The sequence below is a fragment of the Pseudoroseomonas cervicalis genome (genome assembly GCF_030818485.1).
GTDB lineage: Bacteria > Pseudomonadota > Alphaproteobacteria > Acetobacterales > Acetobacteraceae > Pseudoroseomonas > Pseudoroseomonas cervicalis_A.
The window spans coordinates 443,190-782,500 of sequence record NZ_JAUTAJ010000004.1; the positions used below are offsets into that span (position 1 = coordinate 443,190).

The window sequence follows — 339,311 nt, forward strand, 5'->3', positions numbered from 1 at the left end:
GAATGAGGGCTGGGCGATCGCCGACATCAATGTCGGTGTGCTCTACCTGCTGGCGATCTCCTCGCTCGGCGTCTATGGCATCGTCATCGCCGGCTGGGCCTCGAATTCGAAGTATGCGTTCCTCGGCGCGCTGCGCTCGGCGGCGCAGATGGTGTCCTACGAAGTCTCGATGGGCCTGGTCATCGTGACCGTGCTGCTCTGCGTGGGCAGCCTGAACCTGACGCAGATCGTGCTGGCGCAGAAGACGGTGTGGTTCGCCATCCCGCTCTTCCCGATGTTCATCATCTTCTTCATCTCGACGCTCGCCGAGACCAACCGCCCGCCCTTCGACCTGGCCGAGGGCGAGTCGGAGCTGGTGGCGGGCTTCATGGTGGAATACTCCTCCATGACCTACGCCCTGTTCTTCCTGGGCGAATACGCCAACATGATCCTCATGTCGGCGATGACCACCATCCTGTTCCTGGGTGGCTGGCTGCCGCCGATGGACATCGCGCCCTTCAACTGGGTGCCGGGGCCGATCTGGTTCATCCTGAAGATCTGCCTCTGCCTGTTCACCTTCGTCTGGGTGCGCGCGACCTTCCCGCGCTACCGCTACGACCAGCTGATGCGTCTCGGCTGGAAGGTGTTCCTGCCCTTCAGCCTGGTCTGGCTGGTGCTGACCGCCTTCGTGCTGAAGATCATGGGGTGGCTGCCGGCATGACCCGCGAAAGCTTCTTCGTGACGACCCTTGTCCAACCCGGAAGCGCGGGCTACCCCCGCGCGGCGAGGTGAGAGATGGCGACGCTGGACCGCATGGCGCGCAGCTTCCTGCTGGCCGAGCTGGCCTCGGGCATGGCGCTGACGCTCAAGTATTTCTTCGCGCCGAACAAGGGCACGATCAACTATCCCAATGAGAAGACGGCGCTGTCGCCGCGCTTCAAGGGGGAGCACGCGCTGCGCCGCTACGCCAATGGCGAAGAGCGCTGCATCGCCTGCAAGCTGTGCGAGGCCGTCTGCCCGGCGCTGGCCATTACCATCGAGGCCGAGCCGCGCGAGGATGGCAGCCGCCGCACCACGCGCTACGACATCGACATGACGAAATGCATCTATTGCGGGCTGTGCGAGGAAGCCTGCCCGGTGGATGCCATCGTCGAGGGGCCGAATTTCGAGTTCGCGACCGAGACGCGCGAGGAGCTGATCTACAACAAGGATCGGCTGCTCTCGAATGGCGACCGGTGGGAGCCGGAGATCGCCCGGCGGCTCGAGCTCGACGCCCCCTACCGTTGAATTCCGCGGCGGGGAGGGGTCCGGTCGTGTCCCTCCCCGCGGCTTTCCTTCACGGCCCCGTCCTCCTGCCAGGACGGCTCATTCGGAACGGTGCCATGATGCTGCATCTGCACGCGGGCGGGCTGCGATGATCGCCGCACTCGCCTTCTATGTCTTCGCGGCCATCCTGATCGCGTCCGCGGTCATGGTGGTGACCAGCCGGAACCCCGTGCACAGCGTGCTGTTCCTGATCCTGGCGTTCTTCAACGCCGCGGCGCTGTTCCTGATCGCGGGGGCCGAATTCCTGGCGATGATCCTGGTCATCGTCTATGTCGGCGCGGTCGCGGTCCTGTTCCTGTTCATCGTCATGATGCTGGACATCGACTTCGCGCGGCTGCGCGAGGGCTTCCAGCGCTATGCGCCGATCGGCGCGGTGATCGGGGCCATCCTCTTCCTCGAGCTGCTCTTCGTCTTCGGCTCCTGGCAGTTCGCGCCCGACGCGGCGGCGCTGCGGCTGAACCCGGCCCCCGATGCCGGGGTGAGCAACACCGAGGCGCTCGGCCTGCTGGTCTATACGGACTACGTCTTCCTGTTCCAGGTGGCGGGGCTGATCCTGCTGGTCGCGATGATCGGCGCCATCGTGCTGACGCTGCGCGACAAGCCGGCCAACAGCAAGCGCCAGGACATCGCGGTGCAGGTGGCGCGCGGCGAGGCGGTGACGATGAAGCAGGTGCCGGCGCGCGCCGGCCTCGGCCAGCTTGGCATCCTGCGGCGCCCGCTGCCGGAGGCGGAGAAGCCCAAGGCGCTGACGCATGACGGGCATGGCGCTCACGGCCACGGGGCCCATGGGCATGACGACCACCATGGCGGGGGGCACCACTGAGATGCTGAGCGTCGGCCTTGGCCATTACCTCACGGTGAGCGCGATCCTGCTCGTGCTCGGCGTGTTCGGCATCTTCCTGAACCGGAAGAACGTCATCGTCATCCTGATGGCGATCGAGCTGATCCTGCTCTCGGTGAACCTGAACCTGGTGGCCTTCTCGGCCGTGCTGCAGGACCTCACCGGTCAGGTCTTCACCATGTTCGTCCTCACGGTCGCCGCCGCCGAGGCGGCGATCGGCCTGGCCATCGTGGTCATCTATTTCCGCAACCGCGGCAGCATCGAGGTGGAGGATATCTCCACCCTGAAGGGTTAAGGCGCATGTTCGTCGGTGCCGTCTTCTTCCCGCTGCTGGGCGCGTCCATCTCCGGCTTCTTCGGCCGCTGGATCGGCGACAAGCCCGCGCAATGGGCGACCGTGATCTGCATGGCGCTGGCCGCCTTCTGCGGCCTCTCGGCCTTCGCGCAGGTCGCGCTCGGCCACGCCCCGGCCACGGTCGAGATCCTGACCTGGCTCGATGTCGGCGGGCTGCAGCTCTCCTGGGCGCTGCGCTACGACACGCTGTCGGCGATGATGGTGGGCATGGTCACGCTGATCTCGACCATGATCCACCTCTACAGCGTCGGCTACATGTCGCATGACCCGACGCAGCCGCGCTTCTTCGCCTATCTCTCGCTGTTCACCTTCATGATGCTCATGCTGGTGACGGCCGACAATCTGCTGCAGCTGTTCTTCGGCTGGGAGGGCGTGGGCCTCGCGAGCTACCTGCTGATCGGCTACTGGTACGAGAAGGAGAGCGCCAACCGCGCGGCGATGAAGGCCTTCATCGTCAACCGCGTGGGCGATCTGTTCTTCATGCTCGGCATGGCGCTGACCTTCTGGACCTTCGGCTCCATCGAGTTCAACACCATCTTCCAGGGTGTCGAGGCGGCGCGGCTTCTCACCTTCGCGGGCTTCCCCGTGCTCGAGGTGATCGCGCTGCTGTTCTTCCTGGGTGCGATGGGCAAGTCGGCGCAGATCGGCCTGCACACCTGGCTGCCGGACGCGATGGAGGGGCCGACCCCGGTCTCCGCCCTGATCCACGCGGCCACCATGGTGACGGCGGGCGTCTTCCTGATGGCGCGCATGTCGCCGCTGGTCGAATACGCGCCGAACGTGCTGGGCTTCGTCACCGTGATCGGCGCGACCACGGCGATCTTCGCCGCCTCGGTCGGCATGGTGCAGAACGACATCAAGCGGGTCATCGCCTATTCGACCTGCTCGCAGCTCGGCTACATGTTCTTCGCGGTCGGCGTCGGCGCCTATCAGGCGGCGGTGTTCCACCTCTTCACCCACGCCTTCTTCAAGGCGCTGCTGTTCCTGGGCGCGGGCTCCGTCATCCACGCCATGTCGGACGAGCAGGATATCCGCCGCATGGGCGGCATCTGGAAGAAGATCCCGGTCACCTACGCCATGTTCTGGATCGGCTCCCTGGCGCTGGCCGGCGTGCCCTTCTTCGCCGGCTACTACTCCAAGGACATGATCCTGGAGGCGGCCTTCGCCGGCCATGGCTGGACGGCGAAGTATGCCTTCATCATGGGCATGGCCGCGGCCTTCCTGACCGCCTTCTACTCCTGGCGGCTGATCATCATGACCTTCCACGGCACGCCGCGCGCCGACCATCACACGATGGAGCATGTGCATGAGAGCCCGGCGGTCATGCTGATCCCGCTCTTCGTGCTGGCGCTGGGCGCGCTGTTCACGGGTGCCTATTTCTACGACAACTTCGTCGGCCATCACTGGGCGGAGTTCTGGAACGGCGCCATCGTCAACGCGCCGCACAACCACATCATGCACGAGGCGCATGAGGTGCCGTCCTGGGTGCCGCTGGCGCCAACGGTGGCCGGCATCCTGGGCATCGCCCTGGCCTATGTGTTCTACATGTTCGCCCCCGGCATCCCGGGGCGGATCGCGGCGGCGGTGCCGGGTCTGTACCGCTTCCTGCTGAACAAGTGGTATTTCGACGAGCTGTATGACCGGCTCTTCGTCCGCCCCGCGCGCTGCCTGGCGCAGCTGCTGTGGAAGGTGGGCGATGTGAAGATCATCGACGGCATGCCGAACGGCGCCGCCAGCCTCACCGCGCAGGCCTCCGGCCGGGTGGTGAAGCTGCAATCGGGGCGGGTGGCGAACTACGCCTTCGCGATGATCATCGGGCTTGTCCTCTTCGTCTCCATCTTCCTCTTTGGGGTCGGCCGATGAACGCCGCGGGTTTCCCCCTGCTGTCGCTGCTCACCTTCCTGCCGCTGGTGGGCGCGGCCATCATCCTGTTCGTGCGGGGGGAGGAGGCGGCGATCGCCTCCAACGCCCGCTGGACGGCGCTGTGGACCAGCCTGATCACCTTCGGCCTGTCGCTGATCCTGTGGTTCCAGTTCGACAAGTCGACGGCGGATTTCCAGTTCGTTGAGCAGCTGGACTGGATGCCGCAATTCGGCCTCGGCTACCACATGGGCGTCGACGGCATCTCGGTGCTGTTCGTGCTGCTCTCGACCGCCCTGGTGCCGCTCTGCATCCTCGCCTCCTGGGAGGCGGTGCAGAGCCGGGTGCGCGAATACATGATCGCCTTCCTGGTCCTCGAGACGATGATGGTCGGCATGTTCAGCACGCTGGACATGGTGCTGTTCTACATCTTCTTCGAGGGCGTGCTGATCCCGATGTTCCTGATCATCGGGGTGTGGGGCGGGGCGCGGCGCGTCTATGCCGCCTACAAGCTGTTCCTCTACACGCTGCTCGGCTCGCTGCTGATGCTGCTGGCGATGCTGCTGCTCTGGTACCAGGCCGGCACCAGCTACATCCCGGCGCTGTTCGAGCTGCGCATCCCCGAGCATGTGCAGACCTGGCTGTTCCTGGCCTTCCTCGCCTCCTTCGCCGTGAAGGTGCCGATGTGGCCGGTGCACACCTGGCTGCCGGACGCGCATGTCGAGGCGCCGACCGCGGGCTCGGTCATCCTGGCCGGCGTGCTGCTGAAGATGGGCGCCTATGGCTTCCTGCGCTTCTCGCTGCCGCTGCTGCCACAGGCGACCGAGTTCTTCGCGCCGCTGATCTTCGCGCTCTCGGTCATCGCCGTGGTCTACACCTCGCTGGTGGCGCTGGCGCAGGAGGACATGAAGAAGCTGATCGCCTATTCCTCGGTCGCCCATATGGGCATCGTGACGATCGGCATCTTCACCCTGAACCATCAGGGCATCTCCGGCGCCATCTTCCAGATGCTGAGCCATGGCGTGGTCTCCGGCGCGCTCTTCCTCTGCGTCGGCGTGCTGTATGACCGCGTCCACAGCCGCGAGATCCTGCGCTATGGCGGCGTCGCCAAGGTGATGCCCTCCTACGCCATGGTGTTCATGCTGTTCACCATGGGCTCGGTCGCGCTGCCCGGCACCGCCGGCTTCCCGGGCGAGTTCCTGGTGATCGTCGGCGCCTGGAACGCCAATCCCTGGGTGGCGCTGGGCGCCGGCCTCGGCATGATCCTGGGCGCGGGCTACATGCTCTACCTCTATCGCCGCGTCATCTTCAGCAAGATCACGCGCGAGGACCTGAAGGCGCTGCTGGATCTCAGCCCGCGCGAATACGTCACCTTCGCGCCGCTGATCCTGCTGACGCTGTGGATGGGGATCTATCCCTCCTCCTTCCTCTCCTTCTTCGAGGCCAGCGTCGCGGCGCTCGTCACGCGGCATGAAGCCGCGATGGCGCTGCCGCGCCTGGCCGGGATGTGACGGGCATGAACTGGACCCTCATCCTCCCCGAGCTGGCGCTGTCGCTGGTCGGGCTGGTCGCCCTGGTGGCGGGCGTGCTGCCGAAGCGCGACACCCACCAGGCCATCAACATGGCGGTGCTGGGCGGGCTGCTGCTCGCCGGCGTGCTGGTGATGATGCAGCCCGAGGGCGTGGCCTTCGCCGGGCAGTATGTCTCCGACGCCTTCACCCGCTTCATGAAGCTGCTGGTGGTGGCGGGCGCCGCGCTCGGCCTGCTGCTGGCGATGGACTGGAACGTGAAGGAGGGCCTGGCCCGCTTCGAGTTCCCGCTGCTGCTGCTGTTCAGCACCGTCGGCATGATGGTGATGATCTCGGCCAACGACCTGATCGCGCTCTATATGGGGCTCGAGCTGCTGTCGCTGTCGCTCTACGTGATCGCAGCCTTCAACCGCGACAGCGAGCGTTCGGCCGAGGCGGGGCTGAAGTATTTCGTGCTGGGCTCGCTGGCCTCGGGCCTGCTGCTCTACGGCTCCAGCCTGATCTATGGCTTCTCCGGCTCGACCAATTTCGACCGCATCGCCGATGCGCTGGGGGCGACCGATGGCGCGCCCTTCGGCCTCGTCGTGGGTCTGGTCTTCGTGCTGGCGGCGCTGGCCTTCAAGGTCTCGGCCGTGCCGTTCCACATGTGGACGCCGGATGTGTATGAGGGCGCGCCGACCCCGGTGACGGCCTTCTTCGCCTCCGCCCCCAAGGTCGCGGCCATCGCGCTGCTGACCCGCGTGGCGGCCGGGCCCTTCGGCGACCTGATCGGCCAGTGGCAGCAGGTGATCATCCTGACCTCGCTGGGCTCGATGATCCTGGGCGCGCTGGCGGCGATCGGGCAGAAGAACATCAAGCGGCTGATGGCCTATTCCTCCATCGGCCATGTCGGCTACGCGCTGATGGGCCTGGCCGTCGGCAGCGAGCTCGGCCTGCGCGGGTTGCTGCTCTACATGGCGATCTACCTCTTCACCAATGTCGGCGCCTTTGCCGTGCTGGTGGCGATGCGGCGCAAGGGCCGCGCGCTGGAGGGGATCGACGACCTGGCCGGCCTCGGCAAGTCGGATCCGGCGATGGCGCTGGCCATGGCGCTGTTCATGCTGTCCATGGCGGGCATCCCGCCGCTGGCCGGCTTCTTCGGCAAGCTCTACGTCTTCCTGGCCGCGGTGCAGGGCGGGTTCTGGACGCTGGCGGTGATCGGCGTGCTGACCTCCGCCGTCTCGGCCTACTATTATCTGCGCGTGATCAAGGTGATGTATTTCGACGCCGGCGAGGCGCTGGACCCGCGTCCGGCCAGCCTGTCGGTGGTCCTGGCCGGCACGGGCCTGTTCACCACCTTCTTCTTCCTGTTCCCGGCGCCGTTCCTGGCCGCCGCGCAGGCCGCCGTCGCCGCGCTGATGGGCTGAGAGAGACCCCGTCTCCCTCCGCCCGCGGCAGCCTGATAGAAAAAGATGGGGGTCCGGGGGAATTCCTTCCCCCGGACTCTTTTTTGTTGGGACCGCGATGACCTGGCGCCTGTCGATCCATGACGAGCTTCCCAGCACCCAGGATCTGGTGCTGACCGCCGCCCAGGATGGAGAGGCGGGGGGCCTGGCCGTGCTGGCCCGCCGGCAGAGCGCCGGCCGCGGCACGCAGGGCCGCCCCTGGCGCTCCCCCCAGGGCAATCTCTTTCTGTCGGTCCTGCTGCGCCCGGCGGGCCCGGCGCGGGACCTCCCGCAATGGTCGCTGCTGGCCGGGCTGGCGGTGGCCGACACCATCTCCGCCTATCTCCCGGACCCTGCGGCGCTGCGGCTGAAATGGCCGAATGACGTGCTGCTGGACGGTGCGAAGGCCGCCGGCATCCTGACCCAGGGGCAGCCGGATGCGGCGGGCGGCATCGCCTGGCTGGTCTTCGGCATCGGCGTGAACCTGGCCGAGGCCCCGGTGCTGCCCGATCGCCCGACCGCCAGCCTGGCCCAGCATGCCGGGCAGGCGCCGGAGCCGGTGGCCTTTGCCTGGGCGCTGCTGGCGCGGCTGGATCATTGGCGGGCGCGGCAGGAGGCGGAGGGCTTCGCGCCGATCCGCGCCGCCTGGGTGGCGCGCGGCCCCGCCCTGCAGGCGCCGCTGGCCCTGCAGCGGCCGGAGGGGCGGATGGAAGGCCTCTACCAGGGGTTGACCGAGGATGGGCGATTGCTGCTATGCAGCAAGGACGGCCCCATTGTCGTGGCCTCGGGCGAGATCGCCGGCTAGAGCGCCGGCGGGACAGGCAAAGGCCGCCATCCGGCCAGGAAGGAATGCCCGATGCTGCTCGCCATCGACGCCGGCAACACCAATGTCGTCTTCGCCATCCATGATGGCACCGCCTGGCGCGGCCGCTGGCGCATCCGCACCGATGCGGCGCGCACCAGCGACGAATATGCGGTGTGGCTGCTGGCGCTGCTCGGCCATGCGGGGCTGCGGGCCGGTGACATTTCCCGCTGCGTGCTGGGCACGGTGGTGCCGGCGGCGCTGTACAATCTGCGCCGGCTCTGCCGCGAATGGTTCGATTGCGAGCCGCTGGTGGCGCGCGCGCCGCTGGATTGGGGCTTCCCCATCCGGGTCGACCAGCCGGAGGAGGTGGGCGCCGACCGGCTGCTGAACGCGCTCGCCGCCCATCACCATTACCGCGGCCCGCTGGTGGTGATCGATTTCGGCACCGCCACCACCTTCGACGTGGTGGATTCGGATGGCGGCTATCTGGGTGGGGTGATCGCGCCGGGCATCAACCTGTCGATCGAGGCGCTGCACAAGGCCGCGGCCCGGCTGCCGCGCATCGGCATCGGCCGTCCCCAATCCGTGATCGGCACCGCCACCGTTCCGGCGATGCAATCCGGCATCTTCTGGGGCTATGTGGGTCTGGTGGAAGGCATTGTCGCCCGCATCCGCGCCGAATATGGCGCCCCGCTCAAGGTCATCGGCACCGGTGGCCTGGCCCCGCTCTTCGCCGAGGGCACCCCGGTGCTGGAGACCACCGACCCCGATATCACGCTGGAAGGGTTGCGCCTGTTGGCGGAGCGCAACGCCATCCCCATCTTCCAACGCACGAGTTTGCCTGACGCGCTCCGGTCCGAAGCGGATTGAGACGATGCGAGGGCCCAGGAACCTGCCCCGAGGGGCAATGATTAAACAAACAACAACACTTCCAACTGGCGAGTATCTATGGATCTGGACAACGGAGATTTTGCCTTCATCCCGCTGGGCGGGACGGGGGAGATCGGACTCAACCTGAACGTCTACCGATGCGACGGGCAGCTTCTGGCCGTCGATTGCGGCATCGGCTTCGGCGGCGCGGAGCAGCCCGAGGCCGAGGTGATGGTGCCCGACCCGGCCTGGCTGGCCGAGCGGCGCGACCAGCTGGTCGGCCTGGTGATCACCCATGCGCATGAGGACCATATCGGCGCGGTCGCGCCGCTCTGGCCGCATCTGCGCTGCCCGGTCTATGCCAGCCCCTTCACCGCCGCCGTGCTGCGCCGCAAGCTGGGCGAGGCCGGCCTTCTGCACCAGGTGAAGCTGGTCACCGTGCCGCTGGGCGGCTCGGTCGAGCTCGGCCCCTTCGGGCTGCGCTTCATCCGGGTGACGCATTCGGTGCCGGAGCCGCAATCGCTGGCGATCCGCACCCGCTACGGCACGGTGCTGCACACCGGCGACTGGAAGCTGGACCCCGACCCGCTGGTGGGCGAGCCGGCCGATGAGGCCGCCTTCGCCGCCCTCGGCGAGGAGGGCGTGCTGGCCATGGTCTGCGACAGCACCAATGCGCTGGTCGAGGGCCATTCCGGCAGCGAGGGGGAGGTGCGCCGCAACATGACGGCGCTGATCCGCCAGCTGAAGGGGCGCATCGCCGTCACCTGCTTCGCCACCAACATCGCCCGGATCGAGAGCGTGGCGCTGGCCGCCAAGGCCGCCGGGCGCCAGGTGGCGCTGTTCGGCCGCAGCCTGCGCAATGCCGAGGCCGCGGCGCGGGAATGCGGCTACCTCAAGGAGGTGCCGCCCTTCCTGACCGAGGATGACGCGGATGACGTGCCCGACGACCAGCTGCTGATCATCTGCACCGGCAGCCAGGGCGAGCCGCGCTCGGCCATGGCGAAGATCGCCGCCGACACCCATCCCCGCATCTCGCTGGGGGAGGGGGATACGGTGATCTTCTCCTCGCGCATGATCCCGGGCAATGAGCGCGCCATCCTGCGCATGCAGGACGACCTCGCCCGTGGCGGCTGCAAGGTGATGACGGCCGATGACCACATGGTGCATGTCTCCGGCCATCCGGCGCGGGACGAGCTGAAGCGCCTCTACAGCCTGGTGAAGCCGCGCTTCGCCGTGCCGGTGCATGGCGAGTGGCGCCACCTGCAGGAGCATGCGGCGCTGGCCCGGCAGATGGGCTCCACCCCCGTGCTGGTCGAGGATGGCGATGTGCTGCGCCTGGCGCCGCTGGCCGGCGGCAATGCCGCGCCGGAGGTGGTGGAGGGCGTGCCCACCGGCCAGCTGGTGCTGGATGGCGAGCGGCTGCTGCCGCTGGAGGGCGGCGTGCTCGGCGCCCGCCGGCGCATGCTGTTCAACGGCATCGTCGTGGCCTCGCTGGCGGTCGATCCGTCGGGGCGGGTGCTGGGGCAGCCGCAGGTCTCGGCCCCCGGCCTGTTCGACATGGCCGATGTCGAGCCGGCGCAGATCGCCGATGAGCTGGCGCGGCTGGTGACCGAGCTGCCGCCGGAGCTGAAGCGCGAGGATGACACGCTGCGCGATGCCGCGCGCACCGTGCTGCGCAAGGCAGTCTCCCGCCGGCTGCGCAAGCGCCCGGCGGTGGAAATCCACCTGCTGCGCGTCTGACGCGACGGGGCCGGCAGGGGGCTGGTGGCCCCCTGCGCCGGCTCAGCGCGCCCTGGCTTCCGCCGTCGCCGGCGAGGAGCGGGGCGTGGTGGGCGCGAAGGGCGGCAGGGCCCGCGCCAGATGATGCGCCGGGCGCTCCACCAGCCGGAACATCAGCGCGGCCACGGGCAGCGACAGCAGCACGGCCAGGGCGCCGATCTGCCAGGGCTCGGCCCGGTCGCGCAGCGCATGGGTCAGCGCCAGCAGCACCGGCATATGCGCCAGGTACAGGCTGAAAGAAATCTTCCCCAGCCAGAGCAGGCCCGGATGCCGCAGCGAGCGGGCGAAGGGCCCGTCGCGCTGCGCCAGCAGGATCAGCAGGGCGGAGCCGGCGATCACGCCGTAATCATGCGCCGCCATCGCCATGACCAGCACGGCGAGGCCGGCGGCCAGCGCCTGGGCGCTGTCCAGGGTCTTCGGCGGGCGCAGCGCCAGCACGGCGCCGGTGGCGAAGGCGGGCAGGAAGCCGGCGCTGGCCGCGAAGGTGGCGGGCAGGCTGCCGCCCAGCGAGACCTGGCCCTCCGGCATGCCGGCCAGCCGCGCCACGCCGGCGCCGAGCAGGGCGATGGCCAGCAGCCATTCGGGGCGGTGCCGCAGCAGCAGGGCCAGCGGCAGCAGCAGGGCGATGCGCCATTCATGCACCAGCGACCACAGCACCGGGTTCAGCTGGAAACCGTCGCCATGCCGCAGCAGCAGCGCCTGGCCGAGCAGGTCGGGCCAGTTCCAGGGGGCGGCCCAGGCGGCGCCGGCGACGATATGCGGGCTGCCCGGCGGCAGGGGCGCGCGCCAGGTCAGGCTCTGCAGCGCTGCCGAGAGCAGCAGCGCGCCCAGCACCGGCAGGCCGAGCCGCAGCGCCCGCTGCACCGCGTAATGCGCCCAGCCCGGCCAGGAGAGCACGCTGCCGGGGCTTCGCGCCTCCTGCCGGGCCAGCGCCCGGGTCAGCACATAGCCGCTGAGCACGAAGAAGAAGACCACCGCCTGCCGGCCCGTGGCCAGCGGGCGCAAGGGGGTCTCGGCCACCGCCCAGACCAGCCAGCGGGGCAGGTCGGGCAGGGTCAGCCACACATGGTGCAGCACGACGATCAGGGCGGCGATGCCGCGCAGCGAATCGAGTTCCACCAGCCGGGCGGCGGGTGGGCGGGCGGTGGTCGAGGCAGGAAGATCGGCCGGCATGGCGCTCCCGGATCCGGACGGGCCAACGCGCAAGGCGGCGGCCGGGGACGGTGAGATGCGGTCATCGGCGGTGGACCGCAGGCGGGCCCCTCAGCTTGGGCGAGGGGATGGCAGGGCCAACCCCCGATCACGCACTCGGTTGCGCCGCACCCATCACGGTGGGGCGAGCCCCCCTCCCGCCGCGGGGCAGGCCGGCCCTTCCTCGCCGCCGCGCCAGCGCCTATGTCCCCGGAGCGACGGAGGGAAGGCTGCGATGAACTGGTTCACCGGCTTCATGGTGTATTTTCTGGTCTGGTGGACGGTGCTGTTCGCCATGCTGCCGATCGGCGTGCGGCCGGATGCCGAGGGCCAGGCGCCCGGCAATTGGCGCGGCGCGCCGGCGGCGCCGATGCTGGGCCGCAAGGTGGTGTGGACCACCATCGCGGCGACGCTGATCTTCGCCGGAATCTATGCGCTGGTGACCAGCGACTATCTCAGCTTCCGCCAGGGCTGGCTGGCGATGCCTGGGGATTGAGCAGATTCGCGGCATCCGGAGCGTCGTCTGCATAGAAATCGCGCAGACATGCTTCGTCCGCCTGTTTTTTCGGCGAATCCGATTTGTTTTTGCGTTGCAGCGAAGGGGGGCTCGGCGCACGATCAGTCCCAGGAAGAGAGCTGGTTCTCTTCCTGCCGTGTGACTGGCGTTTCCTCCCTAAACTCGGGCCGCACCTTCGGTGTGGCCCTTTTTTTTGCTTGTATCGGCCGCGAACCGAGCCGGGCAAGCCAAATCGGCGGGACCGGTCCAGAATTCTTTCCGAATTGTGCGTTTCCATAAGCTTTTGCGCATTTTTGCTGCGCTGCGGCATGGATCGGCGACGCAAAGGGCGCCGCGCGCCGCGGCCCCTGGCATAACGCCGCGCGCGCCTCTACCTTCCGCGCGCCGTAGTCCGACCGGAGCTGAACCCTTGCGCCTCTCCCGCGCCTTCCTGCCCACCCTGAAAGAAGTCCCCGCCGAGGCCGCCATCGCCTCGCACAAGCTGATGCTGCGGGCCGGCATGATCCGCCAGACCTCGGCGGGCATCTATGCCTGGCTGCCGCTCGGCCTGCGCGTGCTGCAGAAGGTCAGCCAGATCGTGCGCGAGGAGCAGGACGCCGCCGGCGCCCAGGAGATCCTGATGCCGACCATCCAGAGCGCCGAGCTCTGGAAGCAGTCCGGCCGCTATGACGACTATGGCAAGGAGATGCTGCGCATCACCGACCGGCACGACCGGGAGATGCTGTTCGGCCCGACCAACGAGGAAATGGTCACCGACATCTTCAAGAGCTACGCCCGCTCCTATCGCGACCTGCCGCGCAACCTCTACCACATCCAGTGGAAGTTCCGGGACGAGATCCGCCCCCGCTTCGGCGTGATGCGCGGCCGCGAATTCCTGATGAAGGACGCCTATTCCTTCGACATCGATGCCGAGGCGGCGCGGCTCTCCTACAAGAAGATGTTCGTGGCCTATCTGCGCACCTTCGCGCGGATGGGGCTGAAGGCCATCCCGATGCGCGCCGATACCGGCCCGATCGGCGGCGACCTCTCCCATGAATTCATCATCCTGGCCGAGACCGGCGAGAGCCAGGTCTATCTGCACAAGGACCTGCTGGAGTTCGACGTTCTGGCCCAGAAGCCCGATTACGAGGGCGACCTGAACCCGATCGTCGATTTCTGGACCAGCCGCTACGCCGCCACCGACGAGATGCATGACGAGGCCGCCTGGAACGCGCTGGGCGCGGAGAACCAAGTTTCCGCCCGCGGCATCGAGGTCGGCCACATCTTCTACTTCGGCGAGAAATATTCCAAGTCGATGGGCCTCACCGTCGCCGGGCCGGATGGCAATCCGCTGATCCCGCAGATGGGCAGCTATGGCATCGGCGTCTCCCGCCTGCTGGGCGCGCTGATCGAGGCCAACCACGATGATGCCGGCATCAAATGGCCGGATGCGGTCGCGCCCTTCCGCTGCGCCATCCTGAACCTGAAGCCCGGTGACCTGGCCACCGACGCGCTGTCGGAAAAGCTCTACGCCTCGCTCGGCGGCGATGCCGTCTATGACGATCGCGGCGAGCGGGCGGGGGTGAAGTTCAACGATGCCGACCTGGCCGGCTATCCCTGGCAGGCCATCATCGGCCCGCGCGGCGCCGCCAATGGCATGATCGAGCTGAAGCGCCGCGCCACCGGCGAGCGGCAGGAGGTCTCGATCGAGGCCGCGCTCGCGCAGATCCTGGGCAAGTAGGCCGCTGATGTTCGGTGCCTTCGAGCGGAAGGTGGCGTTCCGCTACCTGCGGGCGCGCAAGGGCGAGCGCTTCGTCTCGGTCATCGCCACCTTCTCGCTGGTGGGCATCGCGCTCGGCGTCGCCACGCTGATCATCGTGATGAGCGTGATGAACGGCTTCCGGCAGGAGCTGCTGGGCCGCATCCTGGGGCTGAACGGGCATCTCGGCATCCATGCCGCCGCCTCCGGCCCCGGCGGCGGGCTGCGCGACTATGATTCGATCGCCGAGCGGGTGCGGCAGATGGCGGGGGTGGCCAGCGCCACCCCGATCGTCGAGGGCCAGGTGCTGATGACCAGCGAGGCCGGCGGCGCCACCGGCGGCATCGCCCGCGGCATCAGGCCCGAGGATCTGCGCGCCCGGCCGCTGCTGGCCGGCAATATCCGCGCCGGCAGCCTGGACAATTTCCAGGGGGATGATGCCATCCTGATCGGCACGCGGCTGGCGCAGAAGCTCGGCATCGGCGTCGGTTCCAAGCTCACCCTGGTCTCGCCGCAGGGGCGCAGCACCGTCATCGGCACCGTGCCGCGGCTCAAGGCCTATACGGTCGTGGCGCTGTTCGAGGCCGGGATGAACGATTACGACAGCGGCTATGTCTTCCTGCCGCTGCCGGCGGCGCAGGTCTATTTCCAGCTGCGCGACGCCGCCTCGATGATCGAGGTCTTCGTCAACGACCCCGACAATGTGCGGGCGGTGACGCGGGAGATCGTGCGCGGCCTCTCCCCCCTGCCGGTGCGGGTGCTGGACTGGCAGGCGGCCAATTCCTCCTTCTTCGCGGCGGTGCAGGTGGAGCGGAACGTGATGTTCCTGATCCTGACGCTGATCATCATCGTCGCCGCCTTCAACATCGTCTCCTCGCTGATCATGCTGGTGAAGGACAAGGGGCGCGACATCGCCATCCTGCGCACCATGGGCGCCACCAGCGGCGCGGTGATGCGGATCTTCCTGCTCTGCGGCACCTCGATCGGCGTGCTCGGCACGACCATCGGCTTCGCCCTCGGCCTGGTCTTCTGCATCAACATCGAGCACATCCGCCAGGCGCTGCAATCGCTGACCGGCACGCAGCTCTTCAGCCCGGAAGTGTATTTCCTGACCCGGCTGCCGGCGGTGGTCGATCCGGGGGAGGTGACGCAGGTGGTGCTGATGGGCCTCGGCCTGTCGCTGCTGGCCACCCTCTACCCCTCCTGGCGCGCCGCGAAGACCGATCCGGTGGAGGCGCTGCGCAATGAGTGAGCTTCGCCTGCATCTCGACCATGTCGAGCGCCGCTACCGCACCGAGGCCGGGGAGCTTCCCGTGCTGCGCGGCGCGGAACTCCGCCTGCATGCCGGGGAGATCGTGGCCCTGGTCGCGCCCTCGGGCACCGGCAAATCCACCCTGCTGCATCTGGCGGGGCTGCTGGAGCGTCCCGATGGCGGCGAGGTGCATATCGCCGGCCAGGCCACCGGCGGGCTGAAGGACGAGGCGCGCAGCGGGCTGCGCGGCCGCGCCATCGGCTTCGTCTACCAGTTCCACCACCTGCTGCCGGAATTCACCGCGCTCGAGAATGTGGTGATGCCGCAAATGGCGATCGGCACGGCCGAGAAGCCGGCGAGCGCCCGCGCCGCCGAGCTGCTGGGCCGCTTCGGGCTGGCGCATCGCGCGCATCACCGCCCGGGCCGGCTCTCGGGCGGCGAGCAGCAGCGTGTCGCCATCGCGCGTGCATTGGCCAACCGCCCCGGCCTGCTGCTGGCCGATGAGCCCACCGGCAATCTCGACGTCGCCACCTCCGACATCGTCTTTGGCGAGCTTTTGGAGGCGGTGCGGCATGACGGGCTGGCGGCGCTGATCGCCACCCACAATCCCGAACTGGCCCGGCGCATGGACCGGGTGGTGACGCTGCGCGACGGGCGCGTGGTCGATGCCTGAGGCGGCGAAGCCCGAAGCGCCGCCGGTGGTGGTGCGGCTGAAGGCCAGCAGCGGCCTCGGCAACCGCATGTTCCAATGCCTCTTCGCCTACCGCCTGGCCGCCGAGCTGCATGTGCCGGTGACCGGCGATGGCGTGCCGGAATGGGGCATCGCGCATGAGGAGGTGGCGCTGCCGCGCCCCTCGGTGTTTCTCCAGGGGCACCGGCCCAGCCTGCTCGGGCTGAAGCGGCTGGTGCGGCTCGGCCTGCTGCGCGGCATCGAGACCAATTGCCTGGCCTGCCGGCTGGAGCTGCTGCCGCCGCGCGAGGCCGCGAAGGCGCTGTTCCGCGACCAGGGCGCCGAGCCGCTGCGGCTGCCGCCCGACGCGCTGCTGATCAATGTGCGCGCCGCCGAGATCCTGGACGGGCGGCACAAGGATTACCGCCCGCTGCCGCTGGCCTTCTATGAGCGGCTGATCCGCGAGACGAAGCTGCGCCCGGTCTTCATGGGCCAGCTGGCCGACGACCCCTACAGCCAGGCGCTGCGGGCGCGTTTCCCGCAGGCGGAGTTCCACGCCTCGCGCGGGGCGATGGCGGATTTCGCCACGCTGCGCGCGGCCCGGCATGTGGTGATGTCGGTCAGCACCTTCTCCTGGCTGGCCTGCTGGCTGTCCGAGGCGCAGACCATCCACATGCCGCTGATCGGCTTCTTCCACCCGAAGCGGCGGCCGGAGCTCGACCTCTTCCCGGTCGACGAGCCGCGCTACCGCTTCCACGCCTTCCCCGCCGATGCCTGGACCGGCTCGGCCGAGCAGCTGCGCCAGACCATCGAGGGGGCGGAGGCCGGCAAGCGCGTCAGCACCCGCTATGTCGCGGGGCTGGTGCATGGCATCCAATGGCCGGAGCCGGCCGCCGCCCCGCCGGGCTGAGCGGCCGCGCCCCGCAGGAGACTTCCCGATGGGCAGCTTCGTCCACCTGCATGTCCATTCCGCCTATTCGCTGGCCGAGGGCGCCATCAAGGCGGAGAAGCTGGCCGAGCTGGCGAAGGCCGGCGGCATGCCCGCCGTCGCCCTGACCGACACGGCCAACATGTTCGGCGCGCTGGAATTCTCCAAGGCCTGCTCGGGCAAGGGGGTGCAGCCGATCATGGGCTGCCAGCTCTTCCTCAGCCGCGGCGCCGCTGATGACCGGGCCGAGGTGCTGCGCCTGCCGCCCGACCCGGTGGTGGCGCTGGCGATGGATGCCGAGGGGCTGGAGAACGTCCAGCGCCTCTCCTCCCAGGGTTTCCTGCGCGACGACCCCTCCGGCCGCCCCACCGTCACGCTGGAGCTGCTGAAGCAGCACGCCGCCGGTGTCACCCTGCTGACCGGGCCCAGCACCACCGGCCCGCTCGGCCGGCTGCTGCTGGAAGGCCGCCGCGACGCGGCGCTGCGCCTGCTGCAGGAGCTGAAGGAAAGCTTTGGCGGGGACCGGCTGGTGGTGGAGCTGACCCGCCACGGGCTGGAGATCGAGCGCGCCCTGGACCCGGCGCTGGTGGCGCTGGCGGATGCCGCCGGCCTGCCGCTGGCCGCCGCCAACGACATCTACTTCGCCAAGTCGGAGATGTATGAGGCGCATGACGCGCTGCTCTGCATCGCCGAGGGGCGGACGCTGGCCGAGCCCGATCGCCGCCGCGTGACACCCGAGCATTACTTCAAATCGGCCGAGGCGATGCGGGCCCTGTTCAAGGACCTGCCGGAGGCCTGCGACAACACCCTGGCCATCGCCCGCCGCTGCGCCATCATGGCGGAGAACCGCAAGCCCGAGCTGCCGATCTGCCCCAAGGTGCAGCCCGGCATGACCGAGGCCGAGACGGTGCGCGACATGGCCAGGCGCGGGCTGGAAGCGCGGCTGGACGCGCAGGCGACGCCGGAGGCCGAGCGCCCGACCTATCGCACGCGGCTGGAATTCGAGCTCGACATCATCGAGAAGATGGGCTTCTCGGGCTATTTCCTGATCGTCGCCGATTTCATCCAATGGGCCAAGCAGCAGGGCATCCCGGTGGGGCCGGGGCGCGGCTCGGGCGCCGGCTCGGTGGCCGCCTGGGCGCTGCTGATCACCGATCTCGATCCCTTGCGCTTCGGCCTGCTCTTCGAGCGCTTCCTGAACCCCGAACGCGTCTCGATGCCGGATTTCGACATCGATTTCTGCCAGGACCGGCGCGACGAGGTGATCCAGTATGTGCGCCGCGAATATGGCGAGGACCGCGTCGCGCAGATCATCACCTTCGGCCGGCTGCAGGCCAAGGCGGTGGTGCGCGATGTCGGGCGCGTCATGGGCATGCCCTATGGGCAGGTCAACAAGATCGCCGAGCTGATCCCCTTCAACCCGGCCAAGCCGATCACCCTGCAGCAGGCGCTCGATGGCGAGCCGCGGCTGCAGGAGATGCGCCAGGCCGATGAGATGGTCGACCGGCTGATGGAAACCGCGCTGGTGCTGGAGGGGCTGTACCGCAACGCCTCGACCCACGCGGCCGGCGTCGTCATCGGCCGCAAGCCGCTGATCGACACGGTGGCGCTGTATCGCGACCCGCGCTCCGACATGCTGGTGACGCAGTATTCCATGAAATACGTGGAAAATGCCTCGCTGGTGAAGTTCGACTTCCTCGGCCTGAAGACGCTGACCGTGCTGCAGCGCGCGGTCGAGATCCTGGCCGAGCAGGGCATCACCATCGACCTCGCCGCCCTGCCGCTGGACGACGCCAGGACCTACGAGATGCTGGCGCGCGGCGATTCCGCCGGCGTGTTCCAGTTCGAAGGCCAGGGCATGCGCGAATGCCTGCGCATGATGCGCCCCGACCGGTTCGAGGATCTGATCGCCGCCGTCTCGCTCTACCGCCCCGGCCCGATGGCGAACATCCCGGCCTATTGCGCCCGCAAGCATGGCGAGGCCTGGGAGCCGGTGCATCCGGCGATGCGCCACCTGGTCGAGGAGACCTATGGCATCCTGGTCTACCAGGAGCAGGTCATGCAGATCAGCCAGGACGTGGCTGGCTACAGCCTCGGCGGCGCCGACCTGCTGCGCCGCGCCATGGGCAAGAAGATCCGCTCCGAGATGGAGGCACAGAGAAAAATCTTCGTCGATGGCGCGGTGAAGAACGGCGTGCCGGAGGGCAAGGCCGGCGAGATCTTCGACCTGATGGAGAAATTCGCGGAATACGGCTTCAACAAGTCGCACGCCGCCGCCTACGCCCTGGTCGCCTATCACACCGCCTATCTGAAGGCGAACTACCCGGTGGCCTTCCTGGCCGCCTCGATGACGCTCGACCTCGACAAGACCGAGAAGCTGGCCAACCACATGCAGGAGGCCTCGCGCCTCGGCATCCCGGTGCTGCCGCCGGACGTCAACCGCTCCGCCGCCGATTTCCGCGTGGAGTTCCTGGAGGATGGCCGCCAGGCGATCCGCTTCGCCCTCGCCGCGGTGAAGCGCGTCGGCATGCAGGCGATGAAGGACATGGTGCGCGCCCGCGACGAGAAGGGGCCGTTCCGCTCCATCGCCGAATTCGCCGGGCGGGTGGACCCGAAGCTGCTGAACAAGATGCAGCTGGAGAATCTGGCCCGCGCCGGCGCCTTCGACAGCCTGGAGAAGAACCGCGCCCGCATGACCATGGCGGCCGAGGTGGTGCTGCGCCGCGCCCAATCCTCGGCCGAGGAGCGCAATTCCAGCCAGATCGGCCTGTTCGGCGGCGGCGATTCGCGGCCCGAGCCGCTGCGCCTGCCCAATGTCCCGGACTGGCCGGAGCTGGAGCGCCTGACCCAGGAGGCCGAGGCGGTGGGTTTCCACCTCTCCGCCCATCCGCTCGACACCTACAAGGAGGTGCTGAGGAAGCTGCGGGTGACGCCGATCGCCCAGCTCCAGGCCAGGGCCGAGGCCGGGGCGGCGGTGCTGAAGATCGCCGGCACGGTGGTGAATGCGAAGGAGCGCACCACCCGCACCGGCAGCCGCATGGCCTGGCTGAAGCTTTCCGATTCCAGCGGCAGCACCGAGGTGACGCTGTTTTCCGAGGTGCTGCTGCGCGCCCGCCCGATCCTGGGCGAGGGCAATGCCGTGCTGGTGACCTGCGAGGCGCGGATGGAGGGCGAGACGCTGCGCCTGACCGCCCAGGGCATCGAGGAGCTGGACAAGGCGGCGAGCGGCGTCGGCCAGCAGGTCCGCCTCTGGATCGAGGATGCCGCCGCCGTCGAGCCGATCCGCGAGATGCTGGCGCGCGAGGGCCAGGGGCGCGGCCGCGTCATCCTGATCCCCCGCCTGGGCGAGGGGCAGGAGCTGGAGGTGGTGCTGCCCGGCGCCTGGAATGTCTCGCCGCGCCTGGCCCAGGCGCTGAAGGTGGTGCCCGGCATCGCCGAGGTGCAGACCGGCTGAGCGCCGCGGGAAGGGTGAGGCCGGCGGCTGAACCCTTTCTTCATCGCCAGGAGGGAGGCTGGCGGCCGGACAATTGCCGGATCCCGACCTGCCATGGCCGTCTCGCGCCACTCCATCGTCACGCTGATCGGCCTGATCTGCGCGGTGCCGCTGCTCACCAGCCTCGGCTTCTCCGCCCTGATGCTGCATGACGCCGCCAGCCGCTATGGCGCGGCCGGGCGGGCGGTGCAGACGGCGGCGCTGGACGGGGCGGTGTTCAACGCCATGCAGCTGCTGCGCGGCACGGCGGGGGAGCTGCTGACCCTGGCCCAGGCGGAGGAGCGGCCGGGGGCCGAGATGGATCGCCGCTACCAGGCGGCGCGGGCCGAGGTGCTGGCGACCCTGGCGCGGCTGGAGGCCGCCCCGGGCCGGCCGGAGGCCGAGCGCGCCGCCCTGGCCCCGGTGCGCGCCCGGATGCAGGAGATGGAGGAGGGCTACGCCCTGGCCCGCCAGCAGGCCGAGCGCCCGCTGGCCGGACGCGACCAGCCGCAGGTCACGCGCGGCATCCTGGCGGCGCGCGGCGTGGCCGATGCGCTGGGCGATGTGGGCGAGATCCTCGCCACTGAGATGCGCCTGACCGATGGCGAATTCGCCGAGCTGGTGGCGGTGCGGCAGATGGCCTGGGAGGCGCGCTCGGCCTATGGCGCGCAATGCACCGCGACGCGGGCGGCGATGCTGACTGGCCGGCCGGCCGGGCCCGCCGTGCAGACCGAGCTGGGCCGGCTGCGCGCCCGCTACGCCCTGGCCATGGAGCAGCTGACCGGGCTGCTGCGCCGGCCCGAGGCCGCGGCCTCGCTGCGCGCCGCGCTGCAGACGGCGCGGGCGGAGGTCGAGACCGCGCAGCAATGGATCGGCCAGAACCTGGCCCGGCTGGAGGGCGCCGGCGGCCAGCCGCTGATGTCCGCCACCGCCTGGAGCGAGCGCTGCTCCGTCCCCTATGCGCCGCTGGTCGGCATCGGCCTGGCCGCGCTGCAGGAGGCCGGCGCGCATGCCGCCGCCCTGCGCGCCGACGGGCTGCAGGATGTCGTGCTGTTCGCGGCGCTGCTGGGCGCCGGGCTGCTGCTGGGGCTGGTCGCGCTGCTGCTGCTGCGCCGCCGCCTGGCCCGGCCGGTCGGCCAGCTGCGCCAGGCGCTGCAGCGCATCGCCGGCGGCGACCTGGCGACCCCGGTGGCGGTGCCCGCCGCGCGCGACGAGTTCCGCCAGCTGGGCGAGGCGCTGGAGGCGCAGCGCCGCGGCGCCGCCGAGGCCGAGGCGATGCGCGGCGCCGAGCAGGCCCGCCAGCGCCAGGAGGCCGAGCGCGCTGCCGCCGTGGCCCGGCTCTGCCAGGATTTCGAGGGGGATGTGGCGCAGGCGCTGCAGGCGCTGGAGCAGGCCGGCGGCCGGCTGGAGCAGACCGCGGCGGCGCTGCAGCAGCAGGCCGGCGGCTCGGAGCGCGAGGCCGCCCATGCCGCCGGCTCGGCCGGCACGGCGACGGAGAGCGTCAACACCGTGGCGGCGGCGACCGAGGAGCTGGGCGCCTCGATCCGCGAGATCGCCAGCCGCGTCCAGGCCTCCGCCACCGAGGCGCGGCGCGTGCTGGAGGAGGCGGAGCGCAGCGGCGCCGCGGTGCAGGCGCTGAGCAGCGCCGCCGAGCGCATCGGCGAGGTGATCGGGCTGATCCGCAGCATCGCCGGCCAGACCAATCTGCTGGCGCTGAACGCGACGATCGAGGCGGCGCGCGCCGGCGAGGCCGGCAAGGGCTTCGCCGTGGTGGCGGGCGAGGTGAAGAATCTGGCCAGCGAGACGGCCCGCGCCACCGATGGCATCGCGACGCTGGTGGGGGAGATCCAGTCCGCCACCTCCGGCACGGTGGCGGCGATGCAGGCCATCGCCGCCGGCATTGCCAGCATCGACGGCGCCGCCGCCGCCATCGCCGCGGCGGTGGAGCAGCAGAGCGTGGCGACGCAGGAGATCTCCCGCAGCGTGCAGCTGGCCGCCCAGGGCACGCAGGAGGTGACGCGCTCCATCGCCTCGGTGGCGGAGGGCAGCGTGCAGACCCGCTCCGCCTCCGGCGTCATGGACCAGGCGGTGCAGGATCTCTCCGGCACCAGCCGGGCGCTGCGCCAGCGGGTGGAGCGTTTCCTGCAGGGCGTGCGCGCCGCCTGAGGCGGGGGCAGGGCCGCCCCGCCTCCCCACCAGGCCGCGGCAGCACGGAAGAAAGGAAGGGGGTCCAGGGGGAATTCATTCCCCCTGGCCTTTTCTTGCTTCAGTCCTCGTCAGCCAGCAGCGCCCAGCGCTCATGGTCCCGCCACAGCCCGCCGATGCGGAGATAGCGCGGCGAAAACCCTTCCAGACGGAAGCCCAGCCTTTGCACCAGGGCGCGGGAGGCGGCATTGCCCGGCTGGATATTGGCCTCCAGCCGGTGCAGGCCGAGCGGGCCGAAGGCGTGGGCGATGGCCAGGCGCAGCGCCTCGGTCATCAGCCCCTGCCGGGCGAAGCGCGCCGTGCCGTAATAGCCCAGGAAGGCCGATTGGAAGGCGCCGCCGACGATCTGGTTCAGATTGACCACCCCGGCGATGCCGCCCGTGCGCGCCTCGATGGCGACCAGGCCGAGATTGGGGCCGGTCAGCTGGCGCTGGAACCAGGCCTCGAAGCCGGGCTGGTCGGTGAAGGGCTCGACCCAGGGGGCGTGCAGCGCGCGGCTCTCGCGATTGGCCTCGATCAGGGCGGCGGCGTCGCTGGCCTGGGCGGGGCGGAGGATCAGGCGGGTCATGGCGGGCCGCACTCTGCCGGCCCGGGCGGCGCCGGCAAAGGGGGGCCAGCCATTCCTTGCCAGGTGCGGCCCCGCCCTCTATATCCCGCCGCGCCGGCCCGGGACGTCCCCCGGGCGGGCAAATCCGCACGCGGTGCGCCCTTCCATCCCGTCCCGGGATGAACGGGTCCGGTCCCCCGAGAGGGGGGTGAGCGCCGCGGAGGCCCAACCGGACGTGTTTTGAAGGAAGATCGCCATGGCGATGCCCGAAGTTTCCCTGCGCCAGCTGCTCGAGGCCGGTGTCCATTTCGGCCACCACACCCGCCGCTGGAACCCGCGCATGGCGCCGTACATCTTCGGCGTGCGCAACCAGGTGCACATCCTGGACCTGCAGCAGACCGTGCCGATGATGGACCGCGCGCTGCGCGCCATCCGTGACGTCGTCGCCGGCGGCGGCCGCGTGCTGTTCGTGGGCACCAAGAAGTCGGCGGCCGAGTATGTGGCCGAGGCCGCGACCCGCTGCGGCCAGTACTATGTGAACCACCGTTGGCTCGGCGGCATGCTGACCAACTGGAAGACCATCACCGGCTCCATCAAGCGCCTGAAGCAGATGGACGAGCAGCTCGGCGGCAACACCCAGGGCCTCACCAAGAAGGAAGTCCTGATGCTGACGCGCGAGCGCGAGAAGCTCGACCGCGCGCTGGGCGGCATCCGCGAGATGGGCGGCCTGCCGGACATCATCTTCGTCATCGACGTGGTGAAGGAGAAGCTGGCGATCGAGGAGGCCAACAAGCTCGGCATCCCGGTGGTCGCCGTGGTCGACTCCAACGCCGATCCCGAGGGCGTGGCCTTCCCGATCCCGGGCAATGACGACGCCATCCGCGCCATCAACCTGTATTGCGACATGGTCGCCGCCGCCGTGTTCGACGGCATCAGCGCCGAGCTGCAGGCCTCCGGCGTCGATCTCGGCTCGGTCGAGGAGCTGCCGGCCGAGGAGCTGGCCGCCGTCGAGGCCGCCGAGGCCCCGGCCGAGGCCGGCGACGCCGCCCCGGCGGCCCAGGCCTGACACCGCAGATCGGCAGACAGGAGCATTTCCATGGCTGAAATCACCGCCGCGATGGTTCGCGACCTGCGCGAGAAGACCGGCGCGGGCATGATGGACTGCAAGAAGGCCCTGGTGGAGAACAATGGCGACGCCGAGGCGGCGATCGACTGGCTGCGCAAGAAGGGCCTCGCCGCCGCGGCGAAGAAGTCCGGCCGCGTGGCCGCCGAGGGCCTGGTCGGCACCGCCACCGGCCCGCAGGTCGGCGGCATGGTCGAGGTGAACGCCGAGACCGACTTCGTCGCCCGCAACGAGCTGTTCCAGAACTTCGTGGCCGAGGTCGCGGGTCTGGTGCTCTCGGTGGGCGAGGATGTCGAGGCGCTGAAGGCGGCCACCTATCCGGGCACCACCCACACGGTGCAGGACGAGCTGACCCGCCTGATCGCCACCATCGGCGAGAACATGACGATCCGCCGCGCCAAGCGCTTCAGCGTGTCCTCGGGCGCCGTGGCTTCCTATGTCCACTCCGCCGTGAAGCCGGGCCTCGGCAAGATCGGCGTGCTGGTGGCGCTGGAAGCCGCCTCCGAGATCGAGGCGCTGGAGACGCTGGGCCGCCAGATCGGCATGCATGTCGCCGCGACCCGCCCCGAGGCGCTGGACGTCTCCGCCGTCGACCCCTCCGCTCTCGAGCGCGAGAAGGCGGTGCTGAGCGAGCAGGCCCGCGCCTCCGGCAAGCCGGACGCCATCATCGAGAAGATGGTCGAGGGCCGCGTCCGCAAATACTACGAGGAAGTGGTGCTGCTGGAGCAGGTCTGGGTGCATGACGGCGAGAGCCGCGTGAAGGCCGTGGTGCAGAAGGCCGGCGCCAAGCTGACCGGCTTCGCCCGCTTCCAGCTCGGCGAGGGCATCGAGAAGCAGACCAGCGACTTCGCCGCCGAGGTCGCCGCCGCCGCCGGCACGGTCTGAGACCGCGCTGAGAGACCCGATCGGGGGTGCCGGCCTGCGCCGGTGCCCCCGTTTGGTTGAAGGGCGCCGCTTTCTCCCCGCCCGTCCGGGCGGCGGGGGAGGGGGCGCCCGACCGCGATCCTGCCCGGCCGGTGCAACCCTCCGGCCGGTCGCGGCCTTGCCGCAGGCGGGGGCGCTGCCTATCGTGCCCCGCCTCGCCCGCCCTGCTTCGCCAACAGACGCCGGAACCACGCCCATGCCCGCCCCGATCTACAAGCGCGTCCTGCTCAAGCTGTCGGGCGAGGCTCTGATGGGCGGCCGGGAATACGGGCTGGACACCGCGACGGTCCGCGCCATCGCCGCCGACATCAAGGGCGTGGTGGATCTCGGCGTCGAGGTCTGCGTGGTGGTGGGCGGCGGCAACATCTTCCGCGGCGTCGCCGGCGCCTCCTCCGGCATGGACCGCGCCCAGGCCGACAGCATGGGCATGCTGGCGACCGTGATGAACGCGCTGGCGATGCAGAGCGCGCTGGAGCGGATCGAGGTGCCGACCCGGGTGCAGTCGGCCATCCCGATGAGCAGCGTCTGCGAGCCCTTCATCCGCCGCCGCGCCGAGCGGCATATGGAGAAGGGGCGGGTGGTGATCTTCGCCGCGGGCTCGGGCAACCCCTTCTTCACCACCGACACCGCGGCCGCGCTGCGCGCCGCCGAGATGCGCTGCGACGCCCTGTTCAAGGGCACCCAGGTGGATGGTGTCTACTCGGCCGATCCGCGCAAGAACCCGCAGGCCGAGCGCTACACGACGCTGACCTATCTCGACATGCTGGCGCGCGACCTGGCGGTGATGGATGCCGCCGCGATCAGCCTGGCGCGCGAGAACAAGCTGCCGATCATCGTCTTCAACATCCATGAGCCGGGCGCCTTCACCGCCGTGATGCAGGGCGAGGGGCGCTTCACCACGGTCGTGGACCAGTAAGAGAAGGAGGGCCGCGCCATGGCCGCACCTGCCGATCTGAACACGCTCAAGCAGGATCTCTCGCGCCGCATGGATGGCGCGCTCGAGGTGCTGAAGAAGGAATTCTCCGGCCTGCGCACCGGCCGCGCCTCGCCCGCGCTGCTGGAGCCGATCCGCGTCGAGGTCTATGGCGCGAACCAGCCGCTGAACCAGGTGGCCAATGTCTCGGTCGCCGGCCCCGGCCTGCTGGCCGTGCAGGTCTGGGACCGCTCGGCCGCCAAGGCCGTGGAGATCGCGATCCGCGATTCCGGCCTCGGCCTGAACCCGCAGACCGAGGGCCAGACCATCCGCGTGCCGCTGCCGCCGCTGACGCAGGAGCGCCGCAACGAGCTGGCCAAGCAGGCGCACAAATATGCCGAGGCCGCCAAGGTCGCGGTGCGCGGCGTGCGCCGCGACGGCATGGAATCGATCAAGGGCTGGGAGAAGAAGTCCGAGATCGGCAAGGACGACGCGGCGAAGTGGTCCGACGAGGTGCAGAAGCTGACCGACCAGACGATCAAGAAGGTCGATGAGCTGCTGGCCGAGAAGGAAAAGGACATCAAGGCGGTCTGAGCCCGAGCATGAGCGCGGCGCCCCTCAACCAATCGCAGGCCGGCGCCGCAATGGCGATGCCCGCCCCTGCCGGGCCGGAAACCGGCCCGGTCCATGTCGGCCTCATCATGGACGGCAACCGCCGCTGGGCGAAGGGGCGCGGCCTGCCGCGCGCCCTCGGCCACAAGGCGGGGGTGGAGGCGGTGCGCCGCACCCTGCGCGCCGCCGCCGATGCCGGGATCGGCTGGCTCACCCTCTTCGCCTTCTCCTCGGAGAACTGGCAGCGCTCGGCCGATGAGGTGCGCGACCTCACCGGCCTGCTGCGCCTGTATCTGCGGCTGGAGGTCGCGACGCTGGCCCGCAATGGCGTGCGGCTGCGCGTCATCGGCGAGCGCGAGCGCTTCGGCGCCGACACCGTCGCCGCGATCGAGGAGGCCGAGGCCGCCACCGCCCACAACACAAGGCTGAACCTGACCGTCGCGCTCTCCTATGGCGCGCGGGCGGAGATCGCCGCCGCGGCGCGGTCGCTCGCCGCCGAGGTCGCCGCCGGAAGGCTGGCGCCGGAGGCGGTGGATGAGGCGGCGCTGGCCGCCCGGCTGTCCACCGCCGGCATGCCGGATCCGGATTTGATCATCCGCACCTCGGGCGAGCAGCGCCTGTCCAACTTCCTGCTGTGGCAGGCCGCCTATGCCGAGTTCGTCTTCCTCGACGTGCTCTGGCCGGATTTCGAGGCGGCGCATCTCGACCAGGCCCTGGCCGAGTTCCGCCGCCGCAGCCGCCGCTTCGGCAGCGGCGCGGCCTGAGCCATGGCGGATCCCGTGCCTGAGCCCAGCGCCGCCGCGCAATCCGCCAAGCGCTGGCGCGACCTGAAGAAGCGTGCCCTCTCCGCCGCCGTGCTGGGGCCGGGCGCCCTGCTGTGCATCTGGCTCGGCGCGCTGCCCTGGACGGCGCTGATGACGCTGGCCATCGCGCTGCTCTCCTGGGAATGGGTGCGGCTGTGCGGGCTGCGCAGCCGCGCCTGGCCGGGCATCGCCGTGCCGCTCACCGTCGGCGCCGCCTGCGGCCTGGCCGTGTTCAGCCTGCCCGTGCCAGGGCTGGCGGTGCTGCTGGCCGGTTTCCTCGGCACCTGGATCGCCGCGCCCCGGCTGCGCCGCCGTGGCGGCGGGGCGCCGCCGCCGACCAGCTGGCTGGCGCTTGGCGTGCTCTATATCGGGCTCGCCGGCATCGCGCTGATCGAGCTGCGGCATGACAATGAGGCCGGGCGGAACAACGTCCTGTTCCTGATCTTCGTGGTCTGGGCCAGCGATATCGGCGCCTATCTGGTCGGCCGCATGCTGGGCGGGCCGAAGCTGGCGCCGGCCATCTCGCCGGGCAAGACCTGGTCGGGCGCGGTGGGCGGGCTGCTCTGCTGCATGCTGGTGGGCTGGCTGGCCGCCGATTTCCTGGTGCCCGGCAACCCGCCGGCGCTGAAGGTGCTGGCCGTGGCCGCCCTGCTCGGCGTCGCGACCCAGCTGGGCGACCTGCTGGAGAGCGCGGTGAAGCGGCATTTCGGGGTGAAGGATTCCTCCATGCTGATCCCCGGCCATGGCGGCGTGCTGGACCGGCTGGACGGGCTGCTGGCCGCCGCCCCGGTCGCCGCGCTGCTGGCCTTCGCCGTGGGCTATGGCGTGCCGCTATGGCGGTGACGCTGATGGTGGGGCAGGGGGCGCCGAGGCGCGTCAGCATCCTGGGCAGCACCGGCTCGGTCGGGCGCAGCACCGTGGCGCTGCTGGACGCCGCCGCGCCGGGCGAATTCGCCGTGGTGGCGCTGGTCGCCGGCCAGGATGCCGCCGGCCTGGCCGAACAGGCGCTGCGCCTGCGCCCCGAGATCGCCGTGCTGGCCGAGGAACGGGCGCTGCCCGAGCTGCGCGCGCGCCTGGCCGGCAGCGGCATCGCCTGCGCTGGCGGCCGCGAAGCGGTGCTGGAGGCGGCCGCCCGCCCGGCCGACTGGACCATGGCCGCCATCGTCGGCGCCGCCGGGCTTGGCCCGGTGCTGGCGGCCCTCGGCCAGGGCGCCACCCTGGCGCTGGCCAACAAGGAGGCGCTGGTCTGCGCCGGCGACATCGTGCTGCAGGCGGCGGCGCGGCATGGCGCCACCCTGCTGCCGGTCGATTCCGAGCACAACGCCATCTTCCAGGTGCTGGAGGCCGCCGAGCCGGCGGCGATCGAGCGCATCATCCTGACCGCCTCGGGCGGGCCCTTCCGCGAGGCCAGCCTGGAGCAGATGGCGCGCGCCACGCCCGAGCAGGCGGTGCGCCACCCGGTCTGGTCGATGGGCGCCAAGATCAGCATCGACAGCGCCACCATGATGAACAAGGGGCTGGAGCTGATCGAGGCGGCGCGTCTCTTCCCGGTGCCCGAGGAACGCCTCGGCGTGCTGGTCCACCCGCAATCGGCGGTGCACGGGCTGGTGCAGTATCGCGACGGCTCGCTGCTGGCGCAGCTCGGCACGCCGGACATGCGCACCCCCATCGCCCATGCGCTGGCCTGGCCGCGCCGCATGGCGGTGGAGCTGCCGCGGCTCGACCTCGCCGCCCTCGGCCGGCTCGACTTCGCCGAGCCCGACCTCGCGCGCTTTCCGGCGCTGCGCCTGGCCCGCGAAGCCTTGCGGGCGGGAAGCGGAGCCCCCACCATTCTGAATGCCGCGAATGAGGTGGCGGTGGGGCTGTTCCTGGAGCGGCGCCTCGGCTTCCTCGACATCGCCGCGGTGGTCGAGGACACGCTCGCCGCGCTGGGCGCGCCGGCGGTGCCCGATCTCGACGCCGTGCTGGCGCTGGACGCGGCCGCCCGGCAGGATGCCCAGGCCCGCGCGGCCCGCCGCGCGGCCTGAGGCAAGGCGGCCCGCCGGGCCGCCCCTTGCGGTGGCGCGCCGCGCCGACCGAACCACGTCCCGGCCCGTGCCGGGCACGCCCTGGCCCGTGCCGGGGCAGGAGACGCGATCTTGGACCTGTTGCCTGAGCCCTTCCGCTCGATCCTCGCCTTCATCCTGGTGCTGGGCGTGCTCGTCTTCATCCACGAGATGGGCCACTACCTGGCGGCGCGCTGGCGCGGCGTGCATGTGGAGGCCTTCTCCATCGGCTTCGGCCGGGTGCTGAAGAGCTGGACCGACCGGCGCGGCACCGAATGGCGTGTCTCCCTGCTGCCGCTCGGCGGCTATGTGAAGCTGCACGGCCAGGAAGGGCCGGATGACGCGACGCCCGAGCAGCGCGCCGCCTGGCGCCCGGGCCAGACCTTCCATGAGAAGCCGGTGCGCGACCGCGCCATCGTCGTCGCCGCCGGGCCGATCGCCAATTTCCTGCTCGCCGCCGTGCTGTTCGCCGGCCTCTACATGACGGTGGGCCAGCCGCAGCCCAGCGCCAATGTCGGCGCCGTGGTGGCCGGCAGCGCCGCCGAGCGGGCGGGGCTGCGCGCCGGCGACCGCATCCTGACGCTGGACGGGCGGGAGGTGACGCGCTTCGAGCAGGTGCAGGCGCATATCCAGCCGCGCGCCGGGCAGAGCGTCGAGATCCGCATCCGCCGCGACGGGCAGGAGGAGGTGCTGCGCGCCACCCCCGATGCGCGGGAAAGCCAGGGCGTGACCTCGGGCGTGCTGGGCATCTCGGGCGGGGCGCCGGAATTCAGCCGGCTCGACCCGGTCAGCGCGCTGGTCGCCGGCACGGTGCAGACCTGGGACGTGACGGCGCAGACACTGGCCGGGCTGTGGCAGATGGTCACCGGCAGCCGCGGCACCGAGGAGCTGGGCGGGCCGCTGCGCATCGCGCAGATCTCCGGCCAGGTGGCGCAGCTCGGCCTGGCCAGCCTTGTCTCCTTCATGGCGATCCTCTCGGTCAATCTGGCGCTGATCAACCTGTTCCCGATCCCGGTGCTGGATGGCGGCCATCTGCTGTTCTACGCGGCGGAGGCGATCCGCGGCCGGCCGCTGCCGCCGCGCGCCATCGAATACGGCTTCCGCGCCGGCTTCGCGGTGCTGATCATGCTGTTCGTCTTCGCCACCTGGAACGACCTGTCGAGCCTCGGCGTGGTGCGCTGGGTGAGCGGGCTGGTGGGCTGAGCCGGCCCGGCCGGGCCGGGCGCCCCCGCCCGCCCGGCTTTTCTTTTCAGCGTGTTGCAACCCGTGATGGGTTTGGTCCGCAAGGGGGTGGCGGGGCGCCGCGTTAACGGTTAGTCTCCCGCGGCCCGAGACGCCGCGTTTTCGGCGGCATCGCCGGCACCTTCTCAGGCCCCCTTCAACCGGCCCGGATCCGACCTTTGAACGCTACCCGCGCTCTTCTGCTCGCCGCCACCTGCCTCGTGCCCGTGCTGCTGCCGCCCGACGTGCAGGCCCAGACGCGCAACCCGCCGCGGCGCGGGGCCGCCCAGCAACCCGCCGCGAATGGCTATGTCAGCCAGATCGACGTGCAGGGGAACCAGCGCATCGAGGCGGACACCATCCGCTCCTACATGCTGCTGCAGCCGGGCGATGCCTTCGACTCGGACCGGCTGGACCGCAGCCTGCGCACCCTCTTCGCCACCGGCCTGTTCCGGGACGTGAAGCTGAGCCGCCAGGGCGATCGCATCCTGGTGCAGGTGCAGGAGAACCCGATCGTCAACCGGGTGGCCTTCGAGGGCAACAGCAAGCTGTCCGACGACACGCTGCGCCCCGAGGTGCAGCTGCGCCCGCGCGCCGTGTTCACCCCGGCGACGGCCCAGGCCGACCGGCAGCGCCTGCTGGAGCTCTATGCCCGCCGCGGCCGCTTCGCCGCGCGCGTCGAGCCCAAGGTCATCGAGCTGGACCAGAACCGCGTCGACGTGGTCTTCGAGATCACCGAGAACGACGCGGCGCTGATCAGCCGCATCAATTTCGTGGGCAATGAGGCCTTCTCCGACAGCCGGCTGAAGGAGGTCGTCTCCTCCCGCGAGGCCGCCTGGTACCGGCCCTTCAGCTCCTCCGACACCTATGAGCCGGAGCGGCTGAATTTCGACCGCGAGCTGCTGCGCCGCTACTATCAGCGCCAGGGCTATGCCGATGTCGAGGTGACCGGCGCCGCCGCCGAGCTGGCGCCGGACCGCAGCGGCTTCTTCGTCACCTACACGCTGCGCGAGGGCCCGCGCTATCGCGTCGGCGAGGTGGCGATCAATTCCAGCCTGCGCAACGTGACCGCCGACCGGCTGCGCCCGACGCTCGAGATCTATTCGGGCGACTGGTATGATGGCGATGCCGTCGAGCGCATGACCCAGGCGCTGATCGACGAGGCGAACCTGGCCGGCGCGCCCTTCGTCGAGGTCGAGCCGCGCATCACGCGCAACCGCGACGCCAAGACCATCGACATCGCCTTCGAGGTGCGCGAGGGCCCCCGCCAGTATGTCGAGCGCATCGACATCAACGGCAACACCCGCACCCAGGACCGCGTCATCCGCCGCGAGATGCGCCTGGCCGAGGGCGACGCCTTCAACGCCGCGCAGATGCGCCGCTCGCGCCAGCGCATCCGCGACCTGGGCTATTTCAACGATGTCCAGATCACGCCGGTGCCGGGCTCCAGCCCCGACCGCGTGAACCTGAACACCACGGTGTCCGAGCGCGCCACCGGCGAGATCTCGATCGGTGGCGGCTACTCCACCGATTCCGGCGCGCTGGCCGATTTCGGCATCCGCGAGCGCAACATCCTCGGCACCGGCATCGATGCCCGCGCCAACACGACGATCGCGCAGCGCCGCAGCCAGATCGACCTGTCGGTCACCGACCCGTCCTTCCTCGACCGCAACCTCTCGGTCGGCGCCGACGTGTTCTACGTGGTGCGCGACCTGACCGATTATTCGGGCTATGAGGAGCGCCGCGCCGGCTTCAGCCTGCGCGCCGGCTATGAGTTCAACGAGCGGCTGCGCCAGTCCTGGGCCTACACCCTGTCGCGGCGCAACGTGTTCAACGTGAACAACGACGCCTCGGTCTATATCCGCGAGCAGCGCGGCGTGACGGTGCTGTCGCAGATCGGCCAGACGCTGACCTACGACACGCGCGATTCCCGCCTCGACCCGCGCGAGGGCTATGTGCTGCGGCTCGGCACCGACCTGGCCGGCCTCGGCGGCGACGTGTCCTATATCCGCCTGCGCGTCGATGGCAGCTACTACATCCCGTTCGAGCGCTGGCTGGGCGATCCGGACTATGTGCTGGCGATCTCGGCCAGCGCCGGCCACCTGGCCAATTACGGCGGCAAGCGCGAGCGCATCATCGACCGCTTCTTCCTGGGCGGCGAGAATCTGCGCGGCTTCGCGGTGGCCGGCGCCGGCCCGCGCGACGTCAGCACCGATGACGCGCTGGGCGGCCGCACCATGTGGACGCAGACCACCGAGATGCGCTTCCCGCTTCCGGTGCCGTCGGAGCTCGGCCTGCTCGGCCGCGCCTTCGTCGATGTCGGCTCGCTCAGCGACAGCTCGTCCGGTCCCAATATCGTCGACGATGGCGCGCCCCGCGTGGGCGCCGGCGTCGGCATCTCGTGGCGCAGCCCGTTCGGCCTGATCAACATCGATCTGGCCCAGGCCGTGGTGAAGAAGTCCTACGACGAGACGCAGGTCTTCCGCTTCGGCTTCGGCACGCGCTTCTGAGCTATCCCACGGAGTTCCCGATCATGGCGCGTCGCGCTGCCGCAACGCTTGCGGCGATCCTGATGTCGACCACCCTGCTCTCCGGCGCCGCCCTGGCGCAGCAGAACCAGGAGTGGTTCGTCCCCAACCAGGGCCAGGGGGGTGCGCAGCAGCAGCGCCCGGCCCAGGCGCCGCGCCAGCAGCCGGCGCAGCAGCCGCGCCAGCAGGTGCAGGCCAATCCGGCGCCGCTGCCGCCCGGCGAGCAGCCGCCGGCCGCCGTCATCGGCATCGTCGACGTGCCCGAGGTGCAGCGCAACTCCACCGCCTTCAACCAGGTGCGGGAAGAGATCGAGAAGCGCCGCCAGAAGCTGAACGAGGACCTGCAGCGCGAGCAGAATCGCTGGCGCGAGGAGCAGCAGCAGCTGGCCAACCAGCGCAACACGCTGTCGCAGGAGGAGCTCCGCAACAAGGAGCGCGACCTGCAGGACCGCGTGACCGACGCGCAGCGCATCTTCCGCGACCGCAGCCGCAACATCGAGCAGGCGGCGCAGCAGGCGCTGCAGGAGATCGAGCGGGCGTTGGCGACGGTGATCCGCCAGGTCTCGGCCAGCCGCAAGGTCAACCTGGTGCTGCCGCGCCCGGTGGTGATCTACAACGACCCGGCCTTCGACCTGACCGACGAGATCTCCACCCAGCTGAACCGGGTGCTGCGCTCGGTGAACATGCCGGCGGAGGAGAACGCCGCCCCGGCGCCGGCCGCCGCGCCGGCGCGTCAGGGCCAGGGCCAGGGCCAGGGTCAGGCGCCGCGGCGGAACTGACCGCCATGGCGGACCCGCGCTTCCACCCCGCCTCGGGCACGCACAGCCTGGCGCGCATCGCCGAGGCGGCGGGCGCGCCCATCGCCGCCGGGGGGGAGCGCCTGTTCGCAGGCGTCGCCCCGCTGGCCGAGGCGGGGCCGGAGCAGGTCGCCTTCCTCGACGGCCGCAAGCATCTGCCGGCGCTGCGTGAGAGCCGCGCCGGCGCCGTGCTGCTGCGCCCCGAATTTGCCGACCAGGTGCCGGAGGGCTGCGCGGCGCTGGCCGTCGCCTCGCCGCATCTGGGCTTCGCGCGCGTCGCCGCGCTGTTCCACCCGCCGCTGGCGCCATCCCCGGGCATCCACCCCACCGCCATGGTCGCGCCCGATGCCGAGATCGGCCCGGGCAGCGAGATCGGCGCCTATGCCGTGATCGGCGCCGGCGCCGTGCTGGGCGCGCGCGCCTATGTCGGGCCGCATGCGGTGGTGGGCCCCGGCTGCGTCTTCGGCGAGGATGCCCGCATCCACGCCCACGCCAGCGCGATCTGCTGCATTGCCGGGCACCGGGTGACGCTGCATCACGGCGCCCGGGTGGGGCAGGAGGGCTTCGGCTTCGCCCCCACCCCGGAGGGGCGCTTCGTCACCATCCCGCAGCTCGGCCGCGTGCTGCTGGAGGATGAGGTGGAGATCGGCGCCAATAGCTGCGTCGACCGCGGCGCGCTGGGCGACACGGTGATCGGCCGGGGCACGCGGCTCGACAATCTGGTGCAGATCGGCCACAACGTGGTGACCGGCCGCGGCTGCGTCATCGTGGCGCAGGTCGGCATCTCGGGCTCCACCCGTCTCGGCGACTACGTCACCATCGCCGGGCAGGCGGGGCTGACCGGGCATCTGAGCATCGGCAGCCAGGCGCGCATCGGCGCCCAGGCCGGCGTCCAGGCGGATGTGCCGGCCGGGCAGGATGTCACCGGCTCGCCCGCCATGCCGGTGAAGGACGCCCTGCGGGCGGCTCTCCATCTCCGCAGGATCGGCGCCCGCAAGGGGCCGGAGAACACCGCCGCTTCGCGGGCGGAACAGGCAGGGGCGCCGCAGCGGCGCCCGTCACAAACGGACTGATCGGCATGGACCAGCAAGAACAGCCCCCGACCGACGGGGCGCCGACGCAGAAGATGGATTCCTGCGACATCGCCCGCGTGATGCGCGCGATCCCGCACCGCTACCCCTTCCTGCTGGTCGACCGCGTGGTGGACATGGTGCTGGGCGAGAGCGCCACCGGCATCAAGAACGTCACCATCAACGAGAATTTCTTCCAGGGCCATTTCCCGGCGCATCCGGTGATGCCGGGCGTGCTGATCATCGAGGCGATGGCGCAGACCGCCGCCGTGCTGGTGGTCGAGACGCTGGGCCCCAGCGCGCATGGCAAGATCGTCTATTTCATGAGCATCGAGAACGCCAAGTTCCGCCGCCCCGTCGGGCCCGGCGACCAGCTGCGCATCCATATCGTCAAGGAGCGGCAGCGCGGCGCGGTGTGGAAGTTCAACGCGGTGGCCAAGGTCGACGGCGTGGCCGTGGCGGAAGCCAGCTACGCCGCCATGATCATGGATCGCTGAGCGGATGCCCGAGAGCGTGACCGACACCGCCCCGATCGCCACCCGCCAGATCCATCCCAGCGCCGAGATCCACCCGACCGCCATCGTCGCGGCGGGCGCCAGCATCGGCGCCGGCTGCCGCATCGGCCCCTATTGCATCATCGGCCCGGACGCGGTGCTGGGCGAGGGCGTGGTGCTGGAGGCGCATGTCACCATCGATGGCCATGCCGAGATCGGCGAGAAGGTGCAGGTCAGCCCCTTCGCGACCATCGGCCTGGCGCCGCAGGACCTGAAATACCGCGGCCAGCCGACCCGCGTCGTCATCGGCGCCCGCAGCATGATCCGCGAGCATGCGACGGTGCATCGCGGCAGCGTCGGCGGCCATGGCGTGACCACGGTCGGCGCCGACTGCCTGCTGATGGTCAACGCCCATGTCGGGCATGACAGCACGCTGGACCACCATGTGATCCTGGCCAACAACGTCATGCTCGGCGGCCATGTGCAGATCGCCGACACGGTGTTCGTGGGCGGGGGCGCGGCCATCCACCAGTTCGTGCGCATCGGCCGCCAGGTGGTGGTGGGCGGCATGAGCGGCGTCGAGGCCGACATCATCCCCTTCGGCGCCGTCATGGGCAACCGCGCGCGGCTGACCGGGCTGAACCTGATCGGGCTGAAGCGCCGCGGTTTCCCGCGCCCGCAGATCCACCAGCTGCGCGCCGCCTATCGCAGCCTGTTCCGCACCGCCGGCAATTTCCAGGAGCGGGTGGACACCACCGAGGCCGAGCTGGGGGCCGACCCCGCGGTCGCCGAGATCATCGCCTTCATCCGCGCCGACAGCCATCGCGGCCTGTGCCGCGCCGGCCGCGAGCTGCTGGTCGAGGATGATGAGGCCGAAGGCTGAGCCGATGGACGCCCCGCCGCTCGGCATGATCGTCGGCGGCGGGCTGATGCCGCAGCGCGCCGCCGCCGCCGCCCTGGCCGCCGGGCGCCGCCCGCATGTGGTGGTGCTGGAGGGCTTCGGCGATCCGCGCGATTATGCCGCCTATCCGCATATCGTCTGCCGCCTCGGCGCCGCAGGGCGGATGCTGGACTGGCTGCGCGATGCCGGCTGCCGCGAGCTGGTGCTGGCCGGCCAGGTGAAGCGGCCGAGCTTCCTGTCGCTGCGGCCCGATGCCGGCGCCGCCCGGCTGCTGCCGCGCATCGGCATGAAGGCCTTTGGCGGCGATGACAGCCTGCTGAACGCCGTGCTGCGGGTGCTGGCGGAGGAGGGCTTCCAGCCGCTCGCCGCCCAGGCGCTGCTGGCGGAGCTGCTGGTGCAGGCGCCCGGCCAGCTCGGCCTGGTGGCGCCGGACGCCCAGGCGGTGCAGGATATCCGCCGCGGCGTGCAGGTGCTGCGCACCATGGGCGCGGCCGATGTCGGCCAGGGCTGCGTGGTGCAACAAGGCCTGGTGCTGGCGGTCGAGGCGATCGAGGGCACGGATGCCATGCTGGCGCGCGCCGGCACGTTGCGGCGCGAGGGGCCGGGCGGCGTCTTCGTCAAGATCCTGAAGCCTGGCCAGGACCGGCGCGTCGACCTGCCCACCGTCGGCCCGGACACGATCCGCGCCGTGGCTGAGGCCGGGCTGCGCGGCATTGCCATCGAGGCCAAGGGCACCATCGTCATCGACCGGGCGGAGAGTGTGGCGGCCGCCGATGCGGCAGGGCTGTTCCTGCTGGCCATCGACCCCGCCGCCGCCGACTGGACCCAGAACGAGGAGAGCATCGCATGAGCAGCTTCCTGCACACCATGATCCGGGTCGGCGACCTGGAGCGCAGCGTCGACTTCTACACCCGCCTGCTGGGCATGAAGGAGCTGCGCCGCAACGACGTTCCCGACGGCAAGTACACGCTGGTCTTCGTGGGCTACGCCCCGGAGAGCACCGGCGCCGGGGTGATCGAGCTGACCTACAATTACGGCGTCGACAAGTACGAGCTGGGCAATGCCTTCGGCCATCTGGCGATCGGCGTGCCCGACATCTACGCCACCTGCGACGCGCTGCGCGCCGCCGGCGCCAAGATCACCCGCGAGCCGGGCCCGGTGAAGTTCGGCACCACGGTGATCGCCTTCGTCGAGGATCCGGACGGTTACAAGATCGAGCTGATCGAGCGGAAATCCGCCGAAGCCGGCACCAAAGGCTAATTTCTTTCGGTCTGCCGTTTTTTTCGGGCTGCCGCCGTCCCGTTGAGAGGCGGGACACGACACTGGGCCGGAGCGGATGCTGCGAGTGCGGCGACCCCGTCGCGGCCCTGACCGGCAGCTGGCAGAAAAAAGAAGGGGTCCAGGGGAATTCATTCCCCTGGCCTTTTTTTATGCTGTTCGGGTCGCCTCTTCGATCAGCACCCGGGCGGTGTGGCAGAGCAGCCCGTCCGGCGCGCGCAGCGCCTCGGGCACCGCCTCGTGGTCCAGGCCGGGCAGGGGCAGCAGCGGGCCGGCGCCGCCATCCTCCTGGCGCAGCGCGTGGAAGGCGCGGGATTGCTGGCGCAGGGCCCCGGGCTCGGCCTCGCCGAAGGCGATGGCGAAGGGCTTGCGCGCCACCGGCAGGCGCTGGGGTGAGAGCACCTCGACCTCGAGCGGGGTGAGGCCGAGGGCCTCCTCCATGCCGCCAAGGTCGTAGAGGCCGGAGAGGCCGAGTCCCGCGGTGACGCGCGGATGGCCCAGCAGCATGGCCGCCAGATGCGCGCCGGAGCCCCAGCCGCAGAGCAGCACCGGCCCGGCGATGCCGTGCAGCGGCCCCTGGCCAGCCAGCCAGTCCAGCGCCTTGTGCAGCTGGCGCACCACGCGGGTCAGGCTGGATTCGGGCACCGGGGAGTGGCCGGGCAGGGCGGCGGACCAGCCATGCGCCATCAGCCCTTCGGCGACGGCGGCGAAGCCCTGGCGGCTGCCGCGCCAGCCGCCGCCATGCAGCAGCACCAGGCAGGGCGCGCCGGGGCTGACGGCCGGGAACAGGTCGAAGCGGCATTCCGGGGCGGCGGCGTAGGGCAGGTCCAGCCTTCCGGGGCGGGCGGCGCGCAGCGCGGCGGAGTCGGCCTGGCGCTGCCGGGCGAGCTCGGGGCCGGCCAGGCCGGGCCCGGCGCGGGTGACGCGGCCCTGCGCCGGCAGGCGCGGGGCGGAGGGGGTGGCGATCATGCGCGCAGCGCGGCGCCGGGCAGCCTTGCGGGGGTGGGGCGGCGGCGGCGGATCGGCTGCGGCATCGGACGGCTCCAGGGGTTTGGACGGAAGCCTTGCAACCTTCGTGCCGCGCCAGGGGGCCGTTGCGACCGGTCCGGCTGCCGGGCGCTGTGTCCCGCTGCCCACGACGCGGCGCAAAAATCGTGCGATGCCTGTGTCTTGCGCGGCCTGCGCCTTCGCCCTGGCGCGGTGCTTCTGTATAAATGAAGAATTCCTGGCGAAGGGAGGACCGACCGGTGGCAGAATGCCGCACCGGTGGGGGCCGCCCAGCCGGATGCCAGCGACCCGCCGCCCGATCCGCCGCTCCCTTTCGGGGCCGGCCCAGCCAGGACCGTCACCGCAGAAGATGTCAGCACCGGCCATCAACCCCCGCCTCGAACCTTTCCGGCTGCGTGGGGCGAATTTCAACCTGCTGGTGCTGCGGCTGCTCGATCCGCGGGCGGAGGTGATCGTGCCCGCGATCGCCGACCAGTTCCGCCGTGCCCCGGGCTTCCTGCGCTTCGCGCCGCTGGTGCTCGGCCTCGACGACCTGAACGTGGCGCCGCATGAGGTGGATTTCGCGACGCTGGCGGGCGAGCTGCGGGCGATCGAGATCATGCCGATCGGCACGATCGGCGGCTCGCCGGAGCTGCGCGCCGCGGCGCAGGGCGCCGGGCTGCCGCCGCTGCGCGCCGCCGGGGGCGGGGAGGAGAAGGTGCCGCTGCCCGAGCCGGGGCCCGCGGCCAGCGCCGAGCCCCCGCCGCCGCCGCCCCTGCCACCCGGCACGGCGCGGCCGACCATGATCATCGACCATGCGGTGCGCGCGGGGCCAGCGCATCTGGGCGCAGGGCGCCGACCTGATCGTCAATGGCACGGTCAATCCAGGCGCCGAGGTGATCGCGGATGGCAATCTGCACGTCTATGGCGCGCTGCGCGGCCGGGCCATCGCCGGCGGCGCGGACAATATGGAAGCGCGGGTCTTCGCGCTGAATTTCGACCCGGAGCTGGTCTCCATCGCGGGCTATTACGCGGTGCGGGAAGGGCTGACGGAGGCCCCGATCGGCAAGCCCGTGCAGGTGCGGCTGATCGGCGAGAACATGCGGTTCGACCGGCTGGGCTGAGCCCTGTCCCGGCAGAGAGGAGAGACACTCTATGGCGCAAGTGATCGTGGTGACGTCCGGCAAGGGAGGGGTCGGCAAGACCACAAGCTCTGCCGCCTTCGCCACAGGTCTCGCCCAGACCGGCAAGAAGACGGTGGTCATCGACTTCGATGTCGGGCTGCGCAACCTTGACCTGATCATGGGCGTCGAGCGGCGCGTGGTGTTCGACATCGTCAACGTCATCAGCGGCGAGGCGAAGCTGAACCAGGCGCTGATCCGCGACAAGCGGGTCGACACCCTCTCGATCCTCCCCGCCTCCCAGACGCGCGACAAGGACGCGCTGACCAAGGAAGGCGTGGCGCAGATCATCGACGAGCTGAGCCAGGAATTCGACTACATCCTGTGCGACAGCCCGGCCGGCATCGAGAAGGGCGCGCTGCTGTCGCTCTATTTCGCCGACCAGGCGATCGTCGTCACCAACCCCGAGGTTTCCTCGGTGCGCGATTCCGACCGCATCCTCGGCGTGCTGCAGTCGAAGTCGCGCCGCGCCGAGGAGAAGAAGGAGCCGGTGAAGGAGCATCTGCTGGTCACCCGCTACGCGCCCGAGCGCGTCGAGCGGGGCGAGATGCTGAAGCTCGAGGATATCCGCGAGATCCTGGCGATCCCGCTGCTGGGCGTGATCCCGGAGAGCGAGAGCGTGCTGAAGGCGTCCAACACCGGCAATCCGGTGATCCTGGACGATGGCAGCAATGCCGGCCAGGCCTACAAGGATGCGGTCGCCCGCTTCCTGGGCGAGGACCGGCCGCACCGCTTCATCGACCCGGAGAAGAAGGGTTTCCTGTCCCGTCTGTTCGGGGGGAGGGCTGCATGAGCTGGCTCGACGTCTTCCGCGGCACCCGCAAACCGGCCCCCGTGACCCCGGCGGGGGCGGCCAAGGAGCGGTTGCAGATCGTCCTCGCCCATGAGCGCATCAGCCGCACCGGCGATGATTTCCTGCCGCGCCTGCAGCGCGAGCTGATCCAGGTCGTGGCGCGCTATGTCGCCATCGACCCGAAGGCGGTGAATGTCTCCCTCGACCGCGGGGGCGACATGAGCACGCTGGCGATCGAGGTGGAATTGCCGGCCCCCGCCGGCGAGAAGCCCGGCGCCGAGGCCGGCCAGAAGGCGTCCTGAGCGGCTTCCCCAAGACCCCCCGGCTTCGGCGCGGCCCCGCTCAGCGGCCGCGCCGCACCAGATAGAGGGTGGCCGCCAGCATGGCCAGCGTGCCGGCCAGCAGCTCCCAGCCCGGGCGTTCCGCATAGACCGCCCAGCCGATCGCCGCGCTGGCGGGGATCTGCGCATATTCCACCGGCGCCAGCAGCCCGACCTCCGCCCGCCGCGCCGCGGCCGAGGCGGCCAGATCCGCGCCCAGCGCGAACAGCGTGCCGCCCAGCAGCATCAGCAGCGCGAACAGGCTCGGCGTCTGCCAGACGAAGGCGGAGACGGGGCCCCAGAACAGCACCGAGATCATGGCGTACCAGGCGACCACGCGGGCCGGCGGCTCGGTGGCGGAGAGCGCCTTGAAGGTGATCAGCACCAGCCCGCTGCACAGGCCCGCCGCCAGCGCCGCCGGCGTGCCGAGGGAGAGGGTGCCGCCCGGCTGGGCGATGATCAGCACGCCGAGGAAGCCGATGCCGGCGGCGAGCGCCCGGTCGCGGCGGATCTTCTCATGCAGCAGGAGGGCGGCCAGCGGCAGCACCCAGAGCGGGCGGGCGCTCATCATCGCCACCGCATCGGCCAGCGGCAGCAGCAGGATGGCGATCAGCTGCAGCAGGAAGGTGGCGATGCCGGCGGCGCCGCGCGCCAGATGCAGGCGCGGCCGGCGGGTGGAGAGCGCGGCGAGCGGCCCGCTGCGCAGGATCCAGGGCAGCAGAAAGGCCAGGGTGATCAGCCCGCGGGCGAAGGGCACCAGGGGAACCGGCAGCCCCTCGCGCAGCGCCGCGCGGTAGCAGGCATTGACGCCCGCCCCGCACAGCGCCGCCAGCAGCATCAGCCCCATCCCCGTCAGGGCGGCGGAGGGGGCGCGCCCTGGCGACATCAGCGGCGCGGGGCCAGCTCGGTCTCCAGCGCCTTGATCTTGGCGGTCAGCGATTCCCGCAGCGCCGGGGAGGCGTGCGACTTCATGCCGGCCAGCGCCTCCTTCAGCTCGCGCAGCTGGCGCTTCTTTTCCTCGAGATTGCGGGAGATCGGGCGATTGCCGGAGATCTGGCCGTCAAAGGCGCGCATGGCAGGGTTTCCTCATGTCCGGAAGGAGGCCGCCCCGGGGCCGCCCCCTTCGGACGGGGGGCGGGGCCGGGCAGGGCTGGGCGGCGTGGGTGGAAGGGGGCTAGAGACCGTTCAGCTTGCGCAGCAGCCGCGTCAGCACGGCGCGCTCGCTGGCCGAGAGGGGTGCGGCGAGCCGCTCCTCATGCTCGGCGATGCGCGCCTTGAAGGGCGGCAGCAGGGCCTGTCCGGCCTCGCTCAGATGCAGCGCCTGGGCGCGGCGGTCGCCGCTGACCGCATGCCGCTCCACCAGCCCGCGCTCGGCCAGGCGCTGCACCGCCGGGCTGAGGGTGGATTTGTCGAGCCCCGCCGCCTGCGCCAGCTGTCCCAGCGTGATGCCGGGATTGGCCTCGACCAGGCAGAGGAGCGCGAATTCGCCGGAGGTGATGCCGTATTCGGCGGTGCTCTCGGTGAAGTCGAGCAGCATGCGGGTATGGGCGCGGCGCAGCAGATGCCCGAGCAACCCCGGCAGGGGGCCCAGATCGATCGCTTCCTGCCTGGCACGCGCTGCATCCATGCGGCCCAGGATAGCGCAGCCACCGGGGGCGCGGAACGCCGAAGCGGCGCGGCATCCACAGCTTTCTGTGGACACCGCGCCGCGCGGCGCGGTCAGTACTCGAATTCGTAGGACAGTCCGACGCGCTCGCCATCCTCGCCGCCGGTGCTGCTCTCCAGCTTCAGCCGCGGCGTCAGCTCCACCTCGACGCCGACGCGCGGGCCGCCATCGGTGCCCTGCTCGACATTCAGATAGACACCCTGGCCGAGATAGCCGCCGGCATTCAGCGAGGGGTTCTCAAGCCCCCCCTGATTGTTGCCGACGCCCAGCCGGTCGAGGCCGAGCCGGTCCGCCAGCCGGCCCAGGAAACCGCGCCCGCCGCCCGGGGCGACGCCCGCCAGCGTCGCCGCGCCGCCGGCCAGCTGGGCGATCTCCAGCGGCGAGAGCCGGTCGACGGGACGGTTGAACAGCAGCCGCGCCAGCACCTCGTCCTGCGGCAGCTCGGGCTCCGAGGTGAAGCTGATGACCGGGCTGCTGGGCTGGCCGGTGATGCTGACGGTGATGGTGACACCCTGGGCGGTGGTGCTGGCCTCGAAATCCAGCGAGGGGGTCAGCGCGCCGTCGAAGGTGAGGTCGCCCTTGCTGAAGGTCAGCCGACGGTCGAGCAGCTGGAAGGTGCCGCGCCGCAGGTTGAAGGCGCCATCCGTCTGCACATCGGCCGCGGTGCCGCCGACATGCAGCCGCCCGCCCAGCTCGGCATCCAGGCCGCGGCCGCGGATCAGGATGGATTGCGGCGCCTCCACCGTGATGTCGAGCGCGATCGGCGCCGGCGGCGGGCCGGGGGCGGCGGGCGGCGGCGCGCCGGCGCCGCGCTCGCGCACCTCGCCCAGCGTCGCGACGCCGCCGCCCGGCAGGGCCTGCGGGATGTTCACCGCCACCCGCCGCAGCCGCACCGTGCCGCCCAGCGCCGGATTTTCCTGCAAGGGGCCGGTGAAGCGCAGATCGGCATCCAGCAGCGCCGTCACCAGCTCGCTCTGCACCGGCGTCGCGTCGCGCGCGGTGATGGCGATGTCGAGCGGGATGCCCGGCGCCAGCGGCTCGGCCTGGCCGGTGATGCGGAGAGTGCCGGTGCCGGCGCGCGCGGTGATGCCCTCGATCACCACGCGCTGGCCATCGGCGCGGATGCGGCCCTGGATGCCGGTCAGCCGCAGCCCGTAGAGCGGGTTGCGGATGTCGCCGCCCGAGAGGGTGGCGCCGCCGGTCAGCACCGGCGCGCCCAGCGTGCCGCTGGCCCCCGCATCCAGCGCCAGCCTGCCGGTGACGCGGTTGGCGCCGCCGCCGAGGCTGGGGGCCAGCAGCGGCTGCAGATTGGCATTGCCGCGCAGGCTGGCATTCAGCGGCGCATCCGCGCCGGGCCCCTGCGGCAGGCTGGCGGTGGCGTCCAGCGTCACCAGCTGGCCCATGCGCAGCGCCGCCTCGGCGCGGATGGCGCCGCTGCCGGCGCGCTGCAGCTGCACCCGCAGGCTCGCCGCCGGCCAGCCCTGCGACCAGGGGGCGGTGACCTGCAGCCCGGTGCCGTTCAGCGTCGCGTTCACCTCCGGCGCGCTGGTCGGGCCGGTGATGCGCGCCTCGCCCACCACCGTGCCGGAGAGCCGCGGCTCGGGCACGAACATGTTCACCAGCGAGGCCGGCAGGGCGGCCAGCGCCACGCGCAGATCGGCCCGCTCCGGCCCCCAGCGGCCGCTCAGGGTGAAATTGCCGGCCGGGCGGGCGGCCAGCCGCAGCCCGGGGATCTCCACCGCGCCGGAGGGCGGCAGCAGGATGGCGCCGGGCGCGGCCAGGCGGATGCCCATCTCGCCCTGCGCCGCCTCGAAGCGCGCGATGTCGAGGCGCATGCCCTGCTCGTTGCGGGTGAAGCGGCCCTGGCCCTGCACATCGGCCTGCGGCAGCCTGCCCTGCACCTGCCAGTCCAGCGCCGCGTCGGTGCCCTTCAGCGTCATGCTGGCCGCGTAGTTCTTGCCGCCGAGCGCGATGCGCTGCGTCTCGGCGCGGGCGTCGAAGGCCTGCAGCCCCTCCGGCGTCGGGTTCAGCCGGGCGCGCAGGCGGAAGCCGCCGGCGATCTCCTGGCCGATCAGGCCGGAAAGCGGGGCGAGGTTCTGCGCCTCCGCCTCCAGGCTGCCATCGAAGCGGGTGGTGGTGGTGTTCAGGCTGCCCTCGGCCTTGGCCTGCACCGGGCCGAAGGTCAGGCTGGCGGCGTCCAGCCGCACCATCTCGCCCTGCTGCGCCGCGCGCAGATCGAGCGAGACCGGCTGGCCCTCGGCGCGGCCGGTCAGCCGGATGGTGCCGGCCAGGCCGCTGACCGAGGGGATCTCGGCGGCCAGATGCGGCTCTTCGATGCGCCGCCCGGCGGCCACCAGGCCGGGGCTGGTCACCTCCAGCCGGATGGCGGGGTCGGCGGCGGGGCCGGTGATGCGGGCCTCCAGCCGGGCGGGGCCGGAGAGCTCCGGGCGCAGCCTTTGCAGCTCCGGCAGTTCCAGCAGGGCGGTGAGGTCGAGCACCTGCCACCCGGTGCCGCTGGCCTGCAGCCGGGCGCCCTGGCCGCGCACATCGAGGGAATCGATGCGGAAGATCGTGCCGCGGTAATCGGCCTCCGGCGCCGGGCCGAGCGCGCCGGAGAGCGGCTCGGGCGCCGTGAGGCCCTGTGGCCGCAGCGCCGCCTGGATGCGCTCGCCCTCCTCCACCGTGGCGGTCAGGGTCAGCGCCTGCCAGCCGAAGCCGGCGGGGATGAGATCGCCCAGCACCGCGGAGGGGGCCAGCCGCGCCTCGGCCTGCAGCCTGGCCAGGTTGCCCTGGGCGGTGATCTCGCCGGCGCGGGTGGAGAGGCGCAGCGAAGCCAGCTCCGGCTGGCCGCCGGCCGGCAGCTTCGCGTCGATGGCGAAGTCGACGGCGCGCACCGGCTCGGGCGCCAGCGGCGCCGGGGCGTCCAGATGGCCCCGCAGCGCCAGCGCGCCGCCGCCCTGGGCATCCAGCGCCAATTGCCCCTCGGCATTGAAGCCGGCCTGGCCGCCGAAATCGGCGCTGGCGCGCAGAGCGGCGCCGCTGGCCGGCCCGTCCAGCGACAGGCGCAGCTCGGCCGGCGCGGTGGCGATGCCGAGCGCGGTGGCCAGCACACCCCCCGCCGGCTCGGCGACCCGGAGATCGGCCTTCAGCGCCGCCTGCGGGTCGAGGGCGAGGTCGAGATCGAGCCGCCCCTCCGCCTCCAGCCGCTGCACGCCGAGCTTCGCCTGCAACGCGGCGGCGACCAGGCTGGCCTGGCCCTCGGCCGAGAGGGCGAAGAAGGGGGCGGGGCCATGCTCCTCGACGGTGGCCGCCACCAGCTCGCGCGGGATCTCGATGCGGGCGATGGAAAGCCGCTCCAGCCGCAGCGCCACGGGCAAATTGGGCAGGGTCGGGATCGGCCCGCCCTCGGAAGGGGTCGGCTCGGGCGGCGGCGCGTTCGGGTCGCTCTCCGGCAGGCGCAGCAGCGCGATGCGGGCGGCCTGCAGCGTCTCGATGCGCAGCTCGCGGCTGAGCAGGGCGCGCAGGTCGATGTCGAGCCGCGCCTGCTCCACCTCCAGCCAGACGCCCTTGGCATCGGCCATGCGCAGCCGGGCGAAGCCGGGGGCGCCGGGGATCGGGCCGTGCAGCCCCTCGATGGTGAGGCCGGGCACGAAGCGCTGCGCCAGATCGGCGATCAGCTTCTGTCCCGGCGCGGTGTTGGCCGCCGCCAGCACGCCGCCCAGCAGCAGCACCGGCAGCAGAATCAGGAAGGCCAGGAGCCCGAGGCCCCAACGCAGCACGCGGCGCATCAGAAGGCCTGCCCGATGCCGAGATAGAGGCCGAAGGCGCTGTCGCCCCGCTCGCGGTTCAGCGGCAGCGCGACATCGGCGCGCAGCGGGCCGATGCCCGTCAGGTAGCGCACGCCGAGGCCGGCGCCGAATTTCATGTTGTCGAAGGCCGGCGTCTGGTCGCGGGTGACCGAGCCGGCATCGAGGAAGGCCGCCATGCCGAAGGCGCCGCTGATGCGCTGGCGCAGCTCGATGCTGCCCTCGACCTGGGAGAGGCCGCCGGCAGGCTCGTTGGAGGCGGTGCGCGGCCCGATCGACTGGTAGTCATAGCCGCGCACCGAGCCGCCGCCGCCCGAATAGAAGCGCTTGTCCGGCGGCACGCCGCCGAAGCTGGCGCCGACGATGCTGCCCACCGCGGCGCGCAGCGCCAGCACGCTGCCCTTGTCGCCGGAGAGGTCGAAATAGGTGCTGCCCTGGGCACGCAGCCGGGTGAAGGCGTTGCTCTCCCCCAGGCTGTAGATCGGGTTGACCAGCAGCGTGGCGCGCAGGCCGCGCGTCGGGTTCAGCGGGCTGTCCACATCGGTCCAGCGCAGCGAGCCCAGCACGCCCACCAGCTGGTAGTCGGTGGTGCTGCCATCCTGCGTCACACGGCTGAATTCCAGCTGCGGCCCGGCGCTGATCGTCAGCCTGGGCGAGACGGTGCGCTCCAGCGTGGCGCCGAGGGTGAAGGCGTCGCGGTCATAGGCATCGGGGCGCTCGCGCAGGGCGGCGATGTCGAAGGTCAGGCTCTGGTTGCGCCCGGCGAACCAGGGGGTGCGCAGGCTGGCCGAGACCTTGCCGCCGGTGTCGCTGGTATCGCCCGTGGTGCCGAGCCGGTTGACCTCCGCCTCCAGCCGCAGCCGCTCGGCGCCGCCGAACAGGTTGCGGTGTTCCCAGTAGGTGCTGAAGGTGGGGCCGTAGCGGGTCTCGTAGGCGGCGCTGAAGCCGATGGCGCGCAAAGGCCGCTCGATCACCGTATAGGTCAGCGGCAGGCGGCCATCCTCGTCCAGCCGGTCGGCGGCGCGGGCGCGCACCGTGCTGAACACGCCGAGGCTGAGCAGGTCCTGGCGTGTCTTGTTCACCCGCTCCTGGCTGTAGGTCTGCCCCTCCAGCGGCGCCACGATGCGGCCGAGCAGGGCGCTGTCGGTGCGCCGCTCCCCGGTCACGCCGGGGCGGGCGAATTGCGCGCGCGGGCCGGGGGCGACCACGAAGGTCACCTCCATGCGCTTCGTGTCATGGTCCACCGTGACGCGGCGGCGCACCCGGGCGAAGGGGTGGCCGGCATCCTGCAGCGCCTTGGTCAGCCGCCCCTCGGCATCCAGGATCGGCTGGGCGCGGGCGGGGCTGTCGGCGGCGAGGCCGGTCTCCCCGGCATCGGCCAGCGAGGCGCCATCCGGCTCGGCCTGCAGCCGCACCGGGTCCAGCCGGTATTGCGGCCCGCGCTCGACGGTGATGGTGATCGGGATCGGCCCGGCCCCGGCCGGGCGGGATGACAGCCGGTCGGCCAGGCCGGGCGTGTCCGGCGGGGTGCCATCGACCAGGATGGTGGCGCGGCCGGCGTAATAGCCCTCCGAGCGCAGCGCGTCGCGCATATTGCCCGACTCGGCGATGGCGCGGCTGACCAGGCCGTAGGTATCGACAGGCGCCCGCTCCCGCAGCTGCTCCAGCGCCGAGGCGCGGGAGATGGCGTCGTCCAGCGCCTCATCCCCGGTCTCCGGCAGGGTCACGCTGTACTCGACGCGCTGCTCCTCGGACTCCGCCTCCGGTGTGGTCGCCTCCGCCGGCACGGCACTGTCCGCAGCCGGCTGCGCCGCCGCCTGCACCAGACCGAGAAGGGGAAGTGCCAGCCCTGCACCGGCCATGAGGATCATCAGGGGAAGGGAGGATTTGAGACGCATCGGCTTAAGCGGTATGCCCTAGCACATGGATCCGACCCTTGCCGAAACACTGACGCGTTGGCGCAGGCATCTCCACGCCAATCCCAGCCTCACCCTGAACGAGGGGCCGACCGCCGCCTTCGTGGTGGAGCGGCTGAAGGAGCTCGGCGTGACGGAGATCGTCGAGGGGGTGGGCGGGCATGGCGTGGTGGCCACGCTGCACCGGCCCGGCAGCAATCGCAGCGTCGGGCTGCGCGCCGATATGGACGCGCTGCCGATCGAGGAAGCGGCGCAGGACCTGCCCTGGCGCAGCACCCATCCCGGCGTGATGCATGCCTGCGGGCATGATGGCCACACCACCGCGCTGCTCGGCGCCGCGGCGCTGCTGCTCCGGGACGAAAGCTGGACCGGCACGGTGCGGCTGGTGTTCCAGCCGGCCGAGGAGGGTGGCGGCGGCGCCGCCTCCATGGTGCGGGACGGGCTGTTCCAGCGCTTCCCGATGGACCGCATCTTCGGCTGGCACAACTGGCCCGGCCTCGCCGCCGGCACCATCGCGGTGCATGACAGCGCGGTGATGGCCGCCGGCAACCGCTTCGAGTTGGTGATCGACGGCCATGCCGGCCATGCCGCGCTGCCGCATCTGACGCGCGACCCGATCGTCGCGGCCGGCCACGCCATCGTTGCCTGCCAGTCCATCGTGGCGCGCAATTTGGACCCGATGGCGACCGGCGTGGTCAGCCTGACGGTGATCGAGGGCGGCGAAGCGCAGAACCAGATCGCCGCCCGCGTGGTGATCAAGGGCAGCATGCGCTTCCTGACCGAGGAGGTCGGCGAACAGATCCGCGACGGGCTGCGGCGCGTCGCCGCCGGCATCTCCGCCACCTTCGGCGTGAAGGCCGAGGCCGTGATCGGCGGCGGCGTGCCGGTGACCACCAACCACCCCGAGGCGCGCGAGCTGGCGGCCGAGGCGGCGGGCGCCGTCACCACGCTGCGCCGCGACATCGGCCCGGCGATGACGGGGGAGGATTTCTCCCATTTCCTGAATGTCGTGCCGGGCGCCTTCGTGTGGATCGGCAACGGCCCGGCCGAGGGCGGCTGCGAGCTGCACAACCCGCATTACGATTTCAACGATGCGGTGCTGCCGGTGGCCAGCAATTTCCTGGCCGAGACCGCCCGCCGCGCCCTGGCGAAGGAGCCGGGCTGACCGCCACGCTTCCCGGCGGCGGCCGGGCCCAGGCGGGGCGACGAGGGGGCGGGGGCGTGCGCACTCATCCCCGTCCAACGCCCTGTCCGCGCCGCGGTTGCACCCCCGGTGCAACCCGCCTAACCCGGAGGGCGCCTCCGGGTTCCCGCATACCCGCCCCGAAAAATCGCGATGCGCTTCCATCCGGGGCAGGGCTTGCGCCGCCCCGCTTCCGCCCCTGATCCTGCCGCGGACAGACGGAAGGATATCCGATGATTCCCACGCTCAAGACCGACCGCATCAGCATCCCGAAGCTCGGCCTCGGCACCTGGAAGCTGGCCGGGGCCGAGGGCCAGGCCGCGGTCGAAAGCGCCATCGCGCTGGGCTATCGCCATATCGACACCGCCGACCGCTACGGCAATGAGGAGGCGGTGGGCGCCGGGCTGAAGGCCTCCGGCGTCGCGCGGGGCGATCTCTTCGTCACCAGCAAGGTGTGGTTCGACAATCTGGCCCCCGATTCCATCCGCCGCTCGCTGGATGGCTCGCTGCGCAAGCTCGGCACCGACCATCTGGACCTGTTCCTGGTGCATTGGCCGACGCCGCAGATCGACCTCGCCGCCGTGGCGCGCACCATGCAGGCGGTGACGGATGAGGGGCTGACGCGGCATTGGGGTGTCTCCAACTTCCCGCCCGCGCTGATGCGGCAGCTGGAGGAGCTGGGCGCGAAGCCCGCCTGCCTGCAGGTCGAGTACCACGCGACCCTGTCGCAGCAGCTTCTGCTCGACTGGTGCCGCCCGCGCGGCATCGCGCTGACCGCCTATTCGCCGCTCGGCCAGGGCGCGCTGGCCGATGAGCCGGTGCTGGAGCGGATCGGCCGCAAGCATGGCGCCAGCGCCCAGCAGGTGGCGCTGGCCTGGCTGCTGCGGCAGGAGGGTGTGGTGGCCATCCCCAAGGCCGGCCGCCGCGAATCCCAGCAGGCCAATCTCGACGCCGTGCCGCTGGCCGCCAAGCTGGACGTCGAGGACGTCGCCGCCATCGACGCCCTGCCGAAGGACCGCCGCCGCGTGAACCCCGACTTCGCCCCCGCCTGGGATTCTTTGTAAGGCTGCCGCCGTCTGGTGGGGAGGCGGGGCGCTGCAGCTCCGCCGCTCCGCCGGTGGCGGAGGTGTGCGGCCTGCGGCGGCTGCGTCCATTTTCTGTCGGGCTGCCGCCATCTGGTGGGGAGGCGGGGCGCTGCAGCTTCCCCGCCTCACTGGCGCTGGGTGCGCGAGGGTTGCGGCGGCTGCGCCCTGCGGCTCTCGCCGTGTCAGGCCGGGCCTGCAGCGACCGCCGTCTCAGCCCTGACCGGCAGCTGGAAGAGAACCGGCAGCTGGCAAAAGAGAAGACCAGAGGGGTTCCTTGATCTTGGCCAGGAAGGCGGCGTGGGCGGCGAGTTCCGCCTCGCTGGGCTGGATCGGGCGGGGCTGGCGGGCGACCGGGGCGGCGTCGATCTGCAGCACCACGGGGGTGGAGACGGCCGGGCGGCTGGCCAGTTCCAGCCCCGGCTGCTTGCCGCCCATCAGCTCCAGATAGACCTGCGCCAGCAGCTGCACGTCGAGCAGCGCGTTGTGCGCGGTGCGCATGGAATTGTCGATGCCGTAGCGCCGGCACAGCGCGTCCAGGCTGTTGGGCAGGCCGGGGAAGCGCTTCTTCGCCATGGCCAGCGTGTCGACCATGCGGGCGCGGTCCAGCACCTTGTGGCCGGCCTTCTTCAGCTCCCAGTCCAGGAAGCCGAAATCGAAGGGCGCGTTGTGCGCGATGATCGGGTCGTCGCCCAGGAAGTCCAGCATGGCGGGGGCGATCTCGGCGAATTTCGGCTTGCCGATCAGCATCTCGCGCGTGAAGCCATGCACCTTGGTGGCTTCCTCGGGCACGTCGCGCTCCGGGTCGATCAGCATGTGGAAATGCCGCCCCGTGGGCACCAGATTGACGATCTCCACCGCCGCCACTTCCAGCACGCGGTCGCCGGTCAGCGGGTCGAAGCCGGTGGTCTCGGTGTCGAGGACGAGGGCGCGGCTCATCGCGGGCGGTCTCCTGGGCGCTGGCCCGCCGGGCCTGCGGCGCCGGGGGCGTGCGGGCCTGTCTCCCGCAAAACCCCTCGGCCCGCAAGCGCCGCCGCGGCTTCTCAGCCGGGCAGGAAGCGGCGGATCAGCTCCGCGATCTCGCGGTGATGCGTCTCCAGCGCGAAATGGCCGGTGTCCAGCAGATGCAGCTCGGCCCTGGGCAGGTCGCGGCGATAGGCCTCGGCGCCCGCCGGCAGGAAATAGGCGTCATTGCGGCCCCAGGCCGCCAGCAAAGGCGGCTGGTGCTGGCGGAAATAGGCCTGGAAGGCCGGGTAGAGCGCGACATTGGTGCGGTAGCTCAGGATCAGGTCGAGCTGGATCTCGGCCGCCTCCGCCCGGTGCATGTAGAGCTGGTCCAGCCCGTAGCCGTCCGGGGCGACGCGCCCTTCCGGCGCGCCATCGACATACTGGCTGCGGATGAACTCGTCGCTCAGCGCGGCGCGGCAGGCCGCGCGGTTCGCGGGCGTGGGCTCCCGCCAATAGGTCTGCCAGGCTTCCCATTCGCGGCTCAGCCCTTCCTCATAGGCATTGCCGTTCTGGGTGATGATGGCGGTGACGCGCTCCGGATGCGCCATGGCCAGGCGCAGCCCGACCGGCGCGCCATAGTCGAAGACGTAGAGCGCGTAGCGCTCGAGCCCGAGCGCCTCGGTGAAGCCGGTGATCACCTCGGCGAGCGTGTCGAAGCTATAGTCGAATTCGCCGCGCGCGGGCGCCCTTGTCTGGCCGAAGCCGGGCAGGTCGGGCGCAATCACTCGATAGCGGTCGGCCAGCAGCGGGATCAGGTCGCGGAACATGTGGCTGGCGCTGGGGAAGCCGTGCAGCAGCAGCAGCACCGGCGCATCGGCCGGCCCGGCCTCGCGGTAGAAGATGTCGGCCGGACCGACGGCCTGGCGGCGGTAATGGATCGCGGTCATGGGACCTCCTGAGCCTGTGCGGCGCGCTGGCGCCGCCTGAGGCCCGGGAGGTAGTCCCTTGCGCCAAACGTCTGAATGCGCGCTGGATGACCGGCTCGATTGCAGGATCTGAAAGAATGGACCGGCTGGACGCGATGGCGCTGGCGCTGGCGGCGCTGGAGGAGGGGTCGCTGGCCGCCGCCGCGCGGCGCCTCGGCCGCTCGGCGGCGGCGGCCACCCGCGCCGTCGCGATGCTGGAGGCGGAGGCGGGCGAGGCGCTGCTGCTGCGCTCCACCCGTGGCCTGCGCCCGACCGAGGCCGGGGAGCGCCACGCCAGCGCCTGGCGCGACGCGCTCGCCCGCCTGGCGGAGGCGCGGCGCGACGCGGCGCCCGGCGCCATCGCGGGCCCCCTGGTGCTGACCGCGCCGGAGCTGTTCGGGCGCCTGGCCGTGGCGCCGGTGCTGGAGGGTTTCCTGGCGGCGCATCCGGCGGTCTCGGCACGGCTGCTGCTGCTGAACCGGATGGCCGATCTGCTGGCCGAGGGCATCGACCTCGCCATCCGCCTGGCGCCGCTGGCCGACAGCCAGCTGGTCTCGGCGCGGCTGGGGGAGGTGCAGCCGGTGCTCTGCGCCGCGCCCGCCTATCTCGACCGCCATGGCGCGCCGGGCGCGCCCGCCGAGCTGGAGGGCCATGCCTGCATCGGGCTGAACCCGGATGGCCATCGCGAGCTGTGGAGCTTCCGCCAGCGCCCTGGCAGCGGCGGGTTGCGCTCGGTGCCGGTGCAGACACGGCTTTCCGTCACCAGCGCCGCCGCGGCGCTGGAGGCCGCCCTGCGCGGCGCCGGGCTGGTGCGGGCGCTGAGCTACCAGGTGGCGGCACCGCTGGCCGAGGGCAGGCTGCGCCGCGTGCTGGTGCCCTGGATGCCGGAGGCGGTGCCGGTGGCGATGCTGTTCCGCCCGCATCCGCGCCCCTGGTCGCCGGTGCGCGGCTTTGTCGACCATGCGGTGCCGCGGCTGCGGGCGGAGCTGGCGCGGATCGCGGCGGTGATGCGGGGGCTGGAGGGGTAGGGGGGCCTACCGGTACCGCTCCAGCAGCCGCCGGATCGCCCGCCGCGCATGGGCGCGCGACAGGCCGGTGCGGATGACATGGTCGGCGCGGCGGCGCTTCTCGGCATCCGGCGTCTGGCGGGCCAGGATGGCGGCCAGCCGCTCCGGCGTCATGCCCGGGCGGCGCAGCACCCGCGCCCGCTGCGTCGCGGCGGGGGCGGAGACCACCACCACCGCGTCGCAGCGCGCCTCGCCGCGCGTCTCGAACAGCAGCGGGATGTCCAGCACTACCAGGCGCCGGCCGGCGCGCCGGGCGCGGGCCAGGAAGCGGCGCTCCTCGTCGCGCACCAGCGGGTGGACGATGCGCTCCAGCCGCGCCAGCGCCGCGCGGTCGCCGAGCACGGCGCGGCGCAGCGCCTCGCGGTCCACCGCGCCGTCGCGCAAGGTGCCGGGAAAGGCGCGGCCGATCGGCGCCACGGCGCGGCCGCCTTTGGCCTGCAGCCGGTGCACCGCGGCATCGGCGTCGAAGACCGGCACGCCATGGCGGCGGAAGGTGGCGGCGGCGGTGGATTTGCCCATGCCGATGCCGCCGGTCAGGCCGAGGATCTTCACCGCCCGCCCTCCCGCCCGCTCAGGCGGTTTTCGGGATGTCGGCGGCGAGCAGGGCGCGCAGCTCGGCATCGACCGCGGGACGGGCGCCGAACCAGGCCTCGAAGCCCGGCCGCGCCTGGTGCAGCAGCATGCCGAGCCCATCCACCGCCCGCAGCCCGCGGGCGCGGGCGGCGGCCAGCAGCGGTGTCTCCAGCGGCACATAGACGGCGTCCGCCACCACGGCGCGGGCCGGCAGCGGCGCCAGGTCGAGGGCCAGCGGCGGCTGGCCGGCCATGCCGAGGCTGGTGGTGTTGACCAGCAGCGCGGCCTCCGCCAGCGGCGGGGCGTCCGCCACCGCGATGGGGCCGCCAAGCGCGGCGGCCAGCGCCTCGGCCCGGTCGCGGCTGCGGTTGACCAGGGTGAGGCGCGGGCAGCCGGCATCGAGCAGCGCGGCGGCGATGGCGCGCGCCGCGCCGCCGGCGCCCAGCAGCACGGCCGGGCCGTCACCGGCCTGCCAGCCCGGCGCCTGCTCGCGCACGCTTTCCAGGAAGCCGAAGCCGTCGGTGTTGCTGCCCTCGATGCGGCCGTCGCGGAACACCAGCGTGTTCACCGCCCCGGCGCGGCGCGCCGTGGGGTCGACCGAATCGCAGAGCGCGAAGGCCGTCTCCTTGTGCGGGATGGTCACATTGGCGCCGCGGAAGCCGAGCTTCACCAGGGCGCGCACCGAATCGGCGAAATCGGCCGGCTGCACGGGCAGCGGCATGTAGGCGCCGTCGATGCCGTGCCGCTTCAGCCAATGGCCATGCAACAGGGGGGAGCGCGAATGCGCGACGGGCCAGCCGAGAACGCCCGCCAGCCGCGCCTTGCCGGACTGGATCGTCATGCCGGCATGATTCGGGCGTCCGGCCGCCCGGTCAATGGCGCGCGGCGCGGGCCGGGGCACCCCCCTGGTATTCCGCGCCCGGCAATGCCACCACTGCGGGCGACGCAAGACGCAGGCACGGAGCCTTATCCATGGCCAAGGGTTTGAAGGTCGCGGTCCAGATGGACCCGATCCAGGGGATCAACATCGACGGCGACAGCACCTTCGCGCTGATGCTGGAGGCCCAGGCGCGCGGCCACCTTCTCTGGCACTACCATGTGAAGGACCTGACGCTGGCCTCGGGCCGCGTGCTGGCCCGCATGCAGCCGGTCGAGGTGCGGCGCGAGAAGGGCAACCACTTCACCCTGGGGGAGTCGGCGCTGCACGACCTCTCCACCATGGATGTGGTGCTGATGCGGCAGGACCCGCCCTTCGACATGGCCTATATCACGGCCACCCATATCCTGGAGCACATCCACCCGAAGACCCTGGTGGTGAACGACCCGGCGCATGTGCGCAACGCGCCGGAGAAGCTGTTCGTCATGCAGTTCCCGGAGCTGATGCCGGACACCATCATCACGCATGACCCGCAGGAGGTGCGCGCCTTCCGCAAGAAGCATGGCGACATCATCGTCAAGCCGCTGTTCGGCAATGGCGGGGCCGGCGTGTTCCACCTGCGCCCCGAGGATGGCAACCTGAACGCGCTGCTCGAGCTCTATGCCGAGCGCTCGCGCGAGCCGCTAATGATCCAGCAATACCTGCCCGCGGTGCGCAAGGGCGACAAGCGCATCATCCTGGTCGACGGCGTCGCCATGGGCGCCATCAACCGCGTGCCGGCGGAGGGCGAGAGCCGCTCCAACATGCATGTCGGCGGCCGTCCCGAGGCGGTGGCGCTGACCCCGCGCGACCGCGAGATCTGCGAGCGCATCGGGCCGGAGCTGAAGGCGCGCGGGCTGATCTTCGTGGGCATCGACGTGATCGGCGACTACCTGACCGAGATCAACGTCACCTCGCCCACCGGGCTGCAGGAGCTGGCGCGCTTCGACGGCATCCATCTCGAGAAGGCGATCTGGGACGCCATCGAGAGCAAGCGCTGAGCCATGTGCGGCCGGGACCCCGTTCCCGGCCGCGCCGCCGGGTCAGAAGCCCATGCGGCGCAGCGTGTCGTCGCGCCGCACCAAAGTGTGCCAGGCGGCGGCGCCGATATGGGCCAGCAGCAGCAGCAGCAGGGCCAGCGCCATCCAGCCATGCAGCGCGGTGAGCAGTGGCGCCAGCGCCTGGTCCGGGCCAACCGGGCTCGGCACCGGGACCAGGTCGAAGGCCTTCAGCGGGAAGCCCCAGGCATTGGTGGCCATCAGCCCGACCGGCGGCATGGCCAGCAGCAGGGCGTAGAGCGCCGCATGGTTGGCCGCCGCCGCGCGGTGCATCCAGCGCGGCAAGGGCGGGTGGATCGGCGGCGGCGGGTGGCGCCAGCGCCAGGCCAGCCGCAGCAGCGTGAGCAGGAACAGCGTCACGCCCAGGCTTTCATGCAGATTGTACAGGCGCAGCTTGAAGGCCTCGTCCGGCGGCGGGGCCCAGGCCAGCCAGAAGCCCAGCATGCCGATTACCAGGATCGCCAGGGCGGTCACCCAGTGCAGCAGCCGGGCCAGGATGGTGTAGCGCATGCGGGGTCCTCCCATGGCGGATGATACACCGATGATCGCCGCGCATGCGGATTGGAGCGTCGATCCGCGCAAGCGCTGGGTCAGCATCGCGCGACGCCGCGCCAGGGGCGACTGGCGGGCCGAGGCGCCGCGCCCGGTGGGCGACCCGGCGGCGCTGGTGGCCGGGCTGCTGGCGGAGGGGGTGCCGCTGGCGCTCGGCCTCGACCTGCCGCTGGGCCTGCCGCGCCTCTATGCGGCGGGGCGGGGGGAGGCGGATTTCCCCGCCTTCCTGCGCGGGCTGACGGCCAGCCCGGATTTCTTCCTGGTCAGCCCGACGCTGGAGACGGTGACCACAGCGCGCCCCTTCTACCCGGCGCGCGGGCTGCGCGGCATGACGCGCGCCGCGCATGCGGCGGCGCTGGGCCTCGGGGGCGCGGCCGGGCTCAGCCGCTGGTGCGACCGGGCGACGGTGGAGCGCCCGGCCGGTGCGCCGCTGTTCTGGACGCTGGGGGCCAACCAGACCGGCAAGGCGGCGATCAGCGCCTGGCGGGACTGGCTGGCGCCGGCCCTGTCCAGCAGCGCGCCGCTGCGCTTCTGGCCCTTCGAGGGCGGGCTGCACGCGCTGCTGGCGCCGGGCCGGGCGGTGCTGGCCGAGGTCTATCCGGCCGAGGCGATGCGGCATCTGGGCGTGCGGCTGTCGGGCAGCAAGCGGCTGCGGGAGGCGCGGCGCGCCGCCGGCCCCGATCTGCGGCTGGCGATGGCGCGGCTGGGCGTGGTGGCCTCCGCGCCGCTGGCCCTGGCGGTGGAGGAGGGGTTCGGCGCCGATGCGGTGGGCGAGGACCGCTTCGACAGCGTGCTGGGGCTGTTGTGCCTGGTGGCCGTGCTGGACGGAGCGCGCCCCGATTTCGTGCCCGACGACCCCTGGATCCGCCGCTGGGAGGGCTGGGTGCTGGGCCAGACCGCGCTGCCCAATCTGAACTGAAGGCGGGGTCCGGGGGGACCCTGTCCCCCCGGCCTTGTCTTACTGCGGCTTGTAGAGCCCTGCCGCCGTCGCCGCCTGTGTGGCCAAGGCCACCGACAGGTCGAGGGTCGGCGTCTCCACCCCCGCCAGCCGGGCCAGTTCCAGCGGCACGCGGAACAGGGCGTCGATCTCCATCGGCCGCCCGAGTTCCAGGTCCTGCAGGATGGAGGGCTTGTGGGCGAGCTTGGAGGAGGCGGCGATGCGCTTCTCCAGCTCGAATTCGAAGCCCTGGCCGAGCGCCTCGGCGATCGCCATCGCCTCCTGCATCGCCCGCTTGATGGCCGCCCGCACCGCCGGGTCGGCCAGCGTGCCGCCGATGCCCTGGCGGGAGAGGATGGTGAAGGGCCCCCTGGGCGAGGTTGCCCATCAGCTTCATCCAGACCTCGCGGCGGATCGAGGGCGTCACCTCGCCGGAGACGCCGCCGGCGCTCAGCGCGTCGGCCAGGGCCTGGGCGCGGGGGGAGAGGCTGCCATCGATCTCGCCCAGGATGACGCGGTTGTTGGCGTGCTCGACCTTCACCACGCCCGGCTCGGTGACGGTGCAGGCGGAGTAGACGACGCCGCCGAGCGTGCGCTCCACGCCGATGGCGCGGCGCACCGCATCGCCCGGATCAACCGCCGGCAGGCGGCGTCCGTCCAGCGCGCCGCCATGGCGGTCGAAATACCACCAGGGGATGCCGTTCATGACGAAGGCGACGGTGGTGTCGGGCCCGAGCAGCGGCGCGATGGATTCCGCCACCTGCGGCAGGGAGGGCGCCTTGACGGTGACGATGACGGCGTCCTGCGGGCCGAGCTCGGCGGCGCTGCCGGCGGCAACCCGCACCTCGAAGCGGCCATCCGGCGCCTCGATGGCCAGGCCCTTGCGGCGGATGGCGTCGAGCTGGGCGCCGCGGGCGACGACGCTGGTCTCGGCGCCGCCACGGGCCAGCCGCACCGCCAGATGGCCGCCGATGGCGCCGGCGCCGAACACGCAGATCTTCATGGGCTTGCCTTTCACGCGGCGCGGGTCAGCAGGTCGAGGGCGATGCGCGACAGCGCCTCGACACCGGCCGGGATGCAGCCCTCATCGGGCTGGTAGTCGGCATTGTGCAGCCGGTCGTCGCGCCCCGGCGCGCCGCTGCCGATGCCGAGCTGGAAGGCGGGGACCCGCTCGGCGAAGGCGGAGAAATCCTCCGAACCCATGCTGGGCTGGCCCTCGCTGATCGCCTCGGCGCCGAATTGCGCGGCGAGCGAGCGCAGCGCCGGGTCGAGCACGCGGTCGCTGTTGACCAGGGGCGGCACCATGCGGCGGTACTCGAAGCTGGCGGTGACGCGCAGGCCGGTCTCGATGCCCTGGATCAGCCGGCGCAGCGCGGCCTCGGCGGTGTCGCGCGCCTCGGGCTGCAGGGTGCGCACCGTGCCCTTCAGCTGCACCCGCTCGGGGATGATGTTGTAGGTGGTGCCGCCGACCGACTGGCCGATGGTGACCACCGCCGGGTGCAGCGGCTTGACCTCGCGCGAGACCACGGTCTGCGCCTGGGTGACGAAATGCGCCGCCGCGACGATCGGGTCGACCGCCGCATAGGGGTGGGCGGCATGGCCAGAGCGGCCGCGCAGCGTCAGGTCGAACAGGTCGGAGGCGGCGAGGCAGGCGCCGCGGACGAAGCCGAATCGGCCGACCGGCGTGTCGGGATGGTTGTGGAAGCCGAGCGCCAGGTCGATGCCCTCCGCCGCGCCATCGGCGATCATGGCGGCGGCGCCCTGCAGGGTCTCCTCGGCCGGCTGGAAGACCAGCACGACGCGCCCGGCCAGGCGGGGGGCCAGCTCCTTCAGGATGGCGGCGACGCCGAGCAGGGTCACCGTATGAATGTCATGCCCGCAGGCATGCATCTTCCCCGGCACGGTGGAGGCGTAGGCCAGGCCGGTCTCCTCCTGGATCGGCAGCGCGTCCATGTCGGCGCGGATGGCGAGCGTCGGGCCCGGCCGGCCGCCCTCGATCAGGCCGAGGATGCCGGTGCGACCAATGCCGGTCCGATGCGGAATGCCGAGGCGCGACAGCTCGGCGGCGACCAGGCCGGCGGTGCGGGTCTCCTCGAAGGCCAGTTCCGGATGGGCGTGGATGTCGCGGCGCAGCGCGACCAGCTGGGGGGCCAGGCTGGCGGCCGCCTGGCGCAGCGGCCCGGCCGGGTCATTGAACAGAAATTCGTTCGTCATGGCTGTGGACTTCCTGATTGCACGGCCTGGGCGCGGGCGAAGATGCGTTTCTTGCGTCGTGCCGAAAGATGAACTTTCGTTAATGAAATGATGGCGCCTTGCCCCATCGCATTCCCGTGCCATAGGTTGCCTCGCATTCCGCTGAAGGGGGAGGGTGGAAAAGTGACAGCCCGCACCGCAGAGCCGGGCGTGGGGCGCATGGGACCGGTCATGGACCATGCGTGCACGGCTTTGCCCGTGATCCGGGCTGGCACCGTGAATCCATCCTGACATCGCAGCAGAATCAGCAGGGCCCTGGCGGCAGCCATCGGGGCCCATCCGGCAGGGCTGATCATGAGATCGGGGCCGCGGCGTGACGCCGCGGCTTTCGCTGTCGGCAAGTGAGGGGCGCGTGTCTGCCGCACGCGGGGTTCAAGAAGGGATCGGCATGAGGATCAACGCGAAAGATCTGGCCTCCGGCCTGCTGCTGCTGATATTCGCGGCGCTGGGCCTGTGGCTGAACACGGAGCATACGCTGGGCACGGCACGCCGGATGGGGCCGGGCTACATGCCGATGCTGGTGTTCTGGCTGGAGCTGGGGCTGGGCGCGATCGTGCTGGCCACCTCGTTCTTCGGCGGGCTCGACCCGCTGGAGAAGTGGACCAAGCTCGACTTCACCACGCTGTTCGTCGGTATCGGCGCGACGCTGGTGGCCTATCCGCTGCTGGCCGCGGTGCCGGCGCTGTCGGCCAATTGGTACGCGCTCGGCATCGCGCTCGCCATCGGCTTCGGCATCACTGCGGTCAGCCCGGGCTGGCGCAAGCTGGCCTTCGTGCTGCTGGCGATGATCGTCTTCGGCATCCTGCTGGAGCAGGGCGGGCTGATGCTGGCCATCACCGCCATGGTGATCGTCTCGGCCCTGGCCGATCCGGAGCACCGTCCGCTCGGCGTCGCCGGCTGCGTGGTGTTCCTGCTGGCGCTGTGCTGGTGGGTGTTCATCTACGAGCTCGACATCCGCGTGAATGTCTGGCCGGTGTTCTGAGGGCGCGAAGAGACCATGGAACTGCTTCTCGCTAATCTGGCGCACGGCTTCGGCGTCGCGCTCAGCTTCGATAACCTGCTCTTCGCCCTGCTCGGCGCGCTGATCGGCACGGCCATCGGCGTGCTGCCGGGCATCGGGCCGGTTGCCACCATCTCGCTGCTGCTGCCGATCACCTTTGGCCAGCCGGCCACCACCGCCATCATCATGCTGGCCGGCATCTATTACGGCGCCCAGTATGGCGGCTCCACCACCGCCATCCTGCTGAACCTGCCCGGCGAGGTCTCCTCCGTGGTGACCACGCTGGAGGGCTACAAGATGGCGCGCAATGGCCGCGCCGGCGCGGCGCTGGCCATCTCGGCGCTGGGCTCCTTCTTCGCCGGCTCGGTCGCGACCGTGCTGGTGGCCGCCTCCGGCCCGCTGCTGACCGAGGTCGCCCTCTCCTTCGGCCCGGCCGACTACTTCTCCCTGATGTTGCTGGGCCTGATCATATCGGCCGTATTGGCGCAGGGCTCGGTGGTGAAGTCGGTGGCGATGGTGGTGCTGGGTGTCGCGCTCGGCCTGGTCGGCACCGATGTGCAGACCGGCCAGCAGCGCTTCACCTTCGGCATCCCCGAGCTGTCGGACGGGCTGAACTTCGCCGCCATCGCGATGGGCGTGTTCGGCATCGCCGAGATCATCCTGAACCTCGAGAACCCCGAGGTGCGCAGCGTCCTCTCCACCAAGGTCGGCAGCCTGTTCCTGACCAAGGAAGAGTGGAAGCGGGCGACGCCTTCGGTGCTGCGCGGCACGCTGATCGGCTCGGCGCTCGGCATCCTGCCGGGTGGCGGCGCCTCGCTGGCCTCCTTCGGCTCCTATATGATGGAGCGGAAGATGTCGAAGGGCCGGCACGAGTTCGGCAATGGCGCCATCGAGGGTGTCGCCGGTCCGGAGGCCGCCAACAACGCGGCCGCCCAGACCAGCTTCATCCCGCTGCTGACGCTCGGCATCCCCTCCAACGCCGTCATGGCGCTGATGGTGGGCGCGCTGATCATCCAGGGCATCCAGCCGGGCCCGCGCATGGTGGAAGCCCAGCCGGACCTGTTCTGGGGCCTGATCTGCTCGATGTGGATCGGCAACCTGATGCTGCTGGTCATCAACCTGCCGCTGATCGGCATGTGGGTGAAGCTGCTGCAGGTGCCCTACAAGTACATGTACCCGGCGATCCTGACCTTCTGCGCGATCGGCGTGTACTCGATCAACAACAGCGTCTTCGACGTCTACCAGACGGTGTTCTTCGCCGTGCTGGGCTACGTCTTCGCCAAGCTGAAGATGGAGCCGGCGCCGCTGCTGGTGGGCTTCGTGCTCGGCCCGATGATGGAGGAGCATCTGCGCCGCGCCATGCTGCTGTCGCGCGGCGATCCGATCGTCTTCGTCGAGCGGCCGATCTCGGCGGTGCTGCTGGGCATCGCGGCGCTGACGCTGGCGCTGATGCTGTCGCCGGCCATGCGCAAGAAGAAGGACGCCGCGATGGCGGGCTGAGCCCGCCCCGCGACCCGCGGCGCCCCCCAACCGGCGCCGGACCGTTCCGCCGCCCCGGCCGCAAGGCCGGGGCGGTTTTTCGTGGGGCCCCCCGCCGAAAGGCGGGCGCGGCCGCGCCAGGGGCCCGGGCCCGCTTCATCCCGCCCGGCTCCCTTTCCTTCCACGCCCTGCGGGCTATCATGGCCGGCGCAAGCCAGGGACAACGACATGCGCAGCTCTCCCTCTCCCCAGATCGTGCCCGTCATCCTGTGCGGCGGCACGGGCAGCCGGCTGTGGCCGCTGTCGCGGGAGGGCTTCCCGAAGCAGTTCTGGCCGCTGCTGTCGCGTCGGACGATGCTGCAGGACACCGCGGCGCGGGCCAGCGGCACGGGCTTCGCGGCGCCGCTGGTGATCAGCAACCAGGCGCATCGCTTCCTGATCGCCGAGCAGCTGCGCGAGGCGGCGGTCGGGGAGGCGCGCATCGTGCTGGAGCCGGTGGCGCGCAACAGCGCCCCCGCCATCGCCGCCGCCGCCCTGCTGGCGCATGAGGCGAACCCGCAGGACGTGCTGTGGCTGATGCCGGCCGATGCCGCGATCAGCGACACGGTGGCGCTGCACGCGGCCCTCGCCCGCGCCGCCGAGGCCGCGCGGGCGGGCCATATCGTCACCTTCGGCATGCGGCCCACCGCCGCCGAGACCGGCTATGGCTATATCGAGGCCGGCGCCGCGCTGCCGGGGGTCGAGGGGGTCTCCGCCATCGCCCGCTTCGTCGAGAAGCCGGATGCGGCGCGCGCCGCCGAATTCCTGGCCGGCGGCCGGCATCTGTGGAATTCCGGCATGTTCGTGGCCACCGCCGCCACGCTGCTCTCCGAGCTGGAGCGGCTGGCGCCGGATCTGCTGGCCGCGGTGCGCGCCGCGGTCGAGGGCGCGACGCGCGATCTCGACTTCATCCGCCTCGACCCGGCCGCCTTCGCGCTGGCCCCCGACATCTCCATCGACTACGCGGTGATGGAGAAGACCGACCGCGCCGCGGTGGTGCCCGCGGCGCTCGGCTGGTCCGATGTCGGCTCCTGGGCGGCGCTGTGGGAGGTCTCGCCCAAGGATGCCCAGGGCAATGCGGTGCAGGGGCCGGTCGCGCTGTACAACACCCGCAACTCCTATGTCCGCAGCGAGGGCATGCTGACCGGCGTGGTCGGGCTCGAGGATGCCGTCATCGTCGTCACCGACGACGCCGTGCTGGCGATGCATCGCGACCATGCGCAGGACGTCAAGAAGCTGCTCGAGCAGCTGAAGGCGCAGGGCCGCCCCGAGGCCACCGAGCATCGCCGCATGTACCGCCCCTGGGGCCATTACGAGGGGCTGATCAAGGGCGACCGCTTCCAGGTGAAGAAGATCTCGGTCAAGCCCGGGCAGAAGCTGTCGCTGCAGAAGCACTACCACCGCGCCGAGCACTGGGTGGTGGTGGCCGGCACCGCCATCGTCGAGCGCGATGCCGAGCGCATCATGCTGCGCGAGAATGAATCCATCTACCTGCCGCTGGGCTGCGTCCACCGCATGGAGAACCCCGGCATGATCCCGCTCACCCTGATCGAGGTGCAGTCGGGCTCCTATCTCGGCGAGGACGATATCGTCCGCTTCGAGGACACTTACGGGCGCGCCTGAACCGGCCTAGCATGGCACCGTCCCGCAAAGGGAGGGTGCCATGTGGGTCCGCTTCGTCCTGGCCGCCGCCGGTGCGGTGACCACCCTGCTGATCGCGGAGGATGCGCCGAATTTCGCCGTGGTGCAGGGCATCGTGGCGATCGGCCTGATCGCCGCCGTCATCTTCGTCATCGCCGCCCTGCGCCGCTGAGCGCCGGCCGCCAGCGGCGGCCGGCCCTGACAGAAAAAAGATGAGGGGGTCCGGGGGAGAATTCATTCTCCCCCGGCGCTTGCCATCTCTCGCACCGCCTCCGGCGTCAGGCCCTTCTCCCGCAGCCCCTGCAGCGTCGGCGCATTGTCCCGCTTGGACAGGCGCTTCCCATCCGCCCCCAGCAGCAGCCCGTGATGGCAGTAGCGCGGCGGTTTCCAGCCCAGCAGCGCCTGCAGCAGCCGGTGCAGGTCGGTGGCCGGCGCCAGGTCCTCGGCCCGGGTCACCAGCGTCACCCCCTGAAGCGCGTCGTCATGGGTGACGCAGAGATGGTAGCTGGCCGGGATGTCCTTGCGCGCCAGCACCACATCGCCGAATTGCCCGGGGTCGCAGCGCCGGCGCTGGCCATGCTCCAGGCAGGAGAGCGGCCGGGGCGCGCGGGCCAGCGCCGCCGCCATGTCGAGGCGCAGCGCATAGGGCTCCCCTGACGCGATGCGCCCCGCCCGCTCGGCGGGCGAGAGCCGCCGGCAGGTGCCGGGATAGAGCGCGCCATCCGGCCCGTGCGGCGCATGGCCGATGGCGGCGATCTCGCGGGCGATGTCGGCGCGGGTGCAGAAGCAGGGATAGAGCAGCCCGAGGTGATCCAGCCGCTCCAGCACGGCGCGGTATTCGGGCAGATGCTCCGATTGCCGCCGCACCGGCCCGTCCCAGTCCAGCCCCAGCCAGGCCAGGTCCTCCAGGATGCCATCGACGAATTCGGGGCGGCAGCGCACCGGGTCGATATCCTCGATGCGCAGCAGGAAGCGCCCGCCGGCGGCGCGGGCCAGGCGCCAGGCCAGCAGGGCGCTGTGGGCGTGGCCCAGATGCAGCCTGCCGGTGGGGGAGGGGGCGAAGCGTGTGACCAGTGTTGCAGCCATCTCCGATCGCGCGTAGCGGAGGCGACCGGAGCACAGCAAGGGGAAGCCGCATGCAGGCGTTGGACGGGCCGCGTTGGGGGCCGAAGGATGGGGGCAAGCCGCAGCAGATCGTCATCCTGCTGCATGGCTATGGCGCCGATGGCAATGACCTGATCGACCTGGCGCCGCATTGGGCGCGGGCGCTGCCGCAGGCGCTGTTCGTCTCGCCGCACGCGCCGTTCCCCTGCGAGGCGGGGCCCTATGGCCGGCAATGGTTCAGCCTGGCCGATCGCAGCCCGGGGCCGATGCTGGCCGGCGCCCAGGCGGCGCGGCCGCTGCTGGACGCGCTGATCGCCCGCGAATGCGCCGCCGCCGGCCTGCCCGAGAGCGCCGTGGCGCTGATGGGCTTCAGCCAGGGGGCGATGATGGCGCTGTTCACCGGGCTGCGCCGGACCGTGCCGCCCTTCGCCATCCTGGCCTATTCCGGCCGGCTGATCGGCGAGGAACTGCTGGAGGCCGAGATCGCCTCCCGCCCCGAGACGCTGCTGGTGCATGGCGAGGTGGATGAGGTGGTGCCGGTGCAGTCCAGCCGCAGCGCCGAGGCGGTGCTGCGCGCCCGTGGCGTGCCGGTGGAGTCGCTCTACTGCCCGCGCCTGGCGCATGGCATCGACGATGCCGGGCTGACGGCGGGGGCGTTGTTTTTGCAGCGCAACGCCGCGCGGCTGGCACCGGGGGCGTGACAGCGATGTGAAACCCGCCCGGCCGGTCCTTGCACCGGCCGTCCCGGGCTGGCATGAATCGGGCCGCACACCGGTGGCGCCACGATATCTGGGGCCTGACCGCCGGGTCCGGCCCCAGCACTTGCGGCGCGCAGCTTGAAAGGAGCGGCGCTTGCCTGACGGGATGTCTGCGGGAGGCCAGGGCGGCAGCGCCGCCGGAGGCTTCCCGGCCTTGGTGTTGAATGCGGATTTCCGCCCGCTATCCTATTTTCCGCTGTCGCTGTGGTCCTGGCAGGATGCGGTGAAGGCGGTCTATCTCGACCGCGTCTCGGTGCTGTCCGAGTATGACGCGGTGGTGCGCTCGCCGCGCCACGCCATCCGGCTGCCCAGCGTCATCGCGCTGCGGGAATACATCCCCTCGGCGCGGCGGCCGGCCTTCACGCGCTTCAACGTGTTCCTGCGCGACAGCTTCTCCTGCGTCTATTGCGGCGATGAGCGGCCGACCCAGGAGCTGACCTTCGACCATGTCATCCCGCGCAGCCGCGGCGGCCGCACCAGCTGGGAGAATGTCGTGACCGCCTGCGGCCCCTGCAATCTGCGCAAGGGCTCGAAGCTGCCGGCCGAGATCCACATGTTCCCCCGCCAGGTGCCTCGCCAGCCGACCAGCTGGGAGCTGCAGGAGAATGGCCGGATGTTCCCGCCCAACTACCTGCATGAGAGCTGGCGCGACTATCTCTACTGGGACACCGAGCTGGAGGGCTGAGCCGCCCTCCCGCCCGCCGTCCCAGGCGGCGCGGGCCTCAGGTGCGTTGCAGGCGGCGCGGCGGTTCCGCCTGGGGCTTGCCGGCCCCCGCGGGCGGCGCGCCGGCGTCATTCTCCGGCGGCGGCAATTGGCGCATCGCCTCGACCACCCGGCCGGAGAAATCGCCCATCATCTGGCGCACCGCGTCCACCTGGTCCGGGCCGTGCACCGTCAGCAGCTTCACCAGCAGCACCTGCCGCTCGATCACGGCGGTGCAGCTCAGGTCGCGCAGCATGCGCGCCTGATGGTGCAGGCGGAGATCGGCGCAGCCGGCCAGCGGCGGCGTCTCGCCGCGGCGGCTGATGTTGAAATCCGGGCCGCGCTCGGCCTGGGCGCCGGGCAGGCTGCCGGCCTGGGCGAAGATCTGCGTCGCGATGGCGGCGCGCAGCACGCGGGCGGGCGGCGAATCCGCGCCCTCCGGCACCCCGGGGTCGATGCCGGTCAGCATGACCCCGATCAGCACCCCGGCCTCGCCCTGTCGGTAGAGCTGCCGGGCGGAGTGGTCGGTGACGGCATCGGGCGGCGGCGGCTGCAGGGTGAAGCCGTTGATCTCCGCGGGCAGGCGCTGCAGCAGGGCCTGGCGCTCCGCCTGGCCCTGCTGGCGCTGCGTGGCGGCGCAGCCCGCGGCCAGCAGCGGCAGCAGCAGGAGCAGCGTCAGGGGGGCGAATCGCGGCATCGGGGATCGGGTCCGGTCTCTGGCCGGCCAGGATGCGCGCCCGCCGGCCGGCGCGCCATCCCTGGCGGGGGACCGGCTCAGCCGCGCCGCCGCGCCCCCCATAGCGCCAGGGCGCCGAGGCCCAGCGCATAGGCCAGGTTCATCCCCGCCATGGAGATGGGCAGGCCGGGGATCAGATAGGTGGGCTCGTCGCAGGGCTTGGCCGGGCGGTCGGAGAGGGCGTTCATCAGCTCCTCGACACTCGCCGCGTTGCCGGCGCTGGGGGCCGAGCAGGAGGGCAGGGGCGAGGGCCACCATTTCGCCTCCACCCCCAGATGCAGCACCGCCACGGCGCCGGAGCCAAGGATGGCCAGCCCCGCCAGGGCCAGCATCAGCCGGCGCGGCAGCACCAGCGCCAGCAGCGCCAGAACGGCGCCCAGCCAGTAGGGCCAGCGCTGCCAGAGGCAGAGGGCGCAGGGGTTCAGCCCGCCCCAGCGCTCGCTGGCCATGGCCAGCAGCGGGGCGGCGGCGGCCAGGGCGGCCACCAGCAGCGGAAACGGGATCACAGGCTTGGCGTCACTCTTCGGTGGGGTCGAGCAGCTGATCCATGGCGAGCGAGGGCTCGGCGCAGCCGGCCCGGCCGACCAGCCGGGCCGGCACCCCGGCCACGGTGAAGCCGGAGGGCACCGGCTTCAGCACCACGGAGCCGGCGGCGATGCGGGCGCAATGGCCGATCTCGATATTGCCCAGCACCTTGGCGCCGGCGCCGATCAGCACGCCATGGCGGATCTTGGGGTGGCGGTCGCCGCCCTCCTTGCCGGTGCCGCCCAGCGTGACGCCCTGCAGGATGGAGACATTGTCCTCGATCACCGCCGTCTCGCCCACCACCAGCCCGGTGGCGTGGTCGAGGAAGATGCCGCGGCCGATCGGCACCGCCGGGTGGATGTCGGTCTGGAACACGACGGAGCTGCGCGATTGCAGCCACAGCGCCAGGTCGCGCCGCCCCTCGCTCCACAGCAGATGCGCCAGGCGGTGCGCCGTCAGCGCGTGGAAGCCCTTGTAGTAGAGCAGCGGCTCCAGCGCCCGGCTGGTCGCCGGGTCGCGGTCCACCACCGCCATGATGTCGCTGCGCACCGCCTCGCGCAGCTGCGGATCCTCCTCCAGGGCGCGCTCCAGCGAGCGGCGCAGCAGGGCGGTCGGCAGGTCGGCATGGTCGAGCCGGTCGGCGACGCGGCTGGCCAGCGCCGATTCCAGCGTGTCGTGCTGCAGCACGGCGGCGTGCAGGAAGCCCGCCAGCTCCGGCTCGCGCGCCGCCGCCGCCTCGGCCTCCTGGCGGATGCGGGACCAGACGGGGTCGAGCGTCTCCGGCGCCTGGCGGGGCGGGCGGGGATGGGGCAGGGCCTGGTTCATGCGGGGCTCCTTCGGGGCCTTCCGGCGCCCGCGCCGGGTCGTCTGTCGCCGATCGGGTTTCCGGACGATACCTGTTCCCGCCGCGGCCCCGGGTCAAGCGCCAGGGTGGCTGGACCGTCCGGCGGGGCGCGCATACCGTGCCGCGTCAGGCAGGGAGGACGCCATGCGAATCATCTGGGGCCGCGCCAACAGCAGCAATGTCATGAAGCTGCTCTGGTTCGCGGCCGAGACCGGCATGCCCTATGAGCGGCGCGACGCCGGCGGCGCCTTCGGCCTGACGCAGGATGCGGCCTACAAGGCGATGAACCCGAATTCGCTGGTGCCGGTGCTGCAGGAGCCGGATGGCTGGGCGCTGTGGGAGAGCAACAGCATCCTGCGCTACCTGGCCGGCAGCACGCCCGGCGGCGCGGCGCTCTACCCGGCCGAGCCCCGGGCGCGGGCCGGCATCGAGCGCTGGATGGACTGGCAGCTGGCGCATCTCTCGGCGCCGATGACGACGATCTTCTTCACCCATGTGCGCATCCCCGAGGCCGAGCGCGACTGGACGGCGACCGAGGCGGCGCGGCAGAAGGCGGCGTCGCTGTGGAGCCTGGTCGACCGCAGGCTGGAGGGGCGCGACTTCATCGAGGGCGAATTCTCGCTGGCCGATATCGCGCTCGGCATCTTCGCCTATCGCTGGTTCGCCCTGCCGATCGAGCGGCCGGAGCTGCCCCATCTGCGCCGCTGGTATGAGCGCCTCTGCCAGCGCCCGGGCTATGCCACCCATGTCTGCCGGCCGATGAGCTGAACCGCCGCCGCGCCGCGCGCATCCCCGCGGACCCAGGTGACGCGCGGCGCGGCATCCTGTATCTGGAATCCGTCGTCCCACGGGACGGCAGGCGGGCGTGGTGGAATGGTAGACGCAGCGGATTCAAAATCCGCCATCCTCACGGATATGTCGGTTCGAGTCCGACCGCCCGCACCAACAGCTTCCCTTGAATCCCAGGTCTGGCCGCCCGGCGTCGGCGCCGGCGGGGCACGGCATGGCCGCCGCGCCCGCGCTCAGCGGTCGGTCAGCCGCAGCTCGATGCGGCGGTTGCGGGCGAAGGCCTCGGGCGAATCGCCGGGGTCAATCGGCTGGTACTCGCCGAAGGCGGTGGCGGCGACGCGGTTGGGCGGCAGCCCCTCGCCGATCAGGAACTGGCCGACCGCGATGGCGCGCGCTGCCGACAGCTCCCAGTTCGAGGCGTAGCGGGCGCCGGCGCGCAGCGGGCTGCGGTCGGCATGGCCGTCGACGCGCAGGATCCAGGCCAAATCCTGCGGGAAAGCGCCGCGTGACGTCGAGCAGCACCTGCGCCAGGGCGCGCAGCTGCTGCTGGCCGGCCGCCGAGAGCTCGGCACCGCCCACCGGGAACAGCACCTCGCCCTGGAAGACGAAGCGGTCGCCGACGATGCGCACCTCCGGCCGGTCGCCCAGCACGTCGCGCAGCCGGCCGAAGAAATCGCTGCGGTAGCGCTGCAGCTCTTCGACGCGCGCGGCCAGCGCCGCGTTCAGCCGCTGGCCGAGCTGGCTGATCTGCGCCTCCTTGTCGCGCCCGGACTGCTCCTCGGCCTCCAGCAGGGCGGCGATGCGCGACAGCTCGGCGCGCAGCTGCGTCACCTGCTGGGTCAGCAGCGCCACCTGGGCGCGGGCGCTCTCGGCGAGGCGGGCATGCTCGCCGCCCTCGGCCTCGGCCCGGCGACGCGCCTCTGCCGCCTCGCCGGTGGCGGCCTCGGCCCGGCGGCGCGCCTCGGCGGCGGCGGCGGCATTGGCTTCGGCGGCGCGGCGGGCCTCGGCGGCCTCGCGCGCGGCGGCCTCGGCGCCCTGGCGAGCGGTGCCAGCTTCGGCGGCGGCGCTCTCGGCGGCCTGGCGGCGGGCGGCCTCGGCCTGGGCCAGCGCCTCGGCGGCGCTGCGGGCGCGCTCCTGCTCTCCGGCGCGGTCCAAGGCGGCCTGGGCGCGGCGTTCCAGCTCGTCGCGCAGCGCGGTCAGCTGCTGCACCTGCTGGGTCAGCCGGGCGATATCGGCCAGCCGCGCCTCGATGGTGGCGCGGTCGGCGGTGACGGTCCGGTTCAGCGCCTCGGCCTCGGCGCGCAGCCTCTCCAGCTGCTGCTGCGCGGCGGCCAGCGCCGCGGCATTCTGGTCGCGCGCCGCCTCGGCGCCGCCGGCGCGGGCCTGGGCCTGCTCCAGCTGGCGGCGGGTCTCGGCCAGGGCGCTGCGTTCGGCCTCCAGGGCGCGGCGGGCGGCGGTCAGGTCGCCCAGCGTCTGCGCGGTGCCGCCGCCGATCGCCTCGGCGCGGTTCTGCGCCTCGGCCAGGCGCTGCTCCAGGCTGGCGATGCGGGCTGCGGCGCCACCGGCCGACAGCTCCAGATCGGCCAGCCGGGCGGAGAGCCGGTCGCGCTCGGCGCGCAGCGTGTCGCGCTCGCTGGCCTGGCGGTCGCGCTCCTCGCGCAGGCCGGAAAGCTGGCCGAGCGCCGCGTCGCGCGAGGCGGCGGCGCCGCGCAGCTCCTCGGTCAGCCGCGCCACATTGCCGCGCAGCTCGGCGCCCTGGCCGCGCTCCAGCGACAGCAGTTCCGCGAGTTCCGCCACCTGCCGGTTCAGCCGGTCCAGCGCCTGGTCGCGCGAGGAGAGGGCGACAGACAAAAATCCCTGCGCCAGCGCGAAGACCAGCAGCACGAAGATGATGACCATCAGCAGGGTGGACAGCGCGTCCACATAGCCGGGCCAGGCATTGATGCCCTCCCGGTTGCGGCCCCGGCCGAGCGCCATGGCTCAGCGCCCCCGCGGCGGGTGCGGCGCGCTCACCGCGGGCCTTCCTCGGCGAGCGCGGCGATGGTGCGGGCCAGGATCTTGATCTCGCCGCGGATCTCGGCGGTGGACTGGGCGCGGCCCTGGGCGACGTCCTCGCTCATCCGCGCCAGGTAGATCTCGATGTTGCGCAGATGGCCGCGCGCCGCCTCATCGGCCGGGTTGTGCGCCTGCGCCTCGGCCAGCCGGGCCAGCGTCGGCGCCAGGCCGGACTGGGCCTCGGCCATGCGCTGCATCAGCACCTGGTTGGCGCGCATCTGGTCGGCCATGATCGACAGCCGCTCGGTCAGCGTGTGCAGCGCCTGGGAGGAGGCGGCGCGGCTTTCCTCGCCGCGCGCCATGATGCGCTGCAGGTTCTCCAGGTTCTCGGCGGTCTGCTCCAGCAGCGCCTGCACATAGGCGGGGACCGAGCCGCCCATCTCCCCATCGCCGCCCAGCACGCCGGAGGAGAGGCGGGTGACGCCGGCCAGCCATTCCTCCAGCTCGGAATAGAAGCGGCTCTGCGCCTGGCCGGCGGTCAGGTCGAGGAAACCCAGCACCAGCGCGCCGGCCAGGCCCAGCATGGAGGAGGAGAAGGCGACCCCCATGCCGGAGAGCGGCTGCGCCAGCCCCGATTTCAGCTGGTTGAACAGCTGGTTCAGGTCGCCCGAGCCGACCGACATCGAGTTGATGACATCGGCCACCGCGCCGATCGTCAGGATCAGCCCCCAGAAGGTGCCGAGCAGGCCGAGGAAGATCGACAGCCCGGTCATGTAGCGCGACAGCTCGCGGCTCTCATCGAGGCGGGAGGCGATGCCGTCCAGCACGCCGCGCATCGCGCTGGTCGACAGCGACAGCCGGTCGCCGCGCCGGGCGGAGAACATCGAGGCCATCGGCGCCAGCAGGCGCGGCGCGGGGCGGGCGGCGCCGCCGGCGCTGCCGGCTTTCGGCGCGCGGAAGCCCTCCAGCCACTCCACCTCCGGCTTCAGACCCAGCACCTGGCGGATGTTCCAGCCGATGCCGAGCAGCAGCACCGCCAGGATGACGCTGTTCAGCAGCGGGTTGGCGGCGAAGGCGTGCAGCAGCTCGGCGGAGAGCAGCACGGCCAGCACCGCGACCGCGGCCAGGAAGGCCAGCATCCGCAGCAGGTAGTGGGTGGGGCGGGTCATGGGCGGGTCTGGCTCTGGCTCTGAGACGGGTGCGCCTGGCGGCCGCTGGGCGGCAGCAGCTCGATGGAATCGCGCGCCTCGGCGGTGCGGCCGAGGGCGCGGATGTCGATGCGGGTGCCGTCCAGCCCGGCCTGCTCCAGCAGGCGGCGCAGCGCGCGGCCATGGTCCAGCGCGGCGCGGTGGGCGGCGGAGACATCCTCCTCCGGCCCGGAGACCTGGGCCAGGATGGTCACCCGCCCCTCGGTCTGCGCCAGCCAGCGGCCGATGCCGGCCAGCGCGTTCTGCGCCGCGGCATCGGCGCGGCCCTCGGCCAGCGGGCCGGTCAGCCGCCAGCCGCCGGTCGGCAGCACCTCGATGCCGCGCGCCAGCGGCAGGCTGGGCTGCGGCAGGGGCTGGGAGGGGCGGGGCGGGCGGGTCAGGTCGGGCGGAAGCGGCGCGGCGGCGGCCGGGTCGGCCGGCAGGGCGCCATCCGGCTGCGCCAGCGCCGGCGGCGCGCCCGGCAGGGCCAGCCCGAGCAGCGGAATCAGTGCCAGCGCCACCAGGGGGCGGCGGAGGCGGCACGGAAAGGGAAGGGAAGGGGCACGCATTCTGCGCCGCACCCTAGACCACAAAACCGGGCGGGGGAAACGCGGGGACAGGCTGTAACGAAAGGCCGGGGAAAGAAATTCCCCGCTCCATGCCGCGCCGTCCCCGCGCCTTCGATCAGCCGCGGGCGCGCTCGACCAGGGCGATGCCCTCATTGACCACGTCGCGCAGCTTGGGCTGCAGCAGCGGGTTGCCGGCGATGACATTGCCGCTGAGATAGGGGTCGTTGCCCTCGGGGTCGGTGGCCCAGCCGCCGGCCTCCTTCAGGATGATCAGCCCGGCGGCGATGTCCCACTTGTTCAGCCCGAGCTCCCAGAAGCCCTCGTAGCGGCCGGCGGCGGTCCAGGCGAGGTCGAGCGAGGCGGAGCCCATGCGGCGCACGCCCGAGACCTGCGGCATCAGCCGGGCCAGGATGGCGCTGAACTCGGCCTTGCGCTGGATCTTGGCAAACGGGATGCCGGTGGCGAACACCGCCTGCAGCATGTCGCGGCGGCCGGAGACGCGCAGGCGGCGGTCGTTGAGGAAGGCGCCCATGCCCTTCTCGGCCCAGAACAGCTCATCGGCGGCCGGGTTGTAGATGACGCCGGCGACGATCTCGCTGGTCTCGGGGCCGGTGCGCTTCTCGATGCCGACCGAGACCGCCCAGTGCGGGATGCCGTGCAGGAAGTTGGTGGTGCCGTCCAGCGGGTCGATCACCCAGCGCCATTCCCAGTCGGCGGCACCGCTCTCGCCCTGCTCCTCGCCCAGGAAGGCGAAGGCGGGGCGGGCGCGGCCGAGCTCGGCGCGCAGCGTCTCCTCGGCCCGGATATCGGCCTGGGAGACGAAATCGCCCGGGCCCTTCATGGAGACCTGCAGCTGCTCCACCTCGCCGAAATCCCGCAGCAGGCGGCGGCCGGCCTTCTGCACGGCATTGACCACGACATTCAGGGCGGGGGACAGGCGGGCGGATGCGGCCATGGCGAGGGTGAGCTCCAGGGGCTTCAATCAACGGAGGGGCTGCGGGCGGAAGAGCTGCCTCTTCCGCGCGGTCCGCCAGGGCGGCAGGGCCCCCTGGGTGTCCCGGCCGGCGGGCAGCAACCGCCGGCGGGAGGGCCGGGCGAGGCCCGGCCCGGCTCAGGGTCGATCAGCCCTTGGCGCGCTCGACATAGGAGGCGTCCTCGGTCTTCACCACGATCTTCTCGCCCGCGGTGATGAAGGGGGGCACCATGGTCTTCACGCCGTTCGACAGCACGGCCGGCTTGTAGGAGGAGGAGGCGGTCTGCCCCTTCACCACCGGATCGGCCTCGACGATCTCGAGCGTGACGTGCTGCGGCAGCTCCATGGCCACCGGGTCGCCCTCGATCAGCTTGACGGAGACGGTCATGTTCTCGGCCAGGAAGGGCAGGCGGTCACCCAGGATGGCGGCCGGCACGATGGTCTGCTCGAAGGTCTCGGGATCCATCAGCACCAGATTGTCGCCGTCGGCGTAGGAGTAGGTGAACTCCTTGTCCTCGGTCATCAGGCGCTCGACCGTGTCGGCGGTGCGCCAGCGATCGTCCTTCTTGGTGCCGGTCTTGATGTCGCGCATCTCGACCTGGATGAAGGCGCCGCCCTTGCCCGGGGTGATGATCTGGATCTTGAGCACCGTCCAGCGCCGGCCCTCATACTCGATGACCTGACCGGGCCGCATCTGGTTGGCCTGCTGCTTCATGGGCTTGGCACCTGCTTCATCGGGCTGAAGGAACAAGGCGCGGGCGACCACAGGCCACACCGCGCGGGCGGCGGGCGCTTTACCCGGCAAAGCGGCGGGTGGCAACCATTCCGCGCATGAGGCGGGGCTGGTCTGCGGTGGAAGCAGATATCAGCCAGAAATCTTCTTTTTCTGAAGAAAAAGAAGCAAAAAGACTTCTTTCAGTTTGGCGTCCCACCTCAGGCCATAGGCGGGACGCCAACGGACAAAAGTTTTTTGGTTCTTTTTTTCAAAAAAGAACACTCTCTTAAAATGCCACTCTTCCAAAGACCGCATGCAGCAGCGCGAACAGCGCGCCACCCGCCAGGAAGCCCACCAGCGTGCCATTGACCCGCACATATTGAAGGTCGCGCCCGACACGCAGCTCGATCTTCTCCACCACCGTCGCCGTGTCCCAGCGCGCCACCACGCCGGCGATGAACTCCGAGAGCTGCGCCTGGGCGGTGGGCAGCAGGGCGCGCAGGCCGCGGCGGGCCATGCCGTTCACCCGCTCCCGCGCCGCCGCGTCCTCCTGCAGCAGCGTGCCGAGATTGGCCAGCAGCCCGGCGACCAGGGCGACGCCACGGCCCTCGGGGGCGGCCGCATCCTCGGCGACCATGCGCTTCAGCCGGGCCCAGAGATCCATCAGCCAGGCGGCGACGGCGGGGTGGCCGGCGGCATCGCGCAGCGCGCGGCCCAGGGCGGCGGCGCGCTCCGGGTCGGTCTCCAGCCGGTCGATCTCGGCCATCAGCCAGGTCTCGAAGGCGACGCGCAGCGTGCTGTCGCCGGGCTCGACCTTGTCCAGCTCCTGGTTGATGGCGCTCAGGATGCGGCGGGCCACGGTGCCGCCGGCCAGCCAGCCGACGACGGCGCCGCCCTCGGCGCGGACGCGGGCCTGGATGGCGGCGCGCAGATCCTCCTCCTTGGCGGCCAGCAGCGCCTTCAGCTGCTCCAGCGCCAGGCCGAACACCGCCTGGTGCTGGCCGCCCGCCACCAGCGCCCGCAGCGCCCTGGCCAGCAGCCGGGCCGAGCCGGGGCCGGAGACCAGGCGCGGCAGCAGGCGCTGGATCAGCCGCCGGGCGCGGCCATCCTCCAGCGCGTTCAGCAAAGCGGGCAGGCTGCGCGCCAGGGCCTCGGCGGCGGGGCGGGTGGCGGCGGGGTCGGAGAGCCAGCGGCGCAGCAGCCCGGCCAGGTCGACGCGGGCCAGCACACGGTCCAGCTCCGCCTCGGTCAGCACATGGTTGCCGACGAAGCGGCCGAGGCCACGGCCCAGCCGCTCCTTCTGCCGCGGGATGATGGCGGTGTGCGGGATGGGCAGGCCGAGCGGGCGGCGGAACAGCGCCGTCACCGCGAACCAGTCGGCCAGGCCGCCGACCAGCCCGGCCTTGGCGCTGGCCTGCAGCAGGTCGGTCCAGTAGCCGGGCGGCAGGGCGTAGGCACCCAGCGTCAGCGCGGCCATCAGCAGCAGGAGGGCGGTGGCGAAGCGCCGGTGGCGGGCGAGGGCGCGGCGGAGCTCGGCCTCGGGATCGGGAAGCGGCATTATTCCCCAAGGTAGGGAAGCCATGCGCCCGGCGGGAGGCGCGCCGCGACAAAAGGGCTTGTCCGGCGGTTGGGGAATGTTATTTCGTAACGCCATGAGCTTCCGCTTCCCCGATCCCCTGGCGCTGTCCTCCGGTGCCGGCGCCAGGCTGGCGCTGTCGCTGCTGCTGCTGGCGCTGCTGTGGGGCGGCGTGGTCTGGGCACGCGGGGCATGAGCCTGCCGATCACCCTGAGCGATGTGACGCTGACGCATGGGCGGCGCCCGGCGGTGCACCATGTCTCCGGCTGTTTCGAGGCGGGCAGCCTGACGGCGATCGTGGGCCCGAACGGCGCCGGCAAGTCGACGCTGCTGCGCGCCATTGCCGGGCTGCATCCGGCGGTGGAGGGGGCGCTGCAGACGCCGCGCGAGGCGATCGCGCTGCTGCCGCAGGCGGCGGCGCTGGACCGGCAGTTTCCGATCTCCTGCCTGGATGTGGTGCTGTTCGGCCATTGGTCGCGCGCCGGCGCCTTCCGCGCGCTGCGCCCGGCCGAGGCGTCGGCCGCCCGCAAGGCGCTGGCGGCGGTGGGGCTGGAGGGGTTCGAGCGCCGGCTGGTCGGCAGCCTGTCGGTCGGGCAGTTCCAGCGCGTGCTGTTCGCGCGGCTGCTGGTGCAGGACGCGCCGGTGATCCTGCTGGACGAGCCGTTCAATGCCGTCGATGCCCGCACCGCGCATGACCTGCTGGGTCTGGTGCGCCGCTGGCATGGCGAGGGCCGCACCGTGCTGGCCGTGCTGCATGACCTTGAGCTGGTGCGCGAGCATTTTCCGCGCACGCTGCTGCTGGCGCGCGAGCCGGTCGCCTGGGGCCCGACCGAGGAGGTGCTGAGCGCGCAGAACCGCCTGCGCGCCCGGATGATGGCCGAGGCCTGGGACGAGCAGGCCGAGGCCTGCGCCCGCGCCGCCTGATGCCGGGCGCCAGCGGCGCCCGGCCCTGACAGAAAAAAAGAAGGGGGTTCCGGGGGAATTCATTCCCCCGGACTTTTTGGAACATGGCCTTGCTCGACCTCCTCTGGTCCCCCTTCGCCGAGTTCGGCTTTTTGCGCCGCGCCCTGATTGGCTGCCTGGCGCTGTCCCTGGCCGCGCCCCCCCTCGGCGTCTTCCTGGTCCTCCGCCGCATGAGCCTGACGGCCGATGTTCTGGCGCATGGCATCCTCCCCGGCATTGCCGTGGGTTTCCTGGTGGCGGGCCTCTCGGTGACGGCGATGTCGATCGGCGGGCTGGTGGCCGGGCTGGTGGTGGCGGTCGGCGCGGGCGCGGTGTCGCGCGCCACTGGCGGGCGGGAGGATGCGGCGCTGGCGGCGCTCTACCTGGTGGCGCTGGCGCTCGGCGTGACGCTGATCTCGACAAGGGCGGGCTCGGTCGAGCTGTCGCATCTGCTGTTCGGCAGCGTGCTGGGCGTCGATGATGCCGCGCTGTTCCTGATGGCCGGGGTGTCCAGCCTGACGCTGCTGGTGCTGGCCTTCGCCTGGCGGCCGCTGGTGCTGGAATGCTTCGACCCCGGCTTCGCCGCCGCGGCGCGGGCGCAAGGCGGGCTGTGGCACATGGTGTTCCTGGGTCTGCTGGTGCTGAACGTGCTCGCTGCCTTCCAGGCGCTGGGCACGCTGATGGCGGTCGGGCTGATGATGCTGCCGGCGGTGGCGGCGCGGCATTGGGGGCGCAGCGTCGGCGCCATGGTCTATGCCTCGGTCGGCATCGCGCTGTTCAGCAGCCTGGCCGGGCTGCTGTTCTCCTACCATCTGGACTGGCCGACGGGGCCGGCCATCGTGCTGGTGGCGGGCGCCATCTGGGCGCTGTCGGTGGTGGCGGGGCCGGTGGATGGGGTGCTGCCGCGGCTGCTGCGGCGGCCGCATCTGGCCGGCTGAGGCTAGACCAGCAGGTACAGCCCGGTCCCGGCCAGCCCGGCCAGGCCGAGATAGCCCAGCACCGCCATCACCCCGTCATTGGCCAGCAGCGCCAGGCCGAACAGGCTGATGACGCTGGCGATCAGCGTGCTGGCGAAGGGCAGCATCTCCAGCGGCGGCATGGTCAGCGCCAGCAGGATGCAGGCGGCGGCGATGGCACGGCTGGCGGCCCCCTGCGTCAGCAGGGTCAGCCGCGGGCGCAGCACGCCATCGACGATGCGCGCCATCGGCCGCAGCACCCGCATCGCCTGGTGCACGCGGCGACAGGGCACGGCGCGGTGGGCGATGCGCTGCGGGATGCGCACATCATGCCGTCCCAGCAGCAGCTGGCCGGCGACGGCCACGATCAGCAGCGCCGCGGCGCTGGGCACGCCGATGACGCCGGAGAGCGGCGAGACCACGATGATGGCCGGCAGCAGGATCAGCGCGCCGAAGCTGCGCTGGCCGATCTGGTCCATCACCGCCTGGCCGGTGACGGTCTCGGCATGGGCGCAGGCTTCTTCCAGGCAGTCGAGCAGCCCGCCCAGATCGCAGGGCGGCGGCTTCGGCACGGTGCGGCGGCGCCGCATGGTGCTGTCGAAGGCGCGGGCGATCAGGTCGCGGCTGAGGCCGGCCTCCGCCCTGTCCCTGCCGCCCTCTCGCCGCATCCAGCCCAGCATGCCAGTCTCGTTCCTTCCACTCCGCAAGGGATCATCATGACGCAGCACCTCGCCGCCATCCGCCGCCTGGCCCCCGAGCAACGCCTCTCCGGGGCCACCGTTGCCGGGGGCTTCGTCTTCCTGGCCGGGCAGGTGGCCGATGACGCCACGCTCGACGCGGAGGGGCAGACGGCCGACATCCTGGCGCAGATCGACGCGCTGCTGGCCGAGGCGGGCACCGACAAGCGCGCGCTGCTGCAGGTGCAGGTGGTGCTGGCCGACATTGCCGACGCCGCGGCGATGAACCGCGCCTGGGATGCCTGGCTGGACAGCAGCCACAAGCCGGCGCGCATGACCATCCAGGCGCCGCTGGTCGACCCGCAATGGAAGGTGGAGATCACCGGCATCGCGCTGGCCCCGGGCTGAGGCCTGGCCGCACGGCGGCGGCGCCCCGGCCCGCCGCTGCGCATGGATTCGATTTCACCCCGCCGCAAGCTTTCGCGCAAATCCTGTATAAGACAGCGATCTCGGCCAGGGGCCGCGGCACCGGGCCGCCCGGGCGGCACCCGCCGCGCGTGACGCCGCCGGGCGCGCGGCGTTACGCAGCCACGGCACCGCCCCCGCTGCGCTCCCGCCTAGCGCGGGCGATGCCGGGCTGGCCCCGCGCTGCATCACGGCCCCGGTTCCCGATCCCGAACGGCCCCTCCGGCCCGGCGCGCGGATCGCCCCCTTGCCCCGCCGCCCCCGGCGGGCCGGGCCCTGCTGCCGCCGCGCCGCCGGCCCCGCAAGCGAGGATGGGACAGGATGATACGCCGCTGGCTTGGCCTGCTCTATGTGCAGGTGCTGATCGCGATCGTGCTGGGCGTGGCGCTCGGCGCGCTCTACCCCGCCGCCGGGGCGGCGCTGAAGCCGCTCGGCGATGCCTTCGTCAAGCTGATCAAGGTGGTGATCGCCCCGGTGGTGTTCTGCACCGTGGTGCATGGCATCGCCAGCGTGCGCGATGCCAGCAAGGTCGGCCGCGTCGGGCTGAAGGCGATCCTGTATTTCGAGGTGGTCTCGACCTTCGCCCTGGCCATCGGGCTGATCGTGGCCAAGCTGTTCCGCACCGGCTCGGGCTTCAACATCGACCCCTCGCAACTCGATGCCAGCGCGGTGCAGGGCTTCACCCAGAAGGCGGAAGGGGAGAGCGTGGTCGGCCATCTGATGGCCATCATCCCCGACACCTTCTTCGGCGCCTTCGTCGGCGGCGACCTGCTGCAGGTGCTGTTCCTGGCGGTGCTGACCGGCTTCGCCATCAACGCCCTGCCGGAGAAGGCGCGGGTGCCGGTCACGCATGCCATCGACCAGATGGCGGCGGTGTTCTTCGGCATCGTGCGCATCGTGGTGAAGGCGGCGCCGGTGGGTGCCTTCGGCGCCATGGCCTTCACCATCGGCCAGTATGGCATCGGCTCGCTGCTGCGGCTGGGCGAGCTGGTGGCGACCTTCTACATCACCTCGCTGCTCTTCGTGCTGCTGGTGCTGGGCAGCATCGCCCGGTTCTGCGGCTTCTCCATCCTGCGCTTCCTCAACTACATCCGCGAGGAACTGCTGATCGTGCTCGGCACATCGAGCAGCGAGAGCGTGCTGCCGCAGGTGATGCGCAAGATGGAGCGGCTGGGCTGCGCGCCGAATGTCGTGGGGCTGACCGTGCCGCTCGGCTACAGCTTCAACCTGGACGGCACCAACATCTACATGACGCTGGCGACGCTGTTCCTGGCCTATGCCACCAACACGCCGCTGACCCTGGGGCAGGAGCTGACCATTCTCCTCGTGGCCATGCTGACCTCCAAGGGCGCCTCGGGCGTGACGGGGGCGGGCTTCATCACCCTGGCGGCCACGCTCTCGGTCATCCCCGACATCCCGATCCAGGCGCTGGCGGTGCTGATCGGCATCGACAAGTTCATGAGCGAATGCCGGGCGCTGACCAATCTGGTGGGCAATGGCGTGGCCTGCATCGCCGTCAGCCGCTGGGAGGGGGAGCTGGACCAGGCGCGGCTGACCGAGGAGCTGGCGCGCGGCCCGCACCATGCCGGCGAGGATGCGGCGCCGGAGCAGGCGCGCCACGCCGCCTGAGCGCGGCGCCGCCCAAGGGCGGCCCCGGCTGGCAGGGTGCGGGCAAGGGGGGCGGGCAGGGCGGCGGCGCGCGGGCCCCGGCGCTCTCCGGCCACCGCCTCGCCTGACACCGGGGCAAGAAACCGGAAACAAACGCCGCACAGAAATACCTCGCGCTGGCGTGATCGCTCTTCACCTGGGTGGGGGGAGCGGGCATGCTCGTGCTTCCGGCAGGCGCGCTGCCCCGGCAAGGTCGTCCCGCGGCCCTGCTTCCGCCGCAATGGTGGGACAGCCTCCGCTCTGCCATCCGAGAGAACCCGAAGCGATGTCCACAGCGTCTGGACCCGCCGCGCGGCGCCGCCGCCCCCCATGCCCCCGCTCCGCGGAGCCGGCGGCATGAGCGGCTTCTGGCAGGGCAAGCGCGTGCTGGTCACCGGCGGCGCCGGCTTCCTGGGCAGCGGCCTCTGCCACGCCCTGGCCGCGCGCGGCGCCCATGTCACCGCCCTCGATTCGATGCGCCCCGATGGCGGGGCCAATCCGGCCAATCTGGCCGGCAGCGGCGCCCATCTGGTGGTGGCCGATCTCTGCGACGCCGACCTCGCCCCGCATTGCCAGGGGCTGGACGCGGTCTTCAACATGGCGGCCCAGACCAGCCATGCCGGCTCCATGGCCGACCCCTTCACCGACCTGGCCATCAACGGCCATGCGCAGCTGCGGCTGATCGCGGCGCTGCGCCAGGGCTCGCCGCAGGCGGTGGTGGTGCATGCCTCGACGCGGCAGTTCTACGGCCGCCCGGCCTATCTGCCGGTCGATGAGAAGCACCCGATCGCGCCGCCCGATGCCAATGGCGTCTCCAAGCTGGCCGGCGAGCAGTACTGGCTGATGGAAGGCCGCGTGCAGGGCCGCCCCGTCGTCGCGCTGCGGCTGACCAATTGCTACGGCCCGCGGCTGCGGGTGAAGGATGCGCGGCAGACCTTCCTCGGCATCTGGTTCCGCCGGCTGCTGGAGGGCGAGGCCTTCGAGGTCTGGGGCGGCGCCCAGCTGCGCGATTTGGCCTATCTGGACGATGTCGTCGCCGCCTTCCTGCGCGCGGCCGAGACGCCGGGCTGCGCCGGCCGCGCCTTCAACCTCGGCGGCTCGTCGCCCGTGACGCTCACCGAGCTGGCCGAGGCCGCCATCGCCGCCCATGGCGGTGGCGAATACCGGGTGAAGGAATTCCCCGCCGACCGCGCGCCGATCGATATCGGCAGCTACCACGCCGATGACAGCGCCTTCCGCGCCGCCACCGGCTGGGCCCCCGAAACCAGCCTGGCGGAGGGGCTGCGCCGCAGCCTCGACTGGTTCCGCCCGCGCCTGGCCGACTACCTCTGACCGACCGCGCCTGACACCGACATCCCCGCCAGGGGCACCAAGGAGACTGGGCAATGGACATGCCCGTGATCACCGTTCCGCAGGCCGACCCGGGCGCCGCCTACCGCGCCCATCAGCCCGCCATCGACGCCGCCCTGCAGCGCGCGCTGAGCTCCGGCTGGTACATCCTGGGGGCCGAGGGCGCCGCCTTCGAGCGGGAATTCGCCGAATGGCTGGGCCTGCCGCGCGCCGTGGGCTGCGCCAATGGCACCGACGCGCTGATGCTGATCCTGCGCGGTCTGGGCATCGGCCCGGGCATGACGGTCGCCACCGTCTCCCACACCGCGGTCGCGACCGTCGCCGCCATCGAGATGGTGGGCGCCACGCCCCTGCTGCTCGACATCGACCCCGACACCTACACCATGGACGCCGATGAGCTGGCCGCCGTGCTGGAGGACCCGCCGCCGGGCCTGCCGCCGATCCGCGCCGTCATCCCGGTGCATCTCTACGGCCAGGGCTGCGACATGGATCGCATCCTGCCGGCCTGCCGCGCCGCCGGCGTCCATGTCATCGAGGATTGCGCCCAGGCGCATGGCGCGATGCTGGATGGCCGCATGCTCGGCACCCTCGGCGACGCCGCGGCCTTCAGCCTGTATCCGACCAAGAATCTGGGCGCCCTCGGCGATGCCGGCATCGTTGCCACGGCCGACACCGACCTCGCCGACCGCATGGCGGCGCTGCGGCAATATGGCTGGAAGCACCGCTACCTCTCCGACAGCATCGGCGTGAACAGCCGGCTCGACGAGATCCAGGCCGCCGTGCTGCGCGTCCGCCTGCCGCTGCTGGATGCCGGCAATGCCCGCCGCCGCGCCATCGCCGGCGCCTATGATTCGGCGCTCTCCGGCTCCGCCATCGCGCCGCCGCTGCGCCGCGCCGGGGCGGAGCATGTGTTCCACCAATATGTCATCCGCAGCCAGGACCGCGACGAGCTGGCCCAGCGCCTGCGCAGCCTCGGCATCGGCAGCGGCGTGCACTACCCGGTGCCGGTGCATCTGCAGAGCGCCTATATCGGCCGCGTGCCCGTGGGCCCGGCCGGCTGCGCCGAGACCGAGCTCGCCTCGCGCGAGGTGCTCAGCCTGCCGATCTTCCCCGAGCTGACGGACGCGCAGGTCGAGGCGGTCTGCGGCGCGCTGCGCATCGTCGCGCAGTAAGCGAAGATTCCGGGGGGACAGGGTCCCCCCGGACCCCGCCATCAGCGGGTCTGGGTGGAGAAGGGCGCGCTGGAATGGGCCCCAAGCGGCGCGCTATAGGCGGCGGCATCGCTCCCCTGGTGGATAGAAACCTCCCGATGCTGCGACTGACTGAACTCAAGCTGCCGCTCGACCACACGCCCGAGGCCCTGCGCCGGATCGTGCTCGACCGGCTGGGCATTCCCGACACGGATCTGCTGGACCTGCACGTCTTCCGCCGCGGCTATGACGCGCGGAAGAAGCACGCCATCCATTTGATCTACACCCTGGACGTGACGCTGCGCGACGAGGCCGCGCTGCTGCGCCGCTTCCAGGGCGATGCGCATGTCAATCCGGCGCCCGACATGCGCTACCGCTTCGTGGGCCATGCGGCACCGGGCGAGGCGCGGCGGCCGCTGGTGATCGGCGCCGGGCCCTGCGGGCTGCTGGCCGGGCTGGTGCTGGCGCAGATGGGCTTCCGCCCGATCATCCTGGAGCGCGGCAAGGCGGTGCGCGAGCGCACCAAGGACACCTGGGGCCTGTGGCGCCGCGCCGAGCTGAACCCGGAAAGCAATGTCCAGTTCGGCGAGGGCGGCGCCGGCACCTTCTCCGACGGCAAGCTCTACAGCCAGATCAAGGACCCCCAGCACCATGGCCGCAAGGTGCTGGAGGAATTCGTCAAGGCCGGCGCGCCGGAGGAGATCCTCTACCTCTCCAAGCCGCATATCGGCACCTTCCGCCTGGTGCAGATGGTCGAGCATATGCGCGACGAGATCGGGCGCCTGGGCGGCGAATACCGCTTCAGCAGCCGGGTGACCGACCTGCTGGTCGACATCGCCCCCGACGGGGCGCGGCAGATGCGCGGCGTGGCGCTGGCCGATGGCAGCGTGATCGAATCCGACCATGTGGTGCTGGCCATCGGCCACAGCGCCCGCGACACCTTCGAGGTGCTGCGCGACCGCGGCGTCTACATGGAGGCCAAGCCCTTCTCCGTAGGCTTCCGCATCGAGCATCCGCAGCGGATGATCAATGAATGCCGCTTCGGCCCCTTCGCCGGCAACAAGCTGCTCGGCGCGGCCGACTACAAGCTGGTGCATCACGGCAGCGACGGGCGCTCGGTCTACAGCTTCTGCATGTGCCCGGGCGGCACGGTGGTGGCGGCGGCCAGCGAGCCGGGGCGCGTCGTCACCAATGGCATGAGCCAGTACCAGCGCGCCGAGCGCAACGCCAACGCCGCCATCGTCGTCGGCATCGAGCCGGAGCGTGACTATCCGGGCGATGTGCTGGCCGGCATCGCGCTGCAGCGGCGGCTGGAGGAGGCGGCCTTCATCGCCGGCGGCAGCAACTACCACGCCCCGGCCCAGACGGTGGGCGATTTCCTGGCCGGCCGCCCCTCGACCAGCCTGGGGGAGGTGGTGCCGAGCTACAAGCCCGGCGTCACGCCCACCGACCTGGCCGCCTTCATGCCGGATTTCGTGGTGGCCGCGATCCGCGAGGCGCTGCCGGCCTTCGACCGGCAGATCCGCGGCTTCGCCCGGCCCGACGCGGTGCTGACCGGGGTGGAGACGCGCACCTCCTCCCCCGTGCGCATCCGGCGCGGCGCGGATGGCCACAGCCTGAACACGCGCGGCCTGTTCCCGGCCGGCGAGGGGGCGGGCTATGCGGGCGGCATCCTCTCCGCCGGGGTGGATGGCATCAAGACGGCGGAGGCCGTGGCGCGCTCGATGCTGGGCCTGGAGGAGGCGGCGCGGCGCGTCGCATGACCGTTACGGGAATCCCTCGCCAAGCCACCGCTTTTGCCGCAATCTCACCAAAATGAGAGGTCAGCCTCCAGGGCGACGGCATCCATGGGCCGGGCCGGGGGGTAGGGGGGTCATCGCTTGAGCTACAGCGTCCCGGGCGCGCCGCAAGGTCTGGCGCCCCAGAGCGGATCCAGCCGGCTGCGGCCGGAAACCCGTCGCGCCATCCTCTGCTTCGGCATCGTCGCGCTGACGCTCGGCATGGTGCTCTTCGCCCTGCTGCGCTCGCCGATGAAGGACGATGTGGCCTGGCTGCTCTGGGTCGCCGGCCAGTGGCTGCGCGGGCAGGAGCTGTATGTCGACCTGGTCGAGGTCAATCCGCCGCTGATCATCTGGGCCAGCGCCCTGCCGGTTATGCTGGCCGAGCTGCTGGGGCTGACCGCCAAGCAGGTGGCGCTGCCGATGATCGCCGCTGCGGCGCTGGGCTCGGCCTGGATGTCGGCCGGGCTGCTGCGCGGCGTCTCTCCGGTCTTCGCGCAGCGGCCGGCCACCTTCGCCGCCATCGCCTGCGTGCTGCTGGTGATGCCGGGGGTCGAGTTCGGCCAGCGCGAGCATCTGATGGTGATCGCCGTGCTGCCGCATCTGGCGGTGCTGATCCGCATGCTGGAGGGGCTGCCGGTGCATCCGGGCCTGTCGCTCGGCACCGGCGTGCTGGCCGGGCTCGGCGTGGCGCTGAAGCCGCGCTACGTCATCTGCCTGGGCGCGGTGGAGCTGGCGGGCTGGCTGCATCGCGGCTTCCGCATCCGGCTGGCGCCGATCGCCGCCGGCCTGGCCGGGCTGCTCTATCTGGCCAGCATCCTGTATTTCGTGCCCGCCTTCGTCGAGCGCGCGGTGCCGCTGGCGCTGACCCTCTATGGCGGCACCGACACCGGCAAGCTGCAGCTGGCGCAGGAATCCTGGCTGCTGCTGCTCGGCCTCGGCACCTGCCTGCTGCTGACCTGGAAGACCGATCGCGGCGGCGCCGCCTCGGGCGTCATGCTGGTGCTGACGGCCTTCGCCGCCTCCGCCACGGTGGCGATGTTCCTGGACGGCAAGAACTGGTTCTACCACCGCATCCCGGCGCTGATGGCGGTGACCTTCGCGCTGGTCTTCTGGTGCGCCGATGTGGCGCTGCGGCGCCGCGCCCTGCCGCGCCGCAGCCTGCTGCTGGCGCTGGCCATGCTGCCGCTGGCGCTGTCGGTGCAGCAGACCTCGGTGCGGGTCTATGAGCGGCTGGTGCTGGCGGTGGAGCCGGATTCCAGCACCGAGGTGCGGCTGGAGCGGCTGATCCGGCGCGAGAAGGTGCGCAGCTACATGGCCTTCTCGGAATGGATCGGGCTGGGCTTCCCGGTGGTGAACAACACCAATGTCACCTGGGCCTCGCGCTTCGACTCCATGTGGGCGCTGCGCGGTGAGATCTGGCGCTCGCGCCAGGATGGCGTGGCGCCGGATGAGTGGCCGATCCGCCACTGGGTGGTGCAGGATTTCATGGAGGGCTGCCCCGACCTGGTGGTGGTGGACCGCCGCGGGGAATCGCTGAACTACCCGGCCATCCTGTCCCAGGCCAATGCCGGCTTCGCCGCGGTCTGGGCGCGCTACCGGCAGATCGCGGTGGTGGATGGGTTGCAGGTGTATCGCCGCCAGGGCGAGGGCTGCGGCGACCCGGCCGGTATGGGCTAACGCCAGGGGCGCCCTTGTCAGTGTAGCGTCCCGCCTGGCCGGGAGACGGCGGCAGCCCGACAGAAAAAAGATGGGGGTCCGGGGGAATTCATTCCCCCGGATTTTTCTTTTTCAGATCCCCGCCTGATCCAGCTTCAGGATCGCCCGCGCCAGCGCCTGGGCGCGCGGCACGAAGGAGGCGACCTCCAGATATTCCTCCGGGCTGTGCGCCTTGCCGCCGACCGGCCCGACGGCGCAGAGGGTTGGCGCGCCCTGGGCCGCGGTGAAGCCGCTATCGGCGCAGCCGCCGGCGAATTCGCCCATGGTCTCGAAGCCGCTTTCGGCCGCGGCCGCCTTGTAGGCGGCGAAGACCGCGTCGGTGCCGGCATTCTGCGCCAGCGGCAGGAACTCGCCCCGGATGCTGAGCTTCGCGCGGGTGCCGGGGACGAAGCTCTGGGCGATGATGCCCTCGATCCGGCCCATGATGTCGTCGCGGTCCTCGGGGTGGATGTAGCGCAGGTCGATCTGCCCCTGCGCCCAGGGCGCGACGGTGTTCACCGACTGCCCGCCCGAGACCAGGCCGACATTCAGCGTGATGCCGCGCGGGATGTCGGTGAGCGCGTGGATCGCCTGGATCTTGCGGGCCAGCTCCTCGATGGCGCTGATGCCGGCCTCGAAATTGCCGCCGGAATGGGCGGCCTTGCCCTCGATCTCCATCACCATGAAGACGCCGCCCTTGCGGCCGGTGACGACGGCGCCGGAGGGGCGGCCGGGCTCGGAGTTGAAGACCACGCGGGCGCGGCGGGCCTCGGCCTCGATCACCGGGCGGCCCTCGGGGGAGCCGATCTCCTCATCGCCGGTGAACAGCCCGACCAGCGGCCCGGGCGCGCCGCCGAACTGGCGGAAGGCGGCGAGTACGAAGAGGTTCTGCACCAGCCCCGCCTTCATGTCGCAGACGCCGGGGCCGGTGGCGATGCCGTTCTCGATGCGGAAGGGGCGGCGGCTGGGCTCGCCCTTGGGGAAGACGGTGTCGCGGTGGCCCATCAGCACGATGTTCTGGCGGGCATTGCCGCTCGCCGTGGCATCGCCGCCGCCGACGAGCGCGCGCAGGCAGTCGCCATGCTTCTCGCCCTTGACGGTCTCCACGGGGATGTCGAAGCGGGCGCAGAAATCCTTCACCCGCTGCCCGACCGCGTCGACGCCGGGTTTGTCGTAGCTGCCGCCATCGATGTTCACCATCGCCTCCAGCTCGGCCAGCATGGCCTCCTGCTGGGTGGCGAGCCACTCCGTGATCTGGGCGGTGATGCGGGTCTCGGGCGTGGCCATGAAGCGGTCTCCTGCGCGGGTGCGGCGCGCAGGGTGGCCGATCGGGCGCGCCGCGGGAAGGGGAGGGGAATTGCGACGCGCCGCCTCGCGCCGGAGGGGCATGGCGTGGCACCGGTGCACGCGTTACAGAATGGGAAGGTGGGGTGGGGCACGCGGCTGTGACGGGAAGAGGTCTGCGCCGGCTGTGGCCGGTTCTGGCGGTGGCGCTGGCATTGCCGGTGATGGCGGCCGGCGGCTGGCTCGCCTGGCGCATCGCCGAGGAGCTGCAGGAGCAGCGCCAGGCGGTGCTGCACAGCTTCCGCCTGGGCGAGGCGACGCGCGGCCTGCTCTCCACCGTGCAGGATGCCGAGAGCGGCCAGCGCGGCTTCATCCTGACCGAGCGGCCGGCCTATCTGGCGCCCTATGAGGCGGCGCAGTCGGCGCTGCCGCGGCATGTGGCGCGGCTGCGCGGCCTGGTCGAGGGCCCGGCGCAGCAGGCGAGGTTCGAGCGGCTGGAGCGGCTGGTGGCCGACAAGATGGCCGAGCTGGCGGACAGCCTGGCGCTGACCCGCAACCAGGGCTTCGCCGCCGGCCGCGCCCTGGTGCAGACCGATCGCGGGCGCGAGCTGATGCTGGCGATCCGGGCCCTGGCCGAGGACATGCTGGCCGAGCAGGAGGAGATGCTGCGCCAGCAGGTCGAGGCGAATGACCGGTCGGAGCAGCGCAACCTGCTATGGGCGCTGGGCGCGCTCGGCGTCGCGCTGCTGCTGCTGGCGCTGGCGGCGGCGCTGCTGCTGCGCGGCAATGCCCGGCTGCGGCGCGCCCAGGCGGCGCTGGCGGCCAATGACGCGGTGCTGCAGGCGACGCTGGACAACACCCAGGATGGCGTCGCCGCCTTCGATGCGGGCGGCGTGCTGGTGGCCAGCAATCACCGCTTCTTCGAGCTGCTGGATTTCCCGCAGGCGCTGGCGCGCAACGGCACGCCCTATGGCGCCTTCCTGGCGATCGACCGGCGGCGGGAGAGCCCGCTGCTGGACGCACCCGACACGCTGCGCGGCCCGGCCGGGACCGGCACGCAGCTTTCCCTCTCGCATGCCGGGCGGGAGCTGGAGCTGTACCGCAACCCGATGCCGGATGGCGGCTTCGTGCTGTCCTGCCACGACATCACCCGCCGGGCCGAGGCCGAGGCGACGCTGCGCCAGGCGCAGAAGATGGAGGCGGTGGGCCAGCTGACCGGCGGCGTGGCGCATGACTTCAACAATTTGCTGCAGGTGGTCACCGCCAATCTGGACCTGCTGGGGCGGGAGCTGGGGCCGGACCATGCCGGGCGGCGCTATCTGGGCCATGCCGTGTCCGGCGTGGCGCGCGGGGCGCGGCTGACGGCGCAGCTGCTGGCCTTCGCGCGGCGCCAGCCGCTGGACCCGCGGGTGGTCAATCCCGGCCGGCTGGTGCAGGACATGGCCGAGCTGCTCCGCCGCACGCTGGGCGAGCGCATCGCGGTGGAGGCGGTGATCTCGGCCGGGCAGTGGAACACGCTGGTCGATCCCGGGCAGCTCGAGAATGTGCTGCTGAACCTGGCGCTGAATGCGCGCGACGCCATGCCGGAAGGCGGCAGGCTGACCATCGAGGTCGGCAATGCCGTGCTCGACGATTCCTATGCGACGACGCATCTGGAGGTGGAGCCGGGCGAATATGTGCTGATCGCGGTGACCGACACCGGCACCGGCATGTCGCCCGAGGTGATGGCCCGCGCCTTCGAGCCCTTCTTCACCACCAAGGAGGCGGAGCGCGGGACCGGTCTCGGCCTGTCGCAGGTCTATGGCTTCGTCAAGCAGTCCGGCGGCCATGTGAAGCTGTACAGCGAGGATGGCCAGGGCACCTCGGTGAAACTCTACCTCCCCCGTTCGCGTCGCACAGAAGAGGCGACGGGCCAGGCGGCCGGGCCGGTGACCGGCGGCCGCGAGACGGTGCTGGTGGTCGAGGATGACGAGGCGGTGCGGGAGGCCGTGGTGGAGATGCTGCAGGAGCTGGGCTATCGCGTGCTGCGCGCCGGCCATGCCGAGGCGGCGCTGACGGTGGTGTCCAGCGGGGTGAAGGTGGATCTGCTGTTCACCGATGTGGTGATGCCGGGGCCGATCCCGACGCGGGAGATGGTGCGCCGCGCCCAGGCCAAGCTGCCGGGGATGAAGGTGCTCTACACCTCCGGCTACACCGCCAATGCCATCATCCATGGCGGGCGGCTGGATCCGGATGTGCAGCTGCTGAGCAAGCCCTATCGCCGCGACGATCTGGCGCGGCAGGTGCGGGCGGCGCTGGGCCCGACCCGCGGCCTGCCGGCGCGGCGTGGCGACAATGCGGCGCCGGAGGCCGGGCCGGCGATGCAGGATGGCGCGGCCCTGCCCGGGCGCGCCGCGACGGTGACGGAAAAGGAGGGCGGCGCGGCGCGGGATGCGACGATGCCGCCGGAAGCAGGGAGGCAGAGGGTGCAGGAGCAGCAGGCACAGGCGGCGGTCGGCGGAGGCCAGCAGGCGGGCGGCCCGGGAGCCGGGGCCGGGGCCGGGCAGGGCATGCTGGGCTGGCCGGAAGGCGCCGCCGCGCTGGTGGTGGAGGACGACCCGCTGATCCGGATGAACCTGGCGCAGATGGTCGAGATGATGGGGCTCACCCCTGCCGAGGCCGGCAAGGCCGACACGGCGCTGGCCTGGCTGGACCGCAACCCGGCGCCGGCGGTGCTGATCACCGATCTCAGCCTGCCGGGCATGGATGGGGTGGCGCTGGCGGTCGAGGCGCGGCGGCGCTGCCCCGGCCTGCCGGTGCTGCTGGCCACCGGCCATGCCGAGGGCACGATGGAGATCCCGGAGGAGCTGCGCCCGGATCTCGGCTTCCTGGCCAAGCCCTTCGCCATGCACCAGCTGGAGACGGCGTTGCGCGCGCTGTGGGAGAAGACCGCCGGCCGCGCCGCCGGCTGAGCCGCGCCGCGGCAGGGCGGCCGGGCCGGACCGAAGCGGGGCCGAGGCAGGCGGGGGCGCTCAGGCGCCCCCGCGCCGCTTCCGCTCAGTGGTGATGGTCGTGCCCGTGCTCGTGGTGGTGGGCGCAGGCGCGGGCCGCCTCCGGCGCCTCGACCGGGGCCTGAGCGGCGAGGCCCCGCTCCAGCACCCGCGCCGCGCGCAGGCAGAGATCGTCGCGCAGCTGCGCCGCGGCCAGCTGCACGCCGCGCGGCATGTTGTGCTCGTCCAGGCCGAAGGGCACGGTGACGGCGGGCTGGCGCGTCAGGTTGAAGGTGAAGGTCCAGGGCGCCCAGTCGCGCCACAGCGCCTCGGTCGGCTTCAGCGTCGGCGCGTCGGCGTCGAAGGCGGCGGTCGGCGTGGTCGGGCAGAGCACCAGATCATATTTCAGGTGGAAGCGCGCCATGGCGTGCGCCGCCTCGGTGCGCAGCGCCTCGGCGCCCAGGAAATCCACCGCCGACATGCCGCCCTCGCGCTCGGCGACCTCCTCCAGCCCGCGGTCCAGCAAGGCGCGCTTCTCCGGCGCCATGGTGTTGACCAGGCGGGCCAGCGCCACGCCCCAGACGCGGCCGAAGATGTGGCGGGTGTCGGGCAGCTCGGGGTCGGCATCCTCGACGATGGCGCCGTGGCGGGAGAGCATCTGGGCCGCGGCCAGCACCGCCGCCTCGCCCTCCGCGTCGACCGGCGGCGCGTAGCCCAGGCGGCGCACCACGGCGACGCGCAGGCCGGCGACACCGTCCTCCAGCCCCTCGCGCCAGTCGCGCGGCGCCTCATGCACGCAATAGGGGTCGCGGATGTCGGGCTGGGCCATGGCGGAGAGCATCAGCGCCGCGTCGCGTACGCTGCGGGTCATCGGCCCGGCGCAGGAGACCTGGCCGAAGGCGCTGTGCGGCCATTGCGGGATGCGGCCATAGCTGGGCTTGAGGCCGACCAGCCCGCAATAGGCGGCCGGGATGCGGATGGAGCCGCCGGCATCGGTGCCGATATGCAGCGGGCCGAAGCCCGCCGCCCCGGCAGCCGCCGCGCCGGAGGAGGAGCCGCCCACGGTGCGCTGCGAATTCCACGGGTTGCGGGTGATGCCGTGCAGCGGGCAGTCGCCCGGGGTCTTCCAGCCGAATTCGGTGGTGGTGGTCTTGCCCAGGATGACGGCGCCGGCCGCCTTCAGCCCGATCACCGCCGGCGCATCCTCGGCCGCCGGGGTGGTGTCGGTGGTCTTGCTGCCGCGCCGGGTCGGCATGCCCTGGACGTTCAGCAGGTCCTTCACCGTGACCGGCACGCCATCCAGCGGGCCCATCGGGCGGCCCACGGCCCAGCGCGCCTCCGATTCCCCGGCCTGGGCCAGGGCCCGCGGGTTCAGCAGGGCGAAGGCGTTGACCCAGTGGTTGTTGCGCGCGACGCGCTCCAGCACGGCCTGCAGCGCCTCGACCGGGGAGAGGCGGCGGCTGGCATAGAGGGCGAGCAGCTGTTCGGCCGTCATCAGGGCCGGATCGGTATCGGACATCGGGCGATCCACGAGGAAAAGGCAGCGTGCGGGGCGGCGCAGCATAGGGCGTGGCGGCGGGCAGGAAACCCCCAACCGGTTCCGGGGCGCCTTGGGGGGGCGCCTTCGGGGGGCGGCCTTGGCGGGGCGGCCGGGGCGTCGCAGGATGCGCCGAGCCCTGGAGGAGAGACGCCGCATGGCCGAGACGCAAGCCAAGCCCCAGCCCTGGGAATGGGAGGAGGCCGAATGGCGCCGCATCACCGGCCATGCCGCCGCCGGGCGCAGCCTGAAGCCCGCCGCCTGGCCGGGGGGCGCGCGCTGCGCCGTGGCCCTGTCCTTCGATGCCGACCACGAGACCATCCCGCTGCGCGATGCGGATGAGAGCCCGATGCGGATCAGCCAGGGCAGCTATGGCGCGCGGCAAGGCGTGCCGCGGCTCCGCCGGCTGCTGGACCGGCATGGGGCGCGGGCCAGCTTCTTCTACCCCGCCGTCTCCGCCCTGCTGCATCCGGAGGAGGTGCGGGCGGTGGCGGCGGAGGGGCATGAGATCGGCATCCATTCCTGGATCCACGAGGCCAACACGACGCTGCCGCCGGGGCGGGAGCGGGAGCTGAGCCTGCGCGCCGCCGACACGCTGGAGCGCGTCTCCGGCCAGCGGCCGGTGGGGATGCGCACGGCGAGCTGGGATTTCTCGACCGACACGCTGTCGATCATCCGCGAGATGGGGCTACTCTATGACAGCAGCCTGATGGCGGATGACGAGCCCTATGAGCTGCTCGACCAGGGCGAGCCCACCGGCATTGTCGAGCTGCCGCCGGAATGGATCCGCGACGATGCGGTGTATTTCAACATGCTGCGCTTCTCGGCGCTGCGCCCCTACACGCCGCCCTCGGCGGTGGAGGAGATTTTTCGTGCCGAGTTCGACGGCGCCTATGCGGAGGGCGGCACCTTCCTGCTGACGATGCATCCGCACATCATCGGCCATCGCAGCCGCATCGCGCTGCTCGACCGCCTGCTGGAGCATATCCGCAGCCATCAGGGCATCTGGTTCTGCACCCATGCCGAGCTGGCGCGCTGGTGCAAGGACCAGTCGCAAAACTGACAGAAAAAAGATGGGGGTCCGGGGGAATTCCTTCCCCCGGCCTTTCTTTTGCTTTTTGTGGAATCTGCCGATGATCCCCGCTCGCCCTTTTGATGTCTTCGTCAACCCGAACCACGGCACGCCCGGCGTGGTGGTGCTGCCCGAGGGCGGTTTCCGCCGGGCCGCCGCCGAGATCGCCGCCTGGCCCGGCTATGCCGTGACCCCGCTGCACGCGCTGCAGGATGTGGCGGCCGCGGCCGGGATTGCCGCTGTGCACTACAAGGATGAGGGCAGCCGCTTCGGCCTGGGCAGCTTCAAGGCGCTGGGCGGCGCCTATGCCGTGGCGCGCCTCCTGGTGGCGGAGCTGGCGCGGCGCGGCGTGGCGCAGGCGGCGACACCGGCCGCGCTGATGGCGGGCGCGCATGCCGCGGCGGTCGGGCAGATCACCGTGACCTGCGCGACGGATGGCAATCACGGCCGTTCCGTCGCCTGGGGGGCGCAGCGTTTCGGCGCGCGCTGCGTGATCTTCGTGCATCAGCATGTCAGCCAGGGGCGGCGCGACGCCATCGCCGCCTATGGCGCCGAGATCCGCGAGGTGCCCGGGCATTACGATGATTCGGTGCGCGAGGCCGCGGCGGTCGCCGAGCGGGAGGGGTGGTTCGTCGTCTCCGACACCTCCTGGCCCGGCTATACCGAGGTGCCGCGCGACGTGATGCAGGGCTACCGGCTGATGGCGCAGGAGGCGCTGGCGGCGCTGCCGGCCCCGCCCACCCATGTCTTCGTGCAGGGGGGCGTGGGGGGTGTCGCTGCCGCCGTCTCCGTTCAGCTGCGGGCGCAGGGGGCGGGCGATGCGCGGCTGGTGGTGGTGGAGCCCGAGCGTGCCGCCTGCCTGCTGGAGAGCGCCCGCGCCGGCGCGCCGCGCGTGGTGGGCGGCGATCTGGACACGCTGATGGCGGGGCTGGCCTGCGGCGAGCCCAGCCTGCTGGCCTGGCAGGAGCTGGAGCGCGCCGGCTTCGCCTTCATGGCGGTGGCGGATGATTCGGCGGTGGATGGCATGCGGCTGCTGGCGCGCCGCCAGCCGCCGGTGGTGGCGGGCGAAAGCGCCGTGGCCGGGCTGGCCGGGCTGCTGCTGGCGGCGCAGGACAGCAGGGCGCGCGACGCGCTGGGCCTCGATGCCAGCAGCCGCGTGCTGCTGTTCGGCACCGAGGGCGCGACGGATCCGGAGCTGTATGCCCGGCTTGTCGGCACGCTGTCTCCGTAGTGTCACGCAACCGTCAAGTCAGAGTCACCTCGCCCCGCTAATCCCCCGCCCGACCGGCGCGGCCCCGCCGCGCCATCGGAAAGATCGGGGGATTGCATGCGGAAGTCTGGTATCGCGGCGCTGGTCGCCGGCCTGGCGCTGACACTGGCGGCGCCGCAGGCGGAGGCGCAGCAGCGCCAGCGTTTCACCTGGTGGTACGGGCTGACCGGCCAGCTCGGCGAGGTGATGCAGTCCTACTGCAAGAACTTCAATGCGGCGCAGAGCGAGTTCGAGATCGTCTGCACCGGCCAGGGCGACTACGCGCAGGCGCTGCAGAACACCATCGCCGCCTTCCGCGCCAATGAGCACCCGACCATCGTGCAGGTCTATGACGTCGGCACCACCGACCTGATGCTGTCGGGCCAGTACATCCCGGCGCGCCAGCTGATGAGCGAGAACGGCCACCAGGTGGCCTGGGACAACTACATCTCCTCGATCGGCAACTACTACGCCACAAGCCGCGGCGAGATGCTGAGCTTCCCGTTCAACTCCTCCACCGCCGTGATGTACTGGAACAAGGGCGCCTATCGCGCCGTGGGCCAGGAGAACCCGCCCGAGACCTGGGAGCAGGTGGAGCGCGCGGCGCGGGCGCTGAAGGCGCAGGGCCATGCCTGCCCGATCGCCATCGATTTCGACAGCTGGCAGCACTGGGAACAGTTCAACGCCATCCACAACCTGCCGATGGCGACGCAGCAGAACGGCTTCGGCGGGCTGAATGCCGAGGTGAAGATCAACGACCTGTTCCGCCGCCACGCCAACAACCTGCTGAACTGGCACAAGGAAGGGCTGGTGCAGGTGCGCACGCCGCAGAATGGCGGGCTGGTGCCGGCCTTCGCGCAGGGCGAATGCGCGATGACCATGGGCTCCATCGCCAACCATGTCGCCATCACCCGCACCGCGAAGCAGGGGATGGAATGGGGCGTGGGCATGCTGCCGCTCTATGCGGGCCATAGCCGCACCAACAGCATGGTGGGTGGCGCCTCGCTCTGGGTGCTGAAGGGCCGCCCGGCGGCCGAGTATCGCGGCGCCGCCGCCTTCCTGGCCTATATCGCCCAGCCGCAGCAGGAACTCTTCATGGTGCAGAACACCGGCTACATCCCGGTGACGCGCAGCGGCTACGACCAGATCCGCGCCTCGGGCTTCTACGGCCAGCCGCAGAACCAGGGCCGCGAGGTGGCGATGACCTCGCTGCTGGCGACCGAGCCCACCGAGAATTCGCGCGGCCTGCGCCTCGGCAATTTCACCCAGGTGCGCGCCCTCTACGCCAATGAGATGGCCGCGGCCTTCGGCGGGCAGAAGACGATGGACCAGGCGCTGACGGCCATCGAGACCCAGGCCAACCAGCTGCTGCGCCGCTTCGAGCAGACCTATCGCGGCCGCCAGCTGCCCTGATCCACATGACCGGCCCGCGCGTCCTGTGACGCGCGGGCCTTCTTTCGTTTCCGCCCATCGGGGAAGCCAACTTGGAACGCCGCGCCACCTTCCGCACGCCGCTGCTGCCCTGGCTGCTGGTCCTGCCGCAGCTGCTGATCATCTTCGTCTTCTTCTACTGGCCGACCGGCGAGGCCTTCGTCTGGGCCTTCACGCTGGAGCAGCCCTGGGGCGGCGGGCGGCAATGGGTGGGCTGGCAGAACTTCCTCGAGATCTTCTCGAGCGAGCATTACTGGCATTCCGTCCGCATCAGCATCGTCTATGCGCTGGGCACCTCGGCGCTGGCCATCGGCATCGCGCTGCTGCTGGCGCTGTTCGTCGACCGCGAGGTGACGGGCAGCCGCCATTGGCGCATCGCGCTGATCTGGCCCTATGCCATCGCCGCGCCCGCCATCGGCATGATCTTCCGCTTCGTCTTCGACCCGCGCGCCGGCATGTTCAGCCTGCTGAACCAGATGTGGCCGGGGCTGTGGAACCCGACGCTGAACGGCACGCATGCGATGCTCATGCTGATCCTGGCCGGTGCCTGGCAGCTGGTGGCGTACAACTTCGTCTTCTTCCTGGCCGGGCTGCAATCCATCCCGCGCGGGCTGACCGAGGCGGCGGCGATGGATGGCGCCGGGCCGCTGCGCCGCATGCGCGACATCCAGGTGCCGCTGCTGGCGCCGACCTTCTTCTTCCTGCTGGTCATCAACCTGACCGACAGCTTCACCAACAGCTTCGGCCTGGTGCACATCATGACCGATGGCGGGCCGGCGCGCTCCACCGACCTGATGGTGTTCAAGATCTATTCCGACGGCTTCAAGGGCCTCGACTACTCCGGCGCCGCGGCGCAGAGCATCATCCTGATGATCCTCGTGGTCGCGCTCACCTTCATCCAGTTCCGCTTCGTCGAGCGGAAGATGCATTACCGCTGAGGGGGAGGGGAGCGAATCATGGTCGAACGCCGCCCGCTGCTCGACATCTTCACCCATGCGCTGCTGCTGCTCTCGGCGGTGGCGCTGCTGGTGCCGGTCTGGCTGGCCTTCGTCGCCGCCACGCATGACCTGGCCGGCGTCAACCGCGTGCCGATCAACTGGCTGCCGGGCCCGCATCTGTGGGAGAATATCCAGGAGGCCTGGGCGCGCGGCGGCTTCGCCACGCGCTTCGCCACCAGCCTGATCGTCGCCATCGGCGTCACCGCCGGCAAGATCGTGCTGGCGATGCTGGCCGCCTTCGCCATCGTCTTCTTCCAGTGGCGCGCCCGCATGCTGGTGTTCTGGGCGATCTTCCTGACGCTGATGCTGCCGCTCGAGGTGCGCATCGTGCCGACCTATGCGGTCGCCGCCAATGCGCTGCGCCCGTTCCAGGCGATGCTCGACGTCACCGGGCTGACGGCGCTGGTCCAGGCGCTGAGCGGCATCGAGATCAGCCTGGAATGGCGCATGCTGAACACGCCGGCCGGGCTGATCCTGCCGCTGATCGCGACCGCCACCGGCACCTTCCTCTACCGGCAATTCTTCCTGACCATCCCGGAGGAGCTGGTGGAGGCCGCCAAGATGGATGGCGCTGGGCCGATGCGCTTCCTGCGCGACGTGCTGGTTCCGCTGTCGCGCACCACCATGGCGGCGCTGGCCACCATCCTTTTTGTCTATGCCTGGAACCAGTATCTCTGGCCGCTGCTGGTCACGACCGAGCCGCGCTACTCGACGGTGATGGTCGAGCTGTCGCGCATGGTGCCGCGCGGCGACGCGCTGCCGCAATGGAACATCGTCATGGCCGGCGTGCTGCTGGCCATGCTGCCGCCGCTGGCGATCGTGGTGCTGATGCAGCGCTGGTTCGTCCGCGGCCTGGTGCAGACGGAGAAATGAGCATGGCCGCCATCGCCTTCGCCAAGGCCCGCAAGACCTATGGCGCCAACACCGCGATCCATGATGTGGACCTCGAACTGCCGGAGGGTGGCTTCATCGTCATCCTCGGCCCCTCGGGCTGCGGCAAGTCGACGCTGCTGCGCATGATCGCGGGGCTGGAGAGCATCACCGGCGGCGAGCTGCGCATCCACGGCGCGCGCATGAATGAGCGCGAGCCCAAGGATCGCGGCTGCGCCATGGTGTTCCAGAACTACGCGCTCTACCCCCACATGACGGTGGCCGAGAACATCGCCTATCCGCTGAAGGTCGCGGGCACATCCCGGGCCGAGCGCCAGGCGCGGGTGGCCGAGGTGGCGGCGGCGCTGGAACTATCGGCGCTGCTCGACCGCCGCCCCGGCCAGCTTTCCGGCGGCCAGCGCCAGCGCGTCGCCATGGGCCGCGCCATGGTGCGCCGGCCGAAGGTCTTTCTGTACGATGAGCCGCTCTCCAACCTGGATGCCAAGCTCAGGGTGCAGATGCGGCTGGAGCTGCGCCGCCTGCATGAGCAGCTCGGCGCCACCTCCATCCTGGTCACGCATGACCAGCAGGAGGCGATGACGCTGGCGGATCACCTTGTCGTGATGAATGCCGGCCGCGTCGAGCAGACCGGCTCGCCGCGCGAGGTCTATGAGCGCCCGGCCAGCCTGTTCGTGGCCGGCTTCCTGGGCGCGCCGGCGATGAACCTGCTGCCGGCCGAGCTGGAGGCGGAAGGGCGCGCCGTTCGCATCGCCGGCGGCCCGCTGCTGCCGCTGCCGGGGCGCGCCCGGCATGGCAGCGCCGCCGTCACGCTGGGCATCCGGCCCGAGCATGTGGCGCCGGGCGAGCTGTCCGCGACGGTGGAGATGGTCGAGGATCTGGGTGCTTCCGCCCTGGTGCATGGGCGGCTGGCGGGCGGCGCGCCGATCGCCTTCCACGCCCCCGCCGAGGCCGCGCCGCGGCGTGGCGGCCGCGCCGGGCTGAGCCTGCCGGCGGCGCGGCTGCATCTGTTCGACCCGGTCACCGGCCGGCGCATCGCGCTGGAGAACCAACACGAAACCGCGACGCCGGGTCTGGACTTCGCCCCCCTGTGACGACGATATAGGGCCGGAAGTGAACTTACCGGGAAACGACACCATGAAGCTGAACCGACGTTCCCTGATGGCGCTGGGCGCTGGCCTGGCCACTCCGGCGCTGCTGCCCGCCGCGGCGCGCGCCCAGGGCAGCTGGCCCAACCAGCCGATCCGCCTCGTGGTGCCGTTCTCCGCCGGTGGCCCGACCGACATCCCGGCGCGCCTGATCGCCGAGGAGATCTCGAAGATCCTGCCGCAGCGCGTCGTCGTGGACAACCGCACCGGGGCGGGCACGGTGGTCGGCGCCGATGCGGTGGCCAAGGCGCCGAAGGATGGCCACACCTTCCTCTACACCACCATCGCCCAGGCCGCGATCCGCGCCATCTATCCGAGCCTGCCCTTCGACCCGGTGAACGACTTCGCCCCGGTCGCGCTGACCGGCGTCATCCCGATGCTGCTGATGGTCAACAAGCAGGTGCCGGCCAACAACCTTGCGGAGCTGATTGCGCTCTTCAAGAAGGATCCGGGCAAGTACGACTATGCCAGCACCGGCAATGGCGCGGCGCTGCACCTGGCCTCCGAGCTGTTCCTGCGCCAGGCCGGCGGGCTGAAGGTCAACCACGTGCCCTATCGCGGCTCGGCGGCGGCGATGCCGGACCTGCTGAACGGCACGGTGGCGATGATGCTCGACGTCGCCAACAGCGCGCTGCCCTTCGTGCAGCGTGGCGAGGTGAAGGGGCTGGCGATCTCCTCCGCCCAGCGCATCCCGCAGCTGCCGGATGTGCCGACCTTCCAGGAGGCCGGCGTGCCGGGCTACGAGGCCTATACCTGGCACATGATCCTGGCGCCGGCCGGCACGCCGCAGCCGATCGTCACCCGCATGAACGAGGTGGTGAACCAGGTGATGGCGATGCAGTCGGTGCAGACGCGGCTGGCTGACCTGACCATGCAGACCCGCAGCGACACCACGCCGGAGACCGCCAAGAAGTGGCTGACCGACGAGATCGCCAAGTGGGAGCCGATCATCCGCGAGGCCGGCATCAAGGCCGACTGAGCCTGGCGCAACGCGCCGCGACGGCCCGGGGCGCAATCCCCGGGCCTTTTTCATGCCCGGTGCCGCCGCGCCAAACACCTGGCGGGTGCAGGGGACCCCGTCCCCTGCCGGGGGAGTTCGAGGGGGCAGAGCCCCCTCGTGGCTCAACCCATCTCGCCCCGCGGCACGGCGAGTGCCGCGCCTTCCGGCGCCACGGCGACCAGCCGGCCGCCCTGCCATTGCGACAGCACCGGCTGCGCCCGCTGGTTCTGCCCGGCCTCGTCGAATTCGGCGGCCCAGGCGAGCGGCGCCTCGGCCTCGTCCAGCTCCATCGCCAGCACGGCGCTGCGCAGCTTCTCGCGCTCGGTGCCGCCGGCGCGCTGGATCGCCTCCAGGAACAGCCGCGCCCCGGCATGGTTGGCCAGGCTGTGCGCCGAGCGCGGGTCGTGGCCGTATTTCAGCCGGTAGGCCTCGGCCAGGCGCTTCGCCTCCTCGCCCAGCCGGCCGCCGGCGGCGTAGGGGGGGAAGCCGACATTCAGCACCCCCTCCAGCGCCGGGCCCAGGCTCTGCGCGGTGTCGGCCAGGCTGTAGCCGCCGCCGCTGCCCAGCACCATGCGCGGCCGCCAGCCGGCCTCCTTCATGGCGCGGAACAGCGCCATCACCTCCTGCGCCTGGCCGGTGTGCAGCAGCAGCTGGATATCGGCGCTGCGCAGCCGCGCCACCAGCGCCGGCAGGTCCTGGCCGCCCCGGGGCGTAGCCGAAGCGGCCGAGCAGCGCCGCCTCGCTGCCCTGCAGCCCGCCCTCCTGCGCCGCGGCGACGCTCTGCCCGTACAGCCCGTCCTCATGCGCGATGGCGATGCGCAGGCCGGCGAAGGGCGCCTGCCACAGCGCCGGCAGCGTCTCCCGCGCCGTGCGCAGGCCGAGCGCGGCATAGTCGGCGGCGCGCGGGCTGCTGCGGAACAGGTAGCGGAAGCCGCGCGCGGTGATGGAATCGGCGATGGCGCAGAGCTCGAAATAGGGCATGCCGGCCAGCTCCGCCGCCTGGGTGGCGGCGAAGGAGAGCGGCGAGGCGGTGGTGCCGAACAGCGCCACCATGCGCTCCATCCCCGCCAGGCGGCGCACCGCCTCGCCGGCCTGGGCGGCGTCATTGGCCTCGGCCTTGACCAGGCGCAGCGGGCGGCCGAGCAGCCCGCCCGCCTCGTTGCGCGCCTCCACCGCCAGCTCCAGCCCGCGGAAGCTCTCATCGCCGGGCAGGGCGAGCGGGCCGGAGGCGGGGTAGATGGCGCCGATGCGCAGCTCATTGCCGCTGGCGCGCTGCTGCGCCGCGGCCGGATGCGCGGCGGCGAGGAGGGCGGCGCCCAGCAGCAGGCCGCGCCGTGTGGTGGCGCTGGAAGGCGTGCTGCGGCCGGGCTGCTCCATCATCGTGACATGCTCGTGCTTGGCTTGACGGAAGGCGGCCGGGCGCCGACCCTTCGCGCGAACCTGCCACAGCCACGGCGACAAGGAAACGACCCGCATGACCGACCTGCCGCAGCAGATGAGCTTTATCGCGCATGGCACGGGCGGCGGGCCAGAGGTGCTGGTGCCGCAGACCGGCCCGCTGCCGGCGCCGCGCGAGGATGAGGTGCTGATCCGCGTGCTGGCCGCCGGCGTCAACCGCCCGGATGTGCAGCAGCGCAAGGGGCTGTATCCGCCGCCGCCCGGCGCCAGCCCGGTGATCGGGCTCGAGGTCGCGGGCGAGGTGGTGGCGGTGGGCGCTGCCGTCTCCCGCTGGAAGGCGGGCGACCGCGTCTGCGCGCTGACCAATGGCGGCGGCTACGCCGAATACTGCACCGCGCCCGAGGCGCAGACCCTGCCCTGGCCGGCGGGCTATGACGCGCTGCGCGCCGCGGCGCTGCCCGAGACCTATTTCACCGTCTGGGCCAATCTGTTCGGCCATGGCCGGCTCGCCGCCGGCGAGACGGTGCTGATCCATGGCGGCACCTCGGGCATCGGCGTCACCGCCATCCAGCTGGCCAAGGCCTTCGGCGCCTGCGTGCTGGCCACCGCCGGCAGCGCCGCGAAATGCGAGGCGATGCTGAAGCTCGGCGCCGATGCGGCCATCGACTACCGGGCGCAGGATTTCGTCGAGGAGGTGAAGCGCCTGACCGATGGCCGCGGCGTCGATGTGCTGCTCGACATGGTCGGCGCCGAGTATTTCCAGCGCAATCTGCGCTGCATGGCCAAGGATGGGCGGCTGGTGATCATCGCCTTCCTCAGCGGGCATGAGACGGAGAAGGTCGATCTGCGGCCGATCATGGTCAAGCGCCTGGTCGTCACCGGCAGCACCATGCGGCCGCGCACGACGGCGGAGAAGGGCGCGCTCGCCGCCGAGCTGGAGGCGAAGGTGTGGCCGCTGCTGGCGCGCGGCGAGGCCGGGCCGGTGATCCACAGCGTCTTCCCCTTCGCCCGCGCGGCCGAGGCGCATGCGCTGATGGAGAGCAGCACGCATATCGGCAAGATCATGCTCGACCTCTCGAAACAGGGGTAAGATGCTCCGGCTGGCCGATCTGCGCCTGCTGCTGATAGCGGTCACGCTGTTCGGCGGAGCATGGCCCATCACCAAGGCGGCGCTGGCGGATGCCACGCCGCTCTGGTTCGCCGTGTCGCGCACCCTGCTCGGCGCGCTGGTCTCCGGCCTGGGGCTGGCGGTCTTCGGCCAGCTGCGCCTGCCCTCGCGGCAGGACTGGCCGGCGGTGCTGGGCGTCGGCCTGCTGCAGCTGGGCGGCTTCTTCGCGCTGACGCATCTGGCGGTGGCGCTGGTGCCGGCCGGGCGCACCGCGGTGCTGGCCAATGTCACCATCTACTGGCTGGTGCCGATGTCGGTGCTGCTGCTGGGCGAGCAGGTCTCGCCGCGCCGCTGGGCCGCCGCCGGGCTGGGCCTGGCCGGCGTCGCCGCGCTGACCGGCCCCTGGGCGGTGGATTGGCGCGATCCGGACATCCTGCTCGGCCATGCCATGCTGCTGGTGGCGGCGCTGCTGTGGTCCTGCGCCATCATCGTCACCCGCCGCTTCGCCCCGCGCACCACCATGCTGGCCAACCTGCCCTGGTGCTTCCTGCTGGGCGGGCTGATCCTGGTGCCGATGGCGCTGCTGATGGAGCCCGATGGCGGCATCGGCCGTGGCGCGCTGTGGCACGCGGCGCTGATCGGCTGCATCGTGGCGCCGATCGGCACCTGGGCGGTGATCGAGGCCGGGCGCCGCCTGCCGGGCGCCGTCTCCTCGGTGGGTTTCCTGCTGGCGCCGGCGATCGGTGTCCTCGTCTCCACCCTCTGGCTGGGCGAGCCGGTGGGCTGGGACGTCATCATCGGCGGCGCGCTGATCGGCGCCAGCGTCATCGTCGCCACGCGCGGCTGAAGGGTTCGGGGATGCGACTGCGCGCCGTCACCATGGGCGAGGCGGAGGGGCCGCCGCTGGTGCTGCTGCACGGGCTGTTCGGCCAGGCGCAGAATTTTGCCGCCGTGCAGAAGATGCTGGCCGCCCGCTTCCGCGTCATCGCGCTCGACCTGCGCAACCATGGCCGCTCGCCGCATGACGCGCGGATGGACTACCCCGCCATGGCCGCCGATGTGCTCGAGACGCTGGCCGGGGAGGAGCGCTTCCAGCTGCTCGGCCATTCGATGGGCGGCAAGGTGGCGATGACGCTGGCCCTCGCCGAGCCCGCGCGCGTCACCCGGCTGATCGTCGCCGACATCGCCCCGGTGGACTACCCGCCCAGCTTCCGCCCCTATGCGGCGGCGATGCTGGCGCTGGAATTGCGCCCCGGCCTGACGCGGCGGGAGGCCGATGCGGCGCTGGCCGAAGCGGTGCCAAGCCCCGGCGTGCGCGGCTTCCTGCTGCAGAATCTGGATTTCGGCGCCAGCCCGCCCGCCTGGCGCAACGGCCTGGCCGAGATCGCCGCCGCCCTGCCGGTGATCGAGGCGGCGCCGCCCCTGCCGCAAGGCGCGCGCTATGAGGGGCCGACCCTGGTGATGTCGGGCGAGACCTCCGACTATATCCGCGCCGAGCACCGCCCGATCTTCCGCGCCCTGTTCCCCGCCGCGCGCTTCGCGACCGTGAAGGGCGCCGGGCACTGGATCCATGCCGAGAAGCCCGAATCCTTCGCTGTCCTGGCCGCGGGCGGCGCGGCGTGAGGCGGGGCCGGTGAAGGTGCTGCCCCGCCTCCTTGCCCGGCCGGATCCGGCGGGCGCCGCGAGGGGGCGCGGACAGGGGCGGCGCGCCCTGCCGGCGCCTCCGGCCCGCCTCGCCAGGCGGCGCGTTCTGATGGCCCCGCCGCGCATCCGGCCAGCGCGCCCTGGAGATGGCGAGCGCGTCATCGGGATCTGGCGCGCCGCCGTCGACGCCACGCATGGCTTCCTGGCGCCCGGGGACCGTATCGCCCTCGACGCGATGGTCCGCGGCTTCCTGCCGCAGGCGCCGCTCTGGCTGGCGGTGGATGCGTCAGACCGGCCGCTGGCCTTCATGCTGATCGAGGGCGGGCATATGGAGGCGCTGTTCGTCGACCCAGCCCATCACCGCACCGGCCTCGGCGCGGCGCTGGTCCGGCATGGCCTCACGCGGCATCCCGGGCTGACCACCGATGTCAACGAGCAGAACGGGCCGGCCTTGCGCTTCTATGAGCGCATGGGCTTCCGGGCGACCGGCCGTTCGCCGGTCGATGGGCAGGGCCGGCCCTATCCGCTGATCCATCTGCGGCATGGCGGCTGAGCGGCGGCCCGCCGGCCAGCGCCACGGCCGGGCCCGGCGATGGGCTCCGCCTCAGATGGCGACCGGAGCCTTGAAGCGGCCTTCCTTGGCGAGATCCGCGGCGCGCCAGAGATACCAGGCGGCGGCGGAGCGGTGCGGCGCCCAGGCCTCGCCAATGGCGGCCAGCGCCTTGGGCCTGGGCTGGGCCTCGGCGCCGGTGGCCAGGCGGTAGCCCTCGCGCACGCCGAAATCATCGACCGGCAGGATGTCCGGCCGGCCGAGGGTGAAGATCAGCAGCATCTCCACCGTCCAGCGGCCGACGCCGCGCAGCGCGACCAGCCGCTCGATCAGCTCCTCATCCGGCAGGCGGGCGGCGGCGCGGCGGTTGGGCACCAGGCCGCCCACGCTCTTCAGCGCGATGTCGCGGATGGCGGCGACCTTGGCGCCGGAGAAGCCGCAGCCGCGCAGCGCCTCCTCCGGCAGGGCCAGCACGCCTTCGGGCGCGGGGAAATCCTGGCCGGGGAACAGCGCCAGCAGGCGGTTCAGCATGGCCTCCGCCGCGCGGCCATGCACCTGCTGGTGGGCAATGGCGCGCACCAGCGCCTCATAGGGCTCGCGCTTCGCCGGTTTGAGGGTGATGGCGCCCACCTGCCGCACCACCGGCCCCAGCACGGGGTCGGCGGCGAGGAAGGCGCGCGCCGCGCGCGGGCGCAGCAGGCGCGCGGGGGCGGGCCCCGGCGCCAGCATCAGCGGAACACCAGATGCGGCAGGGCAAGCGTCAGCGCGGGGACATAGGTGATGATCATCAGGCAGGCCAGCACCACGGCGATGAAGACCAGAAGATAGCGCATCATCGTCTCGATGCCACAGCCGGCGACCTGGGCGGCGGCGAACAGGTTCACGCCGAAGGGCGGCGTGATCATCCCCAGCGCCAGGTTCACCACCATGATGGTGCCGAAATGCACCCCGTCCAGGCCCACGCGCTGCGCCGCATCCGCCAGGATCGGCGCGAGCACGATGATGCTGGCGCTGGTCTCGACGAACATGCCGACGATGAAGAGGAAGACATTGACGCCGAGCAGGAACAGCGCCGGCCCCTCGAAGCTCCGCACCAGCCATTCGGCCGCCGCATCCGGCACGCCCTGCCGGTTCAGCAGGTAGGAGAACAGCGCGGCGCAGGCGATGATGAACATGATCACCGCCGAGGAGATCACCGATTTGCGGAAGATCGGGTAGAGGTCGCGCCAGGACAGCTCGCGATGGATGAACATGCCGATGAGGATGGCGTAGAACACGGCGACGACGCTGGCCTCGGTCGGGGTGGTGACGCCGCCATAGATGCCGCCCAGCACGATCACCGGCATCAGCAGGGCGAAGCCCGCCTGGCGCAGCGCCGCGCCGAAGGGCAGCCGGCCCTCGCCATCGCGCTTGCCCCAGCCCTTGATGCGGCACCAGACCAGCACGGTCAGGATCAGCGCGGCGGCGATCAGGAAGCCCGGTACGAAGCCGGCGATGAACAGCTCCGGGATCGAGACCTGGGTGGTCACGCCATAGAGGATCATCGGGATCGAGGGCGGGATGATGACGCCGAGCTCGGCGGCCGTCGCCTGCAGCGCCGCGGCGAAGCCCACCGGGTAGCCATGCTTCACCAGCGCCGGGATCATGATGGTGCCGATGGCGAAGGTGGTGGCGACCGAGGAGCCGCTGATGGCGGCGAAGATCATGCAGGTGACGATGCAGGTGGCGGGCAGCCCGCCCTGCACGCCGCCCACCATGGATTTGGCGAATTCCACCAGCCGGCGGCTGATGCCGCCGACATCCATCAGATTGCCCGCCAGGATGAAGAAGGGGATGGCGGCGAGCGGAAACTTGTCGAGCGCGACAAAGATCTGCTGCGCGGCGACGATCATCGGGAAGCGGGTGAAGCCCTCGATCCCGAAGATGGCGGCGAGGCCGATGGCCACCGCCACGGGGATGCCGGCGGCGAAGCCCACCAGCATCACGGTCAGCATCAGGCTGGTCATACCGCCGCCTCCAGCTCCGCCGAGCGGCGGTCGAGGAAATTGGCGAGCGCGCCGATCATCGCGAACAGCGCGCCCACGGGGATGGCGGCATAGCCCCAGGACATCGAGACCTCGAGCCCCGCCATCTCCTGGAACTGCACCCGCTCGGTCATGCTCCAGCCGAACCAGAACAGCACGCCCATCAGCGACAGGCTGGCGGCCAGCGACGCCGCCTCCAGCCCGCGCCGGACGCTGCCGCCGCTGTAGCGATGCGCGGCATCGATCGAGACCAGGGCGCCGGCGCGCAGCGCGACGGCGAGGCCCAGCATGGCCATCCAGATCAGCGCGGTGCGCACCAGCGCCTCGCTCCAGATCGAGGGTGTCTCGGTGGCGAAGCGGGCGATCACCTGCCACAGCCCGGCGCAGGCGGCGATGGCCAGCGCCAGGCTGGCCAGGATGGCGGCCAGCCCGGTCATGGCGCGGTCGAGCAGGAGGAGGGCGCGGCGCGGCGCCTCCGCCCGCGCGCCGATCCACAGCGCGAGGAGGGTGACGAGCAGGCTGCCCGCCCCGATGATCTGCAGCGGCAGCGTGTTCATGGGCGGTGCGGCCCGGGAAGGCGCGGGAGGCGGGTCACGCGGAGTTTCCTGGATGGCGGGCCATGGCGTGGCCCCGGGAAAGGGTCCGGGGCGCGGCGGCCCCGGGAGCGGCGTGGCGCGGCGGCGCCGCGCCCGGTCGGGCGGGGAAGGGCGCGCGGCCCTTCCCGCGGCTCACTTCCAGTCGCGCAGCCGGCGCAGCAGGTTGCCGTCAAGCTCCCGCTCATACTGGGCGAAGGCGGAGGCCAGCGCGGTCTGGAACTGCGCGGTGTCGACGCTGGTCGTCACCGTCATGCCGCGGCGGCGCAGCTCGTCCACGCCGCTCTGCTCATCGGCGGTGACCTTGGCGCGGTTGGCGTCGCGCCCGGCCTGGGCGGCCTGCAGGAAGATCGCGCGGTCGGCGGCGCTGAGCCGGCCCCACAGCGCCGGCGAGCCGATCAGCAGCGCCGGCGAATAGACATGGCCGGTCAGCGTCAGGTAGCGCTGCACCTGGTTGATGTTGTTGGCGACGATCACCGGGATCGGGTTCTCCTGCCCGTCCACCGTGCCCTGCTGCAGCGCCGGGATCAGCTCGGAGAAGGCCATCGGCGTCGGCAGCGCGCCCAGGGTGGAGAAGGCGCGCATATGCACCTGGTTCTCCATGGTGCGCACCTTCAGCCCGCGGATATCGGCCGGCGTGTTCACCTCGCGCCGCGAATTGGTCAGGTGGCGGAAGCCGTTCTCCATCCAGATCACGCCGACCAGGCCGCGGCGCTGGAATTTCTCCAGGATCTCCTGGCCGATCGGCGAATCCAGCGCGCCGCGCGCATGGGCGTAGTCGCGGAACAGGAAGGGCACGTCGACGGTGCGCACCTCGGGCACGAAATTTCCGACCGGCCCGGTCGAGGTGATGGTGAAGTCGAGCGTGCCGATCTGCACGCTCTCGATCATCTCGCGCTCATTGTCGTTGCGCTGGATGGTGACGCGGTAGCGGTTGTTCGACAGCCGCTCCAGCGTCTCCTTGAAGGCCATCGCGCCGGCGCCGTAATGGCTGTTGGCGGTGGGCAGCGGGTGCTGGATGGTGATCTCGGTCTGCGCCATGGCGGGCGCGGCGCCCAGCAGGGCGGTGAAGCCGGCAAGGCCGGCGGCGAGCGCGGTGCGGCGCAGCATGCTCATGATCGTTCCTCCCGCGGCGCGTTGTTCCCGGCGCCGATTGCCTCATTTCTAGGGGAGGGTAGGGCGCGTTTCAATCTGTTGCGGCGCAATGCCATGCATGGTCGCGGCGACATGGCGCAATTGTCGGATGAAATCCCGCGCCGCCGGCGCAGCTTCATTGCGGCGATAGGCGGCGGCGATCTCCGCCAGCAGCGGCTCGCCGGAAAGCGGCCGGTACACCATGCCGGGCAGGCGCACGCAGTCGCGCAGCGATTCCGGCACCACCGCGACGCCGAGGCCGAGCCCCACCAGGCTGGCCACCGCCACCAGGTCGCGCCCGCCATGGGCGATGCGCGGCACGAAGCCGCCCTGCTGGCCGAGCTGGCGGGTGAAATGGTGGAAGCCGGCCTTTTCCGGGTCGGGGGTGATGAAATCCTCCCCGGCCAGGGCGGTGGGCGCCACCTCGGCCTCGGCCGCCAGCGGGTGCTGCTCGGGCAGCGCGATCAGCAGCCGCTCGCGCAGCAGGCGCAGCGCGGTGACGCCGGGGGGGACGGCCAGGGGCGGGCGGATGAAGCCGACATCGAGCGCGCCTTCCGCCACCGCCTCGACCTGCGGCACCGTCTCCATCTCCTGCAGCCGCAGGCTGACCTCGGGATGGGCGCGGCGCCAATCGCCGATGCTGGCGGCCAGCACGCCGGCGAAGGCGGCGGAGGCCGCGAAGCCGATGCTGATGATGCCGCGCTCGCCGCGCCCGGCCTGGCGGCCGATCTGCGCCGCGCGCTCCACCTGGCGCAACGCCGCCATGGCTTCCGGCAGGAAGAGCTGGCCGGCATCGGTCAGCGCCACGCGGCGCTGGCCGCGGCGGAACAGCCGGGCGCCCAAATGCCGCTCCAGCGCCTGCACCTGCTCGGTCAGCGAGGGTGCGGAGAGGCCCAGGCGCTCGGCGGCGCGGGCGAAATGCAGGGTCTCGGCCACCGCCAGGAAGGCGCGCAGATGCCGCAGCTCCATCATCCACCTTTGGTCCCACGAAATCTCCACATTCGGTAGCGCCGAATGATTTCGCGTCAAGCGACCAATGACCGGGCCATGCTGCGCTGCATATAGACAGAGTCCTTGCCCCGAGGACCGAGCCCATGTCCGCCACCGCCCTGCCGCAGGCCCGTCCCTTCATCGAGCGCGGCACCACCGAGTTCCGCCGCACCAACCTGGCCTTCCTCTGCGCCGGCTTCTCGACCTTCGCGCTGCTCTACTGCGTGCAGCCGCTGCTGCCGGGCTTCTCGGCGGCCTTTCATGTCAGCCCCGCCACCAGCAGCCTGGCGCTGTCGCTGCCGACCGCGGTGATGGCCTTCGCCATGCTGCTGGCCAGCGCGGTGTCGGAGGCGCTGGGGCGGAAGCCGCTGATGGTGGCCTCGGTCTTCGGCTCGGCGCTGCTGACGCTGCTGGCCGGCTTCGCGCCGGGCTGGGAGGGGTTCCTGGCGCTGCGCGCGCTGCTCGGCCTGACGCTGTGCGGCCTGCCCGCCATCGCCATGGCCTATATCGCCGAGGAGGTGCATCCCCGCTCCAGCGGCTATGCGATGGGGCTCTATATCAGCGGCTCGGCCTTTGGCGGGCTGGTCGGGCGGGTGGTGGCCGGGCTGCTGCTGGACCATTATGGCTGGCGCGTCGCCATGGGGGGCATCGGCGCGCTGGGCCTGGTCTCGGCGCTGGTGTTCTGGCGCTGCCTGCCGCCCTCGCGCCAGTTCCGGCCGCGCCCGCTGCTCTGGGGGCAGCTCGCCGCCAATTTCGCCGCGCATCTGCGCGATGGCGGCATGCGCTGGCTCTATCTCGAGGGCTTCCTGTTCATGGGGAGCTTCGTCACCCTCTACAACTATATCGGCTACCGGCTGCTGGCGCCGCCCTTCGACCTGCCGCACAGCCTGGTGGCGGCGGTGTTCAGCGTCTATCTGGTGGGCATCGGCAGCTCCACCTTCGTGGGCGGGCTGGCGGACCGCTTCGGCCGGCAGCGCGTGCTGTGGATCACCGTGCTGGTGATGCTGCTGGGCGTGGCGCTGACGCTGTCCGACCATCTGGCGCTGGTGGTGGCCGGGCTGGTGGCGGTGACCTTCGGCTTCTTCGGCTCGCATTCCCTGACCAGCTCCTGGGTCGGGCGGCGGGCCGGGACGACCAAGGCGCAGGCCTCGTCGCTCTATCTGTTCTGCTACTACATGGGCGCTGCCCTCCTGGGCGGCGCCGGCGGGCTGGCCTGGTCCGCCTGGGGCTGGGAGGGGGTGGTGGCGCTGCTGGGCGGCTCGCTGTCGCTGGCCCTGCTGGCCGCGCTGCGCCTGGCCGCCGGCCTGCCCCCACCGCGCTGAACCCACTGAGCACCCCTGGGCGCAGACGCCACAAAAAGGGCCGCGACTCCCGTCGCGGCCCTGACCGGCAGCCGAAAGATTACTGGTAGCCGCCGGTTTTGGCGCGTTCCTTGGCGGCGTCGCTCTGGGCCTTTTCGTCGACCGGCTTCTGATCGGGCGGGGTGCCGGTTTCCTCGAAGGGCTTCTCGGTGCCGGTGCTGTCGGCGTCGGGGTTCTTCTCGTCGGCCATGGCGGTGTCTCCCTGGGCTGTGTTTTCCTCAGGGAGAACGGCGCGCCGGGCCGCGGGTTCCAGCAGCGGCCCGCGCCGGGCCGAGAGGGAGGAGACAGACGCATGCTGACCGGTGGCTGCCATTGCGGAGCGATCCGCTACCGGGCCGAGGGGAGGCCCTATCACCCGACCCTGTGCCATTGCAGCGATTGCCAGCGCAGCAGCGGCGCGCCGGTGATGGCCTGGTTCACCGTGGTGTCGGACAGCTTCCACCTGGTCCGTGGCCAGATGCGGTATTACGAATCGAGCCCCGGCGTGCAGCGCGGCTTCTGCGAAGCCTGCGGCTGCAGCCTGAGCTGGGGCAAGCGCGACGGGGCGGAGATCGACATCGCCACGGCCAGCCTGGACGCGCCGGAGGCGGTGCCGCCCGAGGACCACACCTGGTTCACCCGCCGCCAGCCCTGGCTGCAGCCGGGCGATGCCCTGCCGCGGCATGCCACGGCGCGCGGCAAGGGGCTGGCGGAATAGCCGCTTTAGGCCGCGCCGCGCGGCCCGAGCAGGATCACCGCGGCGCCGGCCAGGCAGAGCGCCGCGCCCGCCATGTCCCAGCGATCCGGCCGCGCCCCCTCGACCAGCCAGAGCCAGGCGAGGGAGGCGGCGATATACACCCCGCCATAGGCGGCGAAGGCGCGGCCGGCGGCGCTGCTCTCGACCAGCGTCAGCAGCAGGCCGAACAGCGCCAGGCTGCCGAGGCCCGGCAGCAGCCACCAGGCGGAGCGGCCGAGCCGCAGCACCATCCAGATGGCGAAGCACCCCCCGATCTCCGCCAGCGCGGCGGCCAGATAGAGCAGGGCGGTGCGCGCCATGAGGTGCGGCCTCAGCCGTGCTTGATGGCGATGGTCTTCAGCGAGGCGAAGCCGGCCAGGGCGGCAAAGCCCTTCTCGCGGCCATGGCCGGAGCGCTTCACGCCGCCGAAGGGCAGCTCCACGCCGCCGCCGGCGCCATAGTTGTTGACGAAGACCTGGCCCACCTTGATGCCGCGCGACAGCCGCATGGCGCGGCCGATATCGGCGGTCCAGACGCCGGCCACCAGGCCGAACTGGGTGCCATTGGCGATCGCCAGCGCCTCGGCCTCATCGGTGAAGCGGATGGCGGTGAGCACCGGGCCGAACACCTCCTCCTGGGCCAGGCGATGGCTGGGGGCGACGTCGGCCAGCAGCGTCGGCTGCACGTAATAGCCGCCCTCCGGCGCGTTGGAGGCGATGCGGCCCTGGCCGGCGAAGCGCAGCCCATCCTGCTTCGCGAAATCGAGGAAGCCGTTGACGCGCTTCTGCTGGTCGGCATTCACCAGCGGGCCGAGATCGAGGTCGAGCTCCGCCGGGCCGGCCTCCAGCTTGCCGAAGCGGCCGGCGAGATCCTCGACGAAGCGGTCGAAGACCGGCGCCTGCACCAGCACGCGGCTACCGGCCGAGCAGGTCTGCCCGGCATTCTGGATGATGCCGTTCATCACCGTCGCCGCCGCCGTCTCCAGATCGGCATCCTGGAACACCAGCTGCGGGCTCTTGCCGCCCAGCTCCAGCGTCACCGGGATGGTGTTCCGGGCGGCGGCCGTCTGCACCAGCGTGCCGACCTCCGGGCTGCCGGTGAAGGAAACGTGGGAGATGCCGGGATGCGACGTCAGCGCCGCACCAGCCTCCTCGCCCAGGCCGGTGACGACGTTCCACACCCCCTCGGGGAAACCGGCCTCCGCCGCCAGCTCGGCCAGCATCAGCGAGGAGAGCGAGGCATCCTCCGCCGGCTTCAGCACGCAGGCATTGCCCATGGCCAGCGCCGCGCCGACCGAGCGGCCGACGATCTGCATCGGGTAGTTCCAGGGCACGATATGGCCGGTGACGCCATGCGGCTCCCACACCGTCATCACCGTCATGCCATCGGCATAGGGGATGGTGTCGCCATGCATCTTGTCGGCGCTGCCGCCATAGAATTCGAAATAGCGGGCGCAGGCGGTGGCATCCGCCCGCGCCTGGCGGATCGGCTTGCCGACATCGCGGCTCTCCGCCTGGGCCAGCTTCTCGGCATCGCGCAGGATCAGCTGCGCCAGCTTCATCAGCAGACGGCCGCGCTCAGTGGCCGGCATGCGGCCCCAGGGGCCCTCCAGCGCGGCCTGCGCGGCGCGCACCGCGGCATCGATCTCGGCCGCCCCGCCGCGCGCGATCTGCGCGAAGGGATGGCCGTCCGACGGGTTGAGAACCGGGATATGCCGCTCGGCCGCGACGCTGCGCCCGCCGATCCAATGGCCGTAATTCTGCATGGCTTCCTCCGCAGATCTGCTGGCGCAAGGTCTAGGACGGGGCGGGCGGGCTGGCCAGGGAGGGGATCAAAGCCGGAAAAGCAGAATCTTCTTTTTCTGAAGAAAAAGAAGCAAAAAGACTTTGTCGGTGAGGGAGCGCACCCTCAGAAGAACAGCGCCAGGGTGATCCAGGCCCAGCCCACCACGGGGATCGCCAGCAGCGAGGGCCAGAGCAGGCGCCAGATCGCCGCCGGGCTGGTGCCGGCCAGGCCGGCGATCATCGCCGTCACCGCGAAGCTCATGCCGGAGGCGGCCGCGCCGGAGAAATTGTGCAGCCCGCCGGCCAGCGCCGCCGGCAGCCCCGCCGCCTGGCCCAGCGCCGCCTGCACCGGCATCAAGGCCGCGTTGGAACCGACATTGCTGCCCGTCACCATGCCGGAGACCATGCCGAGCACCGGCATCGCATAGGGGGCGAGCGGGCCGAGCGCGCCGCCGGCCTGCTCGGCCAGGCTGGCGGCGATGCCGGAACCGGCCAGCCAGCGGCCCAGCAGCACATAGAGCAGCATGGCCAGCGCCGGCCGCCTTGCCCGCGCCAGCGCCGCCCGCACCGCCTGCGGCGCGCCCCGTGGCCGCAGCGCCAGGATCAGCGCGGAGACGAGGGCCAGGACCACCGCCACATGGGTGGCCGGCAGGGCGGGCAGGGTGGGGAATGGCTTCCAGGCCGGCGCGCCATGCCAGGAGCGCGCCAGCAGCAGCGCCGCCGCCAGCCCGGCCCAGGGGGCCAGCGCCAGCAGCGCCCGGCGCCAGCCCGCGGCCCCCTGCGGCGGGTCCAGCCGCCACAGCACCCAGAGCAGCGGCAGGCCGGAGGCGAGGATGCCCGCCGCCTCGAAGGGCAGCAGCAGGTTGGCGGCCAGCAGCAGGGCGGCGACCAGCCCCATCAGCCCGAACTGCGCCAGCTTCTCCGCCGCCGGCACCGGCACCCCGGCCAGGGCGGACAGGCGCCAGAACACCGGCGCCAGGCAGAGCAGCCAGGTGGCGTGCGGCCAGGCGGTGGCCAGCGCCACCGCCTGCGGCGGCACGCCGATCAGCGCCGCCCCCAGCGCCGTGCCGGGGCCGAGCCCGCCCCAGGGCACCAGCACCAGCGCCATCAGCGCCAGCGCCGCCGCCGGCGTGCCCAGCAGCCCCATGCGCCGCAGCTGGGCCAGCGCGAAAACCCCGCCGACGGCGAAGCCGGTGACGCTCTCGACAAAGGTGCCGGCCAGCAGGGTGGCGGCGAAGATCCGGCGCGGCGTGGCCGGCAGGCTGGCCTGGTCCGGCGGGCCGAGGCGCGAGACCGCGGCATGGAACAGCAGCCCGCCGGCCAGCACGCCGATCGGCTGCAGCGCCAGATAGGCGCCGCGCAGGCTCTCGGCGGAGAGGAAGGGCAGCAGCGCGGCACCGGGCGGCAGGGTCAGCAGGATGGCCGGCAGGCTGGCGGCCAGCGCGGCCAGGCAGGCCGGCACCGGACCGGCGCGTCCGCTCAGCAACAGGGACAGCAGCAGGAGGAGCGGCGCGGCTTGCAGCAGCAGGAGCATGGCGGCGCATCCTCCCCCCGCGCGGCGCGGCGCGCCAGGGGGGGGACGCCAGGGGGAGGACGCCAGGCCGGGCGGTCAGGCGGCGCGGATGCCGCTCAGCAGCCCCTCGATCCGCTGGCGCAGCGCGCTGGACTGGTCGGCCATGCCGGTGGCGGCGGCGCGCAGCTGCTCCGCCGCCTGCCCGGTGCGCTGCGCCGCCTCGCCGACCGTGGCGGTGTTGCGCGTCACCTCCTGCGTGCCGCGCGCGGCCTCGGCCACGGCGCGGCCGATCTCCTGCGTCGCCACCGCCTGCTGCTCGGCGGCGGCGGCCACCTGGGTGGTGATGCGCTCCATATCGGCGATGGTGCGGGCGATGTTGCCGATGGCCTGCACCGCGCCCCGCGTCTCGCCCTGCATGCTGTTGATCTGCTGGCTGATCTGCTCGGTGGCGCGGGCCGTCTGACTGGCCAGGTTCTTGACCTCGCTGGCCACCACGGCGAAGCCCTTGCCGGCATCGCCGGCCCGCGCCGCCTCGATCGTGGCGTTCAGCGCCAGCAGATTGGTGCGGCTGGCAATGTCGGTGATTAGGTCCACCACATCGCCGATGCTGCGCGCCGCCTCGGAGAGGGATTGCACGGCGCCATCGGTGGCCCGGGCATCCTCGCCGGCGCGGCGGGCCACGGCGGCGCTTTCGCTGACCTGCCGCGCCACCTCGGCGATGGACGCGGCCAGCTCCTCGGCCGAGGCCGCCACGGTCTGCACATTGGCGCTGGCGTCATTGGCCGCGCCCATGACGTTGCGCACCAGCGCGCTGCTCTGCTCCGCCGCCTGGCTGATCTCCTGCGCCGAGCCGCGCAGCAGCTGCACGGCGCGGCCGACATCGTCCAGATCGCGCGCCGCCTCGGTGTCGAAGCTGCGCAGCAGCGCCTCGATCGTGTCGCCGCGCGCCAGGCGGCGCTGATTCTCGGCCTCCTGCCGCGCCTGCAGGGCATCGGCCTGCTGCAGCCCGTCGCGGCACTGCGCCAGGGCGGCCGACATCTCGGCGATATCCCTCGGCTGCCGCCCTCGCGGCAGGGTGAAGCCGTAATCGCGCGCCGAGAGGCGGCGCATCGACTCGACCATGGCCGCCAGCGGGGTGGACACCGTCTTCTGCATCAGCAGGACCAGCCCCATGGCGGCGGCCAGCATCACCGCCAGGCTGGCCAGCAGCAGGGTGGCGCTGCGGTCGAAGGCGGCGGCCTCCGCCGCCTCGCGCTGCCGCGCCAGCCCCTGCTCCTCGGCCTTGGCCTCGGCCAGCAGGATACGGATGCGGTCCATCATCGGCTTGGCTTCGGCGGCCAGCACGGCGGTGCGGGCGGCCTCCATCCGGCCCTCCCGCGCCGCCGGGGCCACGTTCTGGGCGATCCGCCCCTGCCACTGCCCCACCAGCTGCTCCAGCTCGCGCAGCCGCGCCTGCTGGGCGGCATTGTCGGCGGTGAGACGCAGCAGCTCGGCCAGGCTCTCCGCCACCATGCGCTCGCCGGCGGGCAGCGGCTCCAGATAGGCGCCGCCGCCCAGCGCCGCGCCGCGCAGCGCGGTCTCCTCGTTCAGCAGGCCGAGCAGCAGCGTGTCCAGCCGCGCCAGCACGACCTGGGTGTGGCGGCTCCAATGATTGCTGTCCTCGATCCCGCTCAGCTCCCGCCACACCATGGCGCTGCCCAGCGCCGCCACCAGCACCAAGGTGCCGAACATGCCCATCAGACGGGCCCTTATGCTCCCACCCATGTTTGAGACCTCCGGCTGAGGCAGGCAGACTGGGCCGGTTGGGTTAAGAAAATCCCGCCCGCCGCGGATGCGCCGCCCGGCGCTGCCTGCGGGGGCCACCACGAAGGGAGGAAGATCGCGTGACCTTTTCCTGCTACGCCCCGCGCCGCCTGCTGATGGGGGGCGGCGCGCTGGCCGGCCTGCCGGCGCTGATGAAGGAGCTGGGGCTGTCCCGCCCGCTGGTGGTGACGGATCCCTGGATCGTCTCCTCCGGCATGGTGGACCGGGTGCTGGCGCCGCTGGCGGGGGCCGGGCTGCGCGCGCAGGTGTTTTCCGACACGGTGGCCGACCCGACCGACACGGTGGTGCAGGCCGGGGTAGCGGTGCTGAAGCGCGGCGGCTTCGACTGCCTGATCGGCTTCGGCGGCGGCAGCCCGATGGACACGGCCAAGGCCATGAACATCCTGGCCGCCGCCGCGCCCGGCCAGGCGATGCGCGAATTCAAGGTGCCGGCCAGCGCCGACCGCGCCGCGCTGCCGCTGATCTGCATCCCGACCACCGCCGGCACCGGCAGCGAGGCGACACGCTTCACCGTCATCACCGACACGGCGCGGGACGAGAAGATGCTGATCGCGGGGCTGGGCGCGCTGCCGCTGGCGGCGATCGTCGATTACGAGCTGACGCTGTCGGTGCCGCCGCGCATCACCGCCGATACCGGCATCGACAGCCTGACCCATGCGCTGGAGGCCTATGTCTCCCGCCGCGCCAATTCGGTGGCCGACCTCTATGCGCGCGCCGCCATGGGGCTGATCGGCGCGAATCTGCGCGCCGCCTTCGCCGAGCCGCAGAACCGCGCCGCCCGCAGCGCGATGATGGAGGGGGCGACGCTGGCGGGGCTGGCCTTTTCCAACAGCTCGGTGGCGCTGGTGCATGGCATGAGCCGGCCGGTGGGGGCGCATTTCCATGTGCCGCACGGCTTGTCCAACGCCATGTTGCTGCCGGCGGTGACCCGCTTCGGGCTGAAGGCGGGGGAGGCGCGCTATGCCGAGGCGGCGCGGCTGATGAATCTCTCCCCCGCTGGCAGCCCGGATGGCGAGGCGGCGGCGGCCCTGCTGGCCGAGCTGGAGGCGCTGAACCGGGAGCTTGGGGTACCGACGCCGCGGCAATTCGGCATCGACCCGGCCGCCTGGGAGGCGGCGCTGCCGGTGATGGCCGAGCAGGCGCTGGCCTCGGGCAGCCCGGCCAACAATCCGCGCGTGCCGGATGCGGCCGAGATCGTGGCGCTGTATCGGGAGGCCTACTGACGGCGGGGTCCGGGGGGACCCTGTCCCCCCGGCCGAGGGGGTCTGGGGGAGGCGGAGCCTCCCCCAGGAGTCTTGCTGTTACTGCCCCTTGGAGGGCACGGCCGCCACCGCCTCGGTGCCGCGGCGCAGCCGGTTCTCGCCCAGGAAGAGCAGGATCGGCGCGGCGATGAAGATCGAGGAGGAGGTGGAGGCGACGATGCCGAACACCATCGTCCAGGCGAAGCCGGAGAGGGCGTCGCCGCCGAACAGCGCCAGCGGCAGGGCCGAGAGCAGCAGCGTCATCGAGGTGCCGATGGTGCGGTTCAGCGTCTCGTTGATCGATTTGTCGATCAGCTGCTGCAGCGGCATCGTCTTGTATTTGCGCAGGTTCTCGCGCATCCGGTCATACACGACGACCTTGTCGTTGACCGAGAAGCCGATGATGGTCAGCACCGCCGCCACGGTGGTCAGGCTGAACTCGATGCGGGTCACCGCCAGGAAGCCCACCACCTTGGTGGTCTCCAGCAGCAGGGTGACGATGGCGCCGACGGCGAACTGCCATTCGAAGCGGAACCAGATATAGGCCATCATCGCCAGCATCGAGATGCCGAGGGCGATCAGCGAGCCCTGGAACAGCTCGGCCGAGACGCGGTTGCCGACCGCCTCGGTGCGCAGCAGGCGGGCGCCGGGGGCGGCCTCCTCCAGCGCGCCGCGGACGCGGTTGACGGCGGATTGGGTGGCACCCTCATCCCCCTGCACCGGCAGGCGCAGCAGGACGGTGGAGGCATCGCCGAATTCCTGCACGCCGACATCGCCGAGGTCGAGGGCGCTGACGCCGGCGCGGATGGCGGCCAGGTTGGCCGGCGCCGGGGTGCGGACCTCCATGATGATGCCGCCGCGGAAATCGATGCCCTTCTCCAGCCCCGGATAGAAGGCCAGGACCAGGGAGAGCACCGAGAGCAGGGCGGAGAAGGCGACGCCGAGCACGCGCCCCCGCATGAAGGGGATGTTGGTGTTGTCCGGGACGATCCGGAACAGCGGGCGGGAGAGGAACATGGTGCGTCGTCTCCTCAGACCGGCAGGGCCTTGGGGCGGCGGGAACGGTACCAGGCCGAGACCATCAGCCGCACCAGCACGGTGGCCGACCACATGGAGGCGATGGTGCCGACGGCGACAGTGACGGCGAAGCCGCGCACCGGGCCGGAGCCGAAGCCGTAGAGGCAGGCCATGGCGATGAGGTTGGTCAGGTTGCTGTCCAGGATGGTGCCGGAGGCCTTGGTGAAGCCGGCGTCCAGCGCCTGGATCGGCGACCTTCCGGCCCGGACCTCCTCGCGGATGCGCTCATTGATCAGGATGTTGGCGTCCACCGCCGTGCCCAGGGTGAGCACGATGCCGGCGATGCCGGGCAGGGTCAGCGTCGCGCCCATGACCGAGAGCGCGGCCATCAGCAGCAGGATGTTCACCACCAGGGCGAGGTTGGCGAACCAGCCGAACAGCCCGTAGGCCAGGCCCATATAGCCGATGACGAAGGCGGCGCCGACGCCCAGGCTGACCAGGCCGGCGCGGATCGCATCCGCCCCCAGCTCGGGGCCGACGGTGCGCTCCTCGACCACGGTGAGGGGGGCGGGGAGCGCGCCGGCGCGCAGCAGCACGGCCAGGTCGTTGGCGCCCTGGGCGGTGAAATTGCCGCTGATCTGGCCGCGCCCGCCGGTGATCGGCTCGCGGATCACCGGGGCGGTGATCACCTTGTTGTCCAGCACGATGGCGAAGGGGCGGTTGACGTTCTGCCGGGTGATCTCGGCGAAGCGGCGGGTGCCCACCGAGTCGAAGGAGAAGCTGACCACCCATTCGCCGGTGCGGCTGTCCTGCGCCGCGCGGGCGTCGGAGAGGTTGGCGCCATCCACCTCGATGCGCCGGCGCACGGCGAAGCGGGTGCCGCCCTGCTCGCCTTCCAGGAACTCGACGCCCGGGGGCGGCAGGGCGGCGGTCGGGTTGGCGTTGTCGTCCACCAGGCGGAAGGTCATGCGGGCGGTGCGGCCCAGCAGCTCCTTGATCCGGTTGGGGTCCTCGACGCCGGGCAGCTGCACCAGGATGCGGCTCTGGCCCTGGCGGGCGATCAGCGCCTCGGCCACGCCGGTCTCGTCGATGCGGCGGCGGACGATCTCGATCGACTGCTCGACCGCGCCGCTGGCGCGCGCCCGCAGGGCCGCCTCGCTCAGCGTCGCGGTGATGGTGCCGTCGGGCTGGCTGGCGAATTCCACATCCGGGGCGGTGGCGCCGCCGCCGACCGGCACGGGGCTGGCCAGCTCCCGCAGCGCCGCCAGCGCCGCCTGGGTCTGGCCGGCATCGCGCAGGCGCAGGCTCAGCCGCTCATTGGCGGCGTCGGCCTGCAGGTTGAGATAGCCGATATTGGCCTGGCGCAGCCGGGTGCGGGTGCCATCCGCCAGGCTTTCCAGCCGCTCGCGCACCACCGCGTTCAGGTCGACCTCGAGCAGCAGGTAGGACCCGCCGCGCAGATCGAGGCCGAGCGAGATGGTCCGGGCGGGCAGCCAGGACGGCATGGCCGAGCGCGGCACCAGGTTGGGCAGCGACAGCAGCACGCCAAGCAGGATGACGCCGAGAATGGCGGCGACCTTCCACCGCGCGAAATACAGCATGGCCGAGAAGGCCCCCCATCATAGAGCGCCGGAAAATGCTGGGTCGCCGCCGTGGATGCAACCCACCAAGCGCGCACATGCGTCCCCGGCAACTCTCTGCTACATGCCCGGCCGCAGGCAGAGAAGGCAGGAGCGGCGATGCGGCTGAAGCTGGGCATTGTGGGTGCGGGTCATTTCGGGCGGTTCCACGCGCTGAAGGCGGCCCGCGCCCCCCGCGTCGAGTTCCTGGGCCTGGCCGATGCCAGCGCCGAGCGGGCGGCCCAGGTGGCGGCCGAGGCCGGCTGCCGCGCCTGGGAGGACACGGCCGCCCTGATGGCGGCGGCGGACGCGGTGATCATCGCCGCCCCCACCGCGCACCACCACGCCCTGGCCAGCCAGGCCCTGGCGGCGGGCTGCCATGTCTTCGTGGAAAAGCCGATCGCCGCCGACCTGGCCCAGGCCGATGCGCTGGTGGCCCAGGCCGCCGCCGCCGGCAAGGTGCTGCAGGTCGGGCATGTGGAGCGCTTCGGCGCCGGCATGGCGACGCTGCGCGGCAGCGCCGGGGTCGGCCGGCCGCTCTATATGGAGGCGGTGCGCATCGCCCCCTTCCGGCCGCGCAGCCTGGACGTGACCGTGATCCTGGACCTGATGATCCACGATCTGGACCTGGTGCTGTCCCTGGCGGCGTCCGAGCTGGTGGCGGTGGAGGCGGTGGGCAGCGCCGTGGTGTCGGAGAAGATCGACATCGCCAATGCCCGGCTGCGCTTCGCCAATGGCGCCCAGGCGACCATCACCGCCAGCCGCGCCAGCCTCAAGATGGAGCGCCGGCTGCGGGTGTTCGGCGCGGAAGGCTATGCCAGCCTGGACTTCCTGGCGCGCGAGCTGAAGCTGGTGCGCAAGGGCCAGGGTGCGCCGCTGGAGCAGGTGCCGGGCCATGGCATCGAGACGCTGTCCTGGCAGGACCACGACAATCTGGAGGCCGAGCAGGCCGCCTATGTCGCCGCCTGCCTGGACGGGGCGCCGGCCGTGGTGGACGGCGCCGCCGGGCGTGCTGCGCTGGATGCTGCGCTGCGGGTGGAGCGGGCGGTGGAAGAAGCCTTGAAGAGAGTCAGCTAAGGGTTCTTTTTTGGAAAAAAGAACCAAAAAACTTTTTCAGTTGGCGTCCCGCGTATGGCCGTAGGCGGGACGCCAAACTGAAAAAAGTCTTTTTGCTTCTTTTTCTTCAGAAAAAGAAGATCTTAGACAATTGCTGTTGCCTCGATTTCCAGCCGCGCCTCTGGTTCCACCAACCCGGCCACCTGCACCAGCGCCATGGCCGGGAAGTTCTTCCCCATCACCTCGCGATACACGGCGCCCAGCTCCTTCAGGCAGGCGCGGTATTCGGCGATGTCCAGCACATACCAGGTCAGCCGCGCCACATGCTCCGGACCGGCGCCGCCGGCGCGCAGCACGGCCACGATGTTCTCCAGCGCCTGGCGGGTCTGGGCCACGAAGCCCTCCGGAAAGCGCCCCGCCGCGTCCCAGCCGACCTGACCACCGACGCAGAGGATGCGGCCCTCGCCCATCATGCCATTGGAATAGCCGCGCGGGGTGGGCCAGCCTTCGGGCTGCAGCGGGGTCAGGCTCATGACGTGGTCTCCGGCGGCGCGCAGCGCGCCTGGTAGGATGCGAGGGCGGCGCGCAGATCCTCTGGGATCGGCACCGGTTTTCGCGTGTCGAGGTTGGTGGTGGCGGTGACCAGGCGCAGCCGCACCAGCTCCGCCTCGCCCCGGTGGATATGCACGCGCAAGCCATAGGAGGCACCGCCGATCCGCTCCACCAGCGGGGTGATGGCGATGTGCTCCCCCATCACGCCAGGGGCGAAGTAGTCGGCCTCGGCATGGGCGAAGCCGGTGCCGGTGCGGCGCTCGGCATGCAAAGCGTGGAAGTCGATGCCCAGCGCGGCGCCGAACCACTCCTCCACCGCCACATTCGCCAGGGCGAACCAGTTGGCGAAGAAGACGATGCCCGCCGGGTCGCATTCATGGAAGCGGATGCGCGCCGTCGCGCGGAAGGCGCCTTCCGGCAGGGCCGAGGCGGGCAGGGGGGTGGGGCGGCTCATCGCGGCGGCGGGGCCTCGCCGGCGGCCATGCGGCGCAGGGCGAAGCGCTGCACCTTGCCGGATTCGGTGCGCGGCAGGGCGTCCACGAAGTCGATGGCGCGGGGATATTTGTAGGGGGCGATCTCGGCCTTCACGAAGTCCTGCAATTCCTTCACCAAGGCCGGGCCCGGGAAATGCCCCGGTTCCAGCACCACATAGGCCTTCACCACCACGCCACGCTCCGCATCCGGGGCGCCGACCACGCCGCATTCGCGCACCTTGGGATGGGCGAGCAGCGCCGCCTCGACCTCGGGCCCCGCGATGTTGTAGCCGGCGGCGACGATCATGTCGTCGCTGCGCGCCTGGTACCAGAAATAGCCATCCTCGTCCTGGATGAAGGTGTCGCCGGTGATGTTCCAGCCCCAGCGCACCTGCCGCGCCTGGCGCGGATCGGCGAGGTACCGGCAGCCGGTCGGGCCGCGCACCGCCAGATGCCCCGGCATGCCGCGCGGCACCTCTTTTCCGGTGTCATCGAGGATGCAGGCCTCGAAGCCCGGCACCACCAGCCCGGTCGCGCCCGGCCGGATCCTTTCCAGTGGAGCACTGATGAAGATGTGGAGCATCTCGGTGCCGCCGATGCCGTCCATCAGCTTCAGGCCCGTGGCGGCCAGCCATTGCTCATAGACCGGGCGCGGCAGATTCTCTCCGGCCGAGACGCAGCGGCGCAGGCTGGACAGGTCGAACTCCGCCGCCCGCGCGGCCATGGCGCGATAGGCGGTGGGGGCGGTGAAGCAGATGCTGGCGCGGTGTTGCTGGATGGCGGGCAGCAGCTCGTCCGGCCCGGCCTTCTCCAGCAGGATGCCGGTGGCGCCGATGCGGAAGGGGAACAGCACCAGCCCGCCCAGCCCGAAGGTGAAGGCCAGCGGCGCCGAGCCGATGAATCGGTCCTCGGGCGTGGGCCTCAGCACCTCGGCCGAATAGGTGTCGCAGATCGCCAGCATGTCGCGATGCGCGTGCAGCGTGCCCTTGGGCTCCCCCGTGGTGCCGGAGGTGAAGCCGATCAGGCAGATATCCTCGGCCGAGGTGTCGCAGGGCGCGAAATCGGGCGCGGCGGCGTCGCACAGCGCCTCCAGCTCGCCATCGCCCCAGTAGCGGACATGCTTCAGGTCCGGCGCCTCGGCGGCGGCCTTCTGCATCTCGGCGGACAGGCGCGCATCGCACAGGGCGTGGCTGATGCGCGCCTTGCGCAGCATGAAGCCCAGCTCCTTGGCGCGCAGCAGCGGCATGGTGGCGACGACCACGCCGCCCGCCTTCAGCACGGCGAAATAGGCCGCGACCATCCAGGGGTTGTTGGCGCTGCGCAGCATCACCCTGTTGCCCGGCACCAGGCCGAGATCCCGCACCAGCACATTCGCGATGCGGTTCACCCGCCCGGCCAGCTGGCGGTAGGTCAGTGTCTCGGTGGGCGCGATCAGCGCGGGGTGGTCGCCGCGCCCGGCCGCGATATTGCGCTCGATGAATTCGGTCGCGCAGTTCAGCCGCGGCGGGTAGCGCAGTGCCGGCAGCTCATGGCGCATCACCGGCCACGTCTCGCGCGGCGGCAAATTGTCGTGGACGAAGCGGTCCACATGCGCGCTGCGCTCCGCGCCCGCCGGCACGGCGTGCTCCTTCATCATCCCGTCCATCCTTCGCCCTCCTGTGTTCAGGCTTGGGGCGTGCGACTGCCTTCCCCCGCCAGGGCCCGTTCGGCCCGGGCGATCACGATGCGCTGCACTTCGCTGGCGCCTTCATAGACGCGGAGCGCGCGCACTTCCCGGTAGAGCTCCTCGGCCTTGTGGCCGCGGGTGACGCCGAGCCCGCCATGGATCTGCACGGCGCGGTCCGCCGCGCGCTGCGCGGCCTCGGTGGCGTAGAGCTTGGCCATCGAGGCCTCGCGCGAGATGCGCGGGCGCCCCGAATCCTTCAGCCAGGCGGCGCGGTAGACCAGCAGCGCCGCCGCCTCCACCTCCGTCGCGCTGTCGGCGATGGCGACCTGGCTCTGCTGCTGCTCGAAGAGCGGCCCGCCGAACAGATGCCGGTTTTCCGCGCGTTCCACGGTGAGGTCGAGGGCGCGCCGCGCGAAGCCGAGCGCCGCCGCGCCGACCGTGGCGCGGAACACGTCGAGCGTCGCCATCGCCACCTTGAACCCATCCCCCGGCGCGCCAAGGCGGTGGCTGTCGGGCACACGCACATCGTCGAAGCGCAGCGTCGCCAGCGGGTGCGGCGCCGTCACCTCGATGCGCGCCTCGACCGAGAGGCCGGGGCTGTCGGCCGGCACCACGAAGGCGGAAAGGCCGCGCGCCCCCGGCGCCTCGCCGCTGCGGGCGAAGACGACGTAATGGCCGGCGATGCCGCCATTGCTGATCCAGGTCTTTTTGCCGGAGATCCGCCAATGGCTGTTGCCATCGCGCGTCGCACTGGTGGCCAGCGCCGCCACATCGGATCCGGCCTCGGGCTCGGACAGCGCGAAGGCTGCCAGCGATTCGCCGCGCCGCACATCGGGCAAATAGCGCGCCTTCAGCGCATCATCGCCGAACAGGGTGATGCTGCCGGTGCCGAGCCCCGCCATGGCGAAGGCGAAATCCGCCAGCCCCGCATGCCGCGCCAGGATGTCGCGGGCGATGCAGAGGCAACGCACATCCAGCCGCCCATCCTCCGGCACCGCCGCGCGCAGCAGCCCGGCCTCGCCCATGGCGCGGGTCAGGCGGAGCGTGCTGGCATCGGCGTCGTGATGGTCGACCAGCGCCTCGGCATGCTCTGCGGCCCAGGCTTCCACCTCGCGCGCCCAATCGGCGTGGCGCGGTTCGAAGAAGGGCCAGTCGAGGAAGGCGGAATCGGCCATGGCGTGTCAGTCGCCCTGGAATTCGGGGCGGCGCCTGGCGGCGAAAGCCTCATAGGCGCGGCCGAAATCGCGGGTGGTCATGCACAGCGCCTGGGCCACCGCCTCGGCCTCCACCGCCTGCTCGATCGACATGGCCCATTCCATCGCCAGCATGCGCTTGGTCATGCTGTGGGCGAAGGCGGGGCCGGTGGCGATGTCGCGCGCCAGGGCCACCGCCTCCGGCAGCAGGGACTCCGCCGCCACCACGCGGTTGAAGAAACCCCAGGCGAGGCCTTCCTCGGCGCGCAGCGAGCGGCCGGTATAGAGCAGCTCGCTCGCCCTTCCCTGGCCGATGATGCGCGGCAGGATGGCGCAGGCGCCCATGTCGCAGCCGGCCAGGCCCACCCGGTTGAACAGGAAGGCCACCTTGGCCTCCGGCGTCGCCAGCCGCAGATCGGAGGCCATGGCGATGATGGCGCCCGCCCCGGCGGCGATGCCGTCCACCGCGGCGATCACCGGCTGCGGGCAGGCGCGCATCGCCTTGACCAGCCCGCCGGTCATGGCGGTGAAGCGCATCAGCCCGCGCGTGTCGCGCTTCAGCAGCTCCCCGATGATGTCATGCACATCGCCGCCCGAGCAGAAATTGCCGCCGGCGCCGGTGATGACGAAGGCGCGCACCGCCTCGTCCCGCTCGCCCATGCGGAAGATGTCGGTCAGCTCCTCATAGCTGTCGAAGGTCAGCGGGTTCTTGCGCTCTGGCCGGTCCAGCGTGATCCGCGCCACGCCCTCCTCGACTTCGAGCCGCACATGCCGTGCCGGATGCGCCGCGATGCTCATGTCTCACTGTCCTCCCGCAGCGCCGCGCGGACCGAGGATTTGGCGCGGCCCAGCAGTGCCATCAGCGTGCCGCGCTCGCCTTCGTCCAACCCGCCCAGCAGCGTCGCGATCCATTGCTCATGCGCCGCCGATTGCCGGGCGAATTCGCGCCGCCCGCGCGGCGTCAGCCGCAGCGTCACCACGCGGCGGTCATGCGCCTCGGTGCGGCGGGCGATCAGCCCCTCTTCCTCCAGCCTCGCGGCGAGGCCCGTGACATTGCCGTTCGACACCATCATGCGGCGCGACACCTCGCCCAGCGTCAGCCCCTCCGGCGCGCGTTCGAGCGCCGCCAGCAGGTCGAAGCGGGGCAGGGTGGTCGAGAAATCCTGCCGCAGCCGGCGGCGGATCTCGCTTTCCATCAGCGTGGTGCAGGTCAGCAGCCGCAGCCACAGGCGCAGCTCGTCCTTGTGGCCGGCGGGCTGGTCGGCCAGCGCGGTCTCGGCATCCACCGGGCTCATGTCTCGCCCCCATCCACCGCCAGCGCCTGGCCGTTCACCGCGCCGGCGCCGATCAGATAGAGCACCGCCTCCGCCACCTCCTCCGGCCGCACCAGGCGGCCCTGCGGGTTGTGGCGCGTCAGCTCGGCCCGCGCCGCGGCCTCGTCCCGCCCGGTGCGGGCCATGATGCGCGCGACGCTTTCGGTGACGATCTCGGTCTCGGTGAAGCCGGGGCAGATGGCGTTCACCGTCACGCCCTTGCCGGCCACCTCCAGCGCCAGGGCGCGCACCAGGCCGAGCAGCCCGTGCTTCGCCGCCGTATAGGCGGTGACATAGGGATAGCCCTTCAGCGCGGCGGTGGAGGCGATATGGATGATGCGCCCATGCCCCGCCGCCAGCATGCCCGGCAGCACGGCGCGGCTGATGGCAGCGGCGCCGAGCAGGTTGACCCGCAGCATGCGCTCCCACAGCGCGGCATCGCTCTTCAGGAAGGGCGCGCTTTCGGCGGCGCCGGCGGCGTTGACCAGGATGGGGAAGGGGGCCTGGCCCTCCAGCGCCACCTGCAGCCAGGCATCCTCGGTGATGTCGGCGACCAGGGCATGGGCGGCATGGCCGGCGCGGCGCACCGCCTCCAGCCGCTCCGCCCGGCGGCCGAGGATGGTGACCTCATGCCCGGCGGCGGTCAGCGCGGCGGCGATGGCGGCGCCGATGCCGCTGCCCCCGCCCGTCACCAGAGCCCGGCTCTCCGCCATGGCCTCTCCCCCTCGATTGCTTGAAGCCTAAAACGATCTCTTGCCGCCCCGCAAGGGCGCTTTGCGGTTGCGGCGGCGAATTGTTGAAGCTTAAACTATCTGCCGAGCAGGGGAGACAGCGCGCATGCGCATCGCGGTGATCGGCGGCGGGCCCGCCGGGCTGTATTTCGCCATCCTCATCAAGCGCGACCGGCCGGAGGCGCAGGTCACTGTGGTCGAGCGCAACCAGGCCGACGACACCTTCGGCTTCGGCGTCGTCTTCAGCGACCAGACGCTGGATGCCTTCGCCGCCGCCGACGAACCCTCCTACCGCGCCATCACCGGGGCCTTCGCCTATTGGGATGATATCGAGATCCAGGCGAAGGGGGCCACGCACCGCATCGGCGGCAATGGCTTCTGCGGCTGCTCCCGCCGCACCCTGCTGCTGCTGTTGCAGCAGCGCGCGCGGGAGGTGGGTGTCGAGCTGGTCTTCGGCCGCGAGGCGCAGCCGGAGGATTTCCCGGATGCCGACCTCATCGTGGTGGCGGATGGCATCAACAGCCCGGTGCGCGAGCGTTTCGCCGACCATTTCCAGCCCAGCATCGATCTGCGCCCCAACCGCTTCGCCTGGATGGGCTCCACCCGGCCCTTCGACGCCTTCACCTTCTTCTTCAAGGAGACCGAGGCCGGCATCTTCATCGCCCATTGCTACCAGTATGAGGCGAATGCCAGCACCTGGGTGCTGGAGACCGACCCCGAGACCTTCGCCCGCGCCGGCCTCGCCGACATGGACGAGGCGCAAAGCGCCGCCTACCTCGAAAAGGTCTTCGAGGAGGAATTGCAGGGCCACCGCCTGCTGACCAATCGCAGCCTGTGGCGCCGCTTCCCCGCCCTGCGCTGCGCCCGCTGGGTGAAGGGCAACATGGTGCTGCTGGGCGACGCCAAGGCCAGCGCGCATTTCTCCATCGGCTCCGGCACCAAGCTCGCCATGGAGGATGCGATCGGCCTGCACGCCGCCTTCATGGCGGGCGGCGACGTCGCCACCTGCCTCGCCCGCTACGAGACCGCCCGACGCACCGAGGTGGAGAAGACCCAGCACGCCGCCGATGTCTCGCTGGTCTGGTTCGAGCATGTGAAGCGCTTCTGGCACATGCCGCCGACGCAATTCGCCTTCGGCGTCATGACCCGCAGCAAGGCCATCACCTGGGAGAATCTGGCGCTCCGCGCCCCGGATTTCGTGGCCGATGCGCAATCCATGTTCGCGCAGCAGGCGCGGGAGGCCGGGCTGCCGGCGCGCGACAATGCCGCCCCCGCCTTCCAGCCCTTCCGGCTGCGCGGCATGGAACTGGCCAACCGCCTCGTCGTCTCGCCCATGTGCCAGTACAGCGCCGCGGACGGCCTGCCCGGCGACTGGCACCTGGTGCATTACGGCAGCCGCGCCACCGGCGGCGCCGGCCTGATCTTCACCGAGATGACCTGCCCCGCGCCGGAGGCCCGCATCACCCCGGGCTGCGCCGGCCTCTGGAACGACGCGCAGGAAGCCGCCTGGGCCCGCATCACGCGCTTCGTCCACGCCCATGGCCAGGCGCGCATCGCCCTCCAGCTCGGCCATGCCGGGCGCAAGGGCGCGACCAGGCTGATGTGGGACGGCATGGACCGGCCGCTGGAGCAGGGCGCCTGGCCGATCCTCTCGGCCAGCCCCATCCCCTACTACCCGGACAGCCAGGTACCGAAGGAAATGGACCGCGCCGATATGGACCGGGTGCGCGACCAGTTCGTGCAGGCCGCCCAGCGCGGCGACCGCGCCGGCTTCGACATGCTGGAGCTGCACTGCGCCCATGGCTACCTGCTGGCCAGCTTCCTCTCGCCCCTGACCAACACCCGCACGGATGACTATGGCGGCAGCGTGGAAAACCGCCTGCGCTACCCGCTGGAGGTCTTTCACGCCCTGCGAAAACTCTGGCCGCAGGACAAGCCGATGAGCGTGCGCCTCTCCGCCACCGACTGGGCGGCGGGTGGCATCTCGGATGAGGACACGCTCGCCATCGCCCGCGCCTTCGCCGAGGCCGGCGCCGATCTGGTCGATGTCTCCACCGGCCAGACCGTCGCCGACGCCGCCCCGCATTACGGCCGCATGTTCCAGCTCCCCTGGTCCGACATGATCCGCAACGAGGCCGGCATCGCCACCATGTGCGTCGGCTCCATCACCAGCATCGACCAGGTGAACACCATCCTGGCCGCCGGCCGCGCCGATCTCGTGGCCCTCGGCCGGCCGCATCTGGCCGACCCGGCCTTCACCCTGCGGGCGGCGGCGGATTACCAGGAAAAATCGGTCGCCGTGCCGGTGCAGTATCGCTGGGGCAAGGACGCCATCTTCCGCACCGCCGAACGCGAGCGCGCCGACCTCATGGAGCTGAAGCGCAAGGCGCGGCCGAAGCGGCACAAGGCATAAAAAAGATCCGGGGGAATGAATTCCCCCAAAGGCAAAAAAAGATCCCGGGGGAATGAATTCCCCCGGGACCCCCTTCTTTTTTCTGTCGGGGCCGGGCGCCGGTGGCGCCCGGCGGCTCAGTTCCAGCCGGCGCGCTGCAGGATCTGCAGCGCCTCGGGCGTGCGGTCCAGATTGCCGGCGGCATTCACCGGCTCGGCGCGGAACTTGCCCATCGCCGCCAGCGCCGGATGCAGCGGCGCATCCTCCACCACCGGATATTCCATATTGCCCAGCGCGAAGGCCTCCTGCGCCTTCGGCGTGGTCATGAACTCCAGGAAGCGCAGCGCATTGGCGCGGTTCGGCGCCGTGCGCACCAGCCCGCCGCCCGAGATGTTCACATGCGTGCCGCGATCGCCCTCGCCCTGGTTGGGGAAGATCACGCCGATACGCTGGAACAGCGCCTGGTCCTCTGCCTTGTCGGAACGCCCGAACTGGCCGAGATAATAGCTGTTGGCGATCGCCAGGCCGCACTGGCCCGAGGGGATGGCGCGGAACTGGTCGCGGTCGCCGCCCTGCGGCGGACGCGCCAGATTGGCCACCAGCCCGCGCGCCCAGGCCTCCGTCCGCTCCGGCCCGTCGGCGATCAGCACCGAGGCCGCCAGGCTGGTGTTGTAGGGATGCGCGCCGCTGCGCGTGCAGATCATGCCGCGGAAGCGCGGATCGGCCAGATCCTCATAGCGGTTCAGCCCCTCGGGCCGGCCCTTCTCGCGATCATACATGATCAGCCGGGCGCGCTGGCTGAAGGCGAACCACAGCCCCTGCGGATCGCGCAGCGAGGCCGGCACGCGGCTGTCGATGGTCTGCGACTGGTAGGGGGCCAGAATGCCGGCCTGCGCCGCGCGCGCCAGCCGCGCCGCATCCACCGTCAGGAACACATCCGCCGGGCTGTTGGCGCCCTCATTGCGGATGCGCTCGATCAGCTGGTCCGCCTGGCCCTCGATCACCCGCACGCGGATGCCCGTCTCCTGGGTGAAGGCGTCATAGAGCTGACGGTCCGTGTCGTAATGCCGGGCGGAGTAGAGATTGATCTCCCCCGCATTCTGCGCATGCACCGCCGGCGCGGCGAGCACGAGGGCGGAGAAGGCTGCGAGCACGGTACGGCGGAGCATGGCGTCGTCCCTGTTGGATTTGGCGCCGATGCCTATTCGAAATGCGAGGCATTCGCAAGAAAAACCGGAACCTGGCGGCGGCCCGGGGGCCGCCACCCGCCGCCCCTCAGCCCGCGCTGCCGTGCAGCACCAGCAGCGGCAGCCCATGCCCCGACAGGCGCAGCCCGTCCTGTGTCACGGCCGGCGCCGTGCCGCCCAGCAGGCAGCGCCAGCGCCGCCCCGCCAGCGCCGGCGGCAGCGGCAGGGTGGTGTCGCCCCAGCCTTCCGCCCGCGGCCGCAGCGAGGCCGCGCCCGGCGGCACCAGCCCCAGCGACCGAAGCGGCACCGCCACCAGCAGCGCCTCCTGCCCCTGTCGGCGCAGGAATGCCAGCACCGCATCGGCCGGCCCGCCCTGCGGCGCCAGCGGCTCATGGCTGCCGTCGCGGAACAGGCCGGGGCTGGCCTGCCGGGCCCGCAGCAGGGCGTGGATCAGCCGCTGCTTCACCCCCCCGTCCTGCCAGGCTTCCAGCAGCGCCTCCAGCGGCCGCTCCTGCGCCAGTGCCGCCTGCCGCGCGGCATAGTCGACGGGGCGGCGATTGTCGGGATCGACCAGCGAGAAATCCCAGAACTCGGTGCCCTGGTAGAGATCCGGCGTCCCCGGCACGGTCAGCCGCAGCGCCGTCTGGCTGAGCGATTTCAGCGCCGCCGGCGCCGCGATGCGCTGCGCGAAGCCATGCAGCGCGCGCGGCAGCTCCGGATCGGCCGCGCGGTCCAGCAGCCCGTGCAGGAAGCCATGCGCGGCCTGCTCATAGGCATCGTCCGGCATGGCCCAGCCGGAGCGGCGCTTGGCCTCGCGCATCGCCTTGCGCTGCCAGCCCTCCAGCCGCTCCGCCCAGGCGGCCAGCGCCGCGCCATCGGCCGGGTCGAGGTCGAGCGGCCAGGCGGCGACGATCATCTGCACCGCCATGGCGGCCTCGCCGGGCTCCGGCGCCGGGCCATCGGGCAGGGCCTGCACCAGCCCCTTGGCGCGGCCCAGAATGCCGCGCAGGAAACCGGCCCATTCATCCGGCATCTCGGACAGCAGGGCGAGGCGCATGCGCAGATCCTCGCCCCGCTTGTGGTCATGCGTGGCGGTGGCCAGCAGCGCATCCGGGAAATCGCGCCCGCGCGCCGCCGCGGCCGCATGGAAACCGCCAGGCGACAGGGAAAAATGCCCGGGATGCGAGCCGACCTCGTTGCGCGACAGCAGCCGCCCATAGCGGTAGAAGGCGGTATCCTCCACCGACTTGGCGGCGGTGGGGGAGGAGAGCTGCTGGAAACGCTGCCGCGCCCGCAGCAGCGCCTGGCGGGCTTCCCCGGGGGCACGGTCGCGCAACCGCTCCTCGGCCAGCCAGAACAGCAGATGCGCCAGCACAATGTGGTCGGTCGGGTGCAGATGCGCGCGCGCGCCCTCCGCCGCCTGGCGCAGCACCGCCTCATCCTGCGCGCTGGGCTGCCCGGCGCGGACATAGATGCGATAGACCGGGAAATGCACCAGCAGCTGCGCCACCACCCGGCGGATGGCATTGAAGGAGAAATCGCGCGAGCGCAGATGGCCGCGCGCCAGATGGTGCAAAGCGCGGGCGCAGGCATCGAGCTCGGCGGCGAGGTTGTCGCGCAGGATCTGCTGCCGGGCGATGATCTCCTCGGCGGCGAAATCGCGCTCGCTGCCGCTGATCTCGCGCCACAGGGCGGAGAGCGGCGCCTCGCCGGCCGCGTCATGCAGCACGCCGCCCACCTGGTCCATGAAGTCATAGCCGGTGGTGCCGTCCGTGCCCCAGCGCTTCGGCAGTTCCTCGCCGCCCGCCAGGATCTTCTCGACGACGATATAGGGCTCGCCCTGCGGCGCGCCGGCCGGGCGGCGGGCGCCTTCCTGCCGCATGCGGCGGCGCAGCCGGCGGCAATAGCCGGCCGGGTCGGCGAGGCCATCGACATGGTCGATGCGCACGCCATCGATCAGCCCCTTGGCATAGAGGCGCAGGATCAGCTCATGGGTGGCGTCGAACACCGCGGGATCCTCCGCGCGCAGCCCGGCGAGACCCGTGACATCGAAGAAGCGGCGCCAGTTGATCTCATCCGTCGCGGTGCGCCACCAGGCCAGGCGGTAATGCTGGCGCTCCAGCAGCGCGTGCAGCCGCGCCGCGCCATCCAGGCCGCGCGGGTCGTGGCTGGCCAGCCCGTCGCGCGAGTCGAGGATCGGGCGCGCATCCTCCTCGCGGATCGGGAAGCGGTTGTCGAAATAGGCGACGGAGAGGCCGGTCGGGCCCTCGGCCACCAGCGACAGCTCCCCCTCCGCCAGCGCCTCGCCATAGGGGCGGCCGAGGAAGGGAGCCAGCATCCGGCCGGCGAGCGCCGGATCGGCGCTGTCCCAGTCGATGTCGAAGAAACGGGAGAAACGGCTGTCGCGGCCGCGCGCCAGCACATCCTGCCACCAGGGATTGTGCGGCCCGTCCACCCCCATATGGTTCGGCACGATGTCGAGCAGCAGGCCGAGCCCTTCGGCCCTGAGCGCCGCCACCAGCCGGCGCAAGGCCGGCTCGCCGCCGAGGGCCGGGTTGATGGCATCGGTCGCGGTGACGTCATAGCCATGGGTGGAGCCCGGCGCCGCCGGCAGCAGCGGCGAGGCGTAGAGATGGCTGACCCCGAGCCGCGCCAGATAGGGCACCAGCCCCACCGCGTCGTCCAGCGTGAAGCCGGCATGGAACTGCAGGCGGTAGGTGGCGCGCGGCGCGGTGCGGGCGGCGGTCATGCGGGGGCTCTCCGCGCCCGCGCTAGCCCGCGCAGGCGCTGTTCGATGGCGGGGTCCTGGAACATCCGCTCGACCGGTGGGGAGAGGCGGCGTCGCCAGTTCGGGTGCTCATCAACGGTGCCGGGCAGGTTCGGTTGCTCCACCGCCGCCACCGCATCCTCCAGCGGCAGCAACGCCAGGTCGCAGCGGGCGCGGCCGATATAGGCGGCGGCCGCGTCGGCGACCCGCGACGCCTCCTCCTCCGGCGGCGGCGGCCCTTCCGCCACGCCGGCGCGGCGGAAGGCGGCCCAGAGCTTCGGCCGCTCCGCCGCCCGCGTCTCCGCCTGGCCGGGCAGGGTGCTGCCGAGCTTCTCGCGCCATTCCAGGTCGCGCCCCTGCCACCAGCCGGCGACCGTGGGCAGGTCATGGGTGGAGGTCATGGCGACGGCCTCGCGCGTCCAGCGCTGCGGCGGCTTGAAGCCGCCCCCGGCCTGCTCGAACCACATCACCCGCATGCCGGCGAGGCCCGCGCGCTCCAGCTCCGGCCGGAAGCCCTCCGGCACGGTGCCGAGATCCTCGCCGATGGCGATGGCGCGGTGGCGCAGGGATTCGAGCGCCACCAGCCGCAGCATGTCGCGCTGCGGGTAGCTTATGTAGCAGCCCTCCGCCGGGCTCGCCCCCTGCGGCACCAGCCAGAGGCGGCGCAGGCCCAGCACATGGTCCAGCCGCACCCCGCCGCCATGGCGGAAGGCGGTGGCCAGCATCTCGCGGAAGGCGGCGAAGCCGGTGGCGCGCAGCCCGTGCGGCGCATAGGTGGTGATGCCCCAGCCCTGGCCGCTGGCGTTGAAGATGTCGGGCGGCGCGCCGATCTCGATGCCGGTGAGGAATTCCTCCTGCCGCGACCAGGCATCGCTGCCGCCGCCATCGACGCCGATGGCGAGGTCGGCGATCAGCCCGATCCGCGCCCCGGCCTGCCGCGCGGCCAGCTGCGCGGCACCCAGGCCGCGATCGGCCATCCATTGCAGGAAGGCGTGGTAATCGACCTCTGCCCGCGCCGCCTCGGCGAAGGCCAGCACATCGGGGCCGTTCGGGTCGCGCAGGCCCACCGGCCAGTCCTTCCAGTGCCAGCGCGCCGGGTCGTCCGCCAGCTGCGCGGCGTGCAGCGCCTCGAAGAGGGCGTGGCGCTGCAGCGCGGCGCCGCCCTGGGCGCGGAACGCCGCGAATTCGGCGCGCAGCGAGTCCGGCGCCACCTGCTGGAAGGTTTCGAAAAGCTGGCGCAGCCGGGCCAGCCGCGCGCGCGCCACGCCGGGCCATTCGACCAGATCCAGCCCTTCCAGCCGCGCCCATTCGGCGGCGAGCTCGGGCGGAAAGGCGGGGGAGAGCTCGCCCAGCAGCGCCTCGCCATCGGCGTGCCGCACATCGAGCCGCAGCCGGCTGGAGGGCGCATAGGGGCTGAAGCGGGAGGGATCGGCGCTGAACTGCGCATGCACCGGGCTGATGGCGATGGCATCGGCGCCGAGCCCGGCGGCCCCGGCGGCGAAACCGGCCAGGGCGGCATAGTCGCCGACCCCGCCATCGCCATGCCGGCGCAGCGAATAGAGCTGCACGGCGAGCCCCCAGGCGGCCGCACCCGAACGCCCGCCTTCCGGATCGGCGCAGGCATCGGCGATGCGGTGGCCATGCTCCGGCGCGACCGCCAGCGTCAGCGCCGCCTGGCCCAGCTCCAGCGAATAATAGCCGGGCAGGGAGGGCATGGTGAGCCGCGCGCCCTGGGCATCGCCCTCGGCCTGGCCTTCCACCTCGGTGCCGTCCTCGGCGGTCAGGCGGTAGCGGCCGGCGGGCAGCTTCAGGCGCAGTGCCTCGCCCGGCGAGGCCGTCACCAGCGGTGGCGCGACGCTGCGATGCGCTTCATGCCAATGCGCCAGGCTTTCCTTCCGCTGCGCCGCGCTGGCGCAGGGCAGGCCGAGGGCGGTGAGCACGGCGCGCAGCGTCTCCGGCGTGGTGCTGCGCGGCGTGCCATGCGCATCCTCCCACTCCGCCATCAGCCCGACGGCGCGGGCCAGGCGGCGGAGCTCGGCCTCCTCGCTCACGCCGCCTCCTCCCGCAGCCAGGCGATGGCGCTGCGCGGCGGCAACTCGGCACTGGCCACGGAATCGGCGACACCGGGCGCGGATTCCGCCAGCAGCGTGTGCGGCGGCAGGGAGAGCGGCAGCGCCTCGTCGCCGAATTGCGCGGCGAGGCCGAGCACCAGCCCATTCGCCAGCCGCCATTCGGCCCGCACCGCCTGCGGGCCGGGCGTGCTGGCGCCGAGGCTGGTGGCCCCCGCCAGATGCGGCGCCAGCCGCTCCCGCCGCAGCGCCAGCAGCCCGGCGACATAGGCCTCGTATTCCGCCTTGGGCGGGGCGGGTGCGCTCGGCCGGGTCGAGGCGGCTGGCCTCGAACGTGTCCGGATGGTTGGGGTCGGGGATGCGCGCGCGCCGCTCCGGATCCTGGAAGGCGGCAAACTTGGCGAATTCCTTGCGCCGCCCCTCGCGCACCGCCTCGGCCAGCTCCGGCGAGGGGAAGCCGGTGAAGAACAGGAAGGGCCGTTCGGAGGCGAATTCCTCGCCCATGAACAGCATCGGCACCGGCGGCGAGAGCAGCTGCACCAGCTGCGCCGCGCGCAGCGCATCGGTGGAGGCCAGGGTGGCAATGCGGTCGCCAAAGGCGCGGTTGCCGACCTGGTCGTGATTCTGCACGGCGTTGACGAAGGCCGAGGGCGGCAGATGCCCCGAAGGCTTGCCGCGCGCATGGCCGAGATTCTTCGAGGTTTCGCCCTGATAGACGAAGCCTTCCGCCAGGGCACGCGCCAGATGCTCCGCCGGCCGGTCGGCGTAATCGGCGTAATAGGCCTCCGACTCCGCCGGTCAGCAGCACATGCAGGCAGTGATGCGCATCGTCATTCCACTGGGCGTCGAAATGGCGCTCCAGCAGGGTGGCGTCGTTGGTCTCGTTCTCCAGCACCAGATAGACCGGGCGGGGAAGCGCGTCGCGCACACGCTGCGACAGCTCGGGCAGGAAGCTGTCGCTGGCGATGGCGTGCACCGCGTCCAGCCGCAGCCCGTCGAAGCGGTATTCGCGCAGCCAGAACAGCGCGTTCTGCATGAAGAAATCGCGCACCGCGTCGCGCCGGAAATCGATGGCGTCGCCCCAGGGGGTGGAGAGGTCCTCGCGGAAGAAGCCGGGGGCGATGCTGTGCCAGTAATTCCCGGCCGGGCCGAAATGGTTGTAGACCACGTCGAGCATGACGGCGAGGCCATGGCCATGCGCCGCATCGACCAGCGTCTTCAGCTCCTCCGGCGTGCCATAGGCCTCGTCGGGCGCATAGGGCAGCACGCCGTCATAGCCCCAGTTGCGCGCGCCGGAGAAGTCGTTGACCGGCATCAGCTCGATGGTGTTGACGCCGAGCTGCGCCAGCCGCGGCAGGGCGGCGATGACGCCGCGGAACCCGCCCATGGCGCCGACATGCAGCTCATACACCACGCTTTGCGGCCAGGGATGGGTGCGCCAGTCGTCATGCTTCCAGCGATGCGCGGCGTGGTCGACCACGATGCTCCAGCCATCGACATCGCCATCCTGCGCGTGCGAGGCCGGGTCGGGCACGGTCGGGCCGTCGCCCAGGGCGTAGCGGTAGCGCGTGCCGGGCGGCGCATCGGCCTCCAGGCTCCACCAGCCCTCGGGCTCGGACTGCATCGGCAAAGGCGGGGCGTCGCGCCGCAGCAGGGTCACGCCGGGCTGGCCGGGCGCCCAGAGGCGGAAGCGGGTTCGCCCGCCGGCAAGAGGCAGGGCGCCGAAGGCGTAGGCGTGGCTCATGGGGAGGCCTCTTGCGATGGGGGCAGCGCGGCCAGCAGGCAGGCCGAGCGCGCGGCGAGGGTGAGGACGGGGCCGTTCACCGCCGCCTCCTCGGCCTGGGGCTGGGCGCTGTTCAGCAGCAGCGTCCAGTGCAGCGCCGGGGGCGGCAGCACGAAATCGACCGGCGTGGCGCCGGCATTCAGCAGCAGCAGCGTCACCTCGACACCGCCTTCCTCCGCCGCGCCGGCACGGCGCAAGGCGAGGGTGCGGCCCTGCGGCGCGTTCCAGGCCTCCGGCGTCAGCGGATGGCCATCGGCGTCGAACCAGGCGGTGTCGGGGATGCCGGGCAGGGGTTCGGTGCGGCCATGCAGATAGGTGGCGCTGCGCAGGGTCGGGTGGCGGCGGCGCAGCGCCGCGGCGCGGCCGATGAAATGCGACAGCTCGATGCCGTGCTCCGACCCGGCCAGGGACCAGTCGAGCCAGGAGATCTCATTGTCCTGGCAATAGGCGTTGTTGTTGCCCTGCTGGGTGCGGCCGAACTCGTCGCCGCCGAGCAGCATCGGCGTGCCATGCGAGGCGAAGAGCGTGACCAGCATGGCGCGTTTCAGCCGGTCGCGCGTGTCGCGGATCAGCGGATCGTCGCTCGGGCCCTCGGCGCCCCAATTGGCGCTGAAATTCTCGCCATGGCCGTCGCGGTTGTCCTCGCGATTGCCCTCATTGTGGCGGTGCTCGTAGCTGACCAGATCCTCCAGCGTGAAGCCGTCATGCGCGGCCAGGAAATTCACCGAAGCCCAGGGGCGGCGGCGCCGCCGCTCGAACAGGTCGCCGGAGCCGGAGAGGCGGGCGGCAAGGTCCGGGCGCAGGGAATCATCGCCGCGCCAGAAGCGCCGCACCCCGTCGCGGAAACGGTCATTCCATTCGGAGAAACCGGGCGGGTGATTGCCGAGCTGGTAGCCGCCCGGGCCGATATCCCAGGGCTCGGCGATCAGCTTCAGCCGCGACAGCACCGGATCCTGGCGGATGGCGTCGAAGAAGCCCGAGGCCGGGTCGAAGCCATGCGCCTCCCGCCCCAGCGTCGAGCAGAGGTCGAAGCGGAACCCATCCACCCGGTATGCGGTGGCCCAGTGGCGCAGGCTGTCCATCACCATCTGCAACACGCGGGGATGCGAGAGGTTCAGCGTGTTGCCGCAGCCGGTCTCGTCGATATGCTGGCGCGGATCCTCGGGGTTCATCCGGTAGTAGCTGGCATTGTCCAGCCCGCGCCAGGAGAGGGTCGGGCCCAGCAGCCCGGCCTCGCAAGTGTGGTTGTAGACGACATCGAGGATCACCTCGATGCCGGCGGCGTGCAGCCGGCGGATGGCGACGCGGATCTCGTCCAGCGCGCCGGAGGACAGATAGGCGGGCTCGGGCGCGAAATAGGAGAGGGGGGAGTAGCCCCAGTAGTTGCGCAAGCCCTTCTCCACCAGGAAACGATCCTGGCAGAAGGCCTGCACCGGCAGCAGCTCCACCGCCGTGACGCCAAGCTTCTGCAGATGCTCGATCACCGGCGGGTCGGCCAATGCCGCAAAAGTGCCGCGCTCGCGCGGGACCAGGTCGTCACGGCGGATGGTCAGGCCGCGCAGATGCGTCTCGTAAATGACGGTGCGGTCCCAGGGCACCATCGGCGCGCGGTCATCGCCCCAGTTGAAGGCATCATCCACCACGACCGATTTCGGCATGGCCGCGGCGCTGTCGCGGCGGTCGAAGCTGAGATCGGCGCGCTGCGCGCCGAGCCGGTGGCCATACAGCGCGTCCGTCCAGCGCAGGCTGCCATGCAGCTGCTTGCCATAGGGATCGAGCAGCAGCTTGTTGGGGTTGAAGCGATGCCCCTGTTCCGGCTGGTAGGGGCCATGCGCGCGATAGCCATAGATCAGCCCGGGGCGCGCCTCGGGCAGATAGCCGTGGAACACCTCATCGGTGCATTCGGGCAGCGGCAGGCGGGCGACCTCGCGCCGGCCCGCCGCGTCGAACAGGCAGAGATCGATCTGCTCGGCATGGGCGGAGAACACCGCGAAATTGACGCCGAGCCCGTCCCAATGCGCCCCGAGCGGGTCGGGGCGCCCGGGGAGCAGCCAGTCGGGCAGCAGCGGCAAGGTCAGCCCTCCGTCGGAACCAGCACCAGGGTGGACAGGCCGGGCAATTGCAGGTCCAGCGCCGCGTCGAAACCGTGCGAGGCGGCCTCCACGCTGCGCGCCATGCCGCCATTGCCATTGTTGGCGCCGCCATAGATGGCGGCATCGGAATTGAACACCTCGCGCCAGGCACCCGCGATCGGCACGCCGACGCGATAACCCTGGCGCAGCACTGGGGTGAAGTTGCAGATGACCAGCGCCGGCTGCGTGCCCTCCGCGCCATAGCGCAGGAAGGCGTAGACGCTGTTGGCGGAATCATCCAGCACCACCCAGCGGAAGCCCTCGGGCTCGGCATCGCGCTGGTGCAGGGCGGGGGTGTCGGCATAGAGCCGGTTCAGGTCGCGCAGCATGCGCTGCAGCCCGGCATGCGGCGGCTGGTCCAGCAGGTGCCAGTCGACCGAGGAATCATGGTTCCATTCGCGCCGCTGGCCGATCTCGCCGCCCATGAAGAGCAGCTTCTTGCCGGGATGCGTCCACATGAAGCCGAAATAGGCGCGCAGATTGGCGAATTTCTGCCACTCATCACCCGGCATCTTGCCGATCAGCGAGCCCTTGCCATGCACCACCTCGTCATGGCTCAGCGGCAGCATGAAGCGCTCGGAGAAGGCATAGACCAGGCCGAAGGCGATGCCGCCATGGTGGTATTGCCGGTAGATCGGCTCACGCTCCATGTAGTGCAGCGTGTCGTGCATCCACCCCATGTTCCACTTGAAGTCGAAGCCCAGCCCGCCTTCATCCGCGCGGCGGGTGACGCCGGGGAAGGCGGTGCTTTCCTCGGCGATCAGCAGCTTGCCGGGGCAGCGCTCCGCGATGATGCGCGACAGCTCCTGCAGGAAGGAGATGCTCTCGAGATTCTCGCGCCCGCCATGGATATTGGGCACCCATTCATCATGCTTGCGGCTGTAGTCGCGATAGAGCATCGAGGCCACGGCATCGACGCGCAGCGCGTCCACGCCGTAATTCTCCAGCCAGTGCAGCGCGCTGCCGATCAGGAAGTTCCGCACCTCCCGCCGGCCGAGATTGTAGATCAGCGTGTTCCAGTCCTGGTGGAATCCCTCGCGCGGGTCGGCATGCTCATAGAGCGCGGTGCCGTCGAAGCGGGCCAGGCCGTGGCTGTCGGTCGGGAAATGCGCCGGCACCCAGTCGAGGATGACGCCGATCCCCGCCTCATGGCAGCGCTCGACCAGCCGCGCGAAATGCTCGGGCGGGCCGAAGGGCGCGTGCGGCGCGTATTGCCCGAGCGGCTGGTAGCCCCAGGAGCCGCCGAAAGGATGCGCCATGATCGGCAGGAATTCGACATGGGTGAAGCCCATGCCCTGCAGATAGGGGATCAGCCGGTCGCCCAGCTCCTCCCAGCTCAGCGTGCTGTTGCCCTCGCCGCGCATCCACGATCCGGCATGCACCTCATAGACCGAGATGGGCTGCGCCGCGGCCGGCGCATCGCCGCGCCGCAGCGGTGCCGGCGGGGTGAGGCGCGCCGTGTCCATGACGATGGAGCCGGTGGCCGGCGGCGGCTCGCTCTGCCAGGCGAAGGGGTCGGCCTTCAGCGGCAGCAGGCTGCCATTCGGGTCCAGCAGCTCAAATTTGTAGATGGCGCCGGGGCCGATGCCGGGGATGAACAGCTCCCACACCCCGGGCCCATGGCGCAGCCGCATCGGATGGCGGCGGCCATCCCAACTGTTGAAGTCGCCGACGACGGAGACGCGGCGCGCATTCGGCGCCCAGAGCGCGAAGCGCACGCCGCTGATGCCCTGCACCACCATCGGATGCGCGCCGAGGCAGCGGCCGATGTCGCGATGCGCGCCCTCGCCCAGCAGATGCAGGTCGAGCTCGCCCAGCAGCGGGCCGAAGGCATAGGGGTCGTCGATCTCTTCCGCGGTGCCGTCACGCTCGACACGAAGCCGGTAGGGTTCGCCATCCGGCAGCGGGCCTTCGAACAGCCCCGCCGGATGGATCTGCGCCAGGGGTGAGAGCCCCTGGCGCGTCACCGCCGAGACCGCGGCGGCACCCGGCAGCAGGGCGCGCAGCACGCGCCCCCCTTCCGTCTCATGCGGGCCCAGCAGGGCGAAGGGGTCGCCGTGACGGGCCTCGACCAGGGCGGCGATGGCGTCCGGATGCAGTGCGGTCTCGGCCATGCGTCACTCCTTGCCCAGCAGGCGATGGGCCAGGCGGCTGAGGCCGCCCAGCGGGATATGCAGCCAGCCGGGACGGTTGGCCGCCTCGTAGCAGACCTCGTAGGCCGCCTTCTCCAGCAGGAAGAGATCGAGCAGCGCGGCCTCGCTCTCCGGCGTCGACCAGGGGCGCGGCGCCTCCGCCTGGGCGGCGCGATAGGCCTCCAGGAAGGTGGCGGCGGCGCGCTGGCGGAAGCCCTCCAGCAGCGAATCATGCAGGTCGGTGGTCTCGGCCGAGCCGGCGCCGGCACCGGGCTCGGCGCTGGCCACCGCATAGTCGAAGGAGCGCAGCAGCCCCGCCACGTCGCGCAGCGGCGAGCTCTTGGCGCGGCGCTGCGCCAGGGTCTTGGCGGGCTCGCCCTCGAAATCGATGATGCAGGCATCGCCCTGCACCACCAGCACCTGGCCGAGATGGAAATCGCCATGGATGCGCGTCTTCAGCGTGCCCTCGGCGCTGGCGGCGAGCCGGTCGATCGCCTCCAGCAGGCCGGCGCGATTCTCGCGCAGCGCCGCGGCCTCCTCGCTCTGGCCGGCCACCTTCAGCGCCGCCTCGAACTGCGCGCGCGCCGCCTTGGCCCAGGCCTTGACGTCCTTCTCGCTGGCAGGCTCGGGCCTGAAGGCGGCATCCTCGCTGTCCTCGGCCAGCAGCGCGTGCATCTCGCCGAGCCGCCTGCCGAGCGCGCCGGCGAAGACGGCGTAGTTGGCGAAGGCGTCGTCCTGCTCGTCCGAGGCATTGTCCTTCACCGCCAGCTCGGCGATGGAGCGGTTCAGGAACTCGATGGTCCAGCCCCAGCCATCGCCCTGGTTGCGCACGAAGCCCTGCACCACGACCAGGGTGCGCGGCGTGCCATCCGGCGAGACCCGCACCACCTCGCCCAGCAGCGGCGCCGTCTGGCCGAAGCCGCGCTCGGTCAGGTGGCGCGTCATCTCGGTCTCGGGGCTGATGCCCTCGGTGACGCGGCGCACCAGCTTCAGCACCGCATGGTCGCCGATGATGAGGGAGGAATTGGACTGCTCGGCCGAGAGGCGGCGGATCTCCGCATCGGCGGGGATGGCATCGGCATCGAAAAGCGAGGTCGGCAGGAAGCGGATCTCGCCTTCCGACAGCTTCATCACTGCCTCATTCCGCAGCCCGCGCAGCACCGCCTGGGGCAGGGAATCGAGCGCGAAGGCATCGGTCAGCAGGCCGACGCGGCGGCCGCGGCGGACACGCGCCAGCGCCAGCTGCTGCGGCAGCGCGGTGCTGATGTCATCCTCCCAGATGATGCCGAGCGGCAGCAGGTAGCGCGCCGTGCCCTCGCCCTCCGGGACCTCCACCTCGGCCAGCAGCGCCTCGCCATTCTCGGTGGAGAGCGCCTCGGCGAAGGCGAGCCGGGCGCTCGCGACCACACCATCCTTGCCGGCGAACCAGCGGCGGCGGGCCAGGTATTGCGGCAGCGAATCCTGCTCCAGCACCTTGCGCGGCGCGGGCGCCAGCACATCGGCCACACCCCCGCGCAGCACCAGGGTGGAGAGCTCGGACATCGCTTCCGGCGCCGGGGTATGCCAGCTCGGCATCGCAGCCTCCGTGGCGAGAAGGAACCAGTAGAACCCGTAGGGCGGCAGGGTCAGCAGATAGGTCAGCTGCCCGATCGGCGGGAAGGAGGAGCCGCCCACCAGCTCCACCGGCACACGCCCGGCATAGGCGGAAAGGTCGAGCTCCACCGCCTGCGCCGTGCGCGACAGGTTGCAGACGCAGAGGATGGTCTCGCCTTCATGCTCGCGCAGATAGGCCAGGATCTTGCGGTTGCCGGGATAGAGATAGCCGAAGCTGCCGCGGCCGAAGGCCTTGTGCCGCTTGCGCACCGCCAGCATGCGGCGGGTCCAGTTCAGCAGCGAATGCGGGTCGTTGCTCTGCGCCTCGACATTGACCGCCTCGAAGCCATAGACCGGGTCCATGATGGCGGGCAGCACCAGCTGCGCTGGTGTCGCGCGGGAGAAGCCGCCATTGCGGTCGGGCGACCATTGCATCGGCGTGCGCACGCCGTCGCGGTCGCCGAGATGGATGTTGTCGCCCATGCCGATCTCGTCGCCATAGTACATGACCGGCGTGCCCGGCATGGACAACAGCAGGGAATTCATCAGCTCGATGCGGCGGCGGTCATGCTCCAGCAGCGGCGCCAGGCGGCGGCGGATGCCGAGATTGATGCGGGCACGCTTGTCGGAGGCATAGGTCTCCCACAGATAATCCCGCTCCTTGTCGGTCACCATCTCGAGGGTCAGCTCGTCATGGTTGCGCAGGAAGATCGCCCATTGGCAGTTCTCGGGGATCTCCGGCGTCTGCCGCAGGATGTCGGTGATCGGGAAGCGATCCTCCTGCGCCATCGCCATGTACATGCGCGGCATCAGGGGGAAGTGGAACGCCATGTGGCATTCATCGCCATCGCCGAAATACTGCTGCGTGTCCTCGGGCCACTGATTGGCCTCGGCCAGCAGCATGCGGCCCGGCGCGTGCTTGTCCAGCTCGGCGCGGATCTTCTTCAGGACGACATGCGTCTCGGGCAGGTTCTCGTTGTTGGTGCCGTCGCGCTCGATCAGATAGGGGATGGCGTCCAGCCGCAGCCCGTCCACCCCGGCATCCAGCCAGAAGCGCATGACGGAGGTGACCTCCTTCATCACCTGCGGATTGTCGAAATTCAGGTCCGGCTGGTGGCTGTAGAAGCGGTGCCAGAAATAGGCGCCCGCCTCGGCGTCCCAGGTCCAGTTCGACTTCTCGGTGTCGAGGAAGATGATGCGCGTGCCATCATACTTCTTGTCGGTGTCCGACCAGACGTAATAGTCGCGATGCGCCGAGCCCGGCTTCGCCTTGCGCGCCCGCTGGAACCAGGGATGCTGATCCGAGGTGTGGTTGATCACCAGCTCGGTGATGACGCGGATGTTGCGCGCATGCGCCATCTGGATGAAGCGCTTGATGTCGGCCAGCGACCCGTATTCCGGGTGCACCGCCTTGTATTCGGCGATGTCATAGCCGTCGTCGCGCCGCGGCGAGGGGTAGAAGGGCAGCAGCCAGACCGCGTCCACACCGAGGGATTCGATGTAGTCCAGCTTGGCGATCAGCCCGGGCAGATCGCCCACGCCATCATCGTTCGAATCAAAGAACGACTTGATGTGGAGCTGGTAGATCACCGCATCCTTGTACCAGAGCGGGTCAGCCGGCATCTCCGGCTTGCTGTTACGCGGCATGGATCAGGCCTTGTCGGCGGCGCGGATGCGCCAGATGGCGAAGGGCGTGCTGTGCGGGTCCAGGCGGACATGGCGATGCGTGCCGTGCCATGCCTCCTCCCCGCCATGGATCAGATCCTCGGCCAGCAGCCCGGCGCCGGGCGGCAGGCCGAGGGCGGTCTGCGGCAATTCGAAATGGGTCTCCAGCGGCTGGTTCGGGTCCATCGAGACCGCGACCAGCACGATGTTCTCGCCCTCCGGCGTCGCCTTCACATAGGTGAGGATGCCGTCATGGTTGGAACGCAGGAAGGTGGTGCCGAGATGCGTGTGCAGCGCCGGGTTCTGCCGGCGGATGCGGTTCAGCATCGTGATCTCGGCGGTGATGTTGCCCGGGCGGTCGTAATCCCAGACCTTGATCTCGTATTTCTCGCTGTCGAGATATTCTTCCTTGCCCGGCACGGGGCGCGCCTCGCACAGCTCGAAGCCGTTATAGACGCCCCAGAGGCCGGACAGCGTCGCCGCCAGCCCGGCGCGGATCAGATGCCCGCCGCGGCCATTGTTCTGCAGGAAGACTGGGTTGATGTCCGGCGTGTTGACGAAGAAATGCGGGCGGAAGAAATCCGACACCGGCGCGCGGTTCAGCTCCTCCAGATATTCCCGCATCTCCCAGGCGGTGTTGCGCCAGGTGAAATAGGTGTAGCTCTGCGAGAAGCCGATCTTGGCCAGGCGGTACATCACCTTGGGCCGGGTGAAGGCTTCCGACAGGAACACCGCATCGGGCGCCTTGGCGCGCACCTCGCCGATCATCCACTCCCAGAAGGGCAGGGGCTTGGTGTGCGGGTTGTCCACCCGGAACAGGCGCACGCCTTCCTTCACCCAGAACAGCACCACGTCGCGCAGCGCCAGCCACAGCGCCGGCTTGGCGCCCTCGGCGTAGAATTCGACGTTGACGATGTCCTCGTACTTCTTGGGCGGGTTCTCGGCGTAGCGGATGCTGCCATCCGGCCGCCAGGCGAACCATTCGGGATGCTCGCGCAGCCAGGGATGGTCGGGCGAGCACTGGATGGCGAAATCCAGCGCCAGCTCCAGCCCATGCTCCTTGGCCGCCGCCACCAGCCGGCGGAAATCCTCCAGCGTGCCGAGCTCCGGATGCAGCGCGTCATGCCCGCCCGCCTCGGAGCCGATGGCATAGGGGCTGCCCGGATCGCCGGGCTCGGCCTTCAGGCTGTTGTTGCGGCCCTTGCGGTTCTTCTGGCCGATCGGGTGGATCGGCGGGAAGTAGAGCACGTCGAAGCCCATGTCGCGCACCCGCGGCAGGGTGCGGATGACATCGTCGAAGGTGCCGTGCCGGTCGGTGCTGCCGCTCTGCGAGCGCGGGAAGATCTCGTACCAGGACGCGAAGCCGGCCTCGCGCCGCTCGACATCCAGCGGCATCGCCTCGGAGCGCGCCAGGAAGGGGCGGGCATCGGCCTCGGTCATCAATTCGCGGGTGCGCGGCGCGGTGAACAGCGCCACCGCCTCGGCGTCAGAGGCATCGGCCAGGCGTGCGACCAGGGCGCGCAGCTCCTCGGCCTCGGCGCCCGACAGGCGGGGCAGCGCCTCCTCCAGATGGGCAACACCCTCGCGCCGCTCCAGCGCGATCGGCACGCCGGCCTTGTGCTTCTTGGCGATCTCGTCGCGGAAGGCCTCGAAATGGTCGACCCAGGCGATGACGCCATAGACATGGCGGCCGATGCGCTCCGGCACGAAGCTCGCCGCCCAGATGTCGTTGACCACCGGCAGCATCGGCACCTCGTGCCAGGCTTCCTCATCGGCGGCGCGCCACAGCAGGCGGGCGGCCAGCTTGCCATGGCCCTCGGTGAAGATGTCGGCGGTGACGCGCACCGCCTGGCCCACCGCGCGCTTGACCGGGAAGCGCCCCTCATCCACCGCCGGCCGCACCGCCTCGATGGCGATGCGCGCCGCCTCCAGCGCCGCCTCCACCGGCAGATCGGGCAGGGTGATCGGGGTGACGTCCTCGATGGTCATGCAGCGAACCTCTCCGCGGTCGAGGCGCAGCGCGCCATCCTTCAGGGCATCCTTGGGCAGGCGGCCGGGGCGCGGCAGCAGGCCGGTGAGCTGCCCGGCCGACAGGCGCGCCGGGCGTTGCAGGGAGGAATTGGCTACCACCAGCACGCGGCCCGCCGCGCCCTCGCGCAGCAGCGCCACCGGCGCGCGCGGGGCGGAGAGCAGGCGTGGCGTGCCGAGCGGCCGCGGCAGGGCGCGGCGCTCCGCATTGGCCTCGCGCACCGCATCGGTCAGGTCGATGCGCGGCGACTGGCGCAGCGCGGCGAAATGCGCCGCCTCCTGCGCGCCCTGGCCGGCGCGGTGCAGCGCGCCGTATTCGAAGCCCATCGGCATCAGCCAGGCGCCGCCCGCCAGCGCGGCGAAGCGCAGGGCGCGCCGCGCGGCGCGGGCGGCGATGGCGCGGTCGCTGTGCTGCGCCGCCAGGCGCTGGCCGAGCGGTGCCTCCGGCGCCATCAGCAGCGGCGCGATGGGGGAGAGGCGCTCGGTCTCCTCCGCCCACCAGCCGGCGCCGAAATCCCACCAGGGCAGGGAGGAGGCGGCGAAGGCGAAGCCCGCCTGGCGCAGCGCCGGCAGCGCCCCGGCCGGGGTGCCGGGGGTCCAGGCGATGAAGCCGGCCCGCGGCAGCGCCGCGATCTGCCGCGCCCAGAAATCGCCGCCCCAGGCCGGGTCCAGCACGCGGAAGCCGGCGATGCCGGCGGCGTGCCATTCGGCCAGGCGCGCCTGCCACCATTGCGCCAGCGCCTCGGGCGCCGGGCTCGCCAGGCGCGCGGCGGCGTCGCTGCCCGGGGCGCGGCGTGGATCGGGCGGCAGGTCGGCCAGGCCCGGCGCCGCGATCAGCCCGCCCTGCTGGCGCAGCAGCGGCGCCTGGCGGGAGAGCCGCCCGGCCTCGACATCCAGCAGCAGCGCCAGGCCATGGCCGCGCGCCGCCTCGGCCAGGCGGGCGAGCGCCGGCAGCGCCTCGCCGCCGCCCAGCGCCTCGTGCAGCCGGGCGGGGTCGCGCAGCAGCCCGGCCTGGCCGGGCGCCGCATCGAAGGGTGAGGCCAGGCAGACGGCATCGAAGCCGAGGCCGGCGATGCGTCCCAGCTCGGCCGGGGCCGCGTCCAGCGGGCCGAGGGCGAAGGGGTTGAGGTGGTAGAGGGCGTTCGGCAATGCGGCTTCAGGCAACGGGACGCGTCCTTTCGCCAGGGGGCTTTGGAAGGGAAGGCCTCTGGGTCTCGCGGGCCAACGTTGAGGCATGGCCAGGGTTGCGTTGCGCCGCATGGCATTTCCGCGACGCGCGCAACCCGCCCGGTGCCCTGGCGTTCGCATCCCCGAGTGGGATGAGGACGCACGCCATGGAACCTGCCACCCCGCCTCGGGGCGTGCCCTGCCGATGCTGACGCTGCGGCCCGACGCCCCGAATCTCGAAACCCGGGACCCGCCTGACAACCCCGACCCCGGTCACGACATCGCCAAGCCGGACATCGCCGCCCTGGCCGCCCGCTGGCGCCGGGTGCGCGCCCATACCGAGGCGCTGGCGGCCGATCTCAGCGCCGAGGACCAGTGCATCCAGTCCATGCCGGATGCCAGCCCGGCGAAATGGCACCGGGCGCATACCAGCTGGTTCTTCGAGCAGTTCCTGCTGACGCCCTTCCTGCCGGGCTATGAGCCCTGCGACCGGCGCTTCGCCTTCCTGTTCAACTCCTATTACGAGCAGGCCGGGCCGCGGCATGCGCGGCCGCAGCGCGGCATGCTGACGCGACCCTCGGCCGAGGAGGTCGGCGCCTATCGCCGCCATGTCGATGCGGCGATGGAGCGGCTGCTGGCCACGGCGCTGCCGCTCGGGGCGCTGGAGCTGGTCGAGCTCGGCCTGCAGCATGAGCAGCAGCACCAGGAGCTGCTGGTGACCGATCTGCTGCACGGATTTTCCCTCAATCCGCTGCGCCCCGCCATGCTGCCGAATTGGCAGGAGCCGGCCGGCCCCTCGCGCGAGGCGGCGGCGATGCACGTCGTGGAAGGCGGGGTGGTGCGCATCGGCGCGCTGAACAGCGGCTTCGCCTTCGACAATGAGCGGCCCTGCCACGAGGTGCTGCTGCAGCCCTTCCGCATCGCCTCCCACCTGGTGAGCAATGCCGAATGGTGCGGCTTCATCGCCGATGGCGGCTATCGCCAGCCCCTGCTGTGGATGTCGGAAGGATTCTCGGCGGTCCAGGCCGAGAGCTGGGAATCCCCGATGCACTGGGAAAAGCGCGACGGCCACTGGATGCAGATGACGCCGGGCGGGATGCGGCCGCTCGACCCCGCCGCACCGGTGCGCCACATCTCCTGGTACGAGGCCGATGCCTTTGCCCGCTGGGCCGGCAAGCGCCTGCCCACCGAGGCGGAGTGGGAGCACGCGGCGCGGCGCGGCCTGCTCGAGGATGCGGCGCGCTTCGTCTGGGAATGGACCGGCAGCGCCTACCGCCCCTATCCGGGCTTCCGCACCGCCGAGGGCGCGGTCGGCGAGTACAACGGAAAGTTCATGATCAACGCGATGGTGCTGCGCGGCGGCTCGCTCGCCACGCCGCCGGATCATGCGCGGCTGACCTATCGCAATTTCTTCCATCCCGACCGGCGCTGGCAATTCACCGGCCTGCGCCTCGCCGAGGAGGCGTGAGAGCATGCATCCGATCCCGACGCTCGCCGCAGCCGCCAGCGCCTTCGACCCGCTGGTGGCGGAGACCGCGCTGCGCGGCCTGACGGCGCCGCGCAAGACGCTGCCGCCGCATCTGCTCTACGATCCGGAAGGCTGCCGGCTGTTCGAGGCCATCACCACCCTGCCGGAATACTATGTCACCCGCACCGAGCTGGCGCTGCTGCGCCAGATCGGCCCGGATCTGGCGCGCCGCATCGGTCCCGACGCGGCCGTGGTCGAATATGGCGCGGGCTCGGCCACCAAGGCGGCGCTGCTGCTGGCGGCCCTCGACCGGCCTTCCGCCTATGCGCCGCTCGACATCGCGCCGGGCGCGGTGGCGGCGACGGCGGAGGCGGTGCGGCAGCGTTTCCCCGGCCTCGCCGTGCAGCCGATCACCGGCAATTTCATGGAGGCGCTGGCACTGCCCGAGCTGCCGGGCCGGCTGCTCGGCTTCTTTCCCGGCTCCACCATCGGCAATCTGGAGGAGGCGGCGGCGATCGACTTCCTGCGCGCCGCGCGGCAGACGCTGGGCGAGGGGGCGCGCTTCCTGGTGGGGGTCGACCTGCCGAAGGACCCTGCCGTGCTGGTGCCGGCCTATGACGATCCGGCCGGTGTCACCGCCGCCTTCAACCTGAATCTGCTGCACCGGCTGAACCGCGAGGCGGCGGCCGAGTTCGACCCGGCCGGCTTCGCGCACAAGGCGGTGTGGAACGCGGCGCAGAGCCGCATCGAGATGCATCTGGAAAGCCGCCGCGACCAGCGCGCGACGGTGGCCGGTGTCGAGCTGCATTTCGCGGCCGGCGAGACCATCCACACCGAGAGCAGCCACAAGCACGCGCCGGAGCGTTTCCTGGCGATGGCGGAGGCCGCCGGCTGGCGGGGCGAGGCGCTGTGGACCGATGCGCAGCGCATGTTCTCGCTGCATCTGCTGGGCTGAAGCAGCAGGGCGCTGAATGCAGGAAGGCCCGGGGCGATCGCTCGCCCCGGGCCTTCCTTTTCGACCTGCGCCGCTTCAGCGGTAGCGATGGCCGCGCAGCAGCCGCGCCGTCAGCACCGAGACGGCGGTGACCGCGATGGCCGAGAGGATCGGGTTGGACACCACCGGCTGGGTGAAGCGGTTGAAGCGCGCCACCAGCCCCTTGCCCTGCACCGGAACCAGCGGCTGCTCGCCGCCATCCTCGTCCAGCATGGCGGCGTAGCGGTCGCGCGTGGCACGCACCTGGCGATGCTGGCGCTGCAGCAGGGCACGCGCCTCGGCCGGCAGGTCGTGGCTGTCCAGCGCCTCGTCATAGGCGTCTTCCAGCGCCGCCTCGCCGCGCACCACCTCGCGCAGCACGCGGGCGCGGCCCTGGCCGAACAGGCTGCCCTTCAGGTCCAGATAGACACGATGCGCGGCGCCCAGCGTGCTGCCGCCCTTGCGCGGCGCCTCATTGTGCTGGCGCAGCAGCGTGTCGACCTCCTGCGCCATGCGCTCGCGCTTCTCCGCCAGCTCGGCGAATTCGATGCGCAGGAAGCGGTCCGAGGTCAGGCGCCGCCCCTGGTCATAGCCGCGATGGCTGTCATGCAGATAGGCGCTGAGGGTGCGCAGCGCGCCGGGCTGGATGCCGTCCGCCGCGGCGACCAGCCGCTCCTCCCTGCCGGTGGTGATGCTCATACTGCCTCCTTTCCGGCCATGCCTGATGGCCCATGCAGGGAGAACGCAGGGGCCGCCGCTTCGTTGACGCTCGCCCCTGGTCTCAGGCGCTGCGGCGGCGCGGCGCGGCGGGCTTGCTGGCGGGCTTCGCGCGGGTCGCCGCGCTCTTCTTTGGCGCCGCTTGCTTCGCCGGCGGCTGACCGGCGCTCTTGGCCGTGGTTTTGCGAGCGGCGGGTTTCGCCTTGGACTTGGCGGGGGCGGCCTTGCTGCTGGCGGTGGCACGGCGGGGCGGCGGCTTCGTGGTGCCCCGGGAACCCGTCCCGGCGGAACCGCGCCGCGACCCGCCGCCGCCATCGCCGCCACCCGCCTGGCCCAGGCTGCGCTTCAGCGCCGTCATCAGGTCGATGACATTGCCGCGCGGCGCCTCCTCCTCTTCCGGCTCCAGCTCCTGGCCCTCGCGCTTCGCCTCGATCAGCTGGCGCAGCCGCGCCTCGTAGCGATCCTCGGCATCGGCGGGGTCGTATTCATCGGCCTGGCGCTCGATCAGCTGACGCGCCAGCTTCACCATGGCGCGGTCGGGGCGCTCATGCGGGATGTCGGCGAAGGCATCCTCGGCGGCGTGCAGATCGCCTTCCTCCAGCAGCGTGTGCAGCACCATGCCATCGCCGCGCGGCATGACGGCGACCGCGCGCTCGCGCCGGAACAGCACCAGCCGGGACAGCGCCATCATGCCGCTCTGCGCCAGCGCCTCGCGCAGCACCGCATAGACATCGGCATTCTCGTCGCCATCCGGCACCAGATAGTAGCCGGCATCGTAATGCAGCGGGTCGATCGCATCGCGGGGGATGCATTTGCCGAGCGACAGGGTGCGGCTGCTCTCCACCCGGGCGGAGTCGAAATCCTCCTCCGTCAGGGTAACGTATTCGTCCTTCTCCACCTCATAGCCGCGCAGGAGATCGCGGCGCTGCAGCTCCTCGCCGGTCTCGGCATCCACCGTCAGCATGCGCACGCGGTTGCCGGTGTCGGGGTTGATCATGTGGAAATGCAGATTGTTCCGCTCATGCCGCGCCGGCAACAGCGCCACCGGGCAGGAGACGAGCGCCAGGCGCAGCGTGCCGCGCCAGAGGGGGCGGGGCGTGTGGTCGCTCATCATCGGCTCCGCTTGGTTTTGGGGGCGGCGTCGGGCGGCGCGGGCAGGCGCTGGCGCAGATCGTGCCAGCCCTCCCACGGGTCGCGGCGCTGCCGCGCCAGCCGCTTCGGCACGGTCTCCAGCGTGAAGGCCAGCGGGTCCAGGCCCGGCTTCACCTCGCGCCAGGCGAGCGGCGTCGCCACCGGCGCGCCCGGCCGGGCGCGCGGCGAGAAGCTGGCCACCGCCGTGGCGCCGCGCCCGTTGCGCAGCCAGTCGATCAGGATGCGGCCGCGCCGCTTCGCCTTGGAGACGGTGGCGACGAAGCGGCGCGGCGCGGCGGCCGACAGCGTCTCGGCGATGCCGCGCGCGAAATCGCGCAGCGAATCCCAATCCGCCCCCGGCGCCAGCGGGGCGACCAGATGCAGCCCCTTGCCGCCGCTGGTGCGGCAGAAGCTCTCCAGCCCGATGCCCCGCAGCGCGTCGCGGATGTCGCGCGCCGCCTGCACCACATCGTCGAAGACCACGCCCTCGCCAGGGTCGAGGTCCAGCACCAGCCGGTCCGGCTGGTCGGGCTCGGATTCGGGCGCGCCCCAGCCATGCAGCTCGATCGCCGCGAGCTGGGCGCAGGCCAGCAGCCCGTCCAGGCCATCCACCGCCAGATAGGGGTCGCCCTGGCTCTCCCCGGCGCGCAGGGCGGGCGGGTTGCCGCGCATGGCGTGCTTCTGAAAGAAGCTCTCTCCGTCGATACCCTCCGGGCAGCGCAGCAGGGCCAGCGGCCGCTGGGCGATGCCGGGCAGGGCATGCTCCGCCACGGCGCGCCAGTAATCGGCCAGATCCTGCTTGGTGATGCCGGGCCAGAGCTCACGTTCGGGATGCGTCAGCCGTGGCGCGGCCGGGTCGCCCTTGCCCTTTCCGGCCGCGCGCGCCGGGCTGGCACGGGCCGGTTTCGTGGGGGGCGGCTCGGGCGGGTCTTCCGGCGCGGCGCGGGCGCCGCCGCGCGTGGCGGGCAGCCGGTGTTCCTTGCCCTCGGCCTCCACCACGGCGCGGCGCACCTGGCCGGCGCGCTTGTCCTCCCGCAGGCCCAGGAAGACGGCCTGCCGTACCCGTCCGGCGGCGGTCCAGCCGATGAAGCGGATCTCGGCCACCAGCTCCGGCCGCACCCAGTGGATCGCGCGCTCCGGCGGGTCGCCGGCATGGCGCAGCGCCGGGCGGCCGGCGGCGAGCCGGTCCAGGCGGCGGCGCAGATCGCGCAGCGTGCCGGCATCGAAGCCGGTGCCGACGCCGCCCGCATAATGGAGCGCGCCGTCGAGGTCGTAATAGCCCAGATGCAGCGCGCCGAAATGCTGGCGGCTGCCGGCGGGGGGCGTCCAGCCCAGGATCACCAGCTCCTCCCGCCCGCCGCATTTCAGCTTGCGCCAGGCGGTGCTGCGGCCGGCGGCGTAGGGTGCGTCGGCGCGCTTGCTGATGATGCCTTCCAGCCCCATGGCGCAGGCGCGGGCCCGCATCGCCTCGGCCTGGCCTTCGACATGGTCGCTGTAGCGCAGCCGGTCGTCGAAGCCGACCAGCCGCTGCAGCGCCGCCTTGCGCGCCACCAGCGGAGCGCGGCGCAGATCCCAGCCCTCCCAGTGCAGCAGGTCGAACAGATAGAGATGCAGCCCGCCGGTGCGGCCCTCCGACAGGGCTTTCTGCAGATCGCCGAAGGAGGAAAGCCCGTCGCGCCGCAGCGCCACCAGCTCGCCATCCAGGAGCGCGTCGCGCGGGCCCAGCGCCTCGGCGGCTTTCGCCAGCTCCGGCAGGCGGTGGGTCCAGTCCTGCGCGCCGCGGGTGATCAGCCTTGCCTTGCCGCCCTGCAGCCGCAGCAGGATACGGTAGCCATCGAACTTCACCTCGCTGAGCCAGCCGGGCTCCTCGGGCAGTTCGGTGGCCAGGCTCGCCAGCTGCGGGCGCGCCTCCTTCGGCAGGCCGGCGCGGCGGGCGCCGGGGGCAGGGGGCGTGTCCGGGCGGGCGGGGGCGGCGCGGCCTTTCGTCCCGGGTGCCGCCGGCCGGCCGGGGGCGGTCGCCTGGGCGGCGATCCGGGCGGGGGTCGCGCCGGAGCCACGCGATGATCCTTTTTCCGCGGCCCGCGACGCTGCCTTGCGGGAGGCCTCCCGCGTCTCTGCCGACGCCGTCCCGCTGGCACGGCCTGCCTGGCCCCGGCTGGCGACGGGCTTGCCGCCCCGCGCCCGGCCTGGCGCCGGTGGCGCTTCGATCGCTGCCTCCAGCCGCGCCGCATCGGCGCCGGGCTGGACGAAATCGTCGCGCTCCTTGATCAGCAGCCAGTTCTCACCCTTCTCCCGCCCGCGTGGCGCCATGCGCACCAGCACGAAGCGGCCCCGCAGCCGGCGGCCCTCCAGGGTAAATTTCAGCTCGCCCCTGGCCAGGGCGGCGGCGGGGTCGGCCGGGCCGTCCCACCGGCCATAATCCCAGCGCTCCACCGTGCCGGCGCCATACTGGCCCTCCGGGATGGTGCCGGCGAATTCGGCATAGGCGAGGGGATGGTCCTCGGTGCGCACCGCCAGGCGCTTGTCGGCGGGGTCCAGGGAGGGCCCCTTCGGCACCGCCCAGCTCCACAGCACGCCGCCATGCTCCAGGCGGAAATCCCAGTGCAGGCGGCGCGCATCATGCTTCTGCACGACGAAGATGGGCGGGCGGCGGCCGGCGCGAGGCGCGGCGGGGCCGGGCTCCGGCGTGCGGTCGAAATGCCGTTTCTGCCGGTAGCGCTCCAGGCTCGGCGCGGGGGACGGCGAAGCCGCCATCGCCGCCTCCCGCCCCGGCTCAGCGCTTGGCGGGCGGCGGCTCGACCGGCTCGGCCGTGCCGTATTGCGTGCCCGGGAATTCCTTGTGCGCGGTGGGCGGCACCGGGCGCGGCTGCGGGTCCTCGCGCGGCGGCGCCTCCGGCGGCGGCGGGCTGGGCGCGGGCGGCGCCTCGGCCGGCCGCTCCGGGATGCTGGGCGGCGGCTGCGGCGTCTCCGGCGTCAGCTGCGCGCGGCGCGTCTCGGCCTGGCCGGCATGGGTGCTGGCCTGGCCATCGCCGGCGGGCGGGCGGGGCGGCTGTCGGGTGTCGGACATGGCGGATCCTCCTTGCAGAACGGGTGCGGCGGCCGGGGCGCCCGCGGGCGCCGCGCGGCCGTCAGCGCGATGCGGCCAGCCGCAGCTCGCCCAATGGACGCCCCGCCTGCTCGGCCGCGGCCGGCAGGCCCTGGCCGAGCCGCAGCGCGGCCTCCCGCACCGAGGCGCGATGCGCGGCCAGGCGCTGCGCCAGCGCCGCCCGCAGCGCGTAGGACGGGCTGTCTTCCTGGGTTTCGGAAAGCGGCGCGAAGCGGGTCAGGGGCATCAATCGGGTTCCAGGTGGGATCTCGGCCTCGGCGACTGCCGGCGCGGGACCGCGCCGGCCGGTGCGTCAGGCCTCGCCGGCGGCCGGCTCGCTGGCGGAGCGGCCGGTCTTGCTGTGGGTCGCCTGGCCGCCCTTGCGGCCGGCCTGCGCCGCCAGGCTGCGGTCGCGGGAGAAGGAACGGTCGGCCGCCTTGACCGCCTGGCCGCCCTTGCGGCCGGCCTCGGCGGCGAGGCTCGGATCCTGGGCGAAGCTGCGCTTGGCCGCGGGCACGGACTGGCCGCCCTTGGAGGCGATGCTGCGCTGCTTCTCCTGGTCCATCGAGGCGAAGCCCTGCTTGCCGCCGCCGCTGCTGCGAGTCTGACTCATGGTCATGCTCCTGTCGCTGGCCCCGCGCCGGGGCCGGTGGGGTTGAAGGGGCCGGGCATCGCGACGCCCAGGCTTCCGACCAACCGCCCCGCTTCGCTCAAGTTCCCGCCCTGCTGGCGCTGCTGCGGAAAAACCGGCCGGTTCACGCCTGTGTGACCCGGGATGGGGACAGTCAGGTGCTCAGCACCGCCGAGAAGATGAAGCCCAGCACCACCAGGACCAGGGAGATCAGCAGCACCCAGCGGACGCGGCCGAGGGTGACGCCCTGCCGGGCCTCGTTGGTGGGGATGGGCTTGTCCGGCATCGGCGCCGCGTGGTGGCCGGGCGGCGGCTCGATGACGCGCTCGCGGGCAGGCTTGTCGCTGGTGTCGCTCATGGCGGCAGGCTCCCTCGATCGTGCCAGGGGGTACTCCCTGCGCTGGGGGAAAAAGCCTGGCGCCGCTTGAAGTTGCACCGCCGGGCCGGGGCGGGGGGGCTGCGCCACGCGGCGCCGCGGAACCGCGGGCGGGCCGCCGCGTTGCAGCGACATGGCCGCAACAGCGACAGGAGGCCCCGACATGTCCGGCAGCAGCCCCGCAACCCCGCCCCTGGCCCCCGATACCGGCGGCGCGCCGCCGCCGCTCGATCCGCCGCGCGGCGCGCCGCTGATCGCCTCCGACCGGGTCGAGGGCACGGCGGTCTACGACCCCTCCGGCAACAGGCTCGGCGCCATCGAGACGCTGATGATCGACAAGGTCGAGGGCCGCGTCGAATACGCCGTGCTGAGCTTCGGCGGGTTCCTGGGCTTCAACACCTCGCACTACCCGCTGCCCTGGGACCGGCTGCGCTATGACACCGGGCTCGGCGGCTATGTGGTCGATGTGACCGAGGCGCAGCTTTCCGCGGCGCCCTCCTATCCGCAGGACCAGCCGGTGGACTGGTCGGATCATGGCTGGGGGGAGAAGCTGCGCGGCTATTACGGGCCTTCGCCCTATGGCTCGCGCGACGGGCTCTGAGCCCATGCGAAAGGGGAGGGCGCGCGCCCTCCCCAAATGTCGTCCGCAGGATGCGCCCCCGGGCGGGGCGGCGCGCCGCCTAGCTGGCCAGCCGGCGGCGCTCCTCCAGCGAATGGCTGCGGTGGAATCGCGGCGCCGGCTGGCGCGTCGCATTCTCCTCCTCGAGCAGGGCGTAGAGGGCGGAGCGCGCCCGGTGCACCCGGCTCTTCACCGTGCCCACCGCGCAGCCCAGCACCTTCGCCACATCCTCGTAGGGCAGGCCGGAGCCGGCCACGAGGGTGAGGATCGAGCGGTGATCCTCCGGCAGGCGGTGGAAGATGCGCTGGAAATCGGACAGCTCCAGCCCCTCATCCTGGCGGGCGGAGACGGTGATGCGCTCCAGCTCGCTATCGTCCATCTCCCGCGTCAGCCGCCGCTTCGCCACGAATTCGTTGAGGAAGCGGTTGCGCAGGATGGTGAAGGCCCAGGCCTTGAAATTGGTTCCGGGCTGGAAGCGGTCGGCGGAATTGAGCATCCGCACCACGGCGTCCTGCACCAGGTCATCCGCATCATGCCGGTTGCGCGTCAGGGACCGGGCATAGGCGCGGAGATCGGGCAGGCAGGCGAGCAGTTCATCTTCGATCGGCGCCATTTTGACCTGATTTGCTGACTGCATTGCCGGTTCAAACGTGCCGCCGGAGGGGGAGTTGCGACCCGCCGGCCACAGCGGGTGCGAAACGAAAGCGCGAAACCCCTCCACACGCGGATGTTAGGCGCACGTTAAGATGCTGCGCTGCGGCGACCCGATCGCGCCCGCCGGTGGTCGGCGGGCGGCGCCGCAGCCAGGGCGGCCGCGCCGCCCCAGCAGGAGAGTTCCCCCATGTATCTCGACCGTCCCGTCGCCGCCCAGGACCTGCCCGCCAGCCGCCAGGGCAGCCTGCAGGCGCGATTCGACAATCTGTCCCTGCGGCTGGAGGAGCAAAGCCGCAGCCTCTGGTGCCACATGACCCCCGCCGGCAAGCCCAGCTACACCATGGCGCTGATGCGCGACGTGCACGCCATGCAGCACCATGTGGCGGCGCAGTTCTCGGCCAGCGCCACGCCGCCGGCCGATTGGTTCGTCATGGCCTCCGCCGTGCCCGGCATCTACAATCTGGGCGGCGACCTGGCGCATTTCGCCGAGCGCATCCGCTCCCGCGACCACGAGTCGCTGGTGCGCTACGGCCATGTCGCGGTGGAGGCGATCCACCGCAACCACATCGCCTTCGGCCAGCCCATGGTGACGCTGGCCCTGGTGCAGGGCGACGCGCTGGGCGGCGGCTTCGAGCATGCGCTCTCCTTCGACATGATCGTGGCCGAGCGCAGCGCCAAGCTCGGCCTGCCGGAGGTGCTGTTCAACATGTTCCCCGGCATGGGCGCCTACAGCTTCCTCTCCCGCCGGATCGACCGGCGCCGGGCGGAGGCGCTGATCAGCTCGGGCCGCATCCACAGCGCCGAGGAGCTGCACGAGATGGGCGTGGTCGACATCCTGGCCGAGGATGGCGAGGGCGAGACGGTGGCGCGCGAATACATCGCCCGGCATGCCCGCAAGCACAACGCGCTGCTGACCATGCTGCGGGCGCGCCGCCGGGTCGACCCGGTCACGCTGGAGGAGCTGCGCGACGTGGTCGAGATGTGGGCCGCGGCGGCGATGAATCTGGGCGAGGCCGACCTGAAGAAGATGGACCGGCTGGTGGCGGCGCAGGACCGGCGCCTGGCCGCCATGGGCTCGCCCGGCTACGCGACCGCGGCCGAATGAGCCGGCATCGCGCCGGCGCGCCGGGACCCCTCCCGGCGCGCCGGTGGTTGTGGGGTTGCGGGCGGGCGCCGGCCGGGCCGGTGCCCGGCGGCGGGGAGGCGGGCGCGGCGGCACCGGGGGAGCCCGCCGCGACACCGTCGCCGCGCCGCGGCGGGCTCAGCCGCGATGGCTCTGCCCGTTGCTGGCGGGCAGCAGCGCCTGGCGCAGCCGCTCGAGCTCCGCCCGCGCGCGCAGCGCCAGATCGGCGCCCTCGCGCATCACCTCCTCGCGGCTCAGCTTGCGCCATTCGCCGCAGAGCCGGGTGATGCCGATGGCGCCGAGATTGGCGGCGCTGCTGCGCAGCGCATGCGCCTCGGCATGGAAGCGCGCCATGTCGCCCTGCAGCGCCGCCTGGCCGATCTCCTCGATCAGCCGGGCGGCGTCCTCGAGGAAGTCACGCGCCAGCTGCGCCAGGAAATCCTCGCCGCCCAGGCGGCGCAGATTCTCCACCGTCTCCCCGTCCAGCGCCGGGCCGCTGGCGCGGAAGCGGGGGTGGGAGGCGATCTCGGCCACCGCCGGGGCCAGGGCGGTGCCGGGGCGCGGCGGGCGCGCCTTCTCCTCGACCACGCGCAGCAGCGTCTCGGCCTCGATCGGCTTGACCAGATAGCCATCCATGCCGGCCTCCCGGCAGCTCCGCTCGGCCGTCTCGGTGGCGTCCGCCGTCAGCGCCAGGATCGGCAGATGCGGCTGGCCCAGCGCCATGACGCGGAACAGCTTGGTGGCCTCCAGCCCGTCCATCTCGGGCATGTTCAGGTCCATCAGCACCAGGTCGAGCCGCTCCGCCTCGCGCTCCAGCACGTCGAGGGCGATGTCGCCATTGTCGGCCAGCAGCACCTCATGCCCGCCGCGCTCCAGGATGCGGGCGAAGACGCGCTGGTTGACCCGGCTGTCATCGGCCACCAGCACCCGCAGCCGGCGGGAGGGCGCGGGCGGCGGCAGGGCGGGCTGGGCATCCGCCGCCGGCGCGTCGCTCTCGGCCGCGGCCGGTGCCGCCGCCGCTAGCGCGGCGGCGTTGTGCAGCGCATTGGCGATGGTCGCGTCGTCGGAGGCGGGCGGCAGCAGCGCGACGCAGGCCTGGCGCAGCGCCTCCTCCGGCAGGCCCTCCACCGGCTCGGCGGCGATCAGCAGGCGCGGATGCCGGGCATGCTCCTCCGGCGGCAGCGCCGCGCCGGCATAGGCCAGCAGCAGGCAGCGCCCCTCCGGCCCCTCGGGCCGGGCGCGCAGCAGCCGCAGCGCCTCGGCCGCATCGGCCGCCGGCCGCGCCTCGACGCCGAGCCCGGCCAGCCGCTCGGCCAGCGCCGCGGCGCGGATCGGCGCCGGGTCCAGCAGCACCACGGCGAGGCCCGCCAGCGCCGCCGGCGCCGCCTCGGCCGGCGCCACCGGCACCTCGAAATGGAAGGTGGCGCCCTCGCCGGGGGCGGAGCGCACGCCGATCGTGCCGCCCATCAGCTGCACCAGGCGGCGGCAGATGGCCAGCCCCAGCCCGGTGCCGCCGAAGCGGTTGATGATGCTGGAATCGGCCTGGGTGAAGGTCTCGAAGATGCGCTCCTGCGCCTCGGGCGCGATGCCGATGCCGCTGTCCGAGACCTCGGCGCGGAGCCTGAGCCCGCCGCCCGGCTGCGGCACGGCGTCCAGCGCCACCGTCACCCCGCCCTCGGCGGTGAATTTCACCGCATTGCCGGCCAGGTTCAGCAGCACATCCAGCAGATGCCGCCGGTCGCCGCGCAGCATGGCCGGGATGCGCGGCGTCAGATGCAGGGAGAAGCGCAGCCCCTTGTCGCGGCTCTGCGCCGCCAGCAGGGCGCGCAGCTCGGCCAGCAGGGCGGCGGGGGCGAATTCCACCTGCTCGGAGGGCATGCGCCCCGCCTCGATGCGCGACAGGTTCAGGATGTCGTCGATCAGCGACAGCAGCGAGCGGGCGGCGCTGTCGACGGTGGCGAGCATCTCGCGCTGCTCGCCATCCAGCTTCGTGCCGCGCAGCAGCCCGCCCATGCCGATGATGGCGTTCAGCGGCGTGCGCAGCTCGTGGCTGACGCTGGCCAGGAACAGGGATTTGGCGCTGCTCGCCGCCTCGGCCTGCTGCTTGGCCTGGGACAGCTTGCGGATCAGCGTGCCGGCATAGAGCGGCAGGATCAGCAGCCCGACCCAGAGGCCGATGCCCAGATGCAGCTGCTCCTGCCAGAAGGGGGTGGCCAGCACCACCGCGCCGAAGCCGGCCAGCGCCCCCAGCATGGCGATGCGCAGCCAGGCCAGGCCGAAGCGGAAGCCATTGCCGAACACCACCCAGAGATAGACCGGCCAGAACATGGCCACGGCCTCGCCGCCCCAGTGCAGCTGCAGCGAGAGGAAGCCGCAATCCAGCAGCACCGCGGCCAGGCGCCGCGCCCGGTTGCTGGCGGGGAAGGCGATGATGTGCGCCAGCACGCCGATCGCCAGCAGGAAGAAGGCCGCCATGCCGGCCAGCGCCAGGCCGGGGCCGCCGCTGGCCCAGACCACCAGCAGGATGATGCCGCCGAAGACCAGGCGGTTCAGGCTCATCTCGTGCTCGCTGTCGGGGCGGGCGCGCAGCCGCGCCAGCAGCGGGCCGAACAGCCGCGCCGCCAGGCCGCGCGCGCCGCGCGGCGGCGGCGCGGCCGGGGGCGCCGCGCCTGGCATGGCGGCCCCCGGCGCGGGCGGCGGGAGGGGCGGCGGCGCGGTCCGGGTCCAGGGCATGGCGGTCTCCCTCAGCCCTGGTCGGGGCGGTGATGGGCGGGCCCGCCGGCGCGCCGCGCCGCGCCGCCGCCCGGCGCGGCCTGCGCCTCGCCGGCGCCGCCGGCCTCGCGCGCCGTGTCGCGCTGCGCGTCCCGCGCCGTGTCGCGATGCGCTTCCCGCGCCGTGTCGCGATGCGCTTCCCGCGCCGTGTCGCGATGCGCCTCCCGCGCGGTGTCGCGCTGGGCGCGCGGCCGCGCCTCCTTCTGCCGCAGCAGCCGGGCGAAGCCCTCGGCCGGCAGCGCCTCGCTGAAATAGAAGCCCTGCACCTCGTCGCAGCCCTCGGCGCGCAGCCGGGCCAGCTGCGCCTCGGTCTCCACCCCCTCCGCCACCACCTGCAGCCGCAGCATGTGGCCGAGATCGACGATGGTGCGCACGATGGCGGCGTCGTTCGGCTCGCTGGTCATGCCGCGCACGAAGGACTGGTCGATCTTCAGCCGGTCGATCGGGAAGTTCTTCACATAGTTCAGCGAGGAATAGCCGGTGCCGAAATCATCGACCGAGATGCGCACGCCGAGCGCGCGCAGCGCCTGCAGGCCGGAGGCGGTGGCGGCGTCCTGCTCCATCAGGATGCCCTCGGTCAGCTCCAGGTCGAGCCGGTCCGGCGCCAGCCCGGTCTCGCGCAGCACCTCGGCCACCAGCGCCCGCACATCCTGGCGGCGGAACTGCACCGGGGAGAGGTTGACGCTGATGCGCACCGGCGGCAGCCCCTCCGCCGCCCAGGCGGCGGCCTGGCGGCAGGCCTCGCGCAGCACCCATTCATTGATCGGCACGATCAGCCCGGTCTCCTCGGCGATCGCCAGGAAGGTGCCGGGGCCCGACAGCCCATGCCCGTTGCGGCGCCAGCGCAGCAGCGCCTCCGCCCCGGTGACGCGGTTGCCGCGCAGGTCGATCTGCGGCTGGTAGTGCAGCTCGAACTCGCCGCGGCCGAGGGCGGCGCGCAGCTCGGCCTCGATCTGCATCGCCTCGCGCGCGCGGGCATCCATGGCGGCGGCGAAGAAGCGCCAGCCATGCCGCCCCTCCGCCTTGGCGCGGTACATGGCGAGGTCGGCATTGCGCAGCAGCTCGTCCGGGTCGGCGCCGTCGCGCGGCGAGAGGGTGATGCCGATGCTGGCCGCCGCCGACAGGCTGTGGCCGTCGGAGAAGACCGGCTCGCCCAGCGCCGCCATGATGCGGCCGGCGAGCTCGGCGGCCTCGTCCGGGCCCTGGATGGCGGTCTGCACGATGGCGAATTCATCGCCGCCGAGCCGGGCGACCAGGTCCTCGGCCCGCGCCGTCATCTTCAGCCGCTGCGCGACGGTGCGCAGCAGCGCGTCGCCGACATGGTGGCCGAGCGCGTCATTCACCGCCTTGAAGCGGTCGAGGTCGAGGAACAGCAGGGCGAAGGCATGGTCGCCGCGGCGGCCGCGCGCCAGCTCGCGGCGCAGCCGGTCGCGCAGGAAGGCGCGGTTGGGCAGGCCGGTCAGCGCGTCGTGATGCGCCATATGGCCGAGCCGGCGCTCGGCCAGCTTGCGGTCGGTGATCTCGAGCGAGGTGGTCAGCACCGCCACCACCTCGCCGCGGCCATTGTGCAGCGGCGCCTTGGTGGTGGAGAAGATGCGCGGCTGCCCGTCCGGCCCCTGGGTCTCCTCCTCCCGCCCCGGCAGCGGCTGGCCGGTCTCGAACACCAGCTGGTCGAGGGCGCGGGAGCGCGCGGCGCGCTCGCGGCTGAACAGCTGCTCGACCGGCTGGCCGGCCAGGGCGTCGGGGGTGGTGCCGGCGAAATCCGCCTGGGCGGCGTTGACGAAGACGCAGCGGCCCTGCCGGTCGGCGGCGCTGATCATGGCCGGCACGGTGTCGATCACCTGGGCGAGCGCCGCCCGGCTGTCGCGCAGCATCTCCTCCCGCGCGCGGGTGCTGTGTTGCAGCGCCTGCTCCAGCGATTCGGCGCGGCGCTGGATCACCTGCTGCTGCCAGCGCATGCGCAGCAGGTTGCGGGCCCGGGTGAGGAATTCGTAATGGTCGACCGGGCTCAGCAGGAAGTCGGTGGCGCCGGCCTCCAGCGCCCGCATCCGGTAGGCGCGGTCATTATAGGCGGTGATGACGATGACCGGCGCATCCGCCGCCCCCGGCGCGCCGCCCTGGGGCGGGGGCAGGGCGCGCAGCCGGCGGGTGAACTCGGCCCCGTCCATGCCGGGCATGCGGAAATCGGTCACCACCAGGTCGGCCTCGTGGCCGGCCAGCCAGTCCAGCGCCGCCTGCGGGTCGCCGAAGGCCTCGACATGCACGTCGCGCTCCAGCGACAGCGCCAGGCGGCTGAAGATGTCGCGGTTCGTGGTCCTGTCGTCCAGGATCAGGATGGTGGCCATGACGCTCCGGGGGCCGGCCGCACAGGGCCGCGAAACGGGACAATCTGCCGGGTCGGCCCCCTCTCCTGGGGGCCGGCCCGGCCGGGCTGGGCGGCGCGGGGCGCTCTCTTGCCGAGGCAGGGGGGGCTCTGTAGCGTCCTGCGGCCGCGCCGAAGCGCCGCCGGCCAGGAGGATCCGCCATGCTCGACCTGTATTACTGGACCACGCCGAACGGCCACAAGGTTACCATGCTGCTCGAGGAAGCGGGGCTGCCATACCGCCTGGTCCCGGTGAACATCGGTAAGGGCGAGCAGTTCCATCCCGATTTCCTCGCCATCGCCCCCAACAACCGCATCCCGGCCCTGGTCGACCATGCCCCGGCCGGCGGGGGCGCCCCTGTCTCGCTGTTCGAGAGCGGGGCGATCCTGCTCTATCTGGCGGACAAGATCGGCCGTTTCATCCCGTCCCCGGCGGAGGTTGCCGCGCGGGCCGAGGTGCTGCAATGGCTGTTCTGGCAGATGGGGGGGCTCGGCCCCATGGCCGGGCAGAACCACCATTTCTCCCAGTATGCGCCGGAGAAGATCCCCTACGCCATCGACCGCTATGTGCGGGAGACCAACCGCCTCTATGGCGTGCTGGACCGCCGGCTGAAGGGGCGCGACTTCGTCGCCGGGCCGGACTACTCCATCGCCGACATGGCGATCTATCCCTGGATCGTGCCCTATGCGCGGCAGGGCCAGAATCTGGAGGATTTCCCCGAGCTCGCCCGCTGGTTCAGCGCCATCCAGGCGCGGCCGGCGACGCTCGCCGCCTATGCCCGCGCCGCCGAGATCAACCCGACCAGCGCCGCGACGGTGAACGAGCAGTCCCGCGCCATCCTGTTCGGCCAGACCGCAAACAGCGTCGCCATCGGCGAGGCCGCCTCCGCCGCGGCGAAGGGCTGAGCCGTGGCGCGCCGCCTCTACGAGCTGGCGGGGCAGGACCCCGACCGGCGCTTCAGCCCCTATTGCTGGCGCATCCGCATGGCGCTGGCGCATAAGGGGCTGGAGGTCGAGTGCCTGCCCTGGCGCTTCACCGAGGGCGCGGCCCTGGCCTTCTCCGGCCAGGACAAGGTGCCGGTGCTGGTCGATGGCGAGCGCGTGATCGCCGATTCCTGGGCCATCGCCGCCTATCTGGAGGCCGCCTATCCGGAGCGCCCAGCGCTGTTCGCCGGCGGCGATGCCCGCCCCGCCCGCTTCCTGACCGCCTGGGCCGACACGGTGCTGAATGCCGGGCTGGCGCGGCTGATCGTCAGCGACATTCCGCGCTGGCTGACGCCCGAGCAGGCCGCCTATTTCCGCCAGAGCCGCGAGGCGCGCTTCGGCATGAGCCTGGAGGCGCTGACCGATGGGCGGGAGGCGCGGCTGCCCGCCTTCCGCGCCAGCATGGCGCCGCTGCGCCTGGTGCTGCGCGAGCAGCCCTTCCTGGGCGGGGCTGGGCCCGACTATGGCGACTACGCCGTGTTCGGCAGCCTGCAATGGGCGCGCTGCGTCTCCGAGCTCAGCCTGTTCGAGCATGGCGACCCGGTCATCGCCTGGCGCGAGCGCATGCTGGACCTGTTCGGCGGGCTGGCGCGCGCGGCGCCGCATTGCGGCTAGGCCGGGCCGGCCGCTGAGCCGCGGCGGGCCCGCGCGCGCGGCCCATGCCGGTCTCGGGCGCCGATCCGGCCGCCGGCGCCAGGCCGGCGCCGCGCCGCGCTCCCTTCCGCCGCGGCCCGCCCCGGCCCATATGCGGGGCGGACCGCACGGCCCCGCCCGTGCCGGCCGCATGGGAGAGGAGAGGATTGGACCGCAGCCGCACAGCCCCGCCGGGTGAGGACGCGCCGCAGCGCGCGGGCGCCGGGCGCCGCGCCCTGCTGCGCGGCCTGGCCGGCAGCGCCGCCCTGGCCGCCATGCCCGCCCGCGCCCAGCCCCTGCCCACCGGCCCGTGGGAGCGTGTGGTGGCGCGGGCCCGCAATCAGGTGGTGCATTTCCATGCCCTGGGCGGCGATGCGGCGATGGATGCCTATATCGCCTGGGGGGCGGCGCGGCTGCGCCGCAGCCATGGCATCACCCTGCGCCATATCCGCCTGCGCGCCCTGGCCGAGGGCGTGGCGCGGCTGGCGGCGGAGCGCGCGGCCGGCCGCGACCGCGGCGGCGCCATCGACCTGCTCTGGTGCGAGGGCCAGCCCTTCCTGGCGCTGAAGCAGCAGGGGCTGCTGCGCCGCTTCGCCTATGAGCTGCCGAATTTCGCCCTCGTCGACACCGTGGGCAAGCCGGCCACGGCGCTGCATCACAGCGTGGCGGTGGAGGGCTATGGCGCGCCCTGGCGCATGACCCAGCTGGTCTTCCTGTATGACAGCGCGCGCCTGCCGCGGCCGCCGCTCTCCATGCTGGCCATGCCCGACTGGGCGCGTGAGCATCCCGGGCGGCTGACCCATCCGCAGCCGCGCGACCCGCTCGGCGCCGGTTTCCTGACCCAGGCGCTGTACGAGATGGTGGCGCATCCCCGCGTGCTGGCGGCGCCGGCCACCGACGACAACGCCGCCCTGGTCACCGCCCCCTTCTGGGAATGGTATGGCGCGCTGCGGCCGCATCTCTGGCGCCAGGGCCGCGCCTTCCCGCCCGATGCCGCGGCGCAGCGCCAGCTGCTGCGGGAGGGGGAGACCGACATCGCCATCGCCGCCGGCCCGGCCGATGGCTCCGCCGCCATCGCCCATGGCCTGCTGCCCGAGACGGTGCGCAGCTATGTGCCCACCATCGGCAGCATCGGCAGCGCCTCCTTCCTGGCCATCCCGGCCAATGCGGCGCAGCCCGAGGCGGCGATGCTGGCGGCCAATTTCTTCCTCTCGCCCGAGGCGCAGGCGCATGCCCAGGACCCGGCGGTGCTGGGCAGCCCGACCGTGCTCGACCTCGACCGCCTGTCCGAGGCCGACCAGCAGCGTTTCGCGGCGCTGCCGCGCGGGGTCGCGACGCTGAGCAACGCGGCGCTGGGCCGCCCGCTGCCCGAGCCGCATCCGAGCTGGGCGGCGCGGCTGACCGAGGAATGGGAGCGCCGCATCGCCCTGCCGATGCGCTGAGGCCGCCGGCCAAGGTGAAGCGCGGCGGGCAACCCTGAGCGGGGCGGGACCGTTGCCAAGGTATCGCCAACTGGCAAGGAGACCCGCATGCAGAGCGAAACCATCTGGCTGAATGGCGGCGGTGGCGTGCCGAACAATCCCCGGCTGCCGGTGCTGCTGTACCGCGCCAGCTTCTCGGCCGGCGCGCCGGAGGCGGTGGAGGCGCTGTTCGGCCGCCATGGCTGGCCGCCGGCCTGGCGCGACGGCATCCACCCTTATGTGCATTTCCACACCACGGCGCATGAGGCGCTGGGCATCGCCGAGGGCGCGGTGCGGGTGCAGCTGGGCGGCCCCGAAGGGCCGGAGCTGTCGCTCACGGCCGGCGATGTCGTGGTGCTGCCGGCCGGCACCGGCCATCAATGCCTGGATGCCAGCGAGGATCTGCTGGTGGTGGGCGCCTATCCCAATGGCCAGGTGCCGGACCAGCGCCGTGCCTCGCCCGAGCAGGCGGCGGAAGCCCGCGCCCGCATCGCCCGCCTGCCGGATCCGCCGGGCAGCCCGGTGACCGGCGAGCCCTATCCGCGCCGGCCGTAAGGGCCGGGTTTCGCGGCGCCGCCGGGCGGGCGGCGGCGTCGCGGACGCAGCCGCCTCAGGCGGCGGCGATCGCCGCGTTCATCGCCCGCACCCCGGCCGCCGGCCCCTCGGGATGGTTCCAGACGGCGCCGACGACCGCCAGGAAATCCGCCCCCGCCCGCACCAGCGGCGCGCAATTGGCCGCGCTGATGCCGCCAATGGCGACCGAGGGCAGCTCGAACATCTCGCTCCACCATTCGAGGATCCCGGGTTCGGCCCGGTGCTCCGCATTCTTGGTGGTGGTGGGGAAGAAGGCGCCGAAGGCCACGTAATCCGCGCCGACCTCGCCGGCTTCCATCGCCAGGTGCCGGCTGCCATGGCAGGTGATGCCGAGCATCCGGTCGGGCCCCAGCAGCTTGCGGGCGCGGGCATGGTCGCCATCGGACTGGCCGAGATGCGCGCCGTCGCAGCCGGTCTGCACGGCCAGATCCGCGCGGTCGTTCAGCAGGAAGGCGACATCGCGCGATTGCGCCACCGGGCGCAGGAGGTCGATGGCGCGCCGCAGCGCGTCGTCCTCCACATCCTTCAGCCGCAGCTGCAGCGCGGCGACATCGCCGGCATCGAGCGCCCGCGCCAGCGGATCGGCGAAAGCGGCCGGGTCCAGGGCAGGGGGCGTGATGAGGTAAAGGCGGCAGCGGGTCTCCCCGCCGCCGCCCTTGGTCTCCTCCGCCGGGGCGGAGCCGGCCATCAGGCGACCGGCGACTTGTAGACGGCGATGATGTCGGACAGCAGCTTCAGCGCCTCTTCCTTCGGGCGCTGGAAGGTGTTGCGGCCGATGATCGAGCCGTTGCCGCCGCCATTGTGGATGCCGCGCGCCATCTCGACCATCGACTCGGCGGTGCCCGCCTCGCCGCCCGAGAACACCACCAGGCGACGGCCGCCGAAGCAGGCATCGACCACGTGCTTGATGCGCAGCGCCAGCGTCGAGGCGTCGACCGGGTTCTTCTCGTAGGTCTTCTTGGCGGCGTCCAGGAAGATGGCGTCGGTCGGCGGCTTCACCTTGATGATGTGCGCGCCGGTCAGCGCCGCCATGTGCGCGGCATAGGCGCAGATGTCGAGCGCCGTCTCGCCCACCTTGTCCAGCATCGGGCCGCGCGGATAGCTCCACACCACCACGGCGAGGCCGGCGGCCTTCGCCTCGGCGGCGAGCTCGCGCAGCTCCTCCATCATCTCGAACTGGTATTCGGAGCCCGGATAGATGGTGAAGCCGATGGCCGAGCAGCCGAGGCGCAGCGCGTCGGCGACCGTCGCCGTCACCGCCTGGTCCTTGGTGGTGGACAGGCTGTTCGAGCTGTTCACCTTCAGGATGGTCGGGATGGCGCCGGCATAGGTGGAAGCGCCCGCCTCGATCATGCCGAGCGGCGCGGCATAGGCGGAGAGACCCGCCTCGATCGCCAGCTCGAAATGGTAGCGCGGGTCATAGGCGGCGGGGTTCGGGGCGAAGCTGCGCGCGGGGCCGTGCTCGAAGCCCTGGTCCACCGGCAGGATGACCAGGCGGCCGGTGCCGCGGAGCTGGCCCTCCATCAGGATGCGGGCGAGATTCGCCTTGGTGCCGGGATTGTCGCTCTCATACCAGGAGAGGATTTCCTTCACACGGCGCGTGAGCTTCATGGTCCGTCCTTCCGTTACGGCGAGGTTGATGCGGCTTTAGCCGAGGGACGCGGCGCTGTCACCTGCACCCGCCGTCAACCACAGCGTGAGCCGGGCCAGCAGCGCCGCCTCCGCCGCGCTGCCCGCGGCGGGCGGGCGCGGGCCGGGGTCGAAGGCCGGCGGTGCCGCGCGCCAGAGCGGCGTGCCGGCCTGGCGCGCGGCGCTTTCCACCTGGGGCCAGGCCGGGCAGCCCGCCTCCAGCACCAGCGCCGCCACGCCGCTGCCGAGCGCGGCCAGCGCGAAGCCCGGCATGGCGCCGCAATCCAGCACGGCCAGCGGCCGCGGCGCGCCTTGCAGCCCCTCCGCCGCCGCCGCCAGCGTCGCCAGCAGCAGGGCGGGCGACATCCAGGCGGCGGCGCCGGGCGGGGTGAGGAAGGGCAGGGCGGTGGCGGCGTCCTGGCCGGGCCCGGCCTGCGCCGCCGCGCGCAGCGCCAGCCGCGCCGAGGCCGCGCCGCGCAGCAGCACCGCCGGCAGCCTCCCTGTGGATGGCGACAGCGTCTCGCCGCCGGGCGCGCGGGCGGGGGGCGGTGGCGAGGCGGGCTCGGTCATGGCTTCTCCGTCATCCGGCTTGCCGCCGCGTGGCAGAAGCCACGGACAAGTTGTTGACCATCCGTTGACCCTGCCCGCGCGGCCCGCGTAAAGCCTGACAGCATGAAGTCCAAGGCGCGAGCGAAGGCGGCAGCATGAGCGATGCGGTGAGCGAGGCCGCGACCCGGCTGGAGCAGGCGGTGGAGCGGCTGGCGGCGGCGCTGGCGCGCCCGGTTCCGCCCGGCGCGGCACAGCCCCAGGGCGTGCCGCCCGAGGCGGTGGCGGCGCTGTCGGCCCGGCTGGACGACACGCTGGCGCGGCTGCGCACCGCGCTCGCCGAGGTCGAGGCCGGCGAGGCCGCGGCGGCCGAGGCCGATGCGGCCGAATCGGAGCCGGAAGCGGGCATGGGCCCCGCCGGCATGAGCAAGGGGAGCTGAGCGTGGGGCAGGTCACGGTTCGCGTTGGCGGCTATACCCATCCCGTCTCCTGCGAGGATGGCCAGGAGGGCCATCTGATCGCGCTGGCCGCCGAGGTGGACCGCCGCGTCTCCTCGATCCGCGCCATGGGCGGGCAGTTCGGCGAGAGCCGGCTGCTGCTGCTGGCGGCGCTGCTGCTGGCGGATGAGATCCACGACCTGCGGGTCGAGCTGTCGCGCGCCAAATCCGCCCCCGCCGGCAGCGGGCCGGCCGCCGACCCGGCGCTGGCCGACCGGCTCTCGCGCCTGGCCGAGAAGATCGAGGGCATTGCGGCGACGCTCGACGCCTCCTAAATGGGGTGGGCGGAGCTGCCGGGTGCGTCAGGCAACTTTATCCCTGGGGCCAATAAGCATCCTCCGGGAGCTGGCTCTGACCGGGCCCTGGTCCGGTTATCTGGCGCCCACCTGCTCACGCAGGCCTTAGGAGGATAAGACGCCAACGGCCATGGTGGCTCCGCACGTCATTCCGCTCACCCCCGCCGCCGATCCGCCGCAGCTGGCCGCCGAGAAGGCGGCGCTGCGGCAGCAGGCGCTGGCGCGCCGCGCCACGCTGGATGGCCAGGGCGCGGCCGAGGCGCTGGCCGGCATCGTGCTGGCGCATTGCCCGCCGCCGCCGGGCGCCATCGTCGCCGGCTTCTGGCCGATGGGCGAGGAGATCGACATCCGCCCGCTGCTGGCGCGGCTCGCGGCGCGGGGCCATGCCATCGCCCTGCCGGTGACGCCGCCGCGCGGCGCGCCGCTGCTGTTCCGCCGCTGGCGCCAGGGCGAGGCGCTGCAGCCCGGGCGCTTCGGCACCTCCACCCCGCCCGAGGAAGCACCGCTGCTGCGCCCGGACTGGCTGCTGGTGCCGCTGCTCGCCTTCGACCGGCGCGGCGCGCGGCTGGGCTATGGTGGCGGCTATTACGACCGCACCCTGGCGGCGCTGCCCGGCGCCACCACGATCGGCGTCGCCTATGCGGCGCAGGAGGTGCCGGCGGTGCCGACCGGCCCGAACGACCGGATGCTCTCCGGCATCGCCACCGAGACGGCGTATCTTCCCTCCGAAAGGTTCTGAGAATTGCGTATCCTGTTCCTGGGTGACGTGGTCGGCCGCTCCGGCCGCGACGCCCTGACGAGCGAGCTGCCCGGCCTGCGCGCCCGGCTGAAGGCCGATCTGGTCGTGGTCAATGCCGAGAATGCCAGCCACGGCTTCGGTGTCTCCCCCGACATGGTGCGGGCCTTCCTGGCGGCGGGCGCGGATGTGCTGACGCTCGGCAACCACAGCTGGGACCGCAAGGAGATCATCGGCTTCATCGATGGCGAGCCGCGGCTGATCCGCCCGATGAACTATCCGCCCGGCACGCCGGGCCGCGGCGCCACCGTCGTCGAGGTCCCCGGCGGCCGCAAGGCGCTGGTGATGAACGTCATGGGCCGGCTGTTCATGGAGCCGCTGGACGATCCGTTCCGCGCCGCGCAGGCGGAGCTGGCGAAGCACAGCATGGGGCAGGGCGGCACGGTGCAGGCCATCCTGGTCGACATCCATGCCGAGGCGACCAGCGAGAAGATGGCCTTCGCGCACAGTTTCGACGGCCGCGTCAGCCTGGTGGTGGGCACCCACACCCATGTGCCGAGCGCCGATCACCGCATCCTGGAGAATGGCACCGCCTACCAGACCGATGCCGGCATGTGCGGCGACTATGACAGCGTGATCGGCATGCAGAAGGGCGGCGCGGCGCTGCGCTTCTGGAAGAAGGTGCCGGGCGAGAAGCTGGCCCCGGCCGAGGGCACCGCCAGCCTGTCCGGCGTGTTTGTCGAGACCGATGATGCGACCGGCCTGGCGAAGCGGATCGAGCCGGTGCGCCTGGGCGGCCACCTGGCCCAGGCGATGCCCGTCGTTTAGTTTCTTCTTTCAGTTTGGCGTCCCGCTTCAGGCCATAGGCGGGACGCCAGCTGACAAAAGTTTTTTGGTTCTTTTTTTAAAAAAAGAACGCTTTCTTCTTTCGCTTTGATGCTTCGCCTTCGGCGCTCAATACAGGTTGGCGCTGATATGCGGCGCGTGCACCTCGTCGAATTCGCGCGCATCGACCAGCCCGCCGGTGTGCGCGGCCAGCAGCTCGCCGCCTGTCGGCGCCGCCGCCGGCTTGGCCCGGCCGCCCCAGAGCTTGGACCGCACCAGCGCCCGGGCGCATTGCATATAGACCTCGCGCACCTCGACCAGCAGCACCGTGGCCGGCGCCTGGCCCTGCACGGTGTAGCGCTGCAGCAGGGCAGGGTCGGCGCTGATGCGGCCCTGGCCGCCGATGCGCAGCGTCTCGCCCACCCCCGGCACCAGGAAGAGCAGGGCGAGCGCCGGGTCGTCCAGGATGTCGCGCAGCGCGTCCAGCCGGTGGTTGCCGCGCCGGTCGGGCAGGGCCAGGGTGGTCTCGTCCAGCACCTCGACGAAGCCGGGCGCGTCGCCGCGCGGCGTGCAATGGGCGCCGCGGGCGCCGCGGGTGGCCAGCAGGCAGAAGGGGCTGGCGGCGATGAAGGCGGCCGAGCGCGGGTCGATGCGGCTGGCCACCTTCTTCATCACGATGTCGGAGGCCGGCGGATAGAGCGCCTCCAGCGCGGCATGGCTGGCGACGCGATGCGCCTCGTCCGGGACGATCGGCGGGGCGGGGGGCGGGGCGTCGGTCATGGCGCGGCGGCGGCCTTCTCGGCTCACCGGGCGGCGATGCGCCCGGTGCCTCCGGTGTCGGAGAGGGTTGCGGCACCCCCAGCCATACGGGCCGGCACGCCATCGCGCCAGACCGGACGGTGCAGCGGCGCCATGCCGGCATGCCCGGCGGGGCCAGGCCCCCTCGCACAGCGGCACGCGGCGCGGTATAGGGGCCAACCCCCGGAACATCCCGAGAATACCGGAGAGCAAGCGCGTGGCCGGCCATTCCCAGTTCAAGAACATCATGCACCGCAAGGGCGCGCAGGACGCCAAGCGCGCGCGCGCCTTCGCCAAGCTGATCCGCGAGATCACCGTCAGCGCCCGCCAGGGCCTGCCCGATCCCGCCTTCAACCCGCGGCTGCGCTCGGCGGTGCAGGCGGCGCGTGTCGCCAACATGACCAAGGACACGATCGACCGCGCCATCAAGAAGGCCAGCGGCGCCGCCGCCGGCGAGGATTATGTCGAGGTCCGCTATGAGGGCTACGGCCCGGCCGGCGTCGCCATCATCGTCGAGACGCTGACCGACAACCGCAACCGCACCGCCTCCGACATCCGCTCGGCCTTCTCGAAATATGGCGGCGCGCTGGGCGAGACCAATTCGGTGGCCTTCCAGTTCGAGCGCAACGGCGTGGTCCGCTACCCGGCCGCCGCGGCCGATGCGGACGCCATGCTGGAGGCCGCCATCGAGGCGGGCGCGGCCGATGTCGAGAGCGGCGCGGAAGGCCATGAGATCCGCACCGCCATCGAGGACCTCTTCACCGTCCGCGACGCGCTGGAGGAAAAGTTCGGCCCGGCGGAGAGCGCCAAGCTGGAATGGCGCCCCAATGTCACGGTCGAGCTGGACGAGGAGAAGGCGCGCAGCGTGCTGAAGCTGATCGACGTGCTGGACGAGCATGACGACGTGCAGACGGTGACCGCCAATTTCGAGGTGCCGGAAGACGTCCTCGCCCGGCTGTCGGACTGACGGCCATGGTCCGGCTGCTCGGCCTCGACCCCGGGCTCCAGCACACCGGCTGGGGCGTGGTGGAAAGCTCGGGCAGCCGGCTGCGGCACCTGGGCGATGGGGTGATCTCCACCACCGCCGATCTGTCGCTGGCCGAGCGGCTCTGCCAGATCCACCGCGCGCTGAACACGCTGCTCGAGCTGTGGAAGCCGGATGAGGCGGCGGTGGAGCACACCTATGTCAACAAGAACCCCGGCGCCGCGCTGAAGCTCGGCCAGGCGCGCGGGGTGGTGCTGCTGGCGCCCGCTCTGGCCGGGCTGCCGGTCGCCGAATACCAGGCGATGGAGGTCAAGCGCGCCGTGGTCGGCACCGGCCACGCCGACAAGGTGCAGGTGGCCGAGATGGTGCGCCGCCTGCTGCCGGGCGCCACGCTGCGTCGCGCCGATGCCTCGGACGCGCTGGCGGTCGCCATCTGCCACGCGCATCACCGCAACACCCGTGTCGCTCTGGCGAAAGGCTACGTCCCGGCATGATCGGCAAGCTCACCGGCAGGCTGGACAGCCAGTTCGACGGCGGCTGCATCTTCGACGTCAACGGGGTGGGCTATCTGGTGGCCTGCTCGGCCCGCACCCTGGCCGCCCTGCCGCCGCCGCCCGGCATCGGCTCTCTGCTGATCGAGACGGTGGTGCGCGAGGACGCCATCCTGCTCTACGGCTTCGCCGATGCCACGGAGCGCGACTGGTACCGCACGCTGACCGGCATCCAGGGCGTCGGGCCGAAGGTGGCGCTCGGCCTGCTCTCCACCCTGTCGCCGGCCGATCTGGCCCGTGCGCTGATCGCCGGCGACAAGGGCGCCATCAACCGCGCCCCCGGCGTGGGCCCCAAGCTGGCGGCCCGGCTGGTGGCGGAACTGTGCGACAAGGTCGGCGCCCTGCCGACCGGGCCGGGGCTGTCGGCCGGCACCGTGACCATCGCGGCGCAGCTGCCGCCGGCCGACCGGGCGCAGGCGGATGCCATCTCGGCGCTCACCAATCTCGGCTGGAAGCGCCCGGAAGCCGCCGGGGCGGTGCAGCGCGTGGCCGAGAAGCTGGGCGAGGGGGCGGGGCTCGAATCGCTGATCCGCGAGGCGCTGAAGGAACTGGCGCCGCGATGAGGTCCCCGAAAGGCTGGGGGAATGAATTCCCCCAGACCCCCATCTTTTTTCTGCCAGTTGGGGCCAGTGCCGGAGGGCGCGCCAGCGGCGCGCCCGAGAACGGACAAAACGAGAAGGGGGTCCGGGGGAATTCATTCCCCCGGAATCTGCGCCGATGAGCGACCGCATCTCCGACCCGCATCGCAGCGAGGAAGACGCCGCCGAGGCCACGCTGCGGCCGCAGACCCTGGACGATTTCACCGGCCAGAAGGCGCTGCGCGAGAATCTGGCCATCTTCATCCAGGCCGCCCGCACAAGGGGCGAGGCGCTGGACCACGTGCTGCTGCACGGGCCGCCGGGGCTCGGCAAGACCACGCTCGCCCAGATCGTGGCGCGGGAGATGGGGGTGGGCTTCCGCGCCACCTCCGGCCCGGTGCTGCAAAGGGCAGGGGACCTCGCCGCGATTCTCACCAATCTGCAGCCGCGCGACGTGCTGTTCGTCGATGAGATCCACCGGCTGCAGCCGGCGCTGGAGGAAACCCTCTACCCGGCGATGGAGGATTTCCAGCTCGACCTCATCATCGGCGAGGGCCCGGCGGCGCGCACCGTGCGCATCGACCTCCCCCCCTTCACCCTGGTGGGGGCCACGACGCGGGCCGGGCTGCTGGCGACGCCGCTGCGCGACCGCTTCGGCATCCCGCTGCGCCTGCAATTCTACACGCCGGAGGAGCTGCTGCTGATCGTCCGCCGCGGCGCGCAGAAGCTTGGCTTCGCGCTCACCGAGGAAGGCGCGGCCGAGATCGCCAACCGCTCCCGCGGCACGCCGCGCATCGCCGGTCGCCTGCTGCGCCGGGTGCGCGATTTCGCCCTCGTCTCCGGCAAGCCGGCCGACCGCGCCATGGCGGATGCCGCGCTGAACCGGCTGGAGGTGGACGGCAAGGGGCTGGACGCCATGGACCGCCGCTATCTCCGCCGCATCGCCGAGCATCATCATGGCGGTCCGGTGGGCGTCGAGACCCTGGCCGCGGCGCTCGCCGAAGGCCGCGACACGCTGGAGGAGGTGGTCGAGCCCTACCTGATCCAGGAAGGCTTCGTGCTGCGCACCCCGCGCGGCCGGGTGCTGGGCGACCTGGCCTGGCGGCATCTGGGCATGAGCCCGCCCGCCGGCACCCAGGCCGACCTGCTGGGCGGCGGCCTGTCGTGAGCTGGCCGCATCGCTGGCCGGTCCGGGTCTATTTCGAGGACACCGACGCGGGCGGGATCGCCTATCACGCGAGCTATCTCCGCTGGGCAGAGCGGGGCCGCACGGAATCCTTGCGTGCCATAAACTTGCCGCATCAAGTTATGATAGAACGTCACTCTTCGATGCTCGTGGTGCGGCGCATCGAAGTGGAGTATGTGGCCCCCGCACGGCTCGACGATTCCCTGTTCGTGGAAACCGCGGTGCGCCGCTTCGGCGGCGCCTCGGTGGACCTCGCGCAGGACATCCGGGACGAGGCGGGCGGCTACAAGGCGCGGCTGCGCGTCGGTCTGGTCTGTGTGCGTGCCGGCGACATGCGCCCGGGTCCCGTGCCGGGCCCCTGGCGCGAGGCCTTCCGGCTGGCGGCGCAGGCGGCGGCCGGCTGAACCGCCGGGCCTTGTGCCGCAGGGTCGCACCGGGCGGCCGGACGGAAAGAAGAGTGTGCCGGCCGCGCCGGCGGGGTGAGAGAAGGAGAATGCCGTGGGTGACAGCGTGACCGCGTCCAACCTCGGCCAGGTGGCACACGACCTGTCGCTCTGGGGCCTGTTCATGCAGGCCGACTGGGTGGTCAAGGCCGTCATGCTGGGGCTGCTGCTGGCCAGCGTCTGGGTCTGGGCGGTGGTGTTCGAGAAGGTGACCAGCCTGCGCCGGGTGAACCGCGCGGCGGATGCCTTCGAGGACCGCTTCTGGTCGGGCGGCAGCCTGGAGGCGCTGTACCAGCAGGAGGGCGAGCGCCCGACCCACCCGATCGCCGCCGTCTTCGGCGCCGCCATGCGGGAATGGGAGCGCAGCTCCGCCCGCCCGGCCGAGGGCGCGGCGCTGGCCGGCATGCAGCAGCGCGCCGAGCGCGCCATGAATGTCGCCATCACCCGGGAGATGGACCGGCTGGAGCGCTGGATGGTGTTCCTGGCCTCGGTCGGCTCGGTCGGGCCCTTTGTCGGCCTGTTCGGCACGGTCTGGGGCATCATGAACAGCTTCTCGGCCATCGCCGGCATGAACAACACCAACCTCGCCGTGGTGGCGCCGGGCATCGCCGAGGCGCTGTTCGCCACCGCCATCGGTCTGGTCGCCGCCATCCCGGCGGTGCTCGCCTACAACAAGATCACCACCGACCTGGCGCGCTTCGCCGCGCGGCTGGAGGGCTTCGCCGCCGAGTTCGGCGCCATCCTCTCCCGCCAGGCCGAGGAGCGGGGCTGACACCATGGGCATGTCCACCGGCGGCGGAGGCAGGGGGCGCGGGCGCTACCGCGCCATGTCCGAGATCAATGTGACGCCGCTGGTCGACGTCATGCTGGTGCTGCTGATCATCTTCATGGTGGCGGCGCCGCTGATGACGGTCGGCGTGCCCATCGACCTGCCCAAGACCAACGCCCAGGCGCTGAACCAGGAGACCGAGCCGCTGACCATCTCGGTCAACGCCGAGGGCCGCATCTTCCTGCAGGAGACCGAGGTGCCGCTGGAAGGGCTGGTGCCGCAGCTGCAGGCCATCATGCGCGAGCAGCGCCCCGGCGCGCCGGAGCGGCGCATCTTCGTGCGCGGCGATCGCGGCATCAATTACGGCCGGGTGATGGAGGTGATGGGCACCGTCTCCTCCGCCGGCTTCACCCGCGTGGCGCTGCTGGCCGAGCAGCCCTCGGGCGCCCCCGCCCGGGGCGCCGCCCCGGCCCAGGGCGCGGCGCGTCCCGGCCAGCAGCAGCAGCCCCAGCAGCAGCCTGTGCCGCTGACGCCGCGGCGCTGAGCGGGAGCACGGCAGGACATCCATGGCCCGTTCCGGCCTCCGTTTCTGGGCTGGGGTTTCGGCGGCGCTGCACGCGCTGTTCGGCCTCATCCTGCTGTTCCGCCTGCCGGGCCGGGAGATCCCGCCGCCGCAGGAAGCCGTGCCGGTCGAGCTGGTGACGCCCGACGCGCCGCAGCTGGCGCAGGCGCCGAATCCGTCCCCGGTGCAGGCGCCGCCGGCGCCCGAGGCGAACCCCGACCCCTCGACCAACCCGTCCAGCGAGCCGTCGCGGCCGACCCCGCCGACGCCGCCGCCGCCACCCCCGCCGCCGCCGCCCGCGCCGACACCCGCGCCGGCGCCGCCGACGCCCACCCCGCCGGCCCCGGTGCCGCCCAGCCCGCAGCCCTCGACCCAGGCGCCGACCGCGCCGCTGCCGACGCCGGCCCCGCCGGCGCCGCCGCAGCAGGCCGCGCCGCGCCCGGCGCCGACCCCGCCGCCGGCCCCCACCGCCGAACTGCCGACGCCGCCGCTGCCGGTGCCGCCGCCGCCCGCGCCGACGCCGCCGCAGCAGCAGGCCGAGCGCCCGCAGCCGCAGCAGCCGACGCCCGAGCGCACGCCGCCGCAGCCGGAGCGCCCGGCGCAGCCGCCGCAGCAGCAGGCCGCCGCCCAGCCGGGCCCGCCGCTGCCGCTGCCGCCGCCCCCCGCGCCGCCGGCCCCGCCGACGCCGACCCCCGCCGCGCCCAGCACCGCGACGCCCTCGCGGGAGGCCACGACGCAGCCGGGCACCGGGCAGACCCCGCCCTCGCGCAACACCGCCGAGCGCAGCCAGTCGGTGCTGAACACGCTGGAGCGGCTGCGCGCCGCGCAGCAGCAGAACGAGCCGCCGCGGGCGCGCGCCAATCCGGGCGGCAGCCCGGCCTCGGGCGGCGGCGCCCCCTCCGGCGCCGCGCTGCTGACCGCGGGCGAGGTGCGCGGCGTGTCGGAGCGCATCAGCGAATGCTGGTCGGTCGATGCCGGCATGCTCGGACTTGACCAGATCGTGGTCGAGCTGCGGGTGGACATCGACCCGGCTGGAGTCATACGCAACGTCCGGCCGGCCAGCGGCGTTCCTTCGGACCCGCGCGCCCGCGCGGTGTATGAGAGCGCGCGCCGCGCCCTGCTGGACCAGAAATGCAGCCCATTGCCCGTGCCACGCGAGAAGATCCCGTCGCTGAACAACGCGACCTTCCGATTCAACCCGAGGGGCCTCGTCCGATGATCAAGCTCGACCCCACCCTGTCCCGCCGCCTGGCCCTGCTCGGGCTGGGCGGGCTGGTCGGCGCGCCGCTGCTGGGCGCCGCCTCGCTGGCCCGGGCCCAGGCGCCGGCGCCGGGCGGCACGGCCGCCGGCGGCCAGGTGATCGACATCACCCGCGCGCGCACCGACCCGATCCCGATCGCGCTGCCCGATTTCGCCGGCGGCTCGCCCCAGGCGCAGCAGCTCGGCCAGAACATCACCCGGGTGATCGCCAACAATCTGCGCAATTCCGGCCTGTTCCGCCCGGTCGAGCGCAGCGCCTATATCCAGACGCCGGAGGCGGCCGCCGCCGCGCCGCGCTTCCAGGATTGGCGCGTCATCGGCGCCCAGGCGCTGGTCACCGGCCGGGCCGAGCCGCAGGGCGACCGCGCCCGCATCGAGTTCCGCCTGTGGGAGGTGAGCTCCGAGCAGCAGCTGCAGGGCACCGCCTACACCGCCAACGCCGCCAATTGGCGGCAGATCGCCCATGTCATCTCCGACGTCATCTATGAGCGGATGCTGGGCGAGAAGGGCTATTTCGACACCCGCATCGTCTATGTGGCCGAGAGCGGCCCGCGCGACCGGCGCACCCGGCGGCTCGCGATCATGGACCAGGATGGCGAGAACCACCGCTTCCTGACCGATGGCAGCTTCCAGGTGCTGACGCCGCGCTTCCATCCGAATGCGCGGCAGATCGCCTTCATGTCCTATTTCAACAACCAGCCCCGCGTGTACCTGTTCAACCTGGACAGCGGCCGCCAGGAGGTGCTGGGCAATTTCCAGGGCATGACGCTCAGCCCGCGCTTCTCGCCGGATGGCCGCTCGGTCGTGCTGTCCTCGGCGCGCGGTGGCGACGCCAACATCTATGTCGTCGACCTGGCCTCGCGGCGCGAGCGGCAGCTCACCTCGGGCGGCGGGCTCGACGTCTCGCCCAGCTATTCGCCGGACGGGTCGCAGATCGTCTTCAACTCCGATCGCGGCGGCGACCAGCAGCTCTACATCATGGATGCCGGCGGCGGCGGCGCGCGCCGGATTTCCTTCGGCAATGGCCGCTATGCGACGCCGGTCTGGTCGCCCCGTGGCGACCTGATCGCCTTCACCCGCATCTCCGGCGGGCGCTTCGGCATCGGCGTGATGCGCCCCGACGGCTCGGGCGAGCGCATCCTCTCCGAGGGCTGGGCGATGGAAGGCCCGACCTTCGCGCCGAATGGCCGCGTGCTGGCCTTCTACCGCGAGAGCCAGGCGCGCGACGCGCGCGGCGGCGGCTATTCCGCCCGTCTGTCGATGATCGACATCGCCGGCTTCAACGAGCGGCAGATCGTGACACCGACGGATGCCACCGACCCGAGCTGGTCGCCGCTGCTCTCCTCCTGAGCACCGCCTCCGCCCCGGGACGCCCTGGCGCGTCCCGGGCGCCCGCGCGGCGGCTTTCGCCGCGCCATGACCATCCCTGGCGGCGGCTTTCGCCGTGCCATGACCATGTCCTGCGGCGCCTGTCGCCGCGCCATGGGGAGATCCCGCGCGGCGGATTTCATCGCGCCAGGACCATCCCGCGCGGCGGCGTTCGACGCGCCATGCCGCCCCGCGCCGATTTCCAGAGATCGCAGTCCAGAGCTTTGCAGTGGAGGAAGGGCAACCATTCCGCCCCTGCGGTATTCTGTGCCTTGAAGACGCCCCAATCGGAGCGTAACCGCGGCCTTAATTCGACCTGAAACGGGAATCGACACCGATGCAGATGAAGCTCCTCGGCGCGCTCGCCGCCGCCGCCCTGCTCTCCGCCTGCGCCAGCGAGGACACCTCGGGCGCCGCGACCGGCGCCGGCGCCGCCGCCGGCTCCGGCGGCCTGGCCGCCGGCAGCGTGCGCCCGGGCAGCCAGGAAGACCTGGTCGCCAATGTCGGCGACCGCGTCTTCTTCGACACCGACAGCTCCTCGGTGCGCGGCGACCAGCGCGCCACGCTGGAGCGCCAGGCCGCTTGGCTGGCGCAGTACCCGCAGGTGCAGGTCGTCATGGAAGGCCATGCCGACGAGCGCGGCACCCGCGAGTACAACCTGGCCCTCGGCCAGCGCCGCGCCAATTCGGCGCGCGACGTGCTGGTGGCCCAGGGCGTGGCCCCGGCCCGCATCTCCACCATCTCCTACGGCAAGGACCGTCCGGCGGCGCTGGGCTCCACCCCGGACGCCTGGGCGCAGAACCGCCGCGCCGTCACGGTGGTGCGCTGAGCGCATCGCCCGCCGGGTGCTCCCGGCGTGCTTCCTTGACGCCGGCCTGACCGGCTGAGACAAGCGGCGGTCCCCGAAAACACGGGGGCCGCCGTTTCCCGTTGCACCGCTCCGCTCCATGCCCCGTTGCGCCCGGAAGGACCTGGCCATGCTTCGCTCGCTGCTTCTCGCCCTGCCGCTGCTGCCGATGCTGGGCGCCGCCCCGGCCCTGGCGCAGGTGGAAAGCCGGGAAGGCATCGCCCTGCAGAACCAGATCCTGCAGCTGCGTCAGGAGATGGAGACGCTGCGCCGCAGCGGCGGCGGTGGCGGCTATGCCGCGCCGGTGCCCGTCGCGCCGCCCTCGCGCGGCGGCGGCGCCGGCGGCGCCTCGCCCGAGCTGGTCGGCCAGCTGCTGGAGCGCATCGGCAATCTGGAGGAGGAGGTGCGCCGGCTGCGCGGCCAGGCGCAGGAGGCCGAGTATCGCGACCGCACCCAGCAGCAGGCGATCGAGAAGCTGCAGGGCGACATGGATTACCGGCTGCAGCAGCTGGAGCAGGGCGGGGGCGGTGGCGCCGCGCCGCGCCCGGCCGCCCCCGCCGCGCCGCCGCCCGCGCAGCGCTCCGACGCCGCGCCGGCCGCGCCCGCCGCCGCCAGCGCGCCGCGCACCGCCGAGCGGGCCCTGGCCGATGGCCAGGCCGCCCTGTCGCGCCGCGACTACAACGCCGCCGAGACCGCGGCGCGCGAGGTGATCGCCAGCCGCAACAATGCCCGCGCCCAGGATGCGCAGCTGCTGCTGGGCGACGCGCTGCTGGGCAAGCGCGATTTCCAGAACGCCGCGCTGGCCTATGACGACGCCTATCGCCGCAACCGCAGCGCCTCCCGCGCGCCGGAGGCGATGCTGGGCCTGGCCAATTCCTTCCTGGGCTTCGGCGCCAAGCGCGAGGCCTGCGCCACGCTCGACGATCTGCGCAGCGAATTCCCGCGCCTCTCCGGCAATCTGGCGACCCGCGCGGCCGATGCCCGGCAGCGTGGCGGGTGCCGCTGATCCCGGGCTGAGCCCGGCCGCGCCGCTGCGCGCGGCGGAGTTCGCGGCGCTGCTGGCGCCGCTCGGCCCTTTCGGGGACGCGCCCGGCTTCGCCGTGGGCGTCTCCGGCGGGCCGCATTCCCTGGCCCTGGCCCTGCTGGCGCGCGATTTCGTCCGGCCGCTGGGCGGAAGGGTGCTGGGCCTGGTGGCCGATCACGGGCTGCGCCCCGAAAGCGCCGCCGAGGCCGCCTGGACCTGCCGCACCCTCGAGGCCCAGGGCATTCCCGCCCGCCTGCTGGCCCTGGGGCTGCCGCGCGGCAGCGCGGTGCAGGAACGCGCGCGGCAGGCGCGGCTTTCGGCGCTGCTCGGCGCCTGCGCGGCGGCGGGGCTGCCCTTCCTGCTGCTCGGCCAGCATGCCGGCGACCAGGCGGAGACGGTGCTGTTCCGCGCCCTGCGGGGCAGCCGCGCCACCGGCCTCTCCGGCATGGCGCCGCGCCGCGCCGCGGCCGGGGCGGTGATCCTGCGGCCGCTGCTGGCCACCCCGCCCGCCCGGCTGGAGGCGCTGCTGGCCGCGCGCGGCCTGGCGCCGCTGCGCGACCCCTCCAACCGCGATCCGCGCTTCACCCGGGTGCGGCTGCGCCAGGCCCTGGCCGACCCGGACGGCACCGGCCCCGGCACCGCCGCGCTGGGCGCCGCCGCCGACGCCTTCGCCCGCCGCCGCCTGGCGCAGGAGGCGGCGCTGGCCGCGCGGCTCGGCGCCGCCGCCGCGCTGCAGCCGGAGGGCTTCGCCTGGCTGGACCCGGCGGCGCTGGGCGAGGATGACCTGGCGGTGGAGGCGCTGGCCCGGCTGATCCGCCTGCTTTCGGGCGCCGAGCACGCGCCGCCGCGCGATTCGGTGGCCGCGCTGCTGCGGCGCCGCGGCGGCACCCTGGCGGGCGTGCTGTGGGACGGCGCGCTGCTGTGCCGCGAGCCCGCCGCCTGCGCCGCCCCGGTGCCGGCGCGGCCCGGCGCGCTGTGGGATGGCCGCTGGCGGCTGCTGGGCCCCGGCCCGGGCGGGGATGTGCTGCTGGGCGCGCTGGGGGCGGCGTCGGGCCGGCTGGCGCGCGGCCAGCGGCGCGGCCTGCCGGCGCGGGTGCTGGCCGGGCTGCCGGCGCTGTGGCGGGAGGGGGCGCCGCTGGCGGTCCCGGCGCTCGGGCTCGGGGTGCAGGCGCGCCTCGGTTTCCAGCCGCGGGGCGGCGCCTTGCCGGGCTAGATCCGGCGGCCAAAATGCCTTGAAATCAGCGCGTTGCCGGCCGATGCGGCGCGAGCCTGGCCGGGCCGCGCGAAGCCCAAGCCCGTGTCAATGCTCCGGAAACTAAAGAGATTGAAAGATGCCCTGCGCGGCATGGTTTCAGAATGGCCAAGGGCGCCCTATGTTCTCAGGGCGCCGGGCCAGTCTCCTCCGCTGGCCGGCACACGGATGGGAACCGCACGGTGAACAATTTCGGCCGCAACCTGGCGCTCTGGGTGATCGTGGCGCTGCTGCTCGTGGCGCTGTTCAATCTCTTTCAACCTTCCTCCTCGACGCGCCAGACCGGGCAGCAGGTCGCCTATAGCGACTTCCTGAACGAGGTGAATGGCGGCCGTGTGCGGGACGTGACCATCCAGGGCCGCACCCTGACCGGGCAGCTGGCGGACGGGCGCAGCTTCAGCACCTACACGCCCGAGGACCCCAGCCTGGTCAGCCGCCTGACCGACAAGGGTGTCCGCGTCGTGGCTCGGCCGGAGGAGAGTGACGTCAACCCGCTCTTCCACTACCTGCTCTCCTGGTTCCCGATGCTGCTGCTGATCGGCGTCTGGATCTTCTTCATGCGCCAGATGCAGGGCGGCGGCGGCCGGGCCATGGGCTTCGGCAAGTCGCGCGCCCGGCTGCTGACCGAGAAGCAGGGCCGCGTCACCTTCGAGGACGTGGCCGGCATCGACGAGGCCAAGGGCGAGCTCGAGGAGATCGTGGACTTCCTGCGCGACCCGCAGAAATTCCAGCGCCTCGGCGGCAAGATCCCCAAGGGCGTGCTGCTGGTCGGCCCGCCCGGCACCGGCAAGACCCTGCTGGCGCGTGCCATCGCCGGCGAGGCGAATGTGCCCTTCTTCACCATCTCGGGCTCCGACTTCGTCGAGATGTTCGTGGGTGTGGGTGCGTCCCGCGTGCGCGACATGTTCGAGCAGGGCAAGAAGAACGCCCCCTGCATCATCTTCATCGACGAGATCGACGCGGTCGGCCGCCACCGTGGCGCCGGCCTCGGCGGCGGCAATGACGAGCGCGAGCAGACCCTGAACCAGATGCTGGTCGAGATGGACGGCTTCGAGGCGAATGAGGGCGTCATCCTCATCGCCGCGACCAACCGCCCCGACGTGCTGGACCCGGCCCTGCTGCGCCCCGGCCGCTTCGACCGCCAGGTGGTGGTGCCGAACCCCGACGTGTCGGGCCGCGAGAAGATTCTCCGCGTCCATATGCGCAAGGTGCCGCTGGCCTCGGATGTCGATCCGAAGACCATCGCCCGCGGCACGCCCGGCTTCTCCGGCGCCGATCTGGCCAATCTGGTGAACGAGGCGGCGCTGCTGGCCGCCCGCTCGGGCCGCCGCACCGTCGGCATGCACGAATTCGAGATGGCCAAGGACAAGGTGCTGATGGGCGCCGAGCGGCGCTCGATGGTGATGTCCGAGGACGAGAAGAAGATGACCGCCTATCACGAGGCCGGTCACGCCCTGGTCGCGCTGCATGAGCCGGAATGCGATCCGGTCCACAAGGCGACGATCATCCCGCGCGGCCGGGCGCTTGGCCTGGTGATGTCGCTGCCGGCCGGCGACCGCTACAGCAAGCACAAGAGCAAGCTGAAGGCGGAGCTGGCCATGGCGATGGGCGGCCGCGTCGCCGAGGAGCTGATCTTCGGCGCCGACAAGGTCTCCAACGGCGCCTCGGGCGACATCAAGATGGCCACCAACCAGGCCAAGATGATGGTCACCGAATGGGGCATGAGCGAGAAGCTCGGCATGATCGCCTATGGCGACAACAGCCAGGAGGTCTTCCTGGGCCATAGCGTCACCCAGTCGAAGAACGTCTCCGAGGCGACGGCGCGGGAGATCGACAGCGAGGTCCGCTCGATCATCGACGAGGCCTATGCCCGCGCCAAGCACACGCTGCAGACCAATATCGAGGAGCTGCACGCGCTGGCGAAGGGGCTGCTGGAGTATGAGACCCTGTCGGGCGACGAGATCCGCCAGGTGATCAAGGGCGAGCCGGTGGTGCGCAACCGCCCCGACGAGCCCACCCCCTCCGGCCGCGGCAGCGTGCCGAGCTCGGGCCGGCCGACCCGGCCGGGCGGCTTCGGCAACCCGGCGCCCCAGCCGGGGGCCTGAGGCAGGCCGCGCCCGCGCGGCCCGGCTTTCTTCCGGACACGGAATTGCGATAGGAAGGGCCCCGGCAACGGGGCCTTTTCTGTTTTCGGCCCCTGTCTGGTTTCGGCAGCCTGGACCGGGGGACGCGGCATGAGTGAGCGCTGGGTGGAGCCCGTCGGGCTGTTGCAGGGGCCCGCCGCCTTCCAGGCGCTGCGCGATGGCCATGCCCTGCCGCTGGCCGGCGGCCCTTCGGCCTTCGCCCTGGTCCGGCTGATCGAGGAGGGGCAGGATCTCGGCATCCACCCGCTCGCCGCCTTGCCCGAAGGGTGGGAGGAGGCGCTGGCGCCGCTGACCCGCCGGCCGCTGCCCTTCGCCGGCCTACCGATGGACCGGCCGCTGGTGATGGGCATCCTCAACGTCACCCCCGACAGCTTCTCCAATGGCGGGCTGCATCTGGACCCGGGGGCGGCGATTGCCGCCGGCCACGCCATGCTGGAGGCGGGGGCCGACATCCTCGATATCGGCGGCGAGAGCACCCGCCCCGGCGCCGATCCGGTGACGCCGGAGGAGGAGATCGCCCGCATCCGCCCGGTGGTGCGGGAGCTGGCCAAGGCCGCCGTGGTCAGCATCGACACCCGCCACGCCGCCACCATGCAGGCGGCGCTGGAGGAGGGGGCGGAGATCGTCAATGACGTCACCGCGCTGCGCCAGGATGCCCGCTCGGTGCGGGTGGTGCAGGAGGCGCGGGCGCCCGTCGTGCTGATGCACATGCCGGTGCTGGATCCGCGCCGCATGCAGGCGGCCACCGAATACGAGGATGTGGTGCTGGATGTCGCCCGCTTCCTGCGCCAGCGGGTGGAGACGGCGGAGGCGCTGGGCATCCCGCGCGGCCGCATCGCCCTCGACCCCGGCATCGGCTTCGGCAAGACGGTGGAGCAGAATCTGCTGCTGCTGAACCGCCTGCCGCTGCTGGCCTCGATCGGCTGCCGCATCCTGGTCGGCGCCTCGCGCAAGCGCTTCGTGGGCGAGGTGACGGGGGTGGAGCGCCCGGCCGACCGGCTGGCCGGCAGCGTCGCCGTGGCGCTGGCCGCGGCGGCCGCCGGCGCCTCCATCCTGCGCGTGCATGACGTGGCCGAGACGGTGCAGGGCTTGCGCATGTGGCGCGCCTGCGCCGAGGGCGGCAGCGCCGAGGGCTGACACCCGCCATCCGGCGCAGCCTGCGCTTGCCTGCGCGCCGCGTCCGCGCCATGCAGTCAGCCGAGAGCGGGCAGGCGAGAGCGGGGAGGCGAGGGCCATGGGCGAGGCGGTGCGGCGTTTGTTCGGGACGGATGGCATCCGGGGGGTGGCGAATCGCGCGCCGATGGATGCCTCGACCGCGCTGCGCCTGGGCCAGGCGGCGGGCCGCTTTTTCAACCGCGGCAGCCATCGCCACCGCGTCGTCATCGGCAAGGATACGCGGCTCTCCGGCTACATGCTGGAGCCGGCGCTGACCGCGGGCTTCGTCGGCGCCGGCATGGATGTGGTGCTGGTGGGGCCGCTGCCCACACCCGCCATCGCCATGCTGACGCGCAGCCTGCGCGCCGATCTCGGCGTGATGATCTCGGCCAGCCACAACCCCTTCGAGGACAATGGCATCAAGCTGTTCGGCCCGGACGGGCTGAAGCTCTCCGACGCCGAGGAAGCCGAGATCGAGGCGCTGATGGAGGGCGATCTCTCGGCCCAACTCGTCGCCCCCTCGCGCCTCGGCCGCGCCAGCCGGCTGGAGGATGCGCCGGGCCGCTATATCGAGGCGGTGAAGGCCAGCTTCCCCAAGGGCCGTAGCCTGTCGGGCATGCGCATCGTCGTCGATTGCGCGCATGGCGCCGCCTACAAGGTCGCCCCCACCGTGCTGTGGGAGCTGGGGGCGGAGGTGGTGCCGGTGGGCGTCGCTCCGGATGGCTTCAACATCAACCGCGAATGCGGCTCCACCGCCCCGGGCCGCATGGCCGAGCTGGTGCGCGAGCGGCGCGCCGATCTCGGCATCGCCCTCGATGGCGATGCCGACCGGCTGGTGCTGGCCGATGAGAAGGGCCAGATCGTCGATGGCGACCAGATCCTGGCGGTCATCGCCGCCTCCTGGGCGGCGCAGGGGCGGCTGCGCGGCGATGCCGTGGTCGCCACGGTGATGTCGAATCTGGGCCTTGAACGCTTTCTTCACTCGGCCGGGCTGAAGCTGCTGCGCACCAAGGTGGGGGACCGCTATGTGTCGGAGCGCATGCGCGAGACCGGCTGCAATCTGGGTGGCGAGCAGTCCGGCCACATGATCCTGAGCGATTTCGGCACCACCGGCGACGGGCTGGCGGCGGCGCTGCAGGTGCTGGCCGTGCTGGCCGAGGAAGGCCGGCCGGCCAGCGAGGTCTGCCGCCGCTTCACGCCCCTGCCGCAGCGCCTGGTGAATGTGCGCTATGCCGGGGCCAGCCCGCTGCAGGACAGCACCGTGCAGGCCGCCATCGACGCCGCCAGCGCCCGCCTGGAAGGGCGCGGCCGTATCCTGATCCGCCCCAGCGGCACCGAGCCGGTGATCCGCGTGATGGCCGAGGCCGAGGAGGAGACCATCGTGGAAGACACCGTGCAGCAGCTGGCGGCGCTGATCCGCGCCCGCGCCGCGGCCGGCGCCGTGGCCGAGCCGCCCGCCGCCACCGCCGAGGCGGCGGCCGAGGCGGGGGAGGCGGCCTGATGCGCGGTCGCGTCCTGATCATCGCCGGCTCCGATTCCGGCGGCGGCGCCGGCATCCAGGCCGACATCAAGACCTGCACGGCGCTCGACGCCTATGCCGCCACCGCCATCACCGCGCTGACGGCGCAGGACACCAGCGGCGTGCATGGCGTGCACACCGTGCCGCCGGATTTCATCCGCCAGCAGATCCGCCTGGTGCTGCAGGATATCGGCGCCGACGCCATCAAGACCGGCATGCTGGCCGATTCCGAGACGATCAACGCCGTCTGCGACGCGCTGGCCGAGCATGGCCGCCGCGTGCCGCTGGTGGCCGATCCGGTGATGGTCGCCAAGGGTGGCGAGGCGCTGCTGACCAAGGCGGCGGTCGAGACGCTGAAGCGCCGCCTGCTGCCCTTCGCCGCGCTGCTGACGCCCAACATCCCGGAGGCCGAGGTGCTGTCCGGCATGCATATCGCCAATGTCGACGAGATGCAGGCGGCGGCCGAGATGATGCTGACGCTGGGCGTGCCGGCGGTGCTGCTGAAGGGCGGCCATATGCCGGGCAACCGGCTGGTCGATCTGCTGGCGACCGAGGATGGCATCGAGTTCTTCGAGAGCGAGCGCATCGACAGCCGCCACACCCATGGCACCGGCTGCACCCTGGCCTCGGCCATCGCCGCCGGCCTGTCGCAGGGGCTCGGCCTGCGCGCCGCGGTGATGCGCGCCCGCGCCTATGTGCAGGAGGCGCTGCGCCACGCCCCCGGCTTCGGCCGCGGCCATGGCCCGCTGAACCACAGCATCACCGTCGATCCGGCGCGCCTCGCAACCCTGGTATGACGCCGGCCCGCCGGATGCGGCCTTCGCGGCCGCGCCGGCGGCGGGCATCCTGCGGCTCCGCTTCAGCCTGACAGGTGCCCCCATGGCGACCCCGCTCCAGACCTCCGACCTGACCTCCAACGGTCTCGCCGCCGCTGGCCTGCCGGAGCGTGTCGCCGTCTACCAGGTCGATGCCTTCGCCGAGCGAGCCTTCGCCGGCAACCCGGCCGCCGTGGTGCCGCTGCAATCCTGGCTGCCGGATGCGCTGATGCAATCCATGGCGGCCGAGCACAATCTCAGCGAGACCGCCTTCTTCGTCCCCGACGGGCCGGGACGCTGGCATCTGCGCTGGTTCACCCCGACCACCGAGGTGCCGCTCTGCGGCCATGCGACGCTGGCCACCGCCTTCGTCCTGGCCCGGGTGCTGGGGGAGGCGGGGCCCTTGCGCTTCCGCACCGCCTCGGGCGAGCTGGGCGTCAGCCAGGAGGAGGGGCGCTTCGTGCTCGACTTCCCGGCCAACCCGCCGCTTCGCGCGCATGCCGGCCCGCCCGGCCTGGCCGCGGCGCTGGGTGCCGTGCCGCGCGAGATCTGGAAGGCGCGCGACTGGATCTGCGTCTTCGACAAGGCGGAGACGGTGCGCGCGCTGACCCCCGACCATGGCCGCATCGCGACCCTGCCGGATGCCGCCCAGGGCGGCGGCGCGGCGCGGGTCATCGCCACGGCGGCGGGGGATGACGGGGTGCATGACACCGTCTCGCGCTATTTCGCGGCGCGGGTGGGGGTGAATGAGGATCCGGTGACGGGGGCTGCGCATATCCAGCTGGTGCCCTTCTGGGCGCAGCGCCTGGGCCGCAGCACGCTGGTCTGCCGCCAGGCCAGCGCCCGCGGCGGCACGCTGTGGTGCGAGCTGCGCGGCGACCGGGTGCGCATGGGCGGCCATGCCGTGCTCTATGCCGAGGGCTCGGTGCTGCTGCCCCGCGCCTGATGCCCGCCCGACGCTGACGGCAGGGGGCAAGGCCGGGCCTTGCCCCCGCGCGCCGCGCGGCGCAAACCGGCGCCTCTCCTGGCCTCGATCCCCTGAAAGTCTTCCCGCCATGGCCCAGCCCAACCCGAAGCCCTCCCGCCGCCCGGCCAATCCCTGCTTCTCCTCGGGCCCCTGCGCCAAGCGGCCCGGCTGGTCGCTGGCGGCGCTGGAGGGCGCGCTGCTCGGCCGCAGCCACCGCGCCAAGGCGCCAAAGGCGAAGCTGGCCGAGGTGATCGAGCGCTCGAAATCCGTGCTGCGCATGCCGGAGGGCTGGCGCCTCGGCATCGTGCCGGCCTCCGACACCGGGGCGGTGGAGATGGCGCTGTGGTCGATGCTGGGCCCGCGCGGCGTCGATGTGCTGGCCTGGGAGAGCTTCTCCGGCGAATGGGCCACCGACATCACCACCCAGCTGCGCCTGCCGGAGGTACGACTGATCAAGGCGCCCTATGGCGGGCTGCCCGACCTGGCGCAGGCCGACCCGAAGCGCGACCTGGTCTTTGTCTGGAACGGCACCACCAGCGGCGTGCGCCTGCCGCATGCCGACTGGATCGCCGCCGACCGCGAGGGCTTAGCGATCTGCGACGCCACTTCGGCGGCCTTCGCCATGGATCTCGACTGGCACAAGCTCGATGTCGTCACCTGGTCCTGGCAGAAGGTGCTGGGGGGCGAGGCGGCGCATGGCATGATCGCGCTCTCGCCGCGCGCCGTGGCCCGGCTGGAGAGCCACACCCCCGCCTGGCCTCTCCCAAAAATCTTCCGCATGACCAAGGGCGGCCGGCTGATCGAGGGCATCTTCCAGGGCGACACCATCAACACCCCCTCCATGCTCTGCGCCGAGGACGCGCTGGACGGGCTGCGCTGGGCCGAGGCGATCGGCGGCCTGCCGGCGCTGGTCGCCCGCTCCGAGGCCAATCTGGCGGCAGTGGCGGAATGGGTGGCGGGGCAGTCGGACTATGCCTTCCTGGCCGCGGATGCGGCGACGCGCTCCTGCACCTCGATCTGCCTGAAGCTGGTGGCGCCCTGGTTCACCGCGCTCTCGCCCGAGGCTCAGGCCGCCGCCGGCAAGCGCATCGCCGCGCTGCTGGAGCAGGAGGGCGCGGGCCTGGACACCGCCCCCTATCGCGACGCGCCGCCGGGGCTGCGCCTCTGGGGCGGGGCGACGGTGGAGACGCAGGATCTTCTGGACCTGCTGCCCTGGATCACCTGGGCGACGCGCGAGGTCGCCGCCCGGGCCTGACATCCCGGGCCAGATTGGGCGGAAACCGAAAGGCGGCGGAAGAATCTTCCGCCGTCTTTTCCATGTCCGGGCAAAATTCCTGAATCGCCCTGCTGCGCCGCGGTGATTCGGTAAACCTCCCTGACGCATTTTCCCTAGGCTTCCCGGCAGGACAGACCCGCCCCGAGGCCGAAGCCCATGCGTCTCCCCGCCGCGCCGAATTGGCTTCCCATCCTGCTCTTCCTCTGCGCGCCGCTGCTGTTCGCCAGCAACATGATCGGCGCGCGCTGGCTGAGCGGCTCGGTGCCGCCGGTGACGCTGGCCTTCGGGCGCTGGCTGGTCGCCGCCCTGCTGCTGCTGCCGATCATCTGGCCGCATCTGCGCCAGGGCGCGCTGAAGCGGGCGCCGTCCGGGCTGCTGGCGCTGCTGGTGCTGCTGGGGGGCGTCATCAGCGTGGCGCCGCAATATGGCGCGGCGCGCTACACCAGCGCCGGCAACATCGCCCTCATCGCCGCGCTGACGCCGCTGATCGTCGCCATCATCGAGCGGCTGGTCTGGGGCATCGCGCTGCGCCCGGCCATGCTGGCGGGCATCGCCTGCGCCTTCACCGGCATCCTGGTCGCCGCCTTTCGCGGCGACGTCGGCGCGCTGCTGCGGCTGGAATTCAACCCGGGCGACGCGCTGATGCTCTGCGCCATCCTGGCCTGGGCCGGCTACACCGCGCTGCTGCGCCACCGCCCCGTGGCGCTGCCGCCGCTGCTGCTGCTCTGGGTGGTCGCCGCCGGCGGCGCGCTCTGCCTGGCGCCCGGCATGGCGCTGGAATGGGGCCATCTCGGCGTGCCGCAGCTCGGCGCGCGGGCCTTCTGGGGCATGATCTTCCTCGGGCTGGTCGCCGGCATCGGCGCCTATGGCGCCTTCGCCCGCATCGTCGCCAGCTTCGGCGCGGCGCGCGCCGCCATGGCCATGTATCTGGTGCCGGCCTATGCGCTGGCGCTCGGCGCCACGCTGCTGGGGGAAAGCCTGCACCCCTATCACGCCGTGGCCATGGCGCTGGTGCTCGGCGGGGTCGCCATCGGCACGCTGCGCGCGCCTGCCCTGCTGCCCGCGCGCTCGTGACCGGGCGCGCCCCGTCGCAAGCGGGGCGCGCATGACCACATGACCTCCCGTTCATCCTTCGGACAGGAGGTCCGCATGACGCTTCTGCTGCCCCGCCGGCGCCTGGCGCTCGGCCTGCCCGGGCTGCTGCTGGCCGCCCCGGCGCTGGCCCATCATGGCTGGTCCTGGGCCGAGAGCGAACAGACCGAGCTCTCCGGCACCATCGAGGAGATCTTCATAGGCCCGCCGCATCCGCGCCTGACGCTGCGCAGCGACGGCACGCTCTGGACCGTGGAGTTGGGCAATCCCAGCCAGACCCGCCGCGCCGGCTTCGTCGAGGGGTCCGCCAATGTCGGCGACCAGGCGCGCGCCCTCGGCAACCGCTCGCGCGAGGCCGGGGAGCGGCGGCTGAAGGCGGTACGGCTGGAGGTGGGCGGTCGCCGCTACGACCTCTATCCCGAGCGCATCCAGGGCGGCTGAGCCCGGTGGAGGCGGCGCTTTCCCTGCTGGCGGACAGCGCGCTGCCCGCCTGGCTGCGCCGCTCGGGTATCCTCTACCCGCTGGTCAATGCGGCGCATGTGCTGGGGCTCGGCCTGCTGCTGGGCAGCATCGCGACGCTCGACCTGCGGCTGCTCGGCGCCTTCCGCGGCGCGCCGCTGGCGGTGCTGGCGCCACCGCTGCTGGCTGTGGCCAAGGCGGGGCTGGTGCTGGCCATCCTCAGCGGCGCGCTGCTGTTTTCCGTCCAGCCGCTGGCCTATGCCGGCAACCCCGCCTTCCTGGCCAAGCTCTTCCTGGTGGCGCTTGGCATCGTCAACGCCCTGGCGCTGCGCCGTCGCGCGGTCTGGCGGCAGGCGCTGCAGGGCGGCGCGGTGCCGCCGGCGCTGCAGCTCGCCGCGCTGATCTCCCTCGCCACCTGGCTCGGCGCGCTGCTGGCCGGGCGCTGGATCGGCTTTCTGTAAGTCGCCGCGCCGCATGGACCCCCTGCATTCCCGGCCGGTGCGCGCGGCAGGAGGATGCCCTATAGCTCCGCCCCCCAGCAGAGGAGTGCGGAATGACGGTCGGGATCGAGATGGGCACGACGAGCGGCGGGCAGCCGGGCCTCCTCGATCTGGAGGAGCTGCTGGCCACCCGCCTGCTGGTGCAGGGCAATTCGGGCTCCGGCAAATCCTATCTGCTGCGGCGGCTGATGGAGCAGTCGGCCCCCTGGGTGCAGCAGGCCGTCATCGACCCCGAGGGCGATTTCGTGACGCTCGCCGAGCGCTTCGGCCATCTGGTCATCGACGCCGCGCAGCACAGCGAGGCCGCCTTGCAGCGCGCCGCCGACCGGGTGCGGGCGCATCGTGTCTCGGTGGTGCTGAATCTCGAGGGGCTGGACGCGGATGGCCAGATGCGCCACGCGGCGGCCTTCCTGGGCGGGCTGTTCGATGCCGAGCGCGACCATTGGTCGCCCATGCTGGTGGTGGTGGATGAGGCGCAGCTCTTCGCCCCCGCCGCCGCCGGCGAGGTGTCGGACGAGGCGCGCCGCGCCTCGCTGGGCGCCATGGCCAATCTGATGTCGCGCGGCCGCAAGCGCGGGCTGGCCGGCATCATCGCCACCCAGCGCCTGGCCAAGCTCGCCAAGAACGTCGCCGCCGAGGCCTCCAACTTCCTGATGGGCCGCACCTTCCTCGATATCGACATGGCGCGCGCCGCCGACCTGCTGGGCATGGAGCGGCGCCAGGCAGAAATGTTCCGCGACCTGCCGCGCGGCAGCTTCGTGGCGCTCGGCCCGGCCCTGTCGCGCCGGCCGGTGACCATCCGCATCGGCGCGGTGGAGACCGCCTCGCGCGGCAGCAATCCGGGGCTGGTGCCGCTGCCGCAGACGGCGCCCGAGCAGGCGAAGGAGCTGGTGCTGGCCGCCGTCGCCGAGCCCGACCCGGTGCTGCGCCCGCCGCCGCGCCGGCCGCCCCCGGCGCCGGCCCCGGACATCCTGGCGCAGCTGGCCCAGGCCCGCCCGACCATGCCTGCGCCCCGCGCCGAGCCCGAGCCGACACCCGAGGAGCGCGCCGCCCGCAAGCGCAGACTCGAAGACATCCTGAGGCAGGTGCTGGCGGAGCCGGAGGCGGCGTTCCGCAACACCTCCGTGCTCTACCAGGATTTCCTGGTGCGGCTGCGCATCCATGCCGTGCCGGGCAAGCCGCCGGAGATCCCGGCCTTCCGCCGCATGTTGGCGGTGGCGCGCGCCGGCATCAGCGCCGAGGCGGCGGAGGGCGAGGAATGGCAGCGCATCGAGGCGCGCGCGGCGTCGCTGCCCGAGGATGTGCAGGGCGTCTACCTGCTGCTGGCCCGCGCCGCGCTGGAGGGCGCGCCCTGTCCGTCCGACGAGACCATCGCCCAGGCCTATGGCACGCGCTCGGTCGGCCGGGCGCGGCGGGTGCTGGCCTATATGGAGGAGCAGGGCGCCATCGTCTGCCGCCCCGACGCCCAGGGGCGGCGCATCGTGGCCCTGGTCGAGCTGGGGCACGAGACGGCGCCGGGCTGAGCGCCGCCCCGCTTGCCGTCAGGGCGCGGTGATGCCGCGCAGCAGCGCCAGGAACTCGCCCTGGCGCGCATCGGCCTCCGCCTTCTCGAAGACGCAGACGGTGGTGGTGCGGCCCTGCGGCGTCTCCAAGATGCCGAAATTGCTGCGCAGCTGCTGCGAGCGCGGCGGCAGACCCTGCAGCGGCTTGAAATCCGCCTGGATGTGCAGCCCGGTGCGGTTGCCGACCTCCACCGTGTTCATCGAGCGGATCTCATAGATCCGCTCCAGCGTGGCGCGGGTGATGTTCTGCCAGCCGGGGGTGCGCAGCAGCGTGTTCACCTGCTCCTGGCTCATGCTGTTGTTCTGCGGCGCCGGCGTGTAGGCAACCTGGCAGCCCGTATCCTGGTCGGTCGGCTTGCGCACCGCATAGCGCGCCGCCTGCTGGCCGGTGGTCGCCATCGGGGTGGCGGTGTAGCCGGGCGGCGCCGTCACCGCGAGCTCGGCCGCGCGCACCGGCGCCGCCAGGGCCAGGGCGGCGAGCAGCGCGCCGGCCAGGAGGCGGGCGGGGGGAAGGGGGGTGGATCGCATCCCCGCCAGACAGACCCGTTTCGCCGGCCCGTCAAGTCAGCAGCGCGTCAGCCCTCGGCGGGGCGGGCCAGCGCGTCGCGCACCACGGAGCGGAATTCCCGCCGGTGCAGCTCCCGCAGCACCAGCAGCGAGGCCAGGGCGAGGGCCAGCGGGTGCAGGATCCAGGCCAGCGCGGCGAGGCCGAAATAATAGGCGCGCAGCCCGGTGTTGAAATGGCGCGCGGCGCGGTTGGCGACCTCGGCCGCGACCTCGGCCTGGGCCAGCCCGGCCTCGCCCATCGGCAGCCCGCCCACGCAGATGCTGCAATAGTTGAACTGGCGCAGCGCCCAGGTCAGCTCGAAGAAGGCGCGCACGAAGATGAAGATCAGCAGGAAGATGCGGATCTCCCAGGCCTCCTGGCTCGGCGGCAGCTCGGCGAAGGGCACCACGCCGAAGATCCGCCGCCCGATATCCGGCGCCCCCAGCATCGCCACCAGGCCGCCCAGGATGAAGATGCTGGTATTGGCCAGGAAGGAGGTGGAGGTCATCAGATTGCCGATGATGCTGATGTCCGAGATGCGGTTGTCCCGGTGCAGCACCTCGCGCATCCAGCGGCGGCGATGCTCGTTCATCGCGGCGATGACGCTGCGGGCATAGATGCTGGGCACGCGGTCGACCACGACGGAATAGCCCATCCAGCAGGCGACAAAGAGGGCGAGGGCCACGGCGTCCAGCGGCGAGATCGGCAGCATCATGCCGCCCCCATAGCATGGCGCGGCGCCGCTTCGCCTGACTTCGTGTCCATCCGCGCGGTGTCAGCGCGGCGGGGCGGCTTCGGGGTCGCAGCCATGGTCGAGCGCCCGGCGCGAAGCGGCGCTGGCGCCGTCGAAGCGGCCGCTCCGCGGGTTCCAGCGATAGGGCAGGGTGGTGGCGCGGCAGGTGCCGCCGGTCTCGCAATATTCGATGCGCAGCAGCAGGCGCTGGCCGTCGCGCCGCAGGCGGGGCGTGCCGTCCTGCACCTCGGCGAAGATCACCTGGACGGTCTCGCTGCCATCCTGGCGCCAGCGCAGTTCGATCTCGGTCTCGCGATGGGTGCCGCCCCAATGGCGCTGTCCGCTGCGCCAGGCGATGGGGCCCGGCGGAAAGCCCCGCAGCACCCCCGCATCGCGGGTGAGGCCGGGGCTGTCCCAGTCCAGGCAATCGGCCCGCGCCGCCGCGATCGGCAGCAGCAGCGCGAGGCCGAGCAGGCCGGGCCGCCACCGCGCCCCGGCCCGGACAGGCATCAGCCCATCTTCTTCTTCAGGTTCTCGTCCAGCTTGGCGAGGAAGTTCTGGGTGTTCAGCCAGGGCTGGTCCTTGCCGATCAGCACGGCCAGGTCCTTGGTCATGTGGCCGCTCTCCACCGTCTCGATGCAGACCTGCTCGAGCGCGTTGGCGAAATCGACCACATCCTGGGTGCCGTCGAACTTGCCGCGATAGGCGAGGCCGCGGGTCCAGGCGAAGATCGAGGCGATCGGGTTGGTCGAGGTCTCGCGGCCCTTCTGGTGCTCGCGATAGTGGCGCGTCACCGTGCCGTGCGCGGCCTCGGACTCGACCGTGTTGCCATCCGGGGAGAGCAGCACCGAGGTCATCAGGCCGAGGCTGCCGAAGCCCTGGGCCACGATGTCGGACTGCACGTCGCCATCGTAGTTCTTGCAGGCCCAGATATAGCCGCCTTCCCACTTCAGGGCGGAGGCGACCATGTCGTCGATCAGGCGGTCCTCATAGGTGAGGCCCTTCTTCTCGAACTCGGCCTTGAACTCGGCGTCGTAGATGGCGCGGAAGATGTCCTTGAAGTTGCCGTCATAGGCCTTCAGGATGGTGTTCTTGTGGCTGAAGTACACCGAATAGCCGCGCGCCAGGCCGTAGTTGAAGGAGGCGCGGGCGAAGCCCTCGATCGACTTGTTCAAATTGTGCTGCATCATCGCAGCGCCGGCGCCCTTGAAGTCGAACTGGCCGATTTCCTGCGTCTCGCCATTCTCGGCGATGTAGGTCATCTTCACCGTGCCGGCGCCCGGCACCTTCATCTCCACCGCGCGGTAGATGTCGCCATAGGCATGGCGGCCGACCACGATCGGCTTGGTCCAGTGCGGCACCAGGCGGGGCACGTTCTGGCAGATGATCGGCTCGCGGAAGATGGTGCCGTCGAGGATGTTGCGGATCGTCCCGTTCGGGGACTTCCACATCTTCTTCAGGCCGAACTCCTTCACCCGCGCCTCGTCCGGGGTGATGGTCGCGCACTTCACGCCGACGCCATACTGCTTGATGGCATTGGCGGCGTCGACCGTCACCTGGTCATCGGTCTGGTCACGGTACTGGATGCCGAGGTCGTAGTACTTCAGGTCGACGTCCAGATAGGGATTGATCAGCTTGTCCTTGATGAACCCCCAGATGATCCGGGTCATCTCGTCGCCGTCGAGCTCGACGACGGGGTTCTTTACCTTGATCTTGGCCATGCCGATCCTCGTCTGGACAGATTTTTCCTTGCCCGCCGGCCGGGTTCCGCTGACGCGGCGCGGCCGGCGGCGCGACGCGCCGGACAATCGCATCCGCGAAGGAAGGCGGCAAGGGCGGGGGGCGACGCGCCGCGTTTCGGCGGATTGCGGGATGCCACGCCCAGCAAAGGAGACGCCGCGCACAGCAGCCTGAGCCCGGCCGTGGCAGGATGGCGCGGCCGGCGGCATGGCGGCGGTGCCTCCCCCAGGCTGCCCCGCGTTCCGGTCCTCGCACCGCATGCGCTGCCGCGGGCGGGCCGGTTCCCCCGCCCGCCCGCGGCACCGGCGACCTTCGCCACCCGGAGCCACCGGGCCTGGCCCCTGTTCTGTCCCGGTGGACAGCGCGGGGGCGGCTTTGGCAGTTTGGCCGCATGGCCGAAAGCTCCGCCGCCTCGCTGCATCTGGTGCGCACCCAGTCGCTCGCCTCCCTGGTCGGGCGCGAACTCGAACGCATGATCCTGGAAGGGGAGCTGCCGCCGGGGGCGCGGTTGAACGAGCTGGCGCTGGCCGCCCGGCTCGGCGTCAGCCGCGGCCCGGTGCGGGAGGCGGTGCGCGGCCTCGACCGCTCGGGGCTGGTGGTGACGGTGGTGAACCAGGGCAGCTTCGTCCGCCAGCTGAGCGAGGCAGAGGCGCTGCATCTCTACGATCTGCGCGCGGCGCTGACGGGGCATGCCTGCGCGACGCTGGCCGGCCGCGCCTCGGCCGCGCAGCGCGCGGCGCTGCAGCGTCTGGTGGCGGCGATGGATGAGGCGGCGGAGGGAGAGGCGGCGCCGCGCTACTACGCCCTGAACCTCGAATTCCACGCCGCGCTGCTGGAGCTGGCCGGCAATCCGCGCGCCGCGCGGCTCTATGAGGATCTGGGCAAGGAGCTCAGCCTCTATTGCCGCCGCGCGCTGCTCTCGCCCGAGCAGATGCGCGACTCCAACGCCGAGCATGCGGCGATGCTGGCCGCGCTGGGGCAGGGGCCGGACGCCGCCCGCGCCGCGGCGGAGGCGCATATCCGCGGCGGCTGGCGCCGCTTCCGCGAGGGCGGCGGCGACTGACCCCGGCGGCTACCAGCGGCGCGGATGGTGGTGATAGGGCCGGCCGTAATAGCCCCGGTCATGGCCATAGCCATGGCCGTAATGGCGGCGCTCGTAATAGCGGCGCTCGGCGCGGCGGGCGCGGTTGTTGTCATCGGCCGCCGCGACGGCGAGGCCGGTCACCAGCGCCGCGCCGGCGCCGAGGGCCACGGTGCTGCCCCAGTCGGTGCTGCCATCGGGGTGCTGGCATCCGGCCAGCACCAGCGCGCTGCCGAGGAACAGGGTGGGAAGGATGGGTCGCATGGCTGTCTCTCCTCCTGAAGGAAGAGTGGCGCTGCGCCGGGGCATTGCCATGACGGAATAAAGGTCAAAGCAAGGCAGCGCCAACGCGGCACTGGCCGCGCGACGCCCGGTTTCTTGCGGCCTCTGCCGCGCATCCTGCTGATATTGTGGCTCGTGCTGCGCTGCACTTCAGAAGCGCCCGCCGCTTGCACGGGGAGGCGCGCGGCGCCGCACGCGAGCGTGATGCCGCGGGGCCGGCCCCGCGGCGCGGCCGCTCAGCCGCGCGCGCCGCCGCCGGCCGTGCCGGAGAAGGCGTTGAAGGTCTGGATGGTGTAGGTGTCCTTCACCCCGGCCACGGCCTGCACCCGCTCCACCACGAACAGGCCGATATCCTGGCCATCCTCCAGATAGAATTTGCCGAGCAGATCATACTGGCCGGAGGTGGAGTGCATCTCCGACAGCTCCTCGATGGTGTCCGCCATCTCGCGGGCCACCTGGTAGGAGCGGCCCATCTCGCATTTGATCTGGACGAAAATGGCGCGCATGGCGGTCGGCACCTCTGCAAGGGGCGATGGGGCAAAAGGGCGATGGGCAGCGGCGCTGCCGCCCCTGTTTCGCCGCCGCGCGGGCTTCCTGCAAGAGGCGATCGCGCGGCCCCGCCATGGCGCCCCTGGGGCACCGGCCCCGGCGGCCGCGAAACCCGCTGCGACGCGGCGCGAAGTGGCGGGAGAGGGGGTGGCCGGGCTGCGCGCCCTGGACTAACCTCCGCCCCCACTTGTCTGATGAATGACTGGGGAAATGTCGATGATGGACGGGATCACCAAGAGCGGCACCGGTGCCACCACCCTGGAGCCGCGCACGGGCGGCCAGCTGCTGGCCGATGCGCTGGTGGCCCAGGGCGTCACCCACGCCTTCTGCGTGCCGGGTGAATCCTATCTCGACCTGCTGGACGGGCTTTATGCCAACAGCGACAGGATCAACCTGACGACCTGCCGCTTCGAGGCGGGTGCTGTGAACATGGCCGAGGCCCATGCCAAGCTGACCGGGCGCGTGGGCGTGGCCCTCGTCACCCGCGGCCCCGGCGCCTGCCATGCCGCGATCGGCGTGCATGTCGCCATGCAGGACAGCACGCCGCTGGTGCTGATCGTCGGCCAGATCCCCTTCGCCGAGACCGACCGGGAGAGCTTCCAGGAGGTCGATTACCGCCGCATGTTCGGCTCGGTGGCGAAGTGGGTGACGCAGATCGACGACGCCGCCCGCATCCCCGAGCTGATGGCGCATGCCTTCGATGTCGCGACCTCCGGCCGCCCGGGCCCGGTGGTCGTCGCCATCTCCGAGGAGATGCAGAAGGTGCGCGTGCAGGTGCCGGATATCGGCCCGGCCGAGGTGGCGCCCGCCGCGCCCTCGCCCGCCGCGCTGCAGAAGATGCTCTCGATGCTGGAGGCCGCCGAGCGGCCCCTGGTGGTGCTCGGCGGCTCGCGCTGGAGCGAGGCGACCCGCCGCATCATCCGCGAATTCTGCGTCGCGCGCGACCTGCCGGTCGCCGTCGGCTTCCGCCGGCAGAGCCTGTATGACTGCACCCTGCCGAACTATGCCGGCGATCTCGGCGTCGGCGCCGATGCCGGGCTGGTCGCCAAGGCGAAGCAGGCCGACCTGATCCTGGCGCTCGGCACCCGCATCGGCGAGCCGGTGAGCCAGGGTTACACCCTGTTCGACATGGCCGGCCAGGGTGGCCAGAAGATCGTGCATGTCTATCCGGACCAGGCCGAGATCGGCCGCGTCTACCGCCCGGCGCTCGGCATCACCGCCGAGATCAACGCCTTCGCCGAGGCCCTGGCCCAGCTTCCGGCGGCCTCCGGCCCGGCGCGCTGGTCGGCCTGGACCAAGGAGGTGCACGCTGCCCGCGCGAAGCAGGCCGAGGCGCCGGATTATGCCGGCCCGCTGAACCTGGCGCGCGAGCTGCAGGCCCTGGAGAAGATCCTGCCCGCCGACACCATCTTCACCTGCGACGCCGGCAATTTCGCCACCTGGCCGAACCGCTTCATGCACATGACCGAGCAGCAGGAATTCCTGGGCCCGACCAATGGCGCCATGGGCTATGCCGTGCCGGCTGCGATCGGCGCCAAGATCAGCTTCCCCGACCGCACCGTCATCGGCCTGGTGGGCGATGGCGGCTTCCTGATGACGGGGCAGGAGATCGCGACGGCCTTCCAGGCCGAGGTCGCGCCGATCGTCATCGTCTTCAACAACGGCATGTACGGCACCATCCGCATGTATCAGGAGCGCGCCTATCCCGGCCGCGTTTCCGGCACCAGGCTGACCAACCCGGATTTCGCCAAGTTCGTCGAGAGCTTCGGCGGCCATGGCGAGACCGTGGAGAAGGATGGCGAGCTGGTGCCCGCCTTCCAGCGCGCGGTGGCCAGCGGCAAGCCGGCGGTGATCGAGGTGCGGGTGAACCCGGAGCAGGTGACCCACCGCGCCACGATCAGCGATCTGCGTGCGCAGGGGAATGTGAAGAAGCACTGAGTTTTTTGGGCTGCCGCCGTCCGGTGGGCGGCGGGGCGCGGCAATGGGGCCTGCGGGCTCCAGCAAGCGATGCGGGGCGGGACGGAAGTTCCGCCCCGTTTGCATGTGGGGGGGCAGCCGCAGCACGGGCCGGTGCACGGCACCACCCCTGGCCCGCCATGGCCAGCCAACGCCCCTGGACCAACGCCCCTGGGCCGAAGCGGCAGCCCCCCCGTGCCGCGACTCTCCTTTCGGCCCTGACCGGCAGCCGACAGAATCAATCCCCGAGCGCGATCCCCTCGCGGCGGGGGTCGGCGCCGCCCAACAGGCCCTGCGGCGTCATCATGATGGCCTGCAGGCCGGAGGGCATGGGCTTCACCTCCACACGGTGGCCGCGCGCCTGCAGCTCGCCGGCCAGCGTGTCGTCCTCCAGCTCCACGGCGCCACCCAGCGTGCCGATGCGGCGCAGCGACACGGCGGCCTGCGGGTCCAGCTTCCAGTCGAGCAGCCCGACCAGGGTCTGCGCCACATAGCCGATGATGCGCGCGCCGCCAGGGGAACCGACAGCGGCGTAAAAACGCCCCTCGGCATCGAAGACCAGGGTCGGCGCCATGGAGGAGCGCGGGCGTTTGCCGCTCTCCACCCGGTTGGCGACGGGGCGGCCATCGACCTCCGGGCGGAAGGAGAAATCGGTCAGCTCGTTGTTCAGCACGAAGCCGCGCACCATCAGCCTGGCGCCGAAAGCGTCCTCCACCGTGGTGGTCATGCTGAGCGCATTGCCCGCGGCATCGACGATGGAGAGGTGGCTGGTGCCGTGCTCCGGCTGCTCCGGCATCGGCGCCAGGCGGCCGGTCTGGCGCCAGTCGGGGTTGCCGGCGCGGGGGTTCGGGTTGGCGCGGTCGCGGTCCACCAGCTGCGCGCGCTGCCGCAGATAGGCCGCGTCGAGCAGGCCGCGCAGCGGCACCGGCGTCTTGTCGGCATCCGCCAGGTAGAGGTTGCGGTCGGCGAAGGCGAGGCGCCCGGCCTCGGCCAGCAGATGCGCCGCCTCCGGCCCGCGCGGGTCGAGCGCGGGCATCGGGAAATGCGCCAGCACGCCAAGGATCTGCCCCACCGCCACCCCGCCCGAGGAAGGCGGCGGGAAGCCGCAGACCCGGTACTCGCGATAGGGGGTGCAGACCGCCTCGCGCTGGCGCGGGCGGTAATTCGCCAGGTCGGCTTCGGTCATGCCATTGCCCTGGCCGCCATGGCGGGCGACGGCCGCCACGATCTCGGCGGCGATCGGGCCGCGCTGCAGCGCCGCCGCGCCCTCCGCCGCCAAAGCGCGCAGCGTCTGCGCCAGGGCCGGGTTCTTCAGCACATGGCCGGCGGGCAGGGGCTGGCCCTCCGGCGTCAGGAAATAGGCGGCCGCCGCCGGGTCGCGCCGCAGCCGCTCCACATCCGTGGCGATGGTGCTGGCCAGGCGGGGAGAGATCGGGAAACCCTCCTCGGCCAGGCGGATGGCGGCCTCGAACAGGCTAGCCCAGGGCAGGCGGCCCTCGGCGCGGTGGGCTTCCTCCAGCATCGGCATGACGCCGGGCACGCCGACGCTGCGGCCGGACAGCACCGCCTCATAGAAGGAGAGCGGCGTGCCATCGGGGCGCAGGAACAGGGAAGGGGTGGCGGCGTCCGGCGCCGTCTCCCGGCCATCCCAGGCGGCGAGCCGGTTCTGCGCCCTGTTCCAGTGCAGCAGCAGCGCGCCGCCGCCGATGCCGGAGGATTGCGGCTCCACCAGCGTCAGCACCGCCTGGGCGGCGATCGCCGCATCCACCGCCGAACCGCCGCGGCGCAGCGTGTCGCGCGCCGCCTCGGCCGCCAGCGGATGCGCCACCGCCACCATCTGCCGCTGGCCGCGCACCGGCTCGGTGGGGCGGCGCGCCGCATCGGGGGCGGAGGTCAGGTCCTGCGCGGCGACCGGCCCGGCCAGCGCGGCCAGCAGCGGGAGCAGGGGCAGCAGGGTGGTGCGCATGGGACAAGACTCCTCCGCTCGGATGGCCCAGGCTTGCATCCTGCGGCGCGCGCGTCACCTATGGGCAGGCGGAAGGAAAGAGCCGATGCAGGACGAGGATGGCAAGGAAGGCGGCGGCATCCGCCAGAAGCTGGTCGAGACCAAGCAGGCCTGGGCCCGCGCCGGCCGCCTGCTGACCGGCCAGCACGCAAGGCCCGAGGAGCAGCGCCTGCCCCCCGGCCAGCGCCGGGTGCATGATTTCCCGGTGCTCGACCTCGGCATCCAGCCCAACGTGCCGGAAGGCAGCTTCCGCCTGGTGCTGGACGGGCTGGTGGAGAATCCGGTGACGTTGGACTGGGCCGGCCTCACCGCCCTGCCGCAGGAGGATCGCGTCAACGACATCCACTGCGTCACCCAATGGTCGCGCTATTCCAACAGCTGGAACGGTGTCGCCGTGACCACGCTGCTCGAGCTGGCGCGGCCGCGGCCTGAGGCGAAATTCGTCAGCTTCGAAGCCTATGACGGCTACACCACCAATCTGACGCTGGAGGATTTCGCGCGGCCCGAGAACCTGCTGGCCCACAGCTGGGATGGTGAGCGCCTGACCCGCCAGCATGGCGGCCCGCTGCGCGTCGTGGTGCCACATCTGTATTTCTGGAAGAGCACCAAATGGGTGAAGCGCATCACCTTCCTGGCCGAGAACCGCCCCGGCTTCTGGGAGGTGCGCGGCTATCATGACCGGGGCGACCCGTGGATGGAGGAACGCTATGGCTGAACTCTCCCGCCGGGCCCTGCTCGGCGCGGCGCCGCTGCTGCTGGCAGCCCCCGGCCTGGCCCGCGCCGCCGATGCCGGCGGCCACGCCTTCCGCTTCGACAGCATCGAGGGCGGCGTCATCGACCTGGGCGAATGGCGCGGCAAGCCGGTGCTGGTGGTCAACACTGCCAGCTTCTGCGGCTTCGCCCCGCAATTCGCCGGCCTCCAGGCGCTGCACGAGCAGTACGGGCCGCGCGGGCTGCTGGTGCTGGGCGTGCCGTCCAACGACTTCAACCAGGAGCAGTCGGACAGCACCAGCATCAAGGATTTCTGCGAGGCGACCTTCGGCGTGGCCTTCCCGCTGGCCATGCCGGCCCATGTGAAGGGGCCACAGGCGCATCCCTTCTTCGCCTGGGCCGCGACGCAGGGCAGCGAGCCGCGCTGGAACTTCTTCAAGTACCTGGTCGGCCGCGACGGCCGCCCTGGCCCACTGGTTCCCGAGCCGCGTGGTGCCCGACAGCGCCGAGTTCCGCCGGGCGCTGGAGGCATCCCTGGCATGAGGGCCGAGTGGCGCCCGATGACGCCGGAAGACCTTCCGGCGGTGATGGCCATCGCCGACCGCGTGCATGCCGACTTCCCCGAGGACGCCGCCGTGCTGGCCGAGCGCCAGCGCCTGTTCCCCGCCGGCGCCTGGCTGCTGGAAGGGGAGGGCAGGGCGCTGGGCTATGCGCTCACCCACCCCTGGCACGCCATGCGCCCGCCGCCGCTGAACGAGCCGCTCGGCGCGCTGCCCGGGCAGCCCGGCTGCTACTACATCCACGATGTGGCGCTGCGGCCGGAGGCGCGCGGCCTGGGCGCGGCGGCGCGGCTGATGCCGCTGCTGGACCAGGCCGCCCGGGGCCTGCCGGAAATGGCGCTGGTCGCCGTGCATGGCTCGGTGCCCTTCTGGCAGCGGCACGGCTTCGCGGTGGTGGAGGCGCCAGCGCTGGCGGAGAAGCTGGCGAGCTATGGGGAGGACGCCCGGTATATGAAGAAGATCATTTAAGAATCTTCTTTTTCTGAAGAAAAAGAAGCAAAAAGACTTCTTTCAATTTGGCGTCCCGCCTATGGCCTGAGGCGGGACGCCAACGGATAAAAGTTTTTTGGTTCTTTTTTCCTAAAAAAGAACGGGGACTTCTACTCCCCGAACCTGTTCGCCCGCGGGAACCCGTTCGGCGGCTGCTTGCCCGCGCCGGCGCGGTTGCCGCGCCAGGTGGTCAGGTCCGTCTCCAGCCGCACCCGGTCGCCGATCTTCCAGGTCAGGCCCTCGCGCGCGCTGAACACCTTCACATCGGCCATGCCGCCATCCTTGTAGCCCTGCAGCGTCACGCCGCGGCCGCGCACCATCTCGGGCACCTGCTCCAGCGGGAAGACCAGCAGCTTGCGGTTCTCGCCGATGATGGCGACGGTGTCGCCCTCGGCCGGGATCAGCCGCGCGGCCTCCACCGGGCTGTCCACCAGCAGCACCTGCTTGCCGGTGCGCTTCTCCGCCGTCAGATCCTCGGACTTCACGACGAAGCCGCGCCCGTCGCTGGCCGCGACGAGGAACTTCTTCTCCGCCCGCCAGACGAACAGGCTGACCACCTCATCCTCATTGGTCAGGTCGACCATCAGCCGCACCGGCTGGCCATCGCCACGGCCGCGCGGAATGGTGTCGGCCTTCAGCGTGAAGCATTTGCCATTGGTGGCGAAGAGGCAGATGCGGTCGGTGGTCTCGGCATGCAGCGCGGCGCGCAGCCGGTCGCCTTCCTTGAACTTGTGCTCGGTCTCCGGCGGCAGGTGGCCCTTCACCGCGCGGATCCAGCCCTTCTCGGAGAGGATGACGGTGATCATCTCGCGCTCGACGAAGGCGCGCTCATCGATCACCACGGCGGCGGGGGCGGCATCCAGCGTGCTGCGGCGGCGGCCGATCTCGGTCTCCTCGCCGAAACGGGCGCGGGTGGCGGCGATCTCCTCGGCGATGCGCTTCCAGCGCTTGCCCTCGCTGCCGAGCAGCGCCTGCAGGGATTTCTGTTCCGCGCTGAGCTTCTTGTGCTCCTTGCGGATCTCCATCTCCTCCAGCTTGCGCAGGCTGCGCAGCCGCATGTTGAGGATGGCTTCCGCCTGCGTCTCGGTCAGATCGAAGCGCGCCATCAGCGCCGGCTTCGGGTGGTCCTCCTCGCGGATGATGCGGATCACCTCATCGAGGTTGAGATAGACGATGAGGTAACCCTCGAGGATCTCGAGGCGCCTTGCGATGGCGGCCAGGCGATGCTCGCTGCGGCGGACCAGCACCTCATGCCGGTGGTCCAGCCAGGCGCGCAGCACCTCGCGCAGCCCCATGACGCGCGGGGTGCGTGTCGCGTCCAGCACGTTCATGTTGAGCGGGAAGCGGGCCTCCAGCGCGGTGGCGCGGAACAGCGTCTCCATCAGCACGGCGGGCTCCACCGTGCGGCTCTTCGGCTCCAGCACGATGCGCACCACATCGGTGCTCTCGTCGCGCACATCGGCCAGCAGGGGGAGCTTCTTCTCCTCCATCAGCTGCGCGATCTGCTCGATCAGGCGAGATTTGGCGACCTGGTAGGGGATCTCGGTGACGATGATCTGCCAGGTGCCGTTCTTCAGCTTCTCCTCGGCCCAGCGGGCGCGGATGCGGAAGCCGCCGCGGCCGGTGGCATAGGCCTCGCGGATCGCCTCGGGGCTCTCCACCAGCACGCCGCCGGTCGGGAAATCCGGCCCCGGCATCACTGCCAGCAACGCGTCCAGCTCGGCCTTGGGGTTGTCGATCAGCGCCAAAGCGGCGGCACACAGCTCGCCCGCATTGTGCGGCGGGATCGAGGTCGCCATGCCCACCGCGATGCCGGCCGCGCCATTGGCCAGCAGGTTGGGGAAGGCGGCGGGCAGCACGATCGGCTCCTGCTCCTCGCCATCATAGGTGGCGCGGAAATCGACCGCGTTCTCCTCGATGCCTTCCAGCATCGCCTTGGCGATCTCGGTCAGCCGCGCCTCGGTGTAGCGCATGGCCGCGGCGTTATCGCCGTCGATATTGCCGAAATTGCCCTGGCCCTCGACCAGCGGGTAGCGCGCGGCGAATTCCTGGGCGAGCCGCACCATGGCGTCGTAGATCGCCGCGTCGCCATGCGGGTGATACTTGCCCATCACGTCGCCCACGATGCGGGCGCATTTCTTGAAGCCCGCCGCCGGGTCCAGCCGCAGCTGGTGCATGGCCCAGAGCAGCCGGCGATGCACCGGCTTCAGCCCGTCCCGCACATCCGGCAGGGAGCGCGCCGTGATGGTGGACATGGCATAGGCCAGGTAGCGCTCGGACAGGGCGTCGGCCAGATGCGTCGGCCTCACTTCCCCGCCTTCGGGCAGCGTCGTCAGATCGTCGGGCATGGCGGACCTCCAGGCAGTCGCTTGGCGCGGATCAGGGGCGGGCTAGCGCAGCGCGGGCCGCGGCGCCAGGGGAAGGATAAGGCCGCGACCGCCGCGCCGGCCCCGGATGGCGCCGATGTCGTGAACATAAAGCGAACAAACCCGCGCCGCAACCGCATCACGAGACCGCCAGCCCGGCCCGGGGCGGGGTGACGCCCCCCGCGGGCTCTGGCCATAGTCGTCGGACAACCGCCGCAAACCTCAAAAACCAGCGGCAACCGGGAGTATGGACAGGAATGAGCGCCTATACTGAGGCCGTCGCGCACCGGGAGGTGGCGGCGCCGGAGGATCCCTATCGCCTGACGCAGGACGGCATCCTGGAGCCGCCGGAAGGCTGGCGGCACTCGCTGCGGCATCTCGGCCCGGGGCTGATCCTCAGCGCCTCCATCGTGGGTTCCGGCGAGCTGATCGTCACCACCACCCTCGGCGCCACGGTGGGTTTCGCGCTGCTGTGGATGGTCATCTTCAGCACCTTCGTGAAGGTCGCGGTGCAGGTGGAGCTGGCGCGCTGGTGCATCTCCACCGGCCAGCCGGCGCTGACCGGCTACAACAAGGTGGGCCCCCGCCTCGGCGGGCTGGGCTGGATCAACTGGCTCTGGGCGCTGATGGCGCTGTCCAAGGTGCTGCAGATGGGCGGCGTGGTGGGCGGCACGGCGCTGGCCATGAGCATCCTGCTGCCGATCGGCGGCGCGCCGCTCGGCGGCACCTCGCTCACCATCTGGACGGCGATCGTCACCTTCGGCTCGATCGCGCTGCTCTACAGCAACAAATACAGCCGCATCGAGCGCGGCGCCGGCATCCTGGTGGTGGTGTTCTCCTTCATCACCATCGGCATCGCTCTCGGCCTGCCCTTCACCCCTTACGCCTATTCGATGCAGGATATCGGCAGCGGGTTGTCGCTGGCGATCCCGGCGGGCGCCATCGGCGCCGCCATCGCCATGTTCGGCATCACCGGCGTCGGCGCCGATGAGCTAACCTTCTACACCTACTGGTGCATCGAGAAGGGCTATGCCCGCCATGTCGGCCCGAATGACGGCAGCGAGGCCTGGCAGCGCCGCGCCCGCGGCTGGATCCGCGTTATGTACAAGGACGCCTTCCTGTCCTGGGTGATCTACACCTTCGGCACCATCGCCTTCTTCATCATGGGCGCCGCCGTGCTGCACCCGCAGGGCGTGGTGCCGCAGGGCAATGAGATGATCACGGCGCTGTCGCGCATGTACACCGACACGCTGGGCGAATGGGCCGGGCTGCTGTTCCTGGTGGGCGCGGTGGTGGTGCTGGGCTCCACCCTCTGGGCCGCGGTGCCGAGCTGGTCGCGCATGTATGTCAACCTGCTGGCCGAGCTGAAGGTGCTGGACTGGCACGACACCGCGGCGCGGCTGCGCTGGATCCGCCTCTTCACCATCGGCCTGCCGCTGGTCTGGGGGCTGGCCTATCTCTTCGTCCGCTCGCCGGTGGTGATGGTGCAGATCGGCGGCGTCGCCACCGGCATCTTCCTGCTGGCCGTGGTGGTCGCCGTCTGGCACCTGCGCCGGACCGAGACCGATCCGCGCCTCTATGGCGGCGGGCTGTTCAACGCGCTGCTGGTGGTCAGCAGCATCGCCATCGTGCTGCTCGGGATCTACACCGGGCTGGCGGCGTTCAAGCTGGTCTGAGGCCGGGCGGGGGCGGGCCGCGCTCGCGGCGCCCTCAGCCGCGCCTTGCCTGCTCCAGCAGGCTGGTCAGCAGCTCGATCTGCTTCTGCTGCTGGGCCAGCAGCGCGCCCATCTGCTCGGCGCGCAGCCGGTCCAGCTTCTCATGCAGCGCCATGATCTCGATCTCGGCCTTCAGGTTGACCTCGTAATCATGCGCCGCCACCAGCCGGTCCTTCGCCGCCTGGCGGTTCTGGCTCATCATGATGATCGGCGCCTGCAGCGCCGCGATCATCGACAGCAGCAGGTTCAGGAAGACGAAGGGGTAGGGGTCGAAGGGCCGGCTCAGCAGCCAGGCATTGGCGCCCGTCCACAACAGCAGCAGCGCGATGCAGAGCAGGATGAAGCTCCAAGAGCCGCCGAAGCTCGCCACCCGGTCGGCGATGCGGTCGCCGAAGCTCAGCTTCTCGGCGAAGGCCTCGTTGGTGTCCTGGCTGAGCGGCTTGCGCTCCAGCGCCCGGCAGAGCGCGCGGTGCTCGGCTTCCGAGAGGTCGGAATCCTGGCCGAACCAGCGGATCGCCAGCTCGCGGAAATCGGGGGTGGGCTGATCGCTCATGCGGGGCCTTCGAGGGGCTGCGGCGGCGGGGGCTCGGCGCGGAACCAGGCACCCAGGGCGTGCCAGGGCCGCTCATCCCAGAAGCTGGTCGCCAGGCCGGAGGTCGAGGGCAGGATCCAGATCTCCGGGAAGCCCGGCGGGCCGGGATGCGGCCCGTAGGACAGGCTGGCGGTGCGGGTCCGGAGGAAGGCCGCCGCCGGCGCCTTTGCGGTGAAGGCGACCGCCCTCGGCCGGACCGCGCGGATCCGCGCCTCGAACCCCACCGGATCATAGGCGCCCGGCGGCAGTTCGGAATCATTGCCGAAGCTGTGCTTGGCCATGTCGGTAAGGCCGATCCGGTAGCGCAGCAGCGTGCGGAACTCGCTGGGCTGCAATTGCCGCTCGGTCAGCCCGGCGCTGGCCAGGATGCGCCAGAACTTGTTGCCCGGATGCGCGTAATAGGCGCCGACCGCGGCCGCCCGCTTGCTGGGGGCGGAGCCGCAGAAGACCAGCCGCAGCCCGGGCTCCAGCAGGTCGGGCAGGATATGGGTCGGGTCAGGGGGCAGCATCGGGCCTCGGTTCCGCCGGCAGCAGCGTGGCGATGCGCGACACCAGCCGTTCCCGCGCCGGCGGCAAGGGGCGGTTGCGGGCGCCGAAGGCATCGCGCTCCAGGAAATGACCCGTCAGGCGCAGCCCCTTCAGCCATTCCGCCGCGTCGCGCTCATCCTGGCCGCCCAGCAGGAACAGCGGCAGCGGCAGCAGCCGGTCCCGATAGGGTGCCGCGGCCTCCGCCGAGACGGCGCGGCCGCTGCGCGGCGAGACATGGGTCAGCTCCTCGGTCGCGCCGGTGACGGCGCAGACGGAAAGATCGAGGCCATAGCCGAGGCCCTCCAGCAGCAGCGCCTCCCAGCGGACATAGTCGGCGAGCAGGGCCGGGGCGCCGCGGCCGAGCTGCGCCATCAGCGCCAGCAGGCCGGAGAACAGGCGCGGCTGCGCCTCGCGCTCCGGCAGCGCGTCGGCGGCCAGCGCGCAGGCCGATTGCAGCAGCGCCAGGGTCAGCGGCTCATCCAGCGCCAGGGCGGCGGTCGGGTGCACCATCTCGCCGGAAAGGCTGCCGAGCTGCTCGGCCAGCCTGCCGCGCCAGCGCACCTCGACCAGATTGCCCGGCTGCCACAGCCCGGATTGCGCGCGGGAGGCGCCGCCATGCACCAGCCCGGCATGCCGGCCGTGTTCCTCGGTGAGGACGGAGACCACCGCCGCGCCCTCGCCATGCGGGCGGGCCTCCAGCACGATGGCGGGGGCCTGCCATTCCATCAGCCGGGATTGAGGGGGCTCTGCCCCCTCAAACTCCCCCGGCAGGGGACAGGGTCCCCTGCACCCGCCATCAGGGGGGAAACCTCAGCCGGCATCATCCAGGCCGATGGCGCGCAGCCGGGCGCGCTCCTCATCCCAGCCCTGGCGTTCCTTGACGTTCAGGAACAGGTGGACGCGGCGCTCCAGCAGATTCTCCAGCTCCATGCGGGCGCGCTGGCCGATGGCGCGCACCTTGGCGCCGCCATCGCCGATCAGGATCGCCTTCTGCGTGGCGCGGCCGACATAGATGGTGCAGTCGATGCGCACCGAGCCGTCGCGCCGCTCCTGCCACTGCTCGGTCTCCACCGTGGTGTGGTGCGGCACCTCCTGGTGGGTCTGGCGCAGGATCTGCTCGCGCACGATCTCGGCCGCCAGCATGCGGTCCGGCAGGTCGGAAAGCTCATCCTCCGGGAACAGCCAGGGGCCTTCCGGCAGGCGCTTGCCCAGCGCCGTCATCATGCGCTCCAGCCCGTCGCCCTTCTCGGCGGAGATCATGAAGGTCTCCTCGAAGGACAATTGCTCGTTCAGGCTGGCGGTCAGCGGCAGCAGCTTCTTGGTGTCGATCAGGTCCGACTTGTTCAGCACCAGCCAGATCGGCACGCGCGAGCGCTTCAGCACCGAGATGATGGATTCCACCGCCTCGGTCATGCCGGCGCGGGAATCAACGATCAGCAGGGCGAGATCGGCATCCTGCGCGCCCTCCCAGGCGGCGGCGACCATGGCGCGGTCCAGCCGCCGGCGGGGCGAGAAGATGCCCGGCGTGTCGGTCAGCACGATCTGCGTCCGCTCCTGCATCACCACGGCGCGGATGCGGAAGCGGGTGGTCTGCGGCTTGGGCGAGACGATGCTGACCTTGGCGCCGGCCAGCCGGTTCACCAGGGTGGATTTGCCGGCATTGGGCGCGCCCACCACGGCCACCAGGCCGCAGCGGGTCGGGCCCAGGGACGCGTCCTGTTCCGGGGTCGGCGCGGGCTGGCCAGGGGGGGGAGGGGTCTCGTCACTCATCTCATCAGTTCACTTGGTGTCGCCGAGCCCGGCCAGCCAGGCCTCGGCGGCCGCCTGCTCGGCGGCGCGTTTGGATTCGCCCTGGCCCTCGGCCTCGCGCCCGCCGGCGCGCACGGCGACGACGAAGACGGGCTGGTGCGACGGGCCGGTGACCGAGACCTGCCGGTATTCCGGCAGCCCCTCGGCGCGGCCCAGCGTGTGCTCCTGCAGCCGGCTCTTGGCGGACATGGGCGGCGTCGGGTCGGCGGCGACGAACTCCGCCCATTCGCGGCGGATGAAGCGGCGCGGCACCTCGAGCCCGGCATCGAGATAGAGCGCGCCGATCAGCGCCTCGGTCGCGTCGGCGATGACGGTGGCGCGGCTGCGCAGGCCGGTGCGGCCCTCGGCCGGGGGGACGCGCAGCATGGCCGGCAGGCCGATCGCCTCGCCCACCTTGGCCAGGGTCTCGGCGGCGACGAGGACGGAGAGCCGCTTGCCCAGCGCCCCCTCGCGCTCGGAGGGGAAGCGCTCGGACAGCCATTCGGCCATCACCAGCGCCAGCACGCGGTCGCCCAGGAATTCCAGCCGCTCGTTGGAATCGAGCATGTCGCGCCGGGGGTTGGCGGCGGAGCGATGCGTCAGCGCCTGCTCCAGCAGGGCGGGGTTGCCGAAGTGATGGCCGAGGCGGGACAGGAAGCCAGCCCCGGCTGGCGCGGCGGGACCGGGTTTGCTCATGCCCCGAAACCCCTCACCGCACCGCCGAGAACAGGCGGCCCCAGCGGATCGAGAAGGGCCAGTCCCACACCGCCCACCAGGGCGAGCTGTCATCCTTGCTGAAGAACAGGAATTCGGCGCGGCCGACCAGGTTCTCCACCGGCACGAAGCCCACCGCGTTCATCTCGCGGCTGTCGAGGCTGTTGTCGCGATTGTCGCCCATGGCGAAGACATGGCCCTGGGGCACGACGAATTCCTGGGTGTTGTCATAGGGGCCGTCATCCGAGGCCTCCAGGATCTCGTGCCGCACCACCTGGTTCCCGGTGCTGGCGGGCAGCGTCTCGCGATAGCGGCGCACCGTCATGCGCGGCCCGTCGCCCTCGACCGTGTAGAGGCCGAGGCTCTCGCGCTGCACCTCCTGGCCGTTCAGGAACAGCCGGCCGGCGCGCATCTGCACGCGGTCGCCGGGCAGGCCGATGATGCGCTTGATGTAGTCGGTGCTGTTGTCGCGCGGATACTTGAACACGGCGACATCGCCGCGCGCCGGCAGCGAGCCGAAGATCCGCCCGTCGAACAGGTTCGGGCTGAAGGGCATGGAGTGCCGCGAATAGCCATAGGCGTATTTCGACACGAACAGGTAATCGCCCACCAGCAGCGTCGGGATCATGCTGCCGGAGGGGATGTTGAAGGGCTCGAAGGCCACGGTGCGCACGCCGACGGCGATCAGCCCGGCATACAGGATGGTCTTGATGCTTTCGGCCCAGCCGCCGGATTTCTTGCTCATCGGGAGTTTTGCGCGTGGCTCCGCTGCGGTTCGCCGCGCCAGTCGCCGCGACCCGGTGGTGGGGTAGAGCCCGGCGCGGCCCTGGATGTCAAGGAAAGCACGGGCAGGGCGGCCCCGCGCCGGCGGGGGGACGGAGCGCGCGTCACGCCGCGTCGCGCTGGCCGTCGAGGCCGAAGGCCGCGGCCAGCAGCGTCACCGATTGCCGGCGCGCTTCCGGCTCGTGCACCGGCGTCAGCACCGCCAGCTCCTGCACGCCGAGCCGGCCGGCCAGCGCGGTGAGCTTCTCCGCCACCTGCTCCGGCGTGCCGATCAGCGCGGCCTGCCGCATGCGCTCCAGCCGCGCCCGCTCGGCCTCGCTGGCGGGGTAGGCCGCGGCCTCCTCCGGGCTCGGCAGCGGCGGGTAGATGCCGCGGTCGCGGGAGAGGCGCCAGACGGCGCGGGAGGAGAAGAGCCGCGCCGCCTCGGCCTCGGTCGGCGCGCAGAGGGCGAAGACGGCCAGCGCCGCATGCGGGGCGGGAAGCCTGCCGGCCTCGGCGCGGAAGCGCGCCTGGTAGGTGGCGATCGCCTCCTCGGCGCCGGCGCCATCGGTGATGAAATGCGCGAAGCAATAAGGCAGGCCGAGCCAGCCGGCGAGCTGCGCGCCGTAATCCGAGCTGCCGAGCAGCCAGGGCTCGGGCCGCGTCGGCACCTCGGGCTGGGCGCGGATGGCGGCGAAGGGGTGGTCCACCGGCAGCCCGTCGCCCAGCCAGCCCAGCAGCTCCTGCACCTGGGCGGGGAAGCGGTCCTCCGCCATGCGGGCGGCGGCGGGGTTCAGCGCATAGGCGGTGCGCCCGTCGCTGCCCGGCGCGCGGCCGAGGCCGAGATCGATCCGCCCGGGCGCGATCGCCTCCAGCACGCGGAACTGCTCCGCCACCTTCAGGGGCGCGTAGTGCGGCAGCATCACCCCGGCCGAGCCCACGCGGATGCGGCTGGTGGTGGCGGCGATGGCGGCGATCAGGATCTCCGGCGCGCTGCCGGCATGGCTCTGGCTGTTGTGGTGCTCGGCCAGCCAGTAGCGGGCATAGCCCAGCCGGTCGGCCAGCCGGGCCAGCGCCAGGGTCTCGCGGATCGCCGCATCGGCGCCGCGTCCGCTGGCGATGGTGGACTGGTCGAGGATGGAAAGGGCGAGGGCCATGCGGCCAGCCTACACCAGCGCGCCGCCCTGGCCAGGGGGGCGGCCGGCGCCGGCGCCCGCCACGGAATGACGCAGCTGTGATGCGCCATTTCACCGCGCATCGGAAAATCTGGCCGGGCTTCCATCACGGGTCCCGACGATGCTGTTCGCCTTCTGCGGCTCTTCCAGCGTGCGCCAGTTCTACCGCGATTTTCCCGGCACCTTCTCGGTCACCGCCTTCTCCGGCGCCACCATCAAGGGGCTGATGCAGAAGAATTCCGGCATCGGCCATGGCCGGCTGATCCGCCACATCGCCCGCGCGCCGCAGAAGAAGGCGCTGTTCCTGATGCTGGGCAATGCCGATCTCGACTTCACCTACTACCGCAATTTCTGCCAGGAGATGCGGATCGACGAGGCGGATTTCTTCGGCAGCCGCGTCACCATCTACAGCGCCTTCCTGCAGCACATCCTGAACGAGGATGCCGAGGCCGGGGAGATCGAGGTGCTGGGCGTGCTGGCGCCGCAGCTCTGCCCGCTGCGCGACGAGGTCATCCCGGCCGTCATCGCCGCCCATACCGGGGTGCCCGAGGCGCGGGTGCGCGAGGCGGGCCGGCATCTCGACCTGTCGCACGCCGCGCGGCTCGCGCGCACGCTGCGCTTCAACGACCTGCTGGAGGCGGGGCTGCCGCGCCACCCCAAGCTGCGGCTGCTCCGCATCGACCGCATGATGCTGGAAGCCGACGGGAAGCTGGCCGCGCCCTTCTTCCCCGGCCACCCGCATGAACACCATGCCGCCAAGGGCGAGACCTTCCGCTGCTGGCGGCAGATCCTGGCCGAGCATGTGCCGCCCTACGCGCCGCGCAAGCCGGCCGCCGCCGCCTGAGCCGCCTCAGCCGGGGTGGCGCTGCGCCACCCCGTCCAGCGGGCCTTCCACCAGCCAGTCGCGGCCCTCGGCCCTGGCGAAATCCGGCCCCAGCGGCGCCTTGCCGGCGCCGCCGGGCAGGTCCAGCACATAGGCCGGCCAGGCCAGGCCGGTGAGCTGGCCGCGCAGCGCGCGCAGGATGGCGCGGCCCTCCTCGATCGGCACCTCGAAGCGGGCGGTGCCGGGGGCGCGGTCCAGCTGATGCAGGTAATAGGGCTTCACCTGCGCCGCCAGCATGGCGCGGAACAGGGCGGCCAGGGCGTCCGCGCTGTCATTCACCCCGCGCAGCAGCACCGACTGGCCGAGCAGCGCGACGCCCGCGCGGCGCAGCCGGGTCAGCGCCGCGCGCGCCTCGCCTGAGAATTCGCGGGCGTGATTGGCATGCACGCAGAGGAACAGCGCCTTCTGGGTGGCGGCCAGCATGTCCGCCAGCGCCGGCGTGATCCGCTCCGGCGCCGAGACCGGCACGCGGGAATGCAGCCGGATGATGTCGAGATGCGGAATGGAAGAGAGCCGCGCCAGGATGCGCTCCAGCCGCCGCGGCGAGAGCATCAGCGGGTCGCCGCCGGTCAGGATCGCCTCGCGCACCGTGGGGGTGGCGGCGAACCAGTCCAGCGCCGCCTCCAGCTCCGGCTCGGAGAGCAGCCCGCCATCGGGGCCCACCACCTCGCGCCGGAAGCAGAAGCGGCAATAGACCGGGCAGGCCAGCAGCGGCTTCAGCAGCGCCCGGTCGGGGTAGCGGTGCACCACGCCCTTCACCGGCGTGAAGGGGGCGTCGCTGGTCGGGTCGCTGCGCTCGCGCGCCAGCGTCACCAGCTCGGCCGGGTCGGGGACATATTGCCGGGCGATCGGGTCGGCCGGGTCGGCGCGGTCGATCAGCGCCTGCACCGAAGGGGTCAGGGCGATGGCATAGACCTGCTGCAGCGCCTGCAGCGCCGGCAGATCGGAAGCGGGCGCCAGCCCGGCCTCGACCAGCGCGGCGGCGTCGCGCAGGGTGCGGGGCTTCAAGCGGGGCGTTCCGTCGGGCATGGTCGCGCGCTTACGCCCGGAGAGCCCCGCGCCGCAATGCCCGATCCATCCCCGCATGGCACCCAGACCGGTGGCGAAGACGCCCTGCCGCCCTGGCATCCCGCCCGGCTGGCGGCGCGGCTGCCGCATCTGCGCGCCCGCGCCCGGCTGATGGCCGAGACCCGCCGCTTCTTCGGCGCGCGCGGCTATACCGAGGTGGAGACACCCTGCCTGGTGCCGGCGCCGGGCATGGAGGTGCATCTGGCCGCCTTCCGCAGCGAGTTCCGGCCGATGCTGGGCGATGGCGGCTTCCCGCTCTGGCTGCGCACCTCGCCGGAGCTGTCGATCAAGCGGCTGCTGGCCGGCGGCGCCGGGCCGGTCTTCGAGCTGGCCCGCGTCTGGCGCAATGGCGAGGTCAGCCCGCGCCACGCCCCCGAATTCACCATGCTGGAATGGTACCGCCCCGGCGCCGATCTGGACTCGCTGATGGCGGAGACCGAGGCCTATCTGCGCGCCCTGCTGCCGCCACGCGTGCGCTGGGACGGGGTGGAGACCGACCTGACCCGGCCCTTCGAACGCCTGACCGTCGCCGACGCCTTCTTCCGGTTCTGCGGCGGCCTCGACATCCTGGCCACCGAGGGCGGCACGGCCGCGCTGCACCAGGCCGCCCGCGCCGCCGGCTTCACCCCGCGCGAGAGCGAGAACTGGGAGGATCTTTTCTTCCGGCTGCTGCTGGAGCGGGTGGAGCCGCGGCTCGGGCGGGATCGGGCGACCTTCCTGACGCATTGGCCGGCGCCCCAGGCGGCGCTGGCGCGGCGCGACCCGGCCGATCCGCGCGCGGCGCTGCGCTTCGAGCTGTTCGTCGCCGGGATCGAGCTGGCCAATGCCTTCGACGAGCTGACGGATGCCGCCGAGCAGGCCACGCGCTTCGCCCAGGATGTCGCCGAGCGCGAGCGGCTCTATGGCGAGGGCTGGCCGGTGGATGAGGATTTCCTGGCGGCACTGCGCCATGGCATGCCCGCCACCGCCGGCATCGCGCTGGGCTTCGACCGGCTGGTGCTGCTGGCGACGGGGGCTTCGAGCGTCGCGGAGACGCTGTGGCTGGGCGGGTTTCCGTACGAATAGGGCATCTTGAGGGGGCTTTGCCCCCTCGCCCCCAGCAGGGGACAGGGTCCCCTGCACCCGCCTTCAGGGCACCAGCGCCTCGACATTCAGCGGGCGCCACTGGCCGCCGGTGAGGATCTCGCTGGGGCGGAAGCGGGCCTTGTAGGCCATCTTGCGGCTCTGCGGCACCCAATAGCCCAGATAGACATAGGGCAGGCCGAGGGTGACGGCGCGCTCGACCAGCCAGAGCACCGCATGGGTGCCGAGGGAGCGTTTCTCCGCCTCGGGGTCGTAGAAGGAGTAGACGGCGGAGAGGCCATCGCTCAGCCAGTCGGTCAGGCAGGCACCAAAGAGGCGGCCGCCGGCATCGCGGAACTCGATCAGCCCGGTGGTGATCGGCGTGTCCTCGACCATGGCGCGGTAGTCGTAGAAGCCCATCGCCGCCATGTCGCCATCCTGGTGGCGGGCGCGCTGGTAGCGCTGGAACAGGGCGAACTGCTCGGCAGTGGCGCGGGCCGGCACGGTTTCCCCGACCAGGTCGGCATTGCTGCGGGCGATGCGGCGCTGGGTGCGGTCGGGCTGGAAGCGGCTGGCGTCGATGCGGATCGGGATGCAGGCGTGGCAGCCCGGGCAGACCGGCGAGTAGGCGATGTTGTGGCTGCGGCGGAAGCCGGCGCGGGAGAGCCGGTCATGCAGCGGCTCGGCCTCGGGCCCGGTCAGCTCCGTGACGATCTTGCGTTCCGTCCGGCCCGCCAGATAGGGGCAGGGGAGGGGCGCGGTCGTGTAGAAGAATTGCGGGCGGCGGGCGGAACGGTGGAGCATCGCTGTGCCTAGTTTCCCTGCCCAACGCGCCCAACGCAATGCCGTTCCAGCATGCTTTCTGATGGCGGGGTCCGGGGGACCCTGTCCCCCCGGCCGGAGGGTGTGGGAGGGCGGAGCCCTCCCACGGAGTCCTCAGCGCGGCGCCAGCACCAGCCTTGGGCTGCCCGCCGCATCCCCCACCGCGCCGAGCCGCAGCAGCAGCTCGCCATTCTCCGCCTGCCCGGCCCAGAGCCGCAGCTGATCCCCCCAATGGCGGGAGAGCGGATGGCCCGACTGCCCGCTGCCGATCACCGCCCAGATGCCCTCGGGCGAGGCGAGATCGGCCACCAGCCGCAGCCCCGGCCCATGCACCTGCGCGAAGCCGGCGCCGGCCATGCCGCCGCGATTGACCGTGTGCTCATCGCCCGGGCTGGCGATGACCAGCCCGGTCAGGTCGCGCAGGAGGGGGATGAAGCGCAGCAGCGGGTGTTCGAAGCGCGCCTGATGGGCATCGCCCCAGCGCCAGGCGGTGGGGTCGGGGCCGTGGGCCTGGCTGAGCTGCTCCACCGCCTGACGCAGGGCGGTGGCGATCAGCGCGTGGCAGGCGCCGCCCTCGGCGAAGGGGGCGGTGGCGGGGGCGGGGCCTTCCTGGGCCGGGCGGCACCAATGGGCGCCGCGCCCATCGGGGGCCAGCACGAAGCGCAGGAATTCGCCGGTGGCGGGCCAGGCGCCCTCCGGCACGCCGCCATTGGCCAGCGCCAGCCGCGCGGCGATCGGCCACCAGGCGTTGAAGATCAGCGGCTGCGGGCGGTCGATGGCCATATCGCCCTCCCAGGCCAGCAGCAGGTCGCGCGCCACCCCGGCCGGGCCCTGCGGCCGGGCGATGCCGCGCAGCGCCGGCAGCATCTCGCGCGCGAAAAGGCTGGTGGCGTCGCGCTGGATCATCGCCATGTCGCCGGCATCCTGGCGCGGGCGCTGGGCCAGCAATTCGTGGATGCGCTGGAAGCGCCAATCGCCATACCAGTCGCGGCCGAGGAAGGGCGTGTCGCCCTCGCGCGGCTGCATGCGGTTGTTGGCGTTCACCAGCACGCCGCCGGAGGGGTTCTCGGCATGCGGCAGGGCGTCGAAGGGCACGAAGCCCGTCCAGTCATGGCTGCCATCCCAGCCCGGGGCGGGCAGGCTGCCATCGCCGGCGCGGCGGATGGGGGTGCGGCCGGTCAGGTAGAGGGCGATGCCGCCGGCACCCTCGGCCACCATCAGGTTCTGCGGCGGCGAGGTGATGAGCGCGGCGGCGGCGCGCGCCTCCGCCAGCGTGCGGGCACGGTTCAGCGCCAGCAGGCCGGCGGCGGCGGTGTCGCCCGGCTCCAGATTGGCCATGCGCACCGCCAGCGCCATGCCGGCTTGGGTGCCCGGCTCCAGGTCGCTGAGCACCGGGCCGTGCCGCGTCTCCCGCACGCGCAGCGTCTGCGGCTCCTGGCCGCGGATGCGGATGATCTCCTCGCGCGTGTTGAAGGGGCGCGGGCCGTCCGGGGTCTCATAGCCATCCGCGCCGGCCAGCCGCTCCAGGAACAGATCCTGGGTGTCGGAATGGGTGGTGGTGAAGCCCCAGGCCAGCGATTCATTGCGGCCGATCACCATCATCGGCACGCCGGGGGAGGTGGCGCCGGCCAGGAAGCGCCCCTCCGGCAGCTCGATGCGGGCGAGGTACCAGAGCACCGGCGCGCCGAAGCCCAGATGCGGGTCGGAGGCCAGCAGCGCCGCCTGGCTTTCCGAGCGCGCCGGCGCCACCGCCCAGGCGTTGGAGGCGATGTTGGGCAGTGGCGCATCCTGCGGGAAGCGCGGCACCTGCGCCGCCAGCCGGTCCAGCCAATTGGCATCCAGCATGGCGCGGCGGTCGGGCAGGCCGGGGCTGTCATCCTGCGGCCAGAGCTCGGCCAGGCGCTCGGGCGCGAGGCGCGCCGCGAGGCGGCCGCGATCGAGCTCGGTGCGCCAGTTGTTGGACAGCCACAGCCCCATGGTCTTGGCCCAGAGCAGGGAATGCCAGGGCTCCCAGCGCTCCGGCGCGCCGAGCAGGATGAATTCCGGCGCTGCCAGCAGGCCGCGCGCCTCGATCCAGGCATTCACCCCGCCGGCATAGGCCTCCAGCACCGCGCGGGCCTCCTGCGGCAGGGCAGCGTAATCGGCCTCCGCCCGCTGGCGCAGGCCGAGGGTGCGGGTCATGCGGTCGAGGCGCAAAGCGGCGGGGCCGGCGATCTCGGCCAGCCGGCCGGAGGCGTTGCGGCGCATCAGCTCCATCTGGAACATGCGGTCGCGCGCATGCAGCCAGCCCAGCGCCCGCGCCGCATCCTGCTCACTGGCCGCGGTGATGCGCGGGATGCCATGCGCGTCCTCGGCGATGCTGACCTCCGCCGAGAGGCCGGGCAGGGCGAGCCGCCCCTCCCGCACCGGCAGGCTGGCCCAGAGCAGGCCGCCAATGCCGGCCACGACCAGCAGCAGGAGGAGCGTGGCGGTGATCAGGCCACGGGCGAGGAAGCGGCGCAGCCGGCCGGGGCGTTTCTGCATGCTGCTGATCTAGGATGAAAGCGCGCTGGCGGGCAGCCTGTTCCGCATGACATCTTCGGCGGAGGGGAGAGCCGCATGCAGCGCGAGGCCGCCGAGGCCAGGGGCCGCCGGGCCGAGGAGAAGGTGGCGGCGCGGCTGGCGGCGGAGGGCTGGTCGGTGCTGGCGCGGCGCCACCGGGCACCGGGCGGCGAGATCGACCTGATCGCCGAGCGCGACGGGCTGCTGGCCTTCATCGAGGTGAAGGCGCGGCCGAGCCTGGCCGAGGCGGCGCTCTCCCTCTCGGCCCGGCAGCGGGCGCGGCTGCTGGAGGGGGCGGCGCACTGGCTGGCCGCGCATCCCGGCCATGGCGCGGCGGGCATGCGCTTCGATATTGTCCTGGTCGATGAAAGCGGCGCGATGCGGCGGATCGCCGATGCCTTCCGGATCGGCGACGGCGCCTAGGAGGAGAATCTCCCGCCCTCCGATGCCCTGATGGCGGCCCCCGCGCCGAGCCCGGCTGTCGGCCGGCCTGGCCGCGCCCTCGGCCGGCGGGGCGCCGGGCCGCCCTGCCGCTGCGCCACCGATCTGCGGGCGACGTTCCGCGCCGGGGCGGGGGCATGCGCGACGCGGCCGTGCCCGGCCGCGGCTCAATCGGGGCGGATCTGCGCCTCGCTCACCAGGCTGGCATAGCGCGCCGTCTCCGCCGCCACGAAGCGGCGGGAGTCCTCGAGGCCGAGGCCGCTGAGGCTGAAGCCCAGCTCGCCCGCCCGCCGCACCAGCCCGGGCTCGGTCAGGCTGGCGCGGAGATCGGCGGAGAGCCGCTCGGCCAGCGGCGCCGGCAGCCCGGCCGGCGCCTGGATGGCGGTCCAGCTGGTGATGGCGAGGCCGGGCGCGCCCAGCTCGGCGGTGGTCGGCACCGCAGGCAGCAGCGGGTGGCGCGCCGGCCCGGTCACCGCAAGGGCGCGCAGCCGGCCGGCCTGAATCTGCGGCAGGCATTCCGGCAAATTCGACACCACGAGATCGATATTGCCGGCCACCAGATCGGTGATCGAGGGCGCGCCGCCGCGATAGGGCGCGTGCTGCAGCGCCTCGCCCGCGCCGGCGGCGCGGCGCAGCAATTCCAGCCCGATATGCGGCGGCGTGCCGGTGCCGGAGGAGCCGCCATTGAGCCGCTGCCGCCGCGCCGCCTCGAGCAGGGCGGGCAGGTCCTGCCAGGGCGCCTCGGCGCGCACCACCACCACCAGCGGCAGCGAGCCGAGCACGCTGAGCGTCGTCAGGTCCTTCAGGAAGTCATAGGGCGCCTGCGGGAAGAGCGAGGCGTTGATCGCATGCGCCAGGGTGATGGCGAGCAAAGTGTGCCCGTCCGGCGGCGCCTTGGCGGCGAGATCGGCGCCGAGCAGGGCGTTGCCGCCCGGCCGGTTCTCCACCAGCACCGGCCGGCCCCAGCCCTCCTGCAGCCGCTGGGCGACCAGGCGGGCGATCAGGTCGGTCTGGCCGGCCGGGGTGAAGGGCACGATCAGCCGCACATTGCGCTCGGGGAAGCCGCTGGCGCGGGCGGCGCCGGGCAGCAGCAGGGCGGCGCCGGCGAGCAGGGCGCGGCGGGTGGGGGCGGGGAAGGGCATGGGCCGGGTTCCTGTCGGGCGGGGTCAGTCGAGCCGGGCGCCGGCGAGGCGCACGATCTCCGGCCAGCGCGCCACATCGGCGGCGAGGCGGGCGGCCAGCGCCTGCGGCGTGCCCGGGCTGGGCTCGAAGCCCTGCTCCAGCAGCGGCGCCGCGATCTCGGCCAGGCCCAGGAGGCGCGTCACCTCGGCATTCAGCCGGTCGATGATGGCGGGATCGGTGCCGGCCGGGGCCAGCAGCCCCTGCCAGGAGACGATCTCGAAGCCGGGCAGCCCGCTCTCGATCGCGGTCGGCACCGCGGGCAGGGCACGGGCGCGCGCCGCGGTGGTGACCAGCAGCGGCCGCAGCCGGCCATCGCGGACATGGCCGGTGGCGGCCGGCAGGGTGAGGAAGACGGCGTCGATATGCCCGGCGATCAGGTCCTGCAGCGCCGGCCCGCCGCCGCGATAGGGCGCATGCGCCCATTCCGCGCCGGTGCGGGATTTCAGCAGCTCGGCCGCCAGATGGCCGATGCTGCCATTGCCGGGCGAGCCCAGGGTGAGGGCGCTGCGGCGCGACAGGGCGACGAACTCCTCCAGCGTCGCGGCGGCGAGGCCGGGCCGCACCACCAGCAGCTGGGCGGTGCTGACCGTCTGCAGGATCGGCGCGAAATCGCGCAGCGGGTCGTAGCCGGGGCGGGGGTAGATCGCCGGGTTGATCGCCAGGCTGTCCCAGCCGACCAGCAGGGTGTGGCCGTCCGGCCGGGCGCGGGCGACCAGCTCGAAGGCGATGTTGCCGCCGGCGCCGGCATGGTTCTCCACCACCACCGTCTGGCCCAGCCTGGCCTGCAGATGGCGGGCCAGCAGCCGCGCCAGCGGGTCGAGGCTGCCGCCCGGCGCCACCGGCACGATCAGGCGCAGCGGCCGCTCCGGCCAGCCGGCGCCCTGCTGCGCCAGGGCGCGGCCGCGCGGCGCGAGCAAGGCCAGCGCCGCCAGGGCCGCGCCGGCGCCGAGCAGGCGGCGGCGGCCGGGCGCGCCCGCGCCCGGTGCCGCGGGCGCTCGCTCCCCGGGTTGGTCCATCGGAAGACCAAGGGCGGAGGCAGGGGAGGCCGCATCAGGGGCCGCGCGGGCGGCCGGGGCGGGGGGCATGGGCGGCTCCTTTTCACGAATTCATTTGCTGACATAATTGAAATACGAATCAAAAACGCATTGCAAATGATTCCACGCCACGTTTCGATGGCCGCCGGCCCCGCCGGTGTCCGCCGCCGGCCGGCCCTGCCCAGCGACGATCCGTGGAGAGCCGGCTGCATGATGCGAGCGAAACCCGAACGCCCTTCCGCCGCAGGCCGCGCTGCCGCGCCGCGCCGCAGGGGATGCCGCGCGTGACCCGCCGGCTGCATCTCAACCTGTTCATCCATGGCCGCGGCCATCACGAGGCCGCCTGGCGGCACCCCGCCGCCACCGCCCGGGCGCTGACCGACCCCGCCTATTATCTGGAGCTGGCCCGGCAGGCGGAGGCCGCCTGCTTCGACGCCGTCTTCTTCGCCGACCACCTGGTGCTGCTGCCGAGCGAGATCGCCCATTCCGTGCAGGGCGGGCTGGAGCCGCTGACCCTGCTCGGCGCGCTGGCCGCCGGCACGCGGCGCATCGGGCTGATCGCCACCGCCTCCACCAGCTATACCGAGCCCTTCAACCTGGCCCGGCAATTCGCCTCGCTCGACCATATCAGCGGCGGCCGGGTGGGCTGGAACATCGTCACCAGCTGGCTCGCCGCCGCCTCGCGCAATTTCGGCCGTGAGGCGCCGCTCGAGCTGGAGGCGCGCTACGCCCAGGCCGAGGAGTTCCTGGCCGTCGCCACCAAGCTGTGGGACAGCTGGGCGCGCGACGCCGTGCTGGACGACCGCGCCGGCGGCCGCTTCGCGCAGCCCGGGCGGGTGCGCCGCTTTGGCCATGCCGGCGCGCATTACCGGGTGGAGGGGCCGCTGAACGTGCCGGCCGGGCCGCAGGGCCGCCCGGTGCTGGTGCAGGCCGGCTCCTCGGCCACCGGCAAGCGCTTCGCCGCCGGCCATGCCGAGCTGGTCTTCACCGCGCATCTGGAAAAGCCGGCGGCGGTGGCCTTCCGCCAGGAGCTGCGCGGCCTGGCGGCCGGGCTCGGCCGCGATGCCGACGCGCTGCGGGTGCTGCCCGGCCTGGGCGCTGCGATCGGCGGCACCGAGGCGGAGGCGCAGCGCCTGTGGGACGAGCTGAACGAGATGGTGGCGCCGAGCGTCGGGCTGGAGCGGCTCTCGGCCCGCTTCGGCGGGCATGATTTCTCGCATCTGCCGCTCGACCGGCCGCTCTCCGTGGCGGATTTCCCGCCCCCCGGCGCGGTGCAGGCGGCGCGCAGCCGGGCCGAGGTGATCACCGAGCTGGTGGCGCGCGAGCGGCCCAGCCTGCGCGCCCTGCTGCACCGGCTGGCCGCGGCGCGCGGCCACTACACCATGGCCGGCACGCCCGAGCAGGTGGCCGATGTGATGGAGGATTGGTTCCGCTCCGGCGCCGCCGATGGCTTCAACATCATGCCCCCGGTGCTGCCGGCGCAATTCACCGCCTTCACCGAGGCGGTGGTGCCGATCCTGCGGCGCCGCGGCCTGTTCCGGGAGGAGTACGAAGCCGCCACGCTGCGCGGCCATCTCGGCCTGCCGCCGGCGCCCAACCAGTTCTTCGACGCGGCGCCGGCCGGCGCGGCGGTGCCGGCGGGCTGAGGCGGCCGCCGCGCTGGCCGGGCGGTGCGGGTGGCGGGTGGCGGGTGGCGCCGCGCCGGGGGGCCGCCTCCACAACGGCACCGCGGCCGATCCCTGTCACGGTTTGCGGCTGCCGCCGCGCGGTGGAAGGCGTCTGGAGGGATGCGCGGGGCCGCGGCGCGCGCGGCGTCCGCCGGATCCGCCTGGGCTCGGGCGGCGGCTCAGGCCCGCGCCAGCCAGGGCAGGCAGGCGGCCAGGCCGATCAGCCCGAGGCTGAGCGCGGCGGCCAGCCACAGCTCCAATTCGCGGTCGCCGCGCCAGCGCCGCAGCCGCTGCCGCCACAGCAGGGCCGGGCGCATGGCTCAGCCCACCAGCGCGGCGCCGAGCAGCGCCTGCAGCGCCGCCTGGCCATGGCGCTGGCAGAAGGCGCCGAAATCCTCCGCCCCCTGGCGCTGCGCCGCCCAGGCGGCCAGGGCCGGCTCCAGCGTCGCCGCGATCGCCTCCAGCCGGACCTTGTCGGCCACCGGGAAGGACAGGCGGGTGCCTTCGAAATCGCCGCCGAGATAGAGCACATAGAGGCCGGGCGCCCGCCCGACCACGCCGATCTCGCCGCCATAGGGCCGGGCGCAGCCATTCGGGCAGCCGGTGATGCGCAGGCTCAGCCGCTCCTCCCGCAGCCCGTGCCGGGCCAGCACCTGCTCGAGATCGTCGACGATGCGCTGCCGCACCCGCTCCCCCTCGGCCAGCGCCTGGCCGCAGCTGGGCAGGGCGACGCAGGCCAGGGTCCAGCGGGCCAGCGGCGTGAGGTCGCCGGCCAGGGCCAGCCCGGCCTCGCGCAGCATGGCCTCCAGCGCGGCGCGGTCGGCGGCGGCGATGTTGGTCAGCAGCAGGTCCTGCTGCGGCGTCACCACCGGGTCGGCGCCGAAGCGGGCGATGGCGTCGCGCAGGCTGCGCCGCAGCGCGCCGCCGATGCGCCCGGCCGGGATCGGCAGGCCGATCCACCAGCGGCCATCGCCCTGCGGGTGCCAGCCGAGCAGCTCCGGCACCGCCAGCGCCGGCAGCGGCCCGGGCTCGGCCAGGGGGCGGCCGAGATCCGCCGCCAGCCATTGCCGCACCCAGTCGACGCCGCGCTCGGCCACCAGGTATTTCAGCCGCGCATGCTTGCGGTCGCTGCGGTCGCCATGGTCGCGGGCCAGGCGGACCGCGGCCTGCGCCAGCTCCAGCACCTCGTCCGGCCCGATGCGGGCGATCGGGTCGGCCAGGCGCGGATAGGTGGCGGGCTTGTTGTGGGTCATGCCCATGCCGCCGCCCAGGGTGACGATCCAGCCGGCGAGCCGGCCCTCCTCCACCACAGCGAGGAAGCCCAGATCATTGGTCAGCAGGTCGGGCGTGTTGTCGCCGGGATGGGCGAGGGCGATCTTGAATTTCCGCGGCAGGTAGGTGGGGCCGTAGAGCGGCTCCTCCTCCGGCCCCTCATTCTGCTCGGGCGCCTCGTCCAGGAAGATCTGGTGATGCGCCCGGCTGCGCGGCAGCAGGGCGGAGGAGAGGCGCACCGCCTCGGCCTCCAGCCGCGCATGCAGCGCGTCGCGCCGCGGCGCCGGGCTGGTGACGACATTGCGCACCACATCGCCGCAGGCGGCCAGGGTGGTCATCAGCGCCTGGTTGATGCCGGCGATCAGCGGCTTGACCGCGCCGCGCGCGACGCCGTGGAACTGGATGCCCTGCCGCGTGGTCAGCCGCAGCGTGGCGTCGCCATACCGGTCGGCCAGCGCGTCCAGCGCCAGCCATTGCGCCGTGCTCAGCCGGCCCGCCGGGCAGCGGACGCGGACCATGAAGCCCCATTCCTTGTCCAGCCCGGCCTGCTTGCGCGGCGTCGCGCTGTCGCGGTCATACTGCTCATAGGTGCCGTGGAATTTCAGCAGGGTGTAGGTTTCCTCGGAAACCCCGCCCTGACTCGCCTCCGCCGCCAGCTCGGCGCCGATATGGCCGCGCAGCCCCTGGCTTTCGGATTTGATCTGCTCGGCGCCGGAGGGCTTCGGTGAGGCGGCCATGCTGCATCCGCTGATCTGGATTCGAGGAATTCCAATTAGCACGATTTAGAAGTGTGTATACCGGGATTCAGCATACCGATTCGCAGAGAGAAAAGGCAAAGGCCCGGCTGGCGCGGCGTTGCCGGCCGACAACGCGGCGCGCCGAAACGCTTTTAGTGCATATTTTGTGGTTGAATTTTTAATTCACCAGACAAAAAGTTTGATCGCCGCCGACCGGGATCCCGCCATGCCCGACGCCCTTGCCACCGCTGCCAGCCCGCCCCCCGCCGCCGTCCGGCGGGCGGCCGAGATCGAGGCGGCGCTGCAGCGCCGCGGCACGGCCGAGGGGCTGGCCTGGCTGGCCACCCGCTTCCGCGGCGAGCTGGCCCTGGTCTCCTCCTTCGGCGCCGAGGCCGCGGTGCTGCTGCATCTGGCCGCCCGCGCCGATCCGGCCATTCCCGTGCTGTTCCTCGACACCGGCAAGCTGTTCCCCGAGACGCTGGCCTATCGCGACCGGCTCGCCGCCCGGCTCGGCCTGCGCGACCTGCGCAGCCTGCGCCCCGAGGCGGCCGCGCTGGCCGGGCAGGACCCGCTGGGCGGGCTCTGGGCCAGCGATGCGGATCGCTGCTGCGCGCTGCGCAAGGTGGCGCCGCTGCGCGCGGCGCTGCGCGGCTTCACCGTCTGGCTGAACGGGCGCAAGCGCTTCCACGCCGCCGGCCGCGTGGCGCTGCGCCTGGCCGAGGCGACGCCGGAGGGCCAGGTCAGCGTGGCGCCACTGGCCGGCTGGGGCGCCGCCGGCATCGCCGCCTATCTGCGCCGCCACGACCTGCCGCCGCACCCGCTGCTGGCGCGCGGTTTTCCCTCGATCGGCTGCCAGCCCTGTACCAGCCGCGCCGCGCCCGGCGAGCCGCCGCGGGCCGGGCGCTGGCGTGGCCAGGACAAGACCGAATGCGGCATCCACCGCCCCGCGCCGCCGCGGGAGACCAGCCCGATGCAGAAAGACCCCCTGTGATGGACGATCTGGACCAGCTCGAAGCCGAGAGCATCTACATCCTGCGCGAGGCCTATAGCCGCATCCGACCCCTGGCGCTGCTCTGGTCGCTCGGCAAGGATTCCAACGTGATGATCTGGCTGGCCAAGAAGGCCTTCCTCGGCCGCGTGCCGTTTCCCGTGGTGCATCTCGACACCGGGCTGGAATTCCCCGAGGTCTATGATTTCCGCGACCGCTATGCGCGCGAATGGCAGCTGACGCTGATCGACGATGCCTGCCCGCCGATCGAGGCGGTCGACGCCGCGCTGCCGCCGGCCTCGCGCCTGGCGGCGCGCAAATCGCACGGGCTGCAGCAGGCGGTGGCGCGCTACGGCTTCCGCGGGCTGATCGCCGGCATCCGCCGCGACGAGCAGGCGACGCGCGCCAAGGAACGCGTCTTCTCGCCGCGCGGCGAGGACAATGCCTGGGATGTGCGCGAGCAGCCGCCGGAGCTGTGGAACCTGTTCAACCTGGACTTCCCGCCGGGCACGCATCTGCGCGTGCACCCGCTGCTGCACTGGACCGAGATCGATGTGTGGCGCTACATCGAACGCGAGGGCATCCCGGTCTGCCCGCTCTATTTCGCGCAGCAGGGGCGGCGCTACCGCTCGCTCGGCGAGATCGGCATCACCTTCCCGATCGACAGCCACGCCGCCGACATCCCCGCCATCGTCGCCGAGCTGCGCGCCACGCGCGCGCCGGAGCGCGCCGGGCGGGCGATGGACCATGAGGGCGAGGACGCCTTCGAGCGGCTGCGCGCCGGCGGCTATCTGTGAGCGGGGCGGCGGCGATGCAGGATGGCCCGGCCACGGCCCCGATCTCCGGTGACGCGCCCGGCACGGCGCGCGCCTTTCCCATCGTGGTGGTCGGCCATGTCGATCACGGCAAGTCGACGCTGATCGGGCGGCTGCTGCACGACACCGGCGCGCTGCCCGAGGAGCGCATCGCGCAGCTGCGCGACAGCGCCGCCCGGCGCGGCCTCGACCTCGAATACTCCTTCCTGCTCGACAGCCTGCAGGTGGAGCGCGACCAGGGCATCACGGTGGATGCCGCGCAGATCTGGTTCAGCTCGGCGCGCCGGCGCTACGCCATCATCGACGCGCCGGGCCATGTCGAGTTCCTGCGCAACATGGTGACCGGCGCCGCGGCGGCCGAGGCGGCGGTGCTGGTGGTCGATGCCCGCGCCGGGATCTGCGAGCAGACGCGCCGGCATGGCTATCTGCTCAGCCTGCTCGGGCTGCGCCAGCTCGCCGTCGCGGTCAACAAGATCGACCTGGTCGATTACGACGCCGCGCATTTCGCCGCGCTGGAGGCGGCGCTGCGGCACTGGCTCGGCGAGCTCGGCCTGGCGCCGGCGGCGATCCTGCCGCTCTCCGCCCGGCATGGCGACAACCTGCTGGCGCGCGGGCCGAACCTCTCCTGGTATGAGGGGCCGACGCTGCTCGGCGCGCTCGACGGCTTCCGCCCGCGCGAGCCGGCGGAGGACGCGCCGCTGCGCCTGCCGGTGCAGGATGTCTACCGCCAGGGCGAGCAGCGCATCGCCGTCGGCCGCATCGAGAGCGGGCGCCTCGCCGTGGGCGACCGGCTGTGCTTCGCCCCTGGCGGGCAGCAGGCGCGCATCGCCGGCATCGAGATGTGGAACGGCCGCCGCGAGCGGCGCTCGGCCGGGGCGGGGGAGAGCGTCGCGCTGCGCTTCGAGGAGGCGGTGTTCATCGAGCGCGGCGTCATCGCCGCCCATGCCGGTCAGGCGCCGCGCGAGAGCCATGTGGCGAATGTGCAGCTGTTCTGGCTGGACCGCGAGCCGCTGCGCGAGGGCGACCGGCTGCTGCTGCGCCATGGCACCACCGCGCAGCGCGTCACCGTCGAGGCGATCGAGGCGGTGATCGATGTCGAGACGCTGACCGCGAGCCCGGCCAGCTTCCTGCCGCAGAACGGGGTGGCGCGCGCCCGGCTGCGCGCGCGCCGGGCCATGGCGATCGACAGCTACGGGGAGAACCCGCGCACCGGCCGCGGCGTGCTGGTGCGCGGCCACCGCCTGGTCGGCGGCTGCATCGTCGAGGCGCTGCCCGAGCAGGCGCTCGACCTGACCGCCATCGACGCGCCGGTGACGCGGGCGGAGCGCGCCCTGGCCAATGGCCATCGCGGCGGCGTGCTGTGGCTGACCGGGCTGCCCGGCGCGGGCAAGAGCACCCTCGCCATGCGCCTGCTGCGGGCGCTGACCGATGCCGGGCGCCAGGCCTATGTGCTGGATGGCGACAATCTCCGCCAGGGGCTGAACCGCGATCTCGGCTTCCGCGAGGAGGACCGGCGCGAGAACACCCGCCGCACCGCCGAGCTGGCGCGGCTGCTGGCCGATGCCGGGCTGATCGTCATCGTCGCGCTGATCTCGCCGCTGGCGGCGCATCGCGCGCTGGCGCGGCAGCTGGTGGGCGAGGGCTTCCACGAGATCTACGTCAAGGCCGACCTCGCCACCTGCGAGGCGCGCGACCCCAAGGGGCTGTACCGCAAGGCGCGGCAGGACCAGCTGGCGGATTTCACCGGCGTCTCGGCGCCTTATGAGCCGCCGGCCGAGCCGGGCCTGGTGGTCGACACCGCTGCCGGCAGCGTCGAGGCCTGCCTGGCCCTGCTGCTGCGGCACAGCCAGGCGGCCTTCGCCCTGTCACAGCGGGATGCGGCCTGATGCGGCATTTCCCGATCTTCCTCGACCTGCAGGACCGCGAGGTGCTGCTGCTGGGCGGCGGCGAGGCGCTGGAGGCCAAGGCCGCGCTGCTGGCCGCGGCCGGTGCCCGGCTGCGCCAGGCCGCGCGCTTCAGCCCGGCGCTGCTGGAGGGCATCGCGCTGGCCTGCGGCGCCGGCGCGCCGGAGGCGGAGCTGCGCGCCCTGTCCGAGGCCTGCCGCGCCCGCGGCATCCCGGTCAATGTGGTGGACCGGCCGGAGCTCTGCGGCTTCATCACCCCGGCGATCATCGACCGCGACCCGGTGACCATCGCCATCGGCACCGGCGGCGCCGCGCCGGTGCTGGCGCGCCTGCTGCGGCAGCGGATCGAGAGCGTGCTGGCGCCCGGGATCGGGCGGGTGGCGGCGCTGGCGCGGCATTTCCAGCAGGCCATCCGGGCCCGGCTGCCCGATCTGGCCTCGCGGCGCCGCTTCCTGGACGCCGCGCTGGACGGGCCGGCCGCGCGCCTGGCGGAGGCGGGGCAGGAGGCGGCGGCGCGGGCCGTCTTCGCCGCCGCCCTTGAGGCGGCCGGGACGGCGCCGCCGGGCAGCGTGCATCTGGTCGGCGCCGGGCCGGGCGCGGCCGATCTGCTGACGCTGCGCGCGCTCCGCCTGCTGGGCGAGGCCGACATCATCGTGCATGACCGGCTGGTGCCGGAGGCGGTGCTGGACATGGCCCGGCGCGATGCGCGGCGCATCCATGTCGGCAAAGCGCGCGGCCATCACTGCCTGCCGCAGCCCGAGATCAACGCGCTGCTGATCCGCCTGGCGCGGGAGGGCCACAAGGTGGTGCGGCTGAAGGGCGGCGATCCCTTCGTCTTCGGCCGCGGCGGGGAGGAGCTGGAGGCGCTGCGCGCGGCCGGCATCGCCTGCGAGGTGGTGCCCGGCATCACCGCCGCCCTGGCCTGCGCTGCCCAGGCCGGCATCCCGCTGACGCATCGCGACCATGTGCGCAGCCTGACCCTGGTCACCGGCCATACGCGGGAGGGCAGGCTGGAGGTCGATTTCGTCGCCCTGGCGCGGCCCGGCCAGACCATCGCTGTCTATATGGGCGTTACCACGCTGGGCGCGCTGTTCGAGGGCATCACCGCCGCCGGCGGCGATGCGGAGCAGCCGGCCGCCTTCATCGAGAGCGGCGGCACGCCGCGCCAGCGCGTGCTGCGCGGCAGCTTCGCCGAGGTGGCGCGGCAGGCCCGGGGCTGGGTCGGCGGCGGCCCGGCGCTGCTGATCCTGGGCACGGTGTGCGGGCCGGACCCGGCCCGGCCGCCCGCCTCGCGCGCCGCGCCGGCGGCGCTGGCGGAGGCCTGACGCGCCGGCCCGGTGGGGCGCCGGGCCCTCAGGGCACCAGGCGCACGGCGGAGATGATCACCACCGCCTGGGCATAGGGGTATTCGTCGGTCATGGTCAGGCTGACCTGGGCGCCGAAGCCCATCGGCGTGATGGCGTCCAGCCGCTTCGCCGCACCCCCGGTCAGCCGCAGCGAGGGCTGGCCGGTGGAGAGGTTCACCACGCCGAGATCGCGCCAGAACACGCCCTGGCGGAAGCCGGTGCCGAGCGCCTTGCTGGCCGCCTCCTTCGCCGCGTAGCGCTTGGCATAGGTGGCGGCGCGCAGCTTTTCGGTGCGGCTATCGGCCTTGCGGCGCTCCAGCGGCGTGAAGATGCGCTGCAGGAAGCGCTCGCCATGCCGCTCCAGCACCCGCTCGATGCGGCGGATGTCCACGATGTCGTTGCCGAGGCCGATGATCATGTGCGGGCGGGGTCCATCCAGCTTGGCCGTCAGGCCTTGCTGCGCTCCACCTGGATGATGCCCGGGCAGGCGCGCAGCGCGGCGATGACGTTGGAGAGGTGGCGCAGATCCGTCACCTCCAGATCGACCAGCACCTCGGCATAGTCCGGGGCGCGGTGGGCGAAGCGCAGATTGTGCAGCTTGCCATGCTGCTTGGCGATGACGACGGTCATCGCGGCGATGGCCGAATCCTCATTGGCCGTCACCACCTCGAGCCGGCCGAGATGCGCGCCGCCGGAGCCGGCCTCGTAATCCCAGTCGACATCGATGAAGCGCTCCGGCGTCGCGGCCAGCGCCTCCAGATTGTGGCAGTCGCTCTTGTGGATGGTGACGCCGCGGCCGGTCGAGACGATGCCGACGATGCGGTCGCCGGGCACCGGATGGCAGCAGCCGGCGAACTGCACCGCCATGCCGGCGACCAGGCCGGTGATGCCATGGCTGGCCTCGCGCCGCCGCTCGGTGCGCACGGTGGTGGCGCCGGGCTTGCCGCGGGCCCGCGTCAGCGGCAGCGGGTCCATCACCCGCGGCGGGCCGCGCAGCTCGGGGAAGGCGGCGTGCAGCACCTCGCGGGCGGAGATGTTGCCATTGCCGACGGCGACGCAGAGCTCCTCGAAGCCCGGCTGCTTCAGCACCTTCAGCGCCGGCTCGACCAGCTTCTCGGAGAAGTCGATGCCCTCCTGGCGGAAGGCCTTGGCGATGGCGCTGCGGCCCTGCTCCTGGAACTCCGTCCGCTGCCGCGCCATGGCGAAGCGCTTGATGCGCGCCTTGGCCTTGCCGGTGACGACGAAGCGTTCCCAGGCCGGGTTCGGCGTGCCGCCGCGGGCGGTGATGATCTCGACCTGGTCGCCATTCTCCAGCCGGTGGCGGAGCGGCACGATGCGGCCATTGATCTTGGCGCCGACACAGGCATCGCCCACCTGGCTGTGCACCTGGTAGGCGAAGTCGACCGGCGTCGCGCCGCGCGGCAGGGCGATCAGATCGCCCTTCGGCGTGAAGCAGAAGACCTGGTCCTGGTGCAAAGCGAGCTTGGTGTGCTCCAGGAACTCGCCCGGCTCGGCGGCGGATTCCAGGATCTCCAGCAGCTCGCGCACCCAGGGGTAGCGGCGCTGGGTGGGGGCGGGGGCCGGGGTGGCGCTGCCCTCCTGCTTGTACATCCAATGCGCGGCGACACCGTATTCGGCGATCTCGTGCATGTCCGGCGTGCGGATCTGCACCTCGATCTTGGCGTTGCGCCGCTCCGGCACGGTGACGCCGGTGTGCAGCGACTGGTAGCCATTCGGCTTGGGCGTCGAGATGTAGTCCTTGAACCGCCCGGGCACCACGCGATAGGCCGAATGGATGGCGCCCAGCGCCGCGTAGCAATTCGCCTTGTCGGTGGTCAGCACGCGGAAGGCCATGATGTCCGAGAGCTGCTCGAACTCGACCTTCTTCTCGTACATCTTCATCCAGATCGAGTAGGGCGATTTCTCGCGCCCCGTCACCTCGACCACCGGCACCTCGGCCGCCGCCAGCCGCGCCTTCAGGTCGGCCGCGATCTCGTCGATCAGGTCGGCGCCCTGGCCGCGCAGGAAGGCGAGCCGCGCGGTGATGGTCTGGTAGGCGTCCGGCTGCAGCTCGCGGAAGGCCAGCGATTGCAGCTCGCTCTTCACCGCGTCCATGCCGATGCGCTCGGCCAGCGGCGCGTAGATCTCCATCGTCTCGCGGGCGACGCGGGCGCGGCTTTCCGGCTTCGGCTTGAAATGCAGCGTCCGCATGTTGTGCAGGCGGTCGGCCAGCTTGACCAGCAGCACGCGGATATCCTCGCTCATGGCGAGGACCAGCTTGCGGAAATTCTCCGCCTGCTTGGTGCGCTCCGATTGCAGTTCCAGCCGCGTCAGCTTGGTGACGCCATCCACCAGCCGGGCGATGTCGGCGCCAAAGCGCTTCTCCAGCTCGCCCAGGGAGTAGCTGGTATCCTCGACGACATCATGCAGCAGGGCGGTGGCGATGGTCGCGGTGTCCAGCCGGTAGCCAGCCAGGATGCCGGCGACGGCCAGCGGATGGGTGATGTAGGGGTCGCCATTCTCGCGCGACTGCGAGGCATGGGCGGTGGCGGCCAGATTGTAGGCCGCCTCGATCAGCGCCATGTCGGCGCGCGGATCATAGGCCGCGACGCGGCGGGCCAGCTCGGTGCCGGGCGTCTCGACCGCCGGCGCGGCGCCGGGCTGGACAGCGCGGGCGGCGGGGCCGGGCGGGGGCGGCGGCGGGGTGCTGGGGGTGGGCGTGGCCACCCCCTCGGGCGCGCGGGGCGCCGGGATCAAGTCAGGCCCGGCGCCGGGTTTCAAGCGCGCCCCCGGCTCAGCGGCGGCCGCCGCCGCCGAGCTCGGCGGCGATCGCCGCCTCGATATCGTCGGGCGAGAGGTCCTCGAGGCCGGCGCCCTCGGGCGCGGCGTCGTCGCTGACATCCATCACGCCGAAGATGTTCTCGTCGGTGGCGATGAGGTCGATCACCTCTTCCTCCACCGGCTCCGGCTCCGGCGCGCGCAGCAGGGACTTGACCAGATCCTGCTCCAGCCCGTCCAGGCTCACCGTCTCATCGGCGATCTCGCGCAGCGCAACGACCGGGTTCTTGTCGTTGTCGCGGTCGAGGGTCAGCTCCTCGCCGCGGCTGATGTTGCGGGCGCGCTGCGCGGCGAGCAGGACCAGCTCGAAGCGGTTCGGGATCTTCAGAATGCAGTCTTCGACCGTGACGCGGGCCATGGGGGAGGCCTCCAACTCGATGCCGTGCGGAACCTGTCAGATAGCCATCGCACCCGCGAAAGGCAAGCCATATGGGGGCAGGAGCGGAAACAGGGTAGGGAAGAGGGCCTTCTTTTTCTGAAGAAAAAGAACTTTTTTCAGGCTGCCGCCGTCTTCCGGTGAAGCGGGACGCCAGACAGACAAAAGTTTTTTGGTTCTTTTTTCCAAAAAAGAATCCTTACTTGCTGATTTTCCTCATCCCTGCTTCCGGCAGTTCCGCCAGCAGCGCCTCGACACTCTGCCCGAGCTGCGGATGCACCCAGCCCGGCGCCACTTCCGACAAAGGCTGCAGCACGAAGCGGCGCAGATGCGCGCGCGGATGCGGCAGGATCGGGTCCGGCGACTCCCGCACTGCCTCGCCCATGGCGATGATATCGAGGTCGAGCGTGCGGGGCGCGTTGGGGTAGGGCCGCTCCCGCCCCGCCGCATCCTCGATCGCCTGCAGCGCGGCCAGCAGCGCGGCCGGGTCCAGCGTGCCCTCGCAGCGGGCGACGCCGTTGACATACCAGGGCGCGCCGGGGCTGGGCGGCTCGGGCGCCGTCTCCCACCAGGCGGAGACCGCCTGCACGGCCAGCCCCGGGATGCGGGCCATGGCATCGACCGCCGCCTCGCAGGTCGCGCGCGGGGCGGCGCCGTCCCGCCCCGGCAGATTGGCGCCGAGCGCGATCAGGATCATCCCCCCGCTCAGCCCTTGCCGCCGAAATCCGGGGAGAGGCGCAGCGCGTCGGTGGTGTCGAAATCGCGCAGCACGGCGTCGTCGGCCATCTCCACCTCATGCACCCGGTCGGCATATTTGCCGGCCAGGTGGCGGGCGCCGACATCGCCGGTGATCTGCAGCATCTCGGGGATGAATTCCCGCGCCCAGAGCATCGGGTTGCCCTGCTTGCCGCGGAAGGTCGGCATGACGATGGCGCGGCCTTCCTCCGGGTCGAAGGCGGCCATCAGCCGGTCCAGCATGGCGCCGGTGACCAGCGGCATGTCGCCCAGGCAGACGATGACGCCCTCGGCCTCCGGCGGCAGGGCGGCCAGCCCCGCCTTCAGCGAGCCGGAGAGGCCCTGGTTGTAATCCTCGGTCTGGGCGAAGAGCACCGGGCGGCCGGACAGCGCCTCCTCCACCCGCTCGCGCTCATAGCCGGTGACGACCACGACCGGGCGGGCGCGGCTGTCCAGCACATTGGCGACGACGCGGGCGACCATCGGCATGCCCTTCTGGTCGGTCACCATCAGCTTGTTCAGCGGCGCCATGCGGCGGGAACGGCCGGCGGCCAGCACCAGCGCCGCCACCTGGCGCGGCCGGCGCGGCGCGGCGCCGGGGGCCTGGGCGCGCGGGGCGGAATCGCGCGGCAGGGGCCGGGTCTCGATCTCCTTCAGCAGCCCGCCCACGCCCATGCGGGCGATCTCGGCGCTGGCCACCGGCAGGCCGGCGAAGAGCCGCTGCAGCACCCAGTCGAAGCCGTTCAGCTTCGGGCTGCGGGCGCAGCCGGGCAGCACCAGGGCCGGGATCTCGCCGATGCGGCCCAGGCAGAGCAGGTTGCCCGGATCCACCGGCATGCCGAAATGCTCGATCGTGCCGCCGGCGCGGGTGATGGCGGCGGGGCCGGCATCGCGCCGGTCGACCACGGCGGACGCCCCGGCGATCAGCAGCAGCTCGGCGCCGGCGCGCTTCAGCCGGGCCAGCGCCTCGGCGATGGCGCCTTCCTCGTGCCGGCAGCGCTCGGGCGGCAGCAGCTGGCCGGCCAGCGCGGTGACGCGGGCCTCCGTCGCCTCCACCGCGCCCTCCATGATGCTTTCCTTGAGCCCGGGCAGCTCGGTCAGCACCAGCCCGACCTTCAGCGGGCGGAAGGGGTGGATGGCGAGGGCGCGGCCGCTGCGCGCCACGGCCTCCGCCACCTGCAGCACGCCGCCCGGCACGGCGAAGGGGATGATCTTCACCGTCGCCAGCATCTCCCGCGCGGTGACCGGGGTGTGGTTCGGCAGGGTGGCCAGGGTGATGCTTTCGTCCAGCGCGTTCAGCCGGTGGATCAGCGCCTCGTTCACCACCAGCAGTCCGGCGGCATCGGCCAGCATGTTCACCCGGCCCGTCGCGGCGCGGGAGCGGGCCAGCAGCGGACCCAGCAGCGCCTCGCCCAGCCGGTGGGCGGCCTCGTCCTCCGGCACGTCGCCGGATTCCAGCCGGGCGGCCACCACCTCCCGCTTGCCGGCGGCGCGCAGCGCCTCGATCGCCTCGGCATCCAGCACCGTGCCCTTCTTCAGGACACGGCCGGGGAGGCGCAGCGTGTGCGCCAGCACCGCGCCCTGCGCGGCATCGAGCGGGGTGGGGCCGAAGATCATGCGCTGTTCCTGGTGCCGAGGGCGGCGCCGCGGCGCCGCGCCACGATCTCGGCCATGATGGAGAGGGCGATTTCCGGCGCGGTGACGGCGCCGATGGACAGGCCGATGGGGGCGGCGATGCGCGCGCATTCGGCCTCGGTCAGCCCCGCCTCGGCCAGCCGCGCCAGGCGCTTGGCATGGGTGCGCCGGCTGCCCAGCGCGCCGACATAGAAGGCGGGGGAGCGCAAGGCGACCTCGAGCGCCGGGTCGTCCAGCTTCGGGTCGTGGGTCAGCGTCACCACGGCGCTGCGGGAATCCGGGGCCAGGCGCGCCATCGCCTCATCCGGCCAGTCATCGACCAGGGTGACGCCGGCGCCGAAGCGTTCCTCGGTGGCGAAGGCGCGGCGCGGATCCACCACGGTGACGGCATAGCCGAGCCCCACCGCCATCGGCACCAGCGCCTGGGCGATGTGCACGGCGCCGACCACGATCAGCCGCAGCCGCGGATTGTGCGGCTGCACGAACCAGCTCTCATTGCCCTCGGTGAGCGTCGCGGCCGCATCGCCGGCCAGCGCCGCCTCGGCCGCGGCGCGCAGCGCCTCGGGCATGGAATCCTCGGGGTGCAGGTGCTGGGCGCCGTCGGAGAGGCGCGTCAGCACCGCGACCGGGCGGCCCTCGGCGCGCGCCGCCTGCAGCCGGGCGAGCAGCGCCGCCTTCATGCCGCCTGTCCCGGTTCGGGCTGTCCCGGTTCGAGCTTCTCGACAAAGACCTTCAGCTTGCCGCCGCAGGCCAGGCCCACCTCCCAGGCGCGCTCGTCGCTGATGCCGAAATCCAGCAGCTGCGGCGTGCCGCTCGCCATGGTGGCGCGGGCGGCGTCCGCCACCGCGCCCTCGATGCAGCCGCCGGAGACGCTGCCGGCCAGCCGGCCCGAGGCGGTGACCGCCAGATGCGAGCCCGCCGGGCGCGGCGAACTGCCCCAGGTCTCCACCACGGTGGCCAGGGCAACGGTCTCGCCCTGCTTCAGCCAGGCCTCGGCGGTGCCGAGGATGTCCTCCTGGTCGCTCATGCCATACCTCCCGCAACGCCGCGCGGCGCCGGGGCGGAAAGGCTCGCCACCAGCGCGCGCAGGCTGTCGATGTTGTGGACCGGACGGTGCTCATGCACCAGGGGGAGCATGGTGCGCACCCCCTGCGGCCGCGGCTGGAACCCGGCATAGCGCAGCAGCGGGTTCAGCCAGATCAGCCGGCGGCAGGAGTTGCGCAGCCGCTCGGTGGCCGCCGCCAGCCGGGCCAGGTCGGCGGCGTCGCCGCGCTCCAGCCCGTCGGTGATCAGCAGCACCACCGCGCCCTGGCCCAGCACGCGGCGCGACCATTGCCGGTTGAACAGCTCCAGCGCCGCGCCGATGCGGGTGCCACCCGACCAGTCCTGCACCGCGTGGCCGACCAGCTCGAAGGCCACCTCGGCGTCGCGGTGGCGCAGCTGGCGGGTGATGTTGGTGAGCCTGGTGCCGAACAGGAAGGCGGCGACGCGGTCGCGGTCATTGGTCACCGCATGGATGAAATGCAGCAGGATCTGCGCATAGCGCCCCATGCTGCCGGAAATGTCGCAGAGCACCACCAGCGGTGGCGGCCGCACCACGCGCTGGCTGCGGCGCAGCGCGGTGATCTCGCCGCCCTGGCGCAGGCTGGCGCGCAAAGTGGCGCGGAGGTCGGCGCGCGCGCCGGAAGGGTGCGGGCGGAAGCGGCGCGTCGGGCGGTGGTCCAGCGGCAGGGAAAGGCGGCGGATCTCGGCCCGGGCGGTGGCCAACTCGGCGGCGCTCATCGCCTCGAAATCCATCTTCCGCAGCGCCTCGCTGGCGCTGACCGTCATCGTCGCCTCGATGCGCCGTTCCTCGGGTGGCGGCGGGGCGGCGGGCGGGGTGCGGCTGCCGGGCAGGGCCTCGGCCAGGCGGCGGCCGCCCGGGGGCGGCTTGGGCGGTTCCTTGCCACGGTTCAGCGCATCCATGGCGGCGGCGTGGCGGCCGGCCTCCGGGTCGCGCCACCACAGCGCGAAGGCGTGGTCGAAGATCTCCTGGTGCTCGTGCCGGTGCACCAGCGTGGCGCGGAGCGCGGCGCGCACCTCGCGCCGGTCGCCCAGCTCGATGCGGGTCAGCGCCTCGGCGCCCGCCAGCAGCTCGGCCGGGCCGAGCGGCAGGCCGGCGCGGCGCAGCATCCGCCCGAAACCCAGCAGATTGGCGGCGAGCGCCCCGCTCATGGGCTCAGAACGGCATGGCGGGGGTGGCGGGGGCGCGCACGGCCTCGACCAGCTTCGCCGCCTCGGCGCCGCGCAGCTTGGCGATGTCGTCCTGGTATTTCAGCAGCGCGCCCAGCGTCTCATCGACCAGCGGCGGGTCCAGCTCGCGCGCCTCCAGCGCCTGCAGCGCGGCGGCCCAGTCGATGGTCTCGGCCACCCCCGGATACTTGAAGAAATCGCCCGAGCGCAGCGCCTGGACGAAGGCCACCACCTGGGCCGAGAGCGCCTCCGGCAGGCCGGGCAGGCGGCGGGCCAGGATGGCGCGCTCGCGCACCGCATCGGGGTAGTCGACCCAATGGTAGAGGCAGCGGCGGCGGATGGCGTCATGCACCTCACGCGTGCGGTTGCTGGTCAGCACCACGATGGGGGGCGTCGCCGCCTTGACCGTGCCGAGCTCCGGGATGGTGAGCTGGAAATCGGCCAGGATCTCCAGCAGGAAGGCCTCGAAGGGCTCGTCGGCGCGGTCCAGCTCGTCGATCAGCAGCACGGCGGGCGGGCCGGACAGCGCCGCCAGCAGCGGCCGCTCCTGCAGGAAGCGGCGGTCATAGATGCCGGCCTCCAGCCGCGCCCGGTCGGTCTCGCCGGCGGCCTCGGCCAGGCGGATCGCCATCAGCTGGCGGGCATGGTTCCACTCATAGGCGGCGGCCGAGAGGTCCAGCCCGTCATAGCATTGCAGCCGCACCAGCCGCCGGCCGAGGCCGGCGGCCAGCACCTTGGCGATCTCCGTCTTGCCGGTGCCGGGCTCGCCCTCCAGGAAGAGCGGCCGGCCCATGGAGAGCGCCAGGAAGATGGTGGTGGCGAGCGCCCGGTCGGCGACATAGCCGCCGGCCTCCAGCAGGCGCTCGGTCTCGGCGACCGAACCGGGCAGCGTCGCGCTCATGCTCAGCCCAGCACGAAGAGCAGGAACAGGATCACCACGAACACCGCCGAGCCGCCCCAGAACAGCAGCGGCAGGCCGAACAGCTCGGAGGGCATCAGCGCGAAGATCGAGATCGGCGCCGCCGCCGGCGCGGCCGGGCGCGGCGCGGGGCGGGCATCCACCTTCTCGGCATCCGGGTGCAGCGGGCCGGTGCCGCCCAGCACCGTGTCGCCCATGCGCGGCGCGGCGAGGGTGGCGGCGGCCAGCCGCTCCTCGGCATTGGCGGACGCGACCGGCTGCTGCACCACGGCGGCGGCGAAGCGGTCGAAGAACTGGTCGGCCATCTGCTTGGCGGTGCTGTCGATCAGCCGCGCGCCGAGCTGCGCCATCTTGCCGCCGACCTGCGCCTTGACGGCGTAGCGCAGCAGCGTGGCCTGCGGGCCTTCCTCCTCCAGCGCCACATCGGCGCCGCCCTTGGCGAAGCCCATGGCGCCGCCATTGCCCTCGCCGGAGATGGTGTAGGAGGCGGGCGGGTTGATGTTGGAGAGCTGCACCTTGCCGGCGAACTTGGCCGCCATCGGGCCGATCTTCAGGGCGACGCGGGCCTGGAAGGAATCATCGCCCGTGCGCTCGACCGATTCGCAGCCCGGGATCGCGGCGCGCAGGATCTCCGGGTCGTTCAGGCCTTCCCAGACGGTCTGGCGTGGCGCCTCGATGCGCCGTTCTCCGGTCATTTCCATCGCTGTTCTCCCAGGGGTCAGGGGGTGAAGCTAAGGCGCCGGGGCGCCTTGGGGAAGGGCACCCCGGGCCGCGCGGCGCGGCCGGGGCGGCCAGCCGCCCGCCCGGACGGCCGCCGGGCCAGGGGGCCGGGTGGCGCGGGGGGCGGGGATTGTGTAGGGGGCAAGGCCAGGGGAAGAGGGATCCCGGCCGCCGGGCGTGGCCGGGCCGTGCAGGAGGGGATCGCATGCCGATGCTGCCAGGAGGGCGCCAGGCGCCGGCGGAACAGGGGGCGGGTATCCCCCGTCCATGCGGCCGGATCCCGCTGCTGGCGCTGGCCCTCCTGCTGCCGGCCGCCCCGGCCTGGGCGGCGGAGGGCGCGCATGCCCTGTCCCTGGCCTGGGCGCTGCCCTTTGCCGGCGTGCTGCTGTCGATCGCGCTGCTGCCGCTGCTGGCCGGCCATCTCTGGCATCACCATTACGGCAAGATCGCCGCCGGCTGGACGGCGCTGTTCCTGCTGCCCTTCGCCGTGGTGTTCGGGCCGGGCGCCGCCTGGGCCGAGTTCAGCCATGTGCTGGTCGGCGAATACCTGCCCTTCATCACCCTGCTCCTCGCCCTCTACACCGCCGGCGGCGGCGTGCTGCTGAAGGGCAACCTGGTCGGCACCCCCGCCACCAACACGGCGCTGCTGGCGGTCGGCACCGCCATCGCCAGCGTCATGGGCACCACCGGCGCGTCCATGGTGCTGATCCGCCCGCTGCTCCGGGCCAATGCCGGACGGCGCCGGAAGATGCACAGCTTCGTCTTCTTCATCTTCCTGGTGAGCAATATCGGCGGCAGCCTGACCCCGCTCGGCGACCCGCCGCTCTATCTCGGCTTCCTCAAGGGCGTGTCCTTCTTCTGGCCGACCACGCATCTGCTGCCGCAATTCCTGTTCTGCGCCCTGCTGCTGCTGGCGGTGTACTGGCTGATCGACAGCTGGGCCTATGCGAAGGAGCAGCCCGGCGCCGCCGGCCGCGTCCCCGCCACCCCGGTCGAGCCGCCGCCGCCGGGCCCCGAGGCCGCGCCGGCCGAGCGCTTCGGCATCGAGGGCTGGGTGAATATCGGGCTGATCGGGCTGGTGGTGCTCGGCGTGCTGATGCAGGGGCTGTGGCAGCCGGGCGAGGTGACGCTGCTCGGCCAGGCGGTGGGCATCGAGCGGCTGGTGGCCATGGCGCTGTTCCTGGCCATCACGCTTGCCTCGGTGGCGCTGACGCCCGCCCGGCTGCGCGAGGAGAACGGCTTCACCTGGGGCGCCATCCTGGAGGTGGCGAAGCTGTTCGCCGCCATCTTCCTGACCATGGCGCCGGTGCTGGCGATGCTGAAGGCGGGCGCGGCCGGGCCACTGGGCGGGCTGGTGGCGCTGACCTCGGACGCGCAGGGCCAGCCCATCCCCTGGGTGTATTTCTGGCTGACCGGCGCGCTCTCCTCCTTCCTCGACAATGCGCCGACCTATCTGGTGTTCTTCAACCTGGCCGGCGGCGATGCGCAGGCGCTGATGGGGCAGGGCGCGCTGACGCTGGCCGCCATCTCCTGCGGCGCCGTGTTCATGGGCGCCAACTCGTATATCGGCAATGCGCCCAACTTCATGGTCAAGGCGATCGTCGAGGAGCAGGGTGTGCGCATGCCGAGCTTCTTCGGCTATTGCGGCTGGGCGCTGGTCTTCCTGATCCCGACCTTCATCCTGGCCACGCTGCTCTTCTTCTGAGCCCAATCCCCGAGGGAGAAAACCGTCCATGCCTTACGTGATCGCCGACGACCTGCCGGACGCCCCCGCCGGGCAGCGCTTCCGCGCGCTGCTGGAGCGGCCGCAGATCCTGCGCATGCCGGGGGCGCATCTCGGCATCGCCGGCCTGCTGGCGAAGCGGGCGGGGTTCGAGGCGCTGTACATGTCGGGCGCCGCCATGTCGGCCACCATGGGCCTGCCCGATCTCGGCATGATCACGGTGGATGACGTGGCCTGGCATATCCGCCAGGTGGCGCGCGCCACGCAGCTGCCGGTGCTGGTCGATGGCGACACCGGCTATGGCGAGGCGCTGAACGTCATGCACATGGTGCGCAGCTTCGAGGAGGCCGGCGCCGCGGCCGTGCATCTCGAGGACCAGCTGCTGCCGAAGAAATGCGGCCATCTGAACGACAAGAAGCTGGCCGATGCGCGCGACATGGCGGCCAAGGTCGCCGCCGCCCGCAAGGCGCGCAGGCATCTCTACCTGATCGCCCGCACCGATGCCGCGGCCAGCGAGGGCATGGATGGCGCCGTGGCCCGCGCGAAGCTGTATCTGGAGGCCGGGGCGGATGCGATCTTCCCCGAGGCGCTGACCACGCGGGAGATGTTCGAGGAGTTCGCCCGCCGCATGCCCGGGGTGAAGCTGCTGGCCAACATGACCGAATTCGGCCGCACGCCCTTCTTCACCGCCGAGGAATTCCAGGCCATGGGCTATTCCATGGTGATCTGGCCGGTGAGCCATCTGCGCATCGCGGCGCGCGCGATGGAGGAGCTCTATGCCAGCATCGGCAAGGAAGGCGGCACCCATGCCATGGTCGGCCGCATGCAGACCCGCGCCGAGCTGTACGAGACCATCGCCTATCACGAGTATGAGGCGCTGGATTCGACGCTGGTGAAGACCATCGTGCCGCAGGGCATGCCGCAGGATCGGTGAGGGCCGCGCGGCGCGGGGCCGGGGCCCCGCGCCGGCCGCCGGCTGCTACAGCCCGAGCACGTCGAGCACCGAGCGGTCGAGCCCGCCCGGCGGCAGCTTCTCCTCCGCCCTGAGCGTCGCGATGCCCTGGCGGCTGAGCGGGCCCAATATGCCGTCGATCGACCCGGCATAGAGGCCGCGCGCCTTCAGCCCCTGCTGCACCGCCTTGATGTCCTCGATGGCCAGCGAGACGGGGCCCGGATCCTGCCAGGGCACGGCGCGCTGCACGCGGTCGAGCCAGTCATAGCGGTCCTGCAGCCCGGTCAGCCCGCCATTGATGCGCTTGGTCAGGCCGATGAAATCGCCCTGGTCGCACAGCGCGTTCAGCTTCTTCCACTCCCAGAAGCCGCAGGCGACGGCCAGGGCGTGGCGCGGCTGCAGCGCCAGCTCCGGCTCCGCCTCCAGCGGCAGGCCGCAGCGCCTGCCCACCTGCTGATAGGCGTCCCGCCCGGTCAGCTGGATATAGCCGCGGCCGCGATAGCGATGGCCATCGCCCGGCTGCTGGTTGCCCATCCGCCCGCCATAGACGAAATTCCCCAGCTTCTCCGGCTGGAAGGCATAGGGCTGCGCCGCCTCGGGCGTCGGGAAGCGGCCGGGCCAGACCTGCATCAGCCGCGGCACGGAGTAGTTCAGATTCTCCTCCCCCGCCTGCAGCCCGTTCGATTCATGGCCGAGCTGGGCCAGGAAGAAATGGCAGCGCTGGCGGAAGGCATCGAGGCCGGTGCGGCGGAACAGCGCCGCGCCCTGCTCGGCGAAGGCCTCGAGATGCGCCTGCTCGGCCTGCGGATAGACCTGGCGGAGCTGGGAAATGGACAGCATGGGGCGGACCTCCGGCCGATGAGGTGAAGGGTTGCTCGATCCGATCCCGGCGCTGGTCTATAGGAAAATAGTCTTATTGTCCAGCACGTATTCTGTTTGTCTATCGAAACAATTGCCCTGTCCAGCGAATCCAGGGTCCGGCACGTCACGGCGAATCAGAAAGGCCAGGCGGGATCGCCTGGCCTCACCCTGCGCGCGAAATGCCAAGGCCGGGTTAAGCGCGGCGCCACGCCCCGCCACGCCATGTCCCGCCGGGCCCCGGCCGCCTGGCCTCAGGCCGGCGGCAGCTCCACCGCGTAGCGCGACAGCGGCGGCACCTCGCGGATCATCTTCCGCTCCGCCAGGAAGCGGGCGAAGCGCTGGTAGCGATTGGCGTCCAGCGCCGCCGGGCTCAGCGAGAAGCGGTTCAGCGTGTCGCGGAAGGCGCGGCGGTTCAGCTCATTGTCCAGCTCGCGCCGCTGGCCGGCGATGAACATGCGCCAGCTTTCCTCGTAATTGTTCACCAGGAAGGTGGTCGCCCCCTCCAGCGCATCCATGAAGCGGCGCAGCGCCGGGTCCTGGGCACGGTCGCGATGCGCCACATAGATCAGCTCGTCATAGACCGGCATGCCGTGCTGCTCGGGGTAGAAGGCGCGCCCCGGGCGGCCCTCGATCTCCAGCTGGTGCAGCTCGAAATTGCGGAAGCCGCCCAGGATCGCCTCGACCTGGCCGGCCATCAGCGCCGAGGACAGGCCGAAATTGACATTGACCAGCGTCACATCGCGCGAGGACAGGCCCACCGTGCCGAGGATGGTGTCGATCGCCACCTCCTCGAACCCCGCCGTGCTGAAGCCGATGCGCTTGCCGCGCAGATCGGCCAGCGTCTTGATCGGCCCGTCGCGCAGCACCGAGAGCGTCGAGAGCGGCGTGGCCACCAGCGTGCCGACACGGGCCAGCGGCAGCCCCTGATCGACCGCCAGATGCAGGTTCTTCTGATAGTAGACGCCGAGATCGGCCTGCTTCGCCGCCACCAGCCGCGGCGGGTCGTTCGGGTCGGCCGGTGCGATCATGCGCACCTCGAGCCCGGCGCGGGCGAAGAAGCCGCCCTCCTGCGCCACCACGATCGGCGCATGGTCCGGGTTGACGAACCAGTCCAGCAGCAGGGTCAGCTTCGCCGGCGCGGCGCCGGCGGCGGCCGGGGTGGCGGCGGTCGCCGGGGCCGTGCCCTGGGCCTGGGCCAGCCCGGGCAGGGCGAGCGCGGCCAGCGCCGGCAGGGCGCGGCGGGTGAGGGAATTCATGCTTTTCCTCCGGTGTCGTCGGACAGCTGGTCGGGCTGCCAGGGCAGCATCGCCCGCAGCGCCTTGTCGGTGATGAACCACAGCGCCATCGCCATGCTGGCGAGGATGGCGAGTGCGGCGAACATCATGTCGGTCTGGCTGCGGCCATTGGCCTGCAGCATCACATAGCCAAGGCCGGACGACGCCCCGACCCATTCCCCCACCACCGCGCCGATCGGCGCCACGGCGGCGGCGACCCGCAGGCCGGAGGCAAGACCCGGCAGCGCCGCCGGCACGCGGATGCGCCACAGCACCGCGAGGCGGCTGGCCCCCATGGTGGCGGCGAGGTCGAGCCAGCCCGGCTCGGTGCGCCGCAGCCCGTCATAGAAGGCGGTGGCGACGGGGAAGAAGATGATGATGCTGGCCATCGCCACCTTGCTGGCCAGGCCGAAGCCCAGCCACAGCACCAGCAGCGGCGCGATGGCGAAGACCGGGATGGCCTGGCTGGCGATCAGCAGCGGCAGCAGCCAGCGCCGCCCGCCGCGCCAGGCCGCCAGCAGCAGCGCCACCGCCATGCCGGCCAGGCTGCCGAGCACCATGCCGAGCAGGATTTCTGTCAGCGTGGTCAGCGCATGGCCCCACAGGATGTCCCAGCGCTGCACCAGCACCGTGCCGACCCTGAGCGGCGAGGGCAGCAGGAAGGGCGGCACGCCGGAGAGGCGCACATAGGCTTCCCAGCCCAGCATCAGGCCGATGGCGGCGAGCAGCGCCCTCATGCCGCCGCCGCCAGCCGCTCCAGCAGCGCGGCCTGGGCGGCCAGCACCGCCGGGTCATGCGCGGCGCGCAAGGGCGGCCCGGGCGGCATCGGCAATTCCTCCGGCAGCGCGCCCTCGGGCCCCGGGCGCAGCACCAGGATGCGGTGGGCGAGGCGCAGCGCCTCCAGCGGGTCATGCGTCACCAGCAGCACGCTGCGCCCTTCCAGCAGGGTCGCGGCCAGGTCCTGCAGCCGGTGGCGGGTCGGCGCGTCCACCGCCGAGAAGGGCTCGTCCATCAGCACGAAGGGGCGGTCCTCCATCAGCGTGCGGGCCAGCGCCGCGCGCTGCCGCATGCCGCCCGAAAGCTGCGCCGGCCTTGCCGATTCGCGCCCCTCCAGCCCGACCGCCGCGATCAGCGCGCGGGCGCGGGCCTCATCCGCCCGCTCGCCGCGCAGCGCGGCGCCGAGGGCGACATTGCCGAGCAGGCTGCGCCAGGGCAGCAGCAGATCCTGCTGGCCCATCCAGGCGAAGCGGCCCTGCAGCGCCGCGCCATCGCCGGCGGCGACGCGGCTGCCGGGCGGCGCCGGCAGCAGCCCGGCGACCAGTCGCAGAAGCGTGGATTTGCCGACGCCGGAGGGGCCGAGCAGGGCGGTGACCTGGCCGCCGGCGAAGTCGAGCGCCAGGCGCCCGAGCACGGGCCGTCCGCCCAGCGACAGGCCCGGCAACTCCACCCGCAGGGACGGCGCGCCGGATGCCGGCGCGGCCGAGAAAGGCTGCATGCCCACCACCGATCCCTTCGCCGGCATGACCCGGATCAGGTTCTAGGGGTCGCAGGGCCCATCCCTGCCTCTCAGCCCGCGCCGCGGGCTCCCCCCGATGTCGAGCGCCGTCTATGCGCGAGGATCGGGCTTTGTGCAAGTTGCGTGACGGCAACGGCGCCGGCCGCTGCTCCGGGCGCTGCGGCCTGCCGCGGGGCCGCCTCTTGCGTCTGGCGGAGGACGCCCCATTCCTGCTGCATGCGCTCCCCGCCGCTGCTGATCGGCTCCGAGATCTATCGCCGCTCGACCTATGGGCCGAAGCACCCGCTGGCCATCCCGCGCGTCTCCACCGCGCTGGACCTGATCCGCGCGCTCGGCTGGCTGGACCCCGCCCGCTACATCGACAGCCCGATGGCGCGCCCGGAGGAGCTGACCCGCTTCCACGACCCCGCCTATATCGCCGCGCTGCAGGAGGCGGAGGCGCTGGGCCAGGCGACCGAGGCGATGCGCGCCCGCCACGACATCGGCGCCCGCGGCAACCCGGTCTATGCCGAGATCTTCCGCCGCCCCGCCACCAGCGCCGGCGGCGTGCTGCTGGCGGCCAGGCTGACCGCGCAGGGCGGCGCCGTGCATGTGCCGGGCGGCGGCACGCATCACGGAAGGCCGGACCGCGCCAGCGGCTTCTGCTACCTGAACGACGCGGTGCTCGGCCTGCTCGCCTGGTGCGACCAGGGGCTGGAGAACATCTTCTATCTCGACATCGACGCGCATCATGGCGATGGGGTGCAGGACGCCTTCGCGGACGATCCGCGCGTCTTCACCGTCTCGGTGCATGAGGCGGGGCGCTGGCCGCAGACCGGGCCGCTCGACGACCGCGCCGGCGGCCATGCGCGCAACCTGCCGGTGCCGCAGGGGCTGAACGACAGCGAATTCTTCTATCTGTTGCAGCACGCCATCCTGCCGCTGATCCGCCACCGGCGGCCGCAGGCGATCATGCTGCAATGCGGCGCCGATGCGCTGGAGGAGGATCCGCTGGCGAAGCTCGGCCTGTCCAACAACGCGCATTGGGCCGCGCTGCGCGCGGTGATGGAGCTGGCGCCGCGGCTGATCGTGCTGGGCGGCGGCGGCTACAATCCCTGGACGGTCGCGCGCTGCTGGGCCGGGCTGTGGGGTGTGCTGGATGGCCGCGAACCGCCCGAGCGCCTGCCGCCCGGGGCCGAGGCGGTGCTGCGCGCGCTGAGCTTCCACCGTGCCGCCGGCCGCAACCCGCCGGAACACTGGTTCACCACGCTGCGCGACACGCCGCGCCCCGGGCCGGTGCGCGGCGAGATCCGGCATATCGCAGCCGTAACCCTGGAGGGGCTGCCCGACCCCCCGGCCGCTGTGGCATGATCCCGGCCATGCGCCGCCAATTCCTGCTGGCCCTGCTGGGGCTCGCCGCCATGACCCTCCCCGCCGCCGCCCAGGAGACGCCGCAGCCGCGCCTGGCGACCGAGCCGCTCACCATCGTCACCCGCGACGGGCGCCAATTGCCCTTCACGGTCGAGATGGCGGTGAAGCCGGAGGAGCAGATGACCGGGCTGATGTGGCGGCCCGAGGTGAAGCCCGATGAGGGCATGCTGTTCGACTGGGGCGCGCCGCGCGAAAGCGCCATGTGGATGAAGAACACCATCACCTCGCTGGACATGGTGTTCATCGCCCAGGATGGCCGCATCCACCGCATTGCCGAGCGCACCGTGCCGCGCAGCCTGGCCACCATCGAAAGCCGCGGCCCGGTCCGCGCCACGCTGGAACTCGCCGCCGGCACGGCCGAGCGGCTGAACATCCGCGTCGGCGACCGGGTGCAGCACCGCATCTTCGGCACCGCGCCCTGAAAGCGGGCCCGACGGCAGCGCGGGGCAGGGCCCCGAAAATTTTGTTTATCACGATTGTGTGATGTTCTACCCTGCCGGGCAGGGAGAATGGTCATGGCTCTGCACAATGGCGCCGCCTCGGGCGGCATCCTCATCCGCCCCCTGCCGCCGCAATGGGCGCGCGCCGCCCGGCTGTCGCCGTCGCGCCGCGCGGCCGGCCCGGCGCGCCAGGGTGCCGGCCTGGTGGTCGGCCTGCCGGCCCGCGCCCTGGCGCCGGAGCCGGCCCCGCTGGGCGATGCCGCCTTCATCGCCGCCGGCAATGCCCTGGCGGCGGCGCCCGCGGCCGGCAGGACACTGTTCGGCGCGGAAGACGTGCGGCCGGATCCGGCGGCGGAGACGCCCCTGCCGCCCGGCCTGCCGGCCCTGCCGCCGCCGGGCTGAACCGGCGCTGGCCGCCCCGGGATCCAGGATCGCCCCGGGTGGTTTTCGCAAGTCCCCGGTGAGGGTAGCGCCCGCCTTCTCCCTGGCGCAGAAACCCCCGGCCGGATCGGCATCGCGCAGCTGGGGCTGGACATCGTGATGGACGGATGCGCCGGCGGCCCTGCGGGCCGAAGCGCCGGCCCTCAGCGCGGCTCCGCCACCTGCAGCGGCACCAGGAAGCTCTCGCCGAAGCCCGGCACGCGGAACGCCGCCTCCTCCAGCCCCGCCGCCTGGCGCGCCTCGGCCAGTGCGCGTTCCGGCGCGTCGATCGCCTCATGCGTCAGCCTGAAGGTGCCGAAATGCATCGCCAGCGCCTGCCGCGCGCGCAGATCGCCGAAGGCGCGCACCGATTCCTCCGGGTTCACATGCACCGCCCGCATGAACCAGCGCGGCTCATAGGCGCCGATCGGCAGCAGGGCCAGGTCGAACGGCCCGTGCCGGTGGCCGATCTCGCGGAAATGCTCGCCCCAGGCGCTGTCGCCGGCGAAATAGATCCGCCCGCCCTCGCGCCCCTGGATGACGAAGCCACCCCACAGCGTCTGCCCGCGATCGCCAAGGCCGCGCGCCGTGGCGTGGCGGGCCGGCACGTAATGCGCCCAGGCACCGTTCGGCAGCGGCGCCGGCTGCCACCAGTCCAGCTCCAGCACATCCTCCATGCCGTGCTTCGCCAGCAGCTTCGCATTGCCGAGCCCGGTGATGATGCGCGGTGCGAAACGCCGCTGCAGCCGCTTCAGCGTCGGAATGTCGCAATGGTCGTAATGATTGTGGCTGAGCAGCACCGCGTCGATCGGCGGCAACGCGTCAAAGCCCAGGCCCGGCGCGCGCACCCGCTTCGGCCCGGCGAAGCGGAAGGGGGAGCAGCGATCGCTCCAGATCGGGTCGGTCAGCAGCGTCGGCCCGCCCGGCAGGCGGATCAGGAAGCTGGCATGGCCGAGGAAGGTGACCACCGCCTGGCCCGGCGGCGCTTCGGGCGGCGGCGGATAGACCGGGTTCTCCACCCAGGCGGGCCAGGGCGTGCCGCCGCCCTGGCGCAGCAGCCGCCACACCGCGCCGAATTCATGGCCGGGGAGCGACCCGTCCGGGTTGAGGAAGACGCGGCCCTGCCTCTGGGCCCCGCGCACCGGGGTCAGGGCGGGCTGGCGGAGGCGCGGGGCGTCGCTGTCGCTCATGGCCATGACCTAGGGCAGGACCGGCCCCAGGTCGAGGGCCGTGCGCTCAGCCGGGGATGGCGACGCCGAGCCGCCCGGCCAGGTCCAGGATGAACTGCCAGGCGACACGGCCCGAGCGGCCGCCGCGCGTCACCGACCATTCCACCGCCGCGGCGCGCAGCGCCTCGCCCTCCATCGGCAGCTTCAGCGCCTTCGCATAGCCCTCGACCATGGCGAAGAAGGTCTCCTGGTCGGCATTGTGGAAGCCGATCCACAGCCCGAAACGGTCGCTGAGAGAGACCTTCTCCTCCACCGCCTCGCCCGGATTGATGGCGCTGCCGCGCTCATTCTCGATCATGTCGCGCGGCATCAGATGGCGGCGGTTGCTGGTGGCGTAGAACAGAACATTGGCCGGCCGCCCCTCGATGCCGCCATCGAGCACCGATTTCAGCGCCTTGTAGTCCTGGTCCTCGCGCTCGAACGAAAGATCGTCGCAGAACACCAGGGCGCGGCGCGGGCTGTCGCGCAGGATGTTCAGCAGCTCCGGCAGGGTGCGAATATCCTCGCGCTGGATCTCGATCAGCGCCAGGCTGCCGGGGATCTCGGCATTGGCCGCCGCATGCGCGGCCTTCACCAGCGACGACTTGCCCATGCCGCGCGCGCCCCACAGCATGGCGTTGTTGGCCGGCAGTCCACGGGCGAAGCGGAGGGTATTCTCCAGCAGCAGCGCCTTCTGCCGCGCGACGCCCTGCAGCAGCCCGATCTCCACCGCCGCCACCCGCGGCACCGGGGCGAGCCGCGCCGGCGCGCCCTCGGCCGAGGGATGCCAGACAAAGGCGTCCGCGCCCCGCAGATCCGGCCGGGTCGGCACCGGCGGCGCCATGCGCTCCAGCGCGGCCGCGATGCGCGTCAGGGCAGGCAGAAGCGGATGCTCGGCGGCGTGTGACAAAGTGCGTGCTCCGGCTGGCAGATGTTGACGGCAGGGGCGGGGAGGCTAGTTTCGCCCGCCAACCCCGGCAAGACGGAAGCCAGAAAGATGTTCATCTCCCCCGCCTATGCCCAGGACGCCGCCGGTGGCGCCGCCGGTATGGTCATGCAGCTCGCCCCGCTGATCCTGATCTTCGTGGTGTTCTACTTCCTCCTGATCCGCCCGCAGCAGAAGCGGGCCAAGGAACACCGCGTGATGCTCGGCGCGCTGAAGCGCAATGACCGCGTCGTCACCGCGGGGGGCATCCTCGGCACCGTCACCAAGGTGAAGGAGGGTTCCGAGGAGGTGGAGCTGGAGATCGCGCCGAATGTGCGCGTGACCGTGGTGCGCAGCACGATCAGCACGCTGATCAAGCCGGTCGCCGCCAATGACGTGAAGCCGGCCGCCTGAGCCGTTCCGCTCCACGGAAAAAGGGCCCGCGAGGGCCCTTTTTTGTGTCTGAAGCGGAAGGGTTCTTTTTGAAAAAAGAACCAAAAACTTTTTTTCAGTTGGCGTCCCGCGAATGGCCTGAGGCGGGACGCCAAACTGAAAAAGTCTTTTTGCTTCTTTTTCTTCAGAAAAAGAAGGTACTCAGGCGCTCTGGCCGGACTTCAGCCCGCCATTCAGCATCAGCTCCTCGACCTTCTCCCAGTTGACCAGCTTGTTCAGGAAGTTGTCGAGGTAGTTCGGACGCACATTGCGGAAGTCGAGGTAGTAGGCGTGCTCCCAGACGTCGGCGCCGAGGATCGGCGTGCCTTCGCCGGTGGAGATCGGGTTGGCGCCGTTCGGGGTCTTGGTGACCTTCAGCTTGCCGGAGGCGTCGACGATCAGCCAGGCCCAGCCCGAGCCGAACTGCGTCACGCCGGCCTGCTTGAAGGCCTCCTTGAACTGGGCCAGGCCGCCGAAATCCTCGTTGATCTTGGCGCCGATCTTGCCGGGCAGGCTGTCGCCGCCGCCATTCGGGGCCATCACCTGCCAGAACAGGATGTGGTTCCAGTGCTGGCCGGCCTGGTTCAGCACCGGCAGGCCATCGGCGCCGGCCTTGCCGGCCTCGGCCACGATCTGCTCCAGCGACTTGCCGGCCAGGCCCTTGCTCTCGATCAGGCCGTTCAGCGCGGTGACATAGGCGTTGTGGTGCTTGCCGTGATGCAGCTCCAGCGTCTCCTGGCACATGCCGGAAGCGGCGAGGGCGGAGGCGTCGTAAGGCAGCGGCGGAAGGCTGAAGGCCATGGTGGCTGTTCTCCCGATGAAAGTCCGAATCGGACGGGGCAATTGCTCGAAGCAACGCGCGGAACGGCGCGGCACCGGCCAAGAGCTAGGCGTGCCCCCGGAGAGCGTCAAGCAAGGGCGAAAGGGCTTGCCCGGCACGGATTGGTGTTCATAACCCGCCCATGCCCGACCCCGCCGCGCTCTCCCCGCTCGCCGCCCTGGCCCGGCGGCACGATCCGGACCGCTTTCTCTGCGCGCTCTTCGCGCCGCCGGAGCGGCGGGAGACGCTGTTCCTGCTGATCGCCTTCAACCACGAGCTGGCGCGCGCGCGGGAAGCCGCCAGCAACGCCATGACCGCGCTGATCCGCCTGCAATGGTGGCGCGACGCGGTGGCGGAGGCCGGCACCGGGGCCCCGCCGCGCCGGCACGAGGTGGCCGCCCCCCTGGCGGAGGCGCTGCGCCAGGGCCATCTCTCGGCCGAGGATCTGCACGCCATGATCGATGCGCGCGAGGCGGAGACGGAGGAGGACATCCCGACCGACTCCGCCCATCTGGCCTATCTGCGCGGCACGGCGGGCGGCTTCGCGGTGGCGGCGGGCCGGGCGCTGGGTGCGCCGGCCGCTTCTCTGCCCGGGCTGCAGGCGCTGGGCGCCGGCTATGGCATGGCGGGGGTGCTGCGCAGCATCCCGCAGCAATCCTTGCAGGGCCGCTCCCTGCTGCCGGCCGAGACGCTGGCGCGGCACGGGCTGACGCCGGCCGACATGGCGCGCGACCCGCGCCAGAGCGGCGCCGCCGAGGCGGTGGCCGAGCTGGCGCGCCAGGGCCAGGCGCTGCTGGCCGAGGGCCGGGCGCGGCTCGGCCCTCTGCCGCGCGGGGCGGTGGCGGCGGCGCTGCCGGCGCGGCTGGCGGCGCGCGACCTGAAGGCGCTGGCGCTGGGCGGCTATGACCCGACCCGGCCGCCGGCGCCGCGCGGGCTGGGCGACCGGCTTTCCGTCGCTTGGGCGGGCCTGGCGGGGCGGCCCTGACCCTGGCGGAGATCATCACCCGTACCGATCGGTAACATCGGCTAAACGAATTTCTCTTGGATGGGTCGCGGGACTATCTCTGCGTCAACGGCGGGGGACACCCCGCCACCCCAACCCGAGAAACAGGATGACCCCGATGTTCTCCTCCAACAGCTTCCGCGCCCTGACCCTCGCCGCCGGCCTGGCCGTGGCGCTCCCCGGCCTGGCCCTGGCCCGCGACCTGGCCGAGAATGCCAATAACGGTTCGACCAGCGCCCCGGGCGCCTATGCGATGCAGGTGACCCAGTCGCGTGAGGTGGCCGGCATCCCCGACGCGGTCGGCAACTCGGCCGAGGCCGATGGCAACCCGCTGGCCGCCCGCGTCTCCACCACCGTGCGGCATGAGGCGCTGCACGGCGCCCGCCCGGTGGGCAACTCGGCCAACGCCTTTGGCGGCTTCGGCACGGGCCCGGTGGGCGGCTGAAGCCAGGGTGGCTGATGCCGGGGCCCGCTGAGGCCCCGGTGCCCCGGCCACCGGCAGGATTGCAGCCGGGCGCCGGTACGGCCCTTCACCCCCGGGCCGCCCCGCACTCCCCCCAGAGCGCCCGCTGCGACAAGGGCCAGCCGTCCCCCGGCTGGCCCTTTTTCGTGTCCGCCCGGCCTCAGGCCGGTTCGGGCAGCCGCGCCGGGTCGGCGCCGCGCACCACGGTGCGGATGGCGAAGGCCGATTGGATGCGCGCCACCCCCGGCATGCGGGAGAGCTGCTCCTTGTGAATGCGCTCGTAATCGGCGGCGTCGCGCGCCTCGACCCGCAGCTGGTAATCGGCATTGCCGGTCATCAGGTAGCATTCGCAGACCTCGGGGCATTGCCGCACCGCCGCCTCGAAGCGGTTGAAGGCGTCCTCGGTCTGCTTCTCCAGCGTGATCTGCACGATGACGGTGGTGCGCCCCTGCGGCGCCGGATCCTCGATGATGGCGGTGTAGCCGCGGATGACGCCGCCCGCCTCCAGCAGCCGCAGCCTTCGCAGGCAGGCGGAGGGGGAGAGGCCGATGGCCGCGGCCAGCGCCGCATTGCTCATCCGCCCATCGGCGCGCAGCAGGCGGAGCAGCTTCCGGTCCAGATGGTCGAGCACGGGCGGTTGCATGATCTTCGACGGATTCGCAGAATCTTCGAGGCGATACCGCCGAATTGGCACGGTGTTGCGCCGATCGCAAGCACCTGCCGTGGAATCCGGCCTAGGATACGCTTTCGACACCAACCCATGCCCTGATCGCGTCGGGTGGTGTGGCGGGAGCGTGGAAGCAATGAAGGTCCTGATCCTCGGTGCCGGCGTGGTCGGCGTCACCTCGGCCTATTACCTCGCCCGGGCGGGGCATGAGGTGGTGGTGGTGGACCGCCAGACCGGCGCGGGGCTGGAGACCAGCTTCGCCAATGCCGGCCAGGTCTCCTTCGGCTATTCCTCGCCCTGGGCCGGGCCCGGCATCCCGCTCAAGGCCATCAAATGGATGTTCCAGCAGAACAGCCCGCTGGTGATCCGCCCGCGGATGGACCCGCTTCAGTGGTCCTGGCTGCTGCAGATGCTGAGGAACTGCACCGAGGCCGCCTACCGCACCAACAAGTCGCGCATGGTGCGGGTCGCCGATTACAGCCGCAGCGCCCTGGCCGATCTCCGCGCCGAGACCGGCATCGAATACGACCAGCGCGAGCGCGGCACGCTGCAGCTCTTCCGCACCCAGGCGCAGCTCGACCATGTCGGCGACGATCTGCGCGTGCTGCGGCAATACGAGGTGCCCTTCGAGGTGCTGGACCGCGCCGGCTGCGTGGCGCGCGAGCCGGCGCTGGCCCGGGTGCAGGAGAAATTCGTCGGCGGCCTGTACCTGCCGCAGGACGAGACCGGCGACGCGCATCTCTTCACCCAGCGCCTGGCGGCGATCTGCGAGGGGCTCGGCGTCACCTTCCGCTACGGCACCACCATCGAGGGGCTGCAGACCGAGGGCGGCGCCATTTCCGGCGTGCGCACCGGCGAGGGCGTGCTGACGGCGGATCGCTATCTGCTGGCGCTGGGCAGCTATTCGCCGCAGCTGCTGGCGCCGCTCGGCTTGTCCATCCCGGTCTATCCGGTGAAGGGCTATTCGCTGACCATGCCGGTGGTGGATGACGCCGCCGCCCCGTCCTCCACCGTGATGGACGAGACCTACAAGATCGCCATCACCCGGCTTGGCGACCGCATCCGCGTCGGCGGCACGGCGGAGATCGCCGGCTACGATTTGCGGCTGCATGAGGAGCGGCGCCGCACCCTGCTGCATTCGGTGCAGGATCTCTACCCGCAGGGCGGCGATCCGGAGCGCGCCATCTTCTGGTGCGGGCTGCGGCCGATGACGCCGGATGGCACGCCGATCATCGGCGGCACGAAATACCCGAACCTGTTCCTCAACACCGGCCATGGCACGCTGGGCTGGACCATGTCCTGCGGCAGCGGGCGCCTGGCGGCCGACCTGGTCGCGGGCAACCGGCCGAACATCCAGCATGAGGATCTGGCCATGGCGCGCTACGCCGCCTGAGCCACTCCGGTGGGGCGGGGCGCTCAGCCCCGCCGCATCGCCCGCAGCAGCACCAGCACCGGCACCAGCCCGACCGCCACGATCAGCAGCGCGGCGGTGGAGGCCTCGGCCAGCCGCTCGTCGGAGGCGAGGTTGTGCACCCTGACGGCCAGCGTATCGAGGTCGAAGGGCCGCACGATCAGCGTCGCCGGCAGCTCCTTCATGGTGTCGACGAAGATCAGCACCGCCGCCGTCAGCAGCGCGCCGCGCGCCAGCGGCGCCTCCACCCGCGCGATGGCCTGGCCGGGGCCGCAGCCCAGCACCCGCGCCGCCTGGAACAGCGAGGGGCGCAGCCGCGCCAGCCCCGATTCCACCGCGCCCTGGCCCACCGCCAGGAAGCGCACCAGATAGGCGAAGACCAGCGCCACCATGGTGCCGGAGAGCAGCAGGCCGGAGGACATCCCGAACCGCGCCCGCAGCCAGGCATCCAGCGCATTGTCCAGCAGGCCGAAGGGCACCAGCGTGCCCACCGCGATGACCGAGCCCGGCACCGCATAGCCCAGCCCCGCCAGCCGGTTGGCGAGCCGCGACCAGGGCGTCGGATAGAGCCGCACCCCCCAGCCCAGCAGCGCCGCCAGCGCCACGCCGAGCAGCGCGGTGGTGCCCGCCAGCAACAGGGAATTGCGCGCGAAGGGCAGGAAATTGGCCGGGTCCATGGCGTCGCCACGATCCAGCATCAGATGCAGCAGCCCGCCGGCCGGGATGACGAAGCCCACCAGCACCGGCAGGGCGCAGAACAGCATCGCCGCCCAGCCCTTCCAGCCGGAGAGCGGGGTCGGCCGCAGCGGCGCCTGGCGGGTGCCGGTGGCATGGTAGCGGCGGCCGCCGCGCGAGGCGTGCTCGGCCACCACCAGCAGCGCCACCAGCCCCATCAGGCAGGCGGCGAGCTGGCTGGCCGCCTGCCGGTCGCCCAGCCCGAACCAGGTCTCGTAGATGCCGGTGGTGAAGGTGCGCACGGCGAAATAGTCGACGGTGCCGAAATCGGCCAGCGTCTCCATCAGCACCAGCCCGATGCCGGCGGCCAGCGCCGGCCGCGCCAGCGGCAGCGCCACACGGAAGAAGCTCTGCCGCAGCGACAGGCCCAGGGTGCGGGAGGCCTCGATCAGGCAGGAACTCTGCTGCAGGAAGGCGGCGCGGCAGAGCAGGTAGACATAAGGGTAGAGCACCGCCGCCAGCATCAGCGCGGCGCCGGGCAGGGAGCGGATCTCGGGGAACCAGTACTGCCCCCAGCGCAGCCCGGTCAGGTCGCGGATGCCGCTCTGCACCGGCCCCGCCGCATCCAGCAGCCAGGTGTAGAGATAGCCGCAGACATAGGCCGGCATGGCCATGGGCAGCAGCAGCGCCGCCTCCAGCAGCCGGCGCCCGGGAAAGCGGCAGGCGGTGACCAGCCAGGCGCAGCCGATGCCGGTGACGCCGGCCATCAGCGCCACCAGCGCGCCGAGCTGCAGCGAATTGCCCAGATAGGGCAGCAGATTGGTGCGCAGGATGTGGTGCCAGACCGCGCCGGTGCCGCTGCCGGTCCAGAGCGGGGCGGCGGCATTGGCCAGCACCGCCAGCACCGGCAGAGCCACCAGCAGCGCCACCAGCCAGCCGGCCCGCGCCCAGAGCGGCACGCGCCGCCGCGCCGGGGCCGGCAGGGCAGGGGCGGGGGCGGACAGGGGGGCGGGTGGGGTGGTGATGCTGGTGCCGGACACGCGGATGCAAACGCCTCTCAGCCGCGCCTAGCACGCGGGCCGGGCGCGGGGAAGCATCGGCGGTGGCGCGACCCGCCCGGCGGGCGCGCCGCTGGCGGGCGGCTGCTACTTCTTCTCCGCCTTGCGCGCCTCCCACTGGGCGCGGCTGGTGCGCGGGATGTCGATGCGGTCGGTGGTGCGGGTGTACCAGCCGCGCCCATGCATGCGGCCGATCAGGTTCAGCTTCGGCGTGTCGATGTAGTATTTGGCGGCGTCCAGCACGCCCTCATCCTGCACATGCATGGCCAGCACCCGGCCCAGCACCAGCGTGTGCACGCCGACCGGCACCAGCTGGAAGGTCTCGCATTCCATCGCCACCGGCGCGGCGGCGATGCGCGGCGGCTTCACATGCAGGCTCGGCGCCCGCTCCAGCCCCACCTCGGCCAGCTCGTCGGTCTCGGGGGCGAAATCGGTGGCGGTGTCGCTCATCGCCTGGCCCAGGGCCTCGTTCACCAGGCAGACCACGAACTGGCCGGTGGCGCGGATATTGGCCAGCGTGTCCTTCACCGGCGCCTCCACCCCCTCCGGCCGCGGGCCGCAGGAGAAGCCGATCACCGGCGGCGTGTCGCCGAAGGCGTTGAAGAAGGAGAAGGGCGCGGCATTCACCACGCCGCCCGCATCCTGCGACACGACCCAGGCGATGGGGCGCGGCACCACGGTGGAGACCAGCAGCTTGTAGGCCTCGCGGGTCGGGATGGTCTGGAAGTCGAAGAGCATGCGGTGGTCCTGGGAGGGAGGAAAGGGATCAGCCGGCGGGGTGGGGCGGCGCCTCGCCGCGCAGCAGCACCGCGTCCAGATTGTCGAGGCAGCGGAAGCCCATGGCATCCCGCGTCTCCACCGTGGCGCTGCCCAGATGCGGCAGCAGCACGGTGTTGGGGGCGGTGTGGTAGCCCTCGAAGATGCGCGGCTCGCCCTCGAAGACGTCGAGGCCGGCGGCGCGCAGATGCCCCGATTGCAGCGCGGCGCAGAGCGCCGCGTCATCCACCGTGGTGCCGCGCCCGGTGTTGACGACGATGGCGCCGCGCTTCAGCTGCGCGATGCGGCCGGCATTCAGCCAGTGCCGCGTGGCGGCCCCGCCGGGGATGTGCATCGACAGCACGTCGATGGCGCCGAGGAAGCCCTCATCGCTGTCATGGTAGATCGCGCCCTGCTCCTCCCCGGGCGAGAGGCGCTTGCGGTTGCGGTAATGGATCTCCATGCCGAAGCCGCGCGCCATCTGCGCCAGCGCCTGGCCGATCCGCCCCATGCCGAGGATGCCCAGGCGCTTGCCCTCCAGCGTCACCCCCATCAGCTGGGTCGGCGCCCAGCCGGTCCATTGCCGGGCGCGCACCATGCGCTCCGCCTCGCCGCCGCGTCGCGCCGCGGTCAGGATCAGCAGGAAGGCGATCTCGGCCGTCGCCACGCTCAGCACATCCGGCGTGTTGGTCACCACGATGCCGCGCGCCTTCGCCGCGCCCAGGTCGATATGGTCGGTGCCGACGCTGAAGGTGGCGATGATGCGCACGCTCTCCGGCAGCTCGGCGATGGTGGCGGCGCCCATGGCGTCGCCGGCGGCGCAGAAAATGCCCTGGGCGCCGGCCTGGCGGGCGGCGGCGGTGATGGCCGCGCCCTCCATCGCCGTATCGGCCGGGTTGGGGATGGTGACGTAGTCGCGCCGGGCGCGCGCCTCCACCGCATCCGGGAAGCGGCGGGTCATCAGCAGGACGGGCTTGGTCATGCGCTCAGCTCCAGATCGGGTCGAGGGGCGGGCGGCCGGCCAGGACGGCGGCGATGTTGTCCAGGCTGCGATGCCCCATGGCGTCGCGGGTCTCCACCGTGCCGCTGCCGATATGCGGCGCCAGGGCGACATTGGGCAGGGCGGCGAGCCGCCTGTCGAAACGCGGCTCGCCCTCGAACACATCGAGCCCGGCGGCGGCCAGCTGGCCCGATTGCAGCGCCGCGATCAGCGCCTCCTCCTCGATCAGCCCGCCGCGCGCGGCGTTCACCACCACCGCGCCGCGCGGCAGCAGTGCCAGCGTGTCGCGGTTCAGGATGTGGCGGGTCGAGGGCAGCAGCGGGCAATGCAGCGAGACCATGTCGCAGCGCGCCAGCATCTCTCCGAGATCGGCGACATGATGCGCGCCCTCCTCCAGCGCCGGCGGCAGGGCCGCGACGTCATGGTAGAGCACGCGCATGTCGAAGCCGCGGGCGCGCCGCGCCACCGCCCGGCCGATGCGCCCCATGCCGATGATGCCGAGCGTCTTGCCCCAGACCCGGACACCCAGGAAATCGCCCATGCCGCGCGGGCCCCAGCGATCCTCGCGCAGCACGCGGTCGGCCTCCGGCAGGCGGCGCGCGGCGGCGAGCAGCAGGGCGAATGCGAGGTCGGCGGTGCAGCCGGTCAGCACATCCGGCGTGTTGGTGACGATCAGCCCGCGCGCCCGCGCCGCCGCCACATCGACATGGTCGAAGCCCACCGAGCAGGTGGCGGCGATGCGCACCCCCGGCGGCAGCGCCGCGATGAAGCCGGCCTCCATGCGGAAGGAGGAGGAGACCAGTAGCGCCGCCGCCCCGCTCTGCCGCAGGGCGGCCAGTGCCTCCTCATGGGTGAGGTCGTGCTCCTCCGCCTGGATGGCGTCGAATTCCTGGCGGATGCGCGCCGCGATGGAAGGCGGCAGGCGCCGCACGCTGACCAGGCGCGGCTTGGGCGGGACCGGTTCCTGCATCGTCTCTCCCCCTCTTTCCGGGCAGCTTAACCGGGTGGCGGCGTCTTGCCAGGGGGAGGGGAAGCGTTCAGGTTCCGGCAAAACCGACAGGAGTTGCACGGCCATGGATCTGGGTCTGCAAGGGCGCCGCGCCCTGGTGATGGGGGCCTCGAAGGGGCTCGGCCGTTCGATCGCCGATGCGCTGGCGGCGGAGGGCGTGTCGATCGCCGTCTCCGGCCGCGAGCAGGCGAGCCTCGACCGCGTCGCGGCCGAGCTGGAGAGCCTCGGCGCGCCCAAGGCGGTCGGCATCCCGGCCGATGTCGCCGAGGGCAGCCAGATGGACAAGCTGGCCGATGCCGCCGTCGCGGCGCTGGGCGGCGTCGACATCCTGGTGCTGAACCATGGCGGCCCGCCGACCTGCACCGCGCTGGAGATGAAGCAGGAGGACCTGATCACCTGGTTCCAGCGCATCGTGCTGTCGCCGATCCGCATCGCCAACCGGCTGCTGCCCGGCATGCGCGAGCGCAAATGGGGCCGCATCCTGACCGTGGGCTCCACCGGCATGGTGCAGCCGCTCCCCGGCCTGGCGCTGTCCAACACGCTGCGCGCCTCGATCGTCGGCTGGAACAAGACCCTCTCGGCCGAGCTGGCGGGCGAGGGCATCACCTGCAACATCTTGGCCCCCGGCGCCTTCGCCACCGACCGCACGGCGGAGACGCTGGCCGCCGCCGCCGCCAAGACCGGCAAGAGCATCGAGGCGCTGGTCGCCGAGCGCTCCGCCGCCATCCCGATCGGCCGCTATGGCGAGCCGAAGGAATTCGGCCCCATGGGTGCCTTCCTGGCTTCCGACCGCGCCGCCTACACCACCGGCCGCGTGCACATCATCGATGGCGGGGCGGTGCGCTGTGTCTGAGACCGTGAGCCGGCCCAATCTGCTGCCGGATACCGAACTCGCGCAGCGGCTCTTCGCCGAGCTGCGCGAGAAGAGCTTCGACGGCGTCGGCATCACCCGGGAGGCCTATGGCCCGGGTGAGCGCATGGCGCATGCCCTGGTGCGGCGCGAGGCCGAGGCGCTGGGCCTCGAGATCGCGACCGACCCGGTGGGCAATCTCTACATGACGCTGCCGGGCGCCGACCGCGCCCTGCCGCGCATCCTGACCGGCAGCCATATGGATTCCGTCCCGCAGGGCGGCAATTTCGATGGCGCCGCCGGCGTGCTGGCCGGGCTTGCCGCGGTTGCCGGGCTGAAGCGCGCCGGGCTGACGCCGCCGCGCGATGTCACCGTCATGGCGATCCGCTCGGAGGAGGCGGGCGCCTGGTTCCCGACCTCCTATCCGGGCAGCCGCGGCGCGCTCGGCCGGCTGAAGGCCGAGGAGCTGCAGGTCCGCCGCCAGGACAGCGGCCGCACGCTGGCAGACCACATGCGCGAGGAAGGCTTCGACCCCGGCTTCGCCGAGCGTGGCGAGGCCTATATCACGCCGGCCAACACCGCCGCCTTTGTCGAGCTGCATATCGAGCAGGGCCCGGTGCTGGATGCGGAGGAGGTGCCGGTCGCCATCGTCAGCGGCATTCCGGGCAGCCGCCGGCTGCGCCAGGGGCGGGTGCTGGGCGAGTACAACCATTCCGGCGGCACGCCGCGCCGCTACCGCCGCGACGCCGCCATCGCGCTGGCCGAGCTGGCGGTGGCGCTGGATGATGAATGGGCGCGGCTGGAGGGGCATGGCCACAAGCTGGTCTGCACCTTCTGCACCCTGGCCACCACGGAGGAGGCCGGCTTCACCAAGATCCCGGGCGAGGCCACCTTCATGCTGGATGTGCGCAGCGTGAACCCGGCCAGCGTCGATGCCATCTTCGCGGAGCTTTCGCGCAAGGTGCCGGAGATCGAGGCGCGGCGCGGCGTGCGTTTCGACCTCGGGCCCGAGACCGGCTCGCTGGCCTCGCCGATGGATGCCGGGCTGCGCGCCGGGCTGGCGCGGGCGGCGGAGGCCGTCGGCGTGCGGCATATCGAGATGGCCTCGGGCGGCGGGCATGATGCGGCGGCCTTCGGCGCGGCGGGCATCCCGACCTCGATGCTGTTCGTGCGCAACCAGAATGGCAGCCACAACCCGCATGAGGCGATGCGGGACGAGGATTTCGCCGAGGCCTGCAAGGTGCTGACGCGCTTCTTCGCCGAGGCCCCGGTCTGACAGCCTGCCTTTCTTGAAGGCGGGTGCAGGGGACCCCGTCCCCTGCTGGGGGTGTTTGAGGGGGCAAAGCCCCCTCAAGCTTTTTCACCGCATCGGCGGTGCGTAGAGCAGCCCACCCCGGTTCCACAGCGCGTTCAGCCCGCGCTCCAGCCCGAGCGGCGACTCCCTGCCGAGATGCCGCTCGAAGATCTCCCCGTAATTGCCCACCGCCTTGATGGCGTTGTAGGCCCAGCGCCGGTCCAGCCCCATGGCCGGCCCGTGCTCGCCGGCGACGCCGAGCAGCCGGCGCACCTCCGGGTTCTGGCTCTCCAGCATGGCGTCGACATTGGCCTGGGTGATGCCGTGCTCCTCGGCCAGGATCAGCGCGAAGATGGTCCAGCGCACGATATCGTACCATTGCGCATCGCCCTTGCGCACGGCCGGCGTCAGCGGCTCCTTCGAGATGATGTCGGAGAGGATGACATGCTCGCCGCGCGGCAGGGTGGTGGCGAAGCCGGCGAGCTGGCTGGCATCCAGCGTGTAGGCGTCGCAGCGGCCGGTGGTGTAGGCCTTGCGGGTGTCCTCATTGCCCTCGAACACCACCGGGTTGACGCGCAGCCCGTTGGTGCGCGCCCAGTCGGCCAGGTTCAGCTCGTTGGTCGAGCCGGCGGTGACGCAGATCGAGGCACCGTCGAGCTGCGCCGCGCGGGTGACGCCGCTGGCGCGCGGCACGATGAAGCCCTGGCCGTCATAGAAGACGGGCGGCGCGAATTGCAGCCCGGCATTCACCTCGCGCCCATGGGTCCAGGTGAAGGTGCGGGCGACGATGTCGACCTGGCCGGATTGCAGGGCGGTGACGCGGGTGGCGCTGGTCAGCACCGTCCAGCGGATGCGCGCCTCGGGGCCGAGCACGGCGGCGGCCACGGCGCGGCAGATATCGGGGTCCAGCCCCTGCTGCTCGCCCCGGCTGTCGGGCACGCCGAAGCCGGGCGAGCCCTGGTTGGCGCTGCAATCCAACAGGTTCTTGGCGCGCACCGCGGCCAAAGTGGGGCCGGGGGCGGCGCCTTGCGCCAGGGCGGGGGCGGCGGGAAGCCCGGCCAGGAGCGACAGGACGGCCAGGACGGGCCAGCGGGTCTGCGGCATGCGCAACTCCTTCGTCGGCGACCCGTGCTCTGGCGTGCTTGGCGAAATCCCCTGCAATTCGCGGGCCATTTCGCGCCGCGCTTGGGAAAGCGGCGCCGAGCGGCTAGATCAGGCGCATGACCCGCAGCGACACGCCCCGCCCCGAAATCTGGATCGACGCCGATGCCTGCCCGGTGCGCGACGAGGTGTTCCGCGTCGCCGGACGGCTCGGGCTGGTGGTGCATGTCGTCTCCAACGGCGCGCGCGGCATCCGCCTGCCGGAGGCCGAATGGATCCGCCGGGTGATCGTGCCGCCCGGCCCGGATGCGGCGGATGACCACATCGCCGGGCATATCGCGGCGCGCGACCTCTGCGTCACCGCCGACATCCCGCTGGCGGCGCGCTGCCTGGAGAAAGGCGCGCGCGCCCTGGCGCCGAATGGCAGGCTGTGGAGCACCGACAATATCGGCAATGCCCTGGCCGGGCGCGAGGTGGCGCGGCAGCTGCGCGAGATGGGGGTGGAGACGCGCGGCCCGGCACCGATGGCCGGGGCCGACCGCGCGCGCTTCCTGACCGCGCTGGAGAACGAGGCCCAGGCGGCGCTGCGCGAGGGCAGCGCGCCCAGGCTGTGGCGGCCGATCTTCGACGAGATCTGAGCCGCCGGCCCGGCCTCAGGGCGTCGGCACATCCTGCGGCAGCAGGCCCTGCTGCTTCAGCGCGGCCCAGAACTCGGCCGGAATCTTCGCCTGCATCAGCGCCACATTCTGCCGCACCCGGTCCGGATGCTTGGCGCCCGGGATGACCGAGGCCACCACCGGATGCGCGGCGCAGAATTGCAGCGCCGCCGCCTTCAGGTCGACGCCGTGCTGCTCGGCCAGCTTCGCCATACGATCGCGCTTCTCCACCATCTCGCGCGGGGCGTCCTGGTAGTCGAAGGTGTTGCCGCCGGCCAGCAGGCCGGAATTGTACGGGCCGCCGATAACCACATGGGCGCCGCGCTCGGCACACAGCGGGAAAAGCTCGTCCAGCCCGGCCAGGTCGAGCAGGCTGTAGCGCCCGGCCAGCAGGAACACGTCCGGGTCGGATTCGCGCAGCGCCCGCACGCAGGGCTCGGGCAGGTTGACGCCAAGGCCCCAGGCGCGGATCAGCCCCTCCTCGCGCATCTTGATCAGCTCGCGGAAGGCGCCCTCGCGCGCGGTGCGGAAGGCCTCCTCATAGCCATCGCCCAGATGGTCGGTGGCGAGGTCATGCACATAGACGATGTCGATGCGCCCGATCGCCATGCGCTGCAGACTGTCCTCCACCGAGCGGCGGGCGGCGGCGGCGCCGTAATCCACCTCGCGCCGGAACATCAGCGCGCTCAGGAAGGGGTGGCCGATCTCGGGGTTGGTGTCGGGCACCAGCAGCCGGCCGACCTTGGTCGACAGCACGTAATCGTCGCGCTTCTGCTGCCGCAGCACGGCGCCGAAGCGGTGCTCCGACAGGCCGGAGCCGTAATGCGGCGCGGTGTCGTAATAGCGGATGCCGCTGTCCCAAGCGGCCTGCAGCGTGGCCTCGGCGGTGGCGTCGTCCACCTTGGCGAACATGTCGCCGAGCGGCGCGCCGCCAAAGCCCAGCGGGCCGGGCGGGGCGAAGCGGGGGCTGGTGGCCATGTCGGTCTCCTTCCGGTTGCCGGGGGACGCCCTGGCCCGGATCTCCGGCCCGGGCGTCCCGTGGGAGACGCATGATGCGCGCGGCGGTTGCCGCAGGGCAGGGGGCAGCGACGCGCATCGCCGCGCCGTGAAGGGCGCCCCGGCGAAGGCTGCGCTGCTCCGCCCTGGCGGTCAGCCCGGCCCGGCCGGCACCAGCAGGATGCGCTGCATCTCCATCGCCGCCACCGCCTCGCGCGAATAGAGCAGCGGCACATACTCCCCGCGCGCCCAGTGCGGCGCCAGATCGGCGTAATGCGGCGAGGCCGGGTCGCCCGACTGGCCGGGGGCGTTGATGCAGAGGCTGTTGTCCCAGGCGCCGACATCCATCACCAGCCGCACCGAGGCGCCGTAATTGCAGCGGAAATCGCCGGGGCGGTAGCCGGTGTGCATCGGCGTCTGCGCGCTGCCGCCGAGCGGGTAGGGGCCGACATCCATCGCCGCGGTCTGCGGCGTGATGCCCTGCAGCGCATGCGCGAAATAGCCATGATGCAGCCGGCCCCAGGCCCAGCTTTCGGGGCTGACGCCCATGCGCGCCTCGCAATCGCGGAAGGCGGCGATCAGGCATTCGGCCAGCAGCGCGTCGCGCGCGGCGGCGGGCAGCCGCGCATCCGGCTGCTCCAGCACGCGCAGCAGGCTTTCCATGTCCTGCGGCAGCAGCAGCGGGCGCAGCGAGGCATCCGGCACCAGCGCCGCCAGCAGGCGCGGCTTCAGCTGCTTGGTCAGGAACACCTCGAACAGGGCGGCGGCGGGGCTGTCCGCCGCCAGGCGGTGGTCCCAATCCTCCAGCAGGGTCTGCGCCGCCCACAGCTCAGGCGCCGCGCCGCGCGGCAGGGCCAGCAGCAGGGCGCAGAGCCGCCGCGCCGGGATCGACAGCACATCGGTCTGCAGCGCCGTGCAATCGGCCAGCGTCAGCAGCGGGCCGCGGGTCAGCGCCTCGCGGATGCGGGTCGCGCGCGAGGCCTCGCTCCACTCATAGCCATAGGTCTTCTCGGCATGCGCCCAGTCGGGCGGCAGGTTCTGCTCATTGGCGCTGTGCACGAAGCCCTCCAGCGGGTCGACGCGCCAGGGATGCTCGGCCGGGTCCAGCAGGCCGGACCATTCATAGCGCCCATCGCCCGGCACCGGCAGCAGCCCGTCCCAGTTCGGCCGCTGCGGGGCGTAGCCGGTGGGCGTCCAGGCGATCCGCCCCGCCACATCGGCATAGACCATGTTGACCGAGGGCGTGCCCCAGCGCGCCATGGAGGCGCGGAATTCCTCCAGGCTGCGCGCGCGCATGGTGGTCAGGCTGCCGAGATAGGGCGCCGAGCCGGGCAGCCACCAGACGCTGCGGATGGCCACCGCCCGCCGCGCCGCCACATCGCGCGCGATCACCGGCCCGTGCCGGGTGAAGCGCTGCACCAGCGACTGCGCCGCATGCCCCTTCACCGCGAAATGCTCGGTGACCAGCTGCATGCGCTCATGGCCCTCGCCATGGCGGTAGGACTCATCATCCTCCGCGTCGAGGGCGTAGACATAGACGTCTTCCTGGTCGGCGCCATGGATGGTCAGCGCGAAGGCGCTGGTGCCGTTATGGCCGATGGAGATGCCGGGCACCGCCGGCTCGCCGGCGCCGATCGCGTTGAAGCCGGGGCTGTCCAGATGCACGATGTAGCGCAGCGAGGGCGCCGCATGCGCGCGATGCGGGTCGGAGGAGAGGATCGGCCGCCCGCTCTCGGTGCGGCTGCCATGGATGGCCCAGTTGTTGGAGCCCTCCATCTCGGCGCCCTGCACCACCTCGCCGAGATCGGTGATACCGGTCCAGACGCGCCATTCCGCCAGCGGCGCGGCCAGCCGCTCGGGCGAGAAGGTGACGGCGGCGGTGGCGAGCTTGAACTGCGTCAGCACCTCGGTGCCGAGCGCCGACAATTCCAGCCCCTCGGGCCGCACCGGCTCGTGCAGCGGCTCGATATTCTTGCGCAGCAGGTCGGTGGCGAGATCGGCGCGCGACAGCACGATGGCGCGCAGCACCTCGGAGAGCGCGTTGCGCGTCAGGCTGTGGCTGCGGATGCGCACCACATCCTCGGCCGACCAGCGCGCCGGGCGCGTGCCGAGGGCGCGGAACTCCGCCGGCAGCCGCGCGGGCTCGGCCTCGGTCAGCGCGACATAGGCGTTGATGCCGGCGACGAAGGCCTCGCAGATGGCGCGCGCATCGGGGGCATAGGCGTTGAACTCCGCCTCGATATCGCCGCGATAGAGGAACAGCCGTGCGGCATAATCCTGCGCCAGATAGCCGGGTCCGAAATCGGCGGCGAGCAGGCCGAGGCCGCGCTTGCGCCACAGATCGATCTGCCACAGCCGGTCGCGCGCCGCGTTGAAGCCCTGCAGCAGGAACAGGTCGTGCTCATTCTCCGCGCGCAGATGCGGAATGCCCCAGCGATCGACATGGATCGAGGCGGGCTGGCGCAACCCCGGCAGCGCGATCGTCTCCGCGAGCAGCGGATCGGCGGGCGAGGCGGGGTCGGTCATGCGGCGTCTTCCCTTGGCAGCGACAGGCTCAAGGGGGGCGAGGCTAGAAGCGCGACCCCGGCCGCGCAATGCGGCGCACCCTCAAATATCGCACAGCGCTACTACGTGCTTGAAAATTCCGCTGTGCGGCGCTGCGGGATCGCGGTTCAGCGCAGCCCGCTGCCGCCGCCCAGCGCCCGCGCCGCCTCGATCGCCAGCGGCGCGAAGCGCGCGGCGAAACGCTGCGGCGGCCATTCGGAGAGCGAGCCGGCGATATGCACCGCGCCCACCGGCCGCCCCTGCTGGTCGAGGATGGCGGCGCCCACCACCACCTCGCCGATCAGCATTTCCTCCTGCACCACGCTGTAGCCTTCGCGCCGCGCCTGCTCGATGCGGGCGATGATGGCGTCCGGGTCGAGCAGCGTCTTCGGCGTCACCGGGCGGATGTCGGAGCGCGCCATCAGCGCGTTCACCTCCTCCCGCGGCAGGGTGGCCATGCAGGCGCGGCCGCCGGCGGTGCTGAAGCTCTGCAGCCGCCTTCCCACCAGGGTGGCGAAGAAGGTCTCCCGCTTGCTCTGCCGGCGCAGCGCATAGACGATGGTGGTGCCGTCGAACAGGCTGAGATCGACCCGCTCGCCGGTGTTGCGCTGCAGCTCGATGATCACCGGCGTCGCCCGCTCCACCAGCGGGCGGGAGCGCAGGAAGTCGAAGCCGCGGTCGAGGATCTTGCGCCCGGGCGTGTAGCCGCGGCCATTCGCGCCGCGCTCCAGATAGCCGAGCTTCAGCAGGGTGTGCGCCATGCGCTGGGCCGAGGAGCGGTCGATGCCGGAGAGATGCGCCAGCTCGTTCAGGCTGAGCTCGCCCGGCTGGCGCGCGAAGGCTTCCAGCAGGGCCAGGCCCTTCTGCAGGGATTGAACGAACAGACGATCTTCGGGCATTGGACGCGCTCTCCTCGGCGGGCAGCTTTGCGGCGCGCGGCGCGGCGGCGCAAGCCATGCGGGCGCCAAAAAGTGCCGCCGGCGGCTGGATCAGCGCCGCGCAACGGCGCATGATCCGCCCCCACCTGCAAGCTGCCCGAAGGAGCCCTGCTGATGGCGCTGCGCTGCGACATGATCATCCGTGACGCCACCCTGTTCGACGGCACCGGCGGGCCGCGCCGGGTGGGCGATGTCGGCGTGGTGGGGGACCGCATCGTCGGCGTCGGCGACCTCGGCGGCATGAGCGCGGATCGCGAGGTGATCGCCACCGGCAAGGCGCTGGCGCCGGGCTTCATCGACGCCCACACCCATGACGACCGCGCCGTGCTCTGCGGCCCGGCCTGCACGCTGTGCAAGATCAGCCAGGGCGTCACCACCGTGGTGGTGGGCAATTGCGGCATCAGCCTGGCGCCGATGCGCCACACCGACAAGCGCCCGCCGGCGCCGCTCGACCTGCTGGGCGACGAGCAATGGTGGACCTTCGACAGCTTCGGCGACTACGCCCACGCCCTGAAGACCAAGGGCAGCGAGGTCAACACCTACGCCCTGATCGGCCACCAGACGCTGCGGGTCGAGGCGATGGGCGGCGATGTCTACCGGCCCGCCCGGGATGCCGAGATCCTGCGCATGCAGACCCGGCTGAAGCAGGCGCTGTCGGAGGGCGGCTCCGGCTTTTCCACCGGCCTCTACTACGCCCCCAACGCCCAGGCCTCGGCCGAGGAGGTGGTCGCGGTGGGCGAGGCGATGCGCCATATGGGCGGGCTCTATGTCACCCATATGCGCGACGAGGCGGATTTCATCTGCGCCTCGATCGAGGAGACGCTGAAGATCGCCCGCCGCATCGGCGTGCCGGCGCATATCAGCCACCACAAATGCTCGATGCCGGAGAATTACGGCCGCTCGGTGCAGACCCTGGCGCTGATCCAGGCCGCCGCCTCGATGCAGGAGGTGGCCTTCGACGTCTACCCCTATCCGGCCGGCTCCACCGTGCTGATGCCCGACCGGGTGCGCGACGACCTGCGCACCATCATCACCTGGTCGGTGCCCTATCCGGAGATGGCGGGCCGCGACCTGTCCGAGATCGCGCGCGGCTGGAACACCGATCTGCGCGCCGCGGCCGAGCGGCTGACGCCGGCCGGCGCCGTCACCTTCCAAATGGATGAGGAGGATGTGCGCCGCATCATGCGCCACCCGCTCTCCATGATCGGCTCGGACGGGCTGCCGCATGACGAGAAGCCGCATCCGCGCCTCTGGGGCACCTTCCCGCGCGTGCTCGGCTTCTACACCCGGCAGCTCGGCCTGTTCGACATGGAGACGGCGATCCACAAGATGACCGGCCGCGCCGCCCAGGTCTTCGGCATGCTCGACCGCGGCGTGCTGCGCGAGGGCGCCTATGCCGATCTCGTCCTGTTCGACCCGAACACGGTGATGGACAACGCCACCTTCGAGAACCCGGTGCAGATGAGCGTCGGCATCGAGCAGGTCTGGGCCAATGGCGTGCTGACCTTCGCCGGCGGCAAGGAGACCGGGGAGAAGCCCGGGCGCCTCGTCACCCGCAACCGCTGAGCCGGCGCCGGGGGCGCGGGCCGCTTCAGGCGGCCAGCGCCACCTGGTTGCGGCCGGCCTGCTTGGCCCGGTACAGCGCGGCATCGGCGGCGCGCAGCAGCAGGGTGGGGTCGCCCTGCTCGGGCGGCACCAGCGACGCGGCGCCCAGGCTGATGGTGACCCGGCCGCTCGGCGCCACCGGATGCGGCAGCGCCAGCCGCCGCAGCGTGTCCTGGATGCGCTCGGCCAGGTGCCGCGCCTCCTCCAGCCCGCCGGGCAGCAGGATGGCGAATTCCTCGCCGCCATAGCGGGCGGCGAGGTCGGTCTCGGCGCGGATGCAGGCGCGGATGCAGCCGGCCAGGCTGCGCAGCACCGCATCCCCCGCCAGATGCCCCTGGCTGTCGTTGAACGCCTTGAAATGGTCGATGTCGAGCATGACCAGGGCCAGCGGCTGGCGCAGCCGCTGCAGCCGGTCCCATTCCAGCCGCAGCAGCCGGTCCAGCGCCCGCCGGTTGCCGAGCCCGGTCAGCCCGTCCGTCTCCGACAATTCGCGGTAGCGCGCGCCCTCGGCCAGGGCGGCATCCTCGGCCAGGCGGCGGCGGCGCAGCTCGCTCTGCAGCCGCAGCCCCAGCAGCAGGGTCGCGGCGCAGAGCAGCACCACCGTGGCCGAGGTCCAGATGGCATGGCTGCGCCAGGCCTCCAGCACCGGGCCGGTGGCGAGGGCCACATTCAGCACCAGCGGGTGCCGGCCCAGCCGCGTGTAGTTGTAGAGGCGCTGCACCCCGTCCAGCGCGGCCACGCCGACGAACTGCCCGCCCGTGTCGGACAGCATGCGCCGCACCGCCGGGGATTGCGACAGGTCCATGCCGGGGCGGCCATTGCCGGCGGGCTCGCGGTAGAGCAGCACGCCCTCGGTGTTGAACAGGTTGATGGTGCTGTGCGGGCCGATCTGCATGCCGCGCGTCAGCTGCTGCAGGTAGGAGAGCTGCAGCGTGCCCAGCACCACCCCGGCGAAGCGGCCCTCGCCATCGCTGAGCGGCCGGCTGAGCGCCAGGAAATAGCCGTCGCGCGGGCCGTCCTGCAGCGGCGGGCTGACCAGCAGGCCGAGCCCCGGCTCCAGCCGGTGGCGCAGGAAGATGCTGCGCGCCGACAGGTCCAGATGCAGCGCCGCGGCCGGGTCGGAGCTGGCCACCACCTGGCCGCTGGCATCCAGCAGCGCCATGCTGCCCAGATGCCGCGTCGCCTCGGCGGGGGCGAAGAGCAGCGGCGTGTCGACCAGCTCCTCCTCGCGCAGCCAGGCGGCGTTGCGCGCCACCGCCGCCAGGGCGCGGTCATAGATGTCGATCTGCCGCTGCATGTCCTGGCCGAGCGCCAGCAGCAGGTTCTGCGCGTTGCGCTCGGCGCGGTCCCAGGCGTCGCTGCGCAGTTCCCAGAGCTGCAGCAGGGTCAGGGCGGCGAAGCAGAGCGGCAGCAGCAGGCCGAGCCACAGCGCCGCGCGCCGCTCCCGCCGCAGCTTGCGCCGCTCCGGCCGGGCGGGGCTGGTGGTGCTCATGCCGCGCCCCGGCCGGTGGCGCCGCCACGCCGCGCGCACGGCGCCGCGCGCGGGGCGGGCGGGGCGGGGCGGCGGGCGCGGGCATGCATGCGCGGGAATCCCGGGCTAGTGGTGACCCCCGCAGGTATAGGCCCAGTCGCGCGCCAATGCATCGGCCGTGCTGCGGGGGCAAAAGCGGGCCGCGCCGCGGCCGAAATGGTCAGTGACATTGACCTAAATAGCGCGAGCTGCTCTGTTGCCGCCATGGATATGCTGCCCGCCCTGCTGGGATTCGCCATCGCCGCCTCGGTCACGCCGGGGCCGAACACGCTGATGATCGCCGCGATCGGCGCCCAGGGCGGCTGGGCCCGGGCGCTGCCGGCCATGCTCGGGGTCTCGGTGGGCTTCGCCCTGCTGCTGGCGCTGGCCGCGCTGGGCCTGGCCGCGCCGCTGGCGGCGCTGCCCTGGCTGCAGGGGGCGCTGCGCTGGCTGGGCGGGGCCTGGCTGCTCTGGCTGGCCTGGCGCATCGGCACCGCGCCGCCGCCCGACCCCGCCGCCGCGCCGCGCCGCCTGCCGGGCTTCTGGGCGGCGGCGGCGCTGCAATGGGTCAACCCCAAGGCCTGGCTGGTGGCGCTGGCGGCGCTGGCCAGCTTCGCCCGGCCCGGCGCGCCGCTGCAGGGCGGGCTGGCGGTGGTGCTGGTCTTCGGCCTGGTCTCCTTCCCCTGCCTGGCGGTCTGGGCGGCGCTGGGCGCCGGGGCGGGGCGCCGGCTGGCGACACCGCGCGCCTGGCGCCTGGCCAATGCCGCGCTGGGCCTGCTGATGGCGGCCAGCCTGCTGCCGCTGCTGCTGTGATCCCCGGCGGCTGAAGCCCGCGGCCTGACGCGGGCTTCAGCCGGCCGACACGCTGCTGTCATGCGGGCATGCTAGACCCGGGCGCGGACCTGCCAGGAGGAGCCCGATGGACAGCACCGCCCGCCACATCCTGGCGCTGTCCCGCCGCGGCGCGCTGCGCGGCGGGCTTGGCCTGGCGGCGCTGGCGGCGCTGCAGCCCTCCGCCGCGCGGCAGGCCTGGGCGCAGCCGCGCTTCGACGCCGATCCCTTCGCGCTTGGCATTGCCTCCGGCGATCCCTGGCCGGATGGGGTGGTGCTGTGGACCCGGCTGGCGCCGGAGCCGCTGGCGCCGGGCGGCGGCATGCCGAAGCGCGCCGTGCCGGTGCGCTGGGCGGTGGCCGAGGATGCGGCGATGCGCCGCGTGGTGCAGCAGGGCGAGGCGCTGGCGCGGCCGGAGCTGGGCCATGCCGTGCATGTCGAGCTGTCCGGCCTGCGCCCGGGCCGCCCCTACTGGTACCGTTTCCAGGCCGGCGAGGCGCTGTCGCGCATCGGCCGCACCCGCACCGCGCCGGCCGCCGATGCCGCGCCGGCGGCGCTGCGCTTCGTCAATGCCGGCTGCCAGAATTACGAGCAGGGCCATTTCACCGCCTGGCGCCATGTGGCGGAGGAGGAGGCGCTCGACTTCGTCTTCCACTATGGCGACTACATCTATGAGGGCGGCGCGCGCGGCGGCCAGCCGCGCCGGCACAACGGCGCCGAGACCTACAGCCTGGACGAGTACCGGGCGCGCTACGCCCTCTACAAGCTGGACCCCGACCTGGCGGCGGCGCAGGCGGCGCATCCCTTCCTGCATTCCTTCGACGATCATGAGGTCGACAACAACTGGGCCGGGGAGTTCTCCGAGGAGGATGGCAGCCGCCCCGATCGCCCTGGCGTGCCGCCGGAGATCTTCGCCCTGCGCAAGCAGGCCGCCTTCCAGGCCTGGTACGAGCATATGCCGCTGCGCCGGGCCCAGCTGCCGCGCGGCCCGGCGATCCAGGCCTGGCGGGGCTTGCGCTTCGGCGGGCTGCTGGAGGTGGCGGTGCTCGACACCCGTAGCGGCCGCACCGACCAGCCCTGCGGCGACACCACCGCCGCCCCCTGCGAGGGCTGGGCCGACCCCGCCGCCCGCATGATGGACCCGGCGCAGGAGGCCTGGCTGCTCGACCGGCTGCGCCCGGGCCGCGCCCGCTGGCAGCTGCTGGCGCATCAGGTGCCGATCCTGCGGCGCGATTTCGGCGGCCCCGGCGCGCCGCGCTGGGCGATGGACAAATGGGATGGCTACCCGGCGGCGCGGGAGCGGCTGCTGGCCCATGTCGAGGCGGTGCGGCTGCCCGGCCTGCTCGCCGTCTCGGGCGATGTGCACGCCGCCTGGGCCGGCACGCTGCATCGCGACGCGGCGGGGCCGGAGGGGCCGGCCCTGGGCTGCGAATTCACCGCCACCTCGATCAGCTCGGGCGGCGACGGGTCGGAGCAGCTGTCCTCCACGCCCCGGGTGATGGCGCAGAACCCGCATCTGGCCTTCTTCAACAACCGCCGCGGCTACACGCTGCACGAGTTGGGGCCCGACCGCATGACCGCCCGCTTCCGCGCCCTGGCCGAGGTGACGCGCCCCGGCGCGGCGCGGGAGGATCGCGGCGCGCTGGTGGTGGAGCATGGCGCCAGCCGGCTGCTGCCCGGCTGAGCAGCCCGGCCTTGGCCGTATGGAACGCCGCCCTCCCGCCGCAACCCGGCCAGGGTCGGGATGGGCGCAGGGCTTCCCTGCGGCGGGCGGGCGGATCGGCGGTAGCCCTGCACCCTGACCTCGGTCTATCCTGACCGGCCAAGAATGACTTTTGAGGACGCTGAGTGTCATGACGGTGCGCGGGTGGCAGCCCGGAAGCTGGCGCGAAATGCCGATCCGGCAGGTGCCGGATTATCCGGACCAGGCCAGGTTGAACGCTATGGAATCCCGGCTCGCGAGCTTTCCCCCGCTGGTTTTTGCAGGTGAGGCCCGCAGGCTGCAGCAGTCCCTGGCCCAGGCCGGGCAGGGGCGGGCCTTCGTGCTGCAGGGCGGCGATTGCGCCGAGAGCTTCGCCGATTTCCAGGCGAACCCGATCCGCGACACCTTCCGGGTGCTGCTGCAGATGGCGGTGGTGCTGACCTTCGGCGGCTCGCTGCCGGTGGTGAAGCTCGGCCGCATGGCCGGGCAGTTCGCCAAGCCGCGCTCCTCGGACACCGAGACGCAGGATGGCGTCACGCTGCCCTCCTATCGCGGCGACATCATCAACGGCCCCGAATTCACCCCCGAGGCCCGGGTGCCCGATCCGGCGCGGATGGAATTCGCCTATATGCAGTCGGCCGGCACGCTGAACCTGCTGCGCGCCTTCGCCACCGGCGGCTATGCCGATCTGCACGAGGTGCATCGCTGGAATCTGGGCTTCGTCGCCCGCTCGCCGCTGGTCGACCGCTATCGCGACCTGGCCGCGCGCATCGACGAGACGCTGCGCTTCATGGCCGCCTGCGGCATGTCGAACGCCCCCCAGGTGCGCGAGACCGAGTTCTACACCAGCCATGAGGCACTGCTGCTTCCCTATGAGGAGGCGCTGACCCGCGTCGATAGCACCACCGGCGACTGGTATGCCTGCTCGGCCCATTTCCTGTGGATCGGTGACCGCACCCGCCAGCCGGAGGGCGCGCATGTCGAGTTCCTGCGCGGGGTGAAGAACCCGCTCGGCCTCAAGGTCGGCCCGACCACCGATCCCGACGAGCTGGTGAAGCTCACAGAGATCCTGAACCCGGAGAACATCCCGGGCCGGCTGACCCTGATCAGCCGCATGGGGGCCTCCAAGGTGGCCGACAAGCTGCCGCCGCTGCTGCGCGCCGTGAAGCGCGCAGGCCGCGAGGTGGTGTGGATCTGCGACCCGATGCACGGCAACACCCACACCGCCGGCAGCTACAAGACCCGCTCCTTCGACGCCATCCTGTCCGAGCTGCGCGGCTTCTTCGACACGCACCAGGCGGAGGGCACCTGGGCCGGCGGCGTGCATGTCGAGATGACGGGCAGCGACGTCACCGAATGCATCGGCGGCGCGCACAAGCTGTCGGAGGCCGATCTCTCCGCCAACTACGCCACCTTCTGCGACCCCCGGCTGAATGCCGAGCAGGCGCTGGAGCTGGCCTTCCTGGTCGCCGAGGAGCTGAAGGCGCGGCGGCCCGAGGGGGCGGTGCTGCCGCTGATCGCCGCGCAATGACCGACGGGCTGCCGCCGCCGGGCGGCCCCTCCCGCGGGCCGGCCCATGGCCCGTCGGGCGGTCCGGTGGGCGATGAGGCCATCGCCCGCCAGACCGACGCCTATTTCAACCGCACCAAGGCCATCGTGCAGCGCTTCGGCGATGCCGCGGTGACCTATGCGGTGTTCCTCCGCCGCCCCGTGGTCAGCGCGCCGCGGCTGATGATCGACTGGCTGGAGCGCGTCGCCGCCGAGCGCGGCACACGCTTCGAGATCGAGCTGATGCACAAGGAAGGCGAATGGGTGGGCGCGGGCGATCCGCTGATCTACCTGACCGGCTCCTTCACCCATCTCTCCGATCTCGAGACCATCTATCTGCAGAAGCTGGGCCCGGCCTGCGTCGCCGCGCACAATGCCTACCAGATGTGCCTGGAACTGCCCCAGGCGGCCTTCCTGGCCATGGAGGCGCGGCACTGCGCCGGCGCCGAGATGCAGGAGATGATGGCTTATGCCGCCGCCGTCGGCAGCGCCGCCGCCCAGCGCGAGGGCGCGCGCGGCTTCATCGGCAATGCCAACGACCTGACGGCGCATTGGTTCGGCAATGCGCGCGGCTATGGCACCATGCCGCACGCCCTGATCGGCTATGCCCGCAGCACCGTGCGCGCCGCCGAGATGTTCCACGATGCCTTCCCGGACGAGCCGCTGACCGTGCTGGTCGATTATTTCGGCCGCGAGGTGACGGACACGCTGGCGCTGTGCCAGCGCTTCCCGGAGTTGGCGGGCGAGGGGCGGCTTTCCGTCCGCCTCGACACCCATGGCGGCCGCTTCCTGGAGGGGCTGGACCCGGCGGAATCCTATGCGGTGCTCGAGCGCCAGGCGCCCGGCGCCATCCGCCGCTACCGCTCCGACACCGAGCTGCGCCACCTGGTGGGCACCGGCGTCTCCGCCGCCGCCATCTGGCGCATGCGCGAGGCGCTGGACCAGGCCGGCTTCCCCAAGGTGCGCATCGTGGCGTCCTCGGGCTTCGGGGTGACCAAGTGCCGGGTGATGAACGAGGCGCGCGCGCCGGTCGATGTCGTCGGCACCGGCAGCTTCATCCCCAACACCTGGAGCGAGACCTACGCCACCGCCGATATCGTCTCCTATGACGGTGTGGCGCGGGTGAAGCTGGGGCGCGAGTTCCTGCTGCACAAGAATGGTGCGCGGAAGAAGAACAGCAATTAAGGGTTCTTTTTTGTAAAAAAGAACCAAAAAATTTTTGTCAGTTGGCGTCCCGCTTATGGCCATAGGCGGGACGCCAAACTGATAAAGTCTTTTTGCTTCTTTTTCTTCAGAAAAAGAAGATTCTTATGCTGCTAATTTCACATCGGATGCCAGCAGCGCCCCCGCCCGCGCCAGCAGCTGCGCCTTCACCTCCGCCACATAGGGGTTGTCCTCGGTGATGGTGCGGAACAGCGCCTCGGAATCCTGTGACACCTGGCCGGTGGCGCGCATCAGCAGCTCGAAGCTCGGCGTGGTGTGGGGCAGGTCGGGCATCTCCAGCCCGGAGACCAGACGCGCCACCAGATGCGTCAGCCCCTGCACCCAGGCCATCTGCCGGTCATGCTCCTCCGGCGTCATGGTCACCAGCTGAAGGCCGAGGCGCCGCAGCATCCGCAGCGCCAGCCGTGCCCGCGCCCCGCCGCCGGGGCAGGCGACCAGCCGCAGTCCTTCGATCCCGTCGCGCCCGCTTTGCGGCCCGAACAGCGGGTGGGTGCCCAGCAGCTCGACATGCGGCGGCAAAGCCTCCCGCAGCAGGGCGAGCGGCCGGGTCTTGATCGAGCAGACCTCGACCACCAGCGCGCCGGGGCGCAGATGCGGGGCGATGGCGCGCGCCACCTCGGCCAGGCGCGCCACCGGCACGGCCAGGATGACCACGGGTTGGCGGGCGGCCTCGGCCAGGGACGCGCTGCCGGGCTGCGCCGGGTCGTGCCCCAGCACCGGGCCGAGCTTCTCCAGATGCGGCCGGCAGAAGGCCCCGAAGGCGCCAAGGCCGATCAGCCCCATGCGGGGGGCGGCGGCAGGGAAGGCGGGAAGCGACATGGTGACCCTCGGGGCTTACACCGCCGCCGGGAGGGCCATTCCAACAAAAATGCCGCCCCAGGGCGGCATCGTTCGAACAGACAGGCTTCGACCGCGCCGCGTTATGTCGAGCGGCGGTAATACAGGCGCGGGGCGGGCGCGGTCGTCTTCATCGCCGCCATGATGGGCGCGGCGAAACGCCCGCGTCAAGCCATGACGGGGCGCTTCCAGGGCGCGTAACGCGACGCCTCCTCCTGCCCCAGGCGGGAGAGCAGCAGCGGCCAGGCGCGCAGCCCGTCCTCCAGCGAGGAGAGGCGGAAGAACTCGTTCGGCGCGTGCACATCCTCATCCGGCATGGCGAAGCCGAACATCAGCGTGTCGATGCCCAGCTCCTCCTGGAAGATGCCGGTGATCGGCAGCGTGCCGCCGATGCGGGCACGGGCCGGGGCGCGGCCCATCGTCTCCCGCACCACCGCCTCCGCCGCGACCAGCAGCGGGTGGCCCTCCGCCAAAGTGGAGGCGGGGGAGCCGCCGCCGGGCGGGCTGACCTCCAGCACCACGCCCGCCGGGACGCGGGCCTGCAGATGCTCGACGATGCGGGCCCGGGCGCGGTCCGGATCCTGCCCCGGCACCAGCCGGGCGGTGATCTTGGCCTGGGCGATGGCGGGGATCACGGTCTTGCTGCCGGCACCGGTATAGCCGCCCCACATCCCGTTGACGTCGATGGTGGGCCGCAGCGTCAGCCGCTCCCGCACCGAATAGGCCGGGTCGCCATGCGGCAGGGCGCCGGCGCTGGCATAGAACTCGGCCTCGTCGGCGGCGAGCTCCGCCGCATCGGCGCGGTCGCGGTTGGTGAGCGGCGTGGCGTCGCTGTCGAAGCCCTCCACCTGCACGCGCCCCTGCTCGTCATGCAGCGAGGTCACCAGCCGCGCCAGCTCGTGCAGCGCGTTGCGCACGGCGCCGCCATAGCGGCCGGAATGCATGTCCTTGGCGGCGGAGCGCAGCGTCACCTCCAGCTTGCACAACCCGCGCGCGCCGGTGTTCAGCGTCGGGATGGTGGTGCTGGCCCGCCCGCCATCGGCCGAGAGCACGGCATCCGCCGCCAGCAGGGCGCGGTACTTGGCCAGCAGCGGGCGCAGGCTGGGGCTGCCGGTCTCCTCCTCGCCCTCCAGGAAGAACTTGATGTTCACCGGGCAGCCGCCCGGCGACGCCAGGAAAGCGCCCACGGTCTCCACCGCGATCAGGGTCGAGCCCTTCACATCGGAGGCGCCGCGCGCATAGAGCCGGCCATCGCGGATGCTGGGCTCGAAGGGCGGGGTCACCCATTGCTCCAGCGGGTCGGGCGGCTGCACGTCGTAATGGCCATAGACCAGGATGGTGGGCCTGCCCGGCGCGCCCAGCCATTCGCCATAGACCGCCGGCTGGCCGCCGCCCTCCAGCAGTTGCACCTGCTGCAGCCCGAGTTCCTCCAGCCGCCGCAGCAGGAAGTCCCGCGTCGCCCGCATGCCCTCGGCATAGGCCGGGTCGGTGCTGACGCTGGGCAGGCGCAGCAGGGCCATCAGCCGCTCCAGGATGGCATCCTTCTGCGACAGCAGCTGTTCGGCAACGGCCTGGCTCATGGCACTCTCCCTGTCTCGTCGGGTTCTTTTGTCGGCGCTTTGGCGGCGGTGGGGAAGGGGGCGGGCCCGCGGGCCGCGCCGGGCTGAAGCGGTGTCTTGACGCGGGCGCCAGCCCTGCGACCCTCCGCCCCATGCGCATCCATGTCCAGAATCCGGCCGACGAGACGGTCTTCCCCATCACCGAGCAGCAATGGCATTCCGCCATCGCCCGCTCCCCCGACATGGCGGATCTCGAGGTCAGCTTCGCCAGCGACGATGAAGGCTTTGCCCGCGGCATGGCGGAGGCCGAGGCCATCGTCACCTGGACCCGGGTGGTGCATCAGCGCTTCCCGAAAGGCGCCCTGCCGGGGCTGGCGCCGAAGCTGAAGCTGATCTTCTGCACCTCCGCCGGCCTCGACAAGCTGGCGCCCTTCGACTTCCTGCCCCCCGGCGTCGCGCTGCTGAACAACCGCGGCACCCATGCCGCCAAGGCCGGCGAATTCGGCATCATGGCGCTGCTGATGCTGGCCAACCACATCCCCGCCTTCGCCCATGACGCGCGGGAAGGGCGCTGGGCGCCGCGCTTCGGCTCGGTCCTGGCCGGGCGCAGCGTCTGCATCGTGGGGCTGGGCTCGCTCGGCGGCGGCGTGGCGGCGCGGGCGAAGCAGTTCGGCATGAAGGTCATCGGCGTGCGCAACAGCGCCGCCCCGCACGAGTCGTGCGACGAGGTGGTAGCGCAAGCCGATATCGACCGCGTGCTGCCGCGCGCCGAATTCCTCGTCCTCGCCTGCCCGCTGACGCCGCAGACCCAGGGGCTGTTCGACCGCCGCCGGCTCTCCCTGCTGCCGAAGGGGGCGAAGGTGGTGAATATCGGGCGGGGTCCGCTCTGGGACCAGGACGCGGTCTGCGATCTGCTGGAGAGCGGCCATCTCGCCGGCGGCGTCACCGACGTCACCGTGCCGGAACCGCTGCCCGCCGACTCCCGCCTGTGGCGGACGCCGGGGCTGTTCGTCACGCCGCACATGTCCTCCGACGATCCGGGGACCTACAATGACCGCAGCCTGGACATCTTCTTCGACAACCTCCGCGCCTGGCGGAAGGGCGAAGCCCTGCCGACGCAAGTGACCGCCGAGCGCGGGTACTGAGACAATAAAAAAGGCCAGGGGAATGAATTCCCCTGGACCCCTTCTTTTTTCTTTCAGTTACTTGGCGGCGGCGGTGCGGGCGATGGGGGCCACGAATTGCGGCTCGGTGTCCCAGGGGAACAGGATCCAGGTGTCCTGGCTCACCTCGGTGACGAACGTGTCCACCAGCGGCTTGCCGGCGGGCTTGGCATAGACAGTGGCGAAATGCGCCTTGGGCAGCATGCCGCGCACCACCTTGGCCGTGGTGCCGGTGTCGACCAGATCGTCCAGCACCAGCCAGCCATCGCCATCGCCGGCGGCGATCGGCGGCTTGGCCACCACCGGCTCGCCCTTCTTCTCCTCGTCATAGGTGATGATCGAGACACTCTCGATCAGCCGGCAATCCAGCTCGCGGGCGATGATCGCCGCCGGGATCAGCCCGCCACGGGTGATGGCGACGATGCCCTTCCAGGGGCCGCGCTCCACCAGCCGCCAGGCCAGCGCCTTGCTGTCTCGGTGAAGCTGGTCCCAGCTGACGGTGTAGTAGCGCGAGGCCATTCTCAGAACATCCTGCCGCCATTCGGGACGGCGAAATCGGGTCGGATCAGCACCACGGCCCCCTCGGCATCGGGCAGGCCCAGCGTCAGGACCTGGCTCTCGAAACCGGCGATGCGGCGCGGCGGGAAGTTCACCACGCACAGCACCTGCCGGCCGATCAGCTTGTCCGGCGTATAATGCACCGTGATCTGCGCGGAGGAGCGGCGGATGCCGAGCTCGGGCCCCAGATCGATCTCCAGCCTGTAGGCGGGCTTGCGCGCCCCCTCCAGCACCTGGGCATCGACCACGGTGCCGACGCGGATGTCGAGGCGGTCGAAATCTTCGATCGTCGCGGTGGCTTCCATTCCGGTTCGATAGCGCAGCCCTGGCCCCGGCGGAAGGGCGGATTGCCGTGGCGGCGCCCCCATGCCAGCGTCCGGGGCGGGAAACGCTCCGGGAGCAACGAACACGATGGCCGAGGCCCTGCCGACCACCCCCTCCCTGCGCTGCGACGGGCAGCGCGCGCTGGTCACCGGCGCCTCGCGCGGCATCGGCCGCGCCGCCGCCCTGGCGCTGGCCGCCGCCGGGGCCGAGGTGGTGATGACCGCGCGCGCCCTCGACGAGATGCAGGCCACCATCGCCGCGGCCGGCCCCGGCCTGAAGCTCTCCGCCCATGCGCTGGACGTGACCGACCGCGCCGCGGTGCGCGCCCTGGTGGAGCGCGAGGGGCCCTTCGACATCCTGGTCAACAATGCCGGGACCAATATCCGCGAGCCCTTCACCGAGGTGAAGGATGCGAGCTTCGACGCCCTGGTCGACCTGAACCTGCGCGCCGCCTTCACCGTGGCCCAGGCGGTGGCCGCGGGCATGGTGGCGGCGGGCAGGGGCGGCAGCATCATCCACCTCTCCTCGGTGAACGGGCATGTCGGCGGGCTGAACCGCACCGTCTACACCGCCACCAAGCACGGCATCGAAGGGCTGAGCAAGGCGATGGCCGCCGAGCTGGGTCCGAAGGGCATCCGCGTCAACACCATCTGCCCCGGCTTCGTCGAGACGCCGCTGACCGCCGGCCTGCTGTCCGACGAGAAATTCCGCGCCGCCCATCTCCGCCGCACGCCGCTCGGCCGCATGATGGGCGTCGAGGACATCATGGGCGCGGTGGTCTTTCTGGCCTCCCCCGCTTCCGCCATGATCAGCGGCGCCTCGCTGCTGATCGATGGCGGCTTCTGTTCCGTTTGAGACCTGTCCGAAAGAATCCCATGCGCGACTTCCACTCCCCCGGCCGCAGCCCCGTCCTTGCCATGAACGGCATGGCCGCCACCTCCATGCCGGCGGCCTCGCTCGCCGCCATCGACATCCTGCGCCAGGGCGGCAACGCCATGGACGCCGCCATCGCCGCCGCCGCCGTGCTGGCGGTGATCGAGCCGCAATCCACCGGCATCGGCGGCGACAATTTCTGCCTGTATGCCCCGGCGGGCACCGGCCAGGTGGTCGCCATGAACGGCTCGGGCCGCGCGCCGGCCGGTGCCACGCCCGAGAAGCTGCGCGCCGATGGGCTGACCGCCATGTCGGCGACCTCCGCCCATTCGGTGACGGTGCCGGGCGCGGTCTCCGCCTGGGACAAGCTGAACAAGGCGCATGGCAGGCTGTCCCTGGCGCAGATCCTGGCGCCGGCTATCAAGCTGGCCGAGGAAGGCCACCCGGTGCATGCCCGCGTCGCCTCCGACTGGGAGGCGGCCGCCGGCAAGCTGGCGAAGAACGAGGCGGCCTCGCGCCATTTCCTGAAGGATGGCAAGCCCTTCGCCATCGGCGACAAGTTTGCCCAGCCGGCGCTGGCCCGCACGCTGCGCGCCATCGGCGAGAAGGGCGCCCGCGCCTTCTATGAGGGCGAGATCGCGGCCGACATGGTGGCGACGCTGCGCGCCGCCGGCGGCACCCATACCGAGGCCGATTTCGCCGCCGGCCTCGAGGTCGCCGAGTTCGTCACGCCGATCCAGACGCGCTGGAAGGGCCTCGACATCTTCCAGTGCCCGCCCAATGGCTCGGGCCTGCTGGTGCTGCAGATGCTGGGCGTGCTCGGCCGGATGGAGACGCCGGAGGGCGGCCCGCTTTCCGCCACCCGCCTGCACCGCCATGTCGAGGCGGCGCGCCTGGCCTATCGCGACCGCGACGGCTTCCTGGCCGACCCGTCCCAGGTCGAGGTGCCGGTGGCGAAGCTGACCTCGGATGAATACACCGAGGCGCTGCGCGGCCTGATCCGCGACGATGTGGCGATGCGCGAGCTGCCGCCGGCCGGCATGGCGGCGATGCTGCCGAAGCACCGCGACACCGTCTATCTCTGCGTCGTCGATGCCGAGGGCAATGCCTGCTCCTTCATCAACTCGCTCTTCGAGAGCTTCGGCTCCGGCATCCTGGCCGAGAAGAGCGGCGTGATGCTGCACAATCGCGGCTTCGGCTTCCGGCTGGAGGAGGGGCACCCGAACTGCATCGCCCCCAACAAGCGGCCGATGCACACCATCATCCCCGGCATGGTCATGCAGGATGGCCGCGCCATCATGCCCTTCGGCGTGATGGGCGGGCATTTCCAGCCCATGGGCCAGACCCTGTTCCTGACCAACCATTTCGAGTTCGGCCTCGACGTGCAGAGCGCGCTCGATCTGCCGCGCCTCTTCCCCTACCAGGGCAAGCTGCAGATCGAGCGCGGCATCCCGGTGGCGGTGGTCGACCAGCTGAACCGCATGGGCCATGTCTGCGAGCTGATCGACAAGCCGCATGGCGGCGGCCAGGCGATCCTGATCGATCATGCGCGCGGGGTGCTGGTCGGCGGCTCCGATCCGCGCAAGGATGGCTGCGCGCTGGGCTACTGAGCCCGATGCGGCGCCGGGCGGCGATCCCGCCCGGCGCCTTTCTTTCCGTGTGCCACAGCAAGGAATCCGCCGCGTGACCGAGCCCTGCGACCTCTCCGCCGTCACCCTGCGCCGCCTGATCGGCGAGAAGAAGCTCTCGCCCGTCGAGCTGCTCGATTCCTGCCTGAAGCGCATCGGCGAGGTCGACCATGCGGTGAACGCCATGGTCGCGCTGGACGAGGCCGGCGCCCGCAGGGCGGCGAAGCAGGCCGAGCATGCGGTGATGCAGGGCGAGAAGCTCGGGCCGCTGCACGGGCTGCCGCTCGGCATCAAGGATCTGGACGAGACGGCGGGGCTGGTCACCACCTTCGGCAGCCCGATCTTCAAGGACCATGTGCCGGCGCGGGATTCCACCATGGTGGCCGATCTGCGCGCCGCCGGCGGCATCGTGCTCGGCAAGACCAATACGCCGGAATTCGGCGCCGGCGCCAACACCCGCAACGCCGTCTATGGCGCGACCGGCAACCCCTTCGATCCGACGCGCTCGGCGGCCGGCTCCTCCGGCGGCTCGGGCGTGGCGCTGGCCTGCTCCATGGTGCCGCTGGCCTCGGGCTCGGACACCGGCGGGTCCTTGCGCAACCCGGCCGCCTTCAACGGCATCGTGGGTTTCCGCCCGAGCCCCGGCATGGTGCCGGCGGAGCGCCGCCTGCTGGGCTGGTCGAACCTGCCGGTGCTGGGCCCGATGGCGCGCGATGTCGGCGACCTGGCGCTGATGCTCTCGGTCATGGCGGCCGATCATGGCGTCGACCCGCTGGCCTACACCCTGCCGGACCGCGATGTCCGCCGCGGCATGGCCTTCGACGAGGCGATCGATCTCTCCAGCCTGCGCGTCGCCGCGACGCCGGATTTCGGCTTCGCGCCGACCGAGAACCATATCCGCGAGGTCTTCGCCAGCCGCGTGCAGGCGCTCTCCCCGCTCTTCGGCCGGGTCGAGGAGGCGACGCCCGATTGCGAGGGCATCGACGAGGTCTTCGCCATCCTGCGCGCGCTGAACTTCCTGGCCGCGCATGAGGAGAAGGTGCGCAAGCGGCCGCAGGATGTCGGCCCGAATGTGCGCGCCAATGTCGAGGAGGGTCTCGGCTACAGCGCCAATGACGTGGCCCGCGCCTCGGTGCAGCAGACGAAGATCTACCGCAACTGGCAGGATTTCTTCCAGCGCGGCTATGACGTCATCATCTCGCCGGCCATCACCCTCTCGCCGCGCCCCTGGGCCGAGCTGTATCCGGCCGAGATCGACGGCAAGCCGACCAAGAACTATTTCCACTGGCTGGCGCTGGCCTATGCGGTGACGGTGCCGGGGCATCCGGCGATCTCGCTGCCGCTCGGCGTCGACAAGGCGGGGCTGCCCTTCGGCCTGCAGATCGTGGGGCCCCGCGGCGGCGATGCGCTGGTGGTGGCGGTGGCCGCGGCGATCGAGGTGGCGGTGGCGGGCGATGCGACGCTGGCCCGCCCGGTGCCGGATCTGGCGAAGCTGCGCGCGGCGCGGCCGATCCGCGAGATGCCGAACTTCCTCAGCTTCGACTGAGGCGGCGGGCCCCGGGGGCCACGGCCCCCGGGGCTGGGCCTCAGGCCGGCTGGATGTTGCCGCGCCGGACCACCTCGGTCCAGCGCGCGATCTCGCGGCGCTGGAATTCCTGGAAGGCTTCCGGCGTGCTGGCGACGACCGAGAAGCCGATGCGGTCCATCTGCTCCACCGTCGCCGGGTGGCGCAGCGCGGCTGCGATGGCGGCGTGCACGCGCCCCAGCAGCGGCTGCTCCATCTTCGGCGGCGCCGCCATGGCCTGCCAGGAGGAGACGACAAAATCCTGCAGCCCGGCCTCGGCCGCCGTCGGCACCTCGGGCAGCAGCGGGTGGCGCTGCTCGGAGGTCACCAGGATCGGCTTCACCTGCCTGTCGCGGATGAAGGGCGTGATGAAGCCGAGATTCTGGAAGGAGAGCTGCACATTGCCGGCAATCAAATCGGTGGTCGCGGGCGCGCCGCCGGCATAGGGGATGTGCGCCATGCTCGTGCCGGTCAGCTGCTTGAACAGCTCCATCGTCAGATGGTCGGAGGAGCCGACGCCGCTGGTCGAATAGGAATCCTGCGCGCCGCTGCGCTTCAGCCAGGGCACCAGCGTGGCGAGGTCGTTCGCCGCCACCTGGCGCGGATTGACCACCAGCACATTCGGCGTCGAGACCGACTGGGTGAGGTTGGTGAAATCCTTCTCCGGATCATAGCCCAGATTGGGCCGCAGCGCCTTGTTGATGGCGAAGGTGCTGATGGGGGCGGCCATCAGCAGATGCCCATCCGGCGTGGCGCGGGCCAGCGCCCGGGCGCCGATCTCGCCCGCCGCGCCGGGGCGGTTCTCCACCACCACGGGCTTGCCCAGCGCCTCGGTCATGCGCTGCGCGACGGCGCGTCCGATGATGTCGGAGGAGCCGCCCGGCGCGAAGGGCACGATGATGGTGACGGGCTTGGCCGGCCATTCCTCGGCCGCGCGCAGCGGGCGGCCGAGCAGCAGGGCGGGCGCGGCGAGCCCGCCCAGCCGCAGCAGGTGACGACGATTCATTGTTGTTTTCTCCTTGGACGTCGGGGGGAGGGGGCGCGCTAGCGCCCGTTCTGCTTCCTCCAGGCGGCGAAGAGCTCGAGATTGCTCTCATCGGTCGGCGGGTAGAGGCCGAGGATGCTCTGGCCGCCGCGCACCTTCTCGGTGACGAAATCCTCGAAGGCCGTCATCTCGGTCGCCTCGGTGGCGATCTCGTCCGCCAGATGCGCGGGGATGACGATGACGCCGTCATTGTCACCCACGATGACATCGCCCGGGAAGACCGGCGCGTCGCCGCAGCCGATCGGCACATTGATGTCGATCGCCTGGTGCAGCGTCAGATTGGTCGGCGCCGAGGGGCGGCTGTGATAGGCCGGCATATCCAGCGTCGCGATCTCCGCGCTGTCGCGGAAGCCGCCATCGGTGACGACACCGGCGACGCCGCGCTGCTGCAGCCGGGTCACCAGGATGCCGCCGGCGGAGGCGGCGCGCGCATCCTTGCGGCTGTCCATCACCAGCACGGCGCCGGGCGGGCATTCCTCCACCGCCTTGCGCTGCGGGTGGCCGCGGTCGCGGAACACGTCGAGCTTGTTGAGGTCCTCGCGCGCCGGCATGTAGCGCAGCGTGAAGGCCTCGCCCACCATGCTCTCGGTCATGGGGTGCAGCGGCTGCACGCCCTGGATCATCTGGGTACGGAAGCCGCGCTTGAACAGCGCGGTGGCCAGCGTGGCGGTGCTGACCTGCTTCAGCTTGTCGCGGGTCTCGGGGCTCAGGGCCATGGCGTGTCGCCTTCGCTCAGTAGATCACGGGTTCGGGGACCGGCGCGCCGAAATCGGTGCGCAGGAAGTCGAAGTCGCAGCCCTCGTCGGCCTGGCGGATATGCTTGGTGAACATGTAGCCATAGCCGCGCTCATACCGCGCCGCGGGCTGCACCCAGGCGGCACGGCGGCGCGCCAGCTCCTCCTCGGAGACCAGCATGTTGATGCTGCGCGCATGCACATCGACCTCGACGATGTCGCCGGTCTGCAGCAAGGCGAGCGGCCCGCCGATGAAGCTCTCGGGCGCCACATGCAGCACGCAGGCGCCGTAGGAGGTGCCGGACATGCGCGCATCCGACAGGCGCAGCATGTCGCGATGGCCTTCCTTCAGCAGCTTCTTGGGCATCGGCAGCATGCCCCATTCCGGCATGCCCGGACCGCCCTGCGGTCCCGCATTGCGCAGCACCAGCACGGAATCGGCGGTGAAGGGATAATTCTCGTCCTCCACGGCTTTCTTCATCGAGGGGTAGTCGTCGAACACCACGGCCGGGCCGGAATGCTTGAGGAATTTCTGGTCCATCGCGGCGGGCTTGATGACGCAGCCCGAGGGGGCGAGATTGCCCTTCAGCACCGCCAGCGACCCCTCGCCATAGATCGGGTTGGAGAGCGGGCGGATCACGTCGTCATTGTAGACCTTGGCGCCCTCGATGTTCTCGCCCATGGTCCGGCCGGTCACCGTCAGGCAGTCCAGGTGCAGATGCTCGCGGATGTTGTTCATCAGCGCGCAGATGCCGCCGGCATAGAAGAAATCCTCCATCAGATAGGTGCTGCCCGAGGGGCGCACATTGCCGATGACGGGAACCTTGCGGCTGTAGCGCTCGAAATCCTCGAGCCCGATCTCCTGCCCGGCGCGGCGCGCCATGGCGATCAGGTGGATGATGGCGTTGGTCGAGCAGCCCATCGCCATGGCGACCGCGATGGCGTTCTCGAAGGCCTCGCGCGTCTGGATCTTCTGCGGCGTCAGATCCTCCCACACCATCTCGACGATGCGGCGGCCGCAGGCGGAGGCCATGCGGATATGGTTGGCATCGGCGGCGGGGATCGAGGAGGCGCCGGGCAGGCACATGCCGGCGGCTTCCGCGATCGCCGTCATGGTGCTGGCGGTGCCCATGGTCATGCAGGTGCCATAGCTGCGGGCGATGCCCTGCTCGACGCCGAGCCAGTCCTTGTCGGTGATCTTGCCGGCGCGCAGCTCGTCCCAGTATTTCCAGGAATCCGAGCCGGAGCCGAGCACCTTGCCCGCCCAGTTGCCGCGCAGCATCGGGCCGGCCGGCAGGTAGATGGCGGGCACATTGGCGCTGGTCGCGCCCAGCATCAGGCCGGGCGTCGTCTTGTCGCAGCCGCCCATCAGCACCACGCCGTCGACCGGATGGCTGCGGATCAGCTCCTCCGCCTCGATCGCCAGCAAATTGCGGTAGAGCATGCTGGTGGGCTTCAGGTAGCTCTCATCCAGCGAGATCGCCGGCAGTTCCACCGGGAAGCCGCCGGCCTGCAGCACGCCGCGCTTCACATCGTCCACGCGCTGCTTGAAATGCGCGTGGCAGGGGTTGAGGTCGGACCAGGTGTTGAGGATGGCGATGATCGGCTTGCCGGTCCATTCCTCCGGCGCGTAGCCCATCTGCATGGCGCGGGAGCGGTGGCCGAAGCTGCGCAGATCGGCCGGGCCGAACCAGCGGCGGCTGCGCAGCTCTTCCGGTTTCTTGATGTGGGGCAGGGGAGATTCGCTCATGGCGGGCAGGCCTCAGACGGGGTCCATGGGGGGGCGGCCGGCCGTGACGGCCGCGATGTTGTCGAGGGCGCGCATCGCCATCGCGTCGCGCGTCTCCAGCGTGGCGCTGGCCACATGCGGCGTCAGGAACACGTTCGGCAGCGCCGCGAAGCGCGTGTCGTAGTCTGGCTCCTTGCGGAACACGTCGAGCCCGGCGGCGAAGAGATGCCCGCTGGTCAGCGCCTCCAGCAGCGCCTCCTCATCGACCAGCGAGCCGCGCGCGGTGTTGACGAAGACGGCGCCCCTGGGCAGGGCGGCGAAGGCGGCGCGGTCCATCAGCACGCCGCTCTGCGCGCCGCCCGGCAGATGCAGCGACAGGATCTGGCAATGCGGCAGCATCTCGGCCATCGAGGCGAAGTATTCCGCGCCCTGCTCCAGCTCCGGCGCCAGGCGGTTGCGGTTGTGGTAGAGGATGCGCATGCCGAAGCCGCGGGCGCGCTGCGCCATGGCGCGGCCGATGCGCCCCATACCGACGATGCCGAGCGTCTTGCCCGAGGGCCGCACCCCCAGCATGTCCGGCAGGCCGAGCCCCTTGCGCCAGCCCTGGCGCATCAGCGCCTCATACTCATGGGCGCGGCGGCAGGCGGCCAGCAGCAGCAGGAAGGCGAGATCGGCGGTGCAGTCGGTCAGCACATCCGGGGTGTTGGTCACCAGGATGCCGCGGGCGCGGGCGGCGGCGGCGTCCATATGGTCATAGCCGACGCTGCTGTTGGCGATCAGCTTCACATGCGCCGGCAGGCGGGCGATGGCGGCCTCGTCCAGCTTCACCTTGGGGCCGATCAGCAGCGCCTCGGCCCCATGCGCGGCGGCGGCGGCGATCGCTTCCTCCGCGGTCATGTCCTGCTCGGCCAGCTTCGCGTCGAAGTCGCGGCGGGCACGCTCCGTGGCGGCAGGGGTCAGGCGGCGCGCCACCAGGATACGGGGCAGGGGGCTCGGCATGGCGTCTCCTTCTCGGCCGTCCTCCGGGGCGGCGCTTGGGCGGAGAGTACGGAACATCATGTTGTACGGCAACCCGCCGATATTTCGGATTTCGCGAAACGGCGCTAGCATGGCGCCATGCCGCCGCTTTCCCTCGACGACGCCCCGCCCCTGCTGCAGCCGATCGGCCGCCGCCCCAGCGCGGGCGAGCTGGCCTTCACCAGCCTGCGCGCCGCCATCCTGGGGCTGAGCCTGGAGCCCGGCGCGGTGCTGTCCCGCGCCGCGCTGGCGGCGCAGCTCGGCCTCAGCCAGACCCCGGTGCGGGAGGCGCTGCTGCGGCTGCAGGCGGAAGGGCTGGTCGAGGTGGTGCCGAGCGCCTCGACCCGCGTCGCGCGCATCGATCTGGAGAGCGCCGGCCAGGCGCGCTTCCTGCGCCTGGCGCTGGAGCTGGAGCTGGTGCGCGGGCTGGCGCGGCAGGCGCCGCCCGGGCTGGCGGCGGTGCTGCAGGGCTGGCTGGCGCGGCAGGAGGGGCTGCTCGGCGACCATGCCGGCTTCGCCGCCGCCGATGACGGGCTGCATGCGGCGCTGTACGAGGCGGCCGGCCAGGCGCCGCTCTGGGCGCTGGTGCAGAGCCGCAGCGGGCATCTGGACCGGCTGCGCCGGCTGCATCTGCCGGCGCCGGGCAAGGCGGAATCGATCCTGGCCGAGCACCGCGCCCTGGTGGAGGCCATCCTGGCCGGGGATGCGGCGCAGGCGGCCTCCCGGCTGCGCGCGCATTTCGCCGGCACGCTGGGCGAGATCGCGCAGATCCGCCAGGCGCGGCCCGATTTCTTCCGCGGCTGAGGCGGGGCAGGCGGCCCCGCCCCGCAGCCTCAGCCGGCGAAGCTCAGCGCCAGGCCGCAGGCATCGGCGGCGCGCACGGTCAGCCGGCCCGGCTGCTCCAGCGGGGTGATGCCACCCTGGCGCAGCGCGGCGGCGGCGGCGGAGAGCTCGGCGCGCAGCGTCAGCGCCACCATGCGGTCGGTGCCATCCCCGGGCAGGGGCGGCAGGGCGTCGCCCCAATGTAGCGCCGCCGCCTCGGGCCGCAGCACCAGCAGGCGGGCGCCGCCGGCGGCCAGGATGGCGCGGCCGCCCGGCAGCTCCTGCACCGCATCGGCGCCGAACAGCGTGGCGTAGGGGGCGATGGCGCGGGCGGGGTCGTTGCTGACCACGCCGAACTCGGCGATGCCGGTGACGCCATTGGCGTGGCGCTGCCATTCCTGGCGCCAGACCAGCTCCGGCGTGAAATGGTGGCAGAAGAAGACGCGGCCGTTGAAGGCCACCTCCGCGCCCAGATGCGTCACGCGGAAATGCGCGTCGCGGGTGCTGCCATCGGGCAGGGCGACGGGGCGGGTGAATTCGCGGCTTTCCGAGACCGGCAGGCCGGCCGCCGCCACGCGGTCGCGGAAATCGGCATCGCCGGTCGGCTTGAACACCAGCCCGCCCAGGCCGTTCGGCATCTGCCACAGCGCGCCCGGATTGGTGGCGCGGGCGGGCTCATAGCCCAGCAGCTCCAGATAGTCGGTGCCGAAGATCGCCAGGTTGTTGCTGGAGCCCATGGAGTGGTGGCCGCGCTCGGTCAGCTGGAAGCCGAGCCGCGCATATTGCGCCGCGGCCTGGTCCAGCTCGGGGCCGACATGGATCACCACATGGTCGATGGCGGGCTTCAGCAGCGCGGTCATGCAACATCCTCCGGTTCGGGCGGCGATACTGGACGCTGGAGGGGGCTTTGCGAAGCCCGGCTGCGATTGCCACGCATTTGCTCTAAGCGCATGAAAAGATTTGAACTTTTCTGATCTTCAGCTTGCCCCGCCGCGCCTGTGGGCGGAAAAACGCGGCAGGAGAGACGGAATCATGAAGCGCTTCGAGGAGCTGAGCGAGGCCGAGACCCTGGCCCTCGCCATCGCCAATGAGGAGGAGGATGCGCGCATCTATCGCAGCTTCGCGCTGCGGCTGCGCCCGGCCTATCCCGGCACCGCCGCGCTGTTCGACGGCATGGCGGAGGAGGAGCAGGGCCACCGGCACCGGCTGCTGGCGCTGTACCAGCAGAAATTCGGCGCCGAGATGCCCTACATCACCCGCCAGGATGTGCGCGGCTTCCTGAAGCGCCACCCGGTCTGGCTGGCGCCGGATCTGCGGCTGGAGACGGTGCGCGCCCAGGCGGCGCTGATGGAGCGCGAGGCCGGGCGTTTCTATGCCCGCGCCCGCCGAGCGGGCGCGCGATGTCGAGATCCGCCGCCTGCTGGGCGACCTGGCCGAGGTGGAGCAGAAGCATGAGGCGCGCGCCGCGGCGCTGGAGGCGGAGGCGCTGCCCGAGGGGGTGCGCCGCGCCGAGGATGTCGAGGCGCGGCGGATGCTGCTGCTGCAGGTGGTGCAGCCGGGGCTGGCGGGGCTGATCGATGGTTCGGTCTCGACCCTGGCGCCGATCTTCGCCGCCGCCTTCGCCACGCAGAATTCCGGCGATGCGCTGCTGGTGGGGCTGGCGGCCTCGGCCGGGGCGGGCATCAGCATGGGGCTGACCGAGGCGCTGTCGGATGATGGCGCCATCACCGGCCGCGGCCATCCCTGGCTGCGCGGCGCGGTGTGCGGGGTGATGACGGCGCTGGGCGGCCTGGGCCACACACTGCCTTACCTGATCGGCGATTTCTGGACGGCGACGGCGGTGGCGGCGCTGGTGGTGGCGGTGGAGCTGTTCGCCATCGCCTGGATCCGCTGGCGCTACATGGAGACGCCCTTCGGCAGCGCGATCCTGCAGGTGGTGCTGGGCGGCGCGCTGGTGCTGCTGACCGGCATCCTGATCGGCAGCGCCTGACGGCGGGGTCCGGGGGGACCCTGTCCCCCCGGCGGGGGTTCAGGGGACAGCGCCCCCTGTTCTTTCCTGTTCCTGCAGCCGGCCTTCGGCGAAACGCAGCACCCGGTCATGATGCTGTGCGACGGCCGGCCGGTGCGCGATGGAGAGGATGCCCGTCTCCGGCAGCTGCCGCCGCAGCGTGGCGTAGAGGTTCTCCTCCGCCTCCGGGTCGAGCGAGGCGGTGGCCTCGTCGAGGAACAGCCAGCGCGGCTTCAGCAGCAAAGCGCGGGCCAGGGCCAGGCGCTGCTGCTCGCCGCCGGAGAGGCGGCGGTCCCAGGCCTCGCTCTCATCCAGCCGCGGCGCCAGGGCGCCGAGCCCGGCCTGGTCGAGGGCCGCCAGGATCTGGGCTTCGGAGAATTCGGCCGCCGCATGCGGATAGGCGATGGCGTCGCGCAGCGTGCCGAGCGGCAGATAGGGCCGCTGCGGCAGGAACAGCGTGTCGCCCGGCGGCATGGCGAGCTGGCCGCGGGCGAAGGGCCAGATGCCCGACAGCGCCCGGAACAGGGTCGATTTGCCGCTGCCGGAGGCGCCGGTGACCAGCACCGCCTCGCCCGGCTGCAGGCCGAGCGCCGCATCCTCGGCCAGGACCCGGCCATCCGGCAGGGCCAGGCGCAGCGCCTCGGCGCGCAGCGCGCCGTCGCGGGAGGGGTGGCGGGCCAGGCCCTCGCCGGCGGCGGAATGGGCGGCGGAGAGGGCGCGCTGGAAGCCGGTCAGGCGCTCCACGGTGGCGCGCCATTCGGTCAGGCGGGCGTAGTTGGTGACGATCCAGGACATGGCGCCCTGCACCTCGCCGAAGGCGGAGGAGGTCTGGATCAGCCCGCCCAGCGGCATGCGCCCGGCGAAATAGGCGGGGGCGGCGACGACGATCGGGAAGATGACGGCCAGCTGCGCATAGCCCGAGGTGAAGAAGGTCAGCTGCTTGGTGGCGCGCATGATGCCCCACCAGTTCTGGATCACCGCGCCGAAGCGGGCGAGCAGGCCGCGCTGCTCCTGCGCCTCGCCGCCATGCAGGGCGACGCCTTCCATGTTCTCGCGGAAGCGCACCAGGGCGTAGCGGAAATCGGCCTCGACGCGCTGCTGCAGGAAGTTCAGCCCGATCAGCTTGCGGCCGATGCGGTGTGCCAGGAAGGTGCCGACCACCGAATAGACCAGCGCCACCCAGACCATGTAGCCGGGGATCGAGACGCCCAGCACCTCCATCGGCCCGGACAGGCCCCAGAGCACGAAGACGAAGGAGAGCAGCGTCACCACCGCGTTCATCAGCCCGAGGCCGAGGGCGAGGCTGTCGTCGACGAAGAGGCGCATATCATCGGCGATGCGCTGGTCGGGGTTGTCGGTGCCCTGGTCGGTCAGGCTGATGCGGTAATAGGCGCGGCCCTGCAGCCAGCCGGTGAGGAACCGCTCGGTCAGCCAGCGGCGCCAGCGGATTTGCAGCGCCTGCTGCAGGTAGAGGGCGTAGACGCCGACCAGGATGTAGATCGCGGCGACCAGGGTGAAGCCCGGCATGAAACCGTCCTCATCGCCATGGCCCCACAGGATCAGCTGGGTGAAGGCGTTGAAATCCTTCGCTTCCAGCGCGTTGTAGAAGGCCCGCTGCCAGTAGGTGAGCAGCACGCCCATGCCGACCAGGGCCAGGTTCAGCAGGATGACGATGGCGAGCAGCGCGCGCGCCCGCCAGCGCTCCTCGCTGTTCCAGTAGGGGCGGGCCAGGGCCCAGGCATCCCGCAGGAAGGGGGTGAGGCTGCGCATCGGGAAGGGCTTTTCGTCGGAGGGAAGCGGAGGGCAGGGCAGGGAAGCCCGGCGCGGGGTGCGCGGCGGGCGGGGCCGGGCTCAGCCGGCGGCGCGGCGTGGCGGCGGCTGGCCGGCACTGCTGCGGCCATGGCCGGGGCGCGCGGCCGGCGCCGGCGGGTTCGGCCGCGGGAGAAGCGGGGTTGGGCGAAGCGGGGCCGCGCCGCGCGGCGGGGCGCGGCGGCGGCGGTCGGGCGGGGAGAGGGTCAGGCGCGTGCGGTCACGATTCATGCGGGGCGCGCAGGCGGATCACGCCGCGCACCTCCTCGGCCGGCACCGGCTTGCCCTTGCGCAGGATCTCCACCCGGCCCTCCTTCTGCAGCCGCAGCGCCGCATGGCGCACCGGCGTCATCAGGCTGCGCCAAGTCTCCTCCGGCGCCAGGGCGCGGGCCACCTCGCTCGGGCAGATGGAGCTGCCGGGGCCGCGCGCCGCGGTCTGGCGCAGGATCTCCTCGGCGAGGCGCTCGGGCGAGGGGCGGGGGGGCAGGCTGGACATCGAAGCGGACTTTCAGTCTAGGCGCGGCGCGGCGCGGACAGGCGGGAGAAGCTGATGAGGGCGGCGGCGCCGGCAATGCAAGAGGCAACCGTCAGCGCCAGGATCGGCCCGTCCTCCCCGGCCAGGCGCAGGGTGAGCGCGCCGAGCGCCGCACCGCTGGTCTGGCCGAGCAGCCTTGCGGTGGAGAGCATGCCGCTGGCGCCGCCGCTGCGCTCGCGCGGGGCGGAGGAGAGCAGGGTGCGGTTGTTCGGGCTCTGGAACAGGCCGAAGCCGAGGCCGCAGAGCGCGATGCGCCAGCCGAGGTCGAAGGCGCTCGGCGCGTCGGGCAGCGCGGCCAGCGAGGCGAGGCCGATCGCCATCAGCACCAGCCCGACGCCGCCCAGCAGGCCGGCGGGGATGCGGTCCGAGGCGCGGCCGGCCAGCGGCGAGACGACGATCAGCACCAGCGGCCAGGGTGTCATCAGCAGCCCGGTCTCCACCTGGCTGCGGCCGAGATTGTGCTGCAGGTAGAAGGGCAGCGCCACGAAGGCCAGCATCTGCGCCGCGAAGGAGGCGATGGAGGTGGCGACCGACAGGCTGAAGACCGGGATGCGCAGCAGGTCCACCGGCAGCAGCGGCGCCGGGCGGCCGCTCTGCCGCCGCACCAGCGCGATGCCGGCCAGGATGCCGCCCGCCAGCAGCCCGCCCCAGGCCCAGGCGGGCGCGCCATGCGAGAACTGCTCCAGCGCCGTCATCACCAGGCCGAAGGTGGCGGCGCTGAGCAGGGCGGAGGCGGCGTCGAAGCGGCGCCCGGCGCGCGGCGTCTGCGGCAGGAAGCGCAGCGCCAGCAGCAGGGCCAGGCAGCCCAGGGGCAGGTTGACGGCGAAGATCCAGGGCCAGTGCGCGACGCCCAGGATGGCGGCGGCGACGCTCGGCCCCAGCACCGAGGAAAAGGCCACCACCAGCGCGTTGATGCCCACCCCCTGGCCGAGCAGGCGCTGCGGATAGATGTAGCGGACGAGCGCGGTGTTGACGCTCATCAGCCCGGCCGCGCCGAAGCCCTGCACCACCCGCGCCGCGACCAGGCCGGTCAGCGAATCCGACAGCGCGCAGAAGAAGGAGGCGATGGTGAAGATGGCCAGGCCGGTGCGGTAGACCCGCTCATGCCCCACCAGCTCGCCCAGCGAGGCCAGCGGCAGCAGCGAGACGACGATGGCGATCTGGTAGGCGTTCACCACCATGATCGCCTCGGAGGAGGAGACCCGCAGATCGGCCGCGATGGCCGGCAGGGCGACATTGGCGATGGAGGAATCCATCACCGCCATGGCGATGGAGACGGCGAGCGCGAGAACCGCCCAGCGCCGCTGTGGCGGCGGCAGGCCATCGGTATCCTGAGGCATGCGGGGCGTTGTCCTCCTGGCAAGGTTGGGGCGACCGGGCGGGAGGCGAAGCATGCGCCTGGGCGTGGCGGCGCGCCAGGGGCCGTCAAGGCAGGGAAGGGGTGCGGCGAAAGCGGGGCAGGCCGGCCCTGGCCGGGGCCGGTCGCGCCCGGGCGCTGTCGGGTATCGGGTCGGGCGGGCCGTGCCCCCTGCAACGGCCCGCTCCGCCCTTCATGCCCCGGGCGCCAGGCAATGGGCGCCAGGCAATGGGCGCCAGGCAATGGACGCCAGGCGATGGCCGCCCAGCGCCCCGCCTCAGGCGAAGGCGCGCTCGACCAGCGGGCCCGGCGGCGCGTTCAGCGCGATCTCGCGGATGATCTTGCGGCGCACCGCATTCTCGAAGGCGGTGAAGCCCTCGGCCACCATCAGGAAGGCGCCGGGGCCGCCGATCACCTGGTCGCGGTAATATTCGTCGAGCGGCGGGTTCAGCGCGGCGAATTGCGCCGGGGGCGGGGTCTTGTCCAGCACCGCCAGCCCGTTCAGCACGATGCCGCGCTGCAGCGCCTCCTCCCGCGCCTGGGCCAGCGGGCGGCCGGAATTGTTCACCCCGTCGCCGGAGATGTCGACCACCTGGCGCGTGCCCTCATAGCCCTGGCCGAACAGGCCGGCGGCATAGTCGATGGCGCCCGAGATCGAGGTGTAGAGATGCGTCCGCCGCGGCGCCGCGTCGATGGCGGCGGCGAAGCGGGCGGCGCTGGCCGGGCCGTCGACCCGCATCCAGGGCACCAGCAGCTCCTGGATGTTCCAGTCCGACCAGGTGAAGAAGGTGACGGCGATGGCGCCGATCGCGCCGCGCGCGATGCCCTCGGTCAGGCGCGGATCGCGGAAGGCCTGGGCATAGCCGTTGAACTGCAGCTCCTGCTCCTCCGGGTCGACGGAGCGGCTGACATCGACGGCGAGCACCAGCTCGACATCGACCGGTTCCAGCGCGGCGGCACGGGCGCGCGGGCTGCGGAGCAGGGCGGGGGCGGCCAGCAACCCGGCCGGGGCGAGGCGGAGAAAGTGGCGGCGGCGCATGCGTCCTCCAGGGGGCGGGCGTTGCCTTGGACTTCCTCCGTCACTCGATCGACATTATTGTGCATCGCAACAAAAACGCCACGATAGAATGCGCCTCACGGTGCCGTGAGTGCAAGTTTCCGCGGTGCCTGTGGCAACCAGGGCACAGGCCGGACCTTTTCCCTGCAGCAAGGGAGAACTCCATGCCCAACCTGTCCCCCCGCGGCGCGGCGCGCCTGATCCCGATCGGCACCATCCTGTGGTCGCAGACGCCGATCCCCCCCAGCGACCCGCCAAGCCCGGTGCCGCCGCCGGCGCCCGAGACGCCCGGCCCCGACCTGCCGGAGCCGCCGATCGACGAGCCGCCCGGCCCGGACCAGCCGACGCCGGACGCGCCCGGCATCCCGCCGGTGGGCGACCCGCCCGGCGCCCCGCCGGCCCGGGTGCAGTAGCGGCGCAGGGCATGGCGGGCCCCCGCCCGCCGGCCCGGACGCCCCGCGTCAGAAATTCAGCGCGGCCCAGGCCGCGCAGCGATGCGCCCCGAGCGGTGGCGGGATCATCCCGCTGCCGCCGGGGCGCAGCCGCATCAGCCGCGGCGCGCCCGGCTGCCAGAGCGGCCAGGCGGGCAGCGCCTCCGGCGTCCCGGCCGGGGCGTCGGGATCGCCCAGGCCGGCGAAGCGGCCCCAGGCCGCCTGCATGCCGCGCGACAGGGCGCGCTGCGCCGGGCTCATCGCCGCCGGGTCGGCCAGCGCCCAGGCGCTGCCCAGCACGAAGGCGATCTCCCCGGCATGATAGGCGCCGAGCGGCGGCAGCAGCGGCAGAGCGGGCAGGCGCGACGGCGCCGCCGGATCGTCGAACAGATAGGCGCGCACCGGCAGCAGCGGCGCCAGCCGCTCGGCCAGGGCCAGGGTCGGGCAGGCGAAGACCGCATCGGTGACCAGCCGGGCGAAGCTCAGCGCCTCATTGGCCTCCAGCCCGGGCGGGTAGGCGGCCAGCGCCTGCGGCGCCAGCGCGCCGAACAGGCGGGTGACGGCGCGGCGATGGCTCTCCTCGCTGAACAGCTCGCCGGTCAGGCGGTAGAGCACGCCGAACAGCCGCCCCTCCTCGGCATTGTAGCCGAGCAGCACCGGCACGCGGTGGATGCGGCCCTGCGCGATGGCCTCGGCGGGGGCCAGCGGCAGCACGCTGTCGCCGGCGATGGCGCCCCAGCTGGTCGGGCCCATCAGCCCGCGCGCCGGATGCGGCTGGCCGGCCAGCGCCCGCGCCGCCTGGCCGCGCAGGCATTCGGCCTGGCGGGGTTGCGCCGCGGCGTCGGCGGCCGGGCCGCAGCCCAGCGCCTCGGCATAGGCCAGGCCCGCCGCCTCGGCCTCGGCCAGCGGCAGGGTGGAGAAGGCGGTCTGGCAGGCGCCGCTCTGCAGGATGGCGCGGTGGAACAGCCCCGCCGCGCCGGGCGAGGCCAGCTGCAGGCAGGCGCTCCAGGCGCCGGCAGATTCCCCGAACAGGGTGACATTGTCCGGATCGCCGCCGAAGCGGGGGATGTTGCGCTGGACCCAGCGCAAGGCCGCCTGCTGGTCCAGCAGGCCGAGATTGGCGGCGCCGCCCGCCGCCGCGCGCAGCGCCGGATGCGCCAGGAAGCCCAGCGCCCCCAGCCGGTAGTTCGGCGCCACCAGGACCACGCGCTGGCTCTCGGCCAGGCGGCTGAGGTCGTATTGCCGGTTGCTGCCCACCACCAGCCCGCCGCCATAGAGCCAGACCATCACCGGCAGGCGCTCGCCCGGCCGGGCGGTGGCGGGGGCGTAGACATTCAGGTTGAGGCAATCCTCCTCGCCCGCCTGCATCCAGGTGGCGGTCTGCCCCTGCAGATAGGCCGGGCTGAAATTCTGCAGGCAGCCGGGGCCGAGGCGCGTGGCGTCGCGCGGCGCGCTCCAGGGCTCGGGCGGCGCGGGCGGCAGCCAGCGGCGGGGGCCGGTGGGCGGCGCGGCGAAGGGGATGTTCAGGAAGGCCTGGCCCTCCGGCGCGGCGACACCCTGCACCGGGCCGGCCTCGGTCTCCACCTGGATCGGCCGGGCGGCGGGGGCCTCGACCAGATGCCGCACCCCGCCCGGATCGCCATCGCAGGCACCGAGCAGCAGCGCGGCGAGCAGCAGGGCCGGCAGGCGCATCGGCGGGGCTCCTCGGGTCGGGGCGGGCGGCGCGGGGCCGCGGCGGCGGGGTGGCGGGCAGGGGGCGATGGCGGACTGAGAGCGATGGGCGGGCGGCAGGGTTGCATGGCGCCGGCCGGGCCGCGCTGCCGGCGGGGGCGCCGCATGAAAAAAGGGGCGCCTTGCGGCGCCCCCTCTCTCCGGTCGCGATCGCGGGCTGCTTAGCGCAGCACGATCTCGACGCGGCGGTTCTGCGGCTCGCGCACACCATCGGCGGTCGGGACCAGCGGACGGCTCTCGCCGAAGGCCTGGACCGTGATGGCCGAGCGGTTGACGCCCAGGCGGACCAGCTCGGCGGCCACGGCGTCGGCGCGACGCTGCGACAGGCGCTGGTTGTACTGCGGCGAACCCGAGCGGTCGGCATGGCCGGCCACCTCGATGCGGGTCGTCTGGGTGCGGGCGGAGTTCTGCGCGGCCTCGCTGATGATCTGGCGGGCACGGTCCGTCAGGTCGGCGCGGTCGAAGTCGAAGAACACCAGGTAGGTGCGGGCCGGGGCCGGGGCGGCGGCGGGCGCCGGGGCCGCGACCGGCACCGGGGCCGGCGGGGTCGGCTGGTTGAAGGCGTAGCGCAGGCCGACCATCACCGAATGGTTGTGCAGCTGGTCGGCCTCGAAGCGGCCGGTGCCGACGGTGGCGCCGTTGGCGGCCACGGTGCGGCCCTTGTAGTGGCTCTGCAGCGCGCCGGTGTAGCGATATTCGAGGGTCAGCGACAGGCCCGGGGCGGACTCGATCGGGAAGGCCACGCCGGCGATGCCCTGATAGGCGAACTGGCCGACCGTGTCGTCGATGCGCACGGTGTTGCCCGGCGCGCCGATCTGCGTGCCGCGCGCGTCGAGATCGGTCCAGATCCAGCCCACGCCACCGCCGATATACGGCACCATCGCCACCGGCATGTTCGGGAACCAGCGCGGCAGCTGGAAGTCGTAGAAGGCGTTCAGCATCACGCCGTACTGCTGCTGCTCACCATCGATGCCGCGCATGCCGACGCCCGGGCCACCGGCGCGGCCCTGGAAGCCGCCCATGCGGTCGACATTGTTGTAGCGGTAATTGCCCTCGATCTCGGTGCGGAAGCCGTTGCCGAAGCCGTAGCCGATCGAGAGGGCGCCGACGAAGCCTTCCTCGAAGCCGAGATTGCCCTGCCGGTTGCGGTTGTTGTTGGCGAAGTAGGAGCCGTTGCCGCCCAGCGAGTTCAGGCCGCGGGCGTCGGAGTGGTTCCAGCCGGCGCCGGCACCGATATAGACGCCCGTCACCGGCTGCGCGGCGGGGTTGGGCACGAAGCCGGAATACCAGGGGGAGGAAGCCTCCTGAGCCATGGCGACGGCGGGGGTGGCGAGGATGGTGGCTGCGAGCAGCAGACGGCGGAATGACATGTGTTTGTTCCCTAGCAACCCATTCGACGGGCGCAGGGAAAACCACAGTTTCACCGCGCAGTTTCGGACCGGTTCTGCAACGGAACCCCCTTGTGGCAGAATAGCCACAATCTGGCTTCGGTGCTGATCCGAACTCTCAAGAGCGGGTCCTAACCGCCTTTTACGCTTGCCAGTTTTTCCGGACGATGCGCAGGCGTTTCAAGGGTTGCAGGCTTGGCCCCTGCCGATTCGCTGCGCCGCAACGCGCCGCGGCGGCGCGTTGCATGCGACAACGGTTACGTTTTTGTGAAGGGAAACCGCTGCAACGCGGGCTCAGAAGCCGGCGCCCGGCTGCGCCAGATAGGCGGCCTCGGCGGCGCTGCTCGCCCGGCCGAGCGTCGCGTTGCGATGGGGGAAGCGGCCGAATCGCGCCACCACGGCGCGGTGCCGCCAGGCATAGTCGATGACGCCACCCGCGCCGCGATGCGGCGCATGGTCGCGCAACCCCTCGAACAGGGCCACCGACAGGTCCTGATCCGCCATCGCCTCCGAATGCTCGAAGGGCAGGTACAGGAAGACGCGCTGCACCGGGTGCAGGGCGCGGTCCTGGCCCTGCTCCAGCACCGCGCGGCGGGCGATGGCGCGGGCATGCGCGTCGCTGGCGAAGGCCTCCGCGCTGCCGCGGAACAGGTTGCGCGGGAACTGGTCGAGCAGGATCAGCAGCGCCAGCGTGCCCTCGGGCGCCGCCGCCCAGCCATCCAGCGCGCCCTCCCGCGCCGGCACCACCAGCGCGCTGAAGCGCTGGCGGATGGCCTCGTCGAAGGTATCGTCGCGGCGGAACCAGGCCTCGCGCATCACCGTCGCATCGCCCTGGAACCAGAATTCCAGGATCTCCAGCGCCGCGCTCATCTCCGGGCCGCTCATTGCGGGCGCAGCGCGCGCGCCAGGAGCTGCACCGAATGCAGCGCCGTGCGGCCCGAGAGATCGCGGATCTGGTGCCGGCAGGAGGTGCCATCGGCGATGATGACATCCTCCGCGCCGGCGGCGCGGATGGCGGGCATGAGGGAAAGTTCGGCCATGGCCTTGCTGGTCTCCAGGTTCTTCGCCTCATAGCCGAAGCTGCCGGCCATGCCACAGCAGGAAGAGGCGATCGGCGTCACCTCCAGCCCCGGGATTTTCCGCAGGACCTGCACGGCGGCGGGGAAGGCGCCGAAGGCCTTCTGGTGGCAATGGCCATGGATATGCGCTCGCGCCGTGCCGGTGGCGTGCAGCGGCAGCTGGTCGCCCTCCTTCGCCAGGAACTCGCTCAGCAGCATGGCGCGGTCCGCCAGCTTGCGGCTCTCCTCGCCCGGCAACAGCGACAGAAACTCGTCGCGCAGCGTGGTCAGGCAGGAGGGTTCCAGCCCGATCACCGGCGCGTCGCTGGCGGAGAGCGCCTCCAGCGTGCGGCGCGCCTCCTCCCGCGCGCGGTCGACCATGCCGGCGGCGAGGTAGGAGCGGCCGCAGCAGAGCGGCCGGCCGGAGGCGGCGCGCGCCGGCCGCACGCGGTAGCCCGCCCGGCCCAGCACCAGCACCGCGTCGCGCAGCACCTCGGGCTCCATGGAGCGGTTGAAGCTGTCGGCGAAGAGCAGCACCTCGCGCTTCGGCCCGGCCGTCACCGCCTCGGCATCGCGGAAGGGGCGGGGGCTGAAATGCGGCAGGCTGCGCCCGGCGGCGAGGCCGAGGAAGCGCTCCGACAGCTTCGCCAAAAGCGGCACGCGGTCGCGCAGCGCCGGCAGCCAGGGGGCGCGGCTGGCCCAGGGCGCCCAGCGCGGCAGCGAGGCGATCAGCCGGTCCTTCAGCGACAGCCCGTGCCTGCGGGCGCGGGCGTGCTGCACCTCGATCTTCATCTTCGCCATGTCGACGCCGGTCGGGCATTCGCGCTTGCAGCCCTTGCAGGAGACACAGAGGGAGAGCGCCTCCGCCACCTCCTCGCCGGCCAGCGCGTCGGGGCCGAGCTGCCCGGTCAGCGCCAGGCGCAGCGTGTTGGCGCGGCCGCGCGTCAGATGCTGCTCGTCCCGCGTGACGCGGTAGGAGGGGCACATGACATTGGCGTCGAATTTCCGGCAGGTGCCGTTGTTGTTGCACATCTCCACCGCGCCGAGGAAACCGCCCTGCGGCCCCGGCCAGGCGGACCAGTCCAGCGCCGGCGTCACCGCGGGGTCGGCGCGGTAGTCGGGCGGGTAGCGGAACAGGCTGCGGTCATCCATGCGCGGCGGGCGGACGACGCGGCCGGGATTCATCAGCCCGGCCGGATCGAAGGCGTCCTTCACCGCCTCGAAGGCGCGCACGATGCGGCTGCCGAACATCGCCTCGTGGAACTCGCTGCGGACGATGCCGTCGCCATGCTCGCCGGAATGGCTGCCCTTGTATTCGCGGACAAGCGCGAAGCATTCCTCGGCGATGGCGCGCATCTTCGCGACATCCTCGCCCTGCTTCATGTTCAGCACGGGGCGGACATGCAGGCAGCCGACGCTGGCATGGGCGTACCAGGTGCCCTTGGTGCCGTGCCGCTCGAACACCTCATTGAGCCGCTCGGTGTAGTCGGCGAGGTCCGGCAGGTCGACGGCGGTGTCCTCGATGAAGGAGACCGGCTTCCCGTCGCCCTTCATGCTCATCATGATGTTGAGGCCCGCCTCGCGCACCTCGGCGATGGCGGCCTGGAAACCGGCCTCGGTCGCGCGCACCACGGCGCCCGGATAGCCGAGATCGCCCATCATCTCGTCCAGCCGGTCCAGCTCGCCCAGCAGCGCGGCATCGTCATCGCCATGGAATTCGACGATCAGCAGCGAGTCCGGCTCGCCCAGCACGATGCGGTCGATGGTGGCGCGGTAGATCGGGATGGAACGGCCGAGATCGATCATGGTGCGATCGACCAGCTCGACCGCCTCGGGGTTCAGCGTCACCAGATGCTCGCTGGCCGCCATGGCGGCGCGGAAGCTCGGGAACTGGCAGATGCCCAGCACCTTGCGCGGCTTGATGGGCGACAGCTTCAGCTGCAGCGCGGCGGAGAAGGCGAGGGTCCCCTCGCTGCCCACCAGCAAGCGGGCGAGGTTGCCGCGGCCCGACGCGCGCGCCTCCGGCGTCAGCGCATCGATGTTGTAGCCGCCGACGCGGCGCAGCTGCTTCGGGAAGCGCGCGGCGATCTCCGCCGCCTCGCGCGTGCCGAGCGCCTCCAGCGCGCGCAGCAGGGTGGCGACACTCTCCGGCGTCTCCGCCCCCGCCTCCAGCGCCGCGCCGAAGACATGGCGCTGGCCGTCCGGCAGGATGGCGTCGACCGCGAGCACATTGTCCGCCATCAGCCCGTAGCGGATCGACTTGCTGCCGCAGGAATTGTTGCCGGCCATGCCGCCGATGGTGCAGCGCGCCCAGGTGGAGGGATCGACGGGGAAGAATTTCTTCCGGCTCTTCAGGCTGTCGTTCAGGGCGCCGAGGGTGATGCCGGGTTCCACCCAGGCGGTGCCGGCTTCCTCGTCCACCGCCAGCACGCGGCGCAGATGCTTGGTGCAGTCCAGCACCAGGGCCCGATTCACCGTCTGGCCGCACTGGCTGGTGCCGCCGCCGCGCGGCAGCACCGGCACGCCCTCCGCCCGGCAGATCGCCATGGCGGCCTCGACATCGGCGATGGTCTTCGGCACCAGAACGCCGATCGGCTCCACCTGGTAGATGCTGGCATCGGTGGCGTAGCGGCCGCGATCGGCGGGGGCGAATTTCACTTCCCCCTCGGTCTCGCGCCGCAGCCGCTCCGCCAGGGCGCTGTCCCCCGGCCGATGCTTCGCGTGATGGATGGCGTTCATGCGGCAATCCTGGCGTGTGTCGTCCCGGGCGGACCCTAGCGCGGGCGCGCCCCCCTGTCCGATCTATAATGCTCATCAATCCGACAAGGCGAACTCATTGGCGCCGGACATGGGACGGCCCGTAAGACCATCGCCAGAACCCCGAGGGGAGGAGAGATCCATGGCCTATTTCCAGTCCAAGCCGAGCGCCGGCCGGCATTTCCTGCAGATCCCGGGCCCGACCAATGTGCCGGACAAGGTGCTGCGGGCGCTGGACAACCCGACCATGGACCATCGCGGCCCGGATTTCGGCCTGCTGGGCAAGCAGCTGCTGGAGAAGGTCAAGGCCGTCTTCCAGACCACCCAGCCGGTGATCATCTACCCGGCCTCCGGCACCGGCGCCTGGGAAGCGGCGCTGGTCAACACCCTCTCCCCCGGCGACACGGTGCTGATGTGCGAGACCGGGCAGTTCGCCTTCCTCTGGCGCGAGATGGCCGAGCGGCTGGGGCTGAAGCCGGAGCTGATCCAGACCGATTGGCGCCGCGCGGTGGATGTGCCCGGCATCGCGGCGAAGCTGCGCGCCGATACCGGCCACGCCATCAAGGCGGTCTGCGTCGTGCACAATGAGACCTCGACCGGCTGCACCAGCCGCATCGACGAGGTGCGCGCGGCGCTGGACGAGGCCGGCCACCCGGCGCTGCTGCTGGTCGACACCATCTCCTCCCTCGGCAGCATCGACTACCGGCATGATGAATGGGGCGTCGATGTCACCGTCGCCGGTAGCCAGAAGGGGCTGATGCTGCCGCCCGGCCTGTCCTTCAATGCCATCAGCCCGAAGGCGCTGAAGGCGTCGGAGAGTGCCAAGCTGCCGCGCAGCTTCTGGGACTGGAAGCCGATGCTGGCCTCCAACGCCACCGGCTACTTCCCCTACACCCCGGCCACCAACATGCTCTACGCGCTGGACACGGCGCTGGACCTGCTGCTGGCCGAGGGGCTGCAGAATGTCTTTGCCCGCCATGACCGCCATGCCGAGGCGACGCGCCGCGCCGTGCGCGCCTGGGGCCTGGAGGTGCAGTGCGAAGATCCGCGGCACTATTCCTCGGCGCTGACCGCGGTGCGGCTGCCGGAGGGGCATTCGGCCAATGCGCTGCGCGCCGCCATCCTGGAGAAGTTCAACATGAGCCTGGGCAATGGCCTGGGCCGGCTGAACGACCGGGTGTTCCGCATCGGCCATCTGGGCGATTTCAACGACCTGGCGCTGATGGGCACGCTGAGCGGCGTCGAGATGGGGCTGCGCATCGCCGGCGTCCCGCACCAGCCGGGCGGGGTGAAGGCGGCGATGGATTACCTGTCGGGCAATGCCTGAATGCGGGGGGGAAGAATGAATTCTTCCCCCTTTCCTTCAGGCTGCCGCCGTCTGCCGGCCAGGCGGGACGCTTCGCTGGGCCGGAGCGGCCCGGCGAAGTGGAGCGCCTCCCGTCCCGGCCATGACCGGCAGCCGACAGAAAAAGGGGAATTCATTCCCCTGCGCCTTTTTGCTCTGGCTGCCAGCCTCAGCCGGCCACCGGCTCCCCGATCAGCTCCCGGCACACCTCGGCGCCGATGCTGTAGGAGCGCAGCCTGGCGTCGTGGTCGTAGATCATGCCGGTCAGCATCAGCTCGTCCACCTGGGTGCGCTCCAGGAACTCGGCGATCTGGCGCTTCACCGTCTCCCGGCTGCCCACCGCCGAGCAGGCGAGGGAATTGCCCACGCCGGCCCATTCGGCCTCGCGCTGCAGGGCGGGCACATCCTCGGCCGGCGGCGGCAGCTTGCCCGGCGTGCCGCGCCGCAGGTTGAGGAATTGCTGCTGCAGCGAGGTGAAGAGGCGCGCGCCTTCCTCATCCGTCTCGGCGGCGAAGAGGTTCATCGCCGCCATGCTGTAGGGCTTGTCCAGCTGCGCCGAGGGGCGGAAGCCCTCGCGGTAGATCTCCAGCGCCTGCATCATCGCCTGCGGCGCGAAATGCGAGGCGAAGGCGAAGGGCAGGCCGAGCGCCGCCGCCAGTTGCGCCGAATACAGGCTGGAGCCGAGCAGCCAGATCGGGACCTCCATGCCGGCGCCGGGCACGGCGCGCACCGGCTGGCCGTCCCGCACCGGGGCGAACCATTGCTGCAGCTCCACCACATCCTGGGGGAAGCTGTCGGCCTCGCCGGAGAGGTTGCGGCGCAGCGCGCGGGCGGTGCGCATATCGGTGCCGGGCGCGCGGCCGAGGCCGAGATCGATGCGGCCGGGGAACAGCGCGTTCAGCGTGCCGAACTGCTCGGCCACCATCAGCGGCGCGTGGTTGGGCAGCATGATGCCGCCCGAGCCCACGCGGATGCTGCGGGTGCCGGCGGCCACATGGCCGATCACCACGGCGGTGGCGGCGCTGGCGATGCCGGGCATGTTGTGGTGCTCGGCCAGCCAGAAGCGGTGATAGCCCAGTGCCTCGGCATGCTGGGCGAGTTCGCGGGACTGGTGGAAGGCGTCGGCGGCTTCCTCGCCCTGCTTGATCGGGGCGAGGTCGAGGACGGAATAGCGGATCATCATGATGGCTCCCACAGGGGGTGCGAAGGCGGGGCCGGCGCGCGGGCCGGCGGGTCGGGTCCGATATGGGGAGCGGGCAGGGCGAAGGGCAGGGGTGCTTGGCAGCCATGCCCCTCCCACCCCAATTTGGGGGCAGCCAAGGAGAGCCAGAGCCATGACCCCTGAGATCGACGCCGCCACCCGCACCGAGCTGGAGGCCGCCGCCTTCCGCCGCCTGGTCGAGCATCTGCGCGAGCGCAGCGATGTGCAGAATATCGACCTGATGAACCTGGCGGGCTTCTGCCGCAACTGCCTCAGCCGCTGGTACCGCGAGGCCGCCGAGGCGCGCGGCATCGCCCTGCCGGACCCGGCGGCGCGGGAGATCGTCTACGGTATGCCCTATAAGGAGTGGCAGGCGAAGCACCAGAAGGAGGCGACGCCGGAGCAGAAGGCGGCCTTCGCCGCGCAGAACCCGGGCCATTGAGGCCGGGCTGCCGCCCGGCGGCCATGTCCCGGCCCCGGGCGGCGCTCGCGAGACTGCGCCATTGAGGAACCGCCGCCGGCCGCGCTATACCCCGCCGCCTCGGCCCTCGGGCGGGCCTGGCCTGCCTGGGGAAAATCGCGCGGCGGGCCAAGGGCTTGCCGCTGGAACTTACGGAGCGGCTTGATGTCCGACGCGGCGGAACACGAGGAACAGGACACCGAGGTCGGCGGCATCGCCGCGGACCGGCTCCGCTCGATCATCGAGCGGGTGGAGCGGCTGGAGGAGGAGCGCAAGGCGCTCGCCGACGACATCAAGGACATCTTCGCCGAGGCGAAGTCGGCCGGGTTCGAGGTCAAGGTGATCCGCCAGATCATCCGCCTGCGCAAGCAGGAGCCGGCCGAGGTGGAGGAGCAGGAGACGCTGCTCGACCTCTACCGCCGCGCCCTCGGCATGTGAGCGGGCGGGGCGGGCCTGGTCCCGCCCCGCCGAACGGCCCGGCCCGACGCCGGGCCGGCCGCCGGCGCCGCGCCCCGGCCGCGGACGGGATCCCGGCCGGGGACAAGTTTCTGTCACCCCGGCGGGGCTTGAACCGGGCGGCCCATGGCCCTTTTCTGCCGGGCGCGTCCGGCCCGAAACCGGGCCGCCCAGCCGCACCGCCTCCGCCGCCGGCTGGCCTTCCAGCCTGCCCCCAGCGCCGGAGTCCGCCCTTGCGCGCCACGCCTCTCGTCAACACCCTCGTCACCGTGCTGGCCCTGCTCTTCGGCTATGCGCTGCTGCAGATGGGCAACACGCTGCAATCCTCGCTGCTCACCGTGCGCGGCGGGCTGGAGGGGTTCAGCGCCACCGAGATCGGCCTGGTCGGCAGCGGCTTCTATCTCGGGCTGATGGCGGGGTCGCTGCGCGGCGAGCGGCTGGTGCAGGCGGTGGGCCACACCCGCGCCTTCGCGGCGCTGGCGGCCATCGCCTCCTCGGTGCCGCTGCTGCATCTGATGCTGGTCGATCCCTGGCTCTGGCCGCTGGGGCGGGCGCTGACCGGCTTCTGCTTCGCCGGGCTGTTCATCGTGGTGGAAAGCTGGCTGAACGGCGCCGCCGCCTCGGCGGTGCGCGGCCAGCTGCTCAGCATCTATGGCATGACCGGCATGATCGCCGGCGTCGCCGGTCAGATGCTGCTGACCACGGCCAGCCCGCGCGGCTTCGTGCTGTTCTGCCTGATCTCGATGATCATCTCCTTCGCCCTGGTCCCGGTGGTGTTGTCGCGCGCCCAGGCGCCCTCCGACCCGGGCGGCGAGGCGCGGCGGCTCGACCTGCGCTGGCTCTACGCGCTGTCGCCCTTCGGCGTGGTGGCGGCCTTCCTGGTCGGGGTCAGCACGGCGTCCTACTATTCGCTGGGGCCGCTCTTCGCCCAGCGGCTGGGGCTGCCGGCGGGGCAGGTGGCGGTGTTCATGGCCTGCGGCTCGCTGGGCGGCTTCATCGCCACCTGGCCGATGGGCTGGCTGTCCGACCGCATCGACCGGCGCGGGCTGATCGTCGGGCTGACGCTGGTGGCCGCCGCGGCGCTGCTGGCCATGGTGCTGCTGGTGCCCGACCACCCGCCGATCTGGATGACCTTCAGCCTGGTGGCGCTGTTCGGCGCGCTGGTGATCCCGACCTACAGCCTGGTGCTGGCGCATGTGAACGACCATGTGCCGCCGGGCGGCTTCGCCGCCGCCTCGGGCGGGCTGCTGATCCTGTGGGGCGCGGGTTCCGCCCTCGGCCCGGTGCTGGGCGGCTTCGCCATGTCCTGGCTGGGCAATGCCGGGCTGGGCTGGCTGATCCTCTCGGCCCAGGCCGGCATCGCGGTCTGGGGGCTGTGGCGCATGCGCCGCCGCGCCGCGCCGCAGGAGAAGGAGAGCTTCCTGGTCATGCCGGTGCAGCCGGTCACCACCACCCTGGTGGCGGTGGCGGAGGATGCCGCCATCGACCGCAAGGAAGCCGAGGCGGCGCAGCCCTGAGGCGCGCGGGCCGGCCGCGCCGCCGGCCCCGCTTGCGCCGCAGGAGCGAGGAAACGCCCCGCTTCGCAAACCAGGGGTTGCGGAGGGGCGGCCGAGCGCCTATCTGCTGTCCAAGGCCGCCGGAAGGCGTGCCCCGGGCCGCCCAGGCCCGGACAGCCGACCACCGCCAGAGCGGTGGCGGCGTCGCAGGATTTTCCTGCAACCTTTTGCCCCGCATCGGGTTTTTGGCCGGCATGAGACCGGCCACGATCGCGGACACCCTGACAACCCAACGACGTGACCGGGTGGCGCCAACCATGCGCCGCGTCCCGGAGAAAGATATGTATCTGAACAAGCACATCCCCACCCCGGCCGAGACCGCGATGAGCGCGGCGACCGTGGTGAACGAACCCCGCCAGGCCGTGGCGGCGCCGAAGCTGTCGCAGCAGGCGCTGACGGCCGGCCTGTCCCAGGCGGAGATCCGCCGGCTGGTGCTCGACACCATCGGCTGAGGCCCCGCAGGGCCTGGGCCGTGGGGGCAGACCCCACGGCCGGCATGCCGGGCGGAGCAACCGCCCGGACCAAGTTTTCAGCCCGGGCGGTGCGCCGCCCGGGCATGGCCTCCCCGGCGGCAGAGACGCCGGGATGATGGCCAGGCCGGGCGGCAGGACTCTCCGGCGGGTGGCGCGGGCAACGGCCCGGCGCACCCCACAAAAAAGGGGCGGCAGCGCCGCCCCCCTTCCGCAAACCGCCGACAGAAACGCCCTACTCGTAGAGCCGGGCGATCTGCGCCTCATGGTCGCGCAGCACGATGCGCCGCTTCACCTTCATGGTCGGCGTCATCTGGCCATTCTCCACGGTGAAGGGCGGCACCAGCGCGAAATGCCGGATCCGCTCCACGCCCGACAATTTGCCGTTCACCCGGCGCAGGGCGGCGGCCACCGCCGGCTCGTCCTGCTTGTCGGCCGGCACCAGCAGGGCGCTCAGCGCCGGGCGGCCTTCGCCGGCCACCACCGCCTGGGCGATCTCCGGCTCGGCCATCAGCAGGCTTTCCAGCCGGGCGGGGCTCACCATCTCGCCGCCCAGCGTCTTGATGAAGTCGCGCTTGCGGTCGGTGATGCGCAGCCGGCCCTCCACCAGCTCCCCCACATCGCCGGTGTGCAGCCAGCCCTCCTCGCCATCGGGCAGGGCGCGCACCGATTGCGCCGTGGCCTCGGGCTGGTTCCAGTAGCCATCCATCACCAGCTCGCCGCGCACCAGCACCTCGCCATCCTCGGCGATGCGCAAGCTGACGCCCGGCAGCGGCCGGCCGACCGAGCGGCGGTCATTGTCCCAGGGGACATTGACGCTGATCACCGGCCCGGCCTCGGTCTGGCCATAGCCCTGCAGCACCGGCAGGCCGAGCGCGATGAAGAAGCCGGAGAGATCCGGATCCAGCCGCGCGCCCCCCGAGACCATGGCGACCAGCCTTCCGCCGAAGCGGGCGCGCACCTTGGCGCGCACCAGCCGGTCCAGGATCGGGTCCTGCAGCCGCTCGCCCAGGCTCAGCCGCTCCCCCTCCAGCCGCTTCATGCCGATGCGGCTGGTGCGCTCGAACAGCGCGCGGTTGAAGCTGGACTGCTTCTCCAGCCCGGCCAGCAGCCGGGCGCGCAGCACCTCGAACAGCCGCGGCACGGCGGTCAGCACATGCGGGCGGATCTCGGCCAGCTCGGCCGAGAGCTTCTCGGCGCCGCGGCTGAACACCACCTCCATGCCGAAGGAGCACAGCAGGTAGATCACCGTGTGCTCATAGGCGTGGCTGAGCGGCAGGAAGGAGAGGTAGCAGGCATCTGGCGGCAGCTTCAGCTGGCGGATGAAATCGGTGATGCCGCGGCGGTTGGCCAGCATGGCGCGGTGCGGCAGCATCACCCCCTTGGGCGGGCCGCCGGTGCCGGAGGTGTAGATCAGGCAGGCCAGCCGCCCGGCCGGGATATGCTCCACCTCGGCATAGAGCATGGCGAGATCGCCGCGGGTCTCGGCCAGCTCGGACCAGGGCGTGGTGCCGGGGCTGTCCTCCATGCTGACCAGCAGGTCCAGCCCGCCGATGCCGGCGGCCTCGGCCACGCTCTGCGCCAGGCGGGCGGTGGAGACGATGGCCGCGCGCGCCCCGGAATCGCGCAGCAGATGCGCATGGTCGGCCAGCGTGTTGGTGGTGTAGCCGGGCACGGTGACGGCGCCGATCGCCATCACCGCCATGTCGGCCACCAGGAATTCGGGGCGGTTCTCCGCCACCAGCACCACCCGGTCGCCAGGGCAGATGCCGCGGGCGCGCAAGGCCGCGGCGACGGCGGCGACCTGCAGGGCGAAATCCGCCCAGCTCAGGCTGCGCCAGGCGCCGCCGCGCCAGTAGCGCAGCATCGGCCGGTCGGGCCAGGAGCGGGCCTGGCCCAGGATCAGGGCCGGCAGGCTGGTCCAGTGTTCCTCAGCGGGCATCGGGCAAGCGGTGTCCTCTGGCAGCGGCGGCGAAGGGAAAGGGACGCGGTCGGAAAGGCGGTGTCATGCCGCGAAGTTGCGCAGCCGGCCGGGGCCGGTGCGGGCGCGCCCCGGTGCCGTGCCGGGCGAAGTGTCGCCGCCGGTCTGGCGCCGGCTGGGCAGGCAAAAGCCGCGCCCCGGGCGGGATGCGGCGCAGGATCGGGCAGGGGGGCGCTTGGCCTGCCCGCTCAGGGGCTTATATCGGGAGGAGCAGAACCACAACCGCAAGGCGTCCCGTGCAGCTTTCCCATCTACGCCCCGCCCCCCACGACACGGCCGCCCGCCAGGGCGGGAGCGGCGAGGCCGGGTCGCTCCCGGTCTGGGATCTGTCCGATCTCTATGCCGGCTCCGGCGATCCGCGGCTGGCCGCCGATCTCGACCGCGCCGAGGCCGAGGCGCGCGCCTTCCACGAGGCCCATGCCGGCAAACTGGAAAAAATGTCCGGCGACGCCCTGGCCGAGGCCATCGCGACCTATGAGCGGATCGAGGAGGTGCTGGGCCGGGTGATGTCCTATGCCTCGCTGGTCTTCGCCGGCGATGCGCAGGATGCCGCCAATGGCCGCTTCTACCAGACCATGCAGGAGCGGGTGACGGCGATCTCCAGCCACACCCTGTTCTTCAGCCTGGAGCTGAACAAGCTCGAGGAGGCGGTGCTGGAGAAGAAGATCGCCGGCTCGAAGGCGCTGGCCCGCTGGCAGCCCTTCCTGCGCGACCTGCGCGTCTTCCGCCCGCACCAGCTCTCCGACGAGGTCGAGCGCCTGCTGCACGAGAAGGAGGTGACCGGCCGCGCCGCCTGGAACCGCCTGTTCGATGAGACCATCGCCGGCATGGAGGTGAAGGTCGGGGACGAGGTGCTGAACGTCTCCGGCGCGCTGAACAAGCTCTCCGACCGCGACCGCGCGGTGCGCGAGGCGGCGGCCCGGGGCGTCTCCGCCGCCTTCGGCGAGAAGGCGCGGCTGTTCACCCTGATCACCAACACCCTGGCGAAGGACAAGGAGATCATCGACGGCTGGCGGAACTATCCGCGCCCCGGCAGCAGCCGCAACCGCGCCAACATGGTCGAGGATGCGGTGGTGGACGCGCTGGTCGACGCCGTCGTCGCCAGCTTCCCGGCGCTGTCGCACCGCTACTACGCGATGAAGGCGAAGTGGCTCGGCCTGCCCAAGCTGCAGCATTGGGACCGCAACGCCCCCCTGCCGGCCGAGGATGACAGCGACATCCCCTGGGATGCGGCGCGCGACCGGGTGCTCAAGGCCTATCACGGCTTCAGCCCGGAGCTGGGGCGGATCGGGAAGGAATTCTTCGACAAGCCCTGGATCGACGCGGCGCTGCGGCCGGGCAAGGCCTCCGGCGCCTTCGCGCACCCCACCGTGCCCTCGGCGCATCCCTATCTGCTGCTGAACTACCACGGCAAGGCGCGCGACGTGATGACGCTGGCGCATGAGCTGGGCCATGGCGTGCACCAGGTGCTGGCGGCCGACCAGGGCTATCTGATGTCCGGCACGCCGCTGACCCTGGCCGAGACGGCCTCGGTCTTCGGCGAGATGCTGACCTTCCGCGCCGTGCTGGATGCCGAGACCGACCCGAAGCGGCGCCGCGCCCTGCTGGCCGGCAAGGTCGAGGACATGCTGAACACGGTGGTCCGCCAGATCGCCTTCTACCGCTTCGAGACCCTGCTGCACGATGCCCGCCGCAAGGGCGAGCTGTCGCGCGAGGAGATCGGCGCGCTGTGGATGCAGGTGCAGGTGGAGAGCCTCGGCCCGGCCTTCGAGTTCACGCCGGATTACGAGATCTACTGGTCCTACATCCCGCACTTCATCCACACGCCCTTCTATGTCTACGCCTACGCCTTCGGCGACTGCCTGGTGAACGCGCTCTACGGCGTGTTCCAGGAGGGCAGCGTGAAGGATTTCCAGCAGAAATATCTGGAGCTGCTGAAGGCCGGCGGCACGCTGCGGCACAAGGAGCTGCTGGCGCCCTTCGGGCTCGACGCCTCGGACCCCGCCTTCTGGCACAAGGGGCTGAACGTCATCGCCGGCTTCATCGATGAGCTGGAGCGCGCCGATGGGCGCGACGAATTGGAGCGCGAGGATGGCTGAGGAGCGCGAGGGCAGTTCCCTGTTCGGTGAGCTGCGGCGGATGGCGCGCACCTCCGGCGCGGTGGGCGGCATCGCCGCCCGCGTGGCGGGGGAGCGTTTCCTCGGCATCAAGACCGACCGCACGGCGCATGCCGGCGACCTGAAGGCGGTGCTGGGCGGGCTGAAGGGCCCGCTGATGAAGGTCGCCCAGTTCCTGACCACCATCCCCAACGCCCTGCCGAAGGAATACGCGGCCGAGCTGGCGGCGCTGCAGGCCAACGCCCCGCCGATGGGCTGGGCCTTCGTCCGCCGCCGCATGGCCAGCGAGCTGGGCCCCGACTGGCAGAGCCGCTTCGCCAGTTTCGGCCAGGAGGCCTCGGCCGCCGCCAGCCTGGGGCAGGTGCATCGCGCCACCCTGCCGGATGGAAGGCTGGTCGCCTGCAAGCTGCAATACCCGGACATGCCGAGCGTGGTGGAGGCCGATCTCCGCCAGCTGAAGCTCGCCATGAACGTCTTCGCCCGGATGGACGACGCCATCCAGCATGACGATGTCTATGTCGAGCTGTGCGACCGGCTGCGCGAGGAGCTGGATTACGAGCGCGAGGCGGCGCAGATGCGGCTCTACAACCGCATGCTGGCCGATGAGCCGACGGTGCGCACGCCGGAGCCGATCGAGGGCTATTGCAGCAAGCGGCTGCTGACCATGAGCTGGCTGGATGGCCGGCCGATCCTGGACCGGCTGGCCGAGGACCCCTCGCAGGAGGAGCGCGACGCCTATGCCACCGCGCTGTTCCGCGCCTGGTACGTGCCCTTCTACCGCTATGGCGTGATCCATGGCGACCCGCATCTGGGCAACTACCAGGTGCGGCAGCCGACCGAGGCCAGCCCGGCCGGCATCAACCTGCTCGATTACGGCGCCATCCGCGTCTTCCCGGCGAGCTTCCTGCGCGGCGTGGTCATGCTGTACGAGGCGCTGCGCGACAACGACCAGGACAAGGCCGCCGAGGCCTATCGCATCTGGGGCTTCACCGATCTCTCCAAGGAGAAGATGGAGGTGCTCGGCCTCTGGGCGAAGTTCCTGCACGAGCCGCTGCTGGATGACCGGGTGCGGCCGATCCAGGAGAGCGACGACCCGGATTTCGGCCGCAAGGTCGCGGCCGAGGTGCATGCCGGGCTGAAGCGCACCGGCGGCGTGCGGCCGCCGCGGGAATTCGTGCTGGTGGATCGCGGCGCGGTCGGGCTGGGTAGCGCCTTCCTGCGGCTGAATGCGCGGCTGAACTGGCACCGCCTGTTCAACGAGCTGATCGAGGGCTTCGACGCCGATAAGCTGGCGGAGCGGCAGCAGGCGGCGCTGCGCGAGGCGGGGGTGCCGCCTGTTGTTTAATTTCTTCTTTTTCTGAAGAAAAAGAAGCAAAAAGACTTCTTTCAGTTTGGCGTCCCGCCTCAGGCTATCAGCGGGACGCCAACTGAAAGAAGGTTTTTGGTTCTTTTTTCAAAAAGAACCCTTTGCTTTCTACAGTAAACCTGTCGCCCTGAATGACAGATGCCGCCCATTGCCCACGATCAGATGGTCATGCAGCACGATGCCGAGCGTGGCGGCGGCGGCGCGGATCTCGGCGGTCATCTCGATATCCGCCTGGCTGGGGGTGGGGTCGCCGCTGGGGTGGTTGTGCACCAGGATCAGCGCGGTGGCCTGCAGCTCCAGGCAGCGCTTCACCACCTCCCGCGGATAGACGGGGGTGTGGTTGACCGTGCCGCGCGCCTGGGCCTCGTCGGCGATCAGGCGGTTGCGGCTGTCGAGGAACAGGATGCGGAACTGCTCCACCCGCTCCCGCGCCAGGGCGGCGTTGAGATAGCCGGTCAGCTTCTCCCAGTTGCTCAGCACGGGCCGGTCCATCACCTCGGCCCGCATCAGGCGCAGCGCGGAGGCCTGGGCGGTCTTCAGCGCGGCGATGCCGGCCTCGCCCAGCCCCTCCACCTGGCGCAGCTCGGTGGCGGGGGCGGAAAGTGCATTGGCGAAGCTGCCGAAGCGGGCCAGCAGCGCGCGCGCCACCGGCTTGGTGTCGCGCCGGGGCAGGGCCAGGAACAGCAGCATCTCGATCAGCTCGTGATCGGCCAGCGCGTCGGGGCCGGCCTGCAGCAGCCGCGCGCGCATCCGGGCGCGGTGGCCCTCGGCGGCGGAGGCCAGCGGCCGCGACACCGGCGCGCCATCGAACTCGATCAGCGTCGGCAGGCCGATGGCCGCCTCCGCCATGCCGCGCATCTTGCGCATGGGACGCCCTCCCTCGCCCCAAGGTTGAGCGGGGCGGGGGAGAATTGTCCAGCAAAGAGCGATCAGGCGGTGCCGGACACCGCCCGGGGCAGGTTTCGGCTCAGGCCGCGTAGGGCGGCTTGTGCAGGCCGGCGGGGGAGTAGGTGAAGACCTCGCAGCCGGTCTCGGTCACGCCCACCATATGCTCGAACTGGGCGGAGAGGCTGCGGTCGCGGGTGACGGCGGTCCAGCCATCATCCAGCACCTTCACGTCGGGCTTGCCGATATTCACCATGGGCTCGATGGTGAAGAACATGCCGGGCTTCAGCACCGCGCCCTCGCCGGGGCGGCCGAAATGCAGCACGTTGGGCGCGGCGTGGAAGGTGCGGCCGATGCCATGGCCGCAGAAATCGCGCACCACGCCGAAGCGCTGCTTCTCGACATAGCTCTGGATGGCGTGGCCGATATCGCCCAGCCGCGCGCCCGGCTTCACCGCGGCGATGCCGCGCAGCAGGCTCTCATAGGTGACGTCGAGCAGCAGCTTGGCCTTGGTGCTGGCCTGGCCGGCCACATACATGCGGCTGGTGTCGCCATACCAGCCATCCAGGATGACGGTGACGTCGATGTTCAGGATGTCGCCATCCTGCAGCGCCTTCGGCCCCGGGATGCCGTGGCAGACCACGTGGTTGATCGAGATGCAGGTCGATTTCGGATAGCCCCGGTAGCCGAGGCAGGCCGAGATGGCGCCATTGTCGCGGATGAACTGGTCGCAGAGATCGTCCAGCCGCTCGGTGGTGACACCCGGCTTCACATGGGGGGTGATCATGTCCAGCGTCGCTGCGGCCAGCTGGCCGGCGCGACGCATCCCCTCGAAATCTTCCGGCGCGTGCAGCGTGATCCGCCGCGCCTCGGCACCCGATTGTTCCATGACGCAGGAAGATGCGCGGGCCCGGCGCCGGTTGCAAGGCGCGGCGCGCGCGGGGCAGGGCTACGCGGCGGAGAGGGCGGGGCCTGCCCGGCGGGCCGTCAATGCGGCTTCTCGCCGCTGCGGTGCTCCACCGTGCCCAGCGCCGAGGCCAGCGAGACCTGGCCGCTGCCGCGCGGCGCCGGCTGCGGCTGGTTCGGCCCCGGCGCCCAGCCGGTCAGGGTCAGCAGCTCCAGCGACACCGGCAGCAGCCCCTCCGGGTCCAGGGGCAGGGCGCCGAGCGCCAGCGGGAACAGGGCGCGGGGCGGGGTGCGCGGGTCGCGCGCCAGCACGGCGTTGCTCTCGCCGGCCGCCTGCAGGTCGCGCAGCAGGGCCAGCGGGGTGCGGTAGCGCAGCCCGATGCGCTCGCGGTCGGCCACCGGCATGGCGAAGCCGGCGCGCTGCAGCAGGGCGGCGCCGTCGCGCAACTCGGGGAAGGGGGAGATGCGCGGGCTGAGCCCGTCGCGCAGCCCGGATTCGGCCGTGGCCAGGGCCTCGCGCAGCTTCTGCAGCGTGCCGAGCGCCGGCAGCGAGGCCAGGAACAGCCCGTCCGGCGCCAGCGCCCGGCGGATCTGCAGCAGCGTGCCGGGCAGGTCGTTCACCCAGTGCAGCGACAGGCTGGCCACCACCAGGTCGAAGCTGCCGGGGGCGAAGGGCAGCCATTCCTCATCCCCCGCCAGCGGCAGCCCGCCGGCGCGGCGCGCCATGCCGGGGGCGAGGTCCATGGAGATCACGCATTCCACCCCGCGCGCCCGCAGCGCCGGCGCCACCACACCCCGGCCGCCGAGGTCGAGGGCGCGGGCGAAGCGCCGGGTGGTGTCGTCCAGCCGGTCCAGCAGCCGCTCGGCCGCGTCCTCCAGCACCGGGGCGACGCGGTCGATGCCGGGGGCCGCGCGCTCGCGGCGCCGCCGCACCAGGGACCGGTCGAAGACCTGCATGGCATCGCTCATGCGCGTCAGGTGCGGCATCGCCCGGCGCGGCGCAAGTCCGGTTGCGGCCTGGCCGGATAGGACGATAGGCTCACGAAATGGTGAGGTCATGCCCGCCCCACGCCCCGGCGGGGGCATCCTGATGCCGGGCTGGCGCGGCCTGGCGCGGCTCGGCCGGCGCTGGGATATCCGCCATTGGGGCGCCCGGCTGGGCGGCGCGGCGCTGGATCTGGTGCTGCCGCCGCGCTGCCTGTCCTGCGGCGAGGCGGTGCTGGAACAGGGCACGCTCTGCGCCGAATGCTTCCGCGCCACGCCGCTGATCGCGCCGCCCTGCTGCGACCGCTGCGGCGTGCCCTTCCTGCATGCCGGCCAGGGCGAGCGCCCGGCGCGGGACCCGCTGGCCCCGCGCGGCGGCGCGCCACTCTGCCCGCGCTGCCTGGCGTCGCCCCCGGCCTATGGACAGGCGCGCGCCGCCTATTGGTACGGGGAGGGGGCGAAGCGCCTGATCCTCGGCCTGAAATATGCCGACCGGACGGAGCTGGCCGGGCCGCTGGCGCGGCAGATGGCGCAGGCCGGCGCGCCGCTGCTGGCGCGGGCCGAGCTGATCCTGCCGGTGCCGCTGCATCGCTGGCGGCTGCTCGGCCGCCGCTACAACCAGGCGGCGCTGCTGGCCGCGGCCCTGTCGCGCCGCTCCGGCCGCCCCTGGGCGCCCGACCTGCTGCGCCGCACCCGCCGCACCGCGCCGCTGGGCGAGCGCGGCGCGGCCGAGCGTGCCGCGGCGCTGGAAGGCGCCTTCGCTCTGGCGCGTGGCGCCGCTCCGCGCATCGCCGGGCGGCGGCTGCTGCTGGTGGATGACGTGCTCACCTCCGGCGCCACCGCCTCGGCCTGCGCGGAGGTGCTGTTGCGGCATGGCGCGGCGAGGGTCGATGTGCTGGCCGCCGCCCGGGTGCCGGATGCCGCCCTGCTGCGCGAGGGCTGAGCGGCCGCGCGCCACGCGCGTTTTCCCGCGCTCCGCGCCCTCCTCCCCGCGCTTCGCACTCTCCCTGCGCTTCGCGCATGGCTTCGCTGCCGCAACGCTCTTGACCGGGGGCGCGGCGGCGCCGATGTGTCATGCATGGCCAAGGTCGAAATCTACACCACCGCGTTCTGCCCCTATTGCTCGCGCGCCAAGCTGCTGCTCGGCCGCAAGGGCGTCGGCTTCACCGAATACGACGCGCCGAACGGTTCGCCGGAGCGGCAGGATGCGATCCGCCGCTCGGGCGGGCGCACCACCGTGCCGCAGATCTTCATCGGCGATCAGGCGATCGGCGGCTGCGACGACCTCTTCGCGCTGGACCGGGCGGGCAAGCTGGATCCGCTGCTGCAGGCGGGCTAAGGGGCGCGCCCCCGGCGCAGCGCACCGCGCCGGGGCGGCCAGGAGAGGCTTCCGCCGCAGGCGCGGGCCCGGCGGGCGGGGGTGCGGCAGGATGAACCGGACCAGGGCATGATCCACTACCAGCTCCGCTGCGACCAGGACCACGGCTTCGATGGCTGGTACAAGGACAGCGCGGCCTTCGAGAAACTGGCCGCGGCAAGGCTGATCGACTGCCCGGTCTGCGGCAGCGACAAGGTGCAGCGCGCGCTGATGGCGCCGGCCATCGCCCGGACGCGCGACGCCGCCCCGCCGCCGGCCGAGGCCCCGGCCGCCGCGCCGCCTGCCGCCCCGCCGGCGCCGCCGCCCGGCGCGCCGCAGGCCGCCGCCGGGCCGATGCCGGCGCAGCTGGTCGCCCTGCTGCAGCGCATGCGCGCCGAGGTGGAGAAGAGCTGCGACTATGTCGGCAGCGATTTCGCCGAGGAGGCGCGCCGCATGCATCGCGGCGAGAGCGAGCGGCGCGGCATCTATGGCGAGACCAGCGATGCCGAGGCCGAGGCGCTGAACGAGGAGGGCATCGACATCGCCCGCCTGCCCTGGGTGCCGCGCGCCGACGGCTGAGGCTAGCCGGCCGACCCGGCGGCCTGCCCCGGGCTGGTCCCTGCGTCGCTCCCTGCGCCGCTCCCTGGGCCGGTCTCCGGGCCGGCGGGGGCGGCGAAGCGCACCCGGCCCTCGGCATCGATCGGCCAGTCCGGGTTCCAGGCGATCTCCCAGGCATGGCCGTCCGGATCGGCGACATAGCCGCGCAGGCCGCCATGCGGCGGCGCCTCGGCGGCGCGCAGCAGCATGCCGCCGCTGGCCGCCAGCCGCTCCAGCAGCGGCTGCACCTCCGACGGGCCGGCGACATTGTGCGCCAGGGTGAAGCCCGAGGAGGTGGCCGGCATGGTGCGGCGCAGATCCTCCTCCAGCGCCTCGCGCTGCCACAGGCCGAGCACGAAGCCGTTCATCTGGTAGAACAGGATGCCGGGTGCCTCGAAGACCGGCTGCCAGCCGAAGCCCTTGGCATAGAAGCGCCGGGCGCGGTCCGGATCGGCGACGCCCAGGGTGATCACCGCCACGCTCTGCTGCACCAAGGCCCGCGCTCCCTCTCCCGGGCGACAGGCTAGCAGCGGCGCTGCCGGATGCCACCGCCCCGCCATGGCGGCGGGGTCACGAGGCGGTCAGCCGGCGGCCATCGGCCCGGGCGCCGCGACCTCCGCCTCCCGCAGCCGGGAGGCCAGCAGCCGCAGCGTGTCGCGCAGCTGGGCCAGCTCCGCGGCCGGCAGGCCGGCGGCGCAGCGCAGCACGCCCGGAATCGCCGCCGCCACCGGGCGCAGCGCCTCGCCCTTCGGCGTCAGCCGGATGCGGACGATGCGGGCATCGCGCGCGTCGCGCTGGCGCGTCACCCAGCCGGCCGCCTCCATGCGCTTCAGCAGCGGCGTCAGCGTGCCGCTGTCGAGGAACAGCCGCTCGCCCAGCTCGCGCACCGAGCGGTCATCGCCCTCCCAGAGCTGCAGCAGCACCAGATATTGCGGATAGGTCAGCCCGTGCGGCTCCAGCAGCGGGCGATAGGTCTGCCCGAAGGCATGCGCCGCCGCATAGACGGCGAAGCAGAGCTGCTCCTCGAGCGGCAGCGGGGCGGGGATATCGGTCACGGGCGGGCTCCTGTCTCCGTGAAGATATATAGCGCACAATGGGATTGACAATGGATCGTGGGCAATTAGATTGTGCGCAACTGAACGCCGCCCTGGCGTTCGGCCCCAGACCGACCACGACCCATCCGGAGATGAGCCATGAAGATCCTGTACCGCACCCGCGCCACCGCCACCGGCGGCCGTGACGGTTCCGCCCGCAGCGAGGACGGGCTGCTCGATGTCCGCCTGGCCGCGCCCAGGGAGCTGGGCGGCGCCGGCGGCGCCACCAACCCCGAGCAGCTCTTTGCCGCCGGCTATTCCGCCTGCTTCATCGGCGCCATGAAGTTCGTGGCCGGGCAGCAGAAGCTCGCCCTGCCGGCCGATGTCTCGGTCACCGCCGAGGTCGGCATCGGCCCGCGCGACGATGGCGAGGGTTTCGGGCTCGAAGTGGTGCTGAACATCGCCCTGCCGGGGCTGGAGCAGGCGGCGGCCGATGCGCTGGTCGAGCGCGCCCACCGCGTCTGCCCCTACAGCCACGCGACGCGCGGCAATATCAGCGTGGCCAGCAAGGTCACGGTCTGAGCCGAAGGCGGCGGCGGGGCAGGCCCTGCCGCCCTGGCCGGCGGGGAGAAGCCCCGCCGGCCGCGCGGGGGCGGCGGGACGGTGAGAACCCTCTCCCGCCGGCCGCCGCGGGTCGTGTCAGTCGCGCCGCGCCGCGACGATGTAGTTGATCCCGACATCGCGGCTCTCGCGCCATTGCCGCCCGCCCAGGCTGGCGGTCATGCCGGCAATGTCGGTCACGCGCAGCCCGGCGCGGCGCGCCTCCGCCCCCAGCTCGGCCGGGGTGACGAACATCCGCCAGTCATGCGTGCCGCGCGGCAGCAGCCGCGCCACATATTCCGCGCCGAGCTTGGCGAACAGGAAGGAACGCGGCGTGCGGTTCAGGGTGGAGAGGAACACCATCCCCCCCGGCCTCACCACCGCCGCCAGCGCCGCCAGGAAGGCGGCGCGGTCGCTGACATGCTCGATCACCTCGAGCGAGACCACGGCGTCGTAGCGGCGCCCCTCGGCCGCCAGCGCCTCCGGCGTCGCCTGGCGGTATTCGATGGCGAGCCCCGATTGCGCCGCATGGGCGCGCGCCGCTTGCAGCGCCCCGGGCGCCGCGTCGATCCCGGTGACGCGGGCGCCGAGCCGCGCCAGGCCCTCGCTGGCCAGCCCCGCGCCGCAGCCGACATCGAGGATCTCGAGCCCGGACAGCGCCTCGCCCGGCCGGCCCTGGGCGGCGGCCAGGCGGCGGGCGATCCAGCCACAGCGCAGCGGGTTCATCCGGTGCAGCGGCGCCATCGGCCCCGACGGGTCCCACCAGCCGCCGGCCAGCGCGTCGAATTTGGCGATCTCGCCCGGCAGGGCGGTGGTCTCGGCGGTCATGGCGCGGTCTCCGGGCTCGGGCGGGGCGGGGCCGCGTGCGTTCGCGGTTGCGGCCTCGCCCGCTCGCCGTTATCTGTCCCAGCCCCGCGCCGGCCGCAACCGTGGCCGGTCTCATTCTCGGACCCCGATCCTTCAGAGCCCGCATGGCACGCATCGTGATGAAGTTCGGCGGCACGTCCGTCGCCGACCTGGACCGTATCCGCAACGTCGCCAACCGGGTGAAACGGGAAGTGGATGCGGGCAATGAGGTGGCGGTGGTGGTCTCCGCCATGTCCGGCGTCACCAACCAGCTGGTGAAATGGTGCCAGGAGCTTTCGCCTCTGCACGACGCGCGGGAATACGATACCGTCGTCGCCACGGGCGAGCAGGTGACGATCGGGCTGCTGGCCATCGCGCTGCAGACCATCGGCGTCGATGCCCGCTCCTGGCAGGGCTGGCAGGTGCCGATCCTGACCGATGGCGCGCATGGCAAGGCGCGGGTCGAGGAGATCAAGGGCGAGGCGCTGATCGAGCGCATGCGGGCCGGCCAGGTGCCGGTGGTGGCGGGCTTCCAGGGCATCGGCCCGGACAACCGCGTCACCACCCTCGGCCGCGGCGGCTCCGACCTCTCGGCGGTGGCGATCGCCGCGGCGGTGAAGGCGGATCGCTGCGACATCTACACGGATGTCGACGGCATCTACACCACCGACCCGCGCATCGTGCCGCGCGCGCGCAAGCTGCCGGCGGTCGCTTATGAGGAGATGCTGGAACTGGCCTCGGTCGGCGCCAAGGTGCTGCAGACCCGGTCGGTGGAACTGGCGATGAAGCAGCGGGTCCGGGTGCAGGTGCTGTCCTCCTTCGAGGACAAGCCGGGCTCGATGGTCGTGGATGAGGATGAGATCGTGGAACAGCCGCTGGTGACGGGCGTCGCCTATTCCCGCGACGAGGCGAAGGTGACGCTGCGCCGGGTGCCGGACAAGCCCGGCATCGCGGCCGAGGTGTTCGGCCCGCTCTCGGCCGCCAATGTCAATGTCGACATGATCGTGCAGAATCTGGGCGCCGACGGCACCACCGACATGACCTTCACCGTCGGCAAGACCGACCTGCCGCGCGCCCGCGACGTGCTGGAGAAGGCCCGCCCGACCATCGGCTTTGAGACGGTGATCGCCGATCCGGAGGTCGCCAAGATCTCCATCGTCGGCATCGGCATGCGCAGCCATGCCGGCGTCGCCGCCACCATGTTCAAGACGCTGGCGGAGAAGGGCATCAACATCCAGGTGATCTCGACCTCCGAGATCAAGACCTCGGTCCTGGTCGGCGCCGAGTATACCGAGCTCGCGGTGCGTGCCCTGCACAGCGCCTATGGGCTGGATTCGGAAGGCTGAGCATGGATTCGCAGACTGACCTGGCCCCCGGGGCTGGCGCCATCGACGCGCTGATGGCCCGGGGCGCGGCCTTCCTGGGCACCGAATACGCCATCCTGGGCGGCGCGATGAGCTGGGTCAGCGAGCGCAACCTGGTGGCCGCCCTCTCCAATGCCGGCGCCTTCGGTGTCATCGCCTGCGGCGCGATGATGCCGGACCGCCTGGCCGAGGAGATCGCGGCGACCCAGGCGCTGACGGACAAGCCCTTCGGCGTGAACCTGATCACCATGCATCCGAACCTGCTGGAGCTGGTGCAGGTCTGCCTGGACGCGAAGGTCGGCCATATCGTCTTCGCCGGCGGCATCCCGCCCGGGCCCGCCATCAAGGCGGCCAAGGAGGGCGGCGCCAAGGTCATCTGCTTCGCGCCCGCTTTGGCGCTGGCCAAGAAGCTGGTGCGCTCCGGCGCCGATGCGCTGGTGATCGAGGGCTCCGAGGCCGGCGGCCATATCGGCCCGGTCAGCCTGACGGTACTGGCGCAGGAGATCCTGCCGCATATCCGCGACGTGCCGGTCTTCGTCGCCGGCGGCATCGGCCGCGGCGAGGCCATCCTCTCCTATCTGGAGATGGGCGCGGCCGGCGTGCAGCTCGGCACGCGCTTCGTCTGCGCGTCCGAATGCGTGGCGCATCCGAACTTCAAGCGCGCCTTCCTGCGCGGCGCGGCGCGCGACGCGCTGCCCACCGTGCAGCTCGACGAGAATTTCCCGGTGATCCCGGTGCGCGCCCTGCAGAATGAGGGCACCAAGCGCTTCCTGGAGCATCAGGCGGCGGTCATCGCCCGCTTCAAGGCGGGCGAGGTGACCAAGGAGGCCGGCCAGCTCGAGATCGAGCATTTCTGGGCCGGCGCGCTGCGCCGCGCCGTGGTCGATGGCGATGTCGAGCAGGGCAGCCTGATGGCCGGCCAGAGCGTCGGCCTGGTGACCAAGGAGCAGCCGGCGGCCGAGATCATCGCCGAGCTGCTGGACCAGGCGCGCGCCGCCCTGCTGGCCCGCCGCGCGGGCGTCTGACGCGGGATCGGGCGGCGGCCGGCCGGGCGCGCCGCCCGCCGGTCCGCCCCGCCCGTCGCCGCACCTCACCGCAATTCGGTTTGCCGCGCGACGCGCGGCGCGATAGGTGTTCTCCGCGTGCCCTACGACCTCAAACGCCTTCCCCGGTCCGACAGCCAGCCCGCCGAGGCCGCGCGGGTGGGCGAGGAATTGCGCGAGGCGCGGCTCGCTTTGGGCGTGAGCCTGGAGGAGCTGGCCGACCAGCTGCGCATCAACCGCCGCTACCTGGCCGCCCTGGAAGAGGGGCGGGTGCGCGACCTGCCGGGTGTCGCCTATGGCACCGGCTTCGTGCGCAGCTACGCCCAGTCCATGGGCCTGGACGCGCCGGATCTGGTGCGCCGCTTCCGCGAGGGCGCCGGCGGCGCCAGCCGCCCCAAGGACCTCGTCTTCCCCGAACCGGTGCCGGATCGCGGCGTGCCGGCGGGGGCGGTGATCCTGCTCGGCGCCGTGCTGGCGATCGGCGGCTATGCCGCGTGGTACCAGTGGAGCGGCTCGGCCGAGCGCAGCGTGGATTCGGTGCCGGTCCTGCCGCCGCGCCTGGAGCAGAGCGCGCGCGAGGCCGGCCTGCCGCCGCTGCCCAATGGCAGCGCGGGCGGCGCCGGCGCGCCCTCCGGCGCTGCCCCGGGCGCTCCGGCCGCGCCCGGCGCCCCGCCGGCGGCGGCGCCCCAGGGCCCGGCGTCCCAGGGCACGGCGCCTCAGGCTGCGGCGCCCAATGCCACGCCGGCCCAGCCCGGCGGCCCGGCCCCGAACGCCGCCGCGCCGCGCGGCACCGCCCCGGCGGCGCCCCAGCAGGGCACGGCCCCCGGCCAGACGCCCGGCGCCACCGCCCCGGTCGCGCCCGGCGTGACCGGCCCCGGCACGCAGAATGGCGCGCCCATCGCCCCCGGCACCACCGGCGCGCCGGCGGCGCCCGCCCCGCCGCCGCTGGCGCCCTCCGGCACCGCCGAGGCGCCGGCCGGCAATGGCCAGGGCATCGTGCTGCGGGCCAGCCAGGATTCCTGGGTGCAGGTGCGCGATTCGCGCAGCGGCCGGGTGGTGTTCAGCCGCGTGCTGCGCCCGGGCGAGACCTATGAGGTGCCGCAGGCGCCCAATCTGGTGCTGACCACCGGCAAGGCCGAGGCCCTGGCGATCGAGGTGGGCGGCGTGCCGAGCCCGGCCATGACCGACCAGGTCGGCGTGCGGCGCGACATCCCGCTGGACGCCGCCCGGCTGCGCGAGGCCCAGCCCGGCCAGCTGCCCAGCCGCTAGCGCCGCGCCGGCGGTCCCGCCCGGCCCCGCGCGGGGCGCGGGCGGGCTCCGCCGCCGGCATGGCTTGGCCAGCCGCCGCTCTGCTGCCATATCGGCCCCATGCCCCAGCGGAAGGCCTGAACCGCCATGTCCTATCGCCCCTACCAGCAGATCCTGCGCCGCAAATCCCGGCAGATCCGCGTCGGCAAGGTGCTGGTGGGCGGAGACGCGCCGATCTCCGTCCAGACCATGACCAACACGCCGACTGAGGATGCCGCGGCCACCATCGCGCAGATCCGCCGGGCGGAGCTGGCTGGCGTCGACATCGTGCGCGTCTCCTGCCCGGACGAGGCCTCGACCGCGGCGCTGGCCGAGATCGTGCGCGAGGTGAATGTCCCGATCGTCGCCGACATCCACTTCCACTATAAGCGCGCGCTGGAAGCCGCCGCGGCCGGCGCCGCCTGCCTGCGCATCAATCCGGGCAATATCGGCAGCAAGGAGCGGGTGAAGGAGGTCGTGAAGGCCGCTCGCGACCATGGCTGCTCGATCCGCATCGGCGTCAATGCCGGCAGCCTGGAGCGGCACCTGCTGGAGAAGTATGGCGAGCCGAACCCGGAGGCGCTGGTGGAAAGCGCGCTGTGGCACGCGGCGCATCTGCAGGAGCTGGATTTCCACGAGTTCAAGATCAGCGTGAAGGCGTCCGACGTCTTCCTGGCGGTCGCCGCCTATCAGCAGCTGGCCGAGGCCTGCGACCACCCGCTGCATATCGGCATCACCGAGGCGGGGGGGAAGCGCACCGGCACGGTGAAGAGCTCGATCGGCCTGGGCAGCCTGCTCTGGGCCGGTATCGGCGACACGCTGCGCGTTTCGCTCTCCGCCGAGCCGGAGGAGGAGGTGCATGTCGGCTGGGACATCCTGAAGTCCCTCGGCATCCGGCACCGCGGCGTCAAGATCATCTCCTGCCCCTCCTGCGCCCGGCAGGGCTTCAACGTCATCGAGACGGTGGCGGCGCTGGAGGAGCGGCTGGCGCATATCGAGGTGCCGCTGAGCCTGTCGATCATCGGCTGCGTGGTGAACGGCCCGGGCGAGGCGCTGATGACCGATATCGGCGTGACCGGTGGCGGCAATGGCCGGCACATGGTCTATGCCGCCGGCAAGACGCATCACACGATGGGCCAGGACGGCATGGTCGACCATATCGTCGGCCTGGTCGAGGCGAAGGCGGCGGAAATCAAGGCGGCCCTGCCGAAGGACGGCGCGGCCGCGAACAACGAGGGCGGGCACCCGGCGCCGGGCGCCCCCAGCAAGCAGGCAGCGGAGTAACGGCGTTGAGCGGAATGCAGCCGGTTCGTGGCACCAAGGATCTGATCGGCGACGCGTTCCGCCGCCACCACCATGTCGTCGAGACGGCGCGCCACGTCACCGGCCTGTACGGGCTGGAGGAATGGGCGACGCCGATCTTCGAGGCCACCGGCGTCTTCGCCCGCACCCTCGGCGACACCTCCGACGTGGTGACTAAGGAGATGTACAGCTTCGAGGATCGCGGCGGCGATTCCGTCACGCTGCGGCCCGAGGGCACCGCCGGCATCTGCCGCGCGCTGGTCTCGAACGGGCTGACCCAGGGCGGGCTGCCGCGCAAGGTGTTCTATGCCGGCCCGATGTTCCGCTATGAGCGGCCGCAGAAGGGCCGCTACCGCCAGTTCCACCAGATCGGCGCCGAGATCCTGGGCGCCGCCGAGCCGCTGGCCGATGCCGAGGTGATCGCCTGCGGCTGGCAGATCCTGCAGCATCTCGGCATCGATGACGGGGTGGTGCTGGAGATCAACACGCTGGGCGACGCCCCCAGCCGCGACGCCTATCGCGCCGCGCTGGTTGCCTATTTCACCGCCCACCGGGAGAAGCTCTCCGCCGACAGCCAGACGCGGCTGGAGAAGAACCCGATGCGCATCCTCGACAGCAAGGATGCCGGCGACAAGGCGCTGGTGGCCGATGCGCCGACCATCTTCGAGCATCTGACGCCCGAGGCCGCGGCCTTCTTCGAGAAGGTGCTGGGGCATCTGGACCGTTTCGGCGTGCCCTACCGGAAGAACCCGCGCATCGTGCGCGGGCTCGACTATTACAGCCACACCGCCTTCGAGTTCGTCACCGACCGGCTGGGCGCCCAGGGCACGGTGATGGCGGGCGGCCGCTATGACGGGCTGGTGCAGGAGATGGGCGGCCCCGCCACCCCGAGCGTCGGCTGGGCCGCGGGCATCGAGCGCCTGTCCGAGCTGCTGGCCGAGACGCCGGAGGCGACGCGCCCGGTGGCCGTCATCCCGGTCTCCGAGGCCGAGGAAGGCCCGGCGCTGGAGCTGCTGCAGATGCTGCGCGCCAGCGGCGTGCCGGCCGAGATGGCCTATAAGGGCAATCTGAAGAAGCGCATGGAGCGGGCCAACCGCATCGGCGCCCAGGCGGCGGTCATCCTCGGCGAGAGCGAGGTGGCGGAGAATGTCGTCCTGGTGCGCAACCTGCAGGATGGCACGCAGGAGCGGGTTGGCATGCCCGGCCTGCTCTCGGCGCTCGCCGCCGCCGGGGTGGTGGATGCCATGCTGGAGCAGGTGGTCGAGGGGCTGGAACTGGTCGCTGACGACGGCGAAGAAGAGAACTGAAAGAAATCTGAGGGATTTCTTTCAGGCTGCCGCTCCCGGGTGGCCAGGCGGGCCGCCAGCCGACAACGGAGGCTGGCCCTGACAGAAAAAAGAAGGGGGCTTGGGGGAATTCATTCCCCCAACCTGCCCTTGGAAAGCACGGATGAAACTGCCGGAAAAGCTCGACCGCCTGCTCTACCGCGCCGATGAGCTGCGGGCCCTGCTGGAGACGGCGGAGGGCGCGCAGGTCGGCGCGCTGGCCAAGGAATTGTCCGAGCTGGAGCCGCTGGTGGCGCAAGTGGAGGCGCTGCGCGCCGCCGAGCGCGCCCGCGACGAGGCCGAGGCGCTGATGGCCGACCCCGAGATGCGCGAGCTGGCCGAGGCCGAATACTACGCCCAGCGCGACGCCGTGCCGGTGCTGGAGCGCGAGCTGCGGCTGATGCTGCTGCCCAAGGATGCGGCGGATGCCGGCAGCGCCATCCTGGAAATCCGCCCCGCCGCCGGCGGGGACGAGGCCGGGCTGTTCGCCGCCGAGCTGTTCGCCGCGTACCAGAAATATGCCGCGTCGCGCGGCTGGCGCTTCGGCGTGCTGGATTATGACGAGTCGGAGCTCGGCGGCATCAAGGGCGCGGTGGCCGAGGTGGAAGGGCAGGGGGTCTTCGCCCGGCTGAAATTCGAGAGCGGGGTGCACCGCGTCCAGCGCGTGCCGGCGACCGAGACGCAGGGGCGCATCCACACCTCCACCGTGACCGTCGCCGTGCTGCCGCAGGCGGAGGATGTGGATGTGCAGATCAATGAGAGCGATCTGCGCATCGACACCTACCGCGCCAGCGGCGCCGGCGGCCAGCATGTGAACAAGACCGACAGCGCCGTGCGCATCACCCACATCCCCACTGGCACGGTGGTGGCGATGCAGGAGGAGCGCAGCCAGCACAAGAACCGCGCCAAGGCGATGAAGGTGCTGCGCGCCCGGCTGTACGAGGCGCAGCGCAGCCAGGCGGTGGCCAGCCGCTCGGCCGACCGGCGCGCCCAGGTCGGCACCGGCGACCGGTCGGAGCGCATCCGCACCTACAATTTCCCGCAGGGGCGCGTGACCGACCACCGCATCGGCCTGACGCTGCACAAGATCGACCGGGTGATGCAGGGCGAGATGGACGACATCATCGATGCGCTGATCGCCGAGGACGAGGCCGCGCGCCTCGCCGCCGAGGGTGTCTGACTGCGCCGACCCCGCCGGCACGGTGGGGGCCTTCCTCTGCCGCGCCGGGCAGCGGCTGCGCGCCGCCGCCATCGAGGCGCCGCGGCTGGAGGCCCGGCTGCTGCTGGCCGAGGCCATGGCGACCAGCCAGGAGGCCCTGCTGCGCGAGCCGCGCGCGGCGGTGGCGCCGGCGGCCGCGACCCGCTTCGCCGCGCTGCTGCAACGCCGCCTGGCGCATGAGCCGATGGCCTATCTGCTGGGCCGCCAGGGCTTCTGGACGCTGGAGCTGGAGGTCTCGCGCGACACGCTGATCCCGCGCGCCGATTCGGAAGCCATCGTCGAGGCGGCGCTGGAGGTCTTTTCCGGTTCCGGCGGGCGGGTGCTGGACCTTGGCACCGGCACGGGCTGCCTGCTGCTGGCCGTGCTGGCGGAGCGGGAAGGGGCCTTCGGGGTGGGGGTGGATCTTTCCCCCGGCGCGGCGGCGCTGGCGGCGCGCAACGCGGCGCGTAACGGGCTGGCCGGGCGCGCCGCCTTCCTGGCGGGGGATTGGGACACGGCGCTGGCCGGGCGCTTCGACCTGGTGCTGTCCAACCCGCCCTATATCGAAAGCGCCGTGGTGCCGGGGCTGATGCCCGAGGTGGCGGGGCATGAGCCCGCCCGGGCGCTGGATGGCGGGGCGGATGGGCTGGACGCCTACCGGGTGATCGTGGCGGCGCTGCCGCGCCTGCTGGCGCCGGGCGGCCACGCCGTGCTGGAGCTGGGGCAGGGTCAGGCGCCGGCGGTCTCCGCCCTTGCGGCGGCGGCGGGGCTGGCGAGTCGGGCGCTGCGGCCGGATCTGGGCGGGGTGGAGCGCGCCCTGGTTCTGGCTGCCCGCTGAAAAAAACCGTTTGGCGCTGCAGCGCGGTCGGACTAGGGTGGCCTTGCGGACCCGGGCGGAGTGCCCCCCGGCAGGACCCGCCGGGGCGGCCCATATGGCAGGTGCCATCGCCCCCCGGCGCCGCAGCGATGCAACACCATCAGCCAGTGCCCCAGGGGCAGGACGGTGCTTCACCGGTCCGGTTGCCTGCAGGGCGCCAGCATGAGACGGCGAACGCAACACCGATGAACATGAAACGCATGCGCGGCCGCGGCGGCCATCGCCACGGCGGCGGCGGGGGCGGCGGCGGCGGTCAATTCCGCCAGAACAACCACCAGCCGATGAACCGCAACCATGTGTTCGACTCGAACGGGCCGGACATGCGGCTGCGGGGCACCGCCCAGCAGCTTTTCGAGAAGTATCTGCAGCTCGGCCGCGACGCGACGGGCGCCGGCGACCGCGTGATGGCCGAGAGCTATTTCCAGCACGCCGAGCATTATTTCCGCATCCTGAACGCCATGGCCCAGGCCGCGCAGGCCCAGGCGCCGCGCCGCCCGCAGAACGGGGCCGAGGGCGGCGAGGGTGGCGAGGCGCCGTCCGAGGCGCAGGCCGAGATGAACGGCCAGCCCGCCTATGAGGGCGAGGCCGAGGGCGCCGAGCAGCGCGAGAGCGTGCAGTAAGCAAGGGAAGCGGTTCTTTTTGAAAAAAGAACCAAAAACCTTCTTCCAGTTTGGCGTCCCGCCTCAGGCCTGAAGCGGGACGCCAACCGGCAAAGTCTTTTTGCTTCTTTTTCTTCAGAAAAAGAAGATTTCTGTCTTAATTCGGCAGCTCTTCCAGCGCATCGCCCACCGCGACGCGCCCGCCTTCCTCGACGGTCGCGTGCACGCCGAGATCGGCATGGCCGAAATGCTCGCGCAGCAGGCGCGGGATATCGAGGTCGCGCTCGCCGGTCTGCAGATTCACCTGGGTCGCCGGGCAGCGCACCGTGCGCTTGAAGACGGCCAGCCGGGCGGCGCCCAGCAGCACCTCCCGCCCCACCCAGTCGAACTCCGCCCAGGCCGGCAGGCCGCTGAAATAGATGTTGGCGCGAAAGCGCAGCGGGTCGAGCTTCTGGCCGATCGCCTGCTCCAGCGCCGCAAGGCTGGCCAGGTTGATCAGCGAGACGCCCTTCTTCTTCTGGTCGGTGAAGGCATGGCCCGGGGCCTCGGTGAAGCGGGGCGTTCCGCGCGCTTCCTCGCCCAGATAGCGGGTGAGCGCGGTGCCGAGGGCGGCGCGGCCCTCCTCGGTGCCGGTCTCGGCGCTGAGCGGCGCCTCGCCGGGGATGCGCAGCGCCAGGCGGCCGCTGCGCTCGTCATAGGCGGAGGCCAGCAGCGCCAGCTTCGCATTGGCCATCAGGCAGGCGAAATTCTGCTTGGGCAGGAAGCGCGGCGCCGCTTCCTCGAAGGGGGCGTCGCCCTGGACCAGGGCGAAGCGCCGGTCCTGGGGCAGGCATTCGCCGGCGGTGAGCTCCACCTCCTCCAGCGCCTCGGCCGAGAGGCCCTTCACGGGGTAGCGGTAGAGACGCTCGACGCGCATCGGTTCAGCTCCTGATTTTCCGGCCGCGGCCTCTTGAAGCGGCGCGGCATCCCGTACCACATCCAAGCACGAGCGGTGACCGGCGTCGCCTTCTGAGGGGCGCCGGAGCACCGGTTGCCTCGGAGGAGGGACAGAATGGACATCGAGAAATTCACCGAGCGCGCCCGCGGGTTCCTGCAGGCCGCGCAGACCATCGCGATCCGCGAATACCACCAGAGAATCACCGCCGAGCACCTGCTGAAGGCCCTGCTGGATGACGAGCAGGGTGCTGCGGCGGGGCTGATCCGCGCCGCCGGCGGCGACCCCGCCCCGGTCAAGGCGGCGGTCGAGGCCGAGCTGGCGAAGCTGCCCAAGGTGCAGGGCGGGGGCGCCGGCCAGCCGCAATTCATGCCCGACATCGTGCGGGTGCTGGATGCCGCGCAGCAGCAGGCGAGCAAGGCCGGCGACGCCTTCGTGGCGCAGGACCGGCTGCTGGTGGCGCTGGCCGGCAGCGACACGCCGGCCGGCCGTGCCCTGGCCCAGGCCGGCGCCACGGCACAGAAGCTGGATGCGGCGATCGAGGCGGTGCGCAAGGGCCGCAAGGTCGACAGCGCCAATGCCGAGCAGCAATTCGACGCGCTGAAGAAATACGCCCGCGACCTGACCGAGGCGGCGCGCAGCGGCAAGCTCGACCCCGTCATTGGCCGGGATGAGGAGATCCGCCGCACCATCCAGGTGCTGGCCCGCCGCACCAAGAACAACCCGGTGCTGATCGGCGAGCCCGGCGTCGGCAAGACGGCGATCGTCGAGGGGCTCTCCTTGCGCATCGTCAATGGCGACGTGCCGGAGGCGCTGAAGAACAAGCGCGTCCTGGCGCTCGACCTCGGCGCGATGGTGGCCGGCGCCAAGTATCGCGGCGAGTTCGAGGAGCGGCTGAAGGGCGTGCTGACCGAGATCGAGCAGGCGGCCGGCGAGGTCATCCTGTTCATCGACGAGATGCACACGCTGGTGGGCGCGGGCAAGGCGGATGGCGCCATGGACGCCTCCAACCTGCTGAAGCCGGCGCTGGCCCGCGGCGAGCTGCATTGCATCGGCGCCACGACGCTCGACGAATACCGCAAGCATGTGGAGAAGGACGCGGCGCTGGCGCGGCGCTTCCAGCCCGTCTTCGTGGGCGAGCCGAGCGTGGAGGACACCGTCTCCATCCTGCGCGGCATCAAGGAGAAGTATGAGCTGCACCATGGCGTGCGGATCGCCGACTCCGCCCTGGTGGCGGCGGCGACGCTGTCCAACCGCTACATCACCGACCGCTTCCTGCCCGACAAGGCGATCGACCTGGTGGATGAGGCGGCGAGCCGGCTGCGCATGCAGGTGGACAGCAAGCCCGAGGAGCTGGACGAGGTCGATCGCCGCGTCCTGATGCTGAAGATCGAGCGCGAGGCGCTGAAGAAGGAGGAGGATGCCGCCAGCCGCGACCGGCTGGAGCGGCTGGAGCGCGAGCTGTCCGAGCTCGAGGAGCGCTCGGCGGCGATGACGGCGGCCTGGCAGGCGGAGAAGAACAAGCTCTCCGCGGCGCAGAAGGCCAAGGAGGAGCTGGACCGGGCCCGCACCGAGGTCGAGCTGGCGCAGCGCCGCGGCGACTATGCCCGGGCCGGCGAGCTGACCTATGGCATCATCCCGACGCTGGAGAAGCAGATCGCCGCCGCCGGCGATGATGGCCGGCTGGTGAACGAGGCGGTGACCGAGGAGGGCATCGCCGCGGTGGTCAGCCGCTGGACCGGCATCCCGGTCGAGAAGATGCTGGAGGGCGAGCGGGCCAAGCTGCTGCGCATGGAGGACCAGCTGCGCAACCGCGTGGTCGGCCAGGAGGAGGCGCTGGAGGCGGTGTCCAAGGCGGTGCGGCGCGCCCGCGCCGGGCTGCAGGACCCGAACCGGCCGATCGGCTCCTTCCTGTTCCTGGGCCCCACCGGCGTCGGCAAGACCGAGCTGACCAAGGCGATCGCCAGCTTCCTGTTCGACGATGAGAAGGCGCTGCTGCGCATCGACATGTCCGAGTACATGGAGAAGCACGCGGTCAGCCGCCTGATCGGCGCCCCCCCGGGCTATGTCGGCTATGAGGAGGGTGGCGCCCTGACCGAGGCGGTGCGCCGCCGGCCCTATCAGGTGATCCTGTTCGACGAGGTCGAGAAGGCGCAT

The 339,311-nt window shown here is 71.9% G+C and carries 306 protein-coding genes, 1 tRNA gene, 1 other RNA gene, 7 pseudogenes and 1 riboswitch (2 of these 316 cut by a window edge); of the genes and pseudogenes, 167 read left to right on the forward strand and 148 right to left on the reverse strand.

The window, feature by feature from the left end:
• The 10 genes from nuoH to QE401_RS06005 form a co-directional block, all read left to right on the forward strand.
• Nucleotides 1–700: the 3' portion of an NADH-quinone oxidoreductase subunit NuoH gene (gene nuoH, locus QE401_RS05960; protein WP_307137337.1), read on the forward strand. 311 nt of this gene lie to the left of the window's left edge; 700 of the gene's 1,011 nt are visible here — the last part of the coding sequence; its start codon lies off the left edge, out of view; it ends in the stop codon at nucleotides 698–700.
• 74 nt (nucleotides 701–774) lie between these two features.
• Complete coding sequence (gene nuoI / locus QE401_RS05965) at nucleotides 775–1,266, forward strand: NADH-quinone oxidoreductase subunit NuoI (protein ID WP_307137338.1); 492 nt, start codon at nucleotides 775–777, stop codon at nucleotides 1,264–1,266.
• A gap of 127 nt (nucleotides 1,267–1,393) precedes the next feature.
• The gene (locus tag QE401_RS05970; RefSeq protein ID WP_307137339.1) at nucleotides 1,394–2,128 is read left to right on the forward strand and encodes an NADH-quinone oxidoreductase subunit J; all 735 of its coding nucleotides are present in this window, start codon (nucleotides 1,394–1,396) and stop codon (nucleotides 2,126–2,128) included.
• A 1-nt stretch (nucleotide 2,129) separates the two neighbouring features.
• Nucleotides 2,130–2,441, forward strand: coding sequence for an NADH-quinone oxidoreductase subunit NuoK (gene nuoK, locus QE401_RS05975; protein ID WP_271138029.1), 312 nt, complete (start codon nucleotides 2,130–2,132; stop codon nucleotides 2,439–2,441).
• A 5-nt stretch (nucleotides 2,442–2,446) separates the two neighbouring features.
• A complete protein-coding gene (gene nuoL / locus QE401_RS05980; protein WP_307137340.1) occupies nucleotides 2,447–4,363 on the forward strand; it encodes an NADH-quinone oxidoreductase subunit L in 1,917 nt (638 codons plus the stop codon).
• Complete coding sequence (locus QE401_RS05985) at nucleotides 4,360–5,871, forward strand: NADH-quinone oxidoreductase subunit M (RefSeq protein ID WP_307137341.1); 1,512 nt, start codon at nucleotides 4,360–4,362, stop codon at nucleotides 5,869–5,871. Before nuoL ends, QE401_RS05985 begins: the two co-directional genes overlap by 4 nt.
• Nucleotides 5,872–5,876: 5 nt before the next feature.
• A complete protein-coding gene (gene nuoN / locus QE401_RS05990) occupies nucleotides 5,877–7,295 on the forward strand; it encodes an NADH-quinone oxidoreductase subunit NuoN (protein ID WP_307137342.1) in 1,419 nt (472 codons plus the stop codon).
• Between the two features lie 97 nt (nucleotides 7,296–7,392).
• Complete coding sequence (locus QE401_RS05995; protein ID WP_307137343.1) at nucleotides 7,393–8,118, forward strand: biotin--[acetyl-CoA-carboxylase] ligase; 726 nt, start codon at nucleotides 7,393–7,395, stop codon at nucleotides 8,116–8,118.
• A gap of 51 nt (nucleotides 8,119–8,169) precedes the next feature.
• Nucleotides 8,170–8,988 carry a type III pantothenate kinase gene (locus QE401_RS06000; RefSeq protein ID WP_307137344.1) on the forward strand — a complete coding sequence of 273 codons (819 nt, stop codon included), beginning with the start codon at nucleotides 8,170–8,172 and terminating at the stop codon, nucleotides 8,986–8,988.
• A gap of 78 nt (nucleotides 8,989–9,066) precedes the next feature.
• Nucleotides 9,067–10,728 carry a ribonuclease J gene (locus QE401_RS06005; RefSeq protein ID WP_307137345.1) on the forward strand — a complete coding sequence of 554 codons (1,662 nt, stop codon included), beginning with the start codon at nucleotides 9,067–9,069 and terminating at the stop codon, nucleotides 10,726–10,728.
• 42 nt (nucleotides 10,729–10,770) lie between these two features.
• Here the strand turns inward: QE401_RS06005 and QE401_RS06010 are convergent, their stop codons facing one another.
• Entirely contained in the window at nucleotides 10,771–11,940 is a 1,170-nt protein-coding gene (locus tag QE401_RS06010; protein ID WP_307137346.1) for an acyltransferase family protein, read from the reverse strand.
• A 253-nt stretch (nucleotides 11,941–12,193) separates the two neighbouring features.
• Here QE401_RS06010 and QE401_RS06015 point away from each other — a divergent pair, with 253 nt between their 5' ends.
• The 7 genes from QE401_RS06015 to QE401_RS06045 all read left to right on the forward strand — a co-directional run bounded on the left by QE401_RS06015 (nucleotide 12,194) and on the right by QE401_RS06045 (nucleotide 22,701).
• Nucleotides 12,194–12,454, forward strand: a complete 261-nt coding sequence (locus tag QE401_RS06015; protein ID WP_307137347.1) for a DUF1467 family protein — start codon at nucleotides 12,194–12,196, stop codon at nucleotides 12,452–12,454.
• Nucleotides 12,455–12,884: 430 nt separating this feature from the next.
• Nucleotides 12,885–14,195 carry a proline--tRNA ligase gene (gene proS / locus QE401_RS06020; RefSeq protein ID WP_307137348.1) on the forward strand — a complete coding sequence of 437 codons (1,311 nt, stop codon included), beginning with the start codon at nucleotides 12,885–12,887 and terminating at the stop codon, nucleotides 14,193–14,195.
• A 7-nt stretch (nucleotides 14,196–14,202) separates the two neighbouring features.
• On the forward strand, nucleotides 14,203–15,465 hold the full coding sequence (locus QE401_RS06025) for a lipoprotein-releasing ABC transporter permease subunit (RefSeq protein WP_307137349.1): 1,263 nt from the start codon (nucleotides 14,203–14,205) through the stop codon (nucleotides 15,463–15,465).
• The gene (locus tag QE401_RS06030) at nucleotides 15,458–16,138 is read left to right on the forward strand and encodes an ABC transporter ATP-binding protein (protein WP_307137350.1); all 681 of its coding nucleotides are present in this window, start codon (nucleotides 15,458–15,460) and stop codon (nucleotides 16,136–16,138) included. The genes QE401_RS06025 and QE401_RS06030 overlap by 8 nt, the downstream gene beginning before the upstream one ends.
• On the forward strand, nucleotides 16,131–17,045 hold the full coding sequence (locus QE401_RS06035; RefSeq protein WP_307137351.1) for an O-fucosyltransferase family protein: 915 nt from the start codon (nucleotides 16,131–16,133) through the stop codon (nucleotides 17,043–17,045). Before QE401_RS06030 ends, QE401_RS06035 begins: the two co-directional genes overlap by 8 nt.
• A 28-nt stretch (nucleotides 17,046–17,073) precedes the next feature.
• Nucleotides 17,074–20,517, forward strand: coding sequence for a DNA polymerase III subunit alpha (gene dnaE, locus QE401_RS06040; protein WP_307137352.1), 3,444 nt, complete (start codon nucleotides 17,074–17,076; stop codon nucleotides 20,515–20,517).
• 93 nt (nucleotides 20,518–20,610) lie between these two features.
• On the forward strand, nucleotides 20,611–22,701 hold the full coding sequence (locus QE401_RS06045) for a methyl-accepting chemotaxis protein (RefSeq protein ID WP_307137353.1): 2,091 nt from the start codon (nucleotides 20,611–20,613) through the stop codon (nucleotides 22,699–22,701).
• A gap of 100 nt (nucleotides 22,702–22,801) precedes the next feature.
• Here QE401_RS06045 and QE401_RS06050 read toward each other — a convergent pair whose 3' ends face one another.
• Nucleotides 22,802–23,308 (reverse strand): GNAT family N-acetyltransferase, encoded by a 507-nt coding sequence (locus tag QE401_RS06050; protein ID WP_307137354.1) that lies wholly within the window; start codon nucleotides 23,306–23,308, stop codon nucleotides 22,802–22,804.
• Between the two features lie 235 nt (nucleotides 23,309–23,543).
• Between QE401_RS06050 and rpsB the strand changes: the two genes are divergently transcribed.
• The 15 genes from rpsB to gloA all read left to right on the forward strand — a co-directional run bounded on the left by rpsB (nucleotide 23,544) and on the right by gloA (nucleotide 37,978).
• Nucleotides 23,544–24,353, forward strand: a complete 810-nt coding sequence (gene rpsB / locus QE401_RS06055; RefSeq protein WP_307137355.1) for a 30S ribosomal protein S2 — start codon at nucleotides 23,544–23,546, stop codon at nucleotides 24,351–24,353.
• Between the two features lie 30 nt (nucleotides 24,354–24,383).
• Nucleotides 24,384–25,295 carry a translation elongation factor Ts gene (gene tsf / locus QE401_RS06060; protein ID WP_307137356.1) on the forward strand — a complete coding sequence of 304 codons (912 nt, stop codon included), beginning with the start codon at nucleotides 24,384–24,386 and terminating at the stop codon, nucleotides 25,293–25,295.
• A gap of 235 nt (nucleotides 25,296–25,530) precedes the next feature.
• Nucleotides 25,531–26,250, forward strand: coding sequence for a UMP kinase (gene pyrH / locus QE401_RS06065; protein ID WP_007002769.1), 720 nt, complete (start codon nucleotides 25,531–25,533; stop codon nucleotides 26,248–26,250).
• Between the two features lie 18 nt (nucleotides 26,251–26,268).
• On the forward strand, nucleotides 26,269–26,841 hold the full coding sequence (gene frr / locus QE401_RS06070; RefSeq protein WP_271135556.1) for a ribosome recycling factor: 573 nt from the start codon (nucleotides 26,269–26,271) through the stop codon (nucleotides 26,839–26,841).
• Nucleotides 26,842–26,849: 8 nt separating this feature from the next.
• The gene (locus QE401_RS06075) at nucleotides 26,850–27,623 is read left to right on the forward strand and encodes an isoprenyl transferase (protein WP_373461422.1); all 774 of its coding nucleotides are present in this window, start codon (nucleotides 26,850–26,852) and stop codon (nucleotides 27,621–27,623) included.
• A 15-nt stretch (nucleotides 27,624–27,638) separates the two neighbouring features.
• Entirely contained in the window at nucleotides 27,639–28,505 is an 867-nt protein-coding gene (locus QE401_RS06080) for a phosphatidate cytidylyltransferase (RefSeq protein ID WP_307137357.1), read from the forward strand.
• A complete protein-coding gene (gene dxr, locus QE401_RS06085; protein ID WP_307137358.1) occupies nucleotides 28,496–29,689 on the forward strand; it encodes a 1-deoxy-D-xylulose-5-phosphate reductoisomerase in 1,194 nt (397 codons plus the stop codon). Before QE401_RS06080 ends, dxr begins: the two co-directional genes overlap by 10 nt.
• Nucleotides 29,690–29,800: 111 nt before the next feature.
• Nucleotides 29,801–30,910, forward strand: a complete 1,110-nt coding sequence (rseP, locus tag QE401_RS06090; protein WP_307137359.1) for an RIP metalloprotease RseP — start codon at nucleotides 29,801–29,803, stop codon at nucleotides 30,908–30,910.
• A 197-nt stretch (nucleotides 30,911–31,107) separates the two neighbouring features.
• Nucleotides 31,108–33,438 carry an outer membrane protein assembly factor BamA gene (gene bamA / locus QE401_RS06095; RefSeq protein WP_307137360.1) on the forward strand — a complete coding sequence of 777 codons (2,331 nt, stop codon included), beginning with the start codon at nucleotides 31,108–31,110 and terminating at the stop codon, nucleotides 33,436–33,438.
• Between the two features lie 23 nt (nucleotides 33,439–33,461).
• The gene (locus tag QE401_RS06100) at nucleotides 33,462–34,235 is read left to right on the forward strand and encodes an OmpH/Skp family outer membrane protein (RefSeq protein ID WP_307137361.1); all 774 of its coding nucleotides are present in this window, start codon (nucleotides 33,462–33,464) and stop codon (nucleotides 34,233–34,235) included.
• Nucleotides 34,236–34,240: 5 nt separating this feature from the next.
• Nucleotides 34,241–35,326: a UDP-3-O-(3-hydroxymyristoyl)glucosamine N-acyltransferase gene (lpxD, locus tag QE401_RS06105; RefSeq protein WP_307137362.1), complete on the forward strand. Its 1,086-nt coding sequence runs from the start codon at nucleotides 34,241–34,243 to the stop codon at nucleotides 35,324–35,326.
• Nucleotides 35,327–35,331: 5 nt separating this feature from the next.
• Nucleotides 35,332–35,820, forward strand: a complete 489-nt coding sequence (gene fabZ / locus QE401_RS06110) for a 3-hydroxyacyl-ACP dehydratase FabZ (protein ID WP_307137363.1) — start codon at nucleotides 35,332–35,334, stop codon at nucleotides 35,818–35,820.
• A gap of 4 nt (nucleotides 35,821–35,824) precedes the next feature.
• Nucleotides 35,825–36,700 (forward strand): acyl-ACP--UDP-N-acetylglucosamine O-acyltransferase, encoded by an 876-nt coding sequence (gene lpxA, locus QE401_RS06115; protein WP_307137364.1) that lies wholly within the window; start codon nucleotides 35,825–35,827, stop codon nucleotides 36,698–36,700.
• Nucleotides 36,701–36,704: 4 nt separating this feature from the next.
• Nucleotides 36,705–37,568: an LpxI family protein gene (locus QE401_RS06120; protein ID WP_307137365.1), complete on the forward strand. Its 864-nt coding sequence runs from the start codon at nucleotides 36,705–36,707 to the stop codon at nucleotides 37,566–37,568.
• Nucleotides 37,565–37,978, forward strand: coding sequence for a lactoylglutathione lyase (gene gloA, locus QE401_RS06125; RefSeq protein ID WP_307137366.1), 414 nt, complete (start codon nucleotides 37,565–37,567; stop codon nucleotides 37,976–37,978). The genes QE401_RS06120 and gloA overlap by 4 nt, the downstream gene beginning before the upstream one ends.
• Before the next feature lie 168 nt (nucleotides 37,979–38,146).
• Here gloA and QE401_RS06130 read toward each other — a convergent pair whose 3' ends face one another.
• On the reverse strand, nucleotides 38,147–38,965 hold the full coding sequence (locus QE401_RS06130; protein WP_307137367.1) for an alpha/beta hydrolase: 819 nt from the start codon (nucleotides 38,963–38,965) through the stop codon (nucleotides 38,147–38,149).
• A gap of 388 nt (nucleotides 38,966–39,353) precedes the next feature.
• Between QE401_RS06130 and QE401_RS06135 the strand changes: the two are divergent.
• From QE401_RS06135 to minE, 4 genes and pseudogenes are all read left to right on the forward strand, one after another.
• Nucleotides 39,354–39,545, forward strand: a pseudogene (locus tag QE401_RS06135) (septum site-determining protein MinC); the annotation flags it as partial.
• 253 nt (nucleotides 39,546–39,798) lie between these two features.
• Nucleotides 39,799–40,107 (forward strand): septum site-determining protein MinC, encoded by a 309-nt coding sequence (gene minC, locus QE401_RS06140; RefSeq protein WP_307137368.1) that lies wholly within the window; start codon nucleotides 39,799–39,801, stop codon nucleotides 40,105–40,107.
• 31 nt (nucleotides 40,108–40,138) lie between these two features.
• A complete protein-coding gene (minD, locus tag QE401_RS06145) occupies nucleotides 40,139–40,957 on the forward strand; it encodes a septum site-determining protein MinD (RefSeq protein WP_307137369.1) in 819 nt (272 codons plus the stop codon).
• Nucleotides 40,954–41,259, forward strand: coding sequence for a cell division topological specificity factor MinE (minE, locus tag QE401_RS06150; RefSeq protein ID WP_307137370.1), 306 nt, complete (start codon nucleotides 40,954–40,956; stop codon nucleotides 41,257–41,259). Before minD ends, minE begins: the two co-directional genes overlap by 4 nt.
• A gap of 40 nt (nucleotides 41,260–41,299) precedes the next feature.
• On the opposite strand, the gene QE401_RS06155 is transcribed toward minE, so the two are convergent.
• The 5 genes from QE401_RS06155 to QE401_RS06175 form a co-directional block, all read right to left on the reverse strand.
• Entirely contained in the window at nucleotides 41,300–42,163 is an 864-nt protein-coding gene (locus QE401_RS06155; protein ID WP_307137371.1) for a DMT family transporter, read from the reverse strand.
• Nucleotides 42,163–42,351, reverse strand: coding sequence for a hypothetical protein (locus QE401_RS06160; protein ID WP_307137372.1), 189 nt, complete (start codon nucleotides 42,349–42,351; stop codon nucleotides 42,163–42,165). Before QE401_RS06160 ends, QE401_RS06155 begins: the two co-directional genes overlap by 1 nt.
• A gap of 100 nt (nucleotides 42,352–42,451) precedes the next feature.
• Nucleotides 42,452–42,904, reverse strand: a complete 453-nt coding sequence (locus QE401_RS06165) for a MarR family winged helix-turn-helix transcriptional regulator (RefSeq protein ID WP_307137373.1) — start codon at nucleotides 42,902–42,904, stop codon at nucleotides 42,452–42,454.
• Between the two features lie 92 nt (nucleotides 42,905–42,996).
• Nucleotides 42,997–46,731, reverse strand: a complete 3,735-nt coding sequence (locus QE401_RS06170) for a translocation/assembly module TamB domain-containing protein (RefSeq protein WP_307137374.1) — start codon at nucleotides 46,729–46,731, stop codon at nucleotides 42,997–42,999.
• Nucleotides 46,731–48,536, reverse strand: a complete 1,806-nt coding sequence (locus tag QE401_RS06175) for an autotransporter assembly complex protein TamA (protein ID WP_307137375.1) — start codon at nucleotides 48,534–48,536, stop codon at nucleotides 46,731–46,733. Before QE401_RS06175 ends, QE401_RS06170 begins: the two co-directional genes overlap by 1 nt.
• A gap of 136 nt (nucleotides 48,537–48,672) precedes the next feature.
• On the opposite strand from QE401_RS06175, the gene QE401_RS06180 reads away from it, so the two are divergent.
• Together QE401_RS06180 and QE401_RS06185 are read left to right on the forward strand one after the other, a co-directional pair.
• Nucleotides 48,673–49,830 carry an amidohydrolase gene (locus tag QE401_RS06180; RefSeq protein ID WP_307137376.1) on the forward strand — a complete coding sequence of 386 codons (1,158 nt, stop codon included), beginning with the start codon at nucleotides 48,673–48,675 and terminating at the stop codon, nucleotides 49,828–49,830.
• 251 nt (nucleotides 49,831–50,081) lie between these two features.
• Nucleotides 50,082–50,912, forward strand: a complete 831-nt coding sequence (locus tag QE401_RS06185) for an aldo/keto reductase (protein WP_307137377.1) — start codon at nucleotides 50,082–50,084, stop codon at nucleotides 50,910–50,912.
• A gap of 231 nt (nucleotides 50,913–51,143) precedes the next feature.
• Here the strand turns inward: QE401_RS06185 and dnaQ are convergent, their stop codons facing one another.
• Together dnaQ and QE401_RS06195 are read right to left on the reverse strand one after the other, a co-directional pair.
• On the reverse strand, nucleotides 51,144–51,869 hold the full coding sequence (dnaQ, locus tag QE401_RS06190) for a DNA polymerase III subunit epsilon (protein ID WP_307137378.1): 726 nt from the start codon (nucleotides 51,867–51,869) through the stop codon (nucleotides 51,144–51,146).
• A 104-nt stretch (nucleotides 51,870–51,973) separates the two neighbouring features.
• Nucleotides 51,974–52,825: an alpha/beta fold hydrolase gene (locus tag QE401_RS06195; protein WP_307137379.1), complete on the reverse strand. Its 852-nt coding sequence runs from the start codon at nucleotides 52,823–52,825 to the stop codon at nucleotides 51,974–51,976.
• A gap of 116 nt (nucleotides 52,826–52,941) precedes the next feature.
• Between QE401_RS06195 and QE401_RS06200 the strand changes: the two genes are divergently transcribed.
• A complete protein-coding gene (locus tag QE401_RS06200) occupies nucleotides 52,942–53,871 on the forward strand; it encodes a LysR family transcriptional regulator (RefSeq protein WP_307137380.1) in 930 nt (309 codons plus the stop codon).
• A gap of 6 nt (nucleotides 53,872–53,877) precedes the next feature.
• Here the strand turns inward: QE401_RS06200 and coaE are convergent, their stop codons facing one another.
• Complete coding sequence (gene coaE, locus QE401_RS06205; RefSeq protein ID WP_307137381.1) at nucleotides 53,878–54,462, reverse strand: dephospho-CoA kinase; 585 nt, start codon at nucleotides 54,460–54,462, stop codon at nucleotides 53,878–53,880.
• A gap of 19 nt (nucleotides 54,463–54,481) precedes the next feature.
• On the reverse strand, nucleotides 54,482–55,324 hold the full coding sequence (locus QE401_RS06210) for a shikimate dehydrogenase (RefSeq protein WP_475638073.1): 843 nt from the start codon (nucleotides 55,322–55,324) through the stop codon (nucleotides 54,482–54,484).
• Nucleotides 55,325–55,455: 131 nt separating this feature from the next.
• Between QE401_RS06210 and gshB the strand changes: the two genes are divergently transcribed.
• The gene (gene gshB / locus QE401_RS06215) at nucleotides 55,456–56,400 is read left to right on the forward strand and encodes a glutathione synthase (RefSeq protein ID WP_307137382.1); all 945 of its coding nucleotides are present in this window, start codon (nucleotides 55,456–55,458) and stop codon (nucleotides 56,398–56,400) included.
• A 42-nt stretch (nucleotides 56,401–56,442) separates the two neighbouring features.
• Here gshB and QE401_RS06220 read toward each other — a convergent pair whose 3' ends face one another.
• Nucleotides 56,443–56,967, reverse strand: coding sequence for a cytochrome b (locus QE401_RS06220; RefSeq protein WP_307137383.1), 525 nt, complete (start codon nucleotides 56,965–56,967; stop codon nucleotides 56,443–56,445).
• 31 nt (nucleotides 56,968–56,998) lie between these two features.
• Between QE401_RS06220 and QE401_RS06225 the strand changes: the two genes are divergently transcribed.
• A complete protein-coding gene (locus tag QE401_RS06225; RefSeq protein WP_307137384.1) occupies nucleotides 56,999–57,928 on the forward strand; it encodes a hypothetical protein in 930 nt (309 codons plus the stop codon).
• Between the two features lie 39 nt (nucleotides 57,929–57,967).
• On the opposite strand, the gene QE401_RS06230 is transcribed toward QE401_RS06225, so the two are convergent.
• The 3 genes and pseudogenes from QE401_RS06230 to QE401_RS06240 form a co-directional block, all read right to left on the reverse strand.
• Nucleotides 57,968–58,258, reverse strand: coding sequence for a ketopantoate reductase family protein (locus tag QE401_RS06230; protein WP_307137385.1), 291 nt, complete (start codon nucleotides 58,256–58,258; stop codon nucleotides 57,968–57,970).
• A 121-nt stretch (nucleotides 58,259–58,379) separates the two neighbouring features.
• Nucleotides 58,380–58,949 (reverse strand): annotated as a pseudogene (locus QE401_RS06235) (ketopantoate reductase family protein); the annotation flags it as partial.
• Nucleotides 58,950–58,960: 11 nt separating this feature from the next.
• Nucleotides 58,961–60,160, reverse strand: a complete 1,200-nt coding sequence (locus QE401_RS06240; RefSeq protein ID WP_307137386.1) for a M20 metallopeptidase family protein — start codon at nucleotides 60,158–60,160, stop codon at nucleotides 58,961–58,963.
• A gap of 427 nt (nucleotides 60,161–60,587) precedes the next feature.
• On the opposite strand from QE401_RS06240, the gene QE401_RS06245 reads away from it, so the two are divergent.
• The 4 genes from QE401_RS06245 (at nucleotide 60,588) to QE401_RS06260 (ending at nucleotide 64,530) form a co-directional block, all read left to right on the forward strand.
• Entirely contained in the window at nucleotides 60,588–61,181 is a 594-nt protein-coding gene (locus QE401_RS06245) for a V-type ATP synthase subunit I domain-containing protein (protein WP_307137387.1), read from the forward strand.
• 15 nt (nucleotides 61,182–61,196) lie between these two features.
• The gene (locus tag QE401_RS06250; RefSeq protein WP_307137388.1) at nucleotides 61,197–62,699 is read left to right on the forward strand and encodes a tripartite tricarboxylate transporter permease; all 1,503 of its coding nucleotides are present in this window, start codon (nucleotides 61,197–61,199) and stop codon (nucleotides 62,697–62,699) included.
• 207 nt (nucleotides 62,700–62,906) lie between these two features.
• Complete coding sequence (locus QE401_RS06255; protein WP_307137389.1) at nucleotides 62,907–64,340, forward strand: mannose-1-phosphate guanylyltransferase/mannose-6-phosphate isomerase; 1,434 nt, start codon at nucleotides 62,907–62,909, stop codon at nucleotides 64,338–64,340.
• A gap of 40 nt (nucleotides 64,341–64,380) precedes the next feature.
• The gene (locus QE401_RS06260) at nucleotides 64,381–64,530 is read left to right on the forward strand and encodes a hypothetical protein (protein WP_307137390.1); all 150 of its coding nucleotides are present in this window, start codon (nucleotides 64,381–64,383) and stop codon (nucleotides 64,528–64,530) included.
• 62 nt (nucleotides 64,531–64,592) lie between these two features.
• Here the strand turns inward: QE401_RS06260 and gluQRS are convergent, their stop codons facing one another.
• Nucleotides 64,593–65,444, reverse strand: a complete 852-nt coding sequence (gluQRS, locus tag QE401_RS06265; protein ID WP_307137391.1) for a tRNA glutamyl-Q(34) synthetase GluQRS — start codon at nucleotides 65,442–65,444, stop codon at nucleotides 64,593–64,595.
• A gap of 50 nt (nucleotides 65,445–65,494) precedes the next feature.
• Between gluQRS and QE401_RS06270 the strand changes: the two genes are divergently transcribed.
• Together QE401_RS06270 and QE401_RS06275 are read left to right on the forward strand one after the other, a co-directional pair.
• Nucleotides 65,495–66,163, forward strand: coding sequence for an alpha/beta hydrolase (locus QE401_RS06270; RefSeq protein WP_307137392.1), 669 nt, complete (start codon nucleotides 65,495–65,497; stop codon nucleotides 66,161–66,163).
• Between the two features lie 163 nt (nucleotides 66,164–66,326).
• Nucleotides 66,327–66,905: an HNH endonuclease gene (locus QE401_RS06275; RefSeq protein ID WP_307140193.1), complete on the forward strand. Its 579-nt coding sequence runs from the start codon at nucleotides 66,327–66,329 to the stop codon at nucleotides 66,903–66,905.
• A gap of 37 nt (nucleotides 66,906–66,942) precedes the next feature.
• Here the strand turns inward: QE401_RS06275 and QE401_RS06280 are convergent, their stop codons facing one another.
• From QE401_RS06280 to cysE, 3 genes are all read right to left on the reverse strand, one after another.
• Nucleotides 66,943–67,620: a hypothetical protein gene (locus QE401_RS06280; protein ID WP_307137393.1), complete on the reverse strand. Its 678-nt coding sequence runs from the start codon at nucleotides 67,618–67,620 to the stop codon at nucleotides 66,943–66,945.
• Between the two features lie 77 nt (nucleotides 67,621–67,697).
• Nucleotides 67,698–68,165 (reverse strand): disulfide bond formation protein B, encoded by a 468-nt coding sequence (locus QE401_RS06285; protein WP_307137394.1) that lies wholly within the window; start codon nucleotides 68,163–68,165, stop codon nucleotides 67,698–67,700.
• Nucleotides 68,166–68,175: 10 nt separating this feature from the next.
• Nucleotides 68,176–69,009, reverse strand: coding sequence for a serine O-acetyltransferase (gene cysE / locus QE401_RS06290; protein ID WP_307137395.1), 834 nt, complete (start codon nucleotides 69,007–69,009; stop codon nucleotides 68,176–68,178).
• A gap of 163 nt (nucleotides 69,010–69,172) precedes the next feature.
• Here cysE and QE401_RS06295 point away from each other — a divergent pair, with 163 nt between their 5' ends.
• Nucleotides 69,173–69,796, forward strand: coding sequence for a glutathione S-transferase family protein (locus QE401_RS06295; protein ID WP_307137396.1), 624 nt, complete (start codon nucleotides 69,173–69,175; stop codon nucleotides 69,794–69,796).
• Nucleotides 69,797–69,887: 91 nt separating this feature from the next.
• Nucleotides 69,888–69,973, forward strand: a tRNA-Leu gene (locus QE401_RS06300).
• 77 nt (nucleotides 69,974–70,050) lie between these two features.
• On the opposite strand, the gene QE401_RS06305 is transcribed toward QE401_RS06300, so the two are convergent.
• The 6 genes from QE401_RS06305 to QE401_RS06330 all read right to left on the reverse strand — a co-directional run bounded on the left by QE401_RS06305 (nucleotide 70,051) and on the right by QE401_RS06330 (nucleotide 76,814).
• Entirely contained in the window at nucleotides 70,051–70,389 is a 339-nt protein-coding gene (locus QE401_RS06305; protein ID WP_307137397.1) for an OmpA family protein, read from the reverse strand.
• Nucleotides 70,390–71,826: 1,437 nt separating this feature from the next.
• The gene (locus QE401_RS06310; RefSeq protein ID WP_307137398.1) at nucleotides 71,827–72,981 is read right to left on the reverse strand and encodes a MotA/TolQ/ExbB proton channel family protein; all 1,155 of its coding nucleotides are present in this window, start codon (nucleotides 72,979–72,981) and stop codon (nucleotides 71,827–71,829) included.
• Nucleotides 72,978–73,520: a hypothetical protein gene (locus QE401_RS06315; RefSeq protein ID WP_307137399.1), complete on the reverse strand. Its 543-nt coding sequence runs from the start codon at nucleotides 73,518–73,520 to the stop codon at nucleotides 72,978–72,980. The genes QE401_RS06310 and QE401_RS06315 overlap by 4 nt, the downstream gene beginning before the upstream one ends.
• Nucleotides 73,521–73,683: 163 nt before the next feature.
• A complete protein-coding gene (locus QE401_RS06320; RefSeq protein ID WP_307137400.1) occupies nucleotides 73,684–74,523 on the reverse strand; it encodes an inositol monophosphatase family protein in 840 nt (279 codons plus the stop codon).
• 166 nt (nucleotides 74,524–74,689) lie between these two features.
• Nucleotides 74,690–75,256 (reverse strand): elongation factor P, encoded by a 567-nt coding sequence (gene efp / locus QE401_RS06325; RefSeq protein WP_307137401.1) that lies wholly within the window; start codon nucleotides 75,254–75,256, stop codon nucleotides 74,690–74,692.
• 286 nt (nucleotides 75,257–75,542) lie between these two features.
• A complete protein-coding gene (locus QE401_RS06330; RefSeq protein ID WP_307137402.1) occupies nucleotides 75,543–76,814 on the reverse strand; it encodes a DUF445 domain-containing protein in 1,272 nt (423 codons plus the stop codon).
• Between the two features lie 210 nt (nucleotides 76,815–77,024).
• On the opposite strand from QE401_RS06330, the gene QE401_RS06335 reads away from it, so the two are divergent.
• Nucleotides 77,025–77,756, forward strand: coding sequence for a metal ABC transporter ATP-binding protein (locus QE401_RS06335; protein WP_307137403.1), 732 nt, complete (start codon nucleotides 77,025–77,027; stop codon nucleotides 77,754–77,756).
• A gap of 83 nt (nucleotides 77,757–77,839) precedes the next feature.
• Complete coding sequence (locus tag QE401_RS06340) at nucleotides 77,840–78,712, forward strand: metal ABC transporter permease (protein ID WP_307137404.1); 873 nt, start codon at nucleotides 77,840–77,842, stop codon at nucleotides 78,710–78,712.
• Between the two features lie 2 nt (nucleotides 78,713–78,714).
• On the opposite strand, the gene QE401_RS06345 is transcribed toward QE401_RS06340, so the two are convergent.
• Nucleotides 78,715–79,410, reverse strand: coding sequence for an exopolysaccharide biosynthesis protein (locus QE401_RS06345; RefSeq protein ID WP_307137405.1), 696 nt, complete (start codon nucleotides 79,408–79,410; stop codon nucleotides 78,715–78,717).
• Between the two features lie 36 nt (nucleotides 79,411–79,446).
• Here QE401_RS06345 and QE401_RS06350 point away from each other — a divergent pair, with 36 nt between their 5' ends.
• From QE401_RS06350 to QE401_RS06375, 6 genes are all read left to right on the forward strand, one after another.
• Nucleotides 79,447–79,815, forward strand: coding sequence for a RidA family protein (locus tag QE401_RS06350; RefSeq protein WP_307137406.1), 369 nt, complete (start codon nucleotides 79,447–79,449; stop codon nucleotides 79,813–79,815).
• Nucleotides 79,816–80,193: 378 nt separating this feature from the next.
• Nucleotides 80,194–81,501 (forward strand): dicarboxylate/amino acid:cation symporter, encoded by a 1,308-nt coding sequence (locus QE401_RS06355; protein ID WP_307137407.1) that lies wholly within the window; start codon nucleotides 80,194–80,196, stop codon nucleotides 81,499–81,501.
• 375 nt (nucleotides 81,502–81,876) lie between these two features.
• Nucleotides 81,877–82,851 carry an NAD-dependent epimerase/dehydratase family protein gene (locus QE401_RS06360; protein WP_307137408.1) on the forward strand — a complete coding sequence of 325 codons (975 nt, stop codon included), beginning with the start codon at nucleotides 81,877–81,879 and terminating at the stop codon, nucleotides 82,849–82,851.
• A 53-nt stretch (nucleotides 82,852–82,904) separates the two neighbouring features.
• Nucleotides 82,905–84,041 (forward strand): DegT/DnrJ/EryC1/StrS family aminotransferase, encoded by a 1,137-nt coding sequence (locus QE401_RS06365; protein WP_307137409.1) that lies wholly within the window; start codon nucleotides 82,905–82,907, stop codon nucleotides 84,039–84,041.
• Nucleotides 84,042–84,178: 137 nt separating this feature from the next.
• Nucleotides 84,179–85,822 (forward strand): NAD(P)/FAD-dependent oxidoreductase, encoded by a 1,644-nt coding sequence (locus QE401_RS06370; protein WP_307137410.1) that lies wholly within the window; start codon nucleotides 84,179–84,181, stop codon nucleotides 85,820–85,822.
• Nucleotides 85,823–85,939: 117 nt separating this feature from the next.
• Nucleotides 85,940–87,517 carry a hypothetical protein gene (locus QE401_RS06375; RefSeq protein ID WP_307137411.1) on the forward strand — a complete coding sequence of 526 codons (1,578 nt, stop codon included), beginning with the start codon at nucleotides 85,940–85,942 and terminating at the stop codon, nucleotides 87,515–87,517.
• Nucleotides 87,518–87,628: 111 nt separating this feature from the next.
• On the opposite strand, the gene QE401_RS06380 is transcribed toward QE401_RS06375, so the two are convergent.
• Nucleotides 87,629–88,822: a M20 family metallopeptidase gene (locus tag QE401_RS06380; protein WP_307137412.1), complete on the reverse strand. Its 1,194-nt coding sequence runs from the start codon at nucleotides 88,820–88,822 to the stop codon at nucleotides 87,629–87,631.
• Nucleotides 88,823–88,980: 158 nt separating this feature from the next.
• On the opposite strand from QE401_RS06380, the gene QE401_RS06385 reads away from it, so the two are divergent.
• The gene (locus QE401_RS06385; protein ID WP_307137413.1) at nucleotides 88,981–91,770 is read left to right on the forward strand and encodes a CHASE3 domain-containing protein; all 2,790 of its coding nucleotides are present in this window, start codon (nucleotides 88,981–88,983) and stop codon (nucleotides 91,768–91,770) included.
• A gap of 85 nt (nucleotides 91,771–91,855) precedes the next feature.
• Here QE401_RS06385 and QE401_RS06390 read toward each other — a convergent pair whose 3' ends face one another.
• Nucleotides 91,856–93,307, reverse strand: coding sequence for an amidase (locus tag QE401_RS06390; protein WP_307137414.1), 1,452 nt, complete (start codon nucleotides 93,305–93,307; stop codon nucleotides 91,856–91,858).
• A 175-nt stretch (nucleotides 93,308–93,482) separates the two neighbouring features.
• On the opposite strand from QE401_RS06390, the gene QE401_RS06395 reads away from it, so the two are divergent.
• The 7 genes from QE401_RS06395 to QE401_RS06425 all read left to right on the forward strand — a co-directional run bounded on the left by QE401_RS06395 (nucleotide 93,483) and on the right by QE401_RS06425 (nucleotide 101,090).
• Nucleotides 93,483–94,388 (forward strand): polysaccharide deacetylase family protein, encoded by a 906-nt coding sequence (locus tag QE401_RS06395; RefSeq protein ID WP_307137415.1) that lies wholly within the window; start codon nucleotides 93,483–93,485, stop codon nucleotides 94,386–94,388.
• Between the two features lie 70 nt (nucleotides 94,389–94,458).
• Nucleotides 94,459–95,628, forward strand: a complete 1,170-nt coding sequence (locus QE401_RS06400) for a diaminopropionate ammonia-lyase (protein WP_307137416.1) — start codon at nucleotides 94,459–94,461, stop codon at nucleotides 95,626–95,628.
• A 96-nt stretch (nucleotides 95,629–95,724) separates the two neighbouring features.
• Nucleotides 95,725–97,059 (forward strand): extracellular solute-binding protein, encoded by a 1,335-nt coding sequence (locus QE401_RS06405; protein ID WP_307137417.1) that lies wholly within the window; start codon nucleotides 95,725–95,727, stop codon nucleotides 97,057–97,059.
• Between the two features lie 71 nt (nucleotides 97,060–97,130).
• Nucleotides 97,131–98,015: a carbohydrate ABC transporter permease gene (locus QE401_RS06410; RefSeq protein ID WP_307137418.1), complete on the forward strand. Its 885-nt coding sequence runs from the start codon at nucleotides 97,131–97,133 to the stop codon at nucleotides 98,013–98,015.
• A gap of 18 nt (nucleotides 98,016–98,033) precedes the next feature.
• Entirely contained in the window at nucleotides 98,034–98,948 is a 915-nt protein-coding gene (locus QE401_RS06415) for an ABC transporter permease subunit (RefSeq protein ID WP_307137419.1), read from the forward strand.
• 2 nt (nucleotides 98,949–98,950) lie between these two features.
• Nucleotides 98,951–100,057, forward strand: coding sequence for an ABC transporter ATP-binding protein (locus QE401_RS06420; protein WP_307137420.1), 1,107 nt, complete (start codon nucleotides 98,951–98,953; stop codon nucleotides 100,055–100,057).
• A 43-nt stretch (nucleotides 100,058–100,100) separates the two neighbouring features.
• Nucleotides 100,101–101,090: a Bug family tripartite tricarboxylate transporter substrate binding protein gene (locus QE401_RS06425; protein WP_307137421.1), complete on the forward strand. Its 990-nt coding sequence runs from the start codon at nucleotides 100,101–100,103 to the stop codon at nucleotides 101,088–101,090.
• Nucleotides 101,091–101,233: 143 nt separating this feature from the next.
• On the opposite strand, the gene QE401_RS06430 is transcribed toward QE401_RS06425, so the two are convergent.
• Together QE401_RS06430 and QE401_RS22965 are read right to left on the reverse strand one after the other, a co-directional pair.
• Nucleotides 101,234–101,791, reverse strand: coding sequence for an ABC transporter substrate-binding protein (locus tag QE401_RS06430; protein ID WP_373461423.1), 558 nt, complete (start codon nucleotides 101,789–101,791; stop codon nucleotides 101,234–101,236).
• Nucleotides 101,792–101,855: 64 nt separating this feature from the next.
• Nucleotides 101,856–102,587 (reverse strand): annotated as a pseudogene (locus QE401_RS22965) (ABC transporter substrate-binding protein); the annotation flags it as partial.
• On the opposite strand from QE401_RS22965, the gene QE401_RS06440 reads away from it, so the two are divergent.
• The 4 genes from QE401_RS06440 to QE401_RS06455 all read left to right on the forward strand — a co-directional run bounded on the left by QE401_RS06440 (nucleotide 102,586) and on the right by QE401_RS06455 (nucleotide 105,814).
• The gene (locus tag QE401_RS06440; RefSeq protein WP_307137423.1) at nucleotides 102,586–103,599 is read left to right on the forward strand and encodes an NAD(P)H-quinone oxidoreductase; all 1,014 of its coding nucleotides are present in this window, start codon (nucleotides 102,586–102,588) and stop codon (nucleotides 103,597–103,599) included. The pseudogene QE401_RS22965 and the gene QE401_RS06440 sit on opposite strands and share 2 nt — an antisense overlap.
• Before the next feature lies 1 nt (nucleotide 103,600).
• Nucleotides 103,601–104,464 (forward strand): DMT family transporter, encoded by an 864-nt coding sequence (locus QE401_RS06445; protein ID WP_307137424.1) that lies wholly within the window; start codon nucleotides 103,601–103,603, stop codon nucleotides 104,462–104,464.
• A gap of 11 nt (nucleotides 104,465–104,475) precedes the next feature.
• The gene (locus QE401_RS06450; RefSeq protein WP_307137425.1) at nucleotides 104,476–105,240 is read left to right on the forward strand and encodes an alpha/beta fold hydrolase; all 765 of its coding nucleotides are present in this window, start codon (nucleotides 104,476–104,478) and stop codon (nucleotides 105,238–105,240) included.
• A gap of 130 nt (nucleotides 105,241–105,370) precedes the next feature.
• Entirely contained in the window at nucleotides 105,371–105,814 is a 444-nt protein-coding gene (locus QE401_RS06455) for an acetyltransferase (RefSeq protein WP_307137426.1), read from the forward strand.
• A gap of 51 nt (nucleotides 105,815–105,865) precedes the next feature.
• Here the strand turns inward: QE401_RS06455 and QE401_RS06460 are convergent, their stop codons facing one another.
• The 5 genes from QE401_RS06460 to QE401_RS06480 form a co-directional block, all read right to left on the reverse strand.
• The gene (locus QE401_RS06460) at nucleotides 105,866–106,540 is read right to left on the reverse strand and encodes a DNA-3-methyladenine glycosylase family protein (protein ID WP_307137427.1); all 675 of its coding nucleotides are present in this window, start codon (nucleotides 106,538–106,540) and stop codon (nucleotides 105,866–105,868) included.
• Complete coding sequence (locus QE401_RS06465) at nucleotides 106,540–107,817, reverse strand: TRAP transporter large permease (protein WP_307137428.1); 1,278 nt, start codon at nucleotides 107,815–107,817, stop codon at nucleotides 106,540–106,542. Before QE401_RS06465 ends, QE401_RS06460 begins: the two co-directional genes overlap by 1 nt.
• Nucleotides 107,814–108,392, reverse strand: a complete 579-nt coding sequence (locus QE401_RS06470; RefSeq protein ID WP_307137429.1) for a TRAP transporter small permease — start codon at nucleotides 108,390–108,392, stop codon at nucleotides 107,814–107,816. The genes QE401_RS06465 and QE401_RS06470 overlap by 4 nt, the downstream gene beginning before the upstream one ends.
• Nucleotides 108,393–108,563: 171 nt before the next feature.
• A complete protein-coding gene (locus QE401_RS06475) occupies nucleotides 108,564–109,544 on the reverse strand; it encodes a TRAP transporter substrate-binding protein (protein ID WP_307137430.1) in 981 nt (326 codons plus the stop codon).
• 48 nt (nucleotides 109,545–109,592) lie between these two features.
• The gene (locus QE401_RS06480; RefSeq protein WP_307137431.1) at nucleotides 109,593–110,534 is read right to left on the reverse strand and encodes a LysR substrate-binding domain-containing protein; all 942 of its coding nucleotides are present in this window, start codon (nucleotides 110,532–110,534) and stop codon (nucleotides 109,593–109,595) included.
• A 122-nt stretch (nucleotides 110,535–110,656) separates the two neighbouring features.
• Here QE401_RS06480 and QE401_RS06485 point away from each other — a divergent pair, with 122 nt between their 5' ends.
• On the forward strand, nucleotides 110,657–111,874 hold the full coding sequence (locus tag QE401_RS06485) for an MFS transporter (RefSeq protein WP_307137432.1): 1,218 nt from the start codon (nucleotides 110,657–110,659) through the stop codon (nucleotides 111,872–111,874).
• A gap of 79 nt (nucleotides 111,875–111,953) precedes the next feature.
• Here QE401_RS06485 and QE401_RS06490 read toward each other — a convergent pair whose 3' ends face one another.
• A complete protein-coding gene (locus QE401_RS06490; RefSeq protein ID WP_307137433.1) occupies nucleotides 111,954–112,103 on the reverse strand; it encodes a hypothetical protein in 150 nt (49 codons plus the stop codon).
• Between the two features lie 102 nt (nucleotides 112,104–112,205).
• On the opposite strand from QE401_RS06490, the gene QE401_RS06495 reads away from it, so the two are divergent.
• Nucleotides 112,206–112,610: a GFA family protein gene (locus QE401_RS06495; protein WP_307137434.1), complete on the forward strand. Its 405-nt coding sequence runs from the start codon at nucleotides 112,206–112,208 to the stop codon at nucleotides 112,608–112,610.
• Nucleotides 112,611–112,615: 5 nt separating this feature from the next.
• Here the strand turns inward: QE401_RS06495 and QE401_RS06500 are convergent, their stop codons facing one another.
• The 4 genes from QE401_RS06500 to QE401_RS06515 form a co-directional block, all read right to left on the reverse strand.
• Nucleotides 112,616–112,948 (reverse strand): YnfA family protein, encoded by a 333-nt coding sequence (locus QE401_RS06500; protein WP_307137435.1) that lies wholly within the window; start codon nucleotides 112,946–112,948, stop codon nucleotides 112,616–112,618.
• An 11-nt stretch (nucleotides 112,949–112,959) separates the two neighbouring features.
• Nucleotides 112,960–114,393: an aldehyde dehydrogenase family protein gene (locus QE401_RS06505; protein ID WP_307137436.1), complete on the reverse strand. Its 1,434-nt coding sequence runs from the start codon at nucleotides 114,391–114,393 to the stop codon at nucleotides 112,960–112,962.
• A 143-nt stretch (nucleotides 114,394–114,536) separates the two neighbouring features.
• The gene (locus QE401_RS06510) at nucleotides 114,537–115,946 is read right to left on the reverse strand and encodes an L-lactate permease (protein ID WP_307137437.1); all 1,410 of its coding nucleotides are present in this window, start codon (nucleotides 115,944–115,946) and stop codon (nucleotides 114,537–114,539) included.
• Between the two features lie 75 nt (nucleotides 115,947–116,021).
• Nucleotides 116,022–117,656, reverse strand: a complete 1,635-nt coding sequence (locus tag QE401_RS06515; protein ID WP_307137438.1) for a methyl-accepting chemotaxis protein — start codon at nucleotides 117,654–117,656, stop codon at nucleotides 116,022–116,024.
• 152 nt (nucleotides 117,657–117,808) lie between these two features.
• Between QE401_RS06515 and QE401_RS06520 the strand changes: the two genes are divergently transcribed.
• The gene (locus tag QE401_RS06520) at nucleotides 117,809–118,972 is read left to right on the forward strand and encodes an iron-containing alcohol dehydrogenase (RefSeq protein ID WP_307137439.1); all 1,164 of its coding nucleotides are present in this window, start codon (nucleotides 117,809–117,811) and stop codon (nucleotides 118,970–118,972) included.
• A gap of 78 nt (nucleotides 118,973–119,050) precedes the next feature.
• On the opposite strand, the gene secF is transcribed toward QE401_RS06520, so the two are convergent.
• Both secF and secD read right to left on the reverse strand, forming a co-directional pair.
• Nucleotides 119,051–120,007 carry a protein translocase subunit SecF gene (secF, locus tag QE401_RS06525; protein WP_271135479.1) on the reverse strand — a complete coding sequence of 319 codons (957 nt, stop codon included), beginning with the start codon at nucleotides 120,005–120,007 and terminating at the stop codon, nucleotides 119,051–119,053.
• A 14-nt stretch (nucleotides 120,008–120,021) separates the two neighbouring features.
• A complete protein-coding gene (secD, locus tag QE401_RS06530; RefSeq protein WP_307137440.1) occupies nucleotides 120,022–121,608 on the reverse strand; it encodes a protein translocase subunit SecD in 1,587 nt (528 codons plus the stop codon).
• 138 nt (nucleotides 121,609–121,746) lie between these two features.
• Here secD and QE401_RS06535 point away from each other — a divergent pair, with 138 nt between their 5' ends.
• Nucleotides 121,747–122,703, forward strand: a complete 957-nt coding sequence (locus tag QE401_RS06535; protein ID WP_307137441.1) for a Gfo/Idh/MocA family protein — start codon at nucleotides 121,747–121,749, stop codon at nucleotides 122,701–122,703.
• A gap of 122 nt (nucleotides 122,704–122,825) precedes the next feature.
• Here the strand turns inward: QE401_RS06535 and QE401_RS06540 are convergent, their stop codons facing one another.
• The 7 genes from QE401_RS06540 to QE401_RS06570 are packed head-to-tail and all read right to left on the reverse strand — an operon-like array spanning nucleotide 122,826 to nucleotide 128,592.
• The gene (locus QE401_RS06540; RefSeq protein WP_307137442.1) at nucleotides 122,826–123,215 is read right to left on the reverse strand and encodes a RidA family protein; all 390 of its coding nucleotides are present in this window, start codon (nucleotides 123,213–123,215) and stop codon (nucleotides 122,826–122,828) included.
• Nucleotides 123,212–123,688, reverse strand: a complete 477-nt coding sequence (locus QE401_RS06545; protein ID WP_307137443.1) for an acyl-CoA thioesterase — start codon at nucleotides 123,686–123,688, stop codon at nucleotides 123,212–123,214. The genes QE401_RS06540 and QE401_RS06545 overlap by 4 nt, the downstream gene beginning before the upstream one ends.
• Nucleotides 123,685–125,352: an AMP-binding protein gene (locus QE401_RS06550; RefSeq protein WP_307137444.1), complete on the reverse strand. Its 1,668-nt coding sequence runs from the start codon at nucleotides 125,350–125,352 to the stop codon at nucleotides 123,685–123,687. The genes QE401_RS06545 and QE401_RS06550 overlap by 4 nt, the downstream gene beginning before the upstream one ends.
• 17 nt (nucleotides 125,353–125,369) lie before the next feature.
• Nucleotides 125,370–126,548, reverse strand: a complete 1,179-nt coding sequence (locus tag QE401_RS06555; protein WP_307137445.1) for an acyl-CoA dehydrogenase family protein — start codon at nucleotides 126,546–126,548, stop codon at nucleotides 125,370–125,372.
• Nucleotides 126,549–126,554: 6 nt separating this feature from the next.
• Nucleotides 126,555–127,364 (reverse strand): enoyl-CoA hydratase family protein, encoded by an 810-nt coding sequence (locus QE401_RS06560; protein WP_307137446.1) that lies wholly within the window; start codon nucleotides 127,362–127,364, stop codon nucleotides 126,555–126,557.
• Nucleotides 127,361–127,861: a MarR family winged helix-turn-helix transcriptional regulator gene (locus QE401_RS06565; protein WP_307137447.1), complete on the reverse strand. Its 501-nt coding sequence runs from the start codon at nucleotides 127,859–127,861 to the stop codon at nucleotides 127,361–127,363. Before QE401_RS06565 ends, QE401_RS06560 begins: the two co-directional genes overlap by 4 nt.
• Nucleotides 127,858–128,592: an SDR family NAD(P)-dependent oxidoreductase gene (locus tag QE401_RS06570; RefSeq protein WP_307137448.1), complete on the reverse strand. Its 735-nt coding sequence runs from the start codon at nucleotides 128,590–128,592 to the stop codon at nucleotides 127,858–127,860. The genes QE401_RS06565 and QE401_RS06570 overlap by 4 nt, the downstream gene beginning before the upstream one ends.
• Before the next feature lie 124 nt (nucleotides 128,593–128,716).
• Between QE401_RS06570 and QE401_RS06575 the strand changes: the two genes are divergently transcribed.
• Nucleotides 128,717–131,023, forward strand: coding sequence for a bifunctional salicylyl-CoA 5-hydroxylase/oxidoreductase (locus QE401_RS06575; protein WP_307137449.1), 2,307 nt, complete (start codon nucleotides 128,717–128,719; stop codon nucleotides 131,021–131,023).
• 116 nt (nucleotides 131,024–131,139) lie between these two features.
• Here the strand turns inward: QE401_RS06575 and QE401_RS06580 are convergent, their stop codons facing one another.
• From QE401_RS06580 to QE401_RS06620, 9 genes and pseudogenes are all read right to left on the reverse strand, one after another.
• Nucleotides 131,140–132,171 (reverse strand): extracellular solute-binding protein, encoded by a 1,032-nt coding sequence (locus tag QE401_RS06580; RefSeq protein ID WP_307137450.1) that lies wholly within the window; start codon nucleotides 132,169–132,171, stop codon nucleotides 131,140–131,142.
• Nucleotides 132,172–132,277: 106 nt separating this feature from the next.
• Nucleotides 132,278–134,938 (reverse strand): malto-oligosyltrehalose synthase, encoded by a 2,661-nt coding sequence (treY, locus tag QE401_RS06585; protein ID WP_307137451.1) that lies wholly within the window; start codon nucleotides 134,936–134,938, stop codon nucleotides 132,278–132,280.
• Complete coding sequence (gene malQ, locus QE401_RS06590; protein WP_307137452.1) at nucleotides 134,935–137,007, reverse strand: 4-alpha-glucanotransferase; 2,073 nt, start codon at nucleotides 137,005–137,007, stop codon at nucleotides 134,935–134,937. Before malQ ends, treY begins: the two co-directional genes overlap by 4 nt.
• Entirely contained in the window at nucleotides 137,004–137,420 is a 417-nt protein-coding gene (locus QE401_RS06595; RefSeq protein ID WP_307137453.1) for a DUF3459 domain-containing protein, read from the reverse strand. The genes malQ and QE401_RS06595 overlap by 4 nt, the downstream gene beginning before the upstream one ends.
• 797 nt (nucleotides 137,421–138,217) lie before the next feature.
• A pseudogene (locus QE401_RS06600) lies at nucleotides 138,218–138,769 on the reverse strand (malto-oligosyltrehalose trehalohydrolase); the annotation flags it as partial.
• Complete coding sequence (glgX, locus tag QE401_RS06605) at nucleotides 138,766–140,880, reverse strand: glycogen debranching protein GlgX (RefSeq protein WP_307137454.1); 2,115 nt, start codon at nucleotides 140,878–140,880, stop codon at nucleotides 138,766–138,768. The pseudogene QE401_RS06600 and the gene glgX, both read right to left, overlap by 4 nt.
• A gap of 2 nt (nucleotides 140,881–140,882) precedes the next feature.
• The gene (gene glgB, locus QE401_RS06610; protein ID WP_307137455.1) at nucleotides 140,883–143,054 is read right to left on the reverse strand and encodes a 1,4-alpha-glucan branching protein GlgB; all 2,172 of its coding nucleotides are present in this window, start codon (nucleotides 143,052–143,054) and stop codon (nucleotides 140,883–140,885) included.
• A gap of 3 nt (nucleotides 143,055–143,057) precedes the next feature.
• A complete protein-coding gene (gene treS / locus QE401_RS06615) occupies nucleotides 143,058–146,312 on the reverse strand; it encodes a maltose alpha-D-glucosyltransferase (protein ID WP_307137456.1) in 3,255 nt (1,084 codons plus the stop codon).
• A 3-nt stretch (nucleotides 146,313–146,315) separates the two neighbouring features.
• A complete protein-coding gene (locus tag QE401_RS06620) occupies nucleotides 146,316–149,522 on the reverse strand; it encodes an alpha-1,4-glucan--maltose-1-phosphate maltosyltransferase (RefSeq protein WP_307137457.1) in 3,207 nt (1,068 codons plus the stop codon).
• A gap of 208 nt (nucleotides 149,523–149,730) precedes the next feature.
• On the opposite strand from QE401_RS06620, the gene egtB reads away from it, so the two are divergent.
• Nucleotides 149,731–150,993, forward strand: coding sequence for an ergothioneine biosynthesis protein EgtB (gene egtB / locus QE401_RS06625; protein ID WP_307137458.1), 1,263 nt, complete (start codon nucleotides 149,731–149,733; stop codon nucleotides 150,991–150,993).
• A 4-nt stretch (nucleotides 150,994–150,997) separates the two neighbouring features.
• On the forward strand, nucleotides 150,998–151,948 hold the full coding sequence (gene egtD, locus QE401_RS06630; protein WP_307137459.1) for an L-histidine N(alpha)-methyltransferase: 951 nt from the start codon (nucleotides 150,998–151,000) through the stop codon (nucleotides 151,946–151,948).
• Nucleotides 151,949–152,023: 75 nt separating this feature from the next.
• On the opposite strand, the gene QE401_RS06635 is transcribed toward egtD, so the two are convergent.
• The 7 genes from QE401_RS06635 to QE401_RS06665 form a co-directional block, all read right to left on the reverse strand.
• Entirely contained in the window at nucleotides 152,024–152,665 is a 642-nt protein-coding gene (locus QE401_RS06635; protein ID WP_307137460.1) for a PA2169 family four-helix-bundle protein, read from the reverse strand.
• Nucleotides 152,666–152,747: 82 nt separating this feature from the next.
• Complete coding sequence (gene ku / locus QE401_RS06640; RefSeq protein WP_307137461.1) at nucleotides 152,748–153,794, reverse strand: non-homologous end joining protein Ku; 1,047 nt, start codon at nucleotides 153,792–153,794, stop codon at nucleotides 152,748–152,750.
• Complete coding sequence (gene ligD / locus QE401_RS06645) at nucleotides 153,794–156,568, reverse strand: DNA ligase D (RefSeq protein WP_307137462.1); 2,775 nt, start codon at nucleotides 156,566–156,568, stop codon at nucleotides 153,794–153,796. The genes ku and ligD overlap by 1 nt, the downstream gene beginning before the upstream one ends.
• A 19-nt stretch (nucleotides 156,569–156,587) precedes the next feature.
• The gene (locus tag QE401_RS06650) at nucleotides 156,588–156,881 is read right to left on the reverse strand and encodes a hypothetical protein (RefSeq protein ID WP_307137463.1); all 294 of its coding nucleotides are present in this window, start codon (nucleotides 156,879–156,881) and stop codon (nucleotides 156,588–156,590) included.
• Nucleotides 156,882–156,942: 61 nt separating this feature from the next.
• Nucleotides 156,943–157,146: a hypothetical protein gene (locus tag QE401_RS06655; protein ID WP_307137464.1), complete on the reverse strand. Its 204-nt coding sequence runs from the start codon at nucleotides 157,144–157,146 to the stop codon at nucleotides 156,943–156,945.
• 66 nt (nucleotides 157,147–157,212) lie between these two features.
• Complete coding sequence (locus QE401_RS06660) at nucleotides 157,213–157,512, reverse strand: KGG domain-containing protein (protein WP_475638075.1); 300 nt, start codon at nucleotides 157,510–157,512, stop codon at nucleotides 157,213–157,215.
• 172 nt (nucleotides 157,513–157,684) lie between these two features.
• Nucleotides 157,685–157,888: a hypothetical protein gene (locus QE401_RS06665; protein ID WP_307137466.1), complete on the reverse strand. Its 204-nt coding sequence runs from the start codon at nucleotides 157,886–157,888 to the stop codon at nucleotides 157,685–157,687.
• Nucleotides 157,889–158,069: 181 nt separating this feature from the next.
• Between QE401_RS06665 and QE401_RS06670 the strand changes: the two genes are divergently transcribed.
• On the forward strand, nucleotides 158,070–158,507 hold the full coding sequence (locus QE401_RS06670) for a PRC-barrel domain-containing protein (RefSeq protein WP_307137467.1): 438 nt from the start codon (nucleotides 158,070–158,072) through the stop codon (nucleotides 158,505–158,507).
• 79 nt (nucleotides 158,508–158,586) lie between these two features.
• On the opposite strand, the gene QE401_RS06675 is transcribed toward QE401_RS06670, so the two are convergent.
• The gene (locus QE401_RS06675; RefSeq protein WP_307137468.1) at nucleotides 158,587–159,138 is read right to left on the reverse strand and encodes a sigma-70 family RNA polymerase sigma factor; all 552 of its coding nucleotides are present in this window, start codon (nucleotides 159,136–159,138) and stop codon (nucleotides 158,587–158,589) included.
• A gap of 228 nt (nucleotides 159,139–159,366) precedes the next feature.
• Here QE401_RS06675 and QE401_RS06680 point away from each other — a divergent pair, with 228 nt between their 5' ends.
• Nucleotides 159,367–160,284 (forward strand): crotonase/enoyl-CoA hydratase family protein, encoded by a 918-nt coding sequence (locus tag QE401_RS06680; protein ID WP_307137469.1) that lies wholly within the window; start codon nucleotides 159,367–159,369, stop codon nucleotides 160,282–160,284.
• A 156-nt stretch (nucleotides 160,285–160,440) separates the two neighbouring features.
• Here QE401_RS06680 and QE401_RS06685 read toward each other — a convergent pair whose 3' ends face one another.
• Entirely contained in the window at nucleotides 160,441–163,035 is a 2,595-nt protein-coding gene (locus tag QE401_RS06685) for an ATP-binding protein (protein ID WP_307137470.1), read from the reverse strand.
• Nucleotides 163,036–163,046: 11 nt separating this feature from the next.
• Nucleotides 163,047–165,419 carry a two-component system response regulator gene (locus QE401_RS06690; protein ID WP_307137471.1) on the reverse strand — a complete coding sequence of 791 codons (2,373 nt, stop codon included), beginning with the start codon at nucleotides 165,417–165,419 and terminating at the stop codon, nucleotides 163,047–163,049.
• Between the two features lie 179 nt (nucleotides 165,420–165,598).
• Here QE401_RS06690 and QE401_RS06695 point away from each other — a divergent pair, with 179 nt between their 5' ends.
• The 4 genes from QE401_RS06695 to QE401_RS06710 all read left to right on the forward strand — a co-directional run bounded on the left by QE401_RS06695 (nucleotide 165,599) and on the right by QE401_RS06710 (nucleotide 169,068).
• The gene (locus QE401_RS06695) at nucleotides 165,599–166,342 is read left to right on the forward strand and encodes a glutathione binding-like protein (protein ID WP_307137472.1); all 744 of its coding nucleotides are present in this window, start codon (nucleotides 165,599–165,601) and stop codon (nucleotides 166,340–166,342) included.
• A gap of 3 nt (nucleotides 166,343–166,345) precedes the next feature.
• Nucleotides 166,346–167,035, forward strand: coding sequence for a glutathione S-transferase family protein (locus tag QE401_RS06700; RefSeq protein ID WP_307137473.1), 690 nt, complete (start codon nucleotides 166,346–166,348; stop codon nucleotides 167,033–167,035).
• Between the two features lie 185 nt (nucleotides 167,036–167,220).
• Nucleotides 167,221–168,495: an ABC transporter substrate-binding protein gene (locus tag QE401_RS06705; RefSeq protein ID WP_307137474.1), complete on the forward strand. Its 1,275-nt coding sequence runs from the start codon at nucleotides 167,221–167,223 to the stop codon at nucleotides 168,493–168,495.
• 87 nt (nucleotides 168,496–168,582) lie between these two features.
• Complete coding sequence (locus QE401_RS06710) at nucleotides 168,583–169,068, forward strand: cupin (RefSeq protein WP_307137475.1); 486 nt, start codon at nucleotides 168,583–168,585, stop codon at nucleotides 169,066–169,068.
• A gap of 55 nt (nucleotides 169,069–169,123) precedes the next feature.
• Here the strand turns inward: QE401_RS06710 and thiE are convergent, their stop codons facing one another.
• From thiE to QE401_RS06725, 3 genes are read right to left on the reverse strand one after another with little or no spacing between them, the layout of a single operon-like run.
• Nucleotides 169,124–169,795 (reverse strand): thiamine phosphate synthase, encoded by a 672-nt coding sequence (gene thiE / locus QE401_RS06715; protein WP_307137476.1) that lies wholly within the window; start codon nucleotides 169,793–169,795, stop codon nucleotides 169,124–169,126.
• On the reverse strand, nucleotides 169,795–170,718 hold the full coding sequence (locus QE401_RS06720) for a class I fructose-bisphosphate aldolase (RefSeq protein WP_307137477.1): 924 nt from the start codon (nucleotides 170,716–170,718) through the stop codon (nucleotides 169,795–169,797). The genes thiE and QE401_RS06720 overlap by 1 nt, the downstream gene beginning before the upstream one ends.
• Nucleotides 170,719–170,754: 36 nt before the next feature.
• Nucleotides 170,755–171,306: a hypothetical protein gene (locus QE401_RS06725; RefSeq protein WP_307137478.1), complete on the reverse strand. Its 552-nt coding sequence runs from the start codon at nucleotides 171,304–171,306 to the stop codon at nucleotides 170,755–170,757.
• A gap of 134 nt (nucleotides 171,307–171,440) precedes the next feature.
• Between QE401_RS06725 and QE401_RS06730 the strand changes: the two genes are divergently transcribed.
• From QE401_RS06730 to QE401_RS06750, 5 genes are all read left to right on the forward strand, one after another.
• Nucleotides 171,441–171,722: a hypothetical protein gene (locus tag QE401_RS06730; RefSeq protein ID WP_307137479.1), complete on the forward strand. Its 282-nt coding sequence runs from the start codon at nucleotides 171,441–171,443 to the stop codon at nucleotides 171,720–171,722.
• A gap of 2 nt (nucleotides 171,723–171,724) precedes the next feature.
• Nucleotides 171,725–172,054, forward strand: a complete 330-nt coding sequence (locus tag QE401_RS06735; RefSeq protein WP_307137480.1) for a cell division protein ZapA — start codon at nucleotides 171,725–171,727, stop codon at nucleotides 172,052–172,054.
• A gap of 9 nt (nucleotides 172,055–172,063) precedes the next feature.
• Nucleotides 172,064–172,219, forward strand: a non-coding RNA gene (ssrS, locus tag QE401_RS06740) — 6S RNA.
• On the forward strand, nucleotides 172,206–172,814 hold the full coding sequence (locus QE401_RS06745) for a 5-formyltetrahydrofolate cyclo-ligase (RefSeq protein WP_307137481.1): 609 nt from the start codon (nucleotides 172,206–172,208) through the stop codon (nucleotides 172,812–172,814). The genes ssrS and QE401_RS06745 overlap by 14 nt, the downstream gene beginning before the upstream one ends.
• Nucleotides 172,815–172,817: 3 nt before the next feature.
• Nucleotides 172,818–173,639, forward strand: coding sequence for a TIGR00282 family metallophosphoesterase (locus tag QE401_RS06750; protein ID WP_307137482.1), 822 nt, complete (start codon nucleotides 172,818–172,820; stop codon nucleotides 173,637–173,639).
• 126 nt (nucleotides 173,640–173,765) lie between these two features.
• Here the strand turns inward: QE401_RS06750 and QE401_RS06755 are convergent, their stop codons facing one another.
• On the reverse strand, nucleotides 173,766–174,416 hold the full coding sequence (locus tag QE401_RS06755) for an MSMEG_1061 family FMN-dependent PPOX-type flavoprotein (RefSeq protein ID WP_307137483.1): 651 nt from the start codon (nucleotides 174,414–174,416) through the stop codon (nucleotides 173,766–173,768).
• A 235-nt stretch (nucleotides 174,417–174,651) separates the two neighbouring features.
• On the opposite strand from QE401_RS06755, the gene QE401_RS06760 reads away from it, so the two are divergent.
• The 22 genes from QE401_RS06760 (at nucleotide 174,652) to QE401_RS06865 (ending at nucleotide 196,709) form a co-directional block, all read left to right on the forward strand.
• The gene (locus QE401_RS06760; RefSeq protein ID WP_007002651.1) at nucleotides 174,652–175,401 is read left to right on the forward strand and encodes a YebC/PmpR family DNA-binding transcriptional regulator; all 750 of its coding nucleotides are present in this window, start codon (nucleotides 174,652–174,654) and stop codon (nucleotides 175,399–175,401) included.
• 5 nt (nucleotides 175,402–175,406) lie between these two features.
• A complete protein-coding gene (gene ruvC / locus QE401_RS06765; protein ID WP_307137484.1) occupies nucleotides 175,407–175,913 on the forward strand; it encodes a crossover junction endodeoxyribonuclease RuvC in 507 nt (168 codons plus the stop codon).
• Nucleotides 175,910–176,533 carry a Holliday junction branch migration protein RuvA gene (gene ruvA, locus QE401_RS06770; RefSeq protein ID WP_307137485.1) on the forward strand — a complete coding sequence of 208 codons (624 nt, stop codon included), beginning with the start codon at nucleotides 175,910–175,912 and terminating at the stop codon, nucleotides 176,531–176,533. The genes ruvC and ruvA overlap by 4 nt, the downstream gene beginning before the upstream one ends.
• A 154-nt stretch (nucleotides 176,534–176,687) precedes the next feature.
• Nucleotides 176,688–177,716, forward strand: coding sequence for a Holliday junction branch migration DNA helicase RuvB (gene ruvB, locus QE401_RS06775; RefSeq protein ID WP_271135434.1), 1,029 nt, complete (start codon nucleotides 176,688–176,690; stop codon nucleotides 177,714–177,716).
• Nucleotides 177,713–178,138 carry a YbgC/FadM family acyl-CoA thioesterase gene (locus QE401_RS06780; protein WP_307137486.1) on the forward strand — a complete coding sequence of 142 codons (426 nt, stop codon included), beginning with the start codon at nucleotides 177,713–177,715 and terminating at the stop codon, nucleotides 178,136–178,138. The genes ruvB and QE401_RS06780 overlap by 4 nt, the downstream gene beginning before the upstream one ends.
• A 94-nt stretch (nucleotides 178,139–178,232) precedes the next feature.
• Nucleotides 178,233–178,949, forward strand: a complete 717-nt coding sequence (gene tolQ / locus QE401_RS06785) for a protein TolQ (RefSeq protein WP_307137487.1) — start codon at nucleotides 178,233–178,235, stop codon at nucleotides 178,947–178,949.
• A 55-nt stretch (nucleotides 178,950–179,004) separates the two neighbouring features.
• Nucleotides 179,005–179,490 carry a protein TolR gene (gene tolR / locus QE401_RS06790; RefSeq protein ID WP_475638076.1) on the forward strand — a complete coding sequence of 162 codons (486 nt, stop codon included), beginning with the start codon at nucleotides 179,005–179,007 and terminating at the stop codon, nucleotides 179,488–179,490.
• A gap of 22 nt (nucleotides 179,491–179,512) precedes the next feature.
• Nucleotides 179,513–180,727 (forward strand): hypothetical protein, encoded by a 1,215-nt coding sequence (locus QE401_RS06795; protein ID WP_307137489.1) that lies wholly within the window; start codon nucleotides 179,513–179,515, stop codon nucleotides 180,725–180,727.
• Nucleotides 180,724–182,118 carry a Tol-Pal system beta propeller repeat protein TolB gene (gene tolB, locus QE401_RS06800; RefSeq protein ID WP_307137490.1) on the forward strand — a complete coding sequence of 465 codons (1,395 nt, stop codon included), beginning with the start codon at nucleotides 180,724–180,726 and terminating at the stop codon, nucleotides 182,116–182,118. Before QE401_RS06795 ends, tolB begins: the two co-directional genes overlap by 4 nt.
• 355 nt (nucleotides 182,119–182,473) lie before the next feature.
• The gene (gene pal / locus QE401_RS06805; protein ID WP_271135427.1) at nucleotides 182,474–182,965 is read left to right on the forward strand and encodes a peptidoglycan-associated lipoprotein Pal; all 492 of its coding nucleotides are present in this window, start codon (nucleotides 182,474–182,476) and stop codon (nucleotides 182,963–182,965) included.
• Nucleotides 182,966–183,113: 148 nt separating this feature from the next.
• Nucleotides 183,114–183,989 (forward strand): tetratricopeptide repeat protein, encoded by an 876-nt coding sequence (locus tag QE401_RS06810; protein ID WP_307137491.1) that lies wholly within the window; start codon nucleotides 183,114–183,116, stop codon nucleotides 183,987–183,989.
• Nucleotides 183,961–185,220: a tRNA lysidine(34) synthetase TilS gene (gene tilS / locus QE401_RS06815; protein WP_307137492.1), complete on the forward strand. Its 1,260-nt coding sequence runs from the start codon at nucleotides 183,961–183,963 to the stop codon at nucleotides 185,218–185,220. The genes QE401_RS06810 and tilS overlap by 29 nt, the downstream gene beginning before the upstream one ends.
• A 221-nt stretch (nucleotides 185,221–185,441) precedes the next feature.
• Nucleotides 185,442–187,364, forward strand: coding sequence for an ATP-dependent zinc metalloprotease FtsH (gene ftsH / locus QE401_RS06820; RefSeq protein ID WP_307137493.1), 1,923 nt, complete (start codon nucleotides 185,442–185,444; stop codon nucleotides 187,362–187,364).
• Between the two features lie 129 nt (nucleotides 187,365–187,493).
• Nucleotides 187,494–188,540 (forward strand): dihydropteroate synthase, encoded by a 1,047-nt coding sequence (gene folP, locus QE401_RS06825; RefSeq protein ID WP_307137494.1) that lies wholly within the window; start codon nucleotides 187,494–187,496, stop codon nucleotides 188,538–188,540.
• Nucleotides 188,541–188,637: 97 nt separating this feature from the next.
• Nucleotides 188,638–190,059, forward strand: coding sequence for a phosphoglucosamine mutase (glmM, locus tag QE401_RS06830; RefSeq protein WP_307137495.1), 1,422 nt, complete (start codon nucleotides 188,638–188,640; stop codon nucleotides 190,057–190,059).
• Nucleotides 190,059–190,874, forward strand: coding sequence for a bifunctional hydroxymethylpyrimidine kinase/phosphomethylpyrimidine kinase (gene thiD / locus QE401_RS06835; RefSeq protein WP_307137496.1), 816 nt, complete (start codon nucleotides 190,059–190,061; stop codon nucleotides 190,872–190,874). The genes glmM and thiD overlap by 1 nt, the downstream gene beginning before the upstream one ends.
• Before the next feature lie 82 nt (nucleotides 190,875–190,956).
• Entirely contained in the window at nucleotides 190,957–191,838 is an 882-nt protein-coding gene (locus QE401_RS06840) for a PhzF family phenazine biosynthesis protein (RefSeq protein ID WP_307137497.1), read from the forward strand.
• Between the two features lie 109 nt (nucleotides 191,839–191,947).
• Nucleotides 191,948–193,114, forward strand: a complete 1,167-nt coding sequence (locus QE401_RS06845; protein WP_307137498.1) for a phosphoserine transaminase — start codon at nucleotides 191,948–191,950, stop codon at nucleotides 193,112–193,114.
• A gap of 177 nt (nucleotides 193,115–193,291) precedes the next feature.
• The gene (locus tag QE401_RS06850) at nucleotides 193,292–194,209 is read left to right on the forward strand and encodes a DMT family transporter (protein WP_307137499.1); all 918 of its coding nucleotides are present in this window, start codon (nucleotides 193,292–193,294) and stop codon (nucleotides 194,207–194,209) included.
• Nucleotides 194,210–194,284: 75 nt separating this feature from the next.
• Nucleotides 194,285–194,668 (forward strand): DUF6152 family protein, encoded by a 384-nt coding sequence (locus QE401_RS06855; RefSeq protein WP_307137500.1) that lies wholly within the window; start codon nucleotides 194,285–194,287, stop codon nucleotides 194,666–194,668.
• Between the two features lie 5 nt (nucleotides 194,669–194,673).
• Entirely contained in the window at nucleotides 194,674–195,147 is a 474-nt protein-coding gene (locus tag QE401_RS06860) for a DUF6644 family protein (RefSeq protein WP_307137501.1), read from the forward strand.
• A 92-nt stretch (nucleotides 195,148–195,239) separates the two neighbouring features.
• Complete coding sequence (locus QE401_RS06865) at nucleotides 195,240–196,709, forward strand: AAA family ATPase (protein WP_307137502.1); 1,470 nt, start codon at nucleotides 195,240–195,242, stop codon at nucleotides 196,707–196,709.
• 18 nt (nucleotides 196,710–196,727) lie between these two features.
• On the opposite strand, the gene QE401_RS06870 is transcribed toward QE401_RS06865, so the two are convergent.
• From QE401_RS06870 to QE401_RS06885, 4 genes are read right to left on the reverse strand one after another with little or no spacing between them, the layout of a single operon-like run.
• Complete coding sequence (locus QE401_RS06870) at nucleotides 196,728–197,276, reverse strand: hypothetical protein (RefSeq protein WP_307137503.1); 549 nt, start codon at nucleotides 197,274–197,276, stop codon at nucleotides 196,728–196,730.
• Nucleotides 197,277–197,323: 47 nt separating this feature from the next.
• Nucleotides 197,324–198,010 (reverse strand): DUF599 domain-containing protein, encoded by a 687-nt coding sequence (locus tag QE401_RS06875; protein ID WP_307137504.1) that lies wholly within the window; start codon nucleotides 198,008–198,010, stop codon nucleotides 197,324–197,326.
• A gap of 60 nt (nucleotides 198,011–198,070) precedes the next feature.
• Nucleotides 198,071–198,538, reverse strand: a complete 468-nt coding sequence (locus QE401_RS06880; protein ID WP_307137505.1) for a hypothetical protein — start codon at nucleotides 198,536–198,538, stop codon at nucleotides 198,071–198,073.
• Entirely contained in the window at nucleotides 198,538–199,749 is a 1,212-nt protein-coding gene (locus QE401_RS06885; protein ID WP_307137506.1) for an NADP-dependent isocitrate dehydrogenase, read from the reverse strand. The genes QE401_RS06880 and QE401_RS06885 overlap by 1 nt, the downstream gene beginning before the upstream one ends.
• Before the next feature lie 410 nt (nucleotides 199,750–200,159).
• Here QE401_RS06885 and QE401_RS06890 point away from each other — a divergent pair, with 410 nt between their 5' ends.
• Nucleotides 200,160–200,831, forward strand: coding sequence for a GntR family transcriptional regulator (locus QE401_RS06890; protein ID WP_307137507.1), 672 nt, complete (start codon nucleotides 200,160–200,162; stop codon nucleotides 200,829–200,831).
• Nucleotides 200,832–200,840: 9 nt separating this feature from the next.
• Here QE401_RS06890 and QE401_RS06895 read toward each other — a convergent pair whose 3' ends face one another.
• A complete protein-coding gene (locus QE401_RS06895; RefSeq protein ID WP_307137508.1) occupies nucleotides 200,841–201,113 on the reverse strand; it encodes a hypothetical protein in 273 nt (90 codons plus the stop codon).
• Between the two features lie 254 nt (nucleotides 201,114–201,367).
• Nucleotides 201,368–201,637 (reverse strand): Lrp/AsnC ligand binding domain-containing protein, encoded by a 270-nt coding sequence (locus QE401_RS06900; protein WP_307137509.1) that lies wholly within the window; start codon nucleotides 201,635–201,637, stop codon nucleotides 201,368–201,370.
• A gap of 262 nt (nucleotides 201,638–201,899) precedes the next feature.
• Here QE401_RS06900 and QE401_RS06905 point away from each other — a divergent pair, with 262 nt between their 5' ends.
• The gene (locus tag QE401_RS06905; RefSeq protein ID WP_307137510.1) at nucleotides 201,900–203,618 is read left to right on the forward strand and encodes a thiamine pyrophosphate-dependent enzyme; all 1,719 of its coding nucleotides are present in this window, start codon (nucleotides 201,900–201,902) and stop codon (nucleotides 203,616–203,618) included.
• Between the two features lie 256 nt (nucleotides 203,619–203,874).
• On the opposite strand, the gene ggt (QE401_RS06910) is transcribed toward QE401_RS06905, so the two are convergent.
• On the reverse strand, nucleotides 203,875–205,602 hold the full coding sequence (gene ggt / locus QE401_RS06910; RefSeq protein WP_307137511.1) for a gamma-glutamyltransferase: 1,728 nt from the start codon (nucleotides 205,600–205,602) through the stop codon (nucleotides 203,875–203,877).
• Between the two features lie 85 nt (nucleotides 205,603–205,687).
• Here ggt (QE401_RS06910) and QE401_RS06915 point away from each other — a divergent pair, with 85 nt between their 5' ends.
• The 3 genes and pseudogenes from QE401_RS06915 to QE401_RS23075 form a co-directional block, all read left to right on the forward strand.
• Nucleotides 205,688–206,356: a sulfite oxidase-like oxidoreductase gene (locus tag QE401_RS06915; protein ID WP_307137512.1), complete on the forward strand. Its 669-nt coding sequence runs from the start codon at nucleotides 205,688–205,690 to the stop codon at nucleotides 206,354–206,356.
• Nucleotides 206,349–206,895: pseudogene (locus QE401_RS23070) on the forward strand (glutathione peroxidase). Before QE401_RS06915 ends, QE401_RS23070 begins: the two are co-directional and overlap by 8 nt.
• Before the next feature lie 107 nt (nucleotides 206,896–207,002).
• Nucleotides 207,003–207,380 (forward strand): annotated as a pseudogene (locus QE401_RS23075) (GNAT family N-acetyltransferase); the annotation flags it as partial.
• Between the two features lie 131 nt (nucleotides 207,381–207,511).
• Here the strand turns inward: QE401_RS23075 and parC are convergent.
• Nucleotides 207,512–209,749, reverse strand: coding sequence for a DNA topoisomerase IV subunit A (parC, locus tag QE401_RS06925; protein WP_307137514.1), 2,238 nt, complete (start codon nucleotides 209,747–209,749; stop codon nucleotides 207,512–207,514).
• 275 nt (nucleotides 209,750–210,024) lie between these two features.
• Between parC and QE401_RS06930 the strand changes: the two genes are divergently transcribed.
• A complete protein-coding gene (locus tag QE401_RS06930) occupies nucleotides 210,025–211,443 on the forward strand; it encodes an Nramp family divalent metal transporter (protein WP_307137515.1) in 1,419 nt (472 codons plus the stop codon).
• A 34-nt stretch (nucleotides 211,444–211,477) separates the two neighbouring features.
• Here the strand turns inward: QE401_RS06930 and QE401_RS06935 are convergent, their stop codons facing one another.
• The 7 genes from QE401_RS06935 to QE401_RS06965 form a co-directional block, all read right to left on the reverse strand.
• Nucleotides 211,478–212,035, reverse strand: coding sequence for a DUF1003 domain-containing protein (locus QE401_RS06935; protein WP_307137516.1), 558 nt, complete (start codon nucleotides 212,033–212,035; stop codon nucleotides 211,478–211,480).
• Nucleotides 212,032–212,583 (reverse strand): mismatch-specific DNA-glycosylase, encoded by a 552-nt coding sequence (locus QE401_RS06940; RefSeq protein ID WP_307137517.1) that lies wholly within the window; start codon nucleotides 212,581–212,583, stop codon nucleotides 212,032–212,034. Before QE401_RS06940 ends, QE401_RS06935 begins: the two co-directional genes overlap by 4 nt.
• Nucleotides 212,570–213,328, reverse strand: coding sequence for a DNA repair protein RecO (gene recO, locus QE401_RS06945; protein WP_307137518.1), 759 nt, complete (start codon nucleotides 213,326–213,328; stop codon nucleotides 212,570–212,572). The genes QE401_RS06940 and recO overlap by 14 nt, the downstream gene beginning before the upstream one ends.
• 84 nt (nucleotides 213,329–213,412) lie before the next feature.
• Nucleotides 213,413–214,372, reverse strand: coding sequence for a GTPase Era (gene era, locus QE401_RS06950; protein ID WP_307137519.1), 960 nt, complete (start codon nucleotides 214,370–214,372; stop codon nucleotides 213,413–213,415).
• A 9-nt stretch (nucleotides 214,373–214,381) separates the two neighbouring features.
• Nucleotides 214,382–215,086, reverse strand: a complete 705-nt coding sequence (gene rnc, locus QE401_RS06955) for a ribonuclease III (protein WP_307137520.1) — start codon at nucleotides 215,084–215,086, stop codon at nucleotides 214,382–214,384.
• Between the two features lie 13 nt (nucleotides 215,087–215,099).
• Nucleotides 215,100–215,849 carry a signal peptidase I gene (gene lepB / locus QE401_RS06960; RefSeq protein ID WP_307137521.1) on the reverse strand — a complete coding sequence of 250 codons (750 nt, stop codon included), beginning with the start codon at nucleotides 215,847–215,849 and terminating at the stop codon, nucleotides 215,100–215,102.
• A 142-nt stretch (nucleotides 215,850–215,991) separates the two neighbouring features.
• A complete protein-coding gene (locus QE401_RS06965; protein ID WP_307137522.1) occupies nucleotides 215,992–217,023 on the reverse strand; it encodes an LLM class flavin-dependent oxidoreductase in 1,032 nt (343 codons plus the stop codon).
• Nucleotides 217,024–217,162: 139 nt separating this feature from the next.
• Here QE401_RS06965 and QE401_RS06970 point away from each other — a divergent pair, with 139 nt between their 5' ends.
• On the forward strand, nucleotides 217,163–217,885 hold the full coding sequence (locus tag QE401_RS06970) for a hypothetical protein (RefSeq protein ID WP_307137523.1): 723 nt from the start codon (nucleotides 217,163–217,165) through the stop codon (nucleotides 217,883–217,885).
• A gap of 6 nt (nucleotides 217,886–217,891) precedes the next feature.
• Here QE401_RS06970 and QE401_RS06975 read toward each other — a convergent pair whose 3' ends face one another.
• Nucleotides 217,892–218,953 (reverse strand): lysine-2,3-aminomutase-like protein, encoded by a 1,062-nt coding sequence (locus tag QE401_RS06975; RefSeq protein WP_307137524.1) that lies wholly within the window; start codon nucleotides 218,951–218,953, stop codon nucleotides 217,892–217,894.
• A gap of 36 nt (nucleotides 218,954–218,989) precedes the next feature.
• Here QE401_RS06975 and epmA point away from each other — a divergent pair, with 36 nt between their 5' ends.
• Entirely contained in the window at nucleotides 218,990–220,057 is a 1,068-nt protein-coding gene (gene epmA / locus QE401_RS06980) for an EF-P lysine aminoacylase EpmA (RefSeq protein ID WP_307137525.1), read from the forward strand.
• Between the two features lie 63 nt (nucleotides 220,058–220,120).
• Here the strand turns inward: epmA and QE401_RS06985 are convergent, their stop codons facing one another.
• A complete protein-coding gene (locus tag QE401_RS06985; protein ID WP_307137526.1) occupies nucleotides 220,121–220,858 on the reverse strand; it encodes an arginyltransferase in 738 nt (245 codons plus the stop codon).
• Nucleotides 220,859–220,990: 132 nt separating this feature from the next.
• Nucleotides 220,991–223,399: a penicillin acylase family protein gene (locus QE401_RS06990; RefSeq protein ID WP_307137527.1), complete on the reverse strand. Its 2,409-nt coding sequence runs from the start codon at nucleotides 223,397–223,399 to the stop codon at nucleotides 220,991–220,993.
• A 75-nt stretch (nucleotides 223,400–223,474) separates the two neighbouring features.
• Between QE401_RS06990 and QE401_RS06995 the strand changes: the two genes are divergently transcribed.
• Nucleotides 223,475–223,840 (forward strand): YraN family protein, encoded by a 366-nt coding sequence (locus QE401_RS06995; RefSeq protein ID WP_307137528.1) that lies wholly within the window; start codon nucleotides 223,475–223,477, stop codon nucleotides 223,838–223,840.
• Between the two features lie 185 nt (nucleotides 223,841–224,025).
• Here the strand turns inward: QE401_RS06995 and QE401_RS07000 are convergent, their stop codons facing one another.
• Complete coding sequence (locus QE401_RS07000) at nucleotides 224,026–225,000, reverse strand: tripartite tricarboxylate transporter substrate-binding protein (RefSeq protein WP_307137529.1); 975 nt, start codon at nucleotides 224,998–225,000, stop codon at nucleotides 224,026–224,028.
• A gap of 24 nt (nucleotides 225,001–225,024) precedes the next feature.
• Complete coding sequence (locus QE401_RS07005; protein ID WP_307137530.1) at nucleotides 225,025–226,056, reverse strand: tripartite tricarboxylate transporter substrate binding protein; 1,032 nt, start codon at nucleotides 226,054–226,056, stop codon at nucleotides 225,025–225,027.
• 302 nt (nucleotides 226,057–226,358) lie between these two features.
• On the opposite strand from QE401_RS07005, the gene QE401_RS07010 reads away from it, so the two are divergent.
• Nucleotides 226,359–227,720: an LLM class flavin-dependent oxidoreductase gene (locus tag QE401_RS07010; RefSeq protein ID WP_307137531.1), complete on the forward strand. Its 1,362-nt coding sequence runs from the start codon at nucleotides 226,359–226,361 to the stop codon at nucleotides 227,718–227,720.
• A 200-nt stretch (nucleotides 227,721–227,920) separates the two neighbouring features.
• Here QE401_RS07010 and QE401_RS07015 read toward each other — a convergent pair whose 3' ends face one another.
• Both QE401_RS07015 and QE401_RS07020 read right to left on the reverse strand, forming a co-directional pair.
• Nucleotides 227,921–228,058 carry a hypothetical protein gene (locus QE401_RS07015; protein ID WP_307137532.1) on the reverse strand — a complete coding sequence of 46 codons (138 nt, stop codon included), beginning with the start codon at nucleotides 228,056–228,058 and terminating at the stop codon, nucleotides 227,921–227,923.
• Between the two features lie 3 nt (nucleotides 228,059–228,061).
• The gene (locus QE401_RS07020; RefSeq protein WP_307137533.1) at nucleotides 228,062–229,750 is read right to left on the reverse strand and encodes an NADPH-dependent assimilatory sulfite reductase hemoprotein subunit; all 1,689 of its coding nucleotides are present in this window, start codon (nucleotides 229,748–229,750) and stop codon (nucleotides 228,062–228,064) included.
• Nucleotides 229,751–229,976: 226 nt separating this feature from the next.
• Between QE401_RS07020 and QE401_RS07025 the strand changes: the two genes are divergently transcribed.
• Genes QE401_RS07025 through cysG form a run of 4 tightly spaced genes read left to right on the forward strand, consistent with a single transcriptional unit; the run spans nucleotide 229,977 to nucleotide 234,782 of the window.
• The gene (locus QE401_RS07025) at nucleotides 229,977–230,741 is read left to right on the forward strand and encodes a phosphoadenylyl-sulfate reductase (protein ID WP_307137534.1); all 765 of its coding nucleotides are present in this window, start codon (nucleotides 229,977–229,979) and stop codon (nucleotides 230,739–230,741) included.
• A complete protein-coding gene (gene cysD, locus QE401_RS07030) occupies nucleotides 230,741–231,535 on the forward strand; it encodes a sulfate adenylyltransferase subunit CysD (RefSeq protein ID WP_307137535.1) in 795 nt (264 codons plus the stop codon). Before QE401_RS07025 ends, cysD begins: the two co-directional genes overlap by 1 nt.
• 14 nt (nucleotides 231,536–231,549) lie before the next feature.
• Nucleotides 231,550–233,439: an adenylyl-sulfate kinase gene (gene cysC, locus QE401_RS07035; protein WP_307137536.1), complete on the forward strand. Its 1,890-nt coding sequence runs from the start codon at nucleotides 231,550–231,552 to the stop codon at nucleotides 233,437–233,439.
• Nucleotides 233,439–234,782 carry a siroheme synthase CysG gene (cysG, locus tag QE401_RS07040; protein ID WP_307137537.1) on the forward strand — a complete coding sequence of 448 codons (1,344 nt, stop codon included), beginning with the start codon at nucleotides 233,439–233,441 and terminating at the stop codon, nucleotides 234,780–234,782. Before cysC ends, cysG begins: the two co-directional genes overlap by 1 nt.
• Before the next feature lie 28 nt (nucleotides 234,783–234,810).
• Here cysG and acpS read toward each other — a convergent pair whose 3' ends face one another.
• From acpS to QE401_RS07090, 10 genes are all read right to left on the reverse strand, one after another.
• Nucleotides 234,811–235,221, reverse strand: a complete 411-nt coding sequence (gene acpS, locus QE401_RS07045; RefSeq protein ID WP_007002601.1) for a holo-ACP synthase — start codon at nucleotides 235,219–235,221, stop codon at nucleotides 234,811–234,813.
• 29 nt (nucleotides 235,222–235,250) lie between these two features.
• Complete coding sequence (locus QE401_RS07050) at nucleotides 235,251–237,560, reverse strand: RelA/SpoT family protein (RefSeq protein WP_373461424.1); 2,310 nt, start codon at nucleotides 237,558–237,560, stop codon at nucleotides 235,251–235,253.
• 37 nt (nucleotides 237,561–237,597) lie between these two features.
• On the reverse strand, nucleotides 237,598–237,999 hold the full coding sequence (gene rpoZ / locus QE401_RS07055; protein ID WP_271135387.1) for a DNA-directed RNA polymerase subunit omega: 402 nt from the start codon (nucleotides 237,997–237,999) through the stop codon (nucleotides 237,598–237,600).
• A 217-nt stretch (nucleotides 238,000–238,216) separates the two neighbouring features.
• A complete protein-coding gene (gene folK / locus QE401_RS07060; RefSeq protein ID WP_307137538.1) occupies nucleotides 238,217–238,714 on the reverse strand; it encodes a 2-amino-4-hydroxy-6-hydroxymethyldihydropteridine diphosphokinase in 498 nt (165 codons plus the stop codon).
• An 8-nt stretch (nucleotides 238,715–238,722) separates the two neighbouring features.
• Nucleotides 238,723–240,369, reverse strand: coding sequence for an NTP transferase domain-containing protein (locus QE401_RS07065; protein WP_307137539.1), 1,647 nt, complete (start codon nucleotides 240,367–240,369; stop codon nucleotides 238,723–238,725).
• A complete protein-coding gene (locus QE401_RS07070) occupies nucleotides 240,366–241,067 on the reverse strand; it encodes an XdhC family protein (protein ID WP_307137540.1) in 702 nt (233 codons plus the stop codon). Before QE401_RS07070 ends, QE401_RS07065 begins: the two co-directional genes overlap by 4 nt.
• Entirely contained in the window at nucleotides 241,064–241,414 is a 351-nt protein-coding gene (locus tag QE401_RS07075; RefSeq protein ID WP_307137541.1) for an XdhC family protein, read from the reverse strand. The genes QE401_RS07070 and QE401_RS07075 overlap by 4 nt, the downstream gene beginning before the upstream one ends.
• A complete protein-coding gene (locus QE401_RS07080; protein WP_307137542.1) occupies nucleotides 241,411–242,601 on the reverse strand; it encodes a vWA domain-containing protein in 1,191 nt (396 codons plus the stop codon). Before QE401_RS07080 ends, QE401_RS07075 begins: the two co-directional genes overlap by 4 nt.
• Before the next feature lie 4 nt (nucleotides 242,602–242,605).
• On the reverse strand, nucleotides 242,606–243,520 hold the full coding sequence (locus QE401_RS07085) for an AAA family ATPase (protein ID WP_307137543.1): 915 nt from the start codon (nucleotides 243,518–243,520) through the stop codon (nucleotides 242,606–242,608).
• A 2-nt stretch (nucleotides 243,521–243,522) separates the two neighbouring features.
• Nucleotides 243,523–244,239 carry an SRPBCC family protein gene (locus QE401_RS07090; RefSeq protein ID WP_307137544.1) on the reverse strand — a complete coding sequence of 239 codons (717 nt, stop codon included), beginning with the start codon at nucleotides 244,237–244,239 and terminating at the stop codon, nucleotides 243,523–243,525.
• Between the two features lie 224 nt (nucleotides 244,240–244,463).
• Here QE401_RS07090 and QE401_RS07095 point away from each other — a divergent pair, with 224 nt between their 5' ends.
• Together QE401_RS07095 and prpB are read left to right on the forward strand one after the other, a co-directional pair.
• Nucleotides 244,464–245,963 carry a sodium:proton antiporter gene (locus QE401_RS07095; RefSeq protein ID WP_307137545.1) on the forward strand — a complete coding sequence of 500 codons (1,500 nt, stop codon included), beginning with the start codon at nucleotides 244,464–244,466 and terminating at the stop codon, nucleotides 245,961–245,963.
• Nucleotides 245,964–245,991: 28 nt separating this feature from the next.
• Nucleotides 245,992–246,915, forward strand: coding sequence for a methylisocitrate lyase (gene prpB / locus QE401_RS07100; RefSeq protein WP_307137546.1), 924 nt, complete (start codon nucleotides 245,992–245,994; stop codon nucleotides 246,913–246,915).
• A 45-nt stretch (nucleotides 246,916–246,960) separates the two neighbouring features.
• On the opposite strand, the gene QE401_RS07105 is transcribed toward prpB, so the two are convergent.
• From QE401_RS07105 to QE401_RS07120, 4 genes are all read right to left on the reverse strand, one after another.
• Complete coding sequence (locus tag QE401_RS07105; RefSeq protein WP_307137547.1) at nucleotides 246,961–247,773, reverse strand: hypothetical protein; 813 nt, start codon at nucleotides 247,771–247,773, stop codon at nucleotides 246,961–246,963.
• Nucleotides 247,774–248,045: 272 nt separating this feature from the next.
• Nucleotides 248,046–249,050 (reverse strand): ABC transporter substrate-binding protein, encoded by a 1,005-nt coding sequence (locus tag QE401_RS07110; RefSeq protein WP_307137548.1) that lies wholly within the window; start codon nucleotides 249,048–249,050, stop codon nucleotides 248,046–248,048.
• Nucleotides 249,047–249,805: an ABC transporter permease gene (locus QE401_RS07115; RefSeq protein WP_307137549.1), complete on the reverse strand. Its 759-nt coding sequence runs from the start codon at nucleotides 249,803–249,805 to the stop codon at nucleotides 249,047–249,049. Before QE401_RS07115 ends, QE401_RS07110 begins: the two co-directional genes overlap by 4 nt.
• Nucleotides 249,802–250,590 (reverse strand): ABC transporter ATP-binding protein, encoded by a 789-nt coding sequence (locus QE401_RS07120; RefSeq protein ID WP_307137550.1) that lies wholly within the window; start codon nucleotides 250,588–250,590, stop codon nucleotides 249,802–249,804. The genes QE401_RS07115 and QE401_RS07120 overlap by 4 nt, the downstream gene beginning before the upstream one ends.
• A riboswitch (TPP riboswitch) is annotated at nucleotides 250,558–250,668 on the reverse strand. Its footprint overlaps the gene before it by 33 nt.
• A gap of 132 nt (nucleotides 250,669–250,800) precedes the next feature.
• Here QE401_RS07120 and QE401_RS07125 point away from each other — a divergent pair.
• The 3 genes from QE401_RS07125 (at nucleotide 250,801) to QE401_RS07135 (ending at nucleotide 252,836) form a co-directional block, all read left to right on the forward strand.
• Nucleotides 250,801–251,934 (forward strand): acetoin utilization protein AcuC, encoded by a 1,134-nt coding sequence (locus QE401_RS07125; protein ID WP_307137551.1) that lies wholly within the window; start codon nucleotides 250,801–250,803, stop codon nucleotides 251,932–251,934.
• 8 nt (nucleotides 251,935–251,942) lie between these two features.
• Nucleotides 251,943–252,416 (forward strand): DUF192 domain-containing protein, encoded by a 474-nt coding sequence (locus QE401_RS07130; protein ID WP_307137552.1) that lies wholly within the window; start codon nucleotides 251,943–251,945, stop codon nucleotides 252,414–252,416.
• 93 nt (nucleotides 252,417–252,509) lie between these two features.
• On the forward strand, nucleotides 252,510–252,836 hold the full coding sequence (locus tag QE401_RS07135) for a hypothetical protein (RefSeq protein ID WP_307137553.1): 327 nt from the start codon (nucleotides 252,510–252,512) through the stop codon (nucleotides 252,834–252,836).
• A 182-nt stretch (nucleotides 252,837–253,018) separates the two neighbouring features.
• Here QE401_RS07135 and QE401_RS07140 read toward each other — a convergent pair whose 3' ends face one another.
• Complete coding sequence (locus QE401_RS07140; RefSeq protein ID WP_307137554.1) at nucleotides 253,019–254,044, reverse strand: MBL fold metallo-hydrolase; 1,026 nt, start codon at nucleotides 254,042–254,044, stop codon at nucleotides 253,019–253,021.
• Nucleotides 254,045–254,090: 46 nt separating this feature from the next.
• Nucleotides 254,091–254,906: an ATP-binding protein gene (locus tag QE401_RS07145; protein ID WP_307140195.1), complete on the reverse strand. Its 816-nt coding sequence runs from the start codon at nucleotides 254,904–254,906 to the stop codon at nucleotides 254,091–254,093.
• A gap of 153 nt (nucleotides 254,907–255,059) precedes the next feature.
• Between QE401_RS07145 and yajC the strand changes: the two genes are divergently transcribed.
• On the forward strand, nucleotides 255,060–255,401 hold the full coding sequence (gene yajC, locus QE401_RS07150; RefSeq protein ID WP_271135369.1) for a preprotein translocase subunit YajC: 342 nt from the start codon (nucleotides 255,060–255,062) through the stop codon (nucleotides 255,399–255,401).
• A 180-nt stretch (nucleotides 255,402–255,581) separates the two neighbouring features.
• Here the strand turns inward: yajC and QE401_RS07155 are convergent, their stop codons facing one another.
• The gene (locus QE401_RS07155; RefSeq protein WP_307137555.1) at nucleotides 255,582–256,220 is read right to left on the reverse strand and encodes a superoxide dismutase; all 639 of its coding nucleotides are present in this window, start codon (nucleotides 256,218–256,220) and stop codon (nucleotides 255,582–255,584) included.
• Nucleotides 256,221–256,381: 161 nt separating this feature from the next.
• On the opposite strand from QE401_RS07155, the gene QE401_RS07160 reads away from it, so the two are divergent.
• Complete coding sequence (locus QE401_RS07160; RefSeq protein ID WP_307137556.1) at nucleotides 256,382–257,224, forward strand: phytoene/squalene synthase family protein; 843 nt, start codon at nucleotides 256,382–256,384, stop codon at nucleotides 257,222–257,224.
• Between the two features lie 136 nt (nucleotides 257,225–257,360).
• Nucleotides 257,361–257,687, forward strand: coding sequence for a glycosyl transferase family 39 (locus tag QE401_RS07165; protein ID WP_307137557.1), 327 nt, complete (start codon nucleotides 257,361–257,363; stop codon nucleotides 257,685–257,687).
• A gap of 178 nt (nucleotides 257,688–257,865) precedes the next feature.
• Here the strand turns inward: QE401_RS07165 and QE401_RS07170 are convergent, their stop codons facing one another.
• Nucleotides 257,866–258,348 (reverse strand): Lrp/AsnC family transcriptional regulator, encoded by a 483-nt coding sequence (locus QE401_RS07170; protein WP_307137558.1) that lies wholly within the window; start codon nucleotides 258,346–258,348, stop codon nucleotides 257,866–257,868.
• A 160-nt stretch (nucleotides 258,349–258,508) separates the two neighbouring features.
• Between QE401_RS07170 and QE401_RS07175 the strand changes: the two genes are divergently transcribed.
• A complete protein-coding gene (locus tag QE401_RS07175) occupies nucleotides 258,509–259,765 on the forward strand; it encodes a D-amino acid dehydrogenase (RefSeq protein ID WP_307137559.1) in 1,257 nt (418 codons plus the stop codon).
• 23 nt (nucleotides 259,766–259,788) lie between these two features.
• Here QE401_RS07175 and QE401_RS07180 read toward each other — a convergent pair whose 3' ends face one another.
• The 4 genes from QE401_RS07180 to QE401_RS07195 form a co-directional block, all read right to left on the reverse strand.
• On the reverse strand, nucleotides 259,789–261,498 hold the full coding sequence (locus tag QE401_RS07180; RefSeq protein WP_307137560.1) for an ABC transporter permease: 1,710 nt from the start codon (nucleotides 261,496–261,498) through the stop codon (nucleotides 259,789–259,791).
• A gap of 105 nt (nucleotides 261,499–261,603) precedes the next feature.
• On the reverse strand, nucleotides 261,604–262,254 hold the full coding sequence (locus QE401_RS07185) for a flavin reductase family protein (protein WP_307137561.1): 651 nt from the start codon (nucleotides 262,252–262,254) through the stop codon (nucleotides 261,604–261,606).
• A gap of 28 nt (nucleotides 262,255–262,282) precedes the next feature.
• On the reverse strand, nucleotides 262,283–263,254 hold the full coding sequence (locus tag QE401_RS07190) for a 2-hydroxyacid dehydrogenase (protein WP_307137562.1): 972 nt from the start codon (nucleotides 263,252–263,254) through the stop codon (nucleotides 262,283–262,285).
• Between the two features lie 4 nt (nucleotides 263,255–263,258).
• Complete coding sequence (locus QE401_RS07195) at nucleotides 263,259–264,242, reverse strand: 2-hydroxyacid dehydrogenase (RefSeq protein ID WP_307137563.1); 984 nt, start codon at nucleotides 264,240–264,242, stop codon at nucleotides 263,259–263,261.
• Between the two features lie 103 nt (nucleotides 264,243–264,345).
• Between QE401_RS07195 and QE401_RS07200 the strand changes: the two genes are divergently transcribed.
• Together QE401_RS07200 and QE401_RS07205 are read left to right on the forward strand one after the other, a co-directional pair.
• Nucleotides 264,346–265,134, forward strand: coding sequence for an SDR family oxidoreductase (locus QE401_RS07200; protein ID WP_307137564.1), 789 nt, complete (start codon nucleotides 264,346–264,348; stop codon nucleotides 265,132–265,134).
• Nucleotides 265,127–266,407 carry a Zn-dependent hydrolase gene (locus QE401_RS07205; RefSeq protein ID WP_307137565.1) on the forward strand — a complete coding sequence of 427 codons (1,281 nt, stop codon included), beginning with the start codon at nucleotides 265,127–265,129 and terminating at the stop codon, nucleotides 266,405–266,407. Before QE401_RS07200 ends, QE401_RS07205 begins: the two co-directional genes overlap by 8 nt.
• An 84-nt stretch (nucleotides 266,408–266,491) precedes the next feature.
• Here the strand turns inward: QE401_RS07205 and QE401_RS07210 are convergent, their stop codons facing one another.
• On the reverse strand, nucleotides 266,492–267,529 hold the full coding sequence (locus tag QE401_RS07210) for an amino acid ABC transporter substrate-binding protein (RefSeq protein ID WP_307137566.1): 1,038 nt from the start codon (nucleotides 267,527–267,529) through the stop codon (nucleotides 266,492–266,494).
• A 116-nt stretch (nucleotides 267,530–267,645) separates the two neighbouring features.
• On the opposite strand from QE401_RS07210, the gene QE401_RS07215 reads away from it, so the two are divergent.
• Complete coding sequence (locus tag QE401_RS07215) at nucleotides 267,646–268,164, forward strand: YaiI/YqxD family protein (protein WP_307137567.1); 519 nt, start codon at nucleotides 267,646–267,648, stop codon at nucleotides 268,162–268,164.
• Nucleotides 268,165–268,179: 15 nt separating this feature from the next.
• Here QE401_RS07215 and QE401_RS07220 read toward each other — a convergent pair whose 3' ends face one another.
• The 3 genes from QE401_RS07220 to QE401_RS07230 form a co-directional block, all read right to left on the reverse strand.
• On the reverse strand, nucleotides 268,180–269,160 hold the full coding sequence (locus QE401_RS07220) for an aldo/keto reductase (protein WP_307137568.1): 981 nt from the start codon (nucleotides 269,158–269,160) through the stop codon (nucleotides 268,180–268,182).
• Between the two features lie 171 nt (nucleotides 269,161–269,331).
• Nucleotides 269,332–271,704 (reverse strand): penicillin acylase family protein, encoded by a 2,373-nt coding sequence (locus tag QE401_RS07225; RefSeq protein ID WP_307137569.1) that lies wholly within the window; start codon nucleotides 271,702–271,704, stop codon nucleotides 269,332–269,334.
• A gap of 146 nt (nucleotides 271,705–271,850) precedes the next feature.
• On the reverse strand, nucleotides 271,851–272,621 hold the full coding sequence (locus tag QE401_RS07230; protein ID WP_271135354.1) for an IclR family transcriptional regulator: 771 nt from the start codon (nucleotides 272,619–272,621) through the stop codon (nucleotides 271,851–271,853).
• A 153-nt stretch (nucleotides 272,622–272,774) separates the two neighbouring features.
• Between QE401_RS07230 and QE401_RS07235 the strand changes: the two genes are divergently transcribed.
• Nucleotides 272,775–274,226 (forward strand): N-acyl-D-amino-acid deacylase family protein, encoded by a 1,452-nt coding sequence (locus QE401_RS07235; RefSeq protein WP_307137570.1) that lies wholly within the window; start codon nucleotides 272,775–272,777, stop codon nucleotides 274,224–274,226.
• A gap of 25 nt (nucleotides 274,227–274,251) precedes the next feature.
• Here QE401_RS07235 and QE401_RS07240 read toward each other — a convergent pair whose 3' ends face one another.
• Nucleotides 274,252–275,757 carry a diguanylate cyclase domain-containing protein gene (locus tag QE401_RS07240; protein WP_307137571.1) on the reverse strand — a complete coding sequence of 502 codons (1,506 nt, stop codon included), beginning with the start codon at nucleotides 275,755–275,757 and terminating at the stop codon, nucleotides 274,252–274,254.
• Between the two features lie 243 nt (nucleotides 275,758–276,000).
• On the opposite strand from QE401_RS07240, the gene QE401_RS07245 reads away from it, so the two are divergent.
• The 4 genes from QE401_RS07245 (at nucleotide 276,001) to QE401_RS07260 (ending at nucleotide 281,041) form a co-directional block, all read left to right on the forward strand.
• Nucleotides 276,001–276,588 carry a LysE family translocator gene (locus tag QE401_RS07245; protein WP_307137572.1) on the forward strand — a complete coding sequence of 196 codons (588 nt, stop codon included), beginning with the start codon at nucleotides 276,001–276,003 and terminating at the stop codon, nucleotides 276,586–276,588.
• A 106-nt stretch (nucleotides 276,589–276,694) separates the two neighbouring features.
• Nucleotides 276,695–278,290 carry an alkaline phosphatase D family protein gene (locus QE401_RS07250; RefSeq protein WP_307137573.1) on the forward strand — a complete coding sequence of 532 codons (1,596 nt, stop codon included), beginning with the start codon at nucleotides 276,695–276,697 and terminating at the stop codon, nucleotides 278,288–278,290.
• 169 nt (nucleotides 278,291–278,459) lie between these two features.
• The gene (locus tag QE401_RS07255; RefSeq protein WP_307137574.1) at nucleotides 278,460–279,839 is read left to right on the forward strand and encodes a class II 3-deoxy-7-phosphoheptulonate synthase; all 1,380 of its coding nucleotides are present in this window, start codon (nucleotides 278,460–278,462) and stop codon (nucleotides 279,837–279,839) included.
• Nucleotides 279,836–281,041, forward strand: coding sequence for a beta/alpha barrel domain-containing protein (locus QE401_RS07260; protein WP_307137575.1), 1,206 nt, complete (start codon nucleotides 279,836–279,838; stop codon nucleotides 281,039–281,041). The genes QE401_RS07255 and QE401_RS07260 overlap by 4 nt, the downstream gene beginning before the upstream one ends.
• Nucleotides 281,042–281,164: 123 nt before the next feature.
• Here QE401_RS07260 and QE401_RS07265 read toward each other — a convergent pair whose 3' ends face one another.
• Nucleotides 281,165–281,899 (reverse strand): prephenate dehydrogenase/arogenate dehydrogenase family protein, encoded by a 735-nt coding sequence (locus tag QE401_RS07265; protein ID WP_307137576.1) that lies wholly within the window; start codon nucleotides 281,897–281,899, stop codon nucleotides 281,165–281,167.
• Between the two features lie 185 nt (nucleotides 281,900–282,084).
• On the reverse strand, nucleotides 282,085–283,497 hold the full coding sequence (locus QE401_RS07270; protein WP_307137577.1) for a dipeptidase: 1,413 nt from the start codon (nucleotides 283,495–283,497) through the stop codon (nucleotides 282,085–282,087).
• Nucleotides 283,498–283,628: 131 nt separating this feature from the next.
• On the opposite strand from QE401_RS07270, the gene QE401_RS07275 reads away from it, so the two are divergent.
• Nucleotides 283,629–284,621 (forward strand): D-2-hydroxyacid dehydrogenase, encoded by a 993-nt coding sequence (locus QE401_RS07275; protein WP_307137578.1) that lies wholly within the window; start codon nucleotides 283,629–283,631, stop codon nucleotides 284,619–284,621.
• A gap of 57 nt (nucleotides 284,622–284,678) precedes the next feature.
• Here the strand turns inward: QE401_RS07275 and gpt are convergent, their stop codons facing one another.
• A complete protein-coding gene (gene gpt, locus QE401_RS07280) occupies nucleotides 284,679–285,158 on the reverse strand; it encodes a xanthine phosphoribosyltransferase (RefSeq protein ID WP_271135343.1) in 480 nt (159 codons plus the stop codon).
• 2 nt (nucleotides 285,159–285,160) lie between these two features.
• A complete protein-coding gene (locus QE401_RS07285) occupies nucleotides 285,161–285,502 on the reverse strand; it encodes a tRNA-binding protein (RefSeq protein ID WP_307137579.1) in 342 nt (113 codons plus the stop codon).
• Nucleotides 285,503–285,608: 106 nt separating this feature from the next.
• On the opposite strand from QE401_RS07285, the gene QE401_RS07290 reads away from it, so the two are divergent.
• The 3 genes from QE401_RS07290 to QE401_RS07300 all read left to right on the forward strand — a co-directional run bounded on the left by QE401_RS07290 (nucleotide 285,609) and on the right by QE401_RS07300 (nucleotide 289,568).
• Nucleotides 285,609–286,376: an SDR family NAD(P)-dependent oxidoreductase gene (locus QE401_RS07290; protein WP_307137580.1), complete on the forward strand. Its 768-nt coding sequence runs from the start codon at nucleotides 285,609–285,611 to the stop codon at nucleotides 286,374–286,376.
• Nucleotides 286,377–286,396: 20 nt separating this feature from the next.
• Entirely contained in the window at nucleotides 286,397–288,004 is a 1,608-nt protein-coding gene (ggt, locus tag QE401_RS07295; protein ID WP_307137581.1) for a gamma-glutamyltransferase, read from the forward strand.
• 73 nt (nucleotides 288,005–288,077) lie between these two features.
• On the forward strand, nucleotides 288,078–289,568 hold the full coding sequence (locus QE401_RS07300) for an amidase (protein ID WP_307137582.1): 1,491 nt from the start codon (nucleotides 288,078–288,080) through the stop codon (nucleotides 289,566–289,568).
• A 40-nt stretch (nucleotides 289,569–289,608) separates the two neighbouring features.
• Here QE401_RS07300 and QE401_RS07305 read toward each other — a convergent pair whose 3' ends face one another.
• The 4 genes from QE401_RS07305 to QE401_RS07320 are packed head-to-tail and all read right to left on the reverse strand — an operon-like array spanning nucleotide 289,609 to nucleotide 294,093.
• Nucleotides 289,609–290,592: a Bug family tripartite tricarboxylate transporter substrate binding protein gene (locus QE401_RS07305; protein WP_307137583.1), complete on the reverse strand. Its 984-nt coding sequence runs from the start codon at nucleotides 290,590–290,592 to the stop codon at nucleotides 289,609–289,611.
• A gap of 38 nt (nucleotides 290,593–290,630) precedes the next feature.
• A complete protein-coding gene (locus QE401_RS07310) occupies nucleotides 290,631–291,347 on the reverse strand; it encodes a ribonuclease activity regulator RraA (RefSeq protein ID WP_307137584.1) in 717 nt (238 codons plus the stop codon).
• 16 nt (nucleotides 291,348–291,363) lie between these two features.
• Nucleotides 291,364–293,115, reverse strand: coding sequence for an L-arabinonate dehydratase (araD, locus tag QE401_RS07315; protein ID WP_307137585.1), 1,752 nt, complete (start codon nucleotides 293,113–293,115; stop codon nucleotides 291,364–291,366).
• 12 nt (nucleotides 293,116–293,127) lie between these two features.
• Entirely contained in the window at nucleotides 293,128–294,093 is a 966-nt protein-coding gene (locus QE401_RS07320) for a 2-hydroxyacid dehydrogenase (protein ID WP_307137586.1), read from the reverse strand.
• Between the two features lie 117 nt (nucleotides 294,094–294,210).
• On the opposite strand from QE401_RS07320, the gene QE401_RS07325 reads away from it, so the two are divergent.
• Nucleotides 294,211–294,915 carry a GntR family transcriptional regulator gene (locus QE401_RS07325; protein WP_307137587.1) on the forward strand — a complete coding sequence of 235 codons (705 nt, stop codon included), beginning with the start codon at nucleotides 294,211–294,213 and terminating at the stop codon, nucleotides 294,913–294,915.
• Nucleotides 294,916–294,944: 29 nt separating this feature from the next.
• On the opposite strand, the gene QE401_RS07330 is transcribed toward QE401_RS07325, so the two are convergent.
• Complete coding sequence (locus QE401_RS07330) at nucleotides 294,945–295,793, reverse strand: VOC family protein (RefSeq protein WP_307137588.1); 849 nt, start codon at nucleotides 295,791–295,793, stop codon at nucleotides 294,945–294,947.
• Nucleotides 295,794–295,965: 172 nt separating this feature from the next.
• On the opposite strand from QE401_RS07330, the pseudogene mbfA reads away from it, so the two are divergent.
• A pseudogene (gene mbfA / locus QE401_RS07335) lies at nucleotides 295,966–296,923 on the forward strand (iron exporter MbfA).
• A gap of 39 nt (nucleotides 296,924–296,962) precedes the next feature.
• Here the strand turns inward: mbfA and QE401_RS07340 are convergent.
• From QE401_RS07340 to QE401_RS07355, 4 genes are all read right to left on the reverse strand, one after another.
• Nucleotides 296,963–298,711 (reverse strand): ABC transporter ATP-binding protein/permease, encoded by a 1,749-nt coding sequence (locus tag QE401_RS07340; protein WP_307137589.1) that lies wholly within the window; start codon nucleotides 298,709–298,711, stop codon nucleotides 296,963–296,965.
• A 259-nt stretch (nucleotides 298,712–298,970) separates the two neighbouring features.
• On the reverse strand, nucleotides 298,971–299,246 hold the full coding sequence (locus tag QE401_RS07345; protein WP_307137590.1) for a DUF3253 domain-containing protein: 276 nt from the start codon (nucleotides 299,244–299,246) through the stop codon (nucleotides 298,971–298,973).
• 17 nt (nucleotides 299,247–299,263) lie between these two features.
• A complete protein-coding gene (locus QE401_RS07350) occupies nucleotides 299,264–300,625 on the reverse strand; it encodes an MFS transporter (RefSeq protein ID WP_307137591.1) in 1,362 nt (453 codons plus the stop codon).
• Between the two features lie 294 nt (nucleotides 300,626–300,919).
• Nucleotides 300,920–301,681, reverse strand: coding sequence for a DUF1194 domain-containing protein (locus QE401_RS07355; RefSeq protein WP_307137592.1), 762 nt, complete (start codon nucleotides 301,679–301,681; stop codon nucleotides 300,920–300,922).
• Nucleotides 301,682–301,863: 182 nt separating this feature from the next.
• Here QE401_RS07355 and QE401_RS07360 point away from each other — a divergent pair, with 182 nt between their 5' ends.
• On the forward strand, nucleotides 301,864–302,112 hold the full coding sequence (locus QE401_RS07360; RefSeq protein ID WP_307137593.1) for a hypothetical protein: 249 nt from the start codon (nucleotides 301,864–301,866) through the stop codon (nucleotides 302,110–302,112).
• A gap of 48 nt (nucleotides 302,113–302,160) precedes the next feature.
• Here QE401_RS07360 and QE401_RS07365 read toward each other — a convergent pair whose 3' ends face one another.
• The 4 genes from QE401_RS07365 to QE401_RS07380 all read right to left on the reverse strand — a co-directional run bounded on the left by QE401_RS07365 (nucleotide 302,161) and on the right by QE401_RS07380 (nucleotide 309,046).
• A complete protein-coding gene (locus tag QE401_RS07365) occupies nucleotides 302,161–303,822 on the reverse strand; it encodes a carboxylesterase/lipase family protein (protein WP_307137594.1) in 1,662 nt (553 codons plus the stop codon).
• 200 nt (nucleotides 303,823–304,022) lie between these two features.
• On the reverse strand, nucleotides 304,023–305,231 hold the full coding sequence (locus QE401_RS07370; RefSeq protein ID WP_307137595.1) for an OmpA family protein: 1,209 nt from the start codon (nucleotides 305,229–305,231) through the stop codon (nucleotides 304,023–304,025).
• A 312-nt stretch (nucleotides 305,232–305,543) separates the two neighbouring features.
• A complete protein-coding gene (locus QE401_RS07375; protein ID WP_307137596.1) occupies nucleotides 305,544–306,119 on the reverse strand; it encodes a DUF924 family protein in 576 nt (191 codons plus the stop codon).
• 11 nt (nucleotides 306,120–306,130) lie between these two features.
• On the reverse strand, nucleotides 306,131–309,046 hold the full coding sequence (locus tag QE401_RS07380; protein ID WP_307137597.1) for an FAD-binding and (Fe-S)-binding domain-containing protein: 2,916 nt from the start codon (nucleotides 309,044–309,046) through the stop codon (nucleotides 306,131–306,133).
• Nucleotides 309,047–309,206: 160 nt separating this feature from the next.
• Here QE401_RS07380 and QE401_RS07385 point away from each other — a divergent pair, with 160 nt between their 5' ends.
• Entirely contained in the window at nucleotides 309,207–310,391 is a 1,185-nt protein-coding gene (locus QE401_RS07385) for a pyridoxal-phosphate-dependent aminotransferase family protein (protein ID WP_307137598.1), read from the forward strand.
• A 187-nt stretch (nucleotides 310,392–310,578) separates the two neighbouring features.
• Here the strand turns inward: QE401_RS07385 and QE401_RS07390 are convergent, their stop codons facing one another.
• Nucleotides 310,579–311,589: an LLM class flavin-dependent oxidoreductase gene (locus QE401_RS07390; protein ID WP_307137599.1), complete on the reverse strand. Its 1,011-nt coding sequence runs from the start codon at nucleotides 311,587–311,589 to the stop codon at nucleotides 310,579–310,581.
• 154 nt (nucleotides 311,590–311,743) lie between these two features.
• Here QE401_RS07390 and QE401_RS07395 point away from each other — a divergent pair, with 154 nt between their 5' ends.
• The 4 genes from QE401_RS07395 to QE401_RS07410 all read left to right on the forward strand — a co-directional run bounded on the left by QE401_RS07395 (nucleotide 311,744) and on the right by QE401_RS07410 (nucleotide 314,534).
• On the forward strand, nucleotides 311,744–312,052 hold the full coding sequence (locus QE401_RS07395) for a DUF1244 domain-containing protein (protein WP_307137600.1): 309 nt from the start codon (nucleotides 311,744–311,746) through the stop codon (nucleotides 312,050–312,052).
• A 183-nt stretch (nucleotides 312,053–312,235) separates the two neighbouring features.
• The gene (locus tag QE401_RS07400; protein ID WP_007004228.1) at nucleotides 312,236–312,508 is read left to right on the forward strand and encodes a DUF2312 domain-containing protein; all 273 of its coding nucleotides are present in this window, start codon (nucleotides 312,236–312,238) and stop codon (nucleotides 312,506–312,508) included.
• Nucleotides 312,509–312,759: 251 nt separating this feature from the next.
• Complete coding sequence (locus QE401_RS07405; protein ID WP_307137601.1) at nucleotides 312,760–314,043, forward strand: MFS transporter; 1,284 nt, start codon at nucleotides 312,760–312,762, stop codon at nucleotides 314,041–314,043.
• Between the two features lie 320 nt (nucleotides 314,044–314,363).
• Nucleotides 314,364–314,534 carry a hypothetical protein gene (locus tag QE401_RS07410; protein ID WP_307137602.1) on the forward strand — a complete coding sequence of 57 codons (171 nt, stop codon included), beginning with the start codon at nucleotides 314,364–314,366 and terminating at the stop codon, nucleotides 314,532–314,534.
• Between the two features lie 253 nt (nucleotides 314,535–314,787).
• Here the strand turns inward: QE401_RS07410 and QE401_RS07415 are convergent, their stop codons facing one another.
• On the reverse strand, nucleotides 314,788–316,494 hold the full coding sequence (locus tag QE401_RS07415) for an AMP-dependent synthetase/ligase (RefSeq protein WP_307137603.1): 1,707 nt from the start codon (nucleotides 316,492–316,494) through the stop codon (nucleotides 314,788–314,790).
• A 275-nt stretch (nucleotides 316,495–316,769) separates the two neighbouring features.
• Here QE401_RS07415 and QE401_RS07420 point away from each other — a divergent pair, with 275 nt between their 5' ends.
• Both QE401_RS07420 and QE401_RS07425 read left to right on the forward strand, forming a co-directional pair.
• Nucleotides 316,770–318,632, forward strand: coding sequence for a M3 family oligoendopeptidase (locus QE401_RS07420; RefSeq protein WP_307137604.1), 1,863 nt, complete (start codon nucleotides 316,770–316,772; stop codon nucleotides 318,630–318,632).
• Nucleotides 318,625–319,995 carry an ABC1 kinase family protein gene (locus QE401_RS07425; RefSeq protein ID WP_307137605.1) on the forward strand — a complete coding sequence of 457 codons (1,371 nt, stop codon included), beginning with the start codon at nucleotides 318,625–318,627 and terminating at the stop codon, nucleotides 319,993–319,995. Before QE401_RS07420 ends, QE401_RS07425 begins: the two co-directional genes overlap by 8 nt.
• 129 nt (nucleotides 319,996–320,124) lie before the next feature.
• On the opposite strand, the gene radC is transcribed toward QE401_RS07425, so the two are convergent.
• The 3 genes from radC to QE401_RS07440 all read right to left on the reverse strand — a co-directional run bounded on the left by radC (nucleotide 320,125) and on the right by QE401_RS07440 (nucleotide 322,776).
• Nucleotides 320,125–320,883 carry a RadC family protein gene (radC, locus tag QE401_RS07430; RefSeq protein WP_307137606.1) on the reverse strand — a complete coding sequence of 253 codons (759 nt, stop codon included), beginning with the start codon at nucleotides 320,881–320,883 and terminating at the stop codon, nucleotides 320,125–320,127.
• Between the two features lie 100 nt (nucleotides 320,884–320,983).
• The gene (map, locus tag QE401_RS07435; RefSeq protein ID WP_307137607.1) at nucleotides 320,984–321,790 is read right to left on the reverse strand and encodes a type I methionyl aminopeptidase; all 807 of its coding nucleotides are present in this window, start codon (nucleotides 321,788–321,790) and stop codon (nucleotides 320,984–320,986) included.
• Nucleotides 321,791–321,888: 98 nt separating this feature from the next.
• On the reverse strand, nucleotides 321,889–322,776 hold the full coding sequence (locus QE401_RS07440) for a methyltransferase domain-containing protein (protein ID WP_307137608.1): 888 nt from the start codon (nucleotides 322,774–322,776) through the stop codon (nucleotides 321,889–321,891).
• A gap of 88 nt (nucleotides 322,777–322,864) precedes the next feature.
• Here QE401_RS07440 and QE401_RS07445 point away from each other — a divergent pair, with 88 nt between their 5' ends.
• The 3 genes from QE401_RS07445 (at nucleotide 322,865) to QE401_RS07455 (ending at nucleotide 324,727) form a co-directional block, all read left to right on the forward strand.
• Nucleotides 322,865–323,734, forward strand: coding sequence for a ComF family protein (locus QE401_RS07445; RefSeq protein WP_307137609.1), 870 nt, complete (start codon nucleotides 322,865–322,867; stop codon nucleotides 323,732–323,734).
• A gap of 135 nt (nucleotides 323,735–323,869) precedes the next feature.
• Nucleotides 323,870–324,130: a glutaredoxin 3 gene (gene grxC / locus QE401_RS07450; protein WP_307137610.1), complete on the forward strand. Its 261-nt coding sequence runs from the start codon at nucleotides 323,870–323,872 to the stop codon at nucleotides 324,128–324,130.
• Nucleotides 324,131–324,211: 81 nt separating this feature from the next.
• The gene (locus tag QE401_RS07455) at nucleotides 324,212–324,727 is read left to right on the forward strand and encodes a DUF1178 family protein (RefSeq protein WP_373461426.1); all 516 of its coding nucleotides are present in this window, start codon (nucleotides 324,212–324,214) and stop codon (nucleotides 324,725–324,727) included.
• Nucleotides 324,728–324,729: 2 nt separating this feature from the next.
• On the opposite strand, the gene QE401_RS07460 is transcribed toward QE401_RS07455, so the two are convergent.
• Both QE401_RS07460 and QE401_RS07465 read right to left on the reverse strand, forming a co-directional pair.
• Nucleotides 324,730–325,236 carry a VOC family protein gene (locus QE401_RS07460; protein ID WP_307140197.1) on the reverse strand — a complete coding sequence of 169 codons (507 nt, stop codon included), beginning with the start codon at nucleotides 325,234–325,236 and terminating at the stop codon, nucleotides 324,730–324,732.
• A 90-nt stretch (nucleotides 325,237–325,326) separates the two neighbouring features.
• Nucleotides 325,327–325,800, reverse strand: coding sequence for a MarR family winged helix-turn-helix transcriptional regulator (locus tag QE401_RS07465; RefSeq protein WP_307137611.1), 474 nt, complete (start codon nucleotides 325,798–325,800; stop codon nucleotides 325,327–325,329).
• A 138-nt stretch (nucleotides 325,801–325,938) separates the two neighbouring features.
• Between QE401_RS07465 and QE401_RS07470 the strand changes: the two genes are divergently transcribed.
• A complete protein-coding gene (locus tag QE401_RS07470) occupies nucleotides 325,939–326,361 on the forward strand; it encodes an organic hydroperoxide resistance protein (RefSeq protein WP_307137612.1) in 423 nt (140 codons plus the stop codon).
• Nucleotides 326,362–326,478: 117 nt separating this feature from the next.
• On the opposite strand, the gene ubiG is transcribed toward QE401_RS07470, so the two are convergent.
• Nucleotides 326,479–327,207: a bifunctional 2-polyprenyl-6-hydroxyphenol methylase/3-demethylubiquinol 3-O-methyltransferase UbiG gene (gene ubiG, locus QE401_RS07475; protein WP_307137613.1), complete on the reverse strand. Its 729-nt coding sequence runs from the start codon at nucleotides 327,205–327,207 to the stop codon at nucleotides 326,479–326,481.
• A 143-nt stretch (nucleotides 327,208–327,350) separates the two neighbouring features.
• Here ubiG and QE401_RS07480 point away from each other — a divergent pair, with 143 nt between their 5' ends.
• From QE401_RS07480 to QE401_RS07515, 8 genes are all read left to right on the forward strand, one after another.
• Entirely contained in the window at nucleotides 327,351–328,571 is a 1,221-nt protein-coding gene (locus QE401_RS07480) for an aspartate kinase (protein ID WP_307137614.1), read from the forward strand.
• 2 nt (nucleotides 328,572–328,573) lie between these two features.
• Nucleotides 328,574–329,614, forward strand: coding sequence for an NAD(P)H-dependent flavin oxidoreductase (locus QE401_RS07485; RefSeq protein ID WP_373461427.1), 1,041 nt, complete (start codon nucleotides 328,574–328,576; stop codon nucleotides 329,612–329,614).
• A gap of 117 nt (nucleotides 329,615–329,731) precedes the next feature.
• Complete coding sequence (locus tag QE401_RS07490) at nucleotides 329,732–330,901, forward strand: helix-turn-helix domain-containing protein (protein ID WP_307137615.1); 1,170 nt, start codon at nucleotides 329,732–329,734, stop codon at nucleotides 330,899–330,901.
• A 126-nt stretch (nucleotides 330,902–331,027) separates the two neighbouring features.
• Nucleotides 331,028–332,203: a flavodoxin-dependent (E)-4-hydroxy-3-methylbut-2-enyl-diphosphate synthase gene (gene ispG, locus QE401_RS07495; RefSeq protein ID WP_307137616.1), complete on the forward strand. Its 1,176-nt coding sequence runs from the start codon at nucleotides 331,028–331,030 to the stop codon at nucleotides 332,201–332,203.
• A 5-nt stretch (nucleotides 332,204–332,208) separates the two neighbouring features.
• Nucleotides 332,209–333,528, forward strand: coding sequence for a histidine--tRNA ligase (hisS, locus tag QE401_RS07500; RefSeq protein ID WP_307137617.1), 1,320 nt, complete (start codon nucleotides 332,209–332,211; stop codon nucleotides 333,526–333,528).
• A gap of 142 nt (nucleotides 333,529–333,670) precedes the next feature.
• Nucleotides 333,671–334,726 (forward strand): peptide chain release factor 1, encoded by a 1,056-nt coding sequence (prfA, locus tag QE401_RS07505; RefSeq protein WP_307137618.1) that lies wholly within the window; start codon nucleotides 333,671–333,673, stop codon nucleotides 334,724–334,726.
• Nucleotides 334,719–335,582, forward strand: a complete 864-nt coding sequence (gene prmC, locus QE401_RS07510) for a peptide chain release factor N(5)-glutamine methyltransferase (RefSeq protein ID WP_307137619.1) — start codon at nucleotides 334,719–334,721, stop codon at nucleotides 335,580–335,582. Before prfA ends, prmC begins: the two co-directional genes overlap by 8 nt.
• Nucleotides 335,583–335,821: 239 nt before the next feature.
• Entirely contained in the window at nucleotides 335,822–336,241 is a 420-nt protein-coding gene (locus QE401_RS07515; RefSeq protein ID WP_307137620.1) for a DUF4167 domain-containing protein, read from the forward strand.
• 136 nt (nucleotides 336,242–336,377) lie between these two features.
• Here the strand turns inward: QE401_RS07515 and QE401_RS07520 are convergent, their stop codons facing one another.
• A complete protein-coding gene (locus QE401_RS07520) occupies nucleotides 336,378–337,136 on the reverse strand; it encodes an MOSC domain-containing protein (RefSeq protein ID WP_307137621.1) in 759 nt (252 codons plus the stop codon).
• A 135-nt stretch (nucleotides 337,137–337,271) separates the two neighbouring features.
• Here QE401_RS07520 and clpB point away from each other — a divergent pair, with 135 nt between their 5' ends.
• A protein-coding gene (gene clpB / locus QE401_RS07525) for an ATP-dependent chaperone ClpB (RefSeq protein WP_307137622.1) crosses the window boundary here: on the forward strand, nucleotides 337,272–339,311 show its 5' portion. The gene runs 525 nt beyond the window's last position; only the first 2,040 of its 2,565 coding nucleotides appear in the window; the start codon lies at nucleotides 337,272–337,274; its stop codon lies off the right edge, out of view.

Excerpts from the sequence above, each read along its gene's own strand:
- QE401_RS06380 (WP_307137412.1), bottom strand. The coding sequence starts at position 88,822 with ATGGCCACGCCCGAGACCCGCATCACCGCCCAGATCACGGAGTGGCTC.
- QE401_RS07275 (WP_307137578.1), top strand. The coding sequence starts at position 283,629 with ATGCGCATCCATGTCCAGAATCCGGCCGACGAGACGGTCTTCCCCATC.
- QE401_RS06200 (WP_307137380.1), top strand. The coding sequence starts at position 52,942 with ATGGACCGGCTGGACGCGATGGCGCTGGCGCTGGCGGCGCTGGAGGAG.
- QE401_RS06000 (WP_307137344.1), top strand. The coding sequence starts at position 8,170 with ATGCTGCTCGCCATCGACGCCGGCAACACCAATGTCGTCTTCGCCATC.
- QE401_RS06870 (WP_307137503.1), bottom strand. The coding sequence starts at position 197,276 with ATGCGATCCACCCCCCTTCCCCCCGCCCGCCTCCTGGCCGGCGCGCTG.
- QE401_RS07270 (WP_307137577.1), bottom strand. The coding sequence starts at position 283,497 with ATGAGCCAGGCCGTTGCCGAACAGCTGCTGTCGCAGAAGGATGCCATC.
- cysG (WP_307137537.1), top strand. The coding sequence starts at position 233,439 with ATGCGGCATTTCCCGATCTTCCTCGACCTGCAGGACCGCGAGGTGCTG.
- ispG (WP_307137616.1), top strand. The coding sequence starts at position 331,028 with ATGTCCTATCGCCCCTACCAGCAGATCCTGCGCCGCAAATCCCGGCAG.
- QE401_RS06015 (WP_307137347.1), top strand. The coding sequence starts at position 12,194 with ATGAACTGGTTCACCGGCTTCATGGTGTATTTTCTGGTCTGGTGGACG.
- secD (WP_307137440.1), bottom strand. The coding sequence starts at position 121,608 with ATGCTGTATTTCGCGCGGTGGAAGGTCGCCGCCATTCTCGGCGTCATC.
- QE401_RS06660 (WP_475638075.1), bottom strand. The coding sequence starts at position 157,512 with ATGAGTCAGACTCGCAGCAGCGGCGGCGGCAAGCAGGGCTTCGCCTCG.
- QE401_RS06655 (WP_307137464.1), bottom strand. The coding sequence starts at position 157,146 with ATGCCCCTGACCCGCTTCGCGCCGCTTTCCGAAACCCAGGAAGACAGC.
- QE401_RS06025 (WP_307137349.1), top strand. The coding sequence starts at position 14,203 with ATGTTCGGTGCCTTCGAGCGGAAGGTGGCGTTCCGCTACCTGCGGGCG.
- QE401_RS06360 (WP_307137408.1), top strand. The coding sequence starts at position 81,877 with ATGAGCGGCTTCTGGCAGGGCAAGCGCGTGCTGGTCACCGGCGGCGCC.
- QE401_RS07160 (WP_307137556.1), top strand. The coding sequence starts at position 256,382 with ATGCCCGACCCCGCCGCGCTCTCCCCGCTCGCCGCCCTGGCCCGGCGG.
- QE401_RS07440 (WP_307137608.1), bottom strand. The coding sequence starts at position 322,776 with ATGAGCGATGCCATGCAGGTCTTCGACCGGTCCCTGGTGCGGCGGCGC.
- parC (WP_307137514.1), bottom strand. The coding sequence starts at position 209,749 with ATGCCCGACGATCTGACGACGCTGCCCGAAGGCGGGGAAGTGAGGCCG.
- QE401_RS07310 (WP_307137584.1), bottom strand. The coding sequence starts at position 291,347 with ATGGCCCTGAGCCCCGAGACCCGCGACAAGCTGAAGCAGGTCAGCACC.
- araD (WP_307137585.1), bottom strand. The coding sequence starts at position 293,115 with ATGAGCGAATCTCCCCTGCCCCACATCAAGAAACCGGAAGAGCTGCGC.
- QE401_RS07000 (WP_307137529.1), bottom strand. The coding sequence starts at position 225,000 with ATGCCCTTCCCCGCCCCCACCCGCCGCGCCCTGCTCGCCGGCGCCGCC.
- QE401_RS06890 (WP_307137507.1), top strand. The coding sequence starts at position 200,160 with ATGGCCGAAAGCTCCGCCGCCTCGCTGCATCTGGTGCGCACCCAGTCG.
- QE401_RS05995 (WP_307137343.1), top strand. The coding sequence starts at position 7,393 with ATGACCTGGCGCCTGTCGATCCATGACGAGCTTCCCAGCACCCAGGAT.
- QE401_RS06575 (WP_307137449.1), top strand. The coding sequence starts at position 128,717 with ATGCGCATCGCGGTGATCGGCGGCGGGCCCGCCGGGCTGTATTTCGCC.
- QE401_RS06165 (WP_307137373.1), bottom strand. The coding sequence starts at position 42,904 with ATGGATGCAGCGCGTGCCAGGCAGGAAGCGATCGATCTGGGCCCCCTG.
- QE401_RS07390 (WP_307137599.1), bottom strand. The coding sequence starts at position 311,589 with ATGATCCGCTATTCCGTCCTCGACCTCGCCCCGATCAAGCAGGGCGAG.
- QE401_RS06405 (WP_307137417.1), top strand. The coding sequence starts at position 95,725 with ATGCGGAAGTCTGGTATCGCGGCGCTGGTCGCCGGCCTGGCGCTGACA.
- QE401_RS06295 (WP_307137396.1), top strand. The coding sequence starts at position 69,173 with ATGCGAATCATCTGGGGCCGCGCCAACAGCAGCAATGTCATGAAGCTG.
- QE401_RS07385 (WP_307137598.1), top strand. The coding sequence starts at position 309,207 with ATGGCCTATTTCCAGTCCAAGCCGAGCGCCGGCCGGCATTTCCTGCAG.
- QE401_RS06280 (WP_307137393.1), bottom strand. The coding sequence starts at position 67,620 with ATGCCGCGATTCGCCCCCCTGACGCTGCTCCTGCTGCTGCCGCTGCTG.
- egtB (WP_307137458.1), top strand. The coding sequence starts at position 149,731 with ATGCTGACGCTGCGGCCCGACGCCCCGAATCTCGAAACCCGGGACCCG.
- nuoN (WP_307137342.1), top strand. The coding sequence starts at position 5,877 with ATGAACTGGACCCTCATCCTCCCCGAGCTGGCGCTGTCGCTGGTCGGG.
- QE401_RS06445 (WP_307137424.1), top strand. The coding sequence starts at position 103,601 with ATGCTCCGGCTGGCCGATCTGCGCCTGCTGCTGATAGCGGTCACGCTG.
- rpoZ (WP_271135387.1), bottom strand. The coding sequence starts at position 237,999 with ATGGCCCGCGTCACGGTCGAAGACTGCATTCTGAAGATCCCGAACCGC.
- secF (WP_271135479.1), bottom strand. The coding sequence starts at position 120,007 with ATGTTCCTCTCCCGCCCGCTGTTCCGGATCGTCCCGGACAACACCAAC.
- QE401_RS06725 (WP_307137478.1), bottom strand. The coding sequence starts at position 171,306 with ATGACCGAGCCCGCCTCGCCACCGCCCCCCGCCCGCGCGCCCGGCGGC.
- QE401_RS07070 (WP_307137540.1), bottom strand. The coding sequence starts at position 241,067 with ATGAAGGCGGCGCTGCTCGCCCGGCTGCAGGCGGCGCGCGCCGAGGGC.
- QE401_RS06710 (WP_307137475.1), top strand. The coding sequence starts at position 168,583 with ATGCAGAGCGAAACCATCTGGCTGAATGGCGGCGGTGGCGTGCCGAAC.
- QE401_RS06505 (WP_307137436.1), bottom strand. The coding sequence starts at position 114,393 with ATGCAGAATTACGGCCATTGGATCGGCGGGCGCAGCGTCGCGGCCGAG.
- QE401_RS06185 (WP_307137377.1), top strand. The coding sequence starts at position 50,082 with ATGATTCCCACGCTCAAGACCGACCGCATCAGCATCCCGAAGCTCGGC.
- cysD (WP_307137535.1), top strand. The coding sequence starts at position 230,741 with ATGGACGATCTGGACCAGCTCGAAGCCGAGAGCATCTACATCCTGCGC.
- QE401_RS06050 (WP_307137354.1), bottom strand. The coding sequence starts at position 23,308 with ATGACCCGCCTGATCCTCCGCCCCGCCCAGGCCAGCGACGCCGCCGCC.
- QE401_RS07115 (WP_307137549.1), bottom strand. The coding sequence starts at position 249,805 with ATGAGGGCGCTGCTCGCCGCCATCGGCCTGATGCTGGGCTGGGAAGCC.
- dnaE (WP_307137352.1), top strand. The coding sequence starts at position 17,074 with ATGGGCAGCTTCGTCCACCTGCATGTCCATTCCGCCTATTCGCTGGCC.
- ubiG (WP_307137613.1), bottom strand. The coding sequence starts at position 327,207 with ATGACCGCCGAGACCACCGCCCTGCCGGGCGAGATCGCCAAATTCGAC.
- fabZ (WP_307137363.1), top strand. The coding sequence starts at position 35,332 with ATGGACCAGCAAGAACAGCCCCCGACCGACGGGGCGCCGACGCAGAAG.
- QE401_RS07305 (WP_307137583.1), bottom strand. The coding sequence starts at position 290,592 with ATGAATCGTCGTCACCTGCTGCGGCTGGGCGGGCTCGCCGCGCCCGCC.
- QE401_RS07250 (WP_307137573.1), top strand. The coding sequence starts at position 276,695 with ATGGACAGCACCGCCCGCCACATCCTGGCGCTGTCCCGCCGCGGCGCG.
- QE401_RS07320 (WP_307137586.1), bottom strand. The coding sequence starts at position 294,093 with ATGCCGAGCCCCCTGCCCCGTATCCTGGTGGCGCGCCGCCTGACCCCT.
- grxC (WP_307137610.1), top strand. The coding sequence starts at position 323,870 with ATGGCCAAGGTCGAAATCTACACCACCGCGTTCTGCCCCTATTGCTCG.
- QE401_RS07105 (WP_307137547.1), bottom strand. The coding sequence starts at position 247,773 with ATGCTGTCCATTTCCCAGCTCCGCCAGGTCTATCCGCAGGCCGAGCAG.
- QE401_RS07085 (WP_307137543.1), bottom strand. The coding sequence starts at position 243,520 with ATGAGCGCGACGCTGCCCGGTTCGGTCGCCGAGACCGAGCGCCTGCTG.
- thiE (WP_307137476.1), bottom strand. The coding sequence starts at position 169,795 with ATGGCCGGCTCCGCCCCGGCGGAGGAGACCAAGGGCGGCGGCGGGGAG.
- yajC (WP_271135369.1), top strand. The coding sequence starts at position 255,060 with ATGTTCATCTCCCCCGCCTATGCCCAGGACGCCGCCGGTGGCGCCGCC.
- QE401_RS06270 (WP_307137392.1), top strand. The coding sequence starts at position 65,495 with ATGCAGGCGTTGGACGGGCCGCGTTGGGGGCCGAAGGATGGGGGCAAG.
- folP (WP_307137494.1), top strand. The coding sequence starts at position 187,494 with ATGAGTGAGCGCTGGGTGGAGCCCGTCGGGCTGTTGCAGGGGCCCGCC.
- QE401_RS06935 (WP_307137516.1), bottom strand. The coding sequence starts at position 212,035 with ATGAGCGATCAGCCCACCCCCGATTTCCGCGAGCTGGCGATCCGCTGG.
- QE401_RS06975 (WP_307137524.1), bottom strand. The coding sequence starts at position 218,953 with ATGCCCGACGGAACGCCCCGCTTGAAGCCCCGCACCCTGCGCGACGCC.
- QE401_RS06675 (WP_307137468.1), bottom strand. The coding sequence starts at position 159,138 with ATGGCGCCGATCGAAGATGAACTGCTCGCCTGCCTGCCCGATCTCCGC.
- QE401_RS07470 (WP_307137612.1), top strand. The coding sequence starts at position 325,939 with ATGAAGATCCTGTACCGCACCCGCGCCACCGCCACCGGCGGCCGTGAC.
- QE401_RS05970 (WP_307137339.1), top strand. The coding sequence starts at position 1,394 with ATGATCGCCGCACTCGCCTTCTATGTCTTCGCGGCCATCCTGATCGCG.
- QE401_RS07225 (WP_307137569.1), bottom strand. The coding sequence starts at position 271,704 with ATGACCGACCCCGCCTCGCCCGCCGATCCGCTGCTCGCGGAGACGATC.
- QE401_RS06895 (WP_307137508.1), bottom strand. The coding sequence starts at position 201,113 with ATGCGACCCATCCTTCCCACCCTGTTCCTCGGCAGCGCGCTGGTGCTG.
- QE401_RS07140 (WP_307137554.1), bottom strand. The coding sequence starts at position 254,044 with ATGAGCGACAGCGACGCCCCGCGCCTCCGCCAGCCCGCCCTGACCCCG.
- radC (WP_307137606.1), bottom strand. The coding sequence starts at position 320,883 with ATGCGCAAGATGCGCGGCATGGCGGAGGCGGCCATCGGCCTGCCGACG.
- QE401_RS07075 (WP_307137541.1), bottom strand. The coding sequence starts at position 241,414 with ATGAGCGACCAGGAGGACATCCTCGGCACCGCCGAGGCCTGGCTGAAG.
- gloA (WP_307137366.1), top strand. The coding sequence starts at position 37,565 with ATGAGCAGCTTCCTGCACACCATGATCCGGGTCGGCGACCTGGAGCGC.
- QE401_RS06985 (WP_307137526.1), bottom strand. The coding sequence starts at position 220,858 with ATGCTCCACCGTTCCGCCCGCCGCCCGCAATTCTTCTACACGACCGCG.
- QE401_RS06470 (WP_307137429.1), bottom strand. The coding sequence starts at position 108,392 with ATGAACACGCTGCCGCTGCAGATCATCGGGGCGGGCAGCCTGCTCGTC.
- QE401_RS06420 (WP_307137420.1), top strand. The coding sequence starts at position 98,951 with ATGGCCGCCATCGCCTTCGCCAAGGCCCGCAAGACCTATGGCGCCAAC.
- QE401_RS06730 (WP_307137479.1), top strand. The coding sequence starts at position 171,441 with ATGAGCGATGCGGTGAGCGAGGCCGCGACCCGGCTGGAGCAGGCGGTG.
- QE401_RS06005 (WP_307137345.1), top strand. The coding sequence starts at position 9,067 with ATGGATCTGGACAACGGAGATTTTGCCTTCATCCCGCTGGGCGGGACG.
- QE401_RS06120 (WP_307137365.1), top strand. The coding sequence starts at position 36,705 with ATGGACGCCCCGCCGCTCGGCATGATCGTCGGCGGCGGGCTGATGCCG.
- QE401_RS05985 (WP_307137341.1), top strand. The coding sequence starts at position 4,360 with ATGAACGCCGCGGGTTTCCCCCTGCTGTCGCTGCTCACCTTCCTGCCG.
- QE401_RS06275 (WP_307140193.1), top strand. The coding sequence starts at position 66,327 with ATGTCTGCGGGAGGCCAGGGCGGCAGCGCCGCCGGAGGCTTCCCGGCC.
- QE401_RS07090 (WP_307137544.1), bottom strand. The coding sequence starts at position 244,239 with ATGGAAATGACCGGAGAACGGCGCATCGAGGCGCCACGCCAGACCGTC.
- QE401_RS06850 (WP_307137499.1), top strand. The coding sequence starts at position 193,292 with ATGCGTCTCCCCGCCGCGCCGAATTGGCTTCCCATCCTGCTCTTCCTC.
- QE401_RS06670 (WP_307137467.1), top strand. The coding sequence starts at position 158,070 with ATGTCCGGCAGCAGCCCCGCAACCCCGCCCCTGGCCCCCGATACCGGC.
- QE401_RS07485 (WP_373461427.1), top strand. The coding sequence starts at position 328,574 with ATGGATTCGCAGACTGACCTGGCCCCCGGGGCTGGCGCCATCGACGCG.
- QE401_RS06330 (WP_307137402.1), bottom strand. The coding sequence starts at position 76,814 with ATGCCGCTTCCCGATCCCGAGGCCGAGCTCCGCCGCGCCCTCGCCCGC.
- QE401_RS06220 (WP_307137383.1), bottom strand. The coding sequence starts at position 56,967 with ATGCGCTACACCATCCTGGCCCGGCTGCTGCACTGGGTGACCGCCCTG.
- pyrH (WP_007002769.1), top strand. The coding sequence starts at position 25,531 with ATGCCCGCCCCGATCTACAAGCGCGTCCTGCTCAAGCTGTCGGGCGAG.
- QE401_RS06035 (WP_307137351.1), top strand. The coding sequence starts at position 16,131 with ATGCCTGAGGCGGCGAAGCCCGAAGCGCCGCCGGTGGTGGTGCGGCTG.
- QE401_RS07005 (WP_307137530.1), bottom strand. The coding sequence starts at position 226,056 with ATGGACCAACCCGGGGAGCGAGCGCCCGCGGCACCGGGCGCGGGCGCG.
- QE401_RS06745 (WP_307137481.1), top strand. The coding sequence starts at position 172,206 with ATGGTGGCTCCGCACGTCATTCCGCTCACCCCCGCCGCCGATCCGCCG.
- QE401_RS07015 (WP_307137532.1), bottom strand. The coding sequence starts at position 228,058 with ATGCGCCCGGCCCTGCTGTGGCGGCAGCGGCTGCGGCGCTGGCGCGGC.
- QE401_RS06395 (WP_307137415.1), top strand. The coding sequence starts at position 93,483 with ATGGCCGAGACGCAAGCCAAGCCCCAGCCCTGGGAATGGGAGGAGGCC.
- ruvC (WP_307137484.1), top strand. The coding sequence starts at position 175,407 with ATGGTCCGGCTGCTCGGCCTCGACCCCGGGCTCCAGCACACCGGCTGG.
- QE401_RS06320 (WP_307137400.1), bottom strand. The coding sequence starts at position 74,523 with ATGGCCGCATCCGCCCGCCTGTCCCCCGCCCTGAATGTCGTGGTCAAT.
- QE401_RS06170 (WP_307137374.1), bottom strand. The coding sequence starts at position 46,731 with ATGCGCCGCGTGCTGCGTTGGGGCCTCGGGCTCCTGGCCTTCCTGATT.
- QE401_RS06075 (WP_373461422.1), top strand. The coding sequence starts at position 26,850 with ATGAGCGCGGCGCCCCTCAACCAATCGCAGGCCGGCGCCGCAATGGCG.
- QE401_RS06400 (WP_307137416.1), top strand. The coding sequence starts at position 94,459 with ATGATCCCCGCTCGCCCTTTTGATGTCTTCGTCAACCCGAACCACGGC.
- ggt (WP_307137511.1), bottom strand. The coding sequence starts at position 205,602 with ATGCGCACCACCCTGCTGCCCCTGCTCCCGCTGCTGGCCGCGCTGGCC.
- QE401_RS06455 (WP_307137426.1), top strand. The coding sequence starts at position 105,371 with ATGGCCCCGCCGCGCATCCGGCCAGCGCGCCCTGGAGATGGCGAGCGC.
- QE401_RS07190 (WP_307137562.1), bottom strand. The coding sequence starts at position 263,254 with ATGACCAAGCCCGTCCTGCTGATGACCCGCCGCTTCCCGGATGCGGTG.
- QE401_RS07110 (WP_307137548.1), bottom strand. The coding sequence starts at position 249,050 with ATGAATTCCCTCACCCGCCGCGCCCTGCCGGCGCTGGCCGCGCTCGCC.
- QE401_RS06250 (WP_307137388.1), top strand. The coding sequence starts at position 61,197 with ATGGAACTGCTTCTCGCTAATCTGGCGCACGGCTTCGGCGTCGCGCTC.
- QE401_RS06370 (WP_307137410.1), top strand. The coding sequence starts at position 84,179 with ATGCTGCGACTGACTGAACTCAAGCTGCCGCTCGACCACACGCCCGAG.
- QE401_RS06695 (WP_307137472.1), top strand. The coding sequence starts at position 165,599 with ATGCTCGACCTGTATTACTGGACCACGCCGAACGGCCACAAGGTTACC.
- QE401_RS07195 (WP_307137563.1), bottom strand. The coding sequence starts at position 264,242 with ATGCAGGAACCGGTCCCGCCCAAGCCGCGCCTGGTCAGCGTGCGGCGC.
- gluQRS (WP_307137391.1), bottom strand. The coding sequence starts at position 65,444 with ATGGCTGCAACACTGGTCACACGCTTCGCCCCCTCCCCCACCGGCAGG.
- tsf (WP_307137356.1), top strand. The coding sequence starts at position 24,384 with ATGGCTGAAATCACCGCCGCGATGGTTCGCGACCTGCGCGAGAAGACC.
- QE401_RS06260 (WP_307137390.1), top strand. The coding sequence starts at position 64,381 with ATGTGGGTCCGCTTCGTCCTGGCCGCCGCCGGTGCGGTGACCACCCTG.
- QE401_RS06500 (WP_307137435.1), bottom strand. The coding sequence starts at position 112,948 with ATGGCGCGCACCGCCCTGCTCTATCTGGCCGCCGCGCTGGCGGAGATC.
- QE401_RS06160 (WP_307137372.1), bottom strand. The coding sequence starts at position 42,351 with ATGCGCGCCTTTGACGGCCAGATCTCCGGCAATCGCCCGATCTCCCGC.
- QE401_RS06570 (WP_307137448.1), bottom strand. The coding sequence starts at position 128,592 with ATGGCGGAGAGCCGGGCTCTGGTGACGGGCGGGGGCAGCGGCATCGGC.
- QE401_RS06680 (WP_307137469.1), top strand. The coding sequence starts at position 159,367 with ATGTATCTCGACCGTCCCGTCGCCGCCCAGGACCTGCCCGCCAGCCGC.
- QE401_RS07410 (WP_307137602.1), top strand. The coding sequence starts at position 314,364 with ATGTATCTGAACAAGCACATCCCCACCCCGGCCGAGACCGCGATGAGC.
- QE401_RS07445 (WP_307137609.1), top strand. The coding sequence starts at position 322,865 with ATGCCCGCCCCACGCCCCGGCGGGGGCATCCTGATGCCGGGCTGGCGC.
- nuoI (WP_307137338.1), top strand. The coding sequence starts at position 775 with ATGGCGACGCTGGACCGCATGGCGCGCAGCTTCCTGCTGGCCGAGCTG.
- QE401_RS06555 (WP_307137445.1), bottom strand. The coding sequence starts at position 126,548 with ATGGCCGATTCCGCCTTCCTCGACTGGCCCTTCTTCGAACCGCGCCAC.
- QE401_RS06845 (WP_307137498.1), top strand. The coding sequence starts at position 191,948 with ATGGCCCAGCCCAACCCGAAGCCCTCCCGCCGCCCGGCCAATCCCTGC.
- QE401_RS06180 (WP_307137376.1), top strand. The coding sequence starts at position 48,673 with ATGGATCCGACCCTTGCCGAAACACTGACGCGTTGGCGCAGGCATCTC.
- QE401_RS06310 (WP_307137398.1), bottom strand. The coding sequence starts at position 72,981 with ATGACCCGCCCCACCCACTACCTGCTGCGGATGCTGGCCTTCCTGGCC.
- QE401_RS06155 (WP_307137371.1), bottom strand. The coding sequence starts at position 42,163 with ATGTCGCCAGGGCGCGCCCCCTCCGCCGCCCTGACGGGGATGGGGCTG.
- QE401_RS07415 (WP_307137603.1), bottom strand. The coding sequence starts at position 316,494 with ATGCCCGCTGAGGAACACTGGACCAGCCTGCCGGCCCTGATCCTGGGC.
- QE401_RS06340 (WP_307137404.1), top strand. The coding sequence starts at position 77,840 with ATGGCCTTGCTCGACCTCCTCTGGTCCCCCTTCGCCGAGTTCGGCTTT.
- QE401_RS06565 (WP_307137447.1), bottom strand. The coding sequence starts at position 127,861 with ATGAGCCCGGTGGATGCCGAGACCGCGCTGGCCGACCAGCCCGCCGGC.
- ruvA (WP_307137485.1), top strand. The coding sequence starts at position 175,910 with ATGATCGGCAAGCTCACCGGCAGGCTGGACAGCCAGTTCGACGGCGGC.
- QE401_RS06665 (WP_307137466.1), bottom strand. The coding sequence starts at position 157,888 with ATGAGCGACACCAGCGACAAGCCTGCCCGCGAGCGCGTCATCGAGCCG.
- QE401_RS06840 (WP_307137497.1), top strand. The coding sequence starts at position 190,957 with ATGGCGACCCCGCTCCAGACCTCCGACCTGACCTCCAACGGTCTCGCC.
- QE401_RS07290 (WP_307137580.1), top strand. The coding sequence starts at position 285,609 with ATGGCCGAGGCCCTGCCGACCACCCCCTCCCTGCGCTGCGACGGGCAG.
- QE401_RS06390 (WP_307137414.1), bottom strand. The coding sequence starts at position 93,307 with ATGTCCGATACCGATCCGGCCCTGATGACGGCCGAACAGCTGCTCGCC.
- QE401_RS06885 (WP_307137506.1), bottom strand. The coding sequence starts at position 199,749 with ATGGCCAAGATCAAGGTAAAGAACCCCGTCGTCGAGCTCGACGGCGAC.
- ligD (WP_307137462.1), bottom strand. The coding sequence starts at position 156,568 with ATGGCGGCTTCGCCGTCCCCCGCGCCGAGCCTGGAGCGCTACCGGCAG.
- QE401_RS07255 (WP_307137574.1), top strand. The coding sequence starts at position 278,460 with ATGACGGTGCGCGGGTGGCAGCCCGGAAGCTGGCGCGAAATGCCGATC.
- QE401_RS06195 (WP_307137379.1), bottom strand. The coding sequence starts at position 52,825 with ATGACCGCGATCCATTACCGCCGCCAGGCCGTCGGTCCGGCCGACATC.
- egtD (WP_307137459.1), top strand. The coding sequence starts at position 150,998 with ATGCATCCGATCCCGACGCTCGCCGCAGCCGCCAGCGCCTTCGACCCG.
- QE401_RS06545 (WP_307137443.1), bottom strand. The coding sequence starts at position 123,688 with ATGAGCCGCCCCACCCCCCTGCCCGCCTCGGCCCTGCCGGAAGGCGCC.
- nuoK (WP_271138029.1), top strand. The coding sequence starts at position 2,130 with ATGCTGAGCGTCGGCCTTGGCCATTACCTCACGGTGAGCGCGATCCTG.
- gpt (WP_271135343.1), bottom strand. The coding sequence starts at position 285,158 with ATGGCCTCGCGCTACTACACCGTCAGCTGGGACCAGCTTCACCGAGAC.
- QE401_RS07175 (WP_307137559.1), top strand. The coding sequence starts at position 258,509 with ATGAAGGTCCTGATCCTCGGTGCCGGCGTGGTCGGCGTCACCTCGGCC.
- QE401_RS07395 (WP_307137600.1), top strand. The coding sequence starts at position 311,744 with ATGACCCCTGAGATCGACGCCGCCACCCGCACCGAGCTGGAGGCCGCC.
- QE401_RS06880 (WP_307137505.1), bottom strand. The coding sequence starts at position 198,538 with ATGCCTGTCCGGGCCGGGGCGCGGTGGCGGCCCGGCCTGCTCGGCCTC.
- QE401_RS07260 (WP_307137575.1), top strand. The coding sequence starts at position 279,836 with ATGACCGACGGGCTGCCGCCGCCGGGCGGCCCCTCCCGCGGGCCGGCC.
- QE401_RS07130 (WP_307137552.1), top strand. The coding sequence starts at position 251,943 with ATGCGCCGCCAATTCCTGCTGGCCCTGCTGGGGCTCGCCGCCATGACC.
- QE401_RS06650 (WP_307137463.1), bottom strand. The coding sequence starts at position 156,881 with ATGTCCGACACCCGACAGCCGCCCCGCCCGCCCGCCGGCGATGGCCAG.
- tolB (WP_307137490.1), top strand. The coding sequence starts at position 180,724 with ATGATCAAGCTCGACCCCACCCTGTCCCGCCGCCTGGCCCTGCTCGGG.
- cysC (WP_307137536.1), top strand. The coding sequence starts at position 231,550 with ATGCAGGATGGCCCGGCCACGGCCCCGATCTCCGGTGACGCGCCCGGC.
- QE401_RS06425 (WP_307137421.1), top strand. The coding sequence starts at position 100,101 with ATGAAGCTGAACCGACGTTCCCTGATGGCGCTGGGCGCTGGCCTGGCC.
- QE401_RS07480 (WP_307137614.1), top strand. The coding sequence starts at position 327,351 with ATGGCACGCATCGTGATGAAGTTCGGCGGCACGTCCGTCGCCGACCTG.
- thiD (WP_307137496.1), top strand. The coding sequence starts at position 190,059 with ATGCGCGGTCGCGTCCTGATCATCGCCGGCTCCGATTCCGGCGGCGGC.
- dxr (WP_307137358.1), top strand. The coding sequence starts at position 28,496 with ATGGCGGTGACGCTGATGGTGGGGCAGGGGGCGCCGAGGCGCGTCAGC.
- QE401_RS07380 (WP_307137597.1), bottom strand. The coding sequence starts at position 309,046 with ATGAACGCCATCCATCACGCGAAGCATCGGCCGGGGGACAGCGCCCTG.
- QE401_RS07165 (WP_307137557.1), top strand. The coding sequence starts at position 257,361 with ATGTTCTCCTCCAACAGCTTCCGCGCCCTGACCCTCGCCGCCGGCCTG.
- QE401_RS06450 (WP_307137425.1), top strand. The coding sequence starts at position 104,476 with ATGCGACTGCGCGCCGTCACCATGGGCGAGGCGGAGGGGCCGCCGCTG.
- QE401_RS06915 (WP_307137512.1), top strand. The coding sequence starts at position 205,688 with ATGCAGGACGAGGATGGCAAGGAAGGCGGCGGCATCCGCCAGAAGCTG.
- QE401_RS06635 (WP_307137460.1), bottom strand. The coding sequence starts at position 152,665 with ATGAGCATCACCACCGGCAGGGAGGAGCGGCTGGTCGCCGCGGCGGAC.
- treY (WP_307137451.1), bottom strand. The coding sequence starts at position 134,938 with ATGACCGCCGCCCGCACCGCGCCGCGCGCCACCTACCGCCTGCAGTTC.
- QE401_RS06130 (WP_307137367.1), bottom strand. The coding sequence starts at position 38,965 with ATGATCGCCACCCCCTCCGCCCCGCGCCTGCCGGCGCAGGGCCGCGTC.
- QE401_RS07025 (WP_307137534.1), top strand. The coding sequence starts at position 229,977 with ATGCCCGACGCCCTTGCCACCGCTGCCAGCCCGCCCCCCGCCGCCGTC.
- gshB (WP_307137382.1), top strand. The coding sequence starts at position 55,456 with ATGGCCAAGGGTTTGAAGGTCGCGGTCCAGATGGACCCGATCCAGGGG.
- QE401_RS06245 (WP_307137387.1), top strand. The coding sequence starts at position 60,588 with ATGAGGATCAACGCGAAAGATCTGGCCTCCGGCCTGCTGCTGCTGATA.
- QE401_RS06365 (WP_307137409.1), top strand. The coding sequence starts at position 82,905 with ATGGACATGCCCGTGATCACCGTTCCGCAGGCCGACCCGGGCGCCGCC.
- frr (WP_271135556.1), top strand. The coding sequence starts at position 26,269 with ATGGCCGCACCTGCCGATCTGAACACGCTCAAGCAGGATCTCTCGCGC.
- ku (WP_307137461.1), bottom strand. The coding sequence starts at position 153,794 with ATGAGCGACCACACGCCCCGCCCCCTCTGGCGCGGCACGCTGCGCCTG.
- QE401_RS06210 (WP_475638073.1), bottom strand. The coding sequence starts at position 55,324 with ATGACGATCCAGTCCGGCAAGGCGCGGCTGGCGGGCGTTCTCGGCTGG.
- QE401_RS07375 (WP_307137596.1), bottom strand. The coding sequence starts at position 306,119 with ATGAGCGCGGCGCTGGAGATCCTGGAATTCTGGTTCCAGGGCGATGCG.
- tilS (WP_307137492.1), top strand. The coding sequence starts at position 183,961 with ATGCCCGGCAGCGTGGCGGGTGCCGCTGATCCCGGGCTGAGCCCGGCC.
- recO (WP_307137518.1), bottom strand. The coding sequence starts at position 213,328 with ATGGAATGGCAGGCCCCCGCCATCGTGCTGGAGGCCCGCCCGCATGGC.
- era (WP_307137519.1), bottom strand. The coding sequence starts at position 214,372 with ATGAGTGACGAGACCCCTCCCCCCCCTGGCCAGCCCGCGCCGACCCCG.
- efp (WP_307137401.1), bottom strand. The coding sequence starts at position 75,256 with ATGAAGCAGCAGGCCAACCAGATGCGGCCCGGTCAGGTCATCGAGTAT.
- QE401_RS06485 (WP_307137432.1), top strand. The coding sequence starts at position 110,657 with ATGTCCGCCACCGCCCTGCCGCAGGCCCGTCCCTTCATCGAGCGCGGC.
- QE401_RS06440 (WP_307137423.1), top strand. The coding sequence starts at position 102,586 with ATGACCGACCTGCCGCAGCAGATGAGCTTTATCGCGCATGGCACGGGC.
- QE401_RS06755 (WP_307137483.1), bottom strand. The coding sequence starts at position 174,416 with ATGACCGACGCCCCGCCCCCCGCCCCGCCGATCGTCCCGGACGAGGCG.
- QE401_RS06900 (WP_307137509.1), bottom strand. The coding sequence starts at position 201,637 with ATGCGCGCCATTTTCGTCCAGATCAAATGCGAGATGGGCCGCTCCTAC.
- QE401_RS06510 (WP_307137437.1), bottom strand. The coding sequence starts at position 115,946 with ATGCTCCTGCTGCTGCAAGCCGCGCCGCTCCTCCTGCTGCTGTCCCTG.
- QE401_RS06690 (WP_307137471.1), bottom strand. The coding sequence starts at position 165,419 with ATGGCCACCATCCTGATCCTGGACGACAGGACCACGAACCGCGACATC.
- rnc (WP_307137520.1), bottom strand. The coding sequence starts at position 215,086 with ATGAGCAAACCCGGTCCCGCCGCGCCAGCCGGGGCTGGCTTCCTGTCC.
- QE401_RS07120 (WP_307137550.1), bottom strand. The coding sequence starts at position 250,590 with ATGCCGGCGAAGGGATCGGTGGTGGGCATGCAGCCTTTCTCGGCCGCG.
- QE401_RS06810 (WP_307137491.1), top strand. The coding sequence starts at position 183,114 with ATGCTTCGCTCGCTGCTTCTCGCCCTGCCGCTGCTGCCGATGCTGGGC.
- QE401_RS06940 (WP_307137517.1), bottom strand. The coding sequence starts at position 212,583 with ATGCTGCCCCCTGACCCGACCCATATCCTGCCCGACCTGCTGGAGCCC.
- QE401_RS07200 (WP_307137564.1), top strand. The coding sequence starts at position 264,346 with ATGGATCTGGGTCTGCAAGGGCGCCGCGCCCTGGTGATGGGGGCCTCG.
- QE401_RS06480 (WP_307137431.1), bottom strand. The coding sequence starts at position 110,534 with ATGATGGAGCTGCGGCATCTGCGCGCCTTCCTGGCGGTGGCCGAGACC.
- QE401_RS07230 (WP_271135354.1), bottom strand. The coding sequence starts at position 272,621 with ATGCCCGAAGATCGTCTGTTCGTTCAATCCCTGCAGAAGGGCCTGGCC.
- QE401_RS07020 (WP_307137533.1), bottom strand. The coding sequence starts at position 229,750 with ATGGCCGCCTCACCGAAGCCCTCCGGCGCCGAGCAGATCAAATCCGAA.
- QE401_RS06795 (WP_307137489.1), top strand. The coding sequence starts at position 179,513 with ATGGCCCGTTCCGGCCTCCGTTTCTGGGCTGGGGTTTCGGCGGCGCTG.
- QE401_RS07515 (WP_307137620.1), top strand. The coding sequence starts at position 335,822 with ATGCGCGGCCGCGGCGGCCATCGCCACGGCGGCGGCGGGGGCGGCGGC.
- QE401_RS07155 (WP_307137555.1), bottom strand. The coding sequence starts at position 256,220 with ATGGCCTTCAGCCTTCCGCCGCTGCCTTACGACGCCTCCGCCCTCGCC.
- QE401_RS06905 (WP_307137510.1), top strand. The coding sequence starts at position 201,900 with ATGGACGGGATCACCAAGAGCGGCACCGGTGCCACCACCCTGGAGCCG.
- epmA (WP_307137525.1), top strand. The coding sequence starts at position 218,990 with ATGCCCGATCCATCCCCGCATGGCACCCAGACCGGTGGCGAAGACGCC.
- QE401_RS07240 (WP_307137571.1), bottom strand. The coding sequence starts at position 275,757 with ATGAGCACCACCAGCCCCGCCCGGCCGGAGCGGCGCAAGCTGCGGCGG.
- QE401_RS07145 (WP_307140195.1), bottom strand. The coding sequence starts at position 254,906 with ATGGCGCCGCCGGTGCCGACCCGGCCGGATCTGCGGGGCGCGGACGCC.
- QE401_RS06540 (WP_307137442.1), bottom strand. The coding sequence starts at position 123,215 with ATGAGCCTGACCCCGCTGCAGCCCGAAGGCTGGCCCACCCCGCGCGGC.
- minE (WP_307137370.1), top strand. The coding sequence starts at position 40,954 with ATGAGCTGGCTCGACGTCTTCCGCGGCACCCGCAAACCGGCCCCCGTG.
- QE401_RS07210 (WP_307137566.1), bottom strand. The coding sequence starts at position 267,529 with ATGCCGCAGACCCGCTGGCCCGTCCTGGCCGTCCTGTCGCTCCTGGCC.
- QE401_RS06225 (WP_307137384.1), top strand. The coding sequence starts at position 56,999 with ATGATCGCCGCGCATGCGGATTGGAGCGTCGATCCGCGCAAGCGCTGG.
- QE401_RS06930 (WP_307137515.1), top strand. The coding sequence starts at position 210,025 with ATGAGCGCCTATACTGAGGCCGTCGCGCACCGGGAGGTGGCGGCGCCG.
- QE401_RS06345 (WP_307137405.1), bottom strand. The coding sequence starts at position 79,410 with ATGCTGGGCTGGATGCGGCGAGAGGGCGGCAGGGACAGGGCGGAGGCC.
- QE401_RS07135 (WP_307137553.1), top strand. The coding sequence starts at position 252,510 with ATGGCTCTGCACAATGGCGCCGCCTCGGGCGGCATCCTCATCCGCCCC.
- QE401_RS06515 (WP_307137438.1), bottom strand. The coding sequence starts at position 117,656 with ATGTTCGGCACCTTGGTGCTGGTGGCGGCGCTGGGCAGCGCCATGGTG.
- QE401_RS07350 (WP_307137591.1), bottom strand. The coding sequence starts at position 300,625 with ATGCCTCAGGATACCGATGGCCTGCCGCCGCCACAGCGGCGCTGGGCG.
- lepB (WP_307137521.1), bottom strand. The coding sequence starts at position 215,849 with ATGAGCAAGAAATCCGGCGGCTGGGCCGAAAGCATCAAGACCATCCTG.
- QE401_RS06415 (WP_307137419.1), top strand. The coding sequence starts at position 98,034 with ATGGTCGAACGCCGCCCGCTGCTCGACATCTTCACCCATGCGCTGCTG.
- QE401_RS06535 (WP_307137441.1), top strand. The coding sequence starts at position 121,747 with ATGCGGCTGAAGCTGGGCATTGTGGGTGCGGGTCATTTCGGGCGGTTC.
- QE401_RS06560 (WP_307137446.1), bottom strand. The coding sequence starts at position 127,364 with ATGAGCATCGCGGCGCATCCGGCACGGCATGTGCGGCTCGAAGTCGAG.
- glgB (WP_307137455.1), bottom strand. The coding sequence starts at position 143,054 with ATGGCCGAGACCGCACTGCATCCGGACGCCATCGCCGCCCTGGTCGAG.
- QE401_RS06350 (WP_307137406.1), top strand. The coding sequence starts at position 79,447 with ATGACGCAGCACCTCGCCGCCATCCGCCGCCTGGCCCCCGAGCAACGC.
- QE401_RS06965 (WP_307137522.1), bottom strand. The coding sequence starts at position 217,023 with ATGGCCCTCGCCCTTTCCATCCTCGACCAGTCCACCATCGCCAGCGGA.
- glmM (WP_307137495.1), top strand. The coding sequence starts at position 188,638 with ATGGGCGAGGCGGTGCGGCGTTTGTTCGGGACGGATGGCATCCGGGGG.
- QE401_RS06010 (WP_307137346.1), bottom strand. The coding sequence starts at position 11,940 with ATGCCGGCCGATCTTCCTGCCTCGACCACCGCCCGCCCACCCGCCGCC.
- ggt (WP_307137581.1), top strand. The coding sequence starts at position 286,397 with ATGCGCGACTTCCACTCCCCCGGCCGCAGCCCCGTCCTTGCCATGAAC.
- QE401_RS07170 (WP_307137558.1), bottom strand. The coding sequence starts at position 258,348 with ATGCAACCGCCCGTGCTCGACCATCTGGACCGGAAGCTGCTCCGCCTG.
- QE401_RS07245 (WP_307137572.1), top strand. The coding sequence starts at position 276,001 with ATGGATATGCTGCCCGCCCTGCTGGGATTCGCCATCGCCGCCTCGGTC.
- QE401_RS07360 (WP_307137593.1), top strand. The coding sequence starts at position 301,864 with ATGCCCAACCTGTCCCCCCGCGGCGCGGCGCGCCTGATCCCGATCGGC.
- QE401_RS07265 (WP_307137576.1), bottom strand. The coding sequence starts at position 281,899 with ATGTCGCTTCCCGCCTTCCCTGCCGCCGCCCCCCGCATGGGGCTGATC.
- minC (WP_307137368.1), top strand. The coding sequence starts at position 39,799 with ATGCGGTGCGCGCGGGGCCAGCGCATCTGGGCGCAGGGCGCCGACCTG.
- lpxA (WP_307137364.1), top strand. The coding sequence starts at position 35,825 with ATGCCCGAGAGCGTGACCGACACCGCCCCGATCGCCACCCGCCAGATC.
- QE401_RS07285 (WP_307137579.1), bottom strand. The coding sequence starts at position 285,502 with ATGGAAGCCACCGCGACGATCGAAGATTTCGACCGCCTCGACATCCGC.
- QE401_RS06465 (WP_307137428.1), bottom strand. The coding sequence starts at position 107,817 with ATGACCAGCCTGATGCTGACCGTGATGCTGGTGGGCTTCGCCGCCGGC.
- QE401_RS07365 (WP_307137594.1), bottom strand. The coding sequence starts at position 303,822 with ATGCGCCTGCCGGCCCTGCTGCTCGCCGCGCTGCTGCTCGGTGCCTGC.
- QE401_RS07345 (WP_307137590.1), bottom strand. The coding sequence starts at position 299,246 with ATGTCCAGCCTGCCCCCCCGCCCCTCGCCCGAGCGCCTCGCCGAGGAG.
- acpS (WP_007002601.1), bottom strand. The coding sequence starts at position 235,221 with ATGATCATCGGCCTCGGCAACGACATCGTGGACATCCGCCGCATCGAG.
- QE401_RS07185 (WP_307137561.1), bottom strand. The coding sequence starts at position 262,254 with ATGCTCTTCGACTTCCAGACCATCCCGACCCGCGAGGCCTACAAGCTG.
- QE401_RS06685 (WP_307137470.1), bottom strand. The coding sequence starts at position 163,035 with ATGCCCTGGACCCGGACCGCGCCGCCGCCCCTCCCGCCGCCCGCGCCG.
- QE401_RS06475 (WP_307137430.1), bottom strand. The coding sequence starts at position 109,544 with ATGAGCATGCTGCGCCGCACCGCGCTCGCCGCCGGCCTTGCCGGCTTC.
- QE401_RS07215 (WP_307137567.1), top strand. The coding sequence starts at position 267,646 with ATGACCCGCAGCGACACGCCCCGCCCCGAAATCTGGATCGACGCCGAT.
- rpsB (WP_307137355.1), top strand. The coding sequence starts at position 23,544 with ATGGCGATGCCCGAAGTTTCCCTGCGCCAGCTGCTCGAGGCCGGTGTC.
- QE401_RS06990 (WP_307137527.1), bottom strand. The coding sequence starts at position 223,399 with ATGCAGAAACGCCCCGGCCGGCTGCGCCGCTTCCTCGCCCGTGGCCTG.
- tolR (WP_475638076.1), top strand. The coding sequence starts at position 179,005 with ATGTCCGAGATCAATGTGACGCCGCTGGTCGACGTCATGCTGGTGCTG.
- QE401_RS07355 (WP_307137592.1), bottom strand. The coding sequence starts at position 301,681 with ATGCGCCGCCGCCACTTTCTCCGCCTCGCCCCGGCCGGGTTGCTGGCC.
- QE401_RS07340 (WP_307137589.1), bottom strand. The coding sequence starts at position 298,711 with ATGCGCAGCCTCACCCCCTTCCTGCGGGATGCCTGGGCCCTGGCCCGC.
- nuoL (WP_307137340.1), top strand. The coding sequence starts at position 2,447 with ATGTTCGTCGGTGCCGTCTTCTTCCCGCTGCTGGGCGCGTCCATCTCC.
- ruvB (WP_271135434.1), top strand. The coding sequence starts at position 176,688 with ATGAGCGACCGCATCTCCGACCCGCATCGCAGCGAGGAAGACGCCGCC.
- QE401_RS07330 (WP_307137588.1), bottom strand. The coding sequence starts at position 295,793 with ATGACCGCGCTGCTGAAGCCCGCCATCGACCATGTGGTGATCCATGTC.
- QE401_RS07425 (WP_307137605.1), top strand. The coding sequence starts at position 318,625 with ATGGCTGAGGAGCGCGAGGGCAGTTCCCTGTTCGGTGAGCTGCGGCGG.
- QE401_RS07370 (WP_307137595.1), bottom strand. The coding sequence starts at position 305,231 with ATGTCATTCCGCCGTCTGCTGCTCGCAGCCACCATCCTCGCCACCCCC.
- QE401_RS06580 (WP_307137450.1), bottom strand. The coding sequence starts at position 132,171 with ATGCTCCGCCGTACCGTGCTCGCAGCCTTCTCCGCCCTCGTGCTCGCC.
- QE401_RS06335 (WP_307137403.1), top strand. The coding sequence starts at position 77,025 with ATGAGCCTGCCGATCACCCTGAGCGATGTGACGCTGACGCATGGGCGG.
- QE401_RS07400 (WP_007004228.1), top strand. The coding sequence starts at position 312,236 with ATGTCCGACGCGGCGGAACACGAGGAACAGGACACCGAGGTCGGCGGC.
- lpxD (WP_307137362.1), top strand. The coding sequence starts at position 34,241 with ATGGCGGACCCGCGCTTCCACCCCGCCTCGGGCACGCACAGCCTGGCG.
- prfA (WP_307137618.1), top strand. The coding sequence starts at position 333,671 with ATGAAACTGCCGGAAAAGCTCGACCGCCTGCTCTACCGCGCCGATGAG.
- QE401_RS06030 (WP_307137350.1), top strand. The coding sequence starts at position 15,458 with ATGAGTGAGCTTCGCCTGCATCTCGACCATGTCGAGCGCCGCTACCGC.
- dnaQ (WP_307137378.1), bottom strand. The coding sequence starts at position 51,869 with ATGAGCCGCGCCCTCGTCCTCGACACCGAGACCACCGGCTTCGACCCG.
- QE401_RS07095 (WP_307137545.1), top strand. The coding sequence starts at position 244,464 with ATGCCGATGCTGCCAGGAGGGCGCCAGGCGCCGGCGGAACAGGGGGCG.
- QE401_RS06855 (WP_307137500.1), top strand. The coding sequence starts at position 194,285 with ATGACGCTTCTGCTGCCCCGCCGGCGCCTGGCGCTCGGCCTGCCCGGG.
- QE401_RS06460 (WP_307137427.1), bottom strand. The coding sequence starts at position 106,540 with ATGCTGGCGCCGGGGCCCGCCCCCGCGCGCCTGCTGCGCCCGCGCGCG.
- QE401_RS06550 (WP_307137444.1), bottom strand. The coding sequence starts at position 125,352 with ATGGACGGGATGATGAAGGAGCACGCCGTGCCGGCGGGCGCGGAGCGC.
- QE401_RS07125 (WP_307137551.1), top strand. The coding sequence starts at position 250,801 with ATGCGCTCCCCGCCGCTGCTGATCGGCTCCGAGATCTATCGCCGCTCG.
- QE401_RS06355 (WP_307137407.1), top strand. The coding sequence starts at position 80,194 with ATGATACGCCGCTGGCTTGGCCTGCTCTATGTGCAGGTGCTGATCGCG.
- QE401_RS07520 (WP_307137621.1), bottom strand. The coding sequence starts at position 337,136 with ATGCGCGTCGAGCGTCTCTACCGCTACCCCGTGAAGGGCCTCTCGGCC.
- QE401_RS06240 (WP_307137386.1), bottom strand. The coding sequence starts at position 60,160 with ATGACGAACGAATTTCTGTTCAATGACCCGGCCGGGCCGCTGCGCCAG.
- map (WP_307137607.1), bottom strand. The coding sequence starts at position 321,790 with ATGGAACAATCGGGTGCCGAGGCGCGGCGGATCACGCTGCACGCGCCG.
- QE401_RS06100 (WP_307137361.1), top strand. The coding sequence starts at position 33,462 with ATGGCGCGTCGCGCTGCCGCAACGCTTGCGGCGATCCTGATGTCGACC.
- QE401_RS06865 (WP_307137502.1), top strand. The coding sequence starts at position 195,240 with ATGACGGTCGGGATCGAGATGGGCACGACGAGCGGCGGGCAGCCGGGC.
- minD (WP_307137369.1), top strand. The coding sequence starts at position 40,139 with ATGGCGCAAGTGATCGTGGTGACGTCCGGCAAGGGAGGGGTCGGCAAG.
- QE401_RS07325 (WP_307137587.1), top strand. The coding sequence starts at position 294,211 with ATGCCGCCGCTTTCCCTCGACGACGCCCCGCCCCTGCTGCAGCCGATC.
- prpB (WP_307137546.1), top strand. The coding sequence starts at position 245,992 with ATGCCTTACGTGATCGCCGACGACCTGCCGGACGCCCCCGCCGGGCAG.
- QE401_RS07235 (WP_307137570.1), top strand. The coding sequence starts at position 272,775 with ATGGCGCTGCGCTGCGACATGATCATCCGTGACGCCACCCTGTTCGAC.
- treS (WP_307137456.1), bottom strand. The coding sequence starts at position 146,312 with ATGCCGCGTAACAGCAAGCCGGAGATGCCGGCTGACCCGCTCTGGTAC.
- pal (WP_271135427.1), top strand. The coding sequence starts at position 182,474 with ATGCAGATGAAGCTCCTCGGCGCGCTCGCCGCCGCCGCCCTGCTCTCC.
- QE401_RS07065 (WP_307137539.1), bottom strand. The coding sequence starts at position 240,369 with ATGATCTTCGGCCCCACCCCGCTCGATGCCGCGCAGGGCGCGGTGCTG.
- folK (WP_307137538.1), bottom strand. The coding sequence starts at position 238,714 with ATGATCCTGATCGCGCTCGGCGCCAATCTGCCGGGGCGGGACGGCGCC.
- cysE (WP_307137395.1), bottom strand. The coding sequence starts at position 69,009 with ATGAACCAGGCCCTGCCCCATCCCCGCCCGCCCCGCCAGGCGCCGGAG.
- QE401_RS07220 (WP_307137568.1), bottom strand. The coding sequence starts at position 269,160 with ATGGCCACCAGCCCCCGCTTCGCCCCGCCCGGCCCGCTGGGCTTTGGC.
- QE401_RS06255 (WP_307137389.1), top strand. The coding sequence starts at position 62,907 with ATGCGCAGCTCTCCCTCTCCCCAGATCGTGCCCGTCATCCTGTGCGGC.
- QE401_RS06495 (WP_307137434.1), top strand. The coding sequence starts at position 112,206 with ATGCTGACCGGTGGCTGCCATTGCGGAGCGATCCGCTACCGGGCCGAG.
- QE401_RS06490 (WP_307137433.1), bottom strand. The coding sequence starts at position 112,103 with ATGGCCGACGAGAAGAACCCCGACGCCGACAGCACCGGCACCGAGAAG.
- QE401_RS06995 (WP_307137528.1), top strand. The coding sequence starts at position 223,475 with ATGCAGCGCGAGGCCGCCGAGGCCAGGGGCCGCCGGGCCGAGGAGAAG.
- QE401_RS06875 (WP_307137504.1), bottom strand. The coding sequence starts at position 198,010 with ATGATGCTGCCGATCTCGCCGCTGGACGCCGTGGCCCTCGCCCTCTTT.
- QE401_RS06045 (WP_307137353.1), top strand. The coding sequence starts at position 20,611 with ATGGCCGTCTCGCGCCACTCCATCGTCACGCTGATCGGCCTGATCTGC.
- QE401_RS06970 (WP_307137523.1), top strand. The coding sequence starts at position 217,163 with ATGCTGTTCGCCTTCTGCGGCTCTTCCAGCGTGCGCCAGTTCTACCGC.
- QE401_RS07080 (WP_307137542.1), bottom strand. The coding sequence starts at position 242,601 with ATGAGCGGGGCGCTCGCCGCCAATCTGCTGGGTTTCGGGCGGATGCTG.
- QE401_RS06720 (WP_307137477.1), bottom strand. The coding sequence starts at position 170,718 with ATGAAGCTCACGCGCCGTGTGAAGGAAATCCTCTCCTGGTATGAGAGC.